Below are 461,373 nucleotides of genomic sequence, written 5' to 3'. Positions count from 1 at the left end.
TTCCCTCACTGATACTTTGTTCACTTATGTCCTTTTTGAGGGATTCATCTACTTTAGGAGTCGACTTCTGTTCGATTACCAATTCATCATTATCTTCCTTGTTATATCCCATGTATAAACCAATAAGTAAAAAAATTGCAGCAAAGATTAAAATCCTTACAATCGTTCGCAGGTAGATCCCCCCTTATTGACAATCGCCTGTTACTCTTTTGTGAGTCAAAAGACACGATTCTCTCTCTATCACTATATGAATGTTTTTTGAAATTATTATATCATTTATAGCGATGTTTTTAATAGAAGTCTTCTATAGGCTAAAAAATTTATTCTTTAACTTGTTTGACCTACTCCTAACATACCGTTTGTTCTATATAAAATCAAACAACAAAATTCAGGAGAAAAGCAGATCACCTGGCCTGTTAATGACAAAAAGGCACCCAATATGAGTGCCTTAGATTATTGCATATGATTTCCCGGCTCTGATATTTCTGATAGAGCGTGCTGGGCCTGTTCGTCTGTCATTTCATCTACAGCAAAGTCTCCTAAAGCGACAATCCCTACTAGTGTATCTCCTTCGACTACTGGCAGCCTTCTTATTTGGTGTTCCGCCATTAGTCTGGTTGCTTCTTTGGTCGTCATATCCGGTGTGGCTGTGACAAGATGGTCACTCATTACACTTTCCACTTTTGAAGACGGTGGATGTTTCTCTGCTATTCCTCTAATGACTATGTCCCTGTCGGTAATCATGCCTACGAGCTTATCCTCGTCTACAATTGGAATGGATCCAACATTCCATTCCTTCATTTTGACTGCCACTTCGAATACATTATCCAGCAAACTGCAGGTTTCAACATCGCTAGTCATTATATCACTAATTTTACGCACTATTTTTCCTCCTTAAGAATCAAAGCTTATTCTCACTGTTAGGGTAGCCCGTATGATGTTAATTATGCCTTAAATTAGATAAATCTTATTTCCCCGTATATTACCTTTGATAGCAGAACGTAAAGCTAAGAAATTCACTTTTATATTCATTGCAACTTAATCATATTTTTACTATTATTAAATTTGAGATATAATCTTTATTAGGCGATATTACTGTAGTGTGTTTTAGGAGGGAAAAGGATGAAATTCGAAAATACAGGTATTGAAAACCTGAAAGCGGACTTGAACCGTCTTGATGAGGTTATGTTAGAACACGGTCTGGTACGTGAAGGACAATGGGACTATGAGAGAGTAACCTATGACAAAAAGCTAGTGGTCAAGGAAGGAACGTTTTATCTGCGTGTCCAAGGCTATGTCCACGAGGGAGATGTTGGTGCACATAAAGCGATCATTCAATTGATGACTCCTTTACTAGGAAAACATTATTATCCACATGGCGTTGAGTATGGGGAAGGCGAGCAATTCCCGAAAGCACTTGTCAGCCAATGCGAAAAGCTTTTAAAAGATGTAAAAGCTGAAGTAGAAACATTCGCGATTTAATATCAATGAAAAAGACGCAATCATTGCGTCTTTTTTATATTCAGGCCCGTAATGAAGATATCAATCTTCTTGGGCATAATAGAAGTTAGCAGCACAATCTCCTCTTCTATGTTTTTCTGAAGCACCATTGCATTAAGAAGAATCGGATTTTCACCTGCTATAGTGTCAACATATACTTTTATTTTCACAATTCCCTGGTCAAGTTCAACGAAGACCCCATTATCAGCGAATGAGTTTCTTCGTAATCGAGAAATCCTGGCCTTTACCTTAGACTGGTGAAAAAAAGGACTGTCATTTATATTGGCATGGACAATCGCACAGACCGCACGGCATACCTCTCTATATTCCAGAGGCATGACTTTTCTAGACTCCTTCATTCCCTCACCCCTCTATAAGGTTGCGGAACCTGATTTTCATCGGCAGACATATGAACTTAACTTTCAAACGTTCATTTAAAGGACCAGTCTGTTTAAAAATCAACAAAGTTTACAAAAACACATGGATAATAGCGGATTTTTGTTGTTTCTTATATTAAATGCGTACTATAATTTAAGTGTTAAGGAATTTTTTGCGCTTTTTGACAATTAAGGCTTAGTTGACCTTAATACAATGCTTTTTAGAGGTATATACTCATCAGGAGTATAGAAAGGAGTTTCACTTGTCCGGTATTTTCACTAAACGCACGATCATAATTGCATTAATCACCATCTTAGTTGCAGCAATTCTCTACATTATCCTGCCGGTATCCATCCCGTTGATTGCTGCTTTGATCACTGCCCTTTTTCTTGAGCCTGCAGTCTTATACTTCCAGAAAAGATTCAAAAGCGGACGGCGCTTGGCAGTCTTGACAGTTTTCCTCCTCTTCGTATTGCTCATTGTGGTCGCTGGCTATTTCCTGACTACGACGGCAGTCACCGAGGCAATTGACTTGATTGATAATACTCCAGTCTATATAAATGAAATCACAAATGCCTGGTATAAGGCCGAAAATAGTTTTGTTGAAGCGGCTAATGACCTTCCAAGGGAAGTAGTTACTGAAATCAGCAACCGCGCTGAGGACTTTCTCAATAAACTCAAGAATGACATGATCGCATTTATCAATATAGATAATCTGAAGGCCTTGCTGACCTATATCCCGAATTTCCTGATCAGCTTCCTGGTCTATTTGATTGCCCTGTTTCTCTTCTTGCTGGAACTGCCATCATTAAGGAAGGGTGTTTACAGCCATTTGACAGAAAGAACTGCTGACAAAGTCCATTTCATGACTTCACGACTTTCTTACGTTGTATTTGGATTTTTGAAGGCCCAGTTTCTAGTAAGCGTGATTATCTTTATCGTTGCACTAATTGGATTGCTTTTCATCACACCAGAATACGCCATTGTGATGTCCGCGGTGATCTGGCTTATTGATTTTATCCCGTTGATTGGCTCAATCGTCATTCTGGCACCATGGTCCATCTTCCACCTGGCCACAGGAAATATCGCTCTCGGAACACAACTTGCTGTCCTGGCAGTCATTTTGCTGATCATCAGACGGACTGTGGAACCTAAAGTAATGGGCAGCCATATCGGCCTTTCTCCATTGTCCACCCTGATTGCCATGTATCTTGGCCTTAAGCTATTTGGTTTCATGGGTTTCGTCATCGGGCCACTGCTATTAATAGGATTCAATTCAGCAAAAGAAGCTGGCATCATTAAATTTAAATTCAAGATTTAAGCACGCAAAAACCCCGGGTGGCTTGATACCCGGGGTTTGTTGCATTAGTAGAGAATCAGAAAAAATCATAGAAGAATGGCTTGAACGCTGGTATTGCCTGCTCGAGCTCCTTGACTTCATCAATGTTTCCCTTGAGGAGTTCCAATTCATATAATTCAAGTGGACGTTTATAGCCGAATAACAAAGCAGTCAAGCTGTTGATATTCAAGTGCAATCCGCGCTTCGGAGCTGTTACGCAGGATCCTCCCTCTTTGACAGGATAAAATTTAACCCCTTCCTGCCCTATTATATAAGTCCCTGCATTCCATGGAGCAGCAGCGTCATCCAGATGGATGAAGACATTCTTCCCAGCATCCACGTTCCTGAAGGGATATGTCGATAATGCTTTTTCAGCATTCACGATCCGGCCCATGAAATATGGATAGATTTCAGTCTTGAGCTTAGGCTCCTTCAAAAAATACGGGAAGGGGTCATGGATTGATGTCAAGATCTCTACACGTTCTACCATTGAATCATGCTGGCAAATGAAATTCCATAGCGCTTTTCTCGCTTCGTGAGATAAAGAAACATATTCCTCGACCTTCATTACATTTTCTTTAATCTCGTATAACAGGTATCCTGCGGCTTCATTTTCAGAATCATAATACACAGCAGCTGTTTGGTCCCCATATATGCTCCTGCTCCACCATTCCGTATCCCTTGCAAGCATAGCCGTATGCATTTCTGCATAGCGTTCATACACCCTTTCGATATCAGAAGAGTGCCTTTCCTCTGTATGTCGCTTAATAATCCCCTTTTTTGCATCTACCTGTTTTAAATCCGACTTCTCAATTGTAATCTTTCTATTGTCTGAAATAATCTCCCAGCCAAATCTTCTATAAAAGTCAATCTGGAATGGGTGAAGGAATGAGACAACGTTTCCTTCTTGATTCATATCCTTTAATGCCCTTTTCATCAGTGCGTTCACATGCCCTTTACGTCTATGCTCAGGATACGTGGCTACACCAGCAATTCCGCCCATTTTCCAATCTATCTGTCCAAGCTTCACTTTCAGAGAAAGAATATGCAACTTGGACGCTAGCTCTTCTCCCTCAAAAATCCCAAGCAAATGATGTTTCTTCAACGTTTCCAGACGTTTCGGAATATCACTTTCCGGTACTTTATATTGGAAAGCATACATTGATAACTTCATTGACTCCATATAATGTTTTTCGGATAAAACTTTAATATCCAGGTGAATCTCCCCCTTTTATACACCCTAATAGATTCGCCTGCTTAAAGTGGAATACCTTCTAAAAACAGAAAAAACATTGCTATAAGCAATGTTTTTAAAGTCTGCTAGGTTCCAAGTATGGCCTTGATGACTGAAGTTGTTTCTCCACCTTCATAAAACACATAAAGCAGCAAATAAACAGCCACACCGGTAATTCCAGTGAAAAACCAGGTAACACTGGTCACAGGTCCAAGTTTGCGATGCCGCTCCAGCCTGTTTTTATATCCCGTGTAAAGTGAAATGATTCCGAGAACCGCTCCAATAGTCGCAAGTGTGATATGGAAAATCAAGAACAGTGTGTAATAAATCTTGATATCCTCCGGTCCTCCAAAGGAAGTATTTCCGATAAAGATTGTCCTTGATGCATAGATGACAAAGAATATGATCGCGAAAACCCCTGCCAGCGTCATGGTTTTGCGATGTTGGTCAATTTTTCTTTGTTTAATTTGGGCCCAGCCAATTGCCACGGTAATCGCACTTAAAACAATAAAAGTTGTGCTGATTGTTGGCAGGATCGGTAAGTTAGACATATATGTTTACCTCTCAATCATTATTTCTCCATAAGATTAATTGTAGGTGACCTGTCTCTTTTTTTCAATATTTGATTGCATATAAGTGATAAATTTTCTTGCAGAGAAAAAAATGAAAGCTCCCCAAAAAAGGAAGCTTTTAAAAATCCATTTATTTGACCGGCTGCGGGGCGCTGGCAAGATTGATCGCGTCCTGCTCAGCCTGGCGATCTTCTTCATTACGGAACCATTGGAAGAACGCATATCCCAGGAAAATACCATAAACAATTTCCTGAATAACCTTCATGATTACTCCGCCAAGCTGCTGGTCATGCAGCAGTGAAATAGAACTGAACGTTTCTGGACCGCTGAGATTTAAACTCGATAACATTGTAGGCGGTACACATAATTTCAAAGCCTCACCCCATGCATTAGGGTCGGAGAAAGTTGCGTACATAGGTGTATCGGCAAAGATGATCAAAGCGCATGCTGGTGTGATCAGTACACCGTCAGCAAAGATATATCCCATTTTCTTAACACCTGATAAAGTCTGATACTCTTCTAATTTATTGACGAGCGGCCACCACATGAACATCGCAAGTACAAATAACACCGATGTATAGGTAGCATGAAGCCACATATCCGTTTTTACAAAGTCAAAAATCAGCGGGATATGATAAATAGAGAATATCCCATTGAACAAAATCAAGGCAATCAAGGGCTTTGTAAAAAAGCGGAATAGAGGATCGACTATCGGCAGCGATAGCATCGATCTCCAAAGCCAGTCAGGTAAGCCAAAAATCAAAAGAGGCGGAACAACAAGGTATAGGACTGCCATCTGTATCATGTGCATATAAAATGTGATATGTGCCATCAAATCAACGGGCGACCCTTTAATTATATACAGCACAATGATTGCAGAGGTAAAGTACATAGCCTGTTTACGTGTTGCAGGCATACCTTCCTTGAAACGATCATAGTACTTGAAGACAACTAGATAATAGGCAACTAATAGAGCTGCCATCACAAGAAAATACATCGGACTCCATAGTGCCCTGAACCCAAATATATCTAGAGTAAGCATCGTTTTTTCACCCCGTCCTGTTTAAGAACTTTACTTTCATTATACTTCCAAAGGAAAGGCACTTCAATATAACGGCTTTGCCATTAATTGTTAGCATACTCACTTACAAAGAAAAAATCGGCTTATAGGCCGATTTTTTCTTTCTGTCATATTACCACCAGATAATTGTTGTGAAAGCAAGAATTGTTACTGCTCCTACAACAACACCAGAATATAGGAACAAAGAAGGTGCTTCGTGTCCCTTATGGCTCATGTGCATGAAGTAGTAAAGCTGGAAGATTACCTGGATCACAGCGAGCAGAAGGATGAACGGAACTGTGAACCAGCCTGAGAATCCTTCATATCCAACTGCAACAAAGGCAACAATTGTCAAGAAAATCATCAATGCAAAGGAAACGATTTGGTATCTCATCTCTTCGGCGCTTTTCTTGCGACGATATTCGACGTCTACTCTTGGGTTCCCTGAACTTGGTTGTTGATTAGCCATCAGTTTATCCCACCATTCCCATTAGATATACAACCGTGAAGATGAATACCCATACAACGTCGATGAAGTGCCAGTAAAGGCTGGCAACATAGAACTTAGGAGCGTTGTACAGATTCAATCCACGCTTGGAGTTACGGACCATCAATGTAATGATCCAAGCAAGACCGAATGCAACGTGGCCACCGTGGAAACCGACTAGTGTGTAGAAGGCTGAACCAAATGCACTGCTAGTGAATGTGTGGCCAAACTCGTGTACATAGTGATTGAACTCATAAATCTCAAGCCCAAGGAAAGCCGCGCCAAGGGCTACAGTCAAGCCTAACCAAAGCTGCATCTTCTTAAAATTGAAGTTTTTCATATGATACATAGCATATACACTTGTCAAAGAGCTTGTTAAAAGTAGCATTGTCGCTGCAAACGCCAGCGGTATTTCAAAGATATCCTTGGCAAGTGCATGGTCAGCACTAGGCACCTTATCTTTCAATGCTAGATAAGTTGCGAACAGAGTCGCAAACAATACTGTCTCTCCGCCAAGGAAGAACCAGAAGCCCAAAAACTTGTTCTTTGCTTCGAGGGTTGCTTTTTCAGGCTCCGCAGGCCATGTTTCATAAGTGAATTTTTCTTCAGCTTGCATTATGCCTTTGCCCCCTTATCATTATCATCTTCCATTAAATCTTCTTTATGAATATGGAATCCATGATCATCTTTAATAGAGCGTACGAACATCGCTCCTAAAGTCACTGCCATACCGAGGATGAGTACAAGTAGTCCCCAGCTTGTTTCTGCACGGTACATTGCACCAAATGCTGCGATGAAAAGACCAAATGAGATAACGAAAGGAATGAAAGAATTATTCGGCATATGGATATCGCCAAGCGGTTCCGCAGGCGTCATGCCATTCTTGCCTTCCATTTTTTCCAGCCAGTAAGCATCAAGTCCGCGTACAAGCGGAAGCTGCTTGAAGTTGTAGAATGGCGGTGGTGATGCAATTGCCCACTCTAATGTACGTCCATCGCCCCATGGGTCGTTTCCAACTTTTTCATTTTTAACTTGTGTCATGATGACGTTAATTAATAGTACGATCGTTGCAACTGCCATGAAGATGGCACCAACTGAACTGATCAAGTTTCCAGTTTCAAGTCCCTGTCCAGGAAGGAAAGTGAAGATACGACGTGGCATCCCCATCAATCCAAGGAAGTGCTGGATGAAGAACGTCATGTGGAAACCAATTAGGAATAACCAGAAAGTAACTTTGCCTAATTTTTCGCTCAGCATTGTGCCGAACATTTTTGGCCAGTACAGGTGCGCACCAGCAAATAGGGCAAATACTACACCACCGACGATAACGTAGTGGAAGTGAGCGACAACGAAATAGCTGTCGTGGTACTGATAGTCAGCTGCAGCGGATGCAAGCATGACACCTGTTACCCCACCAGCAACGAATGATGGAATGAAGGCAACAGCCCAAAGCATCGGAGTAGTGAACTTGATGCTTCCTCCCCACATCGTGAACATCCAGTTAAAGATCTTGATACCTGTCGGAACGGCGATCGCCATTGTCGCTACTGCGAAAATCGCGTTCGCAATCGGTCCAAGACCAGTTGTGAACATGTGGTGAGCCCATACCATGAATCCAAGGAAACCGATCAATACGGTTGCAAACACCATGGATGAGTAACCAAAAAGACGTTTTCTAGAGAAAATCGCAAATATTTCTGAGAAAATACCGAATGCCGGCAAGATCAAGATATAAACTTCCGGGTGGCCAAAGATCCAGAATAGGTGTTCCCAGATGATTGTGTTACCACCATTTGCTACATCAAAGAAATTTGAACCAAACATACGATCAAAAATCATTAAGAAAAGGCCAACAGTTAGCGGTGGGAATGCGAACAGGATTAGCGCAGATGTTACGAATGTTGCCCAAGTGAACATCGGCATCCTCATATAAGTCATTCCCGGAGCACGCATATTAACGATCGTTACGAGGAAGTTAATCCCCCCGATTAGTGTACCCGCACCGGATATCTGCAAACCAAGTGCATAAAAATCGATACCGTGTGTTTCAGACGCAATTGCTAGAGAAGCGTATGAAGTCCAACCAGCATCCGGAGCTCCACCAAGGAACCATGAAAGGTTCAGGAATACTCCACCAAAGAAAAATAACCAAAATCCTAAAGAGTTCAAAAATGGGAATGCTACGTCACGCGCACCAATCTGAAGTGGCATAACAGCATTCATGAATGCAAATACAAGCGGCATCGCAGCAAGGAAAATCATCGTTGTTCCATGCATTGTCAGGATTTCATTATAAAAACCCGCGCTTACGAAATCATTGTTAGGTACAGCTAGCTGAATACGGATGAATAATGCTTCTAGTCCGCCAATGACGAAGAAGAATCCGCCAGCCATTAGATAAAGGATTGCGATTTTCTTATGGTCAACCGTTGTCAGGTAGTCCCATAACGTTGCGCCGAATCCCTTTTTCTGAGCATAGGTACTCACAGTTTTACCTCCCTTTCAAACATATCCCCAATTATTTCTGGACTTTCAAGCCCATCAGATATTCTGTTAATGCATCTAGTTCTTCAGGTGAAAGCTCAGGATACTTGCCAGTCATCTTATTTGCCGGCTTATATGCTTCTGGGTCTTCCAACCACTTTTTCAGGTTCTCTGGTGTATGATCAAGAACACCAGCAATACGAGAACGTTCACCGAAATTTGTCAAGTTAGGACCAACACGGGCTGCTTCTGGGGCTGTGTTTGCCGGAGTTACAGCGTGACATCCAATACAGCTGTTGTTGAAGATTTCCTGCCCTTGCTGTGCAGTTGCAGTTTCAGCCTTAACAGCTTCTTTAACTCCTTGCATGTCAGCTACCCATTGATCGAATTCAGCGCGTGGCAATGCCTTTACTTTGAAGTCCATCAATGCGTGTGCAGGTCCGCAAAGCTCAGCACATTTTCCGTAGAAAAGTCCGCCAGCTTCATCGGCTCCTTTACTATCGAACTCGAGCCAGAATTTGTTGATGTTATCCGTATTGGTATCCATCTTTCCTCCAACAGAAGGAATCCAGAAAGAGTGTTTTACATCAGAAGCCTTAAGATTAAAGTAAACCTTTTCATCAGTAGGGACTACTAAATCCTGGCTGGTGATGATCTCTTCATTTGGATACTCAAATTCCCACCAGTAAAGATTCGCGCGCACGTTAACTACAAGCGCATCTGTCTTTCCTTCAGCGTTTTTCTTTTCCATAGGGGAAACATCTGCAAGCTTAAAAGTTGCAGCAACCGTTGGAACAGCAAGAATAAGAAGCAATAAGATCGGAATAACAGTCCAAAGAATTTCCAGCTTGTGGCTTCCTTCTACCTGCTTAGGTATTTCGTTGTCGTTCTTCCTGCGGAATTTCATGACAACATAGATAAAAATGATTGTGACGACAGCAATTACTCCCACCATAATCGCCGTGCTCAACAACATAAGTTCATACTGGGATTGAGCAACTTCACCTGCTGGTCTTAATGTAGACAGGTATGGCTCACCACAGCCGGACAAGACTAATGCCATCAAAGTGAACAATGACAGCAGACGCCATTTAGCAAGCATCTTCATAGCTTAATTAAACCCCTCTTTCGTAAAAAATCTTATAAATTTTGTTGTAAAAAATATATGGAAAAATCCTCTCTCATCAAAGAGTGAATCTCCTAACAAAGGTTAAATAAGTGTGACAATTACCATAGCGACAAACATGACCGTTAAGTATTGTAAAGAATATACAAACATCAGTTTTGCCCATTTTATATCATCTTTAAGCTTTTCAAGGTAGATTCCCAAAACAAGCCATCCAATATTCAGGATTGTCGCCAGAACCATGAATGAGATTCCGAGCTCCTGAAGGAAGAATGGAAGCGGCAATAATGCTGTAATCCATAGGTAAATCGATCTCTTCGTCGCTTTGAATCCTTTTACGACAGGAAGCATCGGGATTCCAGCTGCGCGGTATTCTTCTGCCCTTCTCATGGCAAGAGCATAAAAATGCGGCGGCTGCCATACAAAAACGATGGCAAAAAGCATCCAGGCCATGACATCAAGGTTTGCGTCAACTGCAGCCCAACCAATTAATGGCGGTACTGCTCCTGAAATACTTCCGACAATCGTGTTGGAAACATACTGTCTCTTTGACCACAATGTATACAGAACAACATAACTAAAAACTCCGAACAGGCCAATTACAGCAGCCGTAACGGTAGTCGTAAGCAAAAACGCGGTCCCAATCCCTATCAAAAGAAAACTCATCAATGCCACTTTACCTGGTTGGACTTTCCCTGTGACAGTCGGTCTGTCTTTCGTCCGCTCCATTAAATGGTCGATATCCCGGTCGATGTAGTTATTCAAGCTGCATGAACCAGCGACGATCAGCGAGGAGCCAATCAATGTCGCAAGAATCAAATCAATATTATCCAGGAAGCGCGCTCCGCTAAAATGAAGCGCTAACCATAATCCAGTAAACGTGGTCATGGCATTGGAATTAACAATTCCTACTTTAATGAGTGCAAGAAAGTCTTTCATCATCGTTCTCTCCACGACTGCCGGCTGTCCGTTTTCTAATACAGCTTCTGATAAAGCTTTTGAATTAGACATCCATATCCTCCTTCATCCCTTTTCCTTCAAAATTCCAGAGACGAAATTTTTACAAAAAAAAGAAGAGTATTTGTAATTTATATTCCGGATAGTTTTCACTATTCTCAACGTGTTAAGGCTGTTAAATGTTTGTGTAGAAAAATAAAGCCTACGTTGTATATTAAATCACACTTCACAACTTTTTTGTGAATTTTTTTTGAACAAAATTTGACTAATTTGTGTCTTACCGCCATTATCCATAAAGTTTATTTTTATTGCAAGGAATTTTGACTTGATATTTGGAGAATGTTTGAAGAGCTTCATTTTTTCATTTTTACATATTCTTGGATAATATTTTCATGTTTGTAAAATCGCTGGTATGTAATTCCATTATTGAAAACAACTTGGTGTTGCCATGTGCATTTTACCTAGAAAACCGATTGTTGTCCAACTATAATAGTAAGTATTGAATTATTACCTATTATTGTGTAGTATCTTAAGTATTGTTTTCTATCCTTTTTCGTCAAAATTCGTTATTATAGGAGTAGAATTTTTTCTTTTCTACAAGCTTCTTCCATTATACATGTCAAGTTTATTATTTGACAACTTATCGAACTATGAATAAGCAGGTGATGAATATGAATCGTTCCCTCAAGTGGCTGGCTGTTTTAACCACGATTGGGATGCTTTTTGTTTTGCTCGGGGGAGCTTTGGTTACCAAAACTGAATCCGGAATGGGTTGTGGGAAGTCCTGGCCGCTATGTAACGGGGAATTCGTTCCTACTGATATAACTCCGGAATTGGTAATAGAACTTGCCCACAGGTTGGTTTCAGGCAGCGTAGGCATTATGGTACTCGTATTGTCCATCTGGACTTGGAAGGCTATCGGGCATATACGCGAAACGAAGTTTTTGGCCGTTTTATCTTTCTTCTTTCTGATTCTACAGGCATTGATCGGTGCTGCCGCTGTCGTGTGGGGCCAATCTGACTTTGTCCTGGCACTGCACTTCGGTATATCACTAATTTCTTTTGCCGCTGTACTTTTATTGACGTTGCTTATATTTGAGGTCGATCAAAAGTTTCAAGCTGAAAAGCTGGTAATCGATAAAAGGATGAGATTCCATATAATCGGACTTGCTGTTTACAGCTATCTCGTCGTTTATACTGGAGCCCTGGTCAGACATATGAATGCAAGTTTAGTCTGCAAGGACTGGCCACTATGTACGAATGGAGGAGCATTCCTCCCAACAAATATATACGAGTGGGTACAGATGGGACACAGAGCTGCGGCTGGATTCATTTTTATTTGGGTCGCTTATGTTACCTATATCGCTGTCAAACATTACAAGCATGAAAAAGTTTTGTATTGGGGATGGATCATATCTATGATTCTCGTGTCCCTCCAGGTCATAGCAGGTGCTTTGATTATCTACACTAGACTGAATCTTTACATCGCCCTGGGACATGCATTCTTCATATCTGTTCTCTTTGGTGTCTTTAGCTACTTTATCCTTCTTGTTTCAAGAAGCAAGAAGAATGCCGCAAGAGTCCAAAACCCTAAACCAGTTGAACTTTCCCCGGCAACGGTGAAATAAAAAAAGCTGCAGCATCTGCTGCAGCTTTCAGACTGTAGACAAAATCGATGGAAATCGAGCTTGTCTACAGTCTTTTTTTGGTTGGTGCTGAAATGGGGGCTGTTGATTTTCCGTTCCAGGCGCTTCGCTTTCCGCGGGGCTGGCAGGAGTCTACGCGCCTTCCACTCCAATCAACAGGACTTCCAAACTTAACGTGGAACTATCCATAAGTCTATTTTAAAATAGATATATATAACGCTTGAGGTGATAAAGATGCTTTGTAAAAGACCCCTATCGCTTAAGATCTGAACTTGAAGGTATTCGTGTTTACCACAGCTGGTGAAGCTTTTGGCTGTGGAGCCTTGTCCTTTTTATATTTCTCTTCGTAGTTAACAAACATCGAAACATTCACCAGGATTCCCGTCGCTATGGCAAGCTGTAACAAGGAAGATCCTCCATAACTGACAAATGGCAGCGGTACACCCGTGAGCGGAATGACCCCCGAAGCTCCCCCTAGATTAACAAATGATTGGATACCAATCATACTTGCAATCCCGATTGCCAGTAAACTCCCAAAAGGATCCTTGCACTTAAGTCCGATATGGATTCCTTTCAAAACGATGAATGCCAGACTAAGCAATACAAATCCTACACCGAAAATTCCTAATTCCTCCGAGATGATTGCGATAATGAAATCAGTATGCGGCTCTGGCAAATATCCAAGTTTCTGGACACTTTCCCCTAGGCCCAAACCCTTCAAACCGCCTGAACCAATAGCATAATAAGAATTAGCTAGATGATAGCCTGTATTTTGTTCATCTGTAAAAGGGTTGCTGTAAGCAGTAAACCTTCCTACCCTTGTTTCAGAAAAGATTTCATCCTGAAGAAACAGAATAAAAGGAGCAAGGAATGCGAGTCCAAATAATATCAGCTTGGCGATATTTTTCAAGTTCATTCCTGAAGAAATAATAATCGTTGAGGCAATAGCAAAAATGATTGCCGCAGTTCCGAAGTCAGGCTGAATCGCGACCAGCATACACACTAAAATCAAGTAGACAAGAGGCGGTACAACCCCTTTGTTGAACTCGTTTATGTAGGCTTGCTTTTTAGCATATACGGCTGATAGATAGATGATTACACTTAATTTCGCAAACTCTGACGGCTGCAAGCTTCTAGCGCCCAATTCGAACCAGCTCAATGCATTGTTCGTCACTTTCCCGAAGACAAACAAAGCGCCTAATCCACACAGGATAAAAGCTACCATTAACATTAATAACTTTGTGCTTTTCATCGCCTTGTAAGGAAACAATGCCGCTAAAACAAACAGGAATGTTGCAAGCGTTAAGTTGAACTTTTGTTTTTGAAAGAAAAAATCGCTAGGATAATCATACCTTTGGATGGCAGTGACCATGCTGGCACTGTAAACCATGACAAGGCCGAACAAGCACAAGAGCGCAACAACAATGATCAATGAATAGTCATAGGATTTCAGTATTTTTTTAAACATCGTCTCTTCCCCATCTTCTAAGTTGTTTAATCTATTCTACTATAAGTTGAAATATCCTGCCTTCGTTTAAGGAAAAGTTATGGAAATGTAAAATAGTCATACCTTTGTTAAGGTGAAATCACGAATCATAAAAGACCCACAAAAAAACTCAAACATTCATTGAGATTGTTTGAGTTTTTAGGATTTATTTTTTTAACGAAGCCTCATGCAAAATGGAAAGCTCTTGTTCCAGCTGGTCAAGAATTACTTTTCCATCTGATTCTTCGATTAAGCCGAGTCTTACTGCAAAATCTATCTCTCTTGATAATCCAAACATTTGCGTATCTAAAACCTCTTCATAAAGAGGGCATTGAGGCATTGTAAGGTTATCCATTTGCACTTTGATCAGCTTTAAAATTTTATCAGCGTCAGCCTTTAATAAGGCATGGGCTTTTTCCTGATGGTTAATTATCATATCAGACGCCAACTTGATCCCCCCGTTTCCGAGCGATTACCCAATCCTATCTATAAATTTTACCCTTAAGTGGACAAAAAAGCAAGAATATTAGGCATCCAGAAATAAAGGTTTCTGTGCTATGGATAAGTACAAATGACAACTTGCTAAAATATCGTTATACTGAATAAATAATTATTATGTAAAAATTCAGGAGGAAATTATGGAGACAATCATCCCTATTACAGGTAAAGTCAAATACAAAATCACCTTGGATCCTGGTGTCTGGATTTTCGACGACCGTAAAGTAGACTTGAATACATATTTCAGTGAAGATCAGAAGGCTGATGATGCCCTTGAGGAGTATACGAAATCTGTTTCAAAACATTGGGACCGTGAAATTATGGAGGGTGCTGTCTATCCGCCAACACTCAAGACAGAAGTGAAGTTTGAGAAGGAAAAAGTGCTGACAGGCACTTTTGGCATTCCCTTCAAGCCATTTCTCGTTAATGCCGAACCAGATCAGACTGCGAAGACTGTTATAATTGAGTATGGTGATAATGCTCAGGCAGCACTTCCTCTGGTAGAAGCCACTCAGATCATCCTCGGCTTTTCCAGGGACGGAAAGCCTCTAAAAGAAGACGGACCATTGCATGTCTATTATCAGGATGGCTCCAATAAGGACAATCCGATCAAGAATGTTACCGGATTCAAAGTGGAATAAGTTATAAAGGCACTTCCAACGGGCATCATCCTGATGCCCGTTTATTATTGCCTCTTCCCTTGAATTTCTTCTTGAAAGTTCTTAATTCAATAGATCGGCTGCTAGCTGGGCAAGAGGTGAACGTTCTCCTTTAACGAGCCGCACATGACCGGCAATCTGCTGGTCCTTGAATTTTTCCACCACATAAGTCAGGCCATTATTGTAGGCGTCCAGGTATGGATGGTCAATCTGGTCAGGGTCGCCCATCAAGACGATTTTACTTCGTTCCCCCACCCTTGTGAGGATCGTCTTCACCTCATGCTTTGTCAGGTTCTGTGCTTCGTCAATAATAATGAATTGATCTGGTATGCTCCGTCCCCTGATATACGTTAATGCTTCTACCTCGATTGAACCCATTCCGGCGAGGATGGCATCAAGTTCGCCAGGTTTTTTTGTGTTGAATAGAAATTCAAGATTATCATAAATAGGCTGCATCCATGGTCTTAGCTTTTCCTCTTTTTCACCAGGCAAGAAGCCAAGATCCTTCCCTACAGGCACGATCGGCCGAGCAACAAGCAGCTTTTTAAATATGCCCAGGTCTTCCGTCTGAAGAAGTCCAGATGCCAAAGCGAGCAAAGTTTTCCCCGTTCCTGCACGCCCTATCAAGGTGATTAAAGGCATGTCTTGCCGCAAAAGCAGTTCCATCGCCATGATTTGCTGAACATTTCTCGGCTTGATTCCCCAAATATGCTTTCCTTCATGTTCAAAAACAAGTTTTTTCACTTTTTTATTTTTTGAATCGACCATACCTATTGACGATGCAGAACTGCCCAGTATATCCTTCATGATGACAAACTGATTGGGGTAAAGGAAGTTTTGCCCTTTTAAATCAGAGATATTCAATTCTCCTTTTTCATAAAAACGATTGATTTCTTCTATTTCTAAGTACACTTCGGCATAGCCCGAATACAGATGGTTAATTTCTACCACCCTGTCACTTAAAAAATCTTCTGCAATCAGCCCGATGGCATCTGCTTTGACTCGGACAAGCGCGTCCTTACTGACAAGGATCACGGGGCGCCCATCTTCCTTCGTTTCTTCTTCCAGACTCAGATTCTTAGCTACCGCCAGTATTCGATTGTCATTTGTTTTTTCAACAAAGATTTCCTGGAGTTGATGGAAGGATCGATGGTTCAATTCAATTCTTAGCGTTCCACCGCCCTCAAGATTGATTTTCTCATGCAGCTTACCTGTCTCCCTCATGCCATCTATAAGCCTTGAAACCTGGCGTGCATTGCGCCCAATCTCATCCATATATCTTTTCTTTGAATCCACTTCCTCCAGAACTACAGCAGGTATGACAACTTCATTGTCTTGAAAGGAAAAGATCGCGTGCGGATCCTGTAGTAAGACGTTTGTATCCAGTACGTATATTTTACTCAAATTGATGCCTCCCGCCTTATTGATCTCGACTCAGGCCAACTTGGCAGCCTTGGCCGGGACTTTGGTAAAATATATGACTTTTTGAATAAAGATAGAAGATATTTTGCACAATAACATTTGAGCATTTCTTTTTAATACCTTCTGCCAAAGACTCTGCAGCCTTTTGCAATCTCACTTGAGGGCCCTTCCTATTGGGCACCGCTGAGAAAAAGTCATAGGAAAATGTCGGGATAAGAAAATGCCTTCTATATTTTCATTCATAACTGTGTATTCATGACTTTTTACAAATAAATAATCGGAGGGGTTCATTGATGATAAGATTGGTTACTGCAATCTCGATTGTATTGCTTTTGACTGCGTGCAATGGACAGAACAATGCAAACACAGATGACAAAGATCATAAGGTCAAGGTCCAGAATAGTGTCATTGAAAACGTGGACCGCCAATCTGGCCAGAAGATCTCCCGCCATCTGGTAAACTTGACCACTCACATCCCGAATGTTGACGACGCTGCTGCTGTAGTAGTCGGACGCTATGCCATCGTTGGAATTGACGTAAATGATAAGATGGAAAGATCTGAAGTAGACACTGTTAAATATACAGTGGCCGAAGCTTTAAAAAAGGATCCGCACGGTGCTAGGGCAGTCGTGCTTGCGGACCCCGATATCACAGCGAGATTGAGGGAGATATCAGAGGATATACAGAACGGCCAGCCAATTCAGGGGATCATGAACGAGCTTTCAGACATAACTGGAAGAGTGATGCCAGAGGTTCCTGCAGACATGATTGAACCTCAGACAAAAAGCCCTACTGAAGACCCAAAGAAAAAACTCAACGAGGATGAACAAAAAGATTTGGAGAAGGAACAGGAAAAACAATCCAACTATCATAAATGACAAAAAGCTTAGTCGATTGACTAAGCTTTTCTCATTGCATCCATCACCTGATTATCAAGGCGCGCTGCTGCATCTTTATCATATGTCTTGTCGTATTGAGGTTCAGAGACAATTTTTGACCCATAGAACATAACGTCCCTTACTTCGCCGACCTTGATTTCAACTAATGCCAGCTTCAACGGTACACCTTCAAGTTTTTCCTGCTTGACGCTCGCTGTCCCGCTGATGGAATATGTAGATTCATTTGCGATCAGGTTGATTACCGCTTTGTCATTGCTCTTGATATTCTCGATGATTCGAGAACGGTTATCTACCGCAAAGTAAACAGTATCCTCATCTTTGGCCAGCACCCATGAAATTGCACTGACATTCGGTCCGCCGGTTTCGTAGTCCACTGTTGCCAAGGTAACAAAACGCTCTTTCTGTAGTTCATCAAACAATGGTTTGATCAGTTTAGGTTCTACTTGATTTGCCATATTCACCCTCCTTACACTATCATAATAGTACTACGAACCCTTTAATCAGGGCAAATCAAATGATTTTCCCTGTTCGTCCTGGAAACCATGATATACTATAATATAATCCAATCTCAACTAGGCTATGTATGATAATTATTGATAAGAGGTGTAACAATGAGAGTCAAATGTGTACTGTGCGACAAAATCGAGAATATTAACAGCGATACCCTTCAGGCTAAGCGGCTAAGGAACCGGCCGATCCATACATATATGTGTGAACCATGCAATGAACGAATTGCCGATAAAACAAACAACCGAATCGCCACAGGGAACTTTAAGCTATACCGTTCAAATATAAAGAAGGATGATTGGTGATTGTTTAACCAAATAGGAGTATTGGAATCGGGCAACTAAGCTTCCCCTCCTCTATAAGGGTACGGTTCTTGATGAATCGTATCCTTATGCAAGCTTTTCCTCCTCTATAAGGATTCCGTTCCTTGAGATAGACACCCTTATGCATCCCATTTCTCCTCTATAAGGGTCCCGTTCCTCACGATAGACACCCTTATGCATCCCTTTCACTCTCTATAAGGGTCCCGTTCCTCACGATAGACACCCTTATGCATCCCTTTCACTCCCTATAAGGATCCCGTTCCTCGCGATAGACACCCTTATGCATCACTTTCACTCCCTATAAGGATCCCGTCCCTCACGATAGACACCCTTATGCATCACTTTTCTCCTCTATAAGAGTTCCATTCAAGTATTCCCTCCTTTGTATTAATAAGGTTTTCACCATGCTAAATCACAAAAAAAATCCGCCCATTCCTGGGCGGATTTTTCTCTATTCTTCTTCTGGGTAATTCAAGTATTTGTCAGGTTCTTGCCTGATTTGGTCGAGCATGACTTCAATCAGGTCACGAGGGAAGCGGTATTCCTTAGAATCGCCTTCCTGAATGACTGTGACATAATACATTAATGCGTCTCGTTTTAATTCTTTTGATTCAACATTGTGTTCATCAGCAAGAATTTGCTCGAACAGGTCTGTTGTATCTTTTGCAGCTGTATCTTCTGGCCGAGCGTCGCTGACAATTTTGATGGTCAGCCAATTATAAATTGCATCCTGGAGTGATTTCATTTCCCCAACTCCTATTTGACATTCGCTTCTGCTTTTTTATGCTGGCGCAGCCTGAGCTTGTAAATGATCAGGATAAGCGCTGCGACCACAAGTCCTTCCGTGATGGGAAGGAAAATAGCAAGGAAGGTCAGGACTGTAGAGCCAAGTAACAGAAACACATAGATGACGATACTCTTAAACAATGGCAGCTTCTGTGCGAATCCTAGTTTATATACAAGGATGCTGAGAGCGGCAATTGTAAGGTAAAGCATCCACATACCAACTGTCGGATTTTCATCTACCCTGAATAATGCTGCAAAAAATGATAACCTCTGGCTTACATCCATACTTCTTCCCCCTACTTAATTAAGCTTCAGCGTATTTTTTCTTTTTCGCCTGTCTTTCACGCTCATTCTTATCAAGAATCTTTTTACGGAGTCTGATTGATTCTGGAGTAACTTCGCAATACTCATCCTCATTCAAGTATTCCAAAGATTCTTCAAGAGTCATGATTCTTGGTTTCTTGATGACCGATGTCTGGTCTTTGTTTGCAGAACGAATATTCGTTGCTGCCTTCACTTTTGTGATATTGACAGTGATGTCATTTTCACGAGTGTGCTCGCCGACAATCATGCCTTCATAAATTTCAGTACCTGGCTCAACGAAAATCGTTCCACGGTCTTCTACCTGCATGATACCATAAGTAGATGCCTTTCCGGATTCCATTGATACGAGAACACCCTGGCGGCGTCCGCCTACCTGGCCCTGAAGCATAGGCTGATAGCTGTCGAATGTATGGTTTATGATACCATATCCGCGAGTCAATGTTAAAAATTCTGTTGTGTATCCAATAAGTCCACGTGCCGGTACATTGAAAATCAAGCGAACCTGGCCGCTTCCATTGTTAATCATATCAAGCATTTCGCCTTTACGTGCACCGATCGATTCCATGATTGATCCTGTGTGTTCTTCAGGAACATCGATTTGAACGCGTTCAACTGGTTCAGATCTTACTCCATCGATTTCCCTTACGATAACTTCAGGTTTTGACACTTGAAGCTCGTAGCCTTCACGGCGCATGTTTTCGATCAGGATTGACAAGTGCAGTTCTCCACGGCCAGAAACAATCCACTCATCCGGAGAATCTGTGTTGTCTACTCTAAGACTAACATCGGTTTGCAGCTGTGCGCGAAGTCTTTCTTCGATTTTCCTTGCAGTCAGGTATTTACCCTCACGGCCTGCGAATGGGCTGTTATTGACAAGGAAAGTCATCTGTAATGTCGGCTCATCAATACGTAAAACCGGCAGCGGATCCTGCTGGTCGAATGGACACACAGTTTCACCAACATTGATGTCTTCCATTCCGGATAGAGCAATTAGGTCCCCTGCATGAGCTTCTTGTACTTCCTGACGCTTCAAACCGAAGAAACCAAAGATCTTAGTTACACGGAATTGCTTTACCGAACCGTCAAGCTTCATCAGTGCTACCTGCTGGCCTACTTTCATCGTTCCGCGGAATACACGGCCAATCCCGATTCTTCCCACATAGTCATTGTAGTCAAGAAGGGCAACCTGGAATTGAAGCGGCTCTTCACGGTTATCAACAGGAGCAGGGATATGGTCAACAATTGACTCATACAATGCCTGCATGTTTTCATCCTGTTTTTCAGGATCCATGCTTGCTGTTCCATTGATTGCGGATGCATAAACAACTGGGAACTCAAGCTGATCCTCGTCTGCACCAAGTTCGATGAACAAGTCAAGGACTTCATCTACAACTTCAGCAGGACGAGCAAAATCACGGTCAATCTTGTTCACGACCACGATTGGTGTCAAATGCTGTTCAAGTGCCTTTTTCAAAACAAAGCGTGTTTGCGGCATGCAGCCTTCATAAGCATCGACAACAAGCAAGACGCCGTCAACCATTTTCATGATACGCTCAACTTCGCCGCCAAAATCAGCGTGCCCAGGAGTATCAAGAATGTTAATGCGTGTATCCTTATAAGAAATCGCTGTATTTTTCGCGAGGATGGTAATTCCTCGTTCTCTTTCCAAATCATTTGAATCCATCGCGCGCTCTTCCACATGCTCATTGATACGGAATGTACCTGATTGCTTCAGTAGCTGGTCGACCAATGTCGTTTTACCGTGGTCAACGTGGGCAATGATCGCAATATTTCTAATATCTTCTCTTAATTTCAAAAAAGTCACCCTGCCTTTAATATCGTAATTTATCTATTGGCTTTTTACACAACTTACATATTATAACACAATAAGAGTAGAAACCTAAAAGCATTTTAATGTACAATTAAATATATTATTTATTTGCACCAATTGTCGAATGGAGGGAAACAACTTGAAGCAGATAAAATGGCCATTATTATTTTTCGCATTTGCAGCCGCTTCATGCATGATCGGTATTGGAATCGCAATCGGGGAAAGAAGCATTCTCGGTACTCTCGCGTGTATCGTCGCCCTAGTTTTCGTTATGGGATTCGGTTTTAAGAAAAAAAAGAAGATGAGAGAAGCAGGAGAACTTTAAATTGAATAAAAAAACCGCCTGGATTCCCAGCCGGTCATTCAAGAGGGCGGACCATGATCAAAAATGTTTCGCCCTTGTTTTCTTCTGTTTTGAATTGTTCAAACCCGCAATCTGTAAGGAAGTTGGACCACTCATATTCATCGATTGGGACAGCGGCAAAGATCGCCCGGTTTCCATTCACCATGGACTCCTCTACAAGCTGGTTCAGGATTTCAGATGCGATTCCCCGTCGCCTTTCCTCTGCCTTCACTAATATTGTGCCAAGCCACGGTTTTTTGTTGGAAGGAGCCGCCTCTAGGTGATATGACATTGCTACAGGGCTTGCTGGCTTTTCCCAGATCCTCCATTGACCAGGAAATTCTTCATATTCTTCCAGGTACTCTTCTAAAGTCAAGTTCCCCAATTCATTTTTTCTCCATTTTGAACTAGATGATACTAATTCTTGAAAAAAATCTAAATCCCCATTTTCAAATCGCCGAAAAGTTAAATTCACCATTTTCCATCCTTTAGGTAATTTTCAAGGATTTCTTTGTGAAGGCCTGGCTTTGAGACAAACAGAGAGCTCTGTTGAAGCAAATCGAGTTCGCTCCCTCTAAGATCCGTGGCTTCTCCACCAAGTTCCTTAATCATGATGATACCGGCTGCAATGTCCCATGGTGCAAGCCTTGGCGTCAAATAAGCATCTATTCTGCCCGTTGCAACATACACCATTTCCATGGCCGCAGAACCATAGGAACGTGTTCCCCTCACATCCTTTACAAGGGGGATGAGCAATTCGTGATTGATTCGTTTATTAGGTGCAACCCAGGTAGCGTTGAGAGCGATGATCGCTTCATTGACCTTGGCTTCAGTTAGTTTAGGAATCGATTTTTCGTTTAAATAAACTCCATTCCCTTTTATACAGTGATAGAGTTCATCATGGACCACATCATAAATAAGTCCGATCATTCCTTCACCATCAATATAAATGCCAATGGAAATGGCGAAATTTCGCTGTTGATGAACAAAATTCATGGTTCCATCAATAGGGTCTATAATCCAGACTACTCCTGATAAGGACTTTACTTCGTCCCCATACCCTTCCTCACCCATGATGCGATGGTCAGGGTAGGTACCTTTTATCTTTTCGATAAAATATTGCTCTGTCGCTTTATCAATATCCGTAACCAGGTCATTGGGATTTGATTTTGATGTCACATTTAAAGTTTTAGGAAAAGAAGCCCTGATATTTTCACCAGCTTCTTTGATCCAGCTCTTAGCGTATGTATCGATTTCCTTCAGATTATATTCCATACAGCTTTCCCCCGTTCACTTATTTTTAAGATCATACAAGCTTTTGGAATCTATTTTAGCTTATCGGATTATGTTCAACATCATCAAGTAATAGGATTCCCCCTGGCAACTATATAACATACAAAATAACCAGGATGTTACTCCAGCATCTACGCATATTGCCTGATTTTCTACATCCATTACATAAGAAACGAACTCCATCAGTTTTACAGGAGTTCGTCAAGTGTCTCGTTTTCTGCAGTTTTCCAGTTCAATCATCATAATTTATCTGCTTCTCTCATGGAACATTGTATTACAGAGCTTTTAATCTTAGTAATTCTTGTCGAATCCGTTCAAGTTTCTGTTTGCATTCTTTCATTTTTGATTTATCAGATTCTGACATTGCATCAAAAAGAGTGGCTAATTCATAATCCATTTCCAAACGCAGTACAGCAGTTCTTTGGAGCTCACCATTTCTTTTCCTTGTTGAATTTATAAGTTGTTTCATTCATTTACACTCCTCTATTAAATTTCTGTTTTTTTATTTATTGTATGAATCTCCAATCGTCTATGGTACAAATATGTGCGTATACCCATGGTTCTCGGAAAATGCCTGTCGCTTCTTTTTTTATAAAGATTTTGCTACAATATTTGACAAAGTAGTAGGAGGTTTTTATATTGTCATTTTCAGGTTTTGAACAAGCAGATTTCGATGTTTTTAAAATAGACGGCCTTGATGAACGAATGGATGCTTTAAAGTCCCAGATTCGACCTAAACTGGAAGAACTAGGCCAGCACTTCGCTCCAACCCTCTCAAACATTGCCGGCGATGAGATGCATTACCATGTAGCCAAACATGCCAGGAGGACGAAAAATCCGCCAAAGGATACTTGGGTGGCATTTGCCAGCAATCCAAGAGGCTATAAGATGCTGCCCCATTTCCAGATTGGTTTGTGGGAGACCCATGTCTTTATCTGGTTTGCTGTCATTTACGAAGCACCTGATAAGGAAAACATCGGTAAGAAACTGGAAGAGAACATCGATTCCATCTACACCAGCACACCTAAGGATTTCTATTGGTCAATCGACCATATGAAACCAGAAGCCACTCTTCACAGTGAACTCTCGAAGGAAGAACTTCTTTCCATGTTCAAGCGACTTCAAACTGTGAAAAAAGCTGAAATCCTTTGCGGTCTGAACATCCCTCGTGAGGAAGCCGTCAAGTTAAACAGTGATGAAATGCTTTCGAAAATTGAGTTTGTATTTAAAGAAACATTACCCCTATATAGATTGGCATAAACCATGAAATGAGTAGGCGACTGCCCATTTCCGACAAGAGTCTCAAGGAGATGCGAATCAGTTTTAGACAAAAAGAAAGAGCCCATTTTGCACGGGCTCTTTCTTTGTTCATTCTATTATCTTTTTGGCCTTTTCGGAACGACTTTAATCTTTTCACCGCTACCGGTTTGTTTGATTTCTTTTACTGCCTGGTAAGGGACATAACCACTAACTTCTTCGAATTCATTGAAGAGAGTTTTTTCCTGAGCTTTTCCCGGGACGACTTCTTTAAATCGTCTGTACGCCTGAAGCAGCAAGTCACGGTCAATTCCTTTTTCATAAGCTTTTTCGATGCATTCGTAAAAATGGATGACATCGACAATTTCATCAGTCGACCAGGTATAGTCAATCGGATATTGGTATTCCACTTTATTTCACCTGCTTTTTATGCTGTCTGAGGGATCAGCCTTTCCCGGTTATCCCTTTTCTGTTAATCGATTGTATCGTTATTTATCAGGCAGCGCAAGCAAAGCATAGTGTTACTTGCTCCAGTCTGTTCTGATTTCCTCAGCCTCGTCAATAATCCTGGCAAATAACTGAGCTACTGTAGGAGAGTCTTTTATTAATCCCATCACCTGGCCAGCCCAGCCAAAGCCATGTTCATCATCACCATCATAAATATACTTTCGGTTTGCAGTCCCGCTTATCAATTCTTTTAGATCTTCATAGCCTCCGCCTTGCTTCTCGATTTCAAGGATTCTTTCAGTCAATGGGTTGGCAATCGCTCTTGCTGGCATACCTAATGTTCTTTTTATAACAGTCGTATCGTTTTCACTGCCCTCCACTAGCTTTTGCTTGTACAGTTCATTCGCATGAACGCACTCTTTTGTCGCGATGAAACGGGTCCCCATTTCAATCCCATGGGCCCCCAGGCTTAATGCTGCCATCAAGCCACGGCCATCTCCAATTCCACCAGAAGCAATGACTGGTATTTTGACTGCATCGACAACTGCAGGTATAAGCACCATCGTGCCTATATCACTTTTCCCGAGATGGCCGCCTCCTTCCTGTCCGACAACCATAACTGCGTCTGCTCCCAGCTCTTCTGCTTTTTGGGCTTGCCTCTTCGCTGCCACCAGAACCAATTTTTTAATAGAAGTTCCTTTTAGCTGTTCAAAGATAGGTGCCGGATTGCCACCTGTCATTGATATGACGGGAACATCTTCTTCAATCGCTACATCCAGGTAATGGGAAAATGGCCTTCCATGCTGGCCGATGGCAAAATTAACACCAAATGGCTTATCAGTCAGTTTCCTTACTTTATGTATCTCCGTTCTCAGCGCATCAGGGTCAGGGAGTGACATCGCCGTGATCTGGCCGAGTCCTCCTGCATTCGATACCGCAGCAGCAAGCTCAGAATATGCAAGATACGCGAGTCCTCCCTGGATAATAGGGTATTGTATACCTAATAGGGTCGTTACATCTGTTTTCCAGTTCATATTCCCTCTCCTTCACATTCTTGTATCTTTAATACTTCTATTAAAGAAGCCATATTTCCTGTTTTCTTGAAGCAGGATTGCCGTTTTTCTGGTTATTTTGAAATTCTTTGCAAACACCCTGATTAGTGCTATAATGCATTTGTTTTATTTTTTTAAAAAAGGAACCATAATCATAACCTATAAAAAGGGAATCCAATACGTTAAAGAGGTGTGATCATCAATTGTCACAAAACGAAACACCACTATTCACTAGCCTGTTGAAGCACGCAGAAAAGAACCCAATCCAATTTCATATACCTGGACATAAGAAAGGCAGCGGAATCGATCCTGAGTTCCGAGAATTCATTGGCGATAATGCCCTGTCAATTGACTTGATCAATATCGGTCCGCTCGACGATCTCCATTCCCCTAAAGGAATAATCAAGCAGGCCCAGGAGTTGGCGGCTGATGCTTTCGGTGCAGACCATACTTTCTTTTCAGTTCAGGGGACAAGCGGTGCCATCATGACTATGATCATGACTGTCTGCGGACCTGGGGATAAAATCATCGTTCCACGGAACGTGCACAAATCAATCATGTCCGCAATTGTTTTTTCCGGTGCCATCCCTATTTTCATCCATCCGGAGATTGACAAAAAACTAGGTATTTCCCACGGTATATCAACCGATGCTGTTGAAAAAGCACTTGAGCAGCACCCTGACGCGAAAGGTCTGCTCGTCATTAATCCAACGTATTTTGGTTTTGCAGCTGACCTAAAGAAAATCGTCGAGATCGCCCATTCATATGATGTTCCGGTATTAGTGGATGAGGCACACGGTGTCCATATCCATTTCCATGAGGACCTCCCGCTTTCAGCCATGCAAGCTGGAGCCGATATGGCAGCCACCAGCGTTCATAAGCTTGGCGGATCAATGACTCAAAGCTCCATACTCAATGTAAAAGAAGGCCTTGTTTCAGCCAAACGCGTCCAATCGATCATCAGCATGCTGACGACCACTTCTACCTCATATCTGTTGCTCGCTTCATTGGATACGGCGAGGAGAAGGCTTGCAATTGAAGGAAGGGACATCATTGACAGGACCATCAAGCTGGCGCAATGGATTCGTGGACAGGTAAATGAGATCGAACATCTCTACTGTCCTGGTGAAGACCTGCTTGGAACTAATGCCACTTTTGATTTTGACCCGACAAAAGTACTCATCAGCATCAAGGATCTTAATATTACAGGTTATGAAGTCGAGAAATGGCTTCGCGAAAAATACAATATCGAAGTGGAACTCTCTGATTTGTACAATATCCTGTGTATCATTACACCAGGTGACACCCAAAAGGAAGCAGAAATACTTGTTCAGGCATTACGTGAACTTTCTAGTGAATTCCACCATTTAGCCGAAAAAGTCCATGCCGAAGTCATGCTTCCTGATATTCCTTTGCTGGCATTGACACCTAGAGATGCATTTTATGCGGATACAGAGGTTATTCCTGTCGAGGAATCAGAAGGACGGATCATTGCAGAGTTCGTCATGGTTTATCCGCCTGGAATTCCAATTTTCATTCCAGGAGAAATCATCACTCAAGAAAACCTTTTATATATCAAAACAAATATGGAAGCCGGCCTTCCAGTACAAGGACCAGAGGATGATGAGCTTAAATCTTTCAGGGTAATCAAGGAACATAAAGCAATACGATAACATCAAGCCAGTCAAGACGAAACGATGTAAAAAGAATAGACAAAAAAGGGCATGCAGCAGGCATGCCCTTTTATCTATTCTTATCTTTCCTCTGCTCCTTCATGATCGCAGCAGTTGCACTTTTTTGAATATAAAACCGTTACTTTCTCATCTTCGAAATGGTCAATTGTAGCATTGCAAGTTTGACAAACGATTGTGCCCATCTTTTCAAACTCCTTTTCGTTTTGAATTTTGAAAGCGCTTCATCAATATCTAATTATATAATAATATAACACTATTAAGATTTCAAGCCTAAACTGTATAACACTTTTATTTTTTTGTATGGTAATTTTTATTATATGTACCCATTATATATGTTCATAAAACAATTAGTATGACACTATTCATCTGGATTTCTGTATAAAAAAAACTAAAAACAGGCCTCTGTTGGCCTGCTCTCGTCTCTGCTTATTCGTACTGAGTCTGGAATGGCGCTGTTGGCAATTCTTCATTGAAAAATAATGCAAGGTCCTCAGCCTGCCGGACTTCAGTAATATGGAATGCTTTCTGCAAATATTCTACGTCTTCAATGTCCTTAGGGTCGAGGAGTGCTGAACGCCCCGTCTGCATGCAAACTACAAGTGGTTTCCCGAAAAACATATTGGTATATACGATTCCAAAGTCATAACGAGTATCATAAGTAGTGAACCCCACAAACCTGACGTGAACCTTTTCGTGCTCATCATAAAGCTTATCGAATAGTTCCATATGCCTCCTCCTTTTTTAATTAAATATTTAGAATATTATTATAATTTATTTTTGAAAAAAAGGCAAGTGCCTTAAAAGCTAAAAAGCTTTTATTCTATTGTCAACGCTTTTTCAGGAGTGATAAAATGAGGAAGAATAGATAGGAAAAGGGGATTGGACGATGTCTAGTAATGCTTATATCAAACTTGTTCCATCATCATCTCAGCAAGCCATTTCCACAGAAGAATTAAAGAATTTATTTCATTACTATAAGGAAATTACCGCTAAAACTGGCGATCAGGTTGATTGGAATTATGAAAATTCCGCATTTCCTTATGAATTGAAGGAAAAAGAAGATGGCAAAGGCAAATGGTTCTACCTGGAATCATCACAGGACCGTTATAATGCGATTCTGATTGGTGTTGACACAGAGGCGGTTTTCGAGGAAGACGGGACCGAACGCGAGCAATCATACATACAAATAACCCTGCCTCCGACAGCAACTGCAGGTGACAAGGGAAAAGCAAATGAATTCAGCAAATTCATCGGTAAAAAACTTCAAGGTGAGCTTCATTTATTCAATGGTAGAGTTATGTATTTCTATCCTCGAAAATAGCGAATGATCCTTCTCGTACACTTGCATGATTCCGAATAAAAGTTAAGATTTAATGAAATAGACTGTTTAGACATAAGAAACGGCTGCTACTGGGCAGCCGTTTCTTTATTTGCTGGAGTTTCAATGAGTTCAGGATCAACGATTTTATATCCTTTGTCTTGCAGGCCTTTTACGATATCGCCCAGCGCTGCGCTCGTCCAATCGCGGTCATGCATCAGCAAATTCGCCCCATTCCGAAGCAATGGCGTATTTACCATAATATCCGCAAGAGCGTCCTTTGATTGATAATCCTTTTCCCAATCATATCCATAGGTCCAGTTCATCAGCAGCATTTTTTCATCTGCAGCCAGTTGCTTGCTATAGTCCGTATTCATTCCGAACGGAGCCCTGAAAAATTGCGGCCTTTCGCCAATGAGTTCTTCCACCCTGTCATTCAGATCAACAATCTCTTTCCTTTGCTGTTCTTCTGTTAAGTCTCTTAATGATTTATGATTGTATGTATGATTCCCAATCGGAAAGCCCATTTGATGAATCTGTTTCAGGATCTCCCCTTCTTCCGGAGTATCAAGGAAGTGTCCATTCACAAAAAAGATGGCTTTTACATTCAATCCTTTTAACGTTTTGGCCATTTCAAGAGCATTTTTGTCAGGTGCATCATCTATTGTCAATAGAACGACCTTTTCATCAGGGTTGGAAATATTTTGGATGGAAAAATCGCCTTTCATTATGTACTGCGGTGATGCCTGTACCACTTCTTCGCTCTTTGCCTCTTCTTCAGGTGATTCTTTTGTTACTTCCTCAACTTCTGTTTCTGTCTTCACTTCTGAAGCTTTTCCCTCTTCCTTGACTGTCTCATGTTTTTCTTGACTAGTGCCTGTTGCCTTCTGTGATTCTTGCGTGTCCCCGCATCCTGCTAAAGTAATCGCAGCTGCTATTGCTAATGCTAGATTTTTTTTCACGTCTTTCCCCTCCTGCTGTGTAATGACAAGGCTGATGGCTTATGTGATTAGGTTCTCGGTATTTCAGGAAATTCAAATGGAAGAAATAAAAGACATTGTCATATGAATCGATACATAAATAACAAGGCTCAATAGCGTTATGAAAAAGGTCTTTCTCGTCGATTTCATTATTTGATTGCCTATGATTATGGCTAAATAGAAAAATACAAAGAACATAATACCATTATAAATTGGATGATCGTGTTTGGATAGCCATTCGATTAAGGTAAATCCACTCCAGATCATGAATTGAAGCAGCAACACTGCATACACCTTCAAACTCTCCACCACCATGTCTAAATTATCTTTTTCCCCAGTCGCGATAGGATAAACATTCATCTCTTTTTACTAGTATATGTCTGGATGAAGAGGATATTTTTCAATTATGTAACAAATCAATAACATTCCATTCTTTTGGAAATTGCTGTGATAGAATATGGACAAACAGTTACAAGTGGTGAAAAATCATTCCGAAAAAAGTGAGGCAAAGATAAATGAAAAGTTTGTCTTTTGTTTTTGTCGCAACATTCCTATTTCTTACGGCATCATGCAACCCAGTCAATAATTCAGATCAATTGGAGCTTAATGGAGATATAAAACAAGTCGTTTTCTTTTCTGATGATGAAAACTATAAACACGAAGCTTCCTACTATGACGCAATTATAGAATTGAAAAAAGAATACCCTGCTGCATTTGATGATATTGTTGTCATACCCGCAGCGAACGCGAATAAATATTATGACCTTTTTAAAGTAAAGCAGTTTCCTGCCATCTTAATTGTCCACCATGACGAGGTCATCGCTAACGTGAATGGCCATGTAACAAAGGATCAGATTATCGAACCATTATCAGCCGTACTGAATAATGAATAAAAAAAATCCTTTCCGATTACGGAAAGGATTTCTTTATTTCAAATCAGAAAGAGCTTTTCATATTATTTAACAATATGGATTGGATTTCCTAACGCTACTTCTGCAGCTTCCATTGTAATCTCACCAAGAGTTGGGTGAGCGTGGATTGTCATTGCTAGGTCTTCAGCAGTCATGCCTGCTTCAATTGCAAGACCAAGCTCTGCGATCATGTCAGAAGCATTCGGTCCAGCGATTTGTGCACCGATGACAATATCGTCTTCCTTACGTGTGATCAGCTTCAGGAAGCCGTCTGTCTGGTTAAGCGATAGTGCACGGCCATTTGCAGCAAATGGGAATTTAGCTGCTGTAATATCGATGCCAGCATCTTTCGCTTCCTTTTCAGAATAGCCAACTGATGCTAGTTCTGGATCAGAGAATACGACTGCCGGAATAGCCAGGTAGTCGATTTCTGAAGGATGTCCAGCGATAGCTTCAGCAGCAATTTTACCTTCGTAAGAAGCTTTATGTGCTAGTGGCGGTCCTTCGACGATGTCACCAATTGCGTAGATATTGCTTACATTTGTGCGGCACTGTTTGTCGATTTTAATGACGCCACGGTCAGACATCTCGATGCCAACCTGCTCAAGGCCTAGTTCGTCAGTGTTAGGCTTTCTTCCTACCATGACAAACACATAATCTGCTTCAATTTTCTTTTCTTCTCCGTTTGCTTCGTATGAAACCGTTACGCCAGTGTCAGTTTCTTCAACGCCTTTAGCAAGGGCCTTAGTAATGATCTCGGCACCCTTCTTCTTCAGGTTGCGTTTGACTAGAGCTGACATTTGCTTTTCGAAACCATTAAGGATTTCGTCCGCACCTTCAAGGATTGTTACCTTAGTTCCAAAGCTAGCGTATGCTCCGCCCAGCTCAGTTCCAATGTATCCTCCGCCAATAACGACGATGCTTCCTGGAAGTTCCTGAAGGTTAAGCGCTCCAGTAGAATCAAGCACACGCTTTGAGTACTTAAATGCAGGAATCTCGATTGGACGAGATCCAGTTGCGATGATTGCATTTTTGAAAGTATATGTCTGTGCTGAATTTTCATCCATGACACGGATCGTATTGGAATCAACGAAATATGCTTCGCCTCTAACGATATCGATTTTGTTGCCTTTCAACAAGCCTTCAACACCGCCAGTGAGTTTCTTGACCACTCCAGCCTTGAACTCCTGGACTTTAGAGAAATCAAGCGTTACATTTTCAGCTTTGATACCCATATCTTCAGAATGCAAAGCATTTTCGTATCTATGGCCTGCAGAAATCAAAGCTTTTGAAGGAATACATCCTACATTCAGGCACACTCCGCCAAGTGTTGCTTTTTCTACGATTGTTACTTTTTGGCCCAGCTGGGCAGCGCGAATCGCTGCCACATATCCGCCAGGGCCGGCACCAATGACAAGAGTATCAGTTTCGATTGGAAAATCTCCTACTACCATTTATTACCCCTCCATTAACAATAGTTCTGGATCGTTCAACAGGCGCTTGATGTGATTTAAAGCGTGCTGTGCTGTAGCGCCGTCAATCATGCGATGATCGAAGCTTAGGGAAAGCGCTAGTACAGGAGCAGCAACGATTTCTCCATTCTTTACCACAGGCTTTTCAGCAATGCGGCCGATTCCAAGGATCGCAACTTCTGGATGGTTTATAACTGGAGTGAACCATTGTCCGCCAGCAGAACCAATATTCGTGATCGTGCAAGAAGCACCTTTCATTTCATCTGGGGCTAACTTGCCATCACGAGCTTTTCCAGCTAGTTCATTAATTTCATTAGAGATTGAGAATACAGATTTGCGGTCAGCGTCCTTAACGACCGGAACAAGCAAGCCTTTATCTGTATCTGCTGCAATACCAATATTATAGTAGTGCTTGTGAACGATTTCGCTTGTCGCATCATCTAATGATGTGTTCAATGCTGGATATTCACGCAATGCGCTTGTTAATGCTTTTACCACATAAGGAAGGAATGTAAGCTTGATTCCTTTCTCTGCAGCAACTTCCTTGAACTTCTTTCGGTGTGCAACTAGCTTCGCTACGTCCACTTCGTCCATTAAAGTAACGTGTGGCGCTGTATGCTTGGAGTTAACCATAGCCTTAGCGATTGCTTTCCTGATTCCGCTCATTTTCTCGCGTGTCTCAGGGTATTGCCCTTCTGGAATTGCCTGTGCAGCAGCAGCCTTTGGTGCCTCTTCAGCTTGAGGTGCCTCAGCTTGGTCTGCCTGTGTTGTTGCAGCTGCTGGTGCTCCTCCACTTAGGAAGCTTTCAATATCTGCCTTCACGATACGGCCATTCTTTCCTGATCCAGGAACCTGGCGGATGTCTACGCCCTTTTCACGAGCATATTTTCGGACAGATGGCATTGCAACGATACGGCGGTTAGGGTCAACCTCAGCTTGCGGGGCAGCCGCTGCGCCAGCACCAGTCGAGCCCTCAGCAGCAGGAGCTTCTGTTGCTTCCTTCTCAACTTTTTGTCCTGACTCTAATGTAGATTGAACCTGTGCTTCAGTCTTTTCTTGTTTAGGCTGCTCAGCTGGTGTATCTTCATCTTCACCTTTGAACTTAAGGTGCTCGTAGCCTGGAGCATCAAACGTAACCAGAACCTGTCCTACTGTCGCTACAGTTCCTTCATCTACTAATACTTCTTCGACTGTACCAGCAACTGGCGAAGGAATTTCTACTACTGCTTTATCATTTTGAACTTCGCAAAGTACGTCGTCTTCCTGAACTTTATCGCCAGGTTTTACGAACCACTTGACTATTTCACCTTCGTGAATACCTTCACCGATGTCTGGCAGCTTAAATTGGAATGCCAATGGAATTCACCCTCCTAAGTTTTTAAACCAAATTAATTTCAGTGTCTATTTAGAATGTAAGTACTTTTTTAGCTGTTTCAATTACGTCTTTGTAGTTAGGCAGCCAAACAGATTCAGCTTGAGAGAATGCAAATACTGTATCAGGAGCTGCTACACGCAAGACTGGTGCCTCAAGGCTAAGGATTGCACGGTCGTTGATTTCTGCAACAATCTGTCCAGCCATACCAGCTTGTTTTTGAGCTTCCTGTACGACAATCGCTCTTCCTGTTTTTTCAACAGAAGCGATGATCGTTTCAATATCAAAAGGCATTACTGTTCTTAAGTCGATTACTTCTACAGAGAATCCTTCTTTTTCAAGCTCTTCCGCTGCCTTTAGTGATTCGTGGACCATTGCACCATAAGTGATGATTGACAGGTCTTTACCTTCACGCTTGACATCTGCTTTTCCTAGTGGAATTGTGTACTCTTCTTCAGGTACTTCCTGACGGAAAGAGCGGTACAGCTTCATGTGCTCAAGGAAAATGACTGGATCATTATCACGAATTGATGAGATCAACAATCCTTTTGCGTCATAAGGAGTTGAAGGGATAACGACTTTTAAGCCAGGCTGTTGTGCAACCATTCCTTCAAGGCTGTCAGCGTGCATCTCTGGAGTATGTACGCCTCCCCCGAATGGCGAGCGAATTGTTACTGGTGAGCTGTAGCGGCCGCCTGAACGGTAACGCATACGAGCCATTTGTCCTGCAATGGAATCCATAACTTCAAAGACAAAGCCGAAGAATTGGATTTCAGGAACTGGACGGTAACCTTGCAGCGCAAGACCGATTGCCAATCCGCCGATACCGGATTCTGCTAGTGGTGTATCGAATACACGGTCTTCACCGAATTCATTTTGCAGACCTTCAGTCGCACGGAATACACCGCCGTTTACGCCAACGTCTTCCCCGAATACTAGTACGTTTGGATCGTTCTTCATTTCAACGCGAAGAGCGTCTGTAATTGCTTGAATCATTGTCATTTGAGCCATGGCTTACTTCGACTCCTTCTCTTTATATATTTCATACTGTTCTTTTAAGTAGTCAGGCATTTCTTCATACATGATTTCCATTAGGTCAGTTACTTTTTGCTTAGGAGTATCATCTGCTTCTTTAATAGCGTTCTTGATTTCTTCCTTAGCTCTTTCGATTGTTTCGTTTTCCATCTCTTCAGTCCAAAGATTTTTCTTCTCAAGGAACTTGCGGAAACGAACCAATGGATCTTTCTTTTCCCACTCATTGTCCAGGTCAGCTGTACGGTAACGAGTTGGGTCATCACCAGCCATTGTATGTGGACCATAACGGTAAGTCATTGTTTCGATCAATGTAGGGCCTTCGCCGTTAACTGCGCGCTTACGTGCCTCAAGAGTGACAGCGTAAACGGCAAGTGGATCCATTCCGTCTACCTGGATACCAGGGATACCAGCAGCAACAGCCTTTTGAGCGATTGTTTCTGCAGCAGTCTGCTTTTCAACTGGAGTTGAAATAGCGAAACGGTTATTTTGGACGAAGAAGATTGCTGGGGCTTTGTAAGCACCCGCAAAGTTGATACCTTCGTAGAAATCACCCTGTGATGATCCGCCATCACCTGTGTAAGTTACGGCAACTGCTTTTGTTCCGCGCTTTTTCATACCAAGAGCAACACCAGCTGCCTGGATGTATTGCGCACCAATGATGATTTGTGGAGAAATGACATTTACACCTTCAGGAATTTGATTACCCTTGAAGTGTCCGCGTGAGAATAGGAAAGCTTGTGTCAGCGGAAGTCCATGCCAAATCATTTGTGGAACATCACGGTATCCTGGAAGAATGAAATCTTCTTTTTCAAGTGCGAATTGTGATGCAAGCTGGGAAGCTTCTTGTCCTGCAGTAGGAGCATAGAACCCTAGACGCCCCTGGCGGTTCAATGAAATGGAACGCTGGTCCAAAATCCTTGTATAAACCATACGCTTCATTAATTCTTGTAATTGCTCATCTGAAAGCTCAGGCATTGCCGATTCATTTACGACTTCGCCCTCTTCATTCAAAATCTGGAACATCTCGAATTGACTTTCAATCTTTTCGAGTTGCTTCATTGCATCAACAGTGTTGTTTTTTGTTTTAGATGCCATCAGAGCCACCTCTTCCTTTCATTACTTCATGAATTTTAAATTGAATATACAAAAATAGGTTACCCAATATCAGGATAAACTTCCCCGGGTTTCTAAATACCTGTCAGAGCTGAATTGTTTTTTCTTGGCGTTTCACTAATGGTTCAGAAGGTTTTTCAATAAAAACTTTGCTTGACCACTATATGAACACACCATTATTTAGTTTTCCACAGATTCACCATATAAAAACTTTTATTTCTTCATTCTTGCTTAAGAAATGCTGTATCAATGAAAAATAAAAAAAGAGTAATACAATACGCTCATTCGTTTTTTAGTTTACATCACGTTTTTTTGTCCGTCAAATACTATGTTTCATCTTTTTAGATTTTATTTACTATCTTTATGTTATTATCTCAAAAAAGCATCTGTATTACTCGATATATATTACTGTACTATAATAAATTACTTTTAGTTCAAACTGTATTAGTGCTGTTGGACAAGCTGGAAATGGGCAAACAATCCAGTTTTACAGCTGAGATTGAATTATTCAGTAAACCTAATGACTAAAAAAGCAATCAAAAAGCCGCTTTAGGTAAAAGCGGCTGTCCTCTATCATTCTTTTTCGGAACTTACTTCAATTCCAGCATTTTTGTAAAAATCCATTTTTTCTTTATTATACTGGTCAGTCTTATCATTGAATTCTTGATTGTTATTTAAGACCGTCTCATACACTTCATTCACTTTATTGATTTGTTCTTCGAGTTTTTCAAAGCTTAATTCTTTATCTTTGAGCATTTCATAAAGCTCCTTGTCATATTGAAGGCCTTGTTTGTAGTTCTTATAAAGCTTCTCATGGATTGCATATCTTTCCTTCATAGTCGCCTGCAGTTCAGTTGCCTGCTTCTTAAGGTCAGCCTCTTCAATCTCATCTATGATTCCTTCGACATTCCCAAATTCTTTTTCAGATTCATCTATACTTTCTTTTTCCTTCTCAATATGTTCATCACGTTTGTCAGCTATAGCCAATGCCTCATCTGCCAGCTTGACAATTTGATCGTATTCTTTCATTCCTAATGAAATGATCTGCTCGTAAATTTCTTTTTCTTTCTTTTCCAGCTCTACAAGAGGATCCTGCTGGTCTTCAAACCCTTTTTCGATTGAAACAACCTTCTCGAGTGCTTCAAACATTTTTTCCTCCGGTGATTGCTTGTCCAGACACCCTGCTAGACTGAAAACTCCAGCCATCATAATAATAGCTAAACTTATTTTTTTGAATATGGACAAATTAATAACCTCCTCATTGATACCAATTTTACTATAGCGATTACGACGAGATTTGACAACAGATATGAAATTTTGCAGGTAAAATGCTCGGAGTTGAAGTGGCAAATGCTTGTCCTCTCACTATATATATACATACCTCCGGCTGTTTATGCTTTAGGCTTGAGCCTATACCTTAATTTTTCTTTTGCATAGGCTATAGCAATCGACCGATTTACGGGCGAAAAACACATTCGAGGAGGTTTCCTGATGTACGGATACGGATATGGTTGCGGTTATCCAGTTGCAGGAGCAGGCTATGGCAATGGATTCGCTTTGATTGTAGTGTTGTTCATCCTTCTGATCATTGTTGGCTGCGCCTGCTGGAAGTTTTAATTAGAAAAGCGCAAGCGCCTTGGTCAGTCCCGACAAGCGCTGGAGGGTCTGACAGTGAAGTCGTCCTTTGACTTCATTGGCAGGACCAAAATCGAAAAGTATAGCCGACTGTCCAGAAACGCAGAAACTGGAGACTCCGACAAAGAAGCGCTTTTTGCTTCTGTCGGCGGAGTTGAAGTTTCGGAGGTTCTAGGAGGCGACACTAGACAATTCGAAAAGCGGAGGCGACTGCCCAACTCCGACAAGCGCTGGAGCTGGACACTAATCTAAGTGTTAAAAAGCTTCCTAATAAAATTTAAAAGAGAGAGGTTGCACACCTCTCTCTTTTGGATTTTTCTAGTTAACTTTTTAGTGGGCATTTGTTAGACTAACATTATTACATACTAGAGGTGAAGTTTATGTTGACGATGAATGATATCGTCCGTGATGGTCATCCCGTGCTCCGGAAAGTCGCGGAAGAAGTTCCAATGCCTCCTTCTCAGGAAGATAAGGCAGTGCTTGAAAGCCTGATTGAATATGTTAAAAACAGCCAGGATCCTGAAATTGCCCCAAAACATGGACTTCGACCTGGTATCGGCCTTGCGGCTCCACAAATAAATGTATCGAAAAGAATGGTTGCAGTTCATGTTACCGATGAAAAGGATAACTTGATCAGCTATGCCCTTTATAACCCGAAAATCATCAGTCATTCGGTGGAGCGTTCCTACCTTGCAGCCGGTGAAGGATGCCTATCTGTTGATGAGTCCATTCCTGGGTATGTGCCAAGATACGCAAGGGTGACAGTAAAAGGGGTTGACCTTGAAGGAAAAGAAGTCAAGCTGCGCCTAAAAGGGCTGCCTGCGATTGTATTCCAGCATGAAATCGACCATCTGAATGGCATCATGTTTTACGATCATATTAACAAACAAGATCCATTTGCTGATGTTCCTGATGCAAAACCAGTGGAAAGATAAGCTGATCTGATGAATAGCTAAAAAAGCCGAATTCTGAGCGAATTCGGCTTTTTTGTGACTTAAACTGACTGCGTATGATTGGGTGGTTGAAATTAACCGGAACTCATTTCAGACAGATTCCATTCCTTCCACCCTGTCATAATAACCACAGTTTCTTGACAGCTTTTCGCTTGATGGTCTGAAACTGTCATAATTCCGGCTTTATCTTGACAACTTTTCCGGTTTTCCCATTCAACCTGTCACAATTACAAACACTACACACAATCCTCCGGTGTTCTACAAGAAGCCCGATCAATTTAAAAATCAACCCTGAACTAAATCAATTTCAGTTCTTTCAATCCGTGCCAAATTCCGTCGTCATCTACATCCTTCGTAACCATATCCGCTAGTTCTTTTAATTCAGGAACGGCATTACCCATGGCCACGCCATTCGCGACTGTCTTCAGCATTTCAAGGTCATTCAGCCCATCTCCAAAAGCATAGACATCTTCATGCTTGAAACCTAATCGGTCAACCATCTTTTTAATTCCTTCCGCTTTTGACCCTCCCGCAGGCAGGATATCGACAGAATAAGGATGCCATCTAATCAAAGTGAATTCAGGATATGCTTCACGGTAATATTCTTCCTGTCCTTCTTCACAGAACAATAAAGTTTGATAGAGGTCGCGGTCTACATAAAAACGATCATCATGTTCCGGATGGGCAAACTTCAGCCCCCCGAGGCTTGTCTCGATGTAGTCATGCTGCTTCACTGATGATTTCATCGTCATATGATTCATGAAAACGACTGGATGGCCCTTATCAGCTGCTTCCAAATAAAGTTCTTCTATCTTTCCATTGTTTAAAGGGTTCTCGTAAATCGGCTCCCCTTCAAAGACGACATATTGTCCGTTAAAGCTTACAAAAGAGTCAATATCCAGCTCTTTCCTCAAGTATTCGAACATAAATGGAGCTCTCCCCGTTGCAATAGCTACGAAAACCCCATTTTCTTTTAATTTCTCAATGGCCTCTTTTGTAGAGGCTGGCAGGTTTTTATCATGGTCCAATAGTGTGCCGTCGATATCGAAAAATACGATTTTGCTCATGATCTTCTCCTTTGAAGCTTTTTAGAAAGCAAATTACATCATTATTCAAGGCTCGTTCATACACTTAGTTCTTCCCGACAAAGCAAATGTACAAAAGACCTTTTAAAATTATTATGTAAATGGGTAGTCTATCAAATTCACATGTGCGTGTACAGAAATAAGAAATCCAAATCTGTGTCTAAACAATGACAATTTATGTCATTCCATCAATAACCATGAAAAAATTTGCTATTTCATCATATAATATAAACAAAAAGATAGGATTTTGAAAAATAATCTTTGCTAAACTTTTCCTTGTTTACTTTACTTTGGACAAGGATAGTTTAAAATAGGAATTAAGGAGATGATCCACTATGTTAAAGAAGCTAAGAAAGAAGCTTTTAAAACAGTGGAAAGATTTGCTTCGAAAAAAAACAATCGCTTAACTTTTTGAGCCCTTCAAACTTGCGAAGGGCTCCTTCCTTATTGTAAATTGGTTAATAGCGGAAAACATGGCACGATTGATAATAACAATGGTAACATTGTTAATTTTTATATATGGCTAAATTCGTTTATTGTTTTGACAGAGTTATGCTTTACCTGCAAATTAGTACGTCTTCCTTTTGTATATCCCAGGTCGGGAATTGCGTAATCTGCAAAATGTTTCATCGAAAATTGCCTATACAATAGAAAAAGTTAATTTAAGGAGAGAGATTTTTCATGATTTTTAAAGTTTACTTCCAGGAATCCAACAAGCAAGTACCAGTTCGCGAAAAAACACAAACAATTTATGTAAAAGGTGACTCTGAAAGAGATGTACGGACAAAAATAGCTGATCGCCAATATAATATTGAATATGTCGAGGCAGTTGAGGGTAATTATTTTGAGTACGAAAAACAAAAAGAAGACTTTGAAGTATTGGAGATCGAATAATTTATGAAATTTGTTAAAAATGACCAAACGGCCGTATTTGCGCTTGGTGGTTTAGGCGAAATCGGTAAAAACACATACGGAGTGCAGTTCCAGGATGAAATCATCTTGATTGATGCCGGAATCAAATTCCCAGAGGATGAATTACTTGGGATTGATTACGTTATTCCTGACTATTCGTACCTTGTTAAAAATGAAGATAAAATCAAAGGACTTTTCATTACACATGGCCATGAAGACCATATTGGCGGCATCCCCTATTTGCTGAGGGAAATCAACGTACCCATTTATGGCGGGAAGCTTGCGTTAGGCTTGATCAAAAACAAGCTAGAAGAGCACGGTCTATTGCGAAAGGCGAAACTAATCGAAATCAAGGAAGAAGACATCATTAAATTCCGCAAAACTTCGGTCACTTTCTTCAGGACAACTCACAGTATTCCTGATTCATATGGTGTCGTTGTGAAAACGCCTCCTGGGCAAATCGTCCACACCGGTGATTTCAAGTTTGATTTCACACCAGTTGGTGAACCTGCTAATCTGACTAAAATGGCGGAAATCGGCAAAGAGGGCGTCCTCTGCTTACTATCAGACAGCACGAATGCGGAAGTACCGCACTTTACAATGTCTGAACGCCGTGTTGGCGATAGCATTCATGATATCTTCCGAAAAGTGGATGGACGGATTATTTTTGCTACTTTCGCTTCCAATATTCATCGCTTGCAGCAGGTTGTCGAAGCTGCAGTTGCAAATGGAAGAAAAGTCGCTGTTTTTGGCCGAAGCATGGAATCAGCAATCAATATCGGACAAGAACTAGGGTATATTACTGCGCCGAAGGATACATTCATTGAAGCTCAGCAAATTAACAGACTTCCTGCCAACCAGGTGACAATACTTTGTACTGGAAGCCAGGGCGAGCCAATGGCTGCATTATCAAGAATCGCGAACGGAACGCATCGACAAATCCAGATTCAGCCTGGCGATACAGTAGTGTTCTCATCTTCACCTATTCCAGGGAATACAATAAGTGTTAACAGGACGATCAATATGCTGTCCCGAGCAGGTGCCGATGTCATCCACGGTTCCCTAAATGATATCCACACTTCCGGACACGGTGGTCAAGAAGAGCAGAAATTAATGCTTCGCTTGATCAAACCGAAATACTTCATGCCAATCCATGGTGAGTACCGTATGCAGAAAATGCACACAAAACTAGCTACCGATTGTGGAGTGCCTGAAGAAAACTGTTTCATCATGGATAACGGCGAAGTCCTTGCTCTTGGCGACAATGAAGTAAGTGTTGCCGGTAAAATCCCTTCCGGAAATGTATATATTGATGGAAGTGGTGTTGGCGACATCGGGAACATTGTTCTTCGCGACCGACGAATCCTTTCCGAGGAAGGCCTTGTCGTCGTCGTCGTAAGCATCAATATGAAGGAATTTAAGATTGCTGCGGGTCCTGACCTGATTTCGCGCGGATTTGTCTATATGAGAGAATCTGGCGACCTGATCAACGATGCACAAAGCCTGATCAATAAGCACTTAAATAAAGTAATGGAAAGAAAAACAACTCAGTGGTCAGAAATTAAAAACGAAATCACTGATACACTTGCACCTTTCCTTTATGAAAAAACCAAACGCCGCCCAATGATCCTGCCGATCATTATGGAGGTTTAATAGAAAAGCCGTTGCGATCGTGTCGCAACGGCTTTTATTTGCTATCTAATGGCTCTTCATTGTCTCCTCAATAGCCAGCACCTTTTTTCTTAGCTATTGGAATCCACATTATTATTTTGCCCTCGAGAAGCTTTTTTTCTTAAAAAATATATGCCTCCAGCCACTACTGCTCCTACTATTAAGAGGATTGGAAAGTTTCCAATTAGGAATACAATGATCCATGAGCCAGCTGACAGCAAGATATTGATATTATCTGCGAACTGCTTTTTGATTTTCTGCCAGGTGTTCAGGCTGTCATTTTCTATTTTTGGTACAGTCACTTCATTTTCTTGCAGGGTAATGGTCACAGTTGAAAGTGCAGTCTGGTTTTCGAGAAATTTCTTCCTGCCAGCGATTTGTTCAATCTGTTCCTGGACATCTGCCAGGTCAGATGAAATTTTCAAAAGATCCTCGGTTTTCTGTGCCTGCTGCATGAAGTCCAGCAACCTTGCTTCTACTGCCTTCTTCGATTTCAGACGTGATTCAAGGTCTACATACTCCTCAGTAACGTCCTGACCACTTACAGCGCGATGATTAACCTGAACAGATAAACCCTCAGCATCATTCAAGAAGGCATTAAAATGCTCCTGAGGAATCCTGAACGTCATCGTACCGCTTTGCTGTTCTCCATCAAAACGATTGGAATCAGACTGTACAATATACCCCTTATAGGCTTTTGCTTTCTGCTCAAGTAAATTACGTGCTTTTTCAAAGTTCTCCACTCTGATATCCATTTCAGCATTATAGATGACCATCCGCTGGTCAGCACTCTCATTTGCCTCAAGGTCGGCCTTTTGCTCTGCTTTTGATTTTTCTCCAGCAACGGCGTTATCCTCTTCACTTTCTGAAAAAGCAATGTCATCACTTGCATTTTCCATGTCAGCAGAAGAATTCATATCACCTTCAGAACTCATCTTGCTACTATCATCCTGTGACATGCCCCCGCTGCATCCTGCAAGCAAAAGTACAAACAGAATAAGCATAAAACCAATTTTTTTAAACAATGAAAAGGCCCCCTTAAAGCACGTCTATTTATCAATATGACGGTAAATCTGTTAAAAAGTTACAGAATGACGAGAATTCAATTTTTCGTCAGATACAAAAAAAAGCCTTCATAAAGAAGGCTTTCTATACTGCATCAAGCATATTGAATTGTGCTTTAACAAGGTCATGATATTCTCCCTGAAGCTCCATCAATTGATCATGATTGCCTCGTTCAATGATTAGGCCATTCTCTAACACGAAGATATTATCCGCTTCTCTGATGGTCGAAAGTCTGTGGGCAATGATGATCGCCGTTCTGCCGTTCAACAGCGTCTTCAGTGCCTTTTGGATTTTCACTTCTGTTTCAGTATCAATGCTGGCTGTCGCTTCATCCATGATCAGGATTCTTGGATTGGCGAGCAACGCCCTTGCGAAGGAAAGGAGCTGCCTTTCTCCGACTGAAAGGATATTTCCCCTCTCTTCTACTTCTGTTTGATAGCCATTAGGAAGCTTCTTGATGAATTCTGACGCCCCTACAGCTTCGGCGGCAGCTTTTACTTCTTGCTCTGTGGCATCCGGTCTGCCAAAGAGAATATTATCATAAATCGTTCCAGAAAAAATAAACGTATCCTGCAGCACTATGCTGATATGTTTCCTGAGGCTGCCTATTGAAACTTCTTTTAGGTCATGGCCGTCAACCAATACTCTCCCTGAAGTGGGGTCATAAAACCTGCTGATCAAATTAGCGATCGTCGTCTTCCCGGAACCTGTATGACCAACGAGGGCAACCGTTTGGCCAGCCTTCATATCCAAGCTGATTCCTTTTAGAGCAGTCCGCTTGTCATCATAGGAAAAGACCACTTTATCAAATTTAATTTCTCCTCGCATATCCTCTAGATCGATAGCTTGATCTGATTCAGAAACAATTGGTTTTTCATCAAGGAACTCAAAGATCCGTTCCGATGAAGCCATCCCCATCAATAACTGGTTATACACCTGGCCAAGCCTTGAAATTGGTTCCCAGAACATGCCTAGATAAAATGCAAATGAGACGAATACCCCTATTGAGATCGTTCCATTTTGGATCAAGCTTGCTCCATACCAAATCAAGACCGCTGTTCCAAGAGCATTGGTCAGTTCAACCATCGGACGGAACATCGCGTTTTTCTGTGAAGCTGCCTTCCAGCTCTGGAAGGTCTCATTATTGACTCCATCAAAAAAAGCCATGTTTTCTTTTTCCTGAGTAAAAGATTGTGTAACCCTGATTCCCTGGATGCTTTCATTCAAGTGAGAATTCAACTTGGATTGCTTCATACGCACATCCTGCCAGGAGCGTCGGATGTTTTTCCTCAGCTTTGTTGAAATCAAGAACATGATTGGTAAGATGATCATGATTGCCAGTGTAAGCTGTGGACTTAGCGAGAACAAGATAAAGAAGATACCGACTAGTAAAACGATATCCATCAATAAATTGATGACACCGTTAGTGAACAATTCTTGCAGTGAATTAATGTCATTCATGATTCTTACGAGTATGGATCCAGCTGAACGCTGGTCAAAAAAGCGATGCGATAGATTTTGCACATGTGTAAACAAATGCTTGCGCAAATCATAGATGACATTCTGGCCTAATTGATTCATCCAGCGAATTCTGAAAATATTTGCGAAATAGGAAGCTGAATAAAGTCCTGCTATGAGTGCGACCAGCCAGAAAAGCATTGTGGCGTCTTTGTTTTTTACAGCTCTGTCAAGCGTGTAAATCCCAATCAAAATTGGGATCGCCAGCCTTACTGCTGTCGTGATTAGTACCATGGCAATAGATAGCGGCACAAGTGTCTTCTTATATGGAAGCATATATCCAAAAAGTCTTGACATTTGTTTCCAGTTAAAAGGCTTATCAATAACTTGGTCAGTAGAATAATGGAACCTTTTTAAAACCTGAGAGTTTTTATTCTTGCTCAAAACCTTCCCCCCTGTACATTGTAGATAACTGGTGCGATGACCAAAACGGCGAACAGATATCAATCATTTGTTAGTTTTTATTATTTCAGCCAGTTTGCGATACCTTTTGGCGGTCTTTAAACTGGATATCATAGATTTTTTGATAGGTTCCGCCATTTTTGATCAAATGTTCATGGGTTCCTCGCTCAGCAATGGACCCGTTTTCAAGAACAAGAATCTCATCTGCATGCTTTAGGGAAGAAATACGGTGTGCGATGATGAAGGTCGTTCGTCCCTTCATGACTTCCAGCAGCGCTTGTTGAATCTTGAATTCAGTTTCCATATCTACTGCACTTGTGGCATCATCAAGAATCAAAATGCTTGGATTGACACAAATCGCCCTTGCAATCGCAATTCTTTGCTTTTGGCCTCCAGACAGACCCATTCCTCTTTCTCCAAGGATCGTGTCGTAGCCATCAGGAAGCTCCATGATAAAACTATGTGCCTGAGCCCTTTTTGCAGCGGCAATGATTTCCTCCATCGTAGCATCTGGATTGCCATAAGAGATATTGGCTTTGATTGAAGAAGAAAAAAGGAAAGATTCCTGAAGAACAATTCCTATATTGCTGCGAAGCGAACGAATAGAATAATCCTTTATATCCCGGCCATCGATCAGGACCTGACCATCGACCGGCTCATAAAACCTTGTCATCAGCTGGGTAATGCTTGTTTTTCCTGAACCTGTCGAACCGATCAAACCAATAGTCTGCCCAGGTCGTGCTCTAAAGTTGATATCATATAAAGCTTCATTTTCGTCCTCTCCATAACGGAGGGTTACATTATTGAACTCTACATCTCCTGTAAGCTTTTCAATCTGAAGGGCTTCACGTTTCTCTTCAATCTCCTCATCTGCTTCAAGAATTTCCAAAAGTCTTTCTCCTGATGCTTTAGATTGGGAGAATAAGTTCACAACGAATCCCAGGTTCATGATTGGCCACATGATGTACCAAACAAGGCTGTAGAAAGCTACCAGCTCCCCTGGAAGCAAAGAGTCATTCATGACCAGGAAACCGCCATATCCTAACAGCAGGACGACACTTAGATTTCCCAAAAACTCCATTAACGGGAAGTATTTAGCCCAAATTTCTGATGTGAATAAATATTGGTCTTTGTAATTTCCATTAGATGCATTGAATCTGCCAATCTCATAATCTTCACGGGAAAGAGATTTTACCGTGTTGATTCCGCTGATATTCTCCTGGACTTTAGTATTCAGCTTACCGAAAGATTTGCGAATTCCCCTGAATGCCGGGTGGACTGCCCGGTCAAATTTATAGACAACAACCGCCAGGAATGGCAGTGTTGCCAGAGTCACAAAAGTCAATGAGATAGAATAATAGAACATAACTGAAAAACTAATACCAATCAAAAGGACAAAACGGATCAATTCTGAGAAGCCAAAGCTTAGGAAAAAGCGGAAGCCTTCCACATCAGCAGTAAGCCTCGACATTAAATCTCCGGTCTTCGCATTGTCATAGTATCGAAAGGAAAGAAACTGAAGCTTTTCATAAAGAGAGTTTCTTAGCTTATAGACGGAATGGATTCCGAACAAGTCGCCTGTATACTGATAAATGTACGTACAGATTCCTTTCACGGCCATGGATGCCACAAAACCGGCAGCCAGAAGCGGAATCAACTCATAGCGGCCCCCGATGACGGCTTCATCGATGGTAAGCTGCAAGATCATCGGATATACTACTGTGATCGCGGTTACGACCAACATAAATAATATTGACCATATAAAGTAATTTTTAAAAGGCCAATAATACTCCTTCAATTTTTTGAATGTCTCCATTCATTTCCCCCCTTTGGAAAATTAGAGATTCTTTAGGTGTTTTTCTTTCTTCGTAACAGCAGCAATGTCCCCGTTAAACGAAAAGTTATGGAAAAGCTTAGTAAAAACAAAATGCACGTATACATTAATATATCGACTTTCGAAATATTTTTCCAGTACTTTGTTAGAATTTTTTTATTTTTTTGTATATAGGAATTATCTGATATTAACTGATACGAGGAGAATGCGGAGGTGTGAAATGGAAGAAATCAGATTTTAAGCAAACAAATATCCGTTAGAAAAACTCTAACGGACAAATTTGCAAGATGAATGTCCGTTAGAAGTGCTCTATCGGACAAAACTACAATCCTTATGAAGATAAATGTCCGTTAGAAGTGCTCTATCGGACAAAACTACAATCCTTGTGAAGAAAAGTGTCCGTTAGAAGAGCTCTAACGGACATATTTGCAATCCTTTTGAAGATGAATGTCCGTTAGAAGTGCTCTATCGGACAAAACTACAATCCTTATGAAGAAAAGTGTCCGTTAGAAGAGCTCTAACGGACAAACTTGGTATCCTTATGAAGAAAAGTGTCCGTTAGAAGAGCTTTAACGGACAAACTTGGTATCCCTTATGAAGAAAAGTGTCCGTTAGAAGAGCACTAACGGACAAAATCGGAATCTTTATGAAGAAAAATGTCCGTTAGTAAACCCTTATAGAATATTCTACTCTATTCTTCTTCGAGAACCCGGATCACACGCTTTTCCAGCATCTTCAGCCCGCTGCCGCCCGCCTGGAAATGCCTTAACAGGCCGTTTCTGTCAAAGAGATAATAAGCAGGGACATATTGGTTTTCAAAGGCTTCAGTTAATTCAAGGTCATCATCAACGAAGATCGGCTGGGTAATCTGATGTTCTTCTGCAACCTGTTTGATTTCTTCCATATTCTTGTCTTTTTCTGACCGGGGCATATGGACCGACATGACATTCAATTGGCCTTTATACTTGTCACGAAGTTCATTCACCGATGGCATTGCTACCTTGCATAGGTGACAGCTGATTGACCAGAAATGGATCAGTGTCGGTTTTTCACCAACCAGCTGTCCTCTAGTAAACTCGCCATTTACCCATTGAGTGGCTCCAGAAATTTCAGGCATAGGCTGGCGCAATCTCATATCGAACACCTCTTTACCAGAATGTCATTTTCATCGTCCATTAAAAACGGAATGACAAACTCAGTGATTTTAATTACTTTTATACTCAATATAAGTAGTAAGCAGGTTAATTGCAGTCTTAATAGCATCCTCATCCGGATCCAGCTTTGCATGATGAAGTCCATGGTCCGAATTGACACCGAGCCAGAACATGAACCCTGGAATTTCTTTAAGCATATAGCCGAAATCTTCTCCCGTCATTGCTTCGTTACAAACAATCACGTCGATATTCTCTTTTTTCTCGGCAAATGCGATAAAGTCACGTGCTAATTCTTCATTATTATAGACTTGATGGTACATGGCTCCATAGTCGATCGACGTCCTGCATTGATAGCCGACTTCAACTCCCTTGACCAGTGCCTCGATTCTTTCTTTCACTCTAGCCATAGATTCAACAGACAGTGTGCGAATCGTTCCTTCAAGCCTTGATGTTTCTGCGATGATGTTTTGCACGGTGCCTCCAGTGATTTTGCCAATCGTAATGACAGCACTATCGAGTGGATCAACATTTCTAGAAACAACAGACTGAAGCTGATTCACAAGAGCACATGCTGCGACGACCATATCATTCGTCTGATGTGGATAAGCCGCATGCCCGCCTTTTCCCTCAAGGTCAATAAACAATTCGGATGTATTGGCGAAAAGAAGGCCTTCTCGTGTTGCAATCGTCCCTACCGGATATTCAGGAGCAATATGCAGGGCTATGATCATATCAGGCTTCCATTCCTGCATGACCTCAGTCTTAAGCATTGGCTCGGCACCACCTGGCCCTTCCTCTGCAGGCTGGAAAATGAACAGCAAATGGTCATCAATCGGGTGAGCAACGAAATGAGAAATCAATCCAAGAGCTATCGTCATATGAAAGTCATGTCCACATGCATGCATTTGTCCATCATGGAGAGATTGGAATGCCAATCCGGTTGTTTCAGTAATTGGAAGTCCGTCGATGTCTGCTCTGTAACCAATTGTCTTATTGGGATTCATTCCCTTAACCCTGACAAAAATCCCGGTCTTCCATGTCTTAATTTCCAAGCGCTCTTGCGGAAGTGTGCTTAAATAATCAAGGAGATAAGACTGCGTTTTGAACTCCTTGAACCCCAATTCAGGAATTTGATGCAAATCTCTTCTAATTTTAATGAAAGTATTAATATCCATCACGTTCTCTCCCTTACTAAAGAAAGCGCGGACCAATATCCACGCTTTCATTCTCCCTATTAAAGCTGGCGAAGCTCCTGCTTGATTTCAGTTTTTGATTTCGTTTTCTCGTCAATTTCTTTAATGACGCGTGCTGGTGTTCCAGCTACAACTGTGTAAGGAGGCACATCGTCGATTACAATTGCGCCTGCAGCGACTACCGCACCCTTACCTACTGTTACACCCTCAAGGACAACAGCATTTGCGCCGATGACTACATCATCTTCAATAACGACTGGCTTAGCTGAAGGTGGCTCAATGACACCAGCAAGTACAGAACCTGCACCAATGTGGCAGTTCTTGCCGACTGTTGCACGTCCGCCCAGTACAACGTTCATGTCGATCATCGTACCTTCTCCTACTACAGCACCGATATTAATTGATGCACCCATCATGATAACCGCATTGTCGCCGATTTCAACCTGATCCCTGATGATTGCACCTGGTTCAATGCGAGCCTTGATATTCTTCATGTCCAACAATGGAATAGCTGAATTTCTACGGTCATTTTCTACGACATAATCTTCAATTTTAGCCTGGTTCGCTTCGATTGCCGGATTGATTTCAGCCCACTCACCGAAAATAACGCCAGTGTTGCCTGTGAAGAACGTCTTGGCATTCTCGCCAAAGTCGATTCCTTCAAGATCACCTTTAATATATACTTTTACCGGTGTTGCTTTTTTGCTATTTTGAATAAACGAAATAATCTCGTTTGCATCCATCATCTTCATAGTGCTTTACCTCCAAATATGTATGATTTGCCTCATTCCGCTTAGGCGTTGCCCTAATTAATAACTATCAGCTAAAGCAACGACACGAAAAAACGGCCTTTTCTAAAAATTACTTTAACAAACAAAAGTTTTTAAAACAAGAAAAACTATTTATCCGATTCTTTCGTTTCAACTATATGTTCTTTGACGATATCAATGAAGGCCTGGACTTGCTTCAAACGGAAGGCAGATTCATACCCCAGAAGCCAGGTATCCCTTCCCAAAGGTTCATTATTTTCGTCATGAAGCGGAACTTTAAAAATGTCTTTTTCCGCCCCATTCAGGGTTATTGCCGGAAGAATCGCATAGCCAATGCCGTTGAAGGTCATTTGTTTACAGGTTTCAATCTGGTCAACAATGATTGTTCTCTTTGGCGCTGTCTGGAATTGCCTTAACCACCAATCCTGTATCTCCTGGTAGTAATTCGAATCACTTTTAAACTGGATAAACGGCCTGTCTGTATCCAATACTTGTTCAGGACTCGTTATATCCGTATCGACCAAATACAGGCTGTCCTTGAATAAGTGGATTTTGACTCCCTTCCAGTCTGGAGTGCCCCTGATGATCCCGATGTGAACTTGATCTTCATAAAGTGCCTTTGAAATTTCACTGCTCCAGCCAGTCACAAGTGATATTTTTGCCTGTGGGTAACGGTTTACGTATTTCTTCAGGACCTGCGGCAGCCAATTTTGTCCAACAATAGAGGCAACTGCTATCTTAAGGGTTCCATAGACCTCTGAATTTAATGCATGGATGGATTCCCGTGCTTTTTCTTCCCTGGTAATAGTGTCGTTGACAAATTGGATGACAACCTCTCCTGCAGGCGTCAATGTCAATCCTTTCTGGGAGCGGAGGAATAGCTTCGTACCCCAATCTTTCTCGATTGACTGCAGCCTTTGCGACAAAGCGGGCTGTGATACAAATAACCTCTCAGCAGCTTTGCGCATATTCATTTCCTGCGCTAGCACTGATAACAGGTGGAATTCTGAAATAGACGACATAACTTGACCTCTTCATAAGTATTTCTTATATTATAAATGAAATTCTTGCCAATTACATTATATATAAGGACTGTCTTCACATTAGCTGATTGTTTTTCGAACACATAGAATTCACCAAAGAAACCATAAGAAAAACTGCAGATCACTCTGCAGTTTCTTCTTTTTTTGGCAAGAATAGGATGAACAGCAAACTGACGATTGCAAAAATGAATACGACAATGTAAACCGAATGAAGGGCAGTTGTCAATGCATCCTGAAGAATTGTCTTTAATTCCACCGGAAGTTTCATCCGCTCTGATTCATTGAGCAGGACATTCGCTGCATCAATTGAGAGATCCTGACCTTGTGCTCCATTGGTTTTCATGTAGCTTAAGATGCTGCTATTCAGGACGCCTCCAAGCAAGGCAGCTCCCACTGTGTTGCCCAGGTTTCTCATGAACATATTGGCTGCGGTCGCAATCCCTCTTTGCTGCCAGGCAACAGTACTTTGGATTGAAACAATGAATGCCGTACTAGTAAGACCCATCCCGACACCGATAAAAAACGATCCTGCCGCTGCCCATAAAGGTCCAGCTTCAGGTTTCAGGGTGACAAATAAAATACTTCCTAGTATCAATGCTGCACCGCCAAATAAGGAAGTCTTGCGATAGCCGATACTCAAAAGCAGACGCCCGCTGGCAGCCGATGCGATCGGCCATCCTATCGACATCGCCGTCAAGGTGAACCCAGCCACAATCGGTGACCTCTCCATGACTCCCTGGACGAAAGCAGGTAAAAAGCTAGAAATACCAATCAGCATGACACCCGTTGTCAGAGAAGTCATATTGGCAATGAATATCGATCGTTCCCGCCATATATTAAATGGCATCATCGGTTCTTCCGCCCTTTTCTCCTGAAGGATAAAGAGGATCAAGGTCAGGGCACTAAGGCTGATCAGACCTATAGTTTTAGGAGATGTCCACGGCCAATTCGCACCCGCTTCAACCAGGACAATCATCAGCGAACTAATGGCTACAGTAAGGAGAACTGCTCCTGGATAATCAATCTTATGCTTCTTTTTCTCGATATCTTCATGCAGATAAAGCCAAAGGCCTGCGATTGCCAGGATGCCAAGTGGGACATTGATCCAGAAGACATAGCGCCAGCTTGCATATTCCACTAGCAAGCCTCCTAACGCAGGTCCCGATACAGCTGATATGCCCCATACACTGGAGAGATACCCCTGTACCTTCGCACGTTCTTGTTTTGAATAGATATCTCCCACAATGGTTGTAGCAATCGGCATGACTGCACCTGCTCCAAACCCCTGTATGAACCGGTAGAGGATCAGCATTTCCATCGTTTCTGCTGTACCGGATAAAATCGAACCGATCAAAAAGATGATAATACCGAATGTTAAAATTGGTTTCCTTCCAAATAAATCCGATAATTTACCATAGATCAGAACTGTAACTGCGTTCATTAACAAATAGGCAGAGAAGACCCAGCTATATAAGGCAAACCCGCCTAAATCCCCGACGATTGCCGGCATGGCGGTAGAAACAATTGTGCCTTCCACAGCTCCCATAAACATGGCAAGCATGACAGTAGCCAGTACAAAAGAGCGTTTTGTTTCCGTTTTGTTCATTTTTTGTTCAGCTTGTCCCATTTACACACCTCTAAAAGAAAAGCGCAAGCGCCTTGCTCAGCCCAGACAAGAGCTGGAGCTGGCCAGTAATCAAAGTATTGGAGTTATTCTTTCTTATAAAGTAAAAAATTCAGCCCCCGCATCCGGGAGCTGCCGTTTACTCTATTTCTTATTATACCTTTTAACTTGTTTGCTCAATTTCAGCAATACAGTCCGTCTTGTCAGGATACCCTCAAATATACCTGAGTCATCTTCTATGCAGAGAAAGGGGTGATCAACAAGAAGGTCTAATGAGGATATAAGAGTTGAGTGGATGTTGATTCTGGGTATTTTCGTATTCATGGCTTCTTCTACTCGTTTCCTCTCAAGCTGCTCAAACTCGATTCTTTCAAGGCCGAGAATGGAATCCATTATGATTGGTGTACTGATTAAACCCATTAGACGATAATGAGGATCTAGGACGGGAATCGCAGTGTACCCGCTTTTCGTTAGAACAAGCAGTGCATGCTCCAGGCTATTGCCAACTTGGACATGGGCTACACGTTCAGAAGGAATCATCAGGTCTTTAATTGACACTTCCAAAAACTCACCGCTGTAAAGACTAATCATGGCGAAAACTCCCTAAAATGGATTTCTTCTTTCCTTACCATTTTATCACAAAATGGATGAAGAGGCTTTTATTTAGTTTACTGCTAATAAGCGAGGATATAAAAAGGGACCACAAATGGGTCCCATTGTCATGATGGATTACTGAATAAGATCAAAAATCTCGATGGTAATCATATCAATATTGTCGAATTGGTATTTCTTAGGCTTTTCCTTGTCAGTGTATACTTCCAATTCGTATGTTTCCGTTTTTGGATGGTATGTAACCTGGCATTTACGCTCTCCATTCACTTCGAAAAAGCGTTGAGCAGGTTCTCCTCCATTGGACTGCTCTTGCAGATTCTTCAAACGAGTGACTATTCCCTGAAGCTGTGACATTATGCTCCCTCTCCTTTCAAAACAAAAACCAATAACTTATAAATAGATTTTGCAATTGGCCTATTTATATCCATGTAAAATGATTTCAGAATTTTCTATACACAATTCTTTACATGTCAATATTAACAGAATAAAATAATGTCAGACGATGTACAAGTAAAAGCTTTGAGAATTGGAGTGATTTTTTGAAAAAACCTATGCAGCTAACCGAAAATGTCTTTCTAATCGATGATTTTGATCTAAGTATGCCAGAACGCACCGGTACATACGTATTAACAGAGGATAAGGTGACGCTTATCGAAACTTCAGCAAGCCCGTCCATTCCCCACATCCTTGAAGGCTTACAAGCACTGGGGATATCACCTGGTGAAATTTCCTACATCATCGTGACACATATACACCTCGACCATGCAGGCGGTGCCGGCCTGATGGTACAGCATTGCCCGAATGCAAAGGTTATCGTACACCCCAAGGGAGCTAGGCATTTGGCTGACCCTTCAAGATTGATTATGGGAGCTAAAGCTGTTTATGGGGAAAAATTTTCGGAACTTTTTGACCCAATCGTTGCCATTCCCGAAGATCGCCTGATGATTAAAGATGATGGTGAAACACTAAAGTTAAGCGAGAAGCTTACCCTGAAGTTCTTGGACACTCCAGGTCATGCCAACCACCACTTCAGTATCTATCACCCGCTTTCTAACGGAATCTTCTCTGGTGACACCGCCGGCATCTTCTATCCGCAGCTTGACCGTGAAGGCATCGAATTCTACCTGCCTACGACTTCACCTAACCAGTTTGATCCTGAAAAGATGCTGCAATCCATCAGCACCTTTGAAGCACTTGAACTAGAAAGGATTTATTTCGGACATTATGGCATGTCCGAAAATCCAGCTGAGGCATTCAGGCAAGTGGAAAGTTGGCTTGAAGTTTTCATAGAAGAAGCCAAAAATGTTGTCATGGAAGAAAAGCATCCGCAAAAGCAAGTTGAGCAGATTACGCAGAGGCTATATGATAAAATTAAAACCCACCTGTCCCAGCGTGGGTTGCCTGACAAGCATCCAATCTATGAACTGCTATATCTTGATGTCAATGTCAGTGCCATGGGGCTTGCCCATTATTTGAACAAAAATACCGGAGGAACTAAGTAAAATGAACGACATCATTGTTTACACCCAGAACGACTGCCCACCTTGCCAAATCATAAAAATGTTCTTAAAGGAATTCGGTTTTCCCTACACAGAGAAAAACATCAGCATTAATGACAAAAGCAAGCAGGAGCTCACACAAACTTACAACTCCTATTCGACACCAACCATCATTATCGGAGATGAAGTAATCACAGGGTTTGACCTGGAAAGGTTGAAAAAAGCTTTGGATATCCAGGATTAGGCCTCAAAAAAAGCGTGAAATCTAAGCAGATTTCACGCTTTTCTCTATAATAATCCGAACAATATTGTCCTGTTTTCATTCCTGAAAATAACGCCTAACTCCATGAATGTCTTCAGCATCGAGAAATTGGGTCCGAATACGATTTCCCCAATCATTTCCTCGTCTGCATTGTCAGCTTCTGCAGGCTGTTTCAGTTCCTTTGCTTTTTCCGGGTACGCTTTGTCGATTACTTCCTGAGGAACTTCATCATAGAGGTAATCTGCTACCTTCCAGCTGCCGTCACTTATTACAAGCTTCAACCCTTCATAATGATCATCGTAGCTTACGGGTCCCTCCGCATTGCCAGGAAAAAATTCGACTACATAAATTTCATTCTCCATTTCCACTACCTTTGTCTTTGCTGAAAAAGCGTAAAATGGAATGTAATAAGGTGCGAAATCTGTTCCATACGTCAGGTATTCATTTTCCTGTCCTACCACATTTTCATCAATGAACCGCGACTTGTAGTCTTCTGTAAAATAAGGATCTAATACTGCTTCAATTTCCTCCATCGTCCTGGCCTTCTCACTTAAGGATACTTGTGAATCAAAAGCTTTTTCGAGGAATGCAAAGACGTCTTTTCTTCCATCCAAATCCGAATTGGCATACGCATTGGCAGGCAAGATTAACAAAAAGGATAACAAAAATAATAGCTTTAACCGCTTGTCCATTTTCTCCCCTCCTCCATGATGACTAGTAAATACAATTTTACCAACATTTACCCTATTTGATTACGAAATTCATTCGTAAAATAACTTCAGCATCTGACACAAAATCTGATGAACATTATCAATTTACCCTCATCTGGCTCGAACTAACGCAAAAGTTAAAAAAATTGTAGTATTATCAGGAACTTCACAAAAAAAATAACCCCCGCTGTGGAGGTTAATATCCGGTTCCTGTGGTCACGGCATAATAAACGACGAACAACAGGGCGATGGAAATGACGATTATATAGGTTAAAAAAATCGGGTTGCGGATATAAGCATGCTCCTGGACAGCCTCTGGGGCCTGTGAATCTAGATTGCCATGAGCCCTTTTCTGTCCTTTACCGAAAGACCAAGTATAGAAAAGGCCTGCAACCAGAACCCCTGCCCCTGCCAATAAGAGCATTGTTGTATATATACTCATATTAAATCCCCCTTTATAGAAGGCTGTATATATAAATTGCACATTTTTGAAATAGGCTATGCGCTGTCCTGTATGTCAAAATAACCCTTCCCGTTCATTAAGAAAAGATGCACTTAAATCCACAAATAAAAATTCTTCTCCATTCAATGGAAGCGAAAACGTCCGTATTACCTCACCTGTTTCAATATCACTGTATCGGTCTGACAGGATTCCCTTTTTCCCTGTTCTCATCCTTATGATGTTCTCAAGAAAATAGGGTCTCCAGCTCCAGTTCTTATTCATGTATATTGGCTGGAGCACCCATTCTCCACCTGTTTTATAAAGGTTAGGTGATAACTGGAATCCGTCTTCATCACATATATACATTCTGAATGCAATTCCATCGAGGCTGGTACCAAGAGACATCAGGAACTCACTTGGATTCTGCCCTTTTTTATTGCGGCTGATCAGTTCCTGGAACTTGGTGTTCAATTCGATTCGTAAATCAAAAAATGAGTGAAGCCGTTTCTTCTCGGATAAAATAAACCCATGTATTTCTGACTTTATTTTTTCCTTAAGAACATCCTTTTCCACCAAGCTACTCTGAGGTTTTCTCAGATAAAATCCTTGATAGAACCTGCCTCCGTTTTTCCAGGCAAACTGCAGCTGATATGGAGTTTCAATGTTTTCAAACAGGAGCGTCGCGCCAATTTTGCGGGCAAGGATGGATAAAGAGTGAAGGACGTCAAGATAAGCAGGGCCTGTATTATTAGACCTTAGCGAGGACATATCAATTTTGAGGATTTCAGGTTCTATACCAGCTATTCGCTCAAAGTAACTGCCTTCGCTGCCAACTTGTGCCATCGCAATTTTTATCCCAAAAGATTTGTAATAATTGATGAGATGCTCTATAGTGCTCTGGACATTCCGGTCAGATATTTCAAGAACGATTTGGTCAGGTCTTATCCCCTGTTCATGAAATGAAAGGAGCAATTGCAAGAACCCCTCTCCATCATCCATCATCAATAAACCAGCATCTTTGTTCACAAACCAAAGAAGATCCTTGTCACCCGAACGGGAAGCAGTTTCCATCGCTTTGGAAAAAACAATGTTTTCTACTTCAATTCGGTACTCTTCAGGAACAGTATCATCCTGAAAAAAAGATCCCAGACTAATTTCATCATCTCCGCTAATAAAACGGCCTAAAATTTCATATCCAATGACTTTATGCTCCTCCGCATTGAAGATTGGCTGAAAAAATGGGACGACATGTTCTAGGTCGGTTAAAATATCAAGAGCATCCAATTCTAACTGAAACCTCCCCCAACATCTTCAAAATGTGTTTCTTACCATTGTTTATATTTAATTTCTTATCATTAATTTGATATGAACGATTTTACCATAATATGAGTATTCCCTCAGTTATACTGTTTCCATTTTCCTCATGTTATAAAATCCGCCTTTCGACTAAAAATATATATAAGCTTATGGAAGGATGATGACATGAAGAAGTGGCTTTTCATCGGCATTCTTCTTCCATTGCTTGGATGCAGTCACGGCTCGCCCGCCGAAAAGGTATTGCGGACTCAACATAGCAAAAATGATCCCATTATGATGGAAAGTCCTGAGACAATTCAGGAAATGGCGGTCCCAAACCCTATTCAGAAACAAGACAAACAGCAACAAAGAAAAACCAATGCGTTATTGAACGTACCCTTGATAAAACAAAATCCAGAACTGAAGTATGGATGTGAAGTGACCAGCCTGGCAATGATGCTTAAATATGCCGGAGCTGAAACGGATAAAATGAAACTTTACACGGAAATACAAAAAGATCTTGATCCTTTAAAAAGATCAGCAAGTGGAGATATATTGAGCTGGGGCAATCCAGCTGAAGGTTTCGTTGGAGATATGACAGGAAAAAGAGCCGGCTATGCAGTCTTCGATAAACCAATGGTTGATTTAATCGATCGTTATTTACCAGGAAGAGCAGTAAACTTGACCGGAAAAGACTTCGAACATGTTCTTGACCATGTTTCCTCTGGTTATCCTGTCGTTGTGTGGACTACTGGTGACTACAGGCTGCCAGATCGCTGGGAATCATGGACACATGGCAATGAGGTAATCAAGACGCCACTGGACTTGCATGCGGTTGTCCTGGTTGGTTTCAATGAAACCACAGTCTACCTGAATGACCCCCTATCCGGTCGAAAACAGGTCCCAGTAAACAAAAAAAACTTTATTGAAACCTGGAAAGTGATGCAGTCAAGAGCAGTCAGTTACCGATAATGAAATGATAAGGCTGGATATCATTCCGGCCTTGTCTTTGTTTTTTCATATATTATAAAGTAAACCTTCATGCACAATGGTATTATCCTGTCCTCTTAGTTTTCCCTCCTCTTTTTCACAAGCACTCTGTGAAGGTTTGAAAGGGAATGGACGATGGTCCTTTTCTTGTGGAATCCTTTAGCGTTTGCACTTACGCCATTAAACACGGCTACTGCATTTCCCGATGTTCCTAAATGGTTAAATCCGTAAACAAACACCTTAATATATCCATTTTTTGCGGGAATAAAGATCATTTCCATCCTAGTATCATAATCGACCAACAATCACACCTCGATTTCCGCTTAGCTATAAAAGACTCGTATCTTTCCTTTCTCTTCCCTTATGTCATAAATTGAAAACACTCTAATATCATCATTAAAGACACTTCCCTAAAATGGTACTTCTATTTTCCAGGTATGTTTGCTAGTATAGTAGAGAAAATTCGGAGATAGGTTGGTATTTTTCATGTCTGAACAAATCACTCGGAGGACTTTTATCAAAAGGGCCGTTGGAACGGTATTAACGGCTGCAGGTCTTGGCACAGGTGGCTATTTTTATGCTCGTGAAGTAGAACCCCGCATGCTTGATATTACACGCCATACTATAAAAAATGCCGCATTGCCGTCCGGGTTTGATGGCATTAAGCTTGTTCAATTCAGCGATACTCATATAGGGTTTCAGTATACAATGGAACAGCTGCAGCAATTGATGACCAAAATTAATAAGCTTGGCCCTGATTTGATTGTTTTCACAGGGGATTTACTTGATGACCCGCGACACTTCACTGAAAAAACCAAGATTATTTCCATGTTGAACAGCTTGAAAGCTCCTATGGGGAAGTTTGCCGTATACGGTAACCATGACCACGGGGGATATGGGTCCAATCTTTATAAACAAATAATGGAACAATCAGGATTCACTTTATTACTTAACCATTCAGCCAACATCAAGCTTCTTGATGGCAGTTCGTTATGGATTGCCGGTATCGATGATGCCATGCTCGGCAAACCTGATTTGAAGTCGGCCCTGGCCAATATTCCCAAAAACTCGTATACGATTCTTTTATCGCATGCCCCTGACAAAGCAGAAGAAGCTGCACATTTCCCGATTCAATTGCAGCTAAGCGGTCATAGCCATGGCGGCCAGATTCAAATCCCTTTTTACGGCCCGCTGGTCACTCCGCCTTTTGCAGAAAAATATGTGGAAGGCTTTTATACAACAGGCCCCCAAAGCTCTCTCACTCTATACGTGAATCGCGGACTTGGAACGACCAGGCTACCGTTCAGGTTCTTATCTCAGCCTGAACTTGCCGTTTTTACCTTTAAAAGCGAAAAAACAAGCAGCTGATCAGCTGCTTGTTTTTGATTTCAAGATGATCTTTTCCTCTGCTTCTAGAGCTTTCAATGGTCTGGCGAAAAAGAACCCCTGTGCCTTTTCACAATCTGCATTTATTAGGAAGTCAACCTGACTCTGCTCCTCGACCCCTTCCGCAATCACTTCCATGCCTAAACTGTTGCCCAGGTGGATGATCGTCGTGATGATCGCGGCATCCTTTCCATTGTACTTGATATCCCTTATGAAGCTTTGATCAATTTTTAGTACATCAATCGGGAACTGTTTCAGATAACTAAGAGATGAATAGCCAGTACCAAAGTCATCTACCGATATTTTAATCCCCAGCTCCTTCAACCGCTTCAGGATCGGGATCGTTTCTTTTGTATCCTGCATGGCGCCTTCGGTAATTTCAATTTCCAAGAGAGATGGATCAATATGATGCTTCTCGATCGAACTCTTGATGATCCTTACTAAATCGAGCTGCATGAATTGCTTAGGAGAAATATTGATAGCAACCCTGATTGGCTTTCCCGCTTTCTCCGTCCACTCCCTGATTTGTCGGCATGCCTCTTCAATGACCCAGTTCCCTATCGGGATAATCAAACCCGTATCCTCTGCGAGCGGGATGAATTCGGCCGGTGAAATAAAGCCTAACTCATTGTTGTTCCAACGCAGCAATGCTTCAAAGCTTGATATTTCATTCGTAACTAAATTGATTTGCGGCTGATAATAGAGTTCCAGTTCATCACGTTCGATTGCCTTTCGCAAATGAGCTTCGAGTGCTATGATATTCACCCCGGTTGACTGCATATCCGACCGATAAAATTGATAGTGGGCCTTTCCTTTTTCTTTGACACTATACAAGGCTTCATCAGCATGCTTAATCAGTGATTCTGCATCCTTACCATCATTCGGAAAAAGGCTGATTCCAATACTCGGTGTAATGTAATACTCCTGGGAATTGAAATAAAAAGATTCATTGAATCTTAATAATACTTTTTGAGCAAACTCTCCAGCACCATGCCTGCCTGTTTTATCAAGGACAATGATAAATTCATCGCCGCCCTGTCTGTAAACCGTACAGTTTTCTTTTTGGATATCGATTAACCGATCAGCTACTTGCTTCAAGATCTGGTCACCAACAAGATGTCCCAGCGTATCATTCAAGTACTTGAAACGGTCTATATCCAGAAACAGAAGGGCAAATTCAGCTTTTTGCATCTCTACATTCTTAACCAGACGATCCAGTTGATCCAAAAGCGCACGCCTGTTGCGCAAACCTGTCAGCTGATCATGGAATGCCATGTACTTAATCAGTTCCGTGCTTTTCGCCTGCTCGGAAAGATCACGAATGATGATGTACATACCCTTTATTTCGGAATGGATCACGATGGGAATTGTCTTCAGGTGGACCGTCAGGAATTTACCTTTTCGGTGCATAAACCGGCAATCAAGCGATTCCTTTGAATTACCCGATTTTGTATCGGATATGACATCCTTAAAAGTCTGCAAATCACTTTCACATATCAAGCTTCCGATTTTTTTAGACTTAAGCTGTTTGACAGTATAGCCTGTCAATAAATGTGCTGCCGGGTTGACATCAAGAATCTTCCCATTTAAATCAACAGAAAAGACAGCATCCAGATTATGGTCAATAAGTGAGCGATACCGTTGCTCACTATCAATCAATCTATTCTTTTCCCTGAAAATCTCTGTCATATCCCTTGTGATCGCTGCAACATATTGAACTTCCCCGTCTGCAGCTTTAATCGGGGTCAAAAGTGTCTCGGCAAAAACCAGCCTATCGTTCTCCAAACCTACCTCATCGTGGAAAACAACCTCTACTCCCTCTTTAACCGTCTTCATGTATTGTTTCTTCAAGGGTTGCAGATGGTTCTGAGGCAAAACTTCATCCATCGTCCTGCCAATATCATGAGGAGCCATCCCGGCGTGGAGCAGCCCGTTCTCATTGGCAAATAAATAACGGAATTGGTTACCAGGTTCGACCTTCATAATAAAAACAAGGTCCTTCACATGTTTAAAAATGATATCTGAAATCATCTGTTCTATTTTTTCGGAAGCAGGTTTGCTCCTTCGTTTAGTTATTCTTGATTGCTTGATCTGATTCATCTAACCATCCTCATTCCAGAAGTACAATAGTACCTGGCTCATGACTTGGAACTAGTTTTATATTCCCATTTTACCTTTTAAAATAAGGAAAAACGATACTATTTTTTAAAAATTTACAATGTTTCGCTAAAAAACGACATTTCACAGCCGCGAGGAGCCCTCTCCTATTATTCAGCATAGACTGCATAGAGGAGGAGATTCTATGTATCATATTGTTAAAAGAGGCGAAACGCTCGCAGTGATTGCCGCCAACTATCGCAGACCATTTCAGCAAATACTTGGAGCTAACCCCAGTATTACAAATCCCGCACTGATCTATCCTGGCCAACGAATCCTGATTCCGGGACTCCCTGACCCTGCTTCAATCCCTTTCTCAATCTCGGTATCATTGAGCGGTAAGAGGCTTACACTTTATCGTTCCGGCAGACAAGTGAAAACTTATCCGGTCGGCATTGGAAAAATGCTGACGCAAACTCCTGTTGGTGAATTTGTGATTGTGAACAGGGAACCTAATCCCGGCGGCCCATACGGCGTCATGTGGCTGTCATTATCGAAGCTCGGTTATGGCATACATGGTACAAACAATCCCGCATCGATTGGCAAGGCCGTTTCGAAGGGATGTATTCGCATGCATAATAAGGATGTACTAGAGTTGGCAAGGCAAGTACCGAATGGAACCAGAGTAACGATCACACGATAGTTCTCCATCCGAAGGCTACTATTTCTCAATCAGCTAAATAAAGGGTATAATGGTATTAGGCGATTAAAAGCCTTGTAAAAACATTGCTTTAAAAATGAAAGGAGCCTAAACCATTGTATAACGAAAGGAACAAGATCCCCCAACTCCGTCCAACGATTGAGAACCTCTCACAAGCAATCTTCACTGTGAATCGTCATGCCAAGACTGCTCCAAACCCAAAATTTTTATATCAGTTAAAACATGATGCGATTAAAAAGATGCTTCAAGAAGGAAAAGCTAAAAAAACCGGCCTTCACTTTTCCAACAACCCAAGAAACAGCCAGCAGCAATCAGACGTCCTAGTTGTTTGCGGTCAATATACCTTCCATATCCCGCCGACTAAACAGGATTTCGAGCAGCTCCCTCATTTAGGAAAGCTTGATCAGTCAGTGAGGAATCCACGTGCTTCCATTTCATTGACCAGTGCAAAAAGGTTATTGTCAACCTACACAGGCTTGAAGGATTCCACCGAGTCCGATGCAGCCGGCAAGACGAGGAAATATGCCAAACCAGTATTCAAAAAGCTTGGAGAGCGTTACCCTTAAAAGAAAGCTGGAAACCAGCTTTCTTTTTTGTTATTCAGTCTATAAAATCAACTCATCAATCTTCAGGACCAGTTCACTAATCTCTGGCTTGCTAATTTGGGCATCGGCACCCACAACGCTGCCCTTGTGGCGCAATTCATTTGTGATAAGAGATGAAAAAATAATGACGGGCAGTTTTTCAAGGATACGATGCTCTTTGATCCTCTTTGTCAGATGATGTCCGTCCATCTGCGGCATCTCTATATCTGTGATGACAAGCTGTACGGCCTCTGAAAATACTTCATCATTCTCCGCAAGGTGTTCAAGATAGGTTATCGCATCCTGGCCGTTTTCAAAGAATTCCAGGTACTGGAAACCCGCTTCAGTTAAAGTGTCGTGCAGCATTTTCCTTAACATGGCTGAATCTTCCGCAATCACGATTCTCTTCAAAGAGCGTTCTCTCGGACCAAGTTTTTTGACATCGCTCACCTTGATTCCAGACTCAGGATTGATTTCAAGAAGGATTTTTTCAAAGTCCAGAAATAGGACCATATCTCCACCAAGCTTGATTACTCCGATTATTTGGCTCTCTTGCCCCTGATACATGTCTGACGGCTTTTCTATTTGAGTCCAGGAGATGCGGTGGATTTGTGAAACCGTATGGACATGGAAAACTGTCTTCTGCTGATTGAATTCTGCAACGATGAACTTATCCTGCTGCGGATTCGTCGATTCCTGAAGTCCTAACGCCGCTGCGACATTGATGACTGGCAGCACTTCGCCCCTTAACTCCATGATTCCTTCCACATACGGATGGGCGTTCGGAATCACCACTACCTGTACAGGGTTGAGAATTTCTTTTACTTTCATGACATTTATCGCAAATTTATTCTGGCCAATGCCAAATTCGACGATTTCAAGTTCATTCGTGCCTGATTCTAATAAAATACTGCTATCACTCATCATGCTCTTCCTTCACTATATAAAATAAGTACCATATACCTATTATCGGCTGTTGAAAATGAACTGTTTAGCTAAAATAAAGGCTCTGTTAAACTCGGCTGTTGATTTTCGTTCCAGACGCTTCGCTTTCCGCGGGAAGTCGGCGAGCCTCCTCGGCGCTTTCTCCGGGGTCTCCCCATGACTTGCGCATCCCGCAGGACTTTGAATTACATGCTTGAGCCTGCCCACGCACGAAGGAAATGCGTTAGCATTTTCGACGAGTCTACGAGCCTTCCAATACAATCAGCAGGGCATTAAAAAAACAATGTGCTTTAACAGAGCCAAATAAAAAGGGCACTCATATGAATGCCCGTTCTTCATCTATTCGTAGGAAATCCATTCCTGAAAGAATTGATCATCATTTAGTTTGAAATAAGATTTGGTAAAACGAATCCATTCAGCTGTATCAACCTCTTGATAAGAATAAAGTTCAACATATTTACTCAAATAGTCGAATGCCTCTTTTTCCCCACCTGTAAGCTCCCAAAGCTTCAAAGGAGGAATTTCATAATTTGCTCCCATAAAGCCCCCATTTAGATATTCATGCAAAGGCAGATGAGCGAGTGCGGTCGTTCTTGCTGCATGTTGTTCCGCAAATGCAAAGGTCTCTTCGGGTGTTTTTTTGTCATGTCCGATTAAAAATAGGTAGGTGGCAAAATTCGTTAAGCCTTCATCAATAAACACGTCATAGTACGGATCATTGTTTACAGTTCCATAGAACCATTGGTGTGCTATTTCATGGATAAGAGCAAAATATTGTGAACCTCTTCCTTCATCTTTATGACCCTCATTAAATGGACCGATTGTCACAATCCCAGGGTATTCCATCCCACCTTCGTCCGTTATGATATCAATCTGTTTTTGTGGATATGGAGAGAGTTTGGCGGAAAAATAGTTTAATACATTAACGGATTTATCCAGTATCTGTTTTAGGCTTTCTGTAGAAGCCACTCCTGCCACTCTAACTTCAACGTCTCCAGCGGTTTGTTGAACTACCTCCATATTCTTGATTAAAGCCATGTAAAACTCTTTCACATTTTGACTTTCAAGTTCACCACTGGCAGAAGGATTAGCAGGGTCATTATCCGCTGTACTCAGAACCATATATTCTTCTGGCAGGCTATATTTCACTTTAAAATCGCTATAATCCGTAAAATAAGATTCACCTGATACAATGTAATCTTCTTTTCTCCATCCAGAGTGATAGGTTGCGAGCATAGGATACCACTCAGCCAAATAAATATTGTTAAAATTGTTTGATAAACGGAATCCAAACTCGGGTACAGTTAATGTATACCTTACCGTAACCGATCTTTCCTCCCCTGGTTTAAAGCTCTCTTCAAGAGGAAGATACAGTGTATCATGGTCTAACAGATAATCGGCTTTCTCCCCATCAAGTTCAATACTGCTAATGGATACTTCTGCAGCATTTTTCAAAGATTCAGGCTTATTTTCTTCCGTGAATGCGTTTGGTATAAAATAAAACACTATTTCATTCCACTCATCTTTTGAGATGTTTTCCACCTTCACTTCAGCAGTCACTGTAAACTTTTCCTCGGAATCCATTGTTAAATCAAGCTTGTAGGTAGCTTTATTTTCGTTTTGTATTGGATCTGGCCTAAAGTTGGAAATGGAATCATCAGGTCCCCCCTTTACGATCTTTCTCTGGGCAGCCTTGGGGTATTCAGGTATTCCAACTATCTTTTTCTCAACAGATGTTTCCTTGCTTACATGTCCCTTTCCTAAATGAGCTTTTAGCTCTTTTTTTTCCTGTAAAGTATTTGGAGTATGACTGCATGCAGATATCAGAGTTATTGCTAATAAGAACATCATCACCTTCTTCATTTTTACCCCCCCTTTTTTATGTATGTATTTCTATTAATTCCACACATATCCAAAATATTCCTGAACTATTCAATAAAAAAACAAACCGAAAATTCGGTTTGCCATGTTCAAAATATTAAACCAGTGTCTTGCCTAATACCTGATTGACTTGCTTTTGGTGATGAAGGTCATGCTGGATGAAGTCTTCAAAGTATGTCCCTATTGTCAGCTGATGATTGGAGATTCTAAAGGATACGGCCAACTTCTCACTGTCCGTTTGTTCCAGCATTTCACGATAAGCTTTTCGTATTGCCAGAAGTTCATCCAAAACTTGCTCTTTTGTGGCCTTATTTTCTGCATATTCACGAGCACGGTCATTAACACCCTGAAAATCAGGATAGGAAGGCAGATCAGCTCCTTCTTTAAAATAAGGGAATCTTTCTTCTAATGAGTATTGATCCCAAAGAAGCAAATGCGCTACAACCGCTGCAACAGACCACTTTCCCTCTCCCAAAGGCATATTCCACTCCGCGTCCGATAGTCCTTTTAGTGAATGGATCCATCCATCAAATTCTTTATAATGTGCTTTCATTTGTTCCAAGTTCAATCAAACCACTCCTTTTGGTTACTCCATAAATAATATTCTACACTTCATTGAATTTACCTTTTTGTTTAAGGCGACGATTTTTACACCTTTGGAGGTCATCATGGTAAAATAATGATATGCAATCGGAGGGATGAAAGAAGTGGAACATTTAATTAACGATAGAGTAAAGAGTATTGAAATTTCGGGAATCAGGAAATTCTTTAATATGGTGGCAGATGTTGAGGGCATGGTATCACTGACTATAGGCCAGCCAGACTTTCCGACACCTGAACATGTCAAAGAAGCGGGCAAGAACGCAATAGATGAGAATATCACTACATACACTCATAATGCTGGACTGATCCAGTTAAGAAAAGCGGCAGCTGATTTTTATCGAAAAAAATATAATGTAGATTATTCGGCCGAACATGAAGCGATCATTACAGTAGGCGCGAGCGAGGCTATCGATATAACTTTCAGGAGCATTCTTGAAGAGGGATGTGAAGTCATCATCCCCGGTCCTGTTTACCCGGGGTATGAACCAATCATTAAGCTATGTGGTGCCAAACCAGTCTATGCGGATATCAGGAATACACAATTCAAGATGACTGCAGAGCTGATCGAAGGTTTGATAACTGATAAAACAAGATGTATCGTCCTTCCCTATCCATCCAATCCTACAGGAGTCAGTTTGAATGAGAAGGAGCTGCAAGAAATAGCCAAGCTTCTAAAGGACAAGGACATCTTTGTACTTGCCGATGAAATATACAGTGAGCTTGTTTACGAGCAGCAGCATATTTCCATTGCCCAGTTCATGAAAGAAAAAACAATTGTCATTAACGGTCTTTCCAAATCCCACTCAATGACCGGATGGCGGATAGGCATGCTTTTTGCACCTGAATATCTTGCAAAGCATATCCTGAAAGTTCATCAATACAATGTGACATGTGCAACTTCGATTTCGCAAATGGCTGCATTAGAGGCTTTGACAACCGGGATCGATGACGCATTGCCGTTGAAAAAGGAGTATGCTTCAAGAAGGGATTATGTTTTCAACAGACTGCAGTCAATGGGTCTTGAGGTAATCAAGCCTGATGGCGCATTTTACTTTTTTGTCAAAAACCCAGTATCCAATATTTCATCATTCGATTTTTGCATGAATTTGGTCAATGAAGCCAAGTTGGCAGTCGTTCCAGGGAGTGCTTTTTCTGAATATGGAGAGGGATATTTCCGCCTTTCCTACGCATACTCAATGGACACGCTAAAAGAAGGACTTGACCGTTTGGAAAAGTATTTGAACTAAAAGGAAAGCCGTTCCTGCTTTGGAACGGCTCAGACTGTAGTTGAACTCGATGAAAATCGTGTTTGCCTGCAGTCTTTTTTGGATTGGTACAAGTAATAAGGTATATTTACCCCTTGTATTTCCCGTTATTCTTTGGAGCTTTCTCTTTTTTCGCCTTATCCTTGTGAATCTTATTTGTCGCTGCACTGCCAATCTCATGTGAGAATTCAGAATCGATGACAGCAGAGTCGAACCCTTTTTTGTTCTTTTGCTGCGGGTCATTCTTTTTCGTCCTTTTAGCCATAGATTACCCCTCCTTTAGGTTTTAGTATCTTTACCAAGGCAGGGGTCTATGACTAGCAAATATTATGATTGTTTCCAGTACTTATACAGCGCCTGTGTGCCGCTGTTTTCTTCGCCTTTTTCCGCAAGTTGTTCATATAATGATAATGCAAGCGACAGACCAGGCACTTCCATATCCATCCGCATTGCTTCATCCAAGGCGATTTTCATATCCTTGATAAAGTGCTTGATGTAAAACCCTGGCTCGAAATTTCCGTCAACCATCCTAGGTGCCAGATTGGAAAGAGACCAGCTGCCTGCTGCTCCCGTCGATATGCTTTTCAATACAGTTTCCGGATCCAAACCCGCTTTTTCCGCATAAATAATCGCTTCACATACACCAACCATATTGGTGGCAATTGCAATTTGGTTGCACATCTTCGTGTGCTGCCCAGCACCAGCCTCACCTTGGTGAACAATATTCGTTCCAAGGATATTGAGAAGAGGTTCGACCTGAAGGAAAGCCTCATTATTACCGCCTGCCATAATGGCGAGCCTTGCCTCACGGGCACCGATATCACCTCCAGAAACAGGGGCATCGATTGCGTGAATGCCTTTATCTTTTGCCTTTTCATGAATCCTTTTTGCCAGGGAAGGAGTCGACGTCGTCATATCAATTAAATAACTGCCTGGCTTTGCATTGGCGATCAGTCCGTCTTCACCCAAATAAACTTCCTCCACATCAGAGGGATACCCGACAATCGTAAAAATGACATCCGCCTTCTGTACGATGGCACGAGGTGAATCTGACCAAACAGCTCCTTTTTCCAGCAAATCAGCTGCCTTCTCCTTCGTTCTAGTATAGACAGTGAGCTGATAGCCCGCCTCGAGTAAATGCCCTGCCATACTCTTTCCCATAACTCCAGTACCAATAAAACCAATCACCGTATCTTCCTTAGACAGCATATGCACTCCTTCTTCCCTTATATATTTTAGATATATTTTAACACTTGAAACAGCAAAAGGCCGAGAATTTAACTTCTCGGCCTCCAGAGCGATCTACCATTTTATGCGCAATATTAGTGTACCCTGACAGCAGTAACCCCAAACCTTGAATATTGATTTTTGATTATCTTATCAGATAAACATTGATAAAGATAAAAACTTCTGATTGTTCGATTTGACCTTGCGCCAAAAAACTACCTATACTATGTCTATACTATGTTTAGAGGTGCGGCTATGTTTTATAAAGAGCTCTATGTATTTGACAGCAACAAACCAATAAAAGCAATCATCCGTAGTTATACAAAAGATGATTTTGAGCAGTTGATTACGGTACAAAAGGAAGCCTTTCCTCCACCTTTTCCAGAAGAACTCTTGTGGAATACCGAACAGCTGAACAATCATATCACATTATTTCCGGAAGGAGCACTTTGTGTAGAAATTGAAGGGCGGATCGCCGGATCCATAACTGGTTTGATTGTTCAGTTGGCAAAAGGCGATGAAGACCATTCGTGGGCAGACATAACCGATAACGGTTACATTCGGAATCATGATCCAGAAGGCAATACCCTTTATATTGTCGATATTTGCATAAGCCCCGCTTACCGTAAACTTAGTCTTGGAAAGTGGATGATGCAATCTATGTATGAGACAGTCGTCCAACTGGGACTTGATAGACTTTTAGGTGGCGGCCGGATGCCAGGATACCACCAGCACTCTGCTGACATGACCATAGACCAGTATGCAGAAAAAGTGCTGCAAGGAGAATTGAAGGACCCAGTCGTTTCCTTTTTGCTGCGTTGCGGCCGTACACCGGTCAAACCAGTCGCAAATTATCTGGAAGACGAAGAGTCATTGAATTATGGAATGCTGATGGAATGGAAGAATCCATTTAAAGTTTAGAAGCTGCCGGTTTTTGGCAGTTTTTTTTATATTTATAACCATAAGGGGCGGAGTGGGGACTTCAGTACTTGCCTGAATTGTTGCTGCTTTTGACAGCTCTGACTGTCTTCCTTATGAATCTGTCTTAAGTTGGGCTGACTTCTGACAGCTTTTCTGCTTTTCCCTTCAAACCTGTTTTAAGTTGACCTTTCTTTTGACAGCTTTTTGCTTTTTCCTTCAAACCTGTCTGAAGATTGGTCCCTCTATAACTGCTTTCCTGGTACTTCCCATCCTTTTCAGATTTCACTTAAAGGCTCTTAAGCACAAAAAAAATGCCGGCTGATGAACAGCCGGCCAAATCTGGGGGAAAATGAGAATGATTAGCTTACTTTCAGTCTAACCAAAGTGCTTACTCATATATACCCGCCCTATATGGGTTAAAACATTTTTTATATTACAGTTATGTTACAAAGAAACAGCCTTGTTTACTGCTTCGACCACTTCTTCAGTAGTGCTCATGTTGAGAACGCTTGAAGCCAGTTTTTCCATATCTGCTTTGTTTAAGTTCCTGATCAATGAACGTGCTTTCAGGATGGAAGAGGCACTCATTGAGAACTCATCAAGGCCGAGGCCAAGCAGGATTGGAATCGCTGTTTCATCTCCGGCCATTTCTCCGCACATTCCAGCCCACTTACCTTCTTTATGAGCCGCATCAATGACCATTTTCACAAGACGAAGAATCGATGGGTTGTATGGCTGGTACAAGTATGACACTTGCTGGTTCATCCTGTCCGCTGCCATTGTGTATTGGATCAAATCGTTTGTCCCGATACTGAAGAAGTCGACTTCTTTAGCGAACTGGTCTGCAAGGACTGCAGTGGAAGGAATCTCAACCATGATACCGAGCTCAATGTGTTCAGCAACCTCGACGCCTTCTTTAACCAATTTTGCTCTTTCTTCTTCAAGCATTGCTTTCGCTTCCCTGAACTCGTTCAGAGTTGCGATCATAGGAAACATCACTTTCAGATTGCCATGGACACTAGCCCGCAATAGCGCGCGGAGTTGTGTACGGAAAATATCCACTTCCTCAAGGCAAAGGCGAATAGCCCTGAAGCCAAGGAAAGGATTCATTTCTTTTGGCAAGTTTAAGTATGGAAGTTCTTTGTCGCCGCCGATGTCCAATGTACGAACAACAACCGGCTTTCCTTCCATGCCCTCAAGCACAGCTTTATATGCTGTATATTGTTCCTCTTCAGTAGGAAGCTGGTCCCTGTCCATGTAAAGGAACTCTGTACGATAAAGACCTACACCCTCGCCGCCATTTTCAACTACACCCTTTAAATCCTTAGGTGTACCGATATTCGCTGCAAGTTCAACATGATGGCCATCAGCCGTTACAGACTTTTCATTGACAAGTTTAGCCCACTCAGCTTTTTGCTTTTCGAAATCTTCCTGGATCTTCTTATAGGCTTCAAGCACTTCAGGAGTAGGATTGAAATGAACTTCGCCCTTCAATCCGTCAACAACGACGATATCCCCATTGTTGATTTCTTCTGTTGCTGCCTTTGTGCCTACAACTGCAGGAATTTCCATTGAACGAGCCATGATCGCAGAGTGTGAAGTCCGGCCACCGATATTCGTTGTGAAGCCTTTGACAAACTGGCGATTCAATTGAGCAGTATCCGAAGGTGTCAGGTCCTCAGCCACGATGACAACTTCTTCAGCAATCATGCTAGGATTAGGAATCTGGATTCCAAGCAAATGAGCTAATACCCGTTTTGTTACATCGCGGATATCTGCCGCTCTTTCTTTCATATATTCATTGTCCATGGATTCGAACATGCCAATGAACATATCTGCCGTTTCTTTTAATGCATGCTCTGCATTGACATTTTCAGTTTTGATCTTATCTTCGATGGGTGAAATCAATTCTGGATCGCTTAATACTAGAAGATGAGCATCAAAAATGGCTGCTTTATCAGCTCCTAAAGCAGTTCCAGCATGGTCACGGATTTTTTCCAGCTCAGCTTTTGCTGTCTGAAGTGCTGACTGAAAACGGGCGATTTCTTCAGCAGGCGCATCGATGGTCTTTTTTTCAAAAGAAAAATCCGGTTCTACCAGCTTATAGGCTTTCGCGATCGCAATGCCATTTGAAGCTGCAATACCTTGAAGAAAGCCCATTATTCAGCTAAACCTTCTTTTTTCAAAGTTTCTTCCAATGTATTAAGAGCATCTTGCTCGTCGCTTCCTTCAGCGATGATTGTGATTTCTGCTCCCTGGCCGATCCCTAATGACATAACACCCATGATTGACTTAAGGTTAACCTTTTTCTCTTTATATTCTAAGTGTACTTCTGAATCGAACTTGCTTGCAGCCTGTACCAGCATTGTAGCAGGGCGAGCGTGGATTCCTGTTTCAGCAACAACCTTGAATTGTTTTTGTACCATACTATATCATTCTCCTTTTAGATAGATGATTAAGATGACCATACATGATGCCTTTTCCAAAAACTAAATGGTTCAATTCAGCGAAAGGTCAAGACTCAGGCCTAGCCAAAATGATATTTGTATTTTACCCATTTGTATTGTTCTTTCACACCATATATTGTTTCCAATCATTTCCTCAGAAATATGGATTGGCATCCCACACAAAAGAATAGCATTTTGCATAGGGATAGACAATGAAAAAACCCTGATTTTTAAAGGTTTAGAGCATTTTTTTCAGTAAAACGTTTTCATTTTAACGAAATTGTGACAAAAACAGATTAGCGTCTAAAAAAGTGTCTAAAGTTTTCTTTCAATCCTGTCTTGCTTTCTTCCTTCTTTAACTTTTCGATTGTGTTGATTTGCTTTCTCACCTTTTTTATTTCGCCCTTGAACCAGACCTCCGATTGAATGTCCAGCTGTTCTCCATACCTGACCTTTTCGTATGTCTGGATCGTCCGTGGGTCATATTGTATGCTAAGCCTATCGAACCATTCTTTAATGTCTTCATGGCTAAACCGACCCAACTCCTTTTTATGGGCATATTGTTCGAGCTGAAAAATTTCTTTCCTAACATGATTGTCTGGTATAGTCTTCTTTCTTCTTGTAAAATCACTGCCATTTGTTGCACCATCAACAAAGGTAGTGGTGACATATCCTGGTTCTGCTGCTTCTTCCTCCTGTGACCTGCTAAAAAGGTTTGTTCTTTTATAAATAAAGTAAAATCCTATGATAATTAGCAATACGAACAGTATAGGCCCCAAAAAATTCGGGTCAAAAACTTGCTTGGATTGCTCAATAGGTGATTCATTTTCCATATTCGGCAATTGTCCCGAAAATGCTTTATTGGCTCTTGCCTGCATTTCAGGAGAACCAATCCAGGAGAAAAGTGGATATAACAAGAAGGAGAGTGTCCACCCAATCAATTGAAGAACAAAAAAGAAAATTTCTTTTATTAAATTTCTTCCGAATGTGATAACTGAAACAAGCAATAAAATAACCCCAATGAGCTTAGAGTACGAGACGAAAAATCTCTTTTTCGAGTGCACTTCTACATCCATCCACTTCAGAAAAAATTGTCCTGACAATATGAACAGCAGCTGGAAGATTAGAAGGAATGCAATTTGAATCAGATATGACCCGCCATAAAAATAAGCAAGCGGCGAAACAAATAACCCGATCAGAAAGGTGAGAACAAGCCATACACTTTCTGAATGGCTGGTTGAATCTTGATGGAACTTAAGTACTCTCCAAAAAATAAATATAGCCATAATCCCAGTATAGAAATTCTCCAGATTGCTTAAGTTGCCTGCAACGAAAAGAAGCGACATGACTGCCAATAAATATAAAGGTTTTGCAATTTGAGGCTTCAACTCCAATAAAAGCTTAAAAAGAATGGAAGCTGCAGCGGCCATGATCATCGTTGAGAGCAAAGGCATTTGTTGTGAAGATAGTAAATGGAATACAACCAGAATGAGGCTTGCAAAGGTCCATTCTATATAAAAGCGGAATAAGACATTCAAGATCCGGCTTTTCATTTGCCTGCCACATCCTTCAATAAAATATTCATCGGCTCAAGTAATGCCTGTTCATTATGCGATCTCAGCTCGAATAACTGGACACCAGCATTTTTCCATTCCTGGATCATTGCATCTGCTCCTGCTGTCCGAATACCGGCATGGATCATGGTCGGTGCAATCGGTAAATGCCTTTTATAAAAGAACAGCAGTTGCTCATACGGAATCGTTGGTGAATGGAAATCTGCCATTGCCAGCAAATCAAGAAGCTTTTGCAGATGGTCCTTACCAGATCCTAATGGCAGATAAGTAAACGGTGTGAATCCAGCAGACCTAATATTCATGCAAAGCGAGAAGGGAATGTTTCTTCGATGAAAGTAATAGGCCATTTCCGCTGTACTGCTCATCAAAAATTCAAGCTTGCTGGTCACTGAGTATCCATCAGAAATATTGACGAACAATACGGCCCCCGCCTCATTGATCCGCTCATATTCCTTCGTTTGCAGGACCATTTTCCTTGCACTTGCTTTCCAATTGATTCGGTTGAAGCTGTCTGTTGGCAAATAATCCCGTGTGCCTATAGGTCCCATATTGTCTTCGAACAATGAAAAAAAGGATGGATTATGACCAGGCTTAACTGATTTGTGTTTATCCATATTTTGCACTGCAATTGTTTTTGGATAGACAAGGGCCTCCATATTGATAACATCAGTGAACTCGAGGATCGTATCTCCGAAACCAAAGAAGTGCGGTATATGGAGCTCTATTTTCCTGATTTTTGATAATCCTCGCTTTTCTGCGACAAAAGGGATAGTGATAGTGATTTTTTCTTTTTGTCCCACCGAAAATGGCAGGCTTACATCCACCTTTGAAGAATGGATATGATACTCTCCTGAAAAAGGGACAACCGCACTATCAAAATAGATGGAGAGATTGCCTTTCATGATTGGAAGACCTTGATTGAGAAATTGTAGAGTCCATTCTCCTTTGTCTCCGATAAAAAAGCGATTCCGCTTACGTTCATTATCAAACAACAAACCCTTTCCAATATGCTTCAGATAATACGTATTCCCACCAGCAATAAACAGGATCATCAACCCTGCCCCAAACATCAGCCAGGAATTTATGTAAAAGCTTGCAATCAGCAATAGGAACCCGAGAAAAGCCAAAATGGATAGAAAACGGTCTTCAATGACGATTTTTTTCCACTGCATGTGCTTAAACCTCAACCTCAACCGGCAGCGGAATGGACTCCAGCAAATCCTCGACTACTTTTTCCGGAGTCATTGTCAAAGATGCCTCGGCTGATAAATAGATTCTGTGTCCTAACACAAAGGGTGCCATCTCTTTGACATCATTGGGCACTACATAGCTTCGACCTTTTATCATAGCCCTGCCCTGAGCAGCCTTTACTAAAGCAAGCGTACCACGGGGACTGATGCCTAATTCAATAGAAGAATGGCTTCTCGTTTTCCGAATGATCTGCAATAAATACTCTTCTACAACCTCAGTCAGCTTCACATTCATGATTTCTTGCTTTAGAGAATTGAGATCCTCTTCACTGATAACCGGTTTGACTTCATTCCTTGAAGTGCCAAATCTATGTTTTTTGATCATTTCTCTCTCTTCATTTATTTCTGGATAACCGAGAGATAACTTAATAAAGAACCGATCCATCTGCGCGACAGGAAGCTGGAATGTCCCTTGCTGTGACTCCACAGGATTCTGGGTGGCAATCACGAGGAAAGGAGATTTCAAAGGAATCGTGTGGCCGTCGATGGTAACCTGGTGTTCCTCCATCGCCTCGAGCAAGCTTGACTGAGTTCGCGGTGTTGCACGGTTGATTTCATCTGCCAAAAGTATATTGGTAACAATCGGGCCTGGTTTTAATTCAAATTCCTGAAGTTTCGGATTAAAAAACTGAATCCCTGTAATATCACTAGGCAAAACATCTGGCGTAAACTGAATCCTGGAAAATTGACTGCTAATCGCAGCTGCAAATGTTTTAGCTAGCAATGTCTTCCCTGTGCCTGGTACACTTTCCATAAGAATATGGCCATTGTTCAGAAGGGCAATCAACATCATTTCTATTTCATCCTCACGCCCTACTACATTTTTACCTATTTCTATTTTTAGCTGCTCTAATTTACTTACCAGTTCCATTCAATTCTCCCCCTTAAGTGTCTGTTCTTTTTTATGGAGATGCTTATGAGAAGTTTACCATTAGGACGTAAAAATGTGAATTTTCAGCCATTTTTATCCAAATAAAAAGGAGCACTTTTTAAGTGCCCCCAATTTTTTTACTTTGTAAGTAAAAGCTGATCTCCTTGTACTACATTTAATAGTTTGTCCAGCTCCTGGCTTGCTGATATGGTTTGAACGCTTAGAAAACCTGTTTCCTTAGCCGCAGAAATCATTTCTCTCCGTTTGTGTTCGATTTCTTCCATAAGCTTATCTTGGCACATAGTTTCCATTTACCATCACCTCACCAGTATGTGTTAATATTTTACTACTATTCCACTAATAGGGATAGTAAAATGTGAGTTGAAAGCATTATTTTCTCTATTAACTTCGCGCCTCTTCCACATATGTGAAGATTACGTCTCCACCCCTTTGCGCAATTCCCCTAAAATGCTTGAAATCATCTCTTTTTACCAGGAATTCACGAAATGCCATAAAGTCTTGTTTCGCCACAAAGATTTCCTCTACTTCTCTATTTTTCAAACTTTCCAGCATTGTAATAGCCTGATCCTTATCCAACTGAACCACCTCTTATTTCTTATCCTAAAACTATTTTATCCTCTGGTCATTAAATTGCAAATGCGTTATTTATCTGGCCTTGTTTTTCAAATGGGTTAAAAGGGATTGAATTAAAAAACATTTTAAATTAAATCTGGATGGAATTGTATCTTTTCTATATAATAGTTTATATAAATTGAATTTTCTAACTTTTATAAATTGAAAATTTCGTGAACATTTAAAATTTAGTGCGTATTTTCCTTTACGCTTGCTAAATTTTAAGGCAAAATGTTAGTAATTCGAAATATAACGAAGGAGCGAGTTATTTGAAGAAAGCCGAAGTTGGAAATGTAATCGAATTCAAAGAAGGATTGCAAGGTGTCGTAGAAAAGGTCAATGAAAACTCCGTAATTGTTGATTTGACATATATGAACAATTTCCGGGATTTAGAGCTTGATCAACGCACTGTTATCAATCACAAAAACTATAAAATTGTTAAAGAAACAGCTTATTAATCTAGAAATGCGTAAGCGGCTTGCTCAGCCCCGACAAGCGCTGAAGGTCCGACCGATGAAGTCGTTCTTTGACTTCATTGGGCGGACCGAAAACGAAATGCGGAGGCGACTGCCCAACTCCGACAAGCGTTGGAGGGCCTGACAGTGAAGTCGCTCTTTGACTTCATTGGCAGGACCGAAACGTCTCGAGGAGTTAGGAGCCGGAGCTGGACAAGCGACTCGAGCTGCTCAAAGCTAACGCTTCTCGCAAGATACTCGAGGAAGCAGTTTCATGGATGAAAACTGGCTAGGCGCTGGAGCTAGACACTGTTCAAAGTGTAATAGTTTTTACTTCATTATAAAAGAAACTGAAGCAGCCTGAGCTGCTTTTTTTATTTATCCTTTATTTTCCTTACCGGCAAGTTCCTTGAAGGATTTAACTTTTCCGTGTGGATGTTGATCTTGCTTTCGGACAGTCCAGTTACGTTCTTTCTCACGTTTTGATTCTGACATGGTCTTCCCTCCATTCAAATTTTCGTTCAATCTTACTATTCCCAATCTGAAAGAAATCATTTCCTTACAAATTCAATGAATTATTTGGTACAATAAATTTTGTTTCTGGAAAGGGGATTATATAGAATGATGAATTGGATGGCGGATCGCAAACTGATTATTGGTATTTTGATCGCTCATCTCCTTATGTTTTTTACCTTCGAGGATAAAAACGTATTCTGGTATATATTCACAGCTTCGATGCTGGTTTTGATTAGTTATTCCATCATTAATGAAGAAATCGAGGACAATGCTTCCACCCTATCTTATTTGACGATAGGGGTTGTTTCCGGACTTGGTTTGTTTGGACTTTTTTGGCTTGGAAGTTTCCTGATTGAAGTACTCAACCTGCCTTTCTCCAATCAAATATCTCGTCTGTACAGCAAATTTTCACCTGACTTGTTCTGGCATTATCTTGTCCTTGTGCTAATCATAGCGCCGGGCGAAGAAATATTCTGGAGAGGGTTCATCCAAAAACGAATTGCTAAATACTTTAGCATGAAAATGTCGATTATTCTTTCAGTTATATTGTATGCCTCTGTCCATCTCTATTCCGGTGAGTTCATTTTAGTTTTAGCCGCAATCATTGCTGGGCTTGCTTGGAGTCTTTTATACGCATGGAAACGGAGCATGCCGCTTGTGATCGTCTCGCATATCGTATTTGATTTATTATTGTTTGTTTTTCTGCCGCTTAACTAATGAGCAACTCTCCAGAATGACCCATGCCAACTTTTGGATATGGGTCATTTTCATTATTGTCCGATCTGCCTGTCCATGATATTTTGTTAATGCGACAAAGTATTGTAACTTTCGTTATTCATTTCCGTCTAAAAATGTAGAAATCAACATATGAAATCACAGGGGGCAATTAAGACATGAACAAATATGTAAAACCTTTATTCGTAGTTGGATTATCGTCAATGATCATTGCAGGCTGCGGCTCTCAGGAAGAATCGAAGCCGGCGGAAAAAGCACCTGCCGCCCAACCGGCTGCTGCGCCAGAAAAAAATGATGATAACCAAAACAAGACAGACCAGGAAAAAGGGAATGAAGAAGGCTTGATCCGGATTATGGAGCAAAATATTGCTTATACATTGGATGGCGAGCAAAAAGAACAGACTGCTTTCCTGAAACACAATGATAATCAAAACTACTCCATGTATGTTTTGCCTGAATATGAACTGTCAGCAGAAGAACCGAATAAGGATGTACTTATGTGGACTGAGGATGACAGTGTATTCATGCGAATCGAATTGCTTCCCAATGACGCAGAATGGTCAATAGTCGAAGAAAATTCAAAAGCACAGCTAGCCGCTGTCGGTCCTGAAGTAAAAGAGGCACAAACACCAGAAGACCCATTCTTCAGCAATACATGGGCCAGGGAAACTCAAAGCGGATCAGATATCGTAACTACTTATTTAATTAAAGATGACGAACAACCATTAAAGCTGACTTTGTTCACAAAAGAAGGTGCTGACCACCGCAGCGCGTTCTTGGAGATGGCCAAGACAATTATGAAAGAAGATAAATAAAAAAAGAAGGGGCTGCTCCCTTCTTTCTTTATTTGTCCACATGGACTGGTTTCATCCATAACAAGACAATAAATATCAAACTGATATAACCAAAAACCGGATACAGGATTGAAAGAAGCGTCCCATAGTCGATTAAGCTGATGAAATAACATATGACAAAAAGGAGTGAGACGACGAGCAGGCTCGGCAGCTTAATATACTTTTGGATCTGTCTTTCTAGTCCAAATATATTGCCAATCACGGAAGTGAAAATTTCACCATATACAATCAAGACGAAAATCCAGTAAAGTCCAGCGGCAAGCTGTTTCATGACGACAGCCATCGGAATCTCAAATGTTTCAAATCCAGGCAGCATGATTAAAGTCAAATGGCTTGAAAGCAGAATTAAGGTCAGCGCAATCCCGCCCAGGATCCCTCCCCATTTCACCGTACTATCGTCTTTCATCTCGGCTGCTACAGGTACTAGTACTGCCTGAGCCAGCGACAGATTCAGTGCTGTATATGAAAAGGGGCCGATCACAGCCTTCCAGCCATCCTCTGCATACGGAATGAAAACAACCTGTTCGATGAATCCAGGCAGCTTAACTGACAGGAAAAATAAAATCAAACTGAACAAGATCATCATTGGCACGACAAAAGTATTCACTGCAAAGACGCCCTTTAAGCCGACAACCATGACAGCAAGCGACAGTGCAATCGTGACAAAGATTCCCAGTGACTTGGTCAACCCAAGCTGCTCCTCAAAAACAGCCCCTGCGCCTGATAACATGACGGCACATACACCAAGCAGCATAAACAGCATCATCACATTGATGATTCTGCCAAAAAACTTCCCAAATAAATGTACATTCATTTCTTCATATGAACGGGCACCGATCGCCGCTGCGATTCGCATCAATTTTGCACCCATATATGTAAGAATATATCCCGCCATGAAAACACCAATCAATCCAAAAAGTCCAAAGCGGGAAAAGAATTCGACGATTTCCCTCCCTGTCGCAAAGCCTGCTCCAACAACGGTACCGACATAAACAGCAGCGATTTGAAAGGCAGCACCCCAATTTGTCTTCAAAGCGTTCCCCTCCCTCCTTCTCAATATATGTATGGATAGACAAACCATGACGAGCTTTTTTAATTCAAGACCTAATACAACAATTTCTAAAAAATACCATAGTCAAAAATCTTGAAAGTCAAAAAAGGTCAAAGTATAATAAAGTTAAATTGATCAAATATAGTCAAAGTCAAGAGCTTATGTTTGATTATTTTATAAAAAGAATTCATTTTGAAGGAGGAATTTAAATGCTTTGCCAAAATTGCCATGAGAAACACGCCAATATTCAGTTGAGAGTCAATTTAAACGGTAATCAGAAGCATTTAATGCTCTGTGAAGATTGTTATCAATCAGAAAAAGAAAAATTAGGTGCTTCCTTCGGCAGCCCAATGTCCGGATTTTCCGATTTTGGAGGCTCACCTTTCAATGATATGTTCAAACAGTTCTCAGGTAACATGAATAACCAAAATCCAAATCCTACCCCTTCTGCAGCTGTAAAAACTGCCGGCGGAGGAAATGGCTTCATTGATCAATATGGCAGAAACTTGACCCATATCGCGAAGACTGGCTTGATTGACCCGGTGATCGGAAGAAACGAAGAAGTCACACGAGTAATTGAAATTTTAAATAGAAGGAATAAAAATAACCCAGTTCTGATCGGGGAACCTGGTGTAGGTAAAACAGCCATAGCGGAAGGACTTGCTCTTAAAATTGTTGAAGGCGATGTACCGAATAAACTGAAAAACAAAGAAGTTTATTTATTGGATGTCGCATCAATGGTCTCGAACACAGGTATACGAGGACAATTCGAGGAAAGAATGAAACAGCTGATTTCTGAATTACAGGCTCGCAAGAATATCATCCTGTTCATTGATGAAATCCACCAGCTTGTTGGAGCAGGGTCTGCAGAAGGCTCTATGGATGCAGGGAATATCCTGAAGCCAGCACTAGCCCGCGGTGAGCTTCAAGTGGTCGGTGCAACAACACTGAAGGAGTATCGACAAATCGAAAAGGATGCCGCGCTCGAGAGACGTTTCCAGCCAGTACACGTCCTGGAACCAACAGTGGACGAGGCTATCGAAATCCTGAAGGGAATTCAGTCCAAGTATGAAGATTTCCATCAGGTTTCCTTTCCGGAAGAAACAATCAAGGCATGCGCACAGCTGTCACAACGCTACATCCAGGACCGCTTTCTCCCTGACAAAGCGATTGATTTAATGGACGAAGCTGGTTCAAAGCTTAACCTTGTTTCTGATTACACAAATAAAAACGATGCTGAACGCCGCTTAGCTGAAATAGCAAAGGAAAAGGAAATGGCATTGCAGCAGGAAGACTACGAAAAAGCTGCAAAGCTGCGTGATGAGGAAAACAAGCTTGAAAAGGCATTGAAAGAAAACGGCAACACAACACGTCCGTTGGTCACAGTCCAGCATATTCAGGAAATCATTGAGAAGAAGACTGGAATTCCCGTGGGCAAACTTCAGGAGGACGAACAGGCTAGGATGAAAAACCTTGTTGTTAACCTTAATGGTAAGGTCATTGGCCAGGAGGAAGCTGTACAGAAAGTAGCCAAAGCAATTCGCCGCAGCCGTGCAGGTCTGAAATCTAAAAACCGTCCGATTGGCTCCTTCCTATTCGTCGGTCCAACAGGTGTCGGTAAAACAGAATTGACAAAAACATTGGCAGAAGAACTGTTTGGCTCTAAAGATGCAATGGTTCGTCTAGACATGAGTGAATACATGGAAAAACACAGCGTTTCCAAGCTGATTGGTTCACCTCCAGGTTATGTAGGCCATGATGAGGCTGGCCAGCTGACCGAAAAGGTAAGGCGGAGCCCATACAGCATCATTCTGCTGGATGAAATCGAGAAAGCACACCCAGATGTACAGCATATGTTCCTGCAGATTCTTGAGGACGGACGCCTGACAGACAGCCAGGGCCGCACCGTAAGCTTCAAGGACACTGTCATCATCATGACAAGCAACGCAGGAGTCGGGCACAAAACGATCAAAGTAGGATTCGACCAGAGCACCGCTGTCAACGAATCAAGTATACTTGATTCCCTGGGGGGCTTCTTTAAGCCTGAATTCCTGAACCGCTTCGATAGCATCATCGAGTTCAAGGCACTTGAAAAAGAACATCTTCTTCAGATTGTTAACTTGATGCTTACTGAACTGAAGGATGTCCTTTCAGAGCAGAACATCCGTCTTGAAGTAGAAGCTGAAGTAAAGGAAAAGCTTGCTGAGCTTGGATACCACCCTGCTTTTGGTGCACGCCCTCTGCGCCGCTCAATTCAGGAACAGCTTGAGGATTCCATCGCGGACTTCATTCTTGAAGAACCAAATGCGACTGAATTGAAAGCAGTCATCGAAAACGATGATATCACCATAAAACGCAAATAAGTCCCTCGAAGGTTCGGCTTGCTGCCGGACCTTTATTTTTTCTATGAAAATTAAAAACCCCGAAAAGAGCACCAATTACGATAAAAACCCCCTGTTCCTGCAACCGCATCATCGCGAAAAACTATTTTAAATTTTTACAGTTTAAAAATGAAATATACATAGAAGACATATAGAATAAGAGCATAACTTTTTTTAGAAATGAGGTAAACCTAATGGGGTTTCTGACACGATTCAGTCTGAAAAATGCTTTTGCAGTTTTTATTATTTCTTTTTTGCTGATACTCGGCGGACTGTATTCCTTCACTCGTCTGAAGGTCGATTTACTGCCGAATATAGAATTCCCTCAGCTATCTGTGGAAGTCATATATCCTGGAGCATCCCCTCAGGATATCAATGAGCAAGTGACAGAGAAGCTGGAGACTAAATTGAAAGGGATTGAAGGTTTAAAGAAAATCCAGAGTTCTTCATTTGAAAGCATCGCAATCATCAATCTTGAGTTCCCTTTCGATGCCGAACTGGATGATGCTGAACAGCAGGTCAATTCCTTCATCAAGGAGGCAGGACTCCCCGAAACAGTTGAGACAAATGTTAATCGCTTTTCATTTGGCACCTTCCCGATCTTCAACATTTCGCTGTTTGCAAAAGGGAATCAGGACCTAGAACAGCTTGTTAACGAGGAGATCATTCCCGAACTGAATAAGATTCAGGGAATAAACAGTGTTTCGGTTGGCGGTATGACTGAGGATATCCTTCAAATTACAGTTGATCAAGGAAAGGCTGCACAGCTTGCCCTTAGCTTGAATGAGATTAAAGAAAGCATCAATGCAAAAAAATTCAGCTTTCCAGCTGGCAACTTGAATGAAAATGAAATCCAGGTGCCAGTAAGGGTCCAGGAAAAAATTGAAGAAATCAATGAACTCGAAAACCTGGTTTTGCAGTCAAAATTCGCTCCAAATGCCCCTCCAGTTAAGCTGGGGGATATTGCCTCGATTGAGGTTGTAACCGAAAAGCCAGAAATTACCCGCTATAACAAAAAAGAATCTTTATCGATGGCCATCACGAAAAAACAGGATGCAAATACGGTAGAGGTTGCCGAGAAGGTATTATCAGTTATCAACAGCTATGACGACCGGCTTGAATACGCGATTGGGTTCGATTCTGCGGAAGGAATTGAAAAATCGGTCAATACCCTTGTTAAGGAAGGTTTGCTCGGAGCCCTGTTCGCTTCAATCGCTGTACTGATTTTCCTCAGGAACTTCAGGGCGACGATTATTGCCATTGTATCGATTCCGCTTTCGTTATTGATTTCGTCAATCTTTTTGAATCAGCTTGATATCTCATTGAACATCATGACTCTTGGCGGCATGGCTGTCGCAGTTGGCCGGGTGGTCGATGATAGCATCGTAGTAATTGAGAACATTTTCCGAAGAGTCCGTAAAGAAAATAAAGCCATGACAGATGAATTGATTCAGGACTCAACGAAAGAAATTCTGAAGGCGATCACATCCTCAACCATAACCACGGTTGTTGTATTCTTACCATTGGGACTTGTCGGAGGCATTACCGGGGAATTCTTCCTTCCGTTTGCACTGACGATAGTATTCTCATTGCTGGCATCATTGATTGTAGCTGTAACAATCGTGCCAATCCTTGCTAAATTCTCATTCAAAAAGGTGCCTAAGGAAGAAAAAGAAGGAGCAATGCAAAGAGCCTATGCATCATCCATCAGATGGTCACTGAACCATAAAACTCTTGTCATCTTCCTTTCCATTGCCCTGCTCGCGGGTTCAGGATTCCTTGTCAAAGGTCTTGGTTTCACGTTCATTCCGAATGAAGAGCAAAAGCTGCTGGTCGCAACATTCCAACTGCCATCCTCCACTTCACTGGAAAAGACGAACGAAGTTTCCTTGAAGGTCGAGAACATGTTCGCAGAACAAAAAGATATCAATGATGTCACCGTTGGAATTGGCAGCCGGGACTTCCAGACTGGGCTTAAACGCCAGAACCAGGCTAACTATTTTATAAGTCTTGGTGAAGGTGTAAGTGTTTCAGAGTTCATCTCAGAGCTTGAAAAAGAAATGGAAGAAATCGTTCTAGCAATAGAACCGGATGCGAAAATTGGCATCCAGGAACAATCTACTGGCGGTCCGCCTTCAAATAATAATGTCAATATTGACTTATATTCTACTGATCTGTCTGTGTTGCAGGACGCAGCTGCAAAAGTCGAAGAATACATGATGAAGCAGGAAGACCTGAAGTATGTATCCAACAATTTTTCCGAGAAACAAAAGCAAGTGATTGTAGATATCGACCCTGAAAAATCGGCTCAATTAGGGATTTCCGGATTCCAGGTGCTTGGTACGATCACTGATAAAACAAAACCAGTTGATGCTGGTTCTATGAATCTCGGTGGTGAAGAACGACGTGTTTCCATTACCTATGATGAAAAATCCGAAACAATAGAGGATCTCAGAAATACGATGATCTTCACTCAACAAGGACCGACTCCTATCACTGAAATAGCCCGTATCACTGAAACGGAAGCTTTTACTTCGATCCAGAAATTAGATGGGAAGATATTCGCCCGCGTTTCTGCACAAATTGATTCCAATGATATTAGAGCCGTTTCGAGTGCTGTCATTGATGGTGTCCAAAATGACATTAAACTACCTGAGGGTGTTTCTCTTGAAGGCGGAGGAGGCAGTGATGAGACAGTTGAAACATTCACTCAGCTGGGAATTGCGATGATCGTTGCCATCGGGCTTGTTTATTTGACGATGCTGATTACATTCGGCCAGGCAAGGATTCCGTTCATTATTCTCTCATCCTTAATTTTCGTCCCAATCGGCTCCCTGCTCGGACTGTGGATTGCCGATGAACCAATGTCAGTAAGTGTCATGATTGGACTGCTGATGCTAATCGGGATTGTCACAACCAATGCGATTGTTATGGTCGACCGAATCGGCCAGAACCGTACGGAAAAAGGAATGCCTATCCGCGAGGCACTTGTGGAAGCAGGGATCACAAGACTGCGGCCAATCCTGATGACAGCTTTTGCGACAATCGCTGCATTGATTCCATTGGCGCTCACTACATCATCTGGCACCTTGATTTCAAAAGGGCTGGCAGTAACCGTAATTGGAGGACTCACCTCCTCCACCCTATTAACCTTGATTTTGATCCCTGTTATTTATGAAGTGTTTTTCTTCAGACAGGTGAAAAAAGAACGGAGTATGTAAGCAGAAAGCCCGCATGAGGATGCGGGCTTTTTTAAGTTCGTGCAGGGTTATCCTCTGAGAAGAGCAATCCTGGCGATAGACACCCTTATGCAAGCTTTTCCTCCTCCATAAAGGTGCCGTTCTCCGCGATAGACACCCTTATGCATCCTCTTCCTTCTCCATAAAGGTTCCGTTCTCAGCGTTAGACACCCTTATGCAAGCTTTTCCTCCTTCATAAGGGTTCCGTTCTCCGCGATAGACACCCTTATGCATCCTCTTCCTCCTCCATAAGGGTGCCGTTCTCAGCGTTAGACACCCTTATGCAAGCTTTTCCTCCTTCATAAGGGTTCCGTTCTCCGCGATAGACAACCTTATGCATCCTCTTCCTCCTTCATAAGGGTTCCGTTCTCCGCGATAGACACCCTTATGCATCCTCTTCCTCCTCCATAAGGGTGCCGTTCAAGACGAAAGCTATCAAATCCACCGATAAATAACCAAACAAAAAAACTGCAGAAAACTGATTTTCATCAAGTTTACCTGCAGTCTGAAGCGAAACCACTAGAGGCTACGCTTTTCCTTTATTACAGCTTAGTGTCGTCAACTGAGTCAAGCCAGTTTTCAATTTCGCCAATCACTGACTGGACACAGCCTTCTTCGAATGGAGAAATTAGGTTCGCTTCCTTGACGAGGTCAGTGAAAGCCATGCTTCCTCCCAGCTGGCACAGGTTAGCATAATCTTTCCAAGCTTCTTCCTGATTCTCTCTTGAACGCTTCCAGAATTGGAAGGCACAAATCTGCGCAAGTGTGTAATCGATATAGTAGAAAGGTGAATTATATATATGGCCCTGTCGCTGCCAGAATCCCCCTTCTTCTAAATAAGTGTTTCCGTCATAGTCTTTATGAGGAAGGTACTTCTTTTCGATTTCTCGCCATTGTTGCTTTCTTTCTGCTGGTGTTGCTTCAGGATTCTCATATACCCAGTGCTGGAATTCGTCGACAGAAACTCCGTATGGCATGAATAGCAATCCGCTGCTTAGGTGCGAGAACTTATATTTGTCGGTATCTTCTTTGAAAAACAGTTCCATCCATGGCCAAGTGAAGAATTCCATGCTCATCGAATGGATTTCGCAAGCTTCATATGTTGGCCAGTTATATTCAGGAATCTCAAAATGACGGCTGGAATATACCTGGAACGCGTGCCCTGCTTCATGTGTAAGGACGTCAATATCCCCTGAGGTGCCGTTAAAGTTCGAGAATATGAATGGTGACTTATAGTTTTCAATGTATGTGCAATAGCCTCCGCCTGCTTTGCCTTTCTTCGCCACCAGGTCCATCAGGTTGTTTTCATTCATATAGGTGAAAAATTCACCAGTTTCAGAAGATAGCTCATCATACATTTTTTGACCATTTTCAATGATCCACTCAGGACTTCCTTTTGGTGCGGCATTTCCTGTTTTGAAATCGAATGGCTCATCAAAATACTTTAACTCTTCCACACCAATACGGTTCATTTGGCGCTCCTTAAGCTTTGAAGCTACCGGAACAATGTATTTATGAACCTGGTCCCTGAATGCTGCTACCATGCTGCTGTCATAGTCCGTACGGAACATGCGGTAGTATGCCAACTCTACAAAATTGCTGTAGCCAAGCTTGTGGGCCATTTCTGTCCTCACTTTAACAAGCTCATCATATATCCGGTCGAACTCTTCTCCATGCTCAGAAAAGAATGCGAATTTTGCTTCGCTTGCTTTCTTTCTTGTTTCACGGTCTTTGGACTCTGTAAAAGGGTCAAGTTGTGCAAGGGTCCTCTCTTCCCCTTCGAACATGATTTTCGCTGAAGCAACAAGCTTTGTATATTCAGTAGAAAGCTTGTTTTCCTTCTGCATCAATGGAACGATTTCAGGTGAAAACTGCTTTAACTGTGCTTCAGCCAAAGCAAAGAGCTGACGTCCCCATTTCGCTTCAAGTTCATCACGGAAAGCAGATGAAACAAGTGCTTCATAATATTTTGTCACCAAACCCTCTACCTGTGGAGCGAGTTCATCCAGGAAATCCTGTTCTTGCTTATAGAACTCATCTTCGGTATCGATTGAGTGGCGGATATAGCAAAGATTGAACATCGTGCCTACATCATTGCGCAAATCATTGATCCCATTCATTGCCGTACTTTGCTCCTCAACAGAGCCTGCATTTTTGAATTCTTCAAGCAGTTTATCGAATTTGGCAGTGACTTCATCCAAATTCGGGCGAGTATATGTATATTGCTCAAATTTCACGGTATTGCCCCCTTTTTCTTTATACGGAAATATTATCCCCATCTCTTTCCTATTCTACGGATATTCCCCTTTTCCCTTTTTATTACTTGGTCTTTCCATAAAATTTCCCGAAAAAAGCAATAAAAAAAACGGCATCTGCCGTTTTTTTTAATACTTGCTCACAGAAAGGCCCAGCTTTTTCAACAGCTCAATCGCTGTATCTTTTTCATCATCATCCAGACTGTCCATGAGCTCATGGATCAAGGCGCTGTGTTCAGGAAAAATCTCTTCTATTAATTTTCTTCCATCATCAGAAATTTTCGCATATGTGACTCTTCGATCTTTCGGGCAGGCTACTCTATTTAAATAGCCCTTTTCTTCAAGCTTATCAACTACATAGGTGATGCTGCCGCTTGCGAGCAGGATCTTCCCCCCAATTTGCTGCAATGGCTGTTCGCCTTTATGGTATAAAAGCTCTAATACAGCAAATTCTGTCGGGTTAAGCCCATTTTTTTGGATGACCTTGTTTACCTTTTCATTGACAGCCCTGTACGCTCTGGACAATACAATGAATAATTTCAAAGATTTTTCTGTCTCATTGTTCATACATATTCATTCCTTTACCTTATACGACTAATCCATAACTAGAGTATATCTGAATTCGTTGTTTTTATCAGTATTTCCCTTAATTTTATATGAAAAACTAAATAAAGTCTTTAAACAAGACTGTTGATTTCCGTTCCAGGCGCTTCGCTTTCCGCGGGCAGTCGGGGAGCCTCCTCGGCGCAAGCGCCTGCGGGGTCTCCCCATGACTTGCTCATCCCGCAGGACATTGATTATGCTTCCTCGGACCTGCCCACGCACGATGGAAATGCGTTAGCATTTTCGGAGGAGTCTACGCGCCTTCCACTACAATCAACAGGCATTCAATAATTAAATGAAGAGGTACAAGTAAAAAAATGAAAAGGTAAGGTTCCTATGCAACGAATATCATCACCAATAAGTTTAAAACTCTCGTATTTGAGGGAAAAATACGGGCATCAACATACAACTATGAATTAGGAGTGTCTATAGTGAAAAAAGGATTAGGAATTGTCATTGGTTTATTAGTCATACTAGGAATTTTCATCATGATGGGAGTTGGCAGCTATAATAATTTCGTTGCCGAGGAAGAGAATGTCAATCAAGCTTATGCGCAGGTAGAGAACCAGCTTCAGCGGAGGCTTGACCTCATTCCCAACCTTGTCAATTCGGTAAAAGGCTATGCAGCACATGAAAAAGAAGTCATCCAATCCATTTCAGATGCTCGCGCAAAATTAGGAGGAGCAAATACACCGGAAGAACAGGCAACTGCTAATGCTGAATTGTCCAGCGCATTGAGCCGCTTACTGGTAATAGTTGAAAATTACCCAAACTTGAAAGCGGACAAACAGTTCACTCAATTAATGGATGAGCTTGCTGGTACAGAGAACAGGTTAGCTGTAGCAAGAAAAGATTATAATGATCAGGTATCTGTTTATAACCGGAAAGTGAAGCAATTCCCAGGTGCCATTATCGCGAATATCACTGGTTTTGATGCTAAGGAATACTTCAAGGCTGACCCTCAGGCACAGGATGCCCCTGAGGTTGACTTTGGAGGCTGATGATGAGAATAAATAGATTCCCTCGCCTTGCAGCAATACTTGGCATCCTGCTATTGCTGCTTCCGGCCGGGTCAATCGCGGCACCAAATCAGATACCTGCACCAGTAGGTGATATCTATGTTCAGGATTTTGCCAATGTTTTAAGCGAGAACGAAGAAATACAAATTAAAAACATTGGAAGGTCGATTGATGACCAGACTTCTTCACAGGTTGCTGTCCTCACCGTCGACTCGATTGGCGAGTCAAGCATTGAGGAATACTCGGTCCAAGCGTATCGCCAGTACGGACTGGGCACAGCGGAAGATGATAATGGCGTTCTGCTTGTAATTGCCCTGCAGGAAAAGAAAATCAGGATCGAAGTTGGATATGGACTTGAAGGAATCATTCCTGACGGCAAGGCAGGTCGTATCCTTGATGAGTATGCGATTCCGCATCTTCAAAATGGGCAGCCTAACCTCGCTGTCATGAACACATATCAGGCGCTTGCCAACGAGGTATCGGGTACAAATGAATTCGGAAGTGCACAAGATGCTGTTCAGCAGCAGCAAGACCTCCCTATACCTTCATGGCTTCTCGTCATCATCGTAATCGGCGTCATTGTCCTCGATTTTATGTTCTTCGGCGGGACCTTAACCTACCTGCTGTTATCGATCATTTCAAGAGGCGGAGGTGGCGGCGGACCTCGAGGTGGCGGTGGCGGCTCATCAGGAGGAGGCGGTGCAAGCCGTGGGTGGTGATAATAAACCACAGGCGCCTTGATTAGCCGGGACATCCGATATTTTTGCTTTCAGGAAAAAAACACCAGCAGCCTATTGCTCTGGTGTTTTTGTATCACTTATACCATAAACATACATAATAGAAAATAAAAGATGGTGAGAGTTCATGTACCCACAATATATCCGCTATTTTCTGATTATATCGGTAATCACAGACATTGCGCTTATTGCCTATTTAAGTAGGCTAATCGATGAAATTGGTTTCTTTTTTTTCTTGCTGTTGACAGCTCTTCTTCTTAGCGGCACCTTTTTACTATATACCTTCTATAAGAAAAATAATAACAGAGGTTAATCCATTTTCACGATTGGCTGTTTGTTCCTGATTCTTTCTGCAATTTCTACCATCATTCCCTTCAATTTTTCGTCCCGATCCTCTGGGGCGATTTTTTTATGGAGAACAGCGTACAGTACAATATCACGAAGCATCAGGAATAACGGGACTTGTTCCTCCCAGCCGTCTGGCAGCGAATTAGCTTTTTGATATCCTTCAATAAAAGCATCCAGAAATAAATTGCCAAAACGATTTCGCTCTGCTTCCTCGCTTGCAGGGATCCGATAAAGGATAGAATAGTACAGAGGAATCGCGATATCCGAAGCGAACCAATGGTAACTTGCATCATCGAAATCGAAAACATGAATCTGTTCTCCATCGTAAAAGAAATTCCCGGAATGGATATCAGTATGGATGATACCGTAATTATCCTTATTTTTCGGCAGTTCTGAAATCATGGCGATCACTTCATTCGCCTTTTCTACTAATTGCCCATCTTCGGCAGGATAATATTTTTCAATTGACAGAAGATCGTCATCATCCCAGTTTGATCGTTCTTTTATGCCTCTAGACGGCTCATAGGATTTGGTCGCAAGATGCATTTTCCCCGTCGTTTCTCCCCATTTTTTGAACAGAGCTTCATTAAAGTCATCAGAACGGACACTGACAGCCTTCCCTTTAGCTTTGGTGTATACACAGCCATAAAACGAACTATCATCGGCTGCCTTAATCTCTTCTGCAAAGTTTCCTTCTTCCGATTGAAAAACCTCGGGTACAGACAGACCTTTACTTTTCAAATGCCTCATCCAATCCAATTCGGATAAAACCTCATCCATGTCCCGGTGAGAACTGTGGGTGAGCCTCATGATATATGGCTGGCCATTTTTATAAGTTTCATAAACATAATTCTCGAAATCTCCAAGTTTCTTCACTTCCTTTTCCAGCCCGAAACGCCCCAGGAATTCTTCTAAAATTTCTTGGTTCATCAAGGTGCTCACAGCTTTTTCCATACAATGCTTCCCCCTCGAAAAAATAATCTGTATTTTCTAAATTATATTAGACCATATATTTCACTATAAAAGCTATTTTTATATGGTGACTTTTTTTGTAAAATGATATGTAGGAAACCGAAATATTTTTAGAAGGAGAAAATCATGAGCCAATCAGCTGCCGCAGTTAGCGCCAAACCGCAGAATCAAAATGAGACTGCATATAAGATACTCTTCATCATCGGGTTAGTACATTTATTGAATGACTCCATCCAATCCGTCATTCCGGCGATGTTCCCCATTCTTGAAAAATCGATGGGACTTTCATTCACTCAATTAGGAATGATCGCCTTTTCTTTGAATATCGTTTCTTCCATCCTTCAGCCTCTGATAGGAATGGCAACCGACAAGAAACCAATGCCTTATGCCTTGCCGCTTGGTTTGACCTCGACCATGTTCGGTGTCCTCGGCCTTGCATTCGCTTCGAGTTTTGAATATGTTATTCTTTCCGTTTTATTCATTGGACTTGGGTCAGCTGTGTTCCATCCTGAAGGTTCCCGGGTGGCCTATATGGCAGCCGGTCCGCGGAGGGGGCTTGCACAGTCCATTTACCAGGTTGGAGGCAATTCCGGACAGGCCCTTGCCCCGCTGATCACTGCGCTCATTCTCGTCCCGCTCGGCCAGTTTGGAGCAGTATGGTTTACAATTGTCGCAGCGATAGCTGTGGGGCTACTTTTATATATTGCCGCCTGGTACAGCCGGAAATTGGATTATGAAAAAATAGCTGCCAAAGTCAATCAAGCTAACAAACAAGTAAATAAAGGGATCTCAAAAAATATCAAAATGGCGCTTGTCCTGATTTTATTTTTGATTTTCGCCCGTTCCTGGTATATCTCGGGCATGACGAATTTTTACGCGTTTTATACAATCGACAAATATGGCCTTTCGATTAAAGAGGCGCAAATTTTCCTGTTTGCGTTCCTTGTTGCCGGTGCGTTCGGCACTTTTTTCGGAGGCCCGCTGGCAGACCGTTTTGGCAAGAAAAACATTATATTCCTTTCGATGATTGCGACTGCGCCTCTATCCGCCATCATTCCATTTATGCCGTACAGCATCGCCTTTGCCCTGCTTACCCTTAGCGGCTTTATGTTGATGTCGAGCTTTTCGGTTACTGTTGTATACGCACAGGAGCTTGTTCCAGGTAAAATCGGCACGATGGCGGGATTGACGGTCGGTCTTGCATTCGGTATGGGGGCTATTGGATCTGTCGGTCTTGGATATCTTGCTGACCTGATCGGCTTGCCATTGATGATCATCGCTGTCGGATTCCTGCCCCTGCTGGGACTACTGACTATGTTCCTTCCTTCAGATGAAAAACTGGCTGAATGGCACAGATAGGAAAGGTTGAATCATTCCTATTTTTTAGAATTAATTATTTCCATTTGCGCTTTTATGTTTAGGCATGCCCCTGATAAGGAAAGAAAGAAAGTGAGGATTTAATGAAGGGAGATTATCATGTCTAAGTTTAAGATCAATTATTTTTTCGAAAAAGATTTTTCCGTTTCACGACCTATCGAGGTGGAGGACATTGCTGGAGCCATCCAGGATGCCAAAGACCAAGAAGGGTTGATTGAATTTACTGATGAAGATGATGTTTTTTATCGATTCGATACAAAAGACATTAAACTAATCACGATCACTGAAGCTTAAAAAGATTTAAAAAGGGTGAAGCATTGGCTGCTTCACCCTTTTCAATCTTTATATCACCTTAATGCGTTCAGCCAATTCCTGTTTTTCTTCCTCGCTGAACATATTCTCCGCCATCGGGAAAAGAATGCTTTCCTCTTTAGCAAAATGGCTCACCAAAGTGTAATTTGCATTTTTTATCATCTGGGCATTTTCAATCATCTTCTCATTTGAAAAACCAATGGTGCCATCCTTTGTATTATGAAGGAAGGTCCCGATAAAGCGCTTTGCCTGATCATGCTCATATTCCATGACGGCAATCGGTCCCATTTCTCTTCCAATATAGGCTGCCATCATCTCAAACAATACGCCTTCCTCTCTCTCTGAATGCGGCTCCAGCTCCGCAAGGAACTCAATGACCATCTCCCTCAGCCTCGAGAAGTTTTCTTCCATTTGCTCCCCTTCTTCAATTTTCTGTGAAAGATCCAAAAGGTTTGAAAGCATCTCTAATAGTGGCGGATGCTCATTTTTTAATTGTTGAAGACCAGCACTTAATGTAAAACTTGAATCCTGGTTAATACCACTCAAACATCCTGTCATCTTAAATCGGCCTCCTATAATATATGGTATATTTTAATTATAGAAAGCATTCGTATTAGAGGTTGTGATAGGCATCACAATTTGGATTTATTCAAGAAATTGTGAAGGAAAAATGACACTTTGTTAAAATTTCTAAAAATTTTAACAATTCTCCTTCAAATATTATAACTCCTTACATATAATAAAGTTATAGCTAAAAGTAAAAGGAGTGATCTTACCTTGCAGAATACTTTGTACCGCGATTTTTATCAAAAGTCACTTGTGCAAGCAGGGCTTAGCGATAAGAAGGCTTTTATCGACACCCAGGCTGACCTGCTGCATACCCATTTATTGATTGGGCTTCAAGGGCACCAAAAAGAAGACAGTGAATACTTCAATTGGAATGTAACGATATACAAATCAGATTCATCAGGAATCTATGATGCCGGCAAGCCAGTTTATGCATCAGCACTGTTTGACACTTTTGATGATGCTATGGAGGCAGCGAGGAACATAGAAAAAGAAATCCTCAGTGATCAGCTTCACACAATGCGCCAGCAAGAAAAAATCAGTTAACCCCCTCTTTTATCCCCTCTTTTAAAAAGCTACACCTTTTTTTGAACCCACTTGTGAATTAACTTACATATGATGAATATAGAAACAATTGGTACGACTAACTTGTAAAGTAAATCCCATCACTTTTACAAACCATCTTCCCACTAACAGTCAACACCTTTGTACTCATTTTTTTGCTTGTATAAAATAGTAAAGAGACTGGCGAATTATTTGTCCGCCAGTCTCTTCTAATTAACTATTAAGCAAGCCTGAATACAATGCCGTGGCCGCCTTTTGGATATTCCCATTTTATATTCTGGTAAGGGCATCCGATCCGGCAGCTACCGCATTCATGGCAGCCCTCATAGCCTACCTGCATCCTTTTCCCTTCCCACTTATACACCTCAGCAGGACAGAAAACGGTACAAAGCTTGTCAGGACATTGTGTCATGCAGACGTCATGGTCCAAAACTGTAAGATGCGATTTTGTGTCACACTTAAACCTTAAAAGAAATTGTTTTTCCTCGATGTTTGTCGTTGACATTATTTCACCGCCTTCCAGGCACGATAGATGTCTTGCATAACCTTAAAGGTTCCTTTTTCAGCCGTCACGCTGCGCATGATTTCCTTTTGTTTTTCTTTCTTTGGTGTTCCATCAACAGTGAAAAACTTGCTCATTGCCTTGTTCATCATCGGCAGATATTCCTTGAAATACTGCGGGTATGTCTCAAAGGTATGTGCTGCATCCTTATATTTTTCAAGGTCCTTAATGATGAAGCTTCCGAATAACGCTTCTTTATAGCGATTCAAGCTGCTCTCGCTGAAATCGCCATCCTTTTTGGCTTCAACGATCGCTTCTGCAGCCATTTGGCCTGAAGCCATCGCCATGTTTGACCCTTCACGGTGAATGGCGTTGACGAGCTGGGCGGCATCCCCGACTACAAGCACACCGTTCCCCGCAACCCTTGGCACGGAATTGAATCCTCCCTCAGGTATCAAGTGGGCCAGGTATTCTGCTGATTCCCCTCCCTCCAGATACGGGCGGACCATTGGATGTTTCTTCAGGTAATCAAGCAGCTCATATGGCTTCAATTTGGCTTTGATCATGCTTGAGAGTGTAGTGCCTACCCCGATGTTCAAACTTTCTTTGTTTGTATAAAGGAAGGCAGTACCAAGATTGCCTTGCGTTGAATCACCGAATATCTCAATTGTCGTTCCATGATTTCCTTCAAGATTGAAGCGTTCATTGATTTTGTCCTTTGGAAGATTGATGACTTCCATAACCGTCAGTGCCACTTCATCAGGACGGAATTCTCTGTGGAAGCCAAGCTGCTTGGATAGCAGGGAGTTTACACCGTCTGCGAGCACGACAACATCCGCATACGCTTCTCCATCAGGGCGGTCGGTGCGCACGCCTATTACCTTGCCATTTTCTACAATACATTCTGTGACAACTGTTTCATTAATCAACAAGGCACCCTGTTCGACCGCTTTCTTTGCGAACCATTGGTCAAATTGGGCACGCAGTACTGTAAAGTTATTATATGGTTCAACCGCCCATTCAAGACCTTTGTAGCCAAACTGGACAACCGATTCTTTATCCATCATCCAGAAGCGCTGCTCAACAACAGGCCGCTCCAGTGGCGCTTCCTTCCAAAATTCCGGAATAATGTCTTCCATCTGTTTCCGATAAAGAACCCCACCCATAACGTTCTTTGAACCTGGGTATTCACCACGTTCAATCAGCAATACTTTCAGGCCATTTTTGGCACAGTTGTAGGCACATGAAGTTCCAGCAGGGCCGGCTCCTACGACGATTACATCAAATTTTTCAGACATAGCTCATTTCCCCGCCCTTCTCTTTGCTGAGCTCTTTGAACTGCTTGATTAGTTTCGGTACAATTTCCAATGCGTCACCAACAATGCCATATGTGGCTACATCGAAAATCGGAGCGTTCGGATCCTTGTTTATGGCAATGATCAGCTCAGAGTTCTTCATTCCTTCGACATGCTGGATTGCCCCTGAAATTCCGATGGCAAAATAGATTTTCGGCGTAACCGTCTCGCCAGTCTGGCCTATTTGCTGCTCATGCTTCAGCCAGCCTGCTTCAACAACATCCCTTGTGCCGCCTACACTTGCTCCAATCACTTCTGCTAACTCATGAATAAGCTGGAATCCCTGGATATCGCCCAAACCTTTTCCGCCAGCGACGATGACATGGGCTTCTGCCAGGCTTGCCTTTTTTGTTACGTCCTTCACAATTTTAAGCACCTTTGTGCGCATATCTTCTTCCCTAAGTTCCAACTCCTCTTCGATGATGACTCCCTTCCTGCCTTCATCCGTTTCGAGGGCTTTCATTACCTTAGGGCGGACTGTAGCCATTTGCGGCCTGTGTTTTTTACAAAGAATGGTTGCCATGATATTTCCGCCAAATGCAGGACGGCTCGCTTCAAGCAGCCTTTTCTCAATATCGACATCAAGCATCGTTGTATCCGCGGTCAAACCAGTACTTAAATCCGTTGCAACTGCACTCGCCAGGTCTTTTCCATTTGGAGTGGCTCCATAAAGGAAGATTTCAGGCTTATATTTTTCAGCGAGGGTGCAGACACCCTTCATATAGGACTCAGTCCGATAATCCTTCAGGACCGGATGGTCAACGACATATACTTGGTCTGCACCAGCATAGATCACTTCATTTGCTAAAGGCATGACACCTTGCCCAAGCATAACCCCGGACAGCGGCACTTCCAGTTTGTCGGCAAGCTTCCTTCCTGCACCAAGCAATTCCAGTGAAACTCCTTCGATTTTCCCATCATTTACTTCAATGAATACCCAGACTCCCTGGTTTTCTTCCATTCTGCTATTCCCCCTTTTAACTACAATCAAGAGTTGGCTGCATTTAATTTCAATAAATCTTTTCTTTCCATCAGGATTCCCATTAGCTGCTCTACTTGGGCATCGGCATCTCCTTCAATCCTTTTCCCGCCTTCTAGCTTAGGTGGACTGAACATCTTGCCGACAATCGTTGGCGATCCTTTTAATCCCAACTGGGTCTTGTCAACATCTTCAAGATCATTCACAGACCAGATGACCGGCTCATATCTTGCTGCATTGATCATGTTTGGAAGTGGTGCATACTCTATGTCATTAATCTCTTTTTCAACAGTCAGCAAACAAGGAAGCTGCGATTGTAAGACCTCGTATCCATCGATTTGCTTGCGCTTGATATGGACATATTTTTCTTCCTTATTAACCTTTGAAACTTCAATCACGTTCGTGATCGGGGGAATATCAAGGCGTCGCGCAATACCAGGTCCTACTTGTCCTGTATCTCCATCAATCGCATGCTTGCCGCAAATGACCAGGTCTATGGGATGATCCTTCGATATTTTTTCAAGCGCCTTGGAGAGCGCATAACTAGTCGCAAGGGTATCAGCTCCCGCGAAAGCTCTGTCTGAAATGAGGTATCCACGGTCTGCGCCAATTTCCACACTTTTTTTTATGACAGATACTGCCTGTGGCGGTCCCATAGAAAGTACTGAAATACTTCCTCCTGTTTTATTCCTGATTTTCACAGCTTCCTGTACAGCGTGAGCATCATAAGGATTCAAAATGGCTGGTGCGCTTCGCCTGTCCAGAGTATTGGTCTTAGGATTGATTTTGATGATCTTCGTATCGGGCACTTGCTTGACACATACGACAATGTGCATACTCTCTTTCCCCCTCCTGAAAATGTAAAACTATTAATTTGTAAGCGTTTACTTTCAGCTATTTTCGAAACAACTTCGTATTCTTTAAATGAAGGAAATATATTATTGGAGAAGCTTTTGATACAAAGAAAAACCTCCTCACCAAATGGCAATGCCCTTGCAGAAATGAAGCAGGATGAAAATAGCCATAATAAAGACTTATGTGACATAATTTAATGGTCAATCCAGTAAAAAACTGTTCACACAGCCTTATATAAATAAAATGCTATGTAGTACGATATATGAATCGTATTACATGCATAGTACCAACAATTAAAAAAGTAGATAACATAGTTGAGATTGTTTTGTGAATAATGAGGTTTAAACTTCACGAACTGAAGCAAGTCCAATGTAAAAAGTGATTGAAAGTTAAGTGACATGGTGAGGTGTGTTAGCAGACTGATGATAAGAAGCTATCTATGTTAAAAATATATAAAATAAACATATAAAAATATGATAAAAATCACACAAAGATATTTTATCGTGAAAATTTGAGCAAATTGTTACATTTTTTCTCAAGTACTAAAATCATTAGCAGTTTCTTCGTTCTCCATCATACCGTTTATTCTTTGCCTTTTATCTCATTAATTTGCTTATAAAATAACATTAGCCACTGCCCATTTACTGGCAGTGGCTAATTGTTTCCATATGTCTGAATGTTATCACGCATGCGATAAAATATATTGTTTTTTTGTAAGCAGGATCATTTGTCTGAAAAGAATTTTAGTTCTTTGCCTTTGCAATTCTGTCTCCCTGCATAATGATTGATATTCATAAATCAGAGTGTCGAGCTCCTGGCTCCGGCGGATTGTCTCAGCACTTGTATATCCTGTTTCAAGTGCAGAAGCCACCATCAATTCCCTTACACGATTGATTTCCTTCAACAAAGCATTTTGCGAATGATACACTTCTATATCTCCTCTACTACTTTAATTGCTTAATAAAATAAATAGATTACTTGAAGAATTATGGCAAATGCCTAGATGAATGTAAATAGATTCGCAAAATAAGACAATATTCACGGATGAAAAAATTTTCTTCGACAAAATTTGCCCTTCACCTTGATTACTGGCTGACTTTTTCCTCTTCGTAAATAGGAACCCAGCCTTCAGTTGTAACGAAAATTCTAACTGCAACCACCTGGCGATCATCCTGAAGCGTAAAGTAATGACGTGTATTTTCAGGAACTGAGATCAAGTCTCCTGGATTCAGGAACACTTCAAAAAATTCTCCGTCCTTACCCTGAATAACAAATACTCCATGGCCGCTGACAATGAATCTTACCTCATCATCTGTATGGTGGTGTTCCTGCTTGAAATTCGCCAAAAGCTGATCAAGATTCGGTGTATTGCCGGAAAGCGAAATGACGTCTTGAGCTTTGTAGCCTCTGCGTTCAGAGATATCTTTAATCTCCTCACTGAAAGCTTCAAGGATTTCCTGTTTTTCTTCATCTGTTAACAAGAATTTTTCTTGAAGATTTGCAGGCAATTTATTGATTTCCCATTTTTCATAGATGACTTCCTGCTCGTTCAGAAATGCTTCGACCTGCTGTTCATCAAGTATTCTTTCCTGTGTGTTTTGCTTTACGATAAATGCCATGTGAATCTCTCCCTTAGTTTAATGGTATATTTGCTAAATGATTCCTTAAACGACCTTGAACAATTGGAATGGCTTGTGTTCGAGCAGCCTTAACTGGTAGCGGAATAAAAATTCGGTAGCCTCAAGAATTTTCTTTGCTTCAAATGCATTCCTGCCCCACACAGTAATCCCATGGTTACGGATCAAAACAGCGCCTGTATCTCCTTTAACATGCTCTGAAAATGCTTTGGCCAAGGTTGGTATATGTGCATAATTCGGAATAATAGGAATCTTTAGAACAGCATCTTCCTCCCAGATATTAAATGCCTTAATCAGTTCCTGCCCCTGGAATTGCACCTCGCCTCTGTCTCCATAGACCTCAGAGATGACATTATTATCGATGGTATGGACATGAAGGCTGCAGCCAGCGTTTGTCTTTTTGTATACCTCAACATGGAGCAGTGTCTCAGCAGATGGCTTTAAATATGTTTCTTCAACCGGACGGCCGAATTGGTCAACAAGCAAAAAGTCCTCATCTGTCCGTTTCCGCTTATCTTTCCCGCTCGCCGTTACAAGGAATTGCACCGGGTCGCTGTTCATTTTGATTGCCAGGTTGCCGCTCGTTCCCATGAACCAATCACGATCTGCCAGTTCTGCCTTTACGTCGGCCAGTTCTTCCCACTTACTTTCTAATGAGCTCATCCTCTCACCCCTGTCTCAGTTTTAAGTGCATCTATACAGTCATAAAACGTTTCGAATGGTCTATGTTCAATCTCCCATTCTTCGCATTTATCCTTTAAATAGTCTCTGGCAAGCACAAGGTCGGCTTGTTTTGCAGCTTCCAAATCTGTTACGGAGTCACCGATGACTATTTTATATGCGCTCCTTTTTTCCAGCTTTCTCATGATGGATGGTTTACAGCAGCCGCAATCATTTGAACATTGATCATCGCAGCTGTTTGGCCATTCTATTTTTATCGTACTTCCTGTAAAATCCGAACTATTGCAATACACTCCAGCGAGCGGTCCGAATTTTTGAATGATAGGTTCTATGAAAAAATCAATCCCTCCGCTGACGATATAAACAGGTATACCTTCCTCATGTGCATAATCAAGAAACTCTTGAAATCCCGGGCGGATCCTGGCGTTCTGTACAGCAAACTGAATGATTTCTTCCTTCTTCGAAACAGGTAGGAGAGAAAACATTTTCCCGACTCCCTCCCTGATCGAAATCCTGCGGCCCAGCACTGCTTCTTTTATTTCATCCCAGCCATCCGAACCGAATTCATTCATGATGGCTATGATATTGTCCTTTTCTGTTACTGTTCCGTCAAAGTCGCAAAATATTACTGGCTGACTCACTTTGCCACCGCCTCTGATGAGCCCCACAGGCGTATAGCTGTTTTCAATTCATCATGCTCCAGTGACCCTTCTTCAAGGCTTTTTCTCTGGAGTACGGTTTCAATCGCCTGCCTGAAAGCCTTGCCTCCACCCTGTGCTCCACCAGGATGACCATGGACGCCTCCGCCTGCATTTATGATTGAATCAACTCCGAAATCTTTAACTAATAGCGGCACCATTCCAGGATGTATGCCTGCTGATGGAACCGGGAAGGTCCTTTCGTATTGATCCTCAGCAGTCAGTGCCTCAGCAATTGATATCGCCTGCTGCTTTTCAAGTGCCACACTTCCATATGGTGACGGGAAAAGCGAGAAGTCTGCTCCGGCATAGCGGAGTAATTTTCCTAAAAGCAAGGAATGGGAAAAGCCATATTCATCGGCCGATGTCAGCGCACCGCTTACCGCTGGGTGAGCCATGATTGGGATGCTGATTTCATCATCTTCCCTTAGTTCCTGCAAAACATCCAAGCCATAGGCGAACACATTGAACAGCAGTGCATCGGCTCCAAGTTCAGCCGCTTTTCTTGCTTTGTCCTTCAACTGTGAAGTTCTTCCTGTCAGATTGGCCGCATATAAGGTCCTGTGCCCTGTAGTTTCATAGACTTGCTCAAGGACCTCTTTCCCAAGAGTGACCCTCTTTTCAATAGGTGTAAGCTCGTTTTCAAACAGGATTTCATCGTCCTTGATCAGGTCAACTCCTCCAAGGCTTTGTTCTTTAAGCTGTTTTAGCAGAAAATCCATATCACGTCCGATGACACCTTTGAAGATGCTCATAAGCAATGGACGGTCATAGACACCAAGCTTCCTCCTGATTCCTTCAATTCCGAAGCGAGGACCCGGGAAGTGTTTCTTTAACTCTTCACCAAATTCGAGATCGACAAGTTTCACTTTGCCATCAAGCGAGAGTTTTCCAAAAACAGTTGTCAAAATGGCTGGCAGGTCTGGTGAAAAATTGAGGGCAGGATAGGCGATTTTGATTGTTGCCACTGTTTCTGAATTATGGTCCAGGCTCGAGCCTTCTACAGAAACCACTCTTCCCTTATGTTTTCTTAATTGTTTTTGGTCCAGTTCCGGCAGGTCAGTCCAGGATCCCACTGTCAAGCCGAGCGCGATTCCCTCTGCTTTTTTCTGCGGGTTATGTTTGGCGTCATGGACTATGTAAGTCGCTGTAATTTCACTCATGAAGATCAATCCCTTCGATACTTATTGAACCCAGTTGTATTTTGGGCATTAAAAAAACCTCTTCACAAAGAAGAGGTTAGAAAATACACTAAACTCTTCTCATCTTTCAGCTTTCGCTGCAAGAATTAGCACCGTGCCCAGCTTACGCTGGATCGGTTGCCGGGCTTCATCGGGCTCGTCCCTCCGCCTGCTCTTGATAAGAAAATAATTTAATCAAGTTATTTAATTGGTTAAAGTAAATTTGTTAATTAGGATTATGTCAGGTTCATAAAACAATGTCAACTATTTTTTGAATATTTCCAAGCTTTCAATTCTGCTGACTGCTTCCTGCAGTCTCTCTGCCGAAGTCAGCAGTCCCACCCGCACAAAACCTTCTCCATAGTCACCGAATCCTACACCTGGGGCAACTGCTATATGTGCTTTTTCCAGTAAGAAATCCGCAAATTCAACCGAAGTAAATGGTTCTGGAACCTTCAGCCACGCAAAAAATGAGCCCTTTGGAGCAGTAACCTGCCAGCCTATCTTTGTCAGGCCGTCAATAAGTACGTTTCTTCGGGTTTCATATAGATTGTTTAGCTCGGCCACACACTCCTGCTGTCCCAGCAATGCTTCTGCAGCTGCTTCCTGCACTGCACCAAACAAGCTGACATACATATGGTCCTGCAGCAAGTTGATTGCGGCAATCACACTCTTGTTTCCTGCAGCAAAACCAACACGCCATCCAGCCATATTATAAGTTTTTGACAGAGTATAAATTTCGATTCCTACGTCTTTTGCGCCTTCAGACTGTAAAAAGCTTTGTGGGCGGTTCCCGTCAAATCCAATTCCACCATAAGCAAAATCGTGAACGACACAAATCTCATTCTCCCGTGCAAGCTCGATTGTTTCATCAAAAAATTGTTTATCGGCAACTGCCCCTGTAGGATTATTGGGATAGTTAAGGAACATCAACTTGGCTTTATCCAATTGCTCGGCAGCTAACTCTTCATAATCAGGCATAAAGTCATTCTCTTCCCGGAGTGGCATTGTCACCATTTTTGCCCTGGCCAGCTCGACTCCAGACCAGTAGTCAGGATAGCCGGGATCTGGAACGAGAATAGTGTCCCCAGGATTCAACAGACATTGAGGAATTTCTACCAGGCCAGCCTTGCCCCCGAAAAGGATGGCAATTTCTTCTTCCGGATCAAGGTCGACTCCGTACTCCCTTTTATAAAATGTCGCTGCAGCTACTCGTAACGAACGCTGCCCTCTGAAAGGAGAATACTTATGGTTCGCTGGATTCTCTCCAGCTTGCTTCAGTTTTTTAACAATATGCTGCGGTGTCGGTTGGTCAGGGTTTCCCTGGCCAAGATTGATGATGTCTGCCCCTTTTTCTGTATAAGCGCCCACCTTTTGCACCAGTGAAGCAAAAAACTGCTTGGGCAGGCTCTTTAGTAAATCTGACTGTGGAAATTCCATTTTCTCACCTGCTTAGGATTTATATGTTTATTTTAAAATTTTAATTTGAAATTCTAGTCACAAATGATATAACGTAAATAGTAACTTGTAAAGATATAATTTTCAGAAATTATGGCGGTGATGAATGATGAAATTTAAAATAGCATGCCTACAAATGGATATTGCGTTTGGAGATCCTGAAACAAATTACAAAAATGCAGCCAAACTGATTGAACAGGCAAATGGACAAAAACCCGATATGATAGTCCTTCCTGAACTATGGACGACCGGCTATGATCTCGATAATTTAAAGACCACAGCTGAAGAAGAAGCACAAGCAGCCAAAGAGTTTTTAAAGGATGCAGCTTTGAAATACGACTCGCATTTCATAGGCGGTTCTGTTGCCAATAAAACAGAAGCAGGCATTGAAAATACACTGCTTGTATTCGACAAAGATGGAGCCCAGGCAGGAACCTATAGCAAGCTTCATTTGTTCAAGCTAATGGATGAGCATTTGCACTTGGCTGCTGGTAAGGAAAAAGGAATATTCTCCTTGGATGGACATAAATTTGCTGGCCTGATCTGCTATGATATCAGGTTCCCGGAATGGGTCCGTGTCCATGCACTTCAGGATGTGGAAGCGATGTTTGTAGTCGCTGAATGGCCAATCCAGCGTTTGGAACATTGGCGGGCATTGCTTATCGCCCGTGCGATTGAGAACCAATGCTTTGTGATTGCCTGCAACCGCGCTGGCTCCGATCCCAATAATACATTCGCCGGCCATTCCATGGTGATCAATCCATGGGGTGAAGTCATTGCTGAAGGCGGAGACGATGAAGAAATCCTCATAGCGGAAATTGATCTTGATGAGGTAAAAGATGCAAGGAGCAAAATTCCTATCTTTACGGACCGCAGGCCAGAACTGTATTAAGTAACAAAAATTCAAAAAAGATGTCTTGTCTATGATTGAGTAACAATCCAAAGTAAATAAGCGGAGATTTTCCGGCTAAATACAGACTGGATCACGTTTTGGGGTTATATAAGGGGAGGTTTTCCGTTTATTCAACTCTAAATCTCCCAATTCCGAATTTTGGGTGTCAATAGGCGGAATCTCTCCGCCTATTTAAGCTTTTTTCGATAGAAATTACTCATTAAGCGGAATTGTTCCGTCCATTAGCTCCAAAGAAAGAGACGTATGTCAATTCATACGTCAATTCATGTGTCTATTATAAAGAGCCCCCTAAAACGGGACCCTTTATGAGGATGCCTTAAGGTTCCATGCTGCTTAAGGTCAAAGGAGTTATAATAAATCCTTATAGAAAATCACTCAGGCTTTGCCCACATTTCTTCTGGATTCAATTCATAAATCCCATTTTCGCGATACATGTAATGATTGATGATGAATTCTCTCCTGATTGTCGCGTAATCTTCATGGAACTTCGTGATATATTCGTTCAGCTCCTTTTCCGGATATTTTTTTCCGGCTTTCAAACCTCGAACCATATATTCGAAAACCATCAGCTTTTTCTTGCGTTGTGCCGGAATGTTTTTTAGTTTTCCATCTTTCGTCAGGAAATTCTCGATCACCTTTTGCCTTTCGATATTTTGCTCAATCATTGCGTCCACCTCCCCTTCTCTCTTCTCGATTAATTTTCCTAGCGTCCTTGCCTGTTGCTTGATTACTGACTCATTCAGGTGAAAATAAATCGTATTTTTGTCCCTGCGCTCTACGATCACATTGATATCACGCAATTTCTTGATATGGTGGGTGATCGTTGGCGGAGTAAGGCCCAGCTTTCCAGCAATCGCCTGGCCATGCAAAGGTCCATTGGCCAGTAATGCAACAATCCTGATCCTTGTAGGGTCCCCCATCGCTTTATGGAAAGCGACTATTCTGTCCAATTGCATAAAACCACTCCAACTAATTTAATGTATATCTAATTAGGTATACATCTAATATATACCATTCTATAGAAAATTAAAAGGGGATTTGACAATTTTTTATTTTTAATGGTTCCATCCTGTTTCATAGCCAACGGAAAAACGCCTGATTGGCTTCAATCAGACGTTTCCTTGGTTATCGGCAAATAAATATGAAAAATCGTTCCGTGTCCCACTTCGCTCTCTATTTCAATGGTACCCCCGTGTTCTTCAATGATTTTGAAACTCACCATCAAGCCGAGTCCAGTCCCTCTTTCCTTTGTGGTGTAAAAAGGTTCCCCAAGCTTTTTAATTTGTTCCGCCGGGATTCCTTCACCTTCATCCTTGATGGAAATATGTATTCTGTTCCCGGGTGCCTGACTGACGGTCACATTCACAAAGCCGCCTTTTGACATGACTTCTATTGCATTTTTTATGATATTGATAAATACCTTTTTTAGTTGATTAGGTTCACACATAATATCTGGCAAATCATCGTCATAGATGGTTTTGATTTGCACATCATGGAGCACTGCCTGGGCAGTCAGAAGAGACACGGTCTCATTCATGATCTTTGATATATCGGTATATTCAAATTTAATAGATTGAGGTTTAGCCAAAACCAGGAACTCATTGATGATGGAGTCAATCCTTTGCAGTTCGGACTTGATCACCTGGAAATATAACGAATAGGCATCACCTGTGCTGTTTTCAAGCAACTGGATGAACCCCTTTAGAGCAGTCATCGGATTGCGGATTTCATGAGCAATGCCCGCAGCCAGTTCCCCCAGCATATTGAGCGTATCTGATTTATTCAGCTGGGCTTCCATCTCTATTTTTTCAGTGATGTTCCTGAATACGATAAGATTCAGGTTATCAACTAAATGACGTTTGATACTGTATTCAAAATGTTTCATCCTTCCCTCTTCATAGGGAATGGTAATCCTGCCGTCCAGCCTCCCTTTCCGAAGCAATGCCTGTAACTTCTCGTCGATTAACGCATTGGATAGTCCGAGATTCATAAAAAGCTTACGAAAGTTCTCCTCTGTCAGGTCTTCCTGCTTCAACTCAAGCTTGGCTATTCCTGAAGGGTTAATTTCGTAGTGTTTGCAATTTTCATCCCAAAGGATCATCCCTTCAATTGACCCTTCAAAAATTTTCCTGAAACGCTCTTCACTTTTCCGCACCTGCTGTTCCATATGATAACGCTCACTTGCATCACGGACAATCGTCATATGATAGCCATCGCCAGCGTTGAGCTTTACAGTGAATTCAAGCAGCCTTTTTTCCCCATTCGGCAGCAGAAAGAATGCTTCCTCTCGCAATGCCCCTCTTTCATTGATTATTTGCTTCATCTGTCGATACTTCTCGTCTTTACGATAAATGAAGTCCGAGATTTTATGCTTTACCATTTCTTCATGACTGAGCCCAAAAATATTACAGGTTGCTTCATTGACTGCAATGATTTTTCCGCACTTGCCCCAAAACACGATTCCATCCAATGTTTCCATGAAGAAGTTCTTTAGCAAACGATCGTCCGTTATGAATCTCTCAGCAATCTCTGTTTCCTGTCCTTCTGTTACAAAAACGTCAGCAGCTGTTTGCGCAGAGCTGTTGATCCACTCTTTTAATGAGGAATTTTCTTGTTCTAAAGCGGCTATTTTTTCCTTCAGTGCCTTAATCTCATCTGCCGTATTAGCACTACTCACCAGAAAGCCTCCTTGCCTTGATTCCCATTTTTCTAGTAATTTCTACACGGATGGTAAAAATCCCTTTAAACTCGCGATTATTTTCTATTTTTCCTGCTGAGTTCTTCAAATGGACAGTATTATCTATGCCTGCTAAGCGGACAAAGACAAAAAGAGAAGCCAGGCCACTGGCTTCTCTTTATTTTATAGATATTCGTTCTCGTGCTTGGCTTTTAGGCGCTGCCATCTTTTTTCGACTTCTTCTTCAAATTCCACAAGCATGTCTTTATTTTCTTCTTTCAATAAATGCTTGGTTTTACCCATATACTTCAACCAGTCTGTCAACGGAATTTTCTTATTTTTCGCTTCCGGATCGTAAGTGATATTTGTAATTCCTTGTTCCACCTCATATAGTGGGAAGAAGTTTGAGTTCACTGCTGCTTCGACAATTGTCTGGCCAAATCGGTCCTCTGATTTCCAGTTCAGCGGACATGTGATTAAAAGCTTGCCGTAAACTGTACCCACATTTTGCGCATACCATTGTGCCTTCGCAGCCTTCTTCACTAGGTCCTGTGGGAAGGCTTCTGTTCCAGTGAAAACATAAGGGATATTGGTAGATGCCATGATCTGGGCTGTATCCTTATGATGGAACGCCTTACCCTTTTGTGCCTTTCCTACGTTTGAAGTGCTCGTCATGTGTCCGAAAGGAGTGGAGTAGGACAGCTGTGAACCTGTATTCATATAACCCTCATTATCATATTCAAGCATGATCAGCTTGTGGCCGCGAAGCGCTGTACCAATCGCCGATCCCATTCCGATGTCCATTCCGCCATCACCGGTCACCATTACGAAGGTTGCATCTGCAGACACTTCGATTTCGCCTCTTCGTTTCAGTTCAAGGAATGCTTCAAGCGTTCCTGATAATGTTGCCGCTCCATTCTGGAACAAATTATGGATCGTCGTCTGCTTATGGGATGTGTGAGGATAAGCTGTTGTCACGACGTATGCACAACCAGTTTGGAAAAGAATGACGAGATCTCCCTCAATTCCTTTAAAGAACAGCTCCAATCCGCCAAAGATACCGCAGCCAGGGCATGCACCATGACCAGAGGCAATTCGTTTCGGTTTGGAAGTCAAAGCTCTTAAAGGAGGAATTTTGACATTCAATTTATTCTTCTCTTCATCTCTTGTTACCTGAATCAACCCTGACTTATAGACATCACCATGCTGTGGCTCTATGACCTGCTTCAATGCCTTATCAGGTTCTCCTGCAACATGTCCATAGTAGTCGAACGGCTTTTCTGCGTATCCTTTTTCCATTGCATCAATTGCCATGTTGAAGAAAGCTTCAGCATCATCTGCATAGAAGTCTTTACCGCCGAGTCCAAACACCCGGCTCTGGACGATAGTCGTATTTTCCCGGTCCTCCTGGAGAGCAGATTTAATTTCGTGTGTCAGGTTAGGACCGTGTCCTCCATAGGAATCCGCACGCTCACCTACAAGAAGAGACTTAACATTCTGCAATGCTTCCCTGATTTCCTGCGCAGGGAATGGGCGGATGATATTTGGACTGATCACACCGGCTTTGATTCCCTTTTCCCTAAGCTTGTCAACAACATCCTTGGCTGACTCGGCAGCTGAGTTCAGCAGGAACAGAGCTACGTCCGCATCCTCCATTTGATAAAGATCCAGGATATCATAGTTGCGTCCTGATAATTTAGCATATTCTGCAGCTACTTCTTTATAAACATTCTTCGCTTTGTAAATCGCTTCTGATTGCTGGAAGTGGTTGTTCATCAAGTCGTCGCCATTCATATGGGCTCCAATAGTCAATGGCTTCTTTGGATCCCTGGCAAAATTATATTCAGTCGGTGCCTCCCCAACAAATCTCTGAACTACAGCCCGGTCTTTAAAATAGTTCACTTTACGCTTTTGGTGGGATGTAAAGAATCCATCATACGCAACCATGACAGGAAGGCGCACATCAGAGTGTTCCGCAATCTTCAGTGCCATGATGTTCATATCGTAAACAGCCTGTGGTGTCCTGGCGGTCAGAATCACCCACCCTGTATTTAATGCAAAATACAAGTCGGAATGGTCACCGCGGATATCCAGCGGCCCGCTTATAGAACGAGTTACCAGGTTAAGGACCATTGGATAACGTGTACCTGATTGGACAGGAAGCTGCTCTAGCATATACATCAAGCCGTTCGCGCTGGTCGCGTTGAATACTCGGGCTCCGGTTGCCGCTGCACCGTAACAGATACCTGCGGAACCATGTTCTCCATCAGCGGGAATCAATTTGATATCATGTTCACCTCTCGATTTCATCATATCGAGATATTGCGCAACTTCTGTAGAAGGGGTAATCGGGAAGTAGCCCATGATATGATAATTAATCTGAGCTGCTGCCATAGCCGCCATTTCATTTCCGGATTCAAAGGTTGTCACCTGTTCTGCTTTACTCATCTTCTTTACGTTTTCTTCAAGAACGGACATTAAGAAACCCCTCCTGTCACATAAGGATAGTTATGTTTTACTTGATTTTCCTCGGCATAGCCGATCATTTCCCTCAGATCACTCAACGCAGTAGTTGGACATGCCTCAACACACTTCAGGCAGCCTTTGCAATATTGATAATCGATTCCTTTAAGGAACATTTGCTTTCTGCCGCGTTTATCTTCTCCTTCTTCCCAAACGAAGCAATAATCAGGACATGCAGTATCACATGCAGCGCAGTTGATGCATTCCTGCTGGTTGAATTTTGGCAGGAATCCCTGTCTCGAACCGCTCAGGTCCTTCAGGAGACTGTTTGCCTGAGCTGTGATCACACCGCCGATTTCCTGTGTCTGGTAACCAAGAAGCGGCATAGGACGCTCGAATTTCTTGCCTTTTGCGCCATCTTCAGGTGCGTAAGTTTTAAATTGAACTTCATTGTAGCCTCGCTCGAATGTCCTGATGTTCGGCTCCACTAAATGAGGATATTTTTTCTCAAACGTTTTGCGGATAACATTTTTCATCGCTTCAGGATCTAGGAAATCAAGAATGCGGTACAATGCACCAAGCATCGCAGTATTTACTTTTGTTTTTTCCTCGACAGCAATCGAAAGTGCATCGACAATTGCCAGTGTTCCGTGCTCTAGATGAAGATCTTTTTTAATGTCATCGAAATCTCTCGTTGAATTCACCAGCAGGATCCCGTCAGGGCGCAACCCGCTAACTACATCGACCATTTTATAAAGCGCTTCATGGAATACACCGACCACATGCGGCTCTTCTATCGGACTGTGGATCCTGATTTCGGTTTCTGGTTCACAGAAACGGACAAAGCTTTTTACCGGTGATCCTTTTTTCTCCGATCCATAAGAAGAAAAGTTGGAACCGTTCAATCCCAGACCCAGGACACCTGCTTCAGCAAGCATCTTTCCTGCCAGGTTCGCGCCAAGTCCTCCAATCGATTCAAGTCTTATCTCATAAAAGCCTAATTCATTTTTCTTCGGTAAGATAGACATAATCTCCCTCCCCAATTTGGTTGATAAGGTAATTGACATAAAACATTCCCCAATAATATTTTATAGACTTAAAGGAATTTAAGCTGTGACATAAATCAAACATTACAACTTTTTTATTGAAACACGCCCAGAAATTTTTAATCTAGCCCGTATGTTATAATGAAAAATCTTTTATATAACAGAAAGAGAATTGTGATAGTACAGAACCAAATTCAGGAATTGGTTCCTTAATTTAGAGCAATTAGCCTGGTTTGACTTTATCCATAGAAGGGTAGAAAAGGGTTAGTATTTTGGGGGTCTCTAATTAAGGGAGGAAATATGAAACAACGAGATTACTACTTTGACAATGCCAAGTTCATCTTGATTTTTTTCGTCGTATTTGGCCATCTTTTGCGCTCGTTCATTGAAGACAATGAAATGATCTATAATCTTTATAAAGTCATTTATACATTCCATATGCCTGCCTTCATCCTTGTTTCCGGATTTTTCGCAAGGGGGTTCAATAAAAAAGGCTATGTGATGAAAATTGCCAAAAAATTAATACTGCCTTACTTCATCTTTCAGCTGATCTATTCTATTTTCTATTATTTCCTGTACAGTAAGTCTACTTTTACGATGGATCCGCTAAATCCGCACTGGTCCCTATGGTTCTTAATCAGTCTGTTCTGCTGGAACATCATGCTGATTGGCTTCTCAAAGCTTAACGCACCTATTGGGTTGTTGGTTGCCTTTGGAATGGGGTTGGGTGTCGGCTATGTAGATTGGATCTCCAACTACTTGAGCCTATCAAGGACCTTTGTGTTCTTTCCATTGTTCCTGATTGGGTACCACTTGACGAAGGACCATATTAGCACATTGACAAGGCCCGCCTTCAAGGCTGGAGCATTGGTAACCTTTGCTCTTGTATTTTTAGGTTTCTATTTTAACCCATATATAGACTATAAATGGCTGCTGGGTTCCAAACCATACTCATTGATGGAAGCTGCTTCAATAGCAAGCATGTTCACACGATTGGGCTTTTATTTATTAAGCCTGCTGATGGTGTTCAGCTTCTTGACCATTGTCCCGAAGAAACAATACTTCTTTACAGACCTTGGCAAAAATACTCTATACGTCTATCTGCTGCATGGTTTTTTTGTACGAACCTTCCGGGAAAGTGAAGTCCAGGACTTCTTCCATAGTCCTGAACGAATCCTTTTGCTGGCGGTCATCGCCTTGCTGCTGACCTTCCTATTGTCCAGCAAGTACGCAGCAGCCATCGCACAACCGCTGATCGAATTCAAAACCTCACGGATTAGCCAGCTAAAGTTAAGGTTTAATGCTATACTTCGCTTCTATCGTCGGAAACTTACAAGCCAGTGAACCCATGGCTGAGGATGGAAATTTGGAGAGGCTGTCAAAAAGGACTATTTTTTCCTTTTTGATAGCCTCTTTTCCTTATTCTCCTATTGAATTCCACCTGTCTTTTTTGTCCAAACTGAGATATAATTTAAAGTTGATTTGCTGCTGGATTTTTATAAAGGAGATTTTATCAATGAATATTGTTTTAACAACGCTTAACGCGAAATATATACACACAAACCTTGCGATCAGGTATCTTAAGGCATATGCCCAGCCTGAGTTTGACGTAAATCTTGTTGAGTATACCATCAAGGATCCTGTGATCAATATTGTGTCAGACTTGATTCAAAAACAGCCTGATGTTATTGGATTCAGCTGCTACATCTGGAATATTGAAGAGAGTATCAAAGTCATCAAGATGATTAAAAAAATCAATCCTGACATAAAAATTGTCGCAGGCGGCCCTGAGGTTACTTATGATGTCCTTGAATGGATGAGGGAAGTTCCGGAATTTGATTTCATCGTCATTGGTGAAGGTGAACAGACCTTCAAGCAGCTTCTTACCGCAGTAGCTTCGGGAGCAGATTTTACGGAAGTACCTGGAATAGCCTATCGAAAAGGCGAAAGCATCTCTATGAATCCGCAGCAGAATAAGCTGGATTTAAAGGAGCTTCCGTCCCCATATCGTTTCGAAGAAGACCTCCCCCATCTTTCTAAAAGGGTAACCTATCTCGAAACAAGCCGCGGCTGCCCATTCAGCTGCCAATTTTGCTTGTCTTCCATTGAAGTCGGGGTCCGCTATTTCGACAGGGAGAAAATCAAGGAAGATATCCGTTATTTAATGGCAAATGGTGCGAAAACAATCAAATTCGTCGACAGGACGTTCAATATCAGCCGAAGCTATGCAATGGAAATGTTTCGTTTCCTGATCGATGAGCATCTGCCTGGCACAGTGTTCCAGTTTGAAATCACAGCTGATATCATGCGACCTGAGGTCATTCAATTCTTGAACGATGAAGCACCTGCCGGTTTATTCCGTTTTGAAATCGGGGTCCAATCAACTAATGATTACACAAATGAGTTGGTCATGAGGAAACAGAATTTCGATAAGTTGAAACGCACTGTAACCATGGTAAAGGATGGCGGTAAGATTGATCAGCATCTTGATTTAATTGCCGGATTGCCAGAAGAAGATTATCAATCATTCAAAAAAACATTTAATGATGTATTTGCCATGCGTCCGGAAGAATTGCAGCTTGGATTCTTGAAGATGCTCAGAGGGACTGGTTTGAGACTGAGGGCTGAACAGCATGATTATGTGTACATGGATCATTCTCCATATGAAATTCTCGGAAATAATGTCCTTGATTTCAATGACATCATAAAAATAAAACAGGTTGAAGACGTTTTGGAAAAATACTGGAATGATCACCGAATGGATCGTACCGTTGAGTATCTGGTCACAAAGGTATTTCCTTCACCATTTGATTTCTTCCAGGACTTCGGCTCTTATTGGGAGACAAAAGGATGGTCCCGGATTGGCCATCAGCTAGAGGACTTATTCAAAAGACTTTTCAACTTCCTACAGGAAAAAGGTGTGGAAGATCTGGAAGCTATTGAAAGTTTGATGAAGTATGATTACTTGGCCAGCATGAAACACAAGCCAAGAAAGCCATGGTGGGAGCTAAGCTTGGACAAGCAGGATCGTTCTGAAATATACCGTGGGATCATCCAGAAACCTGACGTCCTTGGCAATCAGTACTCCGCGATGAATATTAGTGAAAAGGAATTATATAAACACACTCTGCTTGAGGATATCACTATTGACTTGGAGAAGTTTATCGAAGATGGAGAAATCATGCACTCCCCTTCTTATATGCTTGTATATTTCGATTCAAAATTGAATCGTCCTCAGTTTTTCACTTTTAAAATGGAAGATGTAAAGCCGGCTTAATTTCAGCCGGCTTTTTATTTTTACTCATTTTTTATTTACAGTCTTTTCCAGCTCTATTTTTCGCCTTTTTGCTGTTAAAAGGATGTTCATATAGTTTACCAGCATTGATATCGCCAAATTCCATGCCAAATTCAACATTCAAAGGTTTTTGGTGCCGGCCTTCATGCTTTTTCATTACGATCTTCCTTTCCTGCCTTGCTTTGAATTTCTGTTAGCAAATTTCCCAGGATCTTCACCGTGGGCAAACTCTGCAGAGAATTCGCTCTCCTGAAGGTTTTTCTTAGGTGTGTTTGTATATTTAGCCAAAGCATTTCTTTCTGCCTTCCGTTTAGCCATTCTAACCACCTCCATACTCTTATTTTTATCAATAAAAGATTAGCTATGTACTGATTTGATTACCTAATTTTACAAAAAGGATTTCCTGATAAAAAATTAAATGAAACAAAAAATAAGCTCAAAAAAGGAGGAGCTGAAATGGAGAAAAAAGAACGAGAGCTAAAACCATTGGATATTGAGGATACCTTACCTCACCAAATCAACGCTCCTAGCTTCAAAGACACTGGCATTGAAATGAAGGCGCCTTTTAAAAATGAGCATGGTGTCATCATTGGAGACAGCCTGTACGCATCGGAAAACTCCCCTCTTGAAAATTGGACTGAAGAGACAGATCCTGCTGTCATGGCTGGGGATGAATGGGTTCATCCTACTAACGATATCGGCTGGAACACAGCGGAAAACAGAGAGCTGCTGGAGGAAAAGAGAAAGCCGCAGGCCTATCCCTTCATGCATCCAACAAAAGATGTAAGCAAAGGCCAGGACTAGCGTACCTCGTCTTCATAAGCTGATTAATGTTTAAAGTGCACAAAAAAATCCGGGATCTCCCGGATTTTTTATCTTTAACCTATGATCACTCGTTCTTGTGGATAATGAATGGCTTCTTTCTCTGTTTTTCCGCCAATAATCAACAGGAAGGAGATAACTCCCACCCTTCCGATGAACATCAGGATAATCAGGACCATTTTCCCTATATTCGAGAGCTCTGGTGTAATTCCCATGGATAGCCCCGTTGTTCCAAAGGCTGATGCGACTTCAAAAATGATTGCCAATAACGCCTGATTTTCTGTCACCATCAAAATAAGGACAGCAAAGAAACAAATAAGAACAGCCATGATGGAAACAACCAATGACTTGATTATATCATCCTGATGCAATTCTCTATTGAATATTTTGATTGCCCTTCTCCCCCTTGCAAAGTGGTAAAGGAACAAGAGGTTTAACGCAAAAGTGGTTGTTCGGATTCCTCCCCCAACAGAGCTTGGTGACGCACCGATAAACATCAATGCCGCCATCAGGAATAACGTAGGATCAGTAAAATCATTTACGTCCATTGTCGCCAATCCCCCACTTCTAGTTGTGGTGGACTGAAAAAAAGCATAGAAGAATGAATCCAACAATGATTTATCGGATAAGAAATGATTATACTCCAATGCCCAAATGGCTACGGTCCCAAAAATCAGGAGACCAAGGAACGTAAGAGTCGTAATCTTGAGGAATAAGGTGAAACGAAACGGACGACTTTTTTTCTTCCTGAAAAGGAAACTCTTCAGTTCAACTAAAACAGGGAATCCAATAGCACCGAGAGTGATCAGCAATATATTGATGGTAATCACAAAATAATCCTGTGCATACGGAATCAGAGAGGCTCCTGTTATATCAAAACCCCCATTGGTCGTAGCACTAACGGATGAAAACAAACCGTGGAGAAAAGCTTCTTGCCATGTAGGATAGTATTTTAAGAAATATAACCCTAATAGCAATGCTCCTATTAATTCAATAATGACAATGATCACAAGAATTTCTTTCAAGAGCTTCACAAGGCCTGCCATTGAAGTCTGATTCTGGTCCATCATAATCAATCTGCGTTCTTTAAGGCCGATTTTCTTACGGATGATCAACCAGAAAAATGTACCCAGTGCCATCACACCAATACCGCCGAATTGCAGAACAAACATGAGAATGAAAATGCCAGGTACAGTAAAAGTATCGCGGACGGTTATGACCGAGAGCCCGGTAACACTCACGGCACTTGCTGCAGTGAATAATGCATCCATGAACGTCCATTTAGCCCCGGGCTGGATGGCAACAGGCAAACTTAATAAGCTCATCGAGACAATTACCGCTATTAAATAGTACGCTACGATAATTTGCGCAGGTGATAATTTGTCTAATCTTCTTCTTATATTAATCCACATAATTGCTTCCTTTCAGCCCTCATTCATATACATACCTATGATAAAGAATATCATCTGAATAATAAAGTACTTTCTTGCAATCAACGTTGCATCATATTCTTCCAAGTTTACTTTCAACTTGGCCTCGCGGTAAACATTATCCAAAAGGATAAAAGATTACCATTCATGAACTTTCAAGTTTTGTTCAAACTAACATTACAGAGAAACTCTCTCTGTATACTACAAAAGGAGATGAAAACAATGGCTCGAAATTCAAATAAATTACTTGTACCTGGAGTTGAACAATTCATGGACCAGGTAAAATATGAGATTGCTCAGGAATTCGGGGTTAGCCTTGGTTCCGATACAGTTTCCAGAGCAAACGGTTCAGTTGGCGGGGAGATCACAAAACGCCTAGTTCAACAGGCACAGGCACAACTTTCAGGAAAAGGCCAACAATAACTCTGAACTTGCGCCTATATTTAGGTTGTCCATTAAGGCCCAAACAATTGAATATGAACATGGAAAAAAGTCCGGATTGGATTCCGGACTTTTAATAATTGACTATTTTTTACCATTATTACCTTTATCTTGACCCTGATTGGCTTGTTTTTTACCTGATTGGCCCCTGTTGTTTTCATCAGGCCTTTTTTGTGAATTGGGCTTATGATCATTTTTATATTGTTTTCCGTTATGAGCATTATTTTTGTTAGGCTTATTGCCTGTATCAGAATGCTTGTTATTGCCCTGGCCTCGATTGTTATTATCGTTATTGTTAGTTCCTTTGCTTTGCTCAGGGACAGACGGTTTTTCTTGTTTCGGTTTCCCGTTTTCACTCTCAGGATCATTTTTCTTTAACTGGCCAGGCGGTACCTTCTTTTCTGGCTGTGGAGCAACAGAAGGTGCAGGACCTTCTTTCTTCCCAGGCTCTTTCTTGGTGTTTTTGCCTTTATCAACCGGGGTTGCAACAGGTTTCGGCTTTTGTTTTTCTTTATATATACCAGTTGTGATTCCCTGCTTTCTTGCCTTCTCCCTATCTTCACTAGTTGCTTCCAAAACCTTGAAATTCAGGTCTTCATCTAGTGCAGAAGTTTTAATTTCATAAATCTTCTGTTCTAATTCCCGATCAACAGATTCCTTCGCCTTCTTATTATGAACTGTCGCGATGACTACATCATTTATTTCTTTAAAAAATCCATCTTCCTCGATTTCCGCTAGGATCATCTCTGCGACCTTGGCCGCATCTTTCTTTTTCCAATCCTTTATTTCCCCAATGATTTCTTCCCCTTCAGGATTGTAGCCTTTCAAACGCAGGACTTTTAAATCATCGTTGACTGCCAACTCAATGCTCGGATTCACATCGATGGACATATACGCATATACCTGGTTGTTTTGATATGCCGGAACAAGCGCAGTCATGATAAGCATTATCGTCGCTGCGAGTATAATGGTCCTTGTCTTGAAGCTATTTAAGAACGATAGATTGAACTTCTTCTTTTTAACTGCTTGCGTTTCTGGAAAAAAATGAATTTCTTCTCCTACCTGATAATCTTGTTGAAGCTTTCTGGCCCGCAAAAATTCGCCTTCGGGGGTCAACAATGTTAGGTAAAGATCATTGATTTCGAGGATAACCCCTTTTCTCATGTCTCTAACACCCCTTTTATATAATCCTTTAAATAGACATAATCCCCAATTAATATAAGTGCAATTGCAATAATATATTTCCTGTTTCTCTCTATGGTTTTTCTGCTTACTTTGACCATGTCTTCCAGTTGCTTGATTGGCAGCCGCTTTTTATCTAGAAGCAAATTCTTTAGTTCCTCGTTCTCTACCATTGATTTTGCAACAAGCATTGCGTTTTTACGGGCATCTGCATGTTTAGGAGACTGCTCAAGCAGATCCTGGAAAGACAAATCAAATTCTTTTAGTACATCTTGGAATTGGATGATTTCTTCTCTTCTGATTTCCTGTTCTGTCTTTTTTCGGAAATCATCGAGAGAAAGTTCATCTTCAATTGTCGATCTCTGCTGTTCTTCCTCATTTGGATCATTCGATATATGGAAGCTGAGATTTTGATTCCGGCTCTGCTGACGGATATAATCAATGACTCTCCGCTTAATCATGACTTCTGCAAAGCTTAATAGTGAATTGCCTTTTTCAGATGAATATTTTTGGATTGCCTCATTGAAAGCGATGAGACCAATGCTAAATTCATCGTCCGATTCATGTATGTATCTCTTGCAGACAGACGAGACAGTCTTCGCGATAAATGGCTTATAAGAATCAATTAATTCTTCTCTTAAAGCAGCATCCCCCTGATGGATTTTTTCTACTGTTTCTTCCAGCGGTCTGCGCTTTTTCTTCGCCATGAACAATAAACTTAGCAATAGCCTCACCTCTTTCCTCACCACATTATATCACAGCCTGTCAATTTCTCGTTCTGTGGTTAGGCAGTGAAAAGATAGCCATATTTGGCTACCTTTTCGAGTCTATTGTTCATTATGAATTAATTTTTATCGTTACCTTTTCCGTTACCTTGGCCGTTGTCTTTCCCATTGCCCTTGTTTTCATTTTTATTTGATTTTTTGTCTTCTTTTTTATCCTTTTTAGACTGTTGTTTTTCTTCTTTCTTTTGCTGCTGGGCTTCCTTACGTAATTGCTTTTCAGCAGCTTTCTGTGCTTTACGCTCTTGTTTCGCTTTTTCTTTTTCTACTTTTGGAGATACAACTGGTACTGCTGTTGCGTCGTCATTTACAGGCATTGTTTCAGCTGCAGGTTCCTCAACAACAGGTGTTTCATCTGCAGGGAGTAGATCTGGCTCAACAATTGGTTCTAATTCGACTGGTTCAGTTGTTTCTTCTTCTTCCTCACCTGGCTTCTCAGCATACTTTTCCTCTAATTTAGCCAACTTTTTAGCCATCTTTGCGTATGTCTTGTCAATATTTTTTTGAAGCTGCGCTCTTGCATTGTCATTGCCAACATGTTCCATAGCCGCTTTCAATGCAATGATATTTTGTCTAAGCATTCCTTCAATCTGATCGAAAGGATCTTCGGTTACAACTTCATCTTCAGAACCTTCTGCCTCATCACTTGGCTCTTCAGCGACTACATCATCGGCAGGCTCCTCACCATCTTCAGTTGACTCTTCTGTATCTGTTTCTTCTAGTTCCGTTTCTTCTGTTCCTTCGTCAGAGGTTGCCTCTTCTTCCAATTCTGATCCTTCTTCAGCATCCTCTTCCTTATTACTTTCTTCATCCACAATGTCCTGTGAGTTTTCCATGTATTGAACAGCAGCCTCGATTACTTGAAGGGCTTCTTCTTCTTTCCCTTCAGCGAACAAAGCTCCCGCCTCTTGAAGGCGTTCTGACGCATATGTAGCAAGCAATTCTGCTTCTTTCGCATTATCAAATGTAAAAGCGAGCCTTATTTTCTCCAAAGCAATTTTCGCAAAGTAGAAGAAGTCACCAGGAATCAAAGATGGATTCGTTTCTTCAAGCTCGTCGACCTGTGTCTTAGCTTCTTCAATCTCTTCTGGGCTGACATTTTGCAATTCCACAGTTTCGATCTCAGAATTGTTCTCTTCTGCCATTGCGACTGGCGAAAAAGCAAATGTTCCAGCAAGCACTAATGCCAATGTACTCTTGGCAATTTTTTTCATCTCTTGGTTAGAAAGTTTCTTCATTCTCAATTCACCTCGTAAGTTTTTGGAGCGGCCGCTTTAATCACTACAAAGTTACGTATGCGCTAACTTTGTTATGGGGGTTTTTTCAAAAAAAATAAAAAAGCTTCAGCCAAGTATATGACTGAAGGGTAAAAAATTGTTGTTATATATGGTAATACAACGAATTTTAGCGAAAAAAATGCTTAATTATAACTTAATCATAATAAAACTTTAGTAATATCTTCCTGATTAGGAATCCTGTGAGCACTCCTGGAATGACAAAAAGCATTGGAAGGAATACGGGTCCTGGAAATAGGCCAAATAATTTAACCTTTGGTGATATCATCAAGCCGACAGTGACAAAATAGGCAGAAAATGCAAAAGGCAGAAAGGTGATCTTTTCCTCCTCAGGCATGACGCTTCTATACGCATCCCACATGGCGAACATATATAAACATGGATAAAACATCAGCCACTGATAGTCCAGGACATGCATTGCCTTTTCTGTCTCCCCAAGGAAACTGTACATGATTCCTTTGTTAAAATTACTATTCACATTAACAAGGAACTCGAGTAGGACAAACAAGATTCCCTTAACAAGGTTTCCAGTCAGCAACTGAGCAAACCCTGGCAGTGCGATGCTCCACATTACCGCTTCCAATTTGGTTAAGTTCTTTTTAATCGCCACGTCACGTTTCATCCTTTAGTCATAGTATTAGTGCTTTTATGAGTCCCCAGGTTTCCACGTTGTCAAAAGGAACACATCTTATAAAAACCTCTGCATCTTGCTACTTGTTTTAGATTGTCCAAATTGTACTTCAAATTATCATTTTTCCAGTTAATTGTTAAATATAATTCATATTCTTTATATTAATACACTAATTTCTTCCATATAAATAAAACCGTCCCTAAACCGGAACGGCTAATGATTATTTATTATTTTTTAAAAGAGCGATATAGTTTTTCACAAAAGTGAACCAGTCTCTTTTTTCGGAAAAATAGCTTTTGAATAAATTCAGGAATAACGGATATTTGCCTTTATAGGGATACCATTGTATTTCGGATTTCATGATACCCATGTCTTCCATGATAGCTTTTTCATGACAAAAAATCCTTAATCCCGCCTCAGAGTGATACCTGCCTATGCCGCTCTCCTTTGTTCCTCCAAACGGCAGACCGTGGTTTGCCACAGTGATGAGGACATCATTGATGACAACAGCTCCGGACACAAGTCTGGAAGCGACACGGTGAGCCTTCGCTTTATCTTTGGTCCAGACACTGGCATTCAGACCGAATACAGTTCCATTAGCATAGGTAATTGCTTCTTCTTCCGTATCAAATGGGACAACAGGAAGCAATGGACCAAAAGATTCTTCCTGAATGATTTTCATATCCTGTTCCACTTCAGTGACGACTGTCAGCGGCAAAAACATGTCACCCTTCCAGTCAGAAGGCTTCAACCCTGTCTCTAATTTCGCTCCCCGCTCAAGTGCTTCATCCAGTTGAGCTTTCACAACATCTTTCTGACCAGGGAACGTCATGGATCCGACATCTGCATTGATATCATTCCCTTGTTGTAGGGAATTGACTTCTTTTTTCAACTTCTCAAGGAACTTGCCATAAATGGATCGTTCAACATATAATCGCTCAGCACTCATGCAAACCTGGCCGCTATTGGTAAATGCACCCCAGACGGCTCCTTTTACCGCTCTGTCGATGTTTGCATCCTCAAATACAATCATCGGGTCTTTCCCGCCAAGCTCCAAGGTCGTAGGTATCAAATCTTTCGCTGCCTGCTGCTGAATGATTTTACCTGTCCTGACTGAGCCTGTAAAAAAAATATAATCTGGCTTACCCGCCGTAAAAGCAGCACCTACTTCTTTTCCGCCATGTGCGACCTGGACTGTTCCTTCCGGAAAGCCGGAACGCTTGAACAAGTCCTCGATGCATTTTCCGACAAGCGGAGTAACTTCCGATGGTTTTAAAATAACTGCATTACCTCCTGCAAGTGCACTGATCATCGGAACCATCGCAAGCTGAAGCGGGTAATTCCATGGAGAAATAACAAGGACAACACCACGTGGCATATATTCAATAAAGGATTTTTTCCCGAAGAGCAATAATGGTGTTTTTACCTTTTTCCTGCTTAATACCTTTTCCGCATGTCTGATAATATGATCGATTGCATCAAGAGTCGGCATGATATCGGCCACTATTGACTCTGTCAACACCTTTCCGGTATCATCTGAAATTACTTTAGCGATTTGGTCCATTTCATCGACCATCAGCTTCTTCAGTCTCTTCAAGTACCTAGTACGCTCAGAAATGGCCATGCTGCTCCAATACTCAAAACCATCCTTCGCTCTCTGGTAGAAGAACGGAATTTCCTGGACATGCGTCTCTTCAATTTCAGCTATAACCTCTCCAGTCGCTGGTGCCACAACAGACATCTTTTGTACGTCTTTAACTGAGTGCATGTTCATTCACCTGCCAAAATCATTAAAATTAAGATATATTGATCTGGAATTGCCTTTTATGTTTATTCTCTTGGTAGAAAGCCGCCATGGCAGTTATACCTTCCTTGAAATCCGGGCATCTTATTCCGGAGTCTTTTAAGTCCTCCTGTGACTGGGAAGAATCGAAATTCCCCTTCCATGTAAAGTAATCAAGTGCTTCCTTTTCAACTCCAAGATACCTCCTGAGCACCTTGAAATTGAGTCCTCCTTTTGCCAAAGCTAGCGGAACGGCTCCTTTTGGCTGCTTTTTCATTAATTCATACATCATCATCGCGTAAAGCTCAGATACCTTATAAGGTTTAGGGTCTGTAAGATGATATGTTTTTCCTGCTCCCTTATCAGCAAATGTCAAATAGGTTGTGGCTTCAATAATATAATCCACCGGCACCAGATTGACAACACTCTCGCCCTTTCCAAGCTTTGGCAAGAATGGCAAGAAGCTAAGACGGTCTATGAAATTCATGATAAAATAAGGGCCATCAAACTTGATGGTTTCTCCTGTTCTTGAATGTCCTTTAACAATCCCTGGTCGAATGATTGTCACAGGAACCTTAGATTTCAATGCCTCTACAAGCACTTCTGCTTCATATTTAGTTTCTTCGTAAAAATTTTTAAAACCAGATGGCTTGATTAGTTCATTCTCGTACAAGATCCCTTCCCGTTTGCCGGCAACAAAAGCAGTGCTGAAGTACGTATATCGCCGGATATTTTTAAGGGTCTGCGTCCATTCATTGACGTTCCCGGTACCCTTTACATTGACACGATAGGCAATTTCTTTTGGCACTGCCAGGTCGTAGATGGCTGCCAGATGAAAAACATGTGTCACTTCTCTTTCGAGTCGCGCTTGTATTTCTGGATCAATAGCCAGACCAATAGCAGTAATGTCCCCTCTGATGATCTCAAACTGACTCTCAGAAAGACTGTACTCCTGGATGATCGCTGCTCTCTCAGTATTTGCCTGATCTATCATATTAGGCAATACAAGTACATGAACCTTTCCATTGCCCTCATTTTTACGCAAAACTTCTCGAATCAATTGATTGCTGATGAATCCCGGAAATCCTGTAAAAAAGTATCCGTACTCCATGAATGTCCTCCTCAACGTTAATTAGCTATATTTTAACGATAAGCGCTTACATTCGCAATAACTTTCCTGACTATTCAGAAAATAATAGAGTTAACACGTACCACTTTCCTTGATGGTCGTTAATATTTGTAAAGTAGCTGTTCTCAAAAAATGAAAGATGCCTGGCATATCAGCATCGCCAGGCATCTTCATATTATCTTCTTCTTAAATCATTATTTGAATCTTCATCTTCTTTTATGAGTTCAAGAAGCTCTTCTAACATTCCTGCCATTTCTTCTTTCGAATATTTCCCCTTTTGGAAGGATGTCTGTCTTTCTTCAACTTCGGTATAACCCGACTCTGTATGCTCCTTTAACAGGTAGGCTGGAACCAGATGGCCATCCGGGGTTGCATACATTTTATTTCTTCTTCGATAATCCTTATCAAAGAAACTATAGACCACTGGAATGACAAACAGCGTCAGGAAGGTGCTGCTGATCAGGCCGCCAATGACCGTAATTCCCATTGGCTGATTGATTTCTGTCCCTTCTCCTACACCAAGGGCTAGCGGTAGAAGTCCAAGGATAGTCGTCAATGCGGTCATCAGGATAGGTCTTGCCCTGTCTTTAACTGATAGAACTATCGCTTCATGCGGAATCAAGCCACGCTCTTTCTTCTGGTTAATATAGTCGACGATCACGATCGCATTGTTAACAACGATACCAGCAAGAACGATGATACCGATAACCACAGTCAAGCTGACTGGTGTACCCGTTGCCGTCAGTGCCAGCGCAACACCAATAACCATTAAAGGAACTGTGAACATGATGACAAATGGATACTTCAATGACTCGAACTGAGCCGCCATGACCAGATAGATCAAGATGATCGCCAGCACGAACGCCAAAACAAGATCATCAATTGAAGACTCGAGCAATTCCCTGTCTCCACTGAAGACAACTTCCGTTTCCTCGGGCAGGTCAAGTTCTTCGATCTTTTCATCAACCTTTTTGGATATATCGCCAAGGTTCGTTGAGGATTTGTATTTCATCGTGAATTCAACTGCACCCTGCTGATTGATCCTCTGAATTTTGACAGGACCGCTGCCTGTTTCAATATTTGCCACCTGTCCAAGAGTGACATAGTTTCCATCAGGCTTTTTGATTAAAAGCTGTTTCAGCTTATCGATATTTTGCGTGACATCACTGTCATATTCCACATATACACCAAGAATTTCACCATCATTCCCTGGCATTTGCGTGGCCATATCCCCTCTGGTCACGTTGTTGACGACCATGGCAATCTGAGCTGGTGCAAGTCCCTGGGCGAGTGCCTTTTCTCTATCCACTGTAATCTGGATTTCCTCGACCGTTTCATTCTGGCTAGTGGTCAGTTCATTGACATCTTCAAGTTCCCGGAGTGAATTATATATTGAATCAACTGATTCATTCAGCCGCTTTTCACTGGAATCCCGGACATTGAAAGTAAGCGTGTTTGGAGCCGAACCGGATGTGGACTGCATATTAAAATTTAGTTCAGCACTGCTGTTTGCACTCACAGCAGCCTGTTCCAATTCTTTTTTTACATCATCGACAAACTGGAAGGTACTGATTTCACGTTCTTCAAGCTCATCCATTTTCACATACAGTTCCCCAACATTAGCATTCGTCGTGCCCCTGAATGAAGCCTCTTGAGTAGTGCCGATCAAGCTTACATAAACGTCGACATCCTCTTCATCTTTCAATTTATCTTCGAGTGCTGTCATGACTTTTTGAGTTTCTGAAAGAGCCGCTCCATTTTCGAGATTCACCCTGATGCTGAAGAACCCCTCATCAGTAGGAGGAATAAACTGAGTTCCTACGGTTGTCACACCATAACCGCCTCCGGCGAGCATCAGCAAAGTAATCAGAATGACAATGAAACGGTGGCGGAGCGCCCACCTGATCGATTTTTCCAATCCTCTCATCGATCCAGATCTCTGCCTTCTTGTTTCCATGTTTTTCTTTGGCGCCTTCAACAGCCTGCTGGCCAACATTGGGACGACGGTCAATGCTACTACTAACGAAGCAAATAAACTAAAAGAAATGGTCAATGCAAACTCAGTAAACAACTCGCCGATAATACCGGAAATGAATACGACCGGCAAAAATACAGCAACAGTCGTTAAAGTAGAAGCTGTAATGGCCGCTCCTACCTCCTTGGCTCCATCCCTGGCGGCTGTTTTCGGATCCTTGCCCATTGAAAGATGGCGATAGATATTTTCAATGACGACTATGGCATTATCAACTAGCATCCCTATTCCAAGAGCCAGTCCGCCAAGCGTCATGATATTCAAAGTGAAATCTGCAAAGAACATTAATACAAAGGTAAAGATGACTGAATATGGAATCGCAATCCCAATGATTAGCGGACTCTTTACATTTCTCAGGAAGAAGAAAAGAACGGCCATCGCAAGCAATCCCCCGACAATCAGGGAATTTGAAATATTGCCAATCGCCATTTTGATATAATCACCCTGGTCAAAGAGAACTTCCGACTTTATACCGGAGTATTTATCCCTTTCCAGCAAAGCCTCCAATTCTTCAAGAAAAGTCTCAGAAACCTCTGCAGTGTTAGCATCAGATTGCTGGAGTACACTCAGTAGAACAGAGGGAGATTGATTCGTCCTAGTAATGGTATTATCATCCTGCTTTTGAAGTTCAACTTTACCAACGTCCTCAAGTGTGACCTTTTGCTTTGTCACAGGATTATTGAATACAGTCAGATTCTTTAACGTATCCAATGAATCCAAAGTGCTGATGATTCTGGTCGTCAGTTCCTTGCCATCCGTCAAAATCGTGTCACCAGGCATCGATACATCGTTAGCCCTGATCAGGTCGACAACATCTGATTGACTTAGCTTGTACTCCTTCAACTTCTCCTGGTCGAGTTCCACCCTCACTTCCTGGATGGATGTACCGGATAAATTGACACTTGCCACTCCATCAACCTTTGTGAGCTCCAACTCCAGTTCTTCTGCCAGCTCCCTTAGTGCAGATTCATCCTGGTCTGAGCTTAATGATAACTGAATGACTGGAAATTGAGACGGATCAAACTTCATGAATCTTGGCTTATTCGCGTCGTCTGGGATCGGTGTCATATCAAGCCTTTGTATGACCTCATCCTGGATATCGTCAATATTGGTTGTCCAGGAAAACTGCATCAGGATCAGGTTGGCACCCTCCTGCGATGTCGATGTCATCGTCTTGATTCCTGGGAGAGTAGCGAGATTAGCCTCAAGTGGCTTTGTAACCTTTTCGACTACTTCCTGTGGACTCGCTCCCTGATAATTGGTCACAACGACCCCAACAGGAGGATTTATATCCGGAATCAGTTTCAGAGGAATCCTCATTAATGAAACAACCCCGAGAATCAGGACCAAAAACATGGTCACTAATGTAAAAACAGGTCTTCTGATTGAAAAATTACTGATTTTCATATACGAACTCCTTTCGGCGATAAAACACAATGACTGACCGGACGGTTATTACTCTACCATCCTAAATATAGTGAAGCACGGTGGATAATTCAACTATCCAGTATGCAATTAAAAAGAACAATTTTTAACAGTTGTTTCCCGTAAACATACCTTTCATTTTAAATGAAACCATTGATTAATGAAAATTTTAGACGTTTTAAATAATCATCTATCTCCACTAAAAGATCATGTCCCGGAACAAAGCTGTTCGGGCATTTATATTCCACTTATGTTCCCGGTTTTCTGCTCTGCCATCGAGTTCGGGCATATATATTCCACTTATGTTCCCCGTTTTCTGCTTTGCCAGCGGGTTCGGGCACATATGTCCCTTTTATGTTCCCCGTTTTCTGTTTTGCCACCGAGTTCGGGCACATATAATCCGTTTATGTTCCCGGTTTTCTGCTTTGCCAGCGGGTTCGGGCACATATATTCCGTTTATGTTCCCGGTTTTCTGCTCTGCCATCGAGTTCGGGCACAAATATCCCTTTTATGTTCCCGGTTTTCTGCTTTGCCCCCGGGTTCGGGCACATATATTCCGTTTATGTTTCCGGTTTTCTGCTTTGCAAGTGGGTTCGGGCACATATATTCCGTTTATGTTCCCGGTTTCCTGCTCTGCCAGTGAGTTCGGGCACATATGTCCCTTTTATGTTCCCCGTTTTCTGTTTTGCCACCGAGTTCGGGCACATATAATCCGTTTATGTTCCCGGTTTTCTGCTTTGCCAGCGAGTTCGGGCACATATAATCCGTTTATGTTCCCGGTTTTCTGCTCTGCCATCGAGTTCGGGCACATATATTCCGTTTATGTTTCCGGTTTTCTGCTTTGCAAGTGGGTTCGGGCACATATATTCCGTTTATGTTCCCGGTTTCCTGCTCTTCCATCGAGTTCGGGCACATATATTCCGTTTATGTTCCCGGTTTTCTGCTTTGCCCCCGAGTTCGGGCACATAATTTACATTACGAAAACAACAAAAAAAGCGGCAGCTTATGCCACCGCATTTTTCCCTGTCTTCGATAAGGTTATTCCAGTAAATCCTGCTGCCAGCGTCAATACCGGTGAGAGCAAACAAAAGAACGCAAATGGTACGTACTCCAATGTGCTGACTCCAAGGACGCTTGAAAGGAATACACCGCACACGCTCCAGGGAACGAGTGGATTTAGTACTGTGCCGGCATCCTCAAGAACCCGGGACAAATTTTTCGGATGCAGCCCGGCTTTTTCAAAATGGCCCTCAAATGTATTGCCAGTCAATATAATCGAAAGGTATTGCTCTCCAATCAAAAAGTTTACTCCAATCGCAGACAAAGCTGAAGATCCAATCAGGACCGGTACCTTTTCCAAACTGCCGGCAAGTCCTTGCAACAGAGCAGGAAGAACGCCAAGCTTGAACAGCAATCCCCCCATGCTTAAGGCTAGTAGTACCAGCGATACTGAAAAGAACATGCTCTCCATGCCGCCGCGGGACAACAGAGAATCCAACTGTTCATTACCACTCTCAGAAACATATCCAGTGTATAAAATTCCCGGAAGTGTTCCCCAGTCCTTTTGCTGAACAACCACCAAGCTGATGATCATGGCTGCAAGAGTTCCTGCTCCAAGTGTCAGTATAGAAGATACTTTCTTCAAAGCAAGAATCGCCAGGATTGCCAGCGGAATGAGCGAGTACCAGTGTATAAGATTCATCTCTGCAAGTGTATTCTGCAAGGTTTGCAGCTTAGTAAAGTCCGCTGAACTCAGTTCTGGTGACATTGAGGCAAACAAAATAAGTGAAATAAAGAATGCAGGTACCGTTGTCCATGACATGTTCTTTATATGATCAAATAGATCAACCTTCACCGTAGAAGACGCCAGGACCGTTGTATCCGAGAGCGGTGACATTTTATCGCCAAGGAATGCACCCGAAACTACCGCACCAGCTGTTATTGCCAATGAGAAGCCAAGTGTTTCACTGACCGCGATGAACGCAACACCGATTACCGCTGAGGTTGTCAGTGAACTGCCAATGCTCAACCCAATAACAGATGTGACGATAAAGACGATCGCATAAAACCATTTTCCAGTCACTAACTCAAATGCGAAATATATCAATGTAGGGATGGTTCCGGCAGCCATCCAGCTGCTGACCAGCATCCCTATAAAGAAGAAAATCATTACCGCACCGAGTCCAGCCTTTGCACCGTCAATCATACTTTGTTCAAGCTCAGACATCTTGATTTTTTTCAACAGTCCATAAATGATCAAAGAGCCGATCCCGGTCATTACCGGAATATGTGGCATTAACTCCCGTTTAATCATGCCATAACCTATTCCCGCTAGGAGCAAGATTATGACGGCTGCTGCCTCTGAAGTTCTCAATTTAATGGATTGGCTTTGATTTAACATGATGATTCCCCCAATTAGAAGTAAAATACAAAAAGCTCCATATAGTCTAGGGACGAAGGAGCTCCGCGGTACCACCCTAATTGGCAAACAATGCATCTGCCCACTTCATTAACAGCGCCTATTCGAGACAGGTGTAATTCGAATCAGCCATTGCCTGGATTTTCAGCAACCATCCAGTTTCTTTTTGCTGCTCATGGGGACTCTACTAGTTTCTGCCAGCACCGAACTTTTACTTTTTCACTTAAACGCTTTTATGCATAAAAGCATTATAGAATAATATTAATATAGTATCTGTTGTGGCAAATGTCAATAGATATTACACTTCAATTGAAAAATTTGCTGTGTTCTTCCCTGACTTTATATAATATCCGCCATTTACGAATAAGTTTTAATCTGTCGAATCACTTGTTCGAAACAAACAAATAAAAAGAGCCGACATTTAAATGCCGGCTCAAGCTTTTATGAAGCATCCATAGGATTATAAAGTTTTACTTCTGGGTTCTTGTCCTGGAACCATCTTAAGGCAAACTCATTCTCGAACAGGAATACTTTTTTGTCATAACGGTCCGTCACAAGAAGGCTTCTTGAGCTGGACAGGTTTTCGTTGACATCGTCGCCTTCAATCCAGCGGGCAATCTTCGAACCCTGTCTTTCCATCAGGACTTCTACATTATATTCATTGCGCATCCTTGCTTCGAATACTTCGAATTGAAGCTGGCCAACAGCGCCAAGAAGATACTCTTCCGTCTTCAAAGTCTTGAATAGCTGGATGGCACCTTCCTGGACAAGCTGCTGAATTCCTTTATGGAAATGCTTTTGTTTCATGACGTTCTTGGCAGAAACCCTCACGAAAAGTTCTGGAGTGAACTGAGGAAGCCTTTCATATTGGAATCCTTCCTTGCCGGAAACGATCGTATCGCCAATCTGGTATGTGCCTGGATCGTATAGCCCGATGATGTCACCTGCTACAGCTTCCTCGACGGTACTGCGATCATCGGCCATGAACTGTGTTGATTGCGCAAGTTTCATCACTTTTCCTGTACGGCTAAGCTGAACGGTCATCCCTCGCTCAAACTTTCCAGAGCAAATTCGCAAAAATGCAATTCTATCGCGGTGGGCAGGGTTCATATTCGCCTGGATTTTAAAGATGAATCCAGAAAACTCCTCTGATTCCGGATCAATTTCTCCTGCAGTAGAATTCCTTGGCTGTGGCTTCGGAGCAAATTGCAGGTAAGAGTCAAGGAATGTTTGGACACCGAAAGTCGTCAGGGCGCTTCCGAAAAATACCGGTGTCAATGTTCCATCGGCAATCCGTTCCTTGGAAAATTCATTGCCTGCCTCATCCAAGAGCATGATTTCCTCTAATGTCTGGTCATACAATGAAGACTCTTTCATAGAATGGTCTCCAGCTATTTCGCCTTCTTCATTCAATGGAATAAAGCGATGGTCTTCATCTACACGGAATTGCTCGATCCGTTTGTTGAATCGGTCATAGATGCCGAGGAACTCCTTGCCCATGCCGATTGGCCAGTTCATTGGATAGGATTCAATTCCAAGCACTTCTTCCAATTCAGCCAAAAGTTCCAGTGGCGCTTTCCCCTGGCGGTCAAGCTTGTTGATGAAAGTGAAGATTGGAATTCCTCTCATGCGGCAAACTTTAAAAAGCTTTAGAGTCTGGTCCTCAATACCCTTTGCGGAGTCTATGATCATCACGGCACTGTCGACCGCAGTTAATGTTCTATAGGTATCCTCAGAAAAATCCTGGTGGCCTGGTGTATCAAGGATATTGACCTTGAAGCCATCATAATCAAATTGCATGACACTGGAGGTTACGGAAATTCCACGCTGCTTCTCGATTTCCATCCAGTCACTCGTCGCGAACTTCCCTGTCTTCTTTGCTTTTACCGTACCAGCATCTCGGATAGCACCGCCGAATAACAGCAATTTCTCCGTAAGCGTCGTTTTCCCGGCATCCGGGTGGGAAATAATCGCGAATGTTCTTCGCGATTGTACTTCATCTCTTAATTTTTTCATGATTATATGTTTCCTTTCTGTTTAAAGCGAAAATCCTCATAGAAAAGCGCAAGCGCCTTGGTCAGCCCCGACAAGCGTTGGAAGGCCGACCAATGAAGTCGCTCTTTGACTTCATTGGGCGGACCGAAACGTCTCGAGGGGCTAGGCGCTGGAGCTGGACAATTCTCGAGTTTAAAAAAATCTCTTTTTACTATAAATTTAATCTTATCTTTCTGGCGCTAAGTTTGCAATCCTGCAAATGCATATCAGAACTTTTAAAAATTTTCCTTTACCGTTTATAATGACTTCAGGAGGTGCAACATGGATTCAATTACGCATACACTTTTCGGTTTAGCCTTGTATGGCGCCGTTGATAAAAAACATATGGAAAAATCACAAAAGCGTGCCTACCTACTCACTGCAGTCGGAGCAAGCCAGATTCCGGACATCGATGTCATTTCACAACTCTGGGATCAAGAAGGACTTTACCAGATGTGGCACCGCGGCATCACTCACTCGATTTTCCTGACCCCATTATGGGCCGCTTTATTTATTCTACTATCTTTCCTTCTATTTAAAGTAAAAGATGTAAAACTTTTTTTCCTTGGGTGGCTGGCAGTTGTCATCCATAATACAAGCGATCTATTCAACGCCTGGGGAACCGGCTATCTCGAGCCATTTTCCAATATAAGAGTCACATTTGGGACGATTCCCATCATTGACTTCGTATTCTGGGTGATTCTTGGCACAGCATTTGTTGCTTCAAAGTTCAATAAGCTAAAAAGTCCAGCTTATTTCAAACTAGCTTGGGTGTTCATTGCTCTGCACGTCGTCATTCAAAGTGTCCAGGGATGGATATTATATAATCAATATGAGGAAGAATATGAGCAAATTGCCCTTTCAGCAGGCTTCATTCCATGGACATATACGGTAATCGCTAAAAATAACGATGAGGTCAACATTTATAATGATAACCTATTTAAAGAAAGAACTCTCCAATACGAACTTACTTCTGTTGAGAATGCTGATCTCAATGATTTATTCACTGAAAAGCCTGAAGCTAAAACTCTTACTGAATGGTCGCCATTTGTCGTGATTGTCGACGACGGTGACAGATTGGGAGTCTACGACCCACGCTTTTACCGGAACGGACAATCCTTTCTGTTTGAATACATTGATAAAACTCAGTAAAGGAAGAGAGAGTTTCTTACCAAACAAGCAAAAAAGAGCAGCCAAAGTTTTATTGGCTGCTCCTTCTATATCCATTTACATTTTTTCTGCTATATCATCCATCATTTCATCTATAGTAACAGTAATCTCATTTGTTTTCCTTGCTACCGCAATCGTGAATTCCAATAACTCTTTATATTTTTCTACCGGAATCATTGAATTCGTCTTCTCGTATTCATTCACTTTAAGACCGAGATTTTGCAGGATCATGATTGCCTCTTCTACAGATCCTCTTTCAACATCAAACATTCTGATTCCCCCTAATTCTCTGGTTGAATTCCATTATGAGGGAGTTAAACCTATTTTTAAATGGTAAAACTTTCATGTATACCCAATTAACAAGTTGAATTTAGGCTATAAGTCGGTGTTTATCAAGATTTTACCGTAAAAACAGTAGTTAAGATGGTTTTTCAAAGGAAATCACCACTTTAGAACTAGATCGTTCTGCCTTAAAATCGTCTTGATCATTCACGCTTCATTCAAATTATTGGATAAATCCGGTAACCTCTCTGATGAATTCCTCACCTGAAATTAACTTGCCTCCACCCTGTACAAGGGTTTCGTTTCCGCCACCCTTACCGTCAATAAGGGAAAGAGCTTGCTTAGACCATTCCTTCAAATTTCCATCTGCATTCTTCCCTTTTGCCAACACAAATTGAAGCTTGTCCTGATTTTCTGATACCAGCAAAAATACCTTTTCTTCAGCATTTGCTACCAGCAGCCTGGCTAGCTTTTGAAGCTCCTGGATACTTCGGTTCTTAAAAACGGAGCTGATAACATCGTTTTTCCCGGAACCCAGAATTTCGTCTGCTTCGAACTTTAATAATTGCTCCTTCATTTCTTCAATTGTTTTTTCTAGTTCTTTCTTTTGTCCAAGAAGTCTATTTATTGTTGCACCCATTTCCTGTTCTGGTGCATTCAGCAAGACAGTAAGTTCTTTGATGACTTCATGTTTTTGCCCAAGCTGCTTCAGCGCTCTTTGGCCGCAAACAAACTCTATCCGCATGATTTTCTTTTGTCTTTCCCAACCAAGAATTTTCAATGAGCCAACCTCACCAGTGCTTTTGGGATGTGTTCCGCCACAGCCATTGTAGTCAAAATCCGGTATGATGACGAGCCTGATATTACTTGATACGGATAGCTCTTTCCTTAGTTTGTACTGTTTCAATTCCTCTTCATCGACCCATTTAGTGATGATAGGGCGGTTTTCGAGAATCACCTGGTTAGCTAGTTCCTCCACCGTTGCCGCCTCTTCTGCAACAAGCATATCTGCTTCAAGGTCAATTGTCAGTGTATCTTTCCCCAGATGGAAGCTGACCGTTTTATATCCATACAACTCCTCAAATGCTGCGGAAAGAATATGCTGTCCTGCATGCTGCTGCATATGGTCAAATCTGCACTCCCAATCAATTTCACCTTCGATACGATTGGTTGTGGGCAAAGCTTCTTTTATGTAATGGCGGATCTCCTCGTCAACCTCCTCAACATCCACTACCTCAATTCCATTCAGATATCCAGTATCAGATGGCTGTCCACCGCCAGAGGGATAAAAAGCGGTCTGTGAAAGGGTGACATATTTCCTCCCATCTTCATCTTCTTTCTGCTCACTCAGTTCCGCAGCGAAGGTTTTCAAGTATGCATCGCGATAATACAATTTATGTTCCATGGCCATTTTCACGCTCCGATTCGTACTTATGGTTTTTAGTATAGCATTCTTAATGAAACAGTAGTATTTGTCATGTGGAAATCCAAATAAAAACAGCTCCCCATAATGGGAGCTGCCGCTGTTTGCCTATAAAGTGCCCAATGCCTGCTCTGCTTTGTTGATCAACGTTTTTCCTCTATCAACAAGTCCCTCAGGGAATGGGGCATCCTTGTCTGCAGGTGATTTAAATTGGTTAAAAGAACCGGTTACTGCTCCAATATTCCCTTCTTCATCAACATCTGTCTGAAACTGATGATCAAGCAGGAATGGCGTGCCAATCTGGACAAAGGTGCCATCATCATCAAGCGGGCCTCCCGTGGACTCGAATGGAATCCGTACGTACTGGCGGTCACCATGGTCATCATTCAATTTGTAATCAATAAAAGCATGGTCATATTCCCACTGACCATTAACATTGAAACCAAGCGGCCCTAGCTTTTTCTTCAGTTCTCCAACAGTAAGCTCTTTTCCGTCTATATTTGATTGAATCGGGATCATAGGATAAACCTCATTTCATTTGGGATAGTCTCATATCTTACTTTTTCCACCCAGAAATGAACATCAAACCTGCTTTAGCATACTAGGGATAAGAGAATCATTCATTTTCGCAGCTCAATAAAGCAAATGGATAACAATCCCATACTATCATTGATAATTTCTATAGTGAATCTCTACAAAATAGACAATATTCTCTACGACTAGATTCTTATTCTCTACAAAATCGATGAAAATCTCTACGAAATTACAGTTATTCTCTACAAATTCCAAAAACTGCAAAAAGCGGAGACCACCAGAGGCCTCCACTTTTCATACTTTATTTAGTCAGATGATAAACAATTGATTCGTAAGGACGTAGCTTAATTCGTGATACGTCCTCTCCTGAATCCTGATAATTCGAGAGCAAAATATCAATATTATAGCCATCCACTTTCACTGAATCAGGCAGCTCAAATACCGTATCTTTGCCATAAAAGTTATTCACGACCATCAGTTTTTCATTTTGTCCGTTCCTAACATATGCAAAAATGTCTGGATGTTCCTCATGGATGAGCTGGTAATCGCCATAAGTGATGATGTCATATTGCTTGCGCAGTTGTATCAGCTTTTTATAATGATAGAACACTGAATTTTCATCTGCGAGCGCACTTTCCACATTCACCGTTTGATAGTTCTCGGCAACATTGATCCAAGGTGTACCACTTGTAAAACCTGCATGCTTTTCTGCATTCCACTGTACAGGTGTCCTTGAGTTGTCTCGTGACTTGCTTTGCAAAATCTTCAGGATTTGCTCCTTGGACACGCCTTCTTCCATTTTCATTTTATAAATATTCAAGGATTCAACATCCCGATAATCCTCGATTTTTTTAAAATATGGATTGGTCATCCCGATTTCTTCACCTTGATAGATATAAGGCGTTCCTTGCATCATATGCACTGCGGTTCCTAGCATTTTCGCAGATTCGAGGTGATATTGACCATCATCTCCATAACGGGAAACCACCCTCGGCTGGTCATGATTGCACCAGAACAGTGCATTCCAACCGCCACCTTTGTTCATTTCTACCTCCCATAAGGACAGAATCCGTTTAAGGGCAAGGAAATCAAAATCGGCTAGAGTCCACTTATCACCATTTTCATAGTCCACTTTCAAATGATGGAAGTTGAACGTCATGCTCAGTTCGTTTCTCTCGGGATTCGAATATTTGATGCAGTTTTCGATCGTTGTGGAAGACATTTCTCCTACCGTCATGCTGTCATATTTGGAAAGAACCTCAGCGTTCATTTCCTGCAAATATTCGTGTACCTTTGGGCCATCTGTGTAAAATTTCCGGCCATCTCCCGGCGGTACCGATCCATCATCATCAGGGAAATCCTGATCCTTTGAAATCAAGTTTATGACATCAAGCCTGAAACCATCTATGCCTTTCTTGAACCAGTAATGCATCATTTCATAGACATCATTGCGGAGCTGTTCATTTTCCCAATTCAAATCGGCCTGGGTCACATCGAATAAATGAAGGTAATATTGCCCAGTTTCTTCATCATATTCCCACGCGTTCCCGCCAAATTTTGATTCCCAATTAGTCGGTGCGCTTCCGTCTTGCTTTGGGTCTTTCCAAATATAATAATTACGGTAACGACTTTCCTTCGATTTCAGGGCATCCTGGAACCACTCGTGTTCAGTTGATGAGTGGTTCACGACTAAATCCATGATCACCTTGATGCCGCGTGAATGAGATTCCTCAAGCAGACGGTCAAAGTCTTCCATCGTCCCGTACTCCTCATAAATACGGTAATAATCCCTAATATCATAGCCATTATCCCGCTGTGGTGAATCGTAAACCGGCGTCAGCCATATGACGTCCACTCCCAGCTCATTCAAATAGTCCAGCTTGGCGATAATCCCTGGCAGGTCGCCTGTTCCATTGCCGGTTGTGTCATAAAAACTCTTTGGATAGATTTGATAGACAACCGACTTTTTCCACCATGGTTCAGTCATGATAAAAACATCCACCTCCATCAGGATTTTACTCTAGTTGCAATTATGCTTCTTTTTTCTTTCTTGTTTTTGCCATAATGAATGTCAGTACAAATGGTACGATAAGCGCGATTCCCATCCCGATGAAGAAAACACCCCAGAACTCAGTGAAGATGGATAGGAAAGCAGGCAATCCGCCAACACCAATCGATGGTGCCATGACTCCGCGAAGGGTGATGACTATCCCTGCGATTGCAGAACCGATGATCGCTGCGATAAATGGATATCTATAGCGTAGGTTCACACCAAACATTGCTGGTTCGGTAATTCCCAACCATGCTGAAATAGCTGATGTCATTGAAAGACCTTTTAACTTTTCATTATCCTTGTCAGCAAACATCATTGCAAAAGCCGCTGAGCCCTGTGCGATATTAGAAAGAGCTACCATCGGCCATAGGAATGTACCGCCGATTGTACCTATTAACTGTAAATCTACTGCCAGGAAGGTATGATGCATACCAGTGATAACTAGTGGAGCATATAAGCCCCCGTAAACAAGACCGCCGATAGCAGGTGCTGCATCAAAAATCCCTACAACGCCGTCAGTAATCAGGTTTCCAATTGCAAACGTGATTGGCCCGATAACGATGAATGACAAGAAACCTGTGATCAAAAGTGCGAGAGGTGCTACCGTCAAAAGCTGGAACGCATCAGGTATCCGCTTGCGCAAGAAGATTTCCATCTTCGCCAGTACATAGGATGCTAACAATACAGGTAATACCTGTCCTTGATAACCTACCTTCTCAACTGTCAGTCCAAATAAATTCCATGTAGGAACTTCCTCTGTTGCCCCGTAACCCCAGGCGTTCAGCAAATCCGGGTGAACAAGCATGAGTCCGAGTACAATACCAAGAAGCGGGCTTCCGCCAAATTTGTTAACGGCACTCCATCCAATCAAGCCTGGCAGGAATACGAAGGCTGTATTGGCAATCAAATTAATGATGCTGGCAAAATCAGCCCAGCCAGTATAAACATCAATTAATGCCTTTCCTTCAAAGAAGATGTCCTTCCCAGTCAGGATATTATTGATTCCCATAAGCAAACCAGCAGTAACAATTGCCGGCAGGATCGGAATGAAGATATCTGCAAGCGTCTTGATTGCCCTTTGAAGTGGGTTCAAGTTTTGAGCTGCAGCATCTTTGATATCTTCTTTCGATGCTTCACCAATTCCTGTAATCGCAACCATTTCTGCGTAAACCTTATCGACCAGGCCTTGTCCAATCACTACCTGGTACTGGCCGTTAGCGGAAAACGATCCTTTTACAAGGTCACTATTTTCAAGCTTTTCTTTATCTACTTTTCCTTCATCCTTCAAGGCAAAACGCAGCCTTGTAACACAGTGGGTGGCAGCAGCAATGTTTTCTTTGCCGCCGACAGCTTCAACAATTTGTTCAACTGCTTGTCGATCCATAGTTAATCTCCTCCTGTTACCGTTTTCATTTACTATAAAAATAAGAACTCATCAATCTTCTTGTATATACATGTTGATTACGTTTACATTTTACTTGTATATACATGATTAGTCAACTAGTTTTAATCATCCTTTAAATTTCCCAAAAACCCCGGTTTCAAACAGACCTTGAACTTGGATGGTCTATCACAATAAAAAATTACCAAAGGCTCGAAATGTTTTGATAAGAGAAACAAAAGGGTAAAAATAAGAAATAGGAATTCGAGCAGGAAGGGTGTTTGCAATGTTAGGCACAAAAAAACTGGAAGAAGGTTATAAGAAGTTTGAGTCCAAGGCAAAAGAATATATGAACAAACCGGAGAAAACCGATGTCTTACTGAAGGATGCCGGCAAAAAAGCTGATCAGAATAAAGGGGCACTGGCGGAAATTTGGGACAATCTCCAGCTCCTGTTTGATTTAGTCGGAGCCTGGCGACGGGGAGAATACCGACAAATCCCTACAAGATCAATACTGACCATCATCGCTTCGATCATCTACTTCGTATCACCCATCGATTTAGTTCCAGATTTCCTGATTGGACTGGGGATCGTTGATGACGCAGCAGTCATCGGTTTTGTACTAAAACAAATCTCTGTTGACCTTGAAAGTTTTCGAATCTGGAAAGAAGTAAATCCATCCAGTAATACTATTATTGAAGAAACTCCAATCGAAAATAATACGAAAAGCCTTACTTAGCCCGAAATTAATCGGGCTTTTTTATTGGGAAAAAATCCTTTTAACCTTCTAGTTCGAAAGTGGTCTTTTAGGGAATAAACACTTCGTCCTATTCTATTTCCATGTCCCCTTCCGTACTTTATAACTAATAGTAAATTTTTTACAAAGTTTTTCAATTGAGATTTTTCATTAATAAAAGGGGGATGAATCATGCAAAAACTGTTCATGTTGACTTTCGTATTGCTGCTTGTTTTCTCAGGTTCTGTCATTGCCTCTTCTTCACAAAATCAAAATAGGAATGCCACTCCTGTTGAGGATTACCAAAATAAAACTGGAGTTAACCCAGATGGATACACATGCTGGCAGTGCACTAAATATGTTTATCATAATGGTTATAGAACCTGTGTATCAGGCGTGTGGCTGACAACCTGCCCAGTCATGAATTAATTTTAAAAAGGATGCTGGAAACCAGCATCCTTTTTGTGTCTACATTTATCCTTTAGTGCCTGAAGAGATATTTGATCCTTCGATAAAGTATTTTTGGAAAAAGAAAAATAACAGGATCACCGGCAATAGAACTGTGACCGACATTGCCATCAAGTAATGCCATTGGGTCTGAACAGTTCCCTTGAAGGTCTGCAGACCAATTTGCAATGTATACTTGCTTTCATCATTGATATAAAGCAACGGCCCTAACAGATCGTTCCATGCACCATTGAAGGAGAAAATCGCTACTGTAATCAATGCTGGCTTTGTAAGCGGAAGCATGATATTCCACCATATCTGCAGGTGACCGGCACCATCAAGGACGGCGGCTTCGATCAGCTCATTCGGTATCCCCATCATGAACTGCCGCAGAAGGAAGATGAAAAACGCACTGCCAAGGAATGCGGGTACGAGCAATGGCAGATACGTGTCAATCCATCCAAGCTTCGAGAAGAGGATATATTGCGGCACCATCGTTACAAACCCAGGAATCAGCATCGTGGACAAAACAATGACAAAGAGAGCATTTCTTCCCTTAAACTTTATTTTCGCAAAAGCATAGGCTACCAGCGAGTTGACAAGTACACTGCCGATTGTCCCGACTACTGCCAAGAAAAGCGTATTCAATGCCCAGCGAGTGAAAGGTGCAGTCTGCCAGGCTTCTATATAATTATTAAAATTGAACTCTTTCGGAAAAAACGTCGGCGGATATTGCGCAATCTCTGCCGGTGACTTAAGTGAAGTCGATATCATCCACCATAACGGCATTAAGATTAATGTGCTTCCGGCAAGGAGCAGCAGCGTTACGAATGTATGTCTTACCTTTTTTTTAAACTTTTTAGTCTCGTAAAATCTTGGTGCTGTCGTTGAACTCATTTGCCGTTACCCCCTTCATAATGCACCCACCGTTTACCAAGCTTCATATTCACTGCTGTCAGAATCATGACAATGATAAACAATAGCCAGGCCATGGCCGAAGCATAACCCATGTCAAAGACTTCAAACGCATTGTTCCACATATGGAGGTTATAGAATAAGAGCGAATTACCAGGCCCACCGCTTCCATTTTCGGTCATGACATACGCTTCCTGAAAAATCTGGAATGCACCAATCGTACTTGTGATTACATCAAAGAATATGATAGGCGAAATCATAGGCAGTGTGATATGGTAAAACTTTTGCCATGGCGATGCCCCTTCTATATCTGCAGCTTCATACATCTGAGTCGAAACCCCTTGCATGATTGCCAAGTATAAAAGCATTCCCCCGCCTACGCTCCACATTTTCATTAAAAGCAATGCCGGCTTCGTCCACTCGGGATCAAACAGCCAGGCTGGACCATCAATTCCGACCCACCCAAGCATTGTGTTGACAAGTCCTGTTGAAGGGCTCAAAAGCTGCATCCAAAGAAAATATACAGCAACACCGGATAATACCGCCGGCAGATAATAGATTGTCCTGAAAAACTTCATCCCTTTGATCTTATGATTCAACAGGACGGCCAGTAAAATAGCTCCTGCAGTCGTCAATGGAACCGAGAAAATCACATAATAAATAGTATTAAAAAGAGAAGTGCGGAATAAATCGTCCATCGTAAACATGCGTTTATAGTTTTCCAAACCTATGAAATTCATTTTCGAAGTAATATTGTAATCTGTGAAACTTGCAGCCAGGCTGAAGAGCAATGGCCCCAAGGTCAACCCAAGAAACCCAATGATCCAAGGAGAAATAAATAAATACCCTGCCAAATTGTCCTTCGCCTTTCTGCTGAGACCCTTCGTTCGTGCTGATTCAACAGTTTTACGTTCCCTTGTTACTGGTGACCCAGCTTCTTCATGCACTAATGTACTTTCCGATGACTTCATCCTTTCCTTACCCCCTTGTTGCGTTTAACTCTAGTTCATTGATTATTCCGAAAACAATCGTTATCTTTTCTTCTGTTTTAAGCTAAAATCTTTATCAAAAAGAGAAGGGCGTTTTGCGCCTTCTCTTTTTAAAATCATTATTTCTTCATTTTTTCGATATCTTCTTCTGCTTGCTTCAATGCTTTTTCTGGAGTTGTTTTACCTAAAAGCGCATTGTCGATATGCGGGTTCAATCTGCTATGATAATCCGGATACTCTACGGGTACAGGGAACATCTTGGTTTGCTCCAGGTTTTTGACAGTAGCTTCATAAACCAGCTTATCAGGACCTTCCAGCTCATTTAATGCTGCCTCTGCAGCTTTAACATTAGCTACATTGTCATAGTTTTTCACTGCCCAATATTTCTGTGCTTCTACGTCTGTCAGGTATTCAATAAAGTCCATTGCTTCCTCTGGATGATCGGCGCCTTTCGGGATTTCAACTACAAATCCTCCGCCTTCTGCCCAGTTACCTGACCCTTCCTCGTTTGCAGGAATTGGAGCGACACCAAAATCGACATCCTGTCCATAATCTCTTAATTGTGTGTAGAATGTTCCTACATCAACCCACATGGCAACTTTTCCTGCGATGAATGGGTTTGCCTGTTCGCTCCCGAACTCTGCCTGGAAGGCTTGGACAGTTTTTTCTCCGAGACGTTCTTTCCAATCAAGGATCCAATTCAGGGCTTCAACTTTTTTGGGAGTGTTGATTGTCAGCTCTCCATCCTCAATGAATCCATTGCCATTATCAGCGTTTGTCATCCAGCTTGAAGCTCCGACACTTCCCCATAATGGATAGAAGCCAACTCGTTCGTATCGGTCACCATTCTTACTATCTAATTTCTTTGCATACTCCTCAAGCTCTGCCCATGTGGCAGGCGGCTTCTCAGGATCAAGACCCGCTTCCTTGAATGCCGTTTTATTGTAGAAAAGAAGACGTGTGTCTGTATTGAAAGGAACAGCATATGACTTTCCGTCATACTCTACAGTTTCCCATAAATGCGGGTAAAATTTTTGCTTAAATGAATCATCAATATACTGGCTTAAATCCTCAACCTGCTTGTTTTCAGCTCGTTGGGCCACCGTGTTGATGTCATTGACAATGACATCTGCAGGATTGCCGGCTGCAACTGAGGCAAGGTTCTTTGTCCAGATATCACCCCATGGCAAGAAAGTATGTTTAACAAACACCTTATCCTGGGAATTATTATAATCATCAATGATTTTTTCGATGATCGGCCGGCGTGTTTCTGATCCCCAAAACGTCCAGAAATCAACTATTACTTTTCCATCTTTCGTTTTTTCAGCTTCTGCGCTTTGCTCCCCTGAGCATCCAGCAAGTAAGCCAATTATCATAAATGCTGTTAGAATTAGTGCTAGACCCCTTTTCATCTCTCTTCCTCCTGTATATCCAAGTTGTTTAATAAGTACAACCCTTTTCTTACCACACCTTTCGACTACCTAAACATTTTAAGTTAGATTTTTTCAAAAACAGGAGTAAAGTTGCATAAAAAAAACAGATTCAAAACTGAACCTGTTTTTCCATATCATCAATCATGGCGATCACTTTGGGTGCCTGACTTTCCTCTACTTTATATACCTTATTTTCTTTCATTCTTTTGATATAGACTTGATTCTTACTGATCCATACCTTGCATTTATCAGGCTTTTTCCCCTCATAGATTAACAACAAATCGTAAGCACTCTTCATCTCCGGGGCATCCTTCACATTGTTTTGTCCATTAACTGTGGAATTCAATATCTCCAGCCAGCCTGGCTCATCAACAATCAAAATTCCTTTTCGGGTCAGATTCGAGTGGAGATTAAAGTGATCAGCTGAATCAGATTTAGTCAGATAAGTAATGACAGCCTCGCTCTCTGCAACGATTTCTGATGAGTGGAGAGAAGCTGATCCATTCTGGGCAGGAGCTTGGATTTCCGTAAGAAGGTACGCTCCACAAACCAATATCATCACAAAAGTCAATAGACTGCCTGTCCAATTGGCCAAGCATTGATTGGGCATCTGCTTTCTTCCAGTTTGGAGTATGGTATTATAGGTTTTTCGTTTTTGAATTTCCGACCTTGGGATTTGATTGAGACTCCTGAAGTGATCTTCCAGTTCAAATGATTTCTTCAATTATTTCCCCTCTTCTCTTTAACTCTTTTTTTAAGGCTGCCATTGCACGGGAAGTCGTGATTTTCACTTTACTTTCGCTCCAGCCAAGAATCAAAGCGGTTTCCCTAATTGAAAATTCTTTGATTTTCCTTAGAATCAATACTTCCTGGTAGCTTAGCTTCAGAGCTTTGATCCCTTTATAAAGGTGTGAAGTCTTCTCCCCTTTTACAATAATTTCGACAGGAGAAGGCTGACATGATTGAATGACATACTTATCCAAAGAAAAGAAACGCAGCCTCCTTCGTCTTCTTAAATGGTCAATAGCAACATTCCGGGCAATTTTAACAAGCCATGTGAAAATTTGTGAATCACCGTTAAATTGGTGAATATGCTTGTACACCCTTAAAAATGTTTCCTGGGTTAGATCCTCTGCGACTTCTTTCTTTCCGGTCAATAACAGGAGATAGCCATAAACCTTGTCACTGTACTCCACATATACCTCATGGAAATGATTGCTGTAGTGATCGCTCAAAATTCTCCCCCCTTTTACAGACAGTTAGACGAACAAAGATAAAAAAAGAATCACTGTTTTTGGAATATTTTTAATTTATTTAAAAATAACAAAAATTCTTAACCTTTCCAATCGGCCTAATTGACTAAGGAGAAAGGCAGCCGAGTTATGGAGCAATTTTACAAGATGAATGAGAAGGTGGTAATGAATGTTTTAAAAAAAGAGACTGGCAAAAGGTCACAAATGATGACCTTTGAGCCAGCCTCTTTCCATGATTTGTTAGCGATAACATGCGCAGCCAACGATGATCAAGAGGATAAACAGCACAACGATTAACACAAAACCGCTGCCATATCCAGCTCCTCCTACACCGTAACCGCCATATCCACAGCCGCTGTATCCGTACATGGTAAAACCTCCTAATGAAGTTTACTTATTCGCAGTTTAGTAACCGAAACCCCAAGACGCTCCGATTATAATTAAAAGAATGAACAATACTACAAGCAGGGCGAAACCGCCACCATAGCCGCATCCTTCAGACATCGTAACAACCTCCTTTTTTTGTGTCCCTATATCCTATTCAGGTCAGGACATTTGTGCAATTAAACACCAAAAAAAATACTAGCCCAATTAAATTTAGAAGAAGGACAATAAGAAAAGCGCAAGCCCCTTGGTCAGCCCCGACAAGCGTTGGAGGGCCTGACAGTGAAGTCGTTCTTTGACTTCATTGTCAGGACCGAAACGTCTCGAGCTGCCCAAAGCTAACGCTTCTCGCAAGATACTCCAGGAAGCAATTTCGGGGATGGAAACTGGCTAGGTACTGAAGCTAGACACTGTTCTACGTGAAAAATCTATACTTTTTTATCCAAGAAAAAGAGGACCTTGTTTGGTCCTCTTTTTCGCAATAGTGCCTATCCGATTTGCACTTTATCCTCTTGGGTTTCATATAAAAACTCATATGTAATCAAAGGTTTGACCGGTATCTCCAGCCATCTTGTTACACCATTATTAGTTACTTTTTCTTTATACACTGGCTTGCAGTCTTCAAGAAGGCAAAGCCTCAATGTTTCAAACCCACTTAATTCACGGACTGCTTCCTCGATCTCTTTTGTCTCTTCCGCAGTCGCAAGAACTTTTTCTTTTTTCGGCTCCAGCAGGACCACAATCAATTCCTTCCTCATCTGCTTTTCCAGTTCCATTCTTGCGAAAGCCAGCTTTTTCAAGTTCCTGTTCAATTGCCACATGCTGATACCAGCTATTTTTTTATAAATCATTCTTATTGCCTCCAGTTTTCCCCCAACTCTTATTCTAAAAGACAATTCGAATGAATGTAAGATTATATTAGGGTATGGGAAAAATTCCAAAGGTTGTTTTTGGCATTTGAATTGTTTTTTATTGGACCTGGTGCGGCTTCAGACAAAATCATCAGGAGAAGACAGGGTTTTGTCTGAACCTGATATGACTTCGGACAAAATCAACAGAAGAAGACAAGGTTTTGTCTGAACCTGATATGGCTTCGGACAAAATCATCAGGAGAAGACAGGGTTTTGTCTGAACCTGATATGACTTCAGACAAACTCAACAGGAGAGGACGAGGTTTTGTCCGAACTTGGGGTGACTTCGGACAAAATCATCAGGAGAGGACGAGGTTTTGTCCGAACTTGGGGTGACTTCGGACAAATCATCAGGAGAGGACGAGGTTTTGTCTGAACTTGGGATGACTTCGGACAAAGTCATCATGAGAGGACGAGGTTTTGTCCGAACTTGGGGTGACTTCAGACAAAATCAACAGAAGAGGACGAGGTTTTGTCCGAACTTGGGGTGACTTCAGACAAAATCATCAGGAGAAGTCAGGATTTTGTCTGAACCTGATATGACTTCGGACAAAATCACCAGGAGAGAACGAGGTTTTGTCCGAACTTGGGGTGACTTCGGACAAACTCATCAAGAGAGGACAAGGTTTTGTCCGAACTTGGGGTGACTTCGGACAAAATCATCAGGAGAAGACAGGTTTTTGTCTGAACCTGATATGACTTCAGACAAAATCATCAGGAGAGAACGAGGTTTTGTCCGAACTTGGCGTGACTTCGGACAAAATCATCAGGAGAGAACGAGGCTTTGTCCGAACTTGGGGTGACTTCGGACAAAATCAACAGAAGAAGACAAGGTTTTGTCCGAACCTGATATGGCTTCGGACAAAATCACCAAGCAGAACCTGTTTTTTGTCTGAATCTGATATGACTTCGGTCAAAATCTTTTGGATAAATATGTTGTCCCAAGCCTTATAAGAGTTCAGTCAAATCGCACTCTTCATTTTCACTTAGATTTTTCGAACAATAAAAAAAGATTGCGATAAGCGCAATCTTTCCAGAATGAGTATTTATAGATCCAGTAAATATTTCGCGTACTTGGACATGCGCTCTTTTGTCCACTTGGGAGCTGAGACCATTTTAATATCAATATGATCGAGGTTCCCTATATGTCCAGCCAGGTGTTCACGTGCAGAGAGAGCAATATAATCGGCAAGCATGCAGTCTTCATTTCTCGTGGTCATAACGATTTCGACATCATTATCATCCTTGACACTGACTTCATAGACGAGGCCAAGGTTCACAATATCGACTCCAAGCATCGGTTCTTCTACCTCTGCAAGCATTTTATAAATTTCTTTTTTATCCACATTGAGTACCTCCTCCCGCTACAGTCAGGTGATGCGCCTTGCTTGCTTTTATCATAAATGATGGTGGAAAAATAATGGAGTGCCGGACTTCACGTTTCATATTATTGTCAATTTTTGAAGAAAAATTTGTGTCAGTTTACTCTTAGGGGATTACATTCTAAAAAAACAGGCTGATTTTTTAATCAGCCTGTGGAAAGATTCAACCAATTACCTTTTCCTTGTTCTGCATCTTTTTTAAATATAACAACGTTTCCTTATCTGTCGACGTTGGAAGCTTATACATTGATTGATACTCCTCTGGTCCTTTTCCAGTGATGAGAATCCACTCCCCGCTCTGGGCGTTTTCCCATGCATTCCGGATTGCCATGGTCCTGTCGGTAATGACTTTCCCTTTATTCTTGCCAAACCGTACATTCAAATCCTGTAATTCTTTGGCCATTTCTTCTTCGGATATGCCGTTCAAGTCATCGAAGGTCAAGGTGAACTCATCACTCATTGCAGCCGAGGCTTTGACCATATGTTCTCTTTTTGTCTCATCTCGCTCTCCACGGAAGCCGAATATATGCTTTATTTTTACTGCCTCATGCTCTTGAGCTGCTTGCAGGCAGTATTCAATCGCATCCTTTGTATGTGCATAATCGACGATGAAAGTAGCGCCTTCAGGATGGGAAATCATTTCGAATCTACCCGGGACTCCTGGGAAGGATTTAAGCGCCTCTGTAATCACATCAGGACTGATACCGATTTTCACTGCTGTTAAAAAGGCCAATGCTGCATTGTAGACATTGTGAAGACCAGGTGATGGGAAAGTCAGCGGATAGGTGATTCCTCCCATCTTGATATCAAACCTTGTTTGGCCATTCAATTTTATATCCTCTATTTTCAAGTCATGGGAATCGTCATAGCCGAGAGAATATACAGGGATATCTTTAGCGTTTAAAATACTCGAAAGTTTGTCTCCCCACTCGCCCAATCTGCTGACGACGGCTGAACCCTCTTTTTTCATGTAATTGTACATCAATGTTTTTGCTTCGAAATAGTCCTCGATGGTCGGATGGTAATCTAGATGATCATGTGATAGGTTGGTAAATAAGCCATAGTCCAGTTCCAGGCCTTCAATCCTATATTGTTTCAGTGCGTGTGACGACACTTCCAGCACTACAAACTCATCCTTGCTTTTTGAAATCAATTCCTGGATCTGCAAAGCATCCGGGGTTGTATTTGAGGGCTTGTACACTTCATTATTAATAATATAAGATACTGTGCCGAGCAATGAGCAGCTTTTTCCTGCACTCTCCAGAATATGTCTTAAAATGTATGATACGGTTGTTTTTCCGTTTGTACCTGTAACTCCGATTACTGTATGATTTCTCGACGGGTGATCGTAAAATTCACTCGCTGCCCTTCCTAATGCTTGCCTGCTGTCAAAAACTTGGATATAAGGGACTTCAAGTTCAAGCTCATTTTCCCCTATGACTGCTCTAGCCCCATTGTCCATAGCTTGAGTAATAAACTTGTGGCCATCTATCTGAAAACCTTTAATTGCGACAAATAAATCTCCAGGCTTCACTTTACGTGAATCCATCTGAATTCCAGTCAAGAAAGGATCTGTATCATTCTTATATTTTTTCACACTGCCGCCGAGTGCTTCTAGCACCTTGGTTAATCTCATTTCCAAAACTCCCTTTTTAACATGCCTAAAGATTCCACATCCGGAATTAGAAATGTATATAATATGTCTTTTTTTATATTCCCCCGTTTTTTAAAACTATGCCTCGTAAATGATACAAGTTTTCCTTTTAAAAAAAATGAGCAAAAGGAAATAGAAAAAAAGACCGGCAATTTAGCCAGCCTTTTACTATTTTTCCGGTTTTCACTTGGAGAACTGGGATAAATATTTGAAGTTCAGCCTGCTATGCTGTTGAAGCATGTAAGCTGAAGTTGTTGAACCTTCTTTTCGTAGAGTATTCAATGCGTTGATCATTTCTTCTGCTGTTCCAATGCCTATGCCATGCCCATAATATAACCCATTCCCAAGGACGACAGCGTTTTCTCCTCTCCAGATAGGCTTGTCGAAGTCAGGATTCATGAAATAGACCACATCTCCGGGAATAAACTCGCTTCCTTCCAGGGTGATAATAGCTAAATCGGGATCATGGTTCCAATTCCAAACCAGCAATCCCCTGAATAAGTAATTGAAATCCGTCACTCTAATGGAATCTAAAACAGCCTTGTAAAAAATGACAACCATTGCCGTGGAGCATTCAAAAGCATACTCCTGGCCATTTTCATATATATCATTGATGGCGTAAGAAGGCAGGACAGTCGGATTCAACAAATAGCCTCTGGGTCCTTTCGTCCAGTATCTTGGATTGAATTTTGAATACTTGTAGGAGGTGAAGGCTGGTGAAGCATCCTTAAGTTTCAATGCGGCATCAATGATTTTTTCACGAAGATTTATTTCAAAAAAAAGCTGAAATGTTGTGTCATACTCAAACATCGTCAGGCTATTGTCTAGATGGTCATATATTTCCTTCTGTTTTCCAGATAGATTCTGCAGTTTTTGTGCGCTGGCACCATCTGGAAACCTGATGATTATCATCACTCTCCCCCTCCATATCCCTTTAGATACGCATACATTCTAACTATATGAAGGTGATGGGCCTAAAAGACATTGGACAGGATTGTTTAATGCAAAGCACATCCCTTTGACTGCTTAACGGTCGTTAAATGCCAACAAGTATTTTGTTTCGCTTCCATTTAAAAGGGTATTTTCATAATAATCACAAAGACAAGGAGGCTTTTACTATGCCGGAAAACACCCATGATAAGAACGATGGTTCGGTTGAACAGGAGAAGAAACAGGAAAACAACAAGGATATTGAGCCTCAAAGGGATCCAGTGAAACCCCAGGAAGAATCGGAAACAAATAAATAATCAATCATGATTGTAAATTTAACGGAGAGGTGATCACCTTGGGAAAAGAAAATAAAAAGAACATTCCAATCGATAATACTCAAAACATGGACAACCCAGAGCAATATGAAACCAGGACGAAAAGTCTTCATGACAAATTCAAAGATGAATTGACAGTCGATCCAATTCCGATGGAAGACCTTAAGCAGGAACAACATGAAGAAAAGAATGGCCATCACTCGAAGGATTCTTCTTCAAGTGAAAAAAAGTACAATGTCGAAATCGACAATGAATTATAATGACTTGCTCTGGTAAGTCCAGGGCATTTTTTGGTTTATTAAGACCTACAATGGAAAATTATAAATAGGTACAAATAAAAGGAGGAATCAGAATGGATAATCAAAATTTGAAGGATAAAATCACTCAGGTCCTTGGTGAATCAAAGGTTGGGACGCTGGCAACTGTTGTCGGCAATAAGCCGCACTCCCGCTATATGACCTTCTTCAATGAAGATTTGACCTTGTATACACCGACAAGTAAAGAAACGTATAAAGCGGAAGAGATCGAAAAGAACCCGTATGTGCATATCCTTCTTGGATATGAAGGAGAAGGAATGGGTGATGCCTATATTGAGGTCCAGGGTAAGGCATCCATTCGCGAAGACCAGTCTCTCAAGGAAAAATTCTGGAATAATAAGATGGAAAAATGGATCGAGAGCCCAAAAGATCCTGATTATATTATTCTTGAAATCAGTCCTGAAACGATTCGCCTGATGAATGATCACGGTGAGCCTGAAACATTGAATTTATAAATACTAAGAGGAGATGGAACCCCCATCTCTTCTCCATTTCGTATTCAATTTAACCATTTGTCAAACTTTTGTTGAATTTATCAAACCATTTCGTATTGATATCAAATTATTATTATCGTAATCTATTGGTAGATCATTTTATGTGAAACTATTCACAAAATAAAATTATAAATCTAGGTAGACATCTTATTTTTTTGCATTAACATGTGAATGCTTTCACAATAAAACAGCCAGAAAGAAGGAAATTACGATGCAAACTCCAAAAATTGTTATTTTAGGTGCTGGATATGGCGGACTCATCACTAGCCGACAGTTGGAAAAAACACTTAAGAACGGCGAAGCGGAAATAACTTTGATCAATAAACATGACTATCACTATATTTCTACTCAACTGCATAAGACAGGTGCTGGCACAGCTCCGGACGAAAAAATCACCTTACATATACCTGAGCTTCTTAAAACAGACAAAATCCGTTTCAAAAAAGGAACTGTAGAAGATGTAAACTTCACTGCAAAAAAAGTAAAGCTAGAATCTGGTGAATTTATTGATTATGACTACCTGATGATTGGCCTTGGATTTGATGTGAGTACGTTCGGAATTCCTGGTGTAGAAGAAAATGCCTTTAAAATCAAAAGCTTTAGAAGCACAAAAACAATTCACAATCATTTGCTCAGACAGTTCGCTGCCTATAAAGAAGACCACGACCCTTCAAGATTGACTTTTGCAATTGCTGGTGCCGGCTTTACCGGAATTGAAATGATTGGTGAACTTATTGAAGCAATGCCTAAGCTTTGCCGCAAATATGGTATACCTGTATCAGACACCCGAATTATTAATATAGAAGCCTCTGAAACTGTTCTCCCAGGTTTTGATCAAGAGGCCATTGATTTTACTGCAGGGTACTTAAGTAAGAATGGCGTTGAGCTGATGACTTCTACGAAGATACTCGAATGCTCTCCGACATCCATAACTTTGGACAATGGTGAAGAACTTCCGTCCAGGACATTGATCTGGTCTGGAGGAGTCCGCGGCAACACACTTCTTGAAAAATTGGATTTGCCAATTTCTAAGGGACGCATCATGATTGATAAGTTTTTACGAGTAAAAGGAATGGACAATGTTTTTTGTATCGGTGATGCAGCATTGTTTATGAAAAATGATGGAAATCCACTTCCTCCAACCGCGCAGGTGGCGATCCAACAGGCAGAGGTATGCGGACCAAATTTAGTGGCGATCGTGAGAGGACAACAGCTTAAAGCATTTGAATATCACCATAAAGGTACAGTCGCTTCCATTGGGAACAAAGCAGCCGTTGGCAAGGTCTTCGGTTTGAAAATCAGCGGTCTATTCGCTGCCATAATGAAACAAGTGATCGAAGCGCGTTACCTCTTCGTACTTGGCGGACCTGGACTGGTCATCAAGCAACTATTTAAGGCTGGAAAGCCGCACACAGAGCTGGCTGTCTCTAAACAAAAGTAATCAGACTTAACTGAGCCTCCTGAAAAAGCATCAGACTGATGCTTTTTCAATTTTGTGAGGCGGTAAGTGCATCACCCGGCGGGCGCTTCCCTCGTTTCAAGTCATTGATCGTTAGGCCAAAACGCATCTCTAAATGAGGATAATCCTTAAAGTGTTTCCAGTCTCCCCCCCACGTAAATCCAAGTTCCTTGGCCATTTCCACCACTTCCATCCAATCGGACTTTCCATTTTCATTCCCGTCATAAGCAGTGTCCCACAGGGCCTTTCCTTGTTTATTCAATAAAGCGAAATCAATTGCCAAACCGAAATTATGGTACGACTCTCCTGCTTTTGCATGAGTGACTATTTGGCCTTCTGTCGTTCTACCCTTGTCATATAACTGATTCTGTTCTTCAAAACTGCGGAACCCATCAGTCACCAAGACTCGAATTCCTTTCTCTGCTGCCGTCTGGACCAGAACATCCTTGTTCTTCTCGACCACTGGATGCAACCCCTGAGGCAATGGTACATTTTCATTCAATTCAGGTTTTGTAAGGAATTGATAATATAGGAGGAGCGCAGCAGAAATGAGCAGAAACGTGATGGATGCGTTCCCAAATAGCTTTTTTTTCACCATTAAAATTCCTTTCAGCTTTTCTTCTAATCTATTATATTACGAATTTCCTGCATAAATGGTTTCATGGAAGGTTTTTGAAATCAATAAAACCTGGCAATTAAACTTGCCAGGCAGAATTTTTTGATCACGTAACTATTCGAATGTGTACCTTTTTAAAATCCGATCAGCGATCAGATTGTAGCCTTTGTCATTTAAATGGAGAGAGTCACTGAAGTACTGTGATTTATCTTTTCCTTTGAAAAGGTCATTGGTTGGGATGAACACGACCTGTTTTTCATTTTCAGCCACTTTCATGATTTTCTTATTCCAATCATCAATTACCACTTCAATAGCCCTGCTGTCAGGGTAAGGATTATATAGGCCCAGCAGCAAGATCGGTGCCTTCTCGTTTTTATCCGTCAAGATATTGAGGATGACATCAAGATTTTTTAAATAAACTGCCTGCCCTTTCTTTATTTTTTCGTGTTTCAGATTCTCTAAATTCTCGCCATTGCTATTGATTAAATCATTCGTGCCGATAAAAAGGACAAAATAATCTGCTTCATCCAATTTTTCTCTTATACTTATGTCCGATAATTGGCTGAGGATTCCTGAGGATTCAAGCCCATAAATAGCTTCATTATCAAATTTGTAATTTTCCTTATTATGGCTGTTCAAGCTGGATTGCAGGGTATCGATATAACCGGAACCTTTCTGGTCTCCATATCCATAAGTGAGTGAATCGCCGAATGCTAAAACCAGCCTGTCTTCTTTCTCTTTTTCAGGATGGAGAATACTGAAAGCAGACAGCAAGATGAATATTACGATAAACGAGGACATTAGTAATGTATTTTTCTTCATGATGTGCTCCTACTCTAATTCTTTATCCCTTTTTACCCTGCATGAGTTGAACACGAAACATGAAGAATTCACCAATAAACTTCCTCTTGCTTATCCTTCACTATCGTGTTATATTTATCAAGCGATGAGCTGAATTGTGTAAGCCGACAGACACTCCTTTATGGAAATGCACGATGTGGCGTGCAGTCAGTCGCCTCAATACGCAGAAAAGACGCCTTTTGGGCGTCTTTTCTTATTATTCCAGGATTTTATTTTCGATCCTTATAATCGTCACGGTACATACTTGATGGATTGTTATAGCCATCACGGTCTAAATCTGAATTGTTCTTGAGTGAATCGCGATTGCCATCAAGGTCTGCTTCATTGACGATACGATCGTCATCAGCTTCCATATGAGCTTCTTCGTGTTTAACACTTTCCACAACTTGTTCGGTATCTGTCACTTCTCGCTTGCCGATGACAAGTTCTTCAGAAACAACCGGTTTCTTTGTAACCTCTACCTTCTCTTCCATGATTGGTACACGGATTGTTTCGTCGTCATCCATCGCAGCATCCGTACCTGACGCAGTCTCATTCACCTCGCGTCTTTCCACGTAAACTTCCTCACGTGTGACCGGGATGTTAACCTTCTGCTGTTCTTCGACTACTTCCTTGTGTACTTCTACTTCACCTGCCTGGACTCTTTCCTTTGAAACATCCAATTGTTCTTCCCTTAACTCCAACCTTTGTTCATCATTGCTGTAAGAATTACTTTCAAGGTTGTTTCGATCATAATTGTCTGTTTCGTAATTTCCTTGTACACCAGTACCTGTTACGGATGTGTCGGTAACATACCCAGTATCCTCTACATCTAGTCCAGAACCAGTTGTTTCAGCCAAGAGAATGATTCGTCCATTTCGGACATCCTCTTCATATTCTCTTGCAGCATCATCTGTTAATCCGACTCCCACTAAACGGTCAGTAATGGAAGGCTCATTGCCACCCAGATTTCTGTCCGCGTCAAAGGCTGTCATCAGGCTTTGCCAAAAACCGCCTTCCCTGTGGTCCTCTGTATCAGAACTAATATTTTCTGTTGTTACACCCGTTCTGCTTTGAAGTGCAGTGGTAACATCATTCGTATCTCCGATGATTGAGAAATCCTGAACGGCATAGCCGTTGTTTTTATATTCTTCAATTGCTTCTATCAGTTCTGTTTGATTATCATATACTCCAACTACTTTTTTAGCCATTTCAAATTCCTCCATTCATTTTATCGTTCATCCGGTTGCACCGGTAGTGTATTCTTACCCGCCATGGACAGGGCTTCAAACTATCCTAGGCTTTCCAATATTAGCCACAATAACCATGCAAAAAAAAAGCCGAATTTAGTCCGGCTTTTCCTCTTCGTCCATTTTCATTACTTCTAGATAGGCAATATGATACTCATCGATTTCGATAATCTTGAATACATAACCTTCCTCTTCAATTTCATCACCAATTTGGGCATCAATATTCTTAGTCATGAACCATCCGCCTATGGTATCGACGTCTTCTTCCGATATATGGATGCCTAATAGGTCATTGACTTCGTCGATCAGTACTCTGGAACTGAATAGATAATGGTTTTCTTTCACTTTTCTGATCTCAGCAATTTCATCAACATCAAACTCATCGCGGATGTCTCCAACAATTTCTTCTATTATATCCTCTACAGTTACCAGTCCAGAGGTTCCGCCATATTCATCAATCAAGATGGCCATATGGATACGTTCCTTCTGCATTTTAACAAGCAAATCATGAATAGGGATTGTTTCAATTACTCGAATGACAGGTTTAATGAATGAAGACAGAATCGATTCTTTTTTGAGATCCTTTTGTGTTAATTTTGCAGTTAGGATTTCCTTGATATTGATCATCCCAACAATATTATCCTTCTCTCCATCAATTACTGGATAACGTGTATATTTCTCTTTTTGAATTACATCGATAATCGTTTCAATATCATCTGAAATATCAAAGGTAACAATTTCAGTCCTGGGCACCATAATTTCTTTGGCAATTCGTTCATCAAACTCAAATATATTGTTCACATAGTTCAGTTCATTTTGATTGATTTCTCCACTTTCATAACTCTCCGATAGAAGAATCCGCAGCTCTTCTTCAGAATGGGCGATTTCATGCTCAGAAGCAGACTTTAACCCAAACAGCCCGACAAGAAGTCTTGCTGAACCATTTAATAACCATATAAAAGGGTACATAATTTTATAAAACCAGATGATTGGTTTGGAAAAAGCAAGGGTGATGGCTTCAGCTTTTTGAATTGCGACCGTTTTTGGAGCCAGTTCCCCAACTACTACATGCAAAAAAGTGATAGAAACAAAGGCGATTCCGAACGACAATATTCCAGCTAAGGACGAATTTAAATGAAAGTTTTCAAAAACAGGATGAAGCATTTCTTCAACCGTCGGCTCCCCCAGCCACCCAAGGCCTAAAGCTGTAATGGTAATGCCGAGCTGGCAGGCAGAAAGATATTCATCGAGATGAGTGACGACATGCTTTGCCGATTGCGCTCCTTTCCTTCCCTCAGAAATCAGCTGGTCAATTCTTGAACTCCTGACTTTAACGATGGCAAACTCTGTCGCTACGAAAAAACCAGTCAATGCGATCAATAAAACCACTAAAAGCAAATTAGTAATTATCAATGGGCAAGCCCTACAACAGTAAGGCAGTCACCTCCTAAAAACATTTCCTGCATTTAAAATGGAATGATGTGCAAAAGGATATTCCTTTATTACCTTTTGGCCATTTTTTAAATTATACCCTTATACTAAACAGCTAACGCATAATAGAGAAAAAACGTGAATCAAACCGTTTTTATTATTGGTCATCAGACAAAAATTTATTTTGAATAAAAGCTGCTTCCTGCCACGACTACACTTAAAGTTTTCAGGCAATTCCTCAAGAAAAACCGATGGACAATATTTTCGGTCTTAGAAACAGATGTGTGCCATCCTCCGTTCTACTGCATTTAAATAAAAAGAAACAATTAATTCTCATCCATTTAGCTTAACTAATTTTGAAAATTGCCGAAAATAACAATAATGTGAGAACAAAATCCTAGCTTTCGATTTTTAAAAGGTGAATGAGATTTTGTTCGTGATTAATATTTAACGCCTACGAAGATCAGAGGGAGTGGACAAATTGCTTTTCAAAAAGAAAAAAAACATGGGGAAGATTCCTGAACCTAAAAAGAAAACGAGCAGAAAATACTTCAAAAGAAATATGAGCCTAAAAATAAAGATCGTATCTTTAAGCATCATATCGATGCTGGTCCTTGCTTTGGCAACAACTGCTTATGCTCAATACACGATCAAATCAAGCAATCTAGAGTCGATGGAAGCTGAGTTGAATACAATTTCAAGCCTGTTATCGGACCAGGTTTCTGCAGGCAAGGCACAAACGATCATTGCGAACCCTTCAAAGAATAACCCTGGGACCACCTCAATGCAAAAACAAATGGACCAAATACTTAAGGAAAATCCGTTGATACATAATCTTTACTTAATCACGATGGATGGAAATCAATTCATCATCCCAACCATGAGCTCTAACATGATGACAAAGGATCTCACATACGGGTCGAGTTATTCTGGCGGAAATGAATTTAATAAAGCCGCACTTGAAGCGTTTAAGGAAAATAAACGGACAACGACTGACATATACAAATCGCAAAACGGAGAAAAAATGACTGGATTTGCGCCCATTACTGATATGTCCGGTAAAACGATCGCCTTGTATGGTGTCGAATTTGACGTTTCACAGGTAAATAAAAAAATCAATGCTGAGGTTGCCGGGATTTGGATCCTCTCCCTCATCATCCTGGGACTCTCTAGCGCCGCGATGTATTTCCTTGTGTCAAGGCTCATCAAACCGCTTAATAAAATCAAGGTACTGACAGCAAACATCGCGAAAGGTGACTTGTCACAGGAAGATATTATCGTCAAATCAAGGGATGAAGTCGGAGCACTGGCTGACAGTATCAATACGATGGCTGCATCACTTAGAACGCTGGTTTCCCAGGTACAGACAACTTCAAGCGAAGTTTCGAGTGAAACAGTTGGCTTAACCAAGGTAGCCTCGAGTTCAGTTGAAGCAATCAGGGAATTGACCTCAGCCAACCAGCAGGCGGCTGCCAGTACACAGGAACAGAACGCCAATATTGAAGAAATGCAGGCAACATTGGAAGAAATCAATGCAGGTATCGAAGAAATCAATGCTTCTGCACAGCAGGCAAGCTACATCGCAAAAAATTCAACACTTACATCCAAAGAAGGAACAGTAAGAATTGACGAGATGCTTGCTGGACTTGAAGGAGTGGATGAAAATACAAACCAGTTGGCTGAGATTATCACGATTCTGGAAAAGCAATCAGACAAAATCACACAATTCGTCAAGATCATCAATACCATTTCTGATCAGACCAACCTGCTGGCATTGAACGCAGCAATTGAAGCTGCCAGGGCTGGAGAACATGGAAAAGGATTTGCTGTAGTTGCTAACGAGGTCCGCAAGCTTGCAGAGGAAAGTGCAAAATCAGCTTCGACGATTATTTCCATCGTTAACGAGAATGTCCAAAATACTCGTACGGCAGTCAATTACATCACGAAGACGAGAGAAGCAGTGCAATATAATAAAGACCTTTCTGTAAAGGCAAAAGATACATTAAATCAAATATATGAAACAACACTGGAAATCGAGGATAACTCCAATAACATTGCAACTGCCATTGAGCAGCAGGTCATCGCATTTGAACAAATCACCAACTCTCTTGATACAGTCTCTCAGGCATCCCAGCAGATTGCTGCGGGTACCGGCCAGACAGATCAGTCCACACAGGAGCAACTCAGGATTGCTGAGAATGTAAACGAGAGTGCAAAAATCCTTCAACGCACAGCCTTGGAGTTAGAGAAATTGACAGGGAATTTTAAATTATTGTAAGAAAAGCGCAAGCGCCTTGGTCAGCCCCCATACGCGTTGGAGGGTTTGCCAATGAAGTCGCTCTTTGACTTCATTGGCAGGACCGAAACGTCTCGAGGAGTTAGGAGCCGCAGCTAGACAAACGTTTCGAGCTGCTCAAAGCTAAAGCTTCTCGCAAGATAATCGAGGAAGCAATCTCGGGGATGAAAACTGGCTAGGCGCTGGAGCTAGACACTAATCTTATCCAGGTACAATAGAAAAAAGGATGCCCGCGGGCATCCTTTTTACCTTTTTCTGAATCCTTCTTCTTCTAAATACTGTTTTGCCTCATTATACGAAAGGAATGTACCGTCAAGATTCAGGCCGGCATACACGTTCCACATTTCATCTTCATGAACAAGAATCAATGTATGGTTTTCTGAATTGACCCAACGCTCCTCCTCATTGTCCTCAATGATGGCAGATTCAACGGTACTGTTGGCTGACAGTGATTGAATCGATTGTTCAATGATGTTTTTCAATTCTTCCTCAGTAAAATCTCGGATATTTACCAAGCCCTTCGGATCGACATCATAGCCATCTAAAAACTCTCCATAGACAAAGCCATTTCCATTAGGATGAAGATGATACACAACATTTTTCTTGTCATAAATACTTTCCGCAAAATGAAAGTTCACACGGCCTAAAGAGACATTTTTCCGTTCGAGTTCAGGGAATGATTCAATGATTGCAAGTTTTTGTTCAAAAGTCAGCATAATTGCCTCCTGATTAATCCTATTTTTTCGATACTGTTCATTATAACATTTGATATCAGCTTAACAAAAAATTCACAAGCATTTTATATGTTACATAAAGTATATTTATTATATAATTAAGTTACGTAAGGAGTGATTTGATGAAGACGGTAAGTCCAATTAAATCGAAAAATAAGATTAAGCTCATGAAAGATTTCCTCGAAAATCACTCAACCAGGGATTTTTGTTTATTTTTACTTGGGATCAATACTGGAATCAAACTTCAAGATTTACTTAGCCTGCGTGTACACGATGTGTGCCAGCAGGACGGAAAAGTAGCAGATGTGCTTTCTATTCCTTCCTATAGCAATCCCCCTGTTTACTTAAATGCTCCTATCAGGAGTTCCCTTAAGAAGTATTTATCCGAAAATACTTTGATTGATTCAGACTATCTTTTTAAATCACGAAAAACTTCTAACCCTATTACACGGCAACAAGCCTACCGGATTATCAATGCCGCAGCAAAAAATGCCGGTATTGATGAACCGGTAGGTATGATCACCCTCAGAAAAACATTTGGCTACCATGCCTACTCCCAGGGCGTTGCCATTTCACTGATCCAAAAGAGACTCCAGCATGCCTCACCTTCCGAAACGAAGCACTTTATTGGAGTGGACGTGGAAGCAGTACCCGTTAAGATTGATATCAATTTATAAAGGGGGAGTTTTTATTGCCTGAACATGTAATTAGTACAGACTCTTTTATCCTGCTTTTAGCATTTTTATTCATTGTAGGAGTTTTAACCACGAGATTTTCAACCAGACTTGGGGTTCCTTCTTTGATTTTCTTTATCATGGTCGGTATGGTCATGGGCAGTGATGTTCTTGGCATCATATATTTTGATAATGCAGGACTGGCTCAGATGATCGGTGTTATCGCCCTAGTCATAATCCTGTTTGAAGGCGGCCTGCAGACTGATCTGAAAGATGTCAAGCCAGTCATTATCCCTTCTTTATCACTTGCAACGGTTGGGGTTCTAATCACCTCTGGAATTGTTGCCGTCGCTGCGAAAATGATTTTGGGGCTTGATTGGTTAGAAGCCATTTTATTTGGGGCAATTGTTGGCTCCACGGATGCCGCAGCTGTTTTTGCAGTCTTGAAAGGCCATAATATTTCACCAAAACTCGGTTCTACTCTCGAAGCAGAGTCTGGATCCAATGATCCGATGGCAGTATTCTTAACAGTAGCAATGATTGAACTTATTACGATTCCTGATGCTAGTATCCTAAAGTTGATTGGAGACTTCTTTTTGCAGATGGGACTTGGCCTGATACTTGGTGTGATTTTTGGAAAGGTCGCTGTCAAATCATTGAATTCGATAAACCTTGATTCCAGTGGCCTTTATCCGGTTTTCGCGACCGCATTTGCTTTGCTGACTTATGGAGTAACTACGTTCTTGAATGGAAGCGGTCTTTTGGCCGTATACATTGCGGCGATTACCATTGGAAACGCTGAGATTGCATATCGGCATTCTATTTTCCGTTTTACCGAAGGTTTCGCCTGGATGATGCAGATTCTAATGTTTGTCATTCTTGGACTCCTTGTCTTTCCATCTGAACTTTTCAATCTGGCTATTTTGATTCAGGGCATATTGATATCCGTGATCCTGATGATGGTGGCAAGACCTGCAGCTGTGTTTATTTCAACAATAAAAATGGATTACTCCCAAAAAGAGCGTATTTTCCTTTCATGGGCAGGATTAAAAGGTGCCGTCCCTATCATCCTCGCTACCTTCCCTTTACTAGCTGGAATTGAGGGCAGCCATCAAATCTTCAATGTTGTCTTCTTCGTCGTGCTGACAAGCGCACTGATCCAGGGGGCTACTATTCCAATGCTAGCTAATAAGCTGGGATTGAACGGTCCTAAGAAAACAATTCCAATGCAGTCACTTGAGCTGATTTCACTTGGAAAAGCAGATGCCGAGATGATTGAATATGAAATGGAAAGTGATAGTGCGATTGTCGGTAAAACGTTGATGGATATCCACTTTCCTGAAGGAACACTAGTGAATGCAATTATCCGCCACGGCAAACTGATTGCACCTACCGGCAATACTGTCATCATGGCAGGTGATTTCCTCTACATCCTTTCAGGGAGGAAGAATAAACCGAAACTGAAGAAGCTTTTGAAGGAAAAAGCAAAATATCAACAAGATACGCTAGATCTTAATTAAATGCGGATCGCTAACAGCAAACTAAAAACCAGTGAGAATCCTCACTGGTTTTTAATCATTTTAAGCTTAGTTTTTCCAAGAATATCGTCTGCATTTCTCTTAATATATGTTTATATTGGTAATCTTCAAGTATGGTAGCCTGCAATGTGGCCCCATTAACAATCGCCCAAAATATATCCGCATATGTCTGTGGATCAAGCTCTTTGTTGAATTCACCAGCTGTTTGACCTTCTTTAATGATCCCTGTCAGCAGTGAGACAAAGAAGTCCCTGTATCGTTCAGTCAACATCCCCTTTAACTTCGGGTTCCGTGTCGAGTACAATCTGAACTCGTAATGGACAATCGCATGTCCGATATTCTCTTCATCATTGGGGTCATTGTTCAAGTAGGCCTCAATCAGGTAATTGAGTTTTTCCAATGATGTCTCACGCTCCGCAATGGCTTTGGCAAATTTACTTCCTGAGTCATTTGTTTGACCTTCCATCAAAGCAAGATAAATTTCATCTTTACTTTTGAAGTAATTGTAAATTGCCCCCTTGCTCAGTCCGGAACGGGCCACAATATCATCAACTGTCGAAGCTTCAAATCCCTTTTCGGCAAAGCAAGCATGGGCACTCTGCAAGATTTCCTGACGCTTCTTTTCCTTATATTCCTCTGAAACAATTGGCGTCATTTGATTTACCCCATTTTTTCGCGATGATTAAAGTTTATATACCTTACTATACTTCTCTTCCAGGTACTGTACCAGATAATCCGCATTCAATTCTTCACCGGTAGCTTTGACGATCAGTTCATTTGGAGTATACAGCATTCCGTACTGATGGATATTTTCTTTCAACCATTCCTGAATCACTGCAAAATTTCCCTGCTCGATACTTTCATAGAAAGCTGGTACATCTTTCTTGATCTTATTCAAGATTTGTGCAGCATATAGATTTCCAAGAGAGTACGATGGGAAGTATCCCAGTCCTCCAAATGACCAGTGGATATCCTGAAGGACGCCTTCACTGTCAGTGGATGGTGTGATGCCGAGATAATCCTTCATTTTTTCGTTCCAGATTCCAGGCAGGTCCTTTGCCTCTATTTCCCCGGCAATCAATGCTTTCTCAATTTCATAGCGAACCATGATATGAAGATTATAGGTAAGCTCATCTGCCTCCACCCTGATGAAGGAAGGCTGGACAGCATTGGTGGCACGATAGAAATCGTCCAATTCCACATCCCCTAATTGTTCCGGAAAATGTACCTGCAGCTTCGGATAGAAGTACTTCCAGAATTCCTCGCTGCGTCCCACCATATTTTCCAGGAATCGGGATTGAGATTCATGAATACCAAATGAAGCACCTTCCTGTAAAACTGAATCCTGGAACTCTGGGTTGATATTTTGTTCATAAATACCATGTCCAGCTTCGTGAATTGTTCCAAATATAGCCGATCGGACATTATTTTCAAGATACCTGGTCGTAATCCTGACATCCCCTGTATTCACAGTTTGTGCAAATGGATGGACCGTTTCATCCAGCCTTCCTGCTTCCATATCAAAGCCGATTAGCGGCAAAATGTACCGATTGAATTCTTTCTGCTTCTCTACCGGATATGACTGCTCGAATATTTCGACTGACGGTTTGTCAGAAGACGCTTGAATTCTTTTTAGCAAATCAGTACTTGATTCTCGTAATTTACGAAACAATGGATCGAGCTTTTCAACTGTCAGACCAGGCTCAAATTCATCAAGGAGCGCATCATATGGATGGTTTTCATAACCGTAAATTTCTACGGCTTTCCTTTTAAAATCTACTATCTTCTCAAGGTACGGGAGATATCTATCAAAATCATTATTCTCCCTGGCTTCTTCCCAGGCATCATTCGCTTTTGATGTAAGCACTGAAAAATCTTTAATCATTTCAGCCGGAATCCTGTTTGAACGTTTATAAAAACTTAGCCGTTCTCGTACCTTTGCCTTTGCAGTATCATCAAGGTACTCCTCCGCTTCAGGTGTGCTGAGTGTACTTAGAAGCTCTCCCATTTCTTCTGATACAGTAAGCTTGAACGCTTCTGTTCTCAGTGTTCCGTTAGCATTTGCAAAAATGGAACGTCCTTTTTTTGGTGAGATGACCTTTTGATCCCAGCTTAACAAACCTAAAATACTATTAAAATGCGAAATCTTCTCATCTAATTCATTGAACTTTTTGAGCGCAGACTTGATTGATTGGTTCATTACCTTTGCTTCCATGCCAATCTCCCCACTTTCTGATTGAGTGAATTTCCCCCTGGAATTCTAGCTATTTTGCGTTGATAAGAAATTTAAATAAACTATCCAGTCGGTTTATTATAATTCATATTACAATATTTTTTCAATTATCACAAAATTATTAATAAAAATTTTAAAATCTTGCAACCTTTCATGAATTAACTACGTCAAAACAAAAAAGAAATTTTTTCCAAAGGAGATTGTATGAAAAAAATCATTCATTACCCATTTTTATTTCTGACCTCTATCGCAGGTCTTTTATTTTTCATGGCCTTCCCAAGGCTTTTTACCTTCCGGGAACCTGACAGTGAACACCTTGGAGTCAATTTGTTATCCTTTTTAAAAGTAATCAGGGATACTGTCATGCAATTTTTCAAGCCTTCCAGCTGGCAATTTTTTGAGAGCTGGAACACCGAAAGTGTCATTGATCGCTATACATATTCTCTTGAACTTATTTTCTTCAGTCTGTTGTTCACTATTTTCATAGGAAGTATGATTGCTTATTTATTTATGAATCTTCCGTATAAATACCGTTTAAGAGTGAAGAATGTCCTGAACTTTTTTGAAGGGCTTCCGGATTTGCTGGTCATTTTCATGATTCAACTGTTTTTGTTCATGCTCTACAGAGAGTTCCAGATCCGCCTTGTCACCATGTACGGACTGGCAGGCAAAGAACCAATCATCTTCCCAATGATCATTAACTCTCTCCTTCCGTCGTTATTTTTCGCTCAATACTTGATCAAGGTTATGGAAGAAGAATTCGAAAAACATTATATACTCCTTGGCCAGGCAAAAGGGTTATCTAGACTGCATCTGCTTTTTTCGCATTTAACCAGGAATATCGTTCCGGTTGTCTCGATCCATTTTAAGACCATTATCTTTATGGTTTTAACCACCCTTGTACTAGTTGAACATATGTTTGTCCTAGATGGATACATAAAGGAGCTCAATAAACTGCTTCAGATGCGAAGCACATCACCAGTAAGCATCTTTTATTACGTGGGAGTTTTCATGCTTCCTGTCATTATTGTTGAAAGAATCGTTTCATTGATTGGTAAAAAGTTCGGAAGCGTGCGGGGGCTGGATATATGAGAAGAAGATTAAAGAGAATTTTACCGACTGGAATATTGTCTGTTGACAATAAAGCAGGCGCTAATACCCCAAAAGCAAAAATAGGATTATTCCTTTATATGAAGGCTCTTTTAAGGATGATCGTGAAAATAAGTTCCTATATCAACCATCATAAACATCGTAATATCATGGTTGGTTCAGCACTACTTCTCACCTTATTCTTGATTAGCTGGAATACAGAACTGATGCCTGAGAGTAATGAGCCGCTGATTTTTGATGAGGATGGGAAATTTGTCGCGGCACCGCCAGCTCCCCCTTCACTGACCTTCCCGCTCGGGACAGATTTGGGCGCAAGAAGCATGGTTAACTTGGTGCTCGTAGGAGTTAAGTATACTCTCGGTGCTGTAATGGGGATAACACTTGCTCGATTATTGATTGGGACCTTACTGGCACTTGTAACAAAGTTACTGTATCCGAGCTTTAGACGATATTTCTTAGCTTTCTTTTGGCCATTCCGGTATATTCCCCAATTGCTCGTAGGGATTATTTTGATGCTTCCGGTAGCTTCATTCCCAACCGGTATTTCAGCAATGGTCATACTGGAATATCAATTGATCATCATGCTGCTGGTCGGACTTCCCGGCGTCTATAATTACATTCTTGATATGATGGATGAAATTGAGAAACAGCCTTATGTGCTAAGCTCAACACTGATGGGAGCAAGCAAATTTCACATGTTGAAAAAGCATGTATGGCCGAACGTCAAATCTCATTTTCTTTTATTGACAACACAGCAAATTTTATCAATATTGCAGCTGTTGACGTTTCTAGGAATCTTTTCATTGTATTTAGGCGGGCCACATCCGACTCCTTTGACTGATACACCACGAATGATTTACCGTTCGATTACCAACGAGCTTGCCGGTATGACGGGACAAAACTTCTGGCTGATCCGAAGAGCCCCGTGGATGGCTTACAGTCCGATGTTAATCATTGCTTTTATTGCCATCATCGTAAACTGGATGAAAAAAGGGATTGAGGACAATTTAGCCGGAGTCGTACCTGTAAAAAATAGGGTGAAAGCAGCAGCTGAGCAGGTTGTAAAAACAAACACCCGCAAATCCAAAAATTTTGTGCTAATAGGCGTCCCCGAACAAGCTAAGGAAGAGTATGAAAAGAAGAAATATATTAGTGACTTGATGAGAGAAAAACTCACGATGGTCCGCAGGTATTTGAACCGCTATAGAGTTTATCGATTCATTGACAAGCTAGTCCTAAGGGCTTCTGAACGTATCTCGGAATACCCGAAGCCTGCATTTACCGCATTATTGACAGTAGCCTTCGTGCTTTGGGCGGGTGTATTTTCGTATGCGGAGTTTTTCGCAGAGGATCATCCGAAGAAAGAGGAAAAAAGTGTCGGTGCATCAACTGAACCCAAAGAGGCTAAAGACTTATTTAGTTACAGCTTTACCAATAAGGAGCATGAGCCGGTCAATTATAAGGCCGAATTGACCTATCTGGATGCTGATGCCACATTGCAGGGAAAACTGCATGTCACAACAACCAATACGACTGGTGCCAACCAGGATAAAATCTATTTCCACCTGTACCCTAACCAGTTTAAGGAACCGATTGATGGGCCGGAATGGGAATTTGTCAGAGGCCCTTCACCGACACCTGGCTGGATTGAGATTGAAGACATCAAAGTGAATAATCAGGAAGCAGATTTTAAAGTCGAAGGCACCATATTAGAAATACAAATGGATGAGTGGAAAGCCAAGTCTGCGGCTGAACTGGACATTCAATTCAACTTTCAGCTCCCTTCGAATTACAGCAATTCAAGCTATGATTATGCTGCAGTATGGCTTGGCAGTTTCCTGCCAATACAGGCCGTACATGATAAAAACGGCTGGAATCTGGATCCGTATTCACCTTTTGGATTTCCTTTTTATAGTGAAACAGCTAACTATGATGTAGCCATTAACGCCCCTGCTAAATACGAGATTCTTTCGAATGCAGAAGAAGCAAATGCAACAACAGAAATCGAAGGTGAAAACAAGAAATATAGCGCGAAGGTAGAGGGTGTCCGCGATTTTTCTATCGTCTTATTGGATACTCAGTATTATCAAACGGAAAGATTCATGACCAGTAATGAAACACTTGTGAATGTTTGGTACCGCCCTGCCATTGATAAACAAGAAACAGCAAACAGAAATGCAATGGGCGCCGGTCAATCGATCGATTATTTTGAGGAGTTTTTTGATTCAACTTTACCTTATAAAGAACTGGATATCATCCGTACCGGGGAAGGCAACCCACAAATGGCTTACCAGGGGATGATTTTCTCAGCTGGATATAATTTTTCTGATAACAGCTATACATCACTAAGCATGACTGATGGCGTGATTCGTCAATGGCTTTCAGGTTTGGTCGGCAGCCAAGGATATAAAGAACCGTGGGTAAACGAAAGTCTCGTGAGCTATTCCCTGAAAACTTATATGGGTGAAAAAGGCTACATGGCCAGAAGCTCTGCAGAAGAACAAATGAAACAACAAGAAGAAATCGCCAGAATCCAAAAAGAAGGCCAGTATTTAAGCAGCCCATTAAGCGATTATAAAAATATCAATGACTACGCCGTCATGATGGGTATACAAGGGTACAATATGTATGCTGAACTGGACTATTTAGTGAAGGCCGGAAAAGTAAACAAAGCTATGAAAACATATGTCCACGACTATACAAATAAAAACGCATCTGGACACGATGTAATCACACTCTTTGAAAAAGCAGGCCACCCACAGGCAAAAGGATATTTCAAGGGATGGCTGAAACCTGAGGTAAAAGAATAGTGTTTGTGTTCGCCTGAGCTTGTTTTAGTGAGTTCAGGCGATTTTATTGTAATGCAACTGGAAAAAACGAGTGATTTTTTCCAGTTCGCTATAAAACCGAAAAAGTCGCTATAAAACAAAAAAACTCGCTATAAAAATCAAAAAGTCGCTATATAATTGTAAAAGTCGCTATATTATCGAATATGTCGCTATAAAAAATTGTTTTCGGATATAAAAATAACATTTTCTCTATTAAATGGATTTTCATCACTATATAATAGTACCTTCTCAATTAAAAACCCGCCTGAAATCGGTGTCCAGGCGGGTTTCCCTTCTATTCTTCCTGTTTTATCACAGCTTCAATCCTATTTTCGGTCTTAGTATCACGAATTTCATCTGTCAATGCATCAATACTGTGTCTTACATTCGCTTTTCCTGAGAAGTTTTCGATTAGGTCTTTGACATCGATTCCTGACGAAGCTTTTAAGGACTCTTGAAGTGTTGCCATTAAATTGGTGGCATAGCCCGTTACCTTGTTCGCTCCGCCATTAGAGTCACTTCCTCCTGTGTCGACAACAGTGATCTTGTCAATGTTTCCAAGTGGCGCTGCAACTTGCTTCGCGTATTCAGGAAGCATTTTCAAAATCATGTCAAGGATTGCAGCCTGGCCGAACTGTTCGAATGCTTCAGCGATCTTCTCTTTTGCTTCTGCTTCTGCGAGACCTTTCAGGCGGATAATTTCAGCTTCTGATTCACCCTGAGCGCGCTCGGCTTCTGCTTTTGCCATACCATCCATACGGACTTTTTCTGCCTCCGCTTTAGCCATTGCTTCAATACGGTATTTATTTGCATCTGCTTCAGCGATTTGCTTCGCCTTATCAGCTGCTGCGGATTGTTCAACAGCATAGCGGTCAGCATCAGCCTTTTTCTTGACCTCGGAATCATACTGGCGTTCACGACGCAGAATTTCTTTTTCTTCGAGCTCGATTTGCTTTTGGCGCTCGATGATCTTTACTTGCATTTCCTGCTCTGTTACCTCTTGCTGAGCACGGGCATTTTCAAGGTCATATGCCTGGTCGGCACGTGCCTTGGCAATGTCTTGCTCACGGCGGAATTCCGCCATCTTAAGGCCATTGATTTTTTCAGCTTCGGCAATTTCAGTCGCCCGTTCAAACTCTGCCTTCTTCGCTTCTTTATCCGCTTCCGCTTTCTTGATGCGTGTTTCTTTTTCCGCATCAGCCGTCGCGATGTCCGCATCTCGTTTTACCTGGGCAATACGAGGTTTACCAAGGGAGTCAAGGTACCCGTTTTTATCACGGACATCCTTGATTGTGAATGAAACAATGATAAGTCCCATTTTTGCAAGATCCTGTGATGCAACACGCTGGACTTCCTGAGAGAACTTATCACGGTTCTTATAGATTTCTTCTACAGTCATCGATCCTAGAATGGAACGCAAATGCCCTTCTAAAACTTCCTTTGCTTCATTCTCCCGATCTTCTTTCGTTTTTCCAAGAAACTGCTCAGCAGCAGTTGCGATTTCACTGATGGATCCGCCAATCTTGATGATAGCCGTTCCATCCGCCATTACTGGCACGCCTTGCTCTGTGTAAACTTCCGGAGTGGTTACTTCAAGCTTGCTCGAGAGCAGGCTTAACGGGCGGGATTGCTGGAATACAGGGAAGATGAACGTACCGCCGCCTCGGATGATTTTTATTTTATTATTCGATTCATCCGTGTGCACATTCCGGCTTCCCAAGAAGCTGCCCGTAACAATCAAGGCTTCGTCAGGCCCAGCCGTTTTATATTTGGTGATGAAAACGGCAACCATTGCGATAACAAGGAAAACAACAAAACCAATAACAATAAACATAAGATCCATACCTTTTCCCCCTAAATATAAGTCTCTAACTCTTCGTACATCTTGACTTGCAGGACTCCATTTTCAATATCGATGATCAATACTTTTTTTCCATATGGAATTTCAGTTTTTGTGAAGCTGACAGCTGGCTTAGAGATGCGGCCGCTGATATTCTCAATCATGACCTCTCCATAGCCGTCGACCGGAATTCCAGTTATGACAGTCCCAATCCTCCCTCTTAAGTCACTCTCTTTATACACGAGAGACTCTTCAGCATTGGATAGTGGGATCAGCACAAATACATTCAGCAAAGTGACTAGAATAAGAGCAATAATTGCAGAAGCAGCAGCAATCAGAACGCTGTGCAGCTTTGTAAAAACTTCGCCTAAATACCCACCTGCTGAAAAAATCGCAACAAAGGAAAAAATTAAAGTTGGATTCACAAAAGGAATAGCTTCTGTCAGTCCCTCAAGGGCATCCCCAAAAAATAAATAAATGATTGTGACACCACCCGAAATGACCAACCCGTAAAAATAAATCGTTTCTAATGGTATGCCAAACAGCTCCATTTTTACTCACCCCTTGCTAAAATCGAACAAGCACCCTCCCTTATTCCATTTATTTCTTGATATGTAATACGATTGTCATGGGAATAGGTTTCAAAAATTTGTAGAAATTTCGTTATTTTCCTACCTGATAACAACTGAATAGCCTGATTTCCTTAAGAGGGAATCAGGCTTGATACTGACTACGCACGTTTTTCCAATTCCTTAACTGTTCTACTTGTTTCAACATTTTTTTCATCCTTAAAGGTTCCAAATAGAAAGTCGGCAAACGGTGTGCTGACTCCATACCAGAAGTTTTCATTCTTGTAGTGATGAAGTATATGGATTTGCTTTACCCAACGTCCAAATTTGGTCTTTGGCTTAATGGGACGATGGGCAACATAATGCTTCCATTCATAGACCAATAGCATCGTCATCAGACCGGTACCGAATGCTATGGACAGATTGAAGCTATTGGAAATAAAATATACGAGGTAAGACAGGACTAAAAAACCGGGAAGACTGTACCACAGTGGCAGGAAAAGAAGCTTTAGGTTGTTAGGATCAGCATGATGGTCATAGTGGATTCTTTTCATGAACCTCAGGAATAAAGGATTTTCCGGGGCCTTAATATGGAAAAAGAAACGGTGAGTAAAGTATTCGCTGAAAGCAAAGGCAATCATACCAATAAGGAAAAAGAAAATCATGAACCATGTAATACCCTTGAGTAGAGAAGTTCCGAATCCCGTAAGAATTAAAACAATTAGTATACTAATATCAGGAAAAAATATAAAATCCTTATATAACTTATTCAAATGCAAACCTCCTTTTTAATTCTTTAACTAATTATATTATTTTCTGATTATTCATTCAATATAAAAAAAGCACCCGCGGAGTACCACAGGCTTAAATTGAGTCATTTAACGACATGATTTTTTTCTATACTATAAATCTTTTTAATCATCCTAATCTGCCCTCGGTGGTTAATCTCATCTTCAAACACATGGAACCATTTAAAGTAATTGTTTCCTTGTTCGTTCCACCACCAGTTCGTCTGCTCAAACAGCCACTCGTCAGAAAGTGTCCGGAATTTATTGTACGTATCTTCCCGTGCAGCGTCGAGATCAGCCAGATAATGTTCCAGAGGAAACCCTTTGAATGCTGCCTTTCCTTTTCCCCCAAGTTCTAGGCCTGCCGAAAGGGCTTCTTCCTCTTCAGCAGTTGGATTCCTTCTCTCAAAAGTCACGATTTGATAGATTCTTTCTACCGCAACCATATGGGCAAGCAGCATGCCTATTGAATTTGCTTCATCATGAATTAGGAAATCCAGTTCCTCTTTTGTGAGGCCTTCTACTGCTTCAAGGGTAGTGGAACGTACATAATTCATCATAGACACCAGATGACCGAAAGTAGGTTTGAACCCTTCCTTCTGATCGATTAAAAACAGTTGAGATCTGTCTACTCCCATAATTCCCCTCATTTCTTAAGTTTCGTGAACTAATACTATTCGGCATCTTCCACAATTATCCTTCAATATTTTTTGCGTTTGTTTGGACTGCCTGCTTTACATGAACACAAACATGGCAAACAGACACTTCTTAATAAATGAAAGTCCGTAAAAAAGCCCAGCTACAAGTAGCTGGACGTTTTCATGTTAGCTTTCCAAATCCGTTGACTCCGGTTCTTCATGGCCTTGCGGCGCGATCAATTCATTATAGAAGGTTGCATTTGCTGTACTGATGTATGGAGTCAGCCAAAGGAAACCAATTCCAAGGGTAAAGATGGCAATGAATGCCCAACCTATAAAACTGAGGTTCATCAGGAAATATTTCCACTTATAGCCTTTCATCCTGACTTTACTTTCCGTAATCGCTTCAAGAGCCGAGAATTCCGGGTTATCCCTAAGCAGGAAGAATACTTGAGAATAGGATAGCCCTTTGATAATGCCTGGGATAATTAATAATAAAGCCCATAGCATCGTAAAAATTCCAACGAGGATCGAAGTCCCGATTAACTTAAGTGAAAGCTCCCATTCTTTATATACCGCAAATACATCAGAGATTTTCGGGTCATTCCACCTGGCAATACTTAAATAGAACCAGTAGCTGGCAACCGTCAGCGGGATGAATAAAAATGAAATGAATAGATTAACCATATCTGCAATTACTGGCGTTTCAGTTTGATTAAACCACTGAGAAAATCCTCCACTTAACAAGATCTCTACAATCGTGGGCACGAACGTCGTGATCAGAAAAACTATAAGAGTAAGAGCGACAGCAAGGCCCCACTTTCCTTTTAAAGTGGCAAGGGATTTCTTTTTGATCTGTGAAATCGTTAAATTCATCTAGTTTTCTCCTTTGTTTTAGATGTATCGCCATAAAAATGAAGATACCTCATGTATATTTTGAAAAAATTAAAAGTTTCATAGAATATTTTCTCAGACAGCAATCTCATTAAAATTATCGATCCAACTAACAAGCTCATCTGCATCTAGCGGTTTAGAGTAGAAATAACCCTGAATAATTGGATTTTCGGAATTAGAGGAAAGGAAATTCATTTGTTCTTCATTTTCCACTCCCTCAATCACCACTTTTAATTTCAATGAATGTCCGAGACTAATGATGGCTTTCATGATCGCAGAATCTTTTTCTGATTGAGGGACATCATCCACAAAGGATTTGTCTATTTTCATGGTCGAAATCGGCAGCCGTTTTAAATAAGATAATGATGATACGCCCGTCCCAAAATCATCTAGGGCGACCGTAAAACCAAATTCTTTGAAATCCCCAACTGCCCTGATTGCATCTTCGATCTGATCAATTACACTCGTCTCAGTAATTTCAAGCTCAAGATAATTGCTTTCGATCCCATACTTCGAAACGCTCTGCTTCAATGTTTCCATTAAGTGTGGTGATGTAAAGTAGGATCCTGGTATATTGATCGCTACCTTGAAAATTGGCAGTTCATGACTGTTCCAAAAGCTGATTTGCTTGCATACATGATCAATGAGCCAATCTGTAACTTCATGCATTTTCCCGTTTTCTTCAAGAATCGGTATAAAAATACCTGGTGAAATCACACCATGTATGGAATGCTTCCAACGAAGCAAAGCTTCAACTCCAAACACGACCCGAGTCTTGGAACATATTTTAGGCTGGTATAAAACAAAAAGTTCGTCTTCCTGCATCGCCCTGTCTATGTCCTGAATCAGATTTCGCTCAAAAGCGAAGGTATGGATTTTAGGGTCATATTCAATCACTGCATGATTATAAGCGGTGTTAGAATGTTGAAGTACTGCCATCGTATTCGAGAATAGTTCTGGACGGCCATTCGCTTCAGAAGAAGCCACTGCGCAGACCATTTCAATGGGCAATTTCTTTTCATTAATAACTAACGGTTTACTCAAAAAAGCCATGATTCTTTCCAGGGAAATTTTCAATTTTTCAGTGTCAGGTTCATTCTCTAAGACCAGGGCAAAGCGATTGCCTTCTATTCTGTACAACATACAGAACGCGGGCTTGAGCTTGACAAGAATTTCGCTGATAGTCTTAATCACATCATCGCCAACTTCATAGCCATATCGTCTATTCCACTTTTCCAGTCCATGTATGTGGAGGATGGCCAAACTTGCTGGCGAGGAGACATTGAGCATTTTTTCAAACTGTCGTCTATTTGGCATCCCTGTCAAAGCATCGAAATGATTCAAACGAAAATCGACATACCGATCGAGCAAGCTTGATAGACCAGAAAGTCCTAAGATCACTCCAATGCCCAATGTCACAGAAACAATGAGCATTTGCAAATTCATATGATGCGTATGCGATGTTGGTGGCAGAGGATTTCCCTCCGTATAAAAAACAATCGCCTCCATACCTATATAATGCATGCTGGCGACAGCGATCCCCATCAATAAGGATGTGATTAGCTTGAGAAAAAAGTTTCCCATGAACTTTTGCAGGCTGGTAAATATGTATAGCGCAACATAGGAAACAAGAATGGCAATCAGGATGGATAGAATGAATAGAACTGGCCGATAAGCATATTCGATTTCCATTTCCATCGCAGACATTCCAATATAATGCATCGAAGCAATTCCGATTCCCATAATGATCCCGGCAAGTATTTTAGGCCACGGAGTTAGGTTGGTCCGATTTGAGATATAAAACGCCAGGTACGAAGCCATTACCGCTGGAAAAACAGAGAAGATAGTGGCTGGAAAATTATATTCCATGGTCACCGGAAGCCTGAAAGCACTCATTCCGATGAAATGCATCGCCCAAATCCCCATTCCCATAGCAATAGACGCGAGGACCAGCCAAAGATTCCTGCTAAAAAAACCATTCTTTCTGATCCTCTCATTCATTGAAAGGGCAGTAAAGGAAGCGAGAAACGCGATGACTACCGAAAGAAATACAATTGACGGAGAATATTCTCCTTGTAAAATAACAATATTTTCAGGTTTATGAGTTATAAACATTCTTGGCAAACATCCCTTAGCTGTATTTTCACGCTGATTACATGGTAATTATATCGGCTAGCGCCCCATTTATTTAAGTGGTTTTAAATGAAGTTCCTTCTCCACTTTTAAAAAAGTTTCCCACCCCTGATTGGTTTATTTTCAAACATGTTTTAGTGTGTCACTCTTATCAATTTAGCACAACGGCCAAATCGCATATCAACATAAAAAAACAGACTGTGGACAAACCCGAATCGAGTCTGTCTGCAGTCTGTCATTTAATGTCCAGCTATTTTAGATATGCCTAGTTCATTTTTTATGTTTCTCTGGCTCTATGCTTGCCGCTTTCTCTAATCTGCGGAATCGTCTTAAATCTGCTGGCCTGATCGGCAGTGGTTCTTTTTTCAGCAATTTAAGAATTGCGAACATCAGCAATAGCAGCAAGACTGTAAATGGAAGTGCTGCAATCAACGAAGCAGTCTGCAATGCTTCGAGTCCGCCAGCGTATAGCAGCACGGCAGATATAGCTGCCATTAATGAACCCCAGACGATTTTTGCGAATCTTGGAGGGTTCAAACTTCCAGATGTCGTCATACTTGCCAGGATATAGGTAGCCGAATCAGCTGATGTGACCAAGAAGGTGAAAATCAAAATGATCGATAATACCGATAAAACCGACGTCATTGGCAGCACTTCAAATGTTTTAAATAAGGCAGAAGTTAAATCTTCGTTTACTGCTGCCGCGATCCCCGTATCGTAATTCAGGTCATTCCATAAAGCAGTTCCACCGAAAGCTGCGATCCAAAGGCAGGCAATTACAGGTGGAATCACCATGACCCCAAAAATATACTCCCTGATTGTCCTTCCCTTTGAAACACGTGCTACGAACGCTCCAACAAATGGAGACCAGGCAATCGCCCAAGCCCAATAGAAGATCGTCCAATCCCTTGTCCAGGTTCCTTCCTGGTAGGGCTGCAGCCTCAGGCTATATTGGATGAAATTCGCGAAGTAGTCACCAATTGCCAGTGTAAAGCTTTCCATGATAAAAACTGTAGGACCAGCTATCAAAACGAATAACAAAAGTACGATTGCAATCCCTAGATTCAAGTTGCTGAGCATCGCAATCCCTTTATCAAGTCCGGTTGAAGACGAAATCATATAGGCAATGAAAATGACTAAAATAATGATCATTTGTATACCGATGGAGTTTCCTGTATCAAACACAGCGTTCAGGCCGCCATTCATTTGCAGGACGCCAAGCCCGACAGACGTGGCAATCCCCATTACAGTAGCTACGACAGCAAGTGTATCAATTGTATTTTTCACAGCAGGTTTTGTGCCGGTAATCGGCTCAAGGGCAGTAGAAACCAGCCCGTTTCTTTGTTTGCGGTACTGAAGAAACCCGATTACTAAACCAACAATCGCAAAAACGGACCATTGACTGACTCCCCAGTGAAAGAATGAATAGCCCATTGCGACTCTGGCTGCATTCCTAGATTCTCCTTCTATATCGGCAAATGGCGTGTTAAAGAAATGGCTCATTGGTTCAGCAATTCCCCAGAAAACGAGCCCGGCTCCAAAACCGGCTGAGAAAAGCATGCCGATCCAGGTAAAGAAAGAAAACTCAGGGCGCTCTCCTTCACCGCCTAGCCGGATTGCTCCGTATTTACTGACAGCCAGTCCAATCAAGAATAAAACAATAATAAACACTGCCAGCAAATAGAACCAGCCAAAATTAAAAGTTGTAAAACTAAAAAGTTCTCCAGCGATTGCACCAAACTTCTTCGGTACAATAGCTCCAACTACGACGAACAGCAGAATCACCGCAGCTGACACAGTAAAAACAAAGTTTGAGAATATTTTCTTAAGCATGTCAGCCTCCAAGAAATATGTAGTTTCAGTTATGTATAACCTCATACAAAGCAACAGCAAGCTGCCTGCTGCCATGTAATTATTCTGTAATCTTTTTCCCTTAATTATCCACTGTGAAACTTTATTTTCACATACCATCTATGCCATTCAAGTTTATCACCTGATAATTAAGCGAGATGTTCATTTTACATAACCAAAGAGAAAATGAACGCTTAGAGTGCTCTAAGCGTCCATCCCTTTAAAATGTTTTGCTTAAAAACTCACGAGTCCGTTCCTCGACTGGATTTTCAAAAATTTCTTCAGGGTGACCTACTTCTATGATCCGTCCCCCGTGCATATAGACAACCCAATCAGCTACCTCACGAGCAAAGCCCATCTCATGTGTGACGACTACCATGGTCATGCCTTCTTCCGCCAGCTCTTTCATCGTTGCAAGCACTTCTCCTACCAACTCTGGATCCAGTGCAGATGTTGGTTCATCAAACAACATGATGTCAGGCTTCATCGCCAGTGCTCTAGCAATTGCTACACGCTGCTTCTGTCCGCCGGAAAGTTTCGATGGATAGACCTTTTCTTTATCGGCAAGGCCCACCTTCCCTAATAGTTCCCTTGCTTCCTTTATGGCCTGGGACCTGCTGATTCCTTTTACGTGGATTGGTGCCTCTATGATATTTTCAATCACATTTTTGTGTGGAAACAGGTTAAAGTGCTGAAAAACCATGCCGATTTTCTGACGCACTTCGTTCAGATCATGAGAACCTGCGTTTATTTCTTCCCCTTCAATGATGATCTGTCCATTATCCTTGATTTCAAGGAAGTTCAAGCATCGCAGCAATGTACTTTTACCAGATCCACTGGCTCCAATTAAACAAACTACGTCACTTTCTTTTACTGTTATATCAACGTCCTTCAGTACATGAAGATCGCCAAATGATTTATTCAGTTTTTTCACATTGATCATATCTCTTCCGTCCAAAACGAATTCCCCCTTAATCACTTACCGAAAGTTTCTTCTCAAGCAGTCCAACCAAAGCAGATATCAAGTAAACAAGGAATAAATAGTACACAGCAACAATGAGCAAATACGTCATGTTGTCAAAATCGTTTGCACCTTTTGTTGTCGCGACATTGAATAATTCATACATGCCGATAAAAGCTGCCAATGATGAATCCTTGAGGCCAATGATGAACTGATTCCCTAGCGGCGGAAGTGCGCGGCGGAAAGCTTGTGGAAGGATGATTCTCCGCATTGTCAGGACTCTGCTCATTCCCAGTGAACGGCCAGCTTCCATTTGTCCCTTGTCGATAGACTGGATTGTTCCCCTGAAGATTTCCGCAATATAGGCACCGTTATGGAATGCTAGTCCTAGTGCAACAGACCAAAAAGCAGAAATGTTCAGATTAGTCATTCCAAAGTAGAAGATGAAGATTTGGACGATTAGCGGGGTTCCTCTGACTAAATAAATATAGGCATTTGCAATCCATTCCAATACTTTAATGCCAGAGATTTTAAGAAAGGCAAAAAACAATCCTATGAAAATAGCAATCAAGATCGATACTGCTGTAACTTGTAATGTAAGTAGCATGCCTTTGAGGAATATATCATACGTGTCAAAAAAGACTTCTATAACATGCGATAGACTTGGCAAATTCATTCAACTCCCTGTGGGCTCAATTATTCTTCACTAATATTCATTTTTAAGCAGAAACGAATGTGCAGTTTTACCGCACATTCGCTCCAGATGACAACTTATTATTCCGGCTTAACTGTGATGTCTTCACCAAAATATTTTTCACTGATTTCTTTCAACGTTCCATTTTCTCTTAGAGTTTCCAATGCCTCGTTGACTTTCTCCAGCAATTCATCGTTGTCTTGGGCTATGGCAATTGCCTGCTCGCTTCGTCCAAGAAGCTCTCTGCCTTCAATTTCCAGGCCAGCACCAATCGCTTCTTTCCCTGTAATAAAGTCCGTTATAACAGCGTCGTGCCTTCCGTTGGCTAACGCTTCTAGAGCAGTTACGTCACTGTCATAAAGCACAATATTATCTGTCACATCTTCAGCAGTCTTTGCATAAGTAGAACCTTTTGAAACGGCGATTTCCAGTCCCTCTAGATCAGCAAGTTTTTCTGCATCACTGTCTGGTCTAACAAAAATTTGTGGTCCAGAGTAGTAGTATGGAGTAGAAAAATTCACATGCTTCTTACGATCATCATTAATGGTATGACTGGCAACAGCTGCATCGAAGCGGCCTGACTTAACACCTTCTACGATACTGGCAAACTTGAATTTTTTCTGATTTGGTTCCAGGCCGAGTTCCTTTGCCACCGCTTCGGCAACATCGATGTCAAAACCACTCATTTTTCCTTCTCCATCGGTTACGCTGAATGGTTTGAATTCACCAGATGATGCAAAAGTGAACTTGCCATCCTCGGCCAACTTCATGCCGCCGTCACCGGATGCCTTTTCATCGCTGCCACAAGCAGCCAGGAGACCGATCATGGTCACCATAAGAGTAAATAAGGTTAATATTTTCTTCACTGTTTAAAACTCCCCCTCAAAAATCTATATTTTTAAATTTATTCTGTTAAACGGTCCTTATAACTTAATTATAAAAAACCGCAACATTCACCTTAATACTTATTACCCAGTTCTCTAATATAGTAAACTACTATTATCAGATTTGATTCATATTTCCTAATTCATTGAATATGATCCCTTGGGCTTGTAATTCGTTTATGAAGATAATTGTAACAATTCTGTAATATTCAATCAAAATCCAAATTATCTGATAATTCTTCATATCATTTGATATTCTTTGTTCTCATCAAATGAGCCAGCAGAGTCTCCGTTTTCCCTCTATATCCTCTGATATACTCCAGATTCTTTCTTGTCCGACATTTTTCCCGAAAAAAATTCATTATACTAAGAAAAGCCAGAGTCCGAATACGGTCCCTGGCTTTTAGTTCATATGTGCTATAAAAATTTTGTCATTCATTAAAGCAAATTAATCTATAATTCTTTTTGGACAGGAATACACATTAAAAGATTTTCCACGTATAAAACCTACTGCCGTAATGTTTAAATCCTTAGCCAGTTTGATAGCAAGATCTGTCGGAGCTGATTTTGACAAAACAATCCCCACCCCAATCTTTGCAGCCTTCAATAGCACTTCCGAAGATATTCTGCCGCTAAAAACAATGATTTTATTTCTTACAGGGACTCGGTTCAAAATACTATATCCGTATAGTTTATCCAATGCATTATGACGCCCGATATCCGTGCGCACCGCAATCATTTCATCAGGTGAACAAAGAGCTGCATTATGGACTCCACCTGTTTCAAGGAACACCTGGGAGCTACTCTGCATCTGGTTCATCAACGCAATGCTCTGGGTCGCTGATATCGTTGTATTGGACATCGAGGTTTTTGCTGTCTTGGCATCATTGTGAAAATAGAATTGACGGCTCTTTCCGCAGCAGGACCCGATAAAGCGTTTTGAATAATACTCCTGGTTTGTTGTCATATTCACTTTTAGCATAACGTAAGCATAACCTCTGCTTTCATCAATGCTAAGTGAATGGATGTCATTGTAAGAACGGATAACCCCTTCGGATGCCAGAAAACCGACAACCATTTCCTCAAAATGTGTAGGAGTGCAAACCATGGTTGCGAACTCCATATCGTTTACAAAGATTGTCAATGGGAATTCATTGACGATAACATCCTCAACATCCAGGAATTGTCCATCCTGATATTTTGTTATGGTATATTTATCACTCATATTTTCTAACATAATCGTCACCTGAGTTTTTAGATTTTGAGAATACTTAAAATCTAAACACACTCTTTTCTTTTTCACAAGAAAAATTTACAACACATACATAGTGTAAAATTGATTTAGCAACGTAAAATGTATTGCATCTCCAGTTCTAAGATGATAAAATTTTCCCGAAGTTCACTATTCTGTCACGTTTTGATTTCGAGATAGCGATCCTGTCGTCGGTTAAAGTGTAATGGAAATGTAAGCGATTAACTGTTGGTCCATGAGTAGCGATACCTGCTTATTACTAACCGTCAATTTTTCTGTCAATGTCCGCCTCTTTCTGGCGGGCTTGGAAAGATTGGCGGTTTTCTGTTTCTTGAGAGAGAACAGCGAAGTACAACAGTATACATATCGAGATTGGAATCAGCTATTAAGCAGTATAATAGATTCCATCAACTTCAATGTCATAGCAATTGTTTTATGGAGAATTTAAGTAAGGGGGAAAAAGCATGAAAAAGACGAAGAACCGATGGCTTATTGCAGCATCTGCAGTGGGGATTCACATATCTATTGGTTCAGTGTACGCCTGGAGCAACTTTACAAACCCATTAATCGAAGAATTTGGGTGGACTTCCAAGCAAGTACAATTTACCTTTAGCCTTGCAATCCTATTTTTAGGACTATCAGCTGCATTTCTTGGACATTTTGTAGAGAAGCATGGACCCAGAAAAGCTGGGCTTCTTGCAGCGGGCTTTTTCGGAGCAGGAATTTTAGGGTCAGGCCTTGCGGTTAATCTTGGATCATTGCCATTATTGTATATAACTTATGGTGTTTTAGGCGGCATAGGACTGGGAGTGGGTTATATAGCCCCTGTTTCGACTTTAGTAAAATGGTTCCCTGACCGGCGCGGCCTGGCAACAGGACTTGCGATCATGGGATTTGGATTTGCTGCAGCAATCAGCAGTCCTGTCATGGACTCCCTGATTAAATCTGTAGGCACAGCCAATACGTTTTACATTCTGGGTGCAGCTTACTTTATTATCATGACGCTATCATCACTGTACCTTGAAAGGCCGCCCGCTGATTGGGCTCCAAAAGGCTTTAAGGAAAAAGCTGATTCAGGGAAAGTGAAAGTGAAGAAAGACCTTTCCCAGCTCACAGCAAATGAAGCTATAAAGACTTCCCGATTTTACTATCTGTGGGTGATGCTCTTCATCAACGTCACTTGCGGAATTGCCATTCTTTCGGCCGCAAAACCTTTGGCAGAAGAAAGTATTGGCCTGACTACAGCCGAGGCTGCTGCACTTGTTGGTGTTTTAGGTCTATTCAACGGATTTGGCCGAATTGCATGGGCGTCGATTTCAGACTATATCGGCCGTCCAAACACTTACACCATTTTCTTTGCCTCACAGATTGTATTATTTATGTTACTGCCGCATACAAAAGAAGCTTTCTTATTCCAGGTTATGCTTGCGGTGGTTTACACAATGTATGGAGGCGGTTTTGCTGCGATCCCTGCTTTCATCGGTGACATATTCGGAACAAAACAACTAGGCGCGATTCACGGCTATATCCTGACTGCATGGGCCGCTGCCGGATTGGCTGGACCGATGTTCGCAGCCTGGATGAAAGACACTACTGGAAGCTACGCAACAAGCCTAACGTTCTTCAGCGGACTGTTCGTTGTTGCACTGGCAGTATCCATTTTAATTCGCCGTGACATTAATAAACTGCGAAAACAAAATGAAGCGAGTGAAAGACTCGCTGGTTAATGCTTTGTAATCGCCTCTTTATATGGTAAAATACCAATCGTCTTATAACCTGTATTGATGACAGGAGGATCATATGAATAAATACGAGGCGGAATTCAGTAATCTAGTCCGTTCCTTTCGCAAAAAGCATATGGGGAAAGGGCCAAGCAAAATAACCACTACCTTCTGTAAAAAATGGGCCATCTGTGAGATGGAGGGAAACCTTTCACCTGTTGAGAAGTTCATTGCTTCCGCAAATGAAGGGAAACAGGCACTGAGAGCTGCAAGAACGGAAATGGTTAAAGAAATGTACCGAAAGAATCCTCCAATTGAGATGGAAGATTTTCTCGGCTGCAAGTTGGTAGAACTTTTTGTAGATATAGATATCGATCGTGATTTTGGAATGTCCATCTTTGTTTTCGATGAAGATATCCAAGCGAAATTCAGTGAATGAAAAGGTATGGCACTTGGCAGCGAACCTGCTAAAGACTAACCACCGTTAACACCTGAAGCATCATTCTCAGGCTAACGGTGGTTTTTTTATAAGGCTCTTTCGTAAACTTGGTTGCTTTCTCAACCAAAAGTTTTACGTGTCCTTAAGCAATCTTTATTAGAAGGATCTTTAAAAAGAGCCCCTAACGCCTTTTGATTTTTAAACAGGACATAAAACAACAAAATCATGGTGATAACAACCTTTTATTGACTTAAAGATCGTAACAAATGGGAGTGTTTCAATTGGGAAAAACAAAACATCCAGGACCACAGAAAAAAGCAGCAATGCCTGCACCTAAACACTGGGTCAGCCCGATTCCCTTTGGGCTTGGCAAAGTGAAACCTAAGCATATTAGAGATACTATGAAAACACTTTGGGACAACAGGGATAACTTTGGGTACGCGACCAACATCCTGACTAAAGGGGTTTGTGACGGATGTGCGCTGGGTGTATCAGGTCTCAATGACCAGACGTTAACCGGTCCCCACATCTGTACAACAAGATTGAATGTCCTTAGGCTGAATACTGCCGGTGCTATTAAACCGGAAATTCTTCACTCCGATATTGATGACCTCAGGAAATATGATAGTACCCAGCTTCGCAAACTGGGACGTATCCCCTATCCAATGATCCGCAGGAAGGGTGAGCGGAAGTTCTCCCGCATTACCTGGGATGATGCAATGGATATGATTGCAGAGAAAGCGAAAAAGCTGGATCCGAAACAGTACGCTTTTTACCTGACAAGCCGGGGGATTACAAATGAATCTTACTATGTAGCAGGTAAAGTCTCCCGCTTTCTGGGTACCAACAATATTGACAATGCAAGCCGGATTTGTCATTCTCCTTCTAAAACAGCCCTAAAAAGATCCATTGGCGTTGGAGCTTCTACTTCTAATTATCAGGACTGGATTGGCACTGATGTCTTGTTGTTCTGGGGCAGCGTAGCATCAAACAGTTCACCGGTTTCTTCGAAATATATGTTGGAGGCAAAGAAAAAAGGAACAAAAATCATTGTCGTCAATCCATATAAGGAACCGGCTATGGATGAATACTGGATTCCTTCAAATCCAGAATCCGCTCTCTTCGGCACGAAAATTGCGGATGATTTCTACCAGGTGAACATCGGCGGAGATATTGCCTTTATGCATGGAATCATGAAGCATTGGTTTGAAATGGAGGAGAGCCATCACGGTTCGGCCATCAATCATGAGTTTGTCAACGCACATGTAAATGGCTATGAAGAATTAAAATCCAAAGTCCAGAAGCAAAAATGGGACGATATTATCGCATCTTCTGGCATTCCTCAAGAACGCATTTTCGAGTTGGCTGAACTTCTCGCTAATAGCAAGAATGCGGTTTATGCATGGGCACTTGGTTTGACGATGCATTCATTTGCAACAGATAATATTTCACAAGTGGCGAACCTTGCATTGCTCAGGGGACACCTTGGCCGAAAGCACGCAGGTCTGATGCCTTTCCGTGGACACTCTTCTGTCCAGGGCAGCGGTGAAATGGGTGCAGATCCTTTCGTTCTCCCAGGCGGAGATTTTTATGGAGAAAATATTAAGCGAATTGAGGAGCTATGGGGATTCGAACTTCCGGATTGGCAAGGCGACATCGTCGGAGTGACTCTCGAGAATATTTTGCTTCCTGAGGAACATGAACGCAAGATTAAGATGTACTATCTGTCGGGTGGCAATTTCCTTGAAACAATGCCGGACCCCAACTTTGTGGAGAAAGCATTGTCCGAATTGGATATCCGTGTCCATCAGGATATCATCCTGAATACTTCTACCCTTGTTGATGCAAAGGAAGCTGTCATCGTTCTTCCGGCGAAGACTCGTTATGAGCAGGAAGGCGGCGGAACATCCACTTCAACTGAGCGTATGGTTTATTTTAGCCCTGAAATTGAAGGCAACAAAAATCAGGTTGAAGAAGCTCGTGCAGAGTGGAAAATCTACATTGATTTAGCAAAGCGCATCAAGCCTGAGACTGCACATCTAGTTGATTTTAAAGATGCACAGGAGATTCGGAATGAAATCGCCCTGGCAAATCCAAATTATGACGGAGTACAACATCTTAAAAAAGCAGGAGATGTGTTCCAGTGGGGAGGAGCCTGGTTATGTGAAGATGGAATCTGCCCTACTTCAGACGGAAAAGGAAATCTGATTTCAGTTGATATCCCAGAACTCGGTAAAAAAGAAGGACAATTCATCGTTACTTCCCGTCGAGGAAAGCAATTCAACTCCATGGTCTACAATGAAGTCGATCCGCTCAATGGTGCTGGACGCTATGATGTCCTGATGAATGCAGATGACGCACAGGACCTTAGCATTGCTGAAGGCGAAGGAATTGTTCTATACAACGGCTTTGGTGTTTTCCAGGGAAGAGCGAAATTCGTAGACATTTCACGGGGCAATGTCCAGGTTCATTTCCCGGAAGGAAATTTCCTTCTGCCAAGAGGCCGCTATGAAAAGTACGCCGGAATCCCAGACTACAACATCACAGTCACGCTGGAAAAAGCTGATCGCTTCAATGCCAGAAAAGACGTCGAACACCACGAAAAACGCATTGTAGATGATGAACTCGACTCACCAGCTTAACAATTATAAAACCAGCTTGCAGATTTTAACGTCTGCAAGCTGGTTTTATATAATAATGAAGTTTCTGGTTGTATTTAGATTTTCTTTCTTTTAACAAAGAAACAGGAAAGCCATTTTGAATAACCTTTTCTGTATTAAAGAATATTGGATTTTTCAAGTCGTTTGTTTACTAAAACCACCTTGGTCCTCTGTGTTTTTCATTGCTTCTCTCATCCGAACTGCTTTCATCCTCAATGTGTCTGCCTTCTTCGGTTTCATGCCTTCCTCTTCTTCCATGACCAAAGAAATCTAATGGATGCCTTCTATCCCTGTGATGCCTTCTAGGACTTTCCTGAATGATCTCAACTTCTTTTGCATGAATGGTAAGCTTATCAACATGAATAACCTTTCCTTTTTCACGTGACATATTTTCCCCTCCTACATTTAATTATTCTGTATTATCCTATTCGTTCTTCCAGGAAGGGTATAGGCGTTTTTAATTTTAATCAACTATATAAACAATTGAAAAAGGCAATATAAAAACTGCACCTCCATTGTTAGTTTTGCGTCCAACAATTTCAGTGCAGTTCATACGGCTATAGATCTATAGATTAATTGCTTTGTGACCAATCTTCGACCAGGTTCAATGTTGCAGTTTCCTCTTTTCCATCCCGGTAGAATGTCACTGTTACTTCATCGCCAACCTCTTTCTCGGTGTATAAATATTTACGTAGTTCACCTGCGGTTTTCACTTCTGTGTCATCAAGTTTTGTAATGACATCGTACTCCTTTAAGCCAGCCCTTCCTGCAGGTGACGTGGATACTACTTCCTTGATGACGACTCCATTTTCCACTCCAGCTGGCAAGTTTAACGTCTCACTGTAATATTGAGATGGAATATCGGACAGTGAAATCGGAACAATGCCTATATAAGGCCTCATTACTTCCCCATATTCTTCTAAATCTTTCAAAATTGGCATTGCTACATCAACTGGAATGGCAAATCCTATCCCCTCAACAGCCTCTTGGGCTATTTTAGATGAATTGATGCCAATCAGCTCTCCTTGAATATTGATTAATGCCCCCCCACTGTTACCTGGATTAATGGACGCATCGGTTTGGACTACTTCTGACTGCCAATCAATGCTTCCATCCTGATCTATATCGACAGGCATCACTCGATCTGGAGCGCTGATTACACCGGCCGTTATAGTACCATGCAAGAAGCCTAACGGATTTCCAATCGCAATCGCAGTTTCCCCTGGCTCCAGTTTTTCCGATTTGCCAAGTTCAATAACATCATTAATCTCTTCACCATTTACCTCCAATACAGCAAGATCAAGCAGTGGATCGGAGCCTAAGAGCTTAGCCGGAAGCTTCTTTTCGTTGCCAAGGCTAATTTCAATCTGGCTTGCGCCGGCAATAACATGGTGATTAGTTGCTACATATGCTTTGCTACCCTCTTTTTTATAAATGACTCCTGAACCAGATCCGGCTTTTTGTGGCTCAGTTCCTTCCCACATACTTCCGCCTTCGTATTTCACCACGCTGACAACCGTATCCATACTTTTGTTAACCGCTTCCTTTATAGTGGGATCCTCTTCTCCCTCATCAGCACTGACTTTTGCAGTAAACTTTCCCTCTGGATCGTTCTTGGCTGTAGACACTAAATCTTTTTCAGACGAAAACGGACCAAGCAAGAAGATAAGAATCGCTCCAACGACTATTCCGGCAATGCCTGTCAAAAACAAAGACTTGAAATTATTCTTTTTACGATTATCCATTTTTCACCTGTCCTTTCCAGCTTATAATTTGGTTAAGTTGTCTATTTGTGTAAATAGTTGAAAATAATAAGGAAATGTGTAATATTTTCAACTTATATGTTCGTTTAGGTTACTTGACCATGGGTAAAATCTGTACATTGATTACAAAAAACATTTTTAAGATAGGAGGTCTCTAATCATGTTCGGCTTTTCAGACTTTGTTGGCTTTCTTCTGGCACTGTTATTTATTTATCCAGTAGTTTCACTAATTCATGAGTTAGGGCATTCCTTCTTTGCATGGATATTTGGAGGGGAATTCAGTTTCTCCCTTGGGCGCGGAAAAAGAATCTTCAAAAAGGGACCATTCAGTTTAAACAGCATGTATTTTTTGGATGCCTTTAGCGAGTATGAGCACCTTAAATGGAATAATCGTTTAACCCATTTCCTTGTCCATGCCGGTGGCATCATCTTTAATCTTGGATCCGTGTTGGCCCTTAATATTCTCATTTCTCAAGGATTTTTAGAACCTCATACTATATTTGTCCGTTATTCCTATTTTTCTGTCTGGCTGGCTACTTTTTCATTAATTCCAGTCGATTACGGAAATGGCAATTATAGTGACGGCCTGGCCATTTACCAAGTCCTGCGTTATAAAAAATGGCCTAAGCTTACCGGTTAAGTCTCATGATAAGCAGTGCCTGTCCTACTGGAACAGATAGTTTTTTTAAAATACAGAACTAATCCCTATATCCATAAAAAAGAGGCATTCCTATCCAAAGGAATGCCTCTTGCCCTCCAGCTTAGGAAGTCACATACATATCAGTGTTTAATGAATTGGAGTCTCTAAAGGTGGTATGGATTTCCTCTCTTCTTTCCTCATCCACCTCAACCAACACCAGGATATTTCCTTCCTTCAAGTATTTCTCATATTCCTTGGCGTCATCCTCGGTTACTCCGGCACCTGTCAATGCACCTACAATTCCGCCTCCTGTAGCGCCAATTGCTGCACCGCTCAAAGTTGTTGCAAGCGGACCTGCTGCAGCAAGTACACCAATACCAGGGATTGAGAGCAGACCGATTTCAGCTATCAGGCCAGCAATGCCTCCAAGAACTCCACCGGTTCCAGCACCAATACCGGCACCCTTGCCAGCATTTTTTCCTCGGCCAGAATCATTTTCAATTACATCAACATCCGTCTGGTCTTCAATGTTCTCCAATTTATCATCGTCCTTTGCGAAGATTGATAAATCGTTCGTATCAAAGCCCATTTCCTTAAGTCTTCTAATTGCACCAATTGCTTCGTCTGAGTCCCTGAATACTCCACCTACGATTGTCTTTTCCATTGACTATACCTCCATTCTAGTTTTTACGCTCATTCGAATTAAAATATTTAACTGGTTGAGCGTAATGGTTTCTGTTGCGGCATCCAATGTCTAAAAGTTGAGATTCTCAAAACTAAGACATATATGCCAATACAACTATTTACCATTATAAAAATTGTGTGATTGTGCCTACATAGAACCAATACCCGTCACATTTCTGCCTAAACATAGAGTCCTTTTCCATTAAATATGGAAATAAAAAAGATGGCTTAAAAGCCATCTTTTTGTCTATCTATTTACCTTTGTTTCCGTTCTCTTCTCTGAACTTATTTTCTGCCTTTACTGCACGAGTGAAGTCCTTTGCGTAAAGCACCTCCTGAGTATCAGTCAGACCATTGTTCTGATCAGTATTCAACCCTTTGTTAGGAGCTTTATTTTTATCCATAAGATCTACCTCCTGTGATTGAGTTTTGATGAACCTCTATTATGTTCGTACCCTTTTTATTTTAGGGTAAACGTAACTGCCACTCAGTTCACAGGTTGAAAGATGGCCCGTACAAAGCTAGTATATAAAGTTACACCCCTTGTACTGGCCCCAACTTCACTCTATATCCCTCTTGATGCTCCATCCTATTATGGTCACCAATATTCATAGAATTCGGCCCCAAATCCATGTCCATATCGCTTTTGGTAGTACTATATATCATCTCAGCAATATTAAAGGCAGCACCGGATTGTATTTGATTCACTTTAACATTTTGAATGGAAATTTTACCGGTTGTATCGTTAATGATTTCTGATTGGAGTTCACCGTTTTGTTCAGGTTTCATTAATTCTACTTTTTCTTCGAGTTCTCTTATTCTGGTTTGGTAAGAGAGGGCAAGCTGTATCCAATATTCTTTTTCTGAATGAATTAAATGGTAAAAGTAATTATTCACCGCTTGCACCCCTTAGTTTCCTACCTCTGCTATATCGGGATCATTCACTTGTGGTATCGAGAAATTCCCGCTGCCAGCATTATTGATAAAATTCGCATCCCCTACGGTAAATGAACCCGCTTGTGCCTGCATGTTCATTTTACTGTGAGTAGAGGTGAACAAAATCTCACCGTTGTTCATTGATGCTCCCGATTGAACACCGCCAATCTTAATACCGCCAATTAATACAGGCATCTGATCACTCCTAAAAATGGCAAGTATATTAGCATTGTATGTGTAAGAGGAAATTTTCGTGTGCCTAATTCATTGATATAATGTCGTATTAAATTCCCCAATAAAAAAACCCTGCATTCCAAATGCAAGGATTTAGTCTTAAAGCAAACTTATGATGCCATGTTTCTGCATGCTTCTGCACATTGACGGCAGATTTTTGCGCATTCCTGGCAGTGGGCATCCTGGAACTTTTCACAATGCGTTGCACATGCATCACAAATATCTGCACACAGCTGGCAATGCTGCTTGGCAAACTGGCTGTTTCTTGCCATATAAGCCACAGCCTGAAGGCATATTTCTGCGCAGTCATTCAAGGTCTGAATGCACATGATTCGTGCCTGGACATCAGGCTCCTGAAGACAGGCAGTCAGGCACTCCTCACACGCCCTTGCACATTTCACACATGCATCAATACAGTTGTCCATTTGAGATGTTGACGCTGACAATATTCCCATATCACTTATTCCTCCTAATATCATTTAACACACTTTATATTTTGTGAATTTCGATGAATTATACGTTAAATGTTAATGGAGTCAACTTCGGGAATGGTTTGTCCTCTATTTTCATATGATGGTAAAAAGGGGGCTAGCCATGTTATTGTACAATACTTTTGTCTTTTTTACTCTTTCTGCAGTTATTCTGATTTCCATCATCCTTGCTCTTCGTCAAAAGGCTGATATGGCAGGCATGACCGGGATGATTATTCCAATGTTTATCGGCATGAATATTGGATTGACTAGTGGACTTTTACTGGGAACTGTTTTTCGGGGTGACCTATTTCTTTCTACCATTTTATCAATGCTGATAGGAGCAGCAGCTGGCACGATTACTGGTGCTTCATTCGGTTCTGCTGCTGCAATCGAAGGTCTAATGTCCGGCATAATGGGCGGTATGATGGGGGCCATGCTTGGAGAAATGCTTCAGCCTGAAAAATCCCTGATCTTCATTAACATTTTCTTGACAGTAACACTTGCAGCCCTATTCCTTTTTAAAATACTACCAAAAACTGAAACAGCCATCACATCCAAAAGATATTATATGAAACCATTACTCACTTTCATATTCCTGGTATTCTACCTCTATTCGGGCAGCAAACTTGGACACACTTGGATCGAAACCCTAAAGGGAAGTACGCCGCAACAGGAACACAAACATCACCCATAAGAAAGAAACGGTTGAAAACAACCGTTTCTTTCATGTGAAATTCTCCTGAAAGCCGAGCTATATAAGAGAAAAACCAAGATGCTGTTCAACAATTCTAAACCGCCATCAATACTGCATTTTTTTGACAGCTTTAGGCTCTACTATTTGAAACCTGTCACAATAATCACGTTTTCTCGACAGCTTTGAGCTCCACTACCTGAAACCTGTCACAATAACCTCGTTTTCTTGACAGCTTTGACTTCCGCAACCTGAAACCTGTCACAATAACCTCGTTTTCTTGACAACTTTGACTTCCACAACCTGAAACCTGTCACAATAACCTCGTTTTCTTGACAGCATTGACTTCAATAACCTGAAACCTGTCACAATAACCTCGTTTTCTTGACAGCTTTGACTTCCACAACCTGAAACCTGTCACAATAACCTCGTTTTCTTGACAGCTTTGACTTCCACAACCTGAAACCTGTCACAATAACCTCGTTTTCTTGACAGCTTTGACTTCCACAACCTGAAACCTGTCACAATAACCTCGTTTTCTTGACAGCATTGACTTCAATATCCTGAAACCTGTCACAATAACCCCGTTTTCTTGACAGCTTTAAGCTCTAAAACTTGAAACATGTCACAATAACAGCTCTCCATGAAGCTTTTACCTTATTCCAAACTAAGGTATCATTGGCTAATCAAGAATAGAAACTATCTTTTTAGCAAAAGCAGCTAGTTCAAGCTTTTCAAGTGTTTGGCAATACTCAAATTCTATGTTTCCAACAGATGGTGCCTCTATCTCCCTAAGATATTCTATGACTTTAATATCATCAAACCATTCTCCTGCCTCTGCCTCCGGATGCAGGCGGTTTTTCCATACATTTTGCAATGTGGGGCTATAAATCCTTCTTGCACCTGGTTTTAGCTTGCATGAACGCAATTTAATTTGATATTTAAGTCCTGGGCTTCCTTCATGTACATCATTGAAGATATGAGGCCAGTAATCTTTTCTTGAACCAGTATGCGGATGCAACCTTGCCCACTCTTCCACCTTTTTCAGTAGTCCATCATCAAATAGAACAGCATAAAGTCTCTTACCCAATTGGATTCTTTCACGCAATGATTCGAATTGGTTCACTGTCTGGCCAGCCAATTTAATAACACCATAATCATTGTATGGGAAAAGAATTTGATTGAAGGACAATATATCCTGTATTTCAAACTCCAGGGTACTGAATACCTCTTTGATATATTTTTTATTCCGGATGACTCTATTTTCTATATAATGCTGTTCATTGATGATCAAACCGATTGTGAGCAAAGATGGATTGGAAGCTTTCCAGAAGTGCTCCCAAATCGTTTCCATAAAAACAGAAACATTCAGGTGTGGAAGGAGACTGAACAGCGGTTTTTTCCTCTTCAGACTTTCCTCATAGAGCAGAAGTTGTGGATAGGCATCCTGGAAGATCAGCCAATTCCCTCGTTCAAGGAATAAGAAGTAGGATTCCTTTTCGCCTTTGGATAAAAGTCTTTTTAAAAGCTCAGCTTTTAAATCAGTCATGCTCCATCCACCATTCCGTGAAACCATATGGGCTAGGAATGCCCAGTGAATTTCCGGATGCTTAAAATAAAAGTCCAAATATGCTTTCGTTCTTGTGATATTATTTTTATTTAATTGTTCCGTTTTCCTCTTTATTTCAAAAACGATTTTTTTCTCTTCTGCAGTAGGGTTCCTTACCTGCTTCACCTTCTGCCTTTTTTGTAAATTACCCTCGATTACTTCAATGGGTGACTTTATTCTTCTTTTTAAAAAGGAAATGATCCATTCCCCCTTTTCATCCGGTTATTTTAGTATAAGAATATGAAGGAATATTTCTGATAATAACCAGTCAACGTACAATGCTTTGCTCGAAGATTCCCGACAATCCTCGGCCTCTTACTAATCCAAGTTCCTAAAACCCGAATTGCCCATATGATAAATGCGGAATGCATTTTTTGTTTGGGGAGGAATAGGATGTTTTACCATGTAAAAGAGTTACAATATCAAGCAAAACCAGAACGGCCTGATCCTGTTTATGCCAGGAAACTTCAAGAAGTGCTCGGTGGACAGTTCGGGGAAATTTCTGTGGCTATGCAATATCTTTTTCAAGGGTGGAATACGCGGGGGGATGGAAAGTATCGGGATCTTTTAATGGATACCGGAACAGAAGAATTGGCCCATATCGAAATGCTATCCACCATGATCGCCAGGCTCTTGGATGGGGCACCTGTTGGAGCACAAGAGGAAGCGGCAAAGGATCCGATGATGAAAGCGATTTTAGGAGGAATGAATCCGCAGCATATCATCGTATCAGGATTAGGCGCTATGCCTGCTGACAGTGTTGGAAACCGGTGGACTGCGGAGTACATCGCCGCGAGCGGCAACCTTCTTGCTGACTTCAGGGCTAATCTGAATGCTGAGTCCCAGGGAAGGCTCCAGGTTGCCAGGCTATATTATGAAACGACAGACCGTGGAGTAAGGGACATGCTATCCTGGCTTTTGGCGAGGGACACGATGCACCAAAATCAGTGGATTGCCGCAATCAAAGAATTGGAGGCAAAGGAAAATGTAGTAGTCCCAAGCACCTTCCCGAAACATCTAGAAAAACAGGAAGTTTCCTACGTGCTATTTAACCTTTCAGAGGGAGACGAAAGTGCTGCAGGCAGATGGGCAAGCGGAATGAGTATGGATGGCCTGGGCGCATTCCAATATGTCCAGAATCCGGCTCCATTTGGTCCAAAACCAAAGCTAAAACCAGCACCACCTTATGTTTTCAATACACCTCCTGCTGTTATACACACTGAGCAGATCCCGCCAAACTTAATGTAAAAAAAGATGGTGAATGCAAAAAAAGCTTCAATCCTTAAAAAAGGATTGAAGCTTTTTAGTATGATTCCTACTGGGTTCGAACCAGCGACCTCTACCCTGTCAAGGTAGCGCTCTCCCAGCTGAGCTAAGGAATCCTATTGTGTTTGTCCTGTTTAGTGAGGACATATACTAATATATACTGAAATGATGGGATTGTCAATAATATATTGCATAAAAAAACTGTTTTACGAATTTTTCATTGCCTCTATAACTCTATAAATGTATGAATCTTCATGGGGTACAAAGTCTCTTTTTGTAACAAGCAAGCTACTTGGTTTCTTTTCATGGTCCCCACTGGACAGAAAACCTTCTGCTTTTATTTTCTGCTTCTTACCAGACCATAGATTTATGAATTCAGACATGCTTGTCATCATAATGCCCGAGACCTCTTCCCTTTGCAGGTCGTAATGATCGAATGGTATATGCTTGTCATATAAAAACACATGGCACAATTCATTATCAAGAAATCCAGGACTTTTCAATGAATCTTTGATTACTCCTAATGACTTCAGATCCTCCAGGGAAAATTCAATCCCAAGCTCCTCTTTCACTTCTCTTAAACCATCCAAATGGGTTTCCTCTGCAAGAATATGGCCCGCTGCAGTAATATCCAACAAATTGGGATAATCTTTTTTGTCTGAGCTGCGGACTTGAAAAAAAATAAAATGCTCATCTCCGATCTTCTCAGTAAACCAGCAATGAAAGGTCTCATGCCAATGCCCTTCTCTATGTACTTCCGCTCTAGTGGCGGTTCCTCTTGCGTTCCCATTTTCATCAAATGTCTTAAGCAGTTCTTTTTCCATGATTCCACCTCCGAGTTAATTATACCATTAATATTATACGAACAAGCGTTCTAGAAAATGGTTGAATAAAGAACTTATGTTCGGGTATAATGGATATATAAATTATAAGGAGCGAGAGCATATGAAAAGCCTGCTTGAAAGATCGCTTAAGGAAAAACTTGCTGTGGAGATGATTTATCTTGCAGCAAATAACGAAATTACCCAACGCAGAATAATCGTAAAAGAAATGCACGAACATTATTTTAAAGCTTTCTGTTTTCTTAGAAAGGCTGACCGCCTTTTCAAAAAGGAAAACATCTTGTCGGTTATGCTCGAAAGGGGAAAATTGCTTAAATCAAGCTAAAAAAAGAAGCCCTTTAGCTAGGACTCCTTTTTATCTTCATTAATTTGCTGTCTTTGGTTTCACTGATTCTTTATCCTTGATGATCACTTGTAGGGCAACAAGGAGTATGAATAGACCGAGACCGATGATATCTGTCATACCTTCTGGATAGATCAGCATAATACCTGCTACCAATCCAAGCACTCTTTCCCACCAGAATAATTTCCTCAGCCAGTAACCGATAATACCGGCACCAATTGCCAGCATACCTGAAATGGCGGTAAACACGACCCAAATCAAGTACGTCCAGGTTGTATCGATCATAAGAAGTTCAGGAGACAACACGAACATATAAGGTATGATGAAAGCGGCAATTGCCAGCTTAGCAGAATTCACACCGGTACGCAGTGGTTCTCCGCCCGACACTCCCGCAGCTGCAAATGCTGCCAGCGCAACCGGAGGCGTGATATCGGCAATGATACCGAAATAGAAAACAAATAAGTGAGCAGACAAATCTGGGATACCCAAAAGGATGATCGCAGGTGCGGCAATTGTCGATGTGATAACATAGTTGGCCGTTGTTGGCGAACCCATCCCCAGTACAATTGCTGCCAGCATCGTAAACATCAAGGTTGGAATCAAGTAACCGCCTGAAAGGTCAAGTAAGCCATTTGCAAGCTTCAATCCAAGTCCTGTCTTCGTAACGACACCAACAATTATACCTGCAGCTGCTGTAGCAGCCGCAACTCCCAATGCTGTCCTCGCACCGTCGACAAGCGCATCAATCGCATCTTTAAAACCGATTCTCGTCTCTTTGCTAAAAGCACTGACGATAATGGTCGATAGAATTGACCAAAGGGCAGCACGCATGATACTCATACCGCTTACCATCAAAAGAATGACAATCAAGATTGGCAAAAGAAGATAAATCTTTTTAAGCACTTCTTTTCTGTCTGGCATTTCTTCGTCACTTAAACCGCGCAGCCCAATTCTCTTTGCTTCGAAGTGTGTCATGATCCAGATTCCAGTAAAATATAATAATGCCGGAATGGTTGCTGCTTTGGCAATTTCCCAATAAGTAATTCCGCCACCGATGAATTCAACCATGAGGAACGCAGCCGCTCCCATGATTGGCGGCATGAGCTGCCCACCAGTTGATGCCGCTGCTTCGACAGCACCGGCAAACTCTTTGCGGTAGCCAAGCTTTTTCATCATTGGAATCGTAAATGAACCTGAAGTAACAACGTTAGCCACTGAACTTCCGCTGATTGTTCCCTGCAGGGCGCTGGAGAATATCGCAACCTTGGCTGGTCCACCAGTACTTTTACCTGCAACGGCAACAGCAAGGTCATTGAAATATTGTCCTACCCCTGTCTTTACGAGGAATGCACCGAACAATAGAAATAAGAAAATAAATGTTGATGAAACCCCCAGCGGAGTTCCCAGAATACCTTCCGTCGTAAAGAACATTGTCTGGACAAGAGATTCAAGATCCAGTCCCCTGTGGGCCAAGAAACCTGGCATATAAGGTCCATAAAGGGCATAAGCCATAAATAAAGCTGCAATAATGGTAATCGGCAAGCCAACTGTCCTTCTTGTAGCTTCAAGAACCAGCAGGATCGCAGCGATACCAATGTAGAAGTCCATTGGTGTCAAACGGCCGACACGGTTTACGAGGTCATCTATCATCATTGGCCAATAAGCACCGACAGCAACCGCGATCACTGCCAATAGCAGATCATACCATGCTACTTTTTTCACCTTGAGATTCTTCTTCCTTGCCGGGAACAGCAAGAAAATAAGCGCGAGAGCGAATCCCAGGTGGATCGAACGCTGGAGCTGGGCAGTCAAAACACCAAATATCGAGGTGTACAGCTGGAATAACGAGAAAGCCAGAAGTCCGAAGAAGACAATCCATCCCATCGTACCTGCCAATTTTCTAGTTGCCGCCTCCGGATCATACTTTTCCAAAAGCTCTTGTTGTTTTTCTTGAGATACCATTTCTTCATTTGTCGTCAAGGATATTCACTCCTTCCAATTGCTTCAATAAACTAATTTTCTCAATCTTTATCCGTATCCTGGATCCAGGCTCAATCGCCTTCGACAAAGGGTACGTTATGTCTTCATAAATCAGGGTGTGTTTTGCCCGGACTTGGCCAAGCCGCATATCGAAATGAGAGAATTCCCTGGCCATATTTGTTATATAATATTTGCCATCCTTCATTTCAAAGTTCTCTCCATCCGCAATTTCAGATGGCATACCAATTGCAAAATCTTCATACTCAAGTTCATATTGTCTGATTTTATCACTTTCGGTAACTTTATAGCTTTCTATCACATCTGACAGATGGATCGAATGTGTATACTTTATTTTAAAGGTTTCCCCTGCATCAATCGGTACATAGCAGAGTATATCATTACTTTCTGGTGCAAGAAAAACTAGAGCTTTTTTGTATGGGATATTGATTGAGATAAAAATAAAAATGATGAGGGCAGACAGAACGAAGATTTTTAGTTTATTCCTGTTTTTTTTCATATCAATAGCCTCGCCTGTCCATTGTCTCCAATGGAGTTCTTTCGTTATTACAGTAAAAAATAGACCGGTTGGAAGTTCGGTCTATCCTGCCTGGGTTGTCACCCATGTGGCCTTCTAGTGAAAACCTTCTTTTTAAGATGAAGTGACCGGACTATGCCCTTAGGACACGGTCCGGCCAATTTCTTTCTTGCTCTTACTCAGCTGCTTTGATACCTTTTTCATCATAGTATTTCTGTGCACCTGGGTGGACTTCGATACCTACACCGTTAAGTGCATTTTCAGGCTTAATTTGCTTAGCTTTCGCGTGTGTCACCTGATCAAGATTTTCGAAAATTGACTTTGTGATGTCATATACAAGATCCTCAGAAAGGTCTGCTTTTACTACGAGCATCGCAAGAACTGCCACTGTCGGCACTTCAGAATCTAGCTTGTAAGTTCCAGAAGGTACTACTTCTTTAGCATAGTATGGGTACTTCTCGATTAGCTCTTCAGCTTTGTCAGCTTCAACTGGTACAATAACAACCTTTTCTGTTGCAGACAATTCTTCAACAGCAGCTGTAGGTGTTCCAGCTGTTACGAAAGCAGCATCGATGTTGCCATCTTTGATTCCGTTAACAGACTCATCAAAGCTTAAGTCCTGCTTTTCAATATCATCAAGTGACAGTCCATAAACTTCAAGGATTTGTTCAGCATTCGCCGCTGTACCAGAACCTGGTGCACCAATTGAGACTTTTTTGCCTTTAAGATCCGCTACAGATTTAATCCCTGATTTTTCAGTTGTAACGATTTGAATCGTTTCAGGGTAAAGTGTACCGATTGCCTTGATGTTATCAATTTTATTTCCGTCAAACATCAGTTTACCTTCCGTTGCGTAGGAAGCGATGTCAGTTTGTGTGAAGGCGATTTCACCTTTATTGTCTTTAATGCTCTGCATATTCTCTGCAGAAGCTCCTGTTGTTTCAGCATTTGTGCTTACCCCTGTTGCGTCAGATACGATCTTGGCAAACGATCCGCCCAACGGGAAGTATGTACCACCCGTACCACCAGTAAGGATGCTCATGTATTTTGGCTTTTCTTCTGATTTTCCTTCTCCGCCGCCCTCTTCGTCAGAGCCGCCTCCGCCGCCACATGCAGCCAGGACCATTGAAAGGACCAGCATCAATGCAGAGAATAAAAGAAACTTTCTTTTTTTCATCAGAATTCCCCCTTATAGAAATAGAATTGTTCAACATAATCTTAACATAAGACTTCACACAATTGTCAAACATGTTACTTGCTTACTATATTTCTTTCACGTTAAAAGTAGATTGCCAAAAAAGCTTTTTTAAAATACATATGCTAAAATCTTAGTGAAAAGAAAGGCGTAGGCGCCTTGGTCAGCCCCGACAAGCGCTGGAGGGCCGACCGGTGAAGTCGTTCTTTGACTTCATTGGGCGGACCGAAATCGAAAAGTATAGCCGACTGAACAGAAACGCAGAAACTGGAGACTCCGACAAAGAACCGCTTTTTGCTTCTGCCGGCAGAGTTGAAGTTTCGGAGTTTCTAGGAGGCGACACTAGACAAGCGTCTCGAGGGGCTAGGCGCTGGAGCTGGACATTTTCCGAAGAAATTTACACATTCTTATTTATTGGAACAGATAAAGAATGTATTTGGAGGTAAATGAATGGATTTTCCAATGGGTAAAATAGAAGAAATCGTCCTTAAAAGCAAGGAGCTCGGAGAAGAAGTGACCCTGCTGGTTTACTTGCCTGCCAACTATTCTCCCTTATATAAATATTCATTGCTGATTGCACAGGATGGCCGGGACTATTTCCAGTTAGGACGAATGGGAAGGATTGCAGACGAACTTCTTGGCAAAAAGGAAATTGAAAACGTCATCATCGTAGGGATTCCATATGAATCGGTTGAGGATAGGCGGCGCAAATATCACCCAAAAGGAGAGCAGCATCAAGCCTATATCCGTTTTCTGGCTCATGAGCTTGTACCTTATTTGGATGAACAATATCCTACCTACCAAATGGGCATGGGCCGCGCATTGATTGGTGATTCCCTCGCAGCTACCGTTTCCTTGCTCGCAGCATTACAGTATCCGCACACATTTGGAAGAGTACTCCTTCAGTCACCATATGTAAATGAAGATGTATTTTCGGCCGTTGAGGATTTCCGTCAACCTGAATTGCTTAACATTTACCACACTGTCGGGGAGCAAGAAACAGATGTAAAAACGAGTTCATCCAAAAATAAAGACTTCCTTACACCCAACAGGGAGCTTTCAAAGATATTCAAGAAAAACGGGTTTGGCTATTTTTACGATGAGTTCAGCGGGGATCACACTTGGACTTATTGGCAGCCTGACCTCAAAAGGGCCATAAAACAAGTGTTTTCATAATATATGCTTCTTTATATTATATATTTAGAAATTTTGTTATAATGAATGGTAAATCATATTTATGTATTCTTAGTTAATCCATGTGCACCACACTAATGAAACGGGGGTATCTGAGATGAAGTTCGGTATTGTCATTTTTCCATCGAAGAAAATCCAGGATTTTGCAAATTCTATGAGAAGGCGCTATGATCCTCACTATGCGTTAATCCCTCCTCATGTGACTCTAAAGTCCTCTTTTGAGGCAACGGAGGAAGAAATCAAGGAAATCGCAAATAAACTCGATACAATCGCCAGGAATTTCAAGCCGATCAATATACAAGTCACTAAGATTGGTTCCTTTAAGCCCGTCAACAACGTCATTTACTTGAAGGTTGAATCACCGGAAGAGCTGGAAAAGCTTCATAATGAGCTTAATGCAACATTTGATGGTGGGAATCAGGAGTATAACTTTGTGCCTCATATTACCATCGGGCAAAAAATGTCCGACGATGAACATTCCGATGTATATGGTTCACTGCGTATGACAAAAGTTCATTATGAAGATACTGCCGATAGGATACACTTACTATACCAGCTGGATAATGGTTCATGGACAGTATATGAGACATTCAGGCTTGGAAAGGAATAAATGGACGTGGAAGTAAAAATTGTAACGAACGAACAAGAATTAGCAGACGCATTCGAGGTGCGCAAGACTGTTTTCATTCATGAGCAACAGGTTCCTGAGGAAGAAGAAATTGATCAGTTTGAATCCGATTCTGTGCATTTTGTGTTATATGATGATCATGGAAAACCTGCTGGAGCCGGAAGATTTCGTGTATTGGACGGAATCGGCAAGGTTGAAAGAATCTGTGTCTTAAAAGAAAATCGCAAAACCGGTGCTGGTGTCGCTGTCATGGATAAGATCGAGGAATATGCCAAGTCACAAGGCATCTCTACCTTAAAACTGAACGCGCAAACACATGCCATCCCATTTTACAGCAAGCTAGGATATGAAACGGTATCAGAAGAATTCATGGATGCCGGAATCCCACATAAAACGATGAAAAAATCCATATGAATAAGAAAAGCGCAAGCGCCTTGGTCAGCCCCGACAAGCGCTGGAGCTAGACACTAATCTAAGTGCAAAATTCATACTTTCTTATCCAATGAAATGAAACTCCACTCATCTGAGTGGAGTTTCGCTTTTGTCTGTTTCCTCTACATATTAATAAAAAGCACTGCAGCTGAGTTTAGACTGACTCGCTGTAGTGCCTTCCTTTTCCTGTCAATTCTGCATATGCCTTGCTGACCACTGAGGGATTCACCTTTTTCTTATACATCCGATCTGTATTAGAGTACCTTATATCAGAGGCTGCTAGCTGCATTCTCGCTACAGGCTGATGATCCTTCCGTTTTTGCATAGGTACAACGGCTTGCTCTTGTTGTTCCTGGCCTTTTTCTACCGGATCTTCTTTGCGGACCCTGCTAACCTTTTGAATCATAAATGGATCATAGTCTGTTCCTATTTCCCGCTCAGCATATTGTATATATTGATAATTTGTCACTGGAAGAATGTACCCCATTTTGATACCCCCCAAGCAATATTATTTATACTCTCACTATATTCTTCTTTTCCATTTCCCTGTTTATGACCGTAGTAAACTACTAATGGAAAACTCTTCTTTGAATCCATAATGAAATACAAAGTGGTAAAGGGTTCAGAAAACACCTTTTGTTAAAAATCTTATTCTGATATGATAAAGATTGTGCTATTTTTGGTCGGAGATGAGGGAAAACATGAAAACAGCCAAGTATAATCAACAAATCATATGCCTTGAACACTATAACCGTGAGGATTACCAAAAGCTTTATGATGATGGTAAAAAAGGGATGCTCACATGTAGTGTATGCGGAGAACCTGTACGTCTTTATTTAGGTATTAAAGAAAAGCCTCACTTCTACCATCACCTTTCAGCAAAGGAAGGCTGTATCGATCAGAATGAATCCTTCCCAGCCCTTCAGTCTACCGAGGAAACAGAATATACCGAACGAAACGGATTCCGTATTCCGAAGTCCCGTTCCATTACAGCTGAAGCGGAAAGAGAAGAAAAATTCCTCTATCCTCGTGAAGTTAAGATTCCATCAACTTTTACTCCCCTCCCACCGGTGAAGCCAGGGGTAAAGTTAAACTATTTAAAACAGTTAAAAGAAGCTGGGGTCCATTTTGATGGCAACCAGGAAAAAGCTGTTGTTTCAACAGAGGGGCCATTATTGATCTTGGCAGGTGCCGGGAGTGGAAAGACAAGAGTGCTGACCGCGAGAACCGCCTTCATGATTGAAGAAAAGAAAATTGACCCTAGTTCAATCATGCTTGTTACCTTCACCGCGAAGGCTGCAGCTGAGATGAAGAAACGGATTGCCGATTATCCGGGAATGTCGCCTGCTAAGGTCAATCAGCTGATCGCCGGCACCTTCCATAGCATCTTCTATCGAATCCTTTGTTTTCACGAGCGTGAAAAATGGTCATCTGACAAACTGATGAAAAAAGAGTGGCAACGGGAACAAATTCTTAAGGAAGCTGGGAGGAAGCTTCAGCTTGATGAAAAAGAGTTTGCCTATGATTTAGCACTACAGCAAATCGGTTTGTGGAAAAATACGATGATCATGCCGCATCAGGTTAAAGCTGAATCCCCTTGGGAAGAAAAGGTCGCTTTGCTGTATAAAGACTATGAAACAGCTAAAGAGAGGCAAAGTTTATTCGACTTTGATGATATGCTTCTCGGCTGTTATCAGCTTTTCAGGGACAAGCCCGATATACTGCAAAACTATCAAAATCGTTTTCACCATTTTTTAATTGATGAGTTTCAGGATATTAATAAAGTTCAGTACGAACTGATGAAAATGCTATCTACGAAGCACGGGAATGTTTGCGCTGTCGGCGATGACGACCAATCAATCTACTCATTCCGGGGTAGTGATCCTGCCTATCTGTTCAAGTTCAAAACAGACTTCCAGAATACCAAACTAATCATCTTGAACCAAAACTACCGTTCGCCGCATGAGATTGTCGAGACAGCTAACACGTTAATATCAGCCAATCTCACTCGCCATGAAAAAGAAATGCGGGCCCAGTTTTCCGGAGAGTGTTCTCCGGTCATCTTCCATCCGTATGATGAAGAAGAAGAAGCGACGATGATTTTGACAGACATAAAAGAACGGATCGAACAAGGGGAACGCCCCGGTGATTTTGCTATCCTGTTCAGGACGAATGCAGCAAGCCGCTCCGTTTTCGAGAGGCTTGCAACTTCAAGCTTGCCATTCCGGCTTGATCAGGATATTGAATCATTTTATGAGCGTTTCATCGCAAAAGGAATGCTGGCATTCCTTCGACTTAGCATGAACCCAGATGACCCGGAGGCGATTAAAAATATTCTTCCATCCTTATTTTTGAAGCAGTCGATTTTCCGTGATTTACAGGCAAATAGTATCCTGAACGATTGTTCCATGCTTGAAGCGCTCACCTATGTAAAAACCGGTTTTGCCTTCCAGGAACAGAAACTAAAAAGACTTATCCCAATTGTCCGCTCTCTGTCTTCGCTATCCCCCATTGCGGCAATAGATATAGTTGAAAAAGATCTGGGTTATCAGGACTTCATCAAAAAGCGTGGGAATGAAGGCAATCAGCTTGAAAAGGGCTCTGATGATATCCGGGATTTAAGGGTGGCTGCGCGCAATTTTAAAACCATTGGAGAATTCCTTGATCATGCTGAACACATGACAGCCATGAACGCCGAAATTAAACGAAGCAGCAAAAAGCTTACTGACGCCATCACTCTCAGCACCATCCATCGTTCAAAGGGGCTGGAATATGGAACTGTCTATATTATTGGAACAGTTGACGGCAGCATTCCACATGATTACGCTTTGGATGCGTATCGTAATGGAGACCAGCTGCCCCTTGAAGAAGAACGTCGTCTACTCTATGTAGCAGTGACAAGGGCAGAGAAAAACCTGTTCTTATCCGTTCCCCAAAAGAGACGAGGAAGGAAAGCCAACCCATCCCGTTTCTTGTCCAACATAAAACGAAAAATGCCAAATCAGGACCTGGGAATTTAACTCAGGTCCTGATTTGGCATTCAAGAAAATCACTTCTTGTTGATCATTTTGGAAATTTGCCCAAAGTCAAGCTGCTTTCCATCCTTGACAATGGATTCCACAATCTTATCTTCCATTTCTTTACTTACAGGTTTGTTAGCCATTTTTGACACACGTCGGATCACGCCTCTTACTGTTTGCTCATCTTTAAAGTTCGCATTTTGTAATGAATTCGCTAGCTCAAATACATCATTCATATTTACGCCAGTCTTTTTTTCTATATTCTTGAAGAAATTATTATCCATATAAATCACGCCTCCTTCTTTAACTACTCTATAGTATGAAGGAAGCAAAAAAAGGTGAAAGGGAGCTTCGTAATATGAGCATAAGTCCATGCAGAAAAAAGCTGTCCCGAATGGAACAGCTTTTCTTCTTTACTCTTAGTTGTAGAAGCTTGCTCCTACAATAATCAACAAAATGAACAACACGACGATCAATACGAAAGTGGAACCGTAATAACCGCCACCGCCGTATCCGTAGCCGCCGCCGCAAAAGCCACCATAACCGTAGCCCATTCTTCTTCACCTCACTTTTTATTACTCAATAGCAATATATGTGAGGTTTGGGGATTTTGTATGGGCGAGCCCCCACCCATTTATGAAACTGTGGTCAAATATGATCAAAATCCGGAAAATGGCTGGATATGTATTCATCATATAGATCTACATTAAGCTCTCCTTTTATGTCCACTTCTGCATAAAAAACCTGATGTAATTGATATCCATTATCCTGGATTTTTGCTTTCAATCCATTACAATCCAGCCCAGTTCGACTAAGGTTTTCCTCAATGATTTTACCGTCTATCAAAACAGGAACCGTAGCCGATTCTTCTTCCCATTCAGTTGCAAGGTCTTCGTATTTTACCGGCTGTTTTGCTTTTTTCAATAAAACACTCAATTCACCGTTCGAATCAAGAGATGCAAATTCAACATCAGCCACTTTGAATACACTTTTCTTGCGGAGTTGCTCCAGCAGCTCGTCAATACTGTATCTTTCTTTCCGCATATTTTCCTCTATAATATTTCCATTTTCGATGAAGGTCGTTGATTTCCCCTCCACTATCCTGCGAAACACTCTGCTCCTTAAGGAAATTGTTGAAATCGCCAAGGGAACGAATGACCAGACAACCAAGCTGGCAATCCCATCCCTTAAGCTCAAGTCAGGATCCATCGATAATGTACCGGCAATATCGCCCACCGTGATCCCTACAATGTATTCGAAAAATGACAGACTCGATAGCTGCTTTTTCCCAAGAAGCTTTGTGATGATGAATAAGCCAATGATAAGCATAATGGAACGTATGATTGTTCTAAGAATATCCGGCATTTAATCATCCCTTGTGCCAAAAATCAACCTTTTGGTTTAAAAATAAGTGCGCCGATAAAGCCAAAGATAACAGCAGCAGAGATACCTGAACTGGTGATCTCAAACATTCCTGTCAGGACCCCAACGAGCCCGTGCTGCTCTGCTTCTTGGAGCGCTCCGTGTACGAGCGAATTGCCAAAGCTTGTGATTGGAATCGTAGCACCCGCTCCTGCAAAATCAATCAAGGGCTCATATAATCCAAAACCATCAAGGACAGCCCCAATCACCACGAGCAGGCTCATCGTGTGTCCTGGTGTTAATTTTACAATATCAAACATCAATTGGCCGAATACACAGATTAAGCCTCCGACAACAAATGCCCAGAAAAACATTGGTAGCAAAGCGATTCCTCCTTTCTAGTTCAGTTCAATTGAAACAGCGTGGGCAATGCAGGGTATTGTTTCTTTTTGCTGGAATGACAGTGGTGATAAAAGGGCTCCTGTTGCAACAACAAGGATTCTCTTATATACCCCACTATTCATCTGGTTAAGTAAATGTCCATATAATACGGATGCAGAACACCCTGCCCCGCTCCCTCCAGATTGAACCGGCTGGTCTTCGTTATAAATCATCAGGCCGCAATCCTGAAATTGTTCCTTATTTATCTCAAGTCCAGACTGCTGTAATAGGTCGTAGGTAGCAGCTTGTCCTATCCTTCCAAGATCCCCCGTCACGACCAAATCATAATAAGATGGTTCCCGAGCTAAATCCTTAAAGTGGGCAATGATCGTATCCGCGGCTGCAGGTGCCATTGCACCACCCATATTAAATGGATCAGAAATCCCCATATCCACTACTTTACCGATTGTGGCGGAAGTCGTAACAATTTTTCCTTGTTTATCCGAACTGTCTGTTATAACTGCCGCTCCTGCTCCAGTTACGGTCCACTGGGCAGTCGGGGGTTTTTGCCCGCCATATTCTGTAGGATAGCGGAATTGCTTTTCTGCAGCTGAATTGTGGCTTGAAGCACCTGTTACAACCTTCTTTGCTCCTTGGTAGTTGACGATAAACGATGCCAGTGCAAGACCCTCCATTGAGGTAGAGCAAGCGCCAAAAAGGCCAAAATAAGGAATTGCCATCGTTCTTGCCGCAAAACTGGTCGGTGTAATTTGATTGATCAAATCCCCTGCCATCATGAATTGCATGTCCTCTTTGTTGAAATTCCCCTTCTGCAACGCTGATTTGATTGCCTCTTCAAGTAGAACTCTATGAGCCTTCTCGTATGATTCTTCCCCCATCCACAAATCATCATGAAGGACATCAAAGTCTGCAGCGAGTTTCCCCTCTGCTTCAAACGGCCCTCCTGATGAGCCCCATGATTCGATGACAGGCCGGTTCGAAAATTGCCATGACTGCTTTCCAACCAACATTTACAGCACCCCCATCATGGTCAGCAAAGTTTTTACCAGTGCTACGACAAAAGCAGCAAAGACACCAAACAGGATGACTGACCCTGCCAGTTTAAACATATTTCCACCGACACCAAGGACAAATCCTTCAGTACGGTGTTCAATCGCTGCCGAGATAACGGAGTTCCCGAAGCCAGTTACCGGTACAGCACTGCCCGCTCCTGCAAATTGTCCAATATGGTCATATACACCAAAACCGGTCAACAGCATGGAAAGGAAGATCATTGTCGCAACTGTCGGATTTCCGGCTGTTTGTTCGGTGAAATTAAAAAAGTAGATATAAAAATAGGTAATTGCTTGGCCAATTGTACAAATCAATCCACCAACCAGAAATGCTTTAATGCAATTTTTTACAACTGGGCGTTTAATTTCATGTTTTTGTTCCAACTGCTGATATTGCTGCTGCTCTGGTGTCATTTTTTGCTTTTTTTTATCCCCCATCACACCCATCCTTTCTTATGTTAATTCTTTTTTCAACGAAATAATCCGCTGCAATTGCTCCTCTGCTTTCTTATCCGGAAAGGACGGATCCTTCATTCTCTCCCGAAGCTCGACAGCCTCAATAAAAATTTTATAGTCGCTGGATACAATGAAATCTTCATCAGGATAGTTTTTTTCTAACTTCTTATTGATTTCTTTCTCGATCTGCTTCATGCCAAATCTCTTCATATGCTTGACCTTGTATGCGACTAATACTTCTTTTTTCCCTGCAATGACGGCCACATCATATATAGCATCTAGTGCCGCAATATCTTTCTTAACCTTTTTAGCCAGCTCGAGATTCTTCTCATCCAGATCATTTGTCGCTCCTGGGTCAGGATTAATTGATTGAATCATGGATGCTCTGCTCTCTGGTGAGGTTTTTCCGAAAGAAGAACAGCCAGCTGTTCCGGCTCCGAGCATGATTAATATTGCCAAAATATTTACTGCCTGTTTCATATTCATCCTAAATCCCTTCCTATGGTTCATCTGATAAAATTATTTTCCACGTTAAAAACCCAATTTATGAATTTTTCAGCACAGGTTTTATTTCCAAGTAATGTAAACACTTGATATGACCCATTACAGAACAAATTGTCTCGCGTTAATGGACTTTCGAAAAAGTATTCATAAGCTTAAGCTCGACACCTTTTTTATAGAATGCTCAATCAGCAAAATCTTCATAAAAAAACGCCTGCCAGAATATTAGGCAGACGCTTCGTTTACGATTGTTTTTTCTTTTTCCCACAACCACAGCCACGTTTTTTCCGCACACGGCGGGCTGACACATTTTTCTTGGAAATCTTTGAATCGTTGCTGCTTTGAGCTTTTTGTTCTTCTTCCATTTACTACAACCCCTTTTTTAAAGAGTCCATATGACAGTTTATGAACAAGGTTTCAAAGGGGTTCTGGACGTACTCACTAATTTATCTTTATCAGTCTTTAATGAAATGATGCTGGATTACCGATGCGATTCCGGCAATCGCCAGCACTATGATGACAGGCATTGATAGCTGCGGCAGTAAAACGTAGCCAGCATACAGTACTGCTGTCGACCAAATACCTGTGCACCAATGGCAGCTTAACAGCTCGCCGATCCAATACCTCAGCCCTTCTCCTTTTATTTCAATATATGTTTCCGTGCTGCCATCCTCCTGGGTCTCAACCACCGTATCATGAAATGGTTCCCGAATAAATTCAGTGATTGTATCGTAGACGATCAGCCTGGTCAAACGGAAGCTTGCAAATACAAGAAGGAATAGATCCATCCAATTATCCATCCACTTCACCACCAGTATTAATTCTAGATTCTACAGTTTATGTGAGGCAAACCCCTATGTATAGGCTTGTGCCTGACCGCTCCTGTCATCATTTTTTATAGGAATCCTGATGAAAATTAGACAAACACCCACACCATTAGAGAGGCGATTCATATTCTATTAAGGACAATAGGTCATATCAACTAAAAGGAGATGAACTTGTTATGGGTTGCAAAGGAAAGAAACATGATAGCGACAGCTGTGTTTGCGAGGTTCTTAGAGCAGTAGCAGATGCTCAAGATGAAGTGGATGTAGACAATGATTGCGATGTCAGCTGCCACAAGTCTATCCAGGAATTACTTGCAGGCGCTCAAACTCCAACGACGGATTTAGATACAATCCCTCTAATTCTTTATTGCGGTGACTGTGTACCATTCGAAGGATTTGGAACTAGAATCCGTACAAATGGAGGAGGTCCACAAAGACTCGATTGCTTCAGATCATTCTTCTTCCGTGTTACTTCAGTGGACGACAACTGCTGTGCGAAAATTGAGTTGTTGGCAACACGCGGTGATCAAGGAGAAGGTTTCGACACACCATGTCAGCAAATCCAAACTGGAGGAGCAAGAAATGAATTCTTCAGAACTGGTATCTGCATCACTGTTGACTTGGATTGCTTCTGCGCTGTTACCTGCCTAGACCCTGTAGCTGCGTCACCACTTTCAAGCCTACCTGGAAGTGACTAAGAACGGCAAACAGAAAAATCAGGCTTACCTTATTGGGTAAGCCTATTTTTATAACCCAACCCTCTTAATATCGACTAAATCCTCTTTAAGGATGCTTACACTTTTCTTTCTCGGGCTGATCGAATGTATAATCAGTACGTCCCCTTTCATTTCCAAAAAATAACCCTTATATGATCTTTCTATGGTTATGAACTCATATTTAACCTTAGCAACAGTTGCCGGGACAAGCTTTAAATGATTGATTTTTCCTTCAAGTGTATATTCATTGAAATTTCTCTTTTTTGGTGCATCCTGGCTTTCTGGCTCATGATAAATCTCTTCACCAGCATTTTCGTCTGGTTCTATCTCAACATTTGTACTCTCTAAAGTATTTTCGGACAATTGATCCTCTGACATCACTTCACTATTCTTAAGAGAAAAATTCCTTTGCATGTCAGGTTGCGGCAGGTCAATATTTGGCTGATTAATGTAAAACAAAGGAGATTGCTTACGACTTCGTTTTCTCCCCATATACGGCACCTCCAAAACTTCGCTCACCCTATATGTATGCGGTAGCCTATGATAGGTGCCAGAATCAATTACTGAATTGTTCGATAAAAAAAAGCCCGCACAATTTGGCGGACTTAAATTAATTATAGGATATGGAACCCTGAATCGACATGGATATTCTCGCCGGTAATTCCTCGTGACATGTCGCTGAACAGGAATACCGCTGTGTCGCCTACTTCTTCAGGAGTCGTATTGCGGCGAAGCGGAGCTTTCTCTTCAATTTCTCTCAAAATTGAATTGAAGTCGCTTACCCCTTTAGCAGACAGGGTACGGATTGGTCCTGCTGAAATCGAGTTTACTCGGATATTATTCTTTCCTAAATCTGCGGCAAGGTAGCGGACACTTGCATCAAGAGATGCTTTTGCGACACCCATGACATTATAGTTCGGAATTGCGCGTTCGCCGCCAAGGTAAGTTAATGTAACAATACTTCCACCTTCAGCCATCAGTTCCTTCGCTTCCTTCGCTACAGCAGTCAATGAGTAAGCACTGATATTATGTGCCAGCAGGAATCCTTCGCGTGATACATTCATATAGTCGCCCACTAGTTCATCCTTGTTCGCGAATGCGATGCAGTGAGCAACACCTGCGATTGTACCTGCCGCTTTTTTAACATCGCTGAAGCATTTCGCGACATCTTCATCGCTCGTAACATCGCATGGCAATACTAAATAGTTCTCATCCAATGAACCAGCAAGTTCTCGCACACTTTTCTCAAGGCGTTCTCCTGCATAAGTAAAAATCAGATTTGCCCCGGCATTGTGGAGAGATTGAGCAATACCCCAGGCGATACTTCTTTTATTGGCTACACCCATTACTACATATGTTTTACCGTTCAGTGAAAGAGTCATTTTTAAAATTATCCCCCTGTTAATACAAGTTATTAGTACCTAGTGCTAATTCTACACTATAATTCTCCATTTGAAAAGAAAAACCCGCCGGGAAGGCGGGTTTAGTTTCTATTAGCACCAAAAACAGAATTCAAGCTCACGTTTAAGTTCATCGACATATTCCTTGGAACCTGTTACGATCAGGCGATCATTCAGCCTCATTTCGGTATCTCCATGAGGGACAATTGATTCGTTCTCGCGCAAAATACGAACAAATATTACATCGCCTGTGAATGGAAAGCGCCTTAGCGTCATACCGTCGAAGTGATCATTCAGCATCCTGATTTCATGCAGTGAATTTTCCTGATTGGTCAGAATCGTCATGACCCCTGGTGATTCAATCATGGCACGCAGCAATGATTCAGAGGAACGCAGGACCGAGAATACCTCAACTCCCTCTCCCTGGGCTTTCTCTGCCAAATCCGGAATTTCAATTCTTGCGATGACACGTTCTACTCCATGCTCCTTCGCACTCATAGCAATGGTTGCGTTCATGTCAGGATCGCCTGTGGAAATAACAATGATATCCGCGTCAAATACTTCATGTTTTTTAAGTGTTTCAATATCATAGTTCTCCATCTCAATGATATCAAAAACAGAATCCGCAATTTGTTTATCCGCTTTTTCCTGTTTTGTATGATAAAGAACTGGTTCATACAGAGAAGATTGCAAAGCGCGTGAAACAGGAAGTGTCATCTGATTGGCACCAATGAATACCACCTTGACTTTAACTTCCTCATTCTTTTCCTGCGGGAACAGCTTTTTGAATAAAATCGGTGCCAGAACGCTGGAGATGACTGCTACAAGAATCAGTGTTCCGCTCATCTCCGGTGTAATCATTTCCATTCTTTCACCAATTGTTGCCGCCGCTATGACAAGCGACAATGTAGATGTCAACAGGAAACCAGCTGCAAGGACTGTTTTCGTGTCATACCATTTTTTCAGCAAATAGACCGGGACTAATTTTGACAAGAACAGCGCCAAAAGCAATAACGGAATTAATAATAAAAGCTTTTTGTCACTGAACAATGACCAGACATCAAGATCCACGCCAACCATTACGAAGAAGATTGGAATCAAGAAGCCATAGCCAAAAGAATCAAGCTTATGGACCATTTCCTGATCAGGTGCGAGCAGGGACACAAGGACACCTGCAAGGAATGCTCCCAGGATATTTTCGGCTCCTACCGTTTCAGAGATCGCAACCAGTAAAATTATCAGGGCGAAAACGGCACGTGTGCCAATCTGTGTTGTTCCTGTCGAAAGAGCATTTATGAAGGTTCGGTTTTTGAAACTTCTTCCGATAAAATACAGCCCGACACCCGCCGCAAACAGGACAAGCAGAAGCCACGTATTTCCTTCCCCTCCATCATAAAGAGAGACAAAGACAGCGAGCAGGATCATCGTTACCAGGTCGGCAATAACTGCCACCAATAGGATTGTCTGACCAATATTGGTTTTCATCAGATGCGCATCCTTCAAGGTAGGTACCACGACTCCTAGTGAAATTGTCGAAATGATCAATGTCATTAAGAAGACATTTTCGATAAAGCCTGCAAGGACGAATAAATACGATAATCCTAATGAGGCTATAAAGATGCCAATGAAGATGATTGTGGCTAGCACGAACGTATTTGGCTCTTTTTGCTCATTAGCTTTCCTGCTTTTATTTTTTTTATTGCCGGAAAATGCGGTGAAGTCAATCTCAAGTCCGCTCAAGAACATCAGGAACAAGAACCCCAGCGTTGAAAGGGTGCTAAGCCATGCATCTTCATGGACGATATTAAATCCGCTTTTACCGATGATCAAGCCCATGATGATTTCGGCAACGACTACTGGTATGAAGTTCAATTTTAACCTGTGCAATAAAATTGGTGTTAAAAATGCAACAATTATGACGATTACGAGTGAGGTAATCGAAGCATGATGTTCCATCCACTTCCCTCCTTTGTTAAGTAAGATTCATTATAATTTCAGATATTAAGTAAGATAGCTCATGAAAGCAGTAGCAATTCCAAAATAAATCAAGATACTGATGATATCGTTGATTGTGGTGATAAAAGGACCTGATGCGACAGCAGGGTCGATTTTCAACCTGTGCATGAGCAGCGGAACCAGCGACCCTGCCAGCGTTGCAATGATCAGCGTAATGAAGATGGAAATGCCGACTAACGCTCCGAGGAATAATTCACCTTTCCAGAAATACACAATAAATGTGACAAGGATACCACAAACGGCTCCAGTAATGAATCCAGTTCCCGCTTCTCTCAGGATAATGTTCCATTTGCTCTCTTTATCAAGGTCCCCCGTTGCAATTCCCCTTACAGCTACAGCCAGTGCCTGGGTTCCAGTATTCCCCGCCATACCGGCGATAAGCGGAATGAAAACTGCCAAAATAGCTACCTTATCCAAAGTATCCTCAAATCTACCAATCAAGCTTGCCGTGAACATGCCCAAAAAAAGCAAAATGATGAGCCATGGCAGACGTTTCTTGGCAGCGGTTAACGGATTTCGGTCTACGGTATCAAGATCCGCGATACCTGCCAGCTTTGAGTAATCATCAGAAGCCTCTTCTTCCATTACGTCGATGATGTCATCAACCGTTATGATTCCTAGAAGATGATTTTGGAAGTCCACGACAGGAAGAGCAAGGAAATTATAATCTCTCATCATCCGGGCGACTTCCTCCTGATCCTCTCCAACAGACACGGATACAACGCGATCATTCATGACCTCTGCAATCATCGTTTCATCATCCGCCACAATCAGGTCTCTCAAAGATATAACACCAGCCAGCCTTTTATCTTCATCAATAACAAAAATATAATAAATCGTCTCAGCTTGAGGCGCTTCTTTTTTCAGGATATACATGGCTGATCTCACCGTCTGGTTGGCAGAGATCGCAATGAATTCTGTTGTCATGATACTTCCGGCTGTGTATTCTTCATAATGCAGCAAGTCCTTGATTTCCTGTGCTGCCTCTTCGTCCATAATCGTCAAATAACTGGCAACCTGATCTTTATCAAGTTCATTCAATACATCTACTGCGTCATCCGCATACATATTTGAAAGCATATCAGCCGCGTAATTAGGATTCATCTGGGCCAACACATCTTTAAAATCTTCTTCATCGGCTTCCAGGTTCTCGAATAGGTCGGCCATCTCTTCTGGTGAAAGGAAAATATATACTTTCGCACGATCCTCATCATCAAGCTCACTGAAAAATTCGGCCTGGTCATATGGATGCAAGTCTAAAAATTCCGCACGGAAATCATCAATTTTTTCAGAGTAAAGTGCTTCCATCAGCAGTTCAGTATTGATTTGCTGTCTAGATGCTGATTCTTGACGTTCTTCAGACATACACCTTACCCCCTTTCCTTTATGTACATTTCATTATACTAGCATTTATTAAATTCTTTGTCTTTTATCTACTCTTTTTCATTTAAAATTAATTGGGCAACATATGTGAGATGCAGGATTATTTAGTATGTCTTTTTTCTTAACATTCCCTTTTTTGAAGTAAAATTGTCTTTTTTTCCGAAGGTGAAGACGAACAATTAAGGAGGAATCCATATGAACCTCGATATAATTGGGGATATCCATGGCTGTTTTGTTGAATTTGAAGAACTCACTAAAAAAATGGGATACAACTGGAGCACTGGCCTTCCTGTTCATCCTGATGGCCGTCAACTTGCTTTTGTCGGTGATCTGACTGACCGCGGACCGGAATCCATAAAAACTGCAAAGCTGGTATGGGATTTAGTTGTAAATAAAAAATCTGCTTTTTATGTTCCCGGAAACCATTGCAATAAATTGTACCGCTACCTGTTAGGAAATAAAGTCCAGACGACTCATGGACTTGAGACAACTGTTTCGGAATATATGTCGATGAATCCAGAGATGAAGAATGATTTCCGTGAAAAATTCCTCAGGTTATATGAATCTGCACCTTTATACCATGTCCTCGACCAGGGGCGCCTTGTGATAGCACACGCGGGGATCCGTGAAGATTATATAGGGAAAAATAACTCTAAAGTAAAAACATTTGTCCTCTATGGCGACATCACAGGGCAAAGCAATCCGGATGGGACTCCTGTCCGCCGTGATTGGGCAAAGAACTATCAAGGAAAAGCAGCCGTTGTTTATGGGCATACACCCGTTAGAGAGCCAAGAATTCTCAATAATACTTATAATATCGATACAGGAGCTGTTTTTGGCGGTAATTTGACAGCCTTGCGGTATCCAAAGATGGAACTCGTATCCGTTCCCTCCACCCTGCCATTTGTTCCGGAAAAATTCAGGGAGATAAAATAATACCCCGTATTGAAAAAGCTAACCATACATACGATGGTTAGCTTTTTCAGCTTTATTTTCCAATAAACATTTGTGTCCAGTAGTTCCCCTGTGTTGTATGCCCAACGCCAATATGCGTGTAGTTAGGACTTAAAATATTTTTCCTGTGGCCTTCACTATTCATCCATGCGTTCACGACTTCTTCTGCACTCTGCTGGCCCATCGCGATGTTCTCACCAGCTGAGTTGTATGATACCCCAAAGTCCCTCATCATATCGAACGGTGAACCATAAGTAGGACTCGTATGTGAAAAATAATTCTTTGCCTGCATATCATTGGATTTTTCCTGTGCTACATTGCTTAATGCTGTATCGGGCTGCAGATTTGGCAAACCATTTTTTCTGCGCTGTTCGTTGGTCAGGTCAATGACTTTTGCTTCAAACGCACTTAGCTCGGTACCAGAAGGTGTTGCTTTTTGCTCTGGCGCCGGTGCAGCTTCCTCTTGCGGAGTTGGTGCTGTTCTTTCCTGTGGTGCCGGTGCTGCTTGTTCAGGGGCTGGAGTTGCTCTTTCCTGTGGTGCCGGTGCTGCTTCTTGTTCAGGGGCTGGAGTTGCCCTTTCCTGTGGTGCCGGTGCTGCTTCTTGTTCAGGGGCTGGAGTTGCCCTTTCCTGTGGTGCCGGTGCTGCTCCTTGTCCAGGAGCTGGTATTGCCCTTTCTTGTGGTGTCGGTGCTGCTCCTTGTTTTGGTGCAGGAATTCCTCCCCTATTCAATTGAGGGAGTTCAACACCTGTACGGCGCTGCAATTCGGCCAGCATTTTATCCAGATCAGCTCGTTGCCCTTCTGTTAACGTCAGTCTGCCTTGTCCATTCATTTGTGTGTGTGGAAAATTAGAGCTCGGTATGCCCGTACTATAAGAGTTCGGGTCTATCGTAATAAATCCATCAGGCGTTTGCATGATTTCACTCGTTGCATTTCCGCCTTTTTGATTAAGCTTTTGATCATTTGTATTTCTTTTTGCTGTATTGACTTCTGCTCTTCGCCTTTGCTGCTTAATTCTATTTGCATCGTTATCCCAATAGCTTTCCTGGTTATTCCCCAGGGTGGTCATTCTGTTGTCACGTAAATCCATCGCTTCATCATTGTTGTTGCATGCTGCAAGCCCTAATAACATGACAGCGGATACTGCCATTACTTTTCCATGTTTATATATGTTCAAGTGGTGTTTCCTCCTTCATATATCATTCATTACTTCCTTATGATTTGATTTTTTTCACGGAAATATCTGATGAAATATTTGAGAGAAATGTAAAAAGGCAAATCGTGTTTAGCACGACTTGCCTTCATTAAGCACTTCTTCCATATCGTTGGGAAGATTTGCTGTAAAATGCATTGGTTTATGTAAAAACGGGTGGATAAAGGTAAGTTCCCTGCAATGCAATGCTTGCCTTTGCATTAAGTCTTTGTTACCGCCATACAAAGTATCACCTATCAGCGGATGGCCAAGGTAACTCATATGCACCCTGATTTGATGGGTTCTGCCTGTTTTTAGCCTGATGTTCATATGAGTGAACTCTCGATATCGTTTGATTACCTCAAACAAAGTACAGGCATATTGTCCTTCTGGATGCACAACCCGTTCAATGATGCTGTCTGGCTTTCTTGCGATTGGCGCTTCAATCATCCCTTCATCCTTTACAACATCCCCTACAGCAAAAGCTTCATATGTCCGTTTCACACCACCCGAACGCTGCTGCTTACTGAATAAATGATGAACATGACTATGTTTGGCAATCAGAACGAGTCCGGAAGTGTCCCTGTCAAGCCTGGTAACAATATGAGTCGTAGCGGAAATACCATTTCTCTCATAATATCCGATCAGTCCGCTCGCTAGGCTGCCGATCGGATGTTCCCTGGAAGGAATCGTATTCATCCCCGGAGGTTTGTTGATTACCAGCAAGTATTCATCCTCATATACAATTGAAAGCGGTAGTTCCTCCCCCTTCATCCCTTCTGATGGGATTTCGGGAGGGAATACAATTTTGACAACATCAGTGGATTGCAAAATATACCTGACAGTCACTTCTTGGCCATTCACCGAAATAAATCCACCCTTGAACTTGATGTCTGTCAGAGCAGATTTTGAAATTTCCTTCTCTTTGAGGTATTCCCTTAACATCTTCCCCTGATCAGCTTTTGCGGCTGTGAATTCAAGTGTGAAGTTTTTTGCCATATCAGCGGCTCCTGTCGTTTACATTCATTAGTACTGACTTGCTTGATTACTTTATTGATAAAACAGCTCTGAAACCTTCCTCCAAAATCGGAGTTGCTTAGCTATCTCTATACGTTATTCAAAAGGAGGTTCTTAGACATTTTGGGAGTTCATCAACCTTGAAATGTCTATAAAACACTACTTCTTAGACATTTTGGAAGTTCATCAATCTCGAAATGTCTATAAAACACTACTTCTTAGACATTTTGGACGTCCAACTACCTTGAAATGTCTATAAAACACTACTTCTTAGACATTTTAGACCGTCACCAATCTCCAAATGTCCATAAAAACCTACTTCTTAGACATTTCGGACCGTCAACAACCTTGAAAAGTCTATAAACCCCCGGTTTTTAACGTCCAATTAGGGTCCCTATCTCAAAAAGCTCTAATCACTATCAGAGATAAAGGAATCATGCACCCTTTTCCAGAATGGGAACGGGCGGAAACGGGCGAAGCGGATTTTCTCATCTGCTACGCGAAATTGAATCGATTTCACGTCTTTATGCAGAAGTGTCAAATGGTCAACCGTTACCTGGAAATCTGGTCTATTCACTGGTTTTAATGTACAGGTATGGTGATCAGGAAGAATCAGCGGTGATCCCACTGTCCGGAATACACGGTTATTGATGGAGGCCATTTCGGCAACCTGGATTGCCCTTAATGAAGGATGCAGGATGGCTCCGCCCAAAGCTTTATTGTAGGCTGTACTTCCTGAAGGTGTGGATACGCATAACCCGTCACCACGGAAGCGTTCAAAATGCTGCCCTCTGATTTCAACATCCATGACCAGGGTGCCTTCAACAGATTTGACGGTTGATTCATTCAGGGCTAGATACCTTGTTTCCCTCCCGCCATGCTGGTACCTGATGATAACCTCCAGCAATGGGTATTCAATCACCTGGTATGGCGTTTTGGCCACGGCGATGACAAGTTTTTCGATTTCTTCAGGGACCCAATCGGCATAAAAGCCCAAGTGCCCGGTATGTACTCCAATGAATGCTGTTTTGTCCAGCCTGCTGCTATATCGATGGAAGGCATATAAAAGAGTGCCATCCCCTCCTACCGAGATGCAAATATCCGGCTGGTCCTCATCATATTGTAGATCAAAGTCCAAAAGATACGTTTTCATTTTGTGCATCAACGTATTGGACCGGGAATCCCCTTTTGAAGTGATCGCAAATTTCATGTATCAAACACCCCTGCATTTCGGATTTTAACTATTTCTTCCCATCCTGCTGCATTTCTTTTTTTCGTGTAAAAAATGCTTGCGCATCCTGAATTTCCCCTCGGATGGTCGACATTTCTTCATCGAGCCGGAAAGCGGCCTCTGCTGCACGCTGCAGCCTGATCTTTATATCTTCCGGAAAAAGCCCCTTATATTTATAATTAAGCGAATGCTCTACTGTCGCCCAGAAATTCATCGCTAATGTCCTGATTTGGATTTCTGCCAGGATCTTTCTTTCGCCTCGGATCGTCTGGACAGGATAGCGGATTACCACATGATAAGAGCGGTAGCCGCTCGTTTTTTTATTTGAGATGTAATCCCTTTCTTCTACTATCTCAAAATCATTCCGGCTTCTCAGTAGTTCCACAACTGTCTTGATATCATCCACAAACTGGCACATGATTCTCAGGCCAGCAATATCCTGCATTTCTGAGTCAAGCTTATCCAGTGAAATTCCTTTTTGATGGGCTTTATCGAGTATGCTTGCAATAGGCTTTACCCTTCCCGTGACGAATTCAATCGGGGAATGGTCGGAATGGAGCTCATACTGGCTCCTGATTCCCTTAAGCTTTACCTTCAATTCTTCAACAGCATGCTTATAGGGTTCTAAAAATTGATCCCAGTGTTTCACTTCAGTCACCTCATCCGGTTCTATTCACGAAAGACTATGCCGAAGGTGCGGCAAATACCTGTTCCACTTTCGCGACCATTTCCTCTCCGTAATTGCTGTTTCCGGTTATATTCTCAATCAGATATTCCATTTCACTTTGGAAGCCATCCAGTTTTAGTTTTCCGTTTTTATTCGTTAAAAACGTTTCAAGTCCTGCCTGGATACCATTCTGAATAACACTCCATGTGCCTTCAGGAATGGTGACGTATCGGTATCCTTCCTCTTGATCAACAATATAAACAAATGATAATTGATCGGAATCGACGAGCATTTGCCCTGTTGGAGCAAAAGCCGCAAGGTCAGTCTCTATGTTCGCGGAGAGATGTAATTCATTATTTTCAATTTTCGCGTCGGTAATTAAAATTCTTTGGCTCATTTCTTCAACCTCCATAATCTTTTTTATTTTATCATAACGAACCATTTTCTACTAAGGATTGAAGCATACCCGATTTAAAGAGATAATAAGGACAACATACTGGAAAGGGCGGAGAAATGTGAGCCAGAATATCGAAATAGAATTCAAGAACATGCTGACTCAAGATGAATTCCAATTACTTAGGATACACTTCTATATAGAGCCAGAGCAATTCAAAAAACAAACCAACCATTATTTTGATACAAACACATTCGCCTTGAAGGACAAAGGTTCTGCCTTAAGGATCAGAGAAAAAGGATCAAGTTTTGAATTGACATTAAAGCAGCCAGCTGAACAAGGATTGCTGGAAACAAACCAGATGTTGACGGCCAGCCAAGCTCAGAAGGCTTTGTCCTCTGGGCAACTCCCGGAAGGTGAAGTAAAACACGCAGTTTCAAAACTAATGCAAAACATAAATTCCCTGAACTACTTCGGATCGCTGACAACCGTCCGGGCAGAAGTTGAGTACAAAGGTGGATTAATTGTTTTGGACCATAGTTACTATTTAAATACAGAAGATTTTGAGCTAGAATATGAAGTGACGAATGAACCTGAAGGATATAAGGTTTTCTCTAAATTACTGGAAGAACTACAAATACCACTGAGACCGACCGATAATAAAATTAAAAGATTTTACGCTAAAAAATATAATCTTTTACAAGAATAGAACCAGGCAGGAGAAATATGATGAATGTTAACCAGTTAAAAGTCATGCTTGAATTGCAGGCGCTCCAAAACTTCAACCAGCCAACCAACCAATCAGGAAACGGACTTTTCCAAGAAATGCTTTCCGGCATCCTTATGAATCAAAGCGACTCCCTTGGTTCTACAGCCACTAGGTTGGAAGAGTTATTTGACAATGCTCAAACTGCGGTTAACAACTTCCCAAAACAGAACATTGCACAGATGCTTCCTCCATTCCAACTGACTAAGGTGGCAGGCAAAACCACAGCGGATTTCGACGGAATAATTGATCAGGCTGCTTCTATGTTCAATATTCCAGCCAAGCTCATTAAATCCGTCATTCAAAAGGAATCGAATTTCAATCCAAATGCCATCAGCCATGCCGGTGCTTCAGGACTGATGCAACTAATGCCTGCGACAGCCAGGGGTCTTGGAGTTAAAAATGTATTTGATCCAGCGGAAAATATAATTGCTGGAAGTAAATATCTTCGTCAGATGCTCGACAGGTATGATAATAATCTGGAGCTTGCACTTGCAGCCTATAATGCCGGACCCGGAAATGTAGATAAATATGGCGGAATCCCGCCATTCAAAGAGACGCAAAACTATGTTCAAAAAGTCAAAGATGTTTTTTACGGCTAAGCCTTCTTAAAAGGATAATATTCCCGAATTTTTAAACCGCCTGTCAGTGGTAACAGGCGGCTTTTTTGTGTACATTATTAAAAAAGCGGAAGCGCCTTGGTCAGCCCCGACGAGCGCCCGGCTATAACGTGGGATGAAAACTGTCTAGGCTCTGGAGCCGAAAGCCATTCCCCGTTCAAAAGGATTTATATATTCAATAAATAAAGCAGTTTTTACAGAATTCAAGACGATTTGTTTGAGATATAAATTTAGCATTGCTACAATAAATAGCATAACTATCAAAGCTGAATGAAATTTCAAAATCTATTTTAAAGGAGTTATCAATATGGTTGAGAATAAGACCTTACCATTCGAAGCCATTGGCGAAAGGACACTTCACCGGCTGGTCGATGCTTTTTACCACCGAGTTGGAATGCATCCTGATCTTGCTCCTATATTCCCTGATGATTTAACGGAAACTGCTCGAAAGCAAAAGCAGTTCTTAACTCAATATTTAGGAGGACCACCCTTATATACCAATGAACATGGGCACCCCATGCTCCGTGCACGCCATTTACCGTTCGAAATTACGCCGACCAGAGCGACAGCCTGGCTCGCCTGCATGACGGAAGCCATGGATGACGTAGGACTTGAAGGACCTGTGAGGGAGGACTTTTACGCAAGACTTTACCTGACCGCCCAGCATATGATTAATACACCAGACGATGAAACTGGTGATAACCTATGAAACTGAGTCGGGAAAACCTTTTAAGCTATGACCCATCAGAGTTTTGCCACAGCCTGGATAAAAAACCTATTGAAATCTATATATTTGTCGACCCGCTCTGTCCAGAGTGCTGGGCACTTGAACCTATCATCAAGAAACTTCAAATCGAATATGGCAGGTATTTTTCCATTCGTCATGTATTAAGCGGCAAACTGGCCACCCTGAACATGAGCAGGAAAAAACGCTATGAAACGATTGCTGATCTTTGGGAAAAAACAGCTAGCAGAACGGGTATGTCCTGTGACGGATCTCTGTGGTTTGAAAACCCCGTGTCATCCCCATATTTAGCTTCGATTGCGATAAAGTCAGCTGAACTTCAGGGGAGAAAGAAAGGCATTCGATTCCTGCGTAAGCTTCAGGAGGTCCTTTTTCTTGAAAAACAGAATGTATCTAACTTCGAGGTGTTAAAAAATTGCGCTAGAAGCGTCGGTTTAGACGTAGAGGAATTTGTCACCGACATTCATTCTGAAACCGCTGCAAAAGCATTTCAGTGCGATTTAAAAATAACGAATGAAATGGATGTCCAGGAAATCCCGACTTTCGTCTTTTTTAATGCTAATGTCGAGGAAGAGGGAATCAAGATTACTGGTCTCTACCCTTATGAGGTGTACGTACAGATTCTTGAAGAAATGCTTCAGGAAAAGCCAGAGCGTGCACAGCCGCCGATGCTTGAACAATTTCTGAAGCAATATAAGATGGTCGCCTCGAAGGAAGTAGCAGTTGTCTATGACATGACCGTCCAACAGGCCGAGAAGGAATTGAAAAAATTAATGCTAAAACAACGAGTCGAACAAATCCCTGCTAAATATGGGGTGTTCTGGCGCTACCAAGAAGGATGACCGTGCATTTGCACGGTTTTTTTAATTAAGCTTGTATAGGCTTTCCTTTTGTTTGGGAATTGCTCAAGGAAAGATGGTTGGGTCGATTAATCTGGAATGTGGTCGATATATTTATAAATCCGCTGATATAATTCGTAATGTGGTCGATATATTCAAAAATCCGCTGATATAATTCGTAATGTGGTCGATATATTTAAAAATCCGCTGATATGTTGTAAGTAGTGAACGGTTATACAACAAAACGCGGATGTACGGCTCCAAATTGGTGTATATATATTTCCCCCTTTACCTAGATTCACAGGATTTGCACAGAAAAAGGCCTTGCAGCTCTCCAACTGCAAGGCCTCTTCTCTATTTTATACGAACAAAGGGGATGGGAGAAATTTTTCACGGTCAAACAAAGGGGTAAATGTTTGCTTGTGATCAACTTCACGCCATAAATATATCATATCCCTGCTCCTTATCACAATATCCTTGTGTGTTATTTCACAATATTGTCAAATACAGTTCATGAATGCCCGAAGGTAAGCATATAAATGAAATATAAAGTGATTCGGAGTGATTAAATTGGATAAACTAGGACTTTCTTTTATGGCTCTGTTCATACTTTTTTCATTTGTTCTTCATATACTTGGATTAATGCATCTCTTACCCATTTATCTAACTTCCCCTATCTTGTTTCTGTCTTTATTTATTTTACTGATATATTTAAATAACCGTAAAAAGTTCAAAGGTTTTTAACTATCTGCCTTCAAGATCTACGAGCTAATCGCATCAGGATATTTAATTCGACCTTATCAAAAAAACCGGCCGCGATAAACTGAGCGGCCGGTTTCATTATTTATGAAAGCAATGCTTCCATTTCGTTTAACTTTTCTTCAAAGACCTTCAATGCTTCCTGTATTGGTTTTGCACTTGTCATATCGACGCCTGCCTTTTTCAATACTTCGATCGGATAATCTGAGCTGCCTGATTTCAGGAAGTCAATATAGCGGTCAACAGCCGGCTGGCCTTCTTCAAGGATCTGTTTGCTGAGCGCCGTTGCTGCACTGAAGCCAGTCGCATACTGGTAAACATAGTAATTGTAGTAGAAGTGTGGGATTCTTGACCATTCAAGACCGATTTCTTCATCAATCATGATATCCTCTTCACCAAAATACTTTTTGTTTAGTTCGTAGTAGTCCTTTGTCAGTGAATCAGCTGTCAATGCCTCGTTATTCTGGGCTTTTTGGTGGATCATATGTTCAAATTCAGCAAACATCGTCTGTCTGAATACTGTTCCACGGAAGCCTTCGAGGTAATGATTCAATAGATACAGACGCTTCTGCTCATCATCGATGGTTTTTAGCATATAGTCATTCAATAATGCTTCGTTGCAAGTTGAAGCCACTTCAGCAACGAAAATTGAGTAGTTGCCGTAAGGATACGGCTGGGATTTTCTTGTGTAGTAGCTGTGTACGGAATGTCCGAATTCATGCGCCAGCGTAAACAAATTATTTACATTGTCCTGCCAGTTCATCAAAATATATGGATTTGTGCCATAAGCTCCTGATGAATAGGCTCCGCTGCGCTTCCCTTTGTTCTCATACACATCCACCCAGCGGTTTTCGAATCCTTCTTGAAGGATGTTGTTATATTCATCGCCAAGAGGCGCTAAACCTTTTAGGACATATTCCTTTGCTTCTCCATAAGGAATCTCCATCTTCACATCCTTGACAAGCGGTGTGTACAGATCATACATATGAAGCTTCTCGAGGCCTAATACCTTCCTGCGAAGCTTAACATATCTGTGAAGGAGATGCAGATTGTCATTCACCGTATTCACAAGGTTTTCATAGACACTTTCAGGGATATTGTTCGCAGCAAGCGCAGCATGTCTCGCAGAGTCATATTTGCGGATCCTTGCATTGAAGTTATCCTTTTTGATATTGCCGCTCAATGTGCTGGCAAAAGTATTCTTAAAGCTGCCATATGTTTTATACACAGCTTTGAAAGCATCCTCACGAACCCTGCGATCTTCGCTTTCCAGGAACCTGATGAAACGGCCGTGCGTGATTTCCACATCTTCTCCGTTCTCATCCTTAATGGAAGGAAATTCGAGATCGGCATTGTTCAGCATTCCAAATGTATTTGAAGGTGAGCTCATCACCTCGGAAGCCTGAGCCAGAAGTGCTTCCTCTTCAGCGGAAAGAATATGAGGGCGCTGAAGGTTGATTTCCTCCAATGCATGCTCATAAAGCTTCAATTCTTCTTTTTCATTCAGAAAGCCCTTGATCTTCTCTTCATCCACAGCAAGAATTTCTGGTACGATGAAGGCAAGCGCGCTTGCTGCTTGAGAATAAAGATTCTTGATACGGTCATCCATCCCTTGGTAAAAGGAATTGGTTGTGTCCTGGTCATAGCGCATATGCGCGTATGTATAAAGTCTTCCGAGACGCTCAAGCATTTTATCCTGCAACTGTAGTGCATTATATAGTTGTTCCGCGCTATCGCCTAGCTTGCCCTGATACTCCTGGACAGAAGGAATCAAGCCCTTCACTTCATTGAATTCTTGTTCCCATTGCTCATCAACTGCAAAAATATCCTCAAGTCTCCACGTATTCTCTGTGGAAACCTCGTCTCTTACTGGCAATTTCTTTACTGCAGATTCATTTGACATATGGATCCTCCTTACAACAATTTCGGAATTCGAAAAACTTTTCTAGTAACATATTCGCTAACGGATTCTTAATTCCTTCATTAATTTTAAGAACCAGAAAAGTTTTTTCGTATTTACATTCTCATTCTTAACTTCCTTATTTTACGCCTCCTTTCCCATTTTCATGTTAAGTTAAAAATCAAATGGCCAATTTTATTTTGATGTTCAGCAAAAAATTCTGCTTCAGCCTTCAGTTGGTCTTCGATTGAGGCGGCCATCACAATATCCTTTACTACCCTCACGGTACCAGAGTCAAGCTTATCCAGATACGATAGTTTGGTTAAAAGAAAAACATATTCAGCAAGGGTGTGCCAGGCATCTCTTTGGCGTGCAACTGGGAGCTGCCTGAGCTTGATATCGCCCTTTTTAACCCGGTTGGCAAAAGCCTCACGAATCCTCGAATAATAGATGATATCTCCAGTTTTAAAATAACGAAAAACATCAAGGTAGAGATAGGTTTGCCAGATGAAGGATGGGGTTTCAATATAGGGGCTTGAGTGTACTGGAAGACCGAAAACTGGAGGAAGAGAGAGAAGGCTCAGACGGTTACGGTACAACTCTACTAGAAATCGGTTTTTCCTTGCTCCAGGCGATTGAAGATACTGTGATTTCAACTTTCGATTCTCTGTTTGCCAGGCTTTCATAAATGCAAACCTTTCTGCAGCGGGACTAATGAGGTGCTGAATGGAAGATTGATTAAGAGACTTCACTTCAAGATTAGTGATGGTTTTTCTTGAGGAAATTGGAATAGCTCCATGAAGGTTGATGAATTGTTCTGAAATCGGGCAAAAAGCAGGGATATTCCAATTGTGCCGATGCAGACGAAAGAAGAGGTAGAGGAAGTTATTCAATCCTACAACATTCTTCGTCTTCCGTTTAATCAGGGTCTCGGCAGCAATCCAAATCGGGATTACCCCATGACCGAAATACGTTTTTGTCCTCTTTTCAAATATCTCGGCAGGTATGACTGAACATTGGAATTCAATTGCATATTTTTGATTTTGGAATTCAAAGGCAATGTCCGGTTTTTGCTTCATTAATGGATCATAACTCTCTAATACTGCATTGATTCCTTGTTTCTTTAGCCAGTTATAAAGAGACAGCTTGCCCGATCGATGATATTCAGATTCTCGATCATACTCATATTCGCAGCTGCCACCTGCCAAATGTGAAAAATGCCAACTCTTCTTGCTTCCTAACTTCATGACCACTTCTTCACCGCACTCCGGACAGTGAAACTTCTCGCTTGACCGAATGCCTATTAAATCACTTTTTTGCCACTTTTCACCCAGGGATAATCGATCACCATTGCTCTTATTTGCTACTAGCACATTCTTTGCGCCTCCTTCCACTGTAAAATATTCGAGGCAGCCGAGGTAAAACCTTTTTACTATAAAAAGATTTATAAAACGTTCACAAAGAACAAAAAGCGCTGGAGCTGGATCAAGACACCCACATGTAGTTATCCACTCAAAAATACTTTTATAATTTCCTATACAAAAAAGAAAACCCGGATACTTGATCCAGGTTTAAAGCATTGGCGACAGTAGCCGAGATGTCGATTCCAGAAGCCTGTAGCCGATATGGCGTTTATTGAAGTCATCAATGACAATCTCTGATGAATCGAGAATGTCATTTTCAAATTCTTTTACAAGCTTCACCGTGCTGCTCGTTTTGTACAGAAAGGCATTGACTTCGAAATTCAAATGGAAGCTTCTCATATCCATGTTCGAAGTTCCGATGGAAGCGAGCTCTCCGTCAACAATGACGATTTTGCTGTGCATGAAGCCTTTTTCATATTCATATATTTTCACCCCAGCTCCGAGGAGTTCTGGAAAGTACGACCTCGATGCGAAGAACACGATTTTTTTATCTGGTCGCTTCGGCACTAATAGCCTGACATCCAGGCCACTGAGAGCGGCAACTTTAATCGCACTGAAAATGTCTTCATCAGGGATGAAGTATGGTGAGGCGATCCAAACAGACTTATCGGCAGAGGAAATCATTGAAAAGAAGATATTTTTGATGACACTCCATTCATTATCCGGTCCCCCAGCAATCATTTGTACCCCGCCATGAGTGTTCGCCTGCAATGATGGAGATAGATAATCCGATGTCAAAAAGCTATTATTCGTCATGTAATACCAATCTTGAAGGAAAATCAACTGGAGGCTCCGCACCGCTTCTCCTTTGGCCATTAAATGAGTATCTCTCCAAAACCCGAATCCCTCGTCCCTGCCAAGGTACTCATCACCGATATTCAGGCCTCCCACAAAACCGACCGTCCCATCTATGACGATGATCTTCCTATGATTCCTGAAGTTGAATTTACTGTTAAGGAACGGCAGGCGGACAGGTCCAAATTCAACCACTTCTACCCCCGCTTCACTCAAGTCAGCAATATACTTTTTTGAAAGCTTCCAGGATCCAACAGAATCGTAAAGAAACCGGACCTTTACTCCTTTTCTTGATTTACTGATCAAAACCTCCTTAATTTCTTCCCCAATCTCATCATCGCGGACAATGTAATATTCCATGTGAATATGGTGGGTTGCCTTTTTCAGTTCTTCAAGGATATGGCTAAAGGTCTCATCACCATTGGTTAGGACTTGTGTCGAAGTTGCAAATGAGATAGGGCTGTTACCCAGCTTTTGGGCAAGATTGAATAACCGGCGATGGTCTTCCTCCATATCCAGCATCCTTGCTTTGTTTGCTCTCTCACTGTCCCCTTCTATCCTCGAAAAAGCTTGTTTATCAAGAAAGTATTTGCGGCGAAACATTTTTTCCTTCCGATGATTCCTGCCGAATAATAAATAAAAAATAAAACCAACGACCGGAAAACCGCCAAGAACGACAATCCAGGTCAGTGTCTGGGCTGGATGTCGATTCTCAAGGAATATAACAAAGCTGATAAAAATCACGGTGAGTGACATAAAAATACTGATGTATCCAAGATAAACCGTATCAAGCTTTTCATAAAACAAATAATAGATGCCGGCAAGTATAAATAAAAACGTTAAGATCCGCACAGTGTTCTTCATTGTTACCACCTGTTTTCTCTCTCTGGATTTTTCCCGTAACGAAGGTTAGGAGCTATAGATATATATACGTTTCTATTAAGTAAAGGGATTCATACATAAAAAATTATATCAAAAAAGCCGATTCCATTTCTGAAATCGGCCTGCTCTCATGAAAAATGTTTTCGTATTACACTAAATACATCTTCTCCGATAATCTTGTTACCGTATTCATCTAAACGGTGAACCGTAACTGTCGATTCCTGACCGTACTCTAGAAGGACACTTAGTATATTATCAATTTCCTCTTCATCATCAAAATCCTGCTCAGGAAATTCAATGTACAAATAATACTTATCTTCATAGCTGTACAAGCTGGTTTTTACACTGTCAATTCCCGGCCTTTTTGAAAGGGCGATAACATCTTCGAAATCCTTGAAATAAAGAAGGAATTCTAAATCGTCATCGAATGCTGTATCATCATCCTCAATTCCTTTTGGATTGAATTGATGGTCAAGCAATTCCTCAATTCGTTCATCAACAGGCAAATCCTTTAGCTTGTCATTTGGAAGCGGCAGTTCAAACTTGGGACCATCCTTAGAAAGCTGTGCCTTTGTCACCAGTACCTCCAGACCTTTTTCCAGGGCCTGAACTTGAATCCATAAAGGACCTTCAACGGCAAACTCTTCCTCGGCATGGACTTCATCCATCATTTCCCAGAATAGTTCTTCGCTGCGATCACGGTTATACCATATTTCTTCCCGGTCAAACCCGCGCTCCTCTATGTCCATATATGAAATATAAAACTTAACCGTATTCTCATTGATACGCTCAATTTCCATTCGCTTTCTCTCCCTTCCAGGCAAAGATTTGAAGGGACTAAATACCCCCAAAAAAAGCAGTTAGTCTTTATCAATACCCCTAAAAAATAAGTCTGAATCACCTTGATTTGCAAAGGGGACTGTGTAAATGAATATACAATCTTGTACTTTTATTTTATGTTATATTAAGCCATTTGGGAAACAAAATATACACCCATTTTTATAAAAGGCTAATGAATGATATCGACTGAATAGACTTACTGTTGAAGATGCAGCGGGGATTGCGCCAAATGCACTGACTAAAGCACAGGATATTCAACCCTTTAGATCCAAACAAGCAGACGATCCAAAATTTCAATGGGAATTTAACACAACTAATTTAAAGTATTCTTTACATTTTAGCAGAAAAATGGCTGAATTTCAATTTGCCTGCATGTTCAGGCGAGCAGAAAATATTATCTTGCATAAAACAAATAAAAGCCCCCAAATGATGGGAGCCTTATGAATATTATGTTTAATTTACTAAACGCTGAGCTTCTCGTAACTGGAAAGTACGGACTTTGCGCGGAAGGAATCGTCTGATCTCATCTTCATTGTATCCAACTTGCAGGCGTTTCTCATCAATGATGATCGGACGGCGAAGCAAGCCAGGGTTTTCCTTGATCACCTCAAACAGTTCCTGTAAAGGCATTGTTTCCAGGTTCACATCTAGCTTTTGGAAGGTCTTAGAACGAGTAGAAATGATCTCATCCGTTCCATCTTCGGTCATACGTAGAATTTCCTTTATTTCATCAATAGATAAAGGCTCTGAGAATATGTTTCTTTCAGTATATGAAATTTCATGTTCTTCCAGCCATGACTTGGCCTTTCTGCAAGAGGTACAACTTGGTGAAGTGTATAAAGTGACCATTGGTAATTCACACTCCCTTAGATTTACTTATTTATTATTTGCTTCAAATGAACTTTCATTTCTTAAATAATAATAAGTTTAATTTTATAATTCATATTGATTATTATACACCAAGGACTTAATAAAAGGTATCCCTTTTGATAAATTATTCCGGGTAGTTATGTAAGGTTATTTTTACTCTTCTCTATATATAACGAACGAAATAGAAAAAAGTTTCAAGAAAATTATATTTTTCATCACCTTCTACGTACAATCTATATAAATATTCGTACAATTCCAGCCAGTTATGTCCGTCTAGTTTTCATTTTAGTAATTTAATTATATTTACCCGGCCCCATCAGGGTTAAACCTACTTTTTAAAAAAAAGTTTTATTCTCAATTAATTCCACAAAAATGAAAACGCAACCATGTAGAAACAATGGCTGCGCTTGTGTCTTAGATATCTTGTAGTAAATCATCCCGTTCGTCTTCTACAGTCAAGACTTCTTCAACGGGCTGGTATGATGCACCGTAAAACTTTTCGTCTTTATAAGTATGAATCATATTATAGGTTTTCTTCATTGCCTCATAAACCAAATCCTCTGAAGCTTCGTCCGGTGACCAGTATAGGATTTCCATCTCATTGATTTCTTTAGTAGCGAGCGACCGGCGTCTATACCCAATCGTACGAGCATGCTCAAAGCCTTCCCTCTTATAAAAACGCAGGCGTTTTTCAGTATCAGTATCCTCATAATTAACGGGTTCAACCTCGAGGATAATTGGCTTGCCCTTCTCCTTCAGCTTCTCGATTAATTTATGGCCAAGTCCCTGGCCTCGAGTCGTCTTCGACACGAAAAGGTAATCAATGAATACAAAATCATCTGTCTCAACATACATGAGAACATGCCCTGGGCCTTCATCCTTATGGTAAATCTCTGGTCTTTCCTTTAGCAGTGTTTCCATATGCTCTTTTGATTTCATTTCCTCGATTGGGAAATACTGATTTAGTTTCTCATACCAATGCATTGCTTATCTCCTTTTTGATTTTATTCCATCCCGATAAGCACCCAGCTTTTCTTATATAACCATGATCTTAATACTTGTATTATTTTTTCTTTATAAAGTGCTTTTAATACACGAACAATTCTTTTAAAATAAAGATGTACGGGGATCATGAATTATATTTATCACAAAATCACGATCTCGATTTTGTGAAAAAAAAGGTGGAGGTTTATCATGGGCGGTTACATAATGGATTTAACTATCGTTGCTTTACTGATTGTGGGTATCACCGCGACAATTGGTGTCATTACTAATGGCGTAGGAACCAGATTCTTTAGTGGAAATAAAAGAAATGAATTCGTCGATCAATCAACAAGTCTGCAAACTGGCTGGAAAAATGTCGGCGGCAGCAAGAAGTAATCCTAATCCCATCTGTTATTATAACGTATTTTCATATTGATTATCTAATGATATGAAAAAGCCCGGAATGATAAACTAATCATTCCAGGCTTTTTTTGTTTTAAGGTGTGTAATCAACGTTAGGTGAGTATCTGTTGCTGGCGTTCCATAATAAATATTCGTTGATTCCCTGATCTTTCAATGCTCTGATTTGATCTTCGACTTCCTTTTTTCCGTAAACAATGTAATTACCGCTACCTAACCAAGATGCTGTAAAGTCCTGGAGCCATGGACGTGATAAAGGTGGGGTCTTTAACTCCGCAAGTTTTTGTTTTTCCATTTTTGCATATTCTTCAACCAGACGGTATGGCTCTGTGTCAGGCTTGGCAATTCCGAAATAAGAAGTCCAATGGCTCGGATAAATCATTGAAGAAATGACATCAACATTTTCTGATATTTTTGAGAAGTTCTGGCCAATTCCCGGAGCTTCAGGAAGGGTTGCCGTATAACCAAAGATATCAACTGATACTTTAACATCGTATGGCTTTAATTCCTTTCTAGCATAGGCTACAAAATCGGTCACTGCTTTCACTCGCTTTTGCACATTATCCATTTCTATATCTTTATAGTCACCCATTGAATATTGAAGCTCAGCATCTCTCTTTTCAAATCCCTCTGGAAAACGGACATAGTCAAATTGAATTTCCTGGAATCCCATTTTTGCCGCCTCGATGGCAATCTGAACATTATAATCCCAAACTTCTTTTACGAATGGATTGACGAATGATTCACCTCTTCCATTTTTCCAGACTTGGTTTCCATCCTTATATGACCACTCCGGCTTTTTGTTTGCCAGAGCTGTATCCTTGAAAACAACTACTCTTGCAATTGGATAGATTTGTTTCTCTTCCAACGTTTTCAATAGTTTTTCAGGCTCTTTGATATAAGGCTTTCCAATATCTTTAAAAGGGGAATCCTCATCTGGTTTATATGTAAGATATCCATGGTCTTCTTTAATATCAATGACCATTGCATTTAAGTCCGTGTCATCAACAAGTTTGGTAAGAGTATTAAACCTCTCACCTCCGGCTGAGTTTCCAGTAACATAGATTCCTCTTACAGCATCTGGATATTCAAAAGAGTATCCTGAATCAAATTTAAACCTTGGCATCTGCTCAGGAATCCCCCTGACCAATGATTGATGCTCCCTGACCGGTAACCTTTCTGTTTCATGCGCTTTCGATTCTGCAAACACTGTACCCCCTGCTTGCGAAAAAGAGGCAGCCAATAGTGCTGCTGCTGCGATTTTTCTTAACTGCACAAACACCTCTCCTTTCAAAACATATGACCACTCAAAAAGTAGCTATTTTTATATATTATGAATCTATAAGTCTATTTTACCCACTTTCGACAGATTTAGATATTATTGTGGGAATTTTTTATATGGAATTTATTTCCGTGGCATTGTCTTTACCTCTTACCCCTTCAAAAAGAAAAAAAACGATCTCAAAATAAGAGATCGTTAAGATTATTTCACATGTTGATGCTGATATTGCTTCAGTTCCTTCTCAGAGCAATAGACATAGTGCCCTGGTACCACTTCGCGCATCTTCACTTCTTCACCGTCTGCATATTGATGTACATTCGGATCATAAGTTTTTCTTCTGCGTGTGCGCTCAGATTCTGGATCTGGAAGCGGAATCGCTGATAACAATGATTGTGTGTATGGGTGAAGTGGATTCTTGTACAATTCTTCAGCAGTAGTTAACTCAACTAGCTTTCCGAAGTACATTACACCAATTCGGTCACTAATATATTTTACCATCGAAAGATCATGTGCGATAAACAAGTATGTTAAACCTTTTTCACGCTGCAGTTTCTTCATCAGGTTGACAACCTGTGCCTGGATGGAAACATCTAGAGCGGAAATTGGTTCGTCTGCGATAATAAATTCCGGCTGCACAGCAAGTGCACGTGCAATGCCGATACGCTGCCTCTGTCCACCTGAGAACTCATGTGGATAACGGTTGGCGTGTTCTCTGTTTAAACCAACTGTTTCAAGCAGTTCATATACCATTTCCATTCTTTCTTGCTTACTCTTCGCCAGGCCATGAATATCGATGCCCTCAGCAATAACATCGGAAACTTTCATCCTTGGATTCAAGGAAGCATAAGGATCCTGGAAAATCATTTGCATACTTCTGTTGAACTTCTTTAAATCTTTTTTGCTCTTCTTGCCATGTACGTTTTCACCCTTGTAAAGGACGTCTCCATCTGTCGCTTCATAAAGCCTGATGATTGTTCGGCCAGTAGTGGATTTACCACATCCTGATTCTCCAACCAATCCAAGAGTTTCTCCTTTAAAGATATCAAAAGTAATTCCGTCAATCGCTCTTACTTCATTGGGTTCACCCATATTGAAGTATTGCCTGAGATTCTTTATTTCAAGAAGTTTTTCTCTATTTTCCATCAGCCAGTCCTCCTCCTACAGTTATTTCGTGCCCATGAATTTGCGCATTCTGCTCTTCACAGCTTCCGGCGGTTCTACCTTAGGAGCATCTGGATGCAACAGCCATGTAGCAGCATAATGTGTATCAGACACTTTAAACATTGGAGGCTGTTCTTCTAAGTCGATTTGCATTGCATATTCATTACGAGGTGCAAAAGCATCTCCTTTTGGCGGATGCAATAAGTTTGGCGGTGTACCAGGAATTGCGTAAAGTTCCTCTTCTTTCGCATCAAGGCTTGGCATCGAACTAATCAATCCCCAAGTGTATGGATGCTGAGGGTTATAGAAAACTTCATCAACCGTTCCGATTTCGACAATCTTACCACCATACATAACTGCTACACGGTCAGCTACGTTTGCCACAACCCCAAGGTCATGGGTGATGAAAATGATGGAAGTATCGATTTTTTTCTGCAAATCTTTCATTAATTCCAATATTTGTGCCTGAATCGTTACATCCAACGCAGTTGTAGGCTCATCCGCAATTAGAACCTTCGGATTGCATGCAAGCGCAATCGCGATAACCACCCTTTGTCTCATACCACCAGAGAATTGGTGCGGGTATTGTTTAATTCGCAACTCAGGTTTGGGAATACCGACAAGCTTTAAAAGCTGAACTGCACGTTCACTTGCTGAAGATTTACTCATATTTTGATGCTTGATCAATGGTTCCATGATCTGCTTTCCAACTGTCATTGTTGGATTCAAAGAAGTCATCGGATCCTGGAAAATCATCGAAATATCCTGACCACGGATTTTTTGCATTTGTTTGTCGCTCAACTTAGCTAAGTCTTTGCCTTCAAACAAAATCTCACCTTGCTTGATTTCGGAATTGCCAGGAGGCAACAATTTCATGATTGCTTTCGTCGTTACTGATTTACCTGATCCCGACTCGCCAACTATCGCAAGGGTTTCTCCCTTTTTCAGTTCAAAGTTCACACCGCGGATCGCTTTAACTTCGCCCGCGAATGTATGGAAGGAGATATTTAAATCTTTAACTTCTAAAATATTTTCCATAATACATTCACCTGCCCCTTAATCGCGCATTTTCGGATCAAGCGCATCGCGCAATCCGTCTGCCAGCATATTGAACGTAATCATGATGATACTGATGATAATAGCTGGAATTATCATCTCATGTGGGTGCAATCTTAGCACTTTAAAACCTTCATCAATCAATGTACCGAGTGATGCATACGGATCCTGAAGACCAAGTCCAATAAAGCTTAGGAACGCTTCAAAGAATACCGCATTTGGAATCGTGAACATTGTATTGATAATAATGACACCAGCAAGGTTTGGCAATAAGTGTTTGGAGATGATTTTGCCATCGCTGTTTCCGAGGGTTTTAGAAGCGAGTACAAATTCCTGTTCTTTAAGCTTCAGTGTCTGTGCACGTACCACACGGGCCATTCCTACCCAACCTGTAATCGTCAAGGCAACAGTGATGGAAATAATACCAGGCTTCAAGACAAGGATCATTAAGATAACAACAATCATAGTTGGAATACCTACTAGGATTTCGGTAATCCTCTGCATCACGTTATCCAATCTTCCACCGAAATAACCGGATATCGCGCCATAAGCTACACCAATTATCATATCAATGACTGCAGCCAAAAGCGCAATGTACAAGGAGATTTGCGTACCTTTCCAGACACGTGTGAATAAGTCACGTCCTAAAGCATCAGTACCAAACCAATAGTACTCTTCTACTTTTTTGACTTTATACATATCGATTTCTTTTCCTGCTTTATTTACCTTCACACCGTCAAACGGAAGCCAGCTGATATTTTCTAGCCCCTGGATTTTAGGTGGCAAATTGTTATGCCTTACATTTTGAGTGTCGAATTCCTTGCCGCTGATCACTGGTCCAAGGAATGCCATAATGACCAATAGTGCCATAACGATCAAACTTACTAGCGCACCTTTATTTTTGCGGACACGCATCCATGCATCCTGCCAGAAGGTTAAGCTAGGCTTATTAATTTCCTCGCTCTTGGTCGCATCGATCTCCGCCGGCCTAAAACGATCTTTTGGAATTTTCGTTTCAAAGTCAGCCATTACTTATTACCTCCAGACAGCCTGATACGTGGATCGATGATTCCATAGAGAATATCCACAACAAGGATGATAGCTACAAATAATGCAGCAAATAAAATGGTTGTTCCCATGATAACAGGGTAATCATTAAGTGTAATAGATGCAACGAACTGCTCACCAAGTCCAGGAATCGCAAAAATCTTTTCAATTACTAGTGAACCCGTCATCAAGGAGATTGCCAAAGGTCCTAAAACTGTTACCAAAGGAATTAGCGCGTTCCTTAAAGCATGCTTAAAGGCAATCTCAAAGAAACTTGCACCCTTAGCTTTTGCCAGCATGATATAGTCAGAACCTAAAACCTCAATCATTTCGGTTCTCATGAATCGGGCAGCGATAGCGATCGGCAGCATGGACAGAGCAATAGTTGGAAGGATTGTGTACTCAAATCCTCGCCAGAAAAGTACCGGGAACCAGCCAAGTTTTACCCCAACATAATATTGCAGTAATCCAGCAAACACGAAGTTTGGAATGGATTTACCCAATACCGCTATAAATGTTGAGCTATAGTCGACCCATGTATTTTGTCTTAGTGCCGCGAATATTCCGAGTAAGATCCCGAGAATCGTACCTAAAATCATTGCTTGTGCACCAAGCTGCGCGGAAGGGCCAAGACGACCGATGATCATATCTGTAACAGATCTGTTATTGAATTGAAAGGAAACCCCTAAATCCCCTTGCAGCAGGTTTCCAATATACTTGGCATACTGCACAGGTACCGGCTGGTCAAGACCATATTTCGCTTTCATGATTTCCATTTGTGCGGGGCTTAATTTGTTCGCACTAGCAAAAGGCGTACCTGGGATGATTTTCATTAAGAAAAATGTTAGGGACGCAATGATGAAAAGAGTCAAAAACATGTAAAGTACCCTTTTTAACAGGTATTTTGCCATATGGGTGCACCTCCTGTAATATTTCAATTTTCCCTATTATTCGACAATTGCTATACAGGGAAAAAGAGAGTATACCTAGATATACTCTCTTTCTATCCTCAGAATTATTACACTCTGAAATAAGAAATTTCTTCAGTTATTATTCTTCGCCTTCAATTGTTACCCACTGGAATGAGTAGTCAGGACCGTAGTTGTAGATCGCTAGACCTTTAACATTAGGGTTAAGAAGGATGTTAGCTGCACGCTGGTAAACAGGTGCTAGACCAGCATCTTCTTCAAGCATGATTCTTTCAGCTTCTTGCTGTGCTTCCCATTGAGCTTTTTCGTCAGTAGCAAGTTTGCCTTGAGCATCCTTGATCAACTGATCGTATTTAGGGTTTGAGTAACCCATTCTGTTGCTTCCGCCGTCAGTGATCCAAAGGTCAGTGAACGACAATGCGTTACCGTAGTCAGGACCCCATCCAGCGAATTGAAGATCATAATCCATAGCGTTGTCACGCTCTAGACGAATTGCGAAAGGAACACTTTCAAGATTGATTGTCAAACCAGGAAGGTTTGTTTCCAATTGGTTTTTGATGTAAGCATCAGTCTTCTTAGCTGCTTCAGTGTCTCCACCAAGGTAGCGAAGTTCTAACTTATCTACACCAAGTTCCTTAAGACCAGCTTCCCAATATTTCTTAGCTTCTTCAGCATTGAATACAATCAGGTCGCCGTGCTTTTCACGGAAATCTTCACCATCAAGAGTTACGAAATCTTTTGGTACAAAGTAGTTTGCAGCAACTGAACCGTTGTTCAGGATGCTAGCAGCAAGGTCTTCTTTGTTGAAGCCCATTGCGATTGCTTTACGGATGTTAACGTTAGCAAGCGCTTCGTTCTTCTGGTTCATCTTGATCCAGAATACAGTTGCTTCCATCCAGCTAAGCATGCGCTCGTCGCCTTCGTAAGCAGGTACAAGGTCAGAAGAAAGCAATCCAGTCATATCTGTTTCGCCTGCTTCAAATGCGTTTACAGCAGAGTTAGAATCTTTAACCACGTTTACAGTGATCTTTTCAAGTTTAACTTGGTCAGCATTGTGGTAGTTAGGGTTCTTAGTTAGTACCCACTCTTCAGCGTCAGTACTTTCCCAAGTTTCCATTACGAATGGACCGTTGTAAAGTAAGTTTTCAGCATTGCTTGCGTAAGCATCGCCTTTCTCTTCAACAAACTTCTGGTTTTGAGGATAGAATGTTGGGAAAGCGAAAAGGTCTTGCCAGTAAGCGATTGGCTTTTCAAGAGTTACTTCTAGAGTCTTGTCGTCAATAGCCTTAACGCCAAGTGTAGTTACATCGTAAGGTTCTTCTTTTGAACCTGCTTCAGTGATCGCTTCAGCACCCTTAATTTTGCCACCCATCATGTATGGACCATATGGAGAAGCAGTCTTAGGGTCGATAGCGCGCTGCCAAGCAAAAACGAAATCGTGAGCTGTTACAGGCTCGCCGTTAGACCATTCTGAATCAATTAGTTTGAAAGTGTAAACCAGGTTATCATCACTGATTTCTGGCTCGCCATCTGCAAGTGCAGGAACTGGCTTATGGTTCTGGTCAAGGCGGTAAAGACCTTCACCTACGTTGTTTATGTAAGTGAAACTTGTAGAACCTTCAGCAAGAACTGTGTCCATTGTTGGGATCGCAGAAGAATCCAACATTCTTAATTCTTGTGGTACGTTAGCAGTTTCGCCAGTTGTGCCTTCGCCATCTTCTGGCTTTTCGTCTCCAGCATTGTCATCGCCGCCGCTACATGCAGACAGGATTAACGAGAATACTAGAGTCAAAATCAATAGAAATGAAAATTTTGACTTTTTCAAGGATATGCCCCCTCTTTATTGTTGTTTTCTGAAAACTTTTTACATTCCCTATTATACATAGATTAAATTAAATGTTCAATATTTTTACGCGAAAAATTTACAACTTTGAAACAATAGTAATAAATTTCCTCCTTGCATTGTGTTATAATGGTGACTTATAAGCCTTTATCAAGCAAAATCCAGCCTGTAACATATTGTAATATTTGCTTTTTTTCGAGGAGTTATACACAAAATTACTTTTACGAAATAACAATATAAGGGGGAATTAGAAAAATGCGTAATAGATTTGGGAAAATTTTTTTTGGTTTTTTCATTTCACAATTATTGGTTTTGATCCTTTCACTTGTCTATCAACAGAGTATCACCTTGCTCAGTTATGTAAATATCTCTTTTTACATTGCTAGCATCCTGCTTTTTACTTCCCTAATAGTCTTTACAGTTAACTCAGGTTTTTTCGACGCTATTTCTTATTCTTTCCGGACTGTATTTGCCGGAAAAGAAGAGAAAAAAAAGTCCTTTACTGAAATGACTCCATTATCAGAACTAGTCACCATCAACGCAAACCCCCTGTTTTTGGTGGGGTTGCTTGACTTTATCGTGATGCTTGCAACATTGTACGTTTATTATTTATAAAATTCTAATGGTACCTTGCTTATCCTTGAGGATTTGCTTATAATCATTGTTAATAAATCTAATCCAAAAAGAGCAATGATGAAGAGTAGTACATCTGTTCAAGGCTTTCAGAGAGTTTGTGGTTGGTGGGAACAAACAGCCTGGCAGATGGAATGGACTTTTGAGCTTCTGGTTCGAACACGATAGTAGATCCAGGCGTAATCCTGCGTTAAAGGAATCCATGCTGCATCGGCATGGGCAGAGTGACTCATTCGTGAGTAATTAGGGTGGCAACACGGACCATTCGTCCCTATATATTAGGGGCGAATGGTCTTTTTTGTGTTCTTTTTCGACTGTTTGTGGTAAATCTTATAGATTACAGACAGAAGAATAGACTATATATTCGTAGGAGGAATTTATCATGGAAACTATATTTTCAGGTATCCAGCCAAGCGGCACCATCACACTTGGCAATTACATCGGTGCAATGAAGCAATTCACAGAACTTCAGGAAGAATATAATTGTTATTTCTGTATCGTCGATCAACATGCAATTACCGTACCGCAGGACCGCTTGCAGCTTCGCAAGAATATTAAAAGCCTTGCAGCATTGTATATAGCATCAGGAATTGATCCTGAAAAAGTAACTTTATTCATTCAGTCGGAAGTGCCGGCACATGCTCAGGCAGGATGGATGATGCAGTGCGTTGCTTATATAGGCGAGCTTGAAAGGATGACGCAATTCAAGGATAAATCCACTGGGAAAGAAGCTGTCTCAGCCGGTCTTTTAACCTATCCCCCGCTTATGGCAGCAGATATCCTTCTATATAGTACGAATCTCGTACCAGTTGGCGAAGACCAGAAGCAGCATTTAGAGCTGACAAGAGATCTAGCTGAACGTTTCAATAAGAAATACAATGACATTTTTACGATTCCAGAGGTGCGCATCGCTAAGGTCGGAGCAAGAGTTATGTCCTTACAGGATCCACTGAAAAAAATGAGCAAGTCGGACACTAACAGCAAGGCTTTCATCTCCATGCTTGACGAACCGAAGCAAATCGAAAAGAAAATCAAAAGTGCAGTAACCGACTCCGAAGGCATTGTAAAATATGATAAAGAGAACAAGCCAGGCATTTCAAACCTCTTATCCATCTATTCTATCTTAACCGGTAAAGAAATTACGGAAATTGAAAAAGACTATGAGGGTAAAGGGTATGGAGATTTCAAAGGTGACCTTGCAAAGGTTGTTGTCGATGTCATCGAACCAATCCAGAAAAAATACTACGAGCTGATCGATTCTGTTGAACTGGATGAAATTCTTGATCGTGGCGCTGAAAAAGCAAACCACGTCGCGAACAAAATGCTTAAGAAAATGGAAAATGCGATGGGCCTTGGGCGTAAACGCAGATAATAATAAACGGAGCTGACAAAAGGTCAGCTCCGTTTTTAGTCAAGCAAATACAAATGTTTTGTCAATTTACTTTTGGGCCGTGCTCCATTTCCCAAAGTTTTTCGAAAAAGGCCTGTCCTTTGATGATGTTTTCGCAAAATTTCTCGTGCTTATCTGACCAGCCAAACTTAGTTTCTTCATATAACTGCTCCCATACATCTTCAAATGAGCGACGCTGAATTTCTTCATATAATTCAGGCTTCCATTCAGTGAACCAGTATCGGACTTCAGCTACATTTTTTGAAGAATTCAGCTGATCCATGGCCATGAACAATAATTGCTTTAACTGTCTTTCCTTCCGGGTCAATCCACTCATTAAATCGGGAGAAGGTGATAGGATATGGAAATCCTTTAATGCACTTTGATCATTGAACCCGTATTGAATCGTATCCTGATTTTCAATCATTTCGTACACCAGCTGCTCCTGACGAGGGATAAGCCGGCTTTTTCGGATGGGAATATTATAGCCGATCGTGTCAACAGCCAGGATTCCCGTTCCATCTGATACGACGAAGCAGTAATCAAGCTGAGTACGTTCATGATTCTTCCGCAAATAGGCCTTACGATAAATGTCATCCAGAAGCTGTTGAGGCAGCTCTGATAAATCATTCTCAATGTAATTAAATAACAAATGGTCAATTTTCAGAAGCGGCACCTGGTCAAGCAGCTCAACGCCATCGTCCTTCCGCCATTCGTGGAAATGGCAGACATTATAGCCATTCTCTTCCCCTTCAAACCAGTTTACCCAGACATCATGAAGATACAACATGATTATTAACCCCTCACTTCAAGAAACTGTTTGTCCATCAGTATGGGCAGCACTTAGTAAAAATATTCCTTAAAAGGAAGATCAATTTATATCGTCATTATGGGGCCAATAAATACTTAACCAAATGATCCCCATTCCTGCTGGCAGGAAATAGCACTCTACTCTCCGAGATATAAAGGAAAGATACTCATCCAACCCATGGCCTGCTGTCAGCATATTTAAATAGGCGATTGCGCTGATCCCACCAGAAACCGCCAAGCCAAATCCAATCGTCAAAACAAAAAGCCTAAAAATCATAAAATTTACTCGCTTTAAAACAACTATTCACATCACTCACATACCTCACCCCGGCCTGTCCATTTTTTATCATTTATATGAAGGAAGTTGGTTAGGAAGTACTTAAAAAGGACTTAAATTCATTCAGTAAAGGTTGAACAGATTGGTTTAGTTTATTGCTGGGGAGCAACTTAGGACATTATTGCCGGTCAGGCTTGCTATTTTGTTTGAACCTGGGGCTACTTCGGACATTTTCGGCCTTCCGGCTTGCTATTTTGTCTGAACCGGGGGCTACTTCGGACATTATCGGTCGTCCTGCTTGTGGTTTTGTCTGAACCTGGGGCTACTTCGGACATTTTCTGCCGTCCTGCTTGTGGTTTTGTCCGAACCTAGGGCTACTTCGGACTTTTTCAGCCGTCCTGCTTGTGGTTTTGTCCGAACCTGGGACTACTTCAGACATTTTCAGCCGTCCTGCTTGTGGTTTTGTCTGAACCGGGGGCTACTTCGGACATTTTCGGTCGTCCTGTTTGAGGTTTTGTCCGAACCTGGGGCTACTTCAGACATTTTCAGCCGTCCAGCTTGTGGTTTTGTCCGAACCCGGGGCTACTTGGGACATTTTCGGCCGTCCAGCTTGTGGTTTTGTCTGAACCTGGAGCTACTTCGGACATTTTCAGCCGTCCTGCTTGTGGTTTTGTCTGAACCGGGGGCTACTTTGGACATTTTCGATCGTCGAGTTTGTTGTTTTGTCAGAACATAGGGCTACTTTGGACATTTACCGGCCGTCGGGCTTGCTATTTTGTCTGAACCCGGGGCTACTTCGGACATTTTCAGGGCTCCTGCTTCTAATTTTGTCCGAAGTTAATCCCACTTAAGACATTTTGAGCGCTCATACCTGTCATTTTGTCCGAACAGGTGCACTCATATCGAAAAATAGGCAAAATAAAAAATCTACCTTTGTATGGTAGATTTTTTAACGGCGTGATCTTGGATTCAGTGCATCTTTTAGGCCTTCACCTACGAAGTTGATGGACAAAATCGTTAGTGTGATAGCAAGTGCTGGTGGAATCCAGATCCACGGCTTTCCTTGTAATACGTCTGGTTCATTTGCGAATGCAAGCATGTTACCCCATGATGGAATTTCAGATGGTACACCGAATCCCAAGAAGCTTAGTCCTGTTTCTGCGACAATCATGGAAGCGAACAAGATTGTTGCTTGTACGATGATTGTTGAAAGAACATTAGGCAGTAAATGCTTTGTGATGACTTTAAATGGTGAACATCCGATTGAGATTGCAGCAAGAATATATTCGTTCTCCTTCTCCGCCAAGATCTTGCTTCGGACAATCCTTGCTACCCCGCCCCAGCTCAGCAAGCTGATAACCATGATCAGGATGACAAGACCGTTAATTTTACCGTAGAAAATTGTAGCCAATACGATAACGAAAACCAGGAATGGGAAGTTCAGAACGAAATCAGTAAAACGCATGAGCATGCTGTCCACAATTCCTCCGAAGTATCCTGCGATTGATCCTACAATTGTTCCGAAAAAGATAACGAATAATGTACAGCTAATTCCGACTAAAAGGGATACCCTTCCGCCATACAATAATCTCGTGAAAACATCACGTCCGTTTTTGTCTGTACCAAGCCAGTGTTCAGCAGATGGTTTAAGTGACATTGAACCAATATTGATTTTCGTAATATCAATAGTAGTAATATATGGAGCCAGGAAAGAAACAACGGTTACGAAGATCAAAAAGATCAAGCTTGTCATCGCCAGTTTGTTTTTAATAAACTTTCTGCGAGCAATGGCCCAAGGAGACAAGCCTTTTTCCGGCTTCAGATTAATCTGTGTATTATTTGCTGTAGAAACTTCCATAGCCATCCTCCTTAATCAAGCCTGATCCTTGGATCTACGATTCCGTATAGAATATCAGCAATGAGATTTCCAAATAGTGTCAAGAATGAGAACATCATTGTCAGTGTCATCAGCACTGGATAGTCTCTCTGGCTGACAGAGTTCAAGAATAATTGACCGAGTCCAGGATAAGTGAAGATCGTTTCCGTAATGATTGCTCCACCGACCAGGTTGACAATGTCAAATCCAAGAAATGTTACTAGTGGGATAATTGAATTACGTAAAATATGCTGATTGTAAATCTTGCTTTCAGCTGTGCCTTTAGCACGGGCCGTTCTTACAAAATCCTTACGGCTGTTTTCTATAATGTCATTACGCAGGAACTGCGTATAGCTTGCGGTACTCAGTAATCCTAAAACCACAGCAGGCAGGAATACATGATGAAGCCTGCTTAACCAGTAGGCTGCTGTTCCTTCTGTAGTCGAGATATCAACCGATCCATTTGATGGGAACCATCCTAAATTGAATGAAAAGAAATAGATTGCAAACACACCAGCTACGAATGAAGGGAGTGCCAGGCCTATATAGTTGGCTGTACCGATGGCGTTATCGCCAAGCGTATATGGCTTCCTTCCGGCATAAATGCCCATTATTAATGCTAGTACATAGGTTATTAAAATACTGGTAAAACCTAGAAATATCGTATTTGGCAAACGCTCTGCGATTATTTCGCTTGCCGGGATTTTATAACGGGTTGATTTCCCGAAGTCTCCCTGCATGAAATTTGTGATCCATGTAAAATATTGAATGTGGACTGGGTCATTATACCCGAGCTTCTCGCGCATCTCTTCTATGTATGCCGGATCCGTATTGTTCGGATCGATCTCCCCACTGAGTGAGTCCCCTGGCATAAGTTTCGCCAGGGAAAACACTACAATAGAGATAAGGAAAAGCATAGGAATCATGCCGAGTATGCGTCGTAAACTGTATTTAAGCATATGCATTCTCCTTAACTGAATAGGTGGTACCTAATGATTATTGCTTGATCCACCATTCATGAGGTGAGTTAGAACCAGAAACGTCGTACTTAACGCCTTGAACGCGCTCAGCAACAGCCATAACTTCTTCTAGTTCAAGGATTGGAAGTGCAGGTACTTCTTCGTTGAAAATCTTCTGCCAGTCAGAATACAATTTTGCACGCTTTTCTGTGTCAGTTCCAACTACTTCAAGGTCAACAGCATCTTCAAGAAGCTTTTGAGCATCTTCATTTACCCAACGTGGGTAGTTCCATACTGATTCAATACCCCAAAGTGGTAGTGGATCCGGATCTGCGCCAGTTCCCCAACCGCCATAGAATACTTCTAGAGCTGGGTCATCTTTTTCAAGCTGATCATAGTAAAGGTTAACATCTGTCATTTGAAGCTCAGACTTCAAGCCAACTTCTTCCCAATACTGAGTCATAGCTTTTGCACGTGCTTCAAAAGTTGGGTTTCCAGTTGCATAGTGAGAGAACTTAACAGTGAACTTTTCTCCCTTTGGATCTTCACGGAATCCATCTCCGTCTTTATCAACATATCCAGCTTTATCAAGGATTTCTTTTGCTTTTTCTGGATTGTATTCATATTGGATCGGCATATCTTCGTTAGGTGCAGCAATCCAGTGTGAAGATGGGATAGGACGGTTAAGCGGCTTTCCTAATCCACTGAAGAACGCATCTACCCACTCTTCGCGGTTGATTGCGAAAAGCATAGCTTGGCGCAATTCTTTGCTTGCATACTTATCTTTGTCCATTACGTTTTTCTTGCCATCGTATTTACCAAGTTTGAAGCCGATGTAGTAGTAAGATAAGCCAGGGAATTTCACAACTTCAACGTTATCAAGTGCTTCGATTTCAGGAAGAACTGTTGGGTGGAATGGAGTCATGTCAAGAGTTCCATTCTTAAGTTCTCCAGTAGTAAGTGAAGAATCGATAACTTTAACAACGATCTTGTCTAAGTGCGGAGCACCTTTCCAGTAGTTTTCGTTTTTAACTAGTTCTACTGATTCACCAGGGATAACTTTTGCAACTTTGAATGGACCAGTTCCTACAGGCTTAGTGCGGACCTGCTCAGAAGCAGCCATATCCTTAGGATCGATTCCTTCAAATTCCTTGCGAGAAAGCGGGTAAGCCCAAACATTCTCAAGGTTGTTTACGCGAGCTTTATCAAAAGTGATTTTCAAAGTATAGTCATCAACAACTTCAAGACCAGCGATCTTGTCAGTCTTTCCTTCGTTGAAGTCCTTTGCACCTTCGATTGTGTTTACGTTAGACCAGCGTTGGTGTTCTCCACCAAGAGTAGCGATTGTTTCAAGAGCGAATACCCAGTCATTAACTGTCAATTCTTCGCCATTGTGCCATTTTACGCCTTTTTCAAAAGTGAAAGTGAAAACCTTGTTGTCATCAGTAGTCCAGCTAGCGATGTTTGGCTCAGCCTTAAGGTTCTCATCATAGTCGATCAATGCATCGTCGAAGAATGCGATGATGTCATCGTCTCCGTCAGCATCGTAGAAGTTCCAGTTCAAAAGGCCTTTGAACTCAGAGCTTAAAGCGTAAGTCAATGTACCGCCATCTTGCGGTCCTGTTTCTTCTGCTGCGTTGTCTTTGTCGTCCTCTTTTGGATCAGCTGTTGTCTTCTCTTTGTCTCCTCCGCTGCACGCAGCAAGGAATGTTGATAAAACCAGTACTAGCATAGCTAGCCAAAGCAATGGTTTCTTCATGGTTTTCCCCCCGTTTTTTTATTGTATTTTTTTGCAAAAATTATTGCCCTAGTAAAGGTGGCAAGCAACTCGGTGTCCTGGCTTCACCTCCTTTAAAGCTGGCTTCACTTGAGAACACTCTGCCATCGCAGCTGGGCAGCGCGGATGGAATGGGCACCCTGTTGGAGGATTCAATGGACTTGGCACATCTCCTTCGAGTACGATCCTTTCCTTCTTCCTGCGCGGATCCGGCATTGGAATGGCTGAAATCAAAGCCTGGGTATATGGGTGGAGCGGCTCAGCATACATGCTGTTGCGATCGGCAATTTCAACCATATTGCCGAGATACATTACGCCGATCCGGTCACTCATATGCTTAACGACACTAAGGTCATGAGCGATGAATAAGAAAGTTAAGTCAAATTCCTTCTGAAGCTCTTTCAATAGATTAAGAACCTGGGATTGGACGGATACGTCAAGGGCCGATACCGGCTCATCAGCTATGATCAGCTTAGGTCTCAACGCAAGCGCTCTGGCAATGCCAATCCTTTGTCTCTGTCCGCCCGAGAATTCATGGGCATATTTATAGTAAGCATCTTCAGGAAGACCAACTTTTGTTAATAAATCCATCACTTCATTTTTCAAGTCTTTCATACTAGCATTCTTGAAGTTCCGGATAGGTTCAGAGACAATGTCACCGACCATTTGCATCGGGTTAAGTGAGGCATAAGGATCCTGGAAGACCATCTGGATATCCTGGCGAATCGACTGAAGTGTCTTGCCTCTTAACTTAGTAATATCCTTGCCTTCAAAAATGATTTCCCCATCTGTCGCATTCAACAATCTGATGATTGTTCTACCAGTTGTTGATTTGCCGCAGCCTGATTCTCCTACGAGACCTAATGTTTCACCCTTTTTGATTTCGAATGAAATATCGTCGACAGCTTTGACATTCCCAACTGTGCGGCGGAAGAATCCGCCTTTGACAGGGTAATAGGTTTTCAGATTCTTAATTTCCAGCAAATTCTCTTTTTCTGTTAAAGTTGTATTGCTCATTATGCCTTAACCCCTTCTTTTGGCATACTTGCTTCATATAGAATGCACGCCACTTCATGTCCTTGCTCGACTTCTCCAAGCTGTGGAGTGATACTTGTACACTCTGGCATTGCTTTCGGACAACGGTTTGCGAAACGGCAGCCAGTTGCAGGCATATTTTTTAGCGACGGGACGATTCCCTTGATCGAGCTTAATTCTTCTTTATCCTCATCCATCTTAGGGATGGCACCCATCATCAATTCTGTGTAAGGATGCTTCGGGTTATAGAAAAGTGTGTCAACATCAGCACGTTCTACAATCCGGCCTGCATACATAACGATGACTTCATCGCACATCTCTGCAACAACGCCAAGATCATGCGTGATCATGATGACGGACATATCATTTACTTCCTGGATACTCTTAAGCAAGTCAAGAATCTGGGCTTGGACTGTTACATCCAATGCTGTTGTAGGCTCGTCCGCAATAAGAAGCTTCGGCTGGTTTGCAATTGCCATCGCAATCATGACCCTCTGTCTCATACCACCGGATAGCTGATGCGGATACTCATCTACGATTTTCTCAGGACGAGAAATGCCTACGCTTTTCAATAGCGCGATGCTTTTCTGCCTTGCTTCGGCTTTAGAGATTTTCGTGTGGTTAAACAATACTTCCTGCAGCTGGAATCCTATTGTAAAAACTGGATTCATCGATGTCATCGGCTCCTGGAAGATCATTGAAATGTCGCGGCCGCGGATTTTATTCATTTCCTTTTCGGATAGCTGTTCGAGATGAACTCCTTCGAAAACAATCTCGCCACCGCGAATCTTTCCAACTCCTTTTGGAAGGAGCTGCATGACCGATAAGCTCATAACTGATTTCCCGCACCCTGATTCGCCAACAACCCCGACAATCTGCCTTGGTTTGACAGCAAAGCTTACCTTGTCAACAGCGTTGTAAAATTCGCCATCGATATTAAATGCTGTCTCAAGATTCTTGACTTCCAGCAAAGGTGCTTCATTATGTATTGAATAATTGCTCATTAGGACACCTTCTCACATTTTAAATAATAAAATATTCTGCAAATTCGATATATTTTAATAAAATGTTATTACAGATTTATTACATTTGCAATACTTTTTTTTCAATTGGGAAATTTATAATTTTTCTAATAACACAAAAAAACCCGTGGTTACTGGGTTTTTTAATGTCTAAAAATTATTAAAATTTTAGTAAGTTTGTAAATTCAGACGAAGGAATCTTAAATGATGCTTTTTCAGTAAAATTTCTATGTTGTTTATATTGTTTTACTAATTCATAGCCAATCGCATAGCCTAGGAGCCTTGGCCTGCTTCCTAATCCAAACAGAATTTCATCATGTTCACGGTCTTTCCTTGTAATTGAAAGCTTGTTTTCAATATCTTTTTCCCAAAAATCAGCCAGTTTTTTTGTCGAATATCGCCTGCTCCAGTCCCCTGTGTAAGGTTCACCGCAATTTTCGGCAACAGTATGCTCAGCTAAGCCCTCTAAGATCATTGAATCGAGAAGAGTATATTCTTCAGGGTTTTTCTTTTGTGCCTTCATCCTGCATACATGGTGGTATTCATGTACAAACAATGCCTCCAGCTCTTTCTCATCATCGATCGGGGTCAGAAAGAGGAACATTTTATCTATGAAGGATAGACCAGATTTCCCTTTCCCTTCCCTCATTAACCTGGCATTCGATTGATCCATTGGAAAAATGAAAATCGGAATATCCGGTCCATTCCATTTTCGTTTGTATTTATTAAAAATCACCCCTATCCGATTCCAATATGCTTCCTTTTTCAGCTCCTCGAAAATTCTTTTGTTTTTGCGATCCGGCTTGTACATGCCAAAGTTCTTTAAATAAGAGTAGACTTTTTTTGGATCATCGGCTCCGTGAAAATGGTCAAGCAGTTTTTCACACATCTTCTTTGTATTGTCAAAATCAGATTCAAGCCATTTGTCTGTCCTTACAATCACATTGCTTTCCCTCCACTGACTTCCTTTTTTACACTCATTTTATGAAAATAGCAGCCAATGGTTCGGAAGCGACCTTCACACACAGAAATTTTCCCAACATAAGATAAAAGCCAGAGAGGTCCCTGGCTTTTCACTGATTGTATAGGTTTTCTATCATGCTCAAACTGAGACCAAATTTTATTCGTTAATCTTCGGGTCAAGAGCATCCCTCAGTCCATCCCCGACAAAGTTGAAACAAATGACAGTCAGCAGGATCATCAATCCCGGGGCCAGTGGATACCACCATGATTTCAAGAGAATCGTAAAATTCTGTGCATCCTGGAGCATATTTCCCCAGCTTGCGTGCGGCGGCTGTATTCCCAGTCCTAAATAGCTCAATCCTGATTCTGCCAGGATGACATAGCCTACTGCCAGTGTAGCGGATACGATGATTGGGCCCATCGCGTTTGGCAAGATATGAGAGAAAATAATCGTAGGCGTCTTCGTGCCAATCGTTTTGGATGCTAGGACAAATTCTCTCGACCTTAGTGAGAGGAATTCACCTCTGACAAGTCGTGCAGTAGTTGTCCATCCCAGGAGCGCGAAGATCAGAATCAGCTTATCAACTCCCGGCTTGAAGATCGTGACCAAAGTGATCAATAAGAAAATGGATGGAATCGATAGAATGATATCGACAAACCTCATAATTATCGCATCAACAATCCCGCCAACATAGCCCGCTACAGCTCCAAGGAAGGTGCCAATCGTAATGGAGCCCAGAACGGATGCGAATCCGACCAACAATGAAATTCTTGCTCCATATAAAAGCCTTGAAAATACATCCCTGCCAAACCTGTCCGTCCCAAGCCAATGCTCACTGTTCGGCGGCTGCAATTTTAAAAGCAGGTTCTGCTTGGAAGGTGAGTATGGGGCAATCACTGGCGCTAACAGAGCTGCAGTGATGATGATGATCAGGAAAATGCCGCCAAATACGGCAAGTTTATTTTTCACAAATTTCCTGACAATGATCCCAAGCATTGTGTCATGCGTGGTGTTGACACCATGCAATTCCAGGCTGCCAGATTGATTTCCGGCTAGATTTGTTTTTGCCATGTTTACCCCCCTTAATACTCGATCCTTGGATCAAATATTGCGTATAGGATGTCCGCGATCAAGTTTCCAATCACGACAAACACTGCCGAGATGACAGTCAATCCCATCAGTACCGGATAATCGCGCTGGAACGCAGAATCCACGAATAATAAGCCAATCCCTGGCCAAGTAAAGATTTTTTCAACAATAACGGCCCCACCAATGAAGGAAGGAATCATCAGACCAAAAATCGTGATGACTGGAATCAGTCCATTTCGAAGGCCATGCTTATAGATAACTTTGTTCTCCCTAAAGCCTTTTGCCCTCGCAGTCCTCATATAATCCTGCTTGATCACTTCCATCATGCTTGATCTTGTATACCTCGTGAGTCCTGCCATGTCTGCAGCAGCCAGAACGAATGCTGGCATGATCAAATGATGGATCCTGTCCCAGAGACTGAATGGGGCATTCAGGGTTGCCACCCCTCCTGTCGGGAACCAGTTATTCTGGACGGCAAAAACCATGATCAGGATCAAGCCCAGGAAGAAGTTTGGTGTTGCAACTCCGAGAAACGAAGTAACGGTTACTGTATAGTCAAGCTTTGAATAGGGTCTTGTAGCCGATATGACACCAAATGGAATCGAAATCAACAAGGCCAGCACTGTCGAAACAACCATCAATAAAATAGTATTCGGCATCCTGTTCATGATCATTTCGATTACTGGAACTCCTTTACGAATCAATGAAGTTCCAAAGTCCCCTTGCAGCATGGCTCCCAGCCATTTTAAATACTGGATATGGATTGGATCATTGAGACCGTACCTTTCCATGAACCGGGCCTTGTCCTCAGGGCTGATCGTCGGATCCATCATCAAGCTGGCAGGATCTCCGGGGGCCAGCTTCATGATGGCAAAAGATACGATGGTAATGCCCAGCAGCAAAGGAATGGCCATCAGGATTCGGCGAATGATATAAGATAGCATGGCAATTCTCCTTTAATAAATAAGAGATAATAAGAAAAGCGCATGCGCCTTGGTCAGTCCCGACAAGCGCTGGAGGGCCGACCGATGAAGTCGTACTTTGAATTCATTGGGCGGACCGAAGCGTCTCTAGGGGCTAGGCGCAGGAGCTGGACAATTCTCGAAGTGAAAAATTATCTTTCTCAAAACTGAAAATTTGAAAGGGAAGGGATTCTCCCTTCCCTCCCATTCTGATCCTATTGTTTCAGCCACCACTTGGAGATTTCAAAGAAGTCATCCTTCGCATGGAATACATAGCCTTCGAGATTAGCCGGCATGACCCTGTGGACATTTGGATAGTAAAGGAAAGTGTACGGCTGATCTTCTGCCAGCATCTTATAAATGTCGGCATATGCTGCTTTGTACTCATCCTGATCAAGAATCTGCTTCGCTTCTTCCATCAGCTTATCTGCCTCCGGATTGGAGTACCAAACGAAGTTCAAGCCTTCTTCCATCTGGCTTGAGTGGAAAATGTCATACTGATCCGGGAATGTAGACAAGCTCCATCCAAGGACAAGGGCGTCGTAATTCCAGTTTGGAGCCGAGATTTGCTCGATGAACGCGCTCCATTCAACGATCTCAGGCTTCGCTTCGATTCCGACTTCCTTCAATTGCTCCTGAAGGACGACAACAATATCTTCCCTTACTTTGTTACCCTGGTTTGTTTTTACCGTGAATGAGAATTTCTTGCCGTCCTTGTCTAGAATTCCGTCACCATCTGAATCCTTCCAGCCAGCTTCAGCCAGTAAAGATTTTGCCTTCTCGACGTCATATCCAAATATCGGAACATCGTCATTGTATGCAAACGATAATGGGCTTTCCGGAACATGCGCCACTTTTCCGTCACCGTTCATGACAGAACTGACGATTGCTTCCCTGTCAATAGCGTGAGTGATTGCCTGACGGACTTTCTTGTCTTTGAATAGTTCATTCTTTTGGTTGTATCCCAAATATGTGTACGAAAGTGCTAGACCTGATTCAACCTTTACACCAGGGAATGATTTGACCGTTTCAATATCAGTTCCAGGAACTCCTGCAGCAAAGTGGATATCGCCAGCTTGGATTTGGGCGATCATCGCATCCATGTCAGGAACAATTTTATATGTGAGCGTATCAAGATATGGACGACCTTTGAAGTAGTCATCAAACGCTTCTACTTTTACATATTCTCCGTCTTTCCATTCAACGAATTTGAATGGACCAGTTCCAATCGGACTCTTCGTATTGAATTCATGCTCCCCAAGCTCGGCAACTGGAACATCCTTTAGGATATGCTCAGGAAGGATATAGTAGCTTAATGAAACAGGATAGAAGGAAGCATCCTTCTTGCTCAGCTTGAACTCGACCGTATAATCATCAACTTTCGTTACAGATTCCATTGCTTCAAAGGCAGATCCGCGCTCGCCATTATAATCTGGATCTTTTGGAATGCTGAATGTGAATACCACGTCATCAGCAGTGAACTCTTCACCATCATGCCATTTGATACCCTTTTTCAATTTCGCCGTGAATGTCAGGCCATCCTCAGAAATATCAATTGACTCCGCCATGCTCATTGTCGGGTTGAACTCTGTATCAGATGATATAAGGCTGTCATAAATGAAGCCTTCAATATCAGAGCTGGATGTATCTGTTGAATAAAGCGGGTTGAAAACGGTAGGCGCACCAGTGGAACCAATGATCAAATCCCCGCCTTGCTGCGGACCTGAAGCCTGTTCTTCTTCTTTTTTGCCATCATCTCCAGGAGTTTCTTTTGGATCTTCAGCTTGATTTCCTGTACATGCTGTAAGGAAAATCGACAGAATCAGGGTAAGACTGATTAACAACCAGGAAGCTTTTCTTAATTTCACATTTTTTCCCCCTTAAATTTTTTACTAGTTTTCTAGACAAACAGAAAGGTGTTTCTATCTCCTCCCTTCAAATCCTGCAGCCGCCCTATGTATATAGATGGCAGGCGACAAAATGATTGCTCTTGACTTCTTTAAAGTCAGGATTCGCTTGTTTGCAAAGGTCATATGCAGCAGGGCACCTAGTATGGAATACACACCCTTTGGGTGGATTTGACGGACTTGGAAGCTCCCCTTTCAGGATGATTCGCTCCCGTTTCATGACACCTTTCTTTCTTGGAATGGGCACAGCAGAAAGCAATGCTTGAGTATAAGGATGCAGCGGTTCCGCATAGAGCTCATTCTTGGAGGCAAGCTCCATCATTTTCCCGAGGTACATAACCCCTACTCTGTCGCTTATATGCCTGACAACACTCAGGTCATGAGAGATAAAGATATAAGTAAGACCGAATTCTTCCTGAAGGTCCTCCATCAAATTAATGATTTGTGCCTGAATCGAGACATCCAGTGCTGATACTGCTTCATCCGCTATGATCATTTCCGGATTCAATGCCAGCGTCCGGGCTATCCCAATTCTCTGCCGCTGTCCTCCGGAAAATTCGTGTGGATAACGGTTGATAAAAGAAGCATTAAGGCCTACCTTTTCCAATAGACTCTCGACACGTTCGTCCCTCTCTTTGCCTCTGTAAATATGATGAGTATCAAGGGGCTCCCTGATGATCGATCTCAAAGTTTTCCTCGGATTGAGGGAAGCAAAAGGATCCTGGAAAATCATCTGGATATTTTTGCGTACATCCTTTCGCAGATCGCTTTCAGAAAGATGGGAGATATCCTTGCCATTGAAGATGACTTTTCCATCAGTAGGTTCATAGAGTCGGATGATGGTTCTTCCGACAGTCGATTTACCGCAGCCAGATTCTCCGACGATTCCCAATGTCTCTCCCTTATTCACCTTCAAATTTATTCCATCAACTGCTTTTATATGACCAACTGTCTTTTGCAGTAATCCGGATTTGATAGGAAAGTGCTTCTTTAAATCCTGTAGTTCAAGCAAGATTTCAGAGCTATTTTCCATTGTTTTGTTTTCCGGTGATTCACTTGTTGAGATCATTTCTCCACCTCCTTGTCATCATGTAAAAAGCACCTTACAGACCTGGTACTGTATTTCCTCAGAAGACTCGGAGCTTCATTGAAACAGCGGTCAAAAGCATGTGGGCAGCGTGGTGCAAAACGGCAGCCTTTTGGCAAATTCTCGGGTGAAGGAACATTTCCTTCAATCGAGGCAAGCCGTTCATGATCCTCGTCTATTGATGGAATCGAACCCATAAGGCCATTAGTGTAAGGATGGAGGGGATTTTCAAATAAATCCTCCACCATCGCTTCTTCCACGACCTGGCCTGCATACATGACGACGACTCGGTCAGCAACTTCAGACACCACTCCGAGATCATGTGTGATAATCAGAATGGATGTATTGAATTTCGTACTCAAATCCTTCATCAAGTCGAGGATTTGCGCCTGGATGGTCACATCCAATGCTGTTGTCGGCTCATCTGCAATTAAAAGCTTCGGGTTGCAGCTCATCGCCATCGCAATCATCACTCGCTGCCGCATCCCTCCAGAAAGACGATGTGGATAATCATTGATGATCTCCTTCGCTCGGGAAAAACCAACGAGTTCAAGCATCTCAATTGCCTTTTTCTTTGCCATCACCTGATTGAGTCCCTGGTGGTATGTCAGTACCTCCGTGATCTGTTCCCCAATGGTAAGCACAGGATTCAGTGATGTCATCGGCTCCTGGAAAATCATCGAAATATCATTGCCGCGAATCCTGCACATTTCTTCCTCACTTGCCTTGACAAGATCCCGGCCATCAAATTGAATCTGCCCGTCCACAATTTCCCCGGGTGGACTGGGAATCAATCGCATGATTGATAGAGAAGTAATACTCTTTCCAGACCCCGACTCACCAACAAGTGCGACAGTTTCCCCTTTATTGATGACAAGGTCCACTCCATCTACTGCTGGAATCACTGTCTTTTTCCTTTTAAAATAAGTTTTAAGATTCTTTAGCTCCAATAAGGCTGTCACGATTCTTGCACACCGCCTATCCAATTGAATTGATATAAAAAGAAATGATTTTCTGCTCAGGTGAAGATTCTGATAATTATTAATTATTAGAAACACCGTTCTTTTATTACACTTTCATTACTTTTTTTAAGAGAATATTCCGTGGACGTTTGTTAAAAATATGTAATTTGAACGAAAAATACTTTTTCAGCAAAATAGATTTAGGTATTTCTTCAGATTAGATGGGGTTTATAGAGATAGGGACGGAGGCCGTCAAACGGGGACTATGGAAGAGTTGCTTTTACCGAAATCCGGCTTCTGGATCATTTTCGGGCAATACAGGAGACTTGCTTTTACCGAAATCCGCCTTCTAATTCATTTTCGGGCAATGCAGGAGACTTGCTTTTACCGAATTCCGGCTTCTGATTCATTTTCGGGCAATGCAGGAGACTTGCTTTTACCGAAATCCGCCTTCTAATTCATTTTCGGGCAATGCAGGTGCCTTGCTTTTACCGAAATTCGCCTTCTGGATCTTTTTCGGGTAATGCAGGTGCCTTGCTTTTACCGAAATCGGCCTTCTGGATCTTTTTCAGGGAATGCAATGTTTTCATTTCGTCCTATATGCCCTGCCTGCTAAATAAAAAAGCAGAAACCCAATTAAACAGGGTTTCTGCTTCAAATATTGCGAGGGGGTCACCCTCGAAAGTTATTATGCTTGGTATTTTCGGAAAGCAATTGTTGCGTTGTGGCCGCCGAAGCCCAGTGAGTTGCTGATTGCTGCATTAACCTCTTGCTTGCGCGCTGCGTTCGGCACATAATCGAGGTCACAATCTGGGTCCGGTGTATCCAGATTGATTGTTGGCGGCAAGATTCCTTCTTTCAAAGCGAGGATTGTGAAGATCGCTTCGATTCCGCCTGCTGCACCAAGCAAGTGGCCTGTCATCGATTTGGTTGAGCTTACTGCAAGCTTGTATGCATGCTCGCCAAATACTGTTTTGATGGCCATTGTTTCGAATTTATCATTATATTCAGTGCTTGTTCCGTGTGCATTGATATACCCAACTTCTTCTGGTGCAAGGCCTGCATCGTCAAGTGCCATTTTCATTGCTCTTGAGCCGCCTTCTCCTTCAGGAGCTGGAGCGGTAATGTGGTATGCATCACCAGTTGCGCCATAACCCACGATTTCAGCATAGATTTTAGCTCCACGCGCCAATGCGTGCTCTAAATCTTCAAGGACAACGATTCCAGCTCCCTCACCCATAACAAATCCATCGCGATCCTTATCGAAAGGCCTGCTCGCTTTTTGCGGGTCCTGGTTGGTAGATAGTGCAGTATTTGCACAGAAACCTGCGAAAGACATTTTCGTGATTGGAGCCTCAGCACCTCCGGTTACCATTACATCGGCATCGCCGCGCTGGATGACCTTGAAGGCATCGCCGATTGAGTTGGTTCCAGTCGCACATGCTGTCACCGTACAAGAATTAAATCCTCTTGCCCCAAGAGTGATAGAAACCTGTCCTGTCGCCATATCAGGAATCATCATCGGCACGAAGAAAGGACTGACCCTGCGGTATCCTCTGTTCATGAACGTTTCGTGCTGCTGCTCGAATGTCTCCATCCCGCCGATTCCTGATCCGATCCATACACCGACTCGAGGAGCATTTTCGTCTGTGATCTCAAGGCCTGAATCTTTCACAGCCATCAATGAAGCCGCCACTGCATAATGAGTAAAACGGTCCATCTTCCTGGCATCTTTTCTGTCTATAAAGTTCTCAACATTGAATTCTTTTACTTCTGCCGCAACTTTTGCAGGGAAGTCATCTGCATTCAATCTAGTTATCGGACCGATTCCTGATACTCCTTCGATGATATTATTCCAGGTAGTTCCTGCGTCATTTCCAAGAGGCGTAACAGCCCCGATCCCTGTAACAACAACTCTGCGTTTCTCCATCATTATTGCATCTCCTTTATTCGTACTCTTAATTTATATAGAGTTCATATGAAAATCAGTTTATTTACCCCATCGCATGGCGATCGCGCCCCATGTCAATCCGCCGCCAAAGCCAACCATTACTACGACATCTCCATCTTTTATCTTTCCTGCTTCCAATTCCTCAAAAAGCGAGATTGGAATTGAAGCAGCAGATGTATTTCCGTATTTATGAACGGTCATTGACATTTTTTCTACCGGCAGCTCAAGCCGCTGGCGAGCTGCTTCCATAATCCTGATATTTGCCTGGTGGGGAATCAGGAAATCAACATCTTCTTTTGAGAGACCGGCTTTTTCAAGTACATTGATACTGCTTTCCCCCATTTGCCTAACTGCAAATTTAAAAACTTCCCGACCATTCATGACGATATAATCATCCTGATATAGGTGCTTGCCTCCGGAACCATCAGACCCTAGTTCAAAAGAGAGCACTCCTCTGTTCTCGGAAACAGGCCCCATGACAACCGCTCCGGCCCCATCACCAAACAACACTGCTGTGTTACGGTCATTCCAATCCGTAATTTTGGAAAGCTTTTCTACACCTACTATTAAAACATACTTATAAGTGCCCGCCTCAATAAATTGTTTGGCTGTAACCATTCCATACATAAACCCTGCGCATGCAGCACTCAAATCCATTGCGGCAGCTTTTTTTGCACCCAACTGGTCCTGGAGCATGCACGATACTGTTGGGAAAGGCTGATCAGGTGTAACAGTCGCCACTAAAATCAAGTCGAGTTCATCTGCTGAAATTCCCGCATTGCTGATGGCTTCGACAGCAGCACGATAGGCTAAATCCGATGTATCCATATCGTCGCCTGCAATTCTTCTTTCTTCAATCCCTGTTCTTGTCCGGATCCACTCATCCGAAGTATCCATCTTTTTTTCCAGATCAAGGTTTGTTACAACCTCCTCCGGCAAATACCGCCCAACCCCAGTTATCCCTGCATTCATGGGATCCATCTCCTTTTATTTTGGATTCTGTCTATTTAGCTAAAATTATTATCAATTATTATGACTTGGTACTAATTTTATCAGAAACTGCTCTTCCTCTGCAACTTAAAAATTAGATTTCCGCACATGCCCTAGTCCATGTGGCCAGATCAATCATAAACTGATAGGGAAGAACAATGCTTCCTGGTCAGCTTTTGACGACCTGAAGCGAACTAAAATTAGCCAGTTCTAACCAGTTGCTCAAATCACTCATAAAAATTTTTCACAATTAAAAGTATCTAAAAAAAGAGAAATAGAGAAAGGTGGGAATGAAGATGGAGGATGAAAGAACCCGGGACCTCTTTGGTTTTAAGCTCAGGAGGGATCATGATGAGAGTTCCGATCAACAGGAACAGGGATATGATCATTTCGACCATTTCATGTTCGGCCGGTCAAGAGAAATAGAAGAAGTTGAGGAAAGTGTCAACAATGACTTTCTGCTTAATAAGTATTTGGGGAAAATTGATTTAGATGAAGTGATGCATCATGTAGATACGTTGATCACTTCAGCCCGCGAGCTCAAACCGCTTATGGGAAAGGTGAGACCTTTGTTTGACCACTTCATTGAAAAAAATAAAAGCTGAGGGCAGGCCTCAGCTTTTACTGTGTATGCTATTCTTTTGCAGCATCCGCTTTTCCAAGCTCATATGCTTCGTTCATCACATTCGTGAAAAGCGTGAAAAACGGCTGCAGATTGTCCATTGTCAACTCAATGCCTGCCTCCTGAAGTTTTTGCTGTGCTTCCGGAAGGTATTTCATGGCAATTTGCATGAACTCCATTGTTTTGTCATTAGTTTGCATGTCTATTGTCTCCTTTGAACATTATTTACTGGTTAGGCAATTTACCGGTTTCTTTATAAGAATTAATATAAGTACCTATTCTCTCCCTGAATTTAGAGTCGACTTTAGGACTGAATTTACCAAGGGAGATTACACCGTCCTGAAAGTCGAATGACAGGTTTCCTGACTTAAGCTCCCCATTGTTGAACTTTTCGGCTGTCAGTTCATACAAGTCATCAACATGCTGGACAGTACTCGTTAATACCGTGGACTCCCCGAAATCCGATTGGTCGGAAATATAGCCGATCACGTATAAGCCTCGGTCCTTTACCCTTTCAATGACAGGTACATTATACCCATCTCCAGCGGGGTATATGACATCAGCTCCCTCAGCCAATACATCGTCCAGGACATCGAGTGCCTTTTCTTGGTCATCCCAGTGGCCAACAAGGCGAATGTCTACCTTCAGATCATTATTTTCAAACATCGCACCATCATAAAAGCCTTCCACTTCTGGCTGCCATTCATACGCTGCAATGATTCCTACCTTACCAGTTTCAGACATATGGCTGGCGACCATTCCGCCAAAAAACCCCATAGCATATGCCTTGAAGTTTAGGCTCGTTGTATTTTTTCCCCTGGCATCTCCGTTAAAACTAATGAAATGAATGTCAGGATATTTACTTGAAATCTTATTGAAATAGGCAGCGTATTCATTTCCATGCCCATATATAAGGTTAACTCCCTGCCGATCGAACTCCCCCACTGCATCCTCAACGGCTTCCTGAGAATTCATCCCTTCTTTGAAAAAGACATCAACCCCCAGGCTCGATTGGATTTGCAGAAGTCCCCTATACCCTTTCGTCCCCCACACCTGATCATTTATAGTTTCAGGCACCAAGAGGCCTACTTTCTCCACCTTGCCCGTGGAAAGAGGTTGTCCGCATCCCCCAAGCAAAAGAAGGCTTAACAATATTAGCCCGAAACGTTTCAGCATCCGATGCATCTCCTTTATGCGCCACTGTGCAAAACTCTTTCATTTTCAGTGCCCGCTACATTAAAATGGAACCGATTAAAAGAATCTTTTACCATTTTACTCTTTGGAGTATTACTTTGAAAAGTCATTTATTGAAATTCCCTAGTCCTTGCTGTCCTGTATCCGGTTAAATTGCTCCTTTTGCCTGCTTAACCCCTTGCTGATTTGCTCATTTTCTCCTACGGTGCTGACCTTGATGGAATTTTTGATTGCAGGTGCTGCAGCCTTATTTCTAAGCAATCCAGCACCACTGCCCAGCAGCTCTTCTGCACACTTAAACCATCGATCCTGTTCTCCGCTAGATAGTATATACTGTCCTTGAAGTCCTGACTCAGCCAGCTCCTTTATCATTTTTACAGCATCATCTATATACAGGCAATCATGCGTCCATTCCCTTGGCCCAATATCAGGAATCTTCTTATTTTCATATAAGGACCGAGACATTACTTGCTGGAAAAAGCATTCTTCCGGCTGCCAAGGACCATAAATGGTCGGCAAATAGAGTGCGAGAAGATTGGAATCACGGCTGTAAATCAAAGAGTTCACTCTTGCCTCCCTCAATTCTGCTTTTTCCTGAGCAAAATATGCCGGCAATATGACGACGGTCGGCAGCTTTTTCAACTTCCGATTTTCTAATTCACTAAGAAGTACTTCATAAATACCATACGTATTATGTCGCCCTTGCAAGGATTCAAACAAAGTCACAAACAAAATGCCTTCTGCTTGCTCTGCATCCCAATCTTCCAGACTAATTTCAAGGAAATTGGAATTCCTGCCGATTTCCAAGCGTTTTTCCTCAGTAAAAGAATCCTTTCTATTTCCTTCCGTATCGACTCCATTTATCTCAACACCTTCATCAAGCAAATACCGGCACAAGCTATAACCTATAAAATCATATATTCCGAGAATCGTTGCCCTTTCCATTTTATATGCCTCCCTGAAAATACTCTCTTGTATCCTATGAATCTAAAAGTGAAAATATTTGCAGGGAGTTATAGGACTTGCTCATATTTTGTAAAAAAATGTACGATTTGGCTTCCTACTTGGAGCTTTTTTTCTGGAAGTACATAGCTTACGGTTACCGGAAGGCCATCTTTCTCCCATTCAGCAGAAAGTTCATTAAGGATGCTTGACTGCTTGTAGGCTCTGTTTCCTGATAATACATGGATGATTTTGACCGGTGTTTCTTTCTTGAAGGCAGGACTGGAAGAGATTTCGTCCAGGCTCTCAAGTAGTTTGCTAATATCTGTTTCATAAGCCGCTTCAAGTTCAGCGACAAGCTTTTTATAAAAAAACTTATTCTCCTTTTCTTGCTCCAGATGCTTACTTAAAGAGAGGATTGGGTTGATTAAGATCAAGCTTCTGATTTTAAAATCACTATGTGCTAAAAGTTTCAAGGCTACAAGTGCGCCCATTCCTTCTGCAACGACATGGAAAGAGGTATTCAAAATTTCATTTCGGACGATATGGCTGCACAGTCTCATCGTTAAATCGACAGCCTTCTCACTTCCCCAATGCCTTCCATATAAATTTGAATAGAAGACGGTATACCCTTCTTTTTTCCATATGTTCAGTAATGAACGTTTACCTTCATTCTGTGTCCAGAAGCTGCTGCTGTCGTTCACAAAGTGCCTTTCGTCACCAATCGTCAGGATACCGAAACCATTTGGCCTTTCAGGATAATGGATAACATTCCATTCGGTATCCAGTTTAAAGTTCCGGCTCTCCATCTTACCATCCCCTTTCCCTAAAGATTATTCATATTACTGTATGTTATTTAACAGGAAATGAAAGGGGATTTGCCCAAATTTCTGGATTAATCCCTCCTCTTTACTACAATCTGCAACATATCTTCAAATATAATATTACCAGGTTTTAGAAAAAGAAAGTGTTCTGTGAAAACGCTTTTTAATTTATGTGAAATTCATTTATAATTTAGATGGCTTGTGGTAAGATGAGAAAAGATTTAATAATGTAAGAGGTGAAAATCGTGAAATATTTCTGGACATTACTCTGGACATTCCTCCTGGTTCTTATGCTAAATTACGTAGCCGGCGCGATGATCGGCGTTGGACTGGACTTAGCTCAAAGTGCGATCCTGGCAGTTGTGTCAACAATCATTCTCCTTGTGTTTCCTGCTGTTCTTCCAAATGGTGAAGAAAACCACCAACATTAATGTACATAAAAAAGTCATCCGCTTTGGATGACTTTTTTCATTGACTCAGTTAGGGCATCCTTTGTGGATTTTCTTGAAGGTTGTGAATTCATTAGCGGAGATATTCCGGTTAACTGCTTAAAATAAGACAAAATCCAACGATTTGGATGAAATAGACGGAAAAACGACCTTTATTTTTAAGAAAATAAAGATCGTTGCAAACTTAAGCGAAGTTTTTCCGTTTCTATTCCAAACACTATGAAATCAACTTCATTAAAATAGATATTCCTTACATAACACTTAATGAGATACCTCCCTCGTTGACGCCAATTTCCACCTGGCTCTTCTCTTTGATCCTGCCTGCAATGATTTCTCTGGCAAGCTTAGTTTCGACACTTCTCTGGATAAATCGCTTCAGTGGTCTTGCACCGTAAACCGGATCAAATCCATGTTCAGCTAAAAATTCCTTTGCTTCATCCGTGATTGTCAGCTGGATCTGCTGGTCAGCGAGCCTTCCTTGCAAAATCTTCACTAACTTACCGACAATCATTTTGATTTCCTTCAATGCTAAAGGCTTGAATAAAATGATTTCATCTACACGGTTCAGGAATTCCGGACGGAAATGGCTGCGCAATTGGGCCATCACAAGATCCCTCGTTCCAGAAGAGATTTCTTCATCCCCTTCCTGCCGATCAAGCAAATGATGCGAACCAATATTGGACGTCATGATGATCACGGTATTCTTAAAGTCGACCACTCTTCCCTGAGAATCGGTCACCCGTCCATCATCGAGCATTTGCAGAAGGATATTAAAAACTTCTGGATGTGCTTTCTCCACTTCATCGAGGAGTATGACGGAATACGGGTTCCTTCTGACCGCCTCTGTCAGCTGGCCACCTTCTTCATACCCTACATATCCCGGAGGTGCTCCAATGAGTCTTGAAACGGCATGTTTTTCCATATACTCAGACATATCGATTCGGATGATATGCTCTTCACTATCGAACAATGACTGAGCAAGCGTTTTGGCCAGTTCGGTTTTACCCACACCAGTCGGCCCGAGGAAGATAAACGAACCGATTGGTCTGTTCGGATCCTTGATGCCGGCTCTTGCCCTGAGAACCGCATCGGACACTAGCGATACCGCTTCATCTTGTCCGACAACACGTTCATGGAGGATACTCTCAAGTTTAAGAAGCTTTTCACGTTCGCCTTCTACGAGCTTCATTACAGGAATACCTGTCCACCGTGAAACGATTCCGGCAATTTCTTCTTCGGTGACCTCTTCCCGAAGCAATCTTTCTCCTTCATTCTCGCTGACTTCCAATTCCAGTGCCTTCAGATTTTTTTCAAGTGCCGGAATTCGGCCATGCCTAAGTTCTGCTGCCTTATTCAAATCATAGTCATTCTCTGCTTTTTCCAGCTCCCGACGAAGTTTCTCCAGCAGCTCCCGCTGTTCCTGAACCTTTTGGATGCCTTCTTTTTCCTTCTGCCATCTGGATTTCATTGCATTCGCTTTTTCCATCAAGTTGGCTAGTTCCTTACGAAGAACCTCTAATCGTTCCCGGCTGGCATCATCTTTTTCCTTTGTCAACGCAGCTTCTTCAATTTCCAGTTGCATCACCCTTCTGGTTACTTCATCGAGCTCTGCAGGCATCGAATCAATTTCCGTACGGATCATGGCACATGCTTCATCCACAAGGTCTATCGCCTTGTCCGGCAAAAATCGATCCGTGATATACCTGTCAGATAATGTGGCTGCTGCAACAAGCGCACGGTCATGGATATTTACTCCATGGTGGATTTCAAACCTTTCCTTCAATCCTCGTAAAATAGACACGGTATCCTCAACATCAGGCTCCTGCACCAGTACTTGCTGGAATCTCCGTTCAAGCGCAGGGTCCTTTTCAATATATTTGCGATGCTCATCAAGTGTCGTAGCCCCGATGCAATGCAGTTCTCCACGAGCAAGCATCGGTTTCAGCATATTGCCGGCATCCATTGCCCCTTCGGTTTTACCTGCGCCAACAATGGTATGGAGCTCATCGATGAACAAGAGGATTTTCCCTTCACTTTTTTTCACTTCATTTAATACTGCTTTCAGTCTTTCCTCAAATTCGCCACGGAACTTGGCGCCAGCTATCAGCGCACTCATGTCCAGTGCAAAAACTGTTTTATCCTTCAAGCCTTCCGGAACATCCCTGCGGACAATCCTTTGTGCCAGTCCTTCTACAATCGCTGTCTTACCGACACCTGGCTCCCCGATCAACACAGGATTGTTTTTTGTCTTCCTTGATAGGATGCGGATGACATTGCGAATTTCACTGTCCCTGCCAATCACCGGGTCGACCTTTCCTGCCCGGACTTCCTCCACAAGGTCACGGCCGTATTTTTTTAACACCTCATAAGTTGCTTCTGGGTTTTGTGAAGTCACTCTCTGGTTCCCCCTAACCTCATTGATTCTCGCTAATAATTTTTCTCTGCTGACATTTAGTTTCTTTAAAGCTGTACCAGCTTCTGAGCTCGGTATATCAAGTAAAGATAACAAAACATGTTCCACAGACAAATAGTCATCCTCAAACTGTTTCATTTCCTTTTCTGCCTGTGCCAAAACCTTCTGCAGAGTTGCAGTAATATATAATTTACCCTGTTCTGCCCCGCTGCCAGAAACTTGCGGTTTCTTTGACAGGATATGGTCCAATTCTTCTTTATAATGATTCAGGTTAAGTCCGATAGCAGTAAGCAGCGTTGCCGCCAGATTGGCGTCTTGCTCAAGCAGTGCAAGCAGCAGATGTGCATCATCTACTTCCTGGTGATTATGTTGAACAGCCAGGGTCTGGGCTGATACAAAGGCATTTTGCAAGCTTTCAGTCATTTTATTCAAATCCACGCCCAACCACTCCTTTGACCTTTTTTGACCTTTAATTATATTATAATAAAAATTCCCAATTAGTAAAGCCATCCGCATTGGATGGCTTTAGAAAATACAGAATAAATTTCACCCTTGATTAGCTCTCATCCTGTAGATTGAGTTACAGGCTATTTGAACTTAGGCATGTAAGTCCAGTGGCGGTTATGGTTGGAGTTTTCCGGAAAACGGTCCCCAGCTTTAAGCTTGATTTTCTGTGGATTGTTGACATTACTGCCTGTTTCGCCAATTTCAATGTAAATACCATTATTCGGTGCCTTTTGTCCGGCACGAAACTGATGACTTTGACCCATTTGCCTTCCTCCTTCATTAAAGTATTCCGGCAATTATATTATTTACTGATTCAAATAAAGTATTTATGCATATTTTATCCTTCCAAAAAAAAGGGTTATACGGTACATTAGTGTGTATGAGAAAAGAAAAGCGGAAGCGCCTTGTTCAGCCCCGACAAGCGGTGGAGGGCCTGACAGTGAAGTCGCTCTTTGACTTCATTGGCAGGACCGAAGCGACTCGAGGGGCTAGGCGCTGGAGCTGGACAACTCACAAAGCGGATATAATATATTTGTTATCTTATTTAAAACGGAGGATTCAAAACGACATGGAAAACTTTTATGACTTGCTTAAATACATATTTCTTGGTCTGTTCCAGGGAATAACTGAACCGATCCCTGTTTCATCAAGCGGACACCTTGAAATCGCAGAGCACTTTTTCGGGCTTGAAATTAGAGGAATGAGCTTTGCACTTTTAGTAAATACTGCTTCCTTATTCGCTGTTCTATTGATTTATCGTAAAGATATCATGCGATTAATTGTCAATGGACTTGCATATCTTAAGAACAAAGACCCAGAAGCGAAATCTGATTTTATGTTCATCGTTTATTTAATTGTTGGAACGATTCCTGCTGGTGTAATCGGGGTCCTGTTTGGGGATTTTATTGAGGATAACTTAGCTTCGATTAAGACTGTAGGTTTTACGCTGTTAGTTACAGGTTTGGCATTGTGGTTAATCCGTAACCTGAGGGGCCGGAAAAATGATGGAGACTTAAGCTTAAAGGATGCCATTATTGTCGGTTTAGCCCAAGCAGTAGCTCTTATCCCTGGAATTAGCCGTTCTGGAGCAACGATTGTCGCGGCGATGGCACTTGGTATGAAACAGGAAACCGCATTGCGTTATTCCTTCCTTTTATATATACCAGTCAGCGTCGGAGGCATGATCCTTGGATTTTCAGACATTTTAACAGATCCATACCTTGATGAACTGGCAGTACCATATGTTTTCGCATTCATCGCTTCTCTGATTGCCTCTTACTTCTCTTTAAAATGGTTCATGAATATCATGGCTCGTGGAAACTTGAAGTACTTTGCGATTTACTGCTTCATTGTAGGGCCACTTGTCCTCATCTTTTCTTAATACAAAACCGGCTACCTGGATTTTGGTAGCCGGTTTTCGTTTTCTCACTTTGATTTTAATCCTTCAATATCTCCACAAGTAATGCCTTCTGGGCATGGAGGCGGTTTCCTGCTTGTTCGAATACGACGGAGTGCGCACCGTCAATCACTTCTGCCGTTACTTCTTCACCGCGGTGTGCGGGGAGACAGTGCATGAACAAATAGTCTTCATTAGCTAATTCAAGTAATTTTCCATTTACCTGGAACTGTGAAAAGTCTTTGAGTCTCTGCTCATTTTCGTTTTCCTGTCCCATGCTGGTCCACACATCCGTATAGATGATATCTGCCGCATCAACGGCTTCTTCTGGTGAATCTGTAATGACCAAATTTGCACCACTCTGCCTAGCAAATTCTTTACATTGAGCTGTTACCTCCTCATTCGGGAAGTATCCCTGTGGGGAAGCAATACTTACATCCATTCCGACTTTTGTGCAGGCAATCATTAGGGAATGAGCGACATTGTTTCCATCACCGATGTAAGCAAGCTTGAGGCCTTTCAGCTTCCCCTTTTTTTCATAGACTGTCAAAAGGTCTGCAAGTGCCTGGCATGGATGGTACAAATCCGTCAATCCGTTGATGACTGGAATTTCAGCATTGGCGGCAAGGTCTTCAACTGACTTGTGCGAGAATGTTCTGATCATGATTCCGTCAAGATATTGCGAAAGGACCTGGGCTGTATCCGAAACAGTCTCGCCGCGGCCGAGCTGAAGGTCGCTGCCATTTAAGTAAAGGGCACTTCCGCCCAGCTGAATCATTCCTACCTCAAATGATACTCTCGTACGCGTTGAGGATTTATCAAAAATCATTCCGAGTATTTTGCCTTTGAGTGGCTGGTCAAATTGTTTATTTAATGTCTTTTCTTTTAAAGTTATTGCCTTATCTAATAAAGTAAGGATTTCCTGTGGTTCCAAATCAGCCAGGGTTAATAGGTCCTTTCCTTTTAGATCAATTTGAAGCTGCTGTAATGCTGTCATTCTGCCACCACTTCCTCTCTAGTTTCTGCCAGCCATTTGTCCAGGGAGCTTACATCCCAACTCTTTGCTGTCGCACTTTTTAAGAGTGCAGATAAAGTCTCCTTTTGGGTCAATACAATTTTCCGGTTCTTGACAGCCCACTCTCTCAAAGAGAGATCTTTTTCTGATTCACCCGGACAATACAAGGCTGCCACCTTATGAGGATCCTTTACTTCATCAATATGAATGAAATGATAGTCACCAGCCTGCTTCCCTGCTTCCAAGAGCTCTTTTTCATCTGCAAAGGCGATTGCTCCATGGACAGCTTTCCCGTTGATTGAATGGAAGCTCTTGGTCAATGCCTCTTCAAGTGTCGAAGCAATGCTGATTCCTTCTCCAGTTGAAATCATTTGCGGACCGGTCTTGGCGTCCAGTCCTTTCAATGCAAAATTCGAAAAAACTGGGTGTTTTACGACTGCGTATGGAGCATCGGAGTCTAGCAAAACTTCATCTTTCGACAAATTATATTTCCCAAGCAATATTTTTGTCGCTTTCTTGACTAGTTCAACGCCTGCTACCTTGCTGACGATCGGCATTGTTCTGCTTGAGCGTGGATTAACTTCAAGTAAAAACACTTCATGTCCCTTCACAATGAATTGGATGTTCATTAATCCCTTATACTTCAATTCATTCACAAGCCGTTTTGCATAATCAGCCATCTTTTGCTTTGTTTCGTTTGTGAAACTACGCGCCGGGATGATGCAAAAGCTGTCCCCTGAATGGACTCCTGTCTTTTCTATGTGCTCAATGATGGCGGGAATCAGGATATGCTTTCCATCGGATGCAAGGTCAAGTTCCGCCTCTGCTGCTTCAAGGTATTGATCCACCAGTATGGGATATGAAATATTAGCTGTTGCCAGAGCAGTTTTAAGTTCCTCAGTGTTTCGGATTATCACCATATTCAAGCCGCCAATCACGTAGGAAGGCCTGATTAATACGGGGTATCCCAACCTCTCAACAGCAGCCAGCAGTTCACTCTCATCCCCGGCTGTTTCACCCTGTACGCGGGGAATCTTCAGCTTGTCGAGCAACTGATAAAATTGATCCCGGTCTTCAAATAAATCAATGGTTGCCGAACTCGTTCCCAGCAGCTTGATTCCAGCTTCTTCTAAACCTTTGGCAAGATTCAAGGCAGTCTGCCCTCCCAGCTGGACAATGACTTCCTCTATCCCCTCCATTTCAATCACATTCAGGATGTCTTCTTCTGTTAAAGGTTCGAAATACAATCGATCTGATATCGTAAAATCTGTGCTGACTGTCTCGGGATTATTGTTGATCATGATAGTTTCAACACCCTCTTCTTTAAGGGCAAAAACACCATGAACCGAACAATAATCGAACTCGATTCCCTGACCAATACTAATTGGACCACTGCCAATGACGAGTACCTTTCGTTTACTGTTTTCGACTTTTGCTTCATTCTCACCAATATAGCTTGAGTAAAAATAATTCGAAGCTGACTCAAATTCTGCCGCACATGTATCAACCATCTTATAAACAGGTGCAATACCGTGCTTTTTACGAAGCTCTCTTACCTGCTTTTCACTAACCTTCCATTCCTTTGCCAAATAGGCATCACTGAAGCCTTTCTCTTTCAGGGACCTTAACTCAGCAGCTGATATTCTTTCGATTTCAAGCTTTGCAATTTGATTCTCTATTTCTGTCAATGATTTAAATCTGTTTAGGAAAAACAAATCTATTTTTGTTTTTTCATTGATAAGCTGGATTGGCTCACCCCGACGCATCAGTTCGAGCAATGCAAAAACCCGCTGGTCTGTCTGCTTTCCTGTTAAATCGTATAGCTCATCGACGGTAAGGCCTTCAATTGTCGGCAGCTTTAAATCAAGCATTTTTATGTTCAGTGAACGGACGGCTTTGATAAACGCTCGTTCAAAGCTTCGATCGATTGCCATCGCTTCTCCGGTTGCCTTCATTTGTGTCCCTAAAGACCTATCAATGTGCGGGAATTGCTCAAACGGCCATTTCGGTATTTTCACCACTACATAGTCGAGCGATGGCTCATAGCTGGCAAAGGTATTGCCTGTAACAGGGTTGATGATTTCGGCAAGGTTGTATCCAACTGCCAATTTTGCCGCCATACGCGCGATCGGGTATCCAGTCGCTTTGGAAGCAAGCGCTGATGACCGGCTGACCCGCGGGTTCACTTCAATTAGATAGTAATTTTTGCTTTTAGGGTCGAGTGCAAACTGGATGTTGCAGCCTCCAACAATTCCAAGAGCTGAAATGATTTTAACAGCGGATGTCCTGAGCATCTGGTATTCCCTGTCAGTAAGCGTCTGTGAGGGAGCCACTACGATCGAGTCCCCTGTATGGATGCCGACCGGGTCGATATTTTCCATATTACAAATTGAGATACAAGTGCCCGCTGTATCACGCATCATTTCATATTCAATTTCTTTATAGCCGGCAATGCTTCTTTCGACCAAACATTGATGAATCGGGCTCTCACTCAGCCCACCTGTTACAAGGGAGACCAATTCTTCCATTGTCCCGGCAATGCCGCCGCCTGTTCCTCCAAGAGTGTAAGCAGGTCTTATAATCAGCGGAAAACCAATCTTCTCAGCAAACGCAACCGCCTCTGCGACATATTGCACGATTTCACTTTCCGGCACCGGTTCATTCAACTGATGCATTAGACTGCGGAAGGCTTCCCTATCCTCACCTTGCTTGATGCTTGCAACCGAGGTGCCAAGCACTCTCACATTATACTTTTTTAGAATTCCTTCTTCACTGAGCTTAAACACCAGATTCAAGCCTGCCTGACCGCCGAGAGTCCCCAAAATCCCATCCGGTTTTTCTGCCTGAATCACTTTTTCCACGCCTTCCACAGTCATTGGTTCAAAGTAGACTGCATCTGCAAATACATGATCCGTCATGACAGTTGCTGGGTTATTGTTTACAAGGATTACCCGATAGCCTTCCTCTTTCAAGGCGATGCAGGCCTGTGTACCTGCATAATCAAATTCAGCAGCCTGACCGATGATGATCGGGCCTGAACCGATTACCAGTATTGACTTTATATGATTATCTTTAGGCATAACTGACTTCTCTCCGCTTTCTGTATTTGACTGTATTGATGAATTCTCCAAATATGAATACACTGTCTTCAGGCCCCGGACTTGCTTCCGGATGGAACTGGACTGTCATCAGCGGCCATTGCTCATGGTAGAGGCCTTCGATTGACTGATCATTTTTATTGAAGAAACGGATCTTCAATCCTGTGCTCCCGATGCTATTTTGATCCACTGCATAGCTGTGATTTTGAGAGGACATGAATACCCGGTTGCTTTTCATATCGTAAACAGGCTGGTTTGCTCCTCGATGGCCAAAGAGCATTTTTTTAGTATCGCCTCCAAGTGCGAGCGCTGCCAGCTGATGCCCTAGACAAATCCCCAATACAGGAAAGTGCTCGATTACTTTCCTGATCTCTTGCAACTGCCCGAATAATTCCTTCGGATCGCCTGGTCCATTTGATAAAAGCACACCATCAGGCTTCAAGGCTGCAATTTGCTCAAAGGTATAATTGTACGGAACAATTGTCACGAGGCAATTTTGTTTTACCAGATGGTCAGCGATGGATTTCTTAAAGCCATAATCAATTAATACGATGTGGGTGTCACCAGAACCAATCGTTTCTGGTGCCTTCGATGATACCTCCTGCACTTTAAGACCATTCATACTGTCACAGGTGGATTCACAAACGCGTTCACTTGATAATTTGGCAGGCATCGTCCCGTTCTGGCGGATGGATTTTACGAGCTCCCGCGTATCTATATGCTCCAGCATGGGAATATCCCATTTCTCCAAATATTCAGTGAAGCTATGCTGCGCTTCATAGTGATAAGCTGTTTTTGCAGCTTCAAAGACAATTACTGCTGCAACATGGGGCTTTTTGCTTTCAAAGTCATGCTCATTGATGCCATAATTGCCGATCAGAGGGTAGGTGAATACAATGATTTGATTTTTATAGGAAGGATCAGTGAGAACTTCTTGATAACCGGTCATCCCTGTAAAAAATACGATTTCACCAGTAATTCCCTCTTCAGTTAACGACCCATGCAAGTGCCCTTGAAATGTCTTGCCGTCAGCCAGATGCAGATATCCTTTCATCAGACACATCTCCAAACGTATATTTATTTAATTAATTTTATTTTTATACATTTCCTGCTAAAAAAATTTATACTGTTACCTTATAGTTACTTAGAGTAGATTTCATCAATGACACAGCCTCTTCTACCTCTTCCCTTGTTACATTCAGCGGCGGAAGCAGACGGACTACCTTTTCTCCTGCAGACAGTGCAATCAATCCAGATTTCCTCAATTCAGCAAGAATTGGCTGGGCTTCAACATTCAGTTCAATTCCGGCCATCAATCCGAGTCCACGGATTTCTTTCACAATATCCAAACCACCAACGCTCTTGTGAAGCAAGTCAAATAATAGTTCACCCTTGGCAGATGCTTCTTCCAGGAATCCAGCGTTAAAAATGGCTTCCATAACGGCCAATGCTGCCGATGTGCTGATTGGATTCCCGCCAAATGTCGATCCGTGGCTTCCTGGGCCAAAAAACTCTGCTAATTCAGCTTTGCCAATTGCCGCTCCTATCGGAAACCCATTGCCAAGACCTTTGGCAACGGTGATGATATCGGGTTCAATCCCAAAATGCTGAAAGGCAAATGGCTTCCCTGTCCGGCCGACCCCGGTTTGAATTTCATCGATTATAAGCAGGACTCCGTTTTCAGCACATAAACTTGCTGCTTCTTTTATAAATTCGTTGGTAACGACATGGATGCCGCCTTCACCCTGGATAATTTCAAGCATCACCGCAGCTGTATCCTTATCAATTTCAGCTTTTAGTGACTCCAGATCATTGAATGGCAGATGGATAAATGTTTCAAGCATTCTTCCGAACCCTTGCTTGATTTTTTCCTGGCCGGTCGCAGCCATCCCTGCAAAGGTCCTGCCGTGAAAGGATTGCATGAAAGTGATGATTTTCCCCCTGCCCGTAGCTTTCCTTGCCAGTTTAATAGCTGCTTCGTTTGCTTCAGCACCGCTATTGGCAAAAAATACACAATCTAGGCCAGTTTCTTCTGCGAGCTTTTTCGCTGCTGCTTCCTGGATGCTTTGCGGAAACAGATTGGATACATGCCAGAACAATTCCAGCTGTTTCTTGACAGCAAGTTCAACTGCCTCAGGGCGATGACCCAAATTGCAGACACCAATACCAGAAGTAAAATCAAGGTATCGTTGACCGTCCTTTCCATAGATAATCGTCCCTTCTGCTTTGTCAGGCTCTATTTCCCATCGTTGATAGGTCGGGAATAAATGGCTCATTCATACACCTCTTCTTTTGTGGCAATCGCTGTTCCGTGCCAGCAGTTATTTTTATAGAATTGCTTTTTGCCAGAAATAATCATGACAGTGTCGACTCCCGCCTTTGTAGCTGACAATGCAGACATAACCTTCGGAACCATTCCTCCATAGATGCTCCCATCTGATATATAGCTTTCAATTTGACTTTCCGACATTTCGCCGACCAGCTCTCCCTTTATCAGGATGCCGTCCACATTGGTTACAAATGCACAGCGTTCAGCCTTTAATGCTTTCGCAATCGAGGCTGCTGCATAATCACCATTTATATTAAGCTTGCTGCCATCCTGAGTGATTCCGATTGGAGTAATCACGGGGATATAGCCATTATTAATCGCCATCATAATCAAGTTTGTATTCACATGGGTAATGGTTCCGACGAATCCTAAACCCTGCTTATCAATAAACTCTGCTTGAAGGCATCGGCCATCACTGCCATTGATGCCGAGAGCATGGAAATCATGCATCGACAGCATGCTGCAAAGCTGCCGGTTCGTCTGTCCAGACAGTACCATTTCAACGATTTCAATGGTCTTTTCACATGTCACACGTAGACCCTCTTTGAATTTTGTCTCGATTTCAAGTAACTCAAGCATCGAATTGATCGCTGGCCCTCCACCGTGAACGATGACAGGGTAAAGTCCGTCCTCGATCAATTCTTTAAGACTATTAAAGAAATTGTCATTAAGGTCCTTAAGAACACTTCCACCACATTTAATGACCACCGTTTCCAATGAATCCGCTCCTTTACGTCCGATAGCTTGCATTTATTTTCACATAATCATAGGAAAGATCGCAGCCCCAGGCCATTCCTTTCCCTTCTCCCAGATGGAGGTCGACGAATATTTCGACCTTTTCATTCATCAGATATTCCCTCGCATGATCTTCATCAAATGCAATCGGTGTACTATTTTTAAGCATAGTAATTTCTCCAAGGGAAATATCAACATTTTTGGGATTTACGGATGCTCCACTCTGGCCAATTGCCCCAATAATCCGTCCCCAGTTCGCATCTGCGCCGTAAACTGCTGTCTTGACGAGGTTGGAGCCTGCAATCTGTTTTCCTATCTTGCGCGCTTCTTCATCAGACATTGCACCAGATACCGAGATTTCTATCAGCTTAGTTGCCCCTTCACCATCCTTTGCAATCTGTTTCGCAAGACTAGCACAACTTTCTTTTAACAGTTCTACAAAAACTGCCCAGTCTTGATGGGTTGGATCCAACGGTTGATTCCCCGCAGTACCATTTGCCATCACAAGCACCATATCGTTCGTAGATGTATCTCCATCAACTGTGATTTGATTGAAGGTTGTGTTCGTTACCTCTTTTAGCGCGGCAGTAAGATGTTCACTTGAGATTTTTGCATCTGTTGTCAAGAAACCAAGCATTGTAGCCATATTAGGGTGAATCATCCCTGATCCTTTCGCTGCTCCCCCTATACTAATTGTTACCCCATCAATTTCAGCAGAGTAACAGCAGCTTTTCATTACCGTATCCGTTGTCAGAATCGCTGTTTGGAAATCCCTTGCATCCTCAGTTGCTTTTCCAACTGACAGCTTCCCGATACCACTCTGAATTTTATCCATTTGCATGAATTCACCGATGACACCAGTTGATGCTACAGCGACATGATGTTCAGGAATCCCGAATTTTTCTGCTGCCAGAGAACGCATTTTCAATGCATCCTGATACCCTTGTTCTCCGGTACAAGCATTCGCACATGCACTGTTGACAATGATTGCCTGGAGTACCTGTTCCTTTGCTATGCTTTCCTGTGTAACCACCAATGGAGCCGCCTGGAAATGACTCGTCGTGTAGACAGCGGCACAACTCGCCGGCTTCTCGCTTACAATCATACCCAAATCGTGCTTGGCATAGCGCAGCCCTGCATGTACTCCACCGCACTGGAACCCTACTGGCGTTAAAATGCCTCCATTATGGATGATTCTAATTTTTTTCTTATCGGTCATTGCCTGGTACATATTATCCTCCTTTATGGATACAGTGGAATCATTTCCAGTCCTGCACTTTCCTCAAATCCAAACATGATATTGGCATTTTGGACCGCCTGCCCTGCAGCACCTTTCATGAGATTATCGATCACTGAGACAATCGTCAGCCTCCCAGTCCTGCTGTCTGCATGCAACCCAATATCACAGTAGTTCGATCCCTTGACCTCTTTTACGGAAGGGAACACCCCATTCTTCCTAACTCTTATAAAAGGGTGGCCATCATAAGTTTCTTCATATAAATCCAGCAATCTAGAAGTATCCGATTCTTCTTTTAACTGGACATATATTGTGGTCATAATTCCCCTCGTGATCGGCATTAAGTGAGTGCTGAAGGTAACGGTTACCTCGGCATCATTCCATAGGCTAAGCTGCTGCTCGATTTCAGGGATATGCTGATGTTCGTTCACTTTATAAATTTTGAAATTTTCATTCAACTCCGCATATAATGTTCCAATTGACGGAGACCTGCCAGCACCGGAAACACCAGATTTTGCGTCGATAATGATACTGTTTGAATCAATCAGTTTTTCTGAAAGCACAGGAGCCAGCCCGAGGAGAGCTGCAGTCGGATAGCAGCCAGGGTTCGCCAGCAGGTTGGCATTCCTGATTTGCTCCCTATTCCATTCGCTAAGCCCGTATACTGCTTCATTCAGAATAGAAGCAGGAACTGATTCATGCTTATACCAGGCTTCATAGGCTGCTGCGTCTTTCAATCTCAGGTCACCTGATAGATCAATAACTTTAATGTCCTTATTGAAAAATGATTGTGCAAGCTTTCCGGAAACTTTTGAAGGAGTTGCCAAGAAGACAATGTCTGCTTCCTCGGCGATTTTGTCAGTTTCAATCTTGGTGAGGACCTTATCAAATATTCCGGTTAAATGGGGATATTCTTCTGAAACAGGTTTTTCATCCCTTGTCGTGTGGATTGAATGGATTTTCATAAATGGATGATTTGCAAGGATACGGATCAACTCTCCGCCACCATACCCTGTAGTACCGATGATCGCTGCCTTCACTTGAAACCTCCTTTTCAACTTTATGTATAAATAACCATAAAAATTTATAATTATAAATAAATTTCTTTTTATTATAAGAACAAAAGAATCAAAACGCAATAGATTTATTAACAATTATGTGAACAATTCACAATTTTATTGCTGGCTTTGTATGATTTACAATATAATTATATTAATATCAGATACGGAAGGGAGTATAAAAACTCCTCTTAATAAGGTGGAATTCATATGTTGACTGCAACAACGTTGTCACCAAACTTGAATAAGCTTTTTGAAAAGGTTCACAGAATCAAGAGTATTGACAAAGGCCGCTTCCTTTTTGAAGAAGGCAATATCGCAGAAGAGTTATACATTATCCAAAGCGGTAAATTTCAGATTAGCAAAATGGTTCCAGATGGCCGCGAGTTGACTATCAGGATGTGTTCAGCTGGAGAATTAGTTGGCGAGTTGGCTTTGTTCAGCTCGGCATCTCAGCATATACTGAATGCCCGTGCCTCCGAAAGCGGGACAGTGGCAGTGATTCCAAAGGAAAAGTTAGAGATAGAAATTGAAAAGGATAGCGGGCTCGCACTGGAACTCGTAAAGTGGCTATCCCTGCAGCATCGCAAATCGCAAACAAGGTTCAGGGATCTTGTTCTTCATGGGAAGAAAGGTGCTTTATACTCAACGCTAATCCGAATGGTGAACAGCTACGGAGTCAAAACCGAAGATGGCTTAAAAATCGATGTATCGCTGACGAATCAGGAACTAGCAAACTTCTGTGGTACATCACGCGAAGTCGTGAACAGATTATTGAGCGAACTGAGGAAAAGTAACATCATTTCCATTGATAAAGGATTCATAACCGTCCATTCCCTCAATGTGCTCAAGAGAGAGATAGATTGTGAGAACTGTCCGGTTGAGGTATGCAATATTGAATAAAGAAAACCGCCAGACTGTGAACTGGCGGCTTTTTTTATCTATATTGCATTGGAGTTTTTATAAAATCGCAAAAAGCATGATGATAAAGAACAGGACGGCGTTGACGATTTCGTATATCCCTACCTTCATGACAGAAAGCGGTTTTCCATAAAATACTACAGCTCTGATTAAGCTTGGCACTGCGGCCACAGCGACTATGAACTCACCGGCTGCAAGCCATAGAACAGGAACCAAAAGATGATATGTCCAGGAAATCCATTTGAATTGGCTGTTCTTCTTTTCGCGAATCATTGTTTTTACGTAGAATGTACTTCCGGTGAAAAATAGAATGCTGGATGCAAAGACCAGTAGTGAATTTTCATTGATTTCCCCGTTTGGCAGATAGCTGCTGGCCAGTCCGGCAATAGAAAAGACAACAATAGCACTTAAGTCATTCAGGAGGGCACGGTCTTTATTTTTTGCAGAGAAGTACGCATTAATCACGAAAAACGGGATCATCGCAAGACCAAAGCTGACGATGCTTGGCGTTGTGAACAATGGAACCATCAGGAACGCAAGCGCTGGTGTTATATAAATAAGCGCCCATTTACGATAGAATGGAATTTTCTTTTTCTTGAACATTAACAGAAGCGGATATGTTCCTAAATATAGTAAAAGCCATCCGATAAAAAACGGGACATGCTGCCAGACTATTCCACTTGCTGCTGCTCCCAGCCAAAAAGGGATGATCAACATCGCCCAGGCACCATGCTGTTTTGGCATAAATAACTTCATGGATGAACACTCCCTTATGTTTCTTACCTTAAATATAAAGGAGTTAAAGGGATGAATAAGTGAAACACATCACATTTTCTCCTGTAAAAACCCAACCGACACCGAAATGTCAAAAACCCATTCAAGTGAAACATATCTCTTGTAAAAAAGCTCGAAGCGCCATTCAGGGATTTTACTTGAACAGGGATATCATTATTCCTGGCAGTGTAGTAAACTTGAGGGAATCATGAAATAAGGGGTGATCATTTGAAAAAAGAAATGAATCAATTGTTTAAAGATCAACGGAGCGTACATGTTCTGTATTCCTATAATGAAGTGGAGAAATACATTGAACAGGCTGTTGATTTTATTGAAGATGGTGTGATAGCGGGAGATTATGTTATTTTCATTGAAAATGAACCTCTTTTCCGCTCCATTCACAAGAAGCTTAAATCGCGATTAACGGAAGATCAAATGAAATTTGTTCATAGCGTAAACAATTTCGACTTTTATTACTCCAGTGGCAGTTATCATCCTCCAGCAATCCTCGAATACTTTAATAAAACGGTTCAACCGTATATAGAAAATGCTATCCCTTTCCGATCCTGGGCACATGTGGAGTGGGCTACGATGAAAGACCCACTTGATATAATTGAAGACTTTGAGAGAATAGTAGACGAAGCCGTAAATTCACTGTCTTTTCCACTGATTTGTGCATACGAAGGAGCGAAAATGCCAGATCATCTTATAAAAATTCTGATGGAAACACATCCTTATGTCTTAAAAGATGATAAGTTCACTATTTCCGCTGAATACCTGGAAACACCTGGGTTAATATAAGACAAAAACGCTTAGGTACCCCTAAGCGTTTTTTATGTTGCCATTATATCAAACCCGGATAATGCCAAGTTCTATACAACTTGGTTCCTCAAACTAAAACAGCCTTCTACCTTCAGCCTCTTCTTTCAAATTGAAGCTTTAAAAAGATCTTTTTTAAATATAAGTGCGGTTTTAGCAAATAGTAAATTTCCTTGGTGAATGCCAAACTCAATAGAAATAGGAATACAAAAATAAAATGCACCTTCGAGAGAATGGATACATCCATGACCAGACTCATGTCCGGCTGCAGTTGCGCTAGGCTGATGAGCCATCTTAACAGCAATACTGGTTCGTTAGCTATGCTGCTCGAAAGCACAATGGCAATGCCGGTTGCAGTGCTGGCAGCCATAAGTATTTTGACGATGCCTAGCAGAAGCCTTCCTGCTTTCGAACGTGTTCCTTCTTCTCTTGATGCATCGTACTGCCAGACTAGACCCATTGCCACAATTGCCACAACCGAGTATGGATACACAATCCATAAGAAGATATGCAGCATTTCCATCGCTCTCACCTCACACATATGTCACAACCTGAACCCCATTAACATTCTAACTGGGTAAGTATGAAGTGACAGTGACAAAAGTCGCCGTATATGTCTAAAATAAGAACTTTTCTTGCTAAAACCTGAAATAATTAAAGGAAAACACCTAAAGTTTATTTAAAAGGTGTGTTGTAATCCAGTCTGCTCCATGCTCCATATTGAGAACAGGGACAGCTGTATCCTTCAACTTATTCACCAATTCCGGGTCCCGGCATAAAACAACCTGGATATTTTCCAGTTTTCCCAAGAGCTCTATATCATTCATATCCCGAAGGATTACGGCCTTGGGATATGACTCATGCTTATGGCCTTCTATTAAAATGACATCGGGGTTGAAGAAGGATAGCAAATCTATTTCTTCAGGAAGCGACCAAGATCCGCTTTCGGCCTGGATGACCAACCTGCCTCCACCTTCGACAAGTGAAACAGCAGCCCCGGCCATTACATGCTTACCTGAATCCTTTGATTCAACAACCTCCGGCCTGCCGCCATGACCATGATGCTTGATGGTGGCGACCTTCAGACCTGCTGCAGTCATTTGCTGGATCAATGTTAGGCTCAGCGTGGTCTTGCCGCTGTTTTGATACCCTGCCACCTGGAACAGCAATGGTTTTACCAAGGCCATTCACTGCCCATATGGTCTTCGAGCATCAGAACCTCCACCTCTGTTCCTTCCTCAAAGCCTCGTGTACCTCCAGGAAGGATCATGAGGGAGTTAGCACCAGCCAGGCTCATGATGATATTCGATTTATCCAGGCCGCTAGGTGTCACTACCAACTTGCCATCCTGAATGCCAGCGGCACTTCTAACAAATCTGGTAAAAGGATTCGCCTTAGGGAAATTGGCATCAAGAACCGCTTTCTCCTTCCTCAAATGAGGCTTATCAGTGAACAGCATCGTCCTTATGATTGGACGGGCGAACAATTCAAAGCCAACATAGCATGCTGACGGGTTTCCTGATAGACCAAACAATAACTTTCCATCAAGCTGCGCAACCGTAGTGACGCTTCCCGGTCTCATCGCAACTTTGTTGAACAACACTTCTGCTCCCAGTTTTGCATAAATCTCAGGCAGATAGTCGTAATCTCCTACGGATACCCCGCCAGTTGTAATGAATAAATCGACTTCCTTAATCGCGTTGCTTACAGCATCGAAGCATGTATCAAAATCATCCGGCAGCTGGCCAAAGTATTTCACTTCAGCTCCTGCCCGAAGGATTTGAGCGGAAATCATATAAGAATTGCTGTTACGGATTTTCCCAGGTTCAAGCGGCTCATCTACATCAAGCAATTCAGTTCCTGTGGCATAAAGTCCGATTACTGGCTTCTTCGAAACTGGGACTTTAGCATATCCAAAAGTAGCTAGCATTGCCTGAATACCAGGATTGATGAACGTACCTTTTTTAACAAGCACTTCGCCTTCCCTGGCATCCTCTCCACGATAAGAAACATTGTCCCCTTTATTATGCTTCCGCTTCGTTTCCATGTATTTTTTACCGTCCCGCTCGACTTCCCTTGCTAATTCCAGCATGACGACAGCATCTGCACCAACAGGCATCTGGGCTCCTGTCATGATTCTGACCGCGTGGAACGGGCCAAGTTCTTTATCCGTCAGCATACCTGCTCCGATATGGTCTACCACTTCAAATTCAACAGCATGATTTTGAGAGGCTTCCTGAGTATCGACAGACCGGATTGCATAGCCATCGTATGGCGCCCTGTCAAAATGCGGCACATCGCTGGTAGCTTTCAAGTCTTCAGATAGATAGCGTCCAAAGCTTTCATTGATTGAAACATATTCAGTGGAGCCTTTTTTCTTATGCTCCATCACTCTCTTAACTGCTTCCCCAATCGGAATAGGGTTTCTTTTTTCTAACATATGATCAGCTCCTATAGCAGGCTTACCTTCTAAATTTACCCTTTTAATTATAAGAGTAATGGAAAAATGAAAACATAACAAACCTCACAGTATTCTCTCATAAAATCTACTGAAAATATGTAGATTTTTTGTGAAGTGTGATACACATCACCAAGTAGTAAATCCATTTCCTTTATGATGAGTATGTAAACAGTATTAAATAATTTACTGGAGGTTTCTTATATGATAATGCCTTTTGATCAAAATTCTTTAGTTAAAGATATTGTCAATATATTCCCGCAATCAAGTGATTTATTCAAGCAAAATAGGCTGGATTTCTGCTGTGGTGGAAATCGTCCTCTTGCTGAAGCGGCAACTGAACAAAACCTTGATGTTCCGGCAATCATGGCCGCGCTAGAGGAGTTATACCGTAAGCATAATGGCAATGCAGAAAGCATGGAAGTCTGGACTGAAACTGATTCTGAGGAATTGATCGAACATATTAAAAACAAATATCACCGCGAGCTTGAAGAAGAGTTAAAACTGCTCAGCCCGTATGTAACGAAGGTAGCGAAAGTCCATGGTGATCGTCACGTAGAGCTGTTGAGAGTCTATGAGCTCTTCTATGAGTTGAAGAAGGAGCTTCTGGAGCATACAGCAAAAGAAGAAGCGACTGTATTCCCGCTATTGCTCCAGCTTGATACCGCCAACCAGGAAAAGCGTTCCGAAATGATCGCAGAGATCACAGAGCTTGAGAAAGAACACGATCATGCTGGCTCAATCCTGAAAGAATTGCGGGAAATCACTGCTGACTTCAATCCGCCACTTGATGCATGCGGAACATATCGTTTAGTTTACAAGCGTCTGGAAGCACTGGAAGCACACACTTTTATGCATGTTCATTTAGAAAATAACATTCTGTTCCCAAGGTATATTGCTTAACTAGGAGCACTTGAAACAAATGGCCCCATCTCTCAAGATGGGGCCTTATTTCCGTCCATTTACAATGCACCTGAAAACAGCCGGGCGAACGATTCTTTTGTTCGCTCCCAATATCCACGCTTATGATATTGAACAGGACTGATTTTCTCCGACTCTTCAAGATCCTCTTCATAATGAGCCACAAGGTCCCTGATCGAACTTGTGCCAAACAAGAAGACATTCACTTCAAAATTAAGATGGAAACTCCTCATGTCCATATTGGCTGTCCCAATCGAAGCAATATTCCCGTCAACAATGATGACCTTCTGGTGCAAGAACCCCTTTTTATAGGAGTAGATTTCAGCCCCATTCCGCAGGAGCTCCGAAAAGTATGAGCGGCTTGCATACTGAGTCAGATAACTATCATTGATTTCCGGTACCATGATCCTTACCTCTATACCTTTGGCTGCCGCAACTCTCAGTGCCGTCCGGATTGCTTCATCAGGAACGAAATAAGGAGTTGCAATCCAAATTGATTTCGTCGCACAAGACATCATTGTATAGTAAAAATCACTCATGATTCCTTGCTGCGTATCTGGTCCGCTTGGCACCACCTGGATCGCACCATCGAGCTCACCATCTTCATGGATTTTTTTCACTGCACGATGATCTTCCAATACATCCTCACCGCTAATATATTCCCAATCCAGCAGGAACACATTGTGAAGGGTATAGACAGCTTCTCCAGTCAGCATCATATGTGTGTCCCGCCAGAATCCGATCTTTTCATCTTCACCCAGGTATTCGACACCGACATTCAAACCGCCGACAAAACCGATTTCTCCATCGATGACGACGATTTTCCTATGATTTCGGAAATTGAATTTCTGGTTGAAGAAGCCATACTTCAACGGGGAAAATGGAGTCGCTTTTATACCTGCATCCTGCATGGCCTTTAAATCTGCTGCAGCGATCTTCATGCTGCCAGCGGCATCAAAGATAAACAACACCTCGACTCCCTGCCGCGCTTTTTCAATCAAGATTTCGATAATCTCCCTGCCAAGCCTGTCAGATCTGAAGATATAATATTCCATATGAATGAATTTTTCAGCTTTACGAAGCCTCTTTTTAATTTCCGCAAAAGTCTCTTCGCCATCTTTCAGGACTTTTGCCCGGGAAGCAGTTGTAATCGGAGTCAAAGTTGCGTTTTTCGCATATTGCGCAAAGCACTGCTGATTCTCTATTAAAAAAGAAAGGTTCCTCGACTCTTCCTTTCTCATCAGTTTCTCCCATTGCTCCCGGTCACGCATACGCTTACTCTTATACAAGTAACCTTTTATATACAACTGACCTGAAAACAAATAGAAGAAGTAACCACCCACAGGAAACAGCATCATGACATACATCCACATCAGAGTGTGCTGAGCCGAACGGTTCTCAAGCATCAATGAATACATGCTGATCATGATAATCATCGCATAAGTCGTTAAGGCTGTTAGTTTGATTGCCTGGCTGTAGCCGGTGAAAAATACAATATAAAAACATACCATTAAAATAAATACAAATAAAAATTCAAGTCTTCTCTTTAGCATCAGCATTCTCCAACAAATTTATAGTAGATTTATGTATACCCTAAATTCATTTGATTGGAAACATAGTATGCCCCAATATACAGCAGCAGGAAGCAAACAAGTTTACGATAAGAGCTTTTCTCAAAAAAAAAAGACCCCCGAAGGAGTCTTAGCCGCCAATATAGGACATTTCGATTTTCTTTCTGTTCGCAACTGTTTCAGCTGTTCGTTCATCCGAATAGCGGTCTGTTCTATGGTTCCAAACGTCAGTAATGCGGGCGCGGAGTTCATCATCTGTGGCACCAGCGCGCATGAAGTCGCGGATATCGTGGCCATTTCCATTGAACAGGCAAGTGAAGATCTGGCCGTTCGCTGACAAACGTGACCTTGTGCAGCTTGAGCAGAATGACTCTGATACCGATGAAATGAAGCCGACATTAATATCGGTACCTTTATAGCGGTATTTCTTAGCGACCTCACCGAAATACTCAGGATCAACCGGTTCCAATTCATAGTGCTGGCTTATAAGGTCATGAATCTGTTTCTTGGTGATGACATCGTCCATCTTCCAGCCGTTGGTGCTGCCCACATCCATGTATTCAATGTAGCGAAGCTCCAAGCCTTCTTTTTTGCAGAAATCGGCCATTGGTAGAATCTCCGTATCATTGAGTCCCTTTTTGACAACCATATTGATCTTAACGCCCAAGCCAGCTTTCTTCGCTGCCTCGATCCCTTTTAATACAGGTCCGACGCCGACATTCCGGCCATTAATTTCGCCAAACAATTCATCTTTAAGACTGTCCAAACTGATATTGACCCGCTTCAGGCCAGCAGCATACAGCTCCTCCGCATGCTTAGGCAGCATTACGCCATTGGTGGTCAAAGCGATATCCTTCAATCCTTCGATGTCATTCAGCATCCTGACAAGAATCGGCAAATCCTTGCGCATCAACGGCTCCCCGCCTGTAAGCCTGATTTTTTCCACCCCAAGCTCTATGAATAACTTTGCTACCCGTTCAATTTCTTCATAAGACAATAACTCGCTTTTAGGAAGAAATACAAAATCAGGGCCAAATATCTCAGCTGGCATACAATACTGACAGCGGAAATTACATCGATCTATAACAGAAATACGCAAATCGCGGAGCGGTCTATTTAATTGATCTTTTATTATGTTTTTCACCATTATGTGTCAACTCCAATTATAGAAGTGATGATTACTGACATTGTAACAGCAACATAGGTTGTTAACTGTTAATATTCTCACAGTAACATTTTTAGTCTTCTATTAGAATAGTAGATTTCATCCTTATGTCTATATTACAACATAATAACTGCCAGGATAGTGTTTTTATGCAGAAATGTCATGATGTTGTCATAAAATCTTTGGGAGATGTAAGCGTCTACGTGTGTTATCAGAGTTTTAAGCCCAAAATTTCCTGGTAAAGCAAGAAAAGACCGCATCATGGACGCAGTCTTTTTAAAGCTCTCATTCTTTTTCCATGGTCATTTCACTGAACATGCCAACAAAGTTCTTGAGTTCGCCTGCCTCATTTTTCACCATGCTGATTGTCAGGAATTCAGGATAAATCAATCCATTTTTCTTCTTATTCCAAATCTCCCCCTGCCAGGATCCCTTTTCCGCTATCACTTTCCACATCTCCCTGTAAAAGTCTTCCCCATGTTTTCCGGATTGTAGAAAACGTGGGTTTTTCCCAATTACTTCTTCTGCATTGTAGCCAGTTACAGTCGTGAATGCTGGATTTACTTGTTGGATCGTTCCTTTTACATCTGTAATCATGATTCCCTCAGCCGTGTGGTCGATGATATTTTTAGCAAGACTTAATTTATCCTGATAGTACATCCAAATCACGATAATCAAACTTGCCAGTGCCACCTGTGATAAGGCCATGAAACCAATGGCGTAATGTCCGGTAAGGTTATAAAGGAATGCAAGCATAAGGGGTGGGAAAAATCCTCCTAAACCGCCCATCGCTGATACAATTCCGTTCACGATTCCCGCTTGCTTGGAGAAATAAAGCGGGACTAGCTTGAAGACAGTTCCGTTCCCGATGCCAGCACTGATTGCGACTGCGAGACAGCCAACTGTATACAATGTCAATGATGGTGTGAAGGATAGCAGGATGCCTGAAATGGTCATTCCAGCGAACACACCCATCAGTATGACAAAAGAGTTAAATTTATCACCAAGCCAGCCGCCAATCGGCCTTAAAAAGGTTGCGAGGGCAATGAAGCCTGCTGTCCTTAGTCCAGCATCGACTTTATCAAGTTCGAAATGAGATACAAGGAAATTGGGCAAGTAAATCGTGAAGGCTACAAATGAACCAAAAGTAATGAAATAAAATAAGCTCAGTGCCCAAAGCTTCTGGTTTTTATATACACTCTTTATTTGCTCACCCATAGGAGTCACAACTCTTGGTTCTTTTTTGTCACCAACGAAAAAGTTAAGGACTGAAAATGCGATTAACAAAATTATGAAAAGCTTGACTGTCGGCTGCCACCCTAATTGCGCAGCTATAACCGGTGCTGTAAACGTTGTAACCGCAGTTCCCAGATTTCCTACTCCATATATACCATTAACGAAACCATGGCGTTCCTTCGAATAATATTTCGGTAGTGAGGTGACACCCACAGAAAAGATCGCTCCCCCGATTCCGACAAACAGGCCACCAATCAACAAATCAATAAAGGAATCAGCAATACTGATGAAATACACAGGGAACAAAAGAAAGGCAAAGCTGGTAAAAAACAGTTTCCTTGCTCCATACTTGTTCGTCCAGAACCCAATTGGGATTCTCAGGACAGACCCGAGGACAACAGGAATGGCAGTGGCCATTGCAACCTGGTTCGCATCCAGCTGGATATCCTCTTTAATAAAGGGCATTAATGCGGATAAAATAACCCAGACCATAAATCCGGCCACAAGACTCAACGTTTGAAGTGACAATTGAATGTTCTGTGGTTTCATGATTTCCCCCTTTAGTTTGCAGATGATTAAAAATCCCAGACATTATCTTAGATAAATAGTAAGAAAAATCAATTATATTGGATATGACGAACTTCACATCATCTTTTTTGTTCAATAAACTGTCACAGTTGGTTCTAAACATGCGAAACACCCGTCATCTTTTATCGATATAATTAAAACAGAGAAAAACATTGTTTCTAAAATGTGAACAAAACCGTCTTAGATTGTGACGAGATTATGAACTTTCCTTTATCAATATTTAGTTAACACTATCCCGATGTTATTATTGGGTCAATAAAGATCTGCCACGGAAAAAACGAAAAGCGCATGCGCCTTGGTCAGACCCGACTAGCGTTGGAGGGCCGACCGCTGAAGTCGCTCTTTGACTTCATTGGGCGGACCGAAACGTCTCGAGGGTCTAGGCGCAGGAGCTAGACACTTCTCAAAGTGAAATTTATGCTTATTAAAATCAAAAAAAGGGTGATGACCATGCCAAACACAACTAAAGTAACTCATTCAATTGAAATTAAAGAATTACTCCAGTTTGCCGACCGGACGATCCATGTGCCAAAAGGTTCATACCTGTTCCAGGAAGGCATGGAGGCTGAGGAGCTTTACTTGATTCTGGGCGGCAAGGTCCAAATCAGCAAGGTCACCCAGGATGGCCGCGAGCTCGCCTTAAGAATATGCGGGGAAAATGATATTTGCGGAGAACTGACTCTGTTCACCTATGCACCTAAATATCTCTTGAGTGCACTTATTCTCGAAGATGCAAAAATCGCAGCAATCAGAAAAGATGTAATTGAAAAAGAGATTTTCCACAATCCGTCACTCGCTTTTGAATTCATGAAGTGGATGAGCGACCATTTCCGCAAAACTCAGACTAAGTTCCGCGACCTAGTGCTAAACGGAAAAAAAGGAGCATTATTCTCCACCTTGATCCGAATGACCAACAGCTACGGTGTCCAAAAAGATACCGGCATATTGATTGACTTGCCGCTGACCAACCAGGAGCTGGCTAATTTCTGCGGAACTTCACGCGAGAGTACAAACCGCATCCTGAACGACCTGAAGCGCGAAGGAATAATCTCGGTTAAAAAAGGAAAAATCCTTGTACATGATGTGAATTTTCTCCGCCAGGAAATTGGCTGCGAAAATTGCCCGGCAATATTTTGTTCTATAGATTAAATGAAAAAAAAAGCGAGTGAATGCCTTTATGGCTTCCCTCGCTTTTTCAATCGTATCCGGAGGAGAGCTCATCAGCTCTCCTGTTTTTGTTTTCGCAGTGCTTTAGGAATGTACACGCAGAATGGCTCGCTCTCCAGGTAATCACCAGTCATGGCGTATGCCCGTGAACGTGAACCTCCGCAAACATGCCTGAATTCGCACACTCCGCATTTTCCTTTGTATTCATCCGGATTCCTCAATGACTTGAATACCGGAGACTCCCTGTAAATCTCTGCGAGCAGCTGTTCCCTTACATTGCCTGCTTTCACAGGCAGCAGTCCGCTCGGATAGACATCCCCAACATGGGAAATGAACACGAAACCATTGCCATCGTTGACACCTTTTGGCGCGCGGCCAAGGCCGTCGATTGAGCCAGTCAATCCTTCTTTTGTCAGCGCAGTCAAATAATCGATTTCTTCAGTGTGATCCTTCGCTTCCCGCATTTTTTGCTGGATGACAACACGGCGATAATGCTGGGCCGCAGTCGTCTTAATGTCAAACTTGACCCTTTTGCTTAAATCATAAAGCCAAGTGAAGACCTTTTCATGCTCTACCGGAGAGATCATGTCCTTTTCCTGTCCACGCCCAGTAGGGACAAGGAAGAAGACACTCCAAAGAACACAGTCCAAATCTTCGACCATCTTAGCCATTTCATCTAAATACTCAATATTATATCTTGAAATAACAGTATTGATTTGAATTGGAATTTCGAGCTCATGCAAATACTTGATTCTTTCCATCGTCAAATCAAAAGAACCCGCTGTTCCCCTGAAGTGGTCATGGACTTCAGCTGTCGGACCGTCAATACTGAATGCCCAGCGGGATAATCCAACCGACTTCGCCTTCTCAATCGCTTCTTTCGTCACATTCGGTGTCGCACTTGGTGTCATTGAAACACGTACGCCTTTTTTCACGGCATACTCAGCAATATCAAATACATCCTCCCTCATCAATGGGTCCCCACCCGTGAAGACAAGCATCGGATTATTCATTTCATATATTTGGTCAATCAGCGCTTTCCCTTCTTCAAAAGACAGTTCGCGCGGATCTCTTCTGTATTGTGCTTCCGCACGGCAGTGCAGGCATTTTAATTGGCAGGCTCTTGTAAGTTCCCAAATCACAATGAATGGGTCTTTGTTAAAATCTCTTTCAAACATATTGGCGCCTCCTTAAGTACTTCTCTATAAAAGAAGTATATAAGTGTTTCCAACATGATTAAGTGAACTAACTCACATAAATAGACCCATAATTGCCTTTTTATATGACAATTTTGTGACCTGGAAGAACAAAAAGCGCAAGCGACTCGAGTGGCGCTAGGCGCTGAATCTAGATTAAGAAAATCCATATAGTTATCCTGAACGAATGCTTTGTGATTTCCCACAACAATAGAAAAGCAGCAGGAGTTTTTCCTGCTGCTCATTGTTATGAACTTAATCTCTCACACCTAATGCTATTTTTGCGTAACGGGACATCATGTCCTTGGACCATGGCGGGTTGAAGACGATATTCACTTCAGTATCTTTAACTTCCGGAAGGTCCGCAAGCGCCAACTTCACCTGCTCAACAATCGTGCCGGCTAGCGGGCAGCCCATAGACGTCAATGTCATTGTCACTGTCGCAAGCCCTTCCTCGTTCAAATCCACATCATATACAAGCCCTAAATTAACGATATCTACGCCAAGTTCAGGGTCAACGACCATCTCAAGCGCACCCATTATGCTATCTTTTAATTCTTCATCCATCGGTGAACACTCCCTTTTTTATTGCTGCAACCTATCTCTATCATAACAATGATTGATAATCATTTAAAGCGGAAAGGCGTCATATATGCTTTTCAAACCAATTTGCTGTTGCCTCCACGCCTGCATTTGACACATTGTGTCCAGCATTTTCGTCTGTAATGAATTCAAACATTCCTTCTGTTCCCTCATAGCTTTTCCTGTTTTGCTCGTAAAAATGATATGCAGATTGATATGGTACGACATAATCTAACTTTCCATGCCAAAATAACAGCGGGCGTTTGTTCAACTTTTCAGGCTGCTGGCTTAGATCGTATTGTTTCAACTGGTTTAGCAAACTTGATATTTGTTCTTGGGATAAACCTATCTTGACATTCTTTTTTTCGATTTCATTCAGCTGCCATAACGCAAACTGCTCATATGAAGGGTTGCCCATCAAGCTGACACCAGCTTTGATCCATTCATACTTGGCCATTGCTCCGAGTGTCGTGATGCCGCCCATTGATGTTCCAGCCACACCGATTCTAGCTTGATCGACCAGACCTTCCTCAACCAATTCTGTCTTGATCGTCGAAAGCTCCTCGATAGATGTGATGACTATTTCCCAAAAACGGAAGCCTAATTCATTCTCTGTCAGCCCTTTGCCACGGGTTCCATGATATTTCGCCTCTGGCATGATGACCCTGAAGCCCTTTTCAGCAAAAAGATAAGCATAATGCATGTTTCGTTCTTTCGTGCTCGTAAACCCATGAAGGAAAACAATCAAAGGCATTCTATCTGAAAATTGCTTCTGTTTTACAATATGGAGAACGGGAATATGGTGAATGCGTTTCTTTTCGACTAAAATCAATGATTAACCCTCCTGAAGCGAGCGGTACAGAAATTTACCGCCCTTTTATGTATCTAAAATGATTTTTTTACAATTTATATGTAAAATGGTTACCATAGTGGTTATAAGACCAATTAACCATCATCCAATATATGTATTGTAGAACTCTTACGAAAAAAGAGCCAATCATACGCATAGGATTTATCAAAGAGTGAGATGCAAGTGGTTGGGACTCAAAAATTTCATGAAAAATTCGAGTTAAGAAGGAGTATTTATGGCTGAAAAACATTTAATTGCATTAGACCTTGATGGAACATTACTAACAGATGATAAAACAATTTCAGAAAAGAACAAACACGTCATTAAAAAAGCACGGGAAGCAGGCCATGTGGTCATGATCGCGACAGGAAGACCCTTCCGTTCCAGCGAGATGTATTATCATGAACTGGCACTTGATACGCCAATAGTCAACTTCAACGGCGCGTTTATCCATCACCCGCTCGATAGCAGTTGGGGAGTGCATCATTCTCCGCTATCTATCGATGTGGCAAAAGATATTGTAGAAGCACTTGACGATTTTAAATTCCACAACATTATTGCCGAAGTCATTGACGATGTCTATGTCCACTATCATGATGAAAAACTGATGGATATTTTTAATATGGGAAACCCGAATATAACAACCGGCGACTTGAGAAGATATTTGAAAGCATCACCAACGAGCATGCTGATCCACTCTGATGAAGAGGATGTCCGTAAAATTCGTCAACACTTGTCAGAAGTCCATGCCGAAGTAATCGATCACAGAAGCTGGGCTGCACCGTTCCATGTCGTTGAAATCGTGAAAAACGGCCTGAACAAAGCAGTTGGTTTAAAGAAGGCATCGGATTATTTCCAAATCCCAGCTGACCGCATCATCGCATTCGGTGATGAAGACAATGATTTGGAAATGCTTGAATACGCAGGCCGCGGCATCGCGATGGGCAATGCAGTTGACGAAGTGAAAAACATCGCGAACGACATGACATTGACTAATGAAGAAGACGGCATTGGCGTCTATTTAAATGACTTACTTAATTTGAAAGCACTATAATAAGAACCACAGGATGTCCGGTAGAAAAAATCTATCGGACATTTTTTCGTTGATTCCCTCTGATTTTGTCCGTTAGACGGGCTCTATCGGACATTTTTCTGCTGATTCCCTCTGGTTTTGTCCGTTAGACGGGCTCTATCGGACATTTTTCTGCTGATTCCCTCTGATTTTGTCCGTTAGACGAGCTCTATCGGACATTTTTCTGCTGATTCCCTCTGATTTTGTCCGTTAGATGGGCTCTATCGGACATTTTTCCGATGATGACCTGCTTGTTTTGTCCGTTAGAAGGGCTCTATCGGACATTTTTCCGATGATTCGCGATGCGTTTGTCCGTTAGATAGGCTCTATCGGTCATTTTCCACTTCATTTCCGTTCTATTTGTCCATTAGAAATCCCCCTATCGCTTGCTCTTGCGTTTTCGCCATTTTTCTCCTTAGATAAAAATTGTAAATCATTCCCTGCACAAACCCATCTCAACTTGCTTCAGAATCGTTTGTTTTCATGCCAAAAGAGCATACTATAATCGAAGCGGCGTAATGCCTGTTTCAAATTCGCTCGTAGATGGAGGGGTAAAACGATGGGTAAAAGCAATAAATCCAAGCGTTTTGTACAGCAAGGGGTAGATACTGTCTCCAAGCATGATGAAAGAATCCCTTACCACACCACGTATGCCGAGGCTGAAGCTCAAAAGATGGCGAATGTCAGAGAGTCCTCTTTAGGAGGAATTTAGTATGGGAAACAGGCTTTTTCAGGAAGCAAGGAAAGCTGTCCAACTAGCTAAGACTGCGGAGCCTGCGGAACAGTCTGCAGCCATCAGCACAGCTAAAAATGCACTTTCTTCAGCCTATGCCAATACAACGATGGCTGAAAAAGAGCAGCTTCGGTCATTTCAGGACGAGCTGAATTCAATTGAAAGCAAGTAAAAAGCAAAAGCTGGCGGGATTCCCGCCAGCTTTTGCTTTGCTATTTATTAGGATTGAATCTTTCGAGCAGCACTGGATACGTATGAATGATTTCTCCGTCCTTGCTGCGTTCGTAAAGATTAAGGATGACGGATCCGTTCTGAGGGAGCTTACTTTCAGGTATTGACACTTCCAGCGTGAATGGCTTCCATTGCGGGTATTTTGTGCCAGAAATCACTTCAGTTTCGGCAATCAGCTGATTATGTCCATCTTCGACCGTATAGTAGAACTTGCCATTGATGGGCCTGACTTCACCCATTACTTTATATATCCCTTTGCCGCCCTCAGAAGTTATATTTTTAAAAACAGGATTTTCACTAGGTATATACATGATCTTTGTATCTGTGATCAGTTTTTTGTCACTCACCGTTTTTCCGTTGACGCTTGTGGCTCTTAACTGTGCAGTGACACTGTATTCCCCTTCTGGCACTCTTTTTCCTTCAGCAGAGTAATCCCAGACTTCCACCCATTTCATTTTCTCCTGCGGTTTCAAGGTCACGGTTTCAAAGGCCTGGGCAAAAGATTTTCCTTCTGAATACTGAAATACCTTCTGTTTACTTCCGTCTACAACGGTAATCTCGTATTTCTGAGACGTCGGGAATTCAAAAGACAGTTCCGTATCGCCAAGGTTTTGCAGAATCATTTCAAATTCAGCTTTTTCAGGTCCGGCCAACGGATCAATGTAAAAGCTGTATTCAAGCTTTTCAGTTGTTTCTTTTTCTTCTCCAATCGCCAGGGCAGGTGCCACAGCCATTAAAAGCAAAATGATCATCAATCCGACCTTCCTCATTTACATACCTCCGTTTCAATTACTACTCCCTCCGGAAAAATCCGAAGATCCCTGCTGTCTCAACAATATTGGTAAATGCATGTGGATCAACTTCCTTGATGATGTGTTCGAGGTCATACAATTCATACCTAGTGACGACGATGATAAGCATTTCCTTCTCTTCTCCTGAAAAAGCTCCCTTGGCAGGCAGCAGCGTGATACCACGTACAAGCTTGTCATGGATGGCCTTCTTTAATTCATCTGACTTCTTCGTAACAATCATCGCCGTCAGTTTCTCATGTCGTGTATGGATGGCATCGATTAACCGTGTGGACACATAGAGAGCGACAAGAGTATAAAGAGCGTTTTCCCAGCCGAATATAAAGCCAGCTGTCATTATAATGATGCCATTCAAAGTAAAGAAATATGTACCAACCGGACGATCATTCATTCGTGACAGGACCATTGCAATAATATCCATTCCCCCTGTGGAAGCACCCCATTTTAAGGTCAGCCCAACACCTAACGCTGCAATGACTCCCCCAAAAACGGCATTCAGCAAAATATCACTCGATACTTCTTTTACCGGAATGATCTCAAGAAAGAATGATGAAAGCAGCACGGAGATAAAACTGTAGAGCGTGAATGATTTTCCTACCTTCTTCCAGCCAAGAATTGTTACCGGAATATTCAATAATAATAGAAGAATACCGGTAGAAATAGTAAATGGTGCAAAGGCTCCAAGTATGCTCGAAACGAGCTGAGCGATCCCGGTAAAGCCGCTGGCATAGACATTCGCCGGAATTAGAAATAAATTCAGTGACAGAGCATTCAGGAATGCCCCAATCACCACGATGATGATTTTTTTTGTTTCCAACCAGACCATGTAAATCCCCCTTATTCTTTTCTATTCTTCCTGTACCCCTATTTTGCCGAAAATCACTATATTTAATTGTCTTTTTACGATATTCCCTATAAACTATTAACATAAAAAGGTTGAAAGCAGGTGAAAGTGATGTCAGTAAAAATCATGGCTGACAGTGCATGTGATTTGCCATTGAGTTTTTATGAAGAAAATGATGCAATACTATTCCCGTTGAAGGTCCATATTAATGACACTGAATATGAGGACCTGCGAACGATCCAGCCAAAGCAAGTGTACGATCAAATCCGCGCTGGCAACCTTCCGAAAACCTCACAGGCTTCTCCTGCTGGTTTTAAAGAAGTATTTACGGAATTGGCCGAGAACAAGCAGGATGGAATATACATAGCTTTCTCTTCACAATTGTCAGGAACATATCAGACAGCCGTCATGATTGCACAGCAGGTCAAGGAGGACTATCCCGACTTCAACTTGTCGATCATCGATACAAAATGTGCTTCGCTTGGATATGGACTAGTTGTCATGGAAGCGGCCCGGATGGCTAAGGAGAATTATTCAAAGGATGAAATCATTGAAGCTGTCCAGTTCCTAAGCGAGCATATGGAGCATCTATTTACTGTAGACGACCTTGACCATCTTGCAAAAGGCGGACGCGTATCAAAGGCATCTGCTTTCGTAGGGGGCCTGTTGAATATCAAGCCACTGCTAAATGTGGAGGATGGAAAATTAGTTCCCATCGAAAAAATCCGCGGAAAGAAAAAGCTTCTTCGCAGGATTATTGAAGTCATGAAGGAACGCGGTGCGGCTTTTGAGAACCAAATTGTCGGCATCAGCCATGCAGATGATTTCGAAACAGCCACTGAGATGAAGAATATGATTCTTGAAGAGCTTCATGCAAGAGATGTATACATCTCTTCTATTGGCGCAGCTGTCGGCTCCCATACTGGACCAGGTACGATTGCTATTTTCTTCTTAAATAAACTGCCTTCATAATTTACATACTCCTTTCGGGTTTTAGGAAAAATAAAATGTACCTAACCTGAAAGGAGTTTTTATATGCCACACACATCTGATAACGATAAAAAAGCAAAGGACAACAATGCCCTTCGCCATGAAAAAAATATGATGCGTGAAAAGAACCGCAAAGCAGGAAAGAACCAGTACTCCAAGAAAACAGATCACCTATAAGAAAAGCGCAAGCGCCTTATTCAGCCCCGACAATCGTTGGAAGGCCTGACAGTGAAGTCGCACTTTGACTTCATTGGCAGGGCCGAAACGTCTCGAGCTGCTCAAAGCTGACACTTATCGCAAGATCCTCGAGGATGCACTTTCGGGGAGGAAAACTGGCTAGGCGCTGGAGCTAGACACTAATCTAAGTGAAAAATTTATACTTTCTTATCCAGTAAAAAATAGAGCCAGCCGGCTCTATTTTTCTTTTTTATAAGTCCAATTCTCTTCCTGATAGATCTTACCTTCCTTCATCAGCCTGCCCATCGCCCGCTTGAAGGAGCCTTTGCTCATGCCGAAGCGTTCCTGGATGTCCTCGGCCATGCTCTTGTCATGGTACGGCATGGCACCATTGCGGAGCTCCAGATATTCCATGATTTTCTCTGCGTCTTCATCCAACGCTTCCAGCTTGCGCGGCAATAGAGAGATATTGACAGAACCATCCTGTTTTACATCAATGATCCTTCCCTCTACCTTCTGGCCAATACGCGGCTCTGTGCGGCGCTGTGATTCATGGATGAAACCTTTAAAGCCCTCTGCTGTGATCATCCAGCTGCCAACTCTTGCTGTCCGGTAAATATATCCGTGGACATTTTTATTAAAGTCGCTTCTTGTAGCCTTGACGGAGATATCCTGAATGACAGGATCGGTCGCCATTCGAGCGTATATCATATTGTTGCGATTCACTCGCAGTGTGATATATAGCAAATCCCCTTCCTTTGGCCAGACTGATTTCACTACTGGCAAATCTTCTTCACCAAGCAGAACATCCTTGCTGATGCCAATATCCAGGAATATGCCAATCCCTTCCTTGACATCAACAACCGGTACCCAATCATATTGTCCTACCTTAACTTTTGGTATCGTTGTAGTTGCAGCGAGCCTGCCTCTTGATTCCACAAATAAAAAGACTTCTACCTTATCTCCTTCTTCAAATGATCGATCCGTGTCATTTAAATGGAGCAGCACATCTTCCTCCCCGTCCGTTAAAAAATACCCGAAATCAACTATTCTTGCTACTGTCAGCTCCAAAGACTGACCTGTATATTCGTTCAAGGACATAATATCCCTCCTGCCTTGTTATTAACATCTTACCCAAAGAGCGAAAACTCTAAATTACGTAAAGTTGTTTGAACTGCTATATTTTACTATAATGTAAGCAAAAGCGAAAGCGCTGGTATACATACGCTCCCTTATCCAGAGGCCAGCAAAAATTTTTCATTACCCGGAGGTAGTCATGTCTAAAGAGAGCTCATTTGATATTGTATCCAAAGTTGAAATGTCTGAAGTCACGAATGCAATCAGCATCGCCATGAAAGAAATCCAGAATCGCTATGATTTTAAAGGAAGCAAAAGTGAAATTTCACTTGATAAAGAAGAACTTGTCCTCATTTCCGATGATGAATTTAAGCTTGACCAGTTGAAGGATGTACTATTCAGCAAGATGATCAAACGCGGCATTCCAATTAAGAATCTTGATTACGGTAAAGTAGAACGTGCTTCAGGCGGGACCGTTCGCCAAAGAGCAAAGCTCGTACAGGGAATCGACAAGGAGAATGCAAAGAAAATCAATACAATCATCAAAAACAGCGGCTTGAAGGTCAAGAGCCAGGTTCAGGATGACCAGGTTCGTGTTACAGGCAAGAACCGCGATGACCTTCAAAAAATCATAACTGCTGTCAAAGAAGCAGATCTTACTGTAGATGTGCAGTTCGTGAATTATCGTTAAAATAAAGCTAAGACTAAATAATATTGGATAAAAGCGGACTATGGTGACATTGTCCGCTTTTATTTTTATGAAAATTCATGAATGGTTCACAAACCACCTAAGGTATTTTCCTATTAACACGTTAGAATGAATGTATTGGTCCTGAATGTGACATTAGTCTGTTATCCAGATTTAATTTGGTAAAACATTCACAAATCCTTCACAAAGTACTATTGGATTTCCCCTATTTTCACGTTAATATACCAGTAGGGGTATAAAACAATTAAATTTTTTCAACCGAAAGGATGACAATACAATGGGTAAAAAAATCGTAATTGTGGGCGGCGTAGCAGGTGGAGCAACTACAGCAACTAAACTAAGAAGACTCGATGAGCAAGCTGAGATTGTTCTATTTGAAAGAGGAGAGTTCATTTCTTTTGCAAACTGCGGACTGCCTTATCATATCAGTGGTGTTATTGAAGATCGCAAAAAGTTGCTTTTGCAAACTGTTGAAGGCATGAATGCACGCTACAACCTGGATATCCGCAACTTCTCTGAAGTAACGGCAATCAACCGTGAAGAAAGAACGGTTTCAATTAAACACGTACAAACTGGTGAAGTGTATACAGAAAGCTATGATGTACTCGTTCTATCACCAGGGGCGAAACCAATCGTTCCTCCAATCGAAGGCTTAAAGAGCGCAAACGTATTTACGCTTAGAAATATTCCAGATATGGATAAAATCAAAGCATACCTTGAAGACAATAAACCAAACAATGCCGTCGTAATCGGCGGCGGGTTCATCGGTCTGGAAATGGCGGAAAACCTTGTCCACGCTGGAGTCAAGGTAACCCTAGTTGAGAAATTGCCACAGGTCATGGGTCCGGTTGATCCAGAAATGGCGGCGATCGTTGAGGATGAATTGAGGAAAAATGGCGTTGAGCTGATTCTTGGAGACGGTATCACTGACGTTCAAGAGAATGGCACAAAGGTTGTCCTAGAAAGCGGCAAAGTCCTTGATTCTGAATTAATCATCCTGTCAATCGGTGTCCGCCCAGAGAACAAGCTTGCAGCTGACTCTGGCCTTGAACTTGGAGAACGCGGCGGCATCAAGGTAAATGAATACCTGCAGACTTCTGACGAGTCCATATACGCAATGGGTGATGCAATCGAGGTTACCGACTATATCAATGGGCAGCCTACGATGATTCCGCTCGCATGGCCTGCAAACCGTCAGGCGCATATTGTCGGACATCATATAAACGGCCGCAAGATCGCCTATCCTGGTACACTGGGCACATCTATCGTAAAAGTATTTGAAATGACTGCTGCCACTACTGGTAACAGCGAAAAACTGCTGCGAAGACTGGGTATTCCATATGAAGTGGTGCACATCCACCCACTATCTCACGCTGGTTACTATCCTGGCGCAGAACAAATCTCTCTTAAAGTCATTTTCGACAGAGAGACTGGCAAGATCTTCGGTGCACAGGCAGTAGGTAAAGATGGTGTTGACAAGCGTATTGATGTTATTGCAACAGCAATCAAAGGCGGATTAAGCGTCTATGACCTTCAAGAGCTTGAGCTTGCATATGCACCGCCTTTCTCATCTGCAAAAGATCCAGTGAACATGGCTGGATATGTAGCTTCCAATATTGTTGACGGCACAATTGAAACAGTACAGCACTATGAGGTTGATGATTTGGTCAAAGACGGCGCTTTCCTGATTGACGTTCGCACAGAGAAAGAACACGCACAAGGCAAAATTGAAGGATCAAAGAACATCCCGCTTGATGACTTGCGCAAGCGCCTTGATGAGCTTCCAAAAGATGAAACGATCCTGATCACTTGCCAGGTTGGCCTGAGAGGATACCTAGCGTCCCGTATCCTTCAGCAAAACGGCTTCAAGGTCAAGAACCTGACTGGCGGCTATAAGACTTACTCTATCTTTAAAAACAAATTACAATAACGAAATTGAGGCGGCTTCCTTTTAAGGAGGCCGCTTTGTTTGATGGACAGAAATACTGTCTTCCTACCTCTTTTTGTCCATCATCGCCTCCATGACGGACAGAAATTCCGTTTTCCCACCTCTTTTTGTCCATCATCACCTCCTTGACGGACAATACTCTCGTCGCCTTCCCTCTTTTTGTCCGTCATCACCTTCGTGATGGACAGAAATCTTCTCCCTCTCCTCACTTTTGTGCATTAAGAAGTAATTTCCATGTTTTTAATCTGGTTTTTTAAGGAATTTAATAAATGGTGATTCATATTAAAGGAGTGAATTTGATTATGTCTAATGAAAATAAGAAACAGGGATTCCCGCCGCAGCACCAGAATCATCAGCCTGGAACTGAACCGGAAATGAATCCTGAGCCAAAATCGGTTGATGAAAACTATAAGGGATCTGGTAAACTTTCTGGCAAGGTTGCTTTGATTACAGGAGGCGATAGCGGAATCGGTAAATCGGTTGCAATCTACTTTGCAAAAGAAGGCGCAGATGTAGCAATTGTCTATCTTGAGGAAAGCAAGGATGCGCAAACGACTAAAGAACTCATTGAAGCTGAAGGCCGTAAATGCCTGCTGCTTGCGGGTGATATCGGAAATGAGCATTTCTGTGAGGAAGTGACTAAGAAAACACTTGAAGAGTTCGATAAAATTGATGTCCTTGTCAATAACGCTGCAGAGCAGCATCCGCAAAAGAGTCTGCTGGATATTTCTGCGGATCAGCTGGAAAAGACGTTCCGCACAAATGTATTCTCGATCTTCCATCTGACAAAAGCGGTCTTGCCGCATCTTAAAAAAGGCAGCACGATCATCAATACCTCTTCCATTACAGCCTATAAGGGCAATGAGAAGCTGCTTGACTATTCTTCGACTAAAGGGGCTATCGTATCGTTTACGCGTTCTCTTGCCATGTCCCTGGCGTCACAGGGTATCCGAGTCAACAGCGTGGCTCCTGGCCCAATCTGGACTCCACTCATTCCATCGACTTTCACAGCCGAGGAAGTAGCTAAGTTCGGCACAAACGCTCCAATGGGACATGCAGGCCAGCCGTATGAATTGGCACCTGCCTATGTGTATTTAGCCAGCGACGACTCCACTTATGTTAGCGGACAGACAATCCACGTCAATGGCGGCACAATCGTGAATGGCTAATAGAACTAAAAACTGCACCTCCAATAATGGGAGGTGCAGTTTTTTTACACAAGTACTTCCTTATAATCCTTCGGGTGACCGCAGGAATAACGTGTCACTATATTGAAAGGGACAATTATCCGTTTGGTAGGCTCATTAGGGTTTTCGATGATTTGAATCAAACTTTTAGCAGCCTGATACCCCAGCTCGAAAATGTTAATATCGACTGAAGTTAAAGGCGGTCTTGCCATCTCGGCGATCAGCACATTGTTAAAGCTGACGATGGAGACGTCCTGAGGTACCGCGATTCCCATTTCATCCAGCTTATTCAGCACACCGAGTGCCATCAAGTCATCGGTAACTACTATGGCGGTAGGTGGGTGTTCTAGCGAAAGCAAAACTTCAACAGCATCCTGGCCGCTTTCACGGAGAAATTCATCATTGACAATGTATTTGTCTTCCAGATGGATCCCGGAGTTCCTCAAAGCTTTTTCATAGCCAAGCAAGCGCTCCACCGTAACAACCAAATCCAGATTTCCTCCGATGAAACCAATCCGATCATGGCCAAGCTGAATCAAATGCTCGGTTACTTCTTTGCCGGCTTTGAAGTTATCATTATCAACATAATTCGTATTTTCATCATCTTTAAAAGGCTTGCCGATGACGACAAAAGGAAAATTTCTTTCCTTCAGATAGGCAATGACCCTGTCTTCCACCTTCGAATAGAGAAGGATTGCACCATCTACTCTGCCGCCCTGTACCATCGCGACTACTCCATCAAATATTTCATCCTCTGTCTTCCCAGTAGTCATATGAAGGGCGTACTGCTTTGAATGCGCGCCTTCGCTCAATCCTGTCAAGACCGTTGGGAAGAATGGGTTTTGGAATACTACATCAGTAGAACTCGGCATGACCAGGCCAATTGCCCGAGTTGATTGGCTGGCTAGGCTTCTGGCGATGAAGTTTGGGTGATACCCAAGCTGGTCCATAACCTCCCTGACTCTTTCTTTCGTTTTTTCGCTGATTCTCGGACTATTGGCGATAACACGTGAGACAGTTGAAGGCGCGACATTTGCTACCTTCGCAACATCTTTTATTGTGACAGCCATTAAGTTCCCCTCCCTTTTGCCAGAAAAATTCCTTATCTCTATTATAAATGAATTGCCCTGATATTTTGCTTGTTTTTTCTAGCCAAGTTTTGGACTGATTCTCACTTATTCTTTACTCCTCTTTCTCCTTTTAAAAAGAAGGAAAATGAAGCCGAAGAAAGCAGCATATACAGCGCCCAATGCCACTAAGTAAGGGATGTTCAATCCTGTTTTTTCCGCTAGTACATAAATTTCTGCTTTTTCCCGTTCTAAAGCAAGGTTATACTCCCCATCCTTGCTTCTGACAAGATCATTTGCAAGCAAGCCTCTCAGCTCTTGATCATCTTTCAGCTGGTCCGCTGTCAATGTGACGTGCTGAGTGCTGGAAGTGTTATTGATGGCAATGACAGATGTTTCATTTTCATAGGTTCTCTTGAAAACAGCCATGCCTTTCTTTTCATATAGAACTTCCAAATCACCTCTTCTTAAAGAAGGAAGCTCATTGCGAAGTTCACCAATCTTCGTGATGTAATCAATTAATTCTTTATCCGCCCTGAAACTCATTTGTCTTCGGTTGTCCGGATCTTCCCCGCCATCGAGGGCAATCTCACTTCCGTAATAAACAATTGGGATTCCAGGAGCAGTATACATATATGTGAGTGCCATCTTCCATCTTGTTCCTGGATGCTGCCTGTTCTGGACTGCTTTCCTTGTGAACCTGACCATATCATGGTTGTCGATAAAATTCCCCATCAATTCCGGGTTTTCGTATATCGATTTATTTCTTTTCGCTGTTGTTAAGAGCCAGTCCAAAGTCTGATCCGGTTTTTCAAACGCTGTACGAAGCTGCTCATTCAATGGAAAATCGACAAAGCCATCGATTCCAGCCTTATCATATTCAGCGATATAATTCGGATCTTCAGACCACACCTCACCAATCAGGTAAAAATCATCTTTGACACTTTTCACTTCTTTTGAAAAATCTTCCCAGAATTCAACAGGTACATGGCGGACAGTATCCAGCCTATAACCATCGATATTAGTTTCTTCAATCCACCACTTAGCGGCATCCATTAGATATTGTCTCGTCTCCGGATTTTCCTGAGCTAAATCGGGAAGTCCGTAAAGCCAGTTATTCTCCAGCTGTTCCTGGTCATTCCAGTCAAGAATATCCTGTTTTTCATGGAACCAGTCTTTCTTGGCCGGATCATTTACCCATTCGTGTTCTGGAGCGACATGGTTGACGACGAAATCAAGAATGACCTTAATGTCACGATCATGAGCCTCTTTTACCAGCTCTTTGAACTTGTCAACGCTTCCAAAATGCTCTTCTGTCTTATAGAAATCTTTAATCCAATAACCATGGTACCCCATATCGACATTATCGAACACTGGCGTCAGCCAGATTGCGGTGAATCCCATGTCCTTAATATAATCAAGCTGGTCGATGACACCCTGGAAATCGCCTCCATGGTAAGCCTTAGGATCATTCGCATCAACCTCAAAATCATTGCTATTGTCACCGTTGTTAAAACGGTCAACCATTAAGAAATAAATTGTTTCATCCTGCCATTTGCGTCCTTCATTTTCAACGGCACCTACCGGGAGAGCGCTGAAAAGAAGAAACGGAATCAAGATGAAGATGATCATTTTTTTCATCTCCGGTCCTCCTCATAATTTAAGCAAAGACCAAATATGGCCTTTGCTTAAAATGTTTCTGCCCTAATAGATTATCCTTTTGTTCCTCCTGCCGTCAAACCAGAAACAAAGTATTTTTGGAATGACAGGAAGAGGATAGCAATCGGTACCGCGATCAATACTGCACCTGCAGCGAAAGTGGTGAATTCTGCACCGAACTGTTTGGCAACCATATCATATAGTCCAACAGCAAGAGTGTATTTTTCTTCGGTTCTTAAAAGGATTCTTGCCAGGATGAAGTCACCGAATGGAGCGATGAATGCGAACAATGCTACGACTGCGATGATCGGTGTCGCAAGCGGCATGACAATCTGGAAGAAGATCCTCAGGTGGCCGGCACCGTCCATTTTGGCTGATTCATCAAGTTCTTTCGGAATGGTATCAAGATATCCTTTCATCAGCCATGTATTCATCGGGATTGCGCCCCCAACGTATACAAGGATCAAGCCTAAGTGAGTGTCAAGAAGGCCAGTCAACAGCGCAAGGATGAAAATCGCGATCAGCGCTGCAAAGTTTGGAATCATCTGCAGGATCAGGAATGTCATCAAGCTGTTCTTACGGCCAATAAAACGGTAGCGTGAAAATGAATAAGCTGTAAGGCTGACAAGGATGACTGTAAACACCATGGTCAGGACACTTACCTTCAATGAATTCCAGTACCAGTACAAGTACGCGCTCTGGTTCGTATCGAACAGTTCCTTATAGTGGTCAAGCGTAGCATTTTTCGGGATGATGCTTGAACCGGACAAGCTTTGCCCTGGATTGAAGGAAGAACCGACAATCCAGAGTAGTGGGTAAATAATAATAGCAAACATAGCCAAAATCACAAGGTACGTTAGTGTCAGTCTGAGATATTTCTGTCGTTTGATACTCATATTACATCATATCCTCTTCTTGGAATGATTTCGTTCTCTTGAACTGCCATAAAGCTACTCCAATAACAATCAATGAAAGGAGCATAGTGATAGCAGCAGCTTTAGAATATTGTGCAGATGTCATCGTGAGGCTGTAAATCCACGAAATCAGGATATCTGTGCCGCCGGCATTTGCGCCTGGCACAGCAGGTCCTCCGCCATTAAAGAGATAAATAATATTGAAGTTATTGAAGTTGAACGTGTATTGTGTAATCAAGATTGGCGCTGTTGCGAAAAGCACAAGCGGCAATGTGATGTTCTTGAACTTCTGGAAGTTTGTCGCACCGTCCACAGTTGCTGCTTCATATAATTCTTCAGGAATGGATTGAAGGACACCAGTGACCATTGCGAAAATGAACGGGAATCCAAGCCATGTTTGAATCATGATCAGTGCGATTTTCGTATACATCGCTTCTGTCATCCATGGAATTGGATCGATTCCAAAGAATCCAAGGATGTCACGGTTGATGGCACCAAATGATTCATTGAACATACCAGCAAATACAAGGATGGATACGAATGCTGGTACAGCCCAAGGAAGAATGAATACTGTACGGATGATAGCCTTTCCTTTAACATCCTTCTGATTTACGAGAATCGCAAGGAACATGCCCAATGCAACCTGGAAAGTTGTTGCGACAAATGTCCAGATGATTGTCCATGAAAGTACGGAGAAGAATGTCTGACGCCAAGATTCTAATTGGAACAAATCAAAGAAGTTTTTAAGTCCGACCCAGTCAACCAATTTTGCAGGTGGTGAATGGTACAGATCATAGTTAGTGAATGCTAGTAAAACGACGAATAGAATCGGGAATACAACAACAAAAATCAATAGCAGGAATCCAGGTGACATGATCAGGTATGGGAATCCATTATCGATCAGGTTATTGTATTGCTCTTTTACCGTGCTTAGACGCTCTCCCATGTCTCTTTTCAAGCCGGTCTTATATGCATCATTTAAGTTGAACAGATAGAAACCGATTCCAAAGATCAGGACAATGAGTGCCAAGATCCCTTCAACCATCAAGAAGATGGAATGGTCACGAGGCGTTTGCTCTCCCAGTGTAAACAGTCCCCATAGACCCATATTGAGCAGGTCTGAGAACACTCCGAAGAATGCACCAGTTAAAACTAAAAATGCGATTCCTTTTAAATATTGTTTGTTGTATAGCTGGCCTAGCCCTGGAATAATCGAAAGGGCAGTTGCTATTCTACGGTGGTTGGTTTGATAGGACTTCTCTTTCATCCTATATTCCCCTTTCTCTTTCTATGTTTTTTAAGGCTTCTCATCGTGTAACCCGCTTTTCCCGCCTTTTGAACCAATCCCGATCAAACATTTTCTTTGATAGAGAATGGATACAGCAGCTTTGAAAAACTGCAATCCCTGCGAGGAGACCTTGTTAAAAGCATCAGATGCTTTATGAGAACGAATACATTTTCATCCGTACAGAAGGAATTCCTCTTCCTGTATTATTCCGAAAACTCTTGTTTTCACTCTCATGAAGCACCTGATTAACTACCTCTATTTTAGCGCAACCGTTTGCTCAATGAAAGACTTTTTTACTGCAGTTTTCGTAAACTTTGTGACTTTTCACATGCCGGTTAGGAAAACACAGAAAATGGAATATTGGGCTGGAAAATATAACAGTACCCCCCGCGGGAGGTACTGCTATATCTACTGCTACTATTATTTAGAGTGGTTTTGCTCAATGTTTTGCTGAATTTGTTTTACAGCTGAATCAAGAGCTGCTTTTGGCTCTGCTTTGCCTGTTACAACAGTTTGCAATGCGCTAGCCATTGGTGCCCAAACTTCACCCATTTCAGGGATATTTGGCATTGGAACTGCGTCTTGAGTCTGAAGTGCAACAGCTTTAGCGCCTTCGTTTTCAGCGATTGCTGGGTCGTCAACTAAAGCCACGTTAGTTGGTACTTCAGCAGTTTGCTCGAAACGGTACTTAGCGTTTTCGTCGTTTGTGATGAACTCAAGGAACTTTGTAGCCCATTCCTGGTTCTTAGAGTATGAAGAAACGTGCCATCCTTTAACACCCATGAAAGTCTTCATTGGAGTTCCGTCAGCGAATTTAGGGAATGGAGCTGCACCATAGTCGATTCCAGCATCTTTCATGCCGCCGAATGCCCATGGTCCGTTCATGACAGAAGCAACATTACCTTCGTTGAATAGTCCGTCCATAGCAGATCCGCCGTTTTCACCGATGATTCCGTTAGGGAATAGTTTTTCAGCGTACCACTTCTGGATGTACTCAGTACCTTTTACAGCACCTTCGTTGTTCAAGCCAAGATCTTGAGGGTTAAGAGCGCCGTCTTTTTCCCCGAATACATATCCGCCGTTACCAGCGATTGGAGCGTGTGCAAAGTAGAAGTTATCCCAAAGTGCAAGGAAACCATATTTGCCGTCTTTAGTGTTAGCTTTTGCGAATTCATAAAGGTCTTCCATTGTAGCAGGAACTTCAGTCATAAGAGCTTTGTTGTAGATGAATACTGGAGTTTCAGCAGACTTTGGAAGTCCGTATAATTTACCATCGAAAGTTTGCGCTGAGATTGAAGACTCAGAGAAAGTGCTCTTCACATCGTCGCTTACATTAAGTTCAGCGATGTGTCCCTGGACTGCAAGTTCACCGATTTGGTCGTGTGGAAGAGTGATGATGTCTGGGCCAGTTCCAGCAGGGCCATCAAGACGTAATTGCTCTTTCATTTTTGTAGCCATTTCTACCTCTTTGAACTCGATTTTAACACCGTGTTCTTTTTCGAAGTCTGCAGCTACTTTTTCAAGCCAGCCAGACTTATCTTTATCTTCCCAAACTACTAGCTTCTCTGGTTTAGAAGCATCTTCTGTTTTCTCACCGTTGTCTTTTGAACCTGTGTTTTCTTCTTCTTTAGGTCCACAAGCAGCAAGTGCGCCAATCATTAAGACCAGCATCATGAAAATCGACAATGCCTTTTTCATGTGTATACCCCTCCTAAAAATGTGTAATTGCTTTTCATTGTGCAGATGGTCTTCCTATCTGTGCAAACGTTTGTAATTTAGTTTGCAACTCTATGAAAACGATTGCACAACCTACTTCTTATTATAAAGACTTAATTCTTTTTGACAACTAATTTTTTTATTTTTTTTAAAAGACAGCTCAAATCATTAAAGTTTTGTGAATCGGCTTTTTAATGATTGACATTTCAAAATGAGTGTTCTACCCTTGTTTTAATCTTGATATAATATAGTTCTTTCCGTTAAAATTTCACCAGGTAGAACTATGATAAATTCTACTCTACGTTTTTCATCATCACCTTATAAAAGAAAGGAATGGTCCCCCCTGTTAAAAGAAGCGATTTACCACCGTCCTAAAGATAATTATGCATACGCTTGCACTAATGAAGAATTACATATTCGCATTCGGACAAAAAAAGATGATATGAAAGAAGTTACCCTTCTGAATGGTGATCCATATGACTGGCAGGATGGAAAATGGATGACGAATACCGTCCCGATGATTAAAAGCGGGTCCGACCAGTTGTTTGATTATTGGTTTGTCGCAATCAAACCTCCTTTCCGCAGGATGCGATACGGATTCATATTAAATGACGGAAACGAAACAGCTTGTCTAACAGAAAAAGGGTTTTATGATGAACCACCTTTGGATGATACCGGCTATTATTTTACCTTCCCTTACCTTAATAATATCGATGTGTTCCGTGCGCCATCCTGGGTCAAAGATACAGTCTGGTATCAGATTTTCCCAGAGCGATTTGGCAACGGGGATCCATCAAATGATCCGGAAGGTGCTTTGCCATGGGGCAGTGCTCCTCCTGAAAGGGATAATTTCTTTGGCGGTGACCTACAGGGTGTAATCAATAATATCGACTATTTGTCGAAGCTTGGTATTACCGGTATTTATTTTACGCCTATTTTCAAAGCCTATTCGAACCATAAATACGATACGATCGACTACATGGAAATCGATCCGCAATTCGGTGACAAAGAAACGTTAAAGAAATTGGTCCAGGTTTGCCACGAACACGGGATCAAGGTCATGCTGGATGCTGTTTTCAACCACAGTGGTTTCTACTTCCCTCAGTTCCAGGATGTACTTGAAAAAGGTGAAGAATCACCTTATAAAGACTGGTTCCACACTAACGAATTCCCGTTAGTAATGGAGCCAAGGCCAAATTATAATACCTTCGCTTTTGAAAAATCGATGCCGAAGCTGAATACTGAAAATCCTGAAGTCATTGAATATCTGCTTGAAGTTGGACGCTATTGGGTGCGTGAGTTCGATATCGATGGCTGGAGACTCGATGTTGCCAATGAAGTTGACCACTCTTTCTGGCGAAAATTCCGCACCGAAGTGAAAGCAATTAAACCTGATATCTATATCCTCGGTGAAATTTGGCATGATTCCATGCCATGGCTCCGTGGTGACCAGTTCGACGCTGTCATGAACTATCCCTTCACGACCAATATCCTGAACTTGTTTGCACGCGGGACCATTTCGGTGAAAGAATTTATCGAAAACATGACGACCGTCAATCATATGTATCCGAAGAACGTCAATGAAGTCGCCTTCAACTTGATTGGCAGCCATGATACTCCAAGAATTTTGACCGAGTGCGGCCATGACGAGGATAAACTGAAACAAATCTTTACTGTATTGCTTTCTTATATCGGCACTCCATGTATCTATTACGGAGATGAAATCGGCATGAGCGGCCCGCAGGACCCAGGCTGCCGTGAGTGCATGAAGTGGAATGAAGAAGACCAGAACAAGGATATGTTCGAGCATGTCCAAAAGATGCTCCAGCTTCGCAAAGAGTATCCGCTGCTGGCAAATGAAGGTGAACTTCACTTCATTCCTTCCGATTATCATGAAAGCTGCTTTGCCTACACGAAATCAAACGGCGAAACAACCATTTTGGTCGTCGTGAATATGAGTGATGAAGAAGCAAGCTATCATCTGCCATTTAATTTGAAAGGCAAAAAAATAACCAATATCTACACTGGTGAAGAATATGCGGCTGAAAGCGATGACCTTACAGCCAAGATTGCCGCAAATGGATTCGCATTGTTCCAATTTTAAAAATCGCAGCCCCCTTTCCTGATTTGGAAAGGGGTTTGCTTTTTTTTAGCTGTTAATAAACTTTGTAGCTTTCTCAAGCATAAGTGAAAATCCGCTTAGTTCTCATTCCCGTTTGTTAATGAAAATGAGTACTTTCGGATTCTGAATTTTTCAGAATAAAGTTTTTTCGGAAAACGAATCATTTTCGCTTCAATTTCCTCCTATAGTCTGTATAATGAAAGAATTGAATGACAACTTGGAGATGTAAAACATGAAAAATAAAACTGCTAAATTATCGCTTTTTGCCATTACTTGGCCACTCTTTATTGAAATCCTGCTATATATGCTGATGGGAAATGCGGATACGCTGATGCTGTCCCAGTATTCGGATAACTCCGTGGCTGCAGTAGGTGTTTCCAACCAGATTCTTTCCATGGTAATCGTGATGTTCGGCTTCATTGCGACCGGAACTGCCATCCTTGTTGCCCAAAACCTTGGTGCGAAAATGGATGATGATGCACGTGAGGTTTCAGCTGTCTCAATTGGTGCGAATCTTGTATTCGGACTGGTCCTGAGCGCAGCCGTTTTCATTTTCAGCGAGCAACTGCTCAGATTGATGGACTTGCCCCCTGAACTTTTTGATGAAGCCAATTCCTATTTACGGATTGTCGGTGGCTTTTCATTCATCCAGTCGCTGATCATGACAGTCAGTAGCATCATTCGCAGCTATGGATTCACACGTGATATCATGTATGTCACAATCGGCATGAACGTGCTGAATGTCATCGGCAACTATTTCTTCATCTTCGGGCCTTTCGGCTTCCCAGTCCTTGGTGTAGAAGGCGTGGCGATCTCCACCACCGTCAGCCGGGTCCTCGGATTGCTGGCAGCCATTTATGTGATGACGAAAAGAGTTCCCGGCTCACTGCCACTTTCAATGCTGTTCAGTTTTCCAAAGAAACATTTGAAAAACCTCCTTAATATCGGGATTCCTTCTGCCGGGGAGCATTTGAGCTACAATGGATCACAAATGGTCATCACTTATTTTATCGCCACACTTGGAACACAAGCTTTAACGGCAAAAGTTTATACCCAGAATGTCATGATGTTCATCTTCCTTTTCAGCATCGCCATCAGCCAGGGAACACAAATTTTGATTGGGCATATGGTTGGTGCAAAGGAAATCGAGAATGCTTATAAACGTGCATTAAAAAGCCTGAAGCTGGCGATTATCATATCCATCGTTACAGCTTCGATTGTCTCCTTCTTTTCAAAAAACCTGTTGGGAATCTTCACTGATAATCTGAGTATCATCGAACTCGGCACCACCTTGATCTTGCTTACAATCATCCTTGAACCAGGCAGATCCTTTAACTTGGTACTGATCAGTTCGCTCAGGGCAGCGGGTGACGTGAAATTCCCTGTATATATGGGAATCCTTTCGATGTGGGGAGTCAGTGTCACCTTGTCTTATTTCCTTGGAATACATCTTGGTATGGGGCTGGTTGGAATATGGATCGCCTTCATCGCCGACGAATGGCTCCGCGGACTTTTGATGCTCTGGCGCTGGAGATCACGAGTATGGGTGAAAAAATCATTCGTACCGGATTCCCAGCCCGTGCAGGCCGAATAGTTTGTGGAGATGAAACCGGCCGCTTATGGGGCGGTCAACTCTTATTCGTATCCTTATAGAGGGCGTTTCCCCCGCATAAGGGTACGATTCATTCTTATTCGTATCCTTATAGAGGGCGTTTCTCTCGCATAAGGGTACGATTCATTCTTATTCGTATCCTTATAGAGGGCGTTTCCAGTCAAGTCCTGGTTATTGTGTAAAATTAACGGCAAGTAATCTCAACCAAACCCTTTCATTTTTTTGCGAAACTTCCATGGTTTCTTTTCTTCATCTTCGGGAAGGGATGTCAAATGGTTTTCAATTTGATATCCCTTCCCGGAGATGTAATCATCCATGATGGAAGTGGAGCTGAAAATGCGGCTAATATACCCGACCCTTTAAAGATTTCCTCTTTGAGTAGTCTGACACATGGTAATGCATCAGAACAGCGCCAACCAAACGATACGCAGATTGGGAATTAGGGAAAATACGAATCACTCTTTCTCTTCTACGAACCTCCTGGTTCAGCCGTTCCAATGAGTTGGTGCTTCGGATATGGATCCTGATAGCTTCTGGGAAATTCATATATTGTATGGTATCTTCGAAACCTTCATCTAATATAGCAAGCGCTTTTCCAAACCTTGACTCATTACTAAAACGGTTCATCAATTCATCCTTGAACCGGCGTACATCTTCAATCGTAACTGCTTCAAATACTCGCTTAATCATCATGCGGATTTCGGCTGAATCCTTTTTAGGCAATTTATCAATAATATTCCGTTTGAAATGGACATTGCATCTTTGCCAAGCAGTGCCAATAAATTCACGTTGGATGGCTTTCTGTAGTCCTTGGTGGGCATCTGAAATTATAAGTTTTGGTGATTGGAGTCCGCGTGATTTAAGCTGTTGAAAAAAACGGCTCCAGCTTTCAAAACTTTCCGTATGGTCAACACTAAGGCCAAGGATTTCACGTGTATGATTCTCTGTAATGGCTGTTGCAATATAAACAGCCTTAGATACGACACGATGGTGCTCTCGCACCTTTATATACATGGCATCTGCAAAAACGTAAGGGTAGTAGGTAGTATTCAAAGGTCGCCCAGCCCATTCATTTACAATGGGATCAAGCTTCTGTGTAAGGGATGAAACAAAGGACTTGGAAACATTCTTTCCACAAAGCTGTTCCACGATGTTGGTCACTTTCCGGGTCGAAACACCATTGACAACCATCTCCAACATGGAGAGGACCATAGCTTGATCACACCGGGCATACTTTTCGAAAACGGTGGTTGAAAATTCTCCATTACGCGTCCGTGGAACCTTTAGGGCTATATTTCCAATACTCATCAACAGCTCACGTTCATAGTAACCGTTCCGGTAGTCACGACGTTCGACAGCACGTTCATAAGGTGCAGCCTTTAAATAGTCGTCTCTTTCCTTTTCCATAAACTCATTTAATACCAACACAACGGCAGATTTAATCACCATATCAAGATTGGAATTTACAATAGCTTCTTTTAAAACATCAACATTCAGGTTAAACTGTACTTGAGTCATTTATATTCCTCTTTTCACTTGTTTATCGTGGTTGAAAACAGTGTTGCCAAGAGTGAATAAAATGACTCTTTATTTTTACACAATTATACGGACTTAATCGCGTTTCCTTCACATAAGGGTACGATGCGCTCTTATTCGTATCCTTATAGAGGGCGTTTCCTTCACATAAGGGTACGATTCGCTCTTATTCGTATCCTTATAGAGGCCGTTTCCTCCGCATAAGGGTACGATTCGCTCTTATTCGTATCCTCATAGAGGGCGACTTCGCTGCATAAGGGTACTGCAGGTTCGGACTCCTGACACGCACTTCCAGAACTCTTAACATATTAAAGTTAAAGCAAGCCCTTTCCCAGGGCTTGCTTTTTTAGTCTGCTATATTGATATTGTAATCCCTGAACCATATATGGATTTGTGCTAGCTGTGCCAGCAGTTGCGGACCTGTCATGAGCTGGCCGAACCATGGCACTTTGAAGGATGCGCCCTCGCTCTCAATCATTTTTTGCAGTGTAGCCCTATCGAAGAATTCATGCAGCGCACTGTTTGAATCGGCCATGAAATCAGACAGCATCCCTTGCACTGCCTGGGTATAGGCCGGGTGATGCGTCTTCGGGTACGGACTCTTTTTACGATACAATACTTCATCTGGCAGGACGCCTTCCAATGCTTTGCGCAGGATTCCTTTTTCCCTGTTGCCGTGCATCTTCATTTCCCATGGGATGTTCCAGACATATTCAACAAGACGATGATCGGCAAACGGCACCCTTACTTCAAGGCTTGCTCCCATGCTCATCCGGTCCTTCCGGTCTAAAAGTGTGGTCATGAACCAGATGATATTTAGATAGAATAGTTGTCTCCGCTTGGCATCGCTATGGCTCTCCCCATCAAGCAGAGGCACCTCTGAAATCGTATCATTGTATTTTGCCATCATATAATCTTCAAGACTCAGTTTTTTCCGCCAATGGTCCCTCAGCATGTTCTGGCGCTCATTAATAGACCGCATCCACGGAAAACCTTTACGATTCAAATCTTCCTCCCTATGAAACCACGGATAGCCTCCGAAGATCTCGTCTGCACATTCACCTGAAAGCCCTACCGTAAAGTCCTGTTTGATTTCGCGGCAGAACCAAAGCAGCGAGGAATCAATGTCGGCCATCCCCGGCAGGTCCCGGACATGAACTGCTTCTGTCAGATAGTCTGCCAGATCATGCTGTGTAATGATGCTGTTATGATGAACGGTGCCATATGTTTCTGTCATCTTATTGATCCAAAAGGCATCAGCATTAGGCTGGAACTCACTTTCCTTAAAATACTTATCATTGCCTTCGTAATCGATTGAGTAGGTGTGAAGGCTACCCTTGCCCTCTGCTTTGTAATGTTCGGCAGCAATCGCGGTGATGGCGCTTGAATCCAGCCCGCCCGATAGGAAGGTACATAATGGTACGTCTGAGACCAGCTGCCTGGTGACGGCATCCGTGAATAGATTTCGCACTTTTTCAGCTGTCTCATCAAGAGTATCCATGTGTTGCTCGCTTTTCACATTCCAATATCTCCATACTTTAAGCCCATTTTTTGAAAAAGTAAGACCGTGGCCTGGACGAAGCTCCTTCATGTTTTTAAAAATGCCTGCCCCTGGAGAACGGGATGGCCCAAGCCCAAATACCTCACAAAGTCCTTCTCTGTCTATCTCAGCCTCCACTTCTGGATGAGCCAGCAATGCCTTTTGCTCAGAAGCAAACATAAGGCCTGATGCTGTTTCGAGGAAAAATAGCGGCTTCACGCCCAGCCTGTCGCGGCCAATGAACAGTTGTTCCTGCTGTTGATCCCAGACAGCAAAGGCAAAGATACCGTTTAAATGCTCCAGACAGTTTTCCTTCCATTCCATGAAAGAAGTAAGCAAAACCTCTGTATCAGAATGACCTTTAAAAGAATATCCTTTTAATAGCAGTGCTTTTCTGAGGTCCTCTGTATTGTAAAGTTCTCCGTTATAACAAATGGTATAACGGTTGTCTCCCTGTGTTCTGGTCATTGGCTGTTTGCCTCCCTCGGGATCGACAACTACCAGCCTTTTATGCCCCAGCGCAGCATGCCCCGAAGTCCATACATTTGTATCGTCGGGACCTCTTTTACTTAAAGTATCCGCCATTTTTGCCATGGTCTCCCGTTCATGATCCAGGTTTTTCCGAAAATCTATCCAGCCTGTTATTCCACACATTTGTTGATCATTCCTTTCAGCGGAACTTTTTGATGTCAATCAGCACTATCTCAAACATGATAATAGTTTAAGCATTACTCATCTTATGCAGATACACCCCAACTGGTTAATTGCCTATCTTTCAAATCATGTTATAAATTAGCCAAAATCTGTCTACAAAGAAGGTGAGCGATAATTAACGGAGGATTCACATGAACCGACAACAACGAAGCAATCTAATTGATTTCCAGCCCCGCGCATTCAACGTCGGGACAGTAGAATTTATTAATTCACAATGGGTTTTCTTTGATGAAGAAACAGATGAGGCCGCACTTGTCGATGAATTCATCCACCAAGAGGTTGAAGTGCAGAGGAACAATAAATGGTGCAAAGGTTTTTTGCTCGATAACGGCTGCATTCAGACCGGCAATGAGAAAATAAATTTACAGGACCAGGAAATGGTCAGAATCAGGAAACAGCTGATTTATTCATTCGAGCGTTTGCTTGATGAGTTAAATGATGAAGCTTTTGTCCAATTCATCAATACTTTGAATTCGCTCAATTTTTCAATCTATGACTGTATTTATTGTTATAATCACTTGACCTTCCTTGATCACGAACAAGGAGTTTCGGGAGTCAACTTCTTGATCCTCGATAATGAGGAATTCATCTGCAGCGTCCAGCATCACTTCGATTACTTTGAAACACAAAATGACAGGTTCGAATTAACTTTGAATAACGGGAGAAGGACCGTGATTGAGAGGATTTCATAAGAAAAGTGCAAGCGCATTGGTCAGCCCCGACAATCGTTGGAGGGCTTGACAGTGAAGTCGCTCTTTGACTTCATTGGCAGGACCGAACTCGAAAAGCGTAGGCGACTGCCCAACTCCGACAAGCGTTGGAGGACCTGACAGTAAAGTCGTTCTTGACTTCATTGGCAGGACCGAACTCGAAAAGCGTAGGCGACTGCCCAACTCCGACAAGCGCTGGAGGACCTGACAGTGAAGTCGTTCTTTGACTTCATTGGCAGGACCGAAGCGTCTCGAGGAGTTAGAAGCCGCAGCTAGGCAAACATCTCGAGCTGCTCAAAGCTAACGCTTCTCGCAAGATACTCGAGGAAGCAGTTCCGAGGGAGAAAACTAGCTAGGCGCTGGAGCTAGACACTAATCTAAGTGAAAAATTCACACTTTCTTATCCAATAAGAAAAGAGCCCGCACAATGTGCTGGCTCTTTCTGTTATTTTACCGTATATTCAATCTTTTCCATTGTCCTGAACCCTTTTTCAAAGGCCGCAATGTCAAGTGGCTTCTCAATGTAAAAGCCCTGTGCGTAATGGCAATCCAATTCCCTCAAAAGGTTCAACTGTTCATGCGTCTCGACACCTTCGGCAACAATTTTCACAGAAAGTCCCTGGCCCATGGTAATGATTGCCTTAACGATTGCGATATCAGATGGGTCATCATGAAGATTATTGATAAATGATTGATCGATTTTCAGCGTGTCAATCGGTAAATTACGCAAATAACTTAATGAGGAATATCCTGTGCCGAAATCATCAATCGAAACCTTTACCCCTAGTTCCTGCAGTGATTTCATAACCGAGATGCTATAGACGATATCTTCCAGCATGGCACTCTCTGTCAGTTCCAAGGAGAGGTATCCTGGACCAAGCTGTGAAATCTCAAGAGCTTCAATCACATGCCCAATAAAGGCATGATGCTGGAACTGATATGCTGAGACATTCACTGAAATACCAAGGTTCGGGAATCCATTCTGCTGCCAGGCTTTTGTCTGGACACAGGCAGTTGTCAGCACCCATGCTCCAATTTCCTCAATCAACCCTGTTTCCTCTGCCAGAGGAATAAACTGTGCAGGCGAAACCAGGCCAAGGTGCGGATGCTGCCAGCGGATGAGGGCTTCTGTACAGGTAATCTCCCCGGATTTCAAGTCCATAAGCGGCTGGTAGCAAAGGTGAAATTCATTCTTTTGAAGCGCTTTCCTTAAATAGCTTTCAAGCTCAAGCCGGACCATGGCCTGATCGTTCATTCCAGTTGAGAAGTAAGTAATCTTATTCCCGCCTTGATTTTTCGAACGATTCATCGCAATATCAGCATTCTTCAACAGGACTTGTTCATCAAGACCATCTCCCGGGAATGAGCTGATTCCGATGCTCGCCGTGACGATGAACTCCTGACTTTGATAAGACAGAGGCATGGAAATAATGTTTTGCAATTCCCTCGCAAATCGTGTCGTCTGATCGATGCTGACATTCTCCGTCAATAGCAGGGTGAACTTATCCCCACTGAATCTGCCAAGAAAAGCTCCTGCTGGGAGGCGCTCCAGGATTCTCTCCGCCAGCTCCTTCAGAACAATATCTCCTGCATAATGCCCTAAGCTGTCATTGATGATTTTGAAGCGATCAATATCAATAACAAGTACGGCAAGAAGCTCTTTCCTATGCTTGGCGCGATGAAGCATTTCTTCCAGCTGTTCGGTAAACCTCATTCTATTCGGCAAACCTGTATCCTGGTCATAATAGGCCAGCTGAATGATTTTTTCCTCTGATTTTTTCTGAGCTGTGATGTTCCGGCCGATACCATACGTTCCCACACATGCTCCATTAACGGTAATGGGTATATTTTTCATTTGAAAGATCTGCGCTTCACCGCTCTTGATTGGGATTTCGATTGTATAAGTCTGATCCTTGCCTTTAAGCGCCTGTTTGAAATGCATTTTAGCTCGATGCACATCTTCCTCTTTGATGAAGTCGAGCGCTGACCTGCCAATAAGATCATCCTCTGTATAGCCAAAGGTTTTCATGAATGCCTGATTGATACTTGTGAAATTCCCTGTTAAATCTGTCGAATAGACAAAATCACCATTGTTGTCAAACAACGAACGGTAGTATTGCTCAGACACTTTGAGGCTTTCATTGAGGTCTTGGATGTCCTGTTGTGAAACTTCTACTAAATTGTTCAATGTATTGATCATGTATTGATCTTGTAAAACAGGATTAAGTTCTTGTTTATCAATTATAGTAAATGTGACGATATACTTTTTTTCATCCGTAAAGCAGCCTCCTGCTTCACAGCTCAGCACAGTTGAAGCGGGAAGCGAATTTTTCAGCATCCGCTCCAGGTGCTGGAGGTCTTGTTTTTCTTTCTGACTGTAAAAGATCTGCACGAGCAGATTGCGGTGGTCTTTGAATGAATTGCCCTCTATAAAGCTATTAAGTTGTTTTTCATTCTCGTAAAAGCAGCTTTTTGTCGTAGCCATTGCATTCTCCAATTATCATATTTCTCCAATAACCCTTACCTCTTAAATTATCATATTTCTTTAGGTTAAGATATGACAAAAAAAGAAAAAGCTGCCTATAATGACAGCTTTCTTTCGACAATTCCATATTAGAATAAGTATGTTCCAAGCGGAAGTGAAAAACCTAAGTACAAAACAAGAAGAACTGCGACAATGAATTGAATCCACAACACTGACGCTTTTTCTTTCTTTTTTGTACGGATTAAAATCATTTCCAGCATGGATATTACCCACAGGCCTACTGCCGCTTTCAGCACATACATCAGGTTGATGTTGATGCTGAAAAGGAGCCAGAAACCAGTCAATAGAATCAGCACGTAGAACAATCTAAGAACCATTTGGACAATTTTCGCGCCCTTTTCCTTACCGCTTTTATGTAGACCAAGTGCTACGAAGAATAAAACTAGAGCCAAAAACCAGGCTGTCATATGGGCATGGATCATGAACCCGTCCTCCTATTAGTAAATTCTAAAATATCATACCATACTCAATAAGAATTTCATAAATATATGGTAGATTTTAAATATGTAATAGAAAAGAGACACCCTATTCAGGGTGCCTCCTGCTATTACATAGCCAAATCAGTTTGTTGCGGTTCTTCTTTTGTTTTAAATAAATAGACGGTTACAGTCAGCAGAGCAAAAAGTATAAGATAACCAAGAAGAACACCCAGGTTGGTCATCGCCGCCGAGAAATCATTCAATGAAATTAGAGCTTTAAATCCAGCAATCGAATAAGTAAATGGCAAGTACACACTTATACTGCGGAGATTCTCAGGCAGCATATCAATGGGAAGATTTGCTCCAGTTGTCGAAAGCTGCATGACAACCAATGCCAATAAAATAAAGCGGCCGATATTTCCAAAAGAAGCAAAGAACATGACAATCGCCGTAAATACAATACTAACCATTACAGCGAATAAGATGAATCCTGCTGGGTTTGTAACCTCTAACCCCAAGAATGCAAGGACAACAATGGATAGCAGGATTGCCTGAACCACAGCTAAGGAAGCAAGATTCATAAATTTCGCAACGAACCAGCTCATCTTAGTTACATTTAGTTCCTGAGGCTTGTTGAAATTGATGAACATTGACATTATTAAGATCCCTACAAATAATGCAAGTGTCATCACATATGGCGCAGAAGAATCTCTGTAAAAAGAAATAACCGTTGACTTTGTTGCTAATTAGTTCAACTGGTGAAGCGAACATGCCAATATTTTTTTCGTTAGCTTTAATCTTACCGGTTTCCTCAGCTCCATCCTTTAATCCGGCAGCCAATTGGCCACTTCCATCATAAAGTTTCCCTGCTCCATCATTCAATTTGGAAACTCCATCAGTTAGGTCGCCCCAGCCTTTTTCCACGTTCACATTTCCGTCGCTGACTTGGATAACTCCTGAATTAATCTTGGAAGCACCAGCTGTCAGCTCACGCCATCCCTTATCTACGGAAGCATTTCCGTCGCTGACCTGAGCTGCCCCTGAATGGATTTTAGTTGCACCTGCAGTGAGCTCCTTCCAGCCTTTATCTACCGTGTGATTCCCTGATGATATTAAAGCCGCTCCGCCATCAAGTTCTTTGACTCCTGCTGTGATGGTTCCCCATCCAGCATTAACGGACTTATTTCCTGCAGCTATTTGAGTTGTTCCATCATGAAGCAATCCGACCTTAGTGATCATTTCATCCCAGCCTGCTGCTACACTTGCTGTTCCGGCAGCAAGGACAGGAGCACTAGCTGCTAATGTTCCCACTCCCTGATCGATGGCAGTTTGACCTGTTACTAATTGGTTGATACCGTCCGCAATGGAATCTGCTTTAGGTTCTTTACTATTTTCAGTGAATGTTTTTTCAAGCTTCTCAGCACCTGCTTGTAAATCCAGCAGGTCAGCAGCTTTTTTTGTATCTGAAACAGCTGCAGTAATAGCTTGACTAGTACCTAAAATGACTAAAAGGTCAGAGTCTTTACGAGATTCAGGAGGTGTAGAAAAATAAGCTCCAATTAATGCATTTAATCCTTTAATATTCTCACTGAGTGCTTGTGAATTTTTTACTACCTCATCCACACCATCTGAAATCCTGACAGTACCAGGACCAAGATCATTCCTAACTGCTAACTGCACTTTTGTTAACCCTTCTAAAACCTCGGCAGTTCCATCTTTCAAAACTGGCACATTTTCACCTATTAGCTTCCCTCCCGCAGCAAGTTGAGTGATACCTGGCTGTCCGTCTTTAAGCTTTTGCAGAAGCAATCCAGTTCCTGTATTTACTTCTGCCGATCCATCCGCCAGCTTGGTAATGTCTGTGGATTTTTCATTAAGGGAGCTTAAAAGCAGACCTGTGCCATCTTTCAGGTCTTTTGAACCGTTTGCAAGTTTTGTAATATCGCTTTGTTTGGATTTCAAACTACCTGCTATTTGTGCAGTCCCTGCTGCCAGTTCCTTTGAACCACTTGCCAGTTTTGATATATCTCCTTGTTTTCCAGCTAAAGTACCCACCAGTTGACCAGTACCACTTTTTAATTCAAGAGTTCCAGCCGCCAGTTTGGAAATATCTGCTGACTTTTCGTTAAGGGTAGTCAAAAGCAGTCCAGTACCATCATGAAGTTCAGCTGTTCCGTTATACAGCTTGTCAGATCCATCCGCTGCACTTTTAAATCCATTCGCTACCTCTCCAAGATTTGCAAAAATATTGCTCGCATACTTTTCGGTAATCTTGTTGGCAAGCTTCTCTCTCAGCTTTTCAGTTGCACTTCTTGTCACTTGTGCGGCCATAAAATTAAGACCCTCATTTTGGATATAATTGAGTTCCAATTTCTTCGGATCGGCATCCAGGACCGTTGTCACTCTTTCAGAGAAGTCTTCTGGAATCTCAATGACCATGTAATATTTATTACTTTGCAGTCCTTTTTCTGCTTCCTGTGAATCTACAAAGTTCCAACCTAGGTCATTGCTTTTCTTCAGGTCTGCCACAAGATCCTCCCCAACATTAAGGGGCTCGTCCCCGGACATGGCACCTTTGTCTTTGTTGACAACCGCAACAGGAAGATTGGAGAGATTGTCATACGGTCCCCAATCTGGAGACAGCAGGATTCCGCCATAAACGATTGGCACCAACAAAGCTGCAATAACAGAATAGAGTACCCCCTTACTCGATGCAATCTGTGACATTTGAGCCAACCACAAGCTAAACCAATTCATTCGTATTCCCCCATGAGAATTATATATATGTTAAAGCGACTGAATGAGTATTCAATCACTGCAACAATTATTATTCTCATGTATAGGTATATATTCCTGCGTAAAATACTGAAAATAAAAAATATTTTTAATATTATAATAATATAATGAAAAAATCCCCCCTAAATGAATAAGGAGAATCTTAATAGTTCTCTATTAATTTGTCACTCTATTCTTTAAAGTCCCAATCCCTCCAACAGTAATTTCAACGGTATCTCCAGACTTTAGAAATCTTGGCGGCTTAAAGCCTTTGCCTACGCCTGCTGGGGTTCCGGTTGCGATGATGTCCCCTGGCTCGAGTGTCATTCCCTGCGAGAGCACGGCAATGATCTCTTCTACTGGAAAAATGAAGTTTTCCGTATTGGAGTCCTGTCTTACTTCTCCATTTACTGTTGTCTTTATATCGAGGTTGTTCGGGTTGTCAATCGCTGATTTATGGACAATCCATGGCCCCATCGGACAGGTAGTATCCAGGCTTTTTCCGATAAAAAACTGTTTGTGCTTCGCCTGTAGGTCACGTGCTGTCACATCGTTCACGATTGTGTAGCCAAACACATATTCCAATGCCTCTTCCCTTTTGATCCCAATCCCTTTTTTGCCAATGACGACTGCCAACTCGCCTTCGTAATCCAATTGTTCAGTCAATTCAGCATGGTTCTGAATGTCCTGTTCATGGGCAATGACAGTGGTCGGTGCCTTCGTGAACACCATGACATGCTCGGGGATATCATCCTTGCTCCCCATCTCAATCGCATGCTCCGCGTAATTCTTGCCCACACAGAAAACATTTTTCGCTGGGCGTGGAATTGGCGCAAGCAATTCTACTGATTCAAGCGGAATGTATATTTCGCCGTCGAGATTATGCTCGCTTACCCATTGAACTGTTTTTTTCGCTTCCTGATAAAATAGGTCGCCAAGAGAAATGGCTTCAGCCATGCCAGTTGGGAGCGCTGATTTACCTCCCATTTTTTCATAGGCCTCCAAAAGTGGCAGTACTCGCCCGCCATCTGGATGAACGATTCCAATAAAATGACCAGATTTATTTTTATATGTAGCGAATTTCATATTAACGCCCTCCTTTAATTGACTTCTCATCTATGAATTTTTCTGTTTCGCGAGGATTTGTAAAATGGTATATATCTTTTCCTTGAATCTTTAATTCTTCTAACCTGGCAATGATACCAGGAGCCTTTTCACGCTTGTATTTTGCGACCCATTTGATAAAATCCCAATCCAGTCTCTCCGGACAGCCTTCATTCATATCCGGCCTTGTCCTGCCGTGGTACATGATCCTTCTTTTGAATATTCCATACAGGCATCTTGTAGTAGAGTAATCCAGAAAGATAATTGAATCTGCTGCTTGTGCCCTCATGTCAATGGTACTGCCGTAGTTGCCATCCATAAGCCACGAATCTTCTTCAATCACTTGCTGAATCAGTTTTTTCCACTCATCTTTTGCAGTCATTTCCCAGCCCGGCTTCCAGTACATTGCATCAAGATGGTACACCTTAATATTGAGGATTTCCCCCAGCTTCCGTGCAAGTGTCGACTTCCCTGCACCTCCGCAGCCAATGATTATGACCTTCTCCATCAGGACTCACCCTTTTTTAAAGGCTGTTTTTTCAGGTATGTGCCGATTCGCCACAGCCATTCGACCGGGCCGTAGTGGAACCTTTTAACATACCAGCTGCTAAGTGCCAATTGAATAATGTATATGACTAGCACAAGAATTGTTCCTGAAAAAATGGACCACTCTCCATAGTATCCTAATCCATAACTATAAAAAGTCAGTGTCGAAACGACAGACTGGAATAGGTAATTGCTGATGGAGAGCCTACCGGCAGCCTCTAGCGGATAGAGCAGCCTGTCAAATTGCTTCATTTCGGAAACAAGGGCAATGATCAGTGCATACGCCACCGCAACCAACGCACCGCCAAAAACATCCTGCGCATAATCCGTCATAAAGGTTTTGCCATACAGGTAAGGAATTGCTTTTATCAGGAAGCCAATGGTTGCGAGTACAGCCGCAGCCATGGCTATCTTCCCTCTTTTCTCCCGCACCTTTTCAAAAAGTTTGACCTTAGCTGCTCCAGCTCCAATCATGAACAAGGGAAGAATGGTGACTAAATATAAAAATAATCCTGCCAGGTTATTATTCCTGTACCATTCAGATATTCTGTACTCTGTCACTTCAGCAAAGCTTCCTCTTTGATAGATTGTTATGGACTGTTCCGCAGCTTCTCCGTCATACATCGAAAATTCGCTTCCACCGTCGATTGCTGAGGCTGCACCGAGCATCAACAACAAGAGCAGATTAGGAATTATGTATAAGCTCAATCCTGCAATGAAAAGCCTTTTTGCACTCCAGCCAATGAAAAGCAGGAAAGCGAAACCGCATACTGCATATGTGATGAGAATATCACCAGGCCAGATCAAGAATGCATGGATTAATCCAATCAACAACAGAATAGAGAGTCTCCTTAATGCAAGTGGTTTGAAGTTTATGCCTTTTGCCAGCGTGCGTTCTCTTAAAATCACGAGCCCATACCCAAACAGCATTGAAAACAAAGGGTAAAAGCTTGCCTGGATGAATAGGTCAATAAAACGGTATGTATAAAGGTTTACGCTGCCATCCCACCATGTCTCTGGATCGATATAAAAATAAGGAGAATGGAATGAAATCATGTTCACTAGAAAAATCCCCAATAATGAAAATCCTCGCATCCGGTCAATTGAAACAATTCTATTGCCGAATACCTGTCTGTTAGTCTCCATCTTCCCCCTCATTCCATCCAATAGTTAACATCTATTCTATGTATATCACACAACAAAATAATATGCCAAAGGTAACATAAGAACACCAGATGCAGCTAGATTTCCCGCAAGAAAAAAGGACGCCACTAAATGGCTGTCCCCAGGGCTATTAATTTACAAATCTGCCAGTCTTGCCATTTGCTTCCCAGTATTCATTCCGCAAATGGACCTTCTGAATTTTTCCGGAAGCTGTTTTCGGCAGTTCTTTTACAAATGTCACTCCGGTAATGGCTTTGAAATGCGCCAGTTTTTCTCTTGAAAAAGCAATGAGATCCTGTTCTGAGACGTGCTCATTTTCACGGAGAACAATATAGGCGTGAGGAGTCTCTCCCCACTTTTCGTGAGGGACTGCAATGACAGCTGCTTCAAGGACTGCCGGATGATCATATAATACTCCCTCGACTTCAATGGAAGAAATATTTTCTCCGCCGCTGATGATGACATCTTTCTTGCGGTCAACGATGTCTATATTGCCATATTCATCGACCGTCGCCATGTCCCCGGTATGGAGCCAGCCATTACGGATCGTTTCCATCGTCGCCTCATCGTTTTTCCAGTAGCCTTTCATGACTCCATTGCTTCGGGTGATGACTTCCCCTATTTCCTTGCCATCATGTGCAACCTCTTCGCCATAATCGTTGACAACCATTACCTGGCTGCCAATCATCGATATTCCAGCTTTGGCTTTCATTCGATATTGTTCATTCAAAGGCAGCCGCTTCAAATGCGACCTGATCGTGGAAATCGTACTTAAAGGAGAGGATTCTGTCATCCCGTACACCTGGATGAACTCCCATCCAAGTTCTTTTTCCACCCGGGTAACGAATGCTGGCGGCGGAGCAGAACCGGCAATGACCACACGAACCTGCTGTTCGATACTTGGGACATTCTTTTCATAAAATTGAAGCAGTGCGTTCAACACAGTCGGAGCCATATGCATGACGCTGACCTTATGCTTTTCCAGCGCATTGAAAATCGTCTCGGGCGTCGTCTTTCGCAGACAGACTTGAGATGCTCCGTTTGCTGTGTAATAAAATGGTGATCCCCATCCATTTACATGGAACATCGGCAAGACATGCAGGAGGACATCCTCGTCGCTGACACGTAAATGGTGCATCGTACTTAAAGCGTGAAGATAATTATTTCGGTGCGTCAGCATTACCCCCTTTGGATTCCCAGTCGTCCCGCTTGTATACAGAAGGCTGCATACATCATTTTCATCCAGCTCTGCACGTTTGAAAGTCTCATCAGACTGCTGGAATAGCCATTCATCATAATCAGTTTCACCAAGAGTATCATCCTTGTAATGGACAATAATGTGCTGTACACTTTCGAGTTGATCCTTAATCGGCTGGATCAAATGGTATAAGTCCTGATCAACGAATAAAACCTTTGATTCACTGTGGTTCAGGATGAACAAATAATCATCAGGCTTCAGACGAATGTTCAATGGGACCATGACTCCCCCCAGCTGGAATACGCCATAGAAACCTTCAAGCATTTCAATCGAATTCGGTGCAAGATAGGCAATCCGGTCACCCTTGCTTACCCCTAGCTTTCTTAAACCATCTGAAAGCCTGTTCACCCTAGCGTTCAACTCAGAATATGTAAGTTCTCTGTCCTCAGAAAAAATGGCTTTCTTACTTCCGTAAAGCGACACTGCACGATCTAAAAACTGGTTCAACAGCAATGGAACGTTCATAATCTGCCTCCTCTAGAATAATTTTATAATTCTAAATATATAAATATATTAACATATCACACTCTCTGTTATATAACTTTTTAACTGTTATATAACATGTTTTTTCAAGACTGCGGTACCCTTTTTTCGAGATGGTGTTTTGCAACTTGTATCAAACCACAAGCAGGCTAGTGATGTATCCTAAAAAGGCCCTATAAGCACAATAGGCATTTTAATCACATTCTTCATTTGGGCACATAAGATAATAAAGAAATCTAAATAAAGGGTGTTGCAAATGCCAGCAATCGTTGGAGTCGCACAGGTCATTTCCCTGGGGAACAGCGCTGTCTTCCACATTGGCGATGTTTATAGAATCAGCCCGATTTCCAATGCTAAAACCTTTTCTGGAGCCGGTTCATTCAATACCGGTGACGGGTTGACCGTTTACAATAACCAAAGCTCAACGAATACCTATGATCCTGATGCCGTCGATCAAGGAAATTATCTGAATGTTTAATGTGGGTGAGTCTGATGAATTTTTATATACAACAATCAATCAATATCAACCTTCTGAAGATAGATGGAATCACGAACTCTTCTGTTCTGCAAATTGGCAGTGCAGGAATGATCAAGCCCGTTTCCTACCTCTATAATACCGGTGGATTTACAGCTCCTGCCCCAGAGGCGGTCCACCCCTCAGAAATCACAACTGGCATGGGAGAAATGCCAGGCGGCAGCAACATACTTGAAGCACCTGCCGTACCGCTTCAGGCTCCTGTACGCCAAATTTAACTATTCTCAAAAATGCTGAGTCGATGCGAGGTGATTCTTTTGAACGCGGAATTTTATCAATATTTAAAAAAGCTGCATGTATATGTGGAGCACCAGAGCAAAAAGACTGCCAGATTGGAGAAAATGGTGCACGAATTGCAGCAGGAAATTGCTGCACTAAAAGAGCGGCCTCCGGTTCAGATAGGAAATATCGAGTATAAATTCGACCAGTTAAAAGTGGAAACCCTTGAGGGAACCTTGAATATTGGTTTAAACCCTACAGACTTGGATGGAATTGATGATTTTACCGTTGATCAAAAAAACGTAAATGTGCCGATTCCCCCGAAGCAGTTATTTAAAAGGACGGTCGAAATCGAAACAGCCCTGCACCACTATCTAGAATCTGAATTGGAGAACATTTACCGAAGTGCTCAGGTCGAGCTGGGGATCAGTTTGGAAGATTCATATTTCGAGTTTATTAAAAATGATATCAAAAAACAGTTGTCTGGCAGAGTAGCTCAGCATTTACAGGAACAATCATCAGGTGAAAGAGGCACTGACCTAAGTCCTGAGCTAAACGAGCGGGTGATTGATCTTCTTAAGCAGGAAATCCAGAATGGTGTGTTCCTGTTCCTGAAAAACCTGCCTGATAATGTAAAGGAAGGGCGTTCATAATGAATTTCCAAGTCTATAACCGTGATATATGCGTCGGCGACATAAGAATCATAGGTGTTTCGAGTTCTTCGTTGCTGATGGTTGGTGATGCTGAAACGATCCAGCTGGCAGCTACCTTTGATACACCGGCAGAATCCTTGATTGTCGGGCCATTTGTCCCGCTGTCACCGGATATTTCGTGATCGCTATGCTACAGAGAATAACCTGTGTTGACCATATAAAAATTGACGCGGTATCCTTCTCCTCGATTTTACAGATTGGTGATTCGGAGCAAATACAGGCGTTGTCCAGGGCTCTCGCCGTCCAAAGAGAGGCAGAGATATTTTTTGATAATGAAGGGAACTTCGCATCGTTCCCGATTTTTTCAGAAACAATCCCCTTTCAACCAGCAGTTGAAGAAAATGTTGTTTTCTCAACCCATAACCTCAACCCTGTATTGAAGGTTCGGAACATTGATATCATGGGAGCTTCTTCCTCGGCTGTAGTCCACCTTGGAAACAGCCGCAATATTGCGATGGAAGCCCGAGTAAAGCATATTCGTCAGCTTTTGCCCAGAATGAACATGTCGAATGGGGAAGACATATAGATTTAGTAAGGAGCTTTTGGCCTAAAGAATGAGCATCATCCACAAGCTACAATAAAAAAGGCCTAAACAAAAGCAGAAAAGGATGTTTTCAATGCCAGCAATAATAGGTCCTGTGCAAATATTGAATGTAGGCGGCGGGACGGTGCAGTTTGGCGACACGCTGTTCATCTCGCCAAAAAGCAGTGCAAAAACTGTCGCTGGTCAGGGAGGATTCAATACTGGCGGTTTCATTGTTACAAATAACGGATTGAGTGCCAGCAATGTTCTTGATGCCAACATGATTGACCAGCCGATAGCAGGTAATAACTAGCGTTTATTTCGTTTACGCGCATTAGATTTAGTAATTTTCGGCAGCCTTGTAGAAGGCTGTTTTTTTATCCATTTCAAAAACTTCTGCAATTCAGGATGGGAACGAAGCCGGTCAATCGTGTTCAATCCCGATGCCAGTTCCTCGTTCGTGAACAAAGCATGAATCTGTTTATGGCACGGAATGCACAGATTGGCTGTTGGCAAGAAAGTGCCCCCCATTTCTTTAGGAACCAGATGGTGAATGGTCACCTCCACCTCTTCCCTGCCGCATAACTCACATGTACCCGATTGCTTTTTCTTTGCCACTCGGTGATTCCTCCCTACCATTTGTGAACTGGTCTTGAGCTTGAATTGCTTTCATTGAAAATAACTTTTTCTATCGGACATTTTCTTCATCATTCGTCTTCTGTTTGGCCGATACAGCCCTTCTATCGGACATTTTCCTCATCATTCGTCTTCCGTTTGGCCGATACAACCCTTCTATCGGACATTTTCCTCATCATTCGTCTTCTGTTTGGCCGATACAGCCCTTCTATCGGACATTTTCCTCATCATTCGTCTTCCGCTTGGCCGATACAGCCCTTCTATCGGACATTTTCCTCATCATTCGTCTTCCATTTGGCCGATACAACCCTTCTATCGGACATATTTCTTATCATTCGTCTTCTTTTTGGCCGATACAACCCTTCTATCGGACATTTTCCTCATCATTCGCCTTCTGTTTGTCCGATATAGTCCTACTATCGACATCTCTGCAGGACAAACCGAAAAAACCGGCAGGATTATTATTCACATCCCGCCGGTTTTTAACATTCCTTTATAGTTAATCCAGTTCAAGCAGATGCCCGCCGTCGAAGAAATATAAGTATTTCTCCGCAACAGGCTGTTTCCACACCTGTTCAATTGCTTTGGCATACAAGCTGATTTGGATTCGATATCGTTCCTCCAGAATAGGCTTTGCCTGCTCGAACCCGCCTTTATAGCGGTCATGGATGCCATCCGTTTTAAAGTCCAGCAGGACGGTTCCTTTTTCATCCCGGAAAATGCAGTCGACTACCCCCTGGATAAAGATCGGTTCGTTTTCGCCCTGCCAATCAGGATAAACTTCTTTTGACGGCAATGACAGATAAAACGGTACCTCGCGGCTGACTTTTTCTGCCGATACCAGTCGCTTGCCGATGTCCGTTTCAAAAAAGGCAAGGATCCATTTTTTATCAATAGCATCACGCTGCTCAGGGAAAAGCAGCTCCTTCACTACCATCTCCTCCAGCTGCAGATCCAGGGAGGCTTCGGTTACTGGCTGGTCCAGATTGATATGCTGCATGACCATATGCATCGCAGTTCCGCGTTCTGCAGGTGTGAGTTTCTTTTCCTGCATGAATCTTGGCCGATTAAGGATGGGTTTTGAAAACCTCCGGATCATCTGTGTTCCGCTTTCTTCATCCCTTGTTTCGTGGTTGCGTTTCAGCTCGGTAACGGACTGCTTCGAGCGGTGGTTTGCTGCTTCCTTGAAATGATAATTCCAGGAAAGCTGCCTGTTCACTGTCTCTGCCAATTCTGAGTCCCTGTTCACTGGCTTACCGGCTGCAACAAGGTCCATCAAGCTTTCGTGCTCTTCGGTTTGTCCCTCTGCATATGAAGCGATTTCCTCTGCTTTAACGCTTTCAATTTTCCAACGGGAAGGGTGGCAAGTAATGTCCTTACCCAGTGCCGGATGAAGGATTTCCGCACCTTCCCTGATATCAATACAATCCCGGTGGCGTACCACTGCAGGTCCAATCCAGTCGATATAACCCGAAGCAGAAGCTCTTGAATATTCATCCAGCAGCCATTCAGGATGGCTTGCTTCGTCCTGCCACTTGCTGATCGTCTTTTCTGCATCTTTGACCGACCCAATCAAGTAGAGCTTTTCCTTTGCCCGTGTCAAGGCAACATATAATACTCGCATTTCCTCTGCCAGCATTTCCATCTTCTTCTTGCGCTTGAATGCCAACTGCGGCAAGGATGGGAAGGAAATCCGCTTCTCGGGATTGATATATTTTGCTGCAAAGCCAAACTCTTTATCGAGCATATAGAATTTTTTCAGGTCCATCGTATTGAAATTTCGGGCAAGCCCGGCAACGAAGACAACCGGGAACTCCAGTCCCTTGCTGCTGTGGATCGTCATGACCCTGACCACATCTTCCTGCTCTCCAAGTGCTCTTGCAGCGCCCAGGTCGTCTCCGCGCTCCCTCATCCGCTCAATGAAGCGCAAAAAGCGGAACAGGCCTCGGAAGCTTGTGGCTTCATATTGTCGCGCGCGATCATATAGTGCTCGCAGGTTTGCTTGGCGCTGCTTGCCTCCTGGCATCCCGCCGGCAAAATCGAAGAATCGGGTTTCCCGGTACAATTGCCAGATTAAATCGGATACAGAACCCTGCCTTGCTGAGGTTCTCCATTTTTTCAAGCTTTCGAAAAAGCGATTTGTTTTCTCATGCAAGCGCTCATTTTCCGGCAATGGCCGCTCAAGACAGAAAGCAGTCAATGCCTCGTAGAAGGAACCGCGTTTCTGGCTGACCCTGATGATGGCAAGCTCTTCCTCATCCAGCCCGACAATAGGCGACCTCAGGACTGCAGCGAGCGGAATATCCTGATAAGGATTGTCAATCACTTTCAACAGAGAAAGCATGACCGCGACCTCTGTTGCCTGGAAATATCCAGTCGACAGATTCGCGTAAATCGGGATGCCTTGCTGCTTGAACTCCTCCATTATTTGCGGCGCCCAGGTCATCGAGCGGAGGAGAATGACGATATCACGGTAATTGACGGGCTTCGAGGTCTTTGTCTTCGGATTGTACACACCCCGCCGTTCTTCTACCATATCCTTAATGTGCTTAGCCATCAGCCTTGCTTCGAGCTGGGATTGTTCCAGGTCATCAGCGTCGAAATCACCTTCTGCACTTTCATTCTCAGTCTCTGTTTCTGCGGTTTCACCCTCGCTTTTATCAATCAAGAGCAGCTCCACAGGGAACTCGTCATCCTCAGGATAAGGCGCTCCTATTTTCAGCTCGGCATTTTCATCGTAAGCAATTTCGCCAACCTTGATTCCCATGATTTGCTTGAATAAATAATTCGTCCCGTCAAGGACTTCTTTGCGGCTCCGGAAGTTCTTAGCGAGATCAATTTTCAAGCCGGTTCCTTCTCCGCTGGATGTGAACCTGTTGTACTTTCCAAGGAACAAATTAGGCTCAGCAAGACGGAACTTGTAGATTGATTGTTTTACATCGCCAACCATGAACAGATTGCCTGCTTCTTCTCCTTCAGCAGTCACAAGCTGGAGGATTGCTTCCTGGACCATATTTGTATCCTGGTATTCGTCCACAAGGACTTCTTTGAACTTCTGGCGATAAGCAAGTGCTGCCTCTGAAGGTTCAGGTTGTCCTGGATGCGCCACTTCCTCCACATCCGTATTGACAGTCAGAATATCAAGAGTATAATGCTCCAAATCAGAGAAATCGACGAGGCCACGTTCCTGCTTCACTTCTCCAAACCGGCGCGAGAATTCTTTTACAAGATCAATCAGGACAGAAACCAAGGGCTTCATTTCCTGCATATCCTTCAGGAAACTCTCAGGTCTGCGTGAGAATAATTCCCCTCTCAGATCCTGGACGATTTTCTTTGCCCGGTCGCGTAGCTTAGCTGCCTTGTCAACAAGCTCCTTGTTGAAATCATCACCGCGGCATGTTTTTGCCCTGCCAAAATTAGCGAGCTGGATCGCCTCATAAAGCTCTGCCCATGATCTGTCCCTTGCAGCAAGCAAGGTATCAATCACATGCAAGTCTTCGGTAAAATTAACCGCTCTTGGTGCCGGACCTCCTGGCATTTTGGCAATCTCCATCGCTTTTTCCAGAAGCTGTTTCGCCCCCTGTAGCTGCAGCTCGATATCCGCTACGAGCACCTTCATGAAAGGCAGATCCTCCATTGTTGAGCTGTCTGCTGCGTCATACATCGAAACGATTGAATCCAGGTAGGCATCAGGTGAAGGATTGGATCTGGCAAAATCGAACAGGTCGACAATTATATCCTTCAATCCTTCATCGCTGCGGTCATTCGTGAACGCATCCACCAGGTTGAAAAATGGCTGGTTGTCTGCATTTCCGTACTCTTCCTCGAAAAGGTCCTCGATCACTTCATCCCTAAGCAACTGCCCTTCTGTTTCATCTGCAATCCTGAAGCCAGGATCAACATCAATCAAGTAATAATATTTCCTGATCACTTCAAGGCAGAAGGAGTGAAGCGTTGAAATGGACGCTCTGTTCAGCAGGCTGAGCTGCTTTTTCAAGTGGGTCGAAGCCGGGTTGCTGTCAATTGCTTTTTCCAGTGCTTCTCCTATCCTGTGGCGCATTTCAGCCGCGGAGGCATTCGTGAATGTCACGACGAGCAGTTCATCAACATCCATTGGGTTGCTTTCCGAAGTGATTTTCCTGATGATCCGCTCAACAAGCACGGCCGTTTTTCCCGACCCTGCTGCTGCTGCGACAAGGATATCCTGGCCCGATGCCATGATTGCCTTCCATTGATTTTCCGTCCAGGTTGCCCCTTCCGGTACTGGCGGTATTGTCATTTTAGCCAAGATCCTCTTCCTCCTCTCCGATTGATGCTAGAATATCCAGTTTCCTGATTTCTTCTAACCGATCATTTGCTCCAGGCAAGCCATCGTTTGCTGTCATCTTTTGATCCTGACGGAGCGACGCCAGCAAGTCTTCTTTTTTTATGACCGGAAGCTTCCTGAAATCATTCGATTCCACGGCCTGGTCAAACTGGCAGACCGGCTTGAAAGAACAGAATGTACATGGAGCCCTGTCCTTTAGCTTATACGGCGCCACATCGACAATTCCGCTGACAATCCTATTTCCGGTCTCTACATATTTGTGGCGGACGAATTGCCGCAAATGGTCAAAGTCTTCCTTGCTGGCCACTTTTGAGCTTTTCAGCAGGCTTCCATCCTTTTTAAAACCTGCGGAAATAATCTGTGAGCTTCCTGTATCAAGCCCCTTGTCCATCATTCTGATGACATTTTCATCGCCGAGGAGCAATCCATTCATTTTAAAACGTTTGAGGATTTCCTCTTCGATTTCATCAAGAGTCAGCATTTTCGATGCGTTGACAATAGGATTATGGACATGGAAATACAGAACTCCAGCCGGGTCAGCAGCCTTGCCAACCAACATTGGCGAATGAGTGATGATGATATCCAGGTAGGTAAGCATCTGCAGGGCCACACCATAATAAACCTCAGTCAAATTGACATCCTTCACGCTCGATTTATAATCAACGACCCTCAAGTACACGCCCTTATCATCTTCTGCTTTATCTACGCGGTCAATCCGGCCCATGAGCTCCATTTTTGTCCCATTTTTAAGCGAAAAAGCAAGCGGCGGCAGTTTTCCCTGTCGGCCGAAGCCAAGTTCCAAGCCTACTGGTGAAAATCCGCTGACCTTCGCATGCTCACTTAATACGAGCGATGCGCGGCTGATGATATTCTGCAGCTTCTGCCTGATATAATGATGCCTGTTCGAACTCATCAAGATCTCATTCTGCAGTTTAGGAGCCAGCTTTTGGACTGCATCCCTTGCCAGTTGTTCAGCCTGGGCTCTTGTCAGCTGGGCCCAGCTAAGGTTTTGCTGCATGACGGTCTCGGCAATTTCCTTCAGTGCAGCGTGGAACAGATCCCCGATGTCAGGCGCCTCAAGCCGGAAGATCTGACGGTCGCGCAGCTTCAGGCCATGCTGGACATAATGTGAGAATGGACAGCTGTTGAACAGCTCCATCCTTGAAACGCTTCCCTGAATTTCTTCACCATAAAGCTCCTTGGTGATGGATTCCGATAGCTGCTTCGTCCTATTTTCGTAAAATAAGCTGGAAAGAACCTGGCGTGCTCTATCTCCCCATTGATGACTCTTTATATAATAATCGTACACATCCCACCAAAAATCATAGACAGGATAATTACGCTTTTTCAATTGAAGCTGTGATGTCAAATAGGATAGAGCAACGTTTTCACCAGCTGCATATTTTAATTGCTCTTCCTCCGGCAACTCAGATGGATCCGGCAGGTAGAAAAGCGTTTGATGTTCAGGGAAAAGATCCGAAATTCTCTTGATGAATGAAGATGGCATCAGAGCTTTCCCTTCTTCATTGGCTATCGGATAACTGATATAGAGTTGTTCCGATGGTGTCACAAATGCCTTGTAGGCAATAAAGTTTTCGTCCAGAAGCTTGGTGCGGCTGCTTGGAGCAAGTTTTATCCCCTTCGACTGAAGAAGCTCGCGGTCATCATCCGCAAAAATCCCTTCCTCTGTTATCTTCGCAGGAAGGACACCTTCATTGACGCCGATGACGAATGCAACCTTGACATCAGCAAGCCGCGTCTTTTCAAGATCGGCAATCAGTATTTGATCGATTGCAGGAGGAATCAGGGAGAATCTTAGTGATTCAAAACCGGCATCAAGAATGGAAACGAATTGTTTTGGCGCTACTTTCGTATCACCAAGCATCTCGACGAACTGGTCAAGAAGATTGACCACTGCGTTCCAGGCTTGCTCATGCTCCCTCGCTTCTACCAGCCTGCCTTCCTGTTCAGCACCCATTCTCCATGCTTCAAGCTTCGCCGGAATATCGAGTTCTTCCATGAACAGATAGACTGCTTCCGCAAGCTTCCTTCCCGTATCTGCTCGCTTCAGGCGGCGGGCCATCCGCAGCAGCGGAGATGTAATCAGCAGCCTCAGGTCATTCAGTTCCTGCTCTGTCTTTTTTTCTATATCTGTCTGGGCCACTCCGTCATACTCCAGGCCGCGTATTCTCCGGTATTTCCATCGTTCTTTTTTCGTCCATTTATCTCCCTGGATGCCATATGCAAGCACATAGTTTTCCAGCACATCCATCTGTTCGCGCATCTTGTTCAGATTCACACCGTCCGGGAACAGCAAATCCGTTTTTACCGCACGGAAAATCGGTTCATACCGCCAGTTCCCCAATACCGTTTCAAGACTGGAACGGACTAGCTCAATCAATGGATGATGAAGCATATTCCGCTTCTGGTCGATAAAGTATGGCAGGCCATAGTCGTCAAAAATCGTTTCAAGTACTTCTCGGTATTCGCTGCCTCGCATCAGTACGGCTATATCGCGATAACGGTAGCCATTATCCCTTGCCAGCCCAAGGATCCTGCGGGCAACGCCTTCCAGTTCTGCCCTTCTGTTGGCAGCCTGTGCAATATGGATCGCGGCTTCACCGTTATATTTAACGGCAGGCCTGGAATCGAATTCCCTTTCAAGATGCTTTAGCGATTCATCCTGCCAGCGCCTCTGTTCCGTCAATACGATTTCTTCTTCCAGATCGTGGCCATTTGCTTTTATCATGTCATACAATGTTGAGCAGGTTTCACCTGTTACCCTGAATAAATGCAGTTCATCAGGCATTTCATTTTTAAAACCCTTGTCGACCGGCAGCGCGATGGTCACCCTTTTACAAGTACTCATAAGCTGGTCAATGATCATCAATTCAAGAGGCGTGAAACTGTAGAAACCATCGATGTATACTTCTGCATTTTGAAGGTATTGCGAGGCCGGGATTTTCTCTGCCAGCAGTTTGAAATAATCCTCTGAATCTATATATTTGCCGAATAATTCGTCTTCAAATTGTCGATACACTAGATCAAGATCATGGATTTTGTCCTTCAGGGCTTTATTCCCTGCGGCGCTTGCCTCCATTTTTCCAGTGAGCTCTTCCGGATTGATCGCATAGCGCTTGAATTCGATCAGCATCTGCTCCATCTGCTGGACAAAACCATTCTTATCCGCTGCCTTCTGGAAGATTTTCAGCTCGTCTTTTTTGTCCTCAATGATTTTTCGGATCATCATGCTGATCCCGACGCTGTCCAAATGCTGGCGAGTGTATCCGCCCGTTTCCTGCAGGATTCTCCATGCAAGGCGCGGAAAGCTGAAAACCTGCGCCCTGATCATTCCCCCAAGCTCAGGGTCAGTGGACAATCTGTATTCGGAAAGGAATGACATTTGTTCAGGGACTAGATAAGCAATCGGGGCCCCCTGCGGGTCTGCGATGAGCCTGTCCTTGATTTCATTAATGATCATCTCGGTCTTGCCGCTTCCCGAGCGCCCCAGTACTAAACGTACAGACATCTTACTACCCCTTTCTCTCTTAAAATATCTATCTCATATATCACTTTGAAAATTGAAAAAGGCGCTTCCTTTTCATGCGCCTTGTACATACCAAACGATTGTTCTATATATCTTTCATTATACCTTTTTTGCGGACCATTTTGGAAGCAGGAAGCCCGTTAATTTTTCCCAAACAACCTGCAAAAACTGTGGTGCCTGCATATGTTGGTGGTGGCAGGTGATATACATGAAATCCATGTCCTTTTTTAAAAAGGCTTCCATTCTTCTGACACTTTGTGCCATCATGGTCGCAAGCAATATCTATACATTGATTCCAATTTATTCGGTCCTGGCAGATGACTTGTTAATCGCTGAATCCCACGTAGTCCTCGCAGGAGGTCTGTTCACTTTCTTCTATGCCTGCGGACTACTGTCATTCGGACCGATTTCCGATATCACAGGCAGACGAAAAATTCTTGTGTTCGGGCTTTTGGCCTCTGCTTTGACGACACTGGCAGTCGGATTCTCTGCCGGATCCCTCACTTTGTGGTTTGCCCGCTCACTGCAGGGAATCACGCTTGCTACTTTCGCTTCTGTTGCATTTGCCTACTCCTATGATGTATTCAATTTTCGGCAAAGAACGATCCTGGTTGTGCTGATTAATACAGGATTCTTAATCGCCGGGATCTTTGGTCAGGTTGCCAGTGCCTTCTTAGCAGATGTTTTTTCCTGGAACAGCGTTTTCTACTTCTTCTCGACAGTCTATTTCATTCTATTTTCAGCTGCATTTTTCCTGTTGAAAGAATCACCGACCCAAACGACGGAAAGCAAGCCTGTATGGAAAAGCTTTTTTCAATTGTTAAAAGAGCCTGTTTTGATGAAATGCTATATGATTACTTTTTCGCTGTTATTTGCGATAATTGCCTTCTATGATGGTATTGGCCGCTTTTTTGATGGTCCTGAATCAGACCTGCTGATGATCCGGCTTGTTGGTTTGATCGGCGCTTCCCTTTCCCTTTTCACAGGCAAACTGATCGATCGCTGGGGAGAGCTGCGCACAATGATGTTTGGTTTGGCCATTGGGTCTATAAGCGCCTTCCTGCTGCTTTTCTTTCATTCTACCGGAGCACTGATCATCTTCTCCATCTTTTTTGTTTCTTCGATTTCACTGGTGATCCCGACCGTCATTACCTTGATTGGGTTTTACGGGAGCAGCCAGCGTGCCAAAGCGTTGTCACTTTATTCTTTTATCCTGCTGACAGGAGCTAGCCTCGCTCCGCCAGTTGCAGCCCTGTTGCCATTCAGCGGAGTGATGATTCTGTTATCTTCATTCTTCTTTCTTAATATAGTGATTTGCATTTTGATTCAAAAAAAGGCACTCCAGTCAGCGAACGCTGGCTGAAATGCCTTTTTTATGTTTTTGGTAAGTAAACTTTTCCCTGAACTTGAAAAATTGATATATTCCGTAATTGTGGTCACTTATTCCTTAGTATCCTGATATATTTATGACTCATGGCTGTTTATTCCTTAAAATCACATTATATTTCAGCTGACTGGCTTCTTTTTACTTGCCATTTCCTTCAACAGTTTCTTGTCGATTTTCCCGACATGTGTTTTCGGCATTTGACTGATAAAATAAATGTTTTTAGGGACTTTATAGCTGCCGAGTTTTTGTTTGCAATATTGCTTAACATCCCCTTCAGATAAAGCTGCTCCTTCTTCAAGGACAATATAGGACGTTACTACTTCACCCCATTTATCATCTGCCACCCCGATGACCGCCGCCTCCTGGATGGATGGATGTGAGCAAAGCCAGTGTTCGATCTCGAGTGGAAATACATTTTCACCGCCTGTGATGATCATCTCTTTTTTCCTGCCGACAATGTAGTAATATCCATCTTTATCCCTCTTCGCCAGGTCACCTGTATGGAGCCAGCCGTCCTTCAAGGTGTCTTCGGTCGCGTTTTTATTTTTCCAGTAATAAGAAAATGCATGATTCCCTTGAATGACGAGTTCACCGACCATATCCTCTCTGACCTCTATACCGGTTTCATCCAGGATCCTGATATTATGGAAAAGCATTGGCTTACCGACTGAGCCCCTTTTTACATCTGCCTCTGAAGGATCTATGTAAAAATTATTCGGGCCGGCCTCTGTCAGTCCATACCCCTCCTTGAAGGCGATGCCTTTCTGTTTGTATGCTTCATAAATTTCAAGCGGGCACGGCGCACCTCCTGATAAAAACAGCTTTAAATCCTCAAATTCCGTCTTCTGGAAAAGATCGGATTTCACTAACATATGATGCATTGTCGGTACAAACAGGACGATTGTGCAACTATGCTCGATTAAGTTCCTAATGGCACTTTCAGGTGTGAAATCATTGGCCAGGACGACGGTGCCTCCGGCCATCAGGATTGGAATGGAAAGGGCGTTCAATCCTCCCGTATGGAATAATGGTAAATATGTCACCGTTCTGTCTTCATTCGTCAGATTCCAGCTGGCGATCGTCGAAATGCTGTTCCAAATGATGGCGCGATGTGACAAAACCGCTCCTTTTGGCTTTCCGGTCGTCCCTCCTGTATAAATCATCGCCAGCGGATCTTCTTCCGCCACTTTTTCTGCATCCAGCTGGCCAACTGTTACGTCAAGCAACTGCCCGTATCGTGAACCATTGATTTGAATGCAACGGTCTTCTTCATCCCAAATCATCGTCACTTCTTTTGTAAAATTGGAATGGAACGCCAGCAGCCTGGGCTCACAGTCCTTTATTATATATGCCAACTCATCGAGGGACAGCCTCCAGTTCAGCGGCACAAAAATGGCGCCAATCTTCCCGCAGGCAAACAGCAAATCAAAGTAACTGATTCCGTTCGGCGCAAGCAGCGCAACCCTGTCTCCTTTTTTGACACCCTTTTCACCTAGCCACACCGCGATTGCTTTAGCCCGATCATTGACTTCCCTGTATGACCACTCCTGATCCGTCCCTGCATCGGCAATCGCAACTGCATCCGGTGTCAATCCCGCTCTCGATCCAAGCCAGTCGAGCTCCCACCTCACCGCAATCTCTCCTTCTCTTGTCTTGATGAATTCATTTTAGGAGATGGGAGTTACAGGATAGTTACATCAACAAAAAACACCACAGCATCCGCCATGGTGTCAAAAGTTTATATACCCTTCAACTCGTCTTCTGTAAAGATCTCCATACTTTTCACATGATTCCTTGCTTCGGCATCACCCAGTTTGTAGACCATCGCGTAAATTTCCTTCATCGCAAAGTCATAATCCGCATGCTCACGGTCTGGATCTGTAAAAGGGTGAAGGTGGGAATTCCCGTAAGTGGCCCAATCCGCTTTATAGTTCTCGGTGAGATACTCCCGCAAATCCTTGATTTCCTCACCGGTTGCAAACAACGTGAATAAATGGCCCTCAGGTTCAGCTGGCGTGTCGAGCACCTCGCCGCTTTCTATATTAAAGTAGTACTTCTGCTTTGTTTCTTCCATGAACAGCACCTCATCCTTTTTTAATACCATTTACCACTTTTGGAGGGAAATTAACCATAAAGTGAATATCGGTGAACTCAAAAAGGGAGATGAACATTTTATTATCCGGTTTTTAGTGTGAGCTTGGCCAAGTGCATGGGATCAGTTAGGTTTAATACCAGTTATGGGAGATTTAATGCCAGTTGAGAAGGTTTTAATTCCAGTTGCGCCCATATTACTACCAGTTAGGACAGTTTTAATACCAGTTAGATCGGCATTAATACCAGTTGGGAGGATTTTCACGGTTACTGGATTTATTTTAACGGTTGACTCAAATTATTAAACGGTTGGGATAAATTATTTAACGGTTGCAGCATTTATTCCTCGTTAAAGCCATATTAATCCCCTTTGCCGTAGCTTTAATCCCCGTTGAGACACATTTAATCCCTGTTGAAGGAATTATAATCCCCGTTACCTTTCCAACCCAAAATAAAGAAGCGCAGCAAGTGCGCTTTTTATCGTGATCCAGCTCCAGCGCTTGTCGGGGCTGGACGAGGCGCTTGCGCTTTTTATTCTTACATCATGATCCCGCCATCGACATGGAGGGTGGTGCCGTTAACATATTTTGACTCGTCTGAGGCGAGGAATAAGTAGGCATGTGCGATGTCCTCTGGCAAACCAAACCTTCCCAGCGGAACGAGCATTTTCATTTGTTCAATCACCTTGTCCGGCACCGCAGCGGTCATCCCTGTTTCGATGAATCCCGGAGCGACTGCATTGACATTGATTCCTTTGCGGCCGAGTTCCTTCGCCCATGTTTTCGTCATCCCAACGACTCCTGCTTTGGTGGCTGCGTAGTTTGTCTGGCCTACATTGCCGTATATGCCGGAAACGGAGGATGTATTGATGATTCTGCCTGAACCTTGCTGGACCATTGCCGGAACAACCGCCTGGGCACAATTGAATACACCCGTCAGGTTGACATCAACGACTTTCTGAAAGTCCTCGGCCGCAAGCTTATGCAGCATTCCATCCCTGGTGATGCCTGCATTATTTATTAAAATGTCAATTTTGCCAAAATGGCCAAGAACATTTTGGACCAGCGAATCCACACTGGATCTGTCGGCGACATTCACCTGGAAAAATACAACGTCATGGCCTTCTGCTGAAAGTTCTGCCGCACGTTTGGATCCTGTCTCCTCGTCAAAGTCCGCCATGGCAACCTTTGCGCCTTCACTGGCAAAAGTTTTAGCTGCAGCGAGCCCGATTCCGTTCGCTGCCCCTGTAATAATCGCTACTTTATCTTTCAATCTCATAAAAACACCTTCCTACTCTGCTAAAAATCCTTCGATATGCTGCAACAACTGATCCAGGTCATCCACTAATGGAGAGTGACCGCAATCCTTCAATACCACAAACTTTGCACGTCCAGCAAAGTCCTCTACAATCTCATCTGCCATTCTCTCAGTGACAACGAGATCCCGGTCACCCCGGAGCACAAGCACAGGAATCTGGATGTCCTTTACCTGATTAGTACCATCCTTCAAGCCATTATTTAAAGCACTGATGTTAAAAGTATTAAGAGAATGGTAGACTTCAGCCAGATTGCGCTGCGAGAGCATATCATCAACATACTCGTCATAATGCCGCTCTTCCGGTTGACGATCGGTATAAATCAAGATATTCCACATCGCCTTTAGAAATCCTCTATTTTGCTGGTCGTAAGCACTCTGGACGGCTAACGTTTTACCAGCATCTTCCTTAACTTCCTCATAAGTAACCAGCCTATTATTCACATCAGGCAGCCCTTCCGCACTTGTGCCGAAGAACGGATATCCTCTTGTGGATGCCGAAGCGAGCAGCACAAGCTTTTCACAATAGCCAGGGTAATCAGCGGCAAACTGCATTCCTACCGCTCCTCCTGTTGACCAGCCAACAAGTGAAAAATCCTTCAGCCCAATTTCATCGACAAACATTTTTACATCATCGGAAAAATCCTTGATCGACATGACTGGCTGATGATAGCTGGACTCGCCAAATCCCCGCAGGTCTATCGCATATACTTTATATTCAGGGGCGATTCCATCAATCAACAAATCCCAATGCTTAGATGATGTCATATTGCCATGGACCAGTAGTACATTTTTAGTTCCGCCGTCCCGTTCCCTATACGCGATTGTTTCCCCATTTGGCAAGTCAACCTTCTTCAATTCAACTGCCGTTTTTTCCATTACAACACGCCCTTCCCCCAAACAATAGTCGTTGCTCCCCATGCATAGCCGATGCCGGCACTGACTAGGACGACAACGTCTCCGTCCTTTAATTTTCCTGCCTTTTCTGCCAATTCCAGAGACAGGATCTGGTCAATCTGTCCGATGTGCCCATAGTCTTCCAGGTAGATGGAGTTTTCGCCCTCTAGCCCCAGCTCCCTCAATACAAATTCATGAGCCGACCGTTTCATGTGAAGCATTCCAATGTAGGCGATGTCCTTCTCGGAAAAACCGCTTTTCTCCACGGACCGACGGATGACTTTTAAAAAATTGGCCATCGACTTTTGTTCGAGCCGCTCCTTCATTCCCTTCGGATCGAGGACATCCAACTGATACAGGCCTTGTGCCAGGCTTTCTGCTGAAATCGGATTTTTTGTTCCCCCGGCAACGACGACGACATCCTCGGAAAAAGAACCATCCGTAATCATTTCTGTTTCGAGAAGAATGTTTTCCTGATGGCCCTTTTGCAAGATAATCGCACCGCCGCCCGCTCCGAGATTGTACATGAACCTTGTTCTCGGATTCTGGTAATCTATGAAATCACCATTTCGGTAGCCTCCGGCGAGGAGGACGGTATTGATTGCTGGATCAGAGGCCATCATTCCCTTCGCCAGCTTAAGAGCCATCACAGTCGTTCCGCATCTTAAGGCCGTGTCGAAGGCCCAGGCATTTCTTGCACCGATTTCCTCCTGCAATTTGATGCCGGCAGTCCATAATGGGTACTCCTTGTATTCCTCGCCAATATAGATGACAAGGTCGATATCCAGCGGATCCAGATCCGCTTTTTCCAATGCTATCCTCGCAGCCTTGATTCCCATTTCACATGTATGGTCTTCCGGCCCTGGCACCGGCTTTTTCCTGATTCCCATTTTTTCTTCCACAACAGGTTCGGGAATTCCTGCCAACAAAGCAATTTCTGCTCCTGTGACAAAATTTTCAGGAAGGTAGATTCCCGTACTAACAATGCCAATCTGCATCTTGGTTCCTCCTATAAGAAAAGCGCAAGCGCCTTGGTCAGCCCCGACAAGCGCTGGAGGGCCTGACAGTGAAGTCGTTCTTAGACTTCATTGGCAGGACTGAAGCGACCTCGAGGGGGTAGGCGCTGGAGCTAGACACTAATCTAAGTGCAAAAGTTCATACTTAAAAGAAAACCCGTACTATGATTCTCCGACAATTCCTTTGATAAATTCCATTGCAGACTCTAAAGAATCAAACACTGCTTCTTTTTCTTCCTGCACATGGGTTACCTTGACCCTCCAGTATTTTCTGCCGCTGTCACTTTCGATGTCCGTGAGCTGGAAGCGGAGTACGAATGAAGTAACTTGCTTTGTTTCCATCATGACTCTCCCTGGCTTACTGTCTCTGAATCAACCGTGACCTCAATCTTCTTTTTCTTTCTCAATTTCAGCTTTTGCAGCGAACCGACAATCCCCTGAGGGAAGAACATGACTGCAAGGATGTAAATGATGCCGAAAAAGATGATCCATCTTTCAAAAATCCAATGAACCTTTGCCAACTCAGTCAGCCAGTGATGGGAAAACTCAATGATTCCCGCACCGATGATGGCACCGACCAGCGTCCCGACTCCTCCGATGATCGTCATCAGCAAGGCATCCAGCGTGATATCCATTGTAAAAACACTCGTGTTAACGAACCTTAAGGAAACAGCATATAAAATCCCCGCAATCCCAGCGATCACTCCCGAGACGACACTGGCAATGACTTTATATTGTAAAACACTATACCCAAGCGATTCTGTACGCTGCTCATTTTCCCTGATTGCCTGAAGAACTCTTCCAAGCGGGGAATTGGTGAACCTTTTTAATAAAATAAAAACCAGAACCATCGAACCAAGGCAAATCAGATAGAAATCAGTCCTGTCCTTAAGGAAGTCCGGAACCCTGAAGGTGAAGCCGTCATTTCCATAAGTTACGGTCCGCCATTTTTCAGCGAGTACCAAGAACAATCCGGCGAATGCCATGGTCAGCATTGCGTAAAAATGGCTTTTCAAACGCAATGTCAAAAGTCCGACAAAATAACTTACGATAGCAGTCAGTATAATCGTGAAGAGTACTGCCAGAAGGAAGTAGCTTGTTTCGGGTTCAAACCTCTTCATGAAGACTCCTACTGTATACGCGCCGATCCCGAAGAACATCGCATGGCCGAACGAGACGATGCCGGTGTATCCAAGCAGGATGTCGTAGCTCATCGCCAGTACAGCAAAAATGAACACCTGGGAGAGCAGGATGAGCATGCTTCTAGAATCGTAGACAAACGGAAGTACTGCCAGGAACCCGGCGACAATCAAATATAAGATGTTCATGCGATTTGAAAACATTCTTGTCATCCTCTTCTCACCCCTTTACTCCGAATAAGCCCTGCGGCCTGAAAATAAGCACGACGGCCATCAGCAGCATGTTCGCAGCCAAAGCGAGGTCTGGAACATAATAGGCCATGAATGAACCTGACAGGCCAACTAAGATGGCGGCCATTACCGATCCTGTAAAGCTGCCCATTCCGCCAATGACCACCACGATGAATGCAAGAATCGCGAACTCCATGCCCATATCCGCATAAATCACGCCTGAATATGGTCCTAAAAGCATTCCGCCAAGTGCCGCCATTCCAGCTCCAATCATGAACACGAACATGAACACTCTCTGGATGTTGACACCAAGTGATTGGACCATTTCCTTGTTCATTACCCCGGCGCGGACGACAAGGCCGATTTTTGTCTTTTTAAGCAAATATTGAACAGCGAGGAATACGGCAAATCCTACCGCAATGATGAAAATTCGGTATTTGATGATGATGATCCCGCCAAACTCCCAGCTGCCAGATAGGTAATCAGGGGTTGCTGCTGAAATCTGATTAGGTCCCCATACCACTTTTAACATCTCTGATAAAACAAGCATCAGACCAAGCGTGATCAATATTTGCTGGACATGGTTGCCGTAAACCGGCTTGATGATCCACCGCTCGGTGACAATTCCAAGGATCATGCCCGTCAGGATGGCGCCGATGATCCCGGCAAAAAAGCTGCCTGTTGTTGAATATATCCAAATGCCGCTGTAGGCACCCCAGGCAAACAAACCGCCATGGGCAAAATTAAGCACATCCATCAGGCCGAAAATCAAGGTAAGACCGGCTGCCAGGAGGAAAATCAGCATTCCTGTGGCAAGGCCGTTAAGGCTTAAATTAATCAATACATCCACTCTTGCTTCCCCCTTTCCTAAGCAATACCGAGATATTTCCTTCTCATTTCTTCGTCCTCACGAAGGAGGTTCATCGAGCCATTCGAAACCGTCCTGCCATCATCGATAATGTAAAAGCTATCGCCTATTGAGCTGGCCATCATGAAATTTTGTTCCACAAGGATGATTGTTGTCTTATCCTTCATTTGCTGAATCGACTCCATCACCTTTTCCACAACAATCGGAGCGAGGCCTTTGCTTGGTTCATCGATCAACAGCAGTTCATTGTCATTGACATATGCCCTTGCGATAGAAAGCATCTGCTTCTGGCCGCCGCTCAAAAGCCCGCCCGGTTTCTTCCAGAATTTTTTCAAATCAGGAAAAAGCTCAAGAATCCAATCCAAACGCTGCCTCGTTTCATCATTTTCTGTTTTGATTGCTACCTTTATATTTTCCTCTACGCTCAAGCCGGCAAAAATCCCCTGATCTTCTGGAACATAACCGATGCCTTTATTGGCAATCGTATAGGTTGGCAGGCTCTTGATTTCTTCACCTTTGAAATGAACCGTACCTTTAGCAGCCGGGTTCAGTCCCATGATTGTTCTCAGCGTCGTTGTTTTTCCGGCACCATTCCGTCCAAGCAGTACGGTAACCTCCCCCTTTGGCACTTCAAAAGAGATGCCTTGAAGGATATGATACTGACCTATGAATGTCTCCACCTGGTCAAGCTTCAGCAGCGTGCTCACTATGCAAACCTCCCAAATATGCAGATTGGACCGTTTCATTTTTCATGATTTCCTCCGGTGTCCCATCGGCGAGCAGAGCACCATTGAATAAAACCATGATCGAATCCGAAAGATCCATGATCATATCCATTTTGTGTTCAATCAAAATGATCGTCCGGTCGCCACGCTCCTTGATTTTCCTGATTACCTCCAGGATTGCCGGAACCTCTTCCAGTGACATGCCTGCCGTCGGTTCATCAAGCAGCAGCACTTCGGTGTTCAAAGCCAGCAGCATCGCTATTTCCAGCTTCCTTTTTTCACCGTGGGCAAGGTTCCTCGCTAACGCATCCTTCTTGCCATCAAGCAAGACCAGTTTCAGCCACTCTACTGCCTGTTCCTCAAACTTTTTAAAAGAACGGAAATGCCTGAGCATCTGAAAGCGGACCCCTTCATGTGACTGGACTGCAAGACGGACATTTTCGATTACCGTCAAATTTGGGAAGACATTGGTGATCTGGAAGGACCTTCCGATTCCGGCCCTCGTCCTTTTGGTTGGAGAAAGCTTTGTGATGTCATTGCCTTTATACATGACCTGTCCCTTTGTCGGCACGAGCTGTCCGCTTAACAGGTTGAAGAAAGTCGTTTTTCCGGCACCGTTTGGACCGATGATTGATTTGAAATGATTATGCGGAACGGAAATGCTGACAGAATCTACGGCGGTATGGCCGCCAAATGTAATGCTGAGGTCTTTCGTCTCGATAATTGCCGTCATCTACTTCACCACCCTTGATTGAATTACGCCTTTGCACCCGATTTAGTAAAAGCATAATGAACTTCGGCTAGGTTACCGAAGTTCATTATGATATTTGGAGCGAAAGCGCCTTGTACAGCCCCGACAAGCGCTGGAGGGCCTGGCAGTGAAGTCGTTCTTTGACTTCATTGGCAGGACCGAAGCGTCTCGAGGGGCTAGGCGCTGGAGCTGGACAGCTCTCCAGGTGATTTTATACTTTCTTATTTTTCTTATTAATTCCGGATCGGCGGAGCTGTTTCTTCTGGAGAGAGCTCGCGGATCAGGACTGGAACTGGATAGTCAACCCCATCCTTTTTCTCCAATTTGATTGCGTATAATGCTTGGAGTGCCTGATGATCCTCTTCACGGAAGGTCATTTTGCCTTTCGGTGAATCAAAGCTCATTCCTTCCATTGTCTTGATTAATTTCTTGGAATCCGTGTCACCCTCTGTTTTCTTCAAAGCTTCGACAATTGCCATCGCGGCTGTCATGCCTCCTGGCGTGAATAGATCTGGAAGCTCACCGTTAAAGCGCTTTTTATGTTCATCAACAAGCCATTTATTGATATCATTTTGCGGGAGATCATGATAATAGACTGTGAAGCCTTCCATACCGACAAGCGGCTCCATCGTTGCAAGTGCTGCGATATCAGGAGCACCTGTGGAAATTTTGATTCCTTTTTCCTGGACCTTCATATCTGAAATCTGGTTCCAAGGAGAATTCGCTCCAGCCCAGACGACAAATAAGTAATCCGGTTTTTGGTCGATGATTTTCTGGATGTTCGAAGTGAAGTCAGTTGCAGCAGGATCTGCATATTCTTCATGGACGATCTCCGCGCCCAGCTTTTCTGCCGCTTCTTTGAAGGCTGCGACGCCATCGCGGCCAAAAGAATAATCCGGTGCAAGAGTGGCGATTTTCACGCCATCTTTGGCAATTGCAGCTGCACCCGCAACAGCATCCTGAGAAGAGTTACGCGCTGTGCGGAAGATATATTCATTGAATTCAGAGCCTGTGATGCTGTCCGCTACAGCCGGCTCGACGATCATGATTTTTTCATATTCCTCAGCCAATGGCAGGACTGCCAGCGTGTCACCTGAGCTTGAAGATCCGACAAGGAAGTCTACTTCATCCTCTTCAAGAAGTTTAGTCGCTTTCTGGACGGCTACCTCAGGTTTGGTTTCTGTATCTTCAACTATGAATTGTATTTTACGGCCCGCTACTTCATTTGTTCCATTAGTTGCGTATTCAAGGCCGAGCTCGAATCCGCGAAGAGTCTGCTTCCCATAAGCCTCAAGTCCGCCTGTCTGTGAAGCCAGCACCCCAATCTTGATCGGTTCGGTGTTCTTCGGTTCATCGTTTCCTTCTTTCCCTTCAGTGCCTCCTGACTTTTCTGTCCCCGATCCACTGCAGGCACTTGTAAACAACAGGACCAAAATAAGCATAAAAGATAAAACAAAATTCCGCTGACCAGCTTTCATTTCCTTTCCCCCTTTAAAAATGGTATTCCAAAGCCCACAAGCTTTGACATCATCTTAAAGAATGCCAGTTACAAATGAGTTACATCACGCTGGAGATTAATTGTTGTAGTTCTAAAATACAGTTTAAAGCAAAACCAAAAAGAGGCGTATTCCGTATAGAGAGATACATAAAAAGGGGGACAACTTCGATGGATTCTGTATTTTGGTTTATTCTTATCCTTTTCACACTGCCATTGATCATTACCACTGCTATCATGGTTCCAATCCAGTACAGATATATCAAAAGAATGGAAGAAATAAAGAAAAAGAAGCAGCTTTCACAAAGTCAAATGTACGAGGAAATGCCTGTGCAGGAAGAAATCCTTCATATGAACCTGCAATCGAATATTTTGTTCATACCGGGAAATATCATTGCAGGATTGATTTTTAAGTACCGACATCGGTAAAATGGACTTTTTTAGCTAAAAGTTCCGGATAAAATAGTATCCCCTCCAATGTTTATGGCAATAACGTTACTAAACTGCCTAAAGCATGGAGGGGATATCTATGATGGGAATCTATTTGATCAATGAAAAGATTCATATAAACGGACAAGCCGATAATAAAAGTGCTGAAATACAGCAAAACCTGATGCTTGATTTCATGAAGAAAGAGAGAATTCAGCCTGTAAAATTAAATCCATATCAGCTGAACGAGCATTATACGATTCCACACGCCCTGCTCTATGATCTAAAACTCCATAAAAAGCAGATCGATTGCCTGCTGATGTACTCAAATGAATCTATAAAGGATTTTGCTATCACCTATCCTGCAAGATGGCTGATCCTGAAGAGTTATTTTGACACCATTTTAACTGTGGCTTAAGGCAATAAAAGGTTGCAAAAGTTCCAATTCAAAAGCCGTCTGTTCCGCCAAAAGCAATGCAATAGCCATCAAGGTCTTTGACGGCAAACTCCTTCCAGGGACCATTATTTTCATCAACCCGTGGCTCGATGGCAATATGCGCCCCCTTTTCCTTGAATTCATGGTATAACTCATCAAGCGAATTCCAATCTTCTACATAGCAATAAAGATCGAATCCCTGCTGATCCCCTGCTGCCGGCGGATTAGGCCTCACTTCTTTAGGGTCGCTGGCTTCTAACAGTTTTATTGCCAGCCCTGAAAATCCATCACGGATGGCCCACCAGTCCGTGACCTCACAGCCTAATACATCACTGTAAAACTTCCGCGATTTTTCCAGGTCCGATACCAATAAAACCTTCAATGAACTATGAATCTGTCTTTTAGTTGTCTCCATTCCATACCTCCTGTAAGTCTATTGATTTTGTCCTTCAATAATCATCTCATACATATGCTTTGTTGGTTCCAGCGGGGTGACTCCCAGCTCTTCCTCTAGCACTTCACTGCATTTTTTATACCAGCGTATGGCTTGCGGACGATTGTTTTTCCGATAATAACAAAACATCAGCAATCGATAGGCTTCCTCCCATGTTCTGTCCCTGTGGAGGATTTTTTGGCACCAATGAATGGCAGAATCATAGTTTTCACGTCTTACATTCAGCTGCGCCAGTTTTTCCGCCCCCCGCAAAAAGTAAACAAGCAGCCGCTCCCGTTCATTGAGGCACCAGTCCTCATACCTTCTTTCAGGAAGATAATCCCCGTTATATAAATTCAAGGCGCGTTCCAGTTCCTCCATTGATTTTTCGGTGTTCTTCTCTTCCAGGCCGGCTTCTGCCCATTCTTCGAATATACGTGAATCGAGCTCGATTGCTGCCTGGGGGTTCATTCCGTATCCCGTTCCCTCCCTGACAATGAAAAACGGGGTGGACCTCGCTTTTCGTGCAGGCTCCAGAACATTATTCAAGGCATTCAGGGCAACCTTAAAATCTCGGTCTGCATTCTTTTCCTCATGGGCTGGCCAAAGAATCTGGAATATGTCCTCCTTCATCAGGAACTGGCTTCTCTTTGTCAAGAATAGCTGGAATAGCTCTTTCGCCTTCCCTCTTTGCCAATCCCTATCCTCCACTTCCCTGTCTCCAAGCCAGAGCCGGAATTGGCCAAGCGTTTGGACCCTTAATGTATAGCCTGGATGGGCACTCAAGCGGGGGATCTTCAAATCCTCCAACAGCTTCTCGGCATATCCAGGAGCTACGGATTGCTTTACCGCTTCTATGAGCATAGGGGCGAACACTTGCAAGTCCCTCGGCCCAAATGTCGTCCGCTTTTTCAGGAAAAATTCATACCTTCCTGTCTTCATCAATTTTAAGAAGCTTGAAAATGCTGTTTTGGACTCCTCATCTTCATTTACTGAAAAATAATAATAGGACTTCCAAAATGACAGCAGCATCCTGCCAAATTCATCACCACACTGATTGATCAGCCCTTCTGCTTTATGAAGGTTCTCGATCGCCTCCTTGCGTCTGTCGTTGTAAATTGACGCAATCGCCAGGCAGAGTGTAATAAGCGCTGAAAGCCATACATCCTTCACCTGTTCTGTTTCAAGCAGCGCCTTCCTTCCAGCCTCAGAAGCCCTTTCGAATTCACGCCTTGAGCCATAAAGAATGCACAGGCCCATCAGCGGTTCGGCCTTCCCGCGCTCAATGCTCAGGCGACCCATGATATCAAGTGCCGTCTCATAGCATTTTTCAGCAAGAGCCAGATCATATTGTTCAATCAATTGGACTGCATGGCCCATCCTGATCCATCCGCAAGCTTCCACAAATGGAGCTTGGATATCAATTCCATTCTGAATCCCTGATTGAGATAAAGTCTTTGCTTGCATGCCATTGCCTGTAAAAGCTTCAATCAATGCCAGCAGCAGGTCGGTCTCCCTGTGTGATTGCGGCAAATGCAGTTTTTCATCTAGATGGCCTGTCGCCTTGGCATCCGTTAAAATCCTTCTTGCTTCTTGAAATCGGCCGGTCCTCAAATATAACCGGGCTTCCAGGTTTCCATCCTCAATATGGACTCCCATCGACCTTGCCCGTTCAATCCACCTTTCAGCCTTCAATGCCTGCCCGGAATTGATCAGGTTTTCAGCAAGAAGGCGGTACAGCCTTCCCGTTTCCTCCGCTGCAGCATCAAGCATCGCCTCTTCCCGAAGCTCAATTGCCTGAGCCAAAATTCGTTCAGCTTTAAGCGGCTGGATTGTATCAAGATAAATTTTTGCTTTGCCTTCAAGGGCCTTGCTTTTCCATTCTGCCTTTCCCATTCTGTCAGCTGCCTGTATCGCCTGTTCATAACATGCTTCCGCTTGCTTGTACAATGACCGATAACGGTACACCTCTCCCTCAAGAAATAAAAGGGAACAATAGCGGCTTTTATCCTCGACGGGGATTTTTGCGAGCCGCTCCTGCAGATTCTCGAGCTTGCCCATTTCAAGAAGCTCCAACCCCTGTTCGTCCATAATCGCTGCAGCAGCGCTGTATTGGCCAATTTTCTCGTAACAATATAATGCCTCTTCCCACTGCCCTTTTTTTTCAAAATAATGGGCACTGTTCATCATCAATACCCTGTATTGACCAGGCTGGCTTGTGATCAGCCTGGTCTCGAGGAATTCGCGAAAAAGGGCGTGATACCTGAACTGGCTGTCACCAATCTGCTGGATGAACAGATTTTTCGCAGTCAACTGCTGGAGCATCTGGATGGAACCGTTCATTCCGAGGATGTGATCGCAAATATCCGTACTTATTTCCTCAAAGATGCTTGTCTGTTCAAGGAATTGCTGGATCATTGGAGGCTGTTTCGAAAACACTTCATAAACCAGGTATTGAAATAAATCCTCTAGCGACTTTGCCGGCTCTGCCAGGAGATCATCCAGGCTTTGCAGGTGAGGAAGCTGCTGGGCGATCATTCCGATTGCGATGACCCATCCTTCTGTAATTTGATACAACTGGTCGATCTGTTCGTCACTGATGGCAAGCTGATAATAATCAGATAGTAGCAGCTCGATTTCCTCTTTGCCAAAAATCAAATCAGCCTTCGAAATTTCATTCAATTCATTTTTAGCCCTTAACTTAGCCAGCACTTTCCAACCAGGCTTCGTCCTGGTTGAAATGACCAGATGAAGATGGCTCGGCATATGTTCCAGCAGTTTCTCCATCCAGACATTGATATGGTAGGAATGTTCGATTGCGTGGAAATCATCTAAAATGACAACGATTTGTTCAGGTATCTGGAGTACCTCATTGATGAAAAGCGAAGAGAGCATGCTAAGCTCTTCTTCCCTAATGTATCGGTCCATTTTTTTCATATATGGTATTAACTCGTGGCCAAAATCCGGGAACAAGGTTTGAATCGAGGCTGTCAAATAGGATAGGAACGGAAGAATATCATCATCGGAAGAAGTGATTGTATACCAAGAGCATGTCTGTTTCTGATCTTTGACATGCAAGGCCAGAGCCGTACTCTTTCCATAGCCAGCGCCCGCCTGGATGATGGTCAGCGGCTTTTCGGAAATCGCTTTCATTTTTCTCGATAATTTTGCTCGCCTTATCCATTGTTCCTGCAAACCAGGAACAAGTAATTTTGTTTTGATCAATGGCAATGTTCCCTGCATGTAATCTCCGCCCTGTTTTTATAATAGTGATTTTAGTCTAACATAAACAAAATAAAAAAAGACTCGAAAATTGACGAGTCTTCCCTCTTCTCTATATGTATGGTCAGAACGATACATCCATTTCCTCAAGTGGCCAGTATCTAAGATTAACCTTGCCAACCACTTGCTTTTCCGAAATGAAACCAAACTGCCTGCTGTCCCAGCTTCCAAGGCGGTTATCGCCAAGGACAAACAATTTTCCTTCGGGCACTCTTTCAACCCCGGTTAAGTCCTGAAGTGTAAAATCGCCCGTCAAGTAGCCCACAGGGGATTGTTCACGATACTGCTTTAAAAAGGGCTCCTTCACCTTTTTGCCGTTGATGAATAACATATCCTCTCGATATTCAACTTTATCGCCTGGCATGCCGATGACCCTCTTCACAAAGTCTTCTTCCTTATTCGCATGGAAGACAATCACGTCAAATCGTTCGAGATTTTCTGCCTCATAGCCAAGCTTATTGACAACGACTTTATTCCCATCTTCCAATGTAGGAAGCATCGATTCCCCTTCAACCACATAATTGGAAAAAAAGAAAATCCTAATAAAGATAAATATGATCATTCCGAGAGCAAAAGCCTTGATCCATTCAAGCCCTTCCCTTTTCACGATTTCTTTCATCCGCTTCCTTCACCACCTTTTATCCTGTTAAACCCTGCTATCTGTCATTATCGTCATTTCCAACACTCATATTCATTTTTACTTCAATTCTTTTGCCGATATACCACAGAATCGCAATTACTGCGAGAACGATCGCAGTCCGCGCCGGATTAGTGATCAATGAACGAATATCATATCCTACGAAACTGATGGTAAAGATCATCACCATTTTCCCTGTTATCACTGCAAGCATATATTGGGCCATGCTTATTTTCGAAAGCCCTGCAACAATATTGACGAGGGCAGATGGAGTAAAGGGAAAGCACAGCAACAGGAATATCGGGCCAAACCCGTGGCGTTCTATCCAACTCATCCCCTTCTGGACTTTGGGGTGACGCTGTAAAAACCTTAAAATCCGTCCCTGGCCATACCTGCGAAAAATCAAGAAAACGAGCAAAGCACCCAAAACGGCTCCAATCCAGGAAAAAAGAAATCCTAGCCACAGCCCAAACGCGTTCGCATTCGCCATGACAAATAAAAACAATGGCAGGAATGGCAAAAACGCCTCTAGCATTGGCAGAAGAATTCCGGGGATCGGCCCAAATGAACGATATTGGTTGAGCAAATCCATAATGTTTTCGATTGTAAACCATTCTTTCATCAATTCAACATCCATTGAAATCTCCTTGTCCAAGTAACTCGGTAATCAAAACCCTGAACAACAAGGTTTTGATCCCCTTATCCTATTTACCTCTCAGAAATAATTGTACACCTCTATTTTTATCTTGGGGAGTTTTTACCAAGTTAGCTACTGAGTTAAAAATTCCTCCAGCGCATTCCTATTCTCTTCCATGTTTATCACCAGGACGGCACCCGCACCGCTTACCCTCTGATTTTCAAATGAACCTTCAACGGGTATCCTCATTGTATCGATATTCCGATTATCCTTAGAAATCAACCCTTTTCCCATGAATAGGATATCGCCTGTATCCATATTCGTATTGATAAACGGAGTAAGAACTCCTACCAATTTAGGAAGTTTCGGCAATGTCTGGATGCTGGCAAACTCCTTTCCAACTTCCTTTATAACTTTTTGCTGACGTTCAACTCGTCCAAAGTCACCTACTGCATCATGGCGGAACCGGACATACCCAAGAAGATGTTGCCCATCCAGTTTCTGGACACCCGGTTCGAGTGTGACCCCAATTCCCTCTGACATTCTCTTTTCAACATCGACTTCAACACCCGCGGGGAATGCTTCATCAATCAGACGGACAAACCCTTCAAAATCAACGATTGAATAATACTGGAGGCTGACATCAAAATTCTCCTTAATTGTCTGCCTTAATAATTCCGGACCCCCAAATGCAAACGCTGCATTGATTTTATTACTTCCATGTCCGGGGATATCCACATACGTATCCCTCATGATAGAAGTTAGTTTATAAGACTCTGTATCTGGATTATAACTGGCAATCATGATCGTATCTGAACGCGAAGTTTCCTTTCCTCGTGCATCGCTGCCAATCAACAGGATATTCGTCAGACCATTGCGGTCTCTCTCGCCATTGAAATGATACTCCTGCTTGTTTTCTTCCACTGCCTTTTCCGATTTATTTACGCCTGAACGGAACTGCATAAAGGAATATAAAGCAAGTGCTCCGACCAGAAGGAATAGCAGCAGAAAAATACTTGACCACCTGATCCTCTTTTTTCTTTTCTTGTGCTGGTGTCTTTCATATCTCATTAGAAAAATCCTTCCGATTTGGATATTGATTAAAACTTATTAAGTCTTTTTTGTTAACTTGTTGCTTTTGCATTGTTTTGATTCATGACCATTCTGGGTGATGATAAAATCAGCTTCATCTAAATATAATACTTCATTACTTTATTACTATTTTCCTTCTTTACCTATAACCTTAAACTTCTCTGGAGAAATTTTCAAAAAAAATAAACCCACGGCAGTGCTTGCCGCGGGTAAGGCTTTTTAAAGATGGCTATTGAACCAATCAACAATCGAGGCCAGCCTGCTCAGGCGCAGATTAGGCTTGCCGCTTCTTGAAAGCTCATGGTTAGACTCAGGGAACCGGATGAACTTTGTTTCCTTCCCCTGTCTTTTCAGGGCGATGAAAAGCTGCTCTGCCTGTTCAATCGGGCAGCGATAGTCCTTTTCGCTATGAAGAATCAATAATGGTGTATTGATTTCATCCACATATGCGATAGGAGAATGCTTCCATAATGTTTCCAAATCGCTGAGATCAGCCTGGATCTGCCACTCTGTAAAATAGTAGCCGATGTCACTGACACCATAAAAGCTGATCCAGTTCGAGATCGAACGCTGAGTGACGGCAGCTTTGAACCTGTCAGTATGCCCGACAATCCAGTTTGTCATGAATCCGCCATAGCTCCCGCCGGTCACGCCCAATCGTTCCTTGTCAATGAAATCGCAATGTTCCAGTGCGTAATCCACAGCGTCCATCACATCCTGATAGTCTCCGCCGCCATAGTCGCCGCGAACAGCATTGACGAATTGCTGGCCATAGCCATGGCTGCCGCGCGGATTGATATAAAGGACTGCATAGCCCTCAGCCGCCAGGACCTGGAATTCATTGAAATATGAGTTGGCATACATGGCATGCGGTCCCCCGTGAATTTCAAGAATCAACGGATATTTCTTTCCTTCTTCATATCCAGCAGGCTTCATGATCCAGCCATGAAGCGGGGTACCGTCACTTGCATCGAAAGAAATTTGCTCAGGCTTCGATAAAGTGACTGACTCCAATAGCTTTTCGTTCACGGAGGTCAGCTGTTTCATCTCACCAGTTGTGACTTCAAGCTGGAACAATTCTCCCGGCAGCACTGGATTGCTGATAGCTGCAATGACTCTCTGTTTTTTACGGTCAAGAGTATAGCCATACACATGCTGCTGGTCAAGAAGAGCCGGATACACTTCGCCATCAAGATTCGCAAAATATATCACAGTGTTTCCCTGGTCGGTAGCAAGGAAATAAAGGCTTCTGCCATCTTCTCCCCAGATCAATCCAGGACTATGAGTTCCCTGCTGGAAGTCTGCTGCAACAGCGTCGCCAACAAGAATATCCATGTTCTCCGTCACGCATTGGTTGCTTCCAGTCTGGAGGTCCTTTACCCAAAGCTGGGTCAGCGTTGCATTCTCATACTCTCGCTCATGCCCCGTATAGCCAAGGTACTTTCCATCAGGTGAAAATACAGCGTTCCCGAAGTAGCCTGTACCATTCGTCAGCTTCGTCTTATTACCTGTATCAATGTCCATCAGCCACAAATCACTTTTGAATGAAAAATCGCGTTCAGAAGACTCATCAGCACTTAATACAAGGCTTTTGCCATCAGGAGACCAGCATTGCAGATGGTAGTCCACTTCACCTTTTGCTACTGCTTCTGCCTTTCCGTCTGCAAGATTCACAATGATAGTCGTTTTATACTTGCCGTCCCAAAAACCAACTGCGTCTGATTTATATTTCATTTCCTCAGCCACGAATGGTTCCAGCTTTTTGTCGTCCTTCTTTTCTTCTGCTTTTTCATGCAAATTCTCGTCAGGCTTCAAGGATACGGAACAGGCAATCCTGGATCCATCCGGAGACCAGACTGGACCATTTGCTCCATTCCTGAAGTCTGTAGCCTGCTTCGCTTCCCCGCCTGCAGCATCGAGAACAAAAATCTGGTTCTTGCCGCTGCGGTTTGAAACGAAAGCCAGTTTCAATCCATCTGGTGACCATCTTGGGGAATGGTTGCGGTATTCCCCATAAGTCCATTGCTTCGGTTCTCCGCCTTCTTCAATGTCAATTATGTATAAATTAGAGGCATAATCATTCTTGCTCTCCAGCATCTCCGTCTGAACAAACACACACTTCGTTCCATCAGGAGAAAACTGAGGGTCAGTAACGGACTTTAATTCAAATAAATCCTCTGCTTTAATAAATCTTTTTTCCATCTCGGGAGCCATCCTTCCAAAGTTAAATTATTCTCTTTATATTTCGATAATAGAAATAAATCTCCTGCTTTTATCAATATCTTTTTCAGAAAAAAGCCGACTTCACACCATTACTGCAATTTTCCTTTTGTTTTGGAGAAGATGATAGAAAGGAGAAATTTTTTTACCCTCTTGAAATCCTCTTCAAAATCCGGTACGATAATTACGAACAAATGTTCTTATTTTATGTTGAAGGGACAGAATAAAATGACAAGGATTCCTGAAAAAGACCGCGATATTATGGAGCAGGCCATCTATTTGCCGATGGTACTGGTCGTGCTCAATCGGGATCTTTCTGTCGTCGAAAATAGCCCATTTAAATTAAAAAAGCCTTATTTGGAACTAATTGAAGAAACAATGAAAGAAGTCCAGAAAGAGCTCTCCATTGTAAAAAACTACCTCAAAAAGAATAACCTTAAGGTTGAAGAAGTAAAACGGGATGACGCCTTCACCATGTTCCTCTTCATCTACAAAGGCTACGAAGAACAGCATAACTACTTCAATCCCCGAATCCGCAACAAAGTCCAGGAACTAATGGTCCACTACCTTTTCAAACGATTCAAAAAAGTGACAGCAGAACAAAAAGAATCCGGCTGATAACCGGATTCTTCAGTCTTTATATGCCTCACTGACGAGATTCCCATACCCCTGCGAGTCACTGTACTTCGGGCCATGCAGCAGATATAGTGCTTTACGTTCTGTTTCTTTCATCCGCTGCAAAAATTTGGTGCGAAGCAGGGATGTCCTCAGCAGCTGGTTTTCAAATGAATGATGGGATACCGGAAGAATCAGGGTTTTCTTATTCCTGAAGGTAACCTGTGTACTGTGGGCATCCACCTTCTTATGGAATAACACATGCTCGTGCGAAACCCAAATGCAATCCTGTTTTGTAGGTGAGCTTGTTGGCATGAAATAAATGGAGCTTATAGGGTCGATGATGATGGGGGTTTTATGGGTGATCCCGGTAAGCTGTTTCGTTCCCTCTTTCCTGCCTTCGTAGCTGCTTCCAAAATATTTACAGCTTTTTTTGACGACATCTATTGGTCTGAATGGGGATAAATACTCCTCCTCCAGCTCGATCACCCTGGAGTAAATCCTGCTGCCGTATTCTTCAGGAATAATTATCATGGTAAAAGGATTTATTTCGTACTCTTCTACTAAGTTCTTTGTACTTCCTGTCATTCCTTCACCTCCTAATATACCTCATACCCTATTTTACCATAAGTGTTGAAATTTTCTTTAATTACATAAAAAGTTCTATTTTTAGCCACATTTAATGTCTGAATATAAATTTTCTAAAAATTATAAAAATTTAGTTGATTATCTTTTCAATACTCCATATAATATAAAAAAGGTCTAAGAGGTGAGGTCAGTGAAAGAAAAATCGTATTCTGAAACCATGAAGGCCAGCGTGATGAAACGCATTAAAGCCAAGGAATCTTTTGTTCTGGACCTGTATGTTGACATGTTAATTTCCGAAATCCAGCTGAATACCAAGAAAGAAAAATTGATGACGAAAATTGATAAAGCAATCGATGAACGAGACAAAATCCTGTTTTTAACCTTGACGGAAGAATTGAAAGATCTCAACAAACAATTCGGTACTTGATGAGTGATATCCCCTATATAGGGGATATTTTATTATTGCGAAATAAGGCTGCTTGCTTTTGTTGAATGTAAAAACAGGCATCTCAAATCAAAGAAAGCCCTCATTTTTCGAGGGCTTTTTTGATGGGCTTTGCTTAATATTCATCTTCCTGTTCATTTCTCTTCTTCACTTCATAATCTTCAAGTCTGGAAATCCGTTCCAGCATGGTTGGATGTCCGTAGCGGAAAACTTTTACCAGCCATGGGGGATTGACCTGGCTCAGTCCTGCCTTCGTCAGTTCCTGGAAGGCAGTTATCGCTGCATCAGTATTGTCCGTCATTTCGATCGCATACCGGTCCGCCCTTGTTTCCTGGTAGCGGGATACAAGATTCGAAACCGGGCTTGAGGCAAACATGATCATCGAGAGGAACATTAGGAATAGCGGGAACGACCGTAAGTCGCCCGGATGCTCCAGCTTGAATTCCCTTCCCCATCGCTTGATTGCCCAATTCATCAGTCTTGCAACGAAGTACAGGCCGAATAAAGAAAGGACCAAGTAGCCGGCAATTCCGATATATAAATGTTTCTCCACATAATGGGCCATTTCATGTGCCATTATGAACAAAATTTGGTCATCGTTCAATCTGTTCAATGTCGTATCCCAGAGAACGATCCTTGAATTGGACCCAATTGCCGTCACATAGGCATTCAGGGCATTAGTTTTATCAGCCATATCCACTTCAAATACATGGTCAGCCGGAATATTGGCCTCCCCCGCAATTTCCAGGATTTTAGACTCCAGCTCTTTATTTTTCAGCGGAGAAAAATCATTGTACAGCGGATCAATCACTACCGGCTGCAGGAACATGATGAACAAAGTGAAAGGAACGGATAGCATCCAGGCAAACAGCCACCAGAATCTCTTGAACTTGTTCATCAGCCAGTATAGGACGATGACAATCACGAACATCATGGCATAATTGATCCAGAAATCAATCAATTCATCCTTCATCCAGGAAGCAAAAGACTGAGTGGAGATATTATATGTCTTCGATAGCGTGTAACTAATGTAACTTAGCGGGAAAGTCGCAATATAAGCAAAGAATGAAAGCCAAATCACATAAATCGCCTTCTGGCCATACTTATTCTTCGCCGTCTCTTCTCCCCATTTCTTAAAAGCTTTTGAAAGCCCGAGCAGCAAAATCAGAAAGTATAACAGCCACTCGAAGGGTGTGGACAGAAAGAACAATAAGTTCCTGATTTTCGAGTATTCCTCGCTCAGCATTAACTCTCTTCCGTTCAAGAATGTGGCTGGGTCAGCTCTCGAACCCTCAAACTCAAATGGAAGATTGCTATCTGCAAAGTAAAATAAATACCAGTATACCGCGAAACCATAGAGCACATAGGCGACCACACCGTAAAAACCCATCTTTCTCGCCATAGCTTCTCCCCCTTTACGTACAACCATATCTATAACTATTTTAATCCTTTGTCCCAAAAATAGAACAAGTTATTGTTGAGAGGGGGAAATGGAAGGAGGCCTATGTATCCGAAAGCCCCGTTCGCAAATCTATTTCAGGCATATGCTCCTCCAAAAATTGAACGGCACCCTTATACGGATGGACAGCCCTGCATAAGGGCTCCTTTCGTTTTGAACGGCTCCCTTGTATGGCTGGACTGCCTTGCATAAGGGTGTCTTCCGCTTTGAACGGCACCCTTATAGAGCAGGATTGCCTTGCATAAGGGTGTCTTTAGACTCGATCGTCACCCTCATTAATCCGTTTAATCTGCAGTTAGCCTTTAAACACCAAAAAGAGTACCAGGAAAAACTCCTGGTACTCTTTTTATTAGTTTAGAAAACTATCGTCAATCAATGTTTTAAAGTCTGGTTTGTCTTTAAGGAATTTCAAAGCATAAGATGAATCCGAGAAGTCCTGGATCGCCTGTGCGTCTACTTCATATGTGAAGCCGATGCGGCCCCATGCAAGTTCAACTACATCTTTTTCGAGCTCCTGACCAGTTGTTTCTTTAATGTCTTTAATCGTGATTTCCTGTGCATCTTCTGGATTTTCCTTGATGAATTTCACAGCGTCTTTATGTGCGTTAATAATCTTTTGAACTGTTTCTGGTTTTTCCTCGATCATTTTTCCAGAAGTAACCATAACGGATGCAGGAAGTGTTTCGCCGAAGGATACTTCATCCCAGCCGATGACGACTTCTGCTCCTGTTTCTTTTTCAATAACCGCTGCCCATGGTTCTGGTGCTACAGCGATGTCCACCTTGCCTGCCTTAAGCATTGCAGCGTACTGTGCCGGCTGGCCAGTAAGATGCTTCATCGTGCCGCCGATACGCTGTGAAGTAATACCTTCTGCTTCCAGGTATGTTTCATACTGAACATCATGTGTGCAGCCTACTCCCGGAGTGATGAATGTCTTGCCGGCGAAATCTTCAACGGAGTTGATTTCGACTCCTTTTCTTGCCAATACAACTGTGCCGCCAGTGGATGCACCTGCAATGATTTTAACATCTGCACCTGTTGAGTAGTTGTTCATCGCCGGACCTGGTCCTACAAGACCCGCATCGATCTCACCTGTTTTCAATGCAGTCATGAATGAACCGCCTTCAGCAAATGTCTTATACTCGATTGTTGTGCCATCGCCAAGCTGCTGCTCAAAATAACCTTGGTCTTTTGCCACCATGGCAGGTACGTGATTGATGTTCGGGAAATAACCGATGACGATTTTCTCCTTTTCACCAGATGCTGTGGATGATCCTCCTGCACCGCAGCCTGCGAGCAGCATCGCGAATGTGATTAGAACTGCCAGAAATAATGAAGCTTTTTTCATGTGATTCCCTCCTGTTTTTATGATTCAAGTCCCCAGCGATTCAAGACTGATTTTTCGATACGCTGGAAGATAAGCTGATCTACGATTGTTCCGATGACACCAATGATGATCATGACGCCAATCACGAGTCCCATGTTGCCGAAATCCGAGGCGTAACGGAGCGTATACCCGAGACCAGGTCCCGTGCTTAAAAGTTCCCCTGCCATCAAGGCTCTCCAGGCGAATGCCCATGCAAGCCTTGAACCGGTAACAACATAAGGGATTGCTGCGGGAAAAATGACCCTTTTATATAAATTCCAGCCGGTCACTCCCATTGTTTTGGCTGCCTTTATGAATAATGGCGAAACATTTTTGATGCCCACTCGAATATTAAGCGTCATGACAAATGTTCCTCCCAGAACGACTACAAAAATGACGGCCTTCTCGTTCATGCCGAACCACATGATCGCGAGCGGAAGCCATACAATGCTCGGTACACTCTGAAAAGCAAGGACAATTGTTCCCAGCGTCTCATCCGCCGTTTTGGATTTCGCCAGCAGGACTCCGAGCGCTGTCCCGATTACCAGGGAAAGTCCAAGGCCGATTCCTAGACGCTTGAAGCTGGCAATCAAATCATAGATCAAGGTTTTATCCTGGAATCCTGTGACCAGTGCCTCAAGGACTTTATCCGGAGATGGAAGGATGATTGGCATCCACCATTCCAGCTTGCTGCCCGCATACCAGAAGGCAATGATTGCTGCGAAAAATATGATTCTCTTAATGTGCGGATTCATCTGCAAGCTCCTCCCTGATGACTTTGTCGATCTCCTTCTTGAGGTAGCCCATAATATATTCTTCCAGCTCCACCATCTCTTTTTTATGCTCATCGCGGGGCCTTGGAATGTCTACTTTAATATCCTTAAGAATCACCCCAGGCTTTGTTCCCATCACGATGATCCGGTCTGATAGCTTAATGGATTCGGAGATACTGTGAGTCACGAATAAAATTGTTTTTTGTGTTTCAGCCCATATTGTCTCGAGCTGTCCATGCAGGCGGGAGCGGGTTTGTTCATCAAGCGCTCCAAACGGTTCATCCATCAAGAGAATTTCCGGATTCATCGCAAGCGCTCTGGCAATTGCTACCCGCTGCTGCATTCCGCCCGAAAGCTCATGAGGATAGTGCGAAAGGTACTTGCTCAGCTGGACCTTTTGCAGCTGTTTTTTTGCCTCGGCTTCAGCCTGCTTCTTCGGCATTTCCTGTTTAAGCGGGAACAGGACATTCTCCAGGACATTCAGCCATGGAAAAAGCGCTGCCTGCTGGAAGACCATCCCCCGGTCTTTCCCTGGTTTATCAATTCTTTTGCCTAAAACTGAAACTTCTCCGCTTGTAGCTGGAGTCAGCCCAGCCACGATCGAAAGCAGCGTGGATTTGCCACATCCCGATGGACCAAGAATCGAAACAAATTCCCCTTTATTCACTCCTAGATTAATATCTTTTAAAATATCAACCTGGTGATTATTTTTATCTTCATACTGTTTGTGTACATTGCTGATTTCGATAAACAATTTAACCACCCTATTCTCATAAAACTCATTAGTATAGTCGGAATTAATAAAGTTAATTATAATCTATTCATTCATCTTGTCAACATTTCATTTATTTTTAAAGATCAGCCTGCCCGTTTTTGTTTTACATCCCTTTTTTCGGCAAAAAAATAGACCTGCATGCCAGCAGATCTAAAAGAAATAAGAATATAAAGTCAAGACTGAAATCGAACCAATGACGACCACAATGACATTCGCTCCCATAAAGGCAACGATGAACGCGGCAGCAGCACCAATCAGGCCGTACCAGATGTCTTCCTGGATAAACAGGATCGCTGGGAAAATCAGCGCTCCCAGTGTGGCATAAGGGACGTTCTTAAGGACTCCCTGCAAAAATGGCGGCAGTTCTTTTCCCCGGAACATCACGAACGGAAGCATCCTCGGTATGTAGGTCACGACAGCCATGCCTATGATCATGATGATGATTTCTCTACTCATCTGCATGTCCCCCCCTACCTTTCTTGAATGTTTCTACAGCCTCTACAAGAATGGCTGACAATAAAGTGGCAAGGACAATGGCCCATCCCGTTGACATCAGTTCAGCCATCGTGAAGATCGAGTTGAACGCAGCTGCGAGTGCAGCCAGGTAAATCACTTTCACATTGGTTTTCATCGATGGAACCAATAAGCCGACAAACATAGCGTATAATGCGACTGACATGCTTTCCTGAAGGGTTTGCGGCAATCCGGTCCCGACAAGGTAGCCCAGCCCGGAAAAAACGACCCAGCTCGAGTAGGCAGTGAGATTCAAGCCAAACATATATCCGGCATTGACACTTCCTTCCCGCGTGGCTGCGACCGAAAACGTCTCATCGGTAATCCCGAAGGAATACCCCATCCTCGCTCCAACCGTATCCTCTTCCGCCTTCTCATTCAATGACGCAGACATGAGGAAATGGCGGATATTCACGATGAAAGTAGTCAGTATGATTTCGAAGATGCCAATTCCCTGTGCCAGGAGGCTTAAGGAAATGTATTGTGCAGCACCGGCAAACACAAGCAGACTCATCATGACCGTCTCACCGAGCGCAAGCCCAGTTGTCTTGGCGATCAAGCCAAAGGTAAGCGCAATCGGCATATAGCCTATCGCAATGCTGATGCCTGATTGAATCCCTTTCTTAAAATCTGTTGCATGCTTTACAGCCAATGTACCTTCCACGAGATCCCCGCCCTTTCTATCACTATGTAAAAATCAAAATCCTTTAATCAATTAAAATATATTATACATACTTCCAGCAGCTTGGAAAAGTGTTTCTTTTACCGAAATACTTTGGATGGATGAAAAATTTGAATCCCTGGCCAAAAAGTTCAGTTGGTCGATATATTCGTGAATGTGGTCGATATAATTTAAAATCCGCTGATATATTCGTGAATGTGGTCGATATATTTCAAAATCCGCTGATATATCTGAAAATGTGGTCGATATATTTCAAAATCCGCTGATATATCTGAAAATGTGGTCGATATATTTCAAAATCCGCTGATATATCTGAAAATGTGGTCGAGATTTTCAAAATCGGGCAAACGAATCGAAAAATGTGCAATTTTCATGGTCTCTCAACGTCATTCTTTCCGAAAAAAAAAACACGGCTGCGGCCGTGTTGAGTTACTTTCCTTTAAATTCTGGCTTTCGCTTCTCGCTGAATGCAGCCAGTGCCTCGAGGCGATCTTCTGTCGGGATGGTAACTTCATAAGCTTTGCGCTCAATTTGCAGTCCTGTCTGTAAGTCGGCGTTCATCCCCTGCTTGACGGCGTATTTAGCCTGCTGCAGTGCGACAGGTCCGTTAGCCAGCATCATTTCGGCAAATTTCACGCATTCATCAAGCAAGCTTTCTTTTTTGACAACAGCGGTAACGAGACCATAATCCAGAGCTTCCTCCGCTTTCAGCCGTCGCGCTGTCAATATTAACTCGAGGGCTTTTGCCTGGCCGATCAGCCGTGGCAGTCTCTGCGTTCCACCTGCTCCAGGTATGATGGCCAGGCTCGTTTCCGTCAACCCCATCTGCGTCCCATCCGCTGCAACACGGAAATCACATGCCAGAGCAAGCTCCATTCCGCCACCGAAGGCGAATCCATTGATGGCTGCGATGGTTGGCTGCGGCAGCTGGTCTACCATCGTGAATACCTCGCCGATTTTATAAATATTCCGTTTCACGTCTTCATCAGACAGCGTGCGGCGTTCTTTCAAATCAGCTCCCACGCTGAATGCTTTCTCGCCGGCACCGGTAAAGATCACGACCCTGGCTTCACGGTTTGTCCTTATTTTTTCCATGACCTTCTGTAACTCATCAAGTGTTTCATAATTAAATGCATTTAATGCATCCGGACGATTCAATGTGACGAATGCCGTATGTCCCTCTAATTGAAAATCGATGTTTCCCACCATGCTCAACTCCTTCTCCAATGACATTCTAGCCAAGGCCGCAAATTTCCTGCCCTTTGTCAGAAAAGCCTAAGCGCTTTGACCGACTCCTGGAAGCCTTTGATTTGGACAGATTTAGAATTTGATATCTGAACAAAACAAGGCAGGCATAGCGCCTGCCTCACATCTGTAAAATTATTGTTTTTGTAGTACCTGATTCTTTAATGCTCTTCTTAGAATCTTTCCGGTTGTATTCTTCGGAAGCTCTTCGAGGAACTCGATTGCGCTTGGCACCTTGTACTTTGCCAGGTGCTCACGGCAGTAGTTCAGCAGCTGATCCTCTGTCAACTCAGGGTTCTTGCTGACGACATAACAGCGTACCGCTTCGCCGAGATTCGGGTCAGGTACCCCAAGAACGGCAACCTCGACAATATCCGTATGATTATACAAAACTTCTTCGACTTCACGTGGATAGACATTATATCCGCCCACAATGATCATATCCTTTTTGCGGTCGACAATATAAAAATATCCTTCATCGTCCATGCGGGCTAAGTCTCCTGTGTAAAGCCAGCCATCCCTGATCGTAGCGGCAGTTTCTTCTGGCATTTTATAGTAGCCTGCCATGACGTTCGGGCCGCGGACGATCAATTCGCCAACTTCTCCAGGTGCGACTTCATCGCCCATTTCGTTGACGACTTTGTTCTCAACATTCACGATTGAAGTACCAATAGAACCTGCTTTTCGTGGACGGTCAAGCGGGTTGAAGCATGTTACCGGTGAAGCCTCGGATAAGCCATATCCTTCTGAAACCATTACATTGAATTTGCGCTCGAAATTCTGTAGAAGTGCAACCGGAAGTGAAGCACCGCCTGAAATACACAGTCGGAGCGACTTAAGGTCATCAGGATTTCCTTCTGGATACTGGAATAAGAAATTATACATCGTCGGCACTCCTGCAAAAACAGTTGCCTCGTATTCACGCGCAATCCGGAACACTTCTGCCGGGCTGAACTTAGGGACAATCAAAAGTGTTCCGCCGTTCATCAGCGGCGCATTAAGAGCAACCGTCAGACAGAAAACGTGGAACATTGGCAAAGCAGTGATTACCTTGTCATCTTCATTCATCTTAAGGTAATCGCTTACATCTTTTGCATTGCTATAAAGATTTTTGTGTGTAAGCATAGCTCCCTTAGGCTTGCCTGTCGTTCCTGAAGTATAAAGAATGATTGCGACATCATCTTCATTTAGGTCAGGACCATTGAAATCTAGATCTCCGGAACCCACGACATGTGTAAACGGTTTCAATTTTGAACCTAAAGAAAGCTTGGACATTTCCTCTTCAGACATCTGGCTTTGGCCTGTTTCCGCAATGACGAAGTGTTCGACCTTTGGCAGATGCTGATGCATTTTTTCCGCTAGCGGCAGCATTAAATCCAGCCCAACGACTACTTTTACATCGCCATTGTTCAAGATATAGCCGATTTCATCTGCTGTGTAAATTGGATTGATGGGAATGACTGTTGCACCGAGCCTAAGCGCTCCGTACATACCGATGACAAAATGTGGAGAGTTTCCTAGCAACAATGCGATATGATCGCCTTTTTTCACCCCTAGCTTTTCAAGACCAGAAGCAAACTTTGTGACAGAAGCATCAAGCTCTGCATATGTGCTTGCTTTGTCCATGAAAAAATATGCCGGCTTATTGCCCAGCATTGAGGCAGTGTGATGAAGCTGTGATGAAAGATTCATTAACTCCCTTCCCCCTTTGCGGTGACATGAGTCACCAAACTTTGTAAAAAGTTTTCTAAATATATTATATTGAAAGAAAATTATGGATTCAAGGAAAATATGTCGGAATTCTAACAATTTTACTTTCTCTAAATTAAAAACGCGGTGCATCAACACCGCGTTTCCAAAGTTAATATATTAAGTTAATGAAATCTTCCTTAGAAATATTTCCGAAATAATGTTTTATGTCTACACCTTCCAATGCATGAGCAATTTGGGACCTTTCATATTTAATTCCTGTCAGTTTGTCCTCAATCTCAGTCACATCACCTACACCAAAGAAATCTCCGTAGATTTTGCAGTTTTCAATGATGCCCTTATTTACTTCAAAACGAACATCGACCTGCCCAACCGGGAACCTATGCGAATGCTGCAGATTGAACTTAGGTGATTTTCCATAATTCCAATCCCAGTTCTGGTATCTTTCCTTCGAAAGCTCATGGATATTTTTCCAGTCCTGCTCCGTCAATACATACTCCGGAATATCATCTAGTCCATCAAAGATATTTTTTAGCAGTAAGGAACGGAATTCCTCAATGGTTACCTTTTCGGAGAGGAATTCGGAGATGTTTGCAACTCGGCTGCGGATTGATTTAATACCTTTAGATTCAATTTTGTCTTTTTTTACGTTAAGTGCTGAAACTACGCTTTCAATCTCTGAATCAAACAGAAGCGTTCCATGGCTGAACATCCGCCCTCTTGTCGAAAATTGAGCATTACCGGAAATCTTTCTTCCTTCTGCCAACAGGTCATTCCTTCCGCTTAATTCCGCATTGACTCCTAGCTTCCTCAGTGCATTCACCACTGGCTCAGTAAACTTCCTGAAATTGTGGAAGCTTTCGCCATCGTCCTTCGTGATAAAGCTGAAATTCAGGTTGCCAAGATCATGGTAAACAGCACCTCCACCAGATAATCTGCGGACAACATGAATGCCATTCTTGTCGACATATTCAGTATTGATTTCTTCAATTGTATTCTGGTTCTTGCCAATGATGATAGATGGTTCGTTTATATAAAACAGTAAATATGTTTCATTGATGTCAAGGTTCTTCAAGGCATATTCTTCAATTGCCAGGTTGATTCTTGGGTCAGTGATTCCTTTATTGTCAATAAATAACATGATTGATTCTCCTTTTTAAAGAGTGATTTCCAGCCCTTCCCTTGCGAGGGTGATAGGGCCATTGAAAATGCTCGAAGCTTCTGAAACAAGCTGATCTATTTCCCCGTAATGCGGCAAATGGGTCAGGACCAGCTGCTTAACCCCCGCCTCAGCCGCAAGCTTTCCGTTATCATAGCTGTTCATATGGCCAGCACCTTTGCCATCCTGGTTCCCGTAAAAATTGCATTCGGAAAGCAGCAATTCTGCACCTTGAGCAAACGAGATGAACTCTTCCTTAAAGGAAGTATCGGCAGTATACACCAGGGACTTGCCTCCTGCTTCGATCCTCATCGCATAGCAAGGAACCGGATGGACTGCAGCCAGGAATGAAATGGTGAAAGGCCCTATGTTCAGCTTATTAGCCGGATCATAAGCAACCCCTTTGGTGATGTTTTTATATGTAAGCTTCGCAAACTCCTGTTTATCCTGAGTATGTCCATAAATCGGAAGCTGCGGGGACTTTTTACCCAGGAAGCCCTGAATCAGTCGGGCATGCTGCAAGACGCCGATATCGGCAATGTGATCCGGATGATAATGTGACAGCACCAGGGCATCCAGCTCTTCAGGCTGGACGAAATTTTGGAGTTTTGCCAGTACACCGCTGCCAAAGTCGATCATCAGCTTAAACCCTTCATGCTCAAGCAAATATCCGGTGCTTGCCTCATTCACCTTTGGATATCCACCCCAGAAACCTACTATAGTCAGCTTCAATGATTTCCCTCCTATAATCACGCTTTTTCTTTCACTATACTTCATTCTGCCCATTTTTTCACTAGAATGGCTTTTTCAGAAAATTATGATTGACGTCATCCGTTCTGTTATAATACAATAAAATAAATAATAATACTGTATTAAAACATCACATATTTGGAGGGAACAACATGATTGAAAATGTCGTAGAATTCTTTCGTAATTTGCCGAAGAAGCAGTGTATTGAGTGTGGAGAATCGATTGACGAACAGCATGAATGCTACGGAAATAAGTGTGATGGATGCATGGACCCTGGTAAACTATAAATCTTGATTCGTTTTCCTTCCCCGGTTTTCCGGGTGTAATACAATCCCTTTTCCGCAGTTTTAAAAACTGCACATGAAAAGCCAGCTCAATAGCTAATTGAGCTGGCTTCTTTTTTGTTATAGCTGTTTTGACAATAGAATGTTATTCAACTAACACGGCGAATTTCCTTTTGAACATCCAATGGAAAAATAATGCTGTGCCTGCTGCAAGGACTAAAATATATCCTGCCAAAATCCCTGCATTTTGCCACATGAAACTGAAATCCCCGCTTGAGATGACAGCCTTGAAACCTTGCACTGAATAGGTCATTGGCAAATATGCATTAAACTTTTGCAGGAATCCCGGAATTAACTCCAATGGGAATGTTCCTGCGCTTGTCGTAAGCTGCAAGATCAGGATAATGATTGCTACAAAACGTCCTGGATCTCCTAACAAAGTCACAAGGAACTGAATCAGTGCGATAAAAGTCAGGCTTGTGATAATGGAGAAGACCACGAATAGCGGAACGCTTTCTACATCAAGACCCAGCCCCATTAGAAGGATGGCATCGGCTGCCAGTGCCTGCAATATGCCGATTCCAGCCAGGATACTGAATTTGCTGAAGAACCAGCTTGCACCGCTTGAAGGAACTCCAGCTGGCTCCCTTAATGGGAAAACGATGGAAAGCAGCAACGCACCAACAAATAAGCCAAGAGATAAGAAGTATGGCGCAAATCCTGTTCCATAGTTCGGAACTGATTTGAATGTTTCATTCGCCAGCTTTACTGGTGCAGCAAGCATATTGTAGGTTTCTTCATCTGGATTCACCTTTGCTTCTTCTGCGCCCTCTTTCAGCTTTTCAGCAAGCTCGGATGTCCCAGCCGCTACCTTGGAATTTCCTTCAGACAATTCTCCGGCACCTGATGCCAGTTTGTCAGCTCCGTCGGTCATAGCTGCGGAACCAGCTGCCAGCTGATCCATTCCGCCAACAAGTTGGGAACTTCCATTTGCCAGTTCAACAGAACCAGCTTTCGCCTCGCTCAGCTTGTTACCGAACAGCTGGAGACCCGAATGAAATTCTTCGTGGCCAGCTGCCAGTTTCGCAGCACCAGTTTCCACTTGTCCACTACCTGCTGCCAGTTCCAAGATTCCCTGCTGGAGCTCACCCTGGCCGACAATGACTTTATTCAAACCAGCTGATAATTCCCCCGACCCTGCAGCCAGTTTACCTGCTGAGTCTGAAAGTTGCGCTGACCCATTCTCAAGACCTGCACTGCCAGCTTCGAGTTTAGCAAGCGCTGCTGCAAGCTCTTTTTGTTTTTCAGGATGGTCTTTTAATAAAGGTGCCATCCCCTCCATTTGTTTTTGCAGTTCTTGAATGCCGGCATGAAGTTCTGCCGCTCCGCCAGCTGCATTGTCAGCCCCATTTTTCCAGTCTGCCAGCTTTTGGCCGAGATTTTCTGAACCCTGTTCAATTTGTTTAGTACCCTCAATCAATTCTGGTATCTTGCTGCTTGCCTGATCTAAACCTGCCTTTACTTGTGAAGCACCTGTCTGCAAATCTTTCTGGCCTGCCAGAAGTTGGTCCGAAGCTTCCTCAAGCTTCGTTTCCCCTTCCTCCAATTGACCAAGTCCTCCAGCGAGCTTTCCTGCTCCATTCGCCAACTCTTTGGCACCGGAATCAGCTGAGTTCATTCCCTGGTTGAACTCAATAGACTTGCTTGCGAGCACCGATAGATTATCATAAAGCTCGATGCTTCCATCCTTAAGCTTGACCGCACCGTCGTTCAGTTCCGAAGCTCCGTCACTCGCCTGGCCAAGTCCATCTGTCAGTTCACCAATTTTGTCAAACATCGTTTCCGCATACGTTTCAGAAACCTTCTCGGACACGGAAGCCTTGATTTTTTCTGCTGCTGTTCCCCCAATCTGAGCAGATAAAAAGTTGAAGCTTTCATTAGGAACATAAACAAGTTCGAGCTTTTCTGGGTGTTCATCCATCAAAGTTGTTGCATTTTCGGAGAAATCTTTCGGAATTTTTATGAGCATATAATATTTTTGCTGCTCCAGCCCTTTTGTCCCTACTTCTTCGGACACAAACTCAAATCCAAAATCCTGGTTTTCCTTTAATTTTTCAACCAGGTCATTGCCAAGTTCAAGTGTCTCCCCGTCAATTGTTGACCCTGAATCACTGTTGACAACAGCTACTGGAAGGTCTGAAAGGTGTTCGTACGGATCCCAGAATGCCCATAAGAACATTCCGCTGTAAAGAACCGGTATGAACAAGACGGCAATGATCGGAATAAGAAGCTTCTTATTTCGAAAAATAGAAAGCAACTCTTGGGTGAATAGATTTTTCTTCATTTTTAGCCCTCCATGATGTAATTAATGACCATTTTGTTCACTTGGTCATTTTACTGTTAAAAATAAGGACTATCCTTAATCAGACAATCCTTTGAAGATATAAAACTCAAACAAATCAGAGATTTTTTCTTTTTCGAGTGGTTCGTTCTTTTTTTCCCAATCAAAAATCAGCGCGATATAAAGCTTCATCATGATGAACGCTGTTATCTCCGGGTCGCATTCCTTTATTTCGCCCTTTTGAATTGCCTGGATGACTTTTTCCTTAATAAAGCTAAGGATCGCCGATTCCACTTTATCCATAACCTCCAGGACAGCTGGAGTCCCAATATCCCGGGCTTCTTGCGAGAGTTTGATTGTCAATTGATGCTTCTTACGAAATTCCAGCAGCCTATATAAAGCTCTGTGGACATTTTCATAAAAAGAGTCTGATGAATCCACTGCTTCATTTGCGACTTCTTTCATTTCTTGGATGAGGCCATTAACAATTTCATCGAAAAGCTGTTCCTTATTTTTGAAAAAGGTATAAATGGTGCCTTTCCCAACGTTCGCCAGCTTTGCAACCTGATCAATCGTAGTCGCCTTATAGCCGTACAGTGAAAAAGAGTTGGTCGCTGCTTCAAGAATCTGCTGTTTTCGGTCAACCGCCATGTTATCACCTCCAAAATGACCAAATGAGAAAAACGGTCAATACGTCAATAAATAATTTATCATGTATTTAACACTATGGCAAGGGTGGAAAAATAAAAAACCCTAAAAAGGGTTTTTTATCAAGAGTTGTATATATTCAATGATGAAACAGTCGTTATCCATGAAGCTTCAAATATGACAAGATCTTTTCGACAGCTGCCTCACCCTGGTCTATGCAGTCTGGAAGGCCGACTCCCTCATAAGAGCTGCCGCCTACGAAAACACCCGGAAGCTCACTGGCCAAATCATTCTTCAGGTTCGCGACTCTTTCCTTATGTCCGACAGTATATTGCGGCATGGCTTCTTTCCAGCGTGACACTACTGCAAAATCAGGCTGTGCCTGGATATCCATCGTTTTATTTAAATCTTCTAACGCAATCTTGATGATTTCATCATCCGAAAGCTCAACAATTGCCTCGTCACCTGGCCTGCCGACATAAAGACGGAGCAGGACTTTTCCCTCCGGAGTGGTATGAGGCCACTTTTTGTGTGTCCATGTGCAGGCAGTGATTGTATAATCACTGTTCCTTGATACAACAAAGCCTGTACCATCAATATCTTCTTTTATGACACTTTCCGGGAATGCCATGGCAACCGTCGCAACGGAAGTCGAAGGCATATCGCGGAATGGATCGAAGATATGTTCGTGGTCTGAGAACATATGCAGCGCTGCTTCATGCGGAGCAGCTAAAAGGATGCTGTCTGCATCAAGCGATTCGCCGCTGCTCAGCCTCAGGCGGTAACCATTCTCCTGTTTGCTCACTTTATCGACCCTGATTCCCTTAATGACAGAACCAGGTTCAAGCTTGGATTCGATCGCGTCGACAAAGGATTGCAGACCAGTCGTCACAGTCAGGAACATTCCTTTTTTCTTCGCCTGTCCCGTTTCAGCAGGCTTCTTTTTTGCCGTGGGAGTTGTCTTCTTTGTGCCAAGAATCAAGCTTCCATATTTCTGCTCCACCTGATAAAATTGCGGAAAAGTGGACAGTAGGCTCATATTATCAATATTTCCAGCATAAATACCTGAGAGCAGGGGTTCAATCAGGTTTTCAACGACTTCATCACCAAGCCTGCGCCGGAAAAATTCGCCAAGGGACTGGTCGCCTTTTATCTTTGAAGGTGGCATAAAGAAATCTCCAGCAGCCCGGAACTTACCTGGCCAGGAAAATAAGCCGGTTGTAACGAAGGGACCGATTTGAGTAGGAATTCCCATCACTGCTCCGCCAGGCATAGGGTGGAGCTTGTCCTTCACCAGCACATATGATTTCCCTGTACTGTTATTGACCAATTTATCTCCTAAACCTACTTCCCTGGCCAGTCGCCCTGCGCTCTCTTTTCTTTCCAGGAAGGAATCGGGTCCTCTTTCGATGACAAAACCATCTTTCACATACGTTTGCATTTTCCCGCCAACACGATGGGAGGATTCGACCAGTTTCACATCCAGAGGAAGCTGGTTCTCCCTGGCATGCTTTTGCAAATAGTATGCTGCCGCCAAACCTGTAATGCCGCCCCCTACAATTACAACATTCTTTTTTTCTGTCACGGTAAATCGCCTTCTTTAAATAAGTTTTATCGTGAAGTCGACAGCTTCTTTAAAATGATATCTGCCAATGCATCAATGAATTCAGGCTCTGTATTCGGCATTGCCGGCCTGTAATAGCTGGCTCCGATTTCTTCAGTCACGACTTTGCATTCATAATCATTGTCATACAGCACTTCCAGATGGTCGGAAACAAACCCAGCCGGCACATAAACAAATGCTTTATAGCCATTTTTCTCGAACAGTTCCCTCGTCAGATCCTGTACATCAGGGCCAAGCCATGGCTCAGGTGTGTTGCCGGCACTTTGCCAGCCAACCTCATAATTTTTCACGTTCGCATGTTTTGCAATTAAATCAGCTGTTTCTTTTAATTGTTCAGGGTACGGATCTCCCATTTGTAGAATCTTCTCAGGCAGGCTATGGGCAGAAACGATCAAAACTGAGCTCTCGCGCTCTTCAGCAGGCATTTCAGCGAAGGTCTTTGCCACGCGGTCGGACCAGTATTTGATGAATTTCGGCTCATCGTACCACTGTTCAACCGATACAATTTCAGGTCCGCCCAATTTTGCCGCTTCTTCCTTTGCGCGGCCATTATATGATTTGACGCTGAAAGTTGAAAAATGCGGTGCGAGCACAATGCTTACTGCCTCTTCAATGCCATCGTCATTCATTTGCTTCACGGCATCCTCGATGAAAGGTTCGATATGCTTCAATCCAAGATACATCTTGAATTCAACCTCATCCTGGATGCTGTTCAGGTGCTGTTCGAGCTTCTCGCCCTGCTCCACCGTGATTTTCGCAAGTGGAGATATGCCGCCAATCGCTTCATAGCGTTGTTTCAAGTCCTCAAGCATTTCCGGTGCCGGCGGGCGGCCGTGGCGGATATGTGTATAGTAACGTTCAATATCTTCTTCTTTGTAGGGTGTGCCATATGCCATCACAAGCAAACCCATCTTTTTCTTAGTCATGATTGCACCTCTTTTTCGTGTCTCTAAGCTTATATTCTGCCAAAAACAAGTCCATTTTACAAAATGTAATGCTCTGGAACAGAATACAGACTATTTGCCTAATTTTGAGGCAGAGTACTCATGGATGAAAGCAGTCAGCTTTTTCAATGTCTCAGGGTTCACAGATGGGAATACTCCATGGCCCAGGTTGAAGATGTAGCCTGGCTGTCCCATACCCTGGTCAAGGATCGCCTTTGCCCTTTCTTCAATCACATTCCATGGTGCAAGAAGAATTGCAGGATCAAGATTTCCCATGACGGTTTTCTGGATTCCAAGTTCGCGAGCTTCGTTCACCTGAAGACGCCAATCAAGTCCAACTACATCAAGCGGAAGGTCGTTCCATTCCATGGCCAGATGGCTTGCACCAACACCAAACATGATCAATGGTACATTTTCTTTCTTAAGCTCAGAAAAAATCCTGTTCATCACGGGCTTGATGAATGTACGGTAATCCTGGACATTCAGTGCTCCTACCCAAGAATCAAAGATCTGGATTGCTTTAACTCCTGCTTTGATTTGGGATTTCACATATGTAATCACCATATCACCAAGCTTGTCCATCAACGCAAACCAGGCTTCCGGTTGTGCGTACATGAATGCCTTTGTTTTGTTATAATTCTTTGAAGGTCCGCCTTCAATCATATAGCTTGCAAGAGTGAACGGCGCTCCTGAGAAACCGATCAATGGTACAGAAAGCTGTTCTTTTGTAAGAAGCTTGATTGTGTCCAGTACGTATGGAATATCTGATTCAGGGTTGATCGAACCCAATTTTTCAACATCAGACAATGTTTTTACAGGATTGGCAATGACAGGTCCGATTCCTGATTTAATTTCTACATCTACTCCCATAGCTGGCAGCGGTGTCATGATGTCCTTGTAAAGAATCGCCGCATCCACGTCGTATTGTTCTACAGGAAGCCTTGTTACATATGCGCAAAGCTCAGGCTGGTGCGTAATTTCAAATAAAGAATATTTTTCCTTGATTTCTCTATACTCAGGCTGTGACCTGCCAGCTTGTCTCATATACCAGACAGGAACGTAATCTGTAGCTTCTCCTCTGGCTGCTTTTAAAAATGTATCGTTAATAATCTTGCTCATTAAGTGTGGTCCACCTTTCAATAATGTCTGTAATCCATTGTAATATAAAAGGATTAAAATAAAAAACAACTATTTTACGAATCGGACAAGCGGTAGCCCGCGTTGTGTATACAAAAATAAACAAACTATATACACTATATCGTTTTTAATAGCCGATTTCATAGGAAACGCTGCAAATTGTCGAAAATTCGTCGAATTTATGTTTTTAGCTTCTCTTAAAAAGGGAAAATAGATGAAGATGTTAAATCATTATAATAGAAGGAAGTACTTAAAATTTAAAATGAGGTGAAAAGATGAATTTATTCATTACATCCGGAACAGCTGATTTTCTGTTAAAAATAAAAGAAAAACACCAAGCCGAAAACATGGTCCTGATGAACAACAACGAATCATCCATCCTAGTCCATGAGACTGAAAAGAAGACACTATTCAGTTCTCCGAGGAAATATGAAGTGATCGATTCTGCCGGCCAACTCGGCCATGAAGGCTTTGCTGTTTTCAATAATATCCCTGTTACTGATGAGGGAAGGCCGCTTTTTGAGGATCGCTTCCTGAACCGGCCAAGGCTGATAGAAAATGAACCGGGCTTTGTCGCCATCCGTGTACTGCGGCCATTGAGCTCAAATACTTATATTATTTTGACCGTTTGGGAAAATGAAAGCTCATTTGAAAACTGGCAACAATCAAAAGCCTATGCACATGCACATAAGAATCGCGGAACAGAGTCAGGAATTGATGGAGCAAGACCTAATATTTTCGAAAGCGCCTCTTATGTATCTAAATATTATATTGAAAGCGAATGACCGTCTTCCTTTGCGCCACCATTTAGGTAATGGGTGGCGCTTTTTTCTGATATAGGGGCATTTCCTGTCTCCATCAGGCCGATGGATGGCGCTTTTTCTTGATCCTCCGCCGTTTCGTGTCTCCATCAAGCCAATGGATGACGCTTTTTTCTGGCCAACCGCCTTTTTGTGTCTCCATCAAGCCGATGGATGGCGCTTTTTTCTGGTCAACCGCCTTTTTGTGTCTCCATCAGGCCGATGGATGGCGCTTTTTTCTGGTCAACCACCATTTCGTGCCTACATCAGGCCGATGGATGGCATCTTTTTCTGGTCAACCGCCATTTTGTGCCTCCATAAAAGAGGGTGTCATCTCGTGACACCCTCCTCTACTTATGAAGTCTTGATCAACCCGTTACGATTTGCATATACTGCTGCTTGTGTTCTGTCGGATAAGGCGAGTTTACCTAAAATATTGGAAACATGGGTTTTGACTGTTTTCACGCCGATGAATAATTCCTCGCTGATTTGCTGGTTTGTCATTCCTTCACCAATACATTTCAAAACCTCAAGCTCCCTTTCTGTCAGTTCATCGTGTGGTTTGCGCTCTTGTGGCCTTAATCTTTTCATCATCCTGTTGGCTACCTTTGGTTCAATGACTGTTTCTCCTCTGGACGCCTTTTCAATCGCCCTGATGACTTCGGAAGCAGAAGCTGTCTTTAACATATAGCTAAATGCTCCTGCCTCGATTGCTGGAAAAACCTGTTCATCGTCATAAAAACTCGTGATGATGATGATTTTGCATTCTGGATAAAAGCTTAAAATCTCTGTTGTTGCTTCAATTCCCGTCCCATTCTCCATTAGCAAATCCATTAGTACAACATCCGGTTTTGTATCTTTCACTAATGCAACAGCCTTTTTTCCAGAATCTGCCTCGCCAACAATTTCGATTGACGGTTCGGTTTCCAGATAGGAAATGATGCCTTTTCGGACCATTTCATGATCATCCACTACCGCTACCCTGATTTTCTCCATTACTCTTCCCTCCTCAACGCAGGTATCCTAATTTCAATATATGTTCCTTCATCCGCTTTCGAACGGATATTATATGTACCGCCAATTTGCTCGCACCGTTCCCTCATCGTCTTAAGACCGTAGGATGCCATTTTCTCTTCGTGGATGTCGAAGCCTTTCCCATTGTCACCTATGTATAGATGTATATATTGCTGCTCCTCTGTCAGTATCAGTTTCACTTTAGTCGCATCGGCATGGCGGAGGATATTGGACAATGCTTCCTGGACGATCCGGAATATATGCTCCTCAGCCGCTTGCGAAAGATGCTCGATCTCATCGACGCTTGCTTCGAATGCCAGGTTCGTTTTTTGCTTCAGTTCCCGGATCAGTTTAATAATCCCCTCACACAAACTCTCCCCACTCAATTGGACAGGCCTCAAGTGAAGAAGAAGGGCCCGCATCTCACCCTGCGCTTTGCCTGCTATTTCAGAAATTTGCTCCAGCTGTTTCCTGGCCTTTTCTGGCTCCTGATCAAACCATCTTAGTGAAGCTGATGACATCATGCTAAGAGCGAACAGCTGCTGGCTGACTACATCATGCAAATCCCTGGCAAGCCTTTGCCGTTCCTCCATGGTCGCGACCGACTTTGCCGTCTTTGATAGCTCTGTTTTTTCCTCTGCCAGCCGCTGCAGTGAATAGACCTGTTCCTGGAGGTATTCGGATAACTGATTGAGTTCCTCAGAAATCAGCCCGATTTCATCTTTTTCTTCTGTCATAATTCTTTCCGTGAATTTACCTCTGCGCAAAGTCGCAATGAACAGCAAAATGTCGCCCAGTCGCCCCTTGATTACATAGCTGCCTCGTAAACTGAAGTAAAATCCAACCGCTGCCATAGTGACAAAGCTATACAGCCAAAACCAGAAGGTCATTGCAGTAGAAAGGCCGCTGTCTGGCACAAGGAAGATGAAAATTTGAAGGCCAATGAAGAGGATGAGAGAAGTGATGAAAGCCATCATCAAGAATGTTTGGATGAACCATAAGCGGATACTTGTCATTTCCTTCTCCCTCCTACACTCGATCAATTCTTACAGAACCGATTTTCAATTCAATCGTAATATTCAACTTCCTTACTGCCTTGTCATAATCATCCGACTTATAGGCGACGACGTGCTTTATTTGCTCCTGAGCGTAATCAAAGAGCTTTACTTCACCGACGCCAATGACAGCATCTATCTTTACCGGAACATCCTCTGGTATGAGCATCTTCACTTCACCAACCCAGCCTCTTACCCTTATAGGCGTTTCCCTGTCAGGAATGAAGCCTTTACTGAAGTCGATAAAATATTCCCCTACCATATTGTATAAATCCATCGGTTCGACTGCCCAGTTTTGCTTTTTGAATGTCACCTTTCCAACCGATACCCCTCGTATTTTCTTTAAAGAGGCTTGGGGCAGTGAAGTGCTTTCCAACTCTTTCTCTGACGATATATCAGTTTGATAAATAACCTTGATTTTTTTACTTTTAAAAAGAATGGCTGCCCCAAAATAAACCAACACTAGCGGCCATAGCTTCCACACATCAAAAAATCCAAAATCAATCACATTAAACCGGTCCATGATCAGGAGCGATGAAAAAAGGACGATGAATGATCCCCATCCAAACTGCTTTCTCATCAGAGGCACTAACCCATAGACTAGTAGTAAAAAAGGATAGGTTACGACAAAAAGCTCTTTTATTTCCAAGGAAATGACACCTAAGTTAACTAGCAGAAGGATCATTCCCAAACCTGATAGTAGGACAGCTGCAGCTATCTGATTCACCGAACGTGTACCCAAAAGTTCCCCCTTCTTTCTTTCCATCATAATCACTTATTCTTTTCTGCCTCGGAAAATCCCTTTATTTTACGCTTAATCTTTAGCTTCATTTTACAGGCTGGCTTGATTTTTTCCGCCCCTCTCAAGAAGCTTTTCCCCTCCGTCTCGAGACCGATAAAAAATTATCTGTTTCCGCTCACACCTTTTCGCGGCCATCATATCCTGTAGTACTCAATTAGGAAATTTGCCTATATTTCACGAAGTGGAAACAGCATGTCATTTAGAAAGGAGCTTCATTTTATGGTAATAGAATTATCCGCACTACATTGGATCTATGTTTTATTCATTTTCCTGATTATCGGATTCATGGTAATGAGGAGAGACACAACGCTAATATCGATTATCGGGATCTTCTTACTGGCAATCGTTGCGACTGGGTCGCTGAGTGCCTCGGTGAGCAGCATATTCAATAGTTTCATCTATGCCATTACCGAGCTGTTGCCTACCATTCTAGTCATTTCGATTATCGTGGCAATGAGCAGGACCCTTACGGTAACCGGAATCAATGATGCAATGATCTCCCCCTTTGCCAAGCTGATCAAAACACCAGCACTTGCTTATTGGACGATTGGGATTGTCATGATGATCATATCCTGGTTTTTCTGGCCTTCTCCGGCAGTAGCCTTAATGGGAGCCGTTCTTTTACCTGTGGCAGTAAGAGTCGGATTGCCAGCGCTCGGTGTAGCAGTCGCAATGAACCTTTTTGGGCATGGAATTGCCCTCTCTGGAGACTTTGTCATCCAGGCAGCTCCAAAACTGACTGCAGATGCAGCTGGTCTTCCTGTCAGTTCAGTAGTCCATGCCAGCATCCCGCTGGTCATTGTGATGGGGCTCGTCACAACCGTCACTGCTTTCTACTTATTAAAAAGAGACATGAAAAACGGAAAGCTAAAAAGCGGGGGTGCGTTAGAACTAGATATGGACCAAACCAGTGACCCCAGCTTATTAACAAACGGTGCAAGGAAGTTTTTCGCTATCCTGATCCCGGTTTTATTTGCAGCAGATGTCGCTGCCATGTCCATTCTAAACTTACAGGGGGGCGATGCCACTGCACTGGTAGGCGGTACCTCGATCTTCATCCTTCTTCTCATATCCATCGCAGCACATAAGAATAAAGGTCTCGAAAAAACAACCAGTTACCTCATCGAAGGATTCCAGTTCGGCTTCAAGGTTTTTGGCGCCGTCATCCCAATCGCCGCCTTCTTTTACCTTGGTGATTCAGGATTCATCAAAATCATCGGTGAATTCCTGCCAGAAACTTCCCAGGGTATCGTTAATGACCTTGGTGTGGCGCTCGCTTCTGTCGTTCCGCTCAGTGCTGAAGTTGGTGCGATTACGCTCACTGCTGTTGGTGCCATCACCGGCCTCGACGGTTCCGGCTTTTCCGGTATCTCTCTTGCAGGGTCGGTAGCAGCGATTTTCTCGACTGCCATAGGGGCCGGTGCGGCTACCCTGACTGCCCTTGGCCAAATTGCTGGCATATGGGTTGGCGGCGGCACTTTAGTTCCATGGGCATTGATTCCAGCGGCAGCGATTTGTGGTGTCGATCCGTTCGAATTAGCGAGAAGGAATCTGCTTCCTGTCACAATCGGACTTATTGTCACCACGATTGTAGCCATGTTCCTGATCTAATTTAAAAACACTGGATGCCATTCAATGGCTCCATTTATATACGAAGCTTCCTTCAAGGGAGCTTCTTTTGCTATGATTCTAAAATGTTTTTATCCTATATATGTGCTATAATTATTTAAATTATCAAACTATTATACATAAGGAGATGAAACAATTGCAGGATCAGCTTTTTAGAAAAATAGATAACCTTTTTCCGGAGATGGTGGAAATCCGACGGTATATGCACCAACATCCTGAATTGTCCTTTCAGGAAGTGAACACCGCGCAATATATCCAATCATTCTACGAAAAACTTGGCGCAGAGGTCCGCGCTAATGTTGGGGGAAATGGCGTAGTCGCAAAAATCCATGGTGCTAAGCCTGGCAAAACGGTTGCGCTTAGAGCTGATTTTGATGCCCTGCCGATTCAAGACGAGAAAGATGTACCATACAAATCTTTGGTTCCAGGTGTGATGCATGCTTGCGGACATGATGGACACACAGCTACATTATTGGTACTGGCAAAGGTACTATACGAAAACAGGGAAAATTTGCAGGGTACGTATGTAATGATCCATCAGCATGCAGAGGAATATGCTCCAGGCGGGGCCATCTCGATGATTGAAGACGGCTGTCTTGAAGGCGTCGATGTCATTTTCGGCACCCATCTATGGGCCACTGAACCGACAGGAACCATACAATACCGGATCGGCCCCATCATGGCAGCAGCTGACCGGTTTGAAATTGCGATCCAGGGAAAAGGCGGACACGGCGCACAGCCGCATAAAACGAAGGACGCCATCGTCGCCGGTGCACAGCTTGTTTCGACCTTGCAGCAAATTGTCAGCAGACGTGTGGACCCTGTCGATTCTGCTGTTGTGACCGTCGGTTCCTTCGTTGCAGAAAATGCCTTCAATGTAATTGCTGATAAAGCAAAGCTGAACGGCACGGTCAGGACCTTCAACGAATCAACCCGGGATTTTATTGCAGAGGAAATAGAAAAAGTAGTCCATGGAACATGCCTGGCAACAGATTGCACATATGATTACCAATATGATAAAGGCTATCCAGCCGTCGTCAACCATGCAGCAGAAACTGAATTCCTGATTGACTGCGCTACAAAGGTGCCGGAAGTGACGAAAATAGAAGAAAGTGCCCTTCAAATGGGTGGTGAAGACTTTGCTTACTATTTGCAGAATGTAAAAGGTACCTTCTTCTTCACCGGAGCTAAGCCTGAAACAGACGGCTCCTATCCACACCATCACCCAAGATTCGATTTTGACGAAAAAGCAATGGTCATTGCGGCAAAAACTCTTTGCGCAGCCGCACTCAACTATCAAACAAAAGCACAAATTAAACACGAAATAAGTGAGACATTAGCATAAAGATTCCAATACAAAACACCTCCACAACTCATGGTTGCGGAGGTGTTTTCAATATTCTCATTCTATAGGCATTCATCGCTGTTTCTCCCAGCTGGTCGAGCAGATTGTAGTTTGCATAAGCTCCTACAACAGCCCCAATCCCAGGCATCAACTGCAGCATCTTGGCAAAATCGATATAATCTCTGTACTCTTGCTGAAATTGCTGCCAATCCAGCTCGGTCAATTCAGCTTTTCTCACTTCCCAGTTTTCAATCAAGTCAAGCGTCTGCTTCCGATGTTCATCACTTGAAAAAGCCAGCTGAAATACATAAAGGATAAACAGACGTTCTTCATATTTTGATGGATCGAACCCATATACTGACGCTGCATCGAATAGAAACTTCATTTTTATCGATAAAAGCAACGGAAAATCCGCCATCCCGAGCAGTATTCCCCCGGCCCCAGTTCCAGCTCCCTCTACAGCCGCTGTCCTCTTGTAGGCTGACAGCTTTTTCAGAAGCTGCTGGTCTTTTTCTGCAAGTGTCAGACCTGTTCCCTGCTGTTTTCTCGTTGTATAATTCGATCCAGCCAGAGTTGCCTTGACCATATTTTTAATGCTCTCCGTCAAGAATTTATGGACTTTGTCTGGAATCAGCTCATTCACTTTCGTCTGTGCTCTTTTAGATGCACGCGCCAAAAGGCTAGCACGTTTATTCAGCTTCCGCTTCCAGTCAACTACCTCTTCATAAGCTTTCAATTCATATTCATTCAAAGCATTCACCCCTTGTCGTTACTAATACGTATCAAACAGAGAAACGATTCAAAAAAATCCTTTTCATAAAAGCTTAAAGCGATTACGAAAAGGATTTTTAATTAGGATTTCAGTTTGCTCTGGCTGTAAAAATAAACAAAAAACAGCGAAAACGCGATTCCGGAAGCCAGTACAATTGCTGCTGACAGCCATTCACCTTTAATCAGGACTGCCCCCGCAAAAACAACTGCCTGGAAGATCATGATTCCCAATAGCAAGCTTGTGAAGGATTTCTTTCTTGCATTTTCAGGAACTGGGTACAGCCCGACCCATAATTTGTTTTGGTGATGGTTCCATAACGGCAAAAGCTGGAATCCTGTCAAATACATGAATAACAAAGCGAGTAAAATTTGCCCCGGCCCATATGTAAGGAAATAAAGCGCGGCTCCCCCTATCAGTGAAAGGCGGACCAGCAAGCCAAAATAATCGCCGGACCTTGCGAAGGTTCTTAAGTATAGATGGCTGAAGGCAAGGTCCTGTCTGTACGGTATGACATTAACCAGCCAGTCAAGCCATTTTCTCCTTTTCGTGCGGTCCCGCAGCTTCGGAACATCCGTAAACATGTTGGCAACACGGTAAAAGGCGTTCATCCGTCTTTCTTCGTCCTCGATCAACTGCTCCCACTTCAAACCTTTATCCACTGCCTGTTTTTTATAGTAGAAATACAGCAAGATTAAGACAGCAGCTGGAACGGCAGCAAAAATCAGCTGGGCCCCTGAAAAGATAAAATACAAAAGCACCACATTGATACAGAAACGAAGGATACTGTCAGTCAACCTTACATTTTTCTCGATAAAATACTGTACATTCCATCGTATCAATATATTGAACCATTTTATCAGGATGAGTGCGACCAATAAGATGAAAAACGATTTGAAGTCAGCGCCATGTATTTTCACATGCAGCGGCATTAGCACCGCGAGTACCAGGAGCAATAAATAGGATTGCAGGCTCAGGCTGAATGTGATCGATTTTTTGAAATAAACATTCAACCTTGTTTCTAGCGGCAGCAGGAATATTTTATCCGCCTCGGTCAAAAATGTCTGGATTGGACTGTATGTAAGTACGAACGCAAGAATCAATGCGATGATCCATGCCGCCGGGAAATCGGGCTGAAGCGTTTTAATCCATTCTTGATAGTAAAAAGCCGCCGTTCCTAATAAAAACAGTACGACAATCACTAAATGGCCATTAAAGATGTATCGCAGGTAGCTTCCGGTTTCCTTGGCAAAGGTGCCGAAACGCTCCTTCCATAATTGCTGCGGATTAAACATAGACTTCTTCCTTTGTCAGTTGGATATACAGGTCATCCAGTGTTGCTCCAGGCATCTTGAACTGCTCTCGCAGCTCTTCAAGCGTCCCATGTGCCCTGACCTCTCCATTATGAAGAATGACAAAACGATCACAATAACGTTCAGCCGTTGCGAGGATATGTGTCGACATGAGAATGCCGGCACCATTTTCTTTCATCTTGTCCATCAGATCCAACAAAGATTGAATTCCAAGGGGATCGAGTCCGACAAATGGCTCATCGACAATATAAAGGGAGGGTTGTACCAAAAATGCGCACATGATCATTACCTTTTGCTTCATCCCTTTGGAAAAATGGGCAGGAAACCATTTTAGCCTTTTGCTCATCCTGAATTCCTTCAACAAAGCATCAATGCGCTTTTCATACTCCTTTTCCTCAAGTCCATAGGCCATTGCGGTCAGCCTCAGATGCTCTTCCAGTGTCAACTCTTCATAAAGAATAGGTGTCTCTGGCACAAAGGTGAACTGTTTCCTATATTCCTCCTTGCCTTCCAAGAAGGTCCTGCCATTGATTTTAATGTCACCTTTATGAGGTTCCATCAAACCGATCACATGCTTGATTGTCGTACTTTTTCCGGCACCGTTCAGGCCGATCAATCCCACGATTTCATTTGCATTGACCGTGAAGCTCACATTTTTTAAAACCGGATTCCTTGTATATCCACCGGTCACCTCGTTAATTTCCAATAAAGACATGTGCAACGTCCTTCCCAGTTCGTATTTCTGTACCGTTATTTTAACAAATACAACTCCATTAGGAAAAGCTTCAACTTATTTCGAAACTTTTTCGCATATATGTTTTCAATCGGGGCATCATAATTTTTGAAGGGGAAACAAGCAATAATTCGAAATGAGGTGTCTGTTAAAGACATATAATTCGATTTATAAGCACACTGATTTCAACGTTCAAATAAGGGGATGGTTGCATTGCGCTACGTAAATGTTAACCCAGCCGTTCAGTAACATCACTCCACATTCTGAAATGAGGTGTGTGTCGCAGATCACTTCCCGCTTTATAAGTTGTGAAACCGACTAAAGCAGACAGGGGATGGTCCGATTGAACCAGGTACTGAATAACCCATCATTTTTGTAAATTCAAATGAATTGACAAATGAGGTGTTTATCAAAGGTAAACCTGCTGAGAACGTCAATGAACAGTAAATCGTTTTCCCTTCAGGGGACAGGATTCCATGCGGATCCTGTCCTTTCTTTCTTTATGTTTATTGGCAAAATGTGATAAAATACCAGAAACATGATCAATGGAAAGGGTGGAACAAATGAGTGATTGTATTTTTTGCAAAATCATCAATGGCGACATTCCCTCAAGCAAGGTTTACGAGGACGAGAATGTACTGGCATTCCTTGATATCAGCCAGGTAACGAAAGGACATACACTTGTCATCCCTAAAGTACATAAGGAAAATGTCTATGAATTAACAGATGAAGTGGCAGCGAATGTATTTAAAGCAGTTCCAAAAGTCGCCAATGCAATCAAGGCTGCCTATGACCCGATAGGATTGAATGTCCTGCAAAACAATGGTGAAGCCGCCGGACAATCTGTCTTCCACTTCCATATGCACTTGATTCCGCGCTATGGCAATGGCGATGGCTTCGGCGCTGTCTGGAAAACCCACCAGGATCAATATACATCGGACGATTATCAAAAAATCGCTGCTGAAATCAACAGCAAGATATAGACTTCCGCAATTACGGGAGTTTTTTTGTTGTTAGAATCAACTTTTACATGGGGCAATTTTCTATCTACCCACTTTACGTTTGTACGATTGCTTTCCTATCGGACACTTTTGACCGTGCCTCCCTCACGTTTGTCCGATAGAGCCTTCCTATCGGACACTTTTTGCCGTTCTTCCCTCGCGTTTGTCCGATAGAGCTTTCCTATCGGACACTTTTTGCCGTTCTTCCCTCGCGTTTGTCCGATAGAGCTTTCCTATCGGTCACTTTTTGTCGTTTCTCCCTCGCGTTTGTCCGTTAGAGCCTTCCTATCGGACACTTTTTGCCGTTCCTCCCCTCGCGTTTGTCCGTTAGAGCCTTCCTATCGTTTAGGAAGCATTGGGTATGCCTGTCCATATAGCTATCTGTCTCTTTTCGCCATATGTAAAATAATATGTACTCCTTGAAATTTATTTAAACTTTTCTGAAAACATTAGAAATCCCATTCCTTTTCTGGTAGCATGATAGTAACTTTAATACATTAAAGAAATGCCGTATCTTATTTTTCGGAGGGATGATCTTGAAACGTGCTCTTAATTTCAACGCTGGCCCGGCTGCATTGCCTGAAGCCGTATTAGCGAAAGCGGAAAAAGAAATGATGAATTATCAAAGCCTCGGTATGGGAGTCATGGAATTAAGCCACCGCAGCAAGGAGTTTGAAGACATCAATGATCGGACAAATAGTCTGTTGCGCAACCTGCTTTCCATCCCGGATGATTACGAGGTCCTTTTATTACAGGGCGGTGCAAGTCTGCAGTTTTCAATGGTACCGATGAACCTCCTTGAAGAGGGAGCATCTGCGAGCTATGTCTTGACGGGCACATGGTCTGAAAAAGCACTGAAAGAAGCACAGAAAATAGGAAATGCTGTAATAGCTGCTTCTTCCAAACATGGCAACTATAAATCAATCCCCAGCCTATCTGAATTCGATATACCCGCGGGTTCTTCCTACCTCCACATCACGACGAACAATACCATCTATGGAACTCAGTGGCATACCCTGCCCGAAAGCCTGAATATCCCGCTTGTTGCGGACATGTCCAGCGACATTCTTAGCAGGCCAGTAAATGTTTCATCATTCGGACTCATCTATGCAGGTGCGCAGAAAAATCTTGGCCCATCCGGAGTAACCGTTGTGATCATCCGCAAAGATTTGCTCAAGCGCTCTAAACCAGAACTGCCTTCTATGCTTAACTATCAGGTTTACTCTGAATCAAAATCGCTTTATAACACGCCCCCCACGTTATCGATTTATTTCCTGATGCTTGTCCTTGAATGGGCTGAAGAGCTGGGTGGGGTAAAACAGCTTGAAATGATGAATAAAGAAAAAGCTGCATTGCTTTACGATGTGATCGACAGAAGTGAGGGGTTTTATAAAGGGCATGCGGAAAAACAGAGCCGTTCATTGATGAATATCACTTTTACACTGGATAATGAGGATTTGACTTCGGTCTTCCTCCGTGAGGCTGAGGAATCCGGCTTTATAGGGCTTGCCGGCCACAGATCTGTCGGTGGCTGCAGGGCCTCGACTTATAACGCTGTTCCTCTTGAGAACATTGAAAAACTTGCCGACTTCATGAATTACTTTAGAAACAGAAATTGACAGAATATTAACCCTTTACTCTATTAAAATATATGTTATAATTGGAGAAAGCTTTTCGCTGCAGGCAAAGAGAGCACTGCAGGAGGAGTACTAGTTAGCTAGAATAGCAGAGGAGAGATGAGAAATGAATACGAAGAATCTTGTAGCATTGTCACTTTTGGTGGGGATGGGAGCAGTCTTGCATGTGGTCGTGCCCGGTTTTTTCCTGGGGATGAAGCCTGATATGATGCTGACGATGATGTTCCTTGGAATCATCCTGTTTCCAGACAAAAAGAGTGTATTATTGGTTGGAGCCGTAACTGGGCTGATCTCTGGATTGACGACTACTTTCCCAGGAGGGCTTGTTCCGAACATAATTGATAAGCCTGTTACTGCGTTTGTCTTTTTCGGAATCCTGATGGCGCTGAAAAACTTCAAGTTTTCCATTTATACTGCAGCTGCCCTTACAGCAATCGGTACCATCGTTTCGGGAATCGTTTTCCTTGGTTCTGCCTATTACCTAATCGGCCTGCCTGGACCGTTCACTGCATTATTCGCAGGGGTTGTCTTACCAGCCGCAGCATTCAACGCCGTTTTCATTGCCATTCTTTATCCAGTGGCTACGAACATTTTTAAAAGAGCAAAGCTCGCTGAAATTTAATTAAAATTTTTAGCCCCTGTCTTATAACGGACAGGGGCTTTATTTTGCTCTATTGGAATGTGTAAAAAATAATCCCGATCAGTAAAAAAACGGCTCCTCCCCCTGCCAGCGTCCCTGCTCTTTTCCGCAGAAGCGCTTTAGGTGGATACATCCCCGGCTTCTTTAACGCAAGGAGATGATGGACGGCCCCCACAAAGAAAGCAACGCTGATGAGCAACACCACATTTGTAAAAATCCCCACTCCCCTCCTCTCCTCCCTGAACATGACGTTATTATCATTTTATGTCTGCTAATTTAAGGCTATGAAGCTAATAACGTTTATTTGTGCGAGAATAGGAAATTAAATATAAAAGAAAAGAGGAATCCGAATTCATTTGGAGAACTTATACAGAAAAATTGTAGAGGTGGTCAACACATGAAAGCGAAAAATGTTTTAGCGGGAATGGTTGTAGGCGGAGTTGTAGCTGGAATTGCTACGCTGCTTGCGGCACCGAAATCAGGATATGAAACAAGAAGGACTCTTCTGGCAAATAAAGATGAATACCTAGGGTCCATCAAGGATATTAAGGATGCGGCTGTTGAATTGAAAAACACGGTGGCCACCGCATCCAAGGAGGGCAAAGACTCCATCCAAACATTTATCACAGATGTTAAGACGGCGATCTTTGAGTGGAAGCTTCAAACAGAGGAAAACATGCAAGGTCTACAAGAGGATATCAAGGAGCTTGAGGATTCAATTAAAGATTTGGAAACCGAATTGGCAGCTGAAAATTCAAAAGAAAACTAATCAGAACAATCCTTCCCCTAAAGTTATTTTTTTTTCGGTGGGAAGGATTTTCTTTTTTTATCAAGAAAGATATATTATGCAAATAGCAATTTTGTTATGACAATTAAATCATTACATAAAAACAACCCGACTTTAGATGGAATTTAACAAATTCAAAAAATTTTGTAAATTTATATCTTTATTAATTTTTGTTTTATTGGCATAATGAAAATAGAAACAATAAAGTAGGTGAATATGAGAATGGGAGATAAAAATTATTCTATGAAAGAAGCAATGATGTTTAGTCAAAGAATTGCCCAGCTGAGCAAAGCCTTATGGAAGTCTGTAGAGAAGGACTGGCAGCAATGGATCAAACCATTCGACCTTAATATCAATGAGCATCATATCTTATGGATCGCTTATCATTTGAATGGAGCTTCGATTTCTGATGTTGCTAAGTTTGGCGTCATGCATGTGTCCACTGCTTTCAATTTCTCGAAGAAGCTTGAGGAACGCGGTTATTTAAAGTTTTCCAAAAAGGAAAGCGACAAAAGAAATACGTATATCCAACTTACGGAAGAAGGAGAAGGTATATTACTCGCCCTAATGGAAAGCTATGAGCCAGATAATAATGCTGTTTTTTCAGGGGCCATGCCATTGAAGGAACTATATGGCAAGTTCCCGGACATCATTGAAATCATGGCTATTGTCCGCAATATTTATGGTGATGACTTTATGGAAATATTCGAGAAGTCTTTTTCGAATATTGATAGGAAGTTTTCCGATGAGGACGGCACACTTAAAAAAATAGATCCAGCCGAAAAGGAGTATGCTTAATCATTATGTATGATGGCACTCATGAATAGAGGAAGGATAACCGCTCGGAGACACAAACCTTTTCCACTTCCTCTGGCTGCATTCCTAATGGAATCATCTTATAAAGCGGATGAATGAAAATTAACCCTTCCGCTTTTTGTTCTTCCTATTGTTTGCTCATTTTCTCACATTAAAATCATTACCCTACAATTTGGCAAGTTATCCCTTACATAACCCTCCAGCATAGAGTAAGTGACTTTATAAAAAACTATCTTTTTCTTAAAATATTTGTTATTGTATTTAAGATAAAAAGATTGCTAAGGAGGGATTCTTCGATGATCTCCATTTTATTGATGTTTGTCCTTTTTGCTGCTTTCATTCTTTTCTATATAAACAAGCTTACAGACTCCCTCTGCATCCAGAAGGAGATACCTGAAGACAAACATGCGAATATTTTCAGGACGATCAATATTTTAGTTACAATTTTGCTGATTTCATCTTTTGTTGAAATCTTGTATACGTGACTACACTGAAGTTAAGGAGTTTCTAGGAGACGACACTAGAGACAAATCGAAAAGCGGAGGCGTCTGCCCAACTCCGACAAGCGCTCGAGGGCCTGACAGTGAAATGGTTCTTTAACTTCAATGGCAGGATCGAAGTGTCTTGAGGAGTTAGGAGCCGCAGCTAGGCAAGCGCCTCGAGGGTTAGGTGCTGGAGCTGGACATTTCTCGAAGTTGAAAAAGTATACTAATTACATACATTAAGCGGTGAGGTTTCCCTCACCGCTTTTTATTTCAAGTTTTTATTAATTAGCCCTCATTAAGGCATGCAGAAAGCATTGCCCCTAAGTGCCTACAGCCAAGAAGCACCGATGATGATTAACAGAATGAACAAGACAACGAGCAATGCAAAGCCGCCGCCATATCCATGTCCTCCTCCAGACATTGAGGTTCCTCCTTTCTGCTTTGGGAACTTGCTTTAAAATGATGATTCAGGAGTACGGGAGAGTGTTAGTCCCCCCATACTCGTTAATCAGAAATTAAAGCCAAGCTGCACCCACGATGATTAACAGAATGAATAACACGACAATTAACGCGAAGCCGCCGCCGTATCCTGCACCCATATTAACACCTCCTTCCAAAGTGGTTATGATATCTTATTCAAGTAATGTCATATCCGCATAGGCAACTATCCTGCATTTCTTGGATTTTGTTGTTTATAGGTAAGCGGCACCTACAACAATCAGCAAGATGAACAGGACAACGATTAACGCAAAGCCTGAATTATAGTGGCCCATTTTCAACTACCTCCTTTTTTTCTCTTCTCGATATCCTATGCACCGCTGAACAAACGGTATAGATATTCGCCCATCTCCATAAATACCCAATATTATCCATTACTTATTTTTTGTAGAAAATTGAAATTATGTTATAGTAGAGTTTGTGGATTAAAACGGCCACTAGAATTTTCTGTTTAGGAGATGTTCACCATGAAAAAAATGATAATTTCCCTCACGGTTGCAGCCGGAGTAATGGGACTAGGTGCATGCAGCAACGATAATGCTGATTCTTCAGAAGTGATCGTTGAGTCGAAAGCGGGCAACATCACGAAAGAAGAGCTTTATCAATCAATGAAGGAAAAGTATGGAGAGCAAGCGCTTCAAGAATTGCTATACCAGAAAGTTCTTGCGGAAAATTATGAAGTAACTGATAAAGAGGTTGAGGAAAAAGTGGCCGAGCTTAAGGAAGAGCTTGGAGAGAACTTCGAACTCGTTCTACAGCAGAACCAGCTTAAAGACGAAGAGGAATTAAAAGAGGTCCTGAAAGACCAGCTTCTAATGGAAAAAGCTGCGCTTAAAGATGTGAAAGTCAGCGAAGAAGAAGTCAAAAAGCGTTATGAAGAATACAAACCTGAAATCAAAGCAAGCCATATTCTTGTAGAAGATGAGAAGACTGCACAAGAAGTGAAGAAAAAACTTGATGAAGGCGCAAAGTTTGAAGACTTAGCGAAGGAATACTCACAGGATCCTGGTTCAGCTGCACAAGGCGGAGATCTTGGATTCTTCGGACCTGGTAAAATGGTACCAGAATTCGAAGAGGCTGCTTATGCCTTGGAAGTAAACAAAATCAGCGAACCTGTAAAATCACAGCACGGTTACCACATCATCAAGGTAACGGAAAAGAAAGAAAAAAAATCTTACGAAGAAATGAAGGACGAGCTAGAGTATGAGTTGAAGCTTGCTCAGCTGGACTCTAACAAGATTCAAGAAGTCCTGAAGCGTGAGCTTGATGCGGCTAACGTTAAAATCAAGGATAAAGACCTTAAAGGTGCTGCTGAATTCCCAGAAGCAGAAGCACAAACACCACAATAATTAAGAAAAACCTAAGAGCCTTGGTCAGCCCCGACAAGCGCTGGAGCTGACAATTCTCGCAGTAGAATATATACTTTCTTATCCCATAAAAAAAACGCTGGCTCCATTTCCGGAGCCAGCGTTTTTTATGCTTCCGCTGAATGTTCGCGCCTTTCCTTTTCCCGCTCGAGCCTTTTCATGTAAAGCTCGCCCTCACGCTCAATGCTTTCCATTTCTTCTTTTCTTTCTTCTTTTCCTGTTTTCACTGCCATGAAGGCACTGAATACGATTCCTGCTGCGACTGCTATTACCCAGATTGGAATTGACATTTTTGCATACCCTCCATTTAAAGGTTGTCCTAATTGAACTCTTATTGTATTCATATGAGGGATATTTCCAAATATGCCTTTTGAGGAGTAAAAAGTTACATAACAAAAAGGCCTCTCCATATAAACGGAGAAAGACCTTTTGCTTTTTACTTATGGAAAACAGGCTTATAAAAGGAACGGTTATCAAGCGCGAATACTCTTTCGGAGAACTCGCCTGGTTTAACCCGTGACAGCGCCCGGTCCAGCATATTCATTTTCGCATCGAGATTATCGATATAATGCAGGATTTCTGCCTCTTTGATCATTGGCGGTTTCGGGCTGCCCCACTCTGCCTTGCCATGGTGACTTAAGACCATATGCTGAAGAATGATGGTTTCCTCTCCACTAATGCCTAACTCATCGGCAGCCTTGCCAATCTCATTGACCATGATCGATATGTGTCCGAGCAAATTCCCTTCCACTGTATAGGTGGTAGAAATCGGACCTGATAATTCTATGACTTTCCCCAAATCATGAAGGATGACTCCTGCATACAAAAGATCCTTATCAAGGCTTGGATATAGTGTTGCGATCGACTTCGCAAGGTCAAGCATCGAGACAACATGATACGCAAGTCCTGAGACAAATTCGTGATGGTTCTTTGTTGCTGCAGGATATTCCATAAAGGCATTCATATGCTTTTTCAGAAGATGTCTTGTGACTCTCTGGATATTAGGGTTCTTCATTTCGAATATATATTGGGTAAGCTTGCTGCTCATTTCATCCTGGCTGACTGGGGCTGTCTCAAGAAAATCAGATAGTTTGACAGAGTCAATTGGTGAAGCAGGCCGTATTTGCCTGATTTTCAGCTGGTTGCGCCCTCGGTAATTCTGGATATCCCCCTGTACTTTCACAATGCTTTCAGCACAATAAGTACTTTCATCTTCCTCGGAAACATCCCAAAGCTTCGCCTCGATCTCCCCGCTCTGATCCTGGAGGATGAGTGTCAAAAACGGCTTACCGTTGCTGGCAATCCCTTTTGACGAATGTTTGATCAATAAAAACAATTCTACCTGGTCCCCTGTTTCGTGATTCAAAATTCCTTTATTCATAGTTAACAGCCCTCTCCTCTCTGCAACAGTATAACATACAGAGTCTATTGTCTCTGATTCTCAAACCATGCCATTTTTAAACTATATTTGTACTTTTTTCTTGCAGATTGACGATTTCATTATCCGCAAAATAATCCAATAGATGTCGATGGCATGTAAAAATGAGAATTTGGTTCTCATTGCTCATTTCCCTAAGCAGCCTTATCGTTCGGTTCGTCCGGTTATGGTCAAAATTGACAAAGCTGTCATCGATGATAATCGGAAATGGATAGCGGTCATGGTGGTCTGCAGCAAGTGCAAGCCTGATGGATACATAGACTTGTTCTGCCGTTGCCTGGCTCAGCTCATTCGCTTCAAATAAAACATGATCATTCCTTTCAATCAGGAAGCCGCTGCCAGAAACTTGTGGAATGATTCTCACATAGTTGCCATCAGTCAATACCGACAAGAAGCTTTCAGCCTTGGCCAGCATTCTCGGCATCCGCTCATCCTTATAACGGTCAATTGTCCTCGAGAGCAAATCCTTGGCAATCGCAAACTTCGCCCATTCTTTCGCATCTTCTGTGAACTCATGCTGAAGCTGCCTATATTTATGAAGCAAATCACTATATATGCCGCCTTCCTCAAGCACCTTCATCTTATGCTTTACATCGGCTATTTGGTCAAATTTTGCGGATAGCTCTCGCTTTCTCTTAACTAGCTCCGATTCGTTCTCCTCAATCTGTTCCTCAAGCGGAATCCCAGTCAGGATCTTTACACGATCCTCATCCGTAATCCCTGAAACAAGCAGTTGATGATTTATATCCTCCAGCCTGGCTCTCCAACCTTTTACCAATGAGGTATTCTCCGCTTTCTGCCTGAATGCATCCTCATCCTCTGTTCCGGCCTGTTCAAGTAATCTATCCTTTTCTTGGCTGGTCACTTCCTCTTCCTTTTTAAGAGATAATGACTCTTCCTCCATTTCCTCCAGTTTCCCGGTAAGTTCACGGTACCTAGAATTCTGGTCAATTGCATCACGCAAAGTTCGCTTTAATAGTCCCGCTGCCTCCACAGGAGAAAGATTGCCATTATGAAGGAATCGTTCCGCAAGCATTTTCAGGCTGCTTTCCATTTCGGATATAGATCCTATCACATTTTTCAAGCTTTCTTTTATTCTCTTTCTTTCACGGAAATATTGCTTTTGTTTTTCTATTAATTGATAGGCATCCACTACTTTAATCGGAACGGATAGATCCGTTAATCCAAATTGTTTCAGTAATTCCGACTTTCTCTGTTTTAGTTGTGCTTCATCTGCTTCCCATGCTTCAAATTGCTGAACTACTTTTTCAAAACGATCATGCTGCTGCCCGATTTTAATCATCAGTTCTCGATGTCGCAGCCTCGCCTCCTCGTCCTTAGCCAATACGCTCTTGATCATATATGCATTGCCTTCCGGCTGGCTGTTCAAGCTTTCCTTCAACGCTCTTTCCCGCTCCAGCAGAATGGATAGAGCTCTGTCCTCCATTGGCATTTTCTCTGTGGACTTTAAACGCGCTGCCAGCAAAAACACCAAGCCTGCTATCCCTATTCCGGCTAGAAACCAAGCGCCTTTTGTGATTCCCCAGAGTGAAACAATAAGAAAAATGCTTCCGAGCAGGAGCAATTGAGTATGATCTTTCTTCTGTTGCTGCTTACGTCTGGCTTTTTCACTTTTTTCCTTCATTTTGGCCGATTCAATCTGGTCCATGACGTATTGTAATTCGGATTGGATTCTTTCCTTGTTTTCCAGCAGGTCCAGGTCATTCACCAGGACTGTTCGTTTTGCTTCATCGAGGAGTATTTCTTTTGCCGCTTCTGCCTTTGCTTCAAGCTCTGCCAGCGCCTTTTTCTCTTCTTCAAAAGCAGATTCCAGCTCCAGCTTTTTATTGACTAATCTTTGCTCTGTCTGCTGCACCTTGTCGGCTTGTTCCTTTATGAAGATGCTTGTATTGATTTCGTGGATATTTCCCTCATTGAAATCCATATGAAGCTTGTCATTCAGCTGATTTATTTCTTCTGTAATTTCCACCAGCTTGGATTCCAGAAGCCTTTTTTCCTGTTTCAGTTGTTCATATAATGGCAGATTTTCAATTCGTGATTGAATTTCCGTTTCCATTTCCAGTAATTCTGAGTTTGGCCTGTGCTCTTCCAGATCTTTAAGGACTTGATCCTTTTTATCATTTATCCTTAACTTTCTAGCCTGGATCGACTTAAGCTGCTCGTCCAATTTTTCAAGCCGCTTCAGTCCATCCTCCGGAAAAAAGGACAAATCATGCAAATTGATTTTCCCGTCCAATGCTACAGCTTCTAGGACCAGCTTTTCATTGCGTTTATATTCACGAAGCTTCATCCCATTCTGCTCAAGGATTGAAATCTCTTTCTCCAACTGAGAAATTTTATTATTCACTTCCTCTTTCGTGCTCATCAACTCTGAATATTGATCATTCTGTTGCTCAGCATTTTTCAACGAATTCTGGATGTCTTTCAACTCTTTTAACTTCTCATTCAGCAATGGCCGTTTCCCACTGGGCTTGAATCGCAATTCCATTTCCTTGAGCAGCAATCCCTCCGTGTTGAAGAGTTTGTCTGTACCAAGGGTTCCTGCTGAAAATAAGTACCTGCCAAGTTCTTCACCTTTCAGCGCATGGATATTTTGCAGTCCATGGACATTGAATGAAAAAATGGCCTGGTATATGCTTTTATCCATTCGCATTAAAAGTTCTTTAAGTAGTTCTTCGCCGCCAATCGTTCCGTTCTCTAGAGATACAGTCACATCCCCTGCAGCCTTGCCTTTCACCCTTTCGATGACAGCCACTCCCCTATCAGGAAAAAAGGCTTTGATCTTGCCGCCATACTTTGGGTTCTTTTTTGGCTCATAGCGAATTTCTGCACTTTGCTTGGCCGGAAAACCGAACAGGATACTGTGGATGAATGACATGATGGTCGATTTACCAGCTTCATTTTCACCATAAAAAACCTGCATTTGATCGAAGGAATTAATCACATAATCCTCGAACTTGCCGTATCCGTATATATGCAATTCAATGAGTTTCATCATCCTGCCTCCTTTCTTTAGTTTTTCAGCAGCAGCTGGAGCAGGATCTTCTCGGCATCCTCAACCAGTTCTTGCTTTTCACGTTCTGACATCATCTCTATATGCCTCCTTGCCTGGCTGTGCTGGAATAGCGGAGACAACGGATCTCGTAAATCATCATATTCCTCAATTGTAGTGAACAGCTCCTGATAAAAATCGCTTTGCTTAATCAGTTCGGCACGATCGACAGCAATATCTTCGGTAAACTTCAGCCTGTGCACCCAGACAAAGGAATCCTCATCTTTTTCTGCTTCCTGCAGGAGTTCCAGAAGTTCGCCATTGGCTATTTTTTCAGTCACATCTGACAGGCTGGAATTCAGGCCTACAATCCGGATATCCAGCAGGACACCTTTTCCTACTCGTCTTTTTCCATCGATTTCATTCAGACATTTCTCATACAATGCATTGAAACTTACTAAATCTTGCCCATCAATGACGATCTCATCCCAAATCACATCGGCAGTGTCAAAAAAGGAAACTTCTGTACCCCCTTCTGTCAAATGAACGAAAGAGACCCCTTTTTCCCCAAGCTCCTTCCTGTTCAGTCCTTGAGGGTTTCCAGGATAGACAACATAAGGCTGGTGTGATAAAAGCGCTCTTTTATGGATATGACCAAGTGCCCAGTAATCATAGTCTTTTTCGATAAGCTCAGATAATCTGAAGGGTGCATATTTACCATGATCACTCACACCTTCAAAATGGCCATGAAGCAAACCAATGTGAAAGTCCGCACCATCAATCTTCGGATAGTTCTCGATCCACCGTTCCGTGACATGCCGCTCTGGATAACTAAAACCGTATAGATGGACAAGAGTACCATCAGCCTTCCTAAAGTCGACCTTTTCCACCTGATCTGAGAAAAAGTGAACATTGTCTGGAAAATCTAAAGTCACAGATTTTGCGCCTAGATGATCATGGTTTCCGTGGATTGCATATACCTTAATCCCTTTGTCCGCCAGTTTTTCCATTTCATTGCGGAGAACGGCCTGGGCTCGAATGCTCCTGTCCTCTCCATCGAATAGATCACCCGCCATGACGACAAAATCCACTTCAAGCTCAATTGCAGTATTTGTGATATTTTTCAAAGCTGTAAATGTGCTCTCCTGAAGCCGATGAAAGATGGCTTTGGGCAGATGCCGCAGGCCGACCATCGGGCTATCAAGATGAAGATCGGCAGTATGTAAAAATTTAACCCGTTTCATTGGATGATTCCTTTCCTTTCCTTTCCTGTCCTGTTTTCCTTTATTTTATCACTCCAAAAATACGAATGCACGTTCTACCGCAAAAAAAGTAAGCGGCTTGGTCAGCATCTGACAATCCCTTGAGCTGGACACGTGGCGCAAACACTTTTTAACGAAAAAAAACTGCAGTCCTCATTTGACTGCAGTTCCTCTTTATCCAAGATAGATGGTCTCCACGGTTTCTTCCTGCACCTTTCCGCCTGATTCCCAAACATGATAGGCTTTTGCTTCCGGGCGTGAGCTTACCGCTTTAATTAGCTGCTCATCGATATAGTGCAATGCGGCACCGTCATCTGCGGCATATCCAGCAGCCATTCTTCCACAGCCTACGAATTCCTGATAAGAAGGACGACGATCCTTTTCACCATCATAATGCGGGCAATTACTCCCTTTTAAGAATCCGAGGGTCTTTAACGGTTGTAGTCCACTGCCAAAAGAATCTGTTAAGCCTTCCTCGAACCAGCAGATTGAGCCCGCGCTTACTCCAGCCATTATTTTTCCATCCTGCCAGGCTTTACGCATGATTGCATCAAGACCCCACTCCTTCCACAAGGCCAGAAGGTTCTTTGTATTCCCTCCGCCTACATAAATGATATCCTTATCCATCACATAGTCTTCCAAATCTCTTGTTGGAGGACGGAACAATGAAAGATGGGAAGGGCTGCATTCATGGTTTTCAAAAGCGTTATAGAATCTCGAAATATAATTTTCCGCATCGCCGCTGGCTGTCGGCACAAAGCAAACTTTGGGCGTGCGGGTATCCGCCTGACTCAAAATATACAAATCCAACAGCGGATTTTCCGGCTCCATCGAAAAACCTCCGCCGCCCATAGCAATAATCTGTCTCACCATGAACACTCTCCTTCTATACAACTAATCAATGTGTGAATGAAATCTGGGTTCGCATGATCATTCAGGATTCCATTTTCTCTCTAATACATATTCCACAAATCAAATCGAATTCCCTGTAAAAAAAGCCGCAATCACTGGATCGCGGCTTTTCTCTTTATTCGTTTTTCGTTAGTTGCAGTGCTTTTTTGATGTCCTTAAAGGAATTGGATTTTCCGTACATCAGCACTCCGCCTCGGTATACCCTAGCACCGAATACTGCCAGGAAGGCAATTGTTGCCACAAGGATACCGATTGATAAAGCGATTTCCCAGAATGGGATGTTCAGCATCCCGACACGCAGGAACATCAGCATTGGTGAGAAAAACGGGATGAAGGATGTATATTTCACAAATGGCGCTTCCGGCTGACCCAAGCCGAACATCGCCATCATGAAACCTGCCACCACCAGAAGTGTCATCGGTGTGATCATTTGCTGGACATCTTCAATCCGGCTGACAAGTGAGCCAAGGAAAGCTGCCATCGTGGCATACAGGAAGTATCCTAATATGAAGAAGATAACCGCGTAAATGATCGTGCTGGCTGCGACATTCCCAAAACCGAAGAACTCAAAGAACCCGCCCTCCATGCTTTCGAGATTCTGCTTGATTGAGAAGTACCCAACCAGCAAGAGGACTGCAAGTTGAGTCAGACTTAACAGCCCAATGCCCAGAATTTTTGCGAACATTTGCTTGATCGGTGATACGCTTGAGATCATGATTTCCATTACTCTTGATGATTTTTCAGTCGCGACCTCCATTGCGATCATATTGGCATACATGATCACCGCAAAATAAATGATGAAAAGAAGGACATAGACTAATCCTCGTGCCTGATTCAGTTCCTCTTCTGTCTTGGCATCTTCTTCAAGTGCCGATTTTTCGAATTCAACTGGTGCGTACAACTCTTCCAATTGATCCGGAGCGATATTGATTTGTGTGGAAGCCATTGCCGTCTTAATCTGCTGTAATCCAGCCTGGAGGTCTCCAGGAACAGCAGAATCAGCAATGCTCATCGCCTGGTAGGCAGCTGCAGGGAGCTCTTCATTGTTCAAGCTCAGTTGAAGAAGTCCTTTATATTCCCCTTCCTCGACAGCTTTCCTTGCGCTTTCTTCATTCCCATCAAACTCTTCCAGGACCAACTCTTCGTTAACCAACTTCATCTGCTGCTTCAGAGGCTCAAAAAGCTGGCCGGTCTCATCGATGACAATGATTTTATCCGCTTCATCACCTTTGTTGAAAAAATCGATGATGTTCGTCATATTCGTGAGCGCCAGCATAATCCCTGCGGTCAGGATGGTGGTAACCAGGAAGGATTTTGTTTTCAGCTTACTCATGTATGTATGGATCAGGATAATGAAGAAATTATTCATATGAATCACCCACCTTTTCTATGAAAATATCATTGAGGCTTGGTTCTTCAAGGACGAACTTACGGATAAAGCCTTTACCAACAATCTCTTTCAAAATGGATTCAGCAACTTGCTCACCTGTGATTTGCAGATGTATTCCTTCTGCCGTTGATTTCGCTCTCGACACTCCGGGATATTCCTTTAAGAAAGATGTATCAAAATCAGCATGGATGACCAAATTCTTTTTACCAAAAGATCGCTTGATTTCTTTCAGAGAACCATGAACGACAGGTCTTCCTTTGTGCATGATGCAAATATGTTCACACATTTCCTCAACATGCTCCATGCGGTGACTGGCAAATACAATCGTCGTACCCGCATTTTTCAGCTCAAGCACCGCTTCCTTCAATTGTTCAACGTTGACAGGATCCAATCCGCTGAAAGGCTCATCAAGGATCAACAGCTTTGGCTTATGGATGACCGCGGCGATGAACTGGATTTTTTGCTGGTTCCCCTTCGAAAGCTCTTCAACCTTTTTATCAGCATATTCTGGAACTTTAAAACGATTAAGCCAGTACTCAAGCTCCTTGAGAGCTGCTTGTTTTTGCATCCCTCTCAACCTGGCAAGATAGACAATCTGTTCCCGGACTTTTAATTTTGGATAAAGCCCTCTTTCCTCCGGAAGGTAACCAATGATACTGCTCGTGTCATAATTGATCGGCTTCCCATCCCAGGTAATCTTTCCTTCCGAGACATCCAGCAACCCGAGAATCATCCGGAAAGTAGTCGTCTTCCCTGCACCATTAGCACCAAGGAAACCGAACATCTCTTTTTCTGGTATATTGAGCGATAGCTGGTTCACTGCTGTAAAGTTGCCAAATCTCTTTGTAACCTGTTCAAGCTGTAACACCATAATCATCTTCCTCCTTTTCCATTAAATTACTACGAAATGAATATGCAAATAGTTTCATATTTTTGTTTTGCATATTTAAAAAAGTTATGCAAAAATAATAGTAATCATCTGAATTTTGCAAGAAAAGCGCAAGCGCCTTGGGATGACCGAAACTTATTGGAACTTGGCGCTGGAGCTGGACAATTCTCGAAGTTAATTTTATACTTACTAATCTTTTAAAAAGGGGAAGTTGTGATGGATACTTACAAACTGACAGCCTTTGAACCTAATGGGGAAAAACTGATTGACGAGTCTTTCCAAGCAGCCAATGATGAAGAAGCAAAGGAAATTGGCGCAAAAATGCTGGAAGAAAAAAACCTCAGTGAAAAGACGCACCGCTGCACATCACCGAGAGGCAAGCTGGTTCTTTTCCGTCCATAAGAAAAGCAAAGAGGCTCCTATCCTCTTTGCTTTTTTTGTTTATTTCCCTTTGAATTGCGGCTTCCTCTTTTCAAGGAAAGCAGCGATGCCCTCCTGGTGGTCTTCTGTCTGACGCATTTTAAACTGCCCGTATTTCTCCAGTTCAAGGATTTTCAACAGGGCAGGTCTGTTTTTCTCAGCAAGAATTTTCTTTGTTTTAATCATAGCCTGGACTGGCTTATTCAACCATTCTTGTATTTTCGCCTCCACCGCTTCTGTAAAATCTCCATCTGGCACCTCGTCAATAAGGCCAAGTGTGAATGCATCATTAGCAGAAAGGGTTTTTCCATCCCAAATCAGCTGCTTCGCCTTCGTTTCTCCAAGGCGCTCCTCCATGAAGAAGTGGCCTCCTCCATCCGGAATCAAACCGATTCCAATAAAATTCATGGCAATCTTGCTCGATGGCTCAGCGATTATGTAATCTGTCGCAAGAGCTAGACTAAAGCCCAACCCGGCCGCAGCACCCGTAACTGCGCTGATTGTCACTTTTGGCATGCTGTACAACGTCACGATCATATCATGGATATCGTCCATCACATGATAGAAATCGCTTTCATTTGTATTGGAAAGCATTGTCTTGATGTCCCCGCCTGCTGAGAAGGCACGCCCAGCTCCTTTAATCAGCACGATATCAATCTCATCAGACTTGCAGATTTCCTTCAGGTTCATCGTGATTCCCTTGATCATTTCCACATCAAGTGCATTCAGTGCTTCAGGCCTGTTCAACTCAAGAACCGCCAGTCGACCATTAATATCTAATTTTACAGTGTCCGTTGAAAATTCAATCGCCACCATTCATCCCCTCCATTTATCCTTATATTTTTATTATATAGGGAGAAGTTATATTTAAAAACCTTTTTCTCACTATTTTGATTTTTTAAAGAATGAGTGAATGGAACGTTCATTAATTTGTTCTTCAAAAACAAAAAAACTCCCGAATTTATCTTCGGGAGCTAGTTTTATTAAATAATGAGTCGAGAATCTCGATTTTCTTATTCGCGTATTCTTCAAAACTGTCGTTATATGATTTCGGATCCTTTGGATTCGAAAATTGGGTGATGACACCTGTTTCGGGATCAATGAACTTGCTCGATGCTCCGCATCCAAGACCGATGATGGTTTGCTGCTCTTCCATGATGATGATATTGTACAGGCTCTCTTGTTCCGGGAAAGCATAGCCTACATTCTCCAGGTTTCCAAGAATGTTCTTCTGCCTGTACAGATAGTATGGCACGTAGTCATGTTCCTTTGTCCATGATTCAGCCATATTCATCATTCTTTCTATTTCATCGCGCCCAGCAACTTTATACTTCTGTTTATTCCTTGTCATTTCTGAAGCTCTTTTAAAAGAAAGAGTATGAACCGTCAAGGATTCCGGCATTAGCTTTTCCGTTTCAGAAAGGGTATGGGCAAATTCCTCTGTCCCTTCTCCTGGAAGGCCGATGATCAAATCCATATTGATGTTGTTCATTCCCATTTCGCGGGCAAGATGGAATTTTTCAATCGTTTCTTCCACTGTATGGTGACGCCCGATGGCCTTCAATGTTTCCTGGATGTAAGACTGAGGGTTGATGCTGATGCGATCGATATTCCACTTTTTCAGCACCTCCAGTTTCTCAGGTGTGATTGTATCCGGCCGGCCGGCTTCGACAGTTACTTCCCTGATCTTCTCGACATCCGGGAATGACTGCTGAACCTCTTCATACAGCATATCCATTTCTTCAGCGGTAATCGATGTCGGTGTGCCCCCACCATAGTAAACGGTCGTAATCTTGATATCATTCTTCTTCAGCCAGTCCCCGATTTGGCGGATTTCATGATGAAGCCCGCCAAGGAAAGAATCCACAGAACCCTGGCGACCGTTGATAGCATAAGCAGGGAAGGTGCAGTAAGCACACTTCGTTGGGCAAAATGGGATGCCAATATATATGCTTACACCATTTTTCAAATCGTACAAATCAGGCAGGACCGCAAGCTGACGGTCAACGATCTGCTGCATGAGCTGGATTTTTTCATCCGATATCAAATACTGTTCCTTCAACTCTTTATGAGCAAACTGCTGGTCCATACCTTCACGGAGCTTTTTATGCAAAAGCTTTGTAGGGCGGACGCCAGTTAGAATACCCCATTTCTGGATCATTCCTGTCCAGTCTTGGAGCACTTTTAAATAAGCTCTTGAAATGACGGTTTTAAGCAATTTGAATTCTTCCTTATCGCTCAAACCTGTTGGGATTTCTTTATTAGCCTCTGCTGTAAAAGTCTTCCCTTCTGCTACAAGGGCTGCTTTTACAATAAACTGCCCTTCGACATTATTGACATCGAATTCAATTGTTGCATTGGCTTCATGTTCCGTCCCGCTTAATACTACTACGGATTCTTCAAAAAACAAATTAGCGATCAATCCTAAGGGACGCTGAAATCTGTCATCTTGTATACCTTTTATATTAATTCTCATTAGATTCACCTTTTTCAATTAAACATGCTTCAATAAGTGTAATAGAAGTATGATTCAAAGGTCAAGATAGTGCAAAAGGTACCAGTTTTCGGTGCAAGTCTGGATGAGTATTATAGACGTCCGGCTTATTTTCCTTAAAAACCTATATATTCCTTAACTCTGCATTTATTTTCCGAAGAACTCGCATATATTCCTCCTGATCTAGAGTCTAAATCCCGATAAATTCCTAAACACAACAAAAGCATGCCTGCGAATAACGTCAGGCATGCTTACTATTTTTACATTTTTATAATATTCATCTTTCTGAGAAATTCGATTGGCTGTTGTTTGCGAAAGTGTTCCTTGACCATATAGCTTACACCATGCTGATTGTTCGAGCGGGTCACCCAGTCGGCAGCCTTTTTTACTTCGACTGATGCATTCCCCATTGCGACGCCAAGTCCGGCCGCTTCAATCATATCGATATCGTCATAGCCATCACCTATTGCGACCATTTCCTTTAGTGGGATTCCAAGGTGTTCCCCAAGTTGAATCAGTCCGTTCAATTTTGAGACACCTTCGGGCATGATATCGAGCCTGTAGTCATTAAGCCTTGACAGGGACACCTCTGAGAACATCCCGTTTATCGCTTGCTGGGCATCCTTCAAGTCCTCTTCATATTCGAAATAGACTTCAATTTTAGGAGGCGCGACTGGATCATTGACCAATGCTTCACTGATAGAATCGGTGAATTGCTGTGAGTAAAAGATCGGGTCCCCAGAAGTGAAAACTGTTTTCGCCAGCAGATTGTGGTTTAATTTATACTTGTTTGCCAGTGAAAACTTTTCATGAACAAGCCGGATTTGGCACGGGAAGCTCTCAAGGAACCTGACGAGCTGGAAGGTGACATCCTCAGAAATCCGTTTTTCAAAAACAGGATCACTGCGAAGATCATTAGAAATATAAGAACCTAGATGCGTCACAAGCAATGAATTTATTTTCAGCGCTTTAGCCACTTTTTTGGCTGATGGAAAGCTTCTTGAAGTTACTAGAGTCACGTACACTCCTTTTTGCTGAACGTACTCAATCGCATCCCTTGTGGATTTATGAAGCCTCCCATTTGATTGGAGAATCGTTCCATCCACATTAAGCGCAAGAAGACGGTAAATCATATTTATGCCCCCATTTCTTCGGTGTTTTTGTCCTTATTTAACTTGTATGATAGAAAGCAAGAGAATAGAACATGGGCAGGATATTGAAATTAGCTTCCTTCCGAAACCGGGACCACCGAGGGAATGAGGGCACTGCATTGATAATCCCCTCCCCACAAAAAGAGTCATATATGACGGACAGTTTTTCTTCTTTTTCACTGATTTATGTCCGTCATGACCTTGATGACAGACAGTTTTTCTTCTTTTTCACTGATTTATGTCCGTCATGACCTTGATGACGGACAGTTTCTCTTCTTTTACACTGATTTGTGTCCGTCATGACCTTGATGACGGACAGTTTTTCTTCTTTTTCACTGATTTTTGTCCGTCATGACCTTGATGACGGACAGTTTCTCTTCTTTTACACTGATTTGTGTCCGTCATGACCTTGATGACGGACAGTTTCCCTTCTTTTCCGCTGATTTTTGCCCGTCATGACCTTGATGACGGACAGTTTTTCTTCTTTTTCACTGATTTATGTCCGTCATGACCTTGATGACGGACAGTTGATCCATTACTCCAATAACAAAAAAACTCCCGCACATCGGCGGGAGTCCTGATATTTATTATTGCTGCTGGTTCGGGTTACCGTAAAGCTCTTCAAGAGGCTTCATGATGATTTGATTAAGCTCAGCAATGACCATGCTCATTCTTTGTTCTGCTTCCATCAGCTTAGAAATCAGTTCGTGCTGCTGGACAAGCGCTACTGTCTTTTGCGCCTGCTCTACTTCTTCCTGGGTAATTTCCTGCCCAGTCATTTGCTTTTCCTGAAGCTGCATCTGGATATTGCGGAAGTTTTCAAACATTCTTTTTGCTGATTCATCGCTATTCACAGCATCATAAAGCTTTTTTAGTTCCGTGTATTCCGAACTGTTCCTGATTGCTTTTTCCAATTCGTAGGCTGAATCATAAGTATTGACTGCCATTTAAATCACTCCTTCTACGTTAAACGCTCCACTCCACTATAACAAACTATGTTGCTGATTGCCAAAAGTTCGGGTCTGGCGAGATCAGTTCTTACCATTAAAATCACCAATAACCACTACTATTCATAGGATGCAATATGTGTGTTTGCCTATTTACAATAGGGTTCTACCTTGAAGCCTAAAAGAAAATGAGGAGAAGCTATGACGCCAGCAAAATCGAGAAGCTTACCCAACAATCCTATCATCGCTTTGCTGACTGAAATAAATGAAAATCATGCACCTGACTTTGGTAAAGTCCACTCCTTTTGCGAAGAGCTTCACCAGGGAGTTTCTGAATTAGGGGGAAGCTTTTATGTTTTTTCACTCAAAGGCTTTTCTGATCAAGGAGTGGAGGGCTTTTCTTATGATGATAAAGAGGATGGATGGAAAAAAGGGTTCTTCCCTCTTCCAGCTGTCATATATAATCGCGTATCGTCACGGAGAACCGAAATCAGCAAAGGATTTAAGGGATTTTTAAATAAATTGGATGCTCTCGGAATAAAGATATTTAATCACCGCTTCCTTTCGAAGTGGGAAATTCATGAATCTTTAATGAAAGAAGACCACTTGCATCCTTTCATACCAGAAACACATCTTTATTCTGAAAGTCTGCTCGAAAGCATGCTTGAAAAGCATGATGAGTTATACATTAAACCAGTACACGGCAGCCAGGGCCGCAATATTATCCAGGTAGGTAAAACAGATGGGATCTTCCATGCATCCCTTTCTTCACTGCCTACAAGTGACCTTCGAGAATTCAAACATGTATCAGAACTAGCCCGTTCCATTGCTCCCATCGTCGGAAAACGGCTTTGTATCATTCAGCAGGGAATACAGCTATCGGAACTAAATGGCAGAAGGATGGACTTCAGGGTCCTTTGCCATAAAAATGCCCAGCACTTCTGGAAGGTTACCTCCATCGTCGCCAGGGTTTCCGCTGAACAATTATTCGTATCAAATATAGCCCGCGGCGGCGAAATCATGAAGCCCGGCTATACACTGGCATTGATATTCGGAAGAGAGCAAGCGAAACATCAACTGGCGCTGATGAAGGAGCTGGCCCTTGAGACGGCAGAAGTCATCAGCAAATATACGGAGGGACTAACAGGCGAGTTGGGGATTGATATTGGAATCGATATAAAAGGAAACTTGTGGCTAATCGAAGCAAATTCCAAGCCCTCAAAAAACTTTGAAGAACGGGGAGCCAAAATCAGGCCCTCAACAAAATCCATCATTGAGCATTGCTACGGACTTTGCCAGTCATAAATCAAAAGGAGAAATACAAAATGATTTCATTTGGAATGATGTCACTTTCCTTGAAAAGTGAATTAACCTATTTTACCGAAATTGCCAGGAGGGCGAATGCAGACAGATTAACTTGTTTTAGGTTTTCGCCAGCTAGTATCCATCCAATCACCGAAATGGTTACAGGTGAGAGGTTCGACCAGAAGAAAGATTGCTGGGTAAAAGCTGAATTCCAGCTCCCAAACATCATTTATGACCGTTGTTTTTATACAAATGATCTTGCTTCGAAACAGGCCATGGCGATAGTGAAATGGCTGAAGAAAAAAACGGATATTACCTTCCTCGGATACGGTTTGCCAAATAAATGGGAAATACACCAGGTTCTATCGCAATCTCCTCTCTCTCCCTATATTCCGAAAACGATTCTTGCCGGCAGCGGTAAAGCTGTTATTGCCCAACTGGATGTGATGGATACGACTATATTGAAACCGGTTTTCGGTTCTGGCGGGGCAGGGATTTACAAGGTTAAAAAAACAGGCAGAGAGTTCGAAATCTCAGCCGACATTGGTGACGGACTGATTACGAAAACCTTCCATTCCACCAGTGAGACAGAGGATTGGCTTGATAACTTATTCAGAAAAAAAGAGTATATGATGCAGCCATACCTCAGTCTGTCAGATCCGCAGAATTGTCCTTTTGACATAAGGGTACTGCTGCAAAAAGATCATGAGGGAAAATGGATTGCGCGCGGCAAGGGCATCCGCCGTGGAATCAAGGATGGAATCCTGTCTAACTTACGTGCCGGCGGAGAAATATTGCCATTTGAAGAATACGTGAATTCCCTTGATATCCGAACCAGAAGATTCATTTCACTTGAATTAGAGGAAATTCTTTCGCAACTGCCAGGCATCCTTGAAGCATCATTTCCCCGCCTTTTCGAGCTAGGAATAGATATTGGTGTCTCAAGGGATCATGCTCTCTGGGTGCTAGACACAAATTCAAAACCCGGCAGGAAGGTCGTCACTTCCACTAATCCCGATTTAAAAGAAGTGCTATATAAAGCACCAATCGAATATGCCAGTGTGCTTTCGAAAATTCTGCCAGAAAGAGAGGAACAGCACTTATGAGAAAGAAATATCCGATAGAAATCATCTCCCACTCCAAACAACTCGTCTTTGTTCCTGCTGATTTAATACTTACAAATCCAATCAATAAAATCGCATTTGGCAACAAGGTGGTGGATGTTACATGCGCTCCTCATCCTAAAGGAAAAAACGTGGTTGTCTTGAGCAATGATGTACAGAAGGAGCTCTCGATGCCTGTTTTATCTATCTCCTTGCACCTATTTATTGACCAGAATACATTGTTTATCGGGCCTCTGATCGGCATCCTGACAGCAGGCTTTACCCCTTTTCCATTAAGACCGATTGGCGAGAGGTCAATGTTCTTTGCCAAGCTGCTGTCCGTCAATAAGACGGTCGGCGCCCTGCCCTTCGTGTTTGGAGAGGAGCATATCGATTGGAATCAGGGGCTGATCGACGGTTATTTCTTTGTCGATGGAGGTTGGATGAAAATAAAGGTCCCCTTTCCGAATGTCGTCTATGACCGGCTGCCAAACAGGCGCACCGAAAGAAAGTCTGAGCTTCGCAGCTTGAAATCAAGGATGCAGGCCGATTACTTGATTCCATGGTATAATCCTGGCTTTTTCAGCAAACTGGATGTATTCGAGCGGCTGCAGCAAGATGATCGTGCAGCAGAGTACTTGCCTGAAACGCATCAGTTCTCTTCTTTTTCAGTGATAGAAAGGATGCTTTCAAATTACGGAAATGTCTATGTAAAACCTGCTAATGGAAGTCTTGGACTTGGCATCCACCAAATTCTGTTCGATAAGTATAATGGCTATTATTATTGCCGTTATCGTGACCAGGAGGGCATCAATAAATTAACGAAGTTTGAAAGCCTTGAAAAGTTGATGAAGAAGATCTTTCATAAAAGAAACCTTTCGCAGATGATTGTCCAACAGGGTATCAGCCTGCTGCGCTCTGAAAAAAGGCTCATTGATTTCAGGGTTCATACAAATAAGGATGAATACGGGGTTTGGCAGGTAGCTGCAATAGCCGCTAAAATTGCCGGCCAGGGCAGCGTCACTACACATGTGAACAACGGCGGAGTCGTAAAATCACTTGATGAGTTATTTGAAGACCGGACCGAACGAGAGCTCTATGAGGAAAAACTATCTGAAGCCGCTCTGATTTTAAGCTCCATTTTAGAAAAAAATATGGAAGGAATCATCGGTGAACTTGGTTTTGACTTTGGCATCGATAAATCAGGAAAAGTATGGCTCTTTGAGGCAAATTCAAAGCCGGGGAGGTCAATCTTCAAGCATCCAAAGCTAAAGAATTTTGATTTATTGACCCGGAAACTGTCTTTGTCCTTTGGCATTTTTTTAGCGGAAAAAGCTATTACAGCACCTGAGGATATTTTCAAATGATCCTCCGCTATAATGCTGAGTCGAAGGCATGGACCCATGAAGCCAAAGCTGGTGAAACATTCGGCTTTGGCTTTAATAAAGTCAACATCCCAGCTGCATCATCAGAAACACTTCCTGAAAACAGCCAGCAGTTTCTGTTAAAAAACAAGCAGAGAAATATTGGTCCGCTGATTGGGATCATGACTTCAATGAGCAAGAATATGAACCTGTCTGGCAATGGATCATTATTCCAGGCGATTCAAGCCGAGATGCAGAAACGGAATGGTCTGATTGTCGTCTTCCCCCCGGAAACCATCATCAAGGATGGCCTGACAGGTGTCATATTTTCACCTGCTGCCCAAAAATGGATACCAGCAAAAACACCTCTTCCCCATCTTGTATATAATCGGGTACCCTTTCGAAAGGCTGAGCAGCAGCCAGCTTTCAAGGATGCCGTAAACTATCTGTCTGCACTTGGAATTCCATTTTTCAATCCTGGCTTCATCAATAAAAACAAACTGTACTCCCTATTTTCCAGACATCCACAATTAAGGAAGCTAATGCCGGAAAGTATTGAAGTGAAATCAATGATCAAGCTGGCCGCTTTCCTTGATAAACATGAGCGCATCTATTTGAAGCCTGCTTCGTCTTCCAAGGGCATCGGGATTTTTCGCCTGCGGCAAAAAGAAGGTATGATTGAGTTCGAAAGTCACTCCCATCGCCATCTGTATCCTGGCATAAAGGAGTTTTGGAAAGTCAAATCCAGGCAGTTATTAAAGTACGAGTATATCGCCCAGAAAGAAGTATTGGCTTCAGCCATCGACGGGAACCGATTTGACTTCCGGGTCCACGCCCATGATGGACCGGGTGGGTATGAAGTAACAGGAATAGGCATACGCCAATCTCAGAAGCAGGACCTGACCACCCACCTGCCGAATGGAGGAATCTTGCTTCCTTATATAAAGGTAAAGAATGACAGGCATGACCAATTCTTCGACTGGGCGGTAAAGGAAATCGGACAGTTGCTTACTGAAGAGTTAGGTTACTTTGGAGAATTCTCCCTTGATGCCGGAATCACTGAGAAAGGCAACTATGTCATTTATGAAGTCAATTCAAAACCGATGAGCTTCGACGAACCATTGATTGAGGAAAAGAGGATATCTGCTCTAGTGGATCTATTCTTCAGAAAAACAGGGTTCTGATTCAGTACTCTTTAGCCATATTCCTGCCTATCAAATCATGAAGGCCGCACCTTTTGGGGTGGCTTCTCTTTATTATTGGCCTCCAACTACATCTATTTCTCACGAATAATGGCATCGCATCTTTCCATTAAATTGCTACAATACGATATAATAATGAAAAAGTCTTTTTCACAGGGGGATATCAACTTGATTACTCATTTCCAATTCAAGTCATTATTTGAAAATAAAGATATGCCTGGCTGGCATTTTTCTTTTTATTACAATAAGCAGAAGTATACTGGTATCTATCATCAAAATGGAGATATTCAGTGGACATCTGAACAGCCATCCGACGAGCTGCATTTGAAAGAACAAATCCACGAGCTGATGCTCTTTCATGTATATGACAAGTGATGTGTATGATTTTTCTGGTTTTCCGGAACTCTAAACGTAAAAACGATGGAGGAGGATACCATGAAGAAAATTCGAAGCAAGAAATTTGCTGAGGACATGCAAAATGAAGGACGGGACGAGGTTTATCTCGATGTTGACCGGATGATCAACGAGGGCATGGCCGGCGGTACGGTACATCGATTGGACAGCTCAACAAATATTGAGGAAAGTCGTGACTTTTATCCGGAAGACCCACCAAACGAATGAACAGAAGGCTCTTCTCGAGGAGACTTCTAATTAAAGGTTTTTAAGGAATAAGGGTTACGAAAAGCACCTAAAAAAAAGACACCACATCCTAAAAGGATGCTGGTGTCTTATCTGCTTTTTACAATCATATTCACTGCTTCTTTGATCGCTTCGTCGGCATCTTTGCCTTCCTGAGCTGCTTCAGTAATGCAAGATTCAAGGTTCTTGGCAACGATGAAACCAATTGCACGGTCTACCGCTGAACGGACAGCTGATAATTGAGTGACAACGTCCTTGCAATGATTTTCTTCTTCCATCATACGGATGACCCCGCGTACTTGGCCCTCCAATCGCTTCAGGCGATTTTTCATTTCTGTTGTGTATTCCATTTCCTACACCTCTCTCTTACGGTACCCCGTATTGTATCTATTATACCAACGTTTTTTCCTTTTTTCTACCAATGATAGCTCTTCGCATGAATTAACATTTAAAAGCTACACCTGTTATAATAAAGAATATGTCAGCTTTTATCAAATTAAATCTGAGGATACTTATATGATTAATAAAATATTATCTTATTTCCCTGATTCTGTCACGTATGAAAATTACCCTGCAAATCCATCACCTGATCATTATTGGTTTAAAAACAGTGATAACTTTCCTCTATGGATTGGTATCCCCAAAAATAAGATTTCCGATAGCCAGCTTGATTTACTGAAAAACCTGTTTCATCTTGTCGAAGATCATATCCAGCTAAAAGGCGGTGCGCTTTTCTGGAAGCAATTCCTTTTCGAAGATGGTGAAATACCTCCCGCAGAAAGCGATGAAGTCCGTTTCATACAATTCCAGCTGCAGGCCAACGCTATGGAAAATTCGGAAATCCATGAAGCTTTAAATGGTTTTTTCCCTGAACACACCATTATTTGGGTCAAGGATTCTTACGGAATCATTATAGAAGAAAAAAAGGAAGTATCAGAAAATGCGGAAGAACTCTTTTCCATTGCCTCCACTTTGGAGAGCGATTTTTATGTAAAAATCTCCTTCTATATTGGCAAATTCCAGAAAGTTTCTTCCCAACTCCCTCACTTTTTCGAACAAGAAAAACAGGTCTTTGCGGAATTAACCTGCCATACGACGCGGGACGTTGTCTACACGTTTGAAAAAGCTTTTCCAATGCTGTTGGCATCAAATTTGCCTGATCACCTTAAGGAAATTATGAAGGCTTCCATACTCCAGGCATTTAGTGAGGATAAAGAGTTGATGACAACCATTAAAGTATTTCTTGAAAACAATTCAAACGCTTCACTTTCGGCAAAAAAACTCTATGTCCACCGAAATACTCTTCAATACCGATTGGACAAGTTCATGGAAAAGACCGGCGTTAACTTAAAGGATCTTGATGCAGCAGTTGTTGTTTACCTGGCAAGTCTATATGAGGAAATCCGCTAATACACCTGTCTTAAAAAACCAATAAACAACTTGCATAAAAGGGCTTACATTTTTTTGTGCATCCTGCCGATGATTAATTCGAGGCATATCAGCTAAACTGTTTTTGTAGACAAACAATCAGGGAGGCTTAAAAAAATGGCCGAGTTAAAATTAGATCACATTTATAAAATTTATGATAACAAAGTAACTGCAGTTGAAGATTTCAACCTTCACATCCAGGACAAAGAATTCATCGTATTCGTTGGTCCATCCGGCTGCGGTAAATCTACGACTCTACGTATGATCGCTGGTCTTGAGGAAATCTCAAAAGGCGATTTCTATATTGATGGAAAGCGCGTGAACGACGTTCCTCCTAAGGATCGCGACATTGCAATGGTTTTCCAGAACTATGCACTATATCCGCACATGACAGTTTACGATAACATGGCTTTCGGATTGAAGCTTCGCAAGTTCGCTAAGGACGAAATCGACCGCCGCGTTAAAGAGGCAGCGAAAATCCTTGGTCTAGAGCCTTACTTGGATCGTAAGCCAAAAGCACTTTCAGGCGGTCAGCGCCAGCGTGTTGCTTTGGGACGTGCAATCGTCCGTGACGCAAAAGTATTCTTGATGGACGAACCTTTATCAAACCTTGATGCAAAGCTTCGTGTACAGATGCGTGCAGAAATCGCAAAGCTTCACCGCCGCCTGGATACGACAACTATTTATGTAACACACGATCAGACTGAAGCAATGACAATGGCAACGCGCCTTGTCGTCATGAAAGATGGAATCATCCAGCAGGTTGGAGCTCCAAAGGAAGTTTACGAAAACCCTGAAAACGTCTTCGTTGGCGGTTTCATCGGATCTCCTTCTATGAACTTCTTCTCTGGAAAGCTTGAAGAAGGCAAATTCACAATCAACAACTCTTCAATCGCTATTCCTGAAGGTAAAATGAAAGTCCTTCGTGCACAAGGCTATGTAGGCAAGGACATCATCCTTGGTGTAAGACCTGAAGACCTTCATGATGAGCCTGTATTTATTGATGCTTCTCAAGGTGCAACAATTAAAGCAACTGTTGAAGTTTCCGAATTAACTGGTGCAGAAACGATGATCTACTCTCAATTCGAGGGCCAAGACTTTGTTGCACGTGTGGATTCCCGCTCTGATGTAACTCCGGGCCAAGTAATTGAACTGGCATTCGATATGAATAAAGTTCACTTCTTTGATGCTGAAACTGAAAAGAGAATCCGTCCTTAATAACGGACGATCAAAAAAGCAACCGCCAACGCGGTTGCTTCAGTTTGTAGACAAAAGGGGTTCGGAATGCTCTCATTCCGAACCCCTTTTTGGATTTCATCGAATTTTTCAAAGGAAATAGACTCTCTTTCCTATACTTTTAGGCCATTACTGGACTTCTCCATGTCCAGTTGGCCATCTTCTTCAAATTCAATGCAGCGAAAGTAAGCATCGCCTGCATCGACAATTTTTTAAGTCCCCTTAGGGTTGTCCAACGCATGCCATGCTTTTCTTTTGCATCTGCGAATACGCGCTCAATGGTTTCTTTGCGCTTCGCATAGATTTGTTTTACTTCTGATTGGTGCCTTAAATGGTCTGCCTCTTCCAAATACTCATGCCAGATGTGGCGCGTTACCACCTTTTGGTGGTCTTTGCTTTCTGTACATTGCGCTAAAAATGGGCAGGTGGCGCAGATATGTTTGGGAGATTTGTACTCACGATATCCCTCTTTTGTAGTGGTGGAATACCTTAGGATCTCACCGGCAGGACACAAGTAACAGTCATAAAATTCGTCATATACATAGTCATATTTACGGAAGAATCCGTCCTTCGTTCGTGGTCGGGTATAAGGCAAAGCCGGAGTTATTTCATTTTCAAACAGAAACTTCGTAATGGCTGGAGTTTTATAGGCTGCGTCGGCCGCAACGGCTTTGGGCTTTCCAACTTTCTCTATTACTTGTTCTACCAGTGGTTCAAGGATCAGGCTGTCATGGGTGTTACCAGGTGTCACAATTGTTCCTAGGACAAATCCATTTCGGTCTGATGCCGCATGAAAGGAGTAGGCAAACTGCTTTGTCCGTTCATCCTTGACGTAGTATCCACTCTCCGGATCGGTCGTGCTTTCCTTTATTTCCTTCGATTCTTCCTTGTCGAATTTATCAGGAGGAAAAGGCTTCTTCCCATGTTCTTCCCGATCTTGATTGATTTCTTCCTGGAGTTTCTCTTGATACGCCCGTGTTTCCTTCCGCACTACTTTCTTCTCGAATTTATGCTTATTCGCACTTGCTTTAACGTGGGTTGAATCAATGAAGACGTGTTCTGCACTAATAAGTTTCTTATCAGCTGCGGTCTTAAGAATTCGATAGAAAATCTGTTCAAACAAATCAGTGTCTTTAAAACGGCGTTCGTAATTCTTCCCGAAGGTGGAGAAGTGGGGCACTTTATCATGGAATCCATAACCCAAAAACCAGCGGTAAGCCATATTCGTTTCTACTTCGGCAATGGTCTGGCGCATGGAACGAATGCCAAAGGTATATTGAATAAAAGTGAGTTTAATTAAAATCACAGGGTCAATGCTTGGGCGCCCTACTTCCGAATACACATCTTTCACCAAGTCATAAATGAAAGAAAAATCTATGGCTGCTTCCATTTTACGGACTAAATGTTCCATAGGAACCAGTTGGTCTAAAGCAACCATTTCTAATTGATCTCGTTGGATTGGATTGTTCTTTGAAAGCATCTTCATCACCTCAAGCGTTATATGTATCTATTTTAAAATAGACTTATGTTTAGTTCCACGTTAAGTTTGTAAGTCCTGTTGATTGGAGTGGAAGGCGCGTAGACTCCTGCGGGCTCAGCTGGACAGGTGAGACCCCGCAGACGCCAACGGCGGTGAGGAGGCTCACCGCCAGCCCCGCGGAAAGCGAAGCGCCTGGAACGGAAATCAACAGCCCCCATTTCAGCACCAACCCAAAAAAAGACTGTAGACAAGCTCGATTTCCATCGAGTTTGTCTACAGTCTGAAGCAACCGCCAACGCGGTTGCTTTTTTCAGTTTCATGTAATGTGAAGCCTTATTCCTTAATTAAATATACCTGGCTTGAACCGCAATTTGTACATTTGAACAAATGCGGGCATTTCCCTTCTGCAAAATCGTGCGGATATCCATCTTCGAGTTTCATTTGGTCGATTGGCATATAAGGACTATAATCATCATAAAAATCCGCTTCCCGTCCATTGTTCTCCATGCTGCCGCTGCAGTTTGGACACTCTGGAATGATGGTCTTGAAGCCATTGCAAATCGGGCACATCCCCATTTTCTTCATCCTTCCTGCTTTCCTGTTATTGATAGTTTGCGTTGAATAGAGATGGTTATGTAGAAGTATCTTTCTGGAATTAATTACCTTAATCGATTAGCGCATAAACTTTTCAAAACAAAACATACTAGTTATTAATAAAACAGCAACAGAAAACAACGCAGCAACAACAACGGAATAAAGTCATTGGGTTAAGCCTTAGAAGGCAGCTAATACGCGCGCCGGTGCAAATCCGGCTAGCCCAGCCAAATTCAGATCGCGGGTTAAACCAGGCGGCATGGCAAAAAGCCATGATTGGTTCAATTCCAATACTAACCCAAATACAACAATGAAAAACACAAAGGAGGAAATATTAATGGCTAGTAGCAACAACTCTAATCAATTATTAGTTCCTGGTGTTCAACAAGCTCTTGATCAAATGAAGTACGAAATCGCAACTGAATTTGGTGTACAACTTGGTGGCGAAACTACTTCTCGTGCTAACGGTTCAGTTGGTGGAGAAATCACTAAGCGTCTTGTACAAATGGCAGAGCAACAACTTGGCGGTTCTGCACGCTAATTAACAATAATTAAATAGACTGGCTTAGGCCCCCTTACACCAGGGGGCCTTTTAATTTGTCTTTTGATTCAAGCACAGACTATGGTTAATCTTCAATTCGTTAAATCATCTTTTCTGGCTTGACCCATTCGTCATACTGCTCTGATGTTAAATACCCCGTTTTAATCGCCGCTTCTTTCAAGGTTGTGTTTTGTTTGAAAGCGAGCTTGGCAATTTCTGCTGCTTTTTCATATCCAATGTGTGGATTCAAAGCAGTTACAAGCATTAATGATCGCTCTACATGGCCTGAAATCACGTCAAGGTTCGCTTCAATACCTTCTGCACAGTTGTCGTTGAAAGATCTCATTCCGTCTGCCAAAAGCCTTGCGCTTTGCAGGAAGTTATAAATGATGACCGGTTTAAAAACATTCAATTCAAAATTCCCCTGGCTTGCTGCAAATCCAATTGTCGCGTCATTTCCGAAAACCTGGGTTGCCACCATTGTCAATGCTTCGCTTTGGGTTGGATTGACCTTTCCTGGCATAATCGAACTTCCTGGTTCATTTGCCGGAATGGAGAGTTCCCCTATTCCACTTCTTGGACCGCTTGCGAGCCAGCGAACATCATTGGCTATTTTCATCAAGTCAGCCGCAAGTCCTTTGAACGCTCCATGAAGGAACACGATTTCATCATGAGAAGTCAGCGCATGGAACTTATTTGGAGCGGAATAGAATGTCTCGCCTGTTTGTGCGGCAAGCTGCTTTGCTACCTGGTCTCCAAAATCTTTTGCTGCATTAATCCCTGTACCTACAGCAGTACCGCCGATTGCCAGGTCCCTTACGTATTTCAGCCCATCCATAATCATCTGTTCATTTTTCTCCAGCATCGCTTTCCAGCCGCTAATCTCCTGTCCTAGCGTCAATGGAGTCGCATCCTGGAGATGTGTCCTGCCAATTTTAATGATGTCATTGAATTCTTGCTCTTTTTTCTTCAATGTCTCTTTAAAAAGCTCCAGTGCAGGCAGTACCTCCCCTGTTACTTTTTTTACAGCGGCGATATGCATCGCGGTCGGGAATGTATCGTTCGAGCTCTGTGACATGTTTACATCATCGTTTGGATGGACTTTTTCATCTGAACCTTGATCTGCCAGCAGTTCACTCGCCCTTCTTGCGACCACTTCGTTTACGTTCATATTGGATTGAGTACCGCTTCCCGTCTGCCATACGACTAACGGAAAATGTGTATCGAATTCCCCTGAAAGGATTTCATCGCAAGCTTTCTCGATTGCCTTCGCTTTTGATTCTGATAGCCTTCCGGAGGCAGCATTCACATTGGCTGCAGCTTTCTTGACTTCCGCAAAAGCATAAATCACATCAATCGGCATTTTTTCAGTACCAATTTTGAAATTTTGCTTGCTTCGCTGTGTTTGCGCACCCCAGTATTTATCTGCCGGCACATTGATTTCACCTATCGTATCTCTTTCAACCCGATATTCTGACAACACGATCCCTCCTCAATCTAATTATTAACTTATCAAAACATTTAAAACATTTTCGCCTATAGGATACCTGTTTTAAAAAAGAAATGACAGAAAAGTGCACTTAGGCGAACGAAAAAGCGGAAGCAGCCATGATTGCTGCTTCCGCTTTACATTATGTCTATTTCCGCTCCAGATTATGCCTTATAAATTGCATAGCCTATATAATAGCCCAGGATCATGATGCTTGCGATGCTTAATGTTACTGCGAACTCCGCCATCTTGACAACCTCCTGATTTATATGTGTTTATTATTAAATTACCACAGGAAGCCTAAAGACAACGGGGGGGTTTCGTAACATTCTGTGACAAAAACCAAAAACGAAGTGACGTTTCTCATAGTCCCCTTTGCTCGCGTTTTATTGCGAATAGACTTTGATCCAGCCCAAAATACATCATTCATTTGCAGCGAAAATCACGATATTCACTTGGAAATTTGATGTTTGCACCAGAAAGAAGTTTATTTTACATAATAAATATTGTGTTAGTACGAAGAAAGACATTTATTTCACATAAGAAATTGATGTTAGTAGGAAGAATGACGATAATTGCACTAATGAAGAGTGTAATTGCACCGAGAAAGATAATAATCGCACCAACATAGCTGATAATTGCACCGTGAATTGAAATAATTGCACCATTATTAATGATAATTGCACCTTCAACCATGAATTGGAAAAATAAACATAAAAAATCCGCACCCAAACAATATTGGGCGCGGAATCCTTTAACCTGCCTTAACTTTATTGCCAAGCTGCAGCTGATACATTTGAAAGTATTTCCCTTTCAGTTCCATCAGCTGCTCATGGTTTCCTTTTTCGACAATCCTACCTCTATCCAGAACAAGTATCTGGTCTGCATTGCGGATCGTCGACAATCGATGGGCAATGATGAACGTCGTCCTGCCTTCTTTTAGGACATCCATTGCTTCCTGGATGATCGCTTCGGTTTCTGTATCAATACTTGATGTCGCTTCATCAAGTATCAGGATGGCGGGATTGAAGGCCAATGCTCTGGCAAAAGAAATCAGCTGTCTCTGCCCGCTTGATAGCGTACTGCCTTTTTCGATCACCGGCTCATCGTACCCTTTTTCAAGATTTTTCAGGACTCTGTCTGCTCCGACGCTTGCCAACGCTTTTTCAACGGTTTCCCTCGTGATGCCTGGGTGATCAAGACTGACGTTTGATGCTATTGTGCCAGTGAACAAGAACGGATCCTGGAGGACGATGCCCATGTGATTACGCAATGTCTGCCTAGGCATTTCTGAAATATCCATCCCGTCAATCTTAATCTGCCCTTCCTGCGGGTCATAGAACCTGAACAACAGGTTCATGATCGAGCTTTTGCCAGAGCCCGTATGGCCCACGAGTGCCACCGTTTCACCCTGCTTTGCCTCAAAGCAAAGATCCTTCAGCACATATTCGCCTTCTTTATAACCGAAGGAAACATGATCAAAAAGAACATTTCCTTTATAGCGGGGAATCTCTTGGTCACTTACATTGATTCCTTCCTCATCCATCAGATCGAACACCCGCTCTCCGGCGACCAGTGCCTGCTCAAGGTTAGCCAGCTGGTTGACGATCCCCTGGACAGGATTGAACAAACGGTTGATATAATCAACGAACGCATAAAGCATACCGAGTGAAATCGCGGATGACGGCTGCAGCGCCTCGCCGCCAAAATACCAGATGAACGCCACGAAGACGATATTCCTTAATACTCCCACAAGATTATGTGAGGTGGAGGAGTTCAAACTTAACAATTTATTTTGATAAGTAAAATGCTCCTTGTTCAACGTTTCGAATTCCTGCTGCGTTTCTTTTTCACGGCTAAAAGCCTGGATGATGCTCATGCCCTGAATGGACTCATTGATCATCCCGTTAATGTCACTCACCCGCGAGCGAATCACATGATTATATTTTGATGCGTATTTACGATATAGCTTTGCCCATACAAACAGGATCGGCAATAGCAGCAGACAAATGGCTGCAAGCTTCGCATTAAGGATGAACAAGGCAATATAGATGCCTGTAATATAGATGAAGCTTGTAAAGAACGTTGACAGGACGGTGACATACAATTCACGGATTGCCTCCGTATCATTCGTAATCCTGGCAACGACCTTCCCTGCTGGCAGATTGTCAAAATACTGGATCGGCAGCCGCTGGATTTGTCTGAAGACATCCTCCCTCAGCTTTTGGATGATCCTGTTGGCTGACTTCTGCAAATAAAACCTCTGCCCATATTGGAAGATTGATGCAATGACAAGCAAGCCGAAATAAAACGATAGCAGCTTAATAATATTCGGTATTTCCGGCTTGTAAAAACTCATCAAATCATCGCCTGACAATATCTCTGCTTCATATTGCGCAGCTTTTGCTCCTTTGCTGATGGTTAGCACACCATCCTCGTAGCTCCTGCTTCCATCGAATTCGACTTCACCATCCACAAAGACAAAATACCTTCCTACCTGAAAAATCCTTGCAGTATCAGAATTGCCTGTAGCGCTATCCTTCGTGTAAAAACTGCCATTGTATTCAACGGCATCTTCACCTGCTTCGGTTTTATGCCAAACCGATTCGATCCCTAAAATGTGATTATCAATCATCCGCTTTGCGATGAACGGCCCTGCAAGGTCAGCGACAACAGCGACCGTCAGCATCGCAAGAGCAATCAGGATGATCTTCTTATAATTTAACGCGTAATTAAACAGTCTTTTTCCTGTACTCATATGGAGTGCACCTCCTCTTCGACTGCTGCTGCCTGCTGCTTGATATATTGTTCATAATACCAGCCTTGAGCAGCTATCAATTCGTTGTGCGTACCTTCTTCGATTATTTTTCCATCCTCCAGCACAACGATGTGGTCAGCATGCTCTACTGCAGACATTCTGTGAGTGGTAATGATGGTTGTTTTTGCATTCCGCTCCCTGCGGATATTATCTATGATTTTCTTTTCCGTTTTTGCGTCGACTGCTGAAAGCGAATCATCTAGGATCAGGATTTCCGGGTCCTTGATTAAAGCCCTTGCAATCGAAATACGCTGCTTCTGGCCGCCGGAGAGTGCGACCCCTTTTTCACCGACAAGTGTCTCAAGCCCCTCAGGCAGCATCTCTAAATCCTTGCGGAAAGCAGCCAGGTCAATGATCTCTTGTAAATCTTCTTCGGAAGCCATTGGATTCCCGAACATGATATTTTCCTTGACCGAACGAGAGAACAGGATGTTTTCTTGCGGAACATAACCCATCCAGCCCCTCGTTTGTCTCAGGCTGTGCTCCTGGATTGGCACTCCTGATACAAGCAGGTTGCCTTCACCTTCTGGATATTCCCTCAGCAGCTGTTTAATCAACGTTGTCTTGCCGCTTCCCGTCTTGCCCACTATTCCCAGCGTTTCACCACGGTTTAAATGCAACTTAATCTGGTGGAGATTATTCACATTTGAGGAAGGATATTTGAACGTGAACTCAGACATCTGTAGATATTCCGGGTCATTACCTTCCACCGGTTTGGCTGGATCGGCAACATCCTCCTTGTAAGATAATGTTTCATTCAGGCGGTCAAGAGACGCATTGCCCCGCTGCATGACATTGATTAATTCCCCAATCGCGAACATCGGCCAAATAAGCATTCCAAGATACACATTAAAGCTGACAAGCTCTCCCAGCGTCAGCTTTTGCTGGAAAACAAGAAAGGCTCCATATCCTAAGCCAATCAGATAACTCAAACCAACCAGGATTTTGATCGTTGGTTCAAACAAAGAATCAATTTTTGCGACCTCGACATTTTTTCGGTAAACATCTTCAGTCAATTCATGGAATCTTGCTTCATCCGCCTTTTCCTGGACATAAGCCCTGATGACTCTTACTCCTGAAACCGATTCAAGCACCCGGTCATTCAGCTCACCGAACGCATCCTGGGCAGAAGTGAATTTGGAGTGGATCCTTTTGCCGTAAATATTAATTAGATATGCCATGATCGGCAGCGGGATGATGGAAACCAGTGTCAGCTCCCAGCTGATGAAAAAACCCATCGTGAACAGGATTGTCAGCATGAATATGCTTGAATCAACTAGGGTCAAGACTCCAAAACCTGCGGTGATGGATATTGCCTTCAGATCATTCGTAGCCCTTGCCATCAAGTCACCTGTCCGGTTCTTTTCGAAGAACGTTGGTGTCATTTTCAGCAAATGCTTCATAAACCGAGTCCTGAGCTTCCGTTCAATCAGGAACGCCCCGCCAAATAACTGATACATCCAAATATAAGTGATGAAATAAGAGACAACCGTAATCAGCATGAGGCCGCCTATATACTTAAAGATTAATGCCTGGCTCATGGAACCAAGCTGGATTGCATCAATCGCCATCCCTACGATTCTAGGCGGCAGCACATCAAGTATGCCGACAAAGATCAGCAAGGAAATCGCGACACTATATCTCTTCCAGTTTTCTTTAAAAAACCAGCTTAACTTTGATAAAACCGATAACATCAACAATCACTCCTTACCCGAAAAGCGCAAGCGCCTTGGTCAGCCCCGACAAGCGCAGGAGGGCCGACCGGTGAAGTCGGTTTTTGACTTCGCTGGGCGGACCGAAGCGACTCGAGGGGCTAGGCGCTGAAGCTGGACATTTCCGGGAATAATATTCAACATCTATCTATTTAAAAAATCTGACTACCCACTTTCCAGATATTCCTTTTTAACTAGTTTCTTCACATTTAATTTGCTCATTTTCGTTCCTCCTCGTTATTTTTTGGAATGGAAATCTTCTTTACATGAAAAAGGACATACCGCGGCATGCGATATGTCCTGAATCAATCGATAAAGACAGAAAAAGGCATACGTCACGCAGATGCGCAACCCATGCCTTTGCAGTCCCAAAGCAACTTGATTATAAAATCAATTATAGCAGAAGGATGGGTTACGTTTATTAAGTTGAGCGTATTTTACAATTGCTACAATGTTCATATCGGTAACCCTCCTTTTAGTTATTTTTTCCATTCCTTTGTAAGGTTATCACCTTACCAGTGACAATGTCAATTCTAACTTTTCACTATTTTTCATCATTTTCATTCTTTTATGTCTATCTGCGCCAAATTTTTCGCGCAAACAGCAAATAAAAAAGCAGCGGCATCGGTGCCTGTATTAATCCAAGAATTCCCCAAAGCCAATAGTTATGCCCATGTTTCCGGGCATTTGTAAAAAGAAAGATGCTCTGCGCCAATAAAATCAATACAACTAAGGCGAGCAAGACAGGTGATAATTCCTCGTTCATCTGCTATCCACCTGCTTTTGCACTCCTTTATAACTATAGACCACTGTAATCACGAGCGTCACTGCCTGGAGCATGTAGAACAATGTCGGCAATTCCAGCAGGGTGAAGATCACTCCGCTTAAAATCAGCATGGCGCTCAATATGAACAACGCCAATTCGCGGCGATATTTCTTCTTCTGGATTTCCTGTTGATTCAGGACCATTTGCTCGAACCATTTATCATCCGGAATATAAGTGTCCATGGAGTCCAGTTTGTCCAATCCATTATTGATGGCGCTGATGGTATCAAAAAATTCCGTATCATTATTTTCAACGCTTGACGAGGTGCCCTTTTGGTTTTTCATCTACTTTCAGCTCCCTTCTAACAGCTAAAAGCCCATGGTGGACTCTAGACTTTACAGTACCTGCGGCGATATTCAGGATTTCGCCAATCTCATCGTACGAATACCCATAATAATGCTTAAGGATTAGAGGGATACGCATTTCATCTGTCAGCCTGGATAGTGCAGCCAGTGCATCTGTCCATTCTTCATTATTCGATTCCATATGCCACTGCAGCTTGCGCGATGCTGCTTCACCCTCGTTCCATTCCCGCTCACGCTTCTTTTTCCGCTGCTGATCAATAAACAAATTCGTTGCTATGCTGATCAGCCATGACGAGAATTTCGATTTCCCATTGAATAAATGAATTTTCTCTACGCATTTAGCCATCGTTGCTTGTGCAATTTCCTCAGCGATATCAGGATTCATCGTTATTTTCATCAGGTATTTTACCAGCAGGGGATAATGATTCCTGAACAGCACAGCAAACGATCGGTGGTCGCCTTTTTTAGCGCTATTGATTAACTCTTTCTCATCCATCAAAGCATGCCTCTCTTTCCCCGCCACCCCAAAAATAATCTATTAATTGATTATTTATTATTAAGACGTACAAAGTAAAGAATCGTTCAAAGATTTTTATAAAAATTTTATTGCCTAGAAATTAAAAGCCAAAAAAGCCCCCGAAAGAACTTTTCTATACCCCCTGCTCGACAGCTGTCTCTTTAACAGCAGGCTCACTCTCCTCGGCGAGCTTTGGCAGAACCATCATGTAAAATACTCCTACGATCGCAAGACAGCCACCGACAATCCAATACAGCATTTCAATTGTAAGCAGTGAAGGAAAACTGTAAGCGATGAAAGCAAGCGTCAGCGAATGGGACAGCATGTTAAGCGGACTGATTAGCCCCTGGACCCTGCCCATCATTTTCGGATCGATGATGCTTGGAAGCCAGCCTCCGATCCCGATATTTATAAGCGGCAATGCCAGAGCAGAGATAAACAAGAGACCTAAGAACAGATAAATGTTGTTGGGCAGTGACGCAAGAGCCGTGAAGCTGCCTGCAATCAGCAGACCTATAGAAATCAGGTGATAGAGCTTGATTTTTTGAGAAAGCAAGGATGCAATGAAGCTGCCAATCAGGACGCCGATTCCGAACACGAAACCGACCACAATCGAGTACTGCTCATACGTTTCAGGAGCAAGCTTATATTTGAGAATAAAAATCGGCATTACCGAGAAGCCGCCATTGACGATCCCAAAAATGAAAAATCCAATGATCAAAGTAAAAAGCAATTTGCTGCTCATTACATATATAAAGCCGTGTTTAAAATCCCTGAAGACCATTTTAAGGTTCAAATCCTTCAGAGAATGAGTGCCATTAGGAAGTCGGGCCTCATGCGGAACAACCGTCCTTTGGATGAGTAATGCACTAATAATGAATGACAAAGTATCCACTAAAATAGCTCCGTAAATGCCTATTGACCAGTATGCGAGAACTCCCAGGCCATTGCCGAACAGCATGAATAGGCTCATCACGAGCTGATTCAAACCGGCTGCTGTTGTGTAGTCGTCTTTCTTCAAGATCCCCTGTACCATACCATGTTCGGCCGGGAAAAAGAATTTTTGAACTGCACTCCGCAAGAACAAGACAGCAAAGACAAGTGGCATCCAGCCAACATAAATTGCAGCAATCAATCCAAGAGATAATGCGGCACTTATCCAATCGCAGTAAACCGCTATTTTTTGCCGATCCATCCTGTCAGCGAGCACTCCGATCAGGAAAAACACCGCTAGCATTGGCAGCGAATACATCAGTTCGGTAATAGTCGCATAAGCAGGCTGGGAGCTGAAACGGTCCAGCAAGAAAAACATGAAAGCTGTCAGGCCGATCGTACTGCCCATCTGGGATGTGAAGTTAGCCAAAAATAACTTCGTGAAACTCTTGTTCCTGAAAATCTCCACAAATTTTTTCATAATGATTTCTCCTCGCATCTCTTTTGTTAGCTTCATATTAGCTTAATCTCATGGGAACAATACACTTTCTCCTGACCGTTTCTTTCTACATCCAGAGACCGAGTGTCCCTGCGCCTGAGACAGCGTCTGTCTGCTAACGCCTAATCGCATGCCAACTTAGCCCAAATTCACTTCTAAAGGTTTTCAAATCAATTTAACCGGGTATTACTCTATTAACCTAATAAAAATGATTCACTAAAGGAGTTATATATACATGAAAGAAATTATGTCATCTAATGTTATGGTCCAGAAAAGATTCACAATGAAAAAAATGCTTGAAATCTATCAGGCTGCCAAGAAATTGGACGGTACCACTTACCTTTACAGCCGCCAAAAGGCAGTTGAAGCGACGTCGTTATCCAAACTTGTATCGTTCCTGCTTACTGTAGAACCAAATACAACTTTAAAAATTATTATGGAAGGCACAGATGTAGAACCGAAATTGAATCAGCTTACTAAGCTGCTGACAAATGAGGCATCTGTACTACGCGTGAAACGCAAACGACTGATCGAGTCTTCCGAATCATTCCAAATATAATCCCAATAACAGACCAACTAATGACTGAGGTGAAGTTTCGTGGTAAGAACCATTCTAATGATCATCGGCGCTGTCGTCGTGATCGGTTTCCTTTTAAGCTTATTATAATATGATTTTAGTAAAGACCTGCCTCCATGCAGGTCTTTTTTTAAAGCTCTATTCCTAGTTTTGCTGATTGAGGGATATTAACAATAAAAATAGCACAGGAGATCGTTCTCCTGTGCTTTGTTCGCATTAGTTATTACTATCATCTTCTTTTTCTTTATCATCAGACGATCCGTCGTCTCCTGATCCCCCGGTGTCTCCATTACCTCCGGTGTCTCCTTCACCACCGGTATCTCCTTCACCGCCGGTATCTCCTTCGCCACCGGTGTCTCCTTCACCGCCAGTATCTCCTTCACCGCCGGTATCTCCTTCACCGCCGGTATCCCCTTCACCGCCGGTGTCTCCTTCACCGCCGGTATCTCCTTCACCGCCGGTATCCCCTTCACCGCCAGTATCTCCTTCACCACTGGTATCTCCTTCGCTTCCGCCATTTCCACCAGAATCTTTGGTATCTCCAGTACCATTCTTTTCTTCGGTATCATTGCTTTTCTCAGAATTCGTGGACGCTCCGGCAGATTCAGTATTTGTTTCTTTTTTCTTTTTTGCTTCTTCTTTCGGTTTTTCTTTTTTGTCTTTTAGCTTCTTTTTTGCTTCTTCCCATTGCTTTTTAAGCTTTTCAGATTCCTTTTTGATTCTTGCTTCCAACTCTTTTACAGACTTGGCACGCTGCTTCCTCTTGTGTTCCTCAATATACTTTGACAGTGGAGTAACATTGAAGGATTCTGCTTTTGTATTTTTCAATGCTTCCGACATAAAGTCTTTGAAAACCAGGGCGGCTCCTTCACTGCTTGTAGTAGTTAAGAAGTGTTCTTTATCTGTTTTGTCATAACCAACCCATACAGCGCCAACAAGCTGTGGGGTATACCCTACAAACCACTGATCCTTCGTTCCTTTGACACCTTCAATCGGAACCTGTGTTGATCCGGTCTTGCCCGCTAATTCTCTTCCAGGAATTTGCGCACCTTTTCCTGTGCCATCCTGGACGACACCAAGAAGCATTGTCGTCATTTTTTCAGCGGTCTCTTTTGAAACTGCCTTGCTCTTCTTCCCTTTATATTCAACAATTACATTGCCTTCTTTATCAATAATTTTAGTTATAGCATGAGTTTCATGACGCTCGCCCTTGTTGGCAAATGCAGAATATGCTTCAGCCATAGTAACCGGTGAGACCCCCGTCGATAAGCCTCCAAGCGCAAGGCCAAGATTGCGATCGTTCTTTGGATCAAGATTAATGCCAAAGTTCTTTACGGATTCCATGCCTTTGACTATCCCTATTTCATCCAACATCCATACAGCAGGCACATTCAATGAATCTCTCAATGCTTCATACATAGGAACTTCGCCTTTATATTTGTCATTGTAGTTTTGAGGCTTGTAATCTTTGAATTCCATCTCTTCGTCTTTAAGCATGTCCGTAACGCCCCAGCCTTCTTCAAGTGCTGGTGCATATGCGGCAAGTGGCTTCATGGTTGAGCCTGGCTGCGCTTTTAGCTGTGTTGCACGATTATATCCCCTGAATACATGCTCACCGCGGCCTCCTACAAGGGCACGAATGCCACCGGTTTTAGGATCGACCAGTACAGCGCCACTTTGGACGATTTGTTTTTCCGTACCTTTTGGGAACAAATCATCCTTAGCATAAGTCGTTTCCACAGCTGATTGCATAGTTACATCCAGTTCAGTATAGATTTGCAATCCGCCTGTCAAAACTTCTTCCTGTGTCAGACCGTATTTCTTAATTGCTTCATCAATGACGTGATCTACATAATATGGATACTTCCCGCGCAATGGATCTGCTCCATCTTCATTCAGGACAATCTTTTCGGCTACTGCCTGTTTATATTCTTCTTCCTTAATGAAGCCATGTGTTTTCATCATTTGAAGGACAAGATTCCTTCTTTCAATCGCTTCTTCATAATTCCTATTGGGATCAAGTGCAGACGGCGCCTTGATCAAGCCAGCAAGCATGGCTGCTTCGCTGATGGAAAGATCTTTAACGTCCTTTCCAAAGTAACCCATAGCAGCCCTTTTAATTCCCCACGAACCATTACCAAAATAAATTCGGTTCAAGTACATTTGCATGATATCATCTTTGGAATATTGCTTTTCAATCTCTCTCGCCATAAAAAATTCTTCGAGCTTCCTCTTATAAGTCTTTTCGCTCGATAACAAAGCATTTTTTGTCAATTGCTGCGTAATTGTACTTCCACCTTCGACAATGCTGCCTGCTTTAACATTCTGGACGAATGCCCGTGATATTCCCACCAGGTCTACCCCATCGTGTTCATAAAAACGGTGGTCTTCTATCGCGATGACGGCATTTTTGACATGATCCGGCACATCCTCTATTTTGATTCCCTCATTTTTCAGTGCCGAAATCTTGCTGGCGACTTCACCATTCGCATCATAGATGACTGTTGACTGTGCCATATCATCATTCAATGCGCTAATGTCAGCCCCCTCAGAATATACGTGAAAAAAACTCAAGAATGCCAGTACCGCTGTCGAAACTGACAATACCAGCACCTGATTCATATGCAGTCTTTTCCAGCCTCTTAGAAAACTTGTAAATATTGAATTTTTGCTCACTGAGCACCCCAACCTTTTAAAAATAGTTTATAAATATGACACTTTCTTTTACCCATTTTTAAAAGTCATTAACACAAATTGCCTAATTATGAGGAAAAAAGACATATAAGCAAGCAAGAGGGCCAATGAATATACTCTCGTTTTCTGGTTTTGGGGACTCCTGATTAAAATCCTAGTGCAGAGGCGAGGTTGAGGTAACAATCTCATCTCACAAAGATTCTCATCGGATAAAAACCCTTGATTAATACGTTGTTTTGTCCGAACACGATGGCACTTTAGACAACTTCTCTTGCTTGGGACGTGATTTTGTCCGAACATGGTGGCACTTCAGACAAAATCTCTTGCTTGGGACGTGATTTTGTCCGAACACGGTGGCACTTCAGACAAAATTTCTTGCTTGGGACGTAATTTTGTCCGAACACGGTGGCACTTCAGACAAAATCTCTTGCTTGGGACATGATTTTGTCCGAACATGGTGGCACTTCAGACAAAATTTCACGTTTGGGACATGATTTTGTCCGAACACGGTGGGACTTCAGACAAAATCTTATGCTTGGGACGTGATTTTGTCCGAACAGGGTGGGACTTCAGACAAAATCTCTTGCTTGGGACGTAATTTTGTCCGAATACGGTGACACTTCAGACAAAACCTTATGCTTGGGACGTGATTTTGTCCGAACATGGTGGGACTTCAGTCAAAATCTCTTGCTTGGGACGTAATTTTGTCCGAATACGGTGACACTTCAGACAAAACCTTATGCTTGTGACTTGATTTTGTCCGAACACGGTGGCACTTCAGACAAAACCTTATGCTTATGACATGATTTTGTCCGAACACGGTGGCACTTCAGACAAAACCTTATGCTTATGACATGATTTTGTCCGAACATGGTGGCACTTCAGACAAAATCTCTTGCTTGGGACGTAATTTTGTCCGAACATGGTGGCACTTTAGACAAAATCTCATACTTATAAAAGGCATATTGACCGAATACCAAGCTCTCTACCTCTAATATCCACCCATTTATGAGGAGTACCAAATCGATTCGGAAATTTTTAGGATGAGTTAGTTCTTTTTTAAAAGTGGGTATTAAACTATAAGAAGTATTAATATTGGAGGTTGATCTATATGGCTGGAATAAAAAACATTGTACTTGCTTACGATGATTCTGATGGAGGCAAGAAGGCCTTGCAATTGGCAAAGGAATTTACGGCTAATAAAGAGGGCGTCAAATTGTATGTTGGACATGTTTTTGAAGAAAAGGTGAAAAGCGAAGTGGTGGAAACGAATGAGCGTCCTATTGAGCATCTGCCAATCAACAATTTTCCTGCTGATGGAATCCAGGTTCCACCGCTGGCTATGGAGCAGGGTGCACTTGAAAAAACAGAGCATTCTATCATTACCCACAGCTCTGAAAAAGCCTTCAATAACGCAAAGGCGGAACTGGATGCACTCAATATCGACACTGAATACTCCATCCTGGAAGGAAGTCCTTCCGAGAGTATTGTGGATTACGCCAATAGTGTAAATGCTGATTTGATTATCATTGGGCAGTCCGGCAATGAAGGAATCAAGCGTAAGCTTCTTGGCGGAGCAAGTCAAAAAATTGCCAATAACGCTCATTGCCATGTGCTTATCGCGAAATAAAAAAAAGCAGCCCGCCGGCTGCTTTTTCCATTCTATCCTCTTGAATTACTCGTTCAACGCTTCAGCTGCGATTTCTTCTAACCGCTCCAATGTTTCCTTTTCTTCGAAGCTGCTGAAAATCCGGAAATCATCGTGATCCAGAATCCTGTAATGCTGGCTGAGGATGTTTTGCTGCATGACGAATCCGCCAATCCTTGTTACTTCTCGCCACCAGACTTTGCCGCCCAATGTTTTCTCTTTTCGATAATCTGTGCCTTCATGGGCAATCGTTTCAAGGACTTCGAGTGGTTCATTTCCGAACAAAAACTGGATGGTCTCTGTTTCCCTGAAAAGGGCAGCTATGGCCACGACTGTCGACCAGCCAGCCTGAGCCCTGCCTTTTTCAATCTGGACTAACGTCTTTTTGGAAATTCCAATGATATCAGCCATTTTATCTTGTGTATATCCAACTTCGGCCCGAAGTACCCTCACTTTTTCGGATACCCTGCTTATGATTTCATCCCTTGTCATCCGCATCATTCCTTTGAATTGCTTTTAGTGTAATTTTACACCAAATAAGTTTGAATTAAAAATATTTTTTATTTTCGGCTATGTAAATATAAAAGCAGCTACTTTATTTTAAGAAGCAAAAAGGAATGCAGTAACGAATCTGCACTCCTTTTAATTTATTTGGCCTGTCTTTCCTCACTGACGCTGCAGTTGCTTGAGCAGGAGCTTTTGATGGAGCAGGCAGCGCATTTCCCTTCCTTGGCTTTCTTGATGAATCGGTAGAAGGCCCAGCCGGCATATCCGAATATGGCTCCGCCTATTAAGATGTTTGCGATCATGAATCCTTCCTCCTTCCCTGCTTAGCTTAATCCAAAGAGCATGCCGCCTTGATAAATGGTCAGAGACAACAGATAGGCGATAACCAGGGCATAAAAGATTGAAAAAGCGGTCCAGCGTTTCGAACCGGTTTCCTTGTAAATCGTTGCAGTAGTTGCCAAACAAGGAATGTACAGCAGGATAAAGACCATGAAGCTGTATGCGGCTAAGGGTGTGTAATGAGCAGCAAGCAAACCTTGCAGACTTGCCTCATCAGGGACGAAGTAAATGATGTTCATCGTTGAAATGATTGATTCTTTTGCAAGAAACCCGGTGAATAAGGATGCACTCGCCTGCCATGTCCCAAAGCCAATAGGAGCGAACATCGGTGCGAAAATGCCTCCAAGCAGCGCTAGATAGCTGTCATCCATGCTGACATTCACGCCTTCCGGACCTGCGTAAGCAAGCATCCAGATTAGGACAGATCCGGCAAAAATGAAGGTTCCTGCCTTCTTCACGAATCCCTTTCCCTTATCCCATGTGCTTCTCCAAAGTGCTCTCGCCTGCGGAAGCCTGTAAGGAGGGAGTTCGATGACGAATACAGACGTTTCACCTTTCAAAAGTGTCTCCGAGAATACCTTTGCCAGAATAAGCGCGATCACTACTCCCAATACATACAAACTTAAAACCACAGCTGCTTTATGTTCCAGGAAGAACGCCCCGACAAACAAAGCGTAAACTGGGAGCCTTGCAGAACAGGACATAAGCGGTGTCAACAGAATGGTCATCAGCCTTTCCTTTGGCGTTTCGATGGTCCTTGCTGCCATGATTCCAGGTACATTACAGCCAAATCCGATCATCATCGGAATGAAGGCCTTACCGTTCAAGCCAACCGATTCCATTAAGCGGTCCATGACCAGCGCGACACGGGCCATGTAACCTGAATCTTCCAGCAAGGAGATGAAAAAGAACAATATGAAGATTTGCGGTACGAAGACGAGGACTCCCCCTACCCCAGCTACGATCCCATCAAGAACCAGGTCTTTGATGAATGATGAAGCACCGGCTGCAGACAGTGCTGCTGTAATCCCAGTTGTTACTGGTCCGGACAGAAGTGAATCCAATGCGTCAGACAGCGGGAAGCCAAGCCAGTCAAAGGTAAGCATGAACATCACGTACATCAAAATAAGGAAAATCGGGATGCCAAGAAATTTATTCGTGACGATCATGTCAACCTTCTCGGTCAATGGAACCTTTTTATTATCCGTTCTGGTTGTTGCTGCAGATACTATTTTATCGATTGCTTCACTGCGCTTCCGGTGAATTATCTCGTCAAGTGCTTGTTTGCTGCCCGTATTTTGCTGTTCGGCTATAGAAACATGGTGAATCAATGTGTCAATCTCATTCTGTGGCAAAATTGTTGCCAGATAGCTTTTCACATATGGATTTCCTTCAAACAACTGAAGTGCAAGCCAGCGAACCGGGTGTTGTGTTTTTCCGGCCAGTTTGTTCTCAAGCTCCAGGATACCCGCTTCAATCGCTTTACCATAATAGATGAAATTTGCTTTCCCACTGCCTGCGGCCTCGCCAGTCACTATCTGTGCAAGGTCATTACACCCTTTACCTGTCCTTGCAACCACAGGAGCTACTGCTACACCCAATGATTCAGACAGTTTATGAGGATCAATTTGAATACCCCTGCTTTTTGCAACATCCAGCATATTCAAGCCAATTATGACTGGTGCACCGTATTCCAATAGCTGCATAGTAAGATGAAGATTTCGCCTTAACTGCGAAGCGTCCAGGATATTCAGAAGTTTTTCAAATGGCTCATTCAAGAAAAAGTTCGTTACGACACCTTCATCTTTTGAAAGTGGATTGAGTGTATATACTCCAGGAAGGTCAATAAGCTGATCCTTGCCATTTTTAAGGAGACCGACTTTCTTTTCGACCGTTACCCCGCTCCAGTTTCCTACATATTCATAGGAACCTGTTAAGTTATTAAACAATGAAGTTTTTCCTGTGTTTGGGTTTCCAATAAGCGCAATGTTCATCATACTCGCTCCACTTCAATCCTTAGCGCTTCCTTTCGGCGAATGCCGATGCACTGCCCGCAGGATTCAACCATGACAGGTCCTCCAAAAGGCAGGATGCATTTCACGCACACTTCAGATCCTTCCGCTATTCCCAAATCAAGCAACCTTCTTCTGACAAATTTATCAGCACTAGCTATATTCATGATCCGGCCTTTTTCACCAGTCTTTAATTTTCCCAGCATAGCCATCACCTTTTTTTAGTTTGTTAGTTTTTATACTCTCTTTAGCTTTCATATTTTCTAAATGAGAATGATTATCTTTATTTAACCAATTCAAAGCAACTTCCACTGTGACATTCGTCACTATATAGTAGGGTTTACTCTATATTTCAGGCAAACTCCATACAATTGACAATATTTTTATTGTGAATGATTTCCCACTTCTCAAATACCCATGCATGTATGTATACACATAAAAAAAGAAGAGCTGTTCAGCTCCCCTTTTCTCTTACATTTTATTGCTTACAGGTGCAGACTTAACCATCCTCGATGGTGCATATCCGATGACAAGTATAATGATGATGGCACTTAGTATCATACTAGGAATCATATATGTGCCATTATAGATAATTGAATATAACCACGCTGGCTGTCCTTCTGGCGCCCAAACTCCAAAGAAGATCCAGCCGGAAAAGAAATGAGCAATAAAGCGGAGCAGGCTTCCAATGAAGGTACCAGCAATGATAAAGCCAATCCATTTCTTCTTATCGGCATTTTGGATGCTATCCTTAATCTGTCTGGCGAAAATCCCGGCAATCCCAAGTACGGTGAAAGCCACCAAATAATCAATGAATCCCTGTACAGGGTGGTAAATTTGTGAGAAGCCAAGAATGAATTGCAATAGGCCTAACAACAGCCCGGTTATTGCCCCGCCCTTTATTCCCCAACGGAACGCCATCAGGAATACAGGCACCATCGCAATCGATACAGAACCGCCCTGTGGCCAGATTCTTGAAAATAAGAACCCGGAAAATAAATCCAGCAAATAAGCCAGTGCGGAAAATACGGCAATTTCCACTAAAAAGAGAGTTTGTTTTTGTTTCATATTTTGTTCCTCCTTCTTTTCAGAATGAGGTCCGTTTCTAACACGCCTTTTCTGCTTCAGAAACAAAAAAAGCAATCCGGGGACCGATATAGGATTCCCAAGATTGCTTTCCTATCGCATCCACATTCCTTCGCTAGCATTAACTAACAGGTTCAAAGGGTAAGAACTCGGCCGCTCACTCTCAGCTGCACTTGGCAGCTCCCCTTGTGGTTATTATTTAGTTTCTACACTATGAATATACTACTTTAAATAAATTATCACAAGTCCTAGGATAAACTTTTCGGTCGATGTCGAACAGATTTGACAAATCTCATCCAGTATTGCTAAAAACATCGGTCTTTTGTCACATTTTTAGCTATTCGACTCAATTCTGCGGATGTTCTTAATATTCGACAAAGGGTTTTTAAGGTTTTCCTCGAATCTTTAATACCGAAATGAAAAACTGGGGGACTTAATGAAATGCTGCCAATTACGGATAACCGATTGCTTAGCTTCCTGACTAGTGAAAGAGAAAATCTAATAGCCGACTGGACTGTTAAAATAATCGTTTCAGAAGATGATCCATATAAAGAAAAAATAAGCAAAAACGCTGAGAGAATGTATGAAGTAATTCTCTCGGTTTTTTCTAAAACAAGTGAAGAATTGGAAGAGCATATTCAAGAGCTTGCTTTTATGGTAGGTGAAGAACGAGTACGCGCTGACATTAACATTGGCGATTTTGTCTTCAATGTCAATGCCGGACGCTCCGTTGTATACACACATCTCCATAAATTGAATATGGAATGGACTGAAATGCAAGAGGCCATCAATCGGATCAATTACTGTTTTGATACCTTTTTGTATTACGCCGTATCTTATTATAATGAGCAGAAAAACAAAATCATTGAGGAAAAGAACCAATTCATCGATTCAACACATAAAGACAGATTGACGCTTCTCGGCCAAATGACTTCTAGCTTCATACATGAATTCCGCAATCCGTTGACTTCCATCCAGGGCTTCATCCAGCTCTTGAGATCTGAACATCAAGATATGAAGTATCTTGATATCATTTCAAGCGAGCTTGAACAACTGAACTTCCGGATTTCACAATTCTTGCTGCTATCAAAAAAAGAGCTGATTGGAAAAGAAAAAACTGTCTTCTCATTGAATAAGATGATTGAGGAAGTTTTAAACTTTCTTTATCCCAGCATCCTTGACACGAAAGTCCGGATCATCAAGGAAGTAGCCGAAGATATGGAATTGTACGGCTATGCGGATGAAATCAGGCAGGTTCTCATCAATATCATCTTTAATGCGATTGATGTACTGAGCCAGTACCGTGATGATCCGCAAATCGAAATCAAAGGATTTTTCGTGAATGATACCCATATAAAAATTGAGATTTCAAATAATGGTCCAGTCATTCCTGACCAATTGTTAAAAACGATTTTTGAACCATTCGTTACAACCAAAACACTTGGTACCGGACTTGGACTTTTCGTATGCCGGGAAATCATCGAAAAGCATAAAGGCATACTCGCCTGTTCATCAGAACCTGAAAAAACGTCATTCATCATGCTTCTGCCTCTAACAAGAATCGAAATCTAATCTAGTACTAGAACAAGGAGACCCCGCCAGGAAATGGCGGGGTCTATTCTTTCTTAATCGGAATATTCAAGTGAGCGGTCACCTGCTGCATGTTTCACTTTGCTAGTCTCGTGGCTTAACGCATGCTTTTTCTCAGATTCAGAGACGATGAGAGCACATGCTGCATCACCTGTAATATTGACAGCTGTGCGAGCCATATCAAGCAAACGGTCGATACCGAGTATCAGGCCAATCCCTTCAACTGGCAGCCCCACAGATTGGAGAACCATTGCCAGCATGATCAATCCAACACCTGGAACTCCTGCGGTACCTATACTCGCAAGCACGGCAGTAAGGACTACTGTCAAAAGTTCGGCCATTGTGAGGTCAGCTCCATAAACCTGTGCAATGAATACAGTTGCTACCCCCTGCATGATTGCTGTGCCGTCCATGTTGATCGTTGCTCCAAGAGGCTGCACGAAGCTGCTGACCGATTCAGGGACACGGAGATTTTTCTGTGCTGTTTCCATAGATACCGGCAGTGTCGCATTACTGCTCGATGTACTGAAGGCAACACCCATTGCCGGAGAGAATTGCTTAAAAAACCAGAAAGGATTTTTCTTTCCAATGAGATAAACACTTGAACCATAGGTGATGAGCGCATGCACGACAAGAGCGAGAACAACGACAATCATATATACACCCATCGCCTTGATGGCATCGATCCCTTGGCTTCCGATTGCTGTCGCAATCAACCCAAACGTTCCGTACGGAGCAAACTTCATGACAAGGCCTACCAGATACATCATGATCTCATTTCCTTGTTCAATCAGATTCAGTATTCCTTTCGTCTTTTCACCTAGTGCCGTTAACGCAATCCCGATGAATAGAGCAAACACGATAACTTGCAGCATATTGCCAGTTGTCAGTGCTTCAAACGGGTTAGCTGGAATAAGATTTAAAAAGGTTTCACTTACCGGCGGAGCCTCTTCAGCCTTGAATTCAGCTCCACTCGTATCAAAATTGCCCATCAAGCCTGGTTTGATTAAATAGGCCAGAGTAAGACCAATGGATATGGCTATGGCTGTTGTCGTCAAAAAGAAGCTTACAGTCTTAAAACCTATCCTGCCAAGTTTCTTGGGATCGCCTAACCCGGCCGTACCGAGAATAATTGAAAATAGGACAATCGGTACGACAAGCATACTGATTAAATTGATGAATATCTTGCCTAGAGGGGTGAATAAGAATTTATCTAAAACAGTGAATAATTCGGGTGAAAAAATGTTGAGGATCAGCCCTGTCATCGCGCCAAGTCCTAGGCCAATTAAAATCTTAGTCGTTAGTTTCATATGGTTCCTCCCAAAAAAGTGTAAAAAAAGAATGTAAAGCTTTATTCCCTCTTTCATTCTAATTAAACGCGAGGAAGTCGATTGGGTAATACTTCCATCAACTTAAAGCATAAGGAGGTTCCTATGTTAACTTTAAAGGTTGATCGTGAACTGGAGCTGCGAATATTAGAGCCGCAAGAAGCCGGTGAGTTGTTCTGGCTAGTGGATTCAAACCGCCGCTATTTGCGGAAATGGCTTCCCTGGATTGACGGAATCCAATCTCCCGGCCAATTTTTTTCAGTGATACAAATGTGGCAGAAAAATCATCAAGAAGGGAGCAGCAGTCATTTTGGAATTCGATACAGGGGAATCCTTGCAGGGAGTATCAGCCTCCATGCTATTGACTGGAACAACTCGCAGGCAAGCATTGGCTATTATCTATCGGATAAACTGCAAGGAAGGGGCATTACGGTCAGAACGGTGACATCGGTAATAAACCATGCATTTTATGAGTTGGGACTTAATCGCATTGAAATTCGATGCGGCAAGGACAATCACAAAAGCAAGGCAATTCCGAGGAAGCTTGGCTTTATCGAGGAGGGTGTCATCCGTGATGGAGAATACTTAAATGGCACCTTTCATGATCTAATCGTTTACGGTCTCCTTTCAAGAGAATGGCATAGAAGAAATGCCTTACATCCATGATCATTGCTGGCACACAAATCACAGGATCGGCAGATGTATGGTAAATGTGGTTCCTTCAGGACTTGATGTCACATTGATTTTGCCATTATGTTCTTCTATGATTTTATGGCAAATCATCAATCCCAGTCCGTTCCCATTCGCTTTGGTCGTAAAAAACGGCTTGCCGATCTTTTCCAAATCCTCTGAAGGGATTCCTTTGCCAGAATCTGAGATTGATATGGACATCAGGTGATTTTCCTTTGAAATAGCGATCGTAATTTCACCTGGCAGATCCATTGCATCAATTGCGTTCATCAGCATATTGATCAAAACTTGCTTGATTTTATTTCCATCACAAAGAAGCCTTCCGTCTTCCAACGTGGATTGCTTGGTTATTTCGACGCACTTTTTTGCTGCCTCGGCCATTAAAAGAGTAATGGCGTGATCAACCAAGTCATTCATATCAAAGGACTTAAAATCAGACTTATGCGGCTTTGCCATAATCATAAGCTCTTTTGAAACAGCCTCCATCCGCTTTATTTCCTCTTCCATGATCGCTAAATAATTATGATTTAATTCTTTGCCGGACTTCATAAGCTGGATAAAGCCTTTTAGGCTTGTCAAAGGATTCTTGATTTCGTGGGCAATACCTGCGGCAAGCTGTCCGACAACGTTTAATTTCTCATACTCCAGAATAAAATGCTCTGCCTTGATTTTAGCAGAAACATCACTTGTAACTGAAATTAGTTCGAACGGTTCATTTGTATCGGGATGTCTTACGACCGATATCCGTGAGTTCACCCATATGTATACTCCATCTTTTCGCTTAATGCGGTATGTCAGGCTGCAAACTTCCTCGGATTGGGGCATGGCAGTACTCAAAATTCTTTTATAATCTTCTGCATGGACAAATAAAGTGTACAGCCTTCCAACTAATTCAGATGGCTCATAACCAAGCATGGATCGAACAGAGGGCGAAACATATGTAATAAGTCCATCCGGAGTTCTTTTACATATAAAATCCATGGATGTTTCTACCCAAATTCTTTCATCTGCCTTTTCGACCTTATGCAACTTCCTTTCCAAACTGGATAAAAGAATACTCATAAACAGCCTCCCTTTTATGAAATTTTACTGAATATTTAAATTAATTTCAAATAAAAATTGTAAAATTAGTCATAAAAAGGTTCATATTTCCATTGGGAAAATTTTGATTAAGGAATGAAGGTCAATTTGTTAAAATCAGAATTTTCTAATATAATTAAACATAAACTTCATACTTTATGTGTCCGTTTCATACATTGATATCAAACCGTATTTATGTTCCCCTTAGTTATCCTCGATATGGTATAATAAAATTTAAATGATAAAGCTGAGGTGGTATGATGGGGCAATCTATCGTATCAAGAATATAACAGCTGCAGACGCGGAAGGAACAGCATAACAGGATGTTGGCCCTGGCTGATCCAGCCGCACGGAACGGGCCGTTAGATTTCTTGATGAATTAAATCATAATTTTTACGCATTGATTGAGACTGTTCGTAAATGTTGATTCATTCGTATAGAAGAACTTCTCAAGCGAAAAAGCGTAAATTGGTTATGAGAGCAATTATGGGTTAAGAAAGAAACTTAATCATTTAAATTAAAGTCTGTGCAGCAGGCTTAATTTTCAGTTTACTGGGAGGTGACTCCTTACCCGCATATCCGCGGGCTAAGGGAACTTATTTGGACATATTTAACTTGGTTTGGATAGCCATTTTAATTGCTTTAACGGCATTTTTTGTCGTCTCAGAATTTGCGATTGTTAAAGTTAGAAGTTCCAGAATCGACCAACTTATAGAAGAAGGCAGCAAAAAGGCTGTGCTCGCGAAAAGAGTCATATCCAATCTGGATGAGTACCTTTCTGCCTGCCAGCTGGGGATCACGATCACGGCTCTGGGAATCGGTTGGCTTGGAAAGCCGGCAATTGCTGACTTGCTAGAACCGTTATTAACCAGTCTGGATATTCCGCAATCCGTAGGACATGTCATTGCAGTGGGAATTGCTTTCGCAACCATCACATTTCTGCATGTCGTAGTCGGGGAATTGGCACCTAAGACATTAGCGATCCAAAAAGCAGAATGGGTTTCTCTGAACACAGCTGGACCGCTGATCCTGTTTTACAAAATCATGTATCCGTTCATCTGGTTATTGAACGGATCCGCCCGTCTTGCTACTGGCCTTGTCGGGCTAAAACCTGCTTCTGAACATGATTTGGCTCATTCTGAAGAAGAACTTCGCATTATTCTGTCTGAGAGCTTTAAAAGTGGTGAAATCAACCAGTCAGAGTTTAAGTATGTAAATAAAATATTCGAATTTGACAACCGGATCGCCAAGGAAATCATGGTGCCCCGAACGGAAATCATTTCGTTGTCAATTGAGGATACTCTGGAAAACTTCCTCCAAATCGTAAAGGAAGAGAAATTTACCCGATATCCTGTCATTGACGGAGACAAGGACCATATTGTCGGCCTCGTCAATATCAAGGAAGTCATGACTGATTTGATTCATGACCAGGGCCGGGGCAAAAAAGAAATAGATTCATATATTCGACCAATCATCCGGGTAATCGACAGCATTCCGATTCACGATTTGCTTGTCAAGATGCAGAAAGAGCGCATACACATGGCGATCTTGATGGATGAATATGGAGGCACGTCCGGGCTCGTAACAGTAGAAGATATCCTTGAAGAAATTGTGGGAGAAATTCGCGATGAGTTCGATATGGATGAAGTGCCGATGATTCGCAAAATTCAGGAAAGTCATTATATCATTGATGCCAAACTGCTAGTCAGTGAGGTAAATGAACTTCTTGCACTAGATATCAACGATGAGGATGTCGATACAATCGGCGGCTGGATGCTTACAGAAAACTATGAGGTTAAGCAGGGCGACATCGTCAGTTTTGGTTCCTACCATTTCAAAATCACCGAAATGGAAGAGCACCACATTAAATATATTGAAGTAACGAAGCAGCCTGAAACTGAAAAGGCTGCCGAGAATTTTTTCATAAACAAGACTGAAGTTGTTTCCTAAAAGATCCAGCGTTACTTCCATCACAAAAACCCAGGCAGGTCCTTCCTGCCTGGGTTTTTTGCGGCTTTATTTTACACTTTCCAGGTTTGGACATCATCTGCTTCGATGATTCCCATTATCACATCATCCACATCTGGATCCTTTAGCACGCTATCTCTGACCCTGAACTTGATATCATCTGCATCAGCTAGTGTCAGCCCTTTGCGCAGCTCCAGATAGCTCTCGACATGGTACTGCCTTCCCTCCTGGACAATCCTTAATGTATTGATGTCAATGACATCTGGATCTGACAGGATAAGCTTGGCTATACGGTCCTCAACTACCTTAGGTGCTGCAACACCAATGAGCCCTACCGTGTTCTCATACCCGATCTTCAAAGCAATCCCGATTAGCAGGATGCCGATCAGCAAGGTTCCGATTCCATCAAGCAAATAAAACCCTGTAACATGCGCCATGACAATCGAAACCAATGCCAATAGCGCTCCAAATGTCGCAATCAAATCTTCATAGAAGACCAATCTTGTTGGCGGTGCAGCAAGGCTTACATTCTTGAATGCATGTGGGACAACCCCAAAGCCCTTTGCACCGCTTCTTGTTTCATGGGCAATTTCTTTCATGGCTTTTACCAGAATCCCTCCATCAACAAGTACTGCAACTGTCATGATAATGACATTAAGCCACAAATTGGAGGAAGCTTTCGGATGCTGAATCAACTCCCACCCTTTGATGACCGTTTCATAAGCCATAATGGAAATGATGATAACCGCTACCAGTACAAATAAGTTCACAACCCTGCCGAAACCGGTCGGAAATCGTTTAGTTGCTTCTTTTTCAGATATGGCACTGCCAATGAAAACAAAGAATTGATTTAATGCATCCGCAACTGAATGAAGTGTCGTCGCCAGCATCGTACCACTTCCGCTGATCACTGCAGCAACCCCTTTGATTACTGCGAGGAATGTATTCCCAATCGCAGCAATGCCAGAAGATTTATTTCCTCTTTTTAAAAATTCAACCATTGATGACATTTCTCCACCCGCTTTACTAGTTAAATATATTTTCCTTTACCTTTTCACATTTCATTTATTTTTAAACATTTATTTGGATTTGCTGAAAAAATCCTTTGTGTAAGCAAAGCGCAATAGAACCCATCAGGATATATCCTGATGGGTTCTACTCAAGAAAAATCATGTTCTGCTCTTAGAAGCTTCTCCGACTCTTTTATTATAGGAATTCCATTTCTGTTTCGCATTGATCCAGATATCTTCAGCCAGCAGCTCGATTCCGATTGTCGTGAGTGAGAAGATATTGGCATAATGCTTTTTCACTTCCCATTTCAATTCATGCTTTCCGCAAATGCTATATTTGTTCACTTCTTCCATTTCCTTGCTAAGAAGAGCAAGCTGCTGATTTTTTTCTTGTTCGGGAAGAGCGACGATCGCATCGATTTTTTCAATATATTCAAGTGATTTGGCGATTTTTTCGTTCACATCATCATGAGTCTTTTTGTCTACCAGGTCATGTTTAAGTTTAAACGCATTGAGGTTCCTGGCAGATTCATAAGTTGATTGAACAATTTCATCCCTCGTCATATAATCTGTTTCAAAGCTGAGCATATATTTCCATGATGGCTGAGTGATGGCCTTTCTATGGTCTTCGATACTATGGCAGAACTTCTTATACCCGTATTTTTCTGGATTTTCGAATGCAGGGCTTGCCGGGTCCAGGAATGGTGCAAGCGGCGCAACAAAGTATGATAGTCGTTTATCTCCGTCGCAGGCATTGTGTATTTCTTCGCAGAAGTCAACATTATCAAGAGCACTTTGATAGTCCTGGTGCGGAATGCCAACCATGAAAAAGATGTCAATCTTCTTGCAGCTATGCTTTAATGCTGCCTGCAGCGTTTCAATCACTTTTGCATTGGTACAGTTGAATTTGCCATTATATCGGCGAATCTTCTCATCATGAGTTTCCAATGTCAGTTCAATGCTGTACTTCGGAACAACCTTCTCAATTTTTTCAAAGAACTCCTCGTTCGCATATTGGAATAATTCAAATACCAGTTCATTCTTCAAGTTGATCTTGCTGAGCCTCTCAAAGAACTCATCCACATAGTCCTTCCCTGCCTGGCGAATATCATGAAGAATGAAAATCGGTGCCCTGCTGAAGCGCTGAATGAAAGTTATGTCCTCTACCAGTTTCGCAGGCGAGCGTTTTGCCAGCACTTTACGGTTGCAGTTATCCTTGTATGATTGTTTTGAGCCCCCGCAAATCAAGCAGCCCTGAGTGCAACCTTTCGCCGTGAGTATGGCCGTATTCGGATATTGCAGCCAGCCGTTATAGGGCAGTGGATCCAGGAAATTCTTATACTTGAAGACCGACTTGATCGTATACCGATATCCAGGGATGTCAAATTCATCCAAGCTGTCTGGAACATGGCTTAATGGATTGTAAACAGGATTGTCTCCATCTTTCCATGTAAGGTTTGGAATGCCGCCAAGAGAATGAGTTCCATTTTTAAAATGGTTGATCAAAAGGAGCATCAGCTTTTCTGTTGAATCTCCTCTCATGACAAAGTCTATGAATGGATATTCTATTAACTCTTTATGATAATAGGTTGCCGATAGACCGCCAAAAATCATCGGTGTTTCCGGATGAAGTTTTTTTACAATCTTCGCAAGTTCAATACTGCCATGAGCGTGCGGCAGCCAATGAAGATCAATTCCAAATGCACGTGTTTTGATTCTTTTCAATTTCTTTTCCACATCAAAGTTTTCATCCATCAGCATTCGATTGGCGATATTAATGATCTTCACGCGGAGGCCCTGGCGTTCTAAATATTCCGCAATGCTGGTCAGACCAATAGGATACATTTCGAACACAGGAGATGACGGGACGACGTCACTGATTGGGCCTGCCAGCAGGGCATTTTTCCGAAAATCGTAAACACTTGGTGCATGGAGAAGGACAAGATCGTATTTCAAAGGAATCACCTCGAATAAAATATATACTATTAATCTGCCTGATAAAGGCAATGTATGATTACACCTTAATCATAACTCTCGACTAATTCTTCTAAGTCCTGGAAAGTGCAAGATTTTGTGAACAGCTGAACATAATAGTTTTTAAACAGCCGGCAACCCTTGATAAATAAAAGGATTTTGAGTTTATGAACGTTTTGTGGATGGCATTGCGTTAATGTAAAAAAAAGACTGCGATATCGCAGTCTTTGGGTACATTATTTTTCCTGCTGGACCATGAGGATTTCTTCCTCGACTCTGCCCAATTTTAACAGATGTGAATCAAGGCGTTTGTGGATTGTGCTGAATTCTGAGTTGTTCTTGACTTCCGCCTTGCTCAGCAATTCTTTTAACATATTTTCAATCTTTGCGCTTTGCATTTCTTCCATTCTTTCAAGAGCGTCCTTGATATCTGTTATATCGATCTGGTTTGATGTTACACGATGCTCAATACTATCGACTTTTTCTAGACGTTCGAGCCTTTTCTCAATGCTTTCGGCTCTTTTATGCAATGAATCAATTGAACTCTCAATATCTTTTATCAGATGAATGATTTCAGTTAACCCTTCCATTTTACATGGCTCCCCTTTATTTGGCTTAAAATTATTTTATCATCATTAATCACATCGATATGTTACAAAACTGGTAACAAAGCCTGCATTTGTTTTCATTTTAGCCACATTTCTAAATCACTGTATTTCCAGGTCCATGATCGTTTTTTCAGCGCTTCGTCTGGACATATTGATTGAATTCCAGCCTTCTTCAGAATCCGTGAATTCCTGCTTCCTTTGCAGCAGCAACTCAGAGAGACCAGGATGGCCAGGGTTAAGCTTATAAAGCTCCACAAGGCCCTCTACTCCTTCATAAGAAAGCGAATTCAAATAATGTATATCGATTTTACCGGTTTCTGAGTATCTCTCCAAATTGCGGTCAACAACATACTCGTCAAGCTGGATGGTGTTGATTACTGTATAAAAAATGACTGCAGATATGATGTAAAAGCGAACAAGAGAGAGCCTTTCCATCCATATCCTCATAAAGGAATAGCATAAAATCACAAGCAGGAACACCATGAATGAATGGGCCAGTACCCTGGCAAAGGTAAAACCATAAGCCTCTTCATACATGAGCAGGCGTAAAAATGCTGAATACAGCATGACTCCGCTGAATGTAACGAGCAGGGAAAGAAGAGAGCGAATAGCAAGAGTCATAAATTTAGACGTTTTATCGACATATGAAACGATCGTAGAGATGATCAGCAAATTCAGCATCGTTACAAAAAGAAGCTCAAAAAATCCTCTTCGTGCAAATTCAGCATACGTATATCCCGCCTTTAATGTTTCACTGAAAAAGTATTGAAATTGTACTGCTACAAATAATAGATAAACGATATTCAATAAAGTGAGCACTGTCAGGCTGATCACGCTATCCCATGCTATTTTTCCTGTTGCCTTCGGGTCTTCCGCAGGAGCTGGCTGCTTATTCCTTAGCACCTGAAATAGACCAAAGATCGCAAAAGTGAAAATGAATACCGCAATCGTCCGCAGCACTTCCTCCTCGATCTTCAATCCTAAAAGCCAGCGAGGGAAAGCGCCTAGAAGATCTCCGAATTGTTGGTCAGCAGAGACAAGCAGGTTGAGGATCACAAACAATAGCGGTAATGAAATGCCCACCCCAATCAGTACTTTTCGAATCGTTGCACTCTTGTTTTCCTCAAGACCTCTGACAGTAAAATTAGCAACAAGCAATAAGAACCTGTATACATAGGCTATTGCTTCGCCAACTGTCAAAAAGAGCTTTTGAACGAATGGCCACCTATGCCACTGATTATGAAGCGGATAGGTAACAAGCACCAGTTGAATAAGAACCATTACAGGGATCACCAAAAAATTCAACATATATAAAATCATATTCGAATGCAGGAAAAAGCTGGAGGACAGCAGCCAAATAGAGGCAACCATCAAAAGTCCAAGCTTCTTATTTGTAAAGGAGAATGAGCGATATCTCCAGAAGAATACAGCATAAAACACTGTAATAAACACAGGATAGGACAAGCCGATGATCCCATGCAAGAAAGACCTTTCAGCCAGGACTCCCAGAGCAAGACAGACCAGGAAAAAAACCCCGTCCCCTTTTTTCAATTTCAATTCCATTATAATCTCTCCTCCTTACACAGTATAACTAGGTATATGGTCAAAAAAATACCTTATCATGCTATGTACATAGATTTTCTATGTACATAGCTAAAAAATTAGATGGAAGCCTTTTTCCCCCATCTATATCCAAGCCAACAAATTGGATACAATAACGCAGTGAATAGAATACAAATAAAAATGAATGCAGGACTCAGCAGCGGCTGGAACCAGTCATGCGGAATCAGCTTGAGCAATGTCAGGTTCATGAGAACGATATTCGGAAGGATGGAAAGGATAAACGTCTTCTTCATCAAGCTTCTTCCCTTATGGCCAAATCCTTTGCCAATCTCATATCCTAGCAGTGCCCAAAAGAAAAGATATAACAAGATAATCACGGCAGGTATTGATGTGAGACTTTGCCACGCGATATCAATGAAAGGGAAATCAAAAAGGTTATGTACCAGGGTCAAGGTGATGCCACCAACAAAGAAAAACAGATTGGCACTAATGAAAACCCATTGAGTTTTCATTGGTGTCGTCGATAATTCTTCCCGCCAGCATTCAGCAATTTCTTCCGGTGTCCCCAACCTCGAATGAATTTCCGACCTAATATCCGCCTCTTCCCTATCGATGTCCTTAAGCTCTTCAAGCATCTCGGTAATATGGATATCGTAATCAGCTAAAATTTGTTCTCTGTCTCCATGCTTCCCTAAGTGCCTATCAAGCTCCGCGAGAAATTCAGTCTTTAACTGGATCATTTTTTGTTCTCCTGATCACTTTGTTCATGACATTGACGAAGTGCTGCCACTCTTCCGTTTTCTCAATAAGGACTGCTCTGCCTTCATCAGTAATCCGATAATATTTTCTAGCTGGGCCTTTATCCTGCTCCTGCCAATAAAATTCAATGTATTCCTGTTTTTCAAGTTTATGCAATGCTGGATAAAGCGTTCCTTCTTTTACCTGCAGACTATGGTCACTTCGCTTATCCAATTCTTTCACCAGCTCGTAGCCATACATATCCCGTTCATTCAACAGTTGAAGCAGCACCAAGGATGTGCTCCCTTTTAAAAGTTCCCGATTAAACATTCTATCACCTACCTAGTAATAAAAGGTACCTATCGGAATCATAATATAAATTGGTGGAATTTGCAAATGAAAATTTAATAAAGCAGGCTGCAATTTATTACGAACCTGCTTTTGGAAATGACTAATTGCTTCCAGACGTTGCCTTAAGGCCGATGATTCCGACCAATATGAAGGCTACGAACATCAGCCTCATAAGGTTGCGCGGCTCTCCAAACAACACAATCCCTAGAATGACTGCCCCTGCAGCTCCAATTCCAGTCCAGATTGCATATGCAGTGCCGATTGGCAATGTTTTAACTGCCATAGACAAAAAGTAAAAGCTTATGGCCATCCCGATCAGGGTGATCAACGATGGTACAGCTTTTGTGAATCCTTCTGTATACTTCAGGCCAATGGCCCAAACAACTTCAAATATACCGGCAATAACTAAATAAACCCAAGCCATGCTAACACGCTCTCCTTTCATGAAAAAACCCGGAAGATATCACTGGATATCTCCCGGGTTTTTATCCCTCCGTGTACACAGGGATTCCTGTGCGCCCTCTCTCGGACCAGTCCAGCGATAAGCTGCGGAACCCTAGAGGACTTTTGCTAATAAGAATAGTACCATAATCAAGACAGTCAGTCAAAAAGGCATCAGGTCTCCTGAAGCTCCCTGTTCATCATCGTCTCATATTCATTAGATGGCAATGGCGGTGAGTAGAAATATCCCTGCACTTCCTGACATCCCAGTGATTTTAACAGGTCAATCTGAGATTCTGTTTCAACCCCTTCGGCGATCACCTTTAACTTCAGGTTCGTTGCCATTGAGACAATCGTAGAGATGATTTCACGGTTTTCCTGGGAATGCGAAATGAAGCTCTGGTCAATTTTCAAACGATCGACTGAAAGCTTGCTTAAATAACTCAATGAACTGTACCCTGTTCCAAAATCATCAATGCTGACCTCTATCCCGATTTCCCTTAATGCCTGGAGCTGCTCATTGATGCTGTCTTCCTTCTTAATCATGATGCTTTCAGTTACTTCGATTTAGATCAATTCGCCATAAAGTCCATATTCTTTCAGTGCATGCTGCATGAACTTTACGAAATCCTCTTGGTAAAAATGAATGATCGAGATATTGATGGAAGTTCGGGGAACCTCGAACCCCTGACTCTTCCATTTGACAAGCTGGCTGAACACCTTCCTGATGATCAGTCTCTCAAGAGGTACGATCAAGTTTGCTTCCTCTGCAATCGGGATGAACACGCCAGGAGGAATCATTCCATGTCGAGAATGCTTCCACCTTGCCAGCGCTTCAGCCCCGGTTATCACATTTGTTTCTGCATTATATTTAGGCTGGTAAAAAACAGTGAGAGCATCACTATTAATCGCGTTCCGCAATTCATTCTCGAGCTCAAACTTATTCAGGTTGTTGTCCACCATGCTTTGGTCAAAAAATTGGAAGTGATTCGCACCGTTTTCTTTTGCCTTATACATCGCCATATCGGCATACTTCAGCAACAGTTCAAGATTATTCGTATCTTCTGGATACCTTGAGATACCAATACTCGCGGTGATCAGGAATTCCATCCCTTCCGCAAAAAGCGGACTCTGGAATGCATGGACAACCTCCCTGGCAATCGATTCCGGCTTGTGTCTTCCAGTTACAAGAATGGCGAATTCATCTCCGCCAATTCTGGCAATGAGGCATTCCTCGGGCACAACTTCCGAAAGTTTCCTGCCGATTTGTACCAGTATCTTATCACCAAACGAATGGCCAAATGTATCATTAATTCGTTTAAAACGGTCAAAATCAAGGTAGATCAAGGAAAACACTTCATCCTTGATAAATTGCGCACTCATCACTTTCTCCAAATTCCGTCTGTTAGGCAAATTGGTCAATTCATCATGATAGGCGAGATACTCAATCATTTTGTCTGCTTTCTTCTGTTCTGTTATGTCCCTGACGACTCCAAAGACACCCACCGTTATGTTTTTGACGATGACCCTCACGGCTGTAATTCTTACGTCGGCGTATGTTGAATCCGCTCTTTTTAAAGTGGTTTCAATCAATTTTGTCTCACCGCTGAGCACTTTCATGAAATACTTTTTTATTTTCTTTTCTTCCTCGCTTCCCCCTATCAGATCAATGAAATGAAGGCCAACTAATTCATTATCTCCATAGCCAGTCAGCTCTACCGCCTCTTTATTGACACTTAAAATATACCCTTGCAAGTCAACTCTGAATACAGAATCAGGGTTATGAGTGAACAAGGATAAATGAGACTGGACGTTCTTCATGATCAGTTTTTCCCCAAAAAGGTCCGGGACGAGGATGAATAATAAATTGGCACAGGCCATATACACGAATGGCGCCAGGAAAGAATGTATTCCGCTTCCATCCGTAATGGCCATCATTGAAGTCAGGACGATATACGGAATACCGGCCAATGCCATTCCGCCAAGGACGCTGCCTGTGTACTTATACTTTTTTACAAACTCATAAATATCCTCGTTCGTAATCTGCATTAAAAAACGTATTAACGAAAAGGAAGTGACCAGAATCATTAAAAATGACATGATGAATAAAACTGGCTGAATCTTGATTGCTTCCCTGAAGATGATATAAAAAGCAGTATATTCAGCTGTCATGATGCTGGCAGCGATCAATAAACTAGTGAAAACATACTGAGGTGTATTCCCTATATCCCTTTGCGCCAGACTAAAAGCTGCATAAGACCCCATTCCACAAATACTAAAGAAAATCAGAAAAAATAAATAAAAATTGCTCGTGGAAAATGGAACCCCAGCGGATATAATCACAAATAAATGTGTCAGCAAAAACGTTAGAGCCAAAAGAAGCGAATACAGGACCTTTTTGCGTTTTTTCCGATATATAGTCTTTTTGATTTGCCTGCTGAATTCAACTGCCATAATGGAAGAAATAATCAAAAAAACGATTGTTAACGCTATATTATTAAAATCAAATATGTACATATGGGGAATATCCATACTGCCCCTCGTTTCTGTCTGATTTTTTGCTTTCGTGGATTAGTGAAAATTGGAATGGCTGAGAAAATCCTGTTTCATTTAGCCGACAATTTTCGCCATCATGATTGAAGCTTTCTAAATATTATACAATATTCATCCACATAATTGACATGTTACGAGTCTCATTTTCGAAATATTCAAAAACAACCATACCATTCAAAAGGAGAATTTAATATACTATAAGTAGAAGGAATTCCACTTTAAATCCCTAATTGGCCCCTGCTTCACTCACCTTGTTGGCTCTTCCCATATCAGCATATATGGACAGACTCTTATTTATATATCGGCATAACCGGATTTTTATTAAGCACAATACATGTATAAGCCTTCAACAAATACCATGATGCGACTGTTGGTTAATAATGATGTATTAAGGCGTTTACCTGCCTTGGAAAGGAGAGGATTTAGATGCAAGCGGAGAAAGAAAGGGGAAATAACAGAAGCTTATTTTCTGAATCAATCCTCCTAAGGTCTGCAGCTGCTATCATCTGGCCCATCACCGGTTACCTGCTTGACGTTAAGCTGGATCTGCTTCCTTACTTAACTGTAGTGGGTTCTGTTGGAGGAGTGGCTCTATATGTTTTTTTTGCTGCAAGCAAGCGAAAATTGTTAGAGGCCGGCAAGAAAACCTGGCCAACCATCGAGACAAGCGTTGACGAAATTAAAAAGGCAGTCCGTATATATTCCGAGCAGCTTCCGAAGGGGGTATACCGGACCATACTCGTTAAAGAGGACAATAGGATCGATGCAGAACAACTTGCCCCGATCCTGAAGGGAATTCCATCAAAAAATTTTTACATGTCCAAGGAAACATACGATATATTCACTGAGAATGAAAAAAAACTCGCATTGACAATCGATAAAGTTCAAAAGGCAGTAGACCTATATGTGAAAGAGCATAAGGAGTACCCAGTCCTCCCCTATGACCCCCTTCGCAGAGTGAATTATTATCAGCTGTTGAATGCCCACTGCCTCGATGCCCAACCGGATATCGAACTGTACATCACCAATTACGATGGCCTGATCACACATAAGAAACCGGAGCAAAACAGCACTGGAAATTAAAATAAAATACTGATCAAATAAATGCCAAGCAGTAGAAATATAAAAAATATTATCCCCGAGGAAACTTTTATCAAAGAACTGGCTGAAGCAAAGGTTTGACTGTTGATATTTTTCCGAACAGAGAAATAATGTGTGGTCGCGAAGAAGAGAATCACGAAGCCAATCACCAAAGAAAAGATGCTGATCAAAACAGCAATTGTATCAGCCGTCTTGCTTGCAAAGCTAATATTATTGAAATGCAGACTTGAGGCCAAGAAACCAATCCCGATAATAGCGATGGATGTCCGGACCCATGCAAGGTATGTTCGTTCATTGGCCAGATGCTGTTGGATATATTTTGATTCTAGTGTTTTATGATCGTCCATCATACCACCCACTTTCCCAAATTGCGGATCGTTTATCGCTTCTTGATACGTGACTTCCACAGAATAAAAAACTCAGCTTTAGTTTATCACCGGGGCCGGTCAATTCCTCTTCATTTGCTCATCATCAAGGTTTATGATTCCTCTTAGTTGGGGAGCGTTATTCGTGCCTATGATAAAACTGGTTATAATATAGAAAACACGGCTGAATTTCCAGCCGTGTTTCTCTTCATAAGTTATAATAAAGATAGGAGGCTGATCAACTTGGAAGATAAGAAAAATAACTCTCCTGAAGTGGATTTGGATGAGGAAACTTTATTCATGGTCTCACAGACGTTTAAGGCCCTGTCAGATCCGACACGGCTCAGGATCCTTCATCTGCTGTTCCAGGGGGAACATTCGGTCAATGAAATAGCAGAAAAACTCTCATTGCTGCAATCAACTGTTTCACATCAGCTGCGTTTCTTAAAAAACCTCAGGCTCGTCAAATTCAGGAGAGAGGGAACAACACTTTATTACACGCATGATGATGAACATGTCATTGACCTGTTAAAGCAAAGCATAGAACATGCCAGCCACCATTGAGAATTACAATGTTATTGGCTGGCATGTCTTAAACTTGTTAAAGAAGTCTTTCAATCAGGTATACGGCCACTCACTAATTGCATGGCCCATGTGCACAAGGGCAGCCATGCTGTTCCCCTTCTACCTGCAAGGTACTGTGGTCAATGCCAAACTTGTCGTGCAACAGCTTTTGTGCTTTATGCAGTACTCGGTCATGGGCTCCTTCTCCTTCGACAGCAATATGGCCGCTAAGCATGAAAACACCTGATGTGATGGACCAAACATGGACATCGTGCACATCTTTCACTTCCGGTATCTTCTGTATTTCATCTTTTATCTCTTCCAGCTTAACCTGCTCTGGTGCCCCTTCCATCAGCACATGGAAGCTTTCCTTTGTTACCCTCCAGCCACTGATGATGATCAGGATGGCCACAGCTACGCTTGCGATCGGATCTGCCAGTCCCCAGCCAAAAAAGTAAATCAGCAATGCTGCAGTGATGGCACCAACTGAACCCAACATGTCACCTATTACATGGAGAAACGCACTTCTCACGTTTAAGTTCTCATCTTTGTCCCCTCTCATTAAAATCCAAGCTGCGACGATATTGACCAGCAATCCGATGACCGAGATTGTCAGCATCCCAAGACTTTGAACTTCTGGAGGATCTGTGAAGCGCTGGTATGCTTCTATAAAGATATAAATCGAAATAATGATCAAGGTCAGCCCATTGAGTGCAGCCGCGATGATTTCAAACCGCTTGAACCCATATGTCTTGCTTGGTGTAGCGTTTTTCTCCCCAAGCTTCATTGCGAACAAGCTCAAACCAAGTGCAGCTGCATCGCTCAGCATATGGCCAGCATCTGAAAGCAGTGCAAGGCTGTTTGTGATGACCCCGCCAATTACCTCCACAACCATGAATGTGGCGATTAGAAGAAACGCCCAGAATAAAGCCCTTTTATTGTTTGTATGACTATGGCTATGGCCGTGGCCGTGTGAGTGATTATGACCCATATCTTCTCCTCCTTGTTTATATATGAATATATGCTCATATATATAATTATGACTGACATATGAATTTTGTTCAATAAAAAGCTTGTCTATATTTTAAATACCTTATTATTTAGGTTTTCACACCACAAAAAATTAAACCGCTGAAAAACAGCGGTTTTGGTTTTACCCTTATAAATATTTTCGGTGTATCCCTTTTCCATCATAGGTGTATAACATCGCCCTGCTCTCGACCATTGTTTCGATATGGCATTTCCTGCCCCATAGCTGATGGACATATGGAAGGACTTTTTCAAGGTACTTAATGTCAAGCTCGATTCCTTCGAAGCTATGCGATATATATAACTCCCCATTCCTCTGGTAATCGCCGTCTGTTACAGTCAAATACGGAAATCCTCCATTGACTCTCATGCTGACCAGCTGGTCGCGAACCTGTTCCCACGCTTTATCGACAACTTTGTATTCACGCCCTTGCTTTTGGAACAGATACATGTCTTCACGCATGACCAGATCCTTCGTCAAGTAATTACGTAAAAATGAAATATCCGATTCGATTTCACGGACTTCAAACATTTTTTCCCGGCCTGAACCAGGCTTAACTCCGCGCCGTTTCATTTCCTGGGTTGGATTATTATAGCGATCCTCAATATCTTCAAAAATTTTGATTCCTAAATAATAAGGGTTGATTCCCGTCTTTGATGGCTGTACGACCCCTGCATTTAACTTCGCAAACTCGATGGATTCTCCGCTCGTCAGGTCCATTTCCCTGAGAATGCGTTGATGCCAGTAAGAAGCCCAGCCTTCATTCATGATTTTCGTTTCAAGCTGCGGCCAAAAATAGAGCATTTCTTCACGCATCATCGTCAGTATATCCCGCTGCCAGTCCTCCAGCTCACGGCTATAGCTCTCAATGAACAAGAGTAAGTCTTTTTCAGGACGCGGCGGAAATTTCTTTTTCTTGTTTTTATCTTTTGCTTCGGTCTTTTTTGAATCAAGATCCCAGAGATCATCATACGGCGTCGATGCAGACATGGGCTCATCGTCTTCATCTTCATCCTCAATTGACCATGCAAGCTTCGGTCTCATCAGCGAAGGATCAATATGCTCTTCAATAGCCAGAACCGCATCAAGAAAGGATTCAACCTTTTGTTTGCCATGCAGTATTTCATATTTGCGGATTCTTTCCGCTGTTGCTGCCATGCTTTCAACCATATCGCGCTTCGTATTTTGGAAACGGACATTGTTCTTGAAGAAATCACAATGGGCAAGGACGTGGGCAACGATTAACTTGTTTTGAATCAGCGAATTCGAATCCAATAAAAAGGCATAGCATGGATTGGAGTTGATGACTAGCTCATAAATTTTTGAGAGCCCTAAGTCATAATGAAGCTTCATTTTATGAAACTGTTTTCCAAAGCTCCAATGGGAAAATCTTGTTGGCATTCCATAGGCACCAAATGTATAGATGATTTCTGCAGGACATATTTCATACCTCATCGGATAAAAGTCCAGTCCAAACCCTTTAGCGATTTCGGTAATTTCAGAAATGGCATATTCCAGTGATTTTTGATCCTCTGACACCATCTCTCCCCCTTTCACCTCTTACAACAATGTATGAGGAAAAAAGGAGAAAGATGAACAGGTTAGAAACTTTACTGCTGGTGTTGTTCAGTAACGGTAAGACTCAACAACCTGTCACTTTTTAAATCATGGGTGACTTGGACGGTCATGATAACAGGTTTACCGTTGACACTGACCTTGTACTGAAATGAATCGAGCACCTGCCGATCGTCTATTTGCTTCCTGCCCATATACTGATAATCCTGGACAGCTTCCCCGGGGAAATCTTCCTTGATCACGGCAGTAGCGATCCGGCCATATTTTTCATAATCCGGCCTTTGTGCATAAGTATCGACTCTTTGGAATCCCAATAACAAAATTAATAATACAGCCATTGCGGCGAAATACTTCTTCATGAATACACTCCTTTTGTGCTTCCAGCTTTGTGATTCCCGCTTCAATATGTAGTCAATCCGGTGCGCATTTATACAGGTAAAACTTGAAAACCCCAGTAAACAGGGTTGTCCAACATTTTCTGAGGAAGTTCCAGCGTCAAATCCATATAATATTATCAACTCCTCATAAGGAGGATGGGATATGAACAAAACGGATTACGATCGGGCACTATATTACACGCACCGATCTCAATGGGATAACCTGCTTATCCTTATGGTCAGGACCGAGGACCAGTTCCTGGCCAAGAAGATTGAACATTTTCTCCACGCATACAACTTTGAAAAAGATTATGCTGTCATTGAAAAGCGCCTGTATTCCCTTCTCAGATATATCGACCACGCAAATGAAGCCGCCGGCGATGACTACCTGGAAACCGCTGTCACCGGCTCGATTTAACAAGAGAATTCCACCAAAAAAAAATAACACGGCCACCTATATTAAGGTGCCGTGTTTATTATTTTTTATGCTGATTTTCGCTGGAAATAAATAGTACTGTTTTTCTCTATATTGAATCGGCTCGATTAGGCAATCGGGTAATTTTGCACGAGAGGATGGATGACAATTTCATCAATCAGCATATGTTTAGGCGCGGAAGCCATATAAACAACTGCGTTTGCGATGTCTTCCACCTTTAACCAATCATGCTTTTCCGGAAGTCCCTGTTTTGATTGAGCAAAATAAGTATCAACCATTCCCGGGTTGATGGTGCCAACACGAATTCCGTATTCCCTGACTTCCTGTGCCAGCGCTCCGCTGAAACCCTGCACAGCGTACTTCGAAGCTGTATAAGCACTTCCATTAGGAATCGTGTATCTGCCTACATCAGAGGAAATCGTGATGATCGTACCTGATTTACGCTCTTTCATATGAGGGAGAACGGCTTTAGCACCAAGGAAGACACCTTGAACGTTCACTTCAAATAGCTTTTTCCATTCTTCAACCGTAACTTCTTCTGCGAGCTTGAAAAAGCCAATTCCAGCATTATTGACTAGTACATCAATCTGCCCGAATGTCTCCATTGTTATTTCAACAAGATTCTTCACCTGCTGTTCATCGCTGACATCCGTCTGAACGGCAATGATATCCGAAAAACCTTTTTGTTTCATTTCTTCCGCTGTCTGATTGATTTCGTCTGAACTGCCTGCGATTGCGAGCTTCATTCCTTGCTCAGCCAATTTCACAGCGATTTCCTTGCCGATTCCTCTTGAGGCACCTGTGACAATAGCGACTTGTTCCTTTAACATATGATTACTTCCTTTCGTGCTGAGGTTCTAAGCTGTGATTACAGGTTTTTTGCTGCTTCCATTTTCTTTTCAACTTCCTGCATGAAATCCTGCTCGATTTTCTGCAGTTTCTGCTTGCTATCAGCAAGGCTCTTGTCGTTCACACCAAAATAAAACTTGATCTTTGGTTCTGTTCCAGATGGGCGAAGACACATCCATGTACCATCTTCGAGATAGTATTTGATAACGTTTGAAGAAGGAAGCTGGATTTTTTCTTCCTCGTTGTTCTCATTCACTCTTACACCTGTTAAATAATCTTCCACTGCTGTGACTTTCAATTCACCAAGCTGCTTAAGAGGGTCCTGGCGGAAGACTCCAAGTGTTTTCTGTATTAGCTCAGCGCCTTCTTTTCCTTTCAGAGTCAAAGAACGCAGCCCTTCCTGATAATAACCGTATTCTTCAAAAACACTAAGAAGCGCTTCGTATAAAGACATGCCCTTCTTTTTGTAATATGCGCAAACCTCGACAGCAAGCATCGCTGCCTGGACTGCGTCTTTATCGCGGGCAAAGTCCCCGATTAAGTATCCATAGCTTTCTTCATAGCCGAAAAGGAACTTATACTCCCCTGACTCTTCATATTGCTTGATTTTCTCCGCGATGAACTTGAATCCTGTCAGGACATCGATGGTTTCAACCCCGAAAGAAGAAGCGACTTTTCGTCCAAGCTCGGATGTTACGATTGTCTTGAACACAGCTCCATTGGCCGGCAATGTTTCTTTCTCTTGTTTTTGCGTCAGGATATAATGCAGAAGCAGCGCTCCCGTCTGGTTTCCAGTCAACACAACATACTCCCCATCCTGGTCTTTTACAGCGATACCAAGACGGTCAGCATCAGGATCTGTAGCGATCAGAACATCCGCATCGATTTTCTTTCCTTCACGGATTGCCAGTTCAAATGCAGCAGGCTCCTCCGGATTCGGGCTTTTTACCGTTGAAAACTCGGGGTCCGGCAGCTCCTGCTCTTTTACGACTGTGACATTCTGGTATTTCAGGTTAGTCAGGATATTTCGTACAGGCATATTGGCAGTACCATGCAACGGTGTGAATATCACTTTTACATCGGCTTCATCAGAGAGTGTCGGATTTTCGGAAATCGTCATCAGCTTCTCAAGATACGCGCGGTCCACTTCAGAACCAATCATCTTGATCAAGCCTTTTTCCTTCAGTTCCTGCTCGTCCATCACCTGAATTGACAGTTCATTTTCGATTTCATTAACCTTCTCGATCACTTCATCGGCACTGTCAGGTGGCAGCTGCCCGCCGTCCGGACCATAAACTTTATAGCCATTGTATTCAGGTGGGTTATGGCTGGCTGTAATGACGATTCCACCGTATGCATGCAGATGACGGACTGCGAACGACAGCTCCGGTGTTGGTCTTAACTCTTCAAATACATATGTCTGGATGCCGCGAGTTGCCAATGTCTTCGCTGCTTCCATAGCGAATTCAGGTGATTTATGGCGAGAATCATAGGCAATCGCCACACCACGCTGTTTTGCTTCATTTCCTTGCTCTTCTATGTATGCTGCCAGTCCGGCTGATGCTTTACGGACAGTATATAAGTTCATCCGGTTGGTACCTGCGCCAATCTCACCGCGCATTCCGCCAGTCCCGAACTCCAGGTTTTTATAAAATACTTCCTCTAAAGCTTTATCATTATCCTTTAATGAATCAAGTTCGGTTTTCAGCTCCGGATCCAATCCGGCAAAACCAAGCCACTTGTCGGCTTTCATTTTCCAATCCATGAAATGACCTCCTGAAAATAAGATTTGAATCTTACAGCTAATTATAAAACAAGATGGTGCTTGATTGATAATTTTTGTTTATTTTATTTGATGGAGAATGATACAGTGCAAAACTCTTTATTAGTGGGTTATTGGTGACCTCTTTTTCCGATTTCTGGGATTTTAGGGCACCAATAGGCTTCATTGGTGTCCTCTTTTTCCGATTTCTGGGATTTCAGGGCACCAATAGGCTTCATTGGTGTCCTCTTTTTCCGATTTCTGGGATTTCAGGGCACCAATAGGCTTCATTGGTGACCTCTTTTTCCGATTTCTGGGATTTCAGGGCACCAATAGGCTTCATTGGTGACCTCTTTTTCCAATTTCTAGGATTTCATGGCACCAATAGGCTTCATTGGCGTCCTCTTTTTCCAATTTCCGGGATTTCAGTGCGCCAATAGGCTTCATTGGTGTCTTCTTTTTCCGATTTTTGGAATTTAAGGTCACCAATAGGCTTCATTGGTGACCTCTTTTTCCGATTTCTGGGATTCCAGGGCACCAATAGGCTTCATTGGTTTCCTCTTTTTCCAGTTCCTAGGACTCATGGGGGCCCAATAGGCTTGATTGGTCACCTATAATGAAAAACACCTAGGGAGCCGAGTTCTTTTTCCCCAGGTGCTGTACTTATCCTACTTCTTATACTGTATGCGGTAAATATCATGCCTGCGGTCCTTCAGCTGGCGGACTGTGCCGTCCTGGCGCTGGCGGCGCAAAATTTCCAGATCGACATCGCCGATCATGACCATTTCAATGTTCGGGTTCGTTTCGCCGACAATTCCATCTCTCGCGAATTCAAAATCAGATGGTGCGAAGATTCCTGATTGTGCATACTGGATATCCATGTTCTCTGTTTGCGGCAGATTGCCGACGGTACCAGAAATGACCGTGTACACCTGGTTCTCGACCGCTCTGGCCTGGGCACAGTACCGCACCCGCAGGTACCCTTGGCGATCTTCAGTACAGAATGGTGTGAAGATGATTTTGGCTCCCATATCAGTGGCAATCCTTGCAAGCTCAGGGAACTCGATATCATAACAAATTTGGATAGCGATTTTGCCGCAATCCGTATCGAACACCTTCAGTTCATCGCCGCGGCTGATGCCCCACCACCTGCGCTCATTTGGCGTGATGTGAAGCTTATATTGCTTATCGATTGTGCCATCGCGACGGAACAGATAGGAAATATTATATATCTCATCATCATCTTCCTTTACCAAATGAGAACCACCTATGATGTTCACATTGTAGCGGACAGCCAGATCGGTGAACAGCTCGATATATTGCTCCGTATACTCTGTCACCCTGCGGACTGCGAGCGATGGGGACTTCTCATCCATGAAGGACATGAGCTGGGTCGTGAAGATTTCCGGGAACACGGCAAAATCCGATCCGGCATCCGATGCGACATCCGTGAAATATTCACACTGATGAGCAAAATCATCAAATGACTCGATTTGTCTCATCATATACTGGACAACACAAATCCGGACAGGATTACTTGTTTTATAAAACCGCTTCGATTTTGGCTGATAGTCTACATTATTCCATTCCATCAAGGTCGCGTACTTGTTGGACTGAAGATCATCAGGCAAATAGTTCGGATTGATCCTCATCAGCGTGAAATCATTCCTCAGCTGGAATGAAAGCACCGGATCATAAATTTTATGTGATGCGACCTGCCTTACATATTCACGAGGCGACATTTCCTCCGCGTGAAGATGATAGTTCGGAATCCGTCCGCCGATGATGATACTTTTCAGGTTCATCTGCCGAGCAAGATCCTTCCGCGCTTCATACAAACGATAGCCTACCTTCATTCTCCTGAACTCGGGATGAGTCATGACTTCAATGCCGTAGAGATTATAGCCATCAGGGTTATGGTTTGTAATATAACCCTCATCGGTTACATCATCCCAGCTGTGGCGATCATCGTATTCATCAAAGTTTATAATCAAGCTTGAACAAGAACCGACCACTTCCCCGTCATACTCAGCGACAAATTGCCCTTCAGG

Annotated in this window: 443 protein-coding genes, 1 tRNA gene, 2 pseudogenes, 3 riboswitches and 1 other annotated feature (2 of these 450 cut by a window edge); of the genes and pseudogenes, 130 read left to right on the top strand and 316 right to left on the bottom strand. The window is 42.4% G+C overall.

Translation table 11 applies throughout. The annotated features are described in order from the left end of the window. Positions 1-172, bottom strand: the start of a protein-coding gene (locus LGO15_RS08275) for a CAP domain-containing protein (RefSeq protein ID WP_413231397.1). It extends 908 nt beyond the left edge of the window; only the first 172 of its 1,080 coding nucleotides appear in the window; it begins with the start codon at positions 170-172; its stop codon lies beyond the left edge, outside the window. A 281-nt stretch (positions 173-453) separates the two neighbouring features. Continuing rightward, positions 454-882, bottom strand: a complete 429-nt coding sequence (locus LGO15_RS08270) for a CBS domain-containing protein (protein ID WP_226087305.1) — start codon at positions 880-882, stop codon at positions 454-456. 240 nt (positions 883-1,122) lie between these two features. Between LGO15_RS08270 and LGO15_RS08265 the strand changes: the two genes are divergently transcribed. Then, complete coding sequence (locus LGO15_RS08265) at positions 1,123-1,482, top strand: YugN family protein (protein WP_167831857.1); 360 nt, start codon at positions 1,123-1,125, stop codon at positions 1,480-1,482. A 20-nt stretch (positions 1,483-1,502) separates the two neighbouring features. Here LGO15_RS08265 and LGO15_RS08260 read toward each other — a convergent pair whose 3' ends face one another. Further along, positions 1,503-1,859, bottom strand: a complete 357-nt coding sequence (locus LGO15_RS08260) for a hypothetical protein (RefSeq protein ID WP_167831858.1) — start codon at positions 1,857-1,859, stop codon at positions 1,503-1,505. 281 nt (positions 1,860-2,140) lie between these two features. On the opposite strand from LGO15_RS08260, the gene ytvI reads away from it, so the two are divergent. Then, positions 2,141-3,199 (top strand): sporulation integral membrane protein YtvI, encoded by a 1,059-nt coding sequence (ytvI, locus tag LGO15_RS08255; protein ID WP_167831859.1) that lies wholly within the window; start codon positions 2,141-2,143, stop codon positions 3,197-3,199. 55 nt (positions 3,200-3,254) lie between these two features. On the opposite strand, the gene eis is transcribed toward ytvI, so the two are convergent. The 8 genes from eis to cyoE form a co-directional block, all read right to left on the bottom strand. Further along, a complete protein-coding gene (gene eis, locus LGO15_RS08250) occupies positions 3,255-4,427 on the bottom strand; it encodes a GNAT family N-acetyltransferase (RefSeq protein WP_226087851.1) in 1,173 nt (390 codons plus the stop codon). Positions 4,428-4,537: 110 nt separating this feature from the next. Next, positions 4,538-5,002: a DUF420 domain-containing protein gene (locus LGO15_RS08245; RefSeq protein ID WP_167831860.1), complete on the bottom strand. Its 465-nt coding sequence runs from the start codon at positions 5,000-5,002 to the stop codon at positions 4,538-4,540. A 151-nt stretch (positions 5,003-5,153) separates the two neighbouring features. Further along, positions 5,154-6,065, bottom strand: coding sequence for a cytochrome c oxidase assembly factor CtaG (ctaG, locus tag LGO15_RS08240; protein ID WP_167831861.1), 912 nt, complete (start codon positions 6,063-6,065; stop codon positions 5,154-5,156). Positions 6,066-6,216: 151 nt separating this feature from the next. Beyond that, positions 6,217-6,552, bottom strand: coding sequence for a cytochrome c oxidase subunit IVB (gene ctaF, locus LGO15_RS08235; RefSeq protein WP_226087304.1), 336 nt, complete (start codon positions 6,550-6,552; stop codon positions 6,217-6,219). A gap of 4 nt (positions 6,553-6,556) precedes the next feature. Beyond that, complete coding sequence (locus tag LGO15_RS08230) at positions 6,557-7,186, bottom strand: cytochrome (ubi)quinol oxidase subunit III (protein WP_226087303.1); 630 nt, start codon at positions 7,184-7,186, stop codon at positions 6,557-6,559. Continuing rightward, a complete protein-coding gene (gene ctaD / locus LGO15_RS08225; protein WP_167831864.1) occupies positions 7,186-9,057 on the bottom strand; it encodes a cytochrome c oxidase subunit I in 1,872 nt (623 codons plus the stop codon). Before ctaD ends, LGO15_RS08230 begins: the two co-directional genes overlap by 1 nt. A 31-nt stretch (positions 9,058-9,088) precedes the next feature. Then, positions 9,089-10,162 (bottom strand): cytochrome c oxidase subunit II, encoded by a 1,074-nt coding sequence (gene coxB / locus LGO15_RS08220; RefSeq protein ID WP_167831865.1) that lies wholly within the window; start codon positions 10,160-10,162, stop codon positions 9,089-9,091. 102 nt (positions 10,163-10,264) lie between these two features. Beyond that, positions 10,265-11,191: a heme o synthase gene (gene cyoE / locus LGO15_RS08215; RefSeq protein WP_167831866.1), complete on the bottom strand. Its 927-nt coding sequence runs from the start codon at positions 11,189-11,191 to the stop codon at positions 10,265-10,267. Between the two features lie 617 nt (positions 11,192-11,808). On the opposite strand from cyoE, the gene LGO15_RS08210 reads away from it, so the two are divergent. Beyond that, entirely contained in the window at positions 11,809-12,765 is a 957-nt protein-coding gene (locus tag LGO15_RS08210; protein ID WP_226087302.1) for a COX15/CtaA family protein, read from the top strand. 277 nt (positions 12,766-13,042) lie between these two features. Here LGO15_RS08210 and LGO15_RS08205 read toward each other — a convergent pair whose 3' ends face one another. Continuing rightward, positions 13,043-14,251, bottom strand: coding sequence for an FtsW/RodA/SpoVE family cell cycle protein (locus LGO15_RS08205; protein WP_226087301.1), 1,209 nt, complete (start codon positions 14,249-14,251; stop codon positions 13,043-13,045). A gap of 184 nt (positions 14,252-14,435) precedes the next feature. After that, the gene (locus LGO15_RS08200; RefSeq protein WP_041965554.1) at positions 14,436-14,717 is read right to left on the bottom strand and encodes an Fpa/YlaN family protein; all 282 of its coding nucleotides are present in this window, start codon (positions 14,715-14,717) and stop codon (positions 14,436-14,438) included. A 190-nt stretch (positions 14,718-14,907) separates the two neighbouring features. Here LGO15_RS08200 and LGO15_RS08195 point away from each other — a divergent pair, with 190 nt between their 5' ends. Next, a complete protein-coding gene (locus LGO15_RS08195) occupies positions 14,908-15,408 on the top strand; it encodes a molybdopterin-binding protein (protein WP_226087300.1) in 501 nt (166 codons plus the stop codon). Positions 15,409-15,489: 81 nt separating this feature from the next. Here LGO15_RS08195 and LGO15_RS08190 read toward each other — a convergent pair whose 3' ends face one another. Next, on the bottom strand, positions 15,490-16,830 hold the full coding sequence (locus LGO15_RS08190) for a PhoH family protein (protein ID WP_226087299.1): 1,341 nt from the start codon (positions 16,828-16,830) through the stop codon (positions 15,490-15,492). A gap of 311 nt (positions 16,831-17,141) precedes the next feature. Here LGO15_RS08190 and LGO15_RS08185 point away from each other — a divergent pair, with 311 nt between their 5' ends. Further along, positions 17,142-17,726, top strand: a complete 585-nt coding sequence (locus tag LGO15_RS08185; RefSeq protein ID WP_226087850.1) for a YhcN/YlaJ family sporulation lipoprotein — start codon at positions 17,142-17,144, stop codon at positions 17,724-17,726. A 20-nt stretch (positions 17,727-17,746) separates the two neighbouring features. On the opposite strand, the gene LGO15_RS08180 is transcribed toward LGO15_RS08185, so the two are convergent. Continuing rightward, entirely contained in the window at positions 17,747-18,202 is a 456-nt protein-coding gene (locus LGO15_RS08180; RefSeq protein ID WP_226087298.1) for a pyridoxamine 5'-phosphate oxidase family protein, read from the bottom strand. A 156-nt stretch (positions 18,203-18,358) separates the two neighbouring features. Here LGO15_RS08180 and LGO15_RS08175 point away from each other — a divergent pair, with 156 nt between their 5' ends. Further along, a complete protein-coding gene (locus tag LGO15_RS08175) occupies positions 18,359-18,559 on the top strand; it encodes a YlaI family protein (protein ID WP_167831872.1) in 201 nt (66 codons plus the stop codon). Between the two features lie 469 nt (positions 18,560-19,028). On the opposite strand, the gene LGO15_RS08170 is transcribed toward LGO15_RS08175, so the two are convergent. Genes LGO15_RS08170 through typA form a run of 3 tightly spaced genes read right to left on the bottom strand, consistent with a single transcriptional unit; the run spans position 19,029 to position 21,503 of the window. Next, on the bottom strand, positions 19,029-19,322 hold the full coding sequence (locus tag LGO15_RS08170) for a hypothetical protein (RefSeq protein ID WP_226087297.1): 294 nt from the start codon (positions 19,320-19,322) through the stop codon (positions 19,029-19,031). Between the two features lie 11 nt (positions 19,323-19,333). After that, on the bottom strand, positions 19,334-19,648 hold the full coding sequence (locus tag LGO15_RS08165; protein WP_167831874.1) for a YlaH-like family protein: 315 nt from the start codon (positions 19,646-19,648) through the stop codon (positions 19,334-19,336). Positions 19,649-19,667: 19 nt separating this feature from the next. Then, on the bottom strand, positions 19,668-21,503 hold the full coding sequence (gene typA / locus LGO15_RS08160) for a translational GTPase TypA (protein WP_167831875.1): 1,836 nt from the start codon (positions 21,501-21,503) through the stop codon (positions 19,668-19,670). A gap of 154 nt (positions 21,504-21,657) precedes the next feature. Between typA and LGO15_RS08155 the strand changes: the two genes are divergently transcribed. Continuing rightward, positions 21,658-21,843: a YlaF family protein gene (locus LGO15_RS08155; protein ID WP_167831876.1), complete on the top strand. Its 186-nt coding sequence runs from the start codon at positions 21,658-21,660 to the stop codon at positions 21,841-21,843. Positions 21,844-21,877: 34 nt separating this feature from the next. Here LGO15_RS08155 and LGO15_RS08150 read toward each other — a convergent pair whose 3' ends face one another. The 3 genes from LGO15_RS08150 to LGO15_RS08140 all read right to left on the bottom strand — a co-directional run bounded on the left by LGO15_RS08150 (position 21,878) and on the right by LGO15_RS08140 (position 23,623). Then, entirely contained in the window at positions 21,878-22,246 is a 369-nt protein-coding gene (locus tag LGO15_RS08150; protein WP_226087296.1) for a GNAT family N-acetyltransferase, read from the bottom strand. Between the two features lie 86 nt (positions 22,247-22,332). Then, the gene (locus LGO15_RS08145; protein WP_226087295.1) at positions 22,333-23,136 is read right to left on the bottom strand and encodes an inositol monophosphatase family protein; all 804 of its coding nucleotides are present in this window, start codon (positions 23,134-23,136) and stop codon (positions 22,333-22,335) included. Positions 23,137-23,428: 292 nt separating this feature from the next. Continuing rightward, on the bottom strand, positions 23,429-23,623 hold the full coding sequence (locus LGO15_RS08140) for a hypothetical protein (protein ID WP_167831879.1): 195 nt from the start codon (positions 23,621-23,623) through the stop codon (positions 23,429-23,431). 170 nt (positions 23,624-23,793) lie between these two features. Here LGO15_RS08140 and LGO15_RS08135 point away from each other — a divergent pair, with 170 nt between their 5' ends. Continuing rightward, positions 23,794-24,414, top strand: a complete 621-nt coding sequence (locus LGO15_RS08135) for a YktB family protein (RefSeq protein ID WP_226087294.1) — start codon at positions 23,794-23,796, stop codon at positions 24,412-24,414. A gap of 116 nt (positions 24,415-24,530) precedes the next feature. Here LGO15_RS08135 and LGO15_RS08130 read toward each other — a convergent pair whose 3' ends face one another. Both LGO15_RS08130 and LGO15_RS08125 read right to left on the bottom strand, forming a co-directional pair. Next, complete coding sequence (locus tag LGO15_RS08130; RefSeq protein ID WP_226087293.1) at positions 24,531-24,821, bottom strand: UPF0223 family protein; 291 nt, start codon at positions 24,819-24,821, stop codon at positions 24,531-24,533. Between the two features lie 111 nt (positions 24,822-24,932). Next, complete coding sequence (locus LGO15_RS08125) at positions 24,933-25,892, bottom strand: NAD(P)H-dependent flavin oxidoreductase (protein ID WP_226087292.1); 960 nt, start codon at positions 25,890-25,892, stop codon at positions 24,933-24,935. Between the two features lie 221 nt (positions 25,893-26,113). Between LGO15_RS08125 and LGO15_RS08120 the strand changes: the two genes are divergently transcribed. After that, positions 26,114-27,583, top strand: a complete 1,470-nt coding sequence (locus tag LGO15_RS08120; protein WP_226087291.1) for an aminotransferase class I/II-fold pyridoxal phosphate-dependent enzyme — start codon at positions 26,114-26,116, stop codon at positions 27,581-27,583. Positions 27,584-27,663: 80 nt separating this feature from the next. On the opposite strand, the gene LGO15_RS08115 is transcribed toward LGO15_RS08120, so the two are convergent. Continuing rightward, positions 27,664-27,786 carry a GapA-binding peptide SR1P gene (locus LGO15_RS08115; RefSeq protein ID WP_023615067.1) on the bottom strand — a complete coding sequence of 41 codons (123 nt, stop codon included), beginning with the start codon at positions 27,784-27,786 and terminating at the stop codon, positions 27,664-27,666. Between the two features lie 244 nt (positions 27,787-28,030). Beyond that, positions 28,031-28,330: a DUF3055 domain-containing protein gene (locus LGO15_RS08110; protein WP_041966361.1), complete on the bottom strand. Its 300-nt coding sequence runs from the start codon at positions 28,328-28,330 to the stop codon at positions 28,031-28,033. A gap of 160 nt (positions 28,331-28,490) precedes the next feature. Here LGO15_RS08110 and LGO15_RS08105 point away from each other — a divergent pair, with 160 nt between their 5' ends. Beyond that, positions 28,491-28,925, top strand: a complete 435-nt coding sequence (locus LGO15_RS08105) for a DUF1885 family protein (RefSeq protein WP_167831884.1) — start codon at positions 28,491-28,493, stop codon at positions 28,923-28,925. An 86-nt stretch (positions 28,926-29,011) separates the two neighbouring features. Here LGO15_RS08105 and LGO15_RS08100 read toward each other — a convergent pair whose 3' ends face one another. Beyond that, positions 29,012-29,884, bottom strand: a complete 873-nt coding sequence (locus tag LGO15_RS08100; RefSeq protein ID WP_226087290.1) for a polysaccharide deacetylase family protein — start codon at positions 29,882-29,884, stop codon at positions 29,012-29,014. A gap of 533 nt (positions 29,885-30,417) precedes the next feature. On the opposite strand from LGO15_RS08100, the gene LGO15_RS08090 reads away from it, so the two are divergent. Continuing rightward, positions 30,418-30,795, top strand: coding sequence for a small peptidoglycan-associated lipoprotein (locus LGO15_RS08090; RefSeq protein WP_167831886.1), 378 nt, complete (start codon positions 30,418-30,420; stop codon positions 30,793-30,795). Between the two features lie 62 nt (positions 30,796-30,857). Here the strand turns inward: LGO15_RS08090 and lpdA are convergent, their stop codons facing one another. The 5 genes from lpdA to LGO15_RS08065 form a co-directional block, all read right to left on the bottom strand. Next, on the bottom strand, positions 30,858-32,267 hold the full coding sequence (gene lpdA / locus LGO15_RS08085; protein WP_167831887.1) for a dihydrolipoyl dehydrogenase: 1,410 nt from the start codon (positions 32,265-32,267) through the stop codon (positions 30,858-30,860). A 3-nt stretch (positions 32,268-32,270) separates the two neighbouring features. Next, positions 32,271-33,641: a dihydrolipoamide acetyltransferase family protein gene (locus LGO15_RS08080; RefSeq protein WP_226087289.1), complete on the bottom strand. Its 1,371-nt coding sequence runs from the start codon at positions 33,639-33,641 to the stop codon at positions 32,271-32,273. 49 nt (positions 33,642-33,690) lie between these two features. Next, on the bottom strand, positions 33,691-34,668 hold the full coding sequence (locus LGO15_RS08075; protein WP_167831889.1) for an alpha-ketoacid dehydrogenase subunit beta: 978 nt from the start codon (positions 34,666-34,668) through the stop codon (positions 33,691-33,693). Between the two features lie 3 nt (positions 34,669-34,671). After that, the gene (gene pdhA, locus LGO15_RS08070) at positions 34,672-35,787 is read right to left on the bottom strand and encodes a pyruvate dehydrogenase (acetyl-transferring) E1 component subunit alpha (protein ID WP_167831890.1); all 1,116 of its coding nucleotides are present in this window, start codon (positions 35,785-35,787) and stop codon (positions 34,672-34,674) included. Positions 35,788-36,378: 591 nt separating this feature from the next. Further along, the gene (locus LGO15_RS08065) at positions 36,379-37,050 is read right to left on the bottom strand and encodes a YkyA family protein (protein ID WP_226087288.1); all 672 of its coding nucleotides are present in this window, start codon (positions 37,048-37,050) and stop codon (positions 36,379-36,381) included. Between the two features lie 246 nt (positions 37,051-37,296). On the opposite strand from LGO15_RS08065, the gene LGO15_RS08060 reads away from it, so the two are divergent. The 3 genes from LGO15_RS08060 to def all read left to right on the top strand — a co-directional run bounded on the left by LGO15_RS08060 (position 37,297) and on the right by def (position 38,375). Next, positions 37,297-37,422, top strand: a complete 126-nt coding sequence (locus LGO15_RS08060) for a YjcZ family sporulation protein (RefSeq protein ID WP_167831891.1) — start codon at positions 37,297-37,299, stop codon at positions 37,420-37,422. Positions 37,423-37,476: 54 nt separating this feature from the next. Continuing rightward, entirely contained in the window at positions 37,477-37,692 is a 216-nt protein-coding gene (locus LGO15_RS08055) for a hypothetical protein (RefSeq protein WP_226087287.1), read from the top strand. A 128-nt stretch (positions 37,693-37,820) separates the two neighbouring features. After that, the gene (def, locus tag LGO15_RS08050) at positions 37,821-38,375 is read left to right on the top strand and encodes a peptide deformylase (RefSeq protein ID WP_226087286.1); all 555 of its coding nucleotides are present in this window, start codon (positions 37,821-37,823) and stop codon (positions 38,373-38,375) included. A gap of 314 nt (positions 38,376-38,689) precedes the next feature. Here the strand turns inward: def and LGO15_RS08045 are convergent, their stop codons facing one another. Beyond that, the gene (locus tag LGO15_RS08045) at positions 38,690-39,460 is read right to left on the bottom strand and encodes a Cof-type HAD-IIB family hydrolase (RefSeq protein WP_167831893.1); all 771 of its coding nucleotides are present in this window, start codon (positions 39,458-39,460) and stop codon (positions 38,690-38,692) included. A gap of 699 nt (positions 39,461-40,159) precedes the next feature. Between LGO15_RS08045 and LGO15_RS08040 the strand changes: the two genes are divergently transcribed. Both LGO15_RS08040 and rnjA read left to right on the top strand, forming a co-directional pair. Continuing rightward, complete coding sequence (locus LGO15_RS08040) at positions 40,160-40,372, top strand: DNA-dependent RNA polymerase subunit epsilon (RefSeq protein ID WP_102262041.1); 213 nt, start codon at positions 40,160-40,162, stop codon at positions 40,370-40,372. A gap of 3 nt (positions 40,373-40,375) precedes the next feature. After that, positions 40,376-42,043, top strand: a complete 1,668-nt coding sequence (gene rnjA / locus LGO15_RS08035) for a ribonuclease J1 (protein WP_167831894.1) — start codon at positions 40,376-40,378, stop codon at positions 42,041-42,043. Between the two features lie 89 nt (positions 42,044-42,132). On the opposite strand, the gene LGO15_RS08030 is transcribed toward rnjA, so the two are convergent. The 10 genes from LGO15_RS08030 to LGO15_RS07980 form a co-directional block, all read right to left on the bottom strand. Further along, the gene (locus tag LGO15_RS08030; RefSeq protein ID WP_226087285.1) at positions 42,133-43,086 is read right to left on the bottom strand and encodes a DUF4349 domain-containing protein; all 954 of its coding nucleotides are present in this window, start codon (positions 43,084-43,086) and stop codon (positions 42,133-42,135) included. Positions 43,087-43,210: 124 nt separating this feature from the next. Then, entirely contained in the window at positions 43,211-45,028 is a 1,818-nt protein-coding gene (locus LGO15_RS08025; RefSeq protein ID WP_264163917.1) for an ABC transporter ATP-binding protein, read from the bottom strand. An 85-nt stretch (positions 45,029-45,113) separates the two neighbouring features. Further along, the gene (locus tag LGO15_RS08015) at positions 45,114-46,862 is read right to left on the bottom strand and encodes an ABC transporter ATP-binding protein (protein ID WP_167831896.1); all 1,749 of its coding nucleotides are present in this window, start codon (positions 46,860-46,862) and stop codon (positions 45,114-45,116) included. Between the two features lie 709 nt (positions 46,863-47,571). Further along, positions 47,572-48,015, bottom strand: a complete 444-nt coding sequence (locus LGO15_RS08010; RefSeq protein ID WP_167831897.1) for a TlpA family protein disulfide reductase — start codon at positions 48,013-48,015, stop codon at positions 47,572-47,574. Between the two features lie 69 nt (positions 48,016-48,084). Beyond that, a complete protein-coding gene (locus LGO15_RS08005) occupies positions 48,085-49,209 on the bottom strand; it encodes an N-acetyldiaminopimelate deacetylase (RefSeq protein ID WP_226087284.1) in 1,125 nt (374 codons plus the stop codon). A gap of 59 nt (positions 49,210-49,268) precedes the next feature. Next, positions 49,269-49,979, bottom strand: coding sequence for a 2,3,4,5-tetrahydropyridine-2,6-dicarboxylate N-acetyltransferase (gene dapD / locus LGO15_RS08000; RefSeq protein WP_167831899.1), 711 nt, complete (start codon positions 49,977-49,979; stop codon positions 49,269-49,271). Between the two features lie 146 nt (positions 49,980-50,125). Then, positions 50,126-51,019 carry a transcriptional regulator CcpC gene (locus LGO15_RS07995; RefSeq protein ID WP_167831900.1) on the bottom strand — a complete coding sequence of 298 codons (894 nt, stop codon included), beginning with the start codon at positions 51,017-51,019 and terminating at the stop codon, positions 50,126-50,128. Positions 51,020-51,161: 142 nt separating this feature from the next. Beyond that, positions 51,162-52,667, bottom strand: coding sequence for an MDR family MFS transporter (locus LGO15_RS07990; RefSeq protein ID WP_226087283.1), 1,506 nt, complete (start codon positions 52,665-52,667; stop codon positions 51,162-51,164). 141 nt (positions 52,668-52,808) lie between these two features. Beyond that, a complete protein-coding gene (gene cbpB, locus LGO15_RS07985) occupies positions 52,809-53,255 on the bottom strand; it encodes a cyclic-di-AMP-binding protein CbpB (protein ID WP_167831902.1) in 447 nt (148 codons plus the stop codon). A gap of 138 nt (positions 53,256-53,393) precedes the next feature. Then, complete coding sequence (locus LGO15_RS07980) at positions 53,394-53,630, bottom strand: YkuJ family protein (RefSeq protein WP_041965604.1); 237 nt, start codon at positions 53,628-53,630, stop codon at positions 53,394-53,396. Positions 53,631-53,815: 185 nt separating this feature from the next. Between LGO15_RS07980 and LGO15_RS07975 the strand changes: the two genes are divergently transcribed. Next, a complete protein-coding gene (locus tag LGO15_RS07975) occupies positions 53,816-54,778 on the top strand; it encodes an MBL fold metallo-hydrolase (protein ID WP_167831903.1) in 963 nt (320 codons plus the stop codon). A 1-nt stretch (position 54,779) separates the two neighbouring features. Beyond that, entirely contained in the window at positions 54,780-55,019 is a 240-nt protein-coding gene (locus LGO15_RS07970) for a glutaredoxin family protein (protein ID WP_226087282.1), read from the top strand. 44 nt (positions 55,020-55,063) lie between these two features. Here LGO15_RS07970 and LGO15_RS07965 read toward each other — a convergent pair whose 3' ends face one another. The 3 genes from LGO15_RS07965 to LGO15_RS07955 all read right to left on the bottom strand — a co-directional run bounded on the left by LGO15_RS07965 (position 55,064) and on the right by LGO15_RS07955 (position 57,473). Continuing rightward, positions 55,064-55,729: a DUF3993 domain-containing protein gene (locus LGO15_RS07965; RefSeq protein WP_226087281.1), complete on the bottom strand. Its 666-nt coding sequence runs from the start codon at positions 55,727-55,729 to the stop codon at positions 55,064-55,066. A 214-nt stretch (positions 55,730-55,943) separates the two neighbouring features. Beyond that, entirely contained in the window at positions 55,944-56,189 is a 246-nt protein-coding gene (locus tag LGO15_RS07960) for a hypothetical protein (RefSeq protein WP_226087280.1), read from the bottom strand. 75 nt (positions 56,190-56,264) lie between these two features. Further along, complete coding sequence (locus tag LGO15_RS07955) at positions 56,265-57,473, bottom strand: EAL domain-containing protein (RefSeq protein ID WP_226087279.1); 1,209 nt, start codon at positions 57,471-57,473, stop codon at positions 56,265-56,267. Positions 57,474-57,671: 198 nt separating this feature from the next. Here LGO15_RS07955 and LGO15_RS07950 point away from each other — a divergent pair, with 198 nt between their 5' ends. After that, entirely contained in the window at positions 57,672-58,457 is a 786-nt protein-coding gene (locus LGO15_RS07950) for a C39 family peptidase (protein ID WP_226087278.1), read from the top strand. Between the two features lie 95 nt (positions 58,458-58,552). Here LGO15_RS07950 and LGO15_RS07945 read toward each other — a convergent pair whose 3' ends face one another. Further along, on the bottom strand, positions 58,553-58,777 hold the full coding sequence (locus LGO15_RS07945) for a hypothetical protein (RefSeq protein WP_167831909.1): 225 nt from the start codon (positions 58,775-58,777) through the stop codon (positions 58,553-58,555). 184 nt (positions 58,778-58,961) lie between these two features. On the opposite strand from LGO15_RS07945, the gene LGO15_RS07940 reads away from it, so the two are divergent. After that, the gene (locus LGO15_RS07940; RefSeq protein WP_226087277.1) at positions 58,962-59,843 is read left to right on the top strand and encodes a metallophosphoesterase; all 882 of its coding nucleotides are present in this window, start codon (positions 58,962-58,964) and stop codon (positions 59,841-59,843) included. Here LGO15_RS07940 and LGO15_RS07935 read toward each other — a convergent pair whose 3' ends face one another. Then, positions 59,844-61,961 carry a sensor domain-containing protein gene (locus tag LGO15_RS07935; RefSeq protein ID WP_226087276.1) on the bottom strand — a complete coding sequence of 706 codons (2,118 nt, stop codon included), beginning with the start codon at positions 61,959-61,961 and terminating at the stop codon, positions 59,844-59,846. It abuts the gene before it with no gap. Between the two features lie 202 nt (positions 61,962-62,163). On the opposite strand from LGO15_RS07935, the gene LGO15_RS07930 reads away from it, so the two are divergent. Together LGO15_RS07930 and LGO15_RS07925 are read left to right on the top strand one after the other, a co-directional pair. Beyond that, entirely contained in the window at positions 62,164-62,661 is a 498-nt protein-coding gene (locus LGO15_RS07930) for a L,D-transpeptidase family protein (RefSeq protein WP_167831911.1), read from the top strand. Positions 62,662-62,774: 113 nt separating this feature from the next. Then, entirely contained in the window at positions 62,775-63,245 is a 471-nt protein-coding gene (locus tag LGO15_RS07925; RefSeq protein WP_167831912.1) for a YkyB family protein, read from the top strand. A 39-nt stretch (positions 63,246-63,284) separates the two neighbouring features. Here the strand turns inward: LGO15_RS07925 and LGO15_RS07920 are convergent, their stop codons facing one another. The 3 genes from LGO15_RS07920 to LGO15_RS07910 all read right to left on the bottom strand — a co-directional run bounded on the left by LGO15_RS07920 (position 63,285) and on the right by LGO15_RS07910 (position 66,657). After that, a complete protein-coding gene (locus LGO15_RS07920) occupies positions 63,285-64,190 on the bottom strand; it encodes a chemotaxis protein (RefSeq protein ID WP_226087275.1) in 906 nt (301 codons plus the stop codon). 357 nt (positions 64,191-64,547) lie between these two features. Further along, positions 64,548-66,071 (bottom strand): M1 family metallopeptidase, encoded by a 1,524-nt coding sequence (locus tag LGO15_RS07915; protein WP_226087274.1) that lies wholly within the window; start codon positions 66,069-66,071, stop codon positions 64,548-64,550. 115 nt (positions 66,072-66,186) lie between these two features. Further along, entirely contained in the window at positions 66,187-66,657 is a 471-nt protein-coding gene (locus tag LGO15_RS07910; RefSeq protein WP_226087273.1) for a DinB family protein, read from the bottom strand. Between the two features lie 139 nt (positions 66,658-66,796). Here LGO15_RS07910 and LGO15_RS07905 point away from each other — a divergent pair, with 139 nt between their 5' ends. Beyond that, positions 66,797-67,939: an aminotransferase A gene (locus tag LGO15_RS07905; protein ID WP_226087272.1), complete on the top strand. Its 1,143-nt coding sequence runs from the start codon at positions 66,797-66,799 to the stop codon at positions 67,937-67,939. A 106-nt stretch (positions 67,940-68,045) separates the two neighbouring features. Here LGO15_RS07905 and LGO15_RS07900 read toward each other — a convergent pair whose 3' ends face one another. Then, on the bottom strand, positions 68,046-68,222 hold the full coding sequence (locus LGO15_RS07900; RefSeq protein ID WP_167831916.1) for a hypothetical protein: 177 nt from the start codon (positions 68,220-68,222) through the stop codon (positions 68,046-68,048). A 62-nt stretch (positions 68,223-68,284) separates the two neighbouring features. Then, positions 68,285-69,166: an NAD(P)-dependent oxidoreductase gene (locus LGO15_RS07895; RefSeq protein WP_226087271.1), complete on the bottom strand. Its 882-nt coding sequence runs from the start codon at positions 69,164-69,166 to the stop codon at positions 68,285-68,287. A gap of 273 nt (positions 69,167-69,439) precedes the next feature. Here LGO15_RS07895 and LGO15_RS07890 point away from each other — a divergent pair, with 273 nt between their 5' ends. Then, the gene (locus LGO15_RS07890; RefSeq protein ID WP_226087270.1) at positions 69,440-70,105 is read left to right on the top strand and encodes a GNAT family N-acetyltransferase; all 666 of its coding nucleotides are present in this window, start codon (positions 69,440-69,442) and stop codon (positions 70,103-70,105) included. Between the two features lie 124 nt (positions 70,106-70,229). On the opposite strand, the gene LGO15_RS07885 is transcribed toward LGO15_RS07890, so the two are convergent. From LGO15_RS07885 to LGO15_RS07850, 8 genes are all read right to left on the bottom strand, one after another. Continuing rightward, complete coding sequence (locus tag LGO15_RS07885; RefSeq protein WP_226087269.1) at positions 70,230-70,391, bottom strand: hypothetical protein; 162 nt, start codon at positions 70,389-70,391, stop codon at positions 70,230-70,232. A 158-nt stretch (positions 70,392-70,549) separates the two neighbouring features. Beyond that, on the bottom strand, positions 70,550-72,265 hold the full coding sequence (gene ptsP / locus LGO15_RS07880; protein WP_226087268.1) for a phosphoenolpyruvate--protein phosphotransferase: 1,716 nt from the start codon (positions 72,263-72,265) through the stop codon (positions 70,550-70,552). Next, a complete protein-coding gene (locus LGO15_RS07875; RefSeq protein WP_167831919.1) occupies positions 72,265-72,531 on the bottom strand; it encodes a phosphocarrier protein HPr in 267 nt (88 codons plus the stop codon). Before LGO15_RS07875 ends, ptsP begins: the two co-directional genes overlap by 1 nt. 317 nt (positions 72,532-72,848) lie before the next feature. Beyond that, a complete protein-coding gene (locus LGO15_RS07870; protein ID WP_226087267.1) occupies positions 72,849-74,105 on the bottom strand; it encodes a hypothetical protein in 1,257 nt (418 codons plus the stop codon). Next, complete coding sequence (locus LGO15_RS07865; protein ID WP_226087266.1) at positions 74,102-75,298, bottom strand: DUF58 domain-containing protein; 1,197 nt, start codon at positions 75,296-75,298, stop codon at positions 74,102-74,104. The genes LGO15_RS07870 and LGO15_RS07865 overlap by 4 nt, the downstream gene beginning before the upstream one ends. 4 nt (positions 75,299-75,302) lie before the next feature. Next, complete coding sequence (locus LGO15_RS07860) at positions 75,303-76,247, bottom strand: AAA family ATPase (RefSeq protein WP_226087265.1); 945 nt, start codon at positions 76,245-76,247, stop codon at positions 75,303-75,305. 137 nt (positions 76,248-76,384) lie between these two features. Further along, the gene (locus LGO15_RS07855; protein ID WP_226087264.1) at positions 76,385-76,558 is read right to left on the bottom strand and encodes an aspartyl-phosphate phosphatase Spo0E family protein; all 174 of its coding nucleotides are present in this window, start codon (positions 76,556-76,558) and stop codon (positions 76,385-76,387) included. A 91-nt stretch (positions 76,559-76,649) separates the two neighbouring features. Then, positions 76,650-76,844 (bottom strand): hypothetical protein, encoded by a 195-nt coding sequence (locus tag LGO15_RS07850; RefSeq protein WP_167831923.1) that lies wholly within the window; start codon positions 76,842-76,844, stop codon positions 76,650-76,652. A 305-nt stretch (positions 76,845-77,149) separates the two neighbouring features. Between LGO15_RS07850 and LGO15_RS07845 the strand changes: the two genes are divergently transcribed. Then, on the top strand, positions 77,150-77,338 hold the full coding sequence (locus LGO15_RS07845; RefSeq protein ID WP_023615106.1) for a YkvS family protein: 189 nt from the start codon (positions 77,150-77,152) through the stop codon (positions 77,336-77,338). Positions 77,339-77,713: 375 nt separating this feature from the next. On the opposite strand, the gene LGO15_RS07840 is transcribed toward LGO15_RS07845, so the two are convergent. Continuing rightward, a complete protein-coding gene (locus tag LGO15_RS07840; RefSeq protein WP_226087263.1) occupies positions 77,714-77,830 on the bottom strand; it encodes a DUF6254 family protein in 117 nt (38 codons plus the stop codon). A 126-nt stretch (positions 77,831-77,956) separates the two neighbouring features. On the opposite strand from LGO15_RS07840, the gene LGO15_RS07835 reads away from it, so the two are divergent. Together LGO15_RS07835 and LGO15_RS07830 are read left to right on the top strand one after the other, a co-directional pair. Then, positions 77,957-78,568, top strand: a complete 612-nt coding sequence (locus LGO15_RS07835) for a CPBP family intramembrane glutamic endopeptidase (RefSeq protein WP_167831924.1) — start codon at positions 77,957-77,959, stop codon at positions 78,566-78,568. A 176-nt stretch (positions 78,569-78,744) separates the two neighbouring features. Then, positions 78,745-79,401 carry a hypothetical protein gene (locus LGO15_RS07830; protein ID WP_226087262.1) on the top strand — a complete coding sequence of 219 codons (657 nt, stop codon included), beginning with the start codon at positions 78,745-78,747 and terminating at the stop codon, positions 79,399-79,401. 28 nt (positions 79,402-79,429) lie between these two features. Here the strand turns inward: LGO15_RS07830 and LGO15_RS07825 are convergent, their stop codons facing one another. Then, positions 79,430-80,473 (bottom strand): YkvI family membrane protein, encoded by a 1,044-nt coding sequence (locus tag LGO15_RS07825; protein WP_226087261.1) that lies wholly within the window; start codon positions 80,471-80,473, stop codon positions 79,430-79,432. Positions 80,474-80,700: 227 nt separating this feature from the next. Here LGO15_RS07825 and LGO15_RS07820 point away from each other — a divergent pair, with 227 nt between their 5' ends. Then, positions 80,701-82,854 (top strand): ATP-dependent Clp protease ATP-binding subunit, encoded by a 2,154-nt coding sequence (locus LGO15_RS07820; RefSeq protein WP_226087260.1) that lies wholly within the window; start codon positions 80,701-80,703, stop codon positions 82,852-82,854. 212 nt (positions 82,855-83,066) lie between these two features. Continuing rightward, positions 83,067-86,093 carry an efflux RND transporter permease subunit gene (locus LGO15_RS07815; RefSeq protein WP_167831927.1) on the top strand — a complete coding sequence of 1,009 codons (3,027 nt, stop codon included), beginning with the start codon at positions 83,067-83,069 and terminating at the stop codon, positions 86,091-86,093. Between the two features lie 560 nt (positions 86,094-86,653). Here the strand turns inward: LGO15_RS07815 and LGO15_RS07810 are convergent. Further along, the gene (locus LGO15_RS07810) at positions 86,654-88,348 is read right to left on the bottom strand and encodes a M3 family oligoendopeptidase (protein ID WP_226087259.1); all 1,695 of its coding nucleotides are present in this window, start codon (positions 88,346-88,348) and stop codon (positions 86,654-86,656) included. Positions 88,349-88,495: 147 nt separating this feature from the next. Continuing rightward, positions 88,496-88,933 carry a MarR family winged helix-turn-helix transcriptional regulator gene (locus LGO15_RS07805; RefSeq protein WP_167831929.1) on the bottom strand — a complete coding sequence of 146 codons (438 nt, stop codon included), beginning with the start codon at positions 88,931-88,933 and terminating at the stop codon, positions 88,496-88,498. Between the two features lie 467 nt (positions 88,934-89,400). Between LGO15_RS07805 and LGO15_RS07800 the strand changes: the two genes are divergently transcribed. After that, the gene (locus LGO15_RS07800; protein WP_167831930.1) at positions 89,401-89,970 is read left to right on the top strand and encodes a LemA family protein; all 570 of its coding nucleotides are present in this window, start codon (positions 89,401-89,403) and stop codon (positions 89,968-89,970) included. Then, on the top strand, positions 89,970-90,707 hold the full coding sequence (locus LGO15_RS07795) for a TPM domain-containing protein (protein WP_167831931.1): 738 nt from the start codon (positions 89,970-89,972) through the stop codon (positions 90,705-90,707). The genes LGO15_RS07800 and LGO15_RS07795 overlap by 1 nt, the downstream gene beginning before the upstream one ends. A gap of 327 nt (positions 90,708-91,034) precedes the next feature. Here the strand turns inward: LGO15_RS07795 and LGO15_RS07790 are convergent, their stop codons facing one another. After that, entirely contained in the window at positions 91,035-92,027 is a 993-nt protein-coding gene (locus tag LGO15_RS07790) for a phosphotransferase enzyme family protein (protein ID WP_226087258.1), read from the bottom strand. Between the two features lie 144 nt (positions 92,028-92,171). On the opposite strand from LGO15_RS07790, the gene LGO15_RS07785 reads away from it, so the two are divergent. Then, complete coding sequence (locus tag LGO15_RS07785) at positions 92,172-93,404, top strand: MFS transporter (protein WP_226087257.1); 1,233 nt, start codon at positions 92,172-92,174, stop codon at positions 93,402-93,404. Between the two features lie 117 nt (positions 93,405-93,521). Further along, the gene (locus LGO15_RS07780) at positions 93,522-93,716 is read left to right on the top strand and encodes a hypothetical protein (RefSeq protein WP_167831934.1); all 195 of its coding nucleotides are present in this window, start codon (positions 93,522-93,524) and stop codon (positions 93,714-93,716) included. A gap of 48 nt (positions 93,717-93,764) precedes the next feature. Here LGO15_RS07780 and LGO15_RS07775 read toward each other — a convergent pair whose 3' ends face one another. Further along, entirely contained in the window at positions 93,765-94,292 is a 528-nt protein-coding gene (locus LGO15_RS07775) for a hemerythrin domain-containing protein (protein WP_226087256.1), read from the bottom strand. Between the two features lie 219 nt (positions 94,293-94,511). On the opposite strand from LGO15_RS07775, the gene LGO15_RS07770 reads away from it, so the two are divergent. After that, positions 94,512-94,847 (top strand): hypothetical protein, encoded by a 336-nt coding sequence (locus LGO15_RS07770; RefSeq protein WP_167831936.1) that lies wholly within the window; start codon positions 94,512-94,514, stop codon positions 94,845-94,847. A 238-nt stretch (positions 94,848-95,085) separates the two neighbouring features. Here the strand turns inward: LGO15_RS07770 and LGO15_RS07765 are convergent, their stop codons facing one another. From LGO15_RS07765 to LGO15_RS07720, 10 genes are all read right to left on the bottom strand, one after another. Then, on the bottom strand, positions 95,086-95,370 hold the full coding sequence (locus tag LGO15_RS07765; protein ID WP_023615122.1) for a ferredoxin family protein: 285 nt from the start codon (positions 95,368-95,370) through the stop codon (positions 95,086-95,088). Continuing rightward, a complete protein-coding gene (locus tag LGO15_RS07760) occupies positions 95,370-96,665 on the bottom strand; it encodes an FAD-dependent oxidoreductase (RefSeq protein WP_226087255.1) in 1,296 nt (431 codons plus the stop codon). The genes LGO15_RS07765 and LGO15_RS07760 overlap by 1 nt, the downstream gene beginning before the upstream one ends. Further along, a complete protein-coding gene (locus LGO15_RS07755) occupies positions 96,658-97,683 on the bottom strand; it encodes an electron transfer flavoprotein subunit alpha/FixB family protein (RefSeq protein WP_167831938.1) in 1,026 nt (341 codons plus the stop codon). Before LGO15_RS07755 ends, LGO15_RS07760 begins: the two co-directional genes overlap by 8 nt. 26 nt (positions 97,684-97,709) lie before the next feature. After that, positions 97,710-98,537, bottom strand: a complete 828-nt coding sequence (locus tag LGO15_RS07750; RefSeq protein ID WP_167831939.1) for an electron transfer flavoprotein subunit beta/FixA family protein — start codon at positions 98,535-98,537, stop codon at positions 97,710-97,712. A gap of 701 nt (positions 98,538-99,238) precedes the next feature. Next, on the bottom strand, positions 99,239-99,484 hold the full coding sequence (locus LGO15_RS07745; protein WP_226087254.1) for an aspartyl-phosphate phosphatase Spo0E family protein: 246 nt from the start codon (positions 99,482-99,484) through the stop codon (positions 99,239-99,241). Positions 99,485-99,641: 157 nt separating this feature from the next. Beyond that, on the bottom strand, positions 99,642-100,175 hold the full coding sequence (locus tag LGO15_RS07740; protein ID WP_226087253.1) for a 1,2-dihydroxy-3-keto-5-methylthiopentene dioxygenase: 534 nt from the start codon (positions 100,173-100,175) through the stop codon (positions 99,642-99,644). 45 nt (positions 100,176-100,220) lie between these two features. Next, positions 100,221-100,856 (bottom strand): methylthioribulose 1-phosphate dehydratase, encoded by a 636-nt coding sequence (locus tag LGO15_RS07735; protein ID WP_226087252.1) that lies wholly within the window; start codon positions 100,854-100,856, stop codon positions 100,221-100,223. Further along, positions 100,853-101,515, bottom strand: coding sequence for a 2-hydroxy-3-keto-5-methylthiopentenyl-1-phosphate phosphatase (locus tag LGO15_RS07730; protein WP_226087251.1), 663 nt, complete (start codon positions 101,513-101,515; stop codon positions 100,853-100,855). The genes LGO15_RS07735 and LGO15_RS07730 overlap by 4 nt, the downstream gene beginning before the upstream one ends. Beyond that, entirely contained in the window at positions 101,512-102,735 is a 1,224-nt protein-coding gene (gene mtnW / locus LGO15_RS07725) for a 2,3-diketo-5-methylthiopentyl-1-phosphate enolase (protein ID WP_226087250.1), read from the bottom strand. The genes LGO15_RS07730 and mtnW overlap by 4 nt, the downstream gene beginning before the upstream one ends. 96 nt (positions 102,736-102,831) lie before the next feature. After that, a riboswitch (SAM riboswitch) is annotated at positions 102,832-102,938 on the bottom strand. A gap of 79 nt (positions 102,939-103,017) precedes the next feature. Continuing rightward, positions 103,018-104,193: a pyridoxal phosphate-dependent aminotransferase gene (locus tag LGO15_RS07720; protein WP_226087249.1), complete on the bottom strand. Its 1,176-nt coding sequence runs from the start codon at positions 104,191-104,193 to the stop codon at positions 103,018-103,020. 127 nt (positions 104,194-104,320) lie between these two features. On the opposite strand from LGO15_RS07720, the gene LGO15_RS07715 reads away from it, so the two are divergent. After that, entirely contained in the window at positions 104,321-105,103 is a 783-nt protein-coding gene (locus LGO15_RS07715; RefSeq protein ID WP_226087847.1) for a carbon-nitrogen family hydrolase, read from the top strand. A gap of 392 nt (positions 105,104-105,495) precedes the next feature. On the opposite strand, the gene LGO15_RS07710 is transcribed toward LGO15_RS07715, so the two are convergent. The 4 genes from LGO15_RS07710 to LGO15_RS07695 form a co-directional block, all read right to left on the bottom strand. Continuing rightward, positions 105,496-106,080 (bottom strand): DUF2087 domain-containing protein, encoded by a 585-nt coding sequence (locus LGO15_RS07710; RefSeq protein WP_167831945.1) that lies wholly within the window; start codon positions 106,078-106,080, stop codon positions 105,496-105,498. 149 nt (positions 106,081-106,229) lie between these two features. After that, entirely contained in the window at positions 106,230-107,801 is a 1,572-nt protein-coding gene (locus LGO15_RS07705) for a PAS domain-containing sensor histidine kinase (protein ID WP_226087248.1), read from the bottom strand. 183 nt (positions 107,802-107,984) lie between these two features. Next, positions 107,985-110,279: a thiamine pyrophosphate-dependent enzyme gene (locus LGO15_RS07700; RefSeq protein WP_226087247.1), complete on the bottom strand. Its 2,295-nt coding sequence runs from the start codon at positions 110,277-110,279 to the stop codon at positions 107,985-107,987. Further along, the gene (locus tag LGO15_RS07695) at positions 110,279-111,292 is read right to left on the bottom strand and encodes a 2-oxoacid:acceptor oxidoreductase family protein (RefSeq protein ID WP_226087246.1); all 1,014 of its coding nucleotides are present in this window, start codon (positions 111,290-111,292) and stop codon (positions 110,279-110,281) included. Before LGO15_RS07695 ends, LGO15_RS07700 begins: the two co-directional genes overlap by 1 nt. 318 nt (positions 111,293-111,610) lie before the next feature. On the opposite strand from LGO15_RS07695, the gene LGO15_RS07690 reads away from it, so the two are divergent. Next, positions 111,611-112,654: an acyltransferase family protein gene (locus LGO15_RS07690; RefSeq protein WP_226087245.1), complete on the top strand. Its 1,044-nt coding sequence runs from the start codon at positions 111,611-111,613 to the stop codon at positions 112,652-112,654. A 172-nt stretch (positions 112,655-112,826) separates the two neighbouring features. Further along, positions 112,827-114,587: a B12-binding domain-containing radical SAM protein gene (locus tag LGO15_RS07685; RefSeq protein WP_226087244.1), complete on the top strand. Its 1,761-nt coding sequence runs from the start codon at positions 112,827-112,829 to the stop codon at positions 114,585-114,587. A gap of 31 nt (positions 114,588-114,618) precedes the next feature. On the opposite strand, the gene LGO15_RS07680 is transcribed toward LGO15_RS07685, so the two are convergent. Both LGO15_RS07680 and LGO15_RS07675 read right to left on the bottom strand, forming a co-directional pair. Then, entirely contained in the window at positions 114,619-114,762 is a 144-nt protein-coding gene (locus LGO15_RS07680) for a hypothetical protein (protein ID WP_226087243.1), read from the bottom strand. Then, positions 114,762-114,923 carry a hypothetical protein gene (locus LGO15_RS07675; protein WP_023615140.1) on the bottom strand — a complete coding sequence of 54 codons (162 nt, stop codon included), beginning with the start codon at positions 114,921-114,923 and terminating at the stop codon, positions 114,762-114,764. Before LGO15_RS07675 ends, LGO15_RS07680 begins: the two co-directional genes overlap by 1 nt. Before the next feature lie 138 nt (positions 114,924-115,061). Between LGO15_RS07675 and LGO15_RS07670 the strand changes: the two genes are divergently transcribed. Next, positions 115,062-115,409 carry a DUF3905 domain-containing protein gene (locus LGO15_RS07670; RefSeq protein WP_167831952.1) on the top strand — a complete coding sequence of 116 codons (348 nt, stop codon included), beginning with the start codon at positions 115,062-115,064 and terminating at the stop codon, positions 115,407-115,409. Positions 115,410-115,483: 74 nt separating this feature from the next. Here the strand turns inward: LGO15_RS07670 and LGO15_RS07665 are convergent, their stop codons facing one another. After that, positions 115,484-116,839: a TrkH family potassium uptake protein gene (locus LGO15_RS07665; protein ID WP_167831953.1), complete on the bottom strand. Its 1,356-nt coding sequence runs from the start codon at positions 116,837-116,839 to the stop codon at positions 115,484-115,486. 240 nt (positions 116,840-117,079) lie between these two features. Between LGO15_RS07665 and LGO15_RS07660 the strand changes: the two genes are divergently transcribed. Continuing rightward, entirely contained in the window at positions 117,080-117,280 is a 201-nt protein-coding gene (locus tag LGO15_RS07660) for an alpha/beta-type small acid-soluble spore protein (RefSeq protein WP_167831954.1), read from the top strand. 102 nt (positions 117,281-117,382) lie between these two features. Here the strand turns inward: LGO15_RS07660 and LGO15_RS07655 are convergent, their stop codons facing one another. From LGO15_RS07655 to LGO15_RS07615, 9 genes are all read right to left on the bottom strand, one after another. Then, positions 117,383-118,462 carry an anti-sigma factor domain-containing protein gene (locus LGO15_RS07655; protein WP_226087242.1) on the bottom strand — a complete coding sequence of 360 codons (1,080 nt, stop codon included), beginning with the start codon at positions 118,460-118,462 and terminating at the stop codon, positions 117,383-117,385. Next, a complete protein-coding gene (sigI, locus tag LGO15_RS07650) occupies positions 118,459-119,205 on the bottom strand; it encodes an RNA polymerase sigma factor SigI (protein WP_167831956.1) in 747 nt (248 codons plus the stop codon). Before sigI ends, LGO15_RS07655 begins: the two co-directional genes overlap by 4 nt. A 119-nt stretch (positions 119,206-119,324) precedes the next feature. Further along, complete coding sequence (locus LGO15_RS07645; RefSeq protein WP_226087241.1) at positions 119,325-120,500, bottom strand: DUF5667 domain-containing protein; 1,176 nt, start codon at positions 120,498-120,500, stop codon at positions 119,325-119,327. A 193-nt stretch (positions 120,501-120,693) separates the two neighbouring features. Next, on the bottom strand, positions 120,694-121,128 hold the full coding sequence (locus LGO15_RS07640) for a hypothetical protein (protein ID WP_226087846.1): 435 nt from the start codon (positions 121,126-121,128) through the stop codon (positions 120,694-120,696). A 280-nt stretch (positions 121,129-121,408) separates the two neighbouring features. After that, entirely contained in the window at positions 121,409-122,956 is a 1,548-nt protein-coding gene (locus LGO15_RS07635) for an aldehyde dehydrogenase family protein (protein ID WP_226087240.1), read from the bottom strand. Positions 122,957-122,984: 28 nt separating this feature from the next. Next, positions 122,985-124,082 carry an SDR family oxidoreductase gene (locus LGO15_RS07630; protein WP_226087239.1) on the bottom strand — a complete coding sequence of 366 codons (1,098 nt, stop codon included), beginning with the start codon at positions 124,080-124,082 and terminating at the stop codon, positions 122,985-122,987. A 193-nt stretch (positions 124,083-124,275) separates the two neighbouring features. Further along, positions 124,276-127,539, bottom strand: a complete 3,264-nt coding sequence (locus tag LGO15_RS07625) for an efflux RND transporter permease subunit (RefSeq protein ID WP_226087238.1) — start codon at positions 127,537-127,539, stop codon at positions 124,276-124,278. Positions 127,540-128,560: 1,021 nt separating this feature from the next. Then, positions 128,561-129,958 carry a Na+/H+ antiporter NhaC gene (gene nhaC, locus LGO15_RS07620; protein WP_226087237.1) on the bottom strand — a complete coding sequence of 466 codons (1,398 nt, stop codon included), beginning with the start codon at positions 129,956-129,958 and terminating at the stop codon, positions 128,561-128,563. 459 nt (positions 129,959-130,417) lie between these two features. Further along, positions 130,418-131,992: a peptide chain release factor 3 gene (locus LGO15_RS07615; protein WP_209437909.1), complete on the bottom strand. Its 1,575-nt coding sequence runs from the start codon at positions 131,990-131,992 to the stop codon at positions 130,418-130,420. 300 nt (positions 131,993-132,292) lie between these two features. Between LGO15_RS07615 and LGO15_RS07610 the strand changes: the two genes are divergently transcribed. Beyond that, positions 132,293-133,162: a metal-dependent hydrolase gene (locus LGO15_RS07610; protein ID WP_226087236.1), complete on the top strand. Its 870-nt coding sequence runs from the start codon at positions 132,293-132,295 to the stop codon at positions 133,160-133,162. A gap of 75 nt (positions 133,163-133,237) precedes the next feature. Here the strand turns inward: LGO15_RS07610 and LGO15_RS07605 are convergent, their stop codons facing one another. The 5 genes from LGO15_RS07605 to treP all read right to left on the bottom strand — a co-directional run bounded on the left by LGO15_RS07605 (position 133,238) and on the right by treP (position 138,856). Beyond that, positions 133,238-133,450 carry a hypothetical protein gene (locus LGO15_RS07605; protein ID WP_167831964.1) on the bottom strand — a complete coding sequence of 71 codons (213 nt, stop codon included), beginning with the start codon at positions 133,448-133,450 and terminating at the stop codon, positions 133,238-133,240. Positions 133,451-133,685: 235 nt separating this feature from the next. Next, the gene (locus tag LGO15_RS07600; protein WP_318999830.1) at positions 133,686-134,873 is read right to left on the bottom strand and encodes an alanyl-tRNA editing protein; all 1,188 of its coding nucleotides are present in this window, start codon (positions 134,871-134,873) and stop codon (positions 133,686-133,688) included. A gap of 120 nt (positions 134,874-134,993) precedes the next feature. Beyond that, positions 134,994-135,404, bottom strand: a complete 411-nt coding sequence (locus LGO15_RS07595) for a YugN family protein (protein ID WP_167834674.1) — start codon at positions 135,402-135,404, stop codon at positions 134,994-134,996. A 316-nt stretch (positions 135,405-135,720) separates the two neighbouring features. Further along, a complete protein-coding gene (gene treC, locus LGO15_RS07590) occupies positions 135,721-137,406 on the bottom strand; it encodes an alpha,alpha-phosphotrehalase (protein ID WP_226087235.1) in 1,686 nt (561 codons plus the stop codon). Between the two features lie 43 nt (positions 137,407-137,449). After that, complete coding sequence (gene treP / locus LGO15_RS07585) at positions 137,450-138,856, bottom strand: PTS system trehalose-specific EIIBC component (RefSeq protein WP_167834672.1); 1,407 nt, start codon at positions 138,854-138,856, stop codon at positions 137,450-137,452. Between the two features lie 283 nt (positions 138,857-139,139). On the opposite strand from treP, the gene LGO15_RS07580 reads away from it, so the two are divergent. Together LGO15_RS07580 and LGO15_RS07575 are read left to right on the top strand one after the other, a co-directional pair. After that, positions 139,140-139,592 (top strand): YkvA family protein, encoded by a 453-nt coding sequence (locus tag LGO15_RS07580; RefSeq protein ID WP_167834671.1) that lies wholly within the window; start codon positions 139,140-139,142, stop codon positions 139,590-139,592. Between the two features lie 189 nt (positions 139,593-139,781). Next, on the top strand, positions 139,782-140,018 hold the full coding sequence (locus tag LGO15_RS07575) for a hypothetical protein (protein WP_226087234.1): 237 nt from the start codon (positions 139,782-139,784) through the stop codon (positions 140,016-140,018). A 45-nt stretch (positions 140,019-140,063) separates the two neighbouring features. On the opposite strand, the gene LGO15_RS07570 is transcribed toward LGO15_RS07575, so the two are convergent. From LGO15_RS07570 to LGO15_RS07520, 11 genes are all read right to left on the bottom strand, one after another. Next, positions 140,064-140,933, bottom strand: coding sequence for a carbohydrate ABC transporter permease (locus tag LGO15_RS07570; protein ID WP_226087233.1), 870 nt, complete (start codon positions 140,931-140,933; stop codon positions 140,064-140,066). After that, positions 140,930-141,922 carry a carbohydrate ABC transporter permease gene (locus LGO15_RS07565; protein WP_226087232.1) on the bottom strand — a complete coding sequence of 331 codons (993 nt, stop codon included), beginning with the start codon at positions 141,920-141,922 and terminating at the stop codon, positions 140,930-140,932. The genes LGO15_RS07570 and LGO15_RS07565 overlap by 4 nt, the downstream gene beginning before the upstream one ends. A 137-nt stretch (positions 141,923-142,059) precedes the next feature. Then, positions 142,060-143,352, bottom strand: coding sequence for an ABC transporter substrate-binding protein (locus LGO15_RS07560; protein WP_226087231.1), 1,293 nt, complete (start codon positions 143,350-143,352; stop codon positions 142,060-142,062). A gap of 130 nt (positions 143,353-143,482) precedes the next feature. Further along, positions 143,483-144,097 (bottom strand): hypothetical protein, encoded by a 615-nt coding sequence (locus LGO15_RS07555; protein WP_226087230.1) that lies wholly within the window; start codon positions 144,095-144,097, stop codon positions 143,483-143,485. Then, on the bottom strand, positions 144,081-144,608 hold the full coding sequence (locus LGO15_RS07550) for an RNA polymerase sigma factor (RefSeq protein ID WP_167834665.1): 528 nt from the start codon (positions 144,606-144,608) through the stop codon (positions 144,081-144,083). Before LGO15_RS07550 ends, LGO15_RS07555 begins: the two co-directional genes overlap by 17 nt. A gap of 258 nt (positions 144,609-144,866) precedes the next feature. Next, on the bottom strand, positions 144,867-144,995 hold the full coding sequence (locus LGO15_RS07545) for a YjcZ family sporulation protein (RefSeq protein WP_167834664.1): 129 nt from the start codon (positions 144,993-144,995) through the stop codon (positions 144,867-144,869). A gap of 36 nt (positions 144,996-145,031) precedes the next feature. Then, complete coding sequence (locus LGO15_RS07540) at positions 145,032-145,130, bottom strand: YjcZ family sporulation protein (protein ID WP_023615168.1); 99 nt, start codon at positions 145,128-145,130, stop codon at positions 145,032-145,034. A gap of 368 nt (positions 145,131-145,498) precedes the next feature. Next, on the bottom strand, positions 145,499-145,861 hold the full coding sequence (locus tag LGO15_RS07535; protein ID WP_226087229.1) for a hypothetical protein: 363 nt from the start codon (positions 145,859-145,861) through the stop codon (positions 145,499-145,501). 1,106 nt (positions 145,862-146,967) lie between these two features. After that, positions 146,968-147,267, bottom strand: coding sequence for a metal-sulfur cluster assembly factor (locus LGO15_RS07530; protein WP_167833741.1), 300 nt, complete (start codon positions 147,265-147,267; stop codon positions 146,968-146,970). A gap of 199 nt (positions 147,268-147,466) precedes the next feature. Further along, positions 147,467-148,939 (bottom strand): UDP-N-acetylmuramoyl-L-alanyl-D-glutamate--2,6-diaminopimelate ligase, encoded by a 1,473-nt coding sequence (locus tag LGO15_RS07525; protein WP_226087228.1) that lies wholly within the window; start codon positions 148,937-148,939, stop codon positions 147,467-147,469. Positions 148,940-149,140: 201 nt separating this feature from the next. Beyond that, complete coding sequence (locus LGO15_RS07520; protein ID WP_226087227.1) at positions 149,141-149,869, bottom strand: protein-glutamine gamma-glutamyltransferase; 729 nt, start codon at positions 149,867-149,869, stop codon at positions 149,141-149,143. Between the two features lie 206 nt (positions 149,870-150,075). Here LGO15_RS07520 and LGO15_RS07515 point away from each other — a divergent pair, with 206 nt between their 5' ends. The 4 genes from LGO15_RS07515 (at position 150,076) to LGO15_RS07500 (ending at position 152,474) form a co-directional block, all read left to right on the top strand. Beyond that, a complete protein-coding gene (locus LGO15_RS07515; RefSeq protein WP_167833744.1) occupies positions 150,076-150,204 on the top strand; it encodes a 3-methyladenine DNA glycosylase in 129 nt (42 codons plus the stop codon). Positions 150,205-150,242: 38 nt separating this feature from the next. After that, a complete protein-coding gene (locus LGO15_RS07510) occupies positions 150,243-150,482 on the top strand; it encodes a hypothetical protein (RefSeq protein WP_167833745.1) in 240 nt (79 codons plus the stop codon). A gap of 92 nt (positions 150,483-150,574) precedes the next feature. Further along, a complete protein-coding gene (locus LGO15_RS07505; RefSeq protein WP_226087226.1) occupies positions 150,575-150,994 on the top strand; it encodes a pyridoxamine 5'-phosphate oxidase family protein in 420 nt (139 codons plus the stop codon). A gap of 250 nt (positions 150,995-151,244) precedes the next feature. Continuing rightward, positions 151,245-152,474, top strand: a complete 1,230-nt coding sequence (locus LGO15_RS07500; RefSeq protein ID WP_226087225.1) for an NAD(P)/FAD-dependent oxidoreductase — start codon at positions 151,245-151,247, stop codon at positions 152,472-152,474. A 46-nt stretch (positions 152,475-152,520) separates the two neighbouring features. Here LGO15_RS07500 and LGO15_RS07495 read toward each other — a convergent pair whose 3' ends face one another. The 4 genes from LGO15_RS07495 to LGO15_RS07480 form a co-directional block, all read right to left on the bottom strand. After that, complete coding sequence (locus tag LGO15_RS07495; protein ID WP_226087224.1) at positions 152,521-153,090, bottom strand: M15 family metallopeptidase; 570 nt, start codon at positions 153,088-153,090, stop codon at positions 152,521-152,523. Positions 153,091-153,222: 132 nt separating this feature from the next. After that, complete coding sequence (locus LGO15_RS07490) at positions 153,223-153,930, bottom strand: GDSL-type esterase/lipase family protein (RefSeq protein WP_226087223.1); 708 nt, start codon at positions 153,928-153,930, stop codon at positions 153,223-153,225. A gap of 248 nt (positions 153,931-154,178) precedes the next feature. Next, positions 154,179-155,159, bottom strand: coding sequence for a YsnF/AvaK domain-containing protein (locus LGO15_RS07485; RefSeq protein ID WP_226087222.1), 981 nt, complete (start codon positions 155,157-155,159; stop codon positions 154,179-154,181). 135 nt (positions 155,160-155,294) lie between these two features. Beyond that, a complete protein-coding gene (locus LGO15_RS07480) occupies positions 155,295-156,611 on the bottom strand; it encodes a hemolysin family protein (RefSeq protein WP_226087221.1) in 1,317 nt (438 codons plus the stop codon). 499 nt (positions 156,612-157,110) lie between these two features. Between LGO15_RS07480 and LGO15_RS07475 the strand changes: the two genes are divergently transcribed. Next, positions 157,111-158,907, top strand: a complete 1,797-nt coding sequence (locus LGO15_RS07475) for a methyl-accepting chemotaxis protein (RefSeq protein ID WP_226087220.1) — start codon at positions 157,111-157,113, stop codon at positions 158,905-158,907. A gap of 263 nt (positions 158,908-159,170) precedes the next feature. On the opposite strand, the gene LGO15_RS07470 is transcribed toward LGO15_RS07475, so the two are convergent. Further along, the gene (locus tag LGO15_RS07470; protein WP_226087219.1) at positions 159,171-159,641 is read right to left on the bottom strand and encodes a hypothetical protein; all 471 of its coding nucleotides are present in this window, start codon (positions 159,639-159,641) and stop codon (positions 159,171-159,173) included. Positions 159,642-159,781: 140 nt separating this feature from the next. On the opposite strand from LGO15_RS07470, the gene LGO15_RS07465 reads away from it, so the two are divergent. Both LGO15_RS07465 and LGO15_RS07460 read left to right on the top strand, forming a co-directional pair. Further along, positions 159,782-160,336 (top strand): tyrosine-type recombinase/integrase, encoded by a 555-nt coding sequence (locus LGO15_RS07465; RefSeq protein WP_226087218.1) that lies wholly within the window; start codon positions 159,782-159,784, stop codon positions 160,334-160,336. Positions 160,337-160,350: 14 nt separating this feature from the next. Beyond that, complete coding sequence (locus LGO15_RS07460; protein WP_226087217.1) at positions 160,351-161,853, top strand: potassium/proton antiporter; 1,503 nt, start codon at positions 160,351-160,353, stop codon at positions 161,851-161,853. A 55-nt stretch (positions 161,854-161,908) separates the two neighbouring features. Here LGO15_RS07460 and LGO15_RS07455 read toward each other — a convergent pair whose 3' ends face one another. Both LGO15_RS07455 and LGO15_RS07450 read right to left on the bottom strand, forming a co-directional pair. Further along, positions 161,909-162,526 (bottom strand): TetR/AcrR family transcriptional regulator, encoded by a 618-nt coding sequence (locus LGO15_RS07455; protein WP_167833756.1) that lies wholly within the window; start codon positions 162,524-162,526, stop codon positions 161,909-161,911. 27 nt (positions 162,527-162,553) lie between these two features. After that, positions 162,554-164,086: a carboxypeptidase M32 gene (locus LGO15_RS07450; protein WP_226087216.1), complete on the bottom strand. Its 1,533-nt coding sequence runs from the start codon at positions 164,084-164,086 to the stop codon at positions 162,554-162,556. Positions 164,087-164,308: 222 nt separating this feature from the next. On the opposite strand from LGO15_RS07450, the gene LGO15_RS07445 reads away from it, so the two are divergent. After that, positions 164,309-165,196, top strand: a complete 888-nt coding sequence (locus LGO15_RS07445; RefSeq protein WP_167833758.1) for an ABC transporter permease subunit — start codon at positions 164,309-164,311, stop codon at positions 165,194-165,196. Next, on the top strand, positions 165,193-168,024 hold the full coding sequence (locus LGO15_RS07440; RefSeq protein ID WP_226087215.1) for a hypothetical protein: 2,832 nt from the start codon (positions 165,193-165,195) through the stop codon (positions 168,022-168,024). The genes LGO15_RS07445 and LGO15_RS07440 overlap by 4 nt, the downstream gene beginning before the upstream one ends. Positions 168,025-168,337: 313 nt before the next feature. Here the strand turns inward: LGO15_RS07440 and LGO15_RS07435 are convergent, their stop codons facing one another. The 11 genes from LGO15_RS07435 to fdhD all read right to left on the bottom strand — a co-directional run bounded on the left by LGO15_RS07435 (position 168,338) and on the right by fdhD (position 180,531). Continuing rightward, positions 168,338-169,885, bottom strand: a complete 1,548-nt coding sequence (locus LGO15_RS07435; RefSeq protein WP_167833763.1) for a flotillin lipid rafts scaffold protein FloT — start codon at positions 169,883-169,885, stop codon at positions 168,338-168,340. A gap of 11 nt (positions 169,886-169,896) precedes the next feature. Continuing rightward, entirely contained in the window at positions 169,897-170,433 is a 537-nt protein-coding gene (locus LGO15_RS07430; RefSeq protein ID WP_226087214.1) for an NfeD family membrane protein, read from the bottom strand. Positions 170,434-170,612: 179 nt separating this feature from the next. Further along, complete coding sequence (locus tag LGO15_RS07425) at positions 170,613-171,224, bottom strand: sterol desaturase family protein (protein WP_226087213.1); 612 nt, start codon at positions 171,222-171,224, stop codon at positions 170,613-170,615. A 101-nt stretch (positions 171,225-171,325) separates the two neighbouring features. Continuing rightward, on the bottom strand, positions 171,326-171,877 hold the full coding sequence (locus tag LGO15_RS07420) for a DinB family protein (protein ID WP_226087212.1): 552 nt from the start codon (positions 171,875-171,877) through the stop codon (positions 171,326-171,328). A 186-nt stretch (positions 171,878-172,063) separates the two neighbouring features. Then, on the bottom strand, positions 172,064-172,753 hold the full coding sequence (locus tag LGO15_RS07415; RefSeq protein ID WP_226087211.1) for a DUF975 family protein: 690 nt from the start codon (positions 172,751-172,753) through the stop codon (positions 172,064-172,066). Positions 172,754-172,846: 93 nt separating this feature from the next. Beyond that, positions 172,847-174,886 (bottom strand): bifunctional diguanylate cyclase/phosphodiesterase, encoded by a 2,040-nt coding sequence (locus tag LGO15_RS07410; RefSeq protein WP_167833766.1) that lies wholly within the window; start codon positions 174,884-174,886, stop codon positions 172,847-172,849. 288 nt (positions 174,887-175,174) lie between these two features. Continuing rightward, on the bottom strand, positions 175,175-176,737 hold the full coding sequence (locus tag LGO15_RS07405; protein ID WP_226087210.1) for a BCCT family transporter: 1,563 nt from the start codon (positions 176,735-176,737) through the stop codon (positions 175,175-175,177). 238 nt (positions 176,738-176,975) lie between these two features. After that, complete coding sequence (locus LGO15_RS07400) at positions 176,976-177,698, bottom strand: amino acid ABC transporter ATP-binding protein (RefSeq protein ID WP_167833828.1); 723 nt, start codon at positions 177,696-177,698, stop codon at positions 176,976-176,978. 28 nt (positions 177,699-177,726) lie between these two features. Beyond that, positions 177,727-178,392: an amino acid ABC transporter permease gene (locus LGO15_RS07395; protein ID WP_167833768.1), complete on the bottom strand. Its 666-nt coding sequence runs from the start codon at positions 178,390-178,392 to the stop codon at positions 177,727-177,729. A gap of 98 nt (positions 178,393-178,490) precedes the next feature. Beyond that, positions 178,491-179,246, bottom strand: a complete 756-nt coding sequence (locus LGO15_RS07390) for a transporter substrate-binding domain-containing protein (RefSeq protein ID WP_167833829.1) — start codon at positions 179,244-179,246, stop codon at positions 178,491-178,493. Positions 179,247-179,742: 496 nt separating this feature from the next. Beyond that, on the bottom strand, positions 179,743-180,531 hold the full coding sequence (fdhD, locus tag LGO15_RS07385; RefSeq protein ID WP_226087208.1) for a formate dehydrogenase accessory sulfurtransferase FdhD: 789 nt from the start codon (positions 180,529-180,531) through the stop codon (positions 179,743-179,745). A gap of 479 nt (positions 180,532-181,010) precedes the next feature. Here fdhD and LGO15_RS07380 point away from each other — a divergent pair, with 479 nt between their 5' ends. The 3 genes from LGO15_RS07380 (at position 181,011) to LGO15_RS07370 (ending at position 185,348) form a co-directional block, all read left to right on the top strand. Continuing rightward, positions 181,011-182,273, top strand: a complete 1,263-nt coding sequence (locus LGO15_RS07380; protein ID WP_167833770.1) for an L-lactate MFS transporter — start codon at positions 181,011-181,013, stop codon at positions 182,271-182,273. 73 nt (positions 182,274-182,346) lie between these two features. Then, complete coding sequence (locus LGO15_RS07375) at positions 182,347-182,706, top strand: Na-translocating system protein MpsC family protein (protein WP_167833771.1); 360 nt, start codon at positions 182,347-182,349, stop codon at positions 182,704-182,706. A 281-nt stretch (positions 182,707-182,987) separates the two neighbouring features. Continuing rightward, entirely contained in the window at positions 182,988-185,348 is a 2,361-nt protein-coding gene (locus LGO15_RS07370) for an FdhF/YdeP family oxidoreductase (protein WP_226087207.1), read from the top strand. A gap of 169 nt (positions 185,349-185,517) precedes the next feature. Here the strand turns inward: LGO15_RS07370 and LGO15_RS07365 are convergent, their stop codons facing one another. Together LGO15_RS07365 and LGO15_RS07360 are read right to left on the bottom strand one after the other, a co-directional pair. Next, complete coding sequence (locus tag LGO15_RS07365; protein WP_226087206.1) at positions 185,518-185,754, bottom strand: hypothetical protein; 237 nt, start codon at positions 185,752-185,754, stop codon at positions 185,518-185,520. A 184-nt stretch (positions 185,755-185,938) separates the two neighbouring features. Further along, positions 185,939-187,111: a S1C family serine protease gene (locus LGO15_RS07360; protein WP_226087205.1), complete on the bottom strand. Its 1,173-nt coding sequence runs from the start codon at positions 187,109-187,111 to the stop codon at positions 185,939-185,941. 178 nt (positions 187,112-187,289) lie between these two features. Between LGO15_RS07360 and LGO15_RS07355 the strand changes: the two genes are divergently transcribed. Beyond that, a complete protein-coding gene (locus tag LGO15_RS07355; RefSeq protein ID WP_167833777.1) occupies positions 187,290-187,769 on the top strand; it encodes a hypothetical protein in 480 nt (159 codons plus the stop codon). Between the two features lie 121 nt (positions 187,770-187,890). On the opposite strand, the gene LGO15_RS07350 is transcribed toward LGO15_RS07355, so the two are convergent. The 5 genes from LGO15_RS07350 to LGO15_RS07330 all read right to left on the bottom strand — a co-directional run bounded on the left by LGO15_RS07350 (position 187,891) and on the right by LGO15_RS07330 (position 190,078). Then, a complete protein-coding gene (locus LGO15_RS07350; protein ID WP_226087204.1) occupies positions 187,891-188,433 on the bottom strand; it encodes a general stress protein in 543 nt (180 codons plus the stop codon). Positions 188,434-188,704: 271 nt separating this feature from the next. Further along, on the bottom strand, positions 188,705-188,857 hold the full coding sequence (locus LGO15_RS07345; protein ID WP_226087203.1) for a YfhE family protein: 153 nt from the start codon (positions 188,855-188,857) through the stop codon (positions 188,705-188,707). A 130-nt stretch (positions 188,858-188,987) separates the two neighbouring features. Next, positions 188,988-189,350 carry a hypothetical protein gene (locus LGO15_RS07340; protein ID WP_226087202.1) on the bottom strand — a complete coding sequence of 121 codons (363 nt, stop codon included), beginning with the start codon at positions 189,348-189,350 and terminating at the stop codon, positions 188,988-188,990. A 12-nt stretch (positions 189,351-189,362) separates the two neighbouring features. Further along, positions 189,363-189,584 carry a spore germination protein gene (locus LGO15_RS07335; RefSeq protein ID WP_226087201.1) on the bottom strand — a complete coding sequence of 74 codons (222 nt, stop codon included), beginning with the start codon at positions 189,582-189,584 and terminating at the stop codon, positions 189,363-189,365. Between the two features lie 149 nt (positions 189,585-189,733). Further along, a complete protein-coding gene (locus LGO15_RS07330; RefSeq protein ID WP_226087200.1) occupies positions 189,734-190,078 on the bottom strand; it encodes a four-helix bundle copper-binding protein in 345 nt (114 codons plus the stop codon). A 139-nt stretch (positions 190,079-190,217) separates the two neighbouring features. Between LGO15_RS07330 and LGO15_RS07325 the strand changes: the two genes are divergently transcribed. Next, positions 190,218-190,790, top strand: a complete 573-nt coding sequence (locus LGO15_RS07325) for a hypothetical protein (protein ID WP_226087199.1) — start codon at positions 190,218-190,220, stop codon at positions 190,788-190,790. A 679-nt stretch (positions 190,791-191,469) separates the two neighbouring features. Here LGO15_RS07325 and LGO15_RS07320 read toward each other — a convergent pair. Beyond that, positions 191,470-192,522, bottom strand: coding sequence for a DUF2515 domain-containing protein (locus tag LGO15_RS07320; protein WP_318999829.1), 1,053 nt, complete (start codon positions 192,520-192,522; stop codon positions 191,470-191,472). 267 nt (positions 192,523-192,789) lie between these two features. On the opposite strand from LGO15_RS07320, the gene LGO15_RS07315 reads away from it, so the two are divergent. Continuing rightward, positions 192,790-193,644, top strand: a complete 855-nt coding sequence (locus tag LGO15_RS07315; protein WP_226087198.1) for a manganese catalase — start codon at positions 192,790-192,792, stop codon at positions 193,642-193,644. 61 nt (positions 193,645-193,705) lie between these two features. Here LGO15_RS07315 and LGO15_RS07310 read toward each other — a convergent pair. Beyond that, positions 193,706-193,778: transfer RNA gene (locus LGO15_RS07310), tRNA-Val, on the bottom strand. A 90-nt stretch (positions 193,779-193,868) separates the two neighbouring features. Beyond that, positions 193,869-194,486 carry an NUDIX hydrolase gene (locus LGO15_RS07305; protein WP_226087197.1) on the bottom strand — a complete coding sequence of 206 codons (618 nt, stop codon included), beginning with the start codon at positions 194,484-194,486 and terminating at the stop codon, positions 193,869-193,871. Positions 194,487-194,607: 121 nt separating this feature from the next. Here LGO15_RS07305 and LGO15_RS07300 point away from each other — a divergent pair, with 121 nt between their 5' ends. Next, the gene (locus LGO15_RS07300; protein WP_167833786.1) at positions 194,608-194,829 is read left to right on the top strand and encodes a hypothetical protein; all 222 of its coding nucleotides are present in this window, start codon (positions 194,608-194,610) and stop codon (positions 194,827-194,829) included. A 39-nt stretch (positions 194,830-194,868) separates the two neighbouring features. On the opposite strand, the gene LGO15_RS07295 is transcribed toward LGO15_RS07300, so the two are convergent. The 3 genes from LGO15_RS07295 to LGO15_RS07285 form a co-directional block, all read right to left on the bottom strand. After that, positions 194,869-196,809 (bottom strand): TRAP transporter permease, encoded by a 1,941-nt coding sequence (locus tag LGO15_RS07295; protein ID WP_226087843.1) that lies wholly within the window; start codon positions 196,807-196,809, stop codon positions 194,869-194,871. Positions 196,810-196,813: 4 nt separating this feature from the next. Next, on the bottom strand, positions 196,814-197,344 hold the full coding sequence (locus LGO15_RS07290; RefSeq protein WP_226087196.1) for a DUF1850 domain-containing protein: 531 nt from the start codon (positions 197,342-197,344) through the stop codon (positions 196,814-196,816). A gap of 193 nt (positions 197,345-197,537) precedes the next feature. Further along, on the bottom strand, positions 197,538-198,539 hold the full coding sequence (locus LGO15_RS07285) for a TAXI family TRAP transporter solute-binding subunit (protein WP_226087195.1): 1,002 nt from the start codon (positions 198,537-198,539) through the stop codon (positions 197,538-197,540). Positions 198,540-198,751: 212 nt separating this feature from the next. Here LGO15_RS07285 and LGO15_RS07280 point away from each other — a divergent pair, with 212 nt between their 5' ends. The 4 genes from LGO15_RS07280 to LGO15_RS07265 all read left to right on the top strand — a co-directional run bounded on the left by LGO15_RS07280 (position 198,752) and on the right by LGO15_RS07265 (position 200,793). Next, the gene (locus LGO15_RS07280) at positions 198,752-199,003 is read left to right on the top strand and encodes a hypothetical protein (protein ID WP_226087194.1); all 252 of its coding nucleotides are present in this window, start codon (positions 198,752-198,754) and stop codon (positions 199,001-199,003) included. Positions 199,004-199,007: 4 nt separating this feature from the next. After that, positions 199,008-199,733, top strand: coding sequence for an alpha/beta hydrolase (locus LGO15_RS07275; RefSeq protein ID WP_226087193.1), 726 nt, complete (start codon positions 199,008-199,010; stop codon positions 199,731-199,733). 115 nt (positions 199,734-199,848) lie between these two features. Beyond that, positions 199,849-200,361 carry a YjcG family protein gene (locus tag LGO15_RS07270; RefSeq protein WP_167833790.1) on the top strand — a complete coding sequence of 171 codons (513 nt, stop codon included), beginning with the start codon at positions 199,849-199,851 and terminating at the stop codon, positions 200,359-200,361. A 6-nt stretch (positions 200,362-200,367) separates the two neighbouring features. Continuing rightward, positions 200,368-200,793, top strand: a complete 426-nt coding sequence (locus LGO15_RS07265) for a GNAT family N-acetyltransferase (RefSeq protein ID WP_226087192.1) — start codon at positions 200,368-200,370, stop codon at positions 200,791-200,793. A 172-nt stretch (positions 200,794-200,965) separates the two neighbouring features. Here LGO15_RS07265 and LGO15_RS07260 read toward each other — a convergent pair whose 3' ends face one another. Next, entirely contained in the window at positions 200,966-201,298 is a 333-nt protein-coding gene (locus tag LGO15_RS07260) for a hypothetical protein (protein WP_226087191.1), read from the bottom strand. 214 nt (positions 201,299-201,512) lie between these two features. On the opposite strand from LGO15_RS07260, the gene LGO15_RS07255 reads away from it, so the two are divergent. Then, positions 201,513-203,831: a UvrD-helicase domain-containing protein gene (locus LGO15_RS07255; RefSeq protein WP_226087190.1), complete on the top strand. Its 2,319-nt coding sequence runs from the start codon at positions 201,513-201,515 to the stop codon at positions 203,829-203,831. A gap of 29 nt (positions 203,832-203,860) precedes the next feature. On the opposite strand, the gene LGO15_RS07250 is transcribed toward LGO15_RS07255, so the two are convergent. The 9 genes from LGO15_RS07250 to LGO15_RS07215 all read right to left on the bottom strand — a co-directional run bounded on the left by LGO15_RS07250 (position 203,861) and on the right by LGO15_RS07215 (position 208,404). Continuing rightward, positions 203,861-204,115 carry a sporulation-specific transcription regulator SpoVIF gene (locus tag LGO15_RS07250; protein WP_023615234.1) on the bottom strand — a complete coding sequence of 85 codons (255 nt, stop codon included), beginning with the start codon at positions 204,113-204,115 and terminating at the stop codon, positions 203,861-203,863. A 135-nt stretch (positions 204,116-204,250) separates the two neighbouring features. After that, a complete protein-coding gene (locus tag LGO15_RS07245) occupies positions 204,251-204,385 on the bottom strand; it encodes a YjcZ family sporulation protein (protein WP_167833794.1) in 135 nt (44 codons plus the stop codon). 94 nt (positions 204,386-204,479) lie between these two features. Beyond that, a complete protein-coding gene (locus LGO15_RS07240) occupies positions 204,480-205,196 on the bottom strand; it encodes a DUF421 domain-containing protein (RefSeq protein WP_226087189.1) in 717 nt (238 codons plus the stop codon). Positions 205,197-205,219: 23 nt separating this feature from the next. Next, on the bottom strand, positions 205,220-205,576 hold the full coding sequence (spoVAE, locus tag LGO15_RS07235) for a stage V sporulation protein AE (RefSeq protein WP_167833796.1): 357 nt from the start codon (positions 205,574-205,576) through the stop codon (positions 205,220-205,222). A 15-nt stretch (positions 205,577-205,591) separates the two neighbouring features. Further along, positions 205,592-206,605 carry a stage V sporulation protein AD gene (spoVAD, locus tag LGO15_RS07230; RefSeq protein WP_226087188.1) on the bottom strand — a complete coding sequence of 338 codons (1,014 nt, stop codon included), beginning with the start codon at positions 206,603-206,605 and terminating at the stop codon, positions 205,592-205,594. Beyond that, positions 206,606-207,085: a stage V sporulation protein AC gene (gene spoVAC / locus LGO15_RS07225; protein WP_167833798.1), complete on the bottom strand. Its 480-nt coding sequence runs from the start codon at positions 207,083-207,085 to the stop codon at positions 206,606-206,608. It abuts the gene before it with no gap. 15 nt (positions 207,086-207,100) lie between these two features. Next, complete coding sequence (locus LGO15_RS07220) at positions 207,101-207,589, bottom strand: YhcN/YlaJ family sporulation lipoprotein (protein ID WP_226087187.1); 489 nt, start codon at positions 207,587-207,589, stop codon at positions 207,101-207,103. Between the two features lie 257 nt (positions 207,590-207,846). Then, on the bottom strand, positions 207,847-207,969 hold the full coding sequence (locus tag LGO15_RS24150; RefSeq protein ID WP_264163911.1) for a hypothetical protein: 123 nt from the start codon (positions 207,967-207,969) through the stop codon (positions 207,847-207,849). A gap of 90 nt (positions 207,970-208,059) precedes the next feature. Beyond that, positions 208,060-208,404, bottom strand: a complete 345-nt coding sequence (locus tag LGO15_RS07215; protein ID WP_226087186.1) for a DUF1360 domain-containing protein — start codon at positions 208,402-208,404, stop codon at positions 208,060-208,062. Positions 208,405-208,607: 203 nt separating this feature from the next. Here LGO15_RS07215 and LGO15_RS07210 point away from each other — a divergent pair, with 203 nt between their 5' ends. Continuing rightward, entirely contained in the window at positions 208,608-209,129 is a 522-nt protein-coding gene (locus LGO15_RS07210; protein ID WP_167833800.1) for a CotY/CotZ family spore coat protein, read from the top strand. Between the two features lie 48 nt (positions 209,130-209,177). Here LGO15_RS07210 and LGO15_RS07205 read toward each other — a convergent pair whose 3' ends face one another. The 4 genes from LGO15_RS07205 to mgtE form a co-directional block, all read right to left on the bottom strand. Then, positions 209,178-209,639, bottom strand: coding sequence for a spore coat CotO family protein (locus LGO15_RS07205; RefSeq protein ID WP_226087185.1), 462 nt, complete (start codon positions 209,637-209,639; stop codon positions 209,178-209,180). A gap of 122 nt (positions 209,640-209,761) precedes the next feature. Further along, positions 209,762-210,529, bottom strand: coding sequence for an enoyl-ACP reductase FabI (fabI, locus tag LGO15_RS07200; RefSeq protein ID WP_167833802.1), 768 nt, complete (start codon positions 210,527-210,529; stop codon positions 209,762-209,764). Positions 210,530-210,640: 111 nt separating this feature from the next. Then, on the bottom strand, positions 210,641-212,503 hold the full coding sequence (locus tag LGO15_RS07195) for a monovalent cation:proton antiporter family protein (protein WP_226087184.1): 1,863 nt from the start codon (positions 212,501-212,503) through the stop codon (positions 210,641-210,643). 45 nt (positions 212,504-212,548) lie between these two features. Further along, positions 212,549-213,871 (bottom strand): magnesium transporter, encoded by a 1,323-nt coding sequence (gene mgtE, locus LGO15_RS07190; protein WP_226087842.1) that lies wholly within the window; start codon positions 213,869-213,871, stop codon positions 212,549-212,551. 270 nt (positions 213,872-214,141) lie between these two features. Between mgtE and prpE the strand changes: the two genes are divergently transcribed. Then, positions 214,142-214,882, top strand: a complete 741-nt coding sequence (prpE, locus tag LGO15_RS07185) for a bis(5'-nucleosyl)-tetraphosphatase PrpE (protein ID WP_226087183.1) — start codon at positions 214,142-214,144, stop codon at positions 214,880-214,882. A 52-nt stretch (positions 214,883-214,934) separates the two neighbouring features. Here prpE and LGO15_RS07180 read toward each other — a convergent pair. The 5 genes and pseudogenes from LGO15_RS07180 to LGO15_RS07160 all read right to left on the bottom strand — a co-directional run. Beyond that, positions 214,935-215,468: pseudogene (locus LGO15_RS07180) on the bottom strand (CAP domain-containing protein); the annotation flags it as partial. A gap of 717 nt (positions 215,469-216,185) precedes the next feature. Then, positions 216,186-217,091, bottom strand: a complete 906-nt coding sequence (locus tag LGO15_RS07175; RefSeq protein WP_226087182.1) for an RluA family pseudouridine synthase — start codon at positions 217,089-217,091, stop codon at positions 216,186-216,188. 427 nt (positions 217,092-217,518) lie between these two features. Further along, positions 217,519-218,319 (bottom strand): NAD kinase, encoded by an 801-nt coding sequence (locus LGO15_RS07170; protein WP_167833807.1) that lies wholly within the window; start codon positions 218,317-218,319, stop codon positions 217,519-217,521. 31 nt (positions 218,320-218,350) lie between these two features. Next, a complete protein-coding gene (locus LGO15_RS07165) occupies positions 218,351-218,989 on the bottom strand; it encodes a GTP diphosphokinase (protein ID WP_167833808.1) in 639 nt (212 codons plus the stop codon). A gap of 34 nt (positions 218,990-219,023) precedes the next feature. Beyond that, complete coding sequence (locus LGO15_RS07160; RefSeq protein WP_167833809.1) at positions 219,024-219,404, bottom strand: UPF0738 family protein; 381 nt, start codon at positions 219,402-219,404, stop codon at positions 219,024-219,026. A 118-nt stretch (positions 219,405-219,522) separates the two neighbouring features. Between LGO15_RS07160 and LGO15_RS07155 the strand changes: the two genes are divergently transcribed. The 4 genes from LGO15_RS07155 (at position 219,523) to LGO15_RS07140 (ending at position 222,374) form a co-directional block, all read left to right on the top strand. Next, positions 219,523-220,110, top strand: a complete 588-nt coding sequence (locus LGO15_RS07155) for a CYTH domain-containing protein (RefSeq protein ID WP_167833810.1) — start codon at positions 219,523-219,525, stop codon at positions 220,108-220,110. Between the two features lie 20 nt (positions 220,111-220,130). Further along, complete coding sequence (locus tag LGO15_RS07150; RefSeq protein ID WP_167833834.1) at positions 220,131-220,769, top strand: lytic transglycosylase domain-containing protein; 639 nt, start codon at positions 220,131-220,133, stop codon at positions 220,767-220,769. A gap of 325 nt (positions 220,770-221,094) precedes the next feature. Beyond that, the gene (locus tag LGO15_RS07145) at positions 221,095-221,496 is read left to right on the top strand and encodes a globin domain-containing protein (protein WP_167833811.1); all 402 of its coding nucleotides are present in this window, start codon (positions 221,095-221,097) and stop codon (positions 221,494-221,496) included. Beyond that, positions 221,493-222,374: a ClpXP adapter SpxH family protein gene (locus LGO15_RS07140; RefSeq protein ID WP_167833812.1), complete on the top strand. Its 882-nt coding sequence runs from the start codon at positions 221,493-221,495 to the stop codon at positions 222,372-222,374. The genes LGO15_RS07145 and LGO15_RS07140 overlap by 4 nt, the downstream gene beginning before the upstream one ends. An 841-nt stretch (positions 222,375-223,215) precedes the next feature. On the opposite strand, the gene pepF is transcribed toward LGO15_RS07140, so the two are convergent. The 6 genes from pepF to LGO15_RS07110 form a co-directional block, all read right to left on the bottom strand. After that, the gene (gene pepF / locus LGO15_RS07135) at positions 223,216-225,033 is read right to left on the bottom strand and encodes an oligoendopeptidase F (RefSeq protein ID WP_167833813.1); all 1,818 of its coding nucleotides are present in this window, start codon (positions 225,031-225,033) and stop codon (positions 223,216-223,218) included. A 161-nt stretch (positions 225,034-225,194) separates the two neighbouring features. After that, a complete protein-coding gene (locus tag LGO15_RS07130) occupies positions 225,195-226,403 on the bottom strand; it encodes a competence protein CoiA (protein ID WP_226087181.1) in 1,209 nt (402 codons plus the stop codon). A 198-nt stretch (positions 226,404-226,601) separates the two neighbouring features. Then, positions 226,602-228,113, bottom strand: coding sequence for a cardiolipin synthase (gene cls / locus LGO15_RS07125; protein ID WP_167833815.1), 1,512 nt, complete (start codon positions 228,111-228,113; stop codon positions 226,602-226,604). A gap of 146 nt (positions 228,114-228,259) precedes the next feature. After that, the gene (gene mecA, locus LGO15_RS07120; protein ID WP_167833816.1) at positions 228,260-228,931 is read right to left on the bottom strand and encodes an adaptor protein MecA; all 672 of its coding nucleotides are present in this window, start codon (positions 228,929-228,931) and stop codon (positions 228,260-228,262) included. 493 nt (positions 228,932-229,424) lie between these two features. Further along, a complete protein-coding gene (spxA, locus tag LGO15_RS07115; RefSeq protein ID WP_167833817.1) occupies positions 229,425-229,820 on the bottom strand; it encodes a transcriptional regulator SpxA in 396 nt (131 codons plus the stop codon). A 435-nt stretch (positions 229,821-230,255) separates the two neighbouring features. Then, positions 230,256-230,825 carry a GNAT family N-acetyltransferase gene (locus LGO15_RS07110; RefSeq protein ID WP_167833818.1) on the bottom strand — a complete coding sequence of 190 codons (570 nt, stop codon included), beginning with the start codon at positions 230,823-230,825 and terminating at the stop codon, positions 230,256-230,258. A gap of 210 nt (positions 230,826-231,035) precedes the next feature. Between LGO15_RS07110 and LGO15_RS07105 the strand changes: the two genes are divergently transcribed. Beyond that, positions 231,036-231,221, top strand: a complete 186-nt coding sequence (locus LGO15_RS07105; RefSeq protein WP_041968165.1) for a hypothetical protein — start codon at positions 231,036-231,038, stop codon at positions 231,219-231,221. A gap of 100 nt (positions 231,222-231,321) precedes the next feature. On the opposite strand, the gene LGO15_RS07100 is transcribed toward LGO15_RS07105, so the two are convergent. From LGO15_RS07100 to LGO15_RS07075, 6 genes are all read right to left on the bottom strand, one after another. Continuing rightward, positions 231,322-232,455 carry a putative glycoside hydrolase gene (locus LGO15_RS07100; protein ID WP_413231396.1) on the bottom strand — a complete coding sequence of 378 codons (1,134 nt, stop codon included), beginning with the start codon at positions 232,453-232,455 and terminating at the stop codon, positions 231,322-231,324. 273 nt (positions 232,456-232,728) lie between these two features. Next, positions 232,729-233,670, bottom strand: a complete 942-nt coding sequence (locus LGO15_RS07095) for an ABC transporter ATP-binding protein (protein WP_226087180.1) — start codon at positions 233,668-233,670, stop codon at positions 232,729-232,731. A 21-nt stretch (positions 233,671-233,691) separates the two neighbouring features. Further along, complete coding sequence (locus tag LGO15_RS07090) at positions 233,692-234,726, bottom strand: ABC transporter ATP-binding protein (protein WP_226087179.1); 1,035 nt, start codon at positions 234,724-234,726, stop codon at positions 233,692-233,694. Positions 234,727-234,744: 18 nt separating this feature from the next. Continuing rightward, positions 234,745-235,773, bottom strand: a complete 1,029-nt coding sequence (gene opp3C, locus LGO15_RS07085) for an oligopeptide ABC transporter permease (RefSeq protein WP_167833822.1) — start codon at positions 235,771-235,773, stop codon at positions 234,745-234,747. Further along, a complete protein-coding gene (gene opp3b, locus LGO15_RS07080) occupies positions 235,773-236,702 on the bottom strand; it encodes an oligopeptide ABC transporter permease (protein WP_167833823.1) in 930 nt (309 codons plus the stop codon). Before opp3b ends, opp3C begins: the two co-directional genes overlap by 1 nt. 139 nt (positions 236,703-236,841) lie before the next feature. Further along, positions 236,842-238,545: a peptide ABC transporter substrate-binding protein gene (locus LGO15_RS07075; RefSeq protein WP_226087178.1), complete on the bottom strand. Its 1,704-nt coding sequence runs from the start codon at positions 238,543-238,545 to the stop codon at positions 236,842-236,844. A gap of 273 nt (positions 238,546-238,818) precedes the next feature. On the opposite strand from LGO15_RS07075, the gene LGO15_RS07070 reads away from it, so the two are divergent. Next, positions 238,819-239,178 (top strand): DUF3899 domain-containing protein, encoded by a 360-nt coding sequence (locus tag LGO15_RS07070; RefSeq protein WP_167833825.1) that lies wholly within the window; start codon positions 238,819-238,821, stop codon positions 239,176-239,178. A gap of 66 nt (positions 239,179-239,244) precedes the next feature. Continuing rightward, positions 239,245-239,472: a binding site (T-box leader), on the top strand. A 103-nt stretch (positions 239,473-239,575) separates the two neighbouring features. Continuing rightward, entirely contained in the window at positions 239,576-240,568 is a 993-nt protein-coding gene (gene trpS, locus LGO15_RS07065) for a tryptophan--tRNA ligase (protein WP_226087841.1), read from the top strand. A 61-nt stretch (positions 240,569-240,629) separates the two neighbouring features. Here trpS and LGO15_RS07060 read toward each other — a convergent pair whose 3' ends face one another. From LGO15_RS07060 to LGO15_RS06990, 15 genes are all read right to left on the bottom strand, one after another. Continuing rightward, positions 240,630-241,376 carry a YjbA family protein gene (locus tag LGO15_RS07060; RefSeq protein WP_167833826.1) on the bottom strand — a complete coding sequence of 249 codons (747 nt, stop codon included), beginning with the start codon at positions 241,374-241,376 and terminating at the stop codon, positions 240,630-240,632. An 81-nt stretch (positions 241,377-241,457) separates the two neighbouring features. Then, positions 241,458-241,673 carry a YuzI family membrane protein gene (locus tag LGO15_RS07055; RefSeq protein WP_209438042.1) on the bottom strand — a complete coding sequence of 72 codons (216 nt, stop codon included), beginning with the start codon at positions 241,671-241,673 and terminating at the stop codon, positions 241,458-241,460. Between the two features lie 949 nt (positions 241,674-242,622). Then, complete coding sequence (opp4C, locus tag LGO15_RS07050; protein WP_167832193.1) at positions 242,623-243,531, bottom strand: oligopeptide ABC transporter permease; 909 nt, start codon at positions 243,529-243,531, stop codon at positions 242,623-242,625. A gap of 11 nt (positions 243,532-243,542) precedes the next feature. Then, positions 243,543-244,508, bottom strand: a complete 966-nt coding sequence (opp4B, locus tag LGO15_RS07045) for an oligopeptide ABC transporter permease (protein WP_167832192.1) — start codon at positions 244,506-244,508, stop codon at positions 243,543-243,545. A gap of 37 nt (positions 244,509-244,545) precedes the next feature. After that, positions 244,546-246,267, bottom strand: a complete 1,722-nt coding sequence (gene opp4A, locus LGO15_RS07040; RefSeq protein WP_167832191.1) for an oligopeptide ABC transporter substrate-binding protein — start codon at positions 246,265-246,267, stop codon at positions 244,546-244,548. A gap of 48 nt (positions 246,268-246,315) precedes the next feature. Next, on the bottom strand, positions 246,316-247,302 hold the full coding sequence (locus LGO15_RS07035) for an ABC transporter ATP-binding protein (RefSeq protein ID WP_167832190.1): 987 nt from the start codon (positions 247,300-247,302) through the stop codon (positions 246,316-246,318). Beyond that, positions 247,302-248,324, bottom strand: coding sequence for an ABC transporter ATP-binding protein (locus LGO15_RS07030; RefSeq protein ID WP_167832189.1), 1,023 nt, complete (start codon positions 248,322-248,324; stop codon positions 247,302-247,304). The genes LGO15_RS07035 and LGO15_RS07030 overlap by 1 nt, the downstream gene beginning before the upstream one ends. A 178-nt stretch (positions 248,325-248,502) precedes the next feature. Further along, complete coding sequence (locus LGO15_RS07025) at positions 248,503-249,285, bottom strand: DUF2268 domain-containing putative Zn-dependent protease (protein WP_226087177.1); 783 nt, start codon at positions 249,283-249,285, stop codon at positions 248,503-248,505. Between the two features lie 177 nt (positions 249,286-249,462). After that, positions 249,463-250,302 carry an oligopeptide ABC transporter permease gene (opp4C, locus tag LGO15_RS07020; protein WP_226087840.1) on the bottom strand — a complete coding sequence of 280 codons (840 nt, stop codon included), beginning with the start codon at positions 250,300-250,302 and terminating at the stop codon, positions 249,463-249,465. A gap of 86 nt (positions 250,303-250,388) precedes the next feature. Then, entirely contained in the window at positions 250,389-251,339 is a 951-nt protein-coding gene (locus tag LGO15_RS07015; protein WP_167832187.1) for an ABC transporter permease, read from the bottom strand. A gap of 233 nt (positions 251,340-251,572) precedes the next feature. Then, the gene (locus tag LGO15_RS07010) at positions 251,573-253,225 is read right to left on the bottom strand and encodes a peptide-binding protein (RefSeq protein WP_167832185.1); all 1,653 of its coding nucleotides are present in this window, start codon (positions 253,223-253,225) and stop codon (positions 251,573-251,575) included. Positions 253,226-253,310: 85 nt separating this feature from the next. After that, positions 253,311-254,333, bottom strand: a complete 1,023-nt coding sequence (locus LGO15_RS07005) for an ABC transporter ATP-binding protein (RefSeq protein WP_318999828.1) — start codon at positions 254,331-254,333, stop codon at positions 253,311-253,313. Further along, entirely contained in the window at positions 254,330-255,313 is a 984-nt protein-coding gene (locus tag LGO15_RS07000; protein WP_226087176.1) for an ABC transporter ATP-binding protein, read from the bottom strand. Before LGO15_RS07000 ends, LGO15_RS07005 begins: the two co-directional genes overlap by 4 nt. 688 nt (positions 255,314-256,001) lie before the next feature. After that, positions 256,002-257,243 (bottom strand): beta-ketoacyl-ACP synthase II, encoded by a 1,242-nt coding sequence (fabF, locus tag LGO15_RS06995; protein ID WP_226087838.1) that lies wholly within the window; start codon positions 257,241-257,243, stop codon positions 256,002-256,004. A 60-nt stretch (positions 257,244-257,303) separates the two neighbouring features. Further along, positions 257,304-258,236: a beta-ketoacyl-ACP synthase III gene (locus LGO15_RS06990; RefSeq protein WP_226087175.1), complete on the bottom strand. Its 933-nt coding sequence runs from the start codon at positions 258,234-258,236 to the stop codon at positions 257,304-257,306. A 314-nt stretch (positions 258,237-258,550) separates the two neighbouring features. On the opposite strand from LGO15_RS06990, the gene LGO15_RS06985 reads away from it, so the two are divergent. Beyond that, complete coding sequence (locus LGO15_RS06985) at positions 258,551-258,859, top strand: hypothetical protein (protein ID WP_226087174.1); 309 nt, start codon at positions 258,551-258,553, stop codon at positions 258,857-258,859. A 28-nt stretch (positions 258,860-258,887) separates the two neighbouring features. Here LGO15_RS06985 and LGO15_RS06980 read toward each other — a convergent pair whose 3' ends face one another. From LGO15_RS06980 to LGO15_RS06965, 4 genes are all read right to left on the bottom strand, one after another. Then, a complete protein-coding gene (locus LGO15_RS06980; RefSeq protein ID WP_167832182.1) occupies positions 258,888-259,076 on the bottom strand; it encodes a ComZ family protein in 189 nt (62 codons plus the stop codon). A gap of 25 nt (positions 259,077-259,101) precedes the next feature. Next, the gene (locus LGO15_RS06975) at positions 259,102-260,052 is read right to left on the bottom strand and encodes a BMP family ABC transporter substrate-binding protein (protein WP_167832181.1); all 951 of its coding nucleotides are present in this window, start codon (positions 260,050-260,052) and stop codon (positions 259,102-259,104) included. Between the two features lie 141 nt (positions 260,053-260,193). After that, positions 260,194-261,015, bottom strand: a complete 822-nt coding sequence (locus LGO15_RS06970) for an NAD-dependent epimerase/dehydratase family protein (RefSeq protein WP_226087173.1) — start codon at positions 261,013-261,015, stop codon at positions 260,194-260,196. A 68-nt stretch (positions 261,016-261,083) separates the two neighbouring features. Beyond that, positions 261,084-261,821, bottom strand: a complete 738-nt coding sequence (locus tag LGO15_RS06965; protein ID WP_226087172.1) for an alpha/beta fold hydrolase — start codon at positions 261,819-261,821, stop codon at positions 261,084-261,086. A 260-nt stretch (positions 261,822-262,081) separates the two neighbouring features. Between LGO15_RS06965 and LGO15_RS06960 the strand changes: the two genes are divergently transcribed. Further along, on the top strand, positions 262,082-262,267 hold the full coding sequence (locus LGO15_RS06960) for a YjzD family protein (RefSeq protein ID WP_167832178.1): 186 nt from the start codon (positions 262,082-262,084) through the stop codon (positions 262,265-262,267). Between the two features lie 268 nt (positions 262,268-262,535). On the opposite strand, the gene clpB is transcribed toward LGO15_RS06960, so the two are convergent. Together clpB and LGO15_RS06950 are read right to left on the bottom strand one after the other, a co-directional pair. Continuing rightward, a complete protein-coding gene (clpB, locus tag LGO15_RS06955; RefSeq protein WP_226087171.1) occupies positions 262,536-265,136 on the bottom strand; it encodes an ATP-dependent chaperone ClpB in 2,601 nt (866 codons plus the stop codon). 149 nt (positions 265,137-265,285) lie between these two features. Beyond that, positions 265,286-265,468, bottom strand: coding sequence for a YjzC family protein (locus LGO15_RS06950; protein WP_079508079.1), 183 nt, complete (start codon positions 265,466-265,468; stop codon positions 265,286-265,288). A gap of 305 nt (positions 265,469-265,773) precedes the next feature. Here LGO15_RS06950 and LGO15_RS06945 point away from each other — a divergent pair, with 305 nt between their 5' ends. Then, positions 265,774-266,586, top strand: coding sequence for an undecaprenyl-diphosphate phosphatase (locus LGO15_RS06945; protein ID WP_226087837.1), 813 nt, complete (start codon positions 265,774-265,776; stop codon positions 266,584-266,586). Positions 266,587-266,641: 55 nt separating this feature from the next. On the opposite strand, the gene argF is transcribed toward LGO15_RS06945, so the two are convergent. The 7 genes from argF to argC all read right to left on the bottom strand — a co-directional run bounded on the left by argF (position 266,642) and on the right by argC (position 276,055). Beyond that, positions 266,642-267,598 carry an ornithine carbamoyltransferase gene (gene argF / locus LGO15_RS06940; protein ID WP_226087170.1) on the bottom strand — a complete coding sequence of 319 codons (957 nt, stop codon included), beginning with the start codon at positions 267,596-267,598 and terminating at the stop codon, positions 266,642-266,644. Continuing rightward, positions 267,595-270,696: a carbamoyl-phosphate synthase (glutamine-hydrolyzing) large subunit gene (locus tag LGO15_RS06935; RefSeq protein ID WP_226087169.1), complete on the bottom strand. Its 3,102-nt coding sequence runs from the start codon at positions 270,694-270,696 to the stop codon at positions 267,595-267,597. Before LGO15_RS06935 ends, argF begins: the two co-directional genes overlap by 4 nt. Further along, positions 270,689-271,768 carry a carbamoyl phosphate synthase small subunit gene (locus LGO15_RS06930; RefSeq protein WP_226087168.1) on the bottom strand — a complete coding sequence of 360 codons (1,080 nt, stop codon included), beginning with the start codon at positions 271,766-271,768 and terminating at the stop codon, positions 270,689-270,691. Before LGO15_RS06930 ends, LGO15_RS06935 begins: the two co-directional genes overlap by 8 nt. A gap of 67 nt (positions 271,769-271,835) precedes the next feature. Next, positions 271,836-272,990, bottom strand: a complete 1,155-nt coding sequence (locus LGO15_RS06925) for an acetylornithine transaminase (protein ID WP_226087167.1) — start codon at positions 272,988-272,990, stop codon at positions 271,836-271,838. Continuing rightward, entirely contained in the window at positions 272,987-273,793 is an 807-nt protein-coding gene (argB, locus tag LGO15_RS06920; RefSeq protein WP_226087166.1) for an acetylglutamate kinase, read from the bottom strand. Before argB ends, LGO15_RS06925 begins: the two co-directional genes overlap by 4 nt. After that, positions 273,774-275,009 (bottom strand): bifunctional ornithine acetyltransferase/N-acetylglutamate synthase, encoded by a 1,236-nt coding sequence (gene argJ, locus LGO15_RS06915; RefSeq protein ID WP_413231376.1) that lies wholly within the window; start codon positions 275,007-275,009, stop codon positions 273,774-273,776. Before argJ ends, argB begins: the two co-directional genes overlap by 20 nt. An 11-nt stretch (positions 275,010-275,020) precedes the next feature. Beyond that, positions 275,021-276,055 carry an N-acetyl-gamma-glutamyl-phosphate reductase gene (gene argC / locus LGO15_RS06910; RefSeq protein ID WP_226087165.1) on the bottom strand — a complete coding sequence of 345 codons (1,035 nt, stop codon included), beginning with the start codon at positions 276,053-276,055 and terminating at the stop codon, positions 275,021-275,023. 228 nt (positions 276,056-276,283) lie between these two features. Between argC and LGO15_RS06905 the strand changes: the two genes are divergently transcribed. Then, on the top strand, positions 276,284-276,976 hold the full coding sequence (locus tag LGO15_RS06905; protein WP_226087164.1) for a Crp/Fnr family transcriptional regulator: 693 nt from the start codon (positions 276,284-276,286) through the stop codon (positions 276,974-276,976). Between the two features lie 57 nt (positions 276,977-277,033). Here LGO15_RS06905 and LGO15_RS06900 read toward each other — a convergent pair whose 3' ends face one another. Next, entirely contained in the window at positions 277,034-277,750 is a 717-nt protein-coding gene (locus LGO15_RS06900; RefSeq protein WP_226087163.1) for a YwiC-like family protein, read from the bottom strand. A 246-nt stretch (positions 277,751-277,996) separates the two neighbouring features. On the opposite strand from LGO15_RS06900, the gene LGO15_RS06895 reads away from it, so the two are divergent. Next, entirely contained in the window at positions 277,997-278,569 is a 573-nt protein-coding gene (locus LGO15_RS06895) for an MEDS domain-containing protein (RefSeq protein ID WP_226087162.1), read from the top strand. Positions 278,570-278,681: 112 nt separating this feature from the next. On the opposite strand, the gene LGO15_RS06890 is transcribed toward LGO15_RS06895, so the two are convergent. The 3 genes from LGO15_RS06890 to glp form a co-directional block, all read right to left on the bottom strand. Continuing rightward, the gene (locus LGO15_RS06890) at positions 278,682-279,128 is read right to left on the bottom strand and encodes a respiratory nitrate reductase subunit gamma (RefSeq protein ID WP_226087161.1); all 447 of its coding nucleotides are present in this window, start codon (positions 279,126-279,128) and stop codon (positions 278,682-278,684) included. A gap of 127 nt (positions 279,129-279,255) precedes the next feature. Continuing rightward, a complete protein-coding gene (gene mobB / locus LGO15_RS06885; RefSeq protein ID WP_226087160.1) occupies positions 279,256-279,774 on the bottom strand; it encodes a molybdopterin-guanine dinucleotide biosynthesis protein B in 519 nt (172 codons plus the stop codon). Continuing rightward, a complete protein-coding gene (gene glp, locus LGO15_RS06880) occupies positions 279,762-281,027 on the bottom strand; it encodes a molybdopterin molybdotransferase MoeA (RefSeq protein ID WP_226087159.1) in 1,266 nt (421 codons plus the stop codon). The genes mobB and glp overlap by 13 nt, the downstream gene beginning before the upstream one ends. Positions 281,028-281,249: 222 nt before the next feature. Here glp and ric point away from each other — a divergent pair, with 222 nt between their 5' ends. Next, positions 281,250-281,948: an iron-sulfur cluster repair di-iron protein gene (gene ric, locus LGO15_RS06875; protein WP_226087158.1), complete on the top strand. Its 699-nt coding sequence runs from the start codon at positions 281,250-281,252 to the stop codon at positions 281,946-281,948. Between the two features lie 59 nt (positions 281,949-282,007). On the opposite strand, the gene cls (LGO15_RS06870) is transcribed toward ric, so the two are convergent. The 3 genes from cls (LGO15_RS06870) to LGO15_RS06860 all read right to left on the bottom strand — a co-directional run bounded on the left by cls (LGO15_RS06870) (position 282,008) and on the right by LGO15_RS06860 (position 286,487). After that, on the bottom strand, positions 282,008-283,519 hold the full coding sequence (gene cls, locus LGO15_RS06870; protein ID WP_226087157.1) for a cardiolipin synthase: 1,512 nt from the start codon (positions 283,517-283,519) through the stop codon (positions 282,008-282,010). A 148-nt stretch (positions 283,520-283,667) separates the two neighbouring features. Continuing rightward, positions 283,668-284,684, bottom strand: coding sequence for a GTP 3',8-cyclase MoaA (gene moaA, locus LGO15_RS06865; protein WP_318999827.1), 1,017 nt, complete (start codon positions 284,682-284,684; stop codon positions 283,668-283,670). Between the two features lie 303 nt (positions 284,685-284,987). Continuing rightward, a complete protein-coding gene (locus LGO15_RS06860; RefSeq protein WP_226087156.1) occupies positions 284,988-286,487 on the bottom strand; it encodes a nitrate/nitrite transporter in 1,500 nt (499 codons plus the stop codon). A gap of 489 nt (positions 286,488-286,976) precedes the next feature. On the opposite strand from LGO15_RS06860, the gene LGO15_RS06855 reads away from it, so the two are divergent. Then, positions 286,977-287,675 carry a Crp/Fnr family transcriptional regulator gene (locus LGO15_RS06855; RefSeq protein ID WP_226087155.1) on the top strand — a complete coding sequence of 233 codons (699 nt, stop codon included), beginning with the start codon at positions 286,977-286,979 and terminating at the stop codon, positions 287,673-287,675. A 71-nt stretch (positions 287,676-287,746) separates the two neighbouring features. On the opposite strand, the gene LGO15_RS06850 is transcribed toward LGO15_RS06855, so the two are convergent. The 3 genes from LGO15_RS06850 to yjfP all read right to left on the bottom strand — a co-directional run bounded on the left by LGO15_RS06850 (position 287,747) and on the right by yjfP (position 290,303). Further along, positions 287,747-288,871 (bottom strand): TIGR04053 family radical SAM/SPASM domain-containing protein, encoded by a 1,125-nt coding sequence (locus LGO15_RS06850; protein ID WP_226087154.1) that lies wholly within the window; start codon positions 288,869-288,871, stop codon positions 287,747-287,749. A gap of 273 nt (positions 288,872-289,144) precedes the next feature. Then, positions 289,145-289,456, bottom strand: coding sequence for a metal-sulfur cluster assembly factor (locus LGO15_RS06845; protein ID WP_167832161.1), 312 nt, complete (start codon positions 289,454-289,456; stop codon positions 289,145-289,147). A 79-nt stretch (positions 289,457-289,535) separates the two neighbouring features. Next, entirely contained in the window at positions 289,536-290,303 is a 768-nt protein-coding gene (gene yjfP / locus LGO15_RS06840; protein WP_226087153.1) for an esterase, read from the bottom strand. A gap of 253 nt (positions 290,304-290,556) precedes the next feature. Between yjfP and LGO15_RS06835 the strand changes: the two genes are divergently transcribed. The 3 genes from LGO15_RS06835 (at position 290,557) to LGO15_RS06825 (ending at position 292,298) form a co-directional block, all read left to right on the top strand. Continuing rightward, positions 290,557-291,375: a Cof-type HAD-IIB family hydrolase gene (locus LGO15_RS06835; RefSeq protein WP_167832159.1), complete on the top strand. Its 819-nt coding sequence runs from the start codon at positions 290,557-290,559 to the stop codon at positions 291,373-291,375. 577 nt (positions 291,376-291,952) lie between these two features. After that, on the top strand, positions 291,953-292,105 hold the full coding sequence (locus LGO15_RS06830; RefSeq protein ID WP_167832158.1) for a hypothetical protein: 153 nt from the start codon (positions 291,953-291,955) through the stop codon (positions 292,103-292,105). 1 nt (position 292,106) lies between these two features. Continuing rightward, the gene (locus LGO15_RS06825) at positions 292,107-292,298 is read left to right on the top strand and encodes a DUF3813 domain-containing protein (protein ID WP_226087152.1); all 192 of its coding nucleotides are present in this window, start codon (positions 292,107-292,109) and stop codon (positions 292,296-292,298) included. Positions 292,299-292,338: 40 nt separating this feature from the next. Here the strand turns inward: LGO15_RS06825 and LGO15_RS06820 are convergent, their stop codons facing one another. Next, positions 292,339-293,127 (bottom strand): BsuPI-related putative proteinase inhibitor, encoded by a 789-nt coding sequence (locus LGO15_RS06820; protein ID WP_226087151.1) that lies wholly within the window; start codon positions 293,125-293,127, stop codon positions 292,339-292,341. A 22-nt stretch (positions 293,128-293,149) separates the two neighbouring features. Next, positions 293,150-293,992, bottom strand: a complete 843-nt coding sequence (locus LGO15_RS06815; protein WP_167832155.1) for a YitT family protein — start codon at positions 293,990-293,992, stop codon at positions 293,150-293,152. 129 nt (positions 293,993-294,121) lie between these two features. Between LGO15_RS06815 and LGO15_RS06810 the strand changes: the two genes are divergently transcribed. Further along, positions 294,122-294,982: a DegV family protein gene (locus LGO15_RS06810; RefSeq protein ID WP_226087150.1), complete on the top strand. Its 861-nt coding sequence runs from the start codon at positions 294,122-294,124 to the stop codon at positions 294,980-294,982. A gap of 63 nt (positions 294,983-295,045) precedes the next feature. Then, complete coding sequence (locus LGO15_RS06805; protein ID WP_071976845.1) at positions 295,046-295,177, top strand: DUF3941 domain-containing protein; 132 nt, start codon at positions 295,046-295,048, stop codon at positions 295,175-295,177. Between the two features lie 237 nt (positions 295,178-295,414). On the opposite strand, the gene LGO15_RS06800 is transcribed toward LGO15_RS06805, so the two are convergent. Next, positions 295,415-296,278, bottom strand: a complete 864-nt coding sequence (locus LGO15_RS06800) for a CvfB family protein (RefSeq protein WP_226087149.1) — start codon at positions 296,276-296,278, stop codon at positions 295,415-295,417. 175 nt (positions 296,279-296,453) lie between these two features. Here LGO15_RS06800 and LGO15_RS06795 point away from each other — a divergent pair, with 175 nt between their 5' ends. The 3 genes from LGO15_RS06795 (at position 296,454) to LGO15_RS06785 (ending at position 300,080) form a co-directional block, all read left to right on the top strand. Then, on the top strand, positions 296,454-296,945 hold the full coding sequence (locus tag LGO15_RS06795; protein ID WP_226087148.1) for a YajQ family cyclic di-GMP-binding protein: 492 nt from the start codon (positions 296,454-296,456) through the stop codon (positions 296,943-296,945). 295 nt (positions 296,946-297,240) lie between these two features. Beyond that, complete coding sequence (locus LGO15_RS06790; protein ID WP_226087147.1) at positions 297,241-298,893, top strand: CoA-disulfide reductase; 1,653 nt, start codon at positions 297,241-297,243, stop codon at positions 298,891-298,893. Between the two features lie 320 nt (positions 298,894-299,213). Beyond that, positions 299,214-300,080: an SDR family oxidoreductase gene (locus tag LGO15_RS06785; RefSeq protein WP_167832150.1), complete on the top strand. Its 867-nt coding sequence runs from the start codon at positions 299,214-299,216 to the stop codon at positions 300,078-300,080. 44 nt (positions 300,081-300,124) lie between these two features. Here LGO15_RS06785 and LGO15_RS06780 read toward each other — a convergent pair whose 3' ends face one another. From LGO15_RS06780 to LGO15_RS06760, 5 genes are all read right to left on the bottom strand, one after another. Then, positions 300,125-301,168, bottom strand: coding sequence for a LacI family DNA-binding transcriptional regulator (locus LGO15_RS06780; protein WP_167832149.1), 1,044 nt, complete (start codon positions 301,166-301,168; stop codon positions 300,125-300,127). Between the two features lie 105 nt (positions 301,169-301,273). Next, on the bottom strand, positions 301,274-302,806 hold the full coding sequence (locus tag LGO15_RS06775) for an alpha-amylase family glycosyl hydrolase (RefSeq protein ID WP_226087146.1): 1,533 nt from the start codon (positions 302,804-302,806) through the stop codon (positions 301,274-301,276). Positions 302,807-302,877: 71 nt separating this feature from the next. Continuing rightward, the gene (locus tag LGO15_RS06770; protein WP_167832147.1) at positions 302,878-303,720 is read right to left on the bottom strand and encodes a sugar ABC transporter permease; all 843 of its coding nucleotides are present in this window, start codon (positions 303,718-303,720) and stop codon (positions 302,878-302,880) included. A 1-nt stretch (position 303,721) separates the two neighbouring features. After that, positions 303,722-305,005 (bottom strand): carbohydrate ABC transporter permease, encoded by a 1,284-nt coding sequence (locus LGO15_RS06765; protein ID WP_167832146.1) that lies wholly within the window; start codon positions 305,003-305,005, stop codon positions 303,722-303,724. 441 nt (positions 305,006-305,446) lie between these two features. Next, positions 305,447-306,724: a sugar ABC transporter substrate-binding protein gene (locus LGO15_RS06760; RefSeq protein WP_167832145.1), complete on the bottom strand. Its 1,278-nt coding sequence runs from the start codon at positions 306,722-306,724 to the stop codon at positions 305,447-305,449. A 361-nt stretch (positions 306,725-307,085) separates the two neighbouring features. Between LGO15_RS06760 and LGO15_RS06755 the strand changes: the two genes are divergently transcribed. Then, on the top strand, positions 307,086-308,846 hold the full coding sequence (locus tag LGO15_RS06755; RefSeq protein ID WP_226087834.1) for an alpha-glycosidase: 1,761 nt from the start codon (positions 307,086-307,088) through the stop codon (positions 308,844-308,846). 250 nt (positions 308,847-309,096) lie between these two features. Continuing rightward, complete coding sequence (locus LGO15_RS06750) at positions 309,097-310,458, top strand: MATE family efflux transporter (protein WP_167832144.1); 1,362 nt, start codon at positions 309,097-309,099, stop codon at positions 310,456-310,458. A gap of 360 nt (positions 310,459-310,818) precedes the next feature. Here LGO15_RS06750 and LGO15_RS06745 read toward each other — a convergent pair whose 3' ends face one another. Together LGO15_RS06745 and asnB are read right to left on the bottom strand one after the other, a co-directional pair. Then, a complete protein-coding gene (locus LGO15_RS06745; RefSeq protein ID WP_226085015.1) occupies positions 310,819-311,994 on the bottom strand; it encodes an IS256 family transposase in 1,176 nt (391 codons plus the stop codon). Between the two features lie 364 nt (positions 311,995-312,358). Next, positions 312,359-314,206 carry an asparagine synthase (glutamine-hydrolyzing) gene (gene asnB, locus LGO15_RS06740; protein ID WP_226087145.1) on the bottom strand — a complete coding sequence of 616 codons (1,848 nt, stop codon included), beginning with the start codon at positions 314,204-314,206 and terminating at the stop codon, positions 312,359-312,361. A 191-nt stretch (positions 314,207-314,397) separates the two neighbouring features. On the opposite strand from asnB, the gene LGO15_RS06735 reads away from it, so the two are divergent. Further along, complete coding sequence (locus LGO15_RS06735) at positions 314,398-314,958, top strand: DUF2777 domain-containing protein (RefSeq protein WP_167832142.1); 561 nt, start codon at positions 314,398-314,400, stop codon at positions 314,956-314,958. Between the two features lie 463 nt (positions 314,959-315,421). Here the strand turns inward: LGO15_RS06735 and LGO15_RS06730 are convergent, their stop codons facing one another. From LGO15_RS06730 to LGO15_RS06695, 8 genes are all read right to left on the bottom strand, one after another. After that, positions 315,422-317,461, bottom strand: a complete 2,040-nt coding sequence (locus tag LGO15_RS06730; protein ID WP_226087144.1) for an EAL domain-containing protein — start codon at positions 317,459-317,461, stop codon at positions 315,422-315,424. Positions 317,462-317,589: 128 nt separating this feature from the next. Next, positions 317,590-317,943, bottom strand: coding sequence for a YisL family protein (locus LGO15_RS06725; protein WP_167832140.1), 354 nt, complete (start codon positions 317,941-317,943; stop codon positions 317,590-317,592). A 125-nt stretch (positions 317,944-318,068) separates the two neighbouring features. Continuing rightward, positions 318,069-318,596: a YhgE/Pip family protein gene (locus LGO15_RS06720; protein WP_264163902.1), complete on the bottom strand. Its 528-nt coding sequence runs from the start codon at positions 318,594-318,596 to the stop codon at positions 318,069-318,071. Then, positions 318,547-320,697, bottom strand: coding sequence for a YhgE/Pip family protein (locus LGO15_RS06715; RefSeq protein WP_226087142.1), 2,151 nt, complete (start codon positions 320,695-320,697; stop codon positions 318,547-318,549). Before LGO15_RS06715 ends, LGO15_RS06720 begins: the two co-directional genes overlap by 50 nt. A gap of 195 nt (positions 320,698-320,892) precedes the next feature. After that, positions 320,893-321,801 carry a fumarylacetoacetate hydrolase family protein gene (locus tag LGO15_RS06710; protein WP_167832138.1) on the bottom strand — a complete coding sequence of 303 codons (909 nt, stop codon included), beginning with the start codon at positions 321,799-321,801 and terminating at the stop codon, positions 320,893-320,895. Position 321,802: 1 nt separating this feature from the next. After that, on the bottom strand, positions 321,803-322,327 hold the full coding sequence (locus tag LGO15_RS06705) for a DNA topology modulation protein (RefSeq protein WP_167832137.1): 525 nt from the start codon (positions 322,325-322,327) through the stop codon (positions 321,803-321,805). Continuing rightward, complete coding sequence (locus tag LGO15_RS06700; protein WP_167832136.1) at positions 322,327-323,511, bottom strand: DUF418 domain-containing protein; 1,185 nt, start codon at positions 323,509-323,511, stop codon at positions 322,327-322,329. Before LGO15_RS06700 ends, LGO15_RS06705 begins: the two co-directional genes overlap by 1 nt. A 148-nt stretch (positions 323,512-323,659) precedes the next feature. Beyond that, positions 323,660-325,252, bottom strand: coding sequence for a long-chain-fatty-acid--CoA ligase (locus tag LGO15_RS06695; protein WP_167832135.1), 1,593 nt, complete (start codon positions 325,250-325,252; stop codon positions 323,660-323,662). Positions 325,253-325,526: 274 nt separating this feature from the next. Between LGO15_RS06695 and LGO15_RS06690 the strand changes: the two genes are divergently transcribed. From LGO15_RS06690 to LGO15_RS06665, 6 genes are all read left to right on the top strand, one after another. Then, complete coding sequence (locus LGO15_RS06690; protein WP_167832134.1) at positions 325,527-325,748, top strand: spore germination protein; 222 nt, start codon at positions 325,527-325,529, stop codon at positions 325,746-325,748. A 14-nt stretch (positions 325,749-325,762) separates the two neighbouring features. Then, positions 325,763-326,023 (top strand): spore germination protein GerPB, encoded by a 261-nt coding sequence (locus tag LGO15_RS06685; RefSeq protein WP_226087141.1) that lies wholly within the window; start codon positions 325,763-325,765, stop codon positions 326,021-326,023. 39 nt (positions 326,024-326,062) lie between these two features. After that, a complete protein-coding gene (gerPC, locus tag LGO15_RS06680) occupies positions 326,063-326,677 on the top strand; it encodes a spore germination protein GerPC (RefSeq protein WP_280846878.1) in 615 nt (204 codons plus the stop codon). Next, on the top strand, positions 326,677-326,859 hold the full coding sequence (locus LGO15_RS06675; RefSeq protein ID WP_167832131.1) for a spore gernimation protein GerPD: 183 nt from the start codon (positions 326,677-326,679) through the stop codon (positions 326,857-326,859). The genes gerPC and LGO15_RS06675 overlap by 1 nt, the downstream gene beginning before the upstream one ends. Before the next feature lie 5 nt (positions 326,860-326,864). Then, positions 326,865-327,263 (top strand): spore germination protein GerPE, encoded by a 399-nt coding sequence (locus LGO15_RS06670; protein ID WP_167832130.1) that lies wholly within the window; start codon positions 326,865-326,867, stop codon positions 327,261-327,263. Between the two features lie 91 nt (positions 327,264-327,354). Further along, the gene (locus LGO15_RS06665) at positions 327,355-327,573 is read left to right on the top strand and encodes a spore germination protein (protein ID WP_167832129.1); all 219 of its coding nucleotides are present in this window, start codon (positions 327,355-327,357) and stop codon (positions 327,571-327,573) included. On the opposite strand, the gene LGO15_RS06660 is transcribed toward LGO15_RS06665, so the two are convergent. The 3 genes from LGO15_RS06660 to addB all read right to left on the bottom strand — a co-directional run bounded on the left by LGO15_RS06660 (position 327,570) and on the right by addB (position 335,752). Continuing rightward, on the bottom strand, positions 327,570-327,899 hold the full coding sequence (locus LGO15_RS06660; protein WP_167832212.1) for an HNH endonuclease signature motif containing protein: 330 nt from the start codon (positions 327,897-327,899) through the stop codon (positions 327,570-327,572). The two genes, LGO15_RS06665 and LGO15_RS06660, sit on opposite strands and share 4 nt — an antisense overlap. A gap of 496 nt (positions 327,900-328,395) precedes the next feature. Next, the gene (addA, locus tag LGO15_RS06655; RefSeq protein WP_226087833.1) at positions 328,396-332,175 is read right to left on the bottom strand and encodes a helicase-exonuclease AddAB subunit AddA; all 3,780 of its coding nucleotides are present in this window, start codon (positions 332,173-332,175) and stop codon (positions 328,396-328,398) included. A gap of 1 nt (position 332,176) precedes the next feature. Next, entirely contained in the window at positions 332,177-335,752 is a 3,576-nt protein-coding gene (gene addB / locus LGO15_RS06650) for a helicase-exonuclease AddAB subunit AddB (protein WP_226087140.1), read from the bottom strand. 226 nt (positions 335,753-335,978) lie between these two features. On the opposite strand from addB, the gene LGO15_RS06645 reads away from it, so the two are divergent. Next, the gene (locus LGO15_RS06645) at positions 335,979-337,133 is read left to right on the top strand and encodes an MFS transporter (protein ID WP_226087832.1); all 1,155 of its coding nucleotides are present in this window, start codon (positions 335,979-335,981) and stop codon (positions 337,131-337,133) included. 143 nt (positions 337,134-337,276) lie between these two features. Here the strand turns inward: LGO15_RS06645 and LGO15_RS06640 are convergent, their stop codons facing one another. The 11 genes from LGO15_RS06640 to LGO15_RS06590 form a co-directional block, all read right to left on the bottom strand. Beyond that, the gene (locus tag LGO15_RS06640; protein ID WP_226087139.1) at positions 337,277-338,788 is read right to left on the bottom strand and encodes a class I adenylate-forming enzyme family protein; all 1,512 of its coding nucleotides are present in this window, start codon (positions 338,786-338,788) and stop codon (positions 337,277-337,279) included. Between the two features lie 107 nt (positions 338,789-338,895). Next, positions 338,896-339,231, bottom strand: a complete 336-nt coding sequence (locus LGO15_RS06635) for a hydrolase (protein WP_167832127.1) — start codon at positions 339,229-339,231, stop codon at positions 338,896-338,898. 554 nt (positions 339,232-339,785) lie between these two features. Continuing rightward, the gene (gene fabG, locus LGO15_RS06630) at positions 339,786-340,526 is read right to left on the bottom strand and encodes a 3-oxoacyl-ACP reductase FabG (protein ID WP_226087138.1); all 741 of its coding nucleotides are present in this window, start codon (positions 340,524-340,526) and stop codon (positions 339,786-339,788) included. A 12-nt stretch (positions 340,527-340,538) separates the two neighbouring features. After that, a complete protein-coding gene (locus LGO15_RS06625) occupies positions 340,539-341,441 on the bottom strand; it encodes an intracellular short-chain-length polyhydroxyalkanoate depolymerase (RefSeq protein ID WP_226087137.1) in 903 nt (300 codons plus the stop codon). Beyond that, a complete protein-coding gene (locus LGO15_RS06620) occupies positions 341,441-342,457 on the bottom strand; it encodes a 3-oxoacyl-ACP synthase (protein ID WP_167832124.1) in 1,017 nt (338 codons plus the stop codon). The genes LGO15_RS06625 and LGO15_RS06620 overlap by 1 nt, the downstream gene beginning before the upstream one ends. Before the next feature lie 180 nt (positions 342,458-342,637). Beyond that, complete coding sequence (locus tag LGO15_RS06615) at positions 342,638-342,820, bottom strand: hypothetical protein (RefSeq protein ID WP_167832123.1); 183 nt, start codon at positions 342,818-342,820, stop codon at positions 342,638-342,640. Beyond that, a complete protein-coding gene (locus LGO15_RS06610; protein ID WP_413231375.1) occupies positions 342,817-343,827 on the bottom strand; it encodes a branched-chain amino acid ABC transporter permease in 1,011 nt (336 codons plus the stop codon). The genes LGO15_RS06615 and LGO15_RS06610 overlap by 4 nt, the downstream gene beginning before the upstream one ends. Positions 343,828-343,834: 7 nt before the next feature. Continuing rightward, a complete protein-coding gene (locus LGO15_RS06605; RefSeq protein ID WP_226087136.1) occupies positions 343,835-344,695 on the bottom strand; it encodes a branched-chain amino acid ABC transporter permease in 861 nt (286 codons plus the stop codon). A 17-nt stretch (positions 344,696-344,712) separates the two neighbouring features. Next, positions 344,713-345,420 (bottom strand): ABC transporter ATP-binding protein, encoded by a 708-nt coding sequence (locus LGO15_RS06600; RefSeq protein ID WP_226087135.1) that lies wholly within the window; start codon positions 345,418-345,420, stop codon positions 344,713-344,715. After that, positions 345,398-346,171, bottom strand: a complete 774-nt coding sequence (locus tag LGO15_RS06595) for an ABC transporter ATP-binding protein (RefSeq protein ID WP_167832120.1) — start codon at positions 346,169-346,171, stop codon at positions 345,398-345,400. The genes LGO15_RS06600 and LGO15_RS06595 overlap by 23 nt, the downstream gene beginning before the upstream one ends. Before the next feature lie 251 nt (positions 346,172-346,422). After that, positions 346,423-347,631: a substrate-binding domain-containing protein gene (locus LGO15_RS06590; protein WP_413231395.1), complete on the bottom strand. Its 1,209-nt coding sequence runs from the start codon at positions 347,629-347,631 to the stop codon at positions 346,423-346,425. 224 nt (positions 347,632-347,855) lie between these two features. Between LGO15_RS06590 and LGO15_RS06585 the strand changes: the two genes are divergently transcribed. Both LGO15_RS06585 and LGO15_RS06580 read left to right on the top strand, forming a co-directional pair. Continuing rightward, entirely contained in the window at positions 347,856-348,113 is a 258-nt protein-coding gene (locus tag LGO15_RS06585) for a DUF3949 domain-containing protein (protein WP_167832119.1), read from the top strand. Between the two features lie 100 nt (positions 348,114-348,213). Continuing rightward, on the top strand, positions 348,214-348,531 hold the full coding sequence (locus LGO15_RS06580; RefSeq protein ID WP_167832118.1) for a hypothetical protein: 318 nt from the start codon (positions 348,214-348,216) through the stop codon (positions 348,529-348,531). A gap of 28 nt (positions 348,532-348,559) precedes the next feature. Here LGO15_RS06580 and LGO15_RS06575 read toward each other — a convergent pair whose 3' ends face one another. The 6 genes from LGO15_RS06575 to LGO15_RS06550 form a co-directional block, all read right to left on the bottom strand. Next, entirely contained in the window at positions 348,560-348,964 is a 405-nt protein-coding gene (locus tag LGO15_RS06575; protein WP_167832117.1) for a VOC family protein, read from the bottom strand. An 18-nt stretch (positions 348,965-348,982) separates the two neighbouring features. Continuing rightward, on the bottom strand, positions 348,983-352,225 hold the full coding sequence (locus LGO15_RS06570; protein WP_167832116.1) for an AfsR/SARP family transcriptional regulator: 3,243 nt from the start codon (positions 352,223-352,225) through the stop codon (positions 348,983-348,985). Between the two features lie 103 nt (positions 352,226-352,328). Beyond that, positions 352,329-352,883, bottom strand: a complete 555-nt coding sequence (gene lepB, locus LGO15_RS06565; protein WP_167832115.1) for a signal peptidase I — start codon at positions 352,881-352,883, stop codon at positions 352,329-352,331. A 37-nt stretch (positions 352,884-352,920) separates the two neighbouring features. Further along, positions 352,921-353,538, bottom strand: coding sequence for a TVP38/TMEM64 family protein (locus LGO15_RS06560; RefSeq protein ID WP_167832114.1), 618 nt, complete (start codon positions 353,536-353,538; stop codon positions 352,921-352,923). 132 nt (positions 353,539-353,670) lie between these two features. Beyond that, positions 353,671-354,609, bottom strand: coding sequence for an LCP family protein (locus LGO15_RS06555; RefSeq protein ID WP_167832113.1), 939 nt, complete (start codon positions 354,607-354,609; stop codon positions 353,671-353,673). 240 nt (positions 354,610-354,849) lie between these two features. After that, entirely contained in the window at positions 354,850-356,832 is a 1,983-nt protein-coding gene (locus LGO15_RS06550; RefSeq protein WP_226087133.1) for a S9 family peptidase, read from the bottom strand. A 246-nt stretch (positions 356,833-357,078) separates the two neighbouring features. Here LGO15_RS06550 and LGO15_RS06545 point away from each other — a divergent pair, with 246 nt between their 5' ends. After that, positions 357,079-357,468, top strand: coding sequence for a YhjD family protein (locus LGO15_RS06545; RefSeq protein WP_167832111.1), 390 nt, complete (start codon positions 357,079-357,081; stop codon positions 357,466-357,468). Between the two features lie 12 nt (positions 357,469-357,480). On the opposite strand, the gene LGO15_RS06540 is transcribed toward LGO15_RS06545, so the two are convergent. Then, the gene (locus tag LGO15_RS06540) at positions 357,481-358,053 is read right to left on the bottom strand and encodes a competence protein ComK (RefSeq protein WP_167832110.1); all 573 of its coding nucleotides are present in this window, start codon (positions 358,051-358,053) and stop codon (positions 357,481-357,483) included. 190 nt (positions 358,054-358,243) lie between these two features. On the opposite strand from LGO15_RS06540, the gene LGO15_RS06535 reads away from it, so the two are divergent. After that, on the top strand, positions 358,244-358,480 hold the full coding sequence (locus tag LGO15_RS06535; RefSeq protein WP_167832109.1) for an IDEAL domain-containing protein: 237 nt from the start codon (positions 358,244-358,246) through the stop codon (positions 358,478-358,480). Positions 358,481-358,613: 133 nt separating this feature from the next. Here the strand turns inward: LGO15_RS06535 and LGO15_RS06530 are convergent, their stop codons facing one another. The 10 genes from LGO15_RS06530 to LGO15_RS06485 all read right to left on the bottom strand — a co-directional run bounded on the left by LGO15_RS06530 (position 358,614) and on the right by LGO15_RS06485 (position 368,912). Then, the gene (locus LGO15_RS06530) at positions 358,614-359,900 is read right to left on the bottom strand and encodes a M48 family metallopeptidase (protein WP_226087132.1); all 1,287 of its coding nucleotides are present in this window, start codon (positions 359,898-359,900) and stop codon (positions 358,614-358,616) included. 406 nt (positions 359,901-360,306) lie between these two features. Then, positions 360,307-361,305 carry an aliphatic sulfonate ABC transporter substrate-binding protein gene (locus LGO15_RS06525; RefSeq protein WP_167832107.1) on the bottom strand — a complete coding sequence of 333 codons (999 nt, stop codon included), beginning with the start codon at positions 361,303-361,305 and terminating at the stop codon, positions 360,307-360,309. Positions 361,306-361,322: 17 nt separating this feature from the next. Continuing rightward, the gene (locus LGO15_RS06520) at positions 361,323-362,078 is read right to left on the bottom strand and encodes an ABC transporter permease (RefSeq protein WP_167832106.1); all 756 of its coding nucleotides are present in this window, start codon (positions 362,076-362,078) and stop codon (positions 361,323-361,325) included. Then, positions 362,062-362,850 carry an ABC transporter ATP-binding protein gene (locus LGO15_RS06515; RefSeq protein WP_167832105.1) on the bottom strand — a complete coding sequence of 263 codons (789 nt, stop codon included), beginning with the start codon at positions 362,848-362,850 and terminating at the stop codon, positions 362,062-362,064. Before LGO15_RS06515 ends, LGO15_RS06520 begins: the two co-directional genes overlap by 17 nt. Before the next feature lie 171 nt (positions 362,851-363,021). After that, the gene (locus LGO15_RS06510; RefSeq protein ID WP_167832104.1) at positions 363,022-363,327 is read right to left on the bottom strand and encodes an AzlD domain-containing protein; all 306 of its coding nucleotides are present in this window, start codon (positions 363,325-363,327) and stop codon (positions 363,022-363,024) included. Next, entirely contained in the window at positions 363,320-364,048 is a 729-nt protein-coding gene (locus LGO15_RS06505) for an AzlC family ABC transporter permease (protein WP_226087131.1), read from the bottom strand. The genes LGO15_RS06510 and LGO15_RS06505 overlap by 8 nt, the downstream gene beginning before the upstream one ends. Positions 364,049-364,495: 447 nt before the next feature. Further along, the gene (locus tag LGO15_RS06500; RefSeq protein WP_209437926.1) at positions 364,496-365,275 is read right to left on the bottom strand and encodes an enoyl-CoA hydratase-related protein; all 780 of its coding nucleotides are present in this window, start codon (positions 365,273-365,275) and stop codon (positions 364,496-364,498) included. Between the two features lie 171 nt (positions 365,276-365,446). After that, a complete protein-coding gene (locus LGO15_RS06495; RefSeq protein WP_226087130.1) occupies positions 365,447-367,003 on the bottom strand; it encodes a fatty acid--CoA ligase family protein in 1,557 nt (518 codons plus the stop codon). Between the two features lie 169 nt (positions 367,004-367,172). Continuing rightward, on the bottom strand, positions 367,173-368,162 hold the full coding sequence (locus LGO15_RS06490) for a lipoate--protein ligase (protein WP_167832102.1): 990 nt from the start codon (positions 368,160-368,162) through the stop codon (positions 367,173-367,175). Between the two features lie 15 nt (positions 368,163-368,177). Then, entirely contained in the window at positions 368,178-368,912 is a 735-nt protein-coding gene (locus LGO15_RS06485) for an MBL fold metallo-hydrolase (RefSeq protein WP_226087129.1), read from the bottom strand. A 170-nt stretch (positions 368,913-369,082) separates the two neighbouring features. On the opposite strand from LGO15_RS06485, the gene yhfH reads away from it, so the two are divergent. After that, positions 369,083-369,217: a protein YhfH gene (gene yhfH / locus LGO15_RS06480; RefSeq protein ID WP_214781845.1), complete on the top strand. Its 135-nt coding sequence runs from the start codon at positions 369,083-369,085 to the stop codon at positions 369,215-369,217. 142 nt (positions 369,218-369,359) lie between these two features. On the opposite strand, the gene LGO15_RS06475 is transcribed toward yhfH, so the two are convergent. The 5 genes from LGO15_RS06475 to hemE all read right to left on the bottom strand — a co-directional run bounded on the left by LGO15_RS06475 (position 369,360) and on the right by hemE (position 375,890). After that, on the bottom strand, positions 369,360-371,558 hold the full coding sequence (locus tag LGO15_RS06475; protein ID WP_226087128.1) for a YhgE/Pip domain-containing protein: 2,199 nt from the start codon (positions 371,556-371,558) through the stop codon (positions 369,360-369,362). Between the two features lie 75 nt (positions 371,559-371,633). Continuing rightward, positions 371,634-372,206, bottom strand: coding sequence for a TetR/AcrR family transcriptional regulator (locus LGO15_RS06470; RefSeq protein ID WP_167832099.1), 573 nt, complete (start codon positions 372,204-372,206; stop codon positions 371,634-371,636). 154 nt (positions 372,207-372,360) lie between these two features. After that, the gene (gene hemY, locus LGO15_RS06465) at positions 372,361-373,788 is read right to left on the bottom strand and encodes a protoporphyrinogen oxidase (RefSeq protein WP_226087127.1); all 1,428 of its coding nucleotides are present in this window, start codon (positions 373,786-373,788) and stop codon (positions 372,361-372,363) included. A 26-nt stretch (positions 373,789-373,814) separates the two neighbouring features. Further along, positions 373,815-374,753 (bottom strand): ferrochelatase, encoded by a 939-nt coding sequence (gene hemH, locus LGO15_RS06460; RefSeq protein ID WP_167832097.1) that lies wholly within the window; start codon positions 374,751-374,753, stop codon positions 373,815-373,817. Between the two features lie 90 nt (positions 374,754-374,843). Continuing rightward, positions 374,844-375,890 (bottom strand): uroporphyrinogen decarboxylase, encoded by a 1,047-nt coding sequence (gene hemE / locus LGO15_RS06455; protein WP_226087126.1) that lies wholly within the window; start codon positions 375,888-375,890, stop codon positions 374,844-374,846. 293 nt (positions 375,891-376,183) lie between these two features. Between hemE and LGO15_RS06450 the strand changes: the two genes are divergently transcribed. Next, positions 376,184-376,693 carry an antibiotic biosynthesis monooxygenase family protein gene (locus LGO15_RS06450; RefSeq protein WP_226087125.1) on the top strand — a complete coding sequence of 170 codons (510 nt, stop codon included), beginning with the start codon at positions 376,184-376,186 and terminating at the stop codon, positions 376,691-376,693. Between the two features lie 369 nt (positions 376,694-377,062). Here LGO15_RS06450 and LGO15_RS06445 read toward each other — a convergent pair whose 3' ends face one another. From LGO15_RS06445 to liaF, 3 genes are read right to left on the bottom strand one after another with little or no spacing between them, the layout of a single operon-like run. Continuing rightward, positions 377,063-377,704, bottom strand: coding sequence for a response regulator transcription factor (locus tag LGO15_RS06445; RefSeq protein ID WP_226087124.1), 642 nt, complete (start codon positions 377,702-377,704; stop codon positions 377,063-377,065). Further along, positions 377,704-378,738 carry a sensor histidine kinase gene (locus tag LGO15_RS06440; protein WP_226087123.1) on the bottom strand — a complete coding sequence of 345 codons (1,035 nt, stop codon included), beginning with the start codon at positions 378,736-378,738 and terminating at the stop codon, positions 377,704-377,706. The genes LGO15_RS06445 and LGO15_RS06440 overlap by 1 nt, the downstream gene beginning before the upstream one ends. A gap of 13 nt (positions 378,739-378,751) precedes the next feature. Further along, entirely contained in the window at positions 378,752-379,519 is a 768-nt protein-coding gene (liaF, locus tag LGO15_RS06435) for a cell wall-active antibiotics response protein LiaF (RefSeq protein ID WP_226087122.1), read from the bottom strand. Between the two features lie 279 nt (positions 379,520-379,798). On the opposite strand from liaF, the gene LGO15_RS06430 reads away from it, so the two are divergent. Beyond that, positions 379,799-381,190 (top strand): hypothetical protein, encoded by a 1,392-nt coding sequence (locus tag LGO15_RS06430; RefSeq protein ID WP_226087830.1) that lies wholly within the window; start codon positions 379,799-379,801, stop codon positions 381,188-381,190. Between the two features lie 154 nt (positions 381,191-381,344). Beyond that, complete coding sequence (locus LGO15_RS06425) at positions 381,345-382,553, top strand: M20 family metallopeptidase (protein ID WP_318999826.1); 1,209 nt, start codon at positions 381,345-381,347, stop codon at positions 382,551-382,553. A 28-nt stretch (positions 382,554-382,581) separates the two neighbouring features. On the opposite strand, the gene LGO15_RS06420 is transcribed toward LGO15_RS06425, so the two are convergent. From LGO15_RS06420 to LGO15_RS06410, 3 genes are all read right to left on the bottom strand, one after another. After that, on the bottom strand, positions 382,582-383,304 hold the full coding sequence (locus LGO15_RS06420; protein WP_226087121.1) for an EcsC family protein: 723 nt from the start codon (positions 383,302-383,304) through the stop codon (positions 382,582-382,584). Between the two features lie 101 nt (positions 383,305-383,405). Next, complete coding sequence (locus LGO15_RS06415) at positions 383,406-384,617, bottom strand: ABC transporter permease (RefSeq protein ID WP_226087120.1); 1,212 nt, start codon at positions 384,615-384,617, stop codon at positions 383,406-383,408. Then, complete coding sequence (locus LGO15_RS06410) at positions 384,610-385,350, bottom strand: ABC transporter ATP-binding protein (RefSeq protein ID WP_226087119.1); 741 nt, start codon at positions 385,348-385,350, stop codon at positions 384,610-384,612. The genes LGO15_RS06415 and LGO15_RS06410 overlap by 8 nt, the downstream gene beginning before the upstream one ends. Positions 385,351-385,931: 581 nt before the next feature. Here LGO15_RS06410 and LGO15_RS06405 point away from each other — a divergent pair. The 3 genes from LGO15_RS06405 to LGO15_RS06395 all read left to right on the top strand — a co-directional run bounded on the left by LGO15_RS06405 (position 385,932) and on the right by LGO15_RS06395 (position 388,628). Next, positions 385,932-386,351 carry an HIT family protein gene (locus LGO15_RS06405; protein WP_167832087.1) on the top strand — a complete coding sequence of 140 codons (420 nt, stop codon included), beginning with the start codon at positions 385,932-385,934 and terminating at the stop codon, positions 386,349-386,351. A 554-nt stretch (positions 386,352-386,905) separates the two neighbouring features. Beyond that, the gene (serC, locus tag LGO15_RS06400) at positions 386,906-387,988 is read left to right on the top strand and encodes a 3-phosphoserine/phosphohydroxythreonine transaminase (protein WP_226087118.1); all 1,083 of its coding nucleotides are present in this window, start codon (positions 386,906-386,908) and stop codon (positions 387,986-387,988) included. 124 nt (positions 387,989-388,112) lie between these two features. Next, positions 388,113-388,628: a tryptophan transporter gene (locus LGO15_RS06395; protein WP_167832085.1), complete on the top strand. Its 516-nt coding sequence runs from the start codon at positions 388,113-388,115 to the stop codon at positions 388,626-388,628. A gap of 49 nt (positions 388,629-388,677) precedes the next feature. Here the strand turns inward: LGO15_RS06395 and LGO15_RS06390 are convergent, their stop codons facing one another. Next, positions 388,678-388,869 (bottom strand): membrane protein YhzF, encoded by a 192-nt coding sequence (locus LGO15_RS06390; RefSeq protein WP_226087117.1) that lies wholly within the window; start codon positions 388,867-388,869, stop codon positions 388,678-388,680. Positions 388,870-389,043: 174 nt separating this feature from the next. Here LGO15_RS06390 and LGO15_RS06385 point away from each other — a divergent pair, with 174 nt between their 5' ends. The 3 genes from LGO15_RS06385 to LGO15_RS06375 all read left to right on the top strand — a co-directional run bounded on the left by LGO15_RS06385 (position 389,044) and on the right by LGO15_RS06375 (position 390,734). Continuing rightward, positions 389,044-389,415, top strand: a complete 372-nt coding sequence (locus tag LGO15_RS06385) for a YtxH domain-containing protein (RefSeq protein WP_167832084.1) — start codon at positions 389,044-389,046, stop codon at positions 389,413-389,415. Positions 389,416-389,655: 240 nt separating this feature from the next. Then, positions 389,656-390,231, top strand: coding sequence for an HTH-type transcriptional regulator Hpr (locus LGO15_RS06380; protein ID WP_167832083.1), 576 nt, complete (start codon positions 389,656-389,658; stop codon positions 390,229-390,231). A 314-nt stretch (positions 390,232-390,545) separates the two neighbouring features. Further along, on the top strand, positions 390,546-390,734 hold the full coding sequence (locus tag LGO15_RS06375) for a hypothetical protein (RefSeq protein WP_226087116.1): 189 nt from the start codon (positions 390,546-390,548) through the stop codon (positions 390,732-390,734). Between the two features lie 328 nt (positions 390,735-391,062). Here the strand turns inward: LGO15_RS06375 and LGO15_RS06370 are convergent, their stop codons facing one another. From LGO15_RS06370 to LGO15_RS06360, 3 genes are all read right to left on the bottom strand, one after another. After that, positions 391,063-391,155 (bottom strand): YjcZ family sporulation protein, encoded by a 93-nt coding sequence (locus LGO15_RS06370; RefSeq protein WP_023615405.1) that lies wholly within the window; start codon positions 391,153-391,155, stop codon positions 391,063-391,065. A 94-nt stretch (positions 391,156-391,249) separates the two neighbouring features. Then, on the bottom strand, positions 391,250-391,333 hold the full coding sequence (locus LGO15_RS06365) for a YjcZ family sporulation protein (protein ID WP_064503397.1): 84 nt from the start codon (positions 391,331-391,333) through the stop codon (positions 391,250-391,252). Between the two features lie 93 nt (positions 391,334-391,426). After that, a complete protein-coding gene (locus tag LGO15_RS06360) occupies positions 391,427-391,507 on the bottom strand; it encodes a YjcZ family sporulation protein (RefSeq protein ID WP_023615406.1) in 81 nt (26 codons plus the stop codon). 192 nt (positions 391,508-391,699) lie between these two features. On the opposite strand from LGO15_RS06360, the gene LGO15_RS06355 reads away from it, so the two are divergent. Then, the gene (locus LGO15_RS06355; protein WP_167832081.1) at positions 391,700-392,581 is read left to right on the top strand and encodes a peptidylprolyl isomerase; all 882 of its coding nucleotides are present in this window, start codon (positions 391,700-391,702) and stop codon (positions 392,579-392,581) included. 125 nt (positions 392,582-392,706) lie between these two features. Here LGO15_RS06355 and LGO15_RS06350 read toward each other — a convergent pair whose 3' ends face one another. The 7 genes from LGO15_RS06350 to LGO15_RS06320 all read right to left on the bottom strand — a co-directional run bounded on the left by LGO15_RS06350 (position 392,707) and on the right by LGO15_RS06320 (position 401,485). Then, entirely contained in the window at positions 392,707-392,889 is a 183-nt protein-coding gene (locus LGO15_RS06350) for a sporulation YhaL family protein (RefSeq protein WP_102261744.1), read from the bottom strand. A 146-nt stretch (positions 392,890-393,035) separates the two neighbouring features. Beyond that, positions 393,036-393,980, bottom strand: coding sequence for a 3'-5' exoribonuclease YhaM (gene yhaM / locus LGO15_RS06345; RefSeq protein ID WP_226087115.1), 945 nt, complete (start codon positions 393,978-393,980; stop codon positions 393,036-393,038). Positions 393,981-394,056: 76 nt separating this feature from the next. Further along, positions 394,057-397,056: an ATP-binding protein gene (locus tag LGO15_RS06340; protein WP_226087114.1), complete on the bottom strand. Its 3,000-nt coding sequence runs from the start codon at positions 397,054-397,056 to the stop codon at positions 394,057-394,059. Between the two features lie 14 nt (positions 397,057-397,070). Next, positions 397,071-398,294: a metallophosphoesterase family protein gene (locus LGO15_RS06335; protein WP_226087113.1), complete on the bottom strand. Its 1,224-nt coding sequence runs from the start codon at positions 398,292-398,294 to the stop codon at positions 397,071-397,073. 192 nt (positions 398,295-398,486) lie between these two features. Continuing rightward, positions 398,487-399,182, bottom strand: a complete 696-nt coding sequence (locus LGO15_RS06330) for a Type 1 glutamine amidotransferase-like domain-containing protein (protein WP_167832204.1) — start codon at positions 399,180-399,182, stop codon at positions 398,487-398,489. Positions 399,183-399,339: 157 nt separating this feature from the next. Beyond that, complete coding sequence (locus tag LGO15_RS06325; protein WP_226087112.1) at positions 399,340-400,593, bottom strand: ABC transporter permease; 1,254 nt, start codon at positions 400,591-400,593, stop codon at positions 399,340-399,342. Then, on the bottom strand, positions 400,586-401,485 hold the full coding sequence (locus LGO15_RS06320) for an ABC transporter ATP-binding protein (protein ID WP_167832076.1): 900 nt from the start codon (positions 401,483-401,485) through the stop codon (positions 400,586-400,588). Before LGO15_RS06320 ends, LGO15_RS06325 begins: the two co-directional genes overlap by 8 nt. 234 nt (positions 401,486-401,719) lie before the next feature. On the opposite strand from LGO15_RS06320, the gene LGO15_RS06315 reads away from it, so the two are divergent. Then, positions 401,720-401,905, top strand: a complete 186-nt coding sequence (locus tag LGO15_RS06315) for a YhzD family protein (RefSeq protein WP_167832075.1) — start codon at positions 401,720-401,722, stop codon at positions 401,903-401,905. Between the two features lie 39 nt (positions 401,906-401,944). Here LGO15_RS06315 and LGO15_RS06310 read toward each other — a convergent pair whose 3' ends face one another. From LGO15_RS06310 to LGO15_RS06295, 4 genes are all read right to left on the bottom strand, one after another. Further along, a complete protein-coding gene (locus LGO15_RS06310; RefSeq protein ID WP_413231374.1) occupies positions 401,945-402,739 on the bottom strand; it encodes an enoyl-CoA hydratase in 795 nt (264 codons plus the stop codon). A 145-nt stretch (positions 402,740-402,884) separates the two neighbouring features. Beyond that, positions 402,885-404,399, bottom strand: coding sequence for a coproporphyrinogen III oxidase (locus LGO15_RS06305; protein WP_226087111.1), 1,515 nt, complete (start codon positions 404,397-404,399; stop codon positions 402,885-402,887). Positions 404,400-404,677: 278 nt separating this feature from the next. Then, complete coding sequence (locus LGO15_RS06300) at positions 404,678-405,550, bottom strand: Cof-type HAD-IIB family hydrolase (RefSeq protein WP_226087110.1); 873 nt, start codon at positions 405,548-405,550, stop codon at positions 404,678-404,680. Positions 405,551-406,155: 605 nt separating this feature from the next. Beyond that, a complete protein-coding gene (locus LGO15_RS06295; RefSeq protein WP_167832072.1) occupies positions 406,156-406,515 on the bottom strand; it encodes a YlbF/YmcA family competence regulator in 360 nt (119 codons plus the stop codon). Between the two features lie 201 nt (positions 406,516-406,716). Between LGO15_RS06295 and LGO15_RS06290 the strand changes: the two genes are divergently transcribed. From LGO15_RS06290 to LGO15_RS06265, 6 genes are all read left to right on the top strand, one after another. After that, positions 406,717-407,820, top strand: a complete 1,104-nt coding sequence (locus tag LGO15_RS06290; RefSeq protein WP_167832071.1) for a YheC/YheD family endospore coat-associated protein — start codon at positions 406,717-406,719, stop codon at positions 407,818-407,820. 20 nt (positions 407,821-407,840) lie between these two features. Then, the gene (locus tag LGO15_RS06285; protein WP_167832070.1) at positions 407,841-408,926 is read left to right on the top strand and encodes a YheC/YheD family endospore coat-associated protein; all 1,086 of its coding nucleotides are present in this window, start codon (positions 407,841-407,843) and stop codon (positions 408,924-408,926) included. Then, entirely contained in the window at positions 408,923-410,290 is a 1,368-nt protein-coding gene (locus LGO15_RS06280; RefSeq protein WP_226087109.1) for a YheC/YheD family endospore coat-associated protein, read from the top strand. The genes LGO15_RS06285 and LGO15_RS06280 overlap by 4 nt, the downstream gene beginning before the upstream one ends. Continuing rightward, a complete protein-coding gene (locus tag LGO15_RS06275) occupies positions 410,287-411,471 on the top strand; it encodes a YheC/YheD family endospore coat-associated protein (protein WP_226087108.1) in 1,185 nt (394 codons plus the stop codon). Before LGO15_RS06280 ends, LGO15_RS06275 begins: the two co-directional genes overlap by 4 nt. 186 nt (positions 411,472-411,657) lie before the next feature. After that, complete coding sequence (locus tag LGO15_RS06270; RefSeq protein WP_226087107.1) at positions 411,658-411,864, top strand: YheE family protein; 207 nt, start codon at positions 411,658-411,660, stop codon at positions 411,862-411,864. Between the two features lie 60 nt (positions 411,865-411,924). After that, positions 411,925-412,110 carry a hypothetical protein gene (locus LGO15_RS06265; RefSeq protein ID WP_167832066.1) on the top strand — a complete coding sequence of 62 codons (186 nt, stop codon included), beginning with the start codon at positions 411,925-411,927 and terminating at the stop codon, positions 412,108-412,110. 107 nt (positions 412,111-412,217) lie between these two features. On the opposite strand, the gene LGO15_RS06260 is transcribed toward LGO15_RS06265, so the two are convergent. Then, the gene (locus tag LGO15_RS06260; RefSeq protein ID WP_041966706.1) at positions 412,218-412,478 is read right to left on the bottom strand and encodes a metal-sensitive transcriptional regulator; all 261 of its coding nucleotides are present in this window, start codon (positions 412,476-412,478) and stop codon (positions 412,218-412,220) included. Positions 412,479-412,644: 166 nt separating this feature from the next. Between LGO15_RS06260 and LGO15_RS06255 the strand changes: the two genes are divergently transcribed. Beyond that, positions 412,645-413,538 (top strand): PucR family transcriptional regulator, encoded by an 894-nt coding sequence (locus LGO15_RS06255; protein WP_226087106.1) that lies wholly within the window; start codon positions 412,645-412,647, stop codon positions 413,536-413,538. A gap of 135 nt (positions 413,539-413,673) precedes the next feature. Then, a complete protein-coding gene (locus LGO15_RS06250; RefSeq protein WP_167832064.1) occupies positions 413,674-414,774 on the top strand; it encodes an ABC transporter ATP-binding protein in 1,101 nt (366 codons plus the stop codon). A 139-nt stretch (positions 414,775-414,913) separates the two neighbouring features. Here the strand turns inward: LGO15_RS06250 and LGO15_RS06245 are convergent, their stop codons facing one another. Next, positions 414,914-416,272, bottom strand: a complete 1,359-nt coding sequence (locus LGO15_RS06245; RefSeq protein ID WP_226085104.1) for an IS1182 family transposase — start codon at positions 416,270-416,272, stop codon at positions 414,914-414,916. Between the two features lie 333 nt (positions 416,273-416,605). Then, the gene (locus LGO15_RS06240) at positions 416,606-416,857 is read right to left on the bottom strand and encodes a hypothetical protein (RefSeq protein WP_226087105.1); all 252 of its coding nucleotides are present in this window, start codon (positions 416,855-416,857) and stop codon (positions 416,606-416,608) included. A 346-nt stretch (positions 416,858-417,203) separates the two neighbouring features. Between LGO15_RS06240 and LGO15_RS06235 the strand changes: the two genes are divergently transcribed. Beyond that, positions 417,204-417,407, top strand: coding sequence for an alpha/beta-type small acid-soluble spore protein (locus tag LGO15_RS06235; protein ID WP_023615428.1), 204 nt, complete (start codon positions 417,204-417,206; stop codon positions 417,405-417,407). Positions 417,408-417,507: 100 nt separating this feature from the next. Here LGO15_RS06235 and fumC read toward each other — a convergent pair whose 3' ends face one another. The 7 genes from fumC to LGO15_RS06200 all read right to left on the bottom strand — a co-directional run bounded on the left by fumC (position 417,508) and on the right by LGO15_RS06200 (position 426,488). Then, positions 417,508-418,887: a class II fumarate hydratase gene (fumC, locus tag LGO15_RS06230; protein ID WP_167832063.1), complete on the bottom strand. Its 1,380-nt coding sequence runs from the start codon at positions 418,885-418,887 to the stop codon at positions 417,508-417,510. A gap of 763 nt (positions 418,888-419,650) precedes the next feature. Continuing rightward, the gene (locus tag LGO15_RS06225) at positions 419,651-421,654 is read right to left on the bottom strand and encodes an ABC transporter ATP-binding protein (protein ID WP_226087104.1); all 2,004 of its coding nucleotides are present in this window, start codon (positions 421,652-421,654) and stop codon (positions 419,651-419,653) included. Continuing rightward, positions 421,651-423,408: an ABC transporter ATP-binding protein gene (locus LGO15_RS06220; RefSeq protein ID WP_226087103.1), complete on the bottom strand. Its 1,758-nt coding sequence runs from the start codon at positions 423,406-423,408 to the stop codon at positions 421,651-421,653. The genes LGO15_RS06225 and LGO15_RS06220 overlap by 4 nt, the downstream gene beginning before the upstream one ends. Before the next feature lie 592 nt (positions 423,409-424,000). Continuing rightward, entirely contained in the window at positions 424,001-424,192 is a 192-nt protein-coding gene (locus LGO15_RS06215; RefSeq protein WP_167832060.1) for a sigma-Y antisigma factor component, read from the bottom strand. After that, positions 424,189-424,536 carry a YxlC family protein gene (locus tag LGO15_RS06210; protein ID WP_167832059.1) on the bottom strand — a complete coding sequence of 116 codons (348 nt, stop codon included), beginning with the start codon at positions 424,534-424,536 and terminating at the stop codon, positions 424,189-424,191. Before LGO15_RS06210 ends, LGO15_RS06215 begins: the two co-directional genes overlap by 4 nt. Continuing rightward, complete coding sequence (sigY, locus tag LGO15_RS06205; RefSeq protein WP_167832058.1) at positions 424,502-425,053, bottom strand: RNA polymerase sigma factor SigY; 552 nt, start codon at positions 425,051-425,053, stop codon at positions 424,502-424,504. The genes LGO15_RS06210 and sigY overlap by 35 nt, the downstream gene beginning before the upstream one ends. Before the next feature lie 154 nt (positions 425,054-425,207). Next, entirely contained in the window at positions 425,208-426,488 is a 1,281-nt protein-coding gene (locus LGO15_RS06200) for an MFS transporter (RefSeq protein ID WP_167832057.1), read from the bottom strand. Positions 426,489-426,741: 253 nt separating this feature from the next. Here LGO15_RS06200 and LGO15_RS06195 point away from each other — a divergent pair, with 253 nt between their 5' ends. Then, the gene (locus LGO15_RS06195) at positions 426,742-427,065 is read left to right on the top strand and encodes an HPr family phosphocarrier protein (RefSeq protein ID WP_167832056.1); all 324 of its coding nucleotides are present in this window, start codon (positions 426,742-426,744) and stop codon (positions 427,063-427,065) included. A 234-nt stretch (positions 427,066-427,299) separates the two neighbouring features. On the opposite strand, the gene LGO15_RS06190 is transcribed toward LGO15_RS06195, so the two are convergent. Further along, a complete protein-coding gene (locus tag LGO15_RS06190) occupies positions 427,300-429,705 on the bottom strand; it encodes a transglycosylase domain-containing protein (protein ID WP_318999841.1) in 2,406 nt (801 codons plus the stop codon). 1,183 nt (positions 429,706-430,888) lie between these two features. Between LGO15_RS06190 and LGO15_RS06185 the strand changes: the two genes are divergently transcribed. Next, positions 430,889-431,407: a universal stress protein gene (locus LGO15_RS06185; RefSeq protein ID WP_226087102.1), complete on the top strand. Its 519-nt coding sequence runs from the start codon at positions 430,889-430,891 to the stop codon at positions 431,405-431,407. A 45-nt stretch (positions 431,408-431,452) separates the two neighbouring features. Here LGO15_RS06185 and LGO15_RS06180 read toward each other — a convergent pair whose 3' ends face one another. The 5 genes from LGO15_RS06180 to thiT form a co-directional block, all read right to left on the bottom strand. Continuing rightward, complete coding sequence (locus LGO15_RS06180) at positions 431,453-431,917, bottom strand: helix-turn-helix transcriptional regulator (protein ID WP_167832054.1); 465 nt, start codon at positions 431,915-431,917, stop codon at positions 431,453-431,455. A gap of 155 nt (positions 431,918-432,072) precedes the next feature. Beyond that, positions 432,073-432,234: a FeoB-associated Cys-rich membrane protein gene (locus tag LGO15_RS06175; protein ID WP_226087100.1), complete on the bottom strand. Its 162-nt coding sequence runs from the start codon at positions 432,232-432,234 to the stop codon at positions 432,073-432,075. 21 nt (positions 432,235-432,255) lie between these two features. Next, complete coding sequence (gene feoB / locus LGO15_RS06170) at positions 432,256-434,268, bottom strand: ferrous iron transport protein B (RefSeq protein WP_413231373.1); 2,013 nt, start codon at positions 434,266-434,268, stop codon at positions 432,256-432,258. Then, positions 434,265-434,489, bottom strand: a complete 225-nt coding sequence (locus LGO15_RS06165; RefSeq protein ID WP_052442186.1) for a FeoA family protein — start codon at positions 434,487-434,489, stop codon at positions 434,265-434,267. The genes feoB and LGO15_RS06165 overlap by 4 nt, the downstream gene beginning before the upstream one ends. A 265-nt stretch (positions 434,490-434,754) precedes the next feature. Beyond that, the gene (gene thiT / locus LGO15_RS06160; protein WP_167832052.1) at positions 434,755-435,351 is read right to left on the bottom strand and encodes an energy-coupled thiamine transporter ThiT; all 597 of its coding nucleotides are present in this window, start codon (positions 435,349-435,351) and stop codon (positions 434,755-434,757) included. Between the two features lie 108 nt (positions 435,352-435,459). After that, positions 435,460-435,566: riboswitch (TPP riboswitch) on the bottom strand. Positions 435,567-435,810: 244 nt separating this feature from the next. On the opposite strand from thiT, the gene LGO15_RS06155 reads away from it, so the two are divergent. Beyond that, positions 435,811-436,941, top strand: a complete 1,131-nt coding sequence (locus tag LGO15_RS06155) for a histidine kinase N-terminal domain-containing protein (protein WP_167832051.1) — start codon at positions 435,811-435,813, stop codon at positions 436,939-436,941. A gap of 53 nt (positions 436,942-436,994) precedes the next feature. On the opposite strand, the gene LGO15_RS06150 is transcribed toward LGO15_RS06155, so the two are convergent. Continuing rightward, positions 436,995-438,269: a dicarboxylate/amino acid:cation symporter gene (locus LGO15_RS06150; protein WP_167832050.1), complete on the bottom strand. Its 1,275-nt coding sequence runs from the start codon at positions 438,267-438,269 to the stop codon at positions 436,995-436,997. Between the two features lie 123 nt (positions 438,270-438,392). On the opposite strand from LGO15_RS06150, the gene LGO15_RS06145 reads away from it, so the two are divergent. Continuing rightward, the gene (locus LGO15_RS06145) at positions 438,393-438,953 is read left to right on the top strand and encodes a GNAT family N-acetyltransferase (RefSeq protein ID WP_167832049.1); all 561 of its coding nucleotides are present in this window, start codon (positions 438,393-438,395) and stop codon (positions 438,951-438,953) included. Between the two features lie 18 nt (positions 438,954-438,971). Here LGO15_RS06145 and LGO15_RS06140 read toward each other — a convergent pair whose 3' ends face one another. Beyond that, positions 438,972-440,039: an ATP-binding protein gene (locus tag LGO15_RS06140; RefSeq protein ID WP_167832048.1), complete on the bottom strand. Its 1,068-nt coding sequence runs from the start codon at positions 440,037-440,039 to the stop codon at positions 438,972-438,974. Positions 440,040-440,657: 618 nt separating this feature from the next. On the opposite strand from LGO15_RS06140, the gene LGO15_RS06135 reads away from it, so the two are divergent. Further along, complete coding sequence (locus tag LGO15_RS06135) at positions 440,658-442,007, top strand: hemolysin family protein (protein ID WP_167832047.1); 1,350 nt, start codon at positions 440,658-440,660, stop codon at positions 442,005-442,007. Positions 442,008-442,078: 71 nt separating this feature from the next. Here the strand turns inward: LGO15_RS06135 and LGO15_RS06130 are convergent, their stop codons facing one another. From LGO15_RS06130 to LGO15_RS06095, 8 genes and pseudogenes are all read right to left on the bottom strand, one after another. After that, entirely contained in the window at positions 442,079-443,035 is a 957-nt protein-coding gene (locus LGO15_RS06130; RefSeq protein WP_167832046.1) for a cation diffusion facilitator family transporter, read from the bottom strand. Between the two features lie 159 nt (positions 443,036-443,194). After that, positions 443,195-444,991: a TIGR04190 family B12-binding domain/radical SAM domain protein gene (locus LGO15_RS06125; protein ID WP_226087099.1), complete on the bottom strand. Its 1,797-nt coding sequence runs from the start codon at positions 444,989-444,991 to the stop codon at positions 443,195-443,197. Positions 444,992-445,245: 254 nt separating this feature from the next. Then, positions 445,246-445,599: a hypothetical protein gene (locus tag LGO15_RS06120; protein WP_226087098.1), complete on the bottom strand. Its 354-nt coding sequence runs from the start codon at positions 445,597-445,599 to the stop codon at positions 445,246-445,248. A 117-nt stretch (positions 445,600-445,716) separates the two neighbouring features. Continuing rightward, positions 445,717-447,180 (bottom strand): DUF4153 domain-containing protein, encoded by a 1,464-nt coding sequence (locus LGO15_RS06115; protein ID WP_226087097.1) that lies wholly within the window; start codon positions 447,178-447,180, stop codon positions 445,717-445,719. A gap of 98 nt (positions 447,181-447,278) precedes the next feature. Continuing rightward, the gene (locus LGO15_RS06110) at positions 447,279-447,920 is read right to left on the bottom strand and encodes an HAAS signaling domain-containing protein (protein ID WP_226087096.1); all 642 of its coding nucleotides are present in this window, start codon (positions 447,918-447,920) and stop codon (positions 447,279-447,281) included. Then, positions 447,901-448,248, bottom strand: a complete 348-nt coding sequence (locus LGO15_RS06105; RefSeq protein ID WP_167832041.1) for a PadR family transcriptional regulator — start codon at positions 448,246-448,248, stop codon at positions 447,901-447,903. The genes LGO15_RS06110 and LGO15_RS06105 overlap by 20 nt, the downstream gene beginning before the upstream one ends. 121 nt (positions 448,249-448,369) lie before the next feature. Continuing rightward, positions 448,370-448,693, bottom strand: coding sequence for a quaternary ammonium compound efflux SMR transporter SugE (gene sugE / locus LGO15_RS06100; RefSeq protein WP_167832040.1), 324 nt, complete (start codon positions 448,691-448,693; stop codon positions 448,370-448,372). A gap of 48 nt (positions 448,694-448,741) precedes the next feature. Beyond that, positions 448,742-448,840: riboswitch (guanidine-I (ykkC/yxkD leader) on the bottom strand. 44 nt (positions 448,841-448,884) lie between these two features. Then, positions 448,885-450,531 (bottom strand): annotated as a pseudogene (locus LGO15_RS06095) (EAL domain-containing protein). Positions 450,532-451,689: 1,158 nt separating this feature from the next. Between LGO15_RS06095 and LGO15_RS06090 the strand changes: the two are divergent. After that, complete coding sequence (locus LGO15_RS06090; RefSeq protein ID WP_226087095.1) at positions 451,690-452,346, top strand: DUF3939 domain-containing protein; 657 nt, start codon at positions 451,690-451,692, stop codon at positions 452,344-452,346. On the opposite strand, the gene LGO15_RS06085 is transcribed toward LGO15_RS06090, so the two are convergent. Continuing rightward, a complete protein-coding gene (locus LGO15_RS06085) occupies positions 452,343-452,714 on the bottom strand; it encodes a YidH family protein (RefSeq protein ID WP_226087094.1) in 372 nt (123 codons plus the stop codon). The genes LGO15_RS06090 and LGO15_RS06085 overlap by 4 nt on opposite strands. Positions 452,715-453,029: 315 nt before the next feature. Between LGO15_RS06085 and LGO15_RS06080 the strand changes: the two genes are divergently transcribed. Further along, entirely contained in the window at positions 453,030-453,293 is a 264-nt protein-coding gene (locus LGO15_RS06080) for an ArsR/SmtB family transcription factor (RefSeq protein ID WP_167832200.1), read from the top strand. A gap of 73 nt (positions 453,294-453,366) precedes the next feature. Here LGO15_RS06080 and LGO15_RS06075 read toward each other — a convergent pair whose 3' ends face one another. The 3 genes from LGO15_RS06075 to LGO15_RS06065 all read right to left on the bottom strand — a co-directional run bounded on the left by LGO15_RS06075 (position 453,367) and on the right by LGO15_RS06065 (position 456,257). Next, the gene (locus LGO15_RS06075) at positions 453,367-454,284 is read right to left on the bottom strand and encodes a cation diffusion facilitator family transporter (protein ID WP_226087093.1); all 918 of its coding nucleotides are present in this window, start codon (positions 454,282-454,284) and stop codon (positions 453,367-453,369) included. Positions 454,285-454,452: 168 nt separating this feature from the next. Next, on the bottom strand, positions 454,453-455,865 hold the full coding sequence (locus LGO15_RS06070) for a SpoVR family protein (protein ID WP_226087092.1): 1,413 nt from the start codon (positions 455,863-455,865) through the stop codon (positions 454,453-454,455). A 68-nt stretch (positions 455,866-455,933) separates the two neighbouring features. Then, on the bottom strand, positions 455,934-456,257 hold the full coding sequence (locus LGO15_RS06065) for a DUF3889 domain-containing protein (RefSeq protein ID WP_226087091.1): 324 nt from the start codon (positions 456,255-456,257) through the stop codon (positions 455,934-455,936). A gap of 181 nt (positions 456,258-456,438) precedes the next feature. On the opposite strand from LGO15_RS06065, the gene LGO15_RS06060 reads away from it, so the two are divergent. Next, the gene (locus LGO15_RS06060) at positions 456,439-456,693 is read left to right on the top strand and encodes a YhdB family protein (protein ID WP_041966370.1); all 255 of its coding nucleotides are present in this window, start codon (positions 456,439-456,441) and stop codon (positions 456,691-456,693) included. Positions 456,694-456,818: 125 nt separating this feature from the next. On the opposite strand, the gene LGO15_RS06055 is transcribed toward LGO15_RS06060, so the two are convergent. The 3 genes from LGO15_RS06055 to LGO15_RS06045 form a co-directional block, all read right to left on the bottom strand. Next, a complete protein-coding gene (locus tag LGO15_RS06055; RefSeq protein ID WP_226087090.1) occupies positions 456,819-457,541 on the bottom strand; it encodes an SDR family oxidoreductase in 723 nt (240 codons plus the stop codon). A gap of 38 nt (positions 457,542-457,579) precedes the next feature. Then, positions 457,580-459,325 carry a phospho-sugar mutase gene (locus tag LGO15_RS06050; RefSeq protein ID WP_167832033.1) on the bottom strand — a complete coding sequence of 582 codons (1,746 nt, stop codon included), beginning with the start codon at positions 459,323-459,325 and terminating at the stop codon, positions 457,580-457,582. A 665-nt stretch (positions 459,326-459,990) separates the two neighbouring features. Then, positions 459,991-461,373: the 3' portion of a bifunctional GNAT family N-acetyltransferase/carbon-nitrogen hydrolase family protein gene (locus LGO15_RS06045; RefSeq protein WP_226087089.1), read on the bottom strand. The gene runs 156 nt beyond the window's last position; only the last 1,383 of its 1,539 coding nucleotides appear in the window; the start codon falls outside the window, past its right edge; its stop codon occupies positions 459,991-459,993.

This window comes from Mesobacillus sp. S13, assembly GCF_020422885.1.
Classification (GTDB): domain Bacteria; phylum Bacillota; class Bacilli; order Bacillales; family Cytobacillaceae; genus Mesobacillus; species Mesobacillus selenatarsenatis_A.
This window is presented reverse-complemented; position numbering and strand designations above follow the sequence as displayed.

Coding starts and splice junctions, on each gene's coding strand:
- LGO15_RS06935 (WP_226087169.1), bottom strand. CDS start 270,696: ATGCCTAAAGATAATCATATAAAGTCAATACTGGTAATCGGTTCAGGC.
- thiT (WP_167832052.1), bottom strand. CDS start 435,351: ATGAAACAAAAACAAACTCTCTTTTTAGTGGAAATTGCCGTATTTTCC.
- LGO15_RS06525 (WP_167832107.1), bottom strand. CDS start 361,305: ATGAAAAAAGCTTCATTATTTCTGGCAGTTCTAATCACATTCGCGATG.
- LGO15_RS06410 (WP_226087119.1), bottom strand. CDS start 385,350: ATGTCTTTATTGGAAATTAACGAGGTGACCGGTGGATATACAAGGAAT.
- LGO15_RS07935 (WP_226087276.1), bottom strand. CDS start 61,961: ATGAATCAGATCAAGCAATCAAGAATAACTAAACGAAGGAGCAAACCT.
- LGO15_RS06570 (WP_167832116.1), bottom strand. CDS start 352,225: ATGCAGGGAACATTGCCATTGATCAAAACAAAATTACTTGTTCCTGGT.
- LGO15_RS08060 (WP_167831891.1), top strand. CDS start 37,297: ATGTACGGATACGGATATGGTTGCGGTTATCCAGTTGCAGGAGCAGGC.
- LGO15_RS07015 (WP_167832187.1), bottom strand. CDS start 251,339: ATGCTATCTTATATCATTCGCCGAATCCTGATGGCCATTCCTTTGCTG.
- LGO15_RS06310 (WP_413231374.1), bottom strand. CDS start 402,739: ATGGTGGCGATTGAATTTTCAACGGACACTGTAAAATTAGATATTAAT.
- LGO15_RS08125 (WP_226087292.1), bottom strand. CDS start 25,892: ATGAACTGGAAAACAGATGTAACGACCCTATTAGGTATACAATACCCT.
- LGO15_RS06140 (WP_167832048.1), bottom strand. CDS start 440,039: ATGAGTATTCTTTTATCCAGTTTGGAAAGGAAGTTGCATAAGGTCGAA.
- LGO15_RS07275 (WP_226087193.1), top strand. CDS start 199,008: ATGGATTTTCCAATGGGTAAAATAGAAGAAATCGTCCTTAAAAGCAAG.
- LGO15_RS06090 (WP_226087095.1), top strand. CDS start 451,690: ATGCAAGCGGAGAAAGAAAGGGGAAATAACAGAAGCTTATTTTCTGAA.
- LGO15_RS07350 (WP_226087204.1), bottom strand. CDS start 188,433: ATGGAAAAGACAATCGTAGGTGGAGTATTCAGGGACTCAGACGAAGCA.
- LGO15_RS07695 (WP_226087246.1), bottom strand. CDS start 111,292: ATGTCTATCTTACCGAAGAAAAATGAATTAGGCTTTTATGAGATAAGA.
- LGO15_RS07795 (WP_167831931.1), top strand. CDS start 89,970: ATGATGAGAATAAATAGATTCCCTCGCCTTGCAGCAATACTTGGCATC.
- LGO15_RS06890 (WP_226087161.1), bottom strand. CDS start 279,128: ATGTGTGAGGTGAGAGCGATGGAAATGCTGCATATCTTCTTATGGATT.
- LGO15_RS06145 (WP_167832049.1), top strand. CDS start 438,393: ATGTTAACTTTAAAGGTTGATCGTGAACTGGAGCTGCGAATATTAGAG.
- LGO15_RS06765 (WP_167832146.1), bottom strand. CDS start 305,005: ATGAAAGAGAAGTCCTATCAAACCAACCACCGTAGAATAGCAACTGCC.
- LGO15_RS06970 (WP_226087173.1), bottom strand. CDS start 261,015: ATGGAAAGGGCAACGATTCTCGGAATATATGATTTTATAGGTTATAGC.
- LGO15_RS06850 (WP_226087154.1), bottom strand. CDS start 288,871: ATGTTTGAAAGAGATTTTAACAAAGACCCATTCATTGTGATTTGGGAA.
- LGO15_RS06190 (WP_318999841.1), bottom strand. CDS start 429,705: ATGAATCAGGTGCTGGTATTGTCAGTTTCGACAGCGGTACTGGCATTC.
- LGO15_RS08195 (WP_226087300.1), top strand. CDS start 14,908: ATGGAGACAATCATCCCTATTACAGGTAAAGTCAAATACAAAATCACC.
- yhaM (WP_226087115.1), bottom strand. CDS start 393,980: ATGAATAAAGGAATTTTGAATCACGAAACAGGGGACCAGGTAGAATTG.
- LGO15_RS07520 (WP_226087227.1), bottom strand. CDS start 149,869: ATGATAATCATCAGGTTTCCAGATGGTGCCAGCGCACAAAAACTGCAG.
- LGO15_RS06665 (WP_167832129.1), top strand. CDS start 327,355: ATGCCAGCAATAATAGGTCCTGTGCAAATATTGAATGTAGGCGGCGGG.
- LGO15_RS06545 (WP_167832111.1), top strand. CDS start 357,079: ATGACAAGGATTCCTGAAAAAGACCGCGATATTATGGAGCAGGCCATC.
- LGO15_RS07070 (WP_167833825.1), top strand. CDS start 238,819: ATGCGTAATAGATTTGGGAAAATTTTTTTTGGTTTTTTCATTTCACAA.
- LGO15_RS06720 (WP_264163902.1), bottom strand. CDS start 318,596: ATGTCAATGTTCATCAATTTCAACAAGCCTCAGGAACTAAATGTAACT.
- LGO15_RS06250 (WP_167832064.1), top strand. CDS start 413,674: ATGGCCGAGTTAAAATTAGATCACATTTATAAAATTTATGATAACAAA.
- LGO15_RS06750 (WP_167832144.1), top strand. CDS start 309,097: ATGAAAAATAAAACTGCTAAATTATCGCTTTTTGCCATTACTTGGCCA.
- LGO15_RS07095 (WP_226087180.1), bottom strand. CDS start 233,670: ATGGAAAATAGAGAAAAACTTCTTGAAATAAAGAATCTCAGGCAATAC.
- LGO15_RS06990 (WP_226087175.1), bottom strand. CDS start 258,236: ATGAATGCAGGGATAACTGGGGTTGGGCGGTATTTGCCGGAGGAGGTT.
- LGO15_RS08015 (WP_167831896.1), bottom strand. CDS start 46,862: ATGGAGACATTCAAAAAATTGAAGGAGTATTATTGGCCTTTTAAAAAT.
- LGO15_RS06825 (WP_226087152.1), top strand. CDS start 292,107: ATGGGAAACAGGCTTTTTCAGGAAGCAAGGAAAGCTGTCCAACTAGCT.
- LGO15_RS07860 (WP_226087265.1), bottom strand. CDS start 76,247: ATGGAACTGGTAAGTAAATTAGAGCAGCTAAAAATAGAAATAGGTAAA.
- LGO15_RS06215 (WP_167832060.1), bottom strand. CDS start 424,192: ATGAACGAGGAATTATCACCTGTCTTGCTCGCCTTAGTTGTATTGATT.
- fdhD (WP_226087208.1), bottom strand. CDS start 180,531: ATGTTAGAAAATATGAGTGATAAATATACCATAACAAAATATCAGGAT.
- LGO15_RS06705 (WP_167832137.1), bottom strand. CDS start 322,327: ATGGAGAAGGTCATAATCATTGGCTGCGGAGGTGCAGGGAAGTCGACA.
- LGO15_RS06660 (WP_167832212.1), bottom strand. CDS start 327,899: ATGGTAGGGAGGAATCACCGAGTGGCAAAGAAAAAGCAATCGGGTACA.
- spxA (WP_167833817.1), bottom strand. CDS start 229,820: ATGGTCACTTTATACACTTCACCAAGTTGTACCTCTTGCAGAAAGGCC.
- LGO15_RS08040 (WP_102262041.1), top strand. CDS start 40,160: ATGATTTTTAAAGTTTACTTCCAGGAATCCAACAAGCAAGTACCAGTT.
- LGO15_RS06975 (WP_167832181.1), bottom strand. CDS start 260,052: ATGCTGAAACGTTTCGGGCTAATATTGTTAAGCCTTCTTTTGCTTGGG.
- LGO15_RS07805 (WP_167831929.1), bottom strand. CDS start 88,933: ATGAACAATGAGACAGAAAAATCTTTGAAATTATTCATTGTATTGTCC.
- LGO15_RS07915 (WP_226087274.1), bottom strand. CDS start 66,071: ATGAAGAAGGTGATGATGTTCTTATTAGCAATAACTCTGATATCTGCA.
- opp4B (WP_167832192.1), bottom strand. CDS start 244,508: ATGCTTAAATACAGTTTACGACGCATACTCGGCATGATTCCTATGCTT.
- LGO15_RS06300 (WP_226087110.1), bottom strand. CDS start 405,550: ATGATTTACCGTCTTCTTGCGCTTAATGTGGATGGAACGATTCTCCAA.
- ptsP (WP_226087268.1), bottom strand. CDS start 72,265: ATGGGCTTTCTTCAAGGTATTGCAGCTTCAAATGGCATTGCGATCGCG.
- fabF (WP_226087838.1), bottom strand. CDS start 257,243: ATGGAGAAACGCAGAGTTGTTGTTACAGGGATCGGGGCTGTTACGCCT.
- LGO15_RS07500 (WP_226087225.1), top strand. CDS start 151,245: ATGCAAACTCCAAAAATTGTTATTTTAGGTGCTGGATATGGCGGACTC.
- LGO15_RS06980 (WP_167832182.1), bottom strand. CDS start 259,076: ATGCAAACTAATGACAAAACAATGGAGTTCATGCAAATTGCCATGAAA.
- LGO15_RS06245 (WP_226085104.1), bottom strand. CDS start 416,272: ATGCTTTCAAAGAACAATCCAATCCAACGAGATCAATTAGAAATGGTT.
- fabI (WP_167833802.1), bottom strand. CDS start 210,529: ATGACTCTTTCACTGAACGGTAAAACATATGTAGTAATGGGTGTAGCC.
- LGO15_RS07625 (WP_226087238.1), bottom strand. CDS start 127,539: ATGAAAATCAGTAATTTTTCAATCAGAAGACCTGTTTTTACATTAGTG.
- LGO15_RS06780 (WP_167832149.1), bottom strand. CDS start 301,168: ATGGCTGTCACAATAAAAGATGTTGCGAAGGTAGCAAATGTCGCGCCT.
- LGO15_RS08115 (WP_023615067.1), bottom strand. CDS start 27,786: ATGGGCACAATCGTTTGTCAAACTTGCAATGCTACAATTGACCATTTC.
- LGO15_RS06810 (WP_226087150.1), top strand. CDS start 294,122: ATGTCAGTAAAAATCATGGCTGACAGTGCATGTGATTTGCCATTGAGT.
- def (WP_226087286.1), top strand. CDS start 37,821: ATGTTGACGATGAATGATATCGTCCGTGATGGTCATCCCGTGCTCCGG.
- LGO15_RS06240 (WP_226087105.1), bottom strand. CDS start 416,857: ATGAAGAAAATGGGGATGTGCCCGATTTGCAATGGCTTCAAGACCATC.
- LGO15_RS07930 (WP_167831911.1), top strand. CDS start 62,164: ATGTATCATATTGTTAAAAGAGGCGAAACGCTCGCAGTGATTGCCGCC.
- LGO15_RS06475 (WP_226087128.1), bottom strand. CDS start 371,558: ATGAAGAAAAATCTATTCACCCAAGAGTTGCTTTCTATTTTTCGAAAT.
- LGO15_RS07640 (WP_226087846.1), bottom strand. CDS start 121,128: ATGTGGAGCATCGCACTGCCAGGGTTTGCTCAGTTGCTGACTGGAAAC.
- treC (WP_226087235.1), bottom strand. CDS start 137,406: ATGACTGAACCATGGTGGAAAAAGTCGGTTGTCTATCAAATCTATCCA.
- LGO15_RS07465 (WP_226087218.1), top strand. CDS start 159,782: ATGAAGACGGTAAGTCCAATTAAATCGAAAAATAAGATTAAGCTCATG.
- ric (WP_226087158.1), top strand. CDS start 281,250: ATGATAATGCCTTTTGATCAAAATTCTTTAGTTAAAGATATTGTCAAT.
- LGO15_RS07440 (WP_226087215.1), top strand. CDS start 165,193: ATGAGAAGAAGATTAAAGAGAATTTTACCGACTGGAATATTGTCTGTT.
- LGO15_RS06730 (WP_226087144.1), bottom strand. CDS start 317,461: ATGGCTACGACAAAAAGCTGCTTTTACGAGAATGAAAAACAACTTAAT.
- LGO15_RS07535 (WP_226087229.1), bottom strand. CDS start 145,861: ATGATTTATAAAAAAATAGCTGGTATCAGCATGTGGCAATTGAACAGG.
- LGO15_RS06725 (WP_167832140.1), bottom strand. CDS start 317,943: ATGATCCATGCCCATATGACAGCCTGGTTTTTGGCTCTAGTTTTATTC.
- LGO15_RS07415 (WP_226087211.1), bottom strand. CDS start 172,753: ATGAATTTAACGATTTCACAGATCAAAAAGAAATCCCTTGCCACTTTA.
- LGO15_RS07145 (WP_167833811.1), top strand. CDS start 221,095: ATGGTTGAGAATAAGACCTTACCATTCGAAGCCATTGGCGAAAGGACA.
- LGO15_RS08010 (WP_167831897.1), bottom strand. CDS start 48,015: ATGAGATTGCGCCAGCCTATGCCTGAAATTTCTGGAGCCACTCAATGG.
- LGO15_RS06695 (WP_167832135.1), bottom strand. CDS start 325,252: ATGAACGTTCCATTGCTGTTGAACCAGTTTTTAGATCGTGCAGTGTCG.
- LGO15_RS07210 (WP_167833800.1), top strand. CDS start 208,608: ATGGGTTGCAAAGGAAAGAAACATGATAGCGACAGCTGTGTTTGCGAG.
- LGO15_RS07545 (WP_167834664.1), bottom strand. CDS start 144,995: ATGTACGGATACAGCGGCTGTGGATATGGCGGTTACGGTGTAGGAGGA.
- LGO15_RS07305 (WP_226087197.1), bottom strand. CDS start 194,486: ATGGAAAAAGAACTGCTTAAGACATTTGATGAAAATGGGAACGCAAGA.
- spoVAD (WP_226087188.1), bottom strand. CDS start 206,605: ATGTTGGTTGGAAAGCAGTCATGGCAATTTTCGAACCGGCCTGTCATC.
- LGO15_RS07110 (WP_167833818.1), bottom strand. CDS start 230,825: ATGCATTGGTATGAGAAACTAAATCAGTATTTCCCAATCGAGGAAATG.
- LGO15_RS06340 (WP_226087114.1), bottom strand. CDS start 397,056: ATGATGAAACTCATTGAATTGCATATATACGGATACGGCAAGTTCGAG.
- LGO15_RS08045 (WP_167831893.1), bottom strand. CDS start 39,460: ATGAGCAAAATCGTATTTTTCGATATCGACGGCACACTATTGGACCAT.
- LGO15_RS08105 (WP_167831884.1), top strand. CDS start 28,491: ATGTCTAGTAATGCTTATATCAAACTTGTTCCATCATCATCTCAGCAA.
- asnB (WP_226087145.1), bottom strand. CDS start 314,206: ATGTGTGGAATAACAGGCTGGATAGATTTTCGGAAAAACCTGGATCAT.
- LGO15_RS06320 (WP_167832076.1), bottom strand. CDS start 401,485: ATGGTGTTACAGCTTGAACAGGTTACAAAGAGATTTGGCAACTTTACA.
- glp (WP_226087159.1), bottom strand. CDS start 281,027: ATGTTAGAAAAAAGAAACCCTATTCCGATTGGGGAAGCAGTTAAGAGA.
- LGO15_RS06550 (WP_226087133.1), bottom strand. CDS start 356,832: ATGGAAAAAAGATTTATTAAAGCAGAGGATTTATTTGAATTAAAGTCC.
- LGO15_RS06385 (WP_167832084.1), top strand. CDS start 389,044: ATGAAAGCGAAAAATGTTTTAGCGGGAATGGTTGTAGGCGGAGTTGTA.
- LGO15_RS06770 (WP_167832147.1), bottom strand. CDS start 303,720: ATGAGTATCAAACGACAGAAATATCTCAGACTGACACTAACGTACCTT.
- LGO15_RS07515 (WP_167833744.1), top strand. CDS start 150,076: ATGCCGGAAAACACCCATGATAAGAACGATGGTTCGGTTGAACAGGAG.
- argJ (WP_413231376.1), bottom strand. CDS start 275,009: ATGTACCAGGCAATGACCGATAAGAAAAAAATTAGAATCATCCATAAT.
- LGO15_RS07990 (WP_226087283.1), bottom strand. CDS start 52,667: ATGGGACAAGCTGAACAAAAAATGAACAAAACGGAAACAAAACGCTCT.
- LGO15_RS06785 (WP_167832150.1), top strand. CDS start 299,214: ATGTCTAATGAAAATAAGAAACAGGGATTCCCGCCGCAGCACCAGAAT.
- LGO15_RS06195 (WP_167832056.1), top strand. CDS start 426,742: ATGAAAGAAATTATGTCATCTAATGTTATGGTCCAGAAAAGATTCACA.
- LGO15_RS06200 (WP_167832057.1), bottom strand. CDS start 426,488: ATGAAAAAATTTGTGGAGATTTTCAGGAACAAGAGTTTCACGAAGTTA.
- LGO15_RS07495 (WP_226087224.1), bottom strand. CDS start 153,090: ATGGTGAAAAAAAAGCTATTTGGGAACGCATCCATCACGTTTCTGCTC.
- LGO15_RS06325 (WP_226087112.1), bottom strand. CDS start 400,593: ATGAATAATTTCTTCATTATCCTGATCCATACATACATGAGTAAGCTG.
- LGO15_RS06260 (WP_041966706.1), bottom strand. CDS start 412,478: ATGGAATACACAACAGAAATGAAAAATCGCCTGAAGCGATTGGAGGGC.
- mecA (WP_167833816.1), bottom strand. CDS start 228,931: ATGGAAATTGAGCGTATCAATGAGAATACGGTTAAGTTTTATATTTCA.
- LGO15_RS07720 (WP_226087249.1), bottom strand. CDS start 104,193: ATGGAATTTCCACAGTCAGATTTACTAAAGAGCCTGCCCAAGCAGTTT.
- LGO15_RS06110 (WP_226087096.1), bottom strand. CDS start 447,920: ATGATCCAGTTAAAGACTGAATTTCTCGCGGAGCTTGATAGGCACTTA.
- LGO15_RS07485 (WP_226087222.1), bottom strand. CDS start 155,159: ATGGCTAAAAAAGTAGTTGGAGTATATGATAATCAAACAGAACTGATA.
- LGO15_RS07005 (WP_318999828.1), bottom strand. CDS start 254,333: ATGATCTCAACAAGTGAATCACCGGAAAACAAAACAATGGAAAATAGC.
- yhfH (WP_214781845.1), top strand. CDS start 369,083: ATGATTGAAAATGTCGTAGAATTCTTTCGTAATTTGCCGAAGAAGCAG.
- LGO15_RS06225 (WP_226087104.1), bottom strand. CDS start 421,654: ATGAGTACAGGAAAAAGACTGTTTAATTACGCGTTAAATTATAAGAAG.
- LGO15_RS07710 (WP_167831945.1), bottom strand. CDS start 106,080: ATGCAATTGGACAGAATAGTCGCTTTCCATAAAGCGATGGGGGACCCT.
- LGO15_RS07865 (WP_226087266.1), bottom strand. CDS start 75,298: ATGCAGTGGAAAAAAATCGTCATTGAAGACCGTTTTCTATCCATTTTG.
- cbpB (WP_167831902.1), bottom strand. CDS start 53,255: ATGATTAGTCTTTACAGCGGTGAGTTTTTGGAAGTGTCAATTAAAGAC.
- LGO15_RS07410 (WP_167833766.1), bottom strand. CDS start 174,886: ATGTTTATAACTCATAAACCTGAAAATATTGTTATTTTACAAGGAGAA.
- LGO15_RS06380 (WP_167832083.1), top strand. CDS start 389,656: ATGGGAGATAAAAATTATTCTATGAAAGAAGCAATGATGTTTAGTCAA.
- LGO15_RS07630 (WP_226087239.1), bottom strand. CDS start 124,082: ATGGAGTACGGATACTTTTTTACAGGATTTCCGGGATTCATCAGCAAT.
- dapD (WP_167831899.1), bottom strand. CDS start 49,979: ATGAAGATGATGGATGCAAACGAGATTATTTCGTTTATTCAAAATAGC.
- LGO15_RS06820 (WP_226087151.1), bottom strand. CDS start 293,127: ATGAGGAAGGTCGGATTGATGATCATTTTGCTTTTAATGGCTGTGGCA.
- LGO15_RS06210 (WP_167832059.1), bottom strand. CDS start 424,536: ATGAAAAACCAAAAGGGCACCTCGTCAAGCGTTGAAAATAATGATACG.
- LGO15_RS07760 (WP_226087255.1), bottom strand. CDS start 96,665: ATGTCTGAAAAATTTGATGTAATCGTCGTAGGAGCCGGCCCTGCTGGA.
- LGO15_RS07575 (WP_226087234.1), top strand. CDS start 139,782: ATGCAAAAACTGTTCATGTTGACTTTCGTATTGCTGCTTGTTTTCTCA.
- LGO15_RS07635 (WP_226087240.1), bottom strand. CDS start 122,956: ATGCACTCAGTTAAAGACGTACAAAAGATGTCTGTTGTGGCACCAGCG.
- LGO15_RS06675 (WP_167832131.1), top strand. CDS start 326,677: ATGAATTTCCAAGTCTATAACCGTGATATATGCGTCGGCGACATAAGA.
- LGO15_RS06625 (WP_226087137.1), bottom strand. CDS start 341,441: ATGGAAAAAACGGCAGTTGAATTGAAGAAGGTTGACTTGCCAAATGGG.
- LGO15_RS07160 (WP_167833809.1), bottom strand. CDS start 219,404: ATGAGCCAAAGAATTTTAATTACCGACGCGAAAATTGAAAATAATGAA.
- LGO15_RS07170 (WP_167833807.1), bottom strand. CDS start 218,319: ATGAAATTTGCGATCACTTCAAAAGGGGATTCCCGGTCCAATACGTTG.
- LGO15_RS07655 (WP_226087242.1), bottom strand. CDS start 118,462: ATGAGAAAAGGGGTTATCCTCGAAATCAATGATCTTTACCTAACATTG.
- LGO15_RS07330 (WP_226087200.1), bottom strand. CDS start 190,078: ATGGGAATATTGTCAGCGTCAACATCTCAAATGGACAACTGTATTGAT.
- LGO15_RS07300 (WP_167833786.1), top strand. CDS start 194,608: ATGAAAAGCCTGCTTGAAAGATCGCTTAAGGAAAAACTTGCTGTGGAG.
- LGO15_RS07835 (WP_167831924.1), top strand. CDS start 77,957: ATGATGAATTGGATGGCGGATCGCAAACTGATTATTGGTATTTTGATC.
- pepF (WP_167833813.1), bottom strand. CDS start 225,033: ATGTCAAATGAATCTGCAGTAAAGAAATTGCCAGTAAGAGACGAGGTT.
- LGO15_RS06835 (WP_167832159.1), top strand. CDS start 290,557: ATGGCTGAAAAACATTTAATTGCATTAGACCTTGATGGAACATTACTA.
- LGO15_RS06355 (WP_167832081.1), top strand. CDS start 391,700: ATGAAAAAAATGATAATTTCCCTCACGGTTGCAGCCGGAGTAATGGGA.
- LGO15_RS07505 (WP_226087226.1), top strand. CDS start 150,575: ATGGATAATCAAAATTTGAAGGATAAAATCACTCAGGTCCTTGGTGAA.
- opp3b (WP_167833823.1), bottom strand. CDS start 236,702: ATGGCAAAATACCTGTTAAAAAGGGTACTTTACATGTTTTTGACTCTT.
- fabG (WP_226087138.1), bottom strand. CDS start 340,526: ATGAGATTGAAAGATAAAGTAGCGATTATTACAGGGGCAGCGAACGGA.
- LGO15_RS07270 (WP_167833790.1), top strand. CDS start 199,849: ATGAAGTTCGGTATTGTCATTTTTCCATCGAAGAAAATCCAGGATTTT.
- cyoE (WP_167831866.1), bottom strand. CDS start 11,191: ATGTCTAATTCAAAAGCTTTATCAGAAGCTGTATTAGAAAACGGACAG.
- LGO15_RS06175 (WP_226087100.1), bottom strand. CDS start 432,234: ATGATCGCAAACATCTTAATAGGCGGAGCCATATTCGGATATGCCGGC.
- LGO15_RS07245 (WP_167833794.1), bottom strand. CDS start 204,385: ATGGGCTACGGTTATGGTGGCTTTTGCGGCGGCGGCTACGGATACGGC.
- LGO15_RS07445 (WP_167833758.1), top strand. CDS start 164,309: ATGAAAAAAATCATTCATTACCCATTTTTATTTCTGACCTCTATCGCA.
- LGO15_RS07890 (WP_226087270.1), top strand. CDS start 69,440: ATGTTTTATAAAGAGCTCTATGTATTTGACAGCAACAAACCAATAAAA.
- LGO15_RS07540 (WP_023615168.1), bottom strand. CDS start 145,130: ATGTCTGAAGGATGCGGCTATGGTGGCGGTTTCGCCCTGCTTGTAGTA.
- LGO15_RS06845 (WP_167832161.1), bottom strand. CDS start 289,456: ATGGATGAAGAATTAAAAGATAGCATAATGGGTGCGCTTGAGATGGTC.
- LGO15_RS07420 (WP_226087212.1), bottom strand. CDS start 171,877: ATGGGAGTAGACAGATCTCAACTGTTTTTAATCGATCAGAAGGAAGGG.
- LGO15_RS07175 (WP_226087182.1), bottom strand. CDS start 217,091: ATGGCAAAAAACTTCACACTTGAATTCACAGCCGCAAAAGCTGATCAG.
- LGO15_RS06855 (WP_226087155.1), top strand. CDS start 286,977: ATGCCAAACACAACTAAAGTAACTCATTCAATTGAAATTAAAGAATTA.
- LGO15_RS08140 (WP_167831879.1), bottom strand. CDS start 23,623: ATGAAACAACTTATAAATTCAACAAGGAAAAGAAATGGTGAGCTCCAA.
- LGO15_RS08110 (WP_041966361.1), bottom strand. CDS start 28,330: ATGGAACTATTCGATAAGCTTTATGATGAGCACGAAAAGGTTCACGTC.
- LGO15_RS06280 (WP_226087109.1), top strand. CDS start 408,923: ATGAGAAAGAAATATCCGATAGAAATCATCTCCCACTCCAAACAACTC.
- LGO15_RS06745 (WP_226085015.1), bottom strand. CDS start 311,994: ATGACTCAAGTACAGTTTAACCTGAATGTTGATGTTTTAAAAGAAGCT.
- LGO15_RS06080 (WP_167832200.1), top strand. CDS start 453,030: ATGGTCTCACAGACGTTTAAGGCCCTGTCAGATCCGACACGGCTCAGG.
- LGO15_RS06490 (WP_167832102.1), bottom strand. CDS start 368,162: ATGTTATTTATTGACAATAAAGGAATCACTGACCCAAGAATCAACCTG.
- LGO15_RS07700 (WP_226087247.1), bottom strand. CDS start 110,279: ATGTCCGTTCTTGAAGAAAACGTAAAGAAGATGAGTAAAGCAGAACAG.
- LGO15_RS08185 (WP_226087850.1), top strand. CDS start 17,142: ATGATAAGATTGGTTACTGCAATCTCGATTGTATTGCTTTTGACTGCG.
- LGO15_RS08090 (WP_167831886.1), top strand. CDS start 30,418: ATGAAAAGTTTGTCTTTTGTTTTTGTCGCAACATTCCTATTTCTTACG.
- LGO15_RS07685 (WP_226087244.1), top strand. CDS start 112,827: ATGAATATTGTTTTAACAACGCTTAACGCGAAATATATACACACAAAC.
- LGO15_RS07815 (WP_167831927.1), top strand. CDS start 83,067: ATGGGGTTTCTGACACGATTCAGTCTGAAAAATGCTTTTGCAGTTTTT.
- LGO15_RS06350 (WP_102261744.1), bottom strand. CDS start 392,889: ATGTCAATTCCAATCTGGGTAATAGCAGTCGCAGCAGGAATCGTATTC.
- LGO15_RS06925 (WP_226087167.1), bottom strand. CDS start 272,990: ATGAGCCATTTATTCCCGACCTATCAACGATGGGAAATAGAGCCTGAC.
- LGO15_RS06690 (WP_167832134.1), top strand. CDS start 325,527: ATGCCAGCAATCGTTGGAGTCGCACAGGTCATTTCCCTGGGGAACAGC.
- coxB (WP_167831865.1), bottom strand. CDS start 10,162: ATGAAGATGCTTGCTAAATGGCGTCTGCTGTCATTGTTCACTTTGATG.
- LGO15_RS07380 (WP_167833770.1), top strand. CDS start 181,011: ATGAAAAAGACGAAGAACCGATGGCTTATTGCAGCATCTGCAGTGGGG.
- LGO15_RS07470 (WP_226087219.1), bottom strand. CDS start 159,641: ATGCTGACTTTTGAACAAAAACTTGCAATCATTGAATCATTCCCTGAA.
- LGO15_RS06275 (WP_226087108.1), top strand. CDS start 410,287: ATGATCCTCCGCTATAATGCTGAGTCGAAGGCATGGACCCATGAAGCC.
- opp4C (WP_167832193.1), bottom strand. CDS start 243,531: ATGGAAGTTTCTACAGCAAATAATACACAGATTAATCTGAAGCCGGAA.
- LGO15_RS06775 (WP_226087146.1), bottom strand. CDS start 302,806: ATGAAAAAAATGATCATCTTCATCTTGATTCCGTTTCTTCTTTTCAGC.
- pdhA (WP_167831890.1), bottom strand. CDS start 35,787: ATGGCATCTAAAACAAAAAACAACACTGTTGATGCAATGAAGCAACTC.
- LGO15_RS08260 (WP_167831858.1), bottom strand. CDS start 1,859: ATGAAGGAGTCTAGAAAAGTCATGCCTCTGGAATATAGAGAGGTATGC.
- treP (WP_167834672.1), bottom strand. CDS start 138,856: ATGGATCGACAAGCAGTTGAACAAATTGTTGAAGCTGTCGGCGGCAAA.
- prpE (WP_226087183.1), top strand. CDS start 214,142: ATGAACCTCGATATAATTGGGGATATCCATGGCTGTTTTGTTGAATTT.
- LGO15_RS08230 (WP_226087303.1), bottom strand. CDS start 7,186: ATGCAAGCTGAAGAAAAATTCACTTATGAAACATGGCCTGCGGAGCCT.
- LGO15_RS07450 (WP_226087216.1), bottom strand. CDS start 164,086: ATGGAAGCAAAGGTAATGAACCAATCAATCAAGTCTGCGCTCAAAAAG.
- LGO15_RS06700 (WP_167832136.1), bottom strand. CDS start 323,511: ATGGAGACTAACAGACAGGTATTCGGCAATAGAATTGTTTCAATTGAC.
- LGO15_RS07735 (WP_226087252.1), bottom strand. CDS start 100,856: ATGAGCTCATTAGAAAGTAAGTGGGAAGAACTGGCCGACGTAAAGGCA.
- LGO15_RS06075 (WP_226087093.1), bottom strand. CDS start 454,284: ATGGGTCATAATCACTCACACGGCCACGGCCATAGCCATAGTCATACA.
- LGO15_RS07290 (WP_226087196.1), bottom strand. CDS start 197,344: ATGAAAAAAAACAGGAATAAACTAAAAATCTTCGTTCTGTCTGCCCTC.
- LGO15_RS07375 (WP_167833771.1), top strand. CDS start 182,347: ATGAATAAATACGAGGCGGAATTCAGTAATCTAGTCCGTTCCTTTCGC.
- argB (WP_226087166.1), bottom strand. CDS start 273,793: ATGCAAGCTATCGGACGTAAAGGAGCGGATTCATTGGAAACGGTGGTC.
- LGO15_RS06795 (WP_226087148.1), top strand. CDS start 296,454: ATGTCTAAAGAGAGCTCATTTGATATTGTATCCAAAGTTGAAATGTCT.
- LGO15_RS06440 (WP_226087123.1), bottom strand. CDS start 378,738: ATGACAAGTATCCGCTTATGGTTCATCCAAACATTCTTGATGATGGCT.
- LGO15_RS07595 (WP_167834674.1), bottom strand. CDS start 135,404: ATGATCCCGATTCAATCAAATATAGACGGAAAAGAGCTTACTGTTGGA.
- LGO15_RS06595 (WP_167832120.1), bottom strand. CDS start 346,171: ATGACGGCAATTATCGAGACGAAAGACCTCAGCATTACATTTGGCGGC.
- LGO15_RS07920 (WP_226087275.1), bottom strand. CDS start 64,190: ATGATGAGTGATAGCAGTATTTTATTAGAATCAGGCACGAATGAACTT.
- opp4A (WP_167832191.1), bottom strand. CDS start 246,267: ATGAAGAAACCATTGCTTTGGCTAGCTATGCTAGTACTGGTTTTATCA.
- cls (WP_226087157.1), bottom strand. CDS start 283,519: ATGCTAAAGAGAAGACTTGAATTTTTATTTGTATTTATTTTAATGGTA.
- LGO15_RS06540 (WP_167832110.1), bottom strand. CDS start 358,053: ATGACAGGAAGTACAAAGAACTTAGTAGAAGAGTACGAAATAAATCCT.
- LGO15_RS07580 (WP_167834671.1), top strand. CDS start 139,140: ATGTTAGGCACAAAAAAACTGGAAGAAGGTTATAAGAAGTTTGAGTCC.
- LGO15_RS07875 (WP_167831919.1), bottom strand. CDS start 72,531: ATGGTACAAAAACAATTCAAGGTTGTTGCTGAAACAGGAATCCACGCT.
- addB (WP_226087140.1), bottom strand. CDS start 335,752: ATGTCTGTACGTTTAGTACTGGGGCGCTCGGGAAGCGGCAAGACCGAG.
- LGO15_RS07780 (WP_167831934.1), top strand. CDS start 93,522: ATGTCTAAGTTTAAGATCAATTATTTTTTCGAAAAAGATTTTTCCGTT.
- LGO15_RS07950 (WP_226087278.1), top strand. CDS start 57,672: ATGAAGAAGTGGCTTTTCATCGGCATTCTTCTTCCATTGCTTGGATGC.
- LGO15_RS06900 (WP_226087163.1), bottom strand. CDS start 277,750: ATGAAGTTATTTATGCCAAAACAGCATGGTGCCTGGGCGATGTTGATC.
- LGO15_RS08075 (WP_167831889.1), bottom strand. CDS start 34,668: ATGGCTCAAATGACAATGATTCAAGCAATTACAGACGCTCTTCGCGTT.
- LGO15_RS07215 (WP_226087186.1), bottom strand. CDS start 208,404: ATGGATAATTGGATGGATCTATTCCTTCTTGTATTTGCAAGCTTCCGT.
- LGO15_RS06085 (WP_226087094.1), bottom strand. CDS start 452,714: ATGATGGACGATCATAAAACACTAGAATCAAAATATATCCAACAGCAT.
- LGO15_RS06055 (WP_226087090.1), bottom strand. CDS start 457,541: ATGTTAAAGGAACAAGTCGCTATTGTCACAGGTGCCTCAAGAGGAATC.
- LGO15_RS06050 (WP_167832033.1), bottom strand. CDS start 459,325: ATGGATTGGAAAATGAAAGCCGACAAGTGGCTTGGTTTTGCCGGATTG.
- LGO15_RS07240 (WP_226087189.1), bottom strand. CDS start 205,196: ATGCCGGATATTCTTAGAACAATCATACGTTCCATTATGCTTATCATT.
- LGO15_RS07345 (WP_226087203.1), bottom strand. CDS start 188,857: ATGGATAAAAATAAAGCTCCTAACAAAGGGTTGAATACTGATCAGAAC.
- LGO15_RS24150 (WP_264163911.1), bottom strand. CDS start 207,969: ATGGAAGAAGAACAAAAAGCTCAAAGCAGCAACGATTCAAAGATTTCC.
- nhaC (WP_226087237.1), bottom strand. CDS start 129,958: ATGTTAAATCAAAGCCAATCCATTAAATTGAGAACTTCAGAGGCAGCA.
- LGO15_RS06635 (WP_167832127.1), bottom strand. CDS start 339,231: ATGGAAGAAACAAAGCAGAAGTACTACTTTAATATAGAAAGCGGCGAG.
- LGO15_RS06860 (WP_226087156.1), bottom strand. CDS start 286,487: ATGAAACCACAGAACATTCAATTGTCACTTCAAACGTTGAGTCTTGTG.
- LGO15_RS07675 (WP_023615140.1), bottom strand. CDS start 114,923: ATGGCTAAACGGAAGGCAGAAAGAAATGCTTTGGCTAAATATACAAAC.
- sigY (WP_167832058.1), bottom strand. CDS start 425,053: ATGGATGAGAAAGAGTTAATCAATAGCGCTAAAAAAGGCGACCACCGA.
- LGO15_RS07740 (WP_226087253.1), bottom strand. CDS start 100,175: ATGGCATTTATCGTAAAGCAAAACACACAGGAAAGAATACTTGATGAA.
- LGO15_RS06735 (WP_167832142.1), top strand. CDS start 314,398: ATGAACCGACAACAACGAAGCAATCTAATTGATTTCCAGCCCCGCGCA.
- addA (WP_226087833.1), bottom strand. CDS start 332,175: ATGACAATACCGCCAGTACCGGAAGGGGCAACCTGGACGGAAAATCAA.
- LGO15_RS06830 (WP_167832158.1), top strand. CDS start 291,953: ATGGGTAAAAGCAATAAATCCAAGCGTTTTGTACAGCAAGGGGTAGAT.
- sugE (WP_167832040.1), bottom strand. CDS start 448,693: ATGGCTTGGGTTTATTTAGTTATTGCCGGTATATTTGAAGTTGTTTGG.
- LGO15_RS07775 (WP_226087256.1), bottom strand. CDS start 94,292: ATGACAGGATGTTTGAGTGGTATTAACCAGGATTCAAGTTTTACATTA.
- LGO15_RS06450 (WP_226087125.1), top strand. CDS start 376,184: ATGAATTTATTCATTACATCCGGAACAGCTGATTTTCTGTTAAAAATA.
- LGO15_RS07395 (WP_167833768.1), bottom strand. CDS start 178,392: ATGAATTTGCCAAGTCTATCGCATGTTATAGAAGTCTTTTTTGACACG.
- LGO15_RS07260 (WP_226087191.1), bottom strand. CDS start 201,298: ATGGGGTACATTCTTCCAGTGACAAATTATCAATATATACAATATGCT.
- LGO15_RS06620 (WP_167832124.1), bottom strand. CDS start 342,457: ATGCAGATTGGCATTGTTAGTACGGGAATCTACCTTCCTGAAAATTTT.
- LGO15_RS07970 (WP_226087282.1), top strand. CDS start 54,780: ATGAACGACATCATTGTTTACACCCAGAACGACTGCCCACCTTGCCAA.
- LGO15_RS07430 (WP_226087214.1), bottom strand. CDS start 170,433: ATGGAGCTGTTTGGCATACCATTAGAAACGATTTATTTTTACGGGTTG.
- LGO15_RS06335 (WP_226087113.1), bottom strand. CDS start 398,294: ATGAAACGGGTTAAATTTTTACATACTGCCGATCTTCATCTTGATAGC.
- LGO15_RS07615 (WP_209437909.1), bottom strand. CDS start 131,992: ATGAAAAAATTAAGAGATGAAGTACAATCGCGAAGAACATTCGCGATT.
- LGO15_RS07205 (WP_226087185.1), bottom strand. CDS start 209,639: ATGGGGAGAAAACGAAGTCGTAAGCAATCTCCTTTGTTTTACATTAAT.
- LGO15_RS06590 (WP_413231395.1), bottom strand. CDS start 347,631: ATGCTTATTTTGGTCCTGTTGTTTACAAGTGCCTGCAGTGGATCGGGG.
- LGO15_RS07660 (WP_167831954.1), top strand. CDS start 117,080: ATGGCTCGAAATTCAAATAAATTACTTGTACCTGGAGTTGAACAATTC.
- LGO15_RS07325 (WP_226087199.1), top strand. CDS start 190,218: ATGTTATTGTACAATACTTTTGTCTTTTTTACTCTTTCTGCAGTTATT.
- LGO15_RS07600 (WP_318999830.1), bottom strand. CDS start 134,873: ATGGCCATGGAACATAAATTGTATTATCGCGATGCATACTTGAAAACC.
- LGO15_RS06365 (WP_064503397.1), bottom strand. CDS start 391,333: ATGGGTGCAGGATACGGCGGCGGCTTCGCGTTAATTGTCGTGTTATTC.
- LGO15_RS07605 (WP_167831964.1), bottom strand. CDS start 133,450: ATGTTTGATGTTGAAAGAGGATCTGTAGAAGAGGCAATCATGATCCTG.
- LGO15_RS06610 (WP_413231375.1), bottom strand. CDS start 343,827: ATGACAAGAATGTTTTCAAATCGCATGAACATCTTATATTTGATTGTC.
- LGO15_RS06760 (WP_167832145.1), bottom strand. CDS start 306,724: ATGAAAAAGGCATTGTCGATTTTCATGATGCTGGTCTTAATGATTGGC.
- LGO15_RS06405 (WP_167832087.1), top strand. CDS start 385,932: ATGAGTGATTGTATTTTTTGCAAAATCATCAATGGCGACATTCCCTCA.
- LGO15_RS06645 (WP_226087832.1), top strand. CDS start 335,979: ATGAAATCCATGTCCTTTTTTAAAAAGGCTTCCATTCTTCTGACACTT.
- LGO15_RS07435 (WP_167833763.1), bottom strand. CDS start 169,885: ATGGATCTTATGTTTATTGTTATTGGTTTTGTTGTTTTCCTTGTTATC.
- LGO15_RS07105 (WP_041968165.1), top strand. CDS start 231,036: ATGGGCGGTTACATAATGGATTTAACTATCGTTGCTTTACTGATTGTG.
- LGO15_RS06120 (WP_226087098.1), bottom strand. CDS start 445,599: ATGGAAGGGTTAACTGAAATCATTCATCTGATAAAAGATATTGAGAGT.
- LGO15_RS07715 (WP_226087847.1), top strand. CDS start 104,321: ATGAAATTTAAAATAGCATGCCTACAAATGGATATTGCGTTTGGAGAT.
- LGO15_RS06065 (WP_226087091.1), bottom strand. CDS start 456,257: ATGAAGAAGTATTTCGCCGCAATGGCTGTATTATTAATTTTGTTATTG.
- LGO15_RS06220 (WP_226087103.1), bottom strand. CDS start 423,408: ATGTTATCGGTTTTATCAAAGTTAAGCTGGTTTTTTAAAGAAAACTGG.
- hemH (WP_167832097.1), bottom strand. CDS start 374,753: ATGACTAAGAAAAAGATGGGTTTGCTTGTGATGGCATATGGCACACCC.
- LGO15_RS06295 (WP_167832072.1), bottom strand. CDS start 406,515: ATGGCAGTCAATACTTATGATTCAGCCTACGAATTGGAAAAAGCAATC.
- lpdA (WP_167831887.1), bottom strand. CDS start 32,267: ATGGTAGTAGGAGATTTTCCAATCGAAACTGATACTCTTGTCATTGGT.
- LGO15_RS06235 (WP_023615428.1), top strand. CDS start 417,204: ATGGCTAGTAGCAACAACTCTAATCAATTATTAGTTCCTGGTGTTCAA.
- LGO15_RS06060 (WP_041966370.1), top strand. CDS start 456,439: ATGAACAAAACGGATTACGATCGGGCACTATATTACACGCACCGATCT.
- feoB (WP_413231373.1), bottom strand. CDS start 434,268: ATGATGAACATTGCGCTTATTGGAAACCCAAACACAGGAAAAACTTCA.
- LGO15_RS07285 (WP_226087195.1), bottom strand. CDS start 198,539: ATGAAAAAAAGAAAGTTTCTTTTATTCTCTGCATTGATGCTGGTCCTT.
- LGO15_RS08145 (WP_226087295.1), bottom strand. CDS start 23,136: ATGGAATATAATCTGAAGGAAATCGATACATACGCTAAGAGCTGGATC.
- LGO15_RS07690 (WP_226087245.1), top strand. CDS start 111,611: ATGAAACAACGAGATTACTACTTTGACAATGCCAAGTTCATCTTGATT.
- LGO15_RS07405 (WP_226087210.1), bottom strand. CDS start 176,737: ATGCTTAAGAAAATATTCTCAAACTTTGTTTTTACTGTGTCAGCTGCG.
- LGO15_RS07790 (WP_226087258.1), bottom strand. CDS start 92,027: ATGGAAAAAGCTGTGAGCACCTTGATGAACCAAGAAATTTTAGAAGAA.
- LGO15_RS06805 (WP_071976845.1), top strand. CDS start 295,046: ATGCCACACACATCTGATAACGATAAAAAAGCAAAGGACAACAATGCC.
- LGO15_RS07315 (WP_226087198.1), top strand. CDS start 192,790: ATGTTTTACCATGTAAAAGAGTTACAATATCAAGCAAAACCAGAACGG.
- LGO15_RS07680 (WP_226087243.1), bottom strand. CDS start 114,762: ATGAAAAAGCATGAAGGCCGGCACCAAAAACCTTTGAATGTTGAATTT.
- LGO15_RS06290 (WP_167832071.1), top strand. CDS start 406,717: ATGACGCCAGCAAAATCGAGAAGCTTACCCAACAATCCTATCATCGCT.
- LGO15_RS06395 (WP_167832085.1), top strand. CDS start 388,113: ATGAATACGAAGAATCTTGTAGCATTGTCACTTTTGGTGGGGATGGGA.
- LGO15_RS07750 (WP_167831939.1), bottom strand. CDS start 98,537: ATGCACATTGTCGTATGTGTCAAGCAAGTGCCCGATACGAAGATCATC.
- LGO15_RS06510 (WP_167832104.1), bottom strand. CDS start 363,327: ATGAGTAGAGAAATCATCATCATGATCATAGGCATGGCTGTCGTGACC.
- LGO15_RS08005 (WP_226087284.1), bottom strand. CDS start 49,209: ATGGATATTAATACTTTCATTAAAATTAGAAGAGATTTGCATCAAATT.
- LGO15_RS06105 (WP_167832041.1), bottom strand. CDS start 448,248: ATGTTTAATCGGGAACTTTTAAAAGGGAGCACATCCTTGGTGCTGCTT.
- LGO15_RS06470 (WP_167832099.1), bottom strand. CDS start 372,206: ATGGCGGTTGACCGAAAACAGCAGATTCTTGAAGCAGCGACCAACTCT.
- LGO15_RS07870 (WP_226087267.1), bottom strand. CDS start 74,105: ATGAAAAGCCGGATCTTGAATGTCTTATTCCGCTTTTATATAGAATGG.
- LGO15_RS07055 (WP_209438042.1), bottom strand. CDS start 241,673: ATGATTTTTAGGCTTTTTGTTTTGACGATTGGATTTGGCTTGGCGGTT.
- LGO15_RS07980 (WP_041965604.1), bottom strand. CDS start 53,630: ATGTCACAGCTTCAGGGAATAGTCACTCGTTTGAAGAATCTGCAAGAG.
- LGO15_RS06265 (WP_167832066.1), top strand. CDS start 411,925: ATGAAGAAAATTCGAAGCAAGAAATTTGCTGAGGACATGCAAAATGAA.
- LGO15_RS07665 (WP_167831953.1), bottom strand. CDS start 116,839: ATGTGGATTAATATAAGAAGAAGATTAGACAAATTATCACCTGCGCAA.
- LGO15_RS08205 (WP_226087301.1), bottom strand. CDS start 14,251: ATGTTTAAAAAAATACTGAAATCCTATGACTATTCATTGATCATTGTT.
- LGO15_RS07965 (WP_226087281.1), bottom strand. CDS start 55,729: ATGGACAAGCGGTTAAAGCTATTATTTTTGTTATCCTTTTTGTTAATC.
- LGO15_RS06715 (WP_226087142.1), bottom strand. CDS start 320,697: ATGAATTGGTTTAGCTTGTGGTTGGCTCAAATGTCACAGATTGCATCG.
- LGO15_RS06930 (WP_226087168.1), bottom strand. CDS start 271,768: ATGAAAGGATATCTGCATCTGGCTGACGGCAAGACATTTCAAGGGCAC.
- cls (WP_167833815.1), bottom strand. CDS start 228,113: ATGAAGAACACTGTGCGGATCTTAACGTTTTTATTTATACTTGCCGGC.
- LGO15_RS07900 (WP_167831916.1), bottom strand. CDS start 68,222: ATGGCTAAAAGGACGAAAAAGAATGACCCGCAGCAAAAGAACAAAAAA.
- LGO15_RS07090 (WP_226087179.1), bottom strand. CDS start 234,726: ATGGAAAATATTTTAGAAGTTAAAGATTTAAATATCTCCTTCCATACA.
- LGO15_RS07830 (WP_226087262.1), top strand. CDS start 78,745: ATGAACAAATATGTAAAACCTTTATTCGTAGTTGGATTATCGTCAATG.
- LGO15_RS07895 (WP_226087271.1), bottom strand. CDS start 69,166: ATGCTGTCTAAGGAAGATACGGTGATTGGTTTTATTGGTACTGGAGTT.
- mgtE (WP_226087842.1), bottom strand. CDS start 213,871: ATGGAAGCACTTTACTCTGAAAAAATTGATGATTTCCGTGCGGAATTT.
- LGO15_RS07565 (WP_226087232.1), bottom strand. CDS start 141,922: ATGAAGTCATCGGAAAGTACATTAGTGCATGAAGAAGCTGGGTCACCA.
- LGO15_RS07940 (WP_226087277.1), top strand. CDS start 58,962: ATGTCTGAACAAATCACTCGGAGGACTTTTATCAAAAGGGCCGTTGGA.
- LGO15_RS08210 (WP_226087302.1), top strand. CDS start 11,809: ATGAATCGTTCCCTCAAGTGGCTGGCTGTTTTAACCACGATTGGGATG.
- LGO15_RS07400 (WP_167833828.1), bottom strand. CDS start 177,698: ATGATCAATGTGAAAAAACTGAATAAATCATTTGGCGATCTTCATGTA.
- LGO15_RS06115 (WP_226087097.1), bottom strand. CDS start 447,180: ATGGAATTGAAATTGAAAAAAGGGGACGGGGTTTTTTTCCTGGTCTGT.
- LGO15_RS06130 (WP_167832046.1), bottom strand. CDS start 443,035: ATGTCATCAATGGTTGAATTTTTAAAAAGAGGAAATAAATCTTCTGGC.
- LGO15_RS06150 (WP_167832050.1), bottom strand. CDS start 438,269: ATGAAACTAACGACTAAGATTTTAATTGGCCTAGGACTTGGCGCGATG.
- LGO15_RS08180 (WP_226087298.1), bottom strand. CDS start 18,202: ATGGCAAATCAAGTAGAACCTAAACTGATCAAACCATTGTTTGATGAA.
- ctaF (WP_226087304.1), bottom strand. CDS start 6,552: ATGGCTAATCAACAACCAAGTTCAGGGAACCCAAGAGTAGACGTCGAA.
- moaA (WP_318999827.1), bottom strand. CDS start 284,684: ATGGTGAAAAACATAATAAAAGATCAATTAAATAGACCGCTCCGCGAT.
- LGO15_RS07490 (WP_226087223.1), bottom strand. CDS start 153,930: ATGAAGAAAAATACATTACTAATGTCCTCGTTTATCGTAATATTCATC.
- LGO15_RS06165 (WP_052442186.1), bottom strand. CDS start 434,489: ATGCTGGGAAAATTAAAGACTGGTGAAAAAGGCCGGATCATGAATATA.
- LGO15_RS07150 (WP_167833834.1), top strand. CDS start 220,131: ATGAATGTTAACCAGTTAAAAGTCATGCTTGAATTGCAGGCGCTCCAA.
- opp4C (WP_226087840.1), bottom strand. CDS start 250,302: ATGCTTGGGATCATTGTCAGGAAATTTGTGAAAAATAAACTTGCCGTA.
- ctaG (WP_167831861.1), bottom strand. CDS start 6,065: ATGCTTACTCTAGATATATTTGGGTTCAGGGCACTATGGAGTCCGATG.
- LGO15_RS06375 (WP_226087116.1), top strand. CDS start 390,546: ATGATCTCCATTTTATTGATGTTTGTCCTTTTTGCTGCTTTCATTCTT.
- LGO15_RS06950 (WP_079508079.1), bottom strand. CDS start 265,468: ATGGGTCAAAGTCATCAGTTTCGTGCCGGACAAAAGGCACCGAATAAT.
- LGO15_RS06710 (WP_167832138.1), bottom strand. CDS start 321,801: ATGAAATTCGCTACATATAAAAATAAATCTGGTCATTTTATTGGAATC.
- LGO15_RS06800 (WP_226087149.1), bottom strand. CDS start 296,278: ATGTCCTTGAACGAATATACAGGTCAGTCTTTGGAGCTGACAGTAGCA.
- LGO15_RS07060 (WP_167833826.1), bottom strand. CDS start 241,376: ATGTTGTATCTTCATGATGTCTGGGTAAACTGGTTTGAAGGGGAAGAG.
- LGO15_RS08175 (WP_167831872.1), top strand. CDS start 18,359: ATGAGAGTCAAATGTGTACTGTGCGACAAAATCGAGAATATTAACAGC.
- rnjA (WP_167831894.1), top strand. CDS start 40,376: ATGAAATTTGTTAAAAATGACCAAACGGCCGTATTTGCGCTTGGTGGT.
- LGO15_RS06815 (WP_167832155.1), bottom strand. CDS start 293,992: ATGGTCTGGTTGGAAACAAAAAAAATCATCATCGTGGTGATTGGGGCA.
- LGO15_RS07335 (WP_226087201.1), bottom strand. CDS start 189,584: ATGCCTGTATTAATTGGCGGTATTAAGATTGGCGGTGTTCAATCGGGA.
- LGO15_RS06370 (WP_023615405.1), bottom strand. CDS start 391,155: ATGTCTGGAGGAGGACATGGATATGGCGGCGGCTTTGCATTGCTCGTT.
- LGO15_RS07365 (WP_226087206.1), bottom strand. CDS start 185,754: ATGTCACGTGAAAAAGGAAAGGTTATTCATGTTGATAAGCTTACCATT.
- LGO15_RS06430 (WP_226087830.1), top strand. CDS start 379,799: ATGGTAATAGAATTATCCGCACTACATTGGATCTATGTTTTATTCATT.
- LGO15_RS06905 (WP_226087164.1), top strand. CDS start 276,284: ATGTTGACTGCAACAACGTTGTCACCAAACTTGAATAAGCTTTTTGAA.
- LGO15_RS07030 (WP_167832189.1), bottom strand. CDS start 248,324: ATGAGCAATTATTCAATACATAATGAAGCACCTTTGCTGGAAGTCAAG.
- LGO15_RS08245 (WP_167831860.1), bottom strand. CDS start 5,002: ATGTCTAACTTACCGATCCTGCCAACAATCAGCACAACTTTTATTGTT.
- LGO15_RS06360 (WP_023615406.1), bottom strand. CDS start 391,507: ATGGGCCACTATAATTCAGGCTTTGCGTTAATCGTTGTCCTGTTCATC.
- LGO15_RS06685 (WP_226087141.1), top strand. CDS start 325,763: ATGAATTTTTATATACAACAATCAATCAATATCAACCTTCTGAAGATA.
- LGO15_RS06180 (WP_167832054.1), bottom strand. CDS start 431,917: ATGACAAGGGATGAAATCATAAGCAGGGTATCCGAAAAAGTGAGGGTA.
- LGO15_RS07525 (WP_226087228.1), bottom strand. CDS start 148,939: ATGAGATTAACCAAGGTGCTAGAAGCACTCGGCGGCAGTGTGAAAAAA.
- LGO15_RS06530 (WP_226087132.1), bottom strand. CDS start 359,900: ATGGCGAGAAAGATGGGTTTTTACGGTGTGGTCGCCTATGTGCTCTAT.
- LGO15_RS07785 (WP_226087257.1), top strand. CDS start 92,172: ATGAGCCAATCAGCTGCCGCAGTTAGCGCCAAACCGCAGAATCAAAAT.
- LGO15_RS06500 (WP_209437926.1), bottom strand. CDS start 365,275: ATGGTGGGAAACATCGATTTTCAATTAGAGGGACATACGGCATTCGTC.
- mobB (WP_226087160.1), bottom strand. CDS start 279,774: ATGGCCTTGGTAAAACCATTGCTGTTCCAGGTGGCAGGGTATCAAAAC.
- LGO15_RS06185 (WP_226087102.1), top strand. CDS start 430,889: ATGGCTGGAATAAAAAACATTGTACTTGCTTACGATGATTCTGATGGA.
- LGO15_RS07360 (WP_226087205.1), bottom strand. CDS start 187,111: ATGGATAATCGTAAAAAGAATAATTTCAAGTCTTTGTTTTTGACAGGC.
- opp3C (WP_167833822.1), bottom strand. CDS start 235,773: ATGGCTGACTTTGAAACGAAAATTCCAAAAGATCGTTTTAGGCCGGCG.
- LGO15_RS07390 (WP_167833829.1), bottom strand. CDS start 179,246: ATGGTGACCATGATCGGTCTCCTGGCTGCTTGTGGCAGCGATGAAAAG.
- LGO15_RS07840 (WP_226087263.1), bottom strand. CDS start 77,830: ATGTCAGAATCAAAACGTGAGAAAGAACGTAACTGGACTGTCCGAAAG.
- LGO15_RS07820 (WP_226087260.1), top strand. CDS start 80,701: ATGCTTTGCCAAAATTGCCATGAGAAACACGCCAATATTCAGTTGAGA.
- LGO15_RS07570 (WP_226087233.1), bottom strand. CDS start 140,933: ATGAGTTCAACGACAGCACCAAGATTTTACGAGACTAAAAAGTTTAAA.
- hemE (WP_226087126.1), bottom strand. CDS start 375,890: ATGAGCAAGATTATTAACGATACATTTTTAAAAGCAGCCAGAGGAGAA.
- LGO15_RS08265 (WP_167831857.1), top strand. CDS start 1,123: ATGAAATTCGAAAATACAGGTATTGAAAACCTGAAAGCGGACTTGAAC.
- LGO15_RS06790 (WP_226087147.1), top strand. CDS start 297,241: ATGGGTAAAAAAATCGTAATTGTGGGCGGCGTAGCAGGTGGAGCAACT.
- LGO15_RS06965 (WP_226087172.1), bottom strand. CDS start 261,821: ATGGAGAGCCGGAACTTTAAACTGGATACCGAATGGAATGTTATCCAT.
- LGO15_RS06255 (WP_226087106.1), top strand. CDS start 412,645: ATGATTAATAAAATATTATCTTATTTCCCTGATTCTGTCACGTATGAA.
- LGO15_RS06945 (WP_226087837.1), top strand. CDS start 265,774: ATGGAAAACTTTTATGACTTGCTTAAATACATATTTCTTGGTCTGTTC.
- LGO15_RS07855 (WP_226087264.1), bottom strand. CDS start 76,558: ATGGAAACTATGTGCCAAGATAAGCTTATGGAAGAAATCGAACACAAA.
- LGO15_RS08170 (WP_226087297.1), bottom strand. CDS start 19,322: ATGAAATCACTCCAGGATGCAATTTATAATTGGCTGACCATCAAAATT.
- LGO15_RS06585 (WP_167832119.1), top strand. CDS start 347,856: ATGGATTCTGTATTTTGGTTTATTCTTATCCTTTTCACACTGCCATTG.
- LGO15_RS06670 (WP_167832130.1), top strand. CDS start 326,865: ATGCTACAGAGAATAACCTGTGTTGACCATATAAAAATTGACGCGGTA.
- LGO15_RS07995 (WP_167831900.1), bottom strand. CDS start 51,019: ATGTCGTCTATTTCAGAATTCCACCTGTTATCAGTGCTAGCGCAGGAA.
- LGO15_RS07250 (WP_023615234.1), bottom strand. CDS start 204,115: ATGGATAATAATTTCTTCAAGAATATAGAAAAAAAGACTGGCGTAAAT.
- lepB (WP_167832115.1), bottom strand. CDS start 352,883: ATGAAAGAAATCGTGAAAAGGGAAGGGCTTGAATGGATCAAGGCTTTT.
- LGO15_RS07610 (WP_226087236.1), top strand. CDS start 132,293: ATGGATTCAATTACGCATACACTTTTCGGTTTAGCCTTGTATGGCGCC.
- LGO15_RS06560 (WP_167832114.1), bottom strand. CDS start 353,538: ATGGATGTTGAATTGATGAAAGAATGGTTTACAATCGAAAACATTATG.
- LGO15_RS06445 (WP_226087124.1), bottom strand. CDS start 377,704: ATGGAGAAAATCAGGGTAGCGGTAGTGGATGATCATGAAATGGTCCGA.
- LGO15_RS07035 (WP_167832190.1), bottom strand. CDS start 247,302: ATGAGCAATACAACTTTAACAGAAAAAGAGAATTTGCTGGAAATTAAG.
- LGO15_RS06155 (WP_167832051.1), top strand. CDS start 435,811: ATGCTGCCAATTACGGATAACCGATTGCTTAGCTTCCTGACTAGTGAA.
- LGO15_RS07195 (WP_226087184.1), bottom strand. CDS start 212,503: ATGGAACATCATGCTTCGATTACCTCACTCGTAATCGTCATAATTGTT.
- LGO15_RS06315 (WP_167832075.1), top strand. CDS start 401,720: ATGGATACTTACAAACTGACAGCCTTTGAACCTAATGGGGAAAAACTG.
- LGO15_RS06415 (WP_226087120.1), bottom strand. CDS start 384,617: ATGTTTAATCCGCAGCAATTATGGAAGGAGCGTTTCGGCACCTTTGCC.
- spoVAC (WP_167833798.1), bottom strand. CDS start 207,085: ATGGGGGATAAAAAAAAGCAAAAAATGACACCAGAGCAGCAGCAATAT.
- LGO15_RS07295 (WP_226087843.1), bottom strand. CDS start 196,809: ATGGTATCTCAAGAAAAACAACAAGAGCTTTTGGAAAAGTATGATCCG.
- argF (WP_226087170.1), bottom strand. CDS start 267,598: ATGACAGCATTACAGCAGCTTCAAATTGATCTAAAAGGAAAGGACCTA.
- LGO15_RS06070 (WP_226087092.1), bottom strand. CDS start 455,865: ATGGTGTCAGAGGATCAAAAATCACTGGAATATGCCATTTCTGAAATT.
- LGO15_RS07670 (WP_167831952.1), top strand. CDS start 115,062: ATGGAGAAAAAAGAACGAGAGCTAAAACCATTGGATATTGAGGATACC.
- LGO15_RS08165 (WP_167831874.1), bottom strand. CDS start 19,648: ATGGATGTAAGCCAGAGGTTATCATTTTTTGCAGCATTATTCAGGGTA.
- LGO15_RS07220 (WP_226087187.1), bottom strand. CDS start 207,589: ATGAATATGAAACAGGCAGTAAATATTTTGGCAATATTAATCATGCTC.
- LGO15_RS06305 (WP_226087111.1), bottom strand. CDS start 404,399: ATGAGAATTAATATAAAAGGTATACAAGATGACAGATTTCAGCGTCCC.
- LGO15_RS06285 (WP_167832070.1), top strand. CDS start 407,841: ATGATTTCATTTGGAATGATGTCACTTTCCTTGAAAAGTGAATTAACC.
- LGO15_RS07755 (WP_167831938.1), bottom strand. CDS start 97,683: ATGGAAGAAAACCAGGGAGTCTGGGTATTCATTGAAGTAAATGATGGG.
- LGO15_RS06575 (WP_167832117.1), bottom strand. CDS start 348,964: ATGGAGACAACTAAAAGACAGATTCATAGTTCATTGAAGGTTTTATTG.
- mtnW (WP_226087250.1), bottom strand. CDS start 102,735: ATGAGTGAAATTACAGCGACTTACATAGTCCATGACGCCAAACATAAC.
- LGO15_RS07455 (WP_167833756.1), bottom strand. CDS start 162,526: ATGACGCCAATTGTTTCAGAGGAATATAAGGAAAAGAAGCGTCAGGAA.
- LGO15_RS07560 (WP_226087231.1), bottom strand. CDS start 143,352: ATGAAAAGGGGTCTAGCACTAATTCTAACAGCATTTATGATAATTGGC.
- LGO15_RS06615 (WP_167832123.1), bottom strand. CDS start 342,820: ATGATGGAAACAAAGCAAGTTACTTCATTCGTACTCCGCTTCCAGCTC.
- LGO15_RS07765 (WP_023615122.1), bottom strand. CDS start 95,370: ATGTCAACGACAAACATCGAGGAAAAACAATTTCTTTTAAGGTTTAAG.
- LGO15_RS06555 (WP_167832113.1), bottom strand. CDS start 354,609: ATGAGATATGAAAGACACCAGCACAAGAAAAGAAAAAAGAGGATCAGG.
- LGO15_RS06985 (WP_226087174.1), top strand. CDS start 258,551: ATGGAGGATGAAAGAACCCGGGACCTCTTTGGTTTTAAGCTCAGGAGG.
- LGO15_RS07140 (WP_167833812.1), top strand. CDS start 221,493: ATGAAACTGAGTCGGGAAAACCTTTTAAGCTATGACCCATCAGAGTTT.
- LGO15_RS07960 (WP_226087280.1), bottom strand. CDS start 56,189: ATGAGTATATATACAACAATGCTCTTATTGGCAGGGGCAGGGGTTCTG.
- LGO15_RS06580 (WP_167832118.1), top strand. CDS start 348,214: ATGATGGGAATCTATTTGATCAATGAAAAGATTCATATAAACGGACAA.
- LGO15_RS06520 (WP_167832106.1), bottom strand. CDS start 362,078: ATGAATCCGCACATTAAGAGAATCATATTTTTCGCAGCAATCATTGCC.
- LGO15_RS07355 (WP_167833777.1), top strand. CDS start 187,290: ATGTTCGGCTTTTCAGACTTTGTTGGCTTTCTTCTGGCACTGTTATTT.
- LGO15_RS07255 (WP_226087190.1), top strand. CDS start 201,513: ATGAAAACAGCCAAGTATAATCAACAAATCATATGCCTTGAACACTAT.
- LGO15_RS06495 (WP_226087130.1), bottom strand. CDS start 367,003: ATGAATCTTTCATCACAGCTTCATCACACTGCCTCAATGCTGGGCAAT.
- LGO15_RS07645 (WP_226087241.1), bottom strand. CDS start 120,500: ATGAAGAAACTTTCTAACCAAGAGATGAAAAAAATTGCCAAGAGTACA.